This window comes from Candidatus Accumulibacter phosphatis (assembly GCF_000024165.1).
Lineage (GTDB): Bacteria > Pseudomonadota > Gammaproteobacteria > Burkholderiales > Rhodocyclaceae > Accumulibacter > Accumulibacter phosphatis.
In genome coordinates this window covers 4,642,720-5,058,518 of sequence record NC_013194.1, presented here as the reverse complement: position 1 = coordinate 5,058,518, position 415,799 = coordinate 4,642,720, and the positions used below count along the sequence as shown (strand labels likewise).

Here is a 415,799-nt window from a genome sequence, read left to right as displayed (position 1 = left end):
ATGGCCTTGACAAAGTGGTGGCAACGGTTGTCTAATCGCATGTTCTTTTTGCCGTGACTTCAAGGGTTTAACCATGAAACGTACCTATCAACCGTCGGTTGTCCGCCGCAAGCGCACCCACGGCTTCCTCGTTCGTATGTCTACCCGTGGGGGCCGCGCTGTCATCCGTGCTCGCCGCGCTAAAGGCCGTCACCGCCTGGCTGTTTGAGCGACAGAGCTGATACCGCCGGGGATCTTGCGCCAGCCGCCGCCGCCTTTCCGAAGCACTACCGCCTTCTGAAAACGGATGAATTTTCATCCGTTTTTGGTTTCCGCAGGGCGCTGAGAAGTCGTCATTTCCTGCTACATTACCGTCGAAGGGACAGCACGGAAGCGCCGGGGGCCCGCCTTGGTCTGGTGGTTGCCAAACGTTTTCTGCGTCGTTCGGTTGATCGAAACCTTGTTCGGCGACTGGTCAGGGAGCGCTTTCGGCTCCTTCGCGCTCGCCTTCGCTCGTGCGACCTGGTGATGCGTCTGGCGGTCAAGCCCTTGCCTCTGGACCGGCGCGATTTGGCGCACGAGATCGAGGGTCTGCTCAGCAAGATGATGTCAACCGACCGGTGATGCGATGAAACAGTTGTTGCTGGCGCTGCTGGGCTTCTACCGATACGCGATCAGTCCCATGCTCGGGCGCCGCTGCCGTTTCTTTCCCAGTTGTTCCGAGTACGCTGCCGAAGCGGTGGAGAAACACGGGGCCGTTAGAGGAAGCTGTCTGAGCGTGCGCCGATTGTTCCGTTGTCACCCGTGGAACCCGGGTGGCTTTGACCCCGTACCCTGAACACAAAACGAATCGTATAGGCTTTCATGGACAATCGACGCCTGCTCCTGTTGCTGGTTTTTTCCTTCTCCCTGGTCATGCTGTGGGATGCCTGGCAGAAGTACAACCAGCCGAAGCCAGCAGCTACTGCCGCCGTCAGTACGCCGCAAGCGCCTGCGCCCCAGCTGTCGACAAACCTGCACGCGCCGCTGCCGGTGCTACCCGACACGGCTGCGGTGAGGGCTCCCGACAAGGCCGAAACGTTCACCGTCAAGACCGACCTCTTCGTCGCGCATATTTCGCGGATCGGTGGTGACATCGTCCGCCTCGAGTTGAACGACTACAAGGACAGCACGAACAAGCAGAAGGACTTCGCGCTTTTCGAGGCCAAGCACCAATACGTCGCGCAGAGCGGCCTTATTGGTGAGGGACTGCCGAACCACAAGACGAGCTTTTCGGCCGTCGCTGGCAGCGCGGAACTGGGCGCCGATGCCAAGACCGTCGTGCTGCGCCTGGAGGCCCCGGCGGGCGGGGGCCTGAAGGTCGCCAAGACCTACACTTTTACGCGTGGCAGCTACCTGATCGACGTCGCGCATGAAATCGACAACGGCAGCGACAAGGAAGTCCTGGCGCATGCCTACTACCAGTTGCAGCGCGACACCAAGGCGCCGGATGGCGAAAGTTCCATGGTGTCTACCTATACTGGCCCAGCCGTTTACACGAACCAGGACAAGTATCAGAAAGTCGACTTCGCCGACATCGAGAAGGGCAAGGCCAAGTTCGCGACCAGGGCGGACGACGGCTGGATAGCGATGGTTCAGCATTATTTTGTCGCGGCGTGGATCCCTGCCACCGGCTTGCCGCGCGAGTTCTACATGCGCAAGCTCGAAGGTGGCGTGAATCCAGCCGTCGCCGTAGGCGTCATCGTTCCGGCACCCGTCGCCGCGCCCGGCGCCAAGGTGACTTTCTCGGTGCCCGTCTATGCGGGCCCGCAGATTCAGGCGACGCTCGAACAACTCGCCAAGCCGGAGGCCGACGGCGGAATCGGCGCGCAAGGCCTGCCACTGGTCGTCGACTACGGCTGGCTGACGATCGTTGCGGCACCGATCTTCTGGTGTCTCGAGGCGATTCACACGGTCGTCGGCAACTGGGGCTGGGCGATCGTCCTGCTGACCATAGGCATCAAGCTGTTGTTCTTCCCGCTGTCGGCGGCCAGCTACAAGTCAATGGCCAAGATGCGAACGGTTACGCCGCGTCTGATGGCGCTCAAGGAACGCTACGGTGACGACCGCCAGAAGCTGAACCAGGAGATGATGGCACTCTACAAACGGGAAAAGATCAACCCGCTCGGTGGCTGCCTGCCGATCGCCGTTCAGATCCCCGTTTTCATTGCACTCTACTGGGCGTTGCTGGGTGCCGTCGAGATTCGCGATGCTCCGTGGATCCTCTGGATAACCGACCTGTCGGCGCAGGATCCGTACTATGTCCTGCCGGTGATCATGGTCGTGACGATGCTGATCCAGACCAAGCTCAATCCGACTCCACCCGACCCGATCCAGGCCAAGGTGATGATGATGATGCCCTTCATCTTTGGCGCGATGTTCTTCTTCTTTCCGGCCGGTCTGGTGCTTTACTGGGTGGTCAATAACGTCCTGTCGATTGCTCAGCAATGGCAGATCACGCGGATGATCGAAGGTGGCGCAAAGGCCGCCAACGACAGTAAAGCCTGAGTCAGGCGAGAACGCAGCAACGATAGCCGCCATCGCGACCGCTCCCGGTCGCGGTGGCATAGGCGTCATTCGCGTCGCCGGCGCGAGCCTGCTTGAATTCGCTGAAGCCCTGAGCGGCAGGCGACCGCTCGCTCGCCGCGCGACCCTCTGCGAGTTCCGGGCGGCCGACCACGTAGTCATCGACACCGGCCTGCTCCTGTATTTTCCCGCCCCGCACTCCTTCACCGGCGACGACGTGCTCGAACTGCACGGGCATGGTGGTCCCGTGGTCATGCAGATGCTGCTCGTGCGCTGCCTGGAACTTGGCGCACGCTTGGCCGACCCCGGCGAGTTCACGCGCCGCGCCTACCTCAACGGCAAGCTCGATCTGGCGCAGGCGGAGGCAGTCATCGACCTGATCGATGCCGCGACGGCGGCGGCGGCGCGTAGCGCGGTACGTTCGCTGCAAGGCGAGTTTTCCGGGGAAGTGCGCGTGCTCCTCGACCAGTTGATCGAGCTGCGGGCGTTGGTCGAAGCCACCCTCGATTTCCCGGATGAGGACGTAGACTTTCTCGAAGCGGCCGACGCATTTGGCCGCCTTGACCGGTTGGAGCAACGCCTGACTCGGGTTTTCGAGCGCGCACGGCAAGGGCGACTGCTGCAAGGCGGACTGCATGTCGTGCTGGTCGGCAAGCCCAACGTGGGCAAGTCCAGCCTTCTCAATCGGCTGGCCGGCGACGAAGTGGCGATCGTCACGCCGCTTCCGGGCACGACCCGCGATCTGGTACGCAGCACGCTGCAGGTCGAAGGCATACCGCTGCACGTCATCGATACCGCGGGACTGCGCGACACCGAAGACCAGATCGAAAGGCTGGGAATCGAACGCACCTGGCGCGAAATCGAGCGCGCCGATGTCGTCGTCTTGCTGGTTGATGCGCGGACCGGCGTCGGCGACGCCGAGCGAGTGATCCTCGCCAAGTTTCCGGCCAAACTGGCGCGAGTGTTCGTCTATAACAAGATCGATCTGACCTCACGGGCGGCGGAACGCCGCGAAGAAGCCGACGGCGTGGCGATAATGCTATCGGCGAGGTCAGGTGAAGGCAGCGAGCTATTGCGGCAAGAGTTGCTGCGCATTGCCGGCTGGCATCCTGCCGAGGACGTCTTCATTGCTCGCGAGCGGCATCTGCACGCCCTGGCGGAAACCCGCCAGAACATCGACGCCGCTCGGCGGCAATTGCCGAGCCTGGAACTTTTCGCCGAAGAACTCAGGCTGGCCCAGTTGGCATTGAGCAGGATTACCGGCGAATACAGCGCCGATGATCTGCTCGGCGAGATTTTTGGGCGCTTCTGCATTGGCAAATAGCGACTGCTCGGCCATACTCGACGAAGTCCGCAGCCGCGACGATGAACAGGGGATCGACAATGAACTGGGACCCGGACCAATACCTGAAATTCCTCGACGCTCGGCAACGGCCGGCACTCGATCTACTCGCGAGGCTTGTCGGCCAGCCGGCGAACAACATCGTCGACCTGGGTTGCGGCGCCGGTAATGTTACCCGCCTGCTTGCCGGACAGTGGCCACAGGCACGGATTACCGGAATCGACAGCGATTCGGCAATGCTCGACAAGGCGGCCAGCAGCTTGTCGTCGATTACCTGGCAGCAGGCCGACATTGCCGCCTGGCAGGGAGAACAGCCGCTCGACCTCATCTTTTCGAACGCTGCCCTGCATTGGCTTGGCGATCACCAGCATCTCCTGCTTCGACTGGTTGAGCAACTGGCGGTCGGTGGTGTGCTGGCGGTGCAGATGCCAGCCAACTTCGCTGCACCGTCGCACAGGATCCTGCTCGAGTTGGCCGGCGACCCCGGTTGGCAAGCGGCCTTCGACGGCGTCCGCCAAGGCGCTGTTCTGACGGCAGCCGAGTATCACGCGCTGTTGACGCCGCATTGTCGTCACCTGGACGTATGGGAGACGACCTATTTCCAGGTACTTGACGGTGACGACGGGATAGTCGAGTGGATGAAGGGGACGACGCTGGTGCCCTACCTCGCCCGCCTCGACAGGCAGACCGCTGAGCACTTTCTTGCGGCCTATCGGGCCCGGCTGCTCGTCGCCTATCCGCGCCGTGCCGATGGGTGCACGCTTTTCCCCTTCAAGCGGATCTTCTTCGTGGCGCAGCGCTGAGTGCCGATAGCCGGCATCGATCACTCGTTGTTGCTGCTTCTAGCGGTGGCCGCGCTGTTTGCCGGCTTCATCGATTCGGTGGTCGGTGGTGGTGGTCTTGTCCAGATTCCCGCCCTGTTCAATGCGCTACCGCAAGAGAGCCCGGCGACCCTTTTCGGCACCAACAAGTTCTCCAGCATCTTCGGTACCAGCAACGCGGCCTGGAGCTACGCTCGCCGTATCCGGATGCCCTGGCGCACTACGCTGCCGGCCGCCATGGCTGCGTTTGCGTGTTCCTACCTTGGCGCCATGGCGGTTGCCTGGTTGCCGGTCGCCATGCTCAGACCGCTGATCCTGATTTTGCTGATTGGTGCCGCCGCGTATACTTTCGCGCGGCAGGACTTCGGCGCGGTGCACCGACCTCAGCACCGGGGGCGACGCGAGTTCGCGTTCGCCCTCATACTCGGCGGTGCCATCGGTTTCTACGATGGCTTCTTCGGACCGGGAACCGGCAGCTTCCTGATCTTCCTGTTCATCCGTTTTTTTGGTTTCGACTTCCTGCATGCTTCGGCAGCGTCGAAAGTGGTCAACGTCGCGACGAACCTCGCTGCCCTCGGTTTCTTCGTTCCCAACGGCCACATCTTGCCGGTACTCGCCGTTCTGATGGCCACGTGCAACGTCCTCGGTTCCCTGCTGGGCACCCATCTGGCGCTGCGCCACGGTAGCGGCTTCGTCCGCAAGGCCTTTCTTGGCGTCGTCGGCGTGTTTATCCTCAAGTTTGCGTACGACTCGTTCGCCTAAGCGAGGCGGGTGGACCGGCCTCAAACAACCGGCTGGAGTCTCGAACGCTGAACGCCGGATGACGACCGGAAATTTCGTCGCCCGTCCGATGGGTGCGTTCGCGACGCGTGAGACGACCTCAGACGAGGCGGTGCCCATCAGCTTCACGAACCGCCGCAGTGATTGCCTGGTTCACGAAACCGCTCTTGTCTCGTGGGCAATGCGGCCGCACAATGATGGCTTGCCGTTTACCGGCGTCGGTAGTGTCGGCAAGCCGATCAATCAAGCGGGGGAGACCATGAAAACAAGACTATCCATTGCCGGAGTTCTGGCTGTTCTGGCGGCCACCTGTGCTGCAACGGCGCAAGCCGACATCAACGTCGGGGTCACTCTTTCGGCTACCGGTCCGGCGGCGTCGCTGGGCATTCCCGAGAAGAACACGGTTGCGCTCTTGCCGACGACCATAGCCGGCCAGAAGGTCAACTACATCGTCCTCGACGATGCCTCGGACACCACTACCGCGGTCAAGAACGCGCGCAAGCTGATCGCCGAGAACAAGGTGGACGTGATCATCGGCTCGACGACCTCGCCCAATTCGCTGGCGATGATCGACGTTGTCGCGGAAGCCGAGACGCCAATGCTTGCCATGGCCGCGTCGGCCCGCATCATCGATCCGATGGACGCCAAGCGGGCATGGGTGTTCAAGACTCCGCAGAACGATGCCCAGATGGCGACGGCGATCGTCGAGCACATGACCAACAACAACGTCAAGACGGTCGCTTACATCGGCTTTGCCGACGCCTATGGCGAAGGCTGGTGGAACGAGTTTTCGAAGATTGCCGAGGTACGCAAGATCCAGATCGTCGGCAACGAACGCTTCAATCGCACCGATACCTCGGTCACCGGTCAGGTACTCAAGATACTCGCCGCCAAACCGGATGCTGTGCTTGTCGGCGGCGCCGGCACGCCGGCGGCTCTGCCGCAGAAATCACTGAAGGAAAAGGGCTACAAGGGCATCATGTACCAGACGCACGGGGTGGCCAATGCCGACTTCCTGCGGGTCTGCGGCAAGGACTGTGAAGGCACCTTTCTGCCTGCCGGCCCCGTGCTGGTTGCGGCACAGCTACCGAACAGCAACCCGATCAAGAAGGCGGCGCTGGAGTACGTTGACAAGTACGAGGCAGCCCATGGCAAGGGCACGGTTTCGACCTTCGGCGCGCACGCCTGGGACGCCGGCAAGCTGCTCGTCAACGCGGTCCCCGTGGCCCTGAAAAAGGCGCAGCCGGGGACGCCAGAGTTCCGCAAGGCCCTGCGCGACGCCCTCGAGAACACCAAGAACCTGACCGCCGCCCACGGCGTCTTCAACATGAGTCCGCAGGACCATCTCGGCTTCGACCAGCGCTCCCGGGTGATGGTCAAGATCGATGGCGGCAGCTGGAAGCTCGTCCAATAGGATTGCGGCCATCGCCCCTTGTCGCCGCGGTCGACAGTGGAACGTGCCAAGGCCGGCAAGTTCGTGCCGATCGCCGCTGATACCGACGTCTGGCTCTTCGGCTGGGTGCCTCCAGCCGTGAGCCGGCCGGGGTATCGACGGGAACGCTTCTGATGAATCTTCAGATTGCCTTGCTGCTCGGGCAGGACGGCCTGACCAACGGCGCCATCTATGCGTTGCTGGCGTTGGCACTGGTCCTCGTCTTTGCGGTCACGCGCGTGATCTTCATCCCGCAAGGCGAGTTTGTCGCTTTCGGTGCCCTGACCTTGGCCAGTCTGCAAGCGGGCAAGCTGCCGGGAACCATCTGGCTGCTGCTGGCGCTCGGTACGCTGATTGCCGCGATCGAGGGATCGCTGGCCATGCGTCGTCGTCAGTTCAGACGGATTCCCGTGATCCTGTTGGTCAACTGCGGCGTGCCCCTGCTGCTTGCCGGGGGCCTAGCGGCGATTTCCGCAGCTACCCTGCCCTTGCCGGTGCAGGTGCTGCTGGCGTTGCTGTTGGTGGTTCCCCTCGGGCCGATGATCTATCGTCTTGCTTACCAGCCGGTTGCCGAGGCGTCGGTGCTGGTTCTGCTGATCGTCTCGGTGGCGGTGCACGTCACCTTGATCGGCATCGGTCTCCTCTTCTTTGGGGCGGAGGGCTCACGCACGCCGTCTTTCACCGACGTCAGCTTCGAGATCGGCGATACGCTGCTCCAGGGCCAGACACTCCTGGTGGTTGTCGCGAGCGTGGTGCTGATAATCGTGCTCTATCTGTTCTTCGAACGCACCCTCTACGGCAAGGCGCTGCGGGCGACGGCGATGAACCGCACCGGCGCCCGCCTGATGGGCATCTCGGGAACGCTGGCGGGCATGCTCTCGTTCACCCTGGCGGCATCCATAGGCGCGTTCTCAGGAATCCTGATCTCCCCGATCACGACCATCTACTATGACTCGGGTTTCCTGATCGGCCTCAAGGGCTTTGTCGGCGCAATCATCGGCGGTCTCGCCAGCTATCCGGTGGCGGCCGCCGGTGCCATTCTGGTCGGTCTTCTGGAATCGTACTCGTCATTCTGGGCGAGTGCCTTCAAGGAGGTGATCGTCTTTACCTTGATCATCCCGGTGCTGCTCTGGCGGTCGCTGAAGGCGCGGCACGTGGAGGAGGAATGAAGCGCGCTGCGCAGGGCATGCACTTTCTGCTGGTGTTCATGGCGGCCCTGGTGCTTGCGCCGCTGGTCCTCCCCGAATTCTACGTGACGCTGCTCAACTACATCGGCCTCTATGCGATCGTCGCCCTCGGACTCGTCATGCTCACCGGAGTCGGCGGCTTGACCTCGTTTGGTCAGGCGGCTTTCGTCGGTCTTGGCGCCTACACATCGGCCTACCTGACTACGGTGCATGGGGTGTCGCCATGGCTGACGCTGCCGGCCGGGCTTCTGGTCACGGCCGCGGTTGCCGTTTCCCTCGGCCTGGTGACGCTGCGTCTATCCGGTCACTTCCTGCCGCTGGGGACGATCGCCTGGGGAATCAGTCTCTATTACCTCTTCGGCAACCTCGCTGCGCTCGGTGGTCACACCGGTATCACCGGCATCCCGTCGCTTCAGCTCTTCGATCTCGAGCTGAAGTCCGGCCGTGAATTCTTCTACTTGATCTGGGCGGTTCTGCTGCTGATTGTTCTCGCCACGCGCAACCTGTTGGACTCGCGCGAGGGGCGCGCCATCCGCGCTCTGCGCGGGGGCTCGCTGATGGCCGAGGCGATGGGCGTCAACACACCGCGCGCGAAGATCGTCATCTTCACCGTAGCCGCTCTCTACGCCAGTGTCTCCGGTTGGCTGTACGCACACCTGCAACGCTTCGTCAACCCGACGCCCTTCTCCCTCACGCAAGGGATAGAGTACCTGTTCATGGCCGTGGTTGGCGGCGTAGCGCACGTCTGGGGGGCGATCGTCGGCGCTGGCCTGATCACGATTCTCAAGCAGTGGCTGCAGGACTGGTTGCCGAGACTTGTTGGGGAGAGCGGCAACTTCGAGGTCATCGTTTTCGGGCTGCTCATGATCTTCGTGCTCCAGCGCGCCCGTGACGGCGTGTGGCCGATCGTCATGCGCTGGTTTCCAAAGCCGGTGGCGCGAGTGATCGCCCACGACAGTCAGCCGCTGGCACGTCGGTCGCTTCCGGAGTCTGGTTCCCTGCTCCTCGAGGTAAAGGACGCGAGCAAGCGTTTCGGCGGCCTGGTGGCCAACGACAGGGTGAGCTTCACTGTCCGGGCGGGCGAGGTGATGGCGCTGATCGGGCCGAATGGCGCCGGCAAGAGCACGATGTTCAACGGCATTTCCGGCGTCGATCCGCTGAGTTCGGGCGCCGTGACCTTTCGCGGCAAGCGCATCGAGTCCTTGCTGGCGCGAGATATCGCACGCCTCGGCATGAGCCGGACCTTTCAGCACGTCCGTCTGCTGGCCGGAATGAGCGTCATCGAGAACGTCGCCATTGGTGCTCATCTGCGCGGCCGCAAGAGTTTCGTGGCTGCAGCCTGTCGTGCCGATCGCCACGAAGAAGCTCGGCTGTTGCGCGAGGCGGCGGTGCAGATCGAACGCTGTGGTCTCGCCGAGCAGATGTACGAGGCCACCGGTAGTCTGCCGCTCGGCAGGCAGCGCCTTGTCGAGATCGCCCGGGCGCTGGCTGCCGATCCCTGTCTTCTGCTGCTCGATGAGCCGGCTGCCGGACTGCGCTACCTGGAAAAGCAGGCCCTCGCCGATCTGTTGCGCCGTCTGCGAGCGGAAGGAATCGGTATCCTGCTGGTCGAGCATGACATGGATTTCGTGATGGGTCTGGCCGACCGGGTGGTGGTGATGGAGTTTGGCAGGAAACTCGCCGTCGGTCTGCCCGAAGAGATTCAGCGGAATCCGGCGGTGGTTGAAGCCTACCTCGGGGGTGTCGAATGAATGCCCTGGACAACCCGGGTGAAAAGGTCGTCGTGCTCGAGGTAAGCAGCCTGTCGGTCAGCTATGGCAAGGTCGACGCACTGCATGGATTGGCCCTAAAAGTGCACCGTGGGGAGATCGTCACCGTCATTGGCCCGAACGGTGCCGGCAAGACCACCCTGCTTTGTGCCTTGATCGGTCTGCTGCCGGCGCGTGGCGAGATCGTCTATCTTGGCGAACGGCAGGGCTCCGGACGCAGTGTCGAGATGTTGGTGCGCCAGGGAATGACTCTGGTTCCCGAGAAACGAGAACTGTTCGCCGAAATGAGCGTCTGGGACAACCTGCTGCTGGGCGCTTTTGACCGCTATCGGGCGGGGCACCGCGACCAGCTGGAAACCATCGACGAGGTGTTTGACATCTTTCCCCGCCTGATGGAGCGTCGCGAGCAGATGGCCGGCACGCTTTCCGGCGGCGAACGCCAGATGCTCGCGATGGGCCGCGCCCTGATGGCCAAGCCCAGGCTGCTGCTGCTCGACGAACCCAGCCTGGGACTTGCTCCCCTGGTCATCAAGGAGATCTTCCGCACGATCACCCAGCTCAAGAAGCTGGGCGTGGCCATCTTGCTCGTCGAGCAGAATGCTCGCGCTGCACTGCAGGTCGCCGACTACGGCTACGTTCTGGAAACCGGCGAACTCTCACTGGAAGGGCCCAGTCGTCAGCTGCTGACGGATCCCCGGGTCATTGAAAGCTACCTGGGGCTGGGTGGGCGTCACTAACGCTCGAGTTCAGCAGCAGGGTCAGTCGCTCGACATGTAGTGCGCTCTCCGACCCCTCAACGGGCGGCCGCTCCTGCCGCTCGATGTGCAGCGACTGACGCAGATCCGTTCTTCCTCCGGCAGGCGTCCGGTGGTGCAACTCGAGTCCCCAGAGGCTCATCGCCTGGGACACGAGAACGGCTTCGCCGCCGCTGAGGGACCAATCGGCATTGACGATGTCGAGCATGGCGCGCAGCGCCTCCTTCTGCAGTTCAGGCGAGCGAATGTCGCCGAGAAGATGATCGATCACTTCGCGATCGATCTCGATCTGTCCAACATTGGGAGCGCGGGCCGACTGCAGGATGTCGTTGCAGAACTCATGCATGACCTGATCGAAGGTTTCCGGGTCAATGTTCAGATTGTCGAGAATCGAGTGCTTCTGGAGTGCCTGGATCTCGCTGTTGTCCAGCCCACCATCGGCGAGCAGGGCGAGAGATACAACGCGTGCCATGGCTTGGGTGCTGTCCGAGGTGTAGTGACGCATGTGTTTCTCCTGGGGTGGTTGGTACGGGTTCGGTCGGCATCTGTTGCTCGACGAGCGAACTATGCGCACGCAGACGAATTACGTCAAATCATATAAACTTGCTTAACCTATTTGCTGGAGCTTATGGATGCCTCGTCGCCGCATCACCTTCCGCCAACTCGATACTTTTGCGGCCGTGGCCCGGCATGGCAGTTTCACCAAGGCGGCCGAGGCGCTGCACCTGACGCAGCCGGCAGTCTCGCTACAGGTCCGGCAGATCGTCGACAGCGTGGGATTGCCGCTGTTCGCCCAGGAAGGCCGCGAGGTGGCGCTGACCCAGGCCGGGGAGGAGATGCTCAACACCGTACGGCTGCTGGACGACGTCTGGAGCCGCTTCGAATCGGTGATCGATGACCTGAAGGGCTTGCAGCGCGGCCGCCTGCGGGTGGCGCTGGTGAGTACTGCCCGATACTTTCTGCCACGCATGCTGGGGAATTTCTGTCGGCGCTTTCCGGAGATCGACATCGCCATGGAAATCACTGACCGGGATCGCCTTGTCGCGCGCATGCGCGGCAATCAGGACGATCTCTACATCATGCTGTACCCGCCCGAAGAACTCGAGGTCGTCAGCTACCCGTTTCTCGATAACGAACTGGTGGTGATTGCTGCTCTCGGTCACTGGGCCGCGGGACAGTCGTTGGAACTCGCGGCGCTTGCCGGCGAGCGTTTCATTCTCCGTGAAGTGGGCTCCGGTTCCCGCCGCACGATCGACACGCACCTGCAGGCGATCGGGTTGAAACTTGACGTCAAGCTGACGCTCAACAGCAACGAGGCGATCTGCGACCTGGTGGCGAGCGGTATGGGACCGGCAGTGCTCTCTCGGCACGCCTTGCCGGCCGATCCGGCAAGCGGCGGCCTGTGCATTCTCGACATCAACGGCTTTCCGCTGCGCAAACCCTGGCGCGCGGTGCATCTGAAGTCGAAGATCCTGTCCTTGCCGGCGCGCGCGTTTCTCGACCACCTGCTGCTTGACGCCAACTCGCCCCGCTACGGCCAGGGAGCGGGCACAGCCGCTTAGGTACCCGGCTTCTCGGCGGGGTTTCGGGCGGCGCCGAACGGCACGATGGGAACCCCGTACTTGCGTGCGACGCGCTGGTACGTCTCGCGCGCCGAAATTACTCGCGGATTGCGGATATCTTTGGTCTGCGCCATCTCCAGATAGCGCAGACCACGTTTGGCCAGGTTCGCATCCCAGCCCTTGATTTCGAGCAGGGTAAAAATCGCCTTTGTGGCATTGACCAGAAACTGGAGGTTGGGCACGCGTTCGGCAGCCTCCATCAGCAGTTGCACAGACCCCTGCACGTCGCCGCTGCGTGCTGCCAGCACGCCGCGATTGTTGAGCTCGACGATTTCCCGTCCGACCTGCGCGAGGAGTTCCTGACCATTCTGTTCCATCCCCGCCTTGGTGTAGATGTTTTGCACCTGGGCGATCATGGCTCGGTTCTCATGGTTTTCGGCGGCTACCTTGCGAACGATCTCCTGCGCGGCAGCCTCGTTACCGGTCGCCAGACACGCCTGCGCCAGGTCGAGAGTCAGATTCTGCGAAACCGGTGCCGCCCCGCCTTCGTTCTTGATTGCTTCGTGCAGGAGGATAGCTTGTTCCACGGCGCGCTTGGCCTTGGCTGGATCGCCCTCCTTCTCGGCGCACAGTCCTTCCATGACCAGTGCGGCCAACTCACCTTGCTTGTTGCCCCGCCAGTCACGCCGAAGTTCATCATTGATCTTCTTGGCGCCCTCCGTGTGACCACGTTCCACCATGATGCGCGACAGGTTGGTGTAGTCGTCGATGTTCTTCAGCGACGAGCCGCGGCGGCGCTCGAGCACTTTGCCGTACGCTTTTTCCGCCGCCGGCAAATCGTTGTTACGTGCCGCCACGTCGCCCACCAGCCGCTGTCGCGACGAGTTGTTCGGAGAAATCGTCGCTGCGCGTTGCAGGGTTTCCTGCGCTTCGGCAGACTGGCCCATGTCTTCCTGTACTTCCGCGAGGAAGTCGTAGGCCGCCGTAAACTCGGGGAAATCGTCGACCAGGGACTCTCCGACAGCAAGGGCTTCGGTCATCTGTTGCTGACCACGCAAAGCCATGGCCAGGCCCATCTTGGCCCACGGAACGACGCGTTGTTCGAGCACCTGCTCGTACACCGCCTTTGCTTCGACATGGCGGCCAAGAGCATTGAGGATTTCTCCCTTCAGGCGCAGGGCGTCGAACAGGAAGCCGCTCTCTTGCGCAACCAGGCCTTCACAGGTTGTCAGCGCTTCACTGAAGGCGCCGTTATCGAGTTGCTCGTAGAGCTGAGCAAAAAAATGCTTCTTGTAGAGTGCGCGTATCAGCCGGCCATGCAACTCGTCGGCCGTGAAGGGCTTGATCAGATAGTCGTCAGGTGCCAGTTCGGCGACCGAAACAACGTTGTGATAAGCACGCTCGCTGGTAATGATGATGAAGACGGTGGTCAGCGCCACCAGATGCTGCTGGCGTAGTTCCTCGAGCAGTTGCTGGCCATCGCGTCCGTCCTCGAGCTGGTAGTCGGACAGGATGATATCGAAGTGATGGGCCTTGACCTGTCGCAACACCTCGGCCGAGCTGCCGGCGTTGTGCACGGCGGTGACGCCCAGCGCCGACAGCATGATGCGGAGCGAATTGCGGGCATTGGGGTGGCGATCGATCAGCAGGGCTCGCTTGCGTTCCAGCTCCTTGCTGAGCTTGTGGCGCAGATCGTTGGTCGAGTCGGGTGTCTTCATGGCCGAACGTTACCCGACAGTTCGTTGCTGATCAAGCGGTTGATGTGCAAGATGTTCGCCGCCACCTTGCGTGGAGACACGAGGTTCCCGGCAAAACCGCGGATGCGCTCGCGCGCGAAGGGCGAGATCGGCGCACGGTGGATCGCCGCGAGCGGCTTGGCAACGCCGGCGATGAGAGCGTTGTTGAATCCCCACAAGGTGCGATCGACTGGTGCCAGGGCGTACGGGAATGTCGGTGGCGTCACGTTTCCGCGGTGAACAGCGGGCGCACCGGGTCCGTCGTTCACGTTGGATTTTCTAGCCGCCTTGCCTGCTGTCCCCCCGAGCATCCTCGGCAACAACCTCCTCAGCGTCGTCGGTGGCCGTCTCCTCGCGCCCGTGCCACTCGCGGATCGCTTGGCGCATCGTCGGATAGGCGCGCTGGCGCAGCGACTCGTCGGGGTGGCCGGTGATCTCCAGCCAGCGCTCGAACTCGATCTGCCGGCCGGCAAGGGTAAGGACGATACCCTGAGCGGCGAGTTCCTCGTCCAGCCGCTCGAGCATGTCGATGCCGGTGATGTCGAGGTTGGTCATCGGAATCAAGTCGAGCACCACACGTTCGACAGGCAGCGTCTGTCGGGCGATGGCGCGTTGCACCTCGCTACGGAAATGGCTGGCGTTGAAGAACACCAACGGCCCGCAGAAGCGCAGCAGAAGGAGGCCACCAATCGGCGTTGCGTCTGGAAACAGGAGGCGGTTGTAAAGCCCGGAGCGGCCGTCGACGACGACGAGTTCTTCGAGCGCAGGGCGCGCCACGCGGCGCACGAACATCAGCAAGGCCAGAGTGACCGCCAGCATGATCGCCTTGATGGCACCGAACGCGAGGACACCGAGCATGGTGACGGCGCCGAGCAGCAGTGCTGCCCGTTCGACCTGGTGGTAACGGCGGAATACCTGCAGGTCGAGCAGGGACCACGAAGCAAAGATGAGCACAACGCCAAGCGCCGGAATCGGCAACCACGCCAGCGAAGCAGTACCAGCCAGGAGCAGAAGCGCGATGGCGACGGCGGCGATGATGCTGACCATCTGAGTGCGCCCGCCATTGGCGTCATTGACCGCGGTGCGTGATGACGAACCGGTGACCGCGAAGCCCTGTGACAGGGCGGAAACGATGTTGGCCATACCGAAGGCGGCGAATTCGCGGTCGACGTCGATGTCGTAGCGGTTGCGCTCGGCAAAGCTGCGCGCCGTCAGCATGCCGCTGGTGAACAACACCAGCCCCAGGCCGGCCGCCGAGCCGGCCAGATCACCGACCTCGTGCAACTGCAGCTCAGGCCAGTCGAGCGTCGGCAGGCCGCTGGCCACCGGACCGATCAGCGCCACGCCCATTTCGTCGAGACGCAGCGAGTAGGCGGCCAGGGCGGCGAGGATCATGGTCACCAGCGACGCCGGTATGCGCTTCGACAGGCGCGGCATCACGGACATCACCAGCACACAGCCGAGCGACAGCAGGACCGTCGGGACGTGCGCCTGCAACACCAGTTCCGGGATCTCGAGTATCTGGCGGAAGAAGCGGCTGGCTTGGCCTTTGCTGCCGAGCACCTTGCCCACCTGGCCGACCATGATTGACAGGGAGATGCCGTTGAGGAGACCGACGAGGATCGGCCGGGCGAGGAAATCGGCGAGGCCGCCGAGGCGCAGGAAGCTGGCGGCGATACAGAAGATGCCCGTGAGAAGCGTCAGGGCAATGCTGAACGAGAGATAGACACCGCTGTTTCCCGCCGCCAGAGGCGCGACGACGGCGGCGATCATGGCACAGGTGGCGGCGTCGGGGCCGATGATCATCTGTCGCGAGGTACCGGCGAGCGCATAGACGATCATCGGCAGGATCGACGAATAGAGGCCCGCAGAGGGGCTCAGCCCCGCCACTTCGGCGTAGGCGATGGCCACCGGAATCGACACCGCAGCGACCGACAAGCCTGCACTGAAGTCGTGTGGCCAGTCTTCGGCACGGTACTTGAGCAGGGGCTGCAGCCCAGGTAGCAGGCGATTCAGGTAAGCAATGGCGGGCACTGTGCTCACATCCAGAGTAGGGATCGCAGATTCTACGGTAATGGCCGGAGCATGGTAGCCTCATTCCAGCCGCGTCAATCGAAAGTCCCTGGTCTGAGTCGTCTCGCATCGATGGCCGGCTGGTCGAGCGGACGGTGGGCCTCGTCGAAACCGTTGGACCTGGCCAACTCGTGGCGCGGCTCGATCCACAAAATGAGGAGAGCAATCTTCAGTCTGCGCGCGCACAACTGGCCGCGGCCGGGAGGACCTATCCGTGGTGCACCACGGACAGCTCATCGCCGTTCCACAGGCAAGCTCGAGAAGGTTGCCCTCCATTGCTTCCCGCACGCTGCAAACTGCCGGGAGCTACGCCACCACGCTTGCCGACCTGTTCCGTGAAACCGCGGCGAGATCCTCCCCGCCTCTCAGGTGACTGAACTGCGAATCAGGTAATCGAAGGCACTCAAGGAAGCCTTGGCCCCTTCTCCCATCGCGATGACGATCTGCTTGTAAGGCACTGTCGTGACATCACCGGCAGCGAAGACGCCCGGCAGCGAGGTCTCACCGCGAGCGTCGATCTCGATTTCGCCGCGTGGCGAGAGGGCGATCGTCCCCTTCAGCCACTCGGTATTCGGCAACAGGCCGATCTGCACGAAGACGCCTTCGAGCTCGACGCGATGCGCTTCGCCGCTGCTACGGTCGGTGTAGACCAGGCCGTTGACTTTCTTGCCGTCACCGGTCACTTCGGTGGTCAGGGCGCTGGTGATCACCTTGACGTTGGCAAGACTGAAAAGCTTCTTCTGCAGGATGGCGTCGGCACGCAGAATGCTGTCGAATTCGAGCACAGTGACGTGCGCGACGACGCCGGCAAGGTCGATCGCCGCCTCGACCCCGGAGTTGCCGCCGCCGATCACCGCCACGCGCTTGCCCTTGAACAGCGGGCCGTCACAGTGCGGGCAATAGGCCACGCCGTGACCGCGATACTCCTTCTCGCCGGGAACGTTCATCTCGCGCCAGCGTGCGCCCGTGGCGAGGATCACCGTCTGGCTGCGCAGCTTGGCGCCGCTGGCCAGGCGGATTTCGCTCGGCCCGCCATCGCTGCCCGGTAGCAGCGCCTCGGCGCGTTGCAGGTCCATGACATCGACGTCGTATTCGCGGACGTGCTGCTCCAGCCCGGCGGCGAGTTTCGGGCCGTCGGTCTGGCTGACGGAAATGAAGTTCTCGATCCCCAGCGTGTCGAGCACCTGGCCACCGAAGCGTTCGCTGACCACCCCCGTGCGAATCCCCTTGCGGGCCGCGTAGATCGCTGCGGCGGCGCCGGCCGGGCCACCGCCGACGATCAGCACGTCGAAGGGCTCGCGCGCCGAGATCTTCTCGGCTTCACGCTGCAGGGCGCCGGTATCGATCTTGCCGACGATCTCCTCGAGCAGCATGCGGCCCTGGCCGAAGTGTTCGCCATTCAACAGAACGGTGGGAACCCCCATGATCTGCCGGCTGGTCACCTCGTCCTGGAACAGCGCGCCATCGATCATCTCGTGGCTGATGCCGGGGTTCAGCACGGCCATCAGGTTCAGTGCCTGGACGACATCGGGGCAGTTATGGCAGGAGAGCGAGATGAAGGTCTCGAAGTGAAATGTCCCGGGAATGGCGCGGATTTCCTCGATGGTGCTGGCTTCGGCCTTCGGCGGATGACCGCCGACCTGCAGGAGAGCCAGGATCAGCGACGTGAATTCGTGCCCCATCGGGATGCCGGCAAAGCGGATTCGCGCCGGCTCGCCAGCCCGGGCGACGGCAAAGGAAGGCTTGCGCGGGGCAACGCCATCGTTCCTGATGCTGACCTTGTCCGAGAGCGCGGCAATGTCCTGAAGCAGCGCCCACATCTCGCCCGCCTTCTCGCTGCCGTCGAGTGAGGCGACGAGTTCGATCGGCTGGCGGATCTTTTCCAGATAGGCCGTGAGTTGTGTTTTGATGTTTGCGTCCAGCATGTGAGTTCTTCCTTGTCGAGTGTCATGGAAAAGGGGCCGCGAAGCAGCTTGCTCTGCGGCCCCTTTGCGCTGGGACCCGGCATCGCGCGCCGGGAAAAGCTCCCGGCGGCGCGACCAACAAGTGCCTCTGGTCCTAGATCTTGCCGACCAGATCGAGCGACGGAGCGAGCGTCGCGTCACCCGGCGTCCACTTGGCCGGGCAGACTTCGCCCGGGTGGCTGGCCACGTACTGAGCGGCCTGCACCTTGCGCAGCAATTCCTTGGCGTCGCGGCCGATGCCCAAGTCGTGGATCTCGCAGACCTTGATGACGCCTTCCGGGTTGATCACGAACGTGCCGCGCAGCGCCAGACCCTCTTCCTCGATCATCACATCGAAGTTGCGCGTGATGGTGCCGGTGGGGTCGCCGATCATCGGGTACTGGATCTTCTTGATGGTGTCGGAAGCATCGTGCCAGGCCTTGTGCGTGAAGTGGGTGTCGGTGGACACCGCGTAGACCTCGACGCCGATTTTCTGGAAGGACGCGTATTCATCCGCCAAGTCGCCCAGTTCGGTTGGGCAGACGAAGGTGAAGTCGGCCGGGTAGAAAACGACGACCGACCATTTGCCTTTCAGGTCGGCGTCGGATACGGGACCAAACTTGCCGTTGTGAAAAGCAGTGGCCTTGAACGGTTTGATTTCGGTGTTGATCAATGACATCTTGAGCTCTCCTTTGAGTTCGGTGAATAAAAGAAGCGACGGACGGATAGTAGTGGAGTCGCCAGAATTGTTCCAATTGATTCTCGTAATCCAAGTCATAGCCCTGAGCTATGCACCCCGAGCCGCCCGCGAAACCACTGTCGCCCGCCCCGTCAGGCTGCCGGGGAGGCGTGCCAGCTATCTTAGCGCGTGTCAGCCAAGCAGCGCCACCGCCTTGATCTGCACCCATACCTGCTGCCCTGGTGCCAGTTCGAGGCGATTGGCGGAGTGTCTGGTCAGGCGCGCCAGTAAGCGCGTACCGCCCACCTGGAGTTGCAGCAGCGCCAGTGCCGGATGGTCCTCGGCGGCATGTGTGATGATCGTTGCCGGCAGGAGGTTCATGATGCTGACGTCGTCGTGGCGGTGGCGCGCAATACTCACGTCGCGAGCCAGGATGCGCAGACGAACCGTCCGGCCAACGCCGGCGCCACCGTCGCGCACCCAGATCTCGCCGCCGGCGAAGCCGATGCGCGCGAGATGCCATTCGGCGTTGCGCTCGAGCACCTGGCCGGAGAAGACCACGCCGACGTCTTCTCCGAGACGCAGCGGCAGGTCGACACGCGCCAGCGTTTCGGTCAGCGGGCCCTGGGCGACGGCGCGGCCGTCCTCCATCAGGACGATGTGGTCGGCCAGCCGCGCCACCTCATCGGGCGAATGGCTGACGTAGAGGACGGGAATGGCCAGCTCGTCGTGCAGTCGCTCGAGATAAGGCAGGATCTCCTGCTTGCGCGCCTGATCGAGCGCTGCCAGCGGCTCGTCCATCAGCAGCAGGCGCGGGCTGGTGGCGAGCGCACGGGCAATCGCCACGCGCTGGCGCTCGCCACCCGAGAGGCGCTCGGGCCGCCGTTCGAGCAGATGGGCGATACCGAGCAGCTCGACCACCTGCGCCAGCGAAACGCGCCGCTCGCTCTCGGCGATGCGGCGCCGCCCGAAGTCGAGATTGGCGGCGACGCTCAAGTGCGGGAACAGGCGTGCCTCCTGGAAGACGTAGCCGAGTGCGCGTTGGTGGACCGGTCGTCGGTAGCTGCCGTCCTGCCAGGTTTCGCCACTGACGATCAGCGAGCCGTCGAGCGTCTGTTCCAGCCCGGCGATGCAGCGCAGCAGCGTCGTCTTGCCGGAGCCCGAGCGGCCGAACACGGCTGTCACGCCGCCGGCCGGCAGGTCGACATCGATGTCGAGCGTGAAGGCCGGGTAGGGCAGGCGGAAGCGGGCGTGGATGCTCACCGCCGGCGCCCCGGCCGGAACAGGTTGAGCAGCAGCAGGGCGATGAAGGCAAAGGCGAGCATGCCGCCGGCGAGCCGGTGGGCCGCGTCGTGGTCGAGCGCTTCGACGTGGTTGTAGATGATCATGGAGAGAACCTGCGTTTCGCCCGGGATGTTGCCGCCGATCATCAGGACGACGCCGAACTCGCCCACCGTATGGGCAAAGCCAAGGACGGCCGCGGTCATGAATCCCGGCCAGGCAAGCGGCACGACTACGGCGAAGAAGCTATCCCAGGGACCGGCGCGCAGCGTCGCGGCGGCTTCCAGGGGATGCTCGCCGATGGCCTCGAAAGCCTGCTGCAGCGGCTGGACGACGAAAGGCATCGAGTAGATCACCGAGGCGACGACGAGGCCAGCGAAGGTGAACGGCAGGGACGGCAACCCGCTTGCCTGGAGCAGCCGTCCCAGCGGGCCGTCCGGTCCGAGCAGCACCAGCAGATAGAAGCCGAGGACCGTCGGCGGCAGCACCAGCGGCAGCGTCACGAGCGTGGCGAGCGCCTCCTTTGCCCAATGCCGGGTGCGTGCCAGCCACCAGGCGATCGGTGTGCCGACCAGCAGCAGGACGGTCGTCGTCGTCGCCGCGAGCTTCAGCGTCAGCCAGACGGCGGCGAGGTCGGCCGGGCTCATCTCAGAGCCCGTAGCCGTAGGACCTGATGATTGCGCGTGCCTTGTCGCCGCGCAGATACTTCAGCAGAGCTTCGGCAGCCGGCTTGCCTCTGGCCCTGGCGAGCAGCACGGCATCCTGGCGGAGTGGTGAGTAGAACTCCTGCGGCACGATCCAGCCCGAACCCTCGGTGATGCGGCCGTCCTGATACACCTGCGAGAGCGCCAGGAAACCCAGTTCGGCGTTGCCGGAGGCGACGAACTGATAGGCCTGGGTATTGTTGGCGGCCGTCACGAACCGCGGCTGCAGTGTCTCGAGCAGACCCAGCGCTTTCAGCACCTGCAGGCTGGCTGCTCCGTAGGGCGCGAGCCTGGGATCGGCCAGCGCCAGGTGGCTGAACGCCTTCGTCCGCAGCACCTCGCCCCGGTCGTCGACGAAGCCCGGCGTGCGGCTCCACAGCACGAGTTTGCCGATGGCGTAGGTGAAGCGGCTGCCGGCAACACCCGCGCCCTCCTTTTCCAGGCGTGCCGGCGTCTCGTCGTCGGCGGCGAGGAGGGCGTCGAAGGGCGCCCCTGCCTTGATCTGAGCGTAGAACATGCCGGTCGAACCGACGGAGGCAACGATCCGGTGGCCGCTCTCCTTCTCGAAGTCGACGCCGATCTTCCGCAGTGGTGCGGCAAAGTTCGCCGACACGGCGACCTTGATCTCCGCGGCCTGGGCCGCCGCCGTGCTCAGCAGGACAAGGGCCAGGACGCCAGCATGCAGCCGATTGGCGATGCGCTGCCGCGGACGGCCGCCGGCCTGGCGAGCTCTGCGTGACTCGCCGGACTCGCCGGACTCGGCGGCAGGATCGCTCACCAAGGCCAGCACCTCAGAAGGCGTAAGGCTGGTACAGCCATTCCTTGACGACCTCCACGTCACGATCGGACAGGTAGTTGAAGCCGGCATTGACGTCGTCGATGACGGCGCCGGCCAGCGCGTAGGGCGCGCTGCGGATGGTCAGCATGTGAAAGAACCAGGCCATCGGGTAGCCGACGGCCTTGTCGTAGCGGGCCATGGCCTGGTGCAATGCCAGCCCCTGCATACCGAAGGTGGCGGCGAATTTCGGGGCCGCGCCATTCAATGCGGCCACCGGGTTGGCATGCAGTACGGGCTGTCGGTAGCGGTCGAGGTGCTCGCGCACGACGATCACCCAGTGGTTGGAAAACTGCGTCGCCGCGCCAGCGCTGCTGGCTTCCCAGGCCTGGACGAAACGATGGATCGGCTGCGCTTCGGGCCTCTGGGCGCGCATGCGCGCGAGGAAGCCCGCCATCGGCGTCAGCCGGCGCAAGCGCAGGAAGGGCGTACCGATAGGCTCTCCGGCGGTACAGCAGGGGAGGTCTGCAGCGCGCGGATCGACCAGTTCCTCGATTCCCGATGGCAGATCTTCGGCCACGAACAGCGAATGACAAACGACTTCCTGCAGCTCTTCGATCTCGATCTGAACGAAGTCAGTGGCGCCAGCGCCAGTGGCGGCGACGAAATAATGCGTGCGACCGGTGAGACGCGTTGCCCGCAGTCCCCGCCCGGCGTGGTCTTCGCAGAGCGCGGCCATGTCGTCGTCGTGCGCCGCCAATTGTTCCTCGGCCCACGTTTCGAGGTTGTCCGAAAGGTGGGTGTTGTTCGCATCGACGACGCCGCCCAGGCGATACCAGCCGCCGCGCGAGAGGACCTGGCGAAACGTCAGCTCGGGCGCCAGCGCCGCCAGTTCTCTGGCCAGCACCGCCGGCCCGGCGCTGGCGGGAATGCGCACGCACAGTTCGGCGACCTGGCAAGACAGATGGTGCCAATGCGAGTCGCTAGTCGTCGCAGGCAGCAATCATGCCTCCCCGGCGGCGAGATCCGCCGCAAAGTGGGCCAGTGAGCCGGCTTCGACGCCCATGATGCGGGCCAGCCACGGCGGAGGATGGCGCAAGGCCTGCTGCAACTGGGCGAGCGCCTGCGGCGCTTCGCCGCCCGAGTCCCCCCGGTTGGTGACCTTGACCGGATGCACGCCGGCGCGCACGACCTTGGCCGTCGCCGGGCCGCCGATCGACTGCACGTAGACGATCTGGCAATCGTTGATCAGCGCCGCGCGGGCGACGTTGCGATCCTCGGCGTGGTCGGCGGCAAGCGTCGGCCGCACGTCGATCAGCCGCACCTCGTCCGGCGACACCTGATAGACGAGGAAGCGCTCGCAGGAGCCGAAGTGACCGTCGAGCAATTGCTCGCGGTTCGAGGCGCAGGCGACGCGGATCGAGCCCGGCATGTCGCCGTCGGTGTAGCTTGCCACCGGCGGCAGGTCGCGCTTGGCGATACCTTCACCCCAGAGCAGGCGGACCGCCTGCTTGAGCTGCTCGCGCGGCACAGCGCTTTCGATCACCTCGTCCCCCTGCAGCACGAGCTGCAAGTCCGCCACCGTGACGGTGGCGAGTTTGGCCTCGGTCAGCGGCAGCTCCAGCCGCCCGACCAGCGCCGAAACGAGTTCCCTGGCCGACACACTGCCCAGTTCGCGGGCGGCGAGGGCAACGCGTAGCGCCGCTTCGCGGGTAATCGACTGCGCCATCATGGCCTCCCCGGAGTCTAGATGAAGACGATGCAGGATTCGCCTGCCGGACAGGCATCGAGGCACTGCGGCGAATCGAACTCGCCTTCGCATTCGGTGCAGGTGTCGACGTTGATCTTGTACATGCCGGCCTTGCTGGTGATCGAACTGGTCGGGCAGACCGGCTTGCAGTCGCCGCAGGAGGTGCATTCAGCCTGGATGATTTTCATTGCCATGGTGTAACTCTCCGTTGCATGTCCTACTCCGCCGCATCCAGTCGCCTGGCGCGCAGCGAGATTGGGAAGCGTGCAGGCAGGGCCTGCGGTTCAATGTAATAGGTGCCGCCATTGTTGAGCCGGATCTCGCCGCCCCACTTGTCGGCGCTGTCGTACTCCATCGAGACGATGGCGTCCTCCAGATCGCGTTTCGGCAGGTAGAACGAGTAGGCACCGACAGCCGTCTTGCCGACCATGATGTTGGCCATTTGACCTCCCCTTGCAGTTGGCGACGGGAACGGCGAACGTCCCCGTCGCGCGGATTCAGCACACTCGGCGCACTGAGCGCGCTCAGCGCACCAGGTCGAAGTTGTAGTCGGTGGTGGCCATGCCCATCGTTTCTTCGTCCAGATGCTCGAGCACCGCATTGACCAGCGTGGTGACCACCTGCATCGCGCCCTCGTAGCCGAGCGTCGTCTGGCGATGCAGATGGTGACGGTCGAACAGCGGGAAGCCGATGCGGATCAGCGGCACTTCGAAGGCTTTGCCCTTGTGCAGGGTGTCGCGCTGGATGAACTTGCCGTAGCTGTTGCCGATCAGGAAGTCCGGCTTGTCGGTGAAGCACAAGGATCGCAGGTGCCACAGGTCGAGGCCGGTGTACGCTTTGGCGTTGCTGCCAAAGGGGCTTTCGGCGATCATCTTTTCCATCGCCTTCAGCCAGCGCTTGCTGCCGTTGTGACTGAGCACGTGTGTCGGCTCGGCGCCGCACTCGAAGAGGATCTTGACCATTCCCATGACAAAGTCGGGATCGCCGTAGAGGGCAAATTTCTTGCCGTGCAGCCAGGCGTGCGAATCGGACATCATGTCGACCAGGCGACCGCGCTCCCTGGCCAGGGATTCCGGAATCGGTTTGCCGGTCAGTTCCGAGACCTTCATGAGCAACTCGTCCGTCCAGTCGACGCCCATCGGGATGTTGAGCTTGGGCACCTCATGGTTCCACGTGTTCTCGAGCAGCTTCTTCGTCTTGTCGAGCTGGTAGGGCTGCAGCAGCAGGGTGCTGATCGCGTTCGGCGCATCCTTGATTTCCGCCTGCGTCGTACCACCAGCGTACATCCTGAACTCGCCGTCGGCGGGCGTGTCGAGCACCTCGGTCGGGTCCGAGAGCAGCGTGGCGTCGACGCCCATTTCCGCCATCATCCGCTTGATGACGCGGAAATTGCCCAGGTAGGTCTCGAAGCCGGGAACGAAGTTGAGCTTGCCGTTCTTGCCTGGCGCCTTGTCGGCCATGTGGTTCAGCGTGAACGAGCGCATGATGCCCTCGAACATGTTGTCCCAGCCGGTGACGTGCGAACCGACGAAGGACGGCGTGTGCGCAAAGGGCACCGGGAACTCGTCCGGCACGTGCCCTTCCTTCTTGGCGTTGTTGATGAAGGCATTCAGGTCGTCGCCGATCACCTCGGCCATGCAGGTCGTCGATACCGCGATCATTTCCGGCTTGTAGATCGCGCGCGCATTCTCGAGGCCGTCGAACATGTTCTTCTGGCCGCCGAATACCGCGGCGTCCTCGGTCATCGAATCCGAGACGCAGCAGATCGGCTCCTTGAAGTGGCGATTGAAATAGGTGCGGAAATACGAGACGCAGCCTTGCGAGCCATGCACGTAGGGCAGCGTCTTCTCGAAGCCTAGCGCACACAGCACGGCACCAAGCGGCTGGCAGGCCTTGGCGGGATCGACGGTCAGCGCCTCGCGCTTGAAGTTGAGATCCTGATATTCCTGGGTTGTCGTCCAGAGGAAAACCTCCTGCACCTTCTCCGGCGAATGGCGCTCTTCGAACAGTTCCTGTTTGTTCTTCAGCGACGCCTGGTAGTCGTCGTCGCCGAAAAGCGGAAAGCAGGGCTTGATATCATCTACAGCTTGCATCTTCATCTCCTTTGCCCGCGCCACCCATTTGTGGACGCGGACACAAGTTGAGGTAAATTTCTCTCAGGCGACCTTCTTCAGATCGCCTTCTTCGGTCGGCTCGAGAGCTTCCGGCTGCTTTTTCCACGGCGGCGTCTGCTTGCTCCAGCAGGGGTTGGAAATCGCCATGTCCATGTCGCGGGCGAAGATGGCAAAGCCGTCGTAACCGTGATACGGACCGGAGTAGTCCCAGGAGTGCATCTGGCGCAGCGGGATGCCCATCTTCTGGAAGACGTACTTTTCCTTGATACCGGAACCGACCAGATCGGGCTTCATCCGCTTGATGAACTCCTCCAGTTCGAAGCCGGTCGCGTCGTCGTAGAGCAGCGTGGCGTTGCCCATTTCCTTGATCGTGCGGTCGTAGTCGTCGTTGTGCGCGAACTCGTAGCCGGTGCCGATCACCTGCATGCCGAGATCCTCGTAGGCGCCGATGACGTGCCGCGGGCGCAGGCCGCCGACGTAGAGCATCACCGTCTTGCCCTGCAGGCGCGGCTTGTACTTGGCGATCACCGCTTCCATCATCGGCTGGTACTTGGCGATCACGCGCTCGGCGCCTTCCTTGATGTGGTCGTCGAACTGCGCGGCAATCGCGCGCAACGACTCGGCAATCTTGGTCGGGCCGAAGAAGTTGTATTCCAGCCAGGGAATGCCGTACTTCTCCTCCATGTGGCGGCTGATGTAGTTCATCGAGCGGTAGCAGTGCAGGAGGTTGAGCTTGACCTTCGGCGTCTTTTCGATCTCCGCCAGGGTGCCGTCACCGGACCACTGCGAGACCACCCGCAGGCCCATCTCCTCGAGCAGGATGCGCGATGCCCAGGCATCGCCGCCGATGTTGTAGTCACCGATGATCGAAACGTCGTAGGGCGTGGCTTCGAAGGCCTGACCGTCGCGCTTGTCGAGGACCCAGTCGCGGATCGAATCGTTGGCGATGTGATGCCCGAGCGACTGCGAAACGCCCCGGAAGCCTTCGCAGCGCACCGGCACGATCGGCTTGTCCATCTCCTTGGCGCCCTTCTTGGCAACCGCCTCGATGTCGTCGCCGATCAGCCCGATCGGGCACTCCGACTGCACGGAAATCCCCTTGTGCAGCGGAAACAGCATCTCGATCTCGGCGATCAGCTTGGCCAGCTTCTTGTCGCCGCCGAAGACGATGTCCTTCTCCTGGAAGTCGGAGGTGAAGTTCATGGTCCCGAAGGTGTCCACGCCGGTGGTGCCGACGTAATAGTTGCGGCGACCGGCGCGCGAGTACTGGCCGCAGCCGATCGGGCCGTGCGAGACGTGGATCATGTCCTTGATCGGACCCCACACCACCCCCTTGGAACCGGCGTAGGCACAGCCGCGGACGGTCATCACGCCGGGCAGGGACTTGCGGTTGGAAGTGATGCACTTCTTCGATTGTTCGACCGACTGGTCGTTGGCCGCCAAGTGCTTGGCGCGGTCCTTCCGGGCCTTCTCGGGATACACCTCGAGCACTTCCTGAATCAGGGCCTCGGTTTCTTCACGTGTCAATTCAGACATCCTGCTTCTCCTTCTTGGATGCCGGCACTCATGTGTGCGCGGCAGCCGCGGGTTGAGACGGTATGGCGCAGTCGAGGCGCCTCAGGCAGCAGCGAGCGCTTCGGCGGTTTCGGCCGCGAGTTGGGCGGCGGTCTTGCCGATGATCGACTCGTCGTCGGCTTCCAGGATGCCGAACTCCATCAACAGCTCCTCGAGTTCGTCCATGGTCACCGGCGTCGGGATCACGAAGTTCTTGTTGTCGACGATCTTCTTCGCCAGGGTGCGGTACTCGTCGGCCTGCGCCGCCGTCGGGTCGTACTCGATCACCGTCATGCGGCGGATCTCGGCGTGCTGGACGATGTTGTGACGCGGGATGAAATGGATCATCTGGGTGCCCAGCTTGGCCGCCAGCGCCATGATCAGCTCGTCCTCGCGGTCGGTGTTGCGGCTGTTGCAGATCAGCCCGGCGAGGCGCACACCGCCGGAGTTGGCGTATTTCACGATGCCCTTGGCGATATTGTTGGCGGCGTACATGGCCATCATCTCGCCCGAGCAGACGATGTAGATTTCCTGCGCCTTGTTCTCGCGGATCGGCATCGCGAAGCCACCGCAGACGACGTCGCCGAGTACGTCATAGAAAACGAACTCGAGGTCCTCGTCATAGGCGCCCTCTTCTTCGAGGAAGTTGATGGCGGTAATGACGCCGCGACCGGCACAGCCGACACCGGGCTCCGGGCCACCCGACTCGACGCACTTGATGCCACCGTAACCGACCGACATCACATCCTCGAGTTCGAGGTCCTCGACCGAACCGGCTTCGGCGGCGAGACCCATCACCGAGTTCTGCGCCTTGCTGTGCAGGATCAGTCGCGTCGAATCGGCTTTCGGGTCGCAGCCGACGATCATCACCTTCTTGCCGATTTCCGCCAAAGCGGCGACGAGGTTCTGGGTGGTGGTAGACTTGCCGATACCGCCCTTGCCGTAGATGGCGGCCTGACGAAGTTTTGCCATGATGCAATCTCCTGGTTGAAGTCCTGCGTTGAAATCATCTGAAGCAAGGAAGAATCCCGCGCTCCTGACAGGGCTTGTGCACAGAGCGTGCCAGTTCCCGGCGAAGCCGCTGAAACCCTGACGTGGCAAGCCTTTCACCGATTCCGGCGAAGGCCGAAGAAACGCCGATGTCCGACATTCCGGCGAGCGTTTGTCGCGCTCCCGACAAGGAGGGCGAGATCTTTTCGACGCTGCCGCGTCTGGCCCGCTTGCCGATCAACCGCTGCAACCTGCCGGCCGACATCCTCGGTGGCCTGACCTATCAACGGCACCCGACGCCCTTGCAGATCGACGGCGTGGCCGATCTGCACAAACCCTTGTGGGCCCTGCTGGACGACATTCCCGGTGCCGGCGAGCGCGCCGAGCGTTTTGCGGGTTACATGGAGAACCACTTTCGCCTGCGGCAACCCGAGGATGCCGGCCTCGTCACGGGCCAGTCCGGCGCGCGCGCCAAGGCCAGTTACCTGCGCGTGGTGCGCGGCTGGGCGTTCGACAGCGAGAGCCGGGAGGCTGCGGTGTTGAAGGGCTGGGTCGAGTCGCGCTTCGGGCTCAGTCCGCGCCACCATGGGGAACCGCTGCGCGAACCCGGCAGCGCCGCCTGGCAGCGCTATGTGGAAATCCGCGCGCAAGGCCTGCGCGGCACCAATGCCCTGGAGTCCCAACTCGACCTGCTCTACGCCTACACCCAGTACGAACTGGCCCGGCAGTTTCCGCAACGCACGCATCTGCGTCTGTATCGGGGTGTGAATCGTCTCGCCGAGCACGAAACCGTGCAGGACAACAGGCAGGGGGAGAAGGTGCTGCTGCTCAACAACATCAATTCCTTCTCCCGCTCGCGCGAGCGCGCCGGAGAATTCGGTGACGATCTGCTGGCCGTCGATGTGCCGCTGCCGAAACTGGCTTTCTTCAGCCGCTTGCTGCCGGGCATGCTGCGTGGTGAGGACGAGTATGTGGTGATCGGCGGCCTGTATCGGGTGCGGCTGGCGCGCTTCTAGCGGAGCCGCTTGCTGTCAGTTCAGGCTGTACGTACCGACGACCGGCTTTGAGCGAACGCCATGTGCGGAGGCCGCAAAGGGCTGCCATCGCAGCAGCCGTGCTGTACTATCTTCCTCAAGCAACTCACGACGGGGTACCGTCGTTGGCGGCAAGATTGTCGTCGAAGGGGACTCCTTGACCGAAAGTCCGTCGGGCTGTCGATTGGACTTCGGCCAATTGTCTGGAGTGGCAAACCATGAACAAAATGGAAAAAATTGTCGAGGAAGTGCAGACGCGGCCTGAGACGGACGCGCGCGAAGTGCTGGATTTTGTCGGCTACCTCAAGGCCAGGCGCGCGCAGGCAGTGGCGGCAACTGCGGACAGGAGCGAATTCGACCAGTTCGGCGCGGTGTTTGATGGCAAGTTCAACCGTGATCAGTGCTATGACCGCGAAGTGCTTCGCTGATACGAACGTCGTCCTGTGTGTTATTGGGAAGAACAGCCGCAAGGCGGAGATCGCGCGCGGCATCCTGGCGGCGTGTCCGGTGGTCAGTGCGCAGGTCATCAATTAGGCCATCAATGTCTGCCTGCGGAAGCTCAGGTTTGATCGGACGAAGGCTTATGCCTTTGCGGATACTGTGATGAAGCTCACTGATGTGCTGCCCGTTGATGAAACCACGGTCCGCAGGAGCGCAGAGCTGGCCATCTGTTAGCAGCTTGCCAATTGGGACGATTAGAACCTACACAATAATTATGCGAATCGACGGAACTCTCAAATCATGGAACGACGACCGAGGTTTTGGTTTTATCGAACCATCACTTGGCGGGCAGGAGATTTTCGTGCACATCAAGGCTTTTGAGACCCGTTTGGGTCGGCCTCAGATTGGCCAGCGCCTGACGTTCGAAATCGAGATGAACGCAGAAGGGAAAAAGCGAGCCAAACGCGTGCAACCCGTCCAAGTAGCTCGCTCTACCTCTCGCAAGCGTAATGACTCGCCTGCTCAATGGGGAACCGCAAGTTATTTCGCCATTGCTGCTTTTCTTCTTGTTTTCCTTGTTGTCGCCATACTATGGCGTGTCCCAAATTGGGTAGTGGGTTTGTACTTCGCTGCCAGTGTCGTATGCTTCATCACGTATGCAATTGACAAATCGGCAGCAATAGCTGGTCGCCGGCGAGTGCCGGAAAAGACGTTGATTCTTCTTGGCTTTGCCTGTGGTTGGCCTGGGGCCATCATTGCGCAGCAGGTCTTGCGCCATAAGTCGAACAAAGCGTCGTTTCGTTCTGCCTTCTGGGGGAGCGTGGTTCTGAACGTTGTCGGCTTTATAGCGCTAAGTTCTCCGCTCTTCTTACTGCTTCGTTCATGAGGACGAGTTCTAACGAGTACGTAAGACAAACGCGAAGAAGCGAAGAAAAAGAAACGGGTTCAGGTCTTTCCGTTTTCCTCGTTCCCGCGCGGCCTGACTGGAGGTGAAAGGAAAGACCTAACCCTCTTGGCGACAGGCAGCAGTCCCAGGCCTCCTCAACCGGGACGATATGCGACTCAATCTTGTTGCGCGCAACAGCGCGCTTCGCCATCTTGGCCGTCGAGTCGCTACGAGGCGGCTGGGCGTTCCCATGAAGCCGCGATGACGCCTATCGGTCAAGCGAACCGCCTGCAAGCTGCACTTGCAGGTTCCCTGCGCGCTTCGCGCTCCGGCGATCGGTTACCTCAAAGGCTAACCCGCAGCCAACTGCAGTGCGCACTCCGGGAAGGCCTGGAGCAGTTTCTTGTCCATCGTCACGAACCTCGTGTTGAGCTTCATCGCGAGCGCGACGAACTCGCAGTCGTAGGCCGAGCAATTGCTGTCGCGTACCAGTTCAAGTACCGCTTGTGAGTCCACATCGAACTCACTGCCAAGCAACAGGCTTTCGGCCTCGCTCTGGAGCTCCCAGGCCTGGTCGAAGGTAAGCGTCTTCCGCCTCATGTAGCCCGCCAAAATGTTCCGGAATTCACTCCGCCAGAGAACGGGCGCAGCCCACTCGGGATCCTTCTCGAACAACGCCTCAGCTGCGGCCGTGTGGGCGCCTGGCAAGTAGAGGTAGGCGAGCACATTGGTGTCCACCACGATCATGAGCGGCCTTCGCGCTTCATGGCATCAATGTCGTGGGCGCGAAACTTGGCCTGGGGCAGGGCTGCACGCAACTCGCGCGCGCGAGCCAAACGCTCTGTTGGCGTAAGCTTGCTCGGCAGCAGCACCGCCTCCAGACAGACAATCGCTTCACTGTTCATGCTGCGCCGGTGTGTTTCGGCCGAGAGCTTCAGTCGGTCGTACACAACGTCCGGAATGTTCTTCAACGTCAGGGTCGTGGGCATGCTCATCTCCAACCGAAGTGCAACCATTGTGGTGCCCTTCTGGCCCCACGTCAATTCACGGGCGTCCCTTGGTCAGCGCGTGCGGGGTGACCCTCCGTTCCAGCAGATGCCTTACGGGTACCGCTGAACTCAAACCTGCGCGCCGGGCATGGCGGCTTGCAGGCGCCGAACTGGGCGGCTCAGCGACACGAAAACGGAAAACGGGGTCAGGTTCTTCCTTTTTCCCGCGACCAAGCGAGAAGATGCAAAAGGAAGCAAGCATTGTCGCGCAGCCTCCTTGGAGGCAAGAGGAAAGACGTGGCCGAGCTCTTGGAGGTGAGTCCAATTTGGGTTCCCGACATTCTGTCCCGGCGTCGCTACCTCTGGGTGGCTACCGAGCCGCCTCGATGAGCTCGATGTCTTTGCTTTGCTGTAGGTCAACGGCAAAGGCCTGTCCACTACTACGCCACAGGAGCGCAACGAAGCGGACGGGATCGTGCGCGGCCACGACCCGCACCGCTTGCCGGAAGAGTCGGAACACCGGCCATCAGTGGAACGTCGCCGACCGAAATGCTCATGCCATTCCGCCGAGCGGGTCGATGCCGGCGAGCCTGCCGGGGCACGCACTTGCGGTAGGCTGGTCAGTCGGCGCCCTCAGCAATGGCGCGGATCAGAACTGACGATGACCTTGTCGCGAAACTGACATCCCGATTGCCGCAGGGAGCCGGCCAGGCCTTGGCGACTGGCTGGCGAGGCCGGCGCGCTTCTTGCGTGGACAGGGTCCACCCACGCGGAGTACGCACAATGCCGACAATCCCCCCCACCGACCTTCTTGATGACTGGCAGTCCGGCCTCGCCGACGGCAGCATCGTTCCCTACCTCGGGCCAGGCGTGCTGGCCGATGTGACCTCGCTGTCCGACGGTCGGGCGATTCCCGCGACCAGCGAGCAACTGATCCTGGCGATGAACGGCGGGCAGCCGATGGCGCCGAAGCTGATGTACGAGTTTCCTCGGGCGGCGATGAACGTCGAACTCAAGCGCGGCAGGAGTGCCGTAACGCGCTTCCTCGACAGCACTTACGGGGCGACGCGCTGGACGCGTGCGGCGGTGCACGCGTGGCTGGCGATGCTCCGGCCGCCCTACGTGATCGACATCAACCGCGATACGCAGTTGCTCGACTCCTATGCCGGGACGCCACACCTGCTGGTCCTCGGCTGCGCACGCCTCGGCGGCACCGACTATCGCTTCAAGCTGTACGTCTCGGACGGCAGCAGCTACCGCGCAATTGCGCCAGCGGAGGCCGACACGGCCCTGCCGGTGCTCTTCAAGCCGATGGGTGCGCCGCTGCCGGAGCCGAGCTACATCGCCTCGGACGCCGACTATGTCGATTTCATCACCGAGTTGATGGGTGGCTTCGCCGTGCCGTCATTCGTCAAGGCGCGTCGCCGCGGCAAGCGCTATCTCCTGCTTGGCATGCGCCTGAATCGCGATACCGAGCGCATGGTCCTCGCCGACCTGATCCATGATGCCGCGCTCGAACCGGCCGGCTGGGCGTTGATCGCCGAGCCGAACGACAAGGAGCGGCGTTTCTGCAAGCGCCTCGGCATCGAGATCGTCGAGGCCGAGGTGCTGGCGCTGCTGGCCGAAGCCGTACCGGGCTGAGTTGCCCGCCGATCCGGCAAGCGCCCTGTCAAGCGGTGAGCGGCAGCAGGGCGCGCGCCTGCGGACCACAGCAGCTGGCGACGCCGGGGTCGAGGGCCTTCAGCCAGCGTTTCGGAATGGCCTGCGGTCCGTACAGCGCACCGGCGAGCATGTTGGCGATGGCGCCGGTGGTATCGGCGTCGCCACCGCGATTGACGACATCGACCAGTTGCCCGAGCTGGCGCCGGAGACCAAGCTCAGGGCGCATCAGGAGAAGGCTAGCCTTCGGTGCACGGACGCGGTCGAACCTGTCGAAAGCGGCCTCCTCGAAGGCGCGCGTGATATCGATCGCGCTGCCGCGGTCGGGCTTCGGCAGGTCGTAGCCGTCCATGACGATGATGACGACGGGGCCGGAGATGCCGGGGAAGTCGGGGAGTTGTTGCCGCATGGGAAAGTCCTGTCGGAGCCCGCCAGAGTCGCAAGTGTCGGGAAAAGGCTCGACTTCTACCCTTCGTCGCCACTGCGCCCATCGCCCAGGCCCAGGCGCGCGCACTCGCCGGTTCGCGCGCGGATCACCCGCGGAACCGGCAGCAGCCTGCGACGTGCTCTCCGCCAATCGGGCATTCCCCGGCGATTCGCCGGTACGCGACAACCCGTCGACGCCACGGTCATTGCCCAGGTGCCGATGTTGGTACTATTATCTGCATGGTCAAAGGGCGCCGCCGAGCCCCAAGGAAGAACCTCCATGAAGCACGTCCATTACGCCTCCCTTCCCCATGCGCTGACACCGCGCGCGCGGGCCGAACGGCGCGCTGCCGATGGGGTATCGAAATCCCTCCTCTCCGGCCAAAGCGACGAGATCGAGTTCGCCGATGAATCCGAGGAGGAGAAACAATCCCCGGAACTCACCGCCGAGCGCTGGTTCATCCTCATCGTCGACGACGACCCCAGCGTTCACGAGGTAACCTTGCTCGCACTCGGAGGCGAGCGCATCCACGGGCGTCCTCTCGCACTGATCCACGCCTACTCGGCACGCCAGGCACGCGAGGTGCTCGCGGCATGCCCGGATATCGACCTGATCCTGCTCGATGTCGTGATGGAAACGGCCGATGCGGGCTTGGTGCTGGCGCGCGCGATCCGGCACGAACTCGGGCTGCAGCAGGTAAAGATCGTCATCCGCACCGGCCATCCGGGGCTCTTCAGCGAACAGGCGGTGCGCAACATCCCCGAAGTCGATGGCTATCTGACGAAGTCCGGCGTGCTGCGGTCGTTGCTGATCGACACCCTCACCGAGTTGCTTTCCCCTCGACCGGCGCACTGACGACGTCAACGCGGCGGGAGTCGACAAAATGGCACCGGCCGGCCGCGCTTTCGGAAAGTTCCGGCGACCGGTGCATGAACCCGGATCTGCCGTATTGCGGTCGTAGGCCGTGTCGGCGAAGCATCGCGCGGGACGACTGGAGGCGCGTTGGGCGTCATGAAGAAGGCCATCGAATACACGACATCTGACGGGGACGCCGCCGCGGGAAGCGGCCCGAGCGCCGCACGACGGCTCGCCCGGTTACGGGAGACCGGTAGCCGCGCGCTGAATCGCATCCGCCTCCTCGGCCTGGCGGCACTTCTGGCGACTTTCATGGCCGGGACCGACGACGCCAGTGCGGCCTCCGATGGCAAGGCCGTTCTGGTGCTGAGTTCCTACCACTGGGGGTTCGCGTGGACCAACGCCCAGGTCGATGGAATCACGGCGGTGCTCAAGGAGAGTCGCCTGCATCCCGAGATCTTCCTGGAGCACCTGGACGTCCTGCGACTGCCCGCGCCCTACGACGACCGTGGCTTCGCCGACTACCTCGGGCGCCGCTACCGGTCACAGCGTTTTGACCTGGTGATCACCACGGACGACGCGGCCCTGTCCTTTGCCGTCAGCCATCACGCATCGCTGTTCGCCGGCACGCCGGTCGTCTTCAGCGACGCAGCCGCCTTCGACGCGAACACGATCGCTCCCGGGATCCCGATCACCGGCGTGATGGAGCGGGTCGACATTCCCTCGACCGTGCAGGCAGCGCAGCGCTTGCGCCCCAGGGCCGCTCAAGTGATGGTGTATGCAAACCGTGCCGATTCCGGCTCGGGTTTCGACCATGCCCGTGACGCCCTCAGCACCCTGAAGACGAACATTCCGGTCCGGATCAACCACGACCTCAAACTCGAAGAGATCATCGCCAGCGCCGCCGCACTGTCGCCGGAAGACATCGTCTTCGTGCTGGCCTCGGCTCATGACGCCGCGGGCAAGTGGTACAGCCCGGCGGAAGTCATCGAGCGGGTCGGCGCCGCATCGCCGGCACCGCTGTTCGACATCACGAGCCATCGCGTCCAGAGCGGCCTGACCCTCGGCGGCAAGGTCGAGGATGGCACCGAGGTCGGTCGGTCCGCCGCGCAGATGGCAGTGCGCATCCTCAACGGCGAGGACGCACGGCGCATTCCGGTTCAGGAGGCGCCGGTCACCCATATCTACAACTACGGCCGAATGCAGCGCCACGGCATCAACGAGTCTGATCTTCCCGCAGGAAGCCTCGTGGTCGGCAAGCCACCCACGCTCTACGACCAGCATCGAAGCACCGTCTGGGCGACGGTGGCCGTGGTGCTCACCCTGAGCCTCGCCGTGCTCGTGCTGGTCAACAACATCCGGCTTCGCAAGCGCGCCGAAATGTCGTTGCGCGGCTCCAACGCACTGCTCAACGCGATCAGCCGCACGCAGGCCCTGTACATCGCCGGTGCAGATACCCACGACGTCTTCGAGCACATGCTGACCGCGCTGCTGGAAATGACCGACAGCGAATACGGCTTCATTGGCGAAGTGCTCCGCGACCAGGACGGCATGCCCTACCTGCGTACGCAGGCAATCACCAACATCGCCTGGAACGATGAAACACGAGCGTTCTTTGCGGCTCACGCGCCGCAGGGGATGGAGTTCCGCAACCTGACCACCCTCTTCGGCGCCGTGATGACCACGGCACAGCCGGTGATTGCCAACGATCCGTCCAGGGATTCGCGTGGACACGGCGTTCCGCCGGGGCATCCTCCGCTGAACGCGTTCATGGGACTGCCCTTCTTTCGCGGCGACGATCTGGTCGGAATGGTCGGCGTCGCCAATCGCAAGGGCGGCTACGGCGAGGACATCGTTGCGCTGCTCGAACCCTTCCTGAACAACTGCGCGAGTCTCACCGAGGCCGTGCGCGAGAACCGCAAGCGCCGGGACGCCGAAACGTCCCTGCGGAGCAACGAGGAGCGGCTGCGCCTCGCCCTGGTTGCGGGGAACCTCGGCTTCTACGACGTGGATCTCGGCACCGGCGAGGCCGTGGTCAGCGCCGAGTATGCCGGCATGCTGGGCTACACCCCCGACGAGCTCAAGCTCACCGCGGTGACCTGGCTCGAGCACGTGCACCCAGACGACCGGGAGCACGCCGGGCAGACCTTGCGCGAGTGCGTCGACGGCACGCGTACCGAGTACCGGCTGGAATACAGGCTGCAGAACAAGTCGGGCGAATGGGTTTGGATCCAGTCGGTCGGCAAGGTGGTGGCCCGCGACGAGCAGGGGCGGCCGCAGAGGCTGCTGGGTACGCACGCCGACATCACCGCCCGCAAGCAGTCGGAGGAGATGCTGGAGCTGACGATGCTCTCGGTGGAACACGCGTCGGACGCGATCTTCTGGATGGACCGGGACGGCGGCTTCGTCCATGCCAACGAACAGGCGTGCCGCTCGCTCGGCTACACTCGCGAAGAGCTGTTGCGGCTGCACCTGTGGGACGTCGCGCCGGAGGTCACCGAAGCGAACTGGCAGGAGTCGGCAGCCGGAGCCCAAATCACCGGGACGCCATCAACCGGGGCGCTGCACAGTGAAACGCATCACCGGCGCAAGGACGGCAGCACTTTTCCGGTCGACGTATCGGCAAGGTCGATCACCTTCGCCGGGCGCGTCTACGGCTTCGCTTTCGTGCGCGACGTTTCCGAGCGCCGGCGCGCGGAAGAAGCGGTGCGCCAGAGCGAGGAACGGCTGCGCCAGGCGATCCGTGTTTCCGGAATTGGCATCTTCGATCGCGATCACCGCGCGGACACGACCTACTGGTCGCCGGAGCTGCGCGAAATGTTCGGCTGGGGTGCCGATGAGCCGAAGACCGTCGATGCGTTCATCGAGATCATCCATCCGGACGACCGCGCGCAGGTCCTGGCCGCGATCCACCGCACGCATGACCCGAGCGGTGATGGACAGTACGAGACGGAATATCGCATCGCGCCCCGCGCCGGGGTCGTCCGCTGGGTGTTCGCGATGGGGCAAACGACTTTCGATGGCGAGGGCGAATCGCGTCGACCGTTGCGCACGGTCGGGGCGACCCTCGATTTCACCGTCCGCAAGCTTGCCGAAGAGGCGCTTCGACAGGCGAACGAGGAACTCGACGAGCGCGTCAGGCTTCGTACCGAGGAACTCGCCGCCTCCAACGTGCAGTTGCGGGAGACCCTGCAAACCTTGCGTCGCGCCCAGGAAGAACTGATCCGCAGCGAGAAGCTCGCCTCGTTGGGTTCTTTGGTGGCCGGCGTGGCGCACGAGCTGGGCACGCCGCTCGGCAACAGCCTGATGGTGGCTACCACACTGACCGACAAAACGCGCGAATTCTCGGCGCTGGCGGAGGGGAAAAGCCTGTCGCGCGCGGCGCTGAGGGACTACGTTGCCGTGACGACGCAGGCCACCCAGCTACTGGCGCGCAGCCTGCTGCAGGCGAACGACCTGCTCACCCACTTCAAGCAGGTCGCCGTCGACCAGACCAGTGCACACCGCCGGCAGTTCGACCTGGCGGCGACGGTCGACGAAATCGTGGCTACGCTGCAGCCGCTGTACAAGAAGACTCCGCATCGCATCCGGCTCAATATTCCGGCGGGTATCGCCATGGACAGCTTCCCCGGCCCCTTGGGCCAGGTCATCACCAACCTGGCGAACAATGCACTCGTGCATGGCTTCGAACATGCCGAAGCCGGCGTGCTCGAGATCGTGGTGAGCGAGCCAGGAAACGGGCGCCTTACCCTGAGTTTCCGCGACAACGGCTGCGGGATCCCGGCCGAGCTCCTGCCACGCATCTTCGATCCGTTCTACACGACCCGCCTGGGCCAGGGCGGCAGCGGCCTCGGTCTGCACATCGTCTACAGCATCGTCACCCGGGTGCTTGGCGGGCGCATCGAGGCGCAGAGCGTTCCCGGCAAGGGAAGCACCTTCGCACTCGAGCTGCCGCTGCAAGCTCCCGATGCGCAGCCCACAGCAGCCGCCTGGGGCGCGGTGGCGCCAGCGAAGTAGCCTTCCCTCGGCGCCGCGTGCGGGCTCGAACCCTGCGCGGAGTTCCTGCGACTACGTCAAGTCGAACGCCAAGGAGCGGCGTTTCGGCAAGCGCCTCAGCATCGAGAAGTGAGAGAACGGGGTCAAGTGCTTCCCGACGGGTAACGGACGTCCGCTGATGGTGCCGATTCAGTGCCTGCGGGCTGACATCGCACAGGTCTTTCACCGGTCGCACAGGCACAGGCGCCACTCGCCAGACCACCGCAACTTCCACGCGGTGGCGGACGGCCGAAGAGCATACCGAGTGACAGCCCGAGTCCGGCCAGCACAATGACGGCCAGCGTCGCGGCCATGATCGGCCAGAAGGTATTCAGAAGCGTCATGTCGCTCCTTTGTGGCGCTGTTCAGCCACCGAAATCGTCGAGCAGGATGCTTTCGCGTGCGACGCCGAGATCGGTCAGCATCTTTATCACCGCACTGTTCATCATCGGTGGACCACAAAGGTAGTACTCGCAGTCCTCCGGCGCAGGATGGTCGTTCAGGTAGTCGTCGAGCAACACCTGATGGATGAAGCCAGTGCGGCCCCGCCAATGGTCAGTCGGCAGCGGATCGGATAGCGCCAGGTGCCAAGTGAAATTGCTATTGTCGCGGCTCAATTGCTCGAATTCCTCGACGTAGAATGCTTCGCGCAGCGACCGTGCGCCATACCAGAACCCGATTCGGCGCTTGCTCGCTCGGCGCTTCAACAGGTCGAAGATGTGCGACCGTAACGGCGCCATGCCGGCACCACCGCCGATGTAGATCATCTCGGCGTCGGTCTCGCGGGCGTGGAATTCGCCGAAGGGGCCGTAGAGCGTCACCATGTCGCCCGGTTTGCGGCCGAACACCCAGGAAGACATCTTGCCCGGCGGAATGTCGTCGCTGCCGGGCGGTGGCGTCGCGATACGGATGTTGAATTTGATGAGCCCCTTCTCATCCGGGTAGCTGGCCATCGAATAGGCGCGGATCGTCGATTCGCCTACGCGAGAAACGTAGCGCCAGAGATTCAGGCGATCCCAGTCCTCGCGGTATTCCGGGGCGACATCGATGTCGGCGTAACGTTGTTCGTGCGCAGGGCATTCCAGCTGCATGTAGCTGCCGGCGCGAAAGCTCACTGCCTCGCCGTCGGGCATGGCCAGGGTCAGTTCCTTGATGAAGGTGGCTACGTTGTCGTTGGCGACCACCCGACAGTCCCATCGCTGAACACCGAAGACCGACTCCGGAACGCGGATTCTCATATCCTGGCGAACGGGCAACTGGCACGAGAGACGCCAGCCCTCGCGTTCCTGCCGACGAGTGAAATGCCCGCGCTCGGTCGGTGTCATGTCGCCCCCACCGGCCTCGATCAGGCATTTGCACTGGGCACAGGTGCCACCACCACCACAGGCCGACGAGAGGAAAAGATTCTGGCTGGCCAGCGTCTGCAACAGCTTGCCGCCGACCGGGACCAGCAACGTACGCTGACCATTGATTTCCAGCCGCACGTCGCCGCTGGGGACCAGTCGCTGCCGTGCCAGCAGGATGACCGCCACCAGAAGGAGCACGGTACCGGTGAAGACGGTGATGGCCAGCATGATTTCGGCAAGCATGGAGGACAGTCCTCAGAGCTTGATGCCGGCAAAGGACATGAAGCCCAGCGACATCAAGCCAATGGTGATGAAGGTAATTCCAAGACCCGAGAGACCGGCAGGCGGATTGCTGTACTTGAGCTTTTCGCGAATACCGGCGAGCAGCGCGATGGCCAGCGCCCAGGAAAACCCCGATGCGAGTCCATAGACCGCGCTCTCGGCAAAATCGTAGTCACGCTCGACCATGAACAGCGTGCCGCCGAGGATCGCGCAATTGACGGTGATCAGCGGCAGGAAAACGCCGAGTGCGTTGTAGAGTGCCGGCACATAGCGGTCGAGCAGCATTTCCAGGATTTGTACCAATGCGGCAATGACGCCGATGTAGGTCAGCAGGCCGAGGAAGGCGAGATCGCTTTCGGGCAGGCCGGCCCAGGCCAGGGCACCTTCGCGGAGTACGTGCGTATAGATCAGGTTGTTGACCGGAACAGTGATCGTCTGGACGAGCATCACGGCGATCCCGAGTCCGATGGCCGTCTCGACCTTCTTCGAGATGGCTATGAAGGTGCACATGCCGAGAAAGAAGGCCAGCGCCATGTTTTCAACGAAAACCGCGCGGACAAAAAGCGCAAGTAGATGTTCCATCTCAGCAGACCCTGGAAGGGCTGTTCGGGAGGCTCATGGTTCTTGCTCGCGCACCTGCGGTGCCATCCGAAACGCTGGCGATTCGACCTGTTCTGGCTTCCAGCTGCGCAGAGCCCAGATGAACAGCCCGATCAGGAAAAAGGCTGAGGGTGGCAACAGGAGCAGGCCGTTCGGCAGATACCAGCCGCCGTCGGCGACGGTCGGCAGCACTCGGAAGCCGATGAGCGTGCCGCTGCCAAAGAGCTCGCGTGTAATACCCAGGGCAACGAGCAGCGCGCTGTAACCCAGTCCGTTGCCGATGCCATCCAGGAACGACGGCAATGGCGGGTTCTGCATGGCAAAGGCTTCGGCGCGGCCCATGACGATGCAGTTGGTGATGATCAGCCCGACGAAGACAGACAGCTGCTTGGCCAGATCGAAGGCGACCGCACGCAGTACCTGATCGACGACAATGACGAGCGAGGCAATGATGACTACCTGAACGATCATGCGGATCGACCCGGGGATGTGGTGACGTAGCAGCGAGATGAAGAGGTTCGAGAAGGCGGTCACCAGTGTCAGCGCCACGGACATGACGAGCGCCGTCTTGAGGTTCGCCGTCACCGCTAGCGCCGAGCAAATACCGAGGATCTGCAACGCGATAGGATTGTTGTCGAAGACCGGGGCGAAAAGTACGGCAAGCGCGCGCGGCTTTGCCGAAGTGCTGGTATTCACGATTCAAATCCCTCTTGTCGCAGACGTCTCAGATACGGCCCGTAGCCCTGCGGACCGAGCCAGAAGCGAATCATGTTGTTGACGCCATTGCTGGTCAGCGTTGCGCCGGCCAGCGCGTCGACGCGCCACCGCGAATCCTCGCTATCGCCACTGGCCTTGCCGACGCGCAGCCTCAGTTGCCCGTCGGTATCGAACAGGCGCTTGCCTGGCCAGAGAGCTTTCCAGCGCGGGTTGTCGACTTCTCCGCCCAAGCCCGGCGTTTCTGCGTGCTGATAGAAGCGCAATCCGAGGACCGTATCGAGGTCGGCGTCGACGGCGAGAAAGCCGTACAGGGTCGACCACAGGCCATAGCCGCGCACGGGCAGGATCAGCGCGTCGACGCGCTCGCCCGTCATCAGCTTATAGACCACCGCGTAGCGCTCGCGCCGCTGGATGCCGGCGATATCCTCACTGCGCGACAGCGCCCGTGAGAGAACTGGATCGGTGGCTGCGCGGGAACCCTCCCAGGTCAGAGGGTCGAACCTGTCGTGGCCTGGTGGGGAAGCGACGTAGGCGCCGGTGTCCAGATCGACGAGGTGCGGCGTTATACGTTCGCGAAAGCGCTCGGCGACCTCGGTAGCCGACAGCGCACGATCGTGCAGACCGACGATCGCCAGCAGGTGACGCTCGCGGTCGACGCGGCGATTTTCCAGCTGCATCGACTTCAAGCCCACTGCTGACCCGGCGACGACCATCGAACAGACCAGGCTGACCAGCAGCGCGATGCGCAGCACGGCGAGCGGCGTTTCCCTAAAGGCGGGCATCACGTTGCTCCCGGCGACGAATGTTGGCGCGCACGACGGCGTAGTCGATCAGCGGCGCACACACGTTGGCAAACAGGATGGCGAGCATGATTCCCTCGGGAAAGGCGGGATTGACAACCCGTATCAGGACCGCCATCACGCCGATCAGGGCACCGAAGGTCCACTTGCCGGCGTTGGTCATGGCTGCGGAAACCGGGTCCGTGGCCATGAAGAACATACCGAAAGCGAAGCCACCAATCACCAGATGCCAGTACCAGGGCATGGCGAACATCGGGTTGTTGGACGAGCCAATAAGGTTGAGCAGCGAACTCATCGCCACCATGCCCAGGAAGACGCCGAAAACGATGCGCCACGAGGCGACGCCGCTGGCGACGAGCAGGCCACCGCCAACGAGAATCAGCAGCGTGCTGGTTTCACCGATCGAACCGGGAATGACCCCGAGGAAGGCCGCCGACCAGCTGTAGCCAGCGGTAATGATGCCGTCGACACCCGACTGCGCGGCGATGGCCAATGGTGTGGCGCCGGTGTAACCATCGATCACCGTCCACACCGCGTCGCCGGACGACTGTGCCGGGTAGGCGAAGTAAAGAAAGGCGCGGCCGGTGAGCGCCGGATTGAGGAAGTTCTTGCCGGTACCGCCGAAGACCTCTTTGCCAATGACTACGCCAAAGCTGATGCCTAGCGCCACCTGCCAGAGAGGAATCGACGGCGGTAGCGTCAGCGCGAAGAGCACCGAGGTGACGAAGAAGCCCTCGTTGACCTCGTGCCGGCGGATGGTCGCGAAGAGCACCTCCCAGAAGCCGCCGACAATGAAAGTGACTGCGTAGATCGGGAGAAACCACGCCGCACCGTGGATCAGGTTGTCCCATGCCGACGACGGGTCGAAGCCGGCCATCACGCCGATCAGCGACAGCCGCCAACCGTCTTGCGCCGATAGCAGCGCTGGCTGTGCCGCCAGGGTCTGGTTGGCCTGGAAACCGATGTTCCACATACCGAAGAAGAGTGCCGGCAGTGTGCACGCCCAGGTCATGATCATGATGCGCTTGAGGTCGATGCCGTCGCGCACGTGGGCCGTGGTGCGCGTCACCGAAGCCGGCCGGTAGAAGAAGGTGTCGACGGCCTCGTAGAGCGCGTACCACTTTTCGTGGCGCGCGCCGGGCGCGACATGCGGTGCGATACGGTCGAGCAAATCGCGCAGTCGCATCCCTCAGCCCTCCTTGGCGATACGCGTCAGAACATCGCGCAGGATGGGGCCGTATTCATACTTGCCAGGGCAGACGTAGGTGCACAGGGCGAGGTCCTCTTCGTCGAGTTCCATGCAGCCGAGATGCTGTGCCATTTCGGTATCGCCGACGATCAGCGCGCGCAGCAGTTGCGTGGGCAGGATGTCCAGCGGCATGACCGCCTCGTAACTGCCGACCGGCACCATTGCTCGTGGACTGCCCTGGGTACTCGTGGTCAACGCCAGCGGGCGACGGCCGAACAAGCTGGAGGCGAAGACGCGCAGTGCCGAATGCTTGTTCACCCCGGCTCGCAGGTAGTGCATGAACTCGCGGTCGTCGCCCTCCGGCAGCACGCTGACCTGCAGATGCAGGCCGCCGAGGAAGGCAGTCTGCGCACTGACCGCGCGCCCACCGAGCAGTGAACCCGAGACGATGCGCTGGCGGCCGGGGTGGAGCGAGCCGGCCGTCAGCGCCAGCAGATCGGCGCCGGGCAGGGTGCGCAGCAGCCGTGGTGAAACGACTCCTGGTCCGGCCAGCGAGACGATTCGTTCGCACCACGGACGACCGCTGGCGAACAAGCGGCCAATGGCAATGCAGCTCTGATAATGCAGATGCCAGACCGTACGCGTAGCGCTTGCCGGATCGAGATAATGGATATGAGTTCCAGGCAGCCCTGCCGGATGTGGGCCAGCAAAGGCCGCGCAGTGCACGTTGGCGAGTCCGGCCGCGGCCTCGGCGGCTGGCGAAGGCGCGTCGCCCGTCACCGGGACGGCGACGAAAACCCGTGCCAGCCGCGACAAGGCGACGATGCCACGACGGAAATCGTCGGCATGCGCGGCAATAATCAATTGCGGATCGGCTGCCAGCGGGTGTGTGTCGATCGCCGTCACGAAGATGGAACGTGGCGTCGCGTCTGCCGCCGGCAGCAGGCTGTAGGGACGCGTCCGCAGAGCGGTCCATAGGCCCGAGGCCAACAACTGAGCGCGGACGACCGCCGGATCGAGCACGGCCAGTTCAGCGTCCTCGCGCGCCGGTCCCAACGCTGGACCGTCGCTTGCGCTGGCATTGGTCTCCAGCACCAAGGCCTGAAAAACCCGTTGTGCGCCGCGCCGGATCTCCGCTACGGTGGCCGCGCATGGAGCAGTGAACACCACTCCCGGGCGATCCTTGTCGGAGAACAACACCTGCCCGGCTTCTACCCGCTCACCCTCGCGAACTGCCAGGGCAGGTCGAAGGCCGTGACAATCGGCGCCAAGCAAAGCCACTGCAGGCGGAAAGCAAACAGCCTCAGGGATTTGCTGCGCTGGCTCGCCCGCGACTGGTATTTCCAGTCCCCGCCGAATTGTCGTGATCGGTTGGAGCATGGTTCTATCTGTTGCCCCTCGGCGAACCGGACGAAAAGACATTCTCACCACGCCGACCGCTGGCGCATGCCGGTGTTCCCGAGAGCACCTCCACGCAGTGCCCGATGGTCAGGCCATCGCGTCGAAAGCGGATCCCGATCAGCACTCCGGCCTCCTGCCAGGGAGCGCGTGATCGAAGCTGTGACTGGCGTCCATCTCGTCCAATTTGCTGTTCAGGCAATCAGGCTTCAGCCACCTGAGTCTGCGCTGTAACGACCGGCGACAAGAGCTTCGCATCGCGCACCTCGATGCGTGTCACCTGGTGCAGTTCAAGGCCCCAGCGGCTCATCGCCCGCGATAGCAGAATGGCCTCTCCAGCGTTGAGGCTGCCGTCCGCATTGACGATGTCGACGATCGCAGTCAAGGCCTTTTTTTGCAGTTCATGCGACTGAATGTCATCCAGCAGGTGATCGACCAATTGGGCATCCAGCTCGATCTGCCCGATGTTTGGAGCGCGCGCCGTTTGCAGCAGGTCATTACAGAATTCATGCAGTACTCGCTCAAGGGTCGCGGCGGGAAGGCCCAGATTGTCGCGAAGTTCGTGTTTTTCGAGTGCCTCGACTTCGCTGTGGTCGAGCGCGCCGTCGGCGAGCAGGGCGACGGCGACGATCCGTGCCATGGCTTCCGTACTATCGATGGGATACTTCCGCATTCTTCTCTCCTTGTTGGAACAGTCAGATATTTCTCTTCCGAGCACGCCAAGGACCACCTTGGCCAAGGTAAAGTTCCATCGTGCATGACGTCGGCACGCGCTGCGGCGAAACCGTTCACCGTGGCTGGTGCGCCTGGACGTCGGTGCCGAAGCAGTAGACAAACTCCCCTGCCGGCGCCGGCCAGAAGCCCGGACCCGCGGCAGCCGGGCTCAGCGCGTCGGGACCGTCGACAGGGCGCTGGGCGCGCCACCCTGCACTGGCGAGGACGTTGGCTTTTCTGGCGGAAGGGAGCCAGGAACTTGCGCCGGGACCTGCCCCGGGAACAACGCTGGCGTTTGCGCCGGTAGCGAGCCAGGCACCTGTGGTGAAAGCCCGGCCGGGCGTTGGTCACCGGGCCGAACGACAAGGAGCAGTGTTTCTGCAAGCGCCTCGGCATCGCGATCGTCGAGGCCGAGGCGCTGGCGCTGCTCGCCGAAGCCGTACCGGGCTGAGTTGCCCGGCGACCTGTCAAGCGGTGAGCGGCAGCAGGGCGCGCGCCTGTTCACGACAGCGGCTGGCGACGCCGGGGTCGAGGGCCTGCAGCCAGCGTTTCGGAATGGCCTGCGGTCCGTACAGTGCACCGGCCAGCATGCCGGCGATGGCGCCGGTGGTATCGGCGTCGCCACCGCGATTGACGACATCGACCAGGCAGTCCTCGAAACCGTCACTGTCAAGCAGCCCCTGCAGGACCGCCTGCAGCGTCTCGACGACCCAGCCGCTCGGGTTCTCGCGACGTGGGCGGTCGCGGAACGACAGCTCGGGATGTGCCGCCAGCAATGCCCCCAGGTGGTGGCCGAGCATCTCTTCGAGCGAACAAGCACGCAGCAGATCCTGCACGGCCAGAGTCAGGAACTGGCACACCGCGTCGGAAACGACATTGTTGTGGGTGACGTGCGCCTGCGCCTGCCCGGCCGCGCGGACGGCGGCTTCCGATTGACCGAAGGTGGCCAGGGCTACCGGCAGCACGCGCATCGCGGCACCGTTGCCGGCGTCATGGTCGGAGGCCGGCGCGACGGGGACGCCGGTGCGCCGGAAGGTGAGCAGGTTGCGGCGGACGGTATTGCCGATATCGACCGGCTTGCGCCGCATCCAGGCATCGAAGGCCTCGGCGCAGGCGAGCGGGTCGACCCTGCCGCCGCTGGCCAGGATCGCCTCGCCGAGGGCCAGCGACATGCTCGTGTCGTCGGTCACCTGTCCCGACTTCAGCTTGAGCCAGCCGCCACCGACGATCTCGCGATGCACGCCGAAGTGATGGACGATCTCGCGTGGGGTCATGAACTCGACCGTGGCGCCCAGCGCGTCACCGAGCGCCAGGCCGAGATAGGCGGCCTCGGCCCGCGCCGCGATGGTGCTGGAAACGCTGGCCGGCGGCCGCGTCACCGGCTCGGGTACTCGACCAGGATGTCCTCGTCGCGGACGATGTACTGGCAGGCGAGGCGCCATTCCGTCGGCGGCAGATCGTCGACGTACATCTGCTCGATCTGCGCCTGCTTGATCTTGCCCATTTCCTTGAGGACCGCGACCTCGCGGACGTTGAGCGGACCGCCCATGTGGCCGTACTTGTTGTGACTGCTCTTGTCGACGCTGCTGACCTTGACCAGACAGGTACCGCACTCGCCGTCACCACAGGAGAAGTCGATCGGTACATGGTTCTCCTTGGCGAGCTTGAGGATCGTCTGGGTGTGGCTGCCGGCGACGGCGTAGATGGTCTTGTCCTTGTGCATTGAACTGGAAAAGGTGATGTTGGGCATGGCAGGCTCCTGGTAAATGGAAGGGGTGGGTGAAGACTCAAGCGGGCTGGACGACGATGCTGCCGCCCAGCACCTGCGCCTGGCAGGCCAGCCGGTGTCGGCGTGGCGCGAGGTTGTCCTTCAGTACCTGGTGCTCAAGTACCGACGGCGCGGCCAGATGTTCATGGCCAGAGACGATCCTCGTCAGGCAGGTACAGCATTCGCCTTCGCGGCAGCCGTAGGTGATACCTGCGCCGACCTTCTCCGAAACCTCGATCAGGCGGGTACCCGCCGGCACGGTGACGGTGACGCCGATATCCTGAAAGGTGATGCTGGCCTTGGGCATGCGGGTTTCTCCGGTAAGTAAGGGGGGAATCAGGCGAGTTGGGCGAGGTCGATGGTGCGTGGCGTCGCGCGACCGAGGAGGTGCAGGGCGACCTCGCGACCGAGATCATGGCAGGCGGCAAAGTCGTCGCCGGTCGGCGTCAGGCGGGCCCGGACGCCGGGCAAGGGGACGCGCAGCTTCAGGCGGCGCAGGCGGTCTTCGATCATCGGCACCGCCTCGCCGCTCCAGCCGTAGGAACCGAAAGCGGCGGCGAATTTTCCCTTGACGTCCACCATGGTCAGCGAGGAGAGGAGATCCCATACCGGCTTGACCGCGTCACCGTTGATCGTCGGGCTGCCGAAGAGCAAGGCATCGGCTTCCTCGATCAGGTCGACGAAAGGCTGTGCGTCGCCGCCTTCGAGGTCGTAGAGCGAGACGCGCACCTCACCGGCAGCGCTCGACGCCGATTCGGCGCCGGCCGCCACGGCTTCGGCCATCCGGCGCGTGGCACCGTAGGCCGAGATGTAGAAGACCAGCAGGGTCTTCGTCGCGGCGCCGTGCAGAGCGGGAGCGGCAAAGGCACGATAGCGGGCAACATAGTCGCGTGGATCGCGCCGCAGGATCGGGCCGTGCCCGGGGGCGATGATCCGCAGCGGCAGCGGTTCGATCAGGTCGAGCGCCGTGCGCACGTAGGTGCGGAAGGGGCGCATGATGTGTGCGTAGTAGTAGTCGAAGGAAAAGCGGAAGTCGCCGACCGCATCGTTGAACAGGCGGCTGTCGCAGTAGTGGCAGCCGAGGAAATCGGCCGAGAACAGCACGCCTTCGGCCGCCAGCCAGGTGCATTGGGTGTCGGGCCAGTGCAGATACGGTGTGTTGAGGAATTCGAGTTGCCGATCACCGAGATCGGCATGATCGCCGGTGCCGACGAAAGCGATGCGCCCCGCCAGTTCGGCCGGATCGAGCAGTCCCTTCAACATCAGACGGGCCTGCGGCGAGACCAGCAGCGTCGCGCCAGGTGCCCGCCGCAGCAGTTCCGGCAAGGCGCCGGAATGATCGGGTTCGAGGTGATTGAGGACGATGGTGGTGATCTCGTCGTAGTCGGCAATCGACTCCAGACGGCGAAAGAAGGTCTCGGAGAAATTGAGCTTGACCGTGTCGATGATGGCGACACCGTCGCTGCCGCGCACCGCATAGGCGTTGTAGCTGGTGCCGTTGGCGGTGCGCAGGATGATGTCGAAGCTGCGCAGGTCGGGATCGAAGGCGCCGATCCAGTGCACCCCGGCAGCGACGGGCACTGCTCGCTCAAGGTCGGCAGCGGGACGCATCGGCCTGTTGGTCGTCGAAGCGGCAGGGATAGGCGGCGCCACCCGCCGTCTGCACATGGAAGGTACGTACCTCGCCGCGATCGCGCCGGCAGGCTTCGAGGTCGCCGACGGGCAGCTCGCACAGGCCGATCCAGGCGTCGATTGCCGCGACGTCGAAACCCACCCGCCGTTCCTCGCCGACCTGCAGCAGCGGTCGCCGGATCAGCAAGGGGTTATGCCGCAACAGCGCCAGTGCGCTCCGCTCATCGAGTTGCTGGGGCACGATGGTCCCCGCCTTGATCGCCGGCGCCGCCGGGTTGAACCACTCGGCGACCGGCAAGTCGGCGAGAAACTCGAGCAGGCGCACATTGCTCCAGAACTGCCCGCGCAGGTCGCGGACCACCAGTTGGTGCCCGGAAGCGACCAGCAGGGCCTTCTGGCGGGCATTGCCCGCGCAGCCGGCCTTCTCGTAGAAAATGATCTCGGCCATGCTCAGCGCCCCGCAATCTCGGCCTGCGCCGCCGCCCAGCGCGCCGGCGGGATGCCGGTCAGCGAACCTGGCGGGTTCAGTGCTTCGCCGAGTTCGTTGATGATCGCTCCTTCGATCGGGCAGATGCTGGCGCATTGCGCTTCGGAAAAATCGCCGCTGCATTCGGTGCATTTGTCGGCGTCGATCAGAAAGTGCGGGGTCGCCGCCTGGATGGCCTGCTGTGGGCAGAGCGGTTCGCAAGCCCAGCAATTGACGCAGCTTTCGATGATTTCGAGGGCCATGCTCGCCTCCTCACGCGCGCTTTGCCGCGATCTGCCCAACAGCCAACTTGCCGGCGGCCAGCATCTCGTTCCACACCGCCATGACGGCCTCCTCGATCGCTTGCATGGCGTACTCGCCGTTCGGCTGAATTCCTGCCGCCTCGAGCTGCCCCCAGGGTTCAAAGCCGATGCGCGAGCAGAGGACGACTTCGCAGTCGGCGAGAGCGCGAATCGTCGCTGCCAGCACCGCCTCGGCATCGCCACAGCTCTCGTCACCGGCGCAATAGGACTCCGCCTTGCGGTGACCGACCAGGCGGGCGCCGTCTGCCGAGGCTTCGTATACCAGGAACTCCCTGGCGTGCCCGAAGTGCACGGCGACCAGGCCGTTCTTCGCCGCCACCGCCATCAGCACCGGCCGGCCGACCGGCGGCGCCGACTTCGCGACGTGCGGCTGGATCCTGATCACCTGCGGTGTTGTCGCGGCAGCCGGCGCGTGTGCTCTGGCGCGCTTCTCGGCCAGTTCGGCGGCGATCTGCGCGCGCAACTCGGCACGCACGACCATCGCCGCCTCGTAGTCGATCTCCATGGCCTCGATCTTGTCGAGCGTGAACTCGGCGCCGCGATCCTCGCCGAGCAGGCCGACCGCATCGGCGCGGCACTGGCGACAGTGGCGCATCATGTTCATGTCGCCGGCACAGGCATCCTGCAGGGCCTTGAGTTCGGCCGGCTGCGGGCTGCGCTGGCCCATCACCCCGTAGAAGGTGCCGTGCTCGGCCTCCGCAATCAAGGGCATGACGTTGTGCAGGAAGGCACCCTTGGCCTTGACGATCCTCGACACCTCCGGCAAATGGGCATCATTGACGCCGGGAATCAGCACCGAGTTCACCTTCACCAGGATGCCGCGCGCGGTCAGCATCTCCAGGCCCTTCTGTTGCTGCGCGATGAGGATCGCCGCCGCCTCGTGGCCGAAGACGCGCCGGTTCTTCCAGAATATCCACGGATAGATCCTGGCGCCGATCGCCGGGTCCACGCAGTTGATGGTGATGGTGACGTGGTCGATGTTGTAGCGGGCGAGTTCCTCGACGTAGTCGGGCAAGACGAGGCCGTTGGTCGCCACGCAGAGCTTGATGTCCGGTGCCTTCAGCGCCAACTGCCGAAAGGTCTCGAAGGTGCGCTCAGGATTGGCGAGCGGATCGCCGGGACCGGCGATACCGAGCACGCTCATCTGCGGGATCGTCGCCGCCACCGCCAGGGTCTTCCTGACCGCCTGGTCCGGCGTCAGCACCTCGGAAACGACGCCCGGCCGCGACTCGTTGGCACAGTCGTACTTGCGATTGCAGTAGTGACACTGGATGTTGCAGGCCGGTGCCACGGCCACGTGCATGCGCGCGAAGTAGTGGTGGGCGTCTTCCGAGTAGCAGGGGTGATCCTGCACCCGGGCGCGGACGGCGTCCGACAGAGCGTCCATCTGCCGGGCCGTGGAGCCGCAACTACCGGCGCTGCAGCCGGCGGCCGCGGGCGGCGAGGGTTCGATGACAGGCAGATCCATGGCGAGCTTCCCTGGTGATTTCTCGGGTTTCGAGGCACCAGGGATACAGCAACTGGCGTGCCAGGCCGGTCGGCTCGCTTAAGTCATTGAAAATCCAGTTCCGTCCAGATTCGCCAGCGATGTTGCAAACACGACAATGGCGGAATGACGACCGGTGGCGGCGACCCGCGTCGCCTGCGCGCGGTCCTTACCGCTACCGCGGCGTTATCCGTGAACAGGGCATCCTCGCCTGCGCGAATGGTCGGGTGAGCTTCCGCTATCGCCGCGCTGAAACCGGCAAGTCGGAAAAGCGCTCGCTCACGGGTGCTGAGTTCCTCTGGCGGATTCCCCGGCACCTGCTGCCCAAGCGCTTTCGCCGCGCGCGCAATTTCGGCCCCCTGCACGCCAACGGCAAGCGCCTGATCGCCTTGCTGCACCGCTTGCTGAAGTTCGATCCCAGCCGCTTCAAGCCACCGCGCAAAGAGCGGCCACCGATGCGTTGCTCGTGCTGTGGCGCCGCGATGGCGATCGTCAGGACGCGGATCCGATCGAAGTCGTCCGGAGTCATCGCCGTCACGCCCGTCGTTGCGCTCGCCATCTGACCATGTAAGCCGAGACCTCAGCGCTGTCCGGCCGTGTCTGGGCCTTCGGTTTCCCCAAGCTGAGCGATTCGGACGCTCGGAATTCCGCGCCCGGGACGCAAGAATCGCCTCATTCGCGAAACCTTTGCCGCCTGGGCAGCCGCACTTCGGGACTTCCCGCTCCCGGCACCCCGGCATTGATCCCTTTGCGGAAAATCAAAAAAAGATATTTGCAGAGGGCGCGCCCAGCGCTGCGGCCCGGGCTTGTCCAACAAACGGATAGATCGTGGCTTCGCACGATCCATCCTTGGGCACTAAATAAAACCTCGGGCATCGAACGCATTACATCGAGTGAAAGCCAATAGTATTGCCTTCGGTGTCACTGGCGAGGGCGATGAAACCGTGCTCACCTATGGAGAATTTTTCTCTGACAATACTGCCGCCATTTTCGATAACGCGGGCAGCTTCAACTGCGCAGTCATTGCAACCGAAATAGACCAAAGTGCCACTGCCGCCAGAGGGGTAGCCTGCCATTTTGACCAACATGCCGCAAGCGCCATAAGTGGTGGGGCTGGTTTCCTTGTCTGAAGGAAAGGCCCACATCTCCATATCCCCAAATTCAGAAGTAGGGGCAGGCATCTTCTCCAGCCTGATTGCCAGTACGGCTTCGTAGAACTTCTTGGCACGCTCCATGTCCTGAACGTAGATTTCAAACCACACAACCGGGTTGTTTTGATTCATAGCCATGACATTTCTCCTATTGTCGGTGAGTGAATTGTGAAGCGCAACGTTCCGCTTCAGGCGCGCGCGGCTTCTCGCGCGCGTCCTGTAACCGGCGGTTAGACCGCTGCTCTATGGGCCAACGCACAGATTTGGCACCGTAAGACGCGTAAATAGATGGGGCGACGCTACCGCTGAAGACGGGTAGTGCTCAAGGGCTGCCTTGAACTCAGGATGATTGAACGCCTCTCGAAAGTGGGCTACTGACTCCCATACCGCATAGTTCATGAATGCGGTACTGCCAGCGATACCCTGATGCAATTGAGTCGAGATATAGCCGGGCTGCCGCTTCATCCAATTGGCGTCTGCCTCCCAAGCCTTGAGTAACGCGGGAATGTCTGCTTCCGCGACCCGGAAGAAATTGACCAAAATTACGGGCGAGACATCGGTGCCGAATTGCTGGAAGATTGGCGTACTCGGATCAAGTGGTTTGAGCTGAAGCATTGAGCTCTCCGTCGTTGTGTGAGTTAGGATGAAAGTATGACCGAATTGAGCAACCAAGCGGCCTAACGTCTGAATTAAACGGCTGGCGCAGCTTTATCGCGCCAGCCTGGGTTGAATGCAAATTTAGGCAATTAACTGACCCCAGCCTCTGTTCTATGAACGCAGCGTCAGTGTGGCCGGCCGGGTTGGGCAACATGCCAATGCCCAAGAGCGCTAATGTACCAGTGGGGTAACACCCAGCAGTTTCCAGATTTCAATAAAGAATGCCTCGTCACCAATCTCACCATTGATGTATTGCGCCATCAGCTTCTCAGTTTCTGGCGTTAGTTCAACGCCCCGTTTCCTAGAGTTTTCCTTCGCGAGTTCATACGCGGCCTTTCGTTTCGCTCGTTCTTCCTCTGTGATCATCTCAACACCTCTGTATCGGTTTCGTTAATGTGCCGTTCCGCGAGAAAATTAACCCAATGCGGAGCGTTAAAGTCGGTGCTGGTAAGACGGCGACTTAGTGCTAATATGCTCATGTGGGGCCCAACGCCAAAGCTCAGCGGCCGGACGACACCGGCGAAGCCGCTGTTGGACGGTCCGCCCCAGCGCCGGGTTGGGCGTGACGGAGTAGTAACTCTCACAAGATTTCATTGGTTCTGGCAAGTCGTGACTGCACTGTCGGTGGGAGCAGCCTAAGTAGATGCACCCGACTTGAGTGCCAATACGCTGACAGGAGCAGCAGCGCCGATCCAATAACGAAAGCTGTGATGGCAAAACTGAGGCCAATGACCCCGTACTGCTTAAGCAAAGTGCTCAATGCATACAGTACATAGATCAACGCCGAAACCATTAGCGCTCTACGATCAATGCAAAGCGAAATGAGCGCTATCGCAACGTACAGCGCGACAACCGCAGCTGCTTGTCCGTAAGTTGTTTGACCTTCAAATACGCCCAATAAAGTAAATACAGGATGCACGAGTAGCGGTGCAGCGAGAAGGTGAAGCCAAAAAGCCACATCTGACCTTCGTGTTTCCCGTGCCGTGTCTGTGCCGTCCCATGTTATGGCCAGAGTGAATACGACTACCCCTGTCGCGAGTGATATCGCGGTTGTCCAATTCTTGGCTTCTGGTATTGCCCAAATAAGTAATGCAACAACACAACTAGCGCCAGCGGCCACTCCCGCTGCGACAGTAATTGGAACGTGAAAGCGCAACCAATGCAACCACGCGGCCGCTGCAGCAACGGCGGTAGCAAAAAAGAGGTGCTGGGGACTGTTCCCCAATAACAGAACGAAAGAAGTTAGAACGCTTCCCACAAAGACCAATAACAGAACAATCGCCGGAAGTGCCATTCGGCGTTTTCGGGTAAAGAACTCCGCGAGAAACCATGCCGTGGCAGAGACTGCCAATGCACCAAGCCACGGCACCAACGCTGAGCCAATCCACGCCACGGACGTGAGCAACAGCAAACACGCTATTACTACGAATATGTCGTTGAAACCTGTGACGAGTCGAAAGTGCTCCTCATCAACTGCAGTTTCACTCTTGAGTCCCGCAACGTGCGCCCGAAATGCGGACGCCGCCTCCTTGGTAAGAACTCCCGCCTCTATTGCTGAAGAAATATCGTCTTCCGTGTACATCCTCAATAGCTCCTTTGGTCATGTGGCGTGACCATGACGCCCAACGAAGAATTAACCGGCGCCGGCGATGGCGCCGCAGGACAAGCCACCACGCTTCACCGGCGTCCGGTTGAATGACTGGTTGGACGAAGCCGCTACGCGGAGGATGGCGGTCCGTGGCAGTCGGGTCAAGATACTTCCTCAACACTTCTGATAACAGATGTAAGATGGAATCACGTTCTGAAGCAAGTTTCAATCGGGATCGCCACTTTCCATATGAGGCGCCCTAAGCGCCTGAAGTGCAACTGCCTTCAACGTTGACAATTGCGGCTTTCTCTTGTCCAGTAGGCATTGCCTGTCGTCTGCGACAACGGTGAATATGACAGGTCAAGCGCATGTTTTGCCAGCGCAATCTCTGCTTGGCATATTCCGTAAGATTATTCCAAAAGATTTGTTTTCTAGGGCCTCCCAGATCGAGCAGCCGGGACCGGGCTCGTCCAACAAACGGATCAGATCGTGGCTTCGCACGATCTATCCTTATTCGTTGGGCCATTTCAGCCAAACCAAGGATCTCACGTTCTTGATTGTCGTATGCGAATCGCCCGGTGAGAAACTACCACAAAGTTGCCTGCCATCTCCTTCATGTGCCCAGTTATAGCCCTTGCAAGTACTTCGGCCTTGACAGTCGGTAGCAACTCAGTCAAACGAAGCAAAATGACGCCGGGACTGAGAAGATGCTGGCGGAAAACCAGTTCACCAAAGTCCTTGTCAGCCGTTACTAGCACCGCTTGTTCATGGTTGGCCAGATTGAGCACATCTTGGTCACTGACCCCTGGGGCCATCTCTGCGACATACCAGACCACATGGCCGTCCCCACGCAAACGTTCTACGACTTGACGATCAAGGTTTTCGTCAGCCACAAACTTCACTGGACTGCCTCATCAATGGGATAGACGATGTCAGCGCGTAGGGCTTCAGATGCGAATGCTAGTGCGGCTTGAATACCTTCGCGGGTGAGTCGCGGATGTGCATCGAGAATCTGTTCCACAGTTTCACCAGCTGCCAGCTTGTCCAAGACAAGTTCTACGGTGATGCGGGTTCCTGCGATTACCGGCTTGCCCATCATGACTGTTGGATTGGACACTACCAATTTGGTTACGCTCTGCATATAATCACCTCACAGTATGCTTGTGGTGTGGCCCAACGTCTGAATTGAATGAGAAGTTTGGCCAGAAAACCGCGGTCTGTCCCCGGATTCCTCTGATTCCTTTTAATCGACCCTGGCCCCTTTGTCGCCTTTCTTTGTCGCCTTTGTCGTGAGCACCAGCGGCCACTCCCGCTGCGACAGTAATTGGAACGTGAAAGCGCAACCAATGCAACCACGCGGCCGCTGCAGCAATGGCGGTAGCAAAAAAGAGGTGCTGGGGACTGTTCCCCAATAACAGAACGAAAGAAGTTAGAACGCTTCCCACAAAGCCAATAACAGAACAATCGCCGGAAGTTCCATTCGGCGTTTTCGGGTAAAGAGCTCCGCGAGAAACCATGCCGTGGCAGAGACTGCCAATGCACCAAGCCACGGCACCAACGCTGAGCCAATCCACGCCACGGACGTGAGCAACAGCAAACACGCTATTACTACAAATATGTCGTTGAAACCTGTGACGAGTCGAAAGTGCTCCTCATCAACTGCAGTTTCACTCTTGAGTCCCGCAACGTGCGCCCGAAATGCGGACGCCGCCTCCTTGGTAAGAACTCCCGCCTCTATTGCTGAAGAAATATCGTCTTCCGTGTACATCCTCAATAGCTCCTTTGGTCATGTGGCGTGACCATGACGCCCAACGTTCAAGGTCAGGGACGCTGCGCGGCTCTATCGCGCAGCGTACCCTGCACCGCAAGGTTGGCCATTTGGTTGGTAGAAGAATATTCAACAGTGACCCCTTGATACGACTGCTCAGTCTTGAACAAGCGAGCTAGAGGATGGTGTTCTATTCTCGCCTTGTGATCAGCGAGCCACGTTATCTGAACGGCTGGACCGCCACCAATACCGGATGGAGCGCGCCCGCGGTCAGTATCTGCGAGAAATACATTTCCTCCTTCGTCAGGAACCTGCTCACGAGCCTGAAGGATTGAAACATGAGTTGTGAAACCAGTGGTGGCTCCACAACTGCGTTCAAAGACTGTAGCCTTCAATGTTCCAGACGGAGATGGAACGTCGTAGAGAAAGCTATTGCTGCACATTCCTTCCCCAAAGCTTTTAGCCAGAAAAAGGAACAGAAAAATTGGGACACCCACGATCAACACGATGCTTCCAATCGCGATTGCCGCGGTTCGCATGTAAAAGGACAGCAATGGGTGCATGTGAATGGCTAACGCGTAGCTAAGCCGACGGGCAAAAGCGCAGCTTTTGGCCGGTCGGCCGGAGCGTAGTGTTGGGCGTCATTCGCCCATTTAGTGAGGCCACGGTTGTTACCAGCAGGAGACACCCACGGTCGCGACCGCCGATACGAGGCGCAGGGGCGAAGGGGAAACCTTGGTCGAAGGCGAGCATAGCGGACCGGGTTTATGAGAAGGCGAGCGTGAGCCCGACAAAAAGGGTTGCGACTGGAAATAGAGCGACAAGCTCCCGACTATGCCTTTCAGTTCGTGGCGGGGGGTAGTGTCCGAGCGAAATTGCTTTGAGCATGAGCCAGCCAATGCCATAGAGAACTGTATAGAAGACGAACTCCACTACGAACCGGGCCAAAAAATCGAACAACACCTCAAGCATGACTACATGACGCCCAACGTCCAAGTTCAGAGGCGCTGTGCGGCTTTATCGCGCAGCGTCCTCTGGAACGACGGGTCGGCCACATACTTATGCGCTACGGGAATGGCGCAAGACGTACTGCCGCAGCACACCATCCATGCGCGATTGCCAGCCTTCGCCCGTTGACTTGAAGTAGGCAACGACCTCGGGGCTGTAGCGCACCGATACCAGCAGCTTCTTGTTCTCGGACTTCGGCCGCCCGCGCAACGACCGCAAGGGGACCATTGCCTTAAGCTGAGCAGGTGTGAGCGGCTGCGCATCGGGATCGCTCTTGGCCGCCGCGGTAATGGCCTTGTCTTCGGCCGCGGTCGGCATGCGAACGGTAGCTCGTTTGGAGACTTTCGACATAGTGGTGTACCTCACGACGATTGGCGCGGCGAAGGCTGATGATCCTTCGCACATTGCCACGATCTACAAAGGCCACGTAGTACAGGATTTCGGTATTTGGCGCGAGCGCGATCATTCGCATCTCGTGGTACTCAAACCGTTCATCAACCCACACCAGCGCGGCTTCCCAATCGAGGTCGACCGCCATGCGCAAGGAAACGCCGTGTTTCGCATGGTTTGCCTCATCCTTGGCTGGATCGAATTCGATACGCATGCATTACTGTAGCTACAAGAATTGCGCTTGTCAAACGAGCGATGGTGCGCGCTCTTCTATGGGGCCGAATCGGGATAGGGAGAAGCCTCACGGCTCCCCCCTCCCACACCACCGTGCGGACGGGTCACGTACACGGCGGTTCGGCAGATTGAGTCGGCAAGTCGAGTGGCCTCGTGCTGAAGCAGCCCCAGGGTTCGCGACCCGCCAACCGGAGCCTCATCTCTGTCCGCTCCAAGCCCATGTTCATCCGGTCGGATGCAGTCACAGTCTTCATTGGACAACGATCACTCCTCTCTTTCGAGTTCCTCTCGGAACACCGTTCGGGCCTTCGGTTGGCTCTCTGAGTCCTCGCCGTCGCCTACCCTGCTATGCCCTCTGCTGACTTCTCCACGGTATTCAGCGCCAGTTACCGAACGCCCAGCCTCGGTCTTCTGAGGCACCGGAGAGATCTCCCGGGGTAAGACTCGTTACCTTCGCTGCATAGACGCCGGATTTACAAAATGCACCCCAACCGCAGATGGAGGACTTCGCGGTCACGTGCCCGCTCGTCCCGTGTCAACACCGATTGAAAACTGACACAGTTTTTCCTTTGTCACCGATTGAAAACTGATACACCCCCAATGCTGCTTGATGGCGGTGGTGGGGCCTCCTGGAGGGCGGGCCGTAGGCCCAACCGGAAGGAGGCCCCACCACCGCGGCGGCGCCTACCCTCCGGCGATCGCCTTCCTGGCCTGAACCATTCCCGTCTGCCGCTGACGTTTGAGCCGGTAGCTTTCCCCGGCGATCGGTACGATCTGTGCGTGGTGCAGCAAACGATCCAGCAATGCCGCCGTCAGCGTGGCATCCTGCGCAAAGGTGGCATCCCATTGGCCAAACGACAGGTTGCTGGTGACGATCAGGCTGCCCTTCTCGTAGCGCGCGGCAATCACCTGGAAAAAGAGGTTGGCCTGCTCGCGGCTCATCGGCAGATAGCCGATTTCGTCGATGATCAGCAGACGGTAAGCGGCGATCGCCCGGTGCATGACCGCTTTCAACTGGTTCTGTGCGTGCGCGGCCGAGAGGGTCAGCAAGAGATCGGCGGCGGTCGTGAAACGGGTCTTGATGCCGGCTTGCGCGGCGCGATAGCCCAGGGCGATCGCGAGATGGGTCTTGCCCACCCCGGAGGGGCCGACCAGGACGACGTTTTCGTTGCGCTCGACAAAGGCCAGACCGGCCAGTTCGTCGATCTGGCTCCTTTTGACGCCGGCGGCGAAGGCGTAATCGAATTCCTCCAGCGTCTTGATCGCCGGGAATCCCGCCAGACGCGTCAACATGCTTTGCTTGCGCACCTGGCGTCCCGCGACTTCCGCTTTCAGCAGTGCTTCCAGAAAGTCGCTGTAGGCGCTTTCCTGCGCAGCGGCTTCCTGGGCGGCGCCGACGTAGTTCTGCGCCACGAACGGCAGGTTCAGACTGTCGCACAAGGCGAGCATTCGTTCGTACTGGAGGTTCATGGCTGCATCTCTGCAGCGGCCTGCAGTTGGGTCAGCAGTTGCGCGTAGACGGCGAGCGGATGCTGCTCCGGCGTGGGCAAGGCGATTCTCTCGGCAACCGTCGGGCGGACAGTGGCCCCCTCGACCGGCGGCGGGGCGTCCAGGGGACGAGCGGCGGCGATATCGCCGCGCCATGGCGGGGGAATGCCTTGCAGATGCGCCTGCTCTTCCTGCAGGCGTTGTGCGGGCTGTACTTGCGTGCTGGCGTGGATACGCACGTTGGCCACTTCCTTGAGCCAGCGCCTGACCTCGGCATTGGCGGTCACGGCGTCCAGTGGCAGGCCGGCCTGCTTGAGCCGACTGATCAGGGGAACGTAGAAGGAGCGGCGAAGGTAGCCGTTGAAGCGCTCGACCTTGCCTTTGGTCCGGGCGCGATAGGGACGGCACAGGTTGATGACGAAGCCACAGTGCTTGGCGTAGTCGAGAAAGCCCGCGTGATAGCGGTGTTCGCCTGGGCCGTCGACGTCGCGTTCGAGAACAACGGTCTTCATGTTGTCGTAGAGCAGGCGCCGGGTGTTACGTCCCGCGATATCTGGAACTCTTCAACCCGAGCCATTCGAGGTTGAGATGATGGCAAAGTCCCACGCTGACGCCGGAAGAAGAGGTTCCGGCGTCAGCGTGGGACGAGAGGGCTAGAAGGGCTCGCCTGGAGGTATTCTCCAAGGGGCTTCGGGATCGTAGAGGTTCATCTGACGGCTGCGGTGGCGGCGAAGCTGGACGAGGTAGCGGGCCTCACAAGCAGCGGCGAGTTGGTGAAGGAACTCGCTGATCGCCGCCGCACTTTCGTCGGAGAGGCCGTCGGGGAAGAGGGAGTGAGGGCGGCGTTTCATCGCAACTCCTCGATAGCCGCTTGCAGCAGATCGTCGGGCAAATGATTGAGTGCGCGCGGCACCGCCAGACGCATGGCGGTGCGCAGGATGCGCCCGGCGTGGCGCGGCAGGCCCTTGCTGGCTTGGCGCAGGAGTTCCAGGCCGGAATCGGTGAGCAGGGTATGCGCACACCCGGCGCTCTTGAGGGCATGGCCGACGAGTTGCGCAAAGCGCTCGCGTTCGAGCACCGGTCGCAGATGCACGCGTGCCTGGATGCGGCCGGCGAGTGCGGCGTAAGACGCCCGTTCGAGGGTTTGGGCGAGGATCGGGTGACCGACCAGCCAGACAGTGATGAGATCGCGCGAATCGAAGGCGAAGTTGAGAAAAGCGGGGAAATCGCGGAAGAATTCGGGTGGCAGATTCTGCGCCTCGTCGAGGATCCAGACCGGCAGAAGTTGCTTGGCGTCGGCCAGATGATGGATATGCGCCTTGATGTCGCGCCACAGTTGGGCGCGACGATAACTCGGCTGAAGGCCGAGGGATTGGGCCAGGCACCGGTAAAGGTCTGCCCGTCCGAAATCGGTCTCGGCATGGTAGATGACTTGGTAGCGATGCGGATTGAGCTTGGCGGTCACGAGGCGCAAGGCGGCCGTCTTGCCCACGCCGGCCTCGCCGGTCAGCAGGCCGAGGCCCGGCGATTGCAGAAGCCACTGGAAGCGCTCGGCGAGTTGCGCCAGCGCACCGTCATCCCACAGCTCGGCGGCGTCCTTGCCCAGAGGCGGATGGCGCAGACCAAAGTGTTGCAGATACATCTTCAGTCTCCTTTGCGGTCGTAATACTGACGATAGGTGAGTTCGATCAGATTCGGGCCAGACGGCGAGGCGGGAGCGGCGTCTGTCGGGTCGGATTTATTTCGTTGGCGATCGAGATTGCCCAGGGCATCGAGCGGGGTCGCGGCGCCGATCCCCTTGCCGTGCTCGTCCTCGACCTCGATGACCGCCCCGCTATGCGGATCGACGACCAGACACACCGTCTTGCCGGAGAGTTCGAAAGGCACTTCGAAGCGCGCCCCCTGATACGACACCGTGCCATCCTTCCTGACTCGACGGCTGACGCGATACCGGAACAAGGCATCGAGCTGCGCGGCCAGCGCTCCCAGCGAACGAATCTTCGACAAATCCTGCTGGTAGCGCGCGAGCGGCGTCATCCCGTCGAGGCCGGCATGCGGCGTATGGTGATAGACCCGCTCCAGCCAGGCCCAGAGACGCGCATTGAGGTCCTCGAAACTGTTGATGTGGCGCTCGTCGAGTTCCGACAGGAACTGGTCGCGGCAGGTCCGGTGCCAGCGCTCCAACTTGCCCTTGCCCTCGGGCGCATAGGGCCGGCAATAGATCAGGTGAATGCCCAGGCGGGCGCAGATCCCCTGCAGGGTCTCAGCGCGGTAGGCCGCGCCGTTATCGACGACGAGCTTGATCGGGATGCCTCGCTTCAGCAGCGCCTGCTTGAGCACCCCTTCGATGTCGAGCGCCGTTTCGCCGGGGCAGAAAGCGCTGTGAGCCACCAGACGTGAGGCATCGTCGAACAGCGAGACGAGATACCCCTTGACGAGCTTGCCCTCGTGAGGCACGCGGGGACCGTGCATCACATCGCCATACCAGATGGCGCCCGCGGAAGCGGCGACGAAGCTGCGCTTCTCCTCGGGCAGGCTGGCCGAGCCGCTGATCCGCGACAGGCCGTGCTGTTGCAGCAGCCGGTGGACCGTCGAGCGCGACAGGCTGCCGCGAGCCACCGTTCCGGTGGCTTCGAGCAACTGGCGAATCTGACGGATCGAGCGGCGCGGGTTGTCGCGCTTCGCGGCAAGGATCGCGGTCTGAATGGCTTGCGATAGCTTCGATTGCCCGCGGTCGATACGGGTCTTGGGTGTCAGGCCATCGATGCCCTGGGCAAGGTAAGTGTAATACCAGCCCTGAATCGTCTTCTCGGCAACATGGCGCCGACGCGTGCCGGGAATGGTGTATTCGCGCTCGGCCAGGGCGCGGATGGTCTGCTGCAATTCGCCGTGATCCAGCCGTTCCCGGCTGGTCAGCGAACCCAGGACGGACAGGCGAAACAAGGCGATCGGATTGATTCGATTCATGACGACTCCTCGGGGTGAATGGGAGTCGTCATCAAAACAAAAGGGCCGAAATAATGCCACGAGCAAACTGTGTGGGGACCCCGCCCGGGCGGGGTCCCCACCGTCCGCCACTCGCTCGGTGTCAGGAAATCATGGGACGCTCATCTCTTGATCGAGCCAGAACATGGCCCGCGGCAGACCCAGGCTGTTGAACACCTGGTGCCAAAAGCCGTGCGTGTCAACGGCCCGGCCGAGTTCGGCAAAGCGCACGCGCAGGTGAAACACAAAGTCCTTTCCCCGCTCCTGCAACCAGTTCCACCAGCGCGCGCCCGTGTGCCGGTCAGGTGGACCGCCGGGGTGCTCTGCCGCGCCGTTCAGCCGCTGCTGCAGGACTTGCTGTTGCACCGACCAGTCATACCAGCGTCGCGGTGCGATACATTCCGGCAGGCGCGAACACGTGCGTCGGCATCCGGCACAACGGTAGCGAAGGATGGGGATCGGGTTGAGCCGTGGCGGCACGGCTCGGCGGTCGGCCTTTCGCTCATAGTGACCATGCTGATGGACCACTCCCAGCCCGCAGTGCGGGCACGACTTCGGTCGATACACTTCAGCGGCCTTTTGAGTCGTCTCAACGTGCTGCTCAAGCGTGGTGATGCCGGCTACAATTCGTTGCATGGGCTGGGCTCTTTTCTATCTCGGTCGTCTCGATAACTTCCCACGATAGCAGAGGTGTTCCAGCCCTTCTCCGTCCTTCTTCATTCCGCCTTCGCTCAGGAGATCCTTCGATCTTCCTGCTCAAAGTACGCGCGATATTCAAAGCCCTTCAATCCCGTTTAGGGGCGGACGTAACACCGGGCCACGCCACCGAGCGCCTCAAAGGCATGCTGGTGGCAGTCGATCAGCGTACTGACTTTCATGTCGGTGACGAATTCGACGTAACTCGCCCGGCTGTACCCAAGGGTCGCGCAGAAGGCGTACAGCGGATCAGCACCTTTACGAAACTCGACCCAGTCGATTTGCAACTGTTCGCCCGGTGCCGTTTCGAAACGCACCACCGGATCAGCAGCCCCCTGCGGCCGGATCGTACGCATGAAGGCGCGCAATTGGCTGACGCCGCCGGCGTAGCCCAGGGCCCTAATCTCCCTGAACAGAACCGTGGCCGGGATCCACTGCGGCTGCGCTGCAGCCTGTCGCTCGCACAGGTACGTTTCATGGGTCGAGAGTTTGGTGGCCCGCTTCTTCTGACGCTGGTAGCGGGGCTGTTTGCCCTGCGCCAAGTGGCTGCGAACCGTATTCACCGCGCAGCCCACTTCGGCTGCAATCTTGCGCAGACTGAATCCATGCTTCCTCAATACTTCAATTTCCACATACACCTCCTTCGTAATCATCGGCGCCCAAAAAAATCGCCGATCTTCTCAGTTCGGTGTATCAACTTTCAATCGTTGCGCTGTATCAATTTACTTCCGTTGCTGACATCCCGAGTACATCACGCCTGATATCCGGCTTTCGTTCATCGCCCTGCAGCTTTGGATTGGGCTTCCTTCAGACCCCGCCTCGCAGCGACGCCCTTGCTCTTCTCCTTGCCTTCGGCTCTGCGTAGCGGGGTTGGACGCACCGCAGGTGCGGCAAGACCTGGCCATAGGACTTCCACCTTTGAAGTAACGCGCCATGCCCGGCGCACACGTAGAGCTAACCGGCGCTGCGCGACTTTTCGCGCAGCGCCGGTGGAATGATGGGTTCGGCGTCGCCTCACGATGCGGCCCGATAGCATTTGACCAAGAACCAGCACATGCCAAGCGCAAGCGATCGACCAAGGCGAGCCATCTCCTCTTCGGAGATACCGACTGGTCGATGTGACCCAGGGCTAACAAAACCGTAGACACCAGCGAGACCCTTTTCCTCCTCCTGGGTGATGAACTCAACCAACTTCAGAAACGTGAGCACCGAGCCCCATTTCGAACTTTCGTAGGGCGGAGAATCAGCCTTCACTTGCGTAGCGGCGATAGCGCGGGCCAGTGTTTCGAGAGCGACCCGAACGTCATTGAGGCAGGCGTTGTAGTTTGGCGGGGATGACCGAAATGACTCAGACGAGGCATTGATCTTCCCGGCAATTTCTTCTGCGGCTGGGAGGCCAGAAGTCTTTAGCTCTTTGAGAAGATCATCATCGAGCGGTGGCGCGTCATTAATGGATGGATCAGTCTGCGTGAGTGTCTTGGCTTCCAGAAGATACCCATCAAGTTGAAGGCAACGGCACAGGTCGGAAAATCGCTCGTCGTGCCGGTACTTAGGATTCACGCGAGAACGAAGGTCTCCACTCGTTCGGGCGATTTCCTCAACAAGAGCCAGCAAGTGCTCATCGCTTGCAGAGCGCAAGCAATTGTTGAGGTCAAAGAGCACGCTTCCATTTTCAACAGAAATACGCATGCCATGTTTGCTCACCAGCACCACGACAAAATCTGTTTCATGGAGTGCGAGAAACTGTGCAAGCGAATGGCGGGTTCTTGATCCAATCATCGTATGCGCCCCGGTTATGGTGACGCCGAACGTCGAAGCTCAGGCGACGGCCGCGGCTTTATGCGGCCGGTCGCCTGGAGCGCAGGGTGTGCGCCCAGCATGGGCGCGATGTGATGGGGTGGAAGTCCCCTGTGGGAGTACCGACGTGACTTCATGATGAAGCCATGATAACCACTAGCCGAAGGCAAGGGCAAGGTCGTGAGGACTTGTCTGGAGGGTGAAAGCGGGGTTTGCAGGCGCACGCGCCTGCCCGCTTGAACGACGCGAGCGCTGTGAGCGGCTGCCAGCCGGAGCGCAAAAGTGCGAGGCGACGGACAGAAACTGCATAGAAGGCCTGGTCTGCGGGCGAGTTGGCACCCCATGACGAAGCCCACCGGATACGGCGGACAAGGTAAATGCAGCGCTTGTGCACGGAAACATCGCGTTCTTACCTGGGGAGACCTGATCGGCAAGCGATTGCCGACGTTTCGCAAAAGCAGTGGGGATCGCTGCTTAACAGAATGATCCGGGCGTTGCGGGAGGCTGCCGGCCGCAGACGAGCGAACAGGCAGCGAGCGAAGCGAAGGCCATAGCGCGACGGCGAGCAATCGCCAGCGTGACTGATCAGGAGTCAGCAGAGGCCATAGTAGCGACACCGAAAGGTAACGCGAAGGGCCGAACATGAACAGACAAGGAGGAGCCGTGAGTCACTCGAACCCGACAATGAACCCGACCGGGGGAGCCGGGGATCGGCGTGATCTTGCCCAGCCAGCCTTGCACGACGCCCCGAAGGAAGGTTGTATGGGGAAGGACTTGATGGAAGCCGTACTCTCACCGGCCAACCTGAAACAGGCGTGGCGTCGAGTGAAATCCAATCGCGGCGCACCGGGAATCGACGGACTGCGCATTGAGGACTTCCCGGCGTATGCTTGTGAGCACTGGCCGGCCATCCGCCAGACCCTGAGCGAGGGTCGCTATCAGCCACAAGCGGTGCGACGGGTGATTATCCCGAAGCCCAATGGTGGCGAACGCGCGCTGGGCATCCCGACCGTTGTTGATCGGGTCGTCCAGCAAGCCATCGCTCAAATCATGACACCGATCTTCGATCCGGAATTCTCCGAATCGAGCTACGGGTTTCGGCCCCGGCGCTCCGCCCACGGCGCACTCAAGCAGGTCAGAGCCGACCTCAAGGCCGGCTATCGCATCGCCGTTGATCTCGACTTGGCGAAATTTTTCGACAACGTCGATCACGACATCCTGATGGCCCGAGTGGCCAGAAAGGTGAGCGACAAGCGGTTGCTGGCCCTCATCGGCCGCTACCTGCGGGCGGGTGTCATGATTGGTTCCACGCTTCAACCCAGCGAGTTGGGAACGCCGCAAGGCGGACCCCTCTCGCCGCTGCTGGCCAACATCCTGCTTGACGATCTGGATCGGACTCTGGAAGGGCGAGGCCACCGCTTTGCGCGGTACGCCGACGACCTCATGGTTCTGGTCAAGAGCGAACGGGCCGGCCAGCGCGTCAAGGCCAGTCTCACCGCCTACCTCGGCCGGCAACTCAAACTGCCGGTCAACGAGAAGAAGAGCCAGGTGGCAAAGATCGAGCAGTGCGTTTTTCTGGGCTTCACCTTCAGGAAGAACAAACTGCGCTGGTCGGATGCCGCCTTCGCCGACTTCAAGCACCGCCTCCGGGAACTGACGGGGCGAAGCTGGGGAGTCTCGATGCCACATCGGTTCGAGAAACTCGGGCAGTACCTGCGCGGCTGGATGGGCTACTTTGGCATCTCGGAGTATTACCGACCGATTCCCGAACTGGATGAATGGCTACGCCGACGTGTGCGCATGTGCTACTGGAAACAGTGGCGTTTGTGTCGCACGAAGATCAGCCACCTTCTGGCGCTGGGGGTCGACCGGCGGACGGCGATCTTGACGGGCGTCAGCAGCAAGAGCTACTGGCATTTGTCTCGGTCAAAGGCCACGCAAGTCGGGATGACGAACGATTGGTTGAGAGCACAAGGTCTGGTGAGTATCCGGAATCTTTGGATGAAGGCTCACGGTTACGCTTAACAACGTCGTGTGCGCCCTGTTGATGAACCGCCCGGTGCGGACCCGCATGCCGGGTGGTGTGGGGAGGGCCGGTTAGACGCCGGCCCTTACCCGATTAGCCACCACCAGCGGTAACCATTTGGTAGTAGCTGAGATAGATTTGGCCTGTTTGGGCAGCATGGCGCTTTTTCCGTAGTAATAGGCTTATGAAGTCGATTCGTTCTTCAAAGACAGCCATTAGATCGCCCCCATCCACAAGCAGTAGTGACGCTCCGCCAGCTTGGTGTGCAGTGACTCCATCTTGTGAAAAACCATTGATCGAGAGAAAGATACCTAGGGTGTTTTCAAGCTTTGTCCTGACTTTGTCGGAGAACACTGCCAGGTCCGCTTTATTGACCAACTCTTTTTGCCACTTGGCTTCAAACAGGTACTCAGTGCCTTCAAGAGAAAATGCCCCGTCGATCTGCTCGCCGAGGTTCTTGAATGATGCTTTTGGATCAAGGTCGAATAGCTCAAAGAGTTCGTACATTACGCGCTCCAGTTCAAAACCTCTGCTTTGTGCATTGTCGAAGCCTACCAGCGCCATATACCGAGCTTTGATTGCTTCTAACTTTTGACGAACTGCTGCGTTCTCTCGTAGCTTTTTGGCCGCAAGTTCTTGCCGACGTTTGATGTCGTCTTGTTCTTTCTTGACGTCTTGGTGTGGCTCGACGAGTTGCTTTAGTTGGTTAACCGCGTTCCTAGCCTTTTCGACCTTTTGCGGGCCATCATCAAGAGGCTTTAGATGCGAAAAATCAGTTAGTTTGCAAAGTTCGTAGCAGACCTTCGTTAGATCTCCCAGATGCGCAGCAGGATCGATAACGAGGTAGTCGACGATGTCGGATGCAATCTGACGCTTGTAGTTTTCCCAATTGAATTTGTTCAGTATTCCCGGGTTGGATAAGCACAGTTGCAGAAAGCCTCGAAGCTCGGATTTGTACCAATAGACAGAACAGAGCGCTTCCTTGAGCGCCATAATACCAGCCGGTGATAGTTGCTTTGCCATGTGGCAATCCCTGTTTTGTGGTGGCTAACGTTTGAATTCACCGGACTGCGCGGCTTTTCGCGCAGGTCCGGTGGAATGATGAGTTAGATTTCCGCGTCGCATAGCTTAGCTCTTTGTATGAATTTGCTTGAGCTTGCTGACAACGTAGTCAGCCGATAGAAGTGTGGATGCCCGGCATAGTAAGAGATACACATGCAGGCCATATGCCATTTGTTTGACGTTAGTGGCGCTAGAAAATACAACGCTGAGATTCTGACCCTCAGACTGCCAATAGAAGCTGATTTCGCGTTTCTCGCTGGAGAACTCTCCACCAAATACGTGGTTTAGTTCAGCTAAGTTGCCCCAGTGCATTTCGTTGTGCTGAGAAAGCAAGTAGAGGCTACCTTCGACGGAGTGAACAAAGCCGGTAGCAATATCGAAGTAGCTTTCAAGCTCCAGTGATTCCGGGACCGCATACTCATGCTCAAGCTTGTTTCTAGCTTTGTTGAGTTTTCCAATCGAGCGAGACGAGAAGAGTCCTGCATCAGAGGCGAACTGAAGTTTTTGTGGCAAATTCTTAGCTACCGATCCAAGACCAAAGACCTGTAGAAAAGTATCGAGTTCGCATTCAATGGCTCGCTTCAGGTGTGCGATGCAGTTAATGCGCGCGGCAGATGTGTTCTTCTCAAGCTCCGCTTCCGCGAAGTCAAGATAGTCGAAAGGCATCAGATCATAGGTGGGGAAAGCTAAGGTGAAAGCCGTTGAGTCGATGAGGTGATGCCCCTCAAGCGTTTCTTCGAGGAAGCTCAAGAACGAAGCGTATTGGGATGGCCACATGGAAATCTAACGTGATGTAGCACACCTAATTGACGCAGAGTTTTGCGTCAGCATGCTGGATGCATGCACATGCATGGATGAAGTTCTAACGAAAACAGGAAGGTAGGGCATGGGCACGATCACTAAAATTCCGACAATTGCGTCAATGCCAACGGCGTTGCGCGGCCGCCAAGAGGGCTCCTTGAAGAACTCTCCAAAAGCATACGGCCTACGCGGCGGGGTCAGATCATTCCTCTTGTCTCGGTGCGGGTGTTGCCAGTGATTGCACCTGCTTCGGGGCCCTGGGAAAAAACAACGGCCCTCAAATGTGTTCACCCGTAACCAATCGACGCTCCGCTTCGCCGACACGTCACGTGGCGACCTCCCTACACTCAACAACGCTGAGGGTTGCGCTAATGGAGCCCGGTCTTCGCGAAGCCCATTGAGGTGAAATGCTATGCCATCGCCAACTGCACCTCCAACTTCCTGGAAAGTGTCCCCGGTTGCCACGCCTCCGGGAACGTCTGGGAGGGAGGCGGAATGCTTGCCTACAGCTCTCTCGATGTCTATTGCGTAGCGCATCAAATCCTCACTTTCCCAATCCTGCCTGCCTCAGGATGCTGCCCAGCGTGCCAGGCGCAAGATCATCACTCGGCCTGCCGGCAACGGTCACGCGGCCAAGCTTTGCAGAGTGCCTGACCTGGCGGTGGCTACCCCGGGGAGCGACGAGAAACCCCCCAGCCTCCGCGAGCAACCTGAGGATCTCGCTGACCTATACTGGCCGAGAATAGCAGGCAAGGGGTAATTCACCAAGTCCAAGCCGTGTCCAATGAGGTATCCGCGAAAGCTTTGAGAAAGCCGTTGGCCCGATGTTCGAGCAGATCCACACGCGAAGAAACAAGTCGCCCAACTCCGCCAAGCCCGCGACCTGCTCCTCCCCCGCCTGATCCCGCCTGATCTCCGGTCAGCTCCGTTTGTGACTTGCACCCCCCAAGGCATAAACGACGAATACACCCCAAAGGGTATATTTGTGCAATATCCCCCATACGACGTTTTTACGGAGCCTGCCGTGCCCTTCGTCATTGCCAACCCGCAACAGCTTGGCCCTACCTTGAAAGGCTTCCGCAAGCAAACAGGCCTGACGCAGGTTCAAATGGTCAGGCAGAGCGGGCTTGGCCAAAAGACCATCTCCCTGCTGGAAACCGAGCCCTGGCGCTGTAGCGTGGACAGCCTCTTGCGCTATCTGTCGGCGGTCGACGTCGCCATCAGCCTCGATCTTGTTGCCACTCTGCGCGGCAGCGGTAACGAGGCGTGGTGATGCGGCACACCCGGAAATCCGGCGCGCTTGGCCTGTGGATGAACGGCCAACCGGTCGGATCCTGGGTGGTCACCGCGCAGGGCGAGCATCAACTGCATTACGATGAAACCTGGCTCGCCTCGCCGCTCGGGCGGCCGATTTCGCAGTCCATGCCGCTGCGGCCAGCCGGCGCGCCCTACAGGGGCGAACGGGTCCGCAATTACTTCGAGAATCTGCTGCCAGACAACGACAACATTCGACAGCGCCTGGCCAGGCGCTTTTCAACAGGTACCGAAGCTTTCCGCCTGCTCGCTGAAATCGGCCGGGACTGTGTCGGCGCCCTGCAGCTTCTGCCCGCTGGCGAAAGCCCGCCAGAAACGGAGAGCGTCCAGTTCGAGCCGTTTTCCGACGAACAGGTGGCTGAACATCTGGCCGGCACGCTGACCGCCCCCGCCTTTACCCAGACCGACGACAGCTTCCGGATTGCCATTGCCGGCGCGCAGGAAAAGACAGCCCTCCTTTGGCACCAGGGCAGTTGGTGTCGCCCGCTCGGTGCCACGCCGACGACCCATATTTTCAAATTCCCAATGGGCCAGATGCCGGGTGGTATCGATCTGTCGACCTCGCTGGAGAACGAGTAGCTTTGCCACCGCCTGTTGCAGGCTTTCGACATTCCCGTCGCCAGGGCCGGGATCGTTCAGTTTGGGACCATGAAGGCGCTCTGCGCCGAACGCTTCGACCGCCGCTGGATGGCCGATGGTCGCCTGCTCCGTTTGCCGCAGGAGGATTTTGCCCAGGTTTTCGGTGTACCGCCGGACATCAAATATGAAAGCCAGGGTGGCCCCGGCATTCGGCCTATCCTCGATCAACTGAGCGGATCCAGCCAGGCGCCAGTCGACCGCCGGGACTTTTTCCGCACTCAGGTTTTGTTCTGGATGCTCGCCGCCATCGATGGGCACGCCAAGAATTTCAGTGTTTTCATCGAACCCAGAGGCTTTTACCGACTGACGCCGCGCTACGACGTGCTTTCCGCGCATCCGGTGATGGGCCACGGGGCCGGTTGCCTTTCTGCGCCAAAGGTCAAAATGGCGATGGCCATCGATGGCAAGAACCGGCATTACCAATGGGCTGACATCCGACGTGAGCACTTTGAGCAAACCGCTCTCGACTGTCGGCTGCCGGATGCGCCGGCACTGATTGACGAGCTGGTCGCCAGAACCCCCCAAGCCATCGCGGAGGTGGCTGACGATCTACCCGCAAGCTTCCCTGAAGACTTGGCCAGCACCATATTCGAGGGACTGAAGCAGGCTGCAGACACCTTGGAGCGTTCATGAACGCCAACGCCTAATCGCCTGTTCGCCCATTCCGAAGACCAGATGATCCAGGCCGGCACGGCCGATTGTTTCGAGCAACGTCTGGACAAACGCAAGAACATAGACATAGCGCTGATCGATCAAAGGCGTGGCAAAGCCCGCATGAGAGGAAAGGGCGAGGGAAAAGAAGGCCCGCTTCTTGACGGCGACCGAGGCGTTCGCACCGTTCGTTATCGTGGCGCCGCTGGAGGCGCCGGAACGCCGAGACCTTGTCCCTGTTTTCCCCGGCATTTGGGCACGCAATGGATGTGATCCTGACTATCAGATCTGTTTCATCTCGATGTTGAGGATCTGCACCCGGTAGGCGATCTGCCGTGGCGTCATGCCCAGCAGGCGGGCGGCGCGTGCCTGCACCCAGCCGGCGCGTTCGAGGGCAGCGATCACGCGCTCGCGTTCGCTGGGTTCGGCGGCGGGCTCGCCGTCGTCGTCGGCCCCAGCGGTCGCCAGGGCGCCGGCGCCCGGTAGCGCGACGGTGCTGCCCGGGTGACTGGGCAGAGGCGCCGGCGCCGCGCCAGCCGGGCGTCTGCCGCTGCGCTCGCGCGCCTTGTCGATACGAATCAGTTCGGCGTCGATTTCGCCGTTTTCCGACATCACTGCCGCGCGTTCGAGGCAGTTTTCCAGTTCGCGCACGTTGCCCGGCCAGTGGTGCTGCACCAGGCGTCGCTGTGCGCCGGCGGTGAGGCGCAGCGGCCGACGCTGCATGCCGCCGAGGCGCTCGAGCAGGTGGCTGGCGATTTTCGGCAGGTCTTCGAGCCGTTCGCGCAGCGGCGGCAACACGATGGGCATGACGTTGAGGCGGTAGTAGAGATCCTCGCGGAAGTCACCGCCATCGACCGCTGCTTCGAGGTCGCGATGCGTGGCGGCGATCAGCCGCACGTCGAGCTTGAGCGTGCGGCCCCCGCCGACCCGCTCCAGTTCGCCCTCCTGCAGGACGCGCAGCAGCTTGGCCTGAAAGGCCGGCGAGATGTCGCCGATTTCGTCGAGAAAGAGCGTGCCGCCGTCGGCCATTTCGAAGCGCCCCTTGCGCGAGTTGACGGCGCCGGTGAAGGCGCCCTTCTCGTGCCCGAAAAGTTCCGACTCGAGCAGGTTCTCGGGCAGCGAGGCACAGTTGAGGCGCACGTAGGGTCCGCGCGCGCGCGGCGAGTTGTAGTGGATGGCGTTGGCGATCAATTCCTTGCCGGTACCGGTTTCGCCGCGGATCAGGACTGTTGTCGACCATTTGGCGACCATGCGGATCTGGTCGAAGACGCGCAGCATGGCCGGCGAATGGCCAACGAGGTTGCCGAAGCCGGGGCGGTGGCGAACGGTGCGGCGCTGCGGATCGCGCTCCTGGTCGAGCGACCGGCGCTCCTGCGCGGCTTCGAGCGACAGGCGGACGCTCTGGCCGACCAGGTTGGCGAGCAGCTCGACGAAGCGGACGCGCTCGTCGAGCAGACCGTCGTCCTGCGCATCGGGCTGCACCGCCAGCACGCCCTGCAGCGTCCCGCTGAAATGGATGGGCACGGCGATGAAGGGCAGATCCCGCTCGTACAGGCCGAGCCGGTTGAGGAAACGTGGATCCTCGCCCAGTCGCGCCACCGCGCAGGGCCGGCCGCTTTCGAGGATGCGGCCGAGCAGACCCTCGCCGGCCCGGTAGCAGACCGCCTGGAAATCGTCATGATCGAGGCCATGCACGGCGTAAACATTGAGGTCGCCGCTGTCGGGATCGACAACGGCGATCATGCCCCGGCTCAGATGACCGCTGATCTCCAGCGTGCGCAGCACTTCGCGCAGGCTCTGCGGCGCATCGAGCGAGCGCGCGAGTAGCTGTCCGATGCGCGCGAGGACTTCGAACTGGAAGGGCAGCAAGGACGCCGAGGGAGTCTCGTTCATGGTCGTCGGTGCAACGGCAGGAGCACGCGCACACGGCAGCCGCGCGTCTTCGTCGGTTCGATCTCGAGGAAGCCGCCATGCTCGGCGGCGATCTGCTGTGCGGCCGACAGGCCGGTGCCGAGATGGCCGCCGCCGCGTTTGGTGGTATGGAAGGGCTCGAACACTTTGAGTAGCTGGGCGCTGGCGATTCCTGGTCCGCTGTCGGCGATATCGACTTCGATGCCGCCGAGACGCGCCTTGCTGGCCACCGTCAGCTCGCGCTCGCGGCAGCCACGCGTGTTCATCGCCTCGATGGCATTGTCGATGAGCGCCTTGAACAGCGAGCGCAGCTTGTTCGGAGCACCCTGCAGCGCCGGCAGCATCGCCTGCGGTTGCCAGATCACGGTGATGCCGGCGGCGAGCAGGCGGCCGGTGGACAGGTCGAGCACATCGCGCAGCAACTCGTTGAGGTTGACGGCGCCGATCGCTTCGCGGGTTTCGCCCGGGATCATCGAGCGCAAGTCCGCGAGCGCCTGCTGGCCGGCACCGATGGCCTCGGCGAGGGCGACCGACATCGGGTCCGTCTCGCCCTGGCGCCGTGCCAGCATGCCGACCACCGAAGCCATCATGTTGAGCGGTCCCTCGAGCCGGAAAGTGGCTGCCGCGAGGCTCTCGCGCAAGCCGGAGACGCGGTCTTCGTCGGCCATCAGCACCTGTAGCGCGGCGACGCGAACCTTTTCCTGCTGCGTGCGCAGGCTGGTAATCTCCTTGGCGACCAGCAGCAGATAGTCGCGCCCCTGGCCGGCGAGGAAGGCGTCGGCCGAGGTATCGTCCTCGCGCACGCGGCTTCCCGAGCACGAAAACCAGCGTGGTGAGCGGCCGCCGGGAGGGTCGAGCCGCACTTCGCGATCGAGGAACAGGTAGCCCGACGTGCGCCGACCGCGTGCCGAGTCGAGTTCGAGGCCGGCGCGTACCGCCGACATCAGCATCGGCGCCGGCTCGGCCATTCCCAGATCGGCCTGCAGCTTTTTGTATTCATGGTTGTCGAGAACGACCCGGTCGTCGACGTCGAGCAGGGCGATGACCATCGGCGCGGCATCGACCACCGACTCGATCAGCGCCTTCTGATTCTGCACCTGCGATTCCAGGCGGTGGAGTTCGGTTATGTCGCGATGCATGCCGAGATAGTTGAGGATCTCGCCGCCGGCGTTGGCCACCGGCGAGATGCTCAGTTCGGCAAGGTACTTGCTGCCGTCCTTGCGGCGATTGATCAGGCGGCCAGTCCACGGCTCGCCTTGGGAAATCGTTTGCCACAGATCCTGGTAGAACTCGCGCGGCATGCTGTGGTTGGAGACGAGCGACTGGTTCTGGCCGACGGCTTCCTCGCCCGCGTAACCGGTGAGGCGCGTAAACGCGGGATTGATATAGAGGATGTTTCCCCGCCCATCGGTGATCGAGATCGCCACGTCGGCCTGATTGACCGTGTGCTGGAAGACCTGTGGGTGAATGCTCGGCGGCAGCGCATCCCCTGCTCGTTGCTCGCCTTCGGTCGCTGCTCTGAGTTGTTGGCTGGTCATTGCGCGTCTCCCTGTCGACGTGTTTCCCTGCAGTGGAGCAGTTTTCGTGCCGCCCTTGATTCGGCTGCCGTTTGCGGCGCTTCTTGTGGCGTTTTGTCGGATTTGCGACAGGAGCGGAGGCTGCCGACGGCAGCCCGTCCGGTCTCTCCGGCGAACAAAAAACGCCATGCTGGTGCGCACTTGGCAACACCGGCACGGCTTTGGTGTGCAGTGCAGCAGGCGATGGCACGCTTCGTGCAGAGCGATGGTCGAGGAGCCTGCCGACAATGACCGCCTATTTCCTGCTGCTGCTTTCGACCGCGCTGGTGAACAACGTGGTGCTGGTGAAATTTCTCGGGCTCTGTCCGTTCATGGGGGTCTCCCGCAACATGGACAGCGCCTTGGGGATGGGGCTCGCCACCACCTTCGTCATCACCCTGGCGTGTGCCGCCACCTGGATGCTCGAGCACTGGCTGCTGGCGCCCTTCGACCTCGGCTACCTGCGGATTCTCACCTTCATCCTGGTCATCGCGGCGACCGTGCAGTTCGTCGAAATGGTCGTCAAGAAGTCGGCGCCGGCGCTCTATCAGGCACTCGGCATCTATCTGCCGCTGATCACCACCAACTGCGCGGTCCTCGGCCTGGCGCTGCTCACCGCCCAGGAGAAGATGAGTTTTCTCAAGAGCCTCGTGTACGGCTTCGGTTCGGCGCTGGGCTTTACCCTGGTGCTGCTGATCTTTGCCGGCCTGCGCGAACGCCTGGCGTTGGCGCGCGTGCCGGCCGCCTTTGCCGGGGCGCCGGTGAGCTTCATCCTTGCCAGCCTGCTGTCGCTGGCATTCATGGGCTTTGCCGGCCTCAGCTTTTCCTAGGAGACTGCCATGTGGCTCGCCATTTTCTCGCTGACCGTGCTGGGCACCCTGCTTGGTCTGGTCCTCGGCGTCGCAGCGAAGCATTTTCATGTCGAGGGCAATTCGCTCGCCGCCGAGATCGAGGCCCTGATGCCGGGCTCGAACTGCGGTCAGTGCGGCTTTGCCGGTTGCCCGCGCGCGGCCGCGGCAATCGCCGAGGGCAGCGCACCGGTGACGCTCTGCCCACCGGGCGGCAAGGCGCTGGCGCAGGCGCTGGCGGCCAAGCTGGGGATCAGCATCGATCTGGACGCCATCACCGATCAGGGACCCCAGATTGCCAGCGTCGCCGAGGAGATCTGCATCGGCTGCTGCCGTTGCAGCAAGGTCTGCCCGACCGATGCGATCGTCGGCGCGGCCAAGCAGATACACAACGTGATTCGCGAAGCGTGCACCGGTTGCGGCAACTGCATCGACCGCTGCCCGACCGAGGCGCTGCTGCTGCAGCCCTTGCCGGTCACCGTGCAGCACTGGGTGTGGCCGAAACCGGCAATGACGCCGGTGGCGCTCGCGGCCTAGCCGGCGAGCGACAGGAACCGACCGGAAACGAGGCTTAGAGTGGGCATCTTCGAGAAAATCTTCCGCCGCCACCCGCACTGGGGCGTGCACCCGGACGACCACAAGCTGCCGGCGGCCGACGTGCCGCTGCGCGCCTTGCCGCTGCCGGAACGGCTCTACGTGCCGATGCAGCAGCATGTGGGTGGTCCGGCGCGGCCGATCGTCCTGGTTGGGCAGCACGTCCTGAAGGGCCAGTTGATCGCCGAGCCCCAGGGCAACGTCTCGGCGCCGGTGCATGCGCCCACGTCGGGGGAGGTGAGCGCCATCGGCGAGATCACCGCGCCGCATCCTTCCGGCCTCGCGCAACTGGCCATCACGATTGCCCCCGACGGCGCCGACGCCTGGTGCGAACGCCTGCCGGTGGCCGATCCGTTCGCGCTGGCGCCCGCGGAGATCGCCCGGCGAACGGCGGCGGCCGGTGTCGTCGGACTCGGCGGCGCGACCTTTCCGGCGGCGGTGAAGTTCAATCTCGGCCGCCGCCTGAAGGTGAGCACGCTGATCGTCAACGGGGGCGAATGCGAGCCTTACCTCTCTTCCGACGATCGAATCATGCGCGATCGTGCCGATGAGGTGGTCGACGGCCTGCGCATCGTCATGTACGCCATCGGCGCCGGCGAGGCCCTGGTCGGCATCGAGGACAACAAGCCGCAGGCGATCGCTGCCATGCGGGTGGCCGCCGCCGCTTTCGGCAACGTGCACGTGCGGCCGGTGCCGGCGCGCTATCCGATGGGCTCGGACAAGCAACTGATCCAGACCCTGACCGGCAAGGAAGTGCCGGCCGACGCGCGTGCCGCCGAGGTGGGCGTGCTGGTGCACAACGTCTCCACCTGTGCCGCCGTGCATCGCGCCCTGCGCCGCGGCGAACCGCTGGTCGAGCGCATCGTCACGCTGAACGGCGGCGCCCTGACGCGGCCCGGCAACGTGCTGGCACCGATCGGCACGCCGGTGGTCGATCTCCTGCGCTTCGCCGGTGTCAGCGGCCGGCCGGCGCGGCTGGTGCTCGGCGGACCGATGATGGGAATCGTCCTGCCGCACGCCCGGGTACCCATCGTCAAGGGGGCGTCGGGAATCCTCGCCTTCGACGCCGCCGAAGCACGGACGCCGGCGGCCGGCCCGTGCATCCGTTGCGGCAGTTGCACGCGCGCGTGCCCGATGGGCCTGTTGCCGCTGGAGATGGCCAGCCGCATCGGCGTCGACGATCTCGATGGCGCTACCGGCTTCGGCCTATCCGACTGCATCGGTTGTGGCTGCTGCGCCTACGTCTGCCCGTCGCACATTCCGCTGGTGCAGTATTTCAGTTACGCCAAGGGCGAGCTGTCGGCGCGCGAGCGCAGCAAGCTGCGCAACGACGCGACACGGCGCCTGGCCGACGAGCGTGTCGCGCGGCTGGAACGTGAGGCGCGCGACAAGGCGGCTGCCGCGGCCAAGCGCAAGGCCGAGCGCGACGCCGCCAAGGCCGCCGCCGGAGCCGGCCTGCGGCCACCGCCGGTGCGCGTCGTCAACCCCGCCAGCGAGGCGGCGACGTGATCCCGCCGCGCCACGCGGCTCCCGTCGCGGCGCCGCATGCCGCCGGCGCGAACAACGTCACGCGGGTCATGCTGTGGGTTTCTGCCGCCCTGCTGCCGGCGACGCTTTTCGGCTTCTGGCTGTACGGCTGGCCGGCCATTCATCTGTGGTGGATCACCACCGCTTCGGCGATTCTCGGCGAGGCGTTCTGCCTGCGCCTGCGCCAGGAACCGGTCGCGTCGACGCTTCGCGATGGCTCGGCGCTGCTCACCGGCTGGTTGCTGGCGCTCTCGCTGCCGCCCTGGGCACCGTGGTGGGTGGGCGTCGTCGGCGGGCTGTTCGCCACCGTCATCGGCAAGCAGGTTTTTGGCGGCCTCGGGCAGAATCTCTTCAATCCGGCGATGGTGGCGCGGGTGATGCTGCTGATTTCCTTCCCGGTGCCGATGACCCTGTGGACGGCGCCAGTGCCGCTGCTCTCGGCGAACGCGCCGGGATTTGTCGATGGCCTGCGCATCACCTTCGGCACGCTGCCGGCAACGCTCGACGCGATGAGCAGCGCGACCCTCTTCGGCTACGCGCGCAGCGAGCTGTCGCGCGGCATCGACCTGTTGCAGTCGCTGGCCGCGACGCAGGCGCCGACGCTCAGCCTGCTTGGCGAGCGCGCCGGCAGCCTGGGCGAGACCGCGTCGTTGCTGATTGCTGCGGGCGGCCTGCTGTTGCTCGGCTTGCGCCTCATTACCTGGCATATCCCGTTCGCCATGCTGGCGACGCTTGCCTTGTTCGCCTCGCTGATGCACGGCATCGACCCGGCACGCTACCTGTCGGTCGGCACCCACCTGCTGTCCGGTGCTGCCATGCTGGGGGCCTTCTTCATTGCCACCGACTACGTGACTTCGCCAAATACCGCTCCCGGCCAGCTCGTCTTCGGCGCCGGTGTCGGCTTCCTGACCTACGTCATCCGTACCTGGGGCGGCTATCCCGAAGGCGTCGCCTTCGCCGTGCTGTTGATGAACGCGCTGACGCCGGTGATCGACCGCTACCTCAAGCCGCGCATCTATGGTCGTGACCGGCGCGGCACGCCGTTGGAGATCGAGTCGTGAAACTCGCCATCGCTGGGCTGCGTGACCACCTGGCCTACCAGGGGGTTTCATTGGGGGTGATCGCGCTGGTCGCCAGCGCCGCGCTCGCCTTCGCCGTCAGCGGCACGCGCGAGCGGATCGTCGCCGCCGAGGCGCGCGATCTCCAGGCCTCGCTGGCACAGGTGCTGCCGGAGCGTTTCGCCGACAACGATCTGCTCGCCGATACGCTGGAGATCGGCAACGGCGACGGGAGCAGCCGGCGGGTCTACCTCGCCCGCCGCCAGGGCGAGGTCGCCGCGGCGATCTTCCAGACCTCGGCGCGCGGCTACTCCGGCGAGGTGCTGGTGCTGGTCGGTATCGACCGTGCCGGCGTGCTGCTCGGCGCTCGCGTCCTCAAGCACGCCGAAACCCCCGGTCTGGGCGACAAGATCGATCTGGCGAAGTCACCGTGGATTCTGTCGTTCAACGGCCTCTCGCTGGCGACGCTGCCGGCGGAGAAGTGGGCGGTGAAAAAGGATGGCGGCGTCTTCGATCAGATGGCCGGCGCCACCATCACGCCGCGCGCCGTCGTCAAGGCGGTCAAGGAGGGACTCGATTTTTTTGCCGCGCACCGCGCGGAAATCCTGCAGGGAGGCAAAACACCGTGAAACAACTCGTTCAGACGCTGAAGGACGGTTTGTGGCTGCAGAACGTCGTCTTCGCCCAGATGCTCGCCCTCTGTCCGACCATGGCCGTCACCACCAGCGGCACCAATGGCCTGGGCATGGGCCTGGCAACCACGGCAGTGCTGGTCACGTCGAATGTTCTGGTGGCGTCGATCCGCTCGCTGGTCAGTCCGCAGGTGCGCATCCCGATCTTCGTCGTTTTGATCGCGACGCTGGTGACGCTCGTCGATTTCGGGCTCAATGCCTGGTTGCACGACCTGTACAAGGTGCTCGGCCTGTTCATCGCCCTGATCGTGGTGAACTGCGCCATCCTGGGCCGCGCAGAAGCCTTTGCCTCGAAAAACACGGTCGCTGCGTCGGCCGTCGACGGCCTGGCCATGGGCCTGGGATTTACCGGCGCCCTGACGCTGATCGGCTTGATCCGCGAGCTGCTCGGCAGCGGCACCCTGTTCGCGCAGGCCAGCCTGCTCCTCGGGCCGGCGTTTCGCGCCATCGAGCTGACGGTGATCCCCGGCTACGGCGGCTTCCTGCTGATGATTCTGCCTCCCGGCGGCTTTCTCGTCCTGGGCCTGCTGCTGGCGGGCAAGCGGGCGTTCGAGCTGCGCGCGCGGGAAGCCAACAAGGCCGTCGTGCCGGCACCGGCGCTCGCCTGAATCCGGTGCCTGACGCGAAAGGGGTTTTGCCATGCAGGTAGGAGTCGCGTATTCCGAAGCCGGGCAGCAGATCTGGATGACCATCGAGGTGCCCGACGAGTCAACCGTGCACCAGGCGATCGACCGCTCCGGCATCCTCAAGTCCTTCCCGACCATCGACCTGCAAACGCAGAAGGTGGGCGTCTTTGGCCGCCTGGTAAAGCTCGACGCGGCCCTTCGCCCGGGCGACCGCGTCGAGATCTACCGCGCCATTACCTGCGACCCGCAAACCGTCCCGCGCCGCGATGGCGAGGGTGATGATGAGGAGTAGGCGGGCTCTCCTGGTTGCGTGAAGGCTTGCTGTGAGGACGGTCCAAGTCCGTGACCAGGAGAACCGTCGTTCGTGCCGGCACAAGTAGCGAGATGCCGCTGGAGTCAGTGCCGTTGGTTTGGGGAGGACAGCCACGGCGATCAGCGCAAGGGTTCGCTTGGCTGCCCATGGCGCCATTGGCAAATGTCGAAGCTCGGAACCGCCCGATGGCCGCTTCCGATCTTGCTGAGTAACGGGTGAAGACCCTTATGGAAAGCTTTCCATAAGGGTCGGTGGCAGCTGGTGGCCTAAAAAGTCTGAGCGACTGCTTCCCGTCTGATCCAGCCGTTGATGCTCGGCCTCGGCGGTTTCCCATCGAGCTGGCCGCTCCGGGACCACAAGCGGCCACTGAGTTTGCGTGGTTTGCTGTCGGCAACCGACCCTCAACGGTCAGATGACTTTTTCATGGGCAATGTCGGCCTACTTATCACCAAGGTGACGTACACGGTGATCTGGGCGCCGGCTGCAGCTCGGCCTTAGCAGACAACAGAGCTGCACGGCCAAACGTCAGCCTTGATGAACATACCAGACCACCAGACTGAGTCGCGCCCGCCCTATTGACCTGTGTTGTATGGCTCTTCTGAAAGAGGGCGAAGTTGGCTCCAGGGATAATTACCAAGCAACCTATTCTCTTCTGCGGATTTTCTTTTCCGACCAAGCGCCCTGTAAACGTCCATCAGCGCCCAAGTAACCGATGCCGTGGTAATCCGCCCAAGCAAAGTCCTCTTCATCTCGACCTCCCAAGCCAAGATTCATGAATGCTCTGCGTTCGCCGCACCACCGCCAGATCAGCGCATATCCCGATGCACCCAGCAAGCCAAGGAATCTGGGTAAATTCACAAACAATGCACTTTCACCAAACAACCATCCCGCCAATCCAAATACTGGTTCACCTTGATGCAAAATCAAACCACGCCTCAAATCCAGCTCCAGCCCCCACTCGCGAAATAAAGATGGCATGGGTAGCAGTACGGGCGCATGATCATCGCGCCGATCCGGATGTCCGCATTCTCCAACCATTGGTCGCCACCTAACTGGCAACCAGAAGTCATGCCTGTTGTTAGGTTTAGATTTTCGAAATCCACTGTCCCAATCAGCCTGCGTGGCGGGCCACTGAGCAAGCGGGGCATGCCAATCATTCGCGGGGTCAATTCGTCCTACAGCGGCCAACTCTTTCTGCACCTTTGGCTCACTCACTTTTTCCAGCAACCTTGGCAAGTCGTCAGCATAAATAAGCATCGGCCAACATTGCCACCATAAGTCAGCGAAATAGTCTTTTCCAAGACCCCAACCACCAGGGGCGAATTTACTCTGCCAAATATGCTCCGCAGCCAGTCTCAGCCAAGGCCCGTCACCCCACTCTCGCGGCAAAGCAGGCGCACAACCAATGACATCCGCAGGTGGTAGGTCATAACTCAAAGATGCCACCCAAGCTTTCATTTCCTCCAGGTTGTGTAGGGGCCAGGATGGCAGGCTGGGGATGCACCAGAACTCCTGTTTGTCATTTCTAGAAATGGCCGGTGCAACAACTTGCAGCCAGCGCGCGGGATCATGAGGGTTGACATGAACTTGGGCTGGCGTCTCATATACGCGAGGCCCCTTGTTCCAGGCCGGCGTCATGGCATAGTTGTCAGAAAGGAAGGCCAGCAAGGTATACCAACTGATCCACTGGTATTTTTTACCGATACGCTCCGTACCTTCATCATCGCCCATCCGACTATGGCCTCGTGTGTAAAGACCAGTATCGAAATCTTCAAATCGTTCTGCCGTCCATCCCAAGGCCAAGCAATTCCAGGCTACAAAACGGGCTGCCAGCGCCAAGTCGAATATGCTTTCGTCAGCGCCTCTGGATATGAGACTTTCTGCTCGCGTAAACGGCCTTGCCGGTTCGGCAGAATCCGGTAGTGGCTTTGACAGGAAGTCAAGTGAGGCTGAGTTGCCGCCCATGATGTAGCGGTAAAAATCATTGCTCGTGCTGGAAAAAATTATCCTTCCAAATCCTTTCGATGCATCGAGTGCTTTCAAGCCTTTATTGCTTGGCACTTCACCCAACGGCAATTTGCTCCGATAAGGCGGTCTGACGCTGTTGGGGTCAATATCCGGCAGCCATCCGTTGCGACACGCTTCTTCCACGATTCGACGCGCGTAATGGCGCAAGGTGATATGACACCAACGCGCGTTCCCTTCCGGAAATTGGCTTTCATATACCTGCCGTGCCGCCAATGTCCCGGCTTGAGCATCGCTCCCGTCCTGCACCACACCCCATACAGCCACCAGCACCGCTTCCAGAACATACGCATCGTTGACGCCAAGAAAGTCGGGGAGGAATGCCTCCATCACTCGCGGGCAGGCGGCAAGCAAGCGAGTAAGTCCTTTCATGGCGGCCAGCCTTAAACCCTTCTGCGAGGTTGCGCAGATCCAGGCCAGTAACCGGGCCGCAGGCAAGGCTATGTCTGCGTGTGCGTCATGAAGGTTGGCATCCCGCGCCCAAATGACCAACTGGCGCAAATTGGAATGCTCATCACGCCATAGGGGAACCAGATTCACCGACCACATCGCATCGCGTGCACCAGGAGTTTCCTGAGCCAGCAATCGTGGATGGATGGCCTGTTCCATCGCAAATGGGTGGCCGGGAATCAGGGCAAAGCGAATGATTTCGTCCAGTTCTGACGCCGGATTACTCCTATCAGAGTAACGCCGCCACAAATCGCGCAATGCCTTGCCATCCATTCCAAACTCTTCGGGGCGGCAACGCCAGCGTAAACTGTCGCAGAAAGCTTGAGATAACTCCCAATCACGAAAATCCGCGTCATTGTTCGGCAACAGTGTTGGAAGCTCCGCCCCTGTGCATTGAGGAACAGCCAAACACAGCGCCTCCAGCAAACCGGCGCGGCGAAAATAGAGCGGGTGATCCACATAATCGCTAGATGCCAGCGGATGAAGGTCGCCGCCGGGGGCAAGGGCGGTGCGCAACACAACCAGCTTTTCCTCCTTGCTGACTTTCCCCTCGAACAACTTTGCCAACAACCGGTCAGCAAGGAAGGTGTCGGATAATCGCTCGAAGCCGAATTCGACGACATCCTCGTCATTCTCTAACCGGTCTATGAGCGCCCCGGAAGAGCAGAGAAAAGCAATGACGCCATCTATCCCCGTCATCTCTCTCGAGATATCATCCGCTTGGTTGCGCAGCAAATTGAAATGCCCATCTTCCAGCATCGCTTGCGCCAGCTTGCTCATTGTTCGGCGCATGACTTCCGGGCGTGACGCGTTATCTAGGCTCAACCTATCCTTGGAGTCCTCCTCCAGTCGCACCATCCATGCACGCCAAACTTCCAGCCAAGATGGCAGCCAGTGCTGCAATGGATGACCTCGCATACTTCTCGCCAGAAGCTGTACGTACAGTGGATTGCCAAACTCACCCAGCGGCGGCGCGACGGGAGCCTTGACACCATGGTGCTCAAAATAGCGCAGCAAAGCATCCGGTTCGATTCCGGAAAAACCGGGATGCTCCCACTTCACCCAAGGTGCATCCATACCATCGGGCAACAACGGCAAGGTTTGTTTCAGATAATCTGTGCGGACCGAGATAGCCAAAGCCAGATGTGGCCGTAATAATACTTCCTGAATCATTCCGGCCAACTCATTGCGCCAGCGCCTGCGATCCGGGGTCTCGTTAAGCGCATCCATCACCAACAAGGCGCGTTGGTTTCGGTTAGCGGCTTCGTTCTCTAGCTTGTTGAGCAATTGATCGTGCGTACCCAGCCAACCGGCGCGCCGACAAATTGCATCCCACAGAGTATCCGCAGTACTCAGGGTTTGCCCCAGAACACCCAAGGCAATCCCTTCAGCGGCCAGTATCTGATTAACCTCGTGAACCAGAGTATGGGTCTTGCCTTGCCCTGCTGGGCCGGTAAGCAGCATTACTCGTTGCTGGGACAGGCTCCAATAGTTTCGCAGGAGATCACTTGCTTCCCCTGCCATGTAGGCGGCTTGCCGCAGGGAATGTTCACGGTACCGCCAAGTATCATTTCTTGCCTCTTGCTCCTTGGCGCGTTCATGCATCTCGTGCTCCGCCCATGCATGGGCTTCCGCGCGAGCCAAGGTACCAAGCATGAAGGGGAAATCGGGAGTGGTTTGCCAATACATGTCGGCGCGCAATGCATCGGCAATCTGCTCCATGTCTGCACGGATGACGGAGAACGCATCGTCCCGATCAAGATGCTTCCAGACCTCTGACAATGCTTTATCCAACTTGGCTATGGCAGGCTGCCTGACCAATAACCAGTCGAACGCTTGGCTAATATTGGTTTCTACGTGAGCATCGCTGGTGTAGCGCGGCCCGGCGTTGGCGGTTAAAAGGGATGCCTGATTATTGAGCCAGTCCCTGAATCTCGGCAGAGACGCGGGCTGTCGTTGACTCAATAACCTGCGTAAGTGCCCCTCAACTTTCCGGGCGAACTCATCCAGGGATTGGTACCTGTCTACGGCGCCAGTCCATTGATCATTCTCCATGAATGGCGGCTGCTGAAAAAACGCCTCCAGCTTTTTCAATTGCTCATTATCCTGGCAGGTAGGCAATTCTTGCTGCCGCCGATACATGAGAATCTCGGGGCGCGACGCACCGCGTCTGCGCGCCTCCCATGCACGATGAAATTCATACTCACTGCCTGACTGATAAGGCGTGCCGTCGAGCTTCCTGAACTCCCGGCCCGGCAACGGCGTTCCAAAACGGCAGTTGAAGATGCCGAGAAACAGGTCGCAATCGTCCGGAGTACGAAGATGCCTATTTACAGATACTTGCGGCGAAGAAAGCGCCTCGAACGGAACACTCACCCCCCAATCCCAGGCTACAACTTCCAGACAAACAAATGAGCTTACCAATGGGTCGGCATTCACTCGCGTCACCACAGCATGAACGGCGCTACGCTCTTCGACACAATCTCCGGGAGAAGACAGAAATATGCGATATGGCATCATAAGTATGGGCATGGATAGGCAAGTTCGAGTTTGCATTTGATTTACCGCAAAGGCAAATCTAATCGCCCGTGACTGAATTGACGGGTCTGTCAGCTATCTTGTGCGCGGCGGACATTAGTGACCAAACGATAGACTTCCGTATTGGCCGAACAACTGTCAGAGTCCGCAGATAACGGGAGGTCCGGTTCAAGATCAGTTACCCGCCGTTCGCACCGGATCACATTGCGCGGCCGCTACGTCTGCTTCTGGCCAGCTGCCGCCACACGCTATCCTACACTCACGGGCCACTTTCCGGAGGGTAGCGGTCGGTCCGCCGAGGACACTGGCATCCGGAGCCGAATGGCGAAATTGCGTGGACAGTATACGTAATACACCCCTTCTTGGACTGGGGCCGGTAGTGTCAATGTGGCGACGTTGCCACCGCGGAAATTACTTATGCTGTCCCCAAAAGCATCAAATGATGTTGATCGTCGCGCTCACTGGCCTGGGCGGCTTCCTCGCCTCGTTTGCCATGCTGCGCTTGGGCGTGCAGTTCATGGTGCTGCGCTACCCGCTCGCCGTGGGCGCTGCCTATCTCGTCTTCCTCTTGCTGCTCTGGCTGTGGCTGCGCACCAAGTGCGACGACTACGACATCGATGACCCCGGCATCGACCTCGGCCGAGGGCGCAGCGGCGGCAGCAGCGGTGAAGGCGGCCCATCGTCCGGCTCGTCCGGCAGCGGTGATTCATCGGGCCTCGGCGAAGTGGCCGAGGCCCTGGGCGGCGCCGACGAACTCGCGCTCCCGCTCATCGCGTTGGCGCTGGCGGCTGCGCTCCTCTTCGCCGGCGGGTGGATCGTCTATTCGGCCCCGCTGCCGTTTGTCGAACTGCTGGTGGACGGCGTGCTTGCCGCCTCGCTCTACCGCCGCCTCACGGGCGCCGAACCGCGCCACTGGCTGGAGACCGCTTTCCGCCGCACCGTTTGGCCCTTTGCGGCCACCGCGCTGCTGTTCTGCATCGCCGGCGTCACCCTGCACCACCTGGCGCCGGAGGCCCGGTCGATCGGTGATGTCAAGCAAAATTGGACAGCGAAATGAGATGGTCTTAACATGTCTCACATGTTCGCACTTCGCTTCGCCAAGTCCGCCGCCAAAGGGCTCGCCAGGATGCCGCAAGGCACTGCCCGTCGGATGCTCGGCGAGTTGAAGACCATAGCCGCCGACCCGGCAGCGTATCGTGGCGACTGGAAGCCGCTGCAGGGCTCGCCGTTCTGGCGGCTGCGCGTCGGCGATTGGCGGGCGATCTGCGAGGTACAGCGAGGCGAATTGGTCTTGCTGGTGGTGAAAGTTGCACCGAGAGGAGATGTCTACAAATGAGCGCACAAATCATCGAACTGAACGGAACTCCCGCGTTTGCCGTCGTGCCGATGGACGAGTGGACGGCATTGCTCGAACGCCTGGAAACCTTGCAAGACATCGCCGACGCCAAAGAGGCTCGCCAAGAAGAATCGCTGCCCGTCGAGTTCGTCGAGCGACTTCTGTCGGGAGAGTCGCCGCTCAAGGTCTGGCGTGGGCATCGCGGATTGACGCTGCAGGCCCTGGCTGAACAGGTGGGCTGCACACGACAAATGCTGTCGATGATCGAGAACGGCAAGGCAACGCCCTCTGCCGACCTCTTGGCCAGGCTGGCTGCCGCACTCGGGTGCGACATGGACGATCTCCACGCCGGCTGAGTGCCGCCGACCCAGCGGCGTATCGCAATTGCGGGCAATTGCGGGGACAGGCAATTGCGGGGACAGTATAGGTAATTCACCCTTCTTCGACTGGGGCCGATAGTGTCTATGTGGCGGCGTTGACACGGCGCGGCAAGCCGCCGCGGGAATTACTTATACTGTCCCCAAAAATCCGTCTTGAGACCGAGAACCCCAGAGCCGATCGACCGCTCCTTGGCCGAAGCAAGCTGAGCACCGCCAGACCAAAGGGATGGAAACAGACGGGCCGAGCCGACGGCGACCGCGCCACATCTCGACCTTACCGGACCTCACGAACCTCCTGATGGCCGCGGTCGTCCCCAGCAGACCTAGGCAAGATCAAATTCACACGGCCTGCTTTGCATCTACCAGCACTTCAATTGCATTTACTGAATCGACTAGATTCACGTCAAACTCGAAATCGGAAAAATCCAGGCCAAAGGCTTCCTCGAGATACATGACAAGAGTCATCATGGAGAAGGAATCCAGCCGGCCACTTACGAAGAGTGATTCGTCATCAGCGAACTCCTGGTGATCGCGGTGGTTTTCCAGGGCTTTCTTGAGAAAGTTCCGTAAATCCTGCTTGGCATTTGCTTCCATCAGGCTACTCCAAAAAGGCTCATCATGAACAACACACGTTCAAGCAGTGTATGGCGAAGACTCTCACCGCCAAAAACATGCAGGCAGACAACGAACGACCATACGCAGAGGCCGGAATACAATATCCCGAAATGGGTGGCCGAGGGGCGAATGCCGATACTCGCGCGGACCTGCGATATGCCGATCCCCGTCGCCAATATCACGCAGTAGAAGAGGTAGCTGGTGAAGCTGTCAATTGCCCCGGCCAGACCCATGGTGGCGACGTTATCGATCTGGCGGAGAAAATGCCACAGGGCATTGCCTACGCCGGCGGCCATGAAGGTGGCGAAGAACATCCTCAGGCGCGGGTAACCCCGGAAAACCGCGAAGAACGTTGGCAGGAAGAAGAAATCGACGAGAAGTTCCTTGAAATAATAGTGAAAGCGATTGAAGTACTCCATCAGCGTTCTCGATTCGAGCGGCCTCCAGCAACCACGTGGCAACCGATAGCCGGCCAAACGGGCGATGCCGATGAACAGAGCGGACCACAGCGCGATGGTCAATGCGTATTTCGCGGTCGACAGCAGCAGGCAAGTCCAGCCGACTGCAATCGGGTACGGCTGGCCGCGGAGGAAGGCATCCAGCGCGACTTCCACGCGCGGAATCTGCAGGTAGTCCTCGAACACCAGAGTCATGGCTGACTTCAGTGCGAGCAGCGCGTTTGACCAGATGAGCAATTTGATCGCCTTGAGCTGCGTGATCGCCACGTCCTCGGGTGTCTTCGACAAATGCTTGCGCAGGAATGCGGCTCCTTTACCGAACGGCAGGTAGGTCGGACTCCAGAACGGGCGCAGCACGGCCAACTGCATCAACCGGGGGCTGGCTTGCTGCGAGCGCTGGTCGACGATGGCAAAGGGCAGAAACCAGACGTACGGCGTCAGCACGATCAACATCGACCAGAGCATTACGCGCGGCAGTCCCTGCATGCCGTCCATGGTCGTCAGGCCGCACAAGACCACTTCCAGCGCCAAGAGGCAAAGCAAGGGCCGGCGGGCCAGGAGGCAATGCGGATGCCGGCGGACCCACTCCAGGCTGCCCCAGGCGCCGATCATGACGAACAGCAGGAACAAGCTCGCCAGAACCATCGGCGGGGGGCCAGCCATGTGCTCCTGCTGCATGACGACAGCGATATCTTCCAGGATGGAATTCTCGGCGAGTCCCATTTCAAGGAATGCCGCGGACCAGGTTGCCGTGAACAAGATCGGATTGCGGAACTTCGACATGTAGGCCGCTGCCATGGCTGCGCTGACGACCAGGAGGGTTTCCCACCAGGGGAAGTAGGTGGCGACGGTGGCAATCGCCGTGCAGTAAATGATTGCGCGGCCGCTCACCGCCTGCGACCACGCGATGCAATCCGCGCGTTCGTCGATGGCCAGGAAGCGGCGCAAACGGCTCCCTCGCGAGGCGTTGCCGCCTCCTCGCTGCGGCGGCAGTGCTGCACTGCTGGCTGCCGCCGGGCTCATCCCGCCTCCTTGTCGAGCAGTTGGTGCAACTCCCGCCGGTCGACCTTGCCACTCGAATTGAGCGGCATTCTTTCCAGGGCAATGACCCTGCGGGGCAGCATGTACGGCGGCAGCCGGTTTTTCAGTTCATCGATCACGCGATCGGCGTCGATGGCCGATGCGCCGACAAAACTGACGATGCCGCTGGCCATGCCGTTTGCCTGCGGCCAGGCGATGGAGCCGACGACATCGGCGCCGGAGACGATGCGAAGATGGGCGTCTATCTCTTCGAGTTCGACGCGATGACCGAGCACCTTGACCTGGTTGTCGATCCGCCCGAGGCAATGAAAGCAACCCGTGGCGTCGCGCTGGGCCAGATCGCCCGTCCTGTACCAGCGTTTGCCATCGAGCGTCGGAAACCGAGAGGCCGTCAGCTCGTCGGCTCCGAGATAGCCGTCAGCAATCTGGTCGCCGGCGATCACCAATTCGCCCGCGGTGCCGTCGGCGACAGGGTGACCGTGCGCATCGACCACCCTCGCCTCATTGCCGGGCAGCGGCGTGCCGATCGCCATGACGTTACGTCCCGGAGTCAGTGGCAGTGGCTTGCCAACCCTCTGAGCCAGACAGAAGACCGTTGCTTCGGTCGGACCATAGAGGTTGACAATGACGCTGTTGGGTGCCGCACTTTGCCAGGCGGTGACGGTGCTCGCGGGCAACTGTTCGCCGCCGAAAACGGTGACGCGCAAGCTGGCCAGGCTTTCTGGAGCGAGCGCCTTGATCTGGCGCAGCATCCCGGCCAGCGCGGGAACTGAGTTCCACACCGTCAACCCGGAACTTCGGACAAATTTGACGGCGTTCATCACCGTGGTGGCCGGCAGGATATGCAGTGCGGCGCCCACCTCCCAGGTGGAGAACATGTTGTGCACCGAGAAATCGAAGCTGAGTTCGCAGGTCTCCAAGGCTCGGTCGCTGGCGCGCAAATCCAGCCACTCGGTGATCGTCGTCAGGTAATGACGGGCAGAGCCGGCCGAAATCATGACGCCCTTGGGGACGCCGGTCGTTCCCGAAGTGAAAATGATGTAGGCCGTGTCTGACGCCGCCATCGGTGCCGGTTCTTCCGGGGTCACCGGCGGGAGCGTCGCCATGTCGACCATCTCGACCGCGCCAGCCCGCGGCACGAGCAATGACTGTCCGGCGTGAATCACCAGCCGCGGGCCGACGGTGAGCAAACGCTCGCTGAGCAGCTTCGCCCCCTCGTCATCGGCAATGATTGCCGACAAGCCACATTGGGCGAGCAAGGTCAAGACGCGCTCTTCCGGCTGTTTCAAGCTGATCGGCACATACGTGGCTCCTGCCCAGCAGGCGCCGAGCACCGCCACGCAGGCGTCAACTCCACGCGAAGCCAAAATCCCGACACGGAGCGCTTGCCCGTCAAGACGCTGCCAGTCAGGCCGGTGAGTCAGGCAAGCGGCGAGACGGGCGGCACGCTCAGCCAGTTCGGCGTAGGTCAGGGAGCGCGCCTGGCACACCACCGCCGGGGCGTCCGGATTGGCCATCGCGTGGTGATTGACGGCACACGCCAGGTTGTAATTCGTGAGCATTTTGTCTTCAAGAGGAGGGCTGTTGCTTGCCAGGGATCGATGCTGTTGCAGCCTGGGGCGCTGCTCTTGCCCAGGGTGCCTTCAACAAGAAATCTCAAGACCATCGATGCCGTGAAACGCTTGGGTCAGGAATGATCCTCGCGCCGTCGGTATCGTGTGATCCCGCAAGCGGCCCAGAATCGGACCAGAGAAGTCAAGCCTGTCGCGTCAGCGCCGGCCAATGGCCCTAGAACCGTTGTCGGCAAAGCACGGCTTCACAGCCAAAGTGCAGTCTTGACAAACCGGTTGCCCGGGGCACCTGCGCACAACTGCCGCATCGACCGGCAGGCCAGCCGAAAATTTCAGTAGTTGGGAAGGATCTTTCATGATCGGGTTGTGTCGAGAAGCTGCATCGCATTCTATCCGTTTCGACGGCGCATGGTGGCTTGACCGTCTTCTGCGGCCGCGCGATTGCTCCGGTCGATGAACGAACGGCGTGCCGCGGCTCACGCTCCCGGCGTGGCACCAGCGCGCGCGAAGGTTCGCGATGACTCGGCAAGCAAGCGGTTGACTGTGCGGCCGCCTAGCGGTGCAGGGCCTTGATCCAGGCTTTCTGGCAGAGAGCCTGCTGTTGCCCGTCGAGATGTTCGCGGATCGTCTGGCGGGCCTCCGCGAAGCTCAGCAGGCGTTCGTGCTGGATGGCTTCGCAGCGGATCAGGTGGTAGCCGAGTTCGCTCTCGATGACCTCGGAGAGCATCCCCTCGGCGAGGGTGAAGGCCGCCGCATCGACCTGCGGATAAAGTTGGCCGCGCGGCACGCGGCCGAGCAGGCCGCCATGGACCGCTGTTGGGCATTCGGAGTGCTTCAGCGCCTGCTCGGCGAAGCGTTGCGGTTCCCTGAGCAGGCGGGCGCGAATGGCTTCGATGCGGGCGCGGGCGGTTTGACGCTCGTTGCCCGCCAGGTTCTCGTTGATGGTCACCAGGAGGTGTCGCAGCACGCGCGTTTCGCCATGGCGAAAACGCTGCTGGTTCATGTACCAGAAGATCTCGACGTCGGTATCGCTGACCGGCGCCGCTGCTGCCGCGACCCTTTCCAGCACGGCCTCGACCACCAGGTCGCGCGCCACCGCCTGGCGCAACGCCGCCGCATCCAGGCCGACGCGTTCGAGCTCGGCGTGATACTCGTCATCGTCGGCGTAGCGACGGCGGATTTCCATCAGGCTGGCGTCGATCGAGGCTGCCGGGAGCATCACGCTGGCCGCTTCCGGTGTTTCCAGGATCAGCACCTCGATCTCCTGCTGCCGGGTCGCGACACAGGTCACCCGGTGCAGTTCTTCCGGGGCAAGTGCCTCCAGCGGCTTGCCGAACAACTGCGCGGCGAGCTTGATCGACCGGTAGATGCCACCCGCTTCAGGCATCGCCTGGCCGTCGCCATTCGCCCAGAGCGGCCTCGGGTACCCACAGGGGCATGCCGGCGAAACAGTCGAAGTGCGTCTGATAGACGACGCCCTGGGTCTCGGATTTTTCGAGATTCAGGACTTCGCCGCGACTGCCGGCGGGCACGCGAACCTCGCCGGCCACGGCCAGCGGGCGCAGCGCGCGCACCCGCTGGCGAACCTCGAAACGACTTTCGATCCACGCTTCGTCGACGCCGACCAGTTCGTCTTCACGACAACCGACCAGGCGTCCCTCGGTGAGGAAATGCACGGAATAGATTATCTGATCCTGGAGAAAGGTGCCGACATCGCGCACATGCCCGATGCGCCCGCGGCGCACCAGGAGGTCGCCGGTCGGCACGCCGGGGAAGGTGCCGTCGTTGCGCACGTTGCGCGTCACGCGTACCGCATCGCCGTAGTCCCAGCGCGGCAACACGGCCTCAGTCCGTCAGCGAGGAGAGGGGGACGAAGGACGACCCTTCGGCCTTCTGGAAAACGGCAAAGACCTTCTCGGCCTGCGCGGTGGAGCCGACGAAGTCGGCGTAGGCGCGCGCCAGCCAGTGGCGGTAGGCGAGGTAATCCGGCGCCTTGCCGGCTTCCTGCTTGGCCAGATAATCGTGAAAGCGTTGCAGGATGTGCAGGCGATTGACCTGCACCACGGGCACGGCAAAGTCGATGCCGAAGTAGTCGAGAAATTCTTCCGCCGAACTCAACTCGGCGAGGTCGTCCTCAAAAGTGTCGTTGGCGCAAGCCATGGCTCTTTCCTCCTTTAGTCCAAGGTTTCGGGGGTAGCGGCGTACTGGCGATCGATGACCTCGAGCAGCGGCAAAGCGCCGAGGGCATCGCGCCGGTCGACGTCGGCAATCGTGCGCAGGCGCGTGCAGGCCTCACCGACTCGCCCAAGGCGCAGCAGGATCACCGCCGACCCCTTGAGCGCCAGCAAGTGGAAGCGCAGCATGCCCATCGAGCGCATCGCCGCCTCGCCAAGCGTGCGCGGCCCCAGGCTGCGCCAACCGCCGGCCAGTTGCAGGCGGCGCGCACTGACCTCCAGCGCGCGTTCGGCGACGACCAGGGCATCCTCGAGGCGGTGCTGATAGAAGTAGTAGCGGTACAGCGCGACCAGGACCGAGAGCTGCTCGGGCGCCAGAAAGTAGGCGTAGAGCAGCCGTTGCTCGGCGACCGGCTGGCCGTAGTCATGCGCCGCGGCGTCGATCTGGGCGGCGACCCGCGGCGGGCAGGGCTCGTCGAAATAGAGCACGTCATCGCCAAGTTCAAGGAGTTCGAGTCGGTCGGCCATCGCCATCTTTCCGGTTCATCGGCTCAGGAGCCGAGCAGCTTCAACAGATCGGCCGCCGACGGCGAATGCTTCTTCTCCGCGACGAAGCTGCGCAGCCGCTGCAGGAAAGCGCGCGCAGAGGTGTCCGACAGTGCATGGCCGAGGCCCGCCATCACCTGTTGCACGGCGCGTGCTCCGGAATGCTTGCCGAGAACCACGCGGTGCCGGCGCCCCACCAGACGCGGATCGAAACCCTGGTAGTTGGCAGGATCCTTGAACAGACCGTCGACGTGAATCCCCGCCTCATGGGTGAAGGCGCCTTCGCCGACAACGCTCTTCTGCCAGGACAGGGGGCGCCCGGAAGCGACGGCCACGCGCTGCGAGATCGCGGGGAAGCCGGCGAGATCGATCCCCGTTTCGATCCCCTGGCACAGATGCAGGCCCAGCACGACTTCTTCCAGCGGCGCGTTGCCGCAGCGTTCGCCAAGCCCGTTGACCGTCGTGTTGAGGTGTGTCGCGCCGGCGCGGGCGGCTGCCAGCGTATTGGCGGTGGCCATCCCGAGGTCGTCGTGGGCGTGCATCTCGATCTCGAGATCGCAGCGCGAGCGCAGGTGGCGAATCCGCTCGAAGGTGGCGAAGGGGTCGAGCACGCCCAGGGTATCGGCAAAGCGGATGCGCTGCGCGCCGGCTGCCTGCGCGGCTTCGGCAATCGCCGCCAGCAGGTCCGGATCGCCGCGCGAGGCATCCTCGGCGCCGACGCCGACGGCGAAGCCAAGATCACGCGCCAGTTGGACGTGCACGCCGATTTCCGTCAGCAGCCATTGCCGATCGCGCCGCAGTTTCGCCTGCAGGTGTTGATCCGACGCGGGTACGGAGATGTCGATCAACTGCGCACCGAGATTTGCCGCCAGCGCAATGTCGGCGCGCTTCATCCGCGTCCACACCATCAAGCGCGCCTTCAGTCCCAGCGCCGCAACCGCCCGGATGCTTTCGCGTTCGGCCTCGCCCATCGCGGGAATGCCGATTTCCAGCTCGGGTATGCCTACCGCGTCCAGGCGACGCGCGATGTCGGTCTTTTCGTCGACAGTGAAGGCAACACCTGCCGACTGCTCGCCGTCGCGCAGGGTGGTGTCGTTGATGACGATGTCGGCTGGGGGCTTGTGGTTCATCATACTGGGGGACTAGCAATTCCAGTGCCAAGATTTAATGGTCTACAAATCAGTCTGTTGCAGCAGTGCGTGTACGAGTTGTCGGGTTTGCGACTGTGCGTTTGCCGCACGGGGGCAAGGACCGGGCGCGTACCAAAGCCCTGCCCGTCGCTGCCCGCTATTCGCGCTATCCCTCCTCGGGTCCGAAGCAGAGCGCGCGATCGCAGCACTCGGCGCAGTGCGGTGCCTTGCAGATCGGCACGCCGGCGCGTTCGCAGAGCTGCCGGTAAAAGAACTTCTTCCACTTCATGTCGCCGATGTTTCTCGCCGCCAGCCCGGGGAAGTTCGCGCGCACCAACTCCGAGAGGGCACCGCGGTCGGGCAGGCCCATGTCCTGCCAGAGGTGGTTCTCGCCCATTGCCGCGGTCGCGATCGCGTGACAAAGGCAGTTACCGGACTCGTCCGGCAGCGCCAGTTCTTCGCGCAGCAGTGCGAGCAGATCGGCAAATTCGTCGTCGCCGGGCGTCGCTGCCGGCGCGCTCGCCTCGGCCACGAAGGTTCCGTCGAAGCCGGCGGCGGCGAGCAGCGCCTGCACACGGTCGTCAGCAACTCCGCGAATCAGCGGCCGCCGGCCCGCGCTCAGGGACTGGCCGGCGACGCCGGCAATGGCCAGCGCACGCAGATCGGCGCCGAGCGGCAGCTTGCTGGCCGGCTGAGGCATGGACGGCTCCCGGGAATGGTAGATGGGCGGTACGACGCAAGACGCATGCCAGAGGCGTATCCCTTGCGCCACTCCCCGATGAGGTCGGTGGCGCCGGCCTGTCCTGGGCGCGCGTGCCCCACCCGGCGGCGCGGCGGTTGATGTCGCAATGTCGCAAACCCGACAAGCGCCCGGCCTGGTGCAAGGGCGAGGAATCAGGCGCTTAGCGTTGGCACGGCAATTGCGTCATGCCAGTGAACAAAGGACTGACGCCATGAAGACAGCCGAAATTGCCCAACTGCTGAACGAGCCCGCCTGTGCTCACAACAGGAACGAGAAATCCGGTTGCGCGCGCACCAAACCAGGCGCCACGGCGGGTGGCTGCTCGTTCGACGGCGCGCAGATAGCGCTGCTGCCGATTGCCGATGTCGCCCACATCGTCCACGGGCCGATCGCCTGCGCCGGCGCCTCCTGGGACAACCGCGGCGCGCGCTCGTCGGGCCCGACCCTGTACCGGATCGGCATGACCACGGACCTCACCGAGCAGGATGTGATCATGGGGCGTGGCGAGAAGCGGCTGTTTCTGGCCATCAAGCAGGCGATCGACGACTACGCACCGAAGGCCGTCTTCCTCTACTCGACCTGCGTTCCGGCGCTGATCGGCGATGACCTCGAGGCGGTAGCCCGGGCGGCCAGCGCGCGTTGGGGGGTGCCGGTGGTGCCGGTCGACTGCGCCGGCTTCTACGGCACCAAGAACCTCGGCAACCGCATCGCCGGCGAAGCCATGTTCAAGTACGTGATCGGCACCGGCGAGCCGGCACCGGTCGCCGCGTCGGCGCAACGGCCGGGTATCCGGGTACACGACGTGAACCTCATCGGCGAATACAACATCGCCGGCGAGTTCTGGTACCTCGCGCCACTGTTCGACGAGCTGGGCTTGCGCATTCTGTGCACGCTCTCGGGCGACGCACGCTTCCACGAGGTGCAGACCATGCATCGGGCGCAGGCGTCGATGGTGGTCTGCGCCAAGGCGCTGCTCAACGTCGCGCGCAAACTCGAAAGCGATTTCGGCGTCCCCTTCTTCGAGGGCAGCTTCTACGGCATCACCGATACCTCGCAGGCTTTTCGTGACTTTGCCCGCTTGCTCGGCGACAGCGATCTCGCGGCGCGCACCGAGCTGATGATCGCCCGCGAAGAGGCCGCCATTCGCGCCGCCCTCGAGCCGTGGCGGGCGCGGCTGGCCGGCAAGCGGGTGCTGCTCTACACCGGCGGCGTCAAGAGCTGGTCGGTGGTGTCGGCGCTGCAGGACCTGGGCATGACGGTGGTTGCCACCGGCACCAACAAGTCGACCGAGGAGGACAAGGCGCGCATTCGCGAGATCATGGGCGAGGCGACGAAGATGATCACCGACGGCAGCCCGAAGGCGCTGCTGCAGGCCTACAAGGACTACCAGGCGGACATTCTGATCGCCGGCGGGCGCAACCTCTACACCGCGCTGAAGGCGCGCATCCCCTTCCTCGACATCAACCAGGAAAGAGAGTTCGGCTACGCCGGCTACGGTGGCATGCTGGAACTGGTGCGCCAGCTCGCGCTGACGCTCGAATCGCCGGTGTGGCACAAGGTGCGGGCGCCGGCCCCGTGGCACGCCGCGCCGGCCGCGGGCGCAGCGCTGCCGGTTGCCGGAGAAGCCCATGCCTGAGATCCTCAAGCGCGCCAAGCCGCTGGCGGTGAATCCGCTGAAAGCCAGCCAGCCGATCGGCGCCGCCCTGGCCTTCCTCGGTCTGCGGCGGGCGATTCCGATGCTGCACGGCTCGCAGGGCTGTACGGCTTTCGGCAAGGTGTTCCTGGTGCGCCATTTTCGCGAGCCGATCCCGCTGCAGACGACGGCCATGGATCAGGTGTCGAGCATCATGAGCGCCGACGAGAACGTCATCGAGGGCCTGCGCGTGCTCTGCGAAAAGAGCGGGCCGGAAATCATCGGCCTGCCCACCACCGGGCTCTCCGAGACCCAGGGCTGCGACGTGCAGCGTCTGGTACGCGAGTTCCGTCGTCGTCATCCGGAATTCTCGAGCACGGCCGTGGTGCCGGTGAACACGCCGGACTACAGCGGCTGCCTGGAGACCGGCTTTGCTCTCGCCGTCGAGGCGATCATCGACACGCTGCTCCCCACCGGCCGCGGGCCGGCGCCAGCCGCGGACGGCAGCCGGCAGGTGAATGTCCTCGCGTCGTCGATGCTGACGCCGGGGGACATTGAAGCGATCAAGGAATCGATCGAGGCCTTCGGTCTGCTGCCGGTGGTTCTGCCCGACCTCGGCGATTCACTCGACGGCCATCTGATCGATCAGGACAGCACACCGCTGACCCTGGGGGGAACTCCGAAAGCGGCCATCGCCGGGCTCGGCGAGGCCGTCGCCACCCTCGTCATTGGTCGTTCGCTGCACAAGGCGGCCGATCTTCTGCGCGCGCGCAGCGGCGTCCCGGATTATCGTTTCGATCATCTGCTCGGCCTCGATGCCTGTGATGCCTTCGTCCTCGCACTGGCCGAAATCTCGGGGCAGTCGGTACCTCCCGCCATCGAGCGCCAGCGGGCACAACTGCAGGACGCGATGGTCGACACGCATTTCATGACCGGCTTCCTGCGCATCGGTATCGCTGCCGACCCCGATCTGCTGGTGGCGCTGGGTCAGTTCCTCACCGGCGTCGGCGGCGAAGTCGTCGCGGCGGTGGCGTCGACGCGCGCCGAGGTGCTCGCCGACCTGCCGGCGGTCAGCGTGCGCATTGGCGACCTCGAGGATCTTGAACGTGCGGCACTGGCGCAGCGCGCCCAGCTCATCGTCGCCAACTCGCACGCCGCGCCCAGCGCGCAGCGTCTGCAAGTGCCGCTGTTGCGTGCCGGCTTTCCCCAGTATGACTGGGTGGGTGGCTATGCGCGGACCTGGGTCGGCTATCGCGGCGCGCGCCAGGCCTTGTTCGATATCGCCAATCTCTTCCTCGGGAACCACCATGACATCCCTGTCCATCGATCGATCTACCGGGCCGGCAGCGAGAGCGACTCAGCGGCGCGGGCGCCGTCTGGCGCTGGCCTGGTCCGCCACTAGCGAGGCGCCGGGAATGCTCAAGGTAGCCTTCGCCAGCAACGACCGCAGCACGGTGAATCAGCACTTCGGCGCTGCCGAGGGCTTTGCCGTCTATACCCTGGATGGTGAGCGGGCACGGCTGGTCGAGATCGTCGAGTTCCCGCCGGCCGCCAGGGAGGACAACGAAGGCAGACTGCCGGCGCGGGTGGCGTCGCTGGCGGGTTGTGCCGCCGTCTATTGCCTGGCGGCCGGCGCCTCGGCAGTGAAGCAGTTGCTGGCCGTCGGCGTGCAGCCGATCCGCCTCGACGATGAGGCCGCGATCGACGTGCTGTTGCAGCAGCTCAGCCGGGCGATCTGCAGCGGCGGCACCGCCTGGGTCGACAAGGCGATCCGCCGGCAGGTGGGCGACAGCACCCGCTTCGATCGCATGCTTGACGAAGGCTGGGACGAATGATGCCGGGCACTCTCGAAGCCCGCGGCCGGGTGGTCGACGTGCGCGGCGACGTGGCTGAGGTGCGCATCGCCGTCGCCTCGAGCTGCCATGGTTGCCGGGCACGCGCCGTCTGCGGCAGTGGCGCCGAACGGTCGGTGCGCATCACCGCGCCGGCGAATGCGGTCGTCGGCGACCCCGTAGTGCTCAAGCTGGAGCAGACGAACTTCACGCTCGGGATGACGATCGGCTATCTGCTGCCGGCCGTGACTCTGCTGCTCGGCGCGGCATTGTTGTCTTTCGCCGGCGACGCCGCCGCCGCCCTTGGCGCCGCTAGCGGCCTGACCACCGGCCTGTTCCTGGTCCGCCTGCTGCACCGCCGGCTGTTCGCCGACCGCGTGCAGCCGGCCGCCTCCGTCACTTGTCCATCCCAGTCATTTCCTGGAGAAAGCCCATGACTGCAGGTCTTGCCCCCGTATCCGCGATCGAGCCCGCCGATGCGCCAATCTATGCCACCGACTTCATCAGGGAAATGCTGCGCCAGACGCGGGCGCTCGACAGCTACGGACAGTGGGACGGCAAGCCGGTGCCGACGATCCTCGCCGGCTACGTGCTGAGCAAGGAGCAGAAGCGCGCGCTGCCGACCATCGGCGATCCCGACGAGCTGACGCTGGCCCGCGTCAAGGCTTTCCACAACGCGATTGCGGTACTCATCGAAAAGGAATGCGGCCTGATGGCCGTGCCCTTCGTGCAGATCACCCACGAAGGCTTTGGGCGTGCGCTGATCACCGTCGGCAAGCTGGTGGTCATGGATCGGACGCTGCGCGACGTACATCGCTTCGGCTTCGAGTCCCTGTCGAAGATGAAGAGCGAGGCCGACAAGCACCTCGCCGTGGCGCTCGGCGTCATCGGCCGATTCCCTGAAGTGGCCGGCATGTGAGGCGACAAGCATGAGCGAAGACGACATCAGGGAACTCGATCGGCAAGTGAAGAAGCTCAAGCGCCTCGCCGGCGAGCAGGCCGCGCGACTTCACGATCTGGTCGAAGACAGGTTGCCTGCCGCCTGGCAGGAGCTTCCGGAAATTTCACAGGCAACGCTCGCGGCCTGCCAGGCGTGGGCGGAAGCCAACGCCCGCCTGCAGGCGGCACAGAAAGGATAAGCGTATGGGCATCATCACCGGACGCACCCGCGGTGGGGACGAATGGACCCCGCAGTTCGTCAGTTTTCTCGATCCGAAAAAGTGCATTGGCTGCGGCCGCTGCTACAAAGTGTGTCCGCGCAACGTCCTCGATCTGGTCGAGCGCAGTGAGCAGTTGCTGGCCGACGCCGACGAGGATGCCGATGACGATGACGAAATGATGGTGATGACCATCGCCAACGGCGCCGACTGCATCGGCTGCGGCGCCTGCGGTCGGGTCTGCCCGAAGGACTGCTACACCTACGAGGCTGCTGCCGCGTGAGCAGGGCGAGCTCTGCGCGCCTGCCGCTCGCCCGGGAGCGTGTCGCAATTCGGCGTGTCGCGTTTGCGACACCCATTAGAGACCCACTCCACTTCGGGTGAAATCGCGGAACGCGTGGAAATTCATGGTGTTGCGGGTTATCGGCAGGGCTGGTACGAAGCTTGCGAGGATGAACTCAGGGAACCCGCCCCATCTCAAGGAGAGCAGCTCATGATCCATCTGACCCCCGCCGCGGTGAAGGCAATCAGCCGCTTCGTCAAGGCCACCGAGACTCCGGTCGCCGGTCTGCGCATTTTTGTATCCGGTGGCGGTTGCGCCGGCCTGCAATACGGACTGCGTCTCGAACAGGACAAGGGCGACGACGACCTGGAGTTCGACGTCGGTGCCGCTGCCCGCCTGCTGGTCGATCCGTTGAGCAGTTCGATGCTCGACGGCCTGACCGTCGATTTTGTCGACAGCCTCACGCAGACCGGCTTCAAGTTCAACAATCCGAATGTCGCGGGTGCCTGTGCCTGCGGCCAGTCGTTCGCGGGCTGAGGAGATCGCCATGTGGGACTACTCCGAGAAGGTGCGCGAGCACTTCTTCAACCCGCGGAACTCCGGGCCGCTCGAGAACGCCAACGGCATCGGCGATTTCGGTTCGATCAAGTGTGGTGACGCGTTGCGCCTGATGCTCAAGGTCAACCCGGAAACCGAGGTCATCGACGATGCGCGCTTCCAGACCTTCGGCTGCGGCTCGGCGATCGCCTCGTCGTCGGCATTGACCGAGATCATCAAGGGCAAGACGCTGGATGAAGCGCTGCAAGTCAGCAACCAGGACATCGCCGACTATCTCGACGGACTGCCGCCGGAAAAGATGCACTGTTCGGTGATGGGGCGCGAGGCACTGCAGGCCGCCGTCGCCAACTATCGCGGCGAGAGCTGGAAGGATGATCACGAGGAGGGCGAACTGGTCTGCAAGTGCTTCGCCATCGACGCCGTGATGATCGAGGACACGGTGCGCGCCAACAGCCTGCGGACGATCGAGGAGGTGGCCAACTACACCAAGGCCGGCGGCGGCTGTTCGGCCTGCCACGAGAAGATCGAGGACATCCTGATCGCTGTCAATGGTCGGCTCTACGCCAATGAGGCGAAGCCGGTCAAGGCGCGCCCGGCGGCCGGCGAAGTGCCGGGCAAGCCGAAGCTGACCAACTACCAGCGAATCCGCAGGATCGAGGAGACGCTCGAAGCCATCCGCCCATCGCTGCAACGTGACCACGGTGATGTCACCCTGGTCGAGGTCGACGGCAAGAAGATTTACGTCGAACTCACCGGCGCCTGCCGCGGATGCTCGATGGAAGCCGCGACCCTCGGCGGCGTGCAGCAGAAGCTCATCGAAGCCCTGGGCGAACTCGTCCAGGTGCTGCCGGTCGCCGCGCTGGCCCGCGCCTAACCGTCATCCGAGAGGAAAAGCCATGCAACCGATCTACATGGACAACAACGCCACGACGGCCTGCGATCCCGCCGTCGTGGCGGCGATGCTGCCCTACTTTACCGAGCAGTTCGGCAACGCTTCCTCGATCCACAGTTTCGGCTCGCAGGTCGGCAAGGCGATCAAGCAGGCACGAATGCAGGTCCAGTCGCTGCTTGGCGCGGCCCACGACAGCGAAATCGTGTTCAATTCCTGCGGCACCGAGTCCGACGCGACGGCCATTCTCTCGGCGCTGAAAGCCAATCCCGAACGGCGGACGGTGATCACCACGATGGTCGAGCATCCGGCGATCCTGAGCCTGTGCGCCTACCTCGAGAAGGAGGACTACGTCGTGCATCGCCTGCGCGTCGACCGCAAGGGGCGGCTCGACCTCGACGAATACCGGTCGCTGCTCAACGAGCGCGTGGCGATCGTCTCGGCGATGTGGGCGAACAATGAAACGGGAACCCTCTTTCCGGTCGAGGAAATGGCCGAGATGGCGCACGCGAAAGGCATCCTTTTCCACACCGACGCCGTGCAGGCCGTCGGCAAGGTCGCCATCGATCTCAAGAGCACGAAGATCGATATGCTCTCGTTGTCCGGTCACAAGCTGCACGCGCCGAAAGGCATCGGCGTGCTGTATGTGCGCCGCAATACCCGCTTCCGCCCCCTCCTGCGCGGCGGCCACCAGGAGCGTGGGCGCCGCGCAGGCACCGAGAACTCGGCGTCGATCATCGGCCTCGGCGTCGCCTGCGAGCTTGCCCAGGAGCATCTGGTGGCCGAAAACACGACCGTCAAGCGCCTGCGTGACCGCCTCGAGCGAGGGATCCTCGGCAGCGTCAGGAACGCCTTCGTCAATGGCGACACGCTCTACCGTCTGCCCAATACGGCGAGCATCGCCTTCGAGTATGTCGAAGGCGAGGGCATTCTCCTGCTGCTGAACCAGCTCGGTATTGCCGCGTCTTCCGGCTCGGCCTGCACCTCGGGCTCGCTGGAGCCGTCGCATGTGATGCGCGCGATGGCCATCCCTTATACCGCGGCACACGGGACGATTCGCTTCTCGCTTTCGCGGTACAACAGCGAAGAGGAAGTGGACCGCGTCATCGCCGCCGTACCGCCGGTGATCGCGAAGTTGAGGAAACTCTCCCCGTACTGGAGCGGTGACGGACCGGCCGCGAATTCGGAGCAGGCCTTCCAGCCGGAATACGCCTGACCGGATCGAGGAAGTCGTCGTCGGTGCGGCGGTAGATCACGTCCACCGGTTGCGGGCCGAGCGTCGTGCGGAATTCGATGCCGAGGCGGAGGAGCGCTATACCCGCATCGTCGAGTCCGGCAAGACGATCCCGTGGAGCGAAATGCGCAGCTACTGAGCTCGGCTAAACCTGTTATCTTTCAGCGAACTGGCGTAGAATTCGCCGCTTTCCCGTTCGCACTGCCGTGCGCCAGATCCGGATTGCCAATGCTCTTCCCTGACCGTTTCGACGTGATTGTCGTCGGTGGCGGCCATGCCGGCACCGAGGCGGCGCTTGCCGCGGCACGCATGGGAATGAAGACCTTGCTGCTCACGCACAACCTGGAAACGCTCGGTGCGATGAGCTGCAATCCGTCGATCGGCGGTATCGGCAAGGGGCATCTGGTCAAGGAGGTCGATGCTCTCGGCGGGGCCATGGCCGAGGCCACCGACGAAGCCGGCATTCAGTTTCGCATCCTCAACTCGAGCAAGGGCCCGGCGGTACGCGCGACGCGTGCGCAGGCAGATCGTGTTCTGTACCGCCAGGCGATCCGCAGCCGCCTCGAGAAGTTGCCGAATCTGACGATTTTCGCGCAGGCCTGTGACGACCTGATCCTCGACGGCGATCGCGTCGCCGGCGTGGTGAGTCAGCTGGGGGTGCGCTTTGCCGCGCGCGCGGTCGTCCTGACCACGGGAACCTTCCTCAACGGCCTGATTCACGTCGGCCTCACGAACTACACCGGCGGTCGCATGGGTGATCCGCCGGCGGTTTCGCTGGCCGCGCGTTTGCGTGAGCTGCAGTTGCCCGTCGGGCGGCTGAAGACCGGCACGCCGCCACGGCTTGACGGCCGGACCATCGACTTCTCGGTGATGGTCGAGCAACATTCGGATGATCCGCTGCCGGTCTTTTCCTTCCTCGGCGACGCGGCACGGCACCCGCAGCAACTGCCGTGCTGGATCACCAGTACCAACCCGCAGACGCACGCCATCATCCGCGCCAATCTCGATCGCTCGCCGATGTACACCGGCGTCATCGAAGGCGTCGGGCCGCGTTACTGTCCCTCGATCGAGGACAAGATTCATCGCTTTGCGGCCAAGGACAGCCACAATATCTTCCTCGAGCCGGAAGGCCTGGCGACGCACGAGATTTACCCCAATGGCATTTCAACCAGCCTGCCGTTCGATGTTCAGCTGGCCATCGTCCGGTCGATCCGCGGGCTGGAGAATTGCCACATCCTGCGTCCCGGCTATGCGATCGAGTACGACTACTTCGATCCGCGCGGGCTCAAGGCGTCGCTGGAAACCCGGGCGATCGGCGGACTCTTCTTTGCCGGCCAGATCAACGGCACTACCGGCTACGAGGAAGCGGCGGCACAGGGCCTGCTGGCGGGCGCCAATGCGGCACTGCTGGTGCAAGAGCGGGAGGCCTGGACGCCGCGCCGTGACGAGGCCTACCTGGGCGTGCTGGTCGACGATCTGATCACGCGCGGCGTCTCCGAGCCTTACCGGATGTTCACCAGTCGTGCCGAGTACCGCCTGTCGCTGCGCGAAGACAATGCCGACATGCGGCTGACCGAAGAGGGCCGCCGCCTCGGTCTGGTGGACGATCGCCGCTGGCAGGCATTCTCCGAAAAACGGGCGGCGATTGGCCGCGAACAGGAGCGCCTGAAGTCGACCTGGGTCAGTCCGCGCCTGGTCGCCGATGACGAGGCGACGCGCGTTCTCGGCAAGCCGCTCGAGCACGAATACAGTCTGCATGATCTGCTGCGCCGACCGGATGTGAGCTACGCGGCGTTGATGACCTTGCGTGCCGGCGAGGTGCCGGTCGCTGCCGGCCTGGGTGATGCGCAGGTCATCGAGCAACTGGAGATTCAGGCCCGGTATCAGGGTTACATCGAGAGACAGCAGGACGAGGTGGCGAGGAGCCTGGCGAACGAGCAGACGCGCTTCCCGGAAGGCTTCGATTTCAGCAGTGTCGGTGGCCTGTCGAAGGAAGTCCAACAGAAGCTCGCCGTGCAGCGGCCGCAGACGCTCGGCCAGGCGTCGCGCATTCAGGGGATGACTCCGGCGGCGATCTCGATCCTGCTGGTTCACCTGAAGCGTGGCGAAGCGGACGGAAGACGTCAGAGCGTCGCTGCGCAATGACGCCGGCGGCGCAGCTCGCGCAGGGCTTGTCGACCCTCGGCATCGCTTTGTCGGCGCCGGCGCAGCAGAAGTTGCTCGCCTACGCGACGCTGCTTGCCAAGTGGAACAGGACCTACCGCCTGACCGCGATGAGCGACCCTGCGCTGGCCGTCAGTCATCACCTGCTCGATTCCCTGGCACTCCTGCCTTTCGTCGAGGCGCCGCCACTGCTCGACGTGGGCAGCGGCGGCGGCATGCCCGGAATTCCCCTGGCCATTGCCCGTCCGGATCTGCCGGTGGTCCTTCTGGACAGCAGTTCGAAGAAGGCTGCCTTCCTGCAACAGGTGGCAATTGAGCTGGGTTTGGGGAATATTGCCGTACACTGCGGTCGCGTCGAAGCGTATCGACCGACCACCGGTTTTGCGGCGATCACTGCCCGCGCCTTTTCCCATCTGGCCGAGTTCGTGCAGCTATCGCGCCACCTGCTCGCTGAGGACGGCCACTGGCTGGCCATGAAAGGCGTCTGGCCGCAGGACGAGATCGCCGACCTGCCGGCCGGCGTGCGGGTCGATGGGGTGCATCGACTGGCGGTGCCGGGCGTCGAGGGCGAGCGGCATCTGGTGGTGATGAGCATTGGCCATGCTGGGAATTCGGGGGATAGTTGATTTGGCACAAGTCGATTTGGCAAAGATTCTCGCGGTAACCAACCAGAAGGGCGGCGTCGGCAAGACGACGACCGCTGTCAATCTCTCGGCGTGTCTGGCCGAACTCGGTCAGCGCGTACTGCTGATCGATCTCGACCCACAAGGCAACGCGACTACCGGCTGCGGGGTCGTCAAGCGCGTGGCGCTGCCGACCGTCTACCAGATTCTCATTGGTCGCTCGACGATCGCCGACACGCGTCTGGTGACCGAGTTCGGCTTCGACGTGCTGCCGGCGAATCGTGAACTGGCCGGTGCCGAGATCGACCTGATCGATATCGCGCAGCGTGAGTATCGTCTGCGCGATGCGCTTGTCGGCCTGCGCGGCGAGTACGACTTCGTCCTGCTGGACTGTCCGCCGGCGCTCAACATGTTGACCGTCAACGGCCTGGTCGCCGCCGATGCCGTGATGATCCCGATGCAGTGTGAATACTACGCACTCGAAGGCCTGACTGACCTGGTTGCGACACTCAAGAAGGTGCGCGGCAACCTCAATCCGGTCCTCGAGATCGAGGGCTTGCTGCGCACCATGTTCGACCCGCGCTCGACGCTGACGCAGCAGGTGTCGCGCGAGCTCGAAGGCCATTTCGGCGCCAAGGTCTACCGCACGATCATCCCGCGCAACGTACGCCTCGCCGAGGCGCCGTCCTACGGCAAGCCGGTGATCGCTTTCGACCGCAGTTCCAAGGGGGCGCAGGCCTACCTCCTGCTGGCCGAGGAGATTCTCGAGCGCCGTGCGAGCGCACGGGGACATGGCGCGAGCAGCGGCGAACTGGGAGTCGCGCCATGAAGATGAAGGGCTTGGGGCGTGGCCTGGATGCCTTGCTGGCCGGTAATGACGCTCAGAACAGGGAGCAACAACGGGCGCTGCCGGTCGGCCACATCCAGCCGGGCAAGTACCAGCCGCGCACGCGCATGGACGCCGCGTCGCTCGATGAACTGGCCGCCTCGATCCGCGTGCAGGGCTTGATGCAGCCGATACTGGTGCGCCCGCTCGGCGAGGATCGCTACGAAATCATCGCCGGCGAGCGGCGCTGGCGAGCGGCCCAGATGGCCGGCCTGAGCGAGGTGTCGACGCTGATCCGGGAAATTCCCGATGAGGCGGCGTTGGCGATGGCCCTGATCGAGAACATTCAGCGCGAGAACCTCAACCCGCTCGAGGAAGCGCTCGGCCTGCAGCGCTTGATCGACGAGTTCTCGATGACCCACCAGCAGGCGGCGGATGCCGTCGGGCGGTCGCGCCCGGCGGCTTCCAATCTGCTGCGTCTGTTGCAGTTGGCAGCACCGGCGCAGGAACTGCTGATGTGCGGCGAGATCGACATGGGTCACGCGCGCGCGCTCCTGCCGCTGGCGGGCGCCTTGCAGGTGCAGCTTGCCCAGCGCGTCGTGCAGAAGGGCCTGTCGGTGCGAGAAACCGAGCGCCTGGTTCAATACGCGCTCCGCGCACCGAAAGACAGCCCGCCGCCAAAACCGGACCGCGACGTGTTGCGTCTGCAGGAGGAACTGGCAGACCTGCTCGGTGCGCAGGTGGCCATTCGCGCCAACAAGAGGGGCGCCGGCAAGGTCCTGATCGAGTTCGGTGACCTCGATCAACTGGAAGGCATCCTGCAGCGCCTGCGTCATTGATGCGCCGCATCATAGAGACCCTCGCCAAGAGCCTCGATGGCGGCCGCAAGGCAGGTGTTATCAAGCGAGGACAACTTTTTTGCATGTGCGGTTTGATTCCTCTATACGAGTCTGGTATTCTGCCGGTGTTTTGGAGGGGTTAGCCGTGCATCCTCAGGTTCGCTGGGTGTTGCGTAGCCAGTTGGGAGTCACACTGGCCGCGGCGCTGGTAGCGGCGCTGGCAATGGGGTTCGACGCGGCGATCTCCGCTTTGCTCGGTGGCGGTATCGCCATGGCAAGTGCTCTCGCTTATGTCTGGCGAGCCTTGCGGGAGTCGAGGATGGCGGGACCTGATGCGAAAAGGGCGTTCAACGCTCAGGTGGCCGGTGAAGGGTACAAGTTCGCCGTCACCCTGTTGTTGTTTGCTCTGGTGTTCAAGGGCTACGCACAGCTCGTCGCCTTGCCGCTCTTCCTGACCTATGTTGCAACGGTTGTCGTTTATTGGATGGCGCTGCTCAGGCAGCAATAGTCAAATAGGGGAAAAATATGGCTTCGGGCGAGGCACTAACGACGAGCGGCTACATTGTCCATCACCTCACCAATCTATCGGTCGGGCAAGGTTTCTGGACTTTTCACCTGGATACTCTGATCGTCTCGGGGCTACTCGGTCTCTTCGCGTTCATCGGCATGGCCAAGCTGGCCGGTAAAGCGAGCGTGACGAATCCCGGCAAGATGCAGACCCTCGTCGAACTGGTGTTGTCCTTCGTGGATCAGCAGGCGAAGGATACGTATCACGGTCGCAGCCCCTTGGTGACGCCGTTGGCGATTACCATCTTCATCTGGGTCTTCCTGATGAATGCCATGGATCTGATCCCTGTCGATTTCATCCCGCTGCTGCTCGGCCTTACGGGAGTTCACTATTTCAAGGTCGTTCCCACGACCGACCCGAACCTGACATTCGCCATGTCACTCACCGTGTTCACGATAATGTTGGTGATGGGGGTCAAGGTCAAGGGTGTCGGCGGTTTCCTGCACGAAGTCTTCACCGTGCCGTTCGGCGCGAAACTGGCTCCCCTGAATCTCCTGTTCCGGATCATCGAGGACATCGCCAAGCCGATCTCGCTCTCCCTGCGTCTGTTCGGCAACATGTATGCCGGCGAGATGGTGTTCATCCTGATCGCCCTGATGGGCATCTGGCAATTGCCCCTGGCCTTGCCGTGGGCGTTGTTCCATATCCTGATCATCACCCTGCAGGCCTTCGTGTTCATGATGCTGACCATCGTGTATCTGTCGATGGCCAGTGAATCCCACGGTTAGTGGGCGAGTGCCGGGTCTTGTCACCAGTTTGATTCACGTTGTCCCCGTTTAACCCATTTAGCATGTTTTACTAGGAGAAACTAATGGAAGCCGCTCTGTCAATGTTGCTTGGTAATACCGCCATCGCCGTCGCCATCCTGATCGGTGCGGGTGCTCTCGGTACCGCTATCGGTTTTGGTATCCTCGGTGGCAGATTCCTCGAAGGAGCCGCTCGCCAGCCAGAAATGATTCCGACTCTCCAGGTCAAGATGTTCATCGTTGCCGGTCTGCTTGACGCCGTCACCATGATCGGTGTCGGTATCGCGCTGTTCATGCTGTTTGCAAATCCCTTCATCGCCGTTGTCAAGGCCGCTGGCTAAGCGCTTCTCCTTTTGGATCAACTCTTGACAGGAGGTTAGCGTGAACATCAACGCAACGCTGTTTGGCGAAGCGATCTGGTTCGGCGTCTTCATCTGGATCACCATGAAGTACGTCTGGCCACCGCTGCAAAAGGCCATGGCTGATCGCCAAAAACTGATCGCTGACGGGCTGGCTGCCGGCGAGCGCGCCAAGCATGAACTGGAACTGGCCGGAAAACGCTCCGCCGACGCCCTCCGTGACGCCAAGGCCAAGTCTGCCGAGCTCATCACGGCGGCCGAAAAGCGCGCCGCGCAGATGGTCGAGGAAGCCAAGCTGACGGCAAAAGTCGAAGCTGACAAGGTGGTCGCCTCGGCCAAGGCCGAAATCGCTCAACAGGTCGAACAAGCGCGCGCCGAACTGCGTGGCCGCCTTGCCGACCTCGCCGTTGCCGGTGCCGAGCGTATTCTGAAGCGCGAGGTGGATGCCAAGGCGCACTCCGAAATGCTGGTCGCGCTCAAGCAGGAACTCTGAGACCATGGCCGAACTCGTTACCATCGCGCGCCCCTACGCTGAAGCGGTTTTCCGTACAGCCCTGGAAACCAAGGCGCTGGCGGCTTGGTCCGAGCGGTTGTCGCTACTTTCTGCCATCGCCGGGGATGACCTGATGCGTTCATGCATCGGTAACCCCGAACTGTCTGCCGCGCAGAAGAGTGCACTCTTCAAGTCGCTGGTCGGCCGGACGGTGGACGCTGGCGAAGCCAATCTGATCGACGTCCTCGCTGCCAATGAGCGCCTGTCCGCGCTGCCGGAAATCGCCGGTCTCTTCGAGGCGCTCAGGTCCGCCCAGGAAGGCGTCAAGGAAGCCACGATCTACAGTGCCTTCCCGCTTGACGAGGCACAGCGCAAGGCGCTGGTCGGAGACCTGGAAGTGCGCTTCAAGACCCGGCTAACTGCCGAAGTGGTCGTCGATCAATCGCTGATCGGCGGCGTCAAGATTGTGGTTGGCGACCAGGTTCTCGACACCTCCGTACGCGGAAAACTCGAGAGCCTGAGGTTGGCGCTCAACAACTAGGAGAATTTCCATGCAGTTGAATCCTTCCGAAATCAGCGAACTGATCAAGAGCAAGATCGAGAATCTTGCGATCAGCGCCGATCTGCGTACCCAGGGCACCGTCGTCTCGGTGACCGATGGTATCTGCCGCGTCTATGGCCTGACTGACGTCATGCAGGGGGAGATGCTCGAGTTCCCGGGCAACACCTTTGGCATGGCCTTGAACCTCGACCGCGACTCGGTTGGTGCGGTGGTTCTCGGTGAATACGACCAGATCAGTGAAGGCGATACCGTCAAGACCACCGGTCGCATTCTCGAAGTGCCGATCGGCCCCGAACTCCTCGGCCGGGTCGTCAATTCCCTCGGCCAGCCGATTGACGGCAAGGGTCCGCTGAACCACAAGCTGACCGACAAGATCGAGAAGGTGGCGCCTGGGGTTATCTGGCGCAAATCGGTTTCGCAGCCGGTACAGACCGGTTTGAAGTCGATCGATGCGATGGTGCCGATCGGCCGCGGCCAGCGCGAACTGATCATCGGCGACCGGCAGACCGGCAAGACCGCCGTCGCCGTGGATACGATCATCAACCAGAAGGGCCAGAACCTGATCTGCATCTACGTTGCGGTCGGCCAGAAGGCTTCAACTGTCGCCAACGTCGTACGCAAGCTGGAAGAGAATGGCGCGATGGAATACACCATCGTCGTCGCCGCAACCGCTTCCGAATCCGCCGCGCTGCAATACATTGCTCCCTACTCGGGGTGCACCATGGGCGAGTACTTCCGTGATCGCGGCCAGGATGCACTCATCATCTACGACGATCTGACCAAACAGGCGTGGGCCTATCGTCAGGTTTCCCTGCTGCTGCGCCGTCCGCCGGGGCGTGAAGCGTATCCGGGCGACGTCTTCTACCTGCACTCGCGCCTGCTCGAGCGGGCAGCCCGCGTCTCCGAAGAATGGGTCGAGAAGTTTACGAACGGCGAAGTCAAGGGCAAGACCGGTTCGCTGACTGCCCTTCCGGTCATCGAAACGCAGGCGGGTGACGTTTCCGCCTTCGTGCCGACCAACGTGATCTCGATTACCGACGGCCAGATCTTCCTCGATACCGACCTGTTCAATGCCGGTGTCCGGCCCGCCATCGACGCCGGTATTTCCGTCTCTCGCGTTGGTGGTGCCGCCCAGACCAAAGTCATCAAGAAGCTCGGCGGTGGGGTGCGTCTGGCGCTCGCCCAGTACCGCGAACTGGCCGCCTTCGCGCAGTTCGCGTCCGACCTTGACGAAGCGACTCGCAAGCAGCTTGATCGCGGACGTCTGGTGACCGAATTGATGAAGCAGCCGCAGTATTCGCCACTGTCCGTCTCCGAGATGGCAATCACTCTGCACGCGGTGAACAAGGGCCTCTTCGACGATGTCGAGGTGAAGAAGGCACTGTCGGTCGAGAAGCAGATGCACGGCTTCATCAAGCAGAAATACGCCGACCTCATCAGCAAGATCGAAACGACCAAGGATCTTGACGCTGACAGTGAGCAAAAGCTCACCAAGGCGATTGAGGAGTTCAAGGCCACGCTGGCCTGATCGATCGAGGAGATTGCCATGCCTAGCGGCAAGGAAATCCGCAACAAGATCAAGAGCGTCGAAAGCACGCGCAAGATCACCAAGGCCATGGAGATGGTGGCCGCATCGAAAATGCGCAAGGCGCAGGACAGGATGCGAGCTGCCCGCCCCTACGGCGAGAAGATTCGCCAGGTAGCCGGCAATCTTTCGCATGCCTTGACCGACTATCGCCATCCGTTTCTGACCGTACGCGCTCAGGTCAAGGCGGTCGGATTGATCACAGTGACCTCCGACAAGGGGCTCTGCGGTGGTCTGAATACCAACGTCCTTCGTCTTGCCTTGGGCAAGATGAAGGAGTGGGATGCCGAAGGCAAGAAGCTGCGGGTGACCGCGATCGGCAACAAGGGACTGGGTTTCATGCAGCGAGCGGGCGCCAATGTCGTCTCGCAACTGACCGGTCTCGGGGATACGCCACATCTCGAGAAGCTGATCGGCCCGGTCAAGGTGCAACTCGACGCCTACATGAAGGGCGAGACTGACGTTTTGTACATTGCTTTCACCCGTTTCATCAACACGATGAAACAGGAGCCGACGCTCTACCAACTGCTGCCACTATCAGGAGAGCTTGTCGGTGGCGAGGGCAACCGCTGGGACTACATCTACGAGCCCGATGCCAAGACGGTGATTGACGATTTGCTGGTGCGCTATGTGGAGGCGATGATCTACCAGTCGGTTGCCGAGAACATGGCTTCCGAGCAGAGTGCGCGGATGGTCGCCATGAAGTCGGCTTCGGACAACGCCAAGAATGTCATCGGTGAGCTCAAGCTGGTGTACAACAAGGCTCGCCAGGCAGCGATCACCAAAGAACTTTCGGAGATCGTCGCCGGCGCAGCGGCTGTCTGACCACGGGATAGTTAGTTTATTGATTAGGGATACGACGATGAGTCAAGGAAACGTTGTTCAGTGTATCGGTGCCGTGGTGGACATCCAGTTCCCGCGTGACGCAATGCCCAGGATCTACGACGCACTCCAGCTCGACAAGGCTGAAGAGTCCGACATGTGCGAGGCCGAATTGATGTTCGAAGTCCAGCAGCAGCTGGGTGACGGTATCGTGCGCACGATCGCCATGGGATCTTCCGACGGATTGCGTCGCGGGATGAAAGTAAACAATACTGGCGCCGGCATCTCGGTGCCTGTCGGTAACGCAACGATTGGCCGCATCATGAACGTTCTCGGTCGGCCCATCGACGAGGCGGGACCGATTGCCACAGAAGAACGCCGCGAGATCCACCAGTTGGCGCCCAAGTTCGACGAGTTGTCGCCTTCTGTCGATCTTCTGGAAACCGGGATCAAGGTCATCGACCTCGTCTGTCCGTTCGCCAAGGGCGGCAAGGTCGGCCTGTTCGGTGGCGCCGGGGTTGGCAAGACCGTCAACATGATGGAACTGATCAACAACATCGCCAAGCAGCACTCCGGACTCTCGGTTTTTGCCGGCGTCGGCGAGCGGACTCGCGAGGGTAACGACTTCTACCATGAAATGAAGGAGTCCAACGTTCTCGACAAGGTGGCGATGGTGTTCGGTCAGATGAACGAACCCCCGGGTAACCGTCTGCGCGTTGCGCTGACCGGCCTGACCATGGCTGAGCGCTTCCGCGACGATGGGCGCGATATTCTTTTCTTCGTGGACAATATCTACCGCTACACCCTGGCGGGTACCGAGGTGTCGGCGCTCCTGGGCCGGATGCCGTCCGCCGTGGGATATCAGCCGACGCTTGCCGAAGAAATGGGGCGCCTGCAGGAACGCATCACGTCGACCAAGGTGGGCTCGATCACCTCGATCCAGGCCGTCTATGTGCCCGCCGACGACCTGACCGACCCGTCACCGGCGACGACCTTCCTGCACCTCGATTCGACCGTCGTGTTGTCACGCGATATCGCTTCGCTTGGTATCTATCCGGCCGTCGACCCGCTCGACTCGACGTCGCGCCAGCTCGACCCGCAAGTCGTCGGCGAGGAGCACTATGGCGTTGCCCGCGCGGTTCAGATGACCCTTCAGAAATACAAGGAGTTGCGCGACATCATCGCCATTCTCGGGATGGACGAGTTGTCTCCGGAAGACAAGCTGGCAGTCTACCGCGCTCGGAAGATTCAGCGCTTCCTGTCGCAGCCGTTCAGCGTGGCCGAGGTCTTTACCGGATCGCCGGGCAAGTACGTTCCGCTCAAGGACACGATCAAGGGCTTCAAGATGATCGTTGAAGGCGAGTGCGACAGCATCCCGGAGCAGGCGTTTTACATGGTTGGCGGCATCGAGGAAGTGTTCGAGAAAGCCAAGACACTCTAAAGCGGCACAGTGACCGTCGTCTTCGCACCGTGCCGGCGCGGAGACGACCCTTAGCAAGGGAAGAACAGCCATGTCCATCAGAGTCCATGTTGACGTTGTCAGCGCCGAGGAGTTGATCTTTTCGGGGCAGACCGACTTCGCGGTCTTTCCCGGCGAAGCCGGAGAACTCGGCATTTACCCGCGGCACACGCCGCTCTTGACCCGTATCAAGCCAGGGACAATCCGCCTGAAAATTCCTGACCGCGAGGAGTATGAGTTGGTCTACGTCTCGGGTGGGATGCTCGAAGTGCAACCGGCGTTGATTACGGTACTCGCCGACACCGCAATCCGTGCCCACGATCTTGACGAGGCCAAGGCGATGGAAGCCAAGCGTCGTGCCGAAGAAGCTCTGAGAGATCGTTCGTCGGAAGTTGGCTTGGCGACGGCGGAGGCCGAACTGGCACAGGCGGTCGCCCAGCTGCAGGCGATCAAGAAGCTGCGCAGTCGTCACTGACCGGTTTGGCAGCGGTCGCCGACCGTGAAGCGAGACAAAGGCAGCCGACAGGCTGCCTTTTTGTATTCTGTCGATCCGACGCCAGCCTACATCAGCGGTTCACGCGCCTACCTCAGCAACTCGGCCCGTGCCAGTCTCTTCTCGAGGCGTGAAGTATCGTCCCGCAAGACATCCACTGCGGCACAGAAGTCCTCCACATCGGGGCGGCAAGCGACCGTTGCTTCCTCCTGTGTGAAGAACTCCGCGGCAGCCAGTGCCAGACCCCTGGCGCTGCCCATAGGCCAGCCGGCGATGCTGCGGGCGACCTGCAGGACGCGGCGGGCAACGATGTCGCCAAGCAGACGCGACAAGTCGTGTTCGACGTCCCAACGGATGTTGCGAAACACGAACCCCAGTGTCTCGGCGAGGTCTGCAGACCCGGCGATCGTTGCCGAAGTGAAAAGCGAAGCTCGGTCAGTGAGAGCACGCACCGGTGCGTCCTCAGGCAGGCGAACGCATACCGTCGCCGCCGAGCCCGCTTCGACAAGATCGAGGAGCCCGGTATCGGATATCCTGACGACCCAGGCCGCCCTGGCCAACTCCAACCGCGCCGTTTGTCCGGCGAAGCCCGCGAGCCGGTCCCGTGCCCAGTCCTCTTCGCTCAATACGTGATTGAGCAGACCGAGCGCGGGTTGCATCAGCATCAGAATCCAGACAACTGCTGGATCCCGGCGACCACCCAGCCTTTGCCGCCTTCAACGGGCTTGGAGAGGTTCCAGACCTCGTCGAATGGGGCCGCTGCTGCACCTGCCTCCTCCCGAATCATGCCGCTGAAGCGGACACTCGCAATGTGGCGGGTGACCTCCGTCACCACCTCGAGAAGCTGTGCGTTCAATGTCACGACATCCGTCTGTTGCGGTGCTTTTGCCCGCTCTTCGAACTGCATTCTGATCTCGGCGAATAGCTCGGGACTGACGAACTCGCGGATGTCGTCAAGATTCCCGGCATCGTTGGCGGCCTGCAAACGTATGAAATTGAGTTTCGCGATGCGCAGGAAGCCGTCGCTATCGAAGTCGGCCGGGACGTTTGCTATCGGTGCGCCAGAGGGCTGGAGTGCCGCCGGACTATCGTCGCCATGAGCAGCCAACCCCGCCGAGGCTGGCCGGGGGTCGAACGGCGGTGGCGCCATGCCCGGCCCTCCTACGCCAGCATACTGCATCGCTTCCGAAGATGCCGAGGCAGGTGCCGCCTTGCGCCGAAACAGCAGCTTGAATACCACCACCGCGGCGACAACCAGTAGCGCGATCATGACAAAGTTGGCCAGGCCCTCACCCATGCCCAAATGCGACAGGAGCGCAGCGATTCCCAGGCCGGCAGCGAGTCCTGCCAGCGGCCCCATCCAGTTCCGCTTCGGCGCTGCTGCCGCCGCCGCCGGCGAGCCAACGGCAGACGGCGCTGGCGCGGCGCTCTGGGGCGGCGTGGCCGGCCTTTGGGCTACTGCTTCGCGCTGCATCCCCGACGACTTGCCACCGCCCAATCGCTTGGCGTCAGCGTCGCCAACCGTCAGCCCAAGACCCAGCATGCACATTGCCAGCGTCAGAAAAAATTTCTTCATGGACTCCGTTCTCCTGTCAAAACTTGAAACCCTGGTGAAGGGCGACGACGCCCAGCGCGAGATTGTCGTATTCGACTCGCTCAAATCCGGCTTGTTCCATCAGCAACCTGAGGCCATCCTGATCCGGATGAACGCGGATCGATTCAGCCAGATAACGATAACTGGCCTCGTCGTGGGTGATGAGCTGCCCGATGCGCGGGATTATCTTGAAAGAATAGAAGTCGTAGGCCGGAGCCAGGGGCTTCCAGACTTGCGAGAACTCCAGCACCAGCAGGCGACCTCCCGGTCGCAGGACACGCCGCATTTCGACCAGCGCCAGTTCCTTGTGGGTCATATTGCGCAGCCCGAAGGCGACGGTCACGCAGTCGAAGTAGTCGTCGGGGAACGGGAGCTTCTCCGCATCGCATTGTGCCACGGGGACTATGAAGCCCTCATCGCCGAGTCGGTCTCGTCCGCGAGTGAGCATTGACCTGTTGATGTCGGTCAGCCACACCTGGCCGTCCTGGCCAAGCTTCCGAGCGAAAGCGAGCGCGAGGTCACCGGTGCCACCTGCGACATCGAGGACGCGCCAGCCGGGACGAACACCGCTCTTGGCGATCGTAAAGGCCTTCCATAGGCGGTGAAGGCCACCCGACATGACGTCGTTCATCAAGTCATAGCGTTGCGCGACGGAATCGAACACGTCCGCCACCCGCTGTGACTTCTCGTCCTCCGCGACTTCCTGAAAGCCGAAATGAGTGGTGTTTCTGTTGTTCATGGATCAATCAGCGTGGGGATCGAGCGGCGAGAATCAACGCGTTCCGCAGCCGCCGTGGGTCTTTGACGGCACGGCCTGACTGGCTGACGGGTCACGGCTTGCCCCCTCTTTCTCAAGCCTGTCGACGTAGGCCTGCCACAACTCCTCACAGTGGGCGCCCAGATTGTAGAGCAGATCCCAGGAGTATAGCCCGCTGTCGTGACCGTCCGAGAACACTGGCCGGATGGCGTAATTACCTACGGGCTCGATGCGATCGATGCCAACGTCACGCTTGCCGACCTGCAGCGTTTCCTGTCCGGGCCCATGGCCGCGCGCTTCAGCCGACGGTGTAAAGACGCGCAGAAACTCGTAGGTCAGTTCAAAACGCTCGCCGCCCTCGAAACACAGTTCGAGAATGCGAGACTTCTGATGGAGCTTGATCTCCGTCGGGGTCTTCGTGTTTTCGTCCAAGCCAGCCATCGGCATCTCAGGGGGATGTTCGGCCGAACATCATAGCGCAAAATCCCTCTCGCCAGTCGCCTTGGTCAAGGTGGAACGCTGAGCAGGGCTGGGCGCCTGCAGGCAATGGGTGCGGAAATCGGCGGTCGGTTCCGGCCGTGTCGGATCTTCGGGACGACGGCATCGGCCGTGGCCTGCCGACGGGCAACCCTGTCGGCTTCGTCGTCGCTCTCCGCTGGCTGCGCCAGCCTTCGCCTATGGCTTGCGGTTGTTCGCCTTCTGTTCTTCCGGCATCGTGTAACCATTGAGTTCCATGAAGCCGACGCCGGTATGCGAACCACTCAGCTTCACCGCGCCTTCCCAGTAGACGTTCAGGGTCGTTGTCCGCGCGTCGAACTGGCTCCAGCGGATCACCGGGTCGACCTTGAGCTTCAGCCCACGGGACGGTACCGAGATCGTCCAGAGGATCGGATAAACCACCCCCGAGGACGGGCTCTTCCAGGTGCCACGCGACGTCGCTTCAAAGTCGGCGGCACCGAGAGCGCTCACCGCGCCATCCTTGACGTAGGTTCCCATCCGTAATACGGAGGCCCCACTGCGGCGTTCGAAGATCTCGAAGATCATCAGCTCGGCACCGTCCGTCAGTTGCAGCGCAAACCAGTTCCAGCGCAGCTCCGCCGCTTCGAAGTCGCCCCATTGATGATCGAACCACACCTCGCCGCGCACTGCTTTGGCTGTGCCGGCGATCGTCAGGGTGCCCTGAGCGCTCATCCGCGGACGCGATGTGTAATAGCTCGTGCCCGACGCTCCGAGATCGAGCAAGCCGGCAACCGGAGTTCCCGGGGCCTGGTGCAGCACCGGCGGTCGGTTGTCGCTCATTTGCAGATCGAGCGAAAAATCCTTGCCCGCCATCCTGGCTTTGTGCTGGGCGCCAACTCCCTGCAGCCGCCAGTCGCCAAAGCTGAAGTCAAAGCCGTCCCGGCGTCCATCCGATGGGTTGCCGGCGGTGCGCGCCTGTTCTGTGTACAGCTTCTCGTTCTGATGGTCGAGCAGCGAGCCGTGAAATGCCGCATGGGTAAAGCTGCCCTTGCGCATGAAGGAGGCAAGGTGAAAGGAATAGTGCTCGCCGGATTCGGTCTGCAGATGGCCGCTGTAATACCACCACTCGGTAAGGTTTTCGTGCGTGGCATCGTCTGCCGGCAGCTTGACGGGTGGCATCTTGTCGGGCCTGGCGGCTGACGGCGCCGAGCGCTCGGCCGCCGGGCCGCCAGGTAGTGGTGCTACCGACGCTTTGTCGGAGCGGACGAACAGCACCCAGCCGACCACCAGAAGGACGAGCAGCCAACCCGCGAGGATGAGCCAGCGATAGCGTCGGAACCAGCGGGGCGAACCCGGGCGTGCCGGGCCAGAGCCGGCGCGTCGCACTCTGTTGGAACTGCCTCTTCCTCGATCCATTTGCAGCGCTCCCATTTCTACGCTAGTGGCGCCTCGGAATCCTCGGCGTCAGCATCGCGCGTCAAGCCACCATCACCGCGCCAAGCCACGCCAGGGTGGCATCTTCCGCCTGCGATCGCCAGAGGCGTGACGAGAACGTATGATCGGCGTCAGCGATGTCGACCCGCCGTGTCTTTGCCGCCTCGATCAGGCCCGCCCAGGCGGAATTGGCACTGACGAACTCGAGAAACTCTTTCGCCGTGTAGTCCTGCCCACTCAGGATGAGCAGTACAGACCCCGGAAATCGCCGCCAGCCATCGGCCATGCGATCCTGGAACGAACGCGACCCCGAGTTGGCCGGCGGACCTCGGCGTGCGGTCAGCGCTGTCTTTACCAAGGTGCGCGCGGAGTTCAGTATGGCCATCCTGCCCCGCAGCAGCTTCCACCAGAACTCACGTTCCATGAGGCGCTGACCATAGTAGTGCTTGATGTGTGTCTGCGCCAGGCTCGTCTCCGAGCGAACCCACGGGTTGAGAACGACCAGGCCGGCGACCCTTCCGTCTCCTCGCGCCTCGACGTACAACAAGGCCGCCGATGCCGCGTCGCACAACCCCCAGAGGACGACACGCTGCACCGCTGGACAGGCACGCTGAAAGGCGTCTATGGCTGCGCCAATGTCGGTCGCGACCTCCTCGAAGCCGCGCATCGCGCCACTCGCGTCACCCATGCCGCGATAGTCGAAACGCATCACCGGGTGACCTTCGGCCGCCAGGCGGCGCGAGAGCAGCAGGAATTGCCGGTGGCTGCCGACCCGGTACTGCGGGCCACCGACAACGATCAGCACACCGCAGGAAGCTCGGCGGTCATCGTCGCTGGCCTGGGCGAACGCGCCCGGGTCAATGGCCGATGCCGCCGGAGCAGCCTGCGCGCCAACCCGGGCCGGACGCAGCGCCGCATGCAATCGGCCCGGCCAGGCGACGATTGCCGGCAACAGCTCGTCGGCGCAGGGAAACAGCAGGGCTTCTTCAACGACATTCATGTTGAATCGGCTCCCGCGATGGCCAGCATACTCGCTTCGATCAGCGCCGGACACTCGCTGATCTCGGCGGTCTGCCAGAACGCCGGGCCATTTACCGAAGCCCCGCGAGCGCTCTGGCCGGCGGCCTGCCATTGGGTTAGACGGGCGGCCGCTGCCGGTGACAGGCTGCCGTCGGTCTTGCTGGAGATTTCGATCCATTCGACACGGCCGCTGCGGTGGGGGAGCAGCAGTTCAGCCTTCTCCAGCCCGCTGGCGAGCGCAGGCGACAACAGATAGCCGGCGATCTCCACCGAGTCACCCTGACGCAGTTCGTTCCGTAAGCGCTCCATCACGCCCTTGCTATCGCTGCCAAGCATCTCCGCGGCCAGTCGCAGACGCAGAAACTGTTGCAGAAACTGTTTGCCGGAAAGCACCGGCTGCCAGAACAACAGGTTGACGGGGCGCTTCATCCGGTTCGCCGCTTCGTTTGCCAGCAGACAGCCGGTACGCTGTCCCCACAGCCACAGGGGCGTGCCTGGCCTGCGGCGTACCAGCCAGTCGCATGCAAACTCGATGTCGGCGAGCCACGCCTCCCAGGTGGCATCGCCGAAGTCGCCTGAGCTGTCACCACAACCAAGCAGATCGATCTGCAGCACGGCGAAGTCGGCGGCGGCCATCGCTCTCGCCTGTAAAGCTGCCATGCGCCTCGACTTGTTCAGTTCTTCGGCAAAAGGATGGACGTACACCACCGCGCCACGCAGTCTTGAAGGCTCGTCCGGGCCGTGCAGCAGGACAAAGCGTTGGCCCGGAGACGCCGAAAGGAAGAAGGCTTCCAGCGCCATGACTAGACGTTCTTCACCCCACCAGTTTGCCTTCGACGAAGGCAACCAGCGTCGCCAGCGTGGCAAAGACGCTGCCATCGATCTCGTCGTCGTCGACGGCAAATCCGAAGCGCTCTTCGAGCGTGGTGATCAAGGCGACTACCGCCATCGAATCCAGTTCGGGAATGGCACCGAGCAATGGCGTGTCGAGAGCAAACCCCCTTGCCCGGCCCTTGAGGCTCAAGACCTCGTCAAGGACCGATACCACTTCGTCTCTGATATCCATGCAGTCTCCTGTAGCCGGAACGTTTCCGGATTGCACCTGCCCGGCAAGCCGGGTCGCTAGAGGCGCGATTATACCGAGTCGCAGCAGCCCGTTCCGTGCGATCGATCACGGCGTCAGGCCCGCGAGCCGACGCTCAAGCGGCACCCTCCCTTGACCACACCGCCTGCATCTTGCCCCGTGCGAGGGGGGATGAGAGACTGTGGCTATTGCCAGCCGAGCAGCGTCTGCGCCCGTCGGTCGCACGTCCGGACGGCGACGCCCATGGAGTGACCAATGACCCAAGCAGTCCCGTGCTCGCCGATCGACTCACCGGTCTTCGAAAGCAGAATCATAGCGCCCGAAAAACTCGCCGAATGCGTGCTCGCTTTACCTCGCCCGCTGGTGTTTACCAACGGCTGCTTCGACATCCTGCATCGCGGTCATGTCACCCTTCTCGCTCAGGCACGGGCGCTCGGCGCCGCTCTGGTGGTTGCCCTCAACTCGGACGAGTCGGTCAAACGGCTGGGAAAAGGCGACGATCGCCCGGTAAATCCGCTAACCGATCGATTGGCGCTCATCGCCGCCCTGCACTCGGTGTCGCTGGTGACCTGGTTCGACGAGGATACGCCGCTGCAACGGATTCTCGACTGCCGGCCCGACATCCTCGTCAAGGGTGGCGATTGGCCGGTGGAGCGCATTGTCGGGAACCGCGAAGTGTGCGGCTGGGGTGGCTGTGTGCGCTCGCTGCCGTTCATTCACCAGACGTCGACTACCGCTCTGCTCGACAAGATCCGGCGGCTGTGACAGCGTGCGACGGCACCAGGGCAGCCATCGGCAGTTGGCGATCCCGGATGCAGTTCCCTGCCGGAAAAGACTCCCGCAGACCTCAAGTGCCGAGAGCGCTCTTCAGTGAGGCAACGTCTTCGGCCGACTCGACGAGCAAGGCGCCGAGGGCGGCGGCATCATAAAGATGCGCCAGGGCATCGGCGTCGACCGGCGCGGAGAACTGCAAGTCCCGCCATCCGTGCTCGACGTTGGCCAGCCTGTTGGCGACGAAAAGGACGTCCGCCAGCGTACCGATGGTGGTCAGCGTTCGCTCCTGTTCGTGTTCCTGGACGACGATCAGCAAGTCCTCGGGCAGGCCCATCGCCGCCAGCAAGGCGTGCCCGATGTTGTCGTGCCATTGCACCAGCAGCTGATGCAACTCGGCCGGGTCGGCGATCAGCTCCGGAAAATTCGCCGCCCGCGACAGCAGATAGAATACGCCGATGTCGTGAATCAGGCCGGCGAACATGGCCTCGTCGGGATTGATCTGAGGCACGCGCCGAGCAAGTACCCGGCAGAGAGCCGCGACGTGCATGGTGTGTTCCCACAGGCGACGCGAGAGTGCCTGAAACGGCGCCATCTTCTTTGAGTTGAGCAACTGCTCCATCGCCACGGCGAACGCGACACTGCGCACCGCTTCCATGCCGACCCGGGCGATCGCGCTGTTGACGTCGGCGATGGTCCGACCGGAGCGATTCATGGCCGCCGAGTTGGCGAGACGGATGATCTTGGTACTCATCAAGGGCTCGGCACCAACCAGCTTGCCCAGTTGATCGATACTCAGACTTGGGTTCTTGAGCGCCGTCCGCACCTGGAAGGTGATATCGAGAAAGGTGGGAAAACAGACGACCTCGCCGGAAAGGTCGCGAGCGATGTCTTCGAGAAGCTGGAAGCTGAATTCGTTGGCCATTCTATCGTGTCCCACAGCGCTGCGCGCTGGCGGTCGGTCGGGCGCGTCGCCGCTTGGTCGCGGTCAGAGCCGCAGGGGAAATCGGCATCATCCGGCAGCGAGCCGAATTCTGCCTGAAAACGCTGGCCAGCGGGTGGCCAAGTTAGTCTTCGTTGCGCTTCAGCAGGTCTTTCAGGTTGGCAAAGGGGCTCGCCGTCGCGCGCGCGGCGGGCCTCTCCGCAGACGAGCCGACGCCAGCCTGGCGGGCCGCTTCGGCGTCGAGTTGTCGGGCGTGCTCGTTATCGTGGCAGTAGAGGCAAAGCAGTTCCCAATTGCTGCCGTCGCCCGGGTTGTTGTCGTGGTTGTGGTCGCGATGATGAACGGTCAGCTCGCGCAGGTTCTGATGCGTGAACTCGCGGGCGCAGCGACCGCAGATCCACGGGTAGATCTTCAAGGCCTGTTCGCGATAGCCTGCCTCACGGTTGCGGCGGTTGCGGATGGCATCGGCGATCAGGCGGTCGGTGTGTGCGGACTTGGTGTTGTCGCCAGGCATGGGTGGACTCCTTGTCGGATCGATGTCCTGCCCATCGGCAGGGCTATCCCCGACAATACTACACGTGCACCGCGACCAGTGGTACGCGCATCTCGTTGGTGCTGATGCCGCCGTGCACGCCGACCATCGTGTAGCGTTTTTCACCCGGCAGCCAGTCCTTGATCGTCCAGTTGTCTTTCATGACCAGCGTGTAGTCGCCGACTCGCGCGGCAAGGCGCGGATGATGCGGTGGCGGGCCGAACCAGCCAGCGGCGATCAGTCGCTCGCTGGCGTACAGATGGGTCGCGCGGGCGAGGTGGCGGCGCACATAAGCTTCAAAAGCGGGCCGATTGTCCGGTGCCACGTAGCAATAGGCGGCGCGGCGCTCGCCGCACAGAGGGCGGAGGAGCAGCGCGGCGAGCTGCGGATGGTCCGCGAGATCGATCACCCGTCGAGTGGGCGAATCGATGAAACCGTGGTCGGCAGTGGCCAAGAGCCAGGTGTTGCTGCCCCGCAGCCGACGCAGCAGTGCGCCGAAGAGACTGTCGAGGTCGGTCAGCGCTTGCTGCGCCTGCCGGCTGTCGGTCCCGTAATGGTGCGAAAAACTGTCGAGATCGGGAGTGTAGGCATAAACATAACGCGGCCTCGCGTCGGCTTGCAGGAGCTCGCCCAGGCCGGCAAACATTCCGGGCAAACCGTTGTAGCCCAGCGTTTGCGCGCCGCGCGCGTGCCAGGCGTTGAAGGCGCTGCCGACGATGCTTCTCGGCGCGATCACCCAGCACTCGCGATCCAGCGTCTGAGAGAGCGACTGATGGTCGAACAGACGTGCCGGCAGTTCGTCCGGCAACATTCTGGCCGGTCCCAGACGGGGGGTCAGCGGCAGGATGGACAAGGTCTGGTCGATCTCGTCCATGTGCATGTGCCAGCCGGTGAGTCCGTGCTGTGCCGGCGCCAGACCGGTCATCAGTGTGGTGATCGCGCTCGCCGTGGTCGAGGGAAAAACCGAGGTCATGCTGCCGAGCAAGTAACGCTGCAGATGCGGGCTGGCCGTGTGTCTGGCCAGCGTGCGCAGGCCAAGGCCGTCGATGACCAGCAGAACCACATGCCGCGCCCGGGCCAGCTGCGCTGCCGACAGCGCAGCCAGTTCCGGGTAGCGGGCGCGCGTGCTGCCGCAGGCCGTCGCCACGCTTTGCATCAGGTTGACGATGCCGCCGCCGGCATAGTCGGGAAGCAGCGTCGAACTCATGGTCCATTTCTGGCCGCCTGGCCGGGGCTTGGCGGCTTGGCCAGGGCAGCCGCGTAGCGGCCCGGAGCCTCCTCGATCACCTCGAGCGGACCATCGCCAGGCGTGCGCGCCGGTACCCGCGCGCTGTCGCCGGCTTGCGCGAGCAGCCATTGCTGCCAGTCGGTCCACCAGGAGCCGGGATGCCTGGTAGCACCGCTGAGGAAATCGTCGGCTGACCCCGGCAGCGCAGTGTTGATCCAGTAGCCGTGCCGGTTGGCCGCCGGCGGATTGACCAGGCCGGTGACGTGACCGGCTCCGCCGAGAACGAACCTGACCTGTCCACCCAGAACTCGCGCGGCCAGGTAGGAGCTTTGCCAGGGCGAAATATGGTCTTCGATCGCCGACAGGAAATAGCAGGGGACCTTGACTCGGCCGATATCGATGGCCGAGCCGGCCAGCGACAAGCCTCCTGGCTGCACCAGCCGGTTGGCCTCGACAAGGTTCTCGAGAACGAAGCGGTGCAACGCGTCCGGCACACGCGTCGCGTCGGCACTCCAATAAAGCAGGTCGGCGGGAAAGGAACCCCTGCCGAGCAGGTAGCTGTTGATCACGAAAGACCACAGCAGCTCGTTGGCATGCGGAATCCTGAAGGTGTCGGTAGCGAGCGGGCTTTCGAGGTCGGCGCGCAACTTCTCATCGACTCCCACGGGTAGGTTCCGCGCGGCAAGTGTGCGCACCTCGCCGGTGTCCGAAAAGTCAACGATGCTCGCGAGGAAAGTCGCCGAGGCCGCCCGCCCGTCGCCGCGGGCGGCCATCCAGGCCAGTGTCGCCATCAGCAGCGTGCCGCCCAGGCAGTAACCGAGGAGATGAATCTCCTGCTCACCCGTCGCCATTTCGACCGCGTCGATCGCCGCCAGGAAGCCGTCGCTCAGATAGTCGTCAAAACTCCTGTGCGTCAGTTTCTCGCCGGCGCTGGCCCAGCTGATGACGAAGGTGCTCAGGCCCTGGTCAGTGGCCCACCTGACGAAGGAGTTGCTCTCGCGCAGGTCGAAGACGTAATACTTGTTGATCCATGGCGGCACGATCAGCAATGGCCTGCGGTGCTGTTCGGCGGTCGTCGGCAGGTACTGGATCAACTGCAGCAGCTCGTTCTCGAAAACGACCTTGCCGGGCGTGGCGGCGATGTCCTTGCCAAGATGGAAGGTGCCGCCGCCGGCCATCGGCAGGCGACCCTCGCCAGCGCCATGTTCGAGATCCTTGAGCAGTTCCCGGAGACCGTTGATCAGGTTCCGGCCATTGCTGTAGAAGGTTGCGCGCAGGACCTCGGGGTTGGTCAGCGCAAAGTTCGTCGGCGACAGCGCGGCGACGTATTGTTCGGTACGCGACTGCACCTGACGTTGTGACGCCGCATCGAGTCCTGCCGCACGGGCGACGGTGCCCTGCAGATGACGAGCCGTGATCAGGTATGACTGCTTGATGAAGTCGAAGAGGAAGTTCTCTTCCCAGGCCTGGTCGGCAAAGCGCGAGTCGCCGGGGCCGGGTGTGGCGACGGCGTGGAACGGCATACCCATCGTCTTCAGCATCGACTGCTGCCACAGATGGACATGGTCGCGCATCATCGCCATCTGCGTCTGCGCCAACCGGTAGGGGTTGGCCAGCAGGCGTGCCGAGACGTCCATGAAGGCCTTGGCGACGCGCAATTCCTCGCTGGGGAAGGCCATGCCTCGTCGACTCCACCGCCTCATGGTCTCGGCTAACAACCGAGAGGCACGTTGCGCGACCTCCACATAGCTGTCGGCGATGTCTGCGGGCGGGGGTAGAGACGGGCCTTCCGGGCCGTCAACGGGTGGCAACGTCATCATCGGCTGGCTGCCGGCTTGCCGGCTCGCTGCGCTGCTCCCGGCTTTCTGACGAAGCGGACCAGCCCATCGTCGTCCTCGATGCGCACGAGGCGTCCAGCGTGTTCGAGACGATTGAGATGCGCGATCGCTTCGCCCATGGCGAACATCGTCTGGTGCGTGTCGAGATCCCGGGGGAACAGCGCCATCAGCAATTCGGCAGCGCTGCGCGGCGTCGCGCAGTGCTCTTCGAGAACCAGCAGGCGTTCTTCATGGTGGGCGTGCAGCGCAGCCACCCGGTTTTCGATGCCGTGGAACGGCAGGCCGTGCGAAGGCAGCACCAGGGTCTCCGGCGGCAGCTCGCGATAGGCGTCGATCGACAACAGGAAGTCGGCAAGCGAGTCGGCGGTCGGTGTCACGGCAAAGACGCTGATGTTGGTCGAGATCTTCGGCAGCAGCATATCGCCGGAAATCAGCACGCCGAGATCGGCGCTGTAGAGGGCGGCGTGCTCGGGCGAGTGGCCAAAGCCGACGCGGATCTGCCAGCGATGCCGGCCAATCGTCAGCACGTCGCCGGCACGCAGACGCTCGTAAGCAGTGGGAATCCGGGGTACGCCGCGGTTGTAGCCACCACTGCGACGTTCGAGCGCCGCGCAACGCTCGGGGTCCAGCCCGTGCGCCCGGAACTGCGTCAACATCGGCTGGTTGCCGTGACCGCCGACCTCGTGCCAGACGGCATGGGCCGTCAGGTACTCGCCGAGCGTCATCAACAAGGGCGCCCCGGTCAGTTCCTGCAGCCAGGCGGCGAGACCGAGGTGATCGGGGTGGAAATGGGTGACGACGATGCGCGAGATGCGCCCGCCACACGCCGTCGTCGCCAGCCGCGCCAGGACCTGCTGCCAGCACTCCTTGACCGCATCCAGCGCGAAGCCGGTGTCGACGATCACCCAGCCGTCGTCGTCCTCGAGCAGCCAGAGGTTGATATGGTTGAGCGCGAAGGGCAGTGGCATCCGCAGCCAGTGGATACCGGGAGAAACCTGGAAAGTCTCGCCGGCAGCGGGAGGGGTGGCAAAAGGATAATCGGGCAGCATCGGGTAGCGGATTGTAAAAACCTCTGAAACCTATAAACTTGCCGGACGGAGGCGGCCGCGAACGGGTGTGCGGTGGTCTCCTTAGCGAACCATTGTACACGTGATCCGACGCCGAACAGTGCCGTGGTGGAACAGCCCAAACCGACCTTCAGCATTTCCCGGCTGGCGAGAGAGTGCGCTATCACGCCGCGAACGATGCGAATTTGAATGGTGCCCATGCACAAAGCCCAGGATCCTCATTTTGTCGAACGCGTGCGCGCCAGCTTTGCGCGGCAGCCGGCCATGGTGTTGATCGGTGCCAGCATGCCGGTGGTCGAGGCCGGCTACACCGAGATTCACCTGCCGCACAAGCCTCACATCACGCAGCAGCACGGCTACATCCATGGCGGAGTGGTCGGCATGATTGCCGATTCGGCAGCCGGCTACGCCGCTAGCACGCTGACCGCGCACGAAACCGGTGTGTTGACCGTCGAGTACAAGCTCAACCTGCTGGCCCCTGCCGAAGGGCAGTTGCTGATTGCCGAGGGGTCGGTGGTTCGCTACGGGCGAACGCTGATCGTCACCAGAGCCGAAGTGCTTGCCGTCAAGCACGGCAAGAAGACGCTCTGCGCGCTGATGCAGCAGACGATCATGGCCGTTCATGGCAAGAAGGAAAAAGCCCCACAAGATCCCCTCGAGGAGCGACAGACATGGAATATCCGAGCCTGAATTTTGCCCATGGCGAAACCATCGACATGCTGCGGGCGACGGTACGTGCCTTTGCGGCCAACGAAATCGCGCCACGGGCCGAGGCCATCGATCGCGACAACCTGTTCCCCGGCGACCTGTGGGGCAAGCTCGGCAGCCTGGGTCTGCTCGGCATAACCGCCGAGGAGGAGTACGGCGGCATCGGTCTGGGCTATCTGGCACATATCGTCGCCATGGAAGAACTGTCGCGGGCTTCGGCGAGCGTCGCGCTTTCCTACGGTGCGCACTCCAACCTGTGCGTCAATCAGATCCGTCGCAACGGCACGACAGCGCAGAAAGCCAGGTACTTGCCGAAACTGATTTCCGGCGAGCATGTCGGGGCGCTCGCCATGTCGGAAGCCAATGCCGGTTCCGACGTGGTCGGCATGAAGCTCGCCGCCGAGCGCAAGGGCGATCGCTTCATCCTCAACGGCAGCAAGATGTGGATCACCAACGGCGGTGATGCCGACACGCTGGTGGTCTACGCAAAAACCGACATTCACGCCGCGGCAAAGGGGATTACCGCCTTCATCGTCGAAAAGGGAATGCCCGGGTTTTCCTGTGGCGCCAAGCTCGACAAGCTCGGCATGCGTGGCTCGAATACCTATCCGCTGTTCTTCGACGACTGCGAAGTGCCCGCAGAAAACGTTCTCGGCCAGGTCGATGGTGGCGCACGCGTGCTGATGAGTGGCCTCGACTACGAGCGCGCGGTGCTTGCCGGCGGTCCCCTGGGAATCATGGCGGCGGCGATGGACCTGGTACTGCCCTATATCCATGACCGCCGGCAGTTCGGACAGGCGATCGGCGAGTTCCAGTTGATGCAGGGCAAGATCGCCGACATGTACACCACCTTCAACGTCTGCCGATCCTACGTTTACGCCGTCGGCGAGGCCTGCGACCGTGGCGAGACGACACGCAAGGACGCCGCCGGAGCGATTCTCTACGCGGCCGAGAAAGCGACCTGGATGGCTGGCGAAGCGATTCAGGCGCTCGGTGGCAATGGCTATATCAACGAGTATCCGGCCGGGCGTTTGTGGCGCGATGCCAAGCTCTACGAAATTGGCGCCGGCACTTCGGAAATCCGCCGCATGCTCATCGGCCGCGAGCTGTTTGCCGAAACCTCTTGAGGTGCCAGTGATCGGCGGCGTGCCGCATCCCGGCCGGGTGAACAGCGCGCGCTGCCAACGGCCTGCTCTTCTCCCTCAACCCACTTTCCTCCTGCCACCTGCTGAACGATGACCACCATTACACTACGAACGCTCACCGTCGACGACACGGCCGCCGTCGACCACGTCCGCCAGTTCTTCCGCAACTATGCGGCCTGGCTCGGCGTCGACCTGTCCTTTCAGGGTTTCGACGACGAAATGGCTTCGCTGCCGGGCGCCTATTCGCTACCGAGCGGTCGCCTCTTCTATGCTGAACACAATGGCCAGCCGGCGGGTTGCGTCGCGATTCGCGCCTTTTCCACCGGCCTGTGCGAAATGAAGCGGCTTTACGTCGAGCCCAGCCAGCGCGGCTTCGGCATAGGTCGTGATCTGGTCCTGGCGGCGATCCGCGCGGCCAAGGAAATAGGCTACCGCAAACTGCTCCTCGACACGCTGCCGGCGATGCGTTTCGCGGTTCGCCTCTACCGCGAGATGGGTTTCGTCGAAACGCCCGCCTACTACCAGACGCCCCTCGAAGGCACGATGTTCCTCGCCCTCGACCTGGAAAACTGGTCGGAGGAAGAGGTCTCCAACGAGAACCTGTTCCACCTGTTCGACTTCAACCGTGCCTGGTCGAGTCGCATGCAGGAGATCAACCCCGAGTATTTCCTCAAGCTGTCGCGCCTGCAGACGCCGCAGTACCTCTGGATCGGTTGCTCGGATTCGCGCGTGCCGGCCAACGAGATCGTCGGCCTGCTGCCGGGAGAGCTGTTCGTCCATCGCAACGTCGCCAACGTGGTCGTACATACCGATCTCAACTGCCTGTCGGTGATCCAGTTCGCGATTGATGTTCTCAAGGTCAGGCATGTCATGGTCGTCGGTCACTACGGTTGTGGCGGCGTCAAGGCGGCACTCAATCGCGACCGTGCCGGACTTGTTGACATCTGGCTGCGGCACGTGCGCGACGTGCATGACAAACACCTGGCACTGGTCGACGCGCTGCCGGCCGAGAAGCGGCACGATCGCCTGTGCGAACTCAACGTCCTCGAACAGGTGGCGAACGTATGTCAGACCTTCGTCGTCCAGGATGCCTGGGAGCGCGGTCAGCCAGTTACCGTACACGGCTGGATCTACGGCCTCAAGGATGGCCTGATGCGCGATCTCGGCTTCACGGTGCACCGTCGTGAGGACTTGTTGCCGCGCTACGTCGCGGCGCTCGAGGCGTTGCAGGTTTGAGCGCGCCTTACGCGCAGACGCCCGACGGGCTTGCTCCCGGGCGCGCGTGCCTGCGCCGCGTGGGCGGCGGCGCGGTCACGGGACCCTGCCCTTGAAGGCGGCGTCGGCGCCAGCGGCTGCGACACCGGCCACCTACGTCAAACTGGTCGCTACCGCCGTCGTCTGGGGGGCGACATGGATCGCCGGTCGGGTTGCCGTCAGCGAAGCCTCGCCGCTGGCGGTTGCCAGTTGGCGCTTCCTGCTCGCGGCGCTGGTGCTCGGCACACTGGTGGTCATCCACGAAGGGTGGCCGCGCTGGTCGCTCGCCGAGTGGCTGACTCTCGCGGCAATGGGTGCCAGCGGCATCTTTCTCTACAACCTGTGCTTTCTGTATGGGTTGAAGCTGATCGAGGCCGGCCGTGGTGCACTGGTTGTCGCGCTGACCCCCGCTGTCGTGGCCGCCGGCGACTGGTTACTGTTTGGGGCGCCGATGTCGCCGATGAAAGCGGCCGGCATCGGGGTGGCAATGTTCGGTTGCCTGGTCGTGGTCACCAACGGCGACCCGCGGCTTCTGTTCACCGGGCAGGTCGGTCTCGGCGAATGGCTGATCATCGGCTGCAGCGTGCTGTGGGCGGTGTATACCTTCGTCGGCCGGCGCGGTACCCGTTCGCTGTCGCCGCTGGCGATGACCTTCGGCGCCAGCGTCACCGGCTGGCTGATGCTGACGGCTGCCGCATTGTTGCAGGGATCGCTCTTCTCGCTGGCGGGAACTACCTGGCACGCATGGAGCGCGATCGTCTTCCTCGGCCTGTTCGGGACGGCACTGGCCTTCACCTGGTACGCTGAAGCCGTGCAGCGAATCGGTCCCACGCGTTCGGCAGTGTTCATCAATCTGGTGCCGGTCAGCGCCGTCATCCTCGGGGCGTTGCTGCTCGACGAGCGGCTCGAAGTCGCCGTTCTGACCGGCGGAGCCCTGGTCATTACCGGTGTCATCATCACCAATCAAGCCGGTGCGCGACCAGCGGCCGGCGTCAAGAGCAAGGAGAAAACCGCATGATCCTGACACAGGAACAGGAAATGATCCGCGAGTCGCTACGTGATTTCGCGCAGGAGCGATTGGCGCCCTTCGCCGCCGAGTGGGATCGCCATCACACCTTTCCAGCCGACGCGCTACGCGAACTCGGCGAACTCGGTGCCCTCGGCATGGTCGTCCCCGAGCAATGGGGCGGCGCCGGCATGGACTACATGTCACTGGTACTGGTGATCGAGGAGATCGCCGCCGGGGACGGCGCGACGTCTACGATCGTCAGCGTGCAGAACTCGCTCGCCTGCGGCATCACCATGAAGTACGGCACCGACGAGCAGAAGGAAACCTGGCTGAAGCCACTGGCGCGCGGTGAGATGCTCGGCTGCTTCTGCCTGACCGAACCGCATACCGGCTCCGATGCGGCGGCGATCAGCACCCGTGCCGACCGTGATGGCGATCACTTCGTGCTCAACGGCGTCAAGCAGTTCATCACCACCGGCAAGTACGCGCAGGTGGCGATCGTCTTCGCCGTCACCGACAAGGCCGCCGGCAAGAAGGGCATCTCGTGCTTCCTGGTGCCGACCACGACGCCCGGTTACATCGTCGCCCGCATCGAGGAGAAGATGGGCCAGCACGCCTCGGATACCGCGCAGATCCTTTTCGAGGATTGCCGCATTCCGGCTTCCTGTCTGCTCGGCAGGGAAGGCGACGGCTACCGGATTGCGCTGTCCAACCTCGAGGCGGGCCGCATCGGCATCGCCGCGCAGTCGGTCGGCATGGCGCGTGCCGCATTCGATGCCGCCGTGCAATACGCGAAGGAGCGCGTGACCTTCGGCAAGCCGATCATCGAGCATCAGGCCGTCAGCTTCCGTTTCGCCGACATGGCCACGCAGATCGACGCCGCCCGCCTGATGGTCTGGCGCGCCGCCACCTTCAAGGACGCCGGCAAGCCCTGCCTGAAGGAGGCGTCGATGGCCAAGATGTTCGCCTCCGAAATGGCCGAGAAGGTGTGCTCCGACGCCATCCAGATTCTCGGCGGCTACGGCTACGTCAGCGACTTTCCGGTCGAGCGGATCTATCGCGACGTGCGTGTCTGCCAGATCTACGAGGGAGCGAACGACATCCAGCGTCTGGTGATCGGCCGCGCCGTCGCCGGCGACTGACATGAGTCGTCACCTTCTGCGTCCCGACGTCAGCGTCGCCTCGCTGAATGCGCGTGCTCCCGGCCACCTGCCCGGCTGGTTCGGTATCGAGATCATCGGCATCGAGCCGGGTCGGCTCGATGCCCGCCTGCCGATCCGGCCCGAGATGCTGGCGCCGAATGGCTTCCTGCACGCAGCGACGATCGTCGCGCTCGCCGATACGAGTGCCGGCTACGCGACGATCGCCCATCTGCCGGAGGGCGCTGGCGGCTTCACGACGATCGAGTTGAAAACCAATTTTCTCGGCACGCTGACCGAAGGCTTGTTGTTGTGTACCGCCACGGCTGTTCACAGCGGTCGCCTGACGCAGGTGTGGGATGCCGAGGTGCGCAGCGAAGACGGCCGACGACTGGCACTGTTCCGATGCACGCAGATGGTGCTGTGGCCGAAGGCCGGAGTAGCGGAGTAGCCCGGATGCAATGAAATGGAATCCGGGGCACACCCCATCGCGAACTGGCCGGCGACCCCGGATTTCGCATGCGCTGCATCCGGGCTACGGTGCTGGTGGGCAAAGTCGGGGCCGGCCCATCTTGTATTCTTGGTCCGACTTGGCGGCGCCCCTCGCCGTTCAACCATAGGAATTCCGAGAAGATGAGCATCCTGGAAGACTTCACGCAAGCTGCCGGCGAGTCTGGTCGATCGCTGGCGACGCTTGTGGTAGAGGCCTTGAAACTGCGCGCGTCGCCGACGCGCCTTGGCCTGTCCGAGTATATCGACTTCAAGTTGTATCTCGATGATCTCACTTTCTCCGAAAAGGCGAGCTTCGGCGGACTGCGTACTCAGGGACTGCTCGAGGAGATTCTGATCGATAATTACTCCAAGTTCCTCAGCCTCGACAAAGTCACCATGTATGCCCTGCTGCGGGGTCATGGCATCCCGATTCCGGAGGTGCGCGCGATTTACCGGTCAAGCCGCCCGGATTCGGTACGCTCACTTGGCTCCGCGGAAGAACTGGAAGAGTATCTGAAAAGCCCGGGCTGCCTGCCCGTTTACCTCAAGCGCGCGTTTGGCGCCTATGGCCGAGGGAACCTGCTCGTTCAGCGCATTGATGGCAACAACGTCATCTTGGGGAATGGCGCGGCGGAGCCGATCGCGGACTTCTGCCGCTCGCTGGATGCCGGCAGAACCCTGGGCTGGATGCTGCAACAGCCACTCACTTCACACCCCGAGATTCGCGCGCTCACACAGTCGGCAAAGATCTCCGGTCTGCGCATACATTCCTTCCTGTCGGGCGGGAGCACGACAATAACCAAGGCGATCTTCAATATCAACGTCGGCGTGAAGGATTCGGACAACTTCGAACACGGAGCGAGCGGCAACCTGCTGGGCGCCGTGGACGTGGCCACGGGCAAGGTCTCACGGGTGATTGCCGGGACCGGACTCAAGCAGACAATAAACGCCGCACATCCGAGGACTGGTCGAGACATCGTCGGGTTTCAGATCCCCTACTGGGGTGATCTGCTGGCTCTCGTCGAGAACGCGCAAAAGGCGTTTCCTGGATTCATTTGCCCGGGATGGGATATCGCGCTCTGCGAAGACGGCCCGAAAGTACTCGAGGTGAACTTCTTCGGCGACATCGACCTCTCGCAGCATGCCTATCGAGTCGGCTTCCTGGACGAAAGCTTCTTGTCGCTGATGCGCGAGCGTCATCTTGACGGCCTGCTGCATACCGGTCCCAGGGCATCGGCGAGATCGCCTGTCAATCATCGCCTGGGGATCAGGCAGCATCATTGGCCCTGGTAGTCGCGCCAGGGCAATCGCGCCAGGGCAATCGCGGACAGGCCAGGTGCCGAGCCCTCACCATCGAAGCTTACCCGTCAGGAGAACGAAACCATGTCGCAGCCGATAGAGTTCTATTTCGACTTCTCATCCCCCTATGGCTACCTGGCGTCGGAAAAGATCGACGACCTTGCCGCGCGCCACGGTCGCAAGGTTAAGTGGCGGCCGATCCTGCTCGGCGTCATCTTCAAGCAGACCGGCGGCGCGCCGCTGACGACGCTGCCGCTCAAGGGCGAGTACTCGCTGCATGACTTTTCGCGCTCGGCGCGCTTTCTCGATGTGCCCTACACGCACCCGGCGACCTTTCCGATCAACACGATGCACGCGGCGCGTGCCTATTACTGGTTGCACGATAATGACTGCGAAACGGCGCGCGCCTTCGCGCACAGCGTCTATCGCGCCTACTTCCGCGACGGGCGGGACATTGCCGACGTGGCCGTCGTGCTCGAACTCGCGACCCGCCACGGCGCCGACCGCGCTACACTCGCGGAAGCGCTCAACAGCGTCGCGCTCAAGGAACGTCTGAAGGCTGAATGCGAGGCGGCGCTTGCCAAGGGCGTCTTCGGTTCGCCCTACATCAGCGTCGACGGCGAACCGTTTTTTGGTGCTGACCGACTGCCTCAGATCGAGCGCTGGTTGGCCGCCGGAGGTTTTTGATGCCGATCCTGCAGACCCAGCTCAACGCGCGCAGCGCCGACTTCCAGGCCAACGTCGGGGCGATGGACAAGATCGTTGCCGACCTGCGCACGACGGTGGCGACGATCGCCCTCGGTGGTCCGGAAGGGGCGCGACAGAAACATCTGGCGCGCGGCAAGCTGCTGCCGCGCGAGCGCGTCAATGCGCTGATCGATCCGGGCTCCTCCTTCCTCGAACTGTCGCAGCTCGCCGCGTATGGCATGTACGGTGAGGCAACGCCATTCGAAGTGCCGGCGGCTTCGTTGATCACCGGCATCGGCCGCGTGAATGGCGTCGAGTGCATGATTCTCGCCAACGATGCGACGGTGAAGGGCGGCACCTATTACCCGCTGACGGTCAAGAAGCATCTGCGGGCGCAGGAGATTGCCGGCGAGAACCGGCTGCCCTGCATCTATCTGGTCGATTCAGGGGGCGCTTTCCTGCCGATGCAGGACGAGGTCTTTCCCGACAAGGAGCATTTCGGCCGCATTTTTTACAACCAGGCCAACCTTTCGGCCGCCGGCATCCCGCAGATCGCCGCCGTCATGGGTTCGTGCACCGCCGGCGGCGCCTACGTGCCGGCGATGTCCGACGAATCGATCATCGTCAAGGAGCAGGGAACGATCTTTCTCGGTGGGCCGCCGCTGGTCAAGGCGGCGACCGGTGAAGTGGTGAGCGCGGAAGACCTCGGTGGCGCCGACGTGCACACGCGCATTTCCGGCGTTGCCGATCACTACGCCGAGAACGATGCACACGCGCTGGCGATCGCCCGCCGCATCGTCGCCAACCTCAACTGGCGCAAGCAGCCGCCGTTGAGCCTCAGCGAGCCACGCGAGCCGCTCTACGCGACCGAAGAGCTGTATGGCGTGATTCCGACGGACACCAAGAAGCCCTTCGACGTGCGCGAGATCATCGCCCGCATCGTCGACGGGTCCGACTTCGATGAATTCAAGGCGCGCTACGGAACGACCATCGTCTGCGGCTTCGCACGCCTGTGGGGCTACCCGCTGGGCATCGTCGCCAACAACGGCATCCTGTTCTCGGAGTCCTCGCTGAAGGCCGCACATTTCATCGAGCTGTGCGCGCAGCGCGGCATTCCGCTGCTCTTCCTGCAGAACATCACCGGCTTCATGGTCGGTCGCAAGTACGAGAACGGCGGCATCGCGCGCGACGGCGCGAAGATGGTGACCGCGGTGGCCTGCGCGCGAGTACCCAAGTTCACGGTCGTCATCGGCGGCTCTTTCGGCGCCGGCAACTACGGCATGTGCGGCCGCGCCTACTCCCCGCGCTTCCTGTGGATGTGGCCCAACGCGCGCATCTCGGTGATGGGCGGTGAGCAGGCGGCGAACGTGCTGGCGACCGTCCGCCGCGACGGCCTCGAGGCTGCCGGCAAGACCTGGAGCGCCGACGATGAGGAGGCCTTCAAGGCGCCGATCCGCGACCAGTACGAGCTGCAGGGTCACCCCTACTACGCCAGCGCCCGCCTCTGGGACGACGGCGTGATCGACCCCGCTGACACCCGTCGGGTGGTCGGCCTCGGCCTTTCGGCTGCGCTGAACGCCGACGCCGAAGCGACGAAGTTCGGCATTTTCCGGATGTGAAGGGAAGCGATGAGCGAGTATCAATCGATCATGACCGAGGTCGACGGCAGCGTCGGCATTCTGACGCTGAACAAGCCAAAATGTCACAACGCCTTCGACGAGCAGCTGATTGCCGAGATCACCGTCGGCTTGCAAGAGCTTGAGTCTGACGAGCGCGTGCGCGCCGTGGTGCTTTCCTCGACCGGCAAGAGCTTCTGCGCCGGCGCCGATCTCGGCTGGATGAAGCGGGCTGCCGACTATACCCCGGAGGAGAATCTGCGCGACGCCAACCGGCTCGCCGAGCTGATGGCGACCCTGAACGAGCTTGCCAAACCGACGATCGCGCGCGTGCAGGGCGCCGCCTACGGCGGCGGCGTCGGACTGATCGCTGCCTGCGACATCGCTGTCGGCACCTACGACGCCCTGTTCACGCTAAGCGAGGTGAAGCTCGGCATCGTCCCGGCGGTGATCAGTCCCTACGTGCTGGCGGCCATCGGCGAGCGCTACAGCCGTCGCTACATGCTCACCGCAGAGCGTTTTTCGGCTGCCGAGGCCTACCGGATCGGACTGCTGCACGAGCTCGTTCCGGGCGAGGAGCAACTCGACGAGGCGATAGCCGAGATTCTCGAGAGCCTTCTCGCCAACGGCCCGCACGCGCAGGCCGAGTGCAAGGAGCTGATTCGCGTCGTTGCCGGCCAGCCGATCGACGCGCAGACGATCGACGAGACGGCGCAGCGCATCACGCGCGTACGCGCCAGCCCGGAGGGCCGGGAAGGCCTGGCCGCGTTTCTGGAGAAGCGGGCGCCGAACTGGCTCGCCGAGTGAAAGGTGGCTGAATGTTTTCCAAGATTCTGATTGCCAACCGCGGCGAGATCGCCTGCCGGGTGATCCGGACGGCGCGCCGTCTGGGAGTGCGCACAGTCGCCGTCTATTCCGAAGCCGACGACAATGCCCGCCACGTCCGGTTGGCTGACGAGGCGGTGTGCATCGGTCCGGCCGCCGCTCGCGAATCGTATCTGGTGGGCGAGCGGATTCTCGATGCTGCCCGCCGAACCGGCGCGCAGGCCATCCATCCGGGCTATGGCTTCCTCTCCGAGAACGACCGGTTCGCCGACGCCTGCGCGGCTGCCGGTATCGTCTTCATCGGTCCGCCGGCAGCCGCGATCCGCGCCATGGGTTCGAAGTCGGCGGCGAAGACGCTGATGGCCGCCGCCGGCGTGCCCCTGACGCCCGGTTACCACGGCGACGATCAGGAACCGGAGTTCCTGCAGGGACAAGCCGATGCGATCGGTTATCCCGTACTGATCAAGGCGTCTGCCGGTGGGGGCGGCAAGGGAATGCGGGTGGTCGAGCGCAGCGAGGATTTCGCCGCCGCGCTCGCTTCGTGCCGGCGCGAAGCGGCTTCGTCATTCGCCTCCGAGCAGGTGCTGATCGAGAAGTACCTGAGCCGCTCGCGCCACATCGAGATCCAGGTTTTTGCCGACTCGCTGGGGCATTGTGTGCATCTGTTCGAGCGCGATTGTTCGGTGCAGCGCCGGCACCAGAAGGTACTCGAAGAGGCGCCCGCGCCAGGCATGACGCCGGCACGGCGCGCGGCGATGGGCAAGGCGGCGGTGGACGCCGCCAGGGCCGTCGGCTACGTCGGCGCCGGCACCGTCGAATTCATCGCCAGCGACAGCTTCGCCGAGGACGGCAGCTTCTATTTCATGGAGATGAACACCCGCCTGCAGGTCGAGCACCCGGTGACCGAGATGATCACCGGCCAGGATCTCGTCGAATGGCAGTTGCGCGTCGCCAGCGGCGAGCCGCTGCCCTTGCGCCAGGATCAACTCGACATCCGTGGGCATGCGCTCGAGGCACGCATTTATGCCGAGAATCCCGACCAGGACTTCCTGCCGTCGACGGGCCGCCTGCTGCACCTGGCGCGGCCGGCCGAGAGCCTCAACGTTCGCGTCGATACGGGGATCGAACAGGGTGACGAGATCACGCCTTTCTACGACCCGATGATCGCCAAGCTGATCGTCTGGGACGTCGACCGGCATGCGGCGCTGGCGCGCATGCGGCAGGCGCTGGCCGATTACCGCATCGTCGGCGTGACGACCAACATCGACTTCCTGTCGCGTCTCGTTGCCTGCCCGGCGTTTGCCAATGCCGATCTCGACACCGGCCTGATCGAGCGCAGCCGCGACTTTCTGTTTCCGGCCCGCAGCGAACCGCCGCACAGTGTTTTCTTCGTCGCCGCGGTTGCCGGTCTGCTGCGCGAGCAGGCGGCCGCCATCGCCCGTGCCGCCCATTCCGGTGACCCGTGGTCGCCGTGGAGCCTGCACGACGGCTGGCGCCTCAATCTCCAGCCGCGCCGCACGCTGACCTATCGCTGCGGCGAGACGCTGCATGAAGTCGTGGTCGCCTATGAGGCCGATGGCTGGCGGCTGACGCTCGCTGGCGAATCGGTGCTGGCCCGCGGACGCATTCTCGACAGTGGCCCGTTCGCCGGACAGGTGGCCGTCGAACTCGACGATCGCCGCCTGGTGGCCAGCGTCGTCGCGGTCACCGAGAAGCATGAGCAGAAGCGCCACGTCTTCCTCAACGGCACGAACTACGTCATCCTGCGCGACGACCCGCTGCATCTCGTCGAAGCCGGTGGCAGCCATGGCGGCGGTCTCACCGCACCGATGCCGGGCAAGGTCGTCGCCCTGCTGGCGGCTGTCGGCCAGCAGGTGGACAAGGGCGCACCGCTGCTGATTCTCGAGGCGATGAAAATGGAGCACACGATTACCGCCCCGAAGAATGGCCGGGTCAAGGCCTTCTGTTACGCCGCCGGCGATCAGGTGGCCGATGGCGCGCAACTTGTCGACTTCGAGGTCGAGGGCGGACGATGAAGCTGCCGCAGCGGGTGAAGCTGGTCGAGGTCGGACCGCGCGATGGCCTGCAGAACGAGAAGCAGATCGTTGGCGCAGCGATCAAGGTCGAACTCATCGAACGGCTGGCCGCGTCGGGGCTCTCGGTGATCGAGGCGGCCTCTTTCGTCTCGCCGCGCTGGGTGCCACAGATGGCCGACGGCAGCGAAGTCCTGCGTGCGCTGCTGACGAGTCCGCAAAGGCGTCCGACTGTCGCCTACCCGGTCCTCACACCCAACCTCAAGGGCTTCGACGCCGCCGTCGAAGCCGGCGCAGAGGAAGTCGCGATCTTCGCTGCCGCCTCGGAAACGTTCTCGCAGAAGAACATCAACTGCAGCATCGGCGAGAGTCTGAAGCGTTTCGCTGCCGTCGTCGACGCGGCCAGCGCACTCGACATCCGCGTGCGCGGGTATGTGTCCTGTGTCGTCGCCTGCCCGTACGAAGGCGCCGTCGATCCCGCGAAGCCCGCGTGGGTGGCGAAGCAACTGCGCGACATGGGTTGTCACGAGGTCTCGCTCGGCGACACCATCGGCGCCGGCACGCCGGCAGCGATCCAGCGGATGATCGAGGCCTGCGCGACGGTGGTGCCGCTTGAACGGCTGGCGGGTCATTACCATGACACCTACGGTATGGCGATCGCCAACATCTACGCCTCGCTCGAACTCGGGATGGCGGTATTCGACAGTTCGATCGGCGGACTCGGTGGCTGTCCCTATGCTGTCGGCGCCACCGGGAACGTGGCGACCGAAGACGTTGTCTTCCTCATGCACGGCCTGGGCATCGAAACCGGCGTCGATATGGAGCAACTCCTCAACGCGGGGCAGTTCATCGCGCGCCACCTCGGGCGCGAGCCGGGGTCGAAAGTGGCGCGCGCTCTGCTGGCCAGGTGCGACCATCGGCAAGACGGGTAGCGATAGCCATGCGCGCGGTTCGGCCGAGCATGGCGCGACAAACGAAGCGTCATCCATCCCGTACATCCGGCGCCAGAGCCGTTGGCGCCAGCGCCTCACGCCCCCGGTTGACGGGATGCTGGGTGCACCATCATTTGAAGGAGTTCCTCATGATTCAGGCGGTCGCCTCGCCGTGCATCAATGTCTGCCGGATGGACGACGACACTGGCCTGTGTCTCGGTTGCTTCCGGACGATCGACGAGATCGCGCTCTGGAGCAACGCGTCGAACGATCAGCGGCTGACGATCCTGCTGGCCGTCGAGCATCGGCGCTGCGAGCACGATCCAGCCGGCTGCGGAACGGGGGGAGAATTCCGTGGCGAGTGCGAGCGTTGAGCATGCCCATGAACGAGGACGATTATCTTTGCGTCGGCATCTGCATGGCCGACCCCGATTCCGGTTACTGCCTCGGCTGCGGTCGTCCGCCGCTGCCGGTATCGGAGGCCAGCCAGGGGATCGTTGCCGAGGAAGTACGCCCGCTGCGCGTCTACGATGCCGGGCCTGACGGCGACTCGCCAGGCTCGGGCTGATGCTGCCCCGGAATCTACTGGTTCTTGAGCGTGGCTGGCTGTCGTCGAACAACGTCCTCTTCTTCGAAGGCGATGAGGCGGCGCTGATCGACAGTGGCTACGTGACGCACGCCGGGCAGACGGTCGCCCTGCTCGAGCATGCGCTGGCCGGCCGCCGACTGACAAGGCTGCTGAATACCCACTCGCATTCCGACCACATCGGCGGCAACGCTGCGGTGACCGCGGCCTTCGGCTGCCGGGTGATCGTCCCCGAAGGGATCGACGCGACCATCGCCGAGTGGGACGAAGAGGCGCTCCTGCTATCGCCGCTCGGCCAGTCGGCAACGCGCTTCCGGCATGATGCGACGATCGCCGCCGGTGACGAGGTCGAACTCGGTGGCCTCAACTGGCGGGCGATAGCGGTTCCCGGTCACGACATGGATGCGCTGGCCTTCCACAATGCCGAGCAACGCCTGCTGATCTCAGGCGATGCGCTATGGCGCAATGGTTTCGGGGTCATCTTTTCCGAGTTGCTGGGCCATCCTGAGGACGCGGGGGGCTTGCCAGCGGCGCGCGCGACGCTCGACCTGCTCGCTCGGCTGCCGGTCGACATCGTGATTCCGGGGCACGGCGCGCCCTTCGTCGAGGTCGGCGACGCCTTCGAGCGCGCCTACCGGAAGCTTGCCGCCTTCGAGCAGGATGTGGAACTGCTGGCCCGCCACGCGCTGAAGGTGATTCTGGTCTTTGCCCTGCTGGAAAGACGGCAACTCGCGCGTGCTGATCTGCCCGATTTCCTCGCCGGCCTCAGCTTCTGCCAGAGCGTCAATGCGCGCTACCTCAACCACAGCAACGAGGTCCTCGCGCACTGGCTGGTCAGGGATCTGATCCGCGTCGGCGCGCTGAAGGACGAGGACGGACTGCTCGTCCCGCTCTAGCCGACGTCTGGCGCCTGGCCGACGATCCGACCGCGGTCGTCGCAGCCCAGCCGCCGCAGGTCCATGTCGTCCTGCCAGCAGCGCCGTTCGACGCTCGATAGCGCATATTCCCGACTCTCCTCCCCGGTCTGTTGCGCAAAGGCTTCCAGAGTGCGTTTCAGGTGCGCCGGCGCTGGCGGCATGGTGCCGTAGAAGAGGACTTTCTCGCCGCGTTTGATGAGCAAGGTGGGGAAGTTCTCGACATCCAGATCGCCCAGGTAATCGGCATGCACCTCGATGTCCAGCCAGTGAAATCCGGCAGCCGTGAACTGTCCGGCAAGGCTTCTGAAGCCGCTTGCGTAGTCCCGGCAAACGCCGCACCACTCGGCACACAGGCAGATGACCATAAATTCCGCGCGCACCGGGTCGGTCTGCTTCGCGCCATCGTCGGCAGGATGTCCTGGCATGGCTTTCAGTGGATTCCCGCTCGATCGGCTGGGCATGCTGCCGGAAGGCGCGGCGACACGCCGACGCGCGTCGGCTGTCCGGGTCGCCGCAGCAGGGCCGGAGCCGACGTCTTGATGCGACTCATCCGCCGGCCCGGCCGCTCATCAATCGTTGAATGTGTGCAATCAGCTGCTCTTCCGGGTACGGTTTGCCGAGAATCACGTTGACGCCCGCGGCAACGGCCTGGTCACGCAACTGCTCGCTGTCCGAAGTCACCATGATGATCGGAACGTGCGCGCTACGCGGATCGCCACGCACCTGGTGGGTCAGCTCGAAGCCACCCATGCCGGGCATGTCGACGTCGGTGATCAGCACGTCGGGCAATGAACTACCGATCTGCCTCGCCGCATCCAGGCCATCTTCGGCCATGCGAACCTGATATTGATGCGCGCTGAGCAGCCGCCCGGTCTTGATGCGCACAACTTTCGAGTCGTCGGCCACCATGACCACGGTCTCTTCCGGAGTCTTCACCTTTTCTGCCGCCGCCCGGCTGGCCGCGGCGAGGGCCTGACGCTGCGCTTCCTCGGCCGCCTGACGCTCGGTTTCTCGGAGGATGGCCGCCTCAACGACGAGGCGCTCTTCTTCCTCCAGGCGAAGGGCTTCCTCGACGGCCTTGCGTTCAGCGTCGAGACGAGCGGCCTCGGCGGCCGCCTGGCGTTCGCTTGCACGGCGTGCTGCTTCTTCGGCCGCCAAGCGCTCGGTCTCACGGCGGGCGGCTTCCTCGGCGGCCAGGCGCTCGGCCTTACGGCGTGCTGCTTCTTCGGCGGCCAGGCGCTCGGCCTCCCGGCGTGCTGCTTCCTCGGCGGCCAGGCGCTCGGCCTCACGGCGTGCTGCTTCCTCGGCTACCAGGCGCTCGGCCTTCCGGCGTGCTGCTTCCTCGGCGGCCAGGCGCTCGGCCTCCCGGCGGGCGGCTTCCTCGGCGGCCAGGCGCTCGGCCTCCCGGCGTGCTGCTTCCTCGGCGGCCAAGCGCTCCGCCTCCCGGCGGGCGGCTTCCTCGGCGGCTAGGCGCTCGGCCTCGCGGCGTGCGGCTTCCTCGGCAGCCAGACGCTCGGCCTTGCGGCGTGCGGCTTCCTCGGCGGCCAGACGCTCGGCCTCCCGGCGGGCGGCTTCCTCGGCGGCCAGGCGCTCGGCCTCACGGCGGGCGGCTTCCTCGGCGGCCAGACGCTCGGCCTCACGGCGGGCGGCTTCTTCGGCGGCCAGACGCTCGGCCTCGCGGCGGGCGGCTTCCTCGGCTACCAGGCGCTCGGCCTCACGGCGTGCTGCTTCTTCGGCGGCCAGGCGCTCGGCCTCGCGGCGCGCTGCTTCCTCGGCAGCCAGACGCTCGGCCTCCCGGCGGGCGGCTTCCTCGGCGGCCAGGCGCTCGGTCTCCCGGCGTGCAGCTTCCTCGGCGGCCAGGCGCTCGGCCTCGCGGCGTGCTGCTTCCTCGGCAGCCAGGCGCTCGGCCTCCCGGCGTGCTGCTTCCTCGGCGGCCAGACGCTCGGCCTCCCGGCGTGCGGCTTCCTCGGCGGCCAGGCGCTCGGCCTCGCGGCGGGCTACATCTTCGGCCGCCACGTGTTCGACTTCGGGTTGTGCCGCTGCCTCGGTCACCGGTGGTTCGGCGCCGGGGGCGGCCAGTTGACCCCCTCCTCGACCTTCGCGATCGGCCCTGGATCGACGGTTGATGACGAAACGCAACAGGAGGAAAGCCACGAACACACCAGCGGCGATCAACAGCAGGCTCTCATTGGTTGGCATTGATGTGATCCTTTGTGCCAGGTATCGACAACGACAAGAACGTGCCGACGCACGCCCGCCCAGTGTACAGCTCCCGCAACCGATGGATCTGGCCCATCGCTGTTGAGCATGATAAAACGAATGTTTCAGCAGTAGGGAGATGGATGCTGCTCGAGGAGGAATGGCGCACCGCTGCCAGCCTGTCCATGTTTCCCGCAAGCCGCCCCGGAAAGACTGTCCGGCTACCCCTCCGCACATGGACAGAAAGAGCGCAAACGGGAGTGTGCCGACGTGTGCCGACGGCCTGCGGATAGCGGTTGGCGGCGGAAACTGCGAGAATCGCGGATTCGGGAGCGCTACCTCGCCAAGCAGCCACAAGCTGGCGGGCAGGAACGCGGCGAGCAGACATAACGGTTTGCGGCAACTCTCGATAGGGAAACGGTGTGCCGACCCCGGCACAAGAGCACACGGCCGGTCGTATGTCGGGCGTGAGCCAAGTCGTACGAGGTCCTGGCGCGGAGGATGGATAGAGAATGGCACCCCAGAGCACGTCTGCTGATGTTTCGCCGATCGAAGAGATCATTGTCGAGATGCGTGCCGGACGCATGGTCGTCCTGGTCGATGAAGAGGACCGCGAGAACGAGGGCGATCTGATCCTGGCGGCCGAGCACGTAACGGCTGAGGCGATCAACTTCATGGCCCGTTTTGGCCGCGGCCTGATCTGCCTGACACTGACCGCGGCACGCTGTCGGCAACTGGGCCTGACGCAGATGGCGCGTGACAACAAGAGCCCGTACAGCACCGCTTTCACGGTCTCGATCGAGGCCGCCGAAGGAGTCACGACCGGCATTTCGGCGCAGGATCGCGCGTTGACCATCAGAGCGGCGGTAGCGAGGAACGCGCGGCCCGAAGACATCGTCCAGCCAGGACACGTCTTCCCGATCATGGCGCGGCCCGGTGGCGTGCTCGTACGCGCCGGCCACACCGAGGCTGGCTGCGATCTCTCCCTGCTCGCCGGCCTCGAACCGGCCTCGGTGATCTGCGAGATCCTCAAGGAGGACGGCAGCATGGCGCGCCTCGCCGATCTCGTCGGCTTTGCCCGTGAACATGGCCTGAAGATCGGCACGATCACCGATCTGATCCATTACCGGAGTCGGCACGAGACACTGATCGAGCGCACTCTCTCCAAGAGCGTGCAGTCCGTGCATGGCCAGTTCACGCTGCACGCCTATACGGACTGCACTTCGAACGAAGTGCATCTGGTCCTGACCAAGGGCGACATTCGCCCCGACCGGGAGACGCTGGTGCGCGTGCATGAACCGCTCTCGGTAGTCGACTTTCTCGACCCTGGCGGGGGTCGGCATACGTTTTCGCTCGACCTGGCACAGGCCGCACTGGCCAGAGTGGAGGCCGGGGTCATCGTGCTGCTGCACCGTCCCGAGAGTGGCCAGGACATTCTGGCGACACTGCGCGAGCCCGTGGCCGCCAAGCGGCCGGCGGCTCGTTGGGACCCGCGCACCTACGGCATCGGTGCGCAGATCCTGCGTGATCTCGGCGTCGGCAAGATGAAGCTCTTGTCCAGCCCGCGCCGGATGCCGAGCATGACCGGTTTTGACCTCGAAGTGACTGGCCACATTGCCACACCCGACGACCTTGAAAGACTCTGATGGCTATTCCGAAACCCGCGCGCAGCATTTCTCCCCTGGCACGTTACGAAAACATCCACGAGCATGACGCTTCGCTCGTCGGCGACGGGCTGCATGTCGGCATCGTCATGAGCCGCTTCAACCAGGACATCGGCGAAGGTCTGCTGAGCGCCTGCACGACGGAACTGAAGCGGCTCGGCGTCGCCGAGAACAGCATCACGCTGGCCAGTGTGCCGGGCGCCCTGGAGATACCGTTGGCGCTGCAGACGATGGCGGGCAGCGGGCGCTTCGATGCGCTGATCGCGCTCGGCGCCGTCGTCCGCGGCGAGACCTACCACTTTGAAGTGGTCGCCAACGACTCCTGCCGGGCGCTGATGGAAGTGCAATTGCGCAGTGGCGTGCCGATCGCCAACGGCATCCTGACTTGCGAGGACGACGATCAGGCGCTGGTGCGCATGCATCAGAAGGGCTCTGACTGCGCCCAGGTCGCGGTCGAGATGGCCAACCTGCTGCATGCCATCAGGGAGAACTCGTGATGGCCGGGCAGCCTCGGACGACACCCGGCGCCAGGCCAGCCAGCGTCAGATCGCCGCGCCGGCGCGCCCGCGAGTTTGCGCTGCAGGCGCTCTACCAATGGCAGCTGAGCGGCAACGACGAGGCGGCGATCGAGGCGCATCTCGGCGACAGCGAAGGCTTCGACAAGGCTGACCGCGAGTTCTTCGCCGGGCTGCTGCGTGGCGTCCTTGCCCAGCGCCGGACCCTTCAGGAACAGTTGCAGGCCTTCCTCGACCGGCCTTTCGGCGAATTGTCGCCGGTCGAGGCCTGCGTTCTGCTGGCCGGGGCTTTCGAGCTGAACAATCACCCACAAACGCCCTATGGGGTAATCATCAATGAATCGGTCGAGCTGGCCAAGGGCTTTGGCGGCACGGATGGCCACAAGTACGTCAACGGCGTGCTCGACAAGCTTGCCGCCCGCCTGCGTCCGGCCGAGGTGGAGGCCAAGCGCGCCGCACGCAACCGGGCGCGCTGAGTGGCAAGTTCGATGTGTGATGACGGTCGTAGAGAGAGGATAGGGCAACGGCGATGCCCGGCGAGTTTGAACTGATCAGGCGTTATTTTTCGCGGCCGACCCCGCAAACCGTCCTCGGTCCGGGTGACGACTGCGCCCTGCTGGCGCCGACACCGGACATGCAACTGGCGATCACCACCGACATGCTGGTCGAAGGCACACACTTCCTGGCCGACACCGACACCGACCCCGCCCAGCTCGGCTGGAAAGCGCTGGCGGTCAACCTCTCCGATCTTGCCGCCATGGGTGCGCGACCGCGCTGGACCCTGCTTGCCGGCAGTCTGCCGGAGGCTCGCGAAGCCTGGCTGGCCGCTTTTGCCGAAGGACTGTTTGACTGCGCGCAGCGCTATCAGGTCGATCTCGTCGGCGGCGACACGACGCGCGGTCCGCTCAATCTTTGTCTCACGGCAATCGGCGAGATCCCTGCCGGAGCGGCGCTGCGTCGCGACCGGGGAGTCCCCGGTGACGATCTCTGGATCTCCGGCCAGCCCGGGCTGGCGGCACTCGGCCTGGCTCACCTGCAGCGCCGGACGCAGCTTCCCGGCGCCCTGGCAGACCGTTGCATCGCCTCTCTGCAGCGACCGCTGCCGCGTGTCGAACTGGGGCTCGAACTGCGCCTGCGCGGCCTGGCGAACGCCGCAATCGACGTCTCCGACGGGCTGCTCGCCGATCTGGGTCATATCGTCGAGAGTTCGGCGGTCGCCGCCGAGATATTTGTCGCACAGCTACCATCGCTGCCTGCGGGCGCGGACCCGGTGCTGGCTCGGCGGTGTCAGCTCGCCGGCGGTGACGACTACGAACTGCTGTTCTCCGCCCCTCCGGCAAGCCGACCGGCCATCGCCGACCTTGCCGCCCGCCTCGAACTGCCGCTCTGGCGCTGCGGTCGGCTACGCGGCGCCGCCGCCATCGGTCTGACGCTGCTTGACGAGAACGGACAGGCGCTGACCATCGACGAAAGAGGCTTCGATCACTTTGGCTAACCCTCCTTCCGTGCGCTTCCTCCTGGCGCACCCTGCGCACCTGGTGGCCTGTGGTTTCGGTAGCGGACTGTCACCATGGGCACCCGGGACGATCGGCACCCTGTTTGCGTGGGCGTCATTTCCCTTGCTCCGCCCCTGGATGAGTGACTTCGAGTTCCTCGGCTTTCTCGTCGTCTGCTTCGTCGGCGGGGTGGTGGCGGTGCACAGGACCGGCGTCGACCTGGGCGTCATCGATCACGGCAGCATCGTCTGGGACGAGATCGTTCCCTTCTGGCTGGTATTGCTGTTCTGCCCGACGCACTGGCTATGGCAGACGACGGCCTTCTGCCTCTTCCGCTTTTTCGACATCACCAAGCCGCAACCGGCGCGTTACTTCGACGAGAAGGTGAAGAGCGGTCTCGGCGTCATGTGCGACGATCTGGTCGCTGCCGGCTATGCACTGCTGGTGTTGGCCACACTGCGTTTTGTGCTCGCATGAGTGCCTGCGATCAGCCTGCGCTCGAAGCGCTCGCCGCCGAGGTCGGCGGCCTGCTGTCGGCGAACGGCCAGCACCTGGTGACGGCGGAATCCTGCAGCGGTGGCTGGGTGGCACAGTGCCTGACCGCGATCGCCGGCAGTTCGGGCTGGTTCGATCGTGGGTTCGTCACCTACTCGAACCAGGCGAAGATCGAGATGCTCGGCGTCCCTGCCGCAACGCTCGCCACGCATGGTGCGGTAAGCGAAGCAACGGCGGCGGCCATGGCCCTTGGCGCGCTGCGCCACAGCCACGCCGACTGGGCACTCGCGATCAGCGGCGTCGCCGGCCCGGGCGGCGGCTCACCAAGCCGACCCGTCGGCACCGTCTGCTTCGCCTGGGCAGGGCCGGACGGACGAGTGGAAACCGACACGCGCCACTTTCCGGGAAACCGGGAAGCCGTTCGGGCGCAATCGGTCGGCCATTCCCTCGCCTGCCTTCGGCAACTCGCCGCAAGCGGCCTGGCCTGACGCCCGCCGTGAACGGGCCAGGGTGTCGAGCGCATCTGGCGACGCCTGAATGTCGCCCGCCCGATGGGCCAAACCCTGCCGCTTGGAATAGAATGGCTGACCCAAACGCGCCCTGCCTGCCTGCCGATGTGCCCGAGAAGCCTTAATACGCCATTCTTCAGACTTGCTCTTCTGTGTCTGCCGGTGGCGTTGTTGCGTGCCGGGAATGCCGAGGCGCTCGGTCTCGGCCGGATGACTGTCCTTTCGACGCTTGGCAAACGCTTCGAAGCGGAGGTGCAACTTGTCGACGGGCAGGCGGACCGGACGCAGCTTGCCCAGTGTTTTCGTCTCGGTCAGGGCAACGATCCCGACGTCCCGACCTTGACGCGTGGCCGTATCAATGTCGAGGAGCGTGCCGGCCGCCTGCGTCTGCATATCGTCTCCGAGCAGACGATTGGGGAGCCGGTGCTGCAGGTCAATCTGCGCATGGGTTGCGGTGCCGAGACCGCCCGCAACTATGTGCTGCTGATCGACCCTGCCAGGACGCGGACGGCACCGCCAGTCGTACAGTTGCCGGTTGTTCGCCCGGCCGCGGCAGCGGGCTCACCAGCGCGCGAGGCCAGCGTGAAGGCTCCCACCTCCCGCAAGTGGCGCGTCGGCAAGAACCAGTCGGCGCGCGACATCGCGCGCGCTGCCTTTCCACAGAAGCCGCGCGCGCAGGCTCGCTTCCTCAGGGACTTGCAGGCCGCCAACCCCGGAGTCGACTTCGGGCCGCGAGGTAGTGCCCGTCTCGCCCCGGGAAGCGTACTCAGTCTCCCGGCGGGTCGTCAGGTCCAGCGCGCCGGGGGCCGGACGAGCGAACAGGAAACGGCGCTGCGCACGGCGCGAGAGGAGCAACCGGCGCGCAAGGCACCCGCGAGAAGCGACAGGACCGACCGTTTAGTCATTTCCGGCGGCGCGGACACTGAGCCAATCCGACCGGACGGCGAACTGTCCCTGCGCCTTGCCACCAGACTATCCCCTCCCTCGTTGAAGAACACGACCGAGGACCAGCGGGCCGCTCTCCGCCACGAATACCAGCTGCTGTCGACGCTCCGCGCTCAGGCGGAGCAGCAGTTGGCGGTTGCCGAAAAGGTACGCAGCCTGGAGGCCACAGTCAGCGACCTGCAGGCGAAGATCGCCAGTCAGTCGCGGCCGGCGGAACAGACAACTGCTTCGGGAGCCGCGCCAGCCGCCGCCTCGCCTCCGCCACCACAAGCGGCGGCCCCGGCGACCGCGAACGCCACCGATTGGTGGCTGGAGATCGCCTTGCTGCTCGGTTCGATTGGCGGCTTGACTTGGCTCCTTCGCCGCCGTGCCGGCAGGCAGCCGCCTCAGGCAACTCCGCTGGAAGCGCAGGCAGGTTCAGCAACGGTGGCGAAAGCGGGCGACTCAAAGGCGGATACCGGCTGGCAACTGCAGCAACTCAGCCGCGCCGATTCGCCAGTGCTGACCGGCGACAGCATCGCCGCCTTGCCCGGTCTGCCGGCCGCCGGCCAGCCTGCAGACAGGTCGACCGAACCGTCGGCCAGCGGCGACGACGACGAGGTGACGTCAGTACTCGAACTTGCCGAGATCATGATCTCCTTCGGCCGCACAGCTGGAGCGGCGCAGGCGCTCAAGGAGTTTGTCGACCACAAGCCGGCGGCGGCAGTGACTCCCTGGCTCAAACTGCTCGAGGTCTACCGGCGGAGCGAGCAGCGCGAAGCCTTCGACCTCGTCGGATTGAAGCTCAAGCACCATTTCAATGTCGCTCCCCCCGACTGGGACAGCGTTGGCGAAGCGGACGTACCGGTCTTGTCGCTGCGCGATCAGGACGCGATGTCGATCGACCAGCTTCTGGAACATTTGCCGACGGTCAAGCAAATGCCACATATTGCCCAGGAGATTTCCCGCACCTGGGGTTCGCCCGAGTGTCCTGCCTACCTCGATAGACTCCTGCGCGACAACCGGGATGGGGAGCGCAGGGGATTCACGCTGCACGCGGTGCGGGAACTGCTGTTTCTGATCGACCTCCAGGAAAGCCGGCTGGCGCGCCGACGCTGACGCGGGGGCGCCGAGGGGGAACTGACGGCCGCCCGAACGTCAGCACTGAGCGTTTCCTCGAATGCTGTATATAATTACAGCACCAGTCCGTGCGCGCACCGTCATGTCGAGTGCGGTCGAACATGGGATAATCCCTTCAATCAAGGAAAAGGACAGGCAATGGACGACAACAAGGCAAAGGCGCTGGCCGCGGCGCTGGCCCAGATCGAAAAGCAGTTCGGCAAGGGCTCGATCATGAAGATGGGGGAAGGCAGCGTCGCGACCGACATCCCGGTCGTCTCCACCGGCTCGCTGGGCCTCGACATCGCCTTGGGCATCGGCGGCCTGCCGCGCGGCCGTGTGGTCGAGATTTACGGTCCGGAGTCGTCGGGCAAGACAACCCTGACCCTGCAGGTCATTGCCGAAATGCAAAAGCTCGGTGGTACCGCAGCGTTCATCGACGCGGAACACGCCCTCGACCCCGGCTATGCGCAGAAACTCGGCGTCAACCTGGAGGAGCTCCTGATCTCGCAGCCGGATACCGGCGAGCAGGCGCTGGAGATCGCCGACATGCTGGTGCGCTCGGCCAGTGTCGATGTGGTGGTCATCGATTCGGTGGCGGCGCTGGTGCCGAAGGCGGAGATTGAGGGCGAAATGGGCGATTCCCTGCCTGGTCTGCAAGCGCGCCTGATGAGTCAGGCGCTGCGCAAGCTGACGGCCAACATCAACCGTACCAACACGCTGGTGATCTTCATCAACCAGATCCGGATGAAGATCGGCGTCATGTTCGGCAGTCCGGAAACGACGACCGGCGGCAATGCGCTGAAGTTCTACGCGTCGGTTCGGCTTGACATCCGCCGCATCGGCAGCATCAAGAAGGGCGACGAAGTCATCGGCAACGAAACGCGGGTCAAGGTCGTCAAGAACAAGGTCGCCCCGCCATTCCGCGAGGCCATCTTCGATATCCTCTACGGTGAAGGAACGTCGCGCGAGGGCGAGATCGTCGAACTCGGCGTGCAGCACAAACTGATCGACAAGTCCGGTTCCTGGTACGCCTACAACGGCGACAAGATCGGCCAGGGCAAGGACAATGCGCGCGAGTATCTGAAGAGCAAGCCGCAACTGGCGCAGGAGATCGAGGCCAGGATCCGTGCTGCGGTCAATGTCGCGTCGGCGTCGCCGGTAGTGGTGGCGTAGGCGGCGGTGTGCAACGACTTGCGCGAACGAGCACTGCGCCTGCTCGCGCGTCGCGACTACGCTCGGCAGGAACTGTCGCGCAAGCTGGCGCCACATGCCGAGTCCGCGCAGCAACTTGCTGCCCTGCTCGATGATCTGGCGGCCGGATCGCTCCTTTCCGATCAACGTTACGCGGCGACACGGATCAGTTCCCGGGGCGCGCGCGTGGGCGACGCGCGTCTGGCTTACGAACTTCGCGGCAAGGGGGTCGCCGAGGACGTGGTCAGCGAGGCCCTCGCCGGTGTCGAAGACGAACTGACGCGGGCACGGCGGGTGTGGCAAAGAAAGTTCGCCGGCGGGCCGCCTGCCGCCGGGGACGCTGCCGAACGCGCTCGGCAGGCGCGCTTTCTGGCCGGCCGGGGATTCTCTGCCGACACCATTCGCCGCGTGCTGCGCGGCCACCTGGACGATGATTGAAAATGTCAGACACGCAAAGCACCCTGTCAGCCCACCAGCTCAAGAAGCGCTACAAGAAGCGCACGGTGGTGCATGACGTTTCGTTCGAGGTGGTCAGCGGCGAAGTCGTCGGCCTGCTCGGGCCGAATGGCGCCGGCAAGACGACCTGCTTCTACATGGTCGTCGGCCTGGTGGCCTGTGACGGAGGCGACATCCATCTCGATGGCCAGCCGCTTACCCACCTTCCGATTCACCGGCGCGCCCGACTGGGCGTCTCGTATCTGCCGCAGGAGGCGTCCGTTTTTCGCAAGCTGACGGTCAGCGAGAACATCAAGGCGGTGCTTGAACTGCAGGTGCTGCCTGTCGAAGACCTCGACGCGCGCACCGAAGAACTGCTCGAAGAACTGCATATCGGCCACCTGCGCAACAACCCGGCGACTTCGCTTTCCGGGGGCGAACGCCGACGTGTCGAGATCGCACGGGCGCTGGCGACGGCACCGAAATTCCTTCTGCTCGATGAACCATTCGCCGGCGTGGATCCGATCGCCGTGCTGGATATCCAGAAGATCATTCGTTTTCTCAAGGAACGCGGCATCGGCGTTCTGATCACCGACCACAACGTTCGCGAAACGCTGGGCATCTGCGACCACGCGTACATCATCAACGAAGGTGGCGTTCTTGCGTCTGGCCGGCCGGAAGAAATCATTTATAATGAAAACGTCCGGAAGGTTTACCTGGGCGAGAACTTCCGTCTCTGAGGCCAACGGCCCTGCAGCCACAATTCGCGAACCATGCGGGCAGTTTCCCATCGCAGCGCGGTGACTTACCCGGTTCCGTAGATGAAACCATCCCTCCAGCTCAAGCTCACCCAGCATCTAGCGTTGACCCCACAACTGCAACAGTCGATCCGACTGTTGCAGCTTTCGACGCTTGAACTCGAACACGAGCTGGAGAGTTTTCTGTCGGCAAACCCGCTGCTCGAACGTGACGAGGAGTATTCGCTGCCTGAGGCGAATTTGCGGGAAAGTGGCGTCGAGCAAGCCGCTGAGCAGAGCCAGACCGACGAGCGCGCCGATTCATCGCTGGCCGGCGACGATAGCTGGCTCGGCGAAGACGGCGGCTACGCTGGGTCGTCCGGTTCGTCGGGATCCTTCGACGACGACGACGACAGCGACTATCAGGACGTTCAGGCGGCCACCGTCTCGTTGCGCGAGCACCTGCTGGCGCAACTCGGGCTGATGACCCTGTCCAGTCGTGACAGCGTTCTCGTTCGTTGCCTGATCGAGGCACTCGACGATGACGGCTATCTCACCCAGTCCCTGGATGAACTCGCCGACAGCATGCCGCCGGAGCTCGAGATCGAACCGGAAGAACTGCAGATCGCGCTCAACCACCTGCAGCACCTCGATCCCACCGGCGTCGGCGCGCGCAGCCCGGTGGAATGTCTGGCGCTCCAACTCGAAGCCTTGCCGGTCGACCCGACCCGCACGCTGGCACTGGAAATCGTTCGCCAGCATCTGGAGCTTCTCGCCCATCATGATTTCCCCCGGCTCAAGAAGCACACTGGGTGCGACGACGACGAACTGCGCGCTGCGCACCTGCTGATCTGCAGCCTGAACCCCCGGCCGGGCGCACAGTACGCGTCGTCCGATACCCGCTACGTGACACCCGATGTGGTAGTGCGCAAAGTCCGCGGCCAGTGGGCGGTCAACGTCAACTCGGACGCCTTCCCACGCATACGCATCAACAGCCTGTACGCCCAGATTCTCTCCCGCCAGCGGGGTTCCGGTCTGGCCAGCCAACTGCAGGAAGCGCGCTGGCTGATACGAAATGTGCAGCAACGGTTTGACACGATCCTGCGCGTGGCGCAGGCTATCGTCGAACGTCAGCGTCAGTTCCTCGACCACGGCGAGGTGGCGATGCGCCCGCTGGTATTGCGGGAGATCGCTGACACGCTGGGACTGCATGAGTCGACGATATCGCGGGTGACGACACAGAAGTACATGGCGACACCACGCGGGATTTATGAGCTGAAGTATTTTTTTGGCAGCCACGTCAGCACCGATGCGGGTGGGGCGTGCTCAGCAACGGCCATTCGCGCCCTGATCAAACAGATGATCAGCGCCGAAGAGCCGACGAAGCCGCTTTCGGATAGCCAGATATCCGAGGTTCTTGGCCAGCAGGGTATTGTCGTTGCACGGCGAACAATTGCCAAATACCGTGAAGCGCTGAATATCCCGCCGGTCAATTTACGCAAGTCCCTTTAGAAGAAGGAGCCACATCATGAACCTGCAAGTCTGTGGACATCACCTCGAGATCACGCCCGCACTACGCGACTACGTCACTGGCAAGCTCGAGCGGATCACCCGCCATTTCGACAACGTCATAGACGTCAATGTGATCCTGTCGGTAGACAAGCTCAACCAGAAAGCCGAGGTGACGGTGCATCTCGCCGGCAAGGATGTCTACGTCGAATCGGTTGATGAAGACCTGTATGCGGCCATCGATGGCTTGGTGGACAAGCTCGAGCGGCAGGTTCAGAAGTACAAGCAGAAGCTGCAGGATCATCATCGTGGCAACAAGATCACCGATCACATCGTTGCCGAGTCCGAATAGCCAAGCTGCAGGAGGCGCATGGTGGCGGGAGGACCGCGACCATGCGCTGTTTCGATCAATCCACGTCCGCCTTTTCGGGTTATTGTCGCATGAGCCAGATCACCCAGTTACTGCCTCTCGAAAACATCATCCTTGACCTGGAGGCGAGCAGCAAGAAGCGCGTCTTCGAACATGTGGGGCTGCTCTTTGAGAATTACCTCGGCATTGCCCGGAGCACCGTCTTCGACAGCCTTTTCGCACGCGAAAAGCTCGGTTCGACCGGGCTGGGCCAGGGGGTGGCCATCCCGCATGGCCGCATCAAGGGCCTGAAGGACGCTACCGGCGCCTTCCTGCGCCTGGCTTCGCCGGTACCGTTCGATTCTCCCGACGGCAAGCCGGTCACCTTGCTGTTCGTCCTGCTCGTCCCGGAAGTGGCGACGGAACAGCACCTGCAAATCCTTTCCGAACTCGCCCAGCACTTTTCCGACCGCACGTGTCGCGAGGCACTCACCAAAGCCGCCGACGCGGGCGCTGTCCGCCGGCTGTTTGCCGACTGAGCCATGAACGCCCGGCGTCAGTTCAGCGTCGTCCAACTCTATGAGGACCACAGAGAGAAACTCAAACTCTCCTGGCTGATCTCGGTTGGCGTGGACCGACAGATCGAACTCAGGGAGCAGGGCAACTACGGCGCCGACGTGGTCGGTCACCTCAACCTGATTCACCCGGAACGGCTTCAGGTAATCGGCAGAGCCGAGCACGCCTGGGCCGACCGCGTTTCTGCGGATCGCCTGCGCAACCAGGTCAAGGAACTGATGGCAGCCAGGCCGCCGGCACTGATCCTCGCTGACGGCCTCGAAGTGCTGCCGGCGATTCGTGACGGCTGCGAGTCGACGCAAACCCCGCTGTTTGTCAGTCCGAAGCCCTGCTCGGCGGTAATCGAACTGCTGCGCATCTATCTCTCGCGCCGGCTGGCGAGCTCGACGTCAGTCCACGGTGTGCTGATGGACGTTTTCGGCATGGGCGTCCTGATTACCGGCGATTCCGGCGTCGGCAAGAGCGAACTGGCACTGGAATTGATCTCGCGTGGGCACGGCTTGGTGGCCGACGACGTCGTCGAACTGGCGTGCATCGCCCCGACAACCATCGAGGGACAGTGTCCGAGCATGTTGCGCGACTATCTCGAAGTGCGCGGCCTCGGCCTCCTCAACATCCGCACCATCTTTGGCGAGACGGCTTCGCGGCGGAAGATGAAGCTCAAGCTGATCGTCCATCTGCAAAGGCCGATGCGTGGCGCGGATGGCCCCCGCCTCCCCCTGGACGCCCAGGCACAGGAGATCCTCGGCGTCCCCGTGCGCAAGGTGGTCATACCAGTAGCCGCGGGCAGGAACATTGCCGTCCTCCTCGAAGCTGCAGTGCGCAACAGCATCCTGCAGTTGCGTGGTATCGACAGCATGGGCGATTTCATCAACCGGCAGCAGCAGGCACTGCTTGACGAAGACCTGTAGCAGTGGCCTAATCCGCAGACTTCCTAAACCCCAAGGAGAGACTACCCATGAAACCCATGATCGTGCTGCTCGCTCTGGCCTTCACTACCGGTGGCGCCTTTGCCGCCACCGAAAAGAAGGAGCCCTCGGAAGCTCAGCAGGCGCAGCAGGAAAAGATGAAGGCCTGCAACGCCGAAGCCGGTGAAAAGGCCCTGAAAGGTGACGAGCGCAAGCAGTTCATGAGTACCTGCCTGGGCGCCAAACCCGCGAAGGCAACCCAGCAGGAGAAGATGAAAGCCTGCAACGGCGAGGCCGGCAGCAAGCAACTGAAGGGTGACGAGCGCAAGAAATTCATGAGCGAGTGCCTCAAGGCCAGCCCGGCCTAGTCAGCCGCTCGCCCAGAAAACGCCGGCCGCCGAACTCAGGCCGGCTTTTTCTTGCCGCCGGCAGATGCCCAGGGATGAACTGCCGGTGACGCCTCGCGGCGGCTGCCGACGTCGCTTGCCTGCGCGTCCCAACCCGCCCTCAGGCCATGGCGAAGCCGGGCACCTCTTCCGGCCGGGTCTCCGCGGCGGGCATCCAGGCCACATAACCCCGGCGCCGACGCTTGAGCAACTTGTTCAGGCGTCGCCCGGCTGCTTCGGGAGTTGACGAAAGATCGCTGAAAAACGCATTGCATGCTGCCCAACGCCCTTCCGGCGTGCGCAAGACGACCACCGGGCGACCGCCGTCGAGAATGGCGACCAGGCAAATCGCTTCGCCAGACTGCCAGGAAGCGGCAACGAGGTCCATCGCTTCGTCACGCGGGACGGACAAGGCGAGAAGCGCGTCGATCGGCGAATCGTGTTCGGCACAGACAATCGCCGGAAAGTAGGCGCGGGCCGGCGGCCTGGCTGGTGTTCTCATGGGGGTGGACTTCTACCATTCTCGGCCGCACTTGTAAAACCGCGATCACGCACCGCACCAAAGGCACTTTCCTGAGCACGCAAGCATGCAACCGACAGAATACGACCTCGTGATTGTTGGCGGTGGCCTGGCAGGCCTGTCGCTGGCTTGCGCGCTGCGCGACACCCGCCTGCGGATCGCGCTGCTGGAGCAGCAGGCGCCGTGCCGGCCGGCTGGCTGGGACGCCCGGGTTTACGCCGTGTCGCCGGCGAACACGCGCTTCCTGCAGGAAATTGGCGCCTGGAAGCACATGGCGGCAGAACGGATTGCACCGATTCAGGCCATGCAGATTTACGGCGACGGCGGTGCCCGACTCGATCTTTCGGCGTATCAATCGGGCATCCCCGAACTTGGCTGGATTCTCGAATCGTCCTTGATGGCTTGCGAACTCTGGGAAAACGCCAAGCGGCAAGGCAACCTGACACTGCTTTGTCCCGGCACGCCGGCGCGGCTCGAAATGCACTCGGAAGCGGCCGTGCTGACCCTGACCGACGGCAGCGCCTTGTCGGCACGCTTGCTGGTCGGTGCCGACGGGCGTGACTCCTGGGTGCGCGAATCGCAGGGTCTGCAGGCGATCGACACCCCTTATGGCGAACTCGGGCTGGTCGCCAATTTCGATTGCCAGCGTCCGCACCGTGGTATCGCTCGCCAGTGGTTTCGCGCCGACGGCGTCCTCGCCTGGCTACCCATGGCAGGCGACCGCATCTCGATCGTCTGGTCCACCGCCGACGACCATGCACGCCAACTGCTGGCGCTGGCGCCGGACGATCTGTGCGAACGCGTCGCGGCAGCGGGTAATCACGAACTTGGCGTCCTGCGGCCGCTCACCCCGGCGGCGGCGTTTCCGCTGCGCCTGATGCGCGTCCCGCGCACCGTTGCGCCGCGACTGGCCTTGGTCGGCGATGCGGCGCACGGTATTCACCCGCTTTCCGGCCACGGAATCAACCTCGGCTACCAGGACGCGAAAGCGCTGGCCGACCTGCTGGCAGCGACGCCCGACTGGCAGGACATCGGCAGCGAGCGCCTGTTGTCCCGCTATCAGCGGCAGCGACGCGAGGAAACGCTCGTGATGCAGACTGCCACGCACGCGCTGCACGAGCTTTTCCGGAACGAGCTTCCCGGGCTCAGACCCTTGCGCAATTTTGGAATGAACGTGACCAATGGTCTACCGGTCTTAAAGAACCTGCTCGTGCGCTACGCCATCGGCGCCTTCTGAAACGCCAACCGATCCAACCCCCGGAGAAACCTGATGTACAAGAAACTCATACCATTCGCGCTCGCTGCATTCCTCAGCCTGCCAACCCTGGCAGATGAAGCCTCGGTGAAGAAAGCGGTTGAAGCCAAGATCGGTGGTCCGGTCACCAGCGTCACCAAGACCACCTACCTCGGACTCTATGAAGTCTACGCCGATGGCCAGGTTCTCTACACCGACGAAAAGGTTTCCGCGCTGCTGATCGGTTCGCTGATCGACGGCAAGACGATGAGGAACGTCACCACCGAGCGGATGCAAAAGCTCACCGCGATCAAGTTCTCGGAGCTGCCGCTCGCTAACGCCATCAAGCAGGTGCGCGGCGACGGCAAGCGTGTCTTTGCGAGTTTCGAGGATCCGAACTGCGGCTACTGCAAGAAGATGGCCAAGGAAATCGCCAAGCTCGACAACGTTACCGTCTACACCTTCCTGTACCCGATCCTGTCGCCCGATTCTCTCGAAAAGTCCAACCAGATCTGGTGCGCCAGCGACCGCGTCAAGGCCTGGAACGACTGGATGGTCGATGGCAAGGCGCCGGCAGGCAAGGGCGATTGCGACACCACAGCGATCAAGACGACCCTCGAAACGGGTCGCAAGCTGGCGATCAACGGAACGCCGACGATCTTCTTTGCCGATGGCGAAAGAGTTCCGGGCGCCATTCCACTGGCCAGGATCGAGCAGAAACTCGCCCAGACGCCAAGCTCGGGCAAATGATTCGCTCCGACGGCTCGCCACAACGGGCCTGAATGGGGCCGCCGGACGCCCGGGCGCGAGTACCATCAGGAAGGGGGATTTGGAAGGAGGGTTTCCGGAGTCGATCAGCCGGAAGAGGTGGCACGCCCGAGACGATTCGAACGTCCGACCCCTGCCTTCGGAGGGCAGTACTCTATCCAACTGAGCTACGGGCGCGTGCAGGGGGGGAAGCTTAACCGGTTTGTTCCGGGGAGTCCACACTCACTGATCGGTGCTTTTTGGCAAGGCGAAACGGCGGTACAATTCGCCCTTATCCCCGCACACCACCAAGGACTTTTGGCATGGCTCAGCAACAATACTCTTCACGGGCGATCCTGATGATCACCATCGTCATCGCAATCATTCTGATCGTTGTGATCTGGCCGCTGTCGATGATCGGCAAGGGGAGTGTGAAGGCCGGTGGCGGTGACGACGCCGATGCCCGTATTCAGCCGGTGGCGAAACTGGAACTTGCCAAGGCAGCCCCGGCCAAGTCCGACGGCAAGCCGCGTGACGGCGCTACCGTCTATAACTCGGTGTGCATGGCCTGCCACGCCAGTGGCGCCGCCGGTGCGCCGAAAGCGGGCGACAAGGCGGCTTGGGCGCCGCGCATCGCCACGGGTATGCCCGCCCTGATCAAGAGCGCCACCAATGGCAAGAACGCGATGCCGGCGAAGGGCGGTGCCGCAGACCTGACCGACGCCGAGATCAAGGCCGCAGTCGAGCATCTGGTCGGTCTGTCCAAGTAGCCTCCGGTCGGCCGGACAGAAAGCCGTCAGGCCTCTCCTTTCCGGTCAATCAACAACGGCGCTTGGCGGCGAGGCATCGAGCGCCTCGATGGCGCTGCGCAGCCAGAGCAGGATAAGCAGTGCCGGCGCCGCCAGCCAGGTGGACAGCATGAAGAAGGCGGGCCAACCGATGCTCTCGGCGGTCACGCCAGCCATCGGCCCCACCCACACCCGGCCGACCGCGCCGAACGCCGACAGCAGCGCGTACTGCGTGGCGGAAAAGCGCTGCTGGCACAGGCTCATCTGGAAGGCGACGTGTCCTGCGGTGCCCATGCCGCCCGCGAGATTCTCGCAGGCCACCGCCGCCAGCAGCGCCCCATCGACCGGCGTCGGCGCCGTGATGGCCACGAAGCCCCAGTCGAGGGCGGGCAACAGCAATCCGCCGAACGCACCCTTGCCACCGGCGGCGAGCCACCAGAACCCGAGATTGCTCACCGCCTGCAAGACGCCGAACAGCAGCAGCGCGCGCCACAGGCCCAGCCGGAACATCAGCGCGCCACCGGCGAGCGCCCCGGCGATCGTCAGCCACAGACCGATGACCTTGTTCACCACACCTACCTCAGCGGCCGTGTAGTGCAGGCCGGTAAGCAGAAACGGCGTCATCAGGGAACCGGCGAACGCGTCGCCCAACTTGTACAGCACGATGAAAGCCAGGAAGGCGAGCGCGCCGCGCTGGCTGAAGTAGCTGTGCATGCCGTCCAGCAGCGTGTCGAAGCGCGCGCGCCGGGCGGCCCAGGTCGCCAACGGCAGCGTGCAGGCGATTCCCGCCAGTAGCGCCGCCAGATCGGCCCAGCGCTCGCGGAGTGCCGGCGACAGCGACGAGCCGTTCAGCAGGGGAGCAAGCGCGGCGACGGCCAGCGGCTTGCCGACCACCTGGGTGAGAGCAACCCCCACCGCCACCGCGGCCACCAGCGCGGCGAAGCCCAGCAGGTCCTGTCGCCCGCTGCGGCGTGCCACCCCCGCACCCGGCCCTGCGGGTGCTGCCAGCAGGGCGGGCACGCCGGGCAGGAAAAGCGCCGAAAAGACCGCGGCGGCGACCATCAGCAGCGCCATCACGCGGTACACCTCGCTCCACGACCAGCCACTGCCCTGCGCCGCATCGGTCCAGATGAGGGTGATGCCGCCCGAGACGATCATCGCCATGCGGTAGCCCATCACCGCCAGCGACGCGCCCAGGCCGCGCTCGGCGGCCAAGAGCACGTCGGTGCGGTAAGCGTCTACCACGATGTCCTGCGACGCCGACAGAAAGGCGACGGTCAACGCCAGCAGTGCGAAGGCGCGCAGTGACTCGCGCGGCGACGTGGCGGCCAGGGCCAACAGCGCCACCGCCAGCGCCAGTTGCGTCAGCACCATCCAGCCGCGCCGCCGCCAGCGGCCGGACAGGTCGAAGCGGTCCATCAGCGGCGCCCAGAGGAACTTGAAGGTGTAGGGCAGGCCGACCAGGGTGAGGAAGCCGATGTCGGCGATGGCCAGACCGTCCATCGTCAGCCAGGCCTGCATGGCCTGCCCGGTGAGCGCCAGCGGCAGTCCCGACGCGAAGCCCAGCGCGGCCACGGCCAGCAGCCGGTGCAGCCGGGCCAGGCGCCGGTGCAGCGCCTGGCCGGCGACGCGCCCAGGCGGCGCGACCGGCGTACTCAAACCAGCGCCTTCTGCAGAAAGCTGCGGCAGAAGCCGGGGGGGTAGTCGGGCAGCGAGCCGAACACCGTGTAGCCCAGGCGCTCGTAGAAAGCGAGTGCGCCGAACTGCGTGTCGACCCACGCGTGTGTGCAGCCGCGCCGGCGCGCTTCGGCCTCGGCCGCGAGCATCAGATCGCGTCCCAGCCCGCGGCCGCGCGCCGGCTCCGGCACCACGAGCATCTGCGTGTACAGCCAGCCATACGCGGTCGCACCCCACAGGCCGCCGCACACGCCGCCGTCGGCATCGTGCACGACCAGTGCGAGCGGCCGATGCCCGCTGGGCCCGGCCAGCGCTGCGTTGAACGCCAGCAAGGGTGCGGCGATGGCACGGCGCAGCGCCTCGTCGGGTTCGGCAACGAGCTCGATATTCACGGCGTCTGCTTGCCGTCGCGCGCCGGCAACACTCCGGCTGCCTGGGAGAGCCTGACGAAGGTCAGCCCGCGACCGAGCAGGTCGGGCAGGGCAGCGGCCAGGCCGCTGGCGGTTCCCGATGCGGGCCGGTTCATGTGCGCGATGACGATCTCGCCGGGCTTCGCCTGACGCAGACGTCTGGCCACCGCGGCCGCACCGAGCGTCGCTCCCTGGTCGGCGTTGAGGCTGAAGCCGGCGACGCGGTAGCCCAGTTGCGCGACGATCTGCAGACTGGCGCGGTCGTAGGCGGCGCCCGCCCCGCGATACCAGTCGGGCCGACGACCGGAAGCCTGCAGCACGGCCTGCGCACCGCCCGTGATCTCGCGCTCCACACCGGCGCCGTCGGGCGCGCCCTGCATTCCGTAGAGGCGGCGACCAATGACGGCCGGAACATGCTGGCTGCCGTGGTTCTCCAGTTCGAACAACTCGGGATGCGCGCGCAGTTCGCGCACGGCTGCCGGGTGACGATCGAGCCAGCGCTTGGTGACGAACAGCGTCGCCGGCACGCGCAAGCGTAGCAGCGTGGCGATCAGTGCCTGGTCGTAGGCGCCGCCGCAGGCATCCAGCGTCAGCGCCACGTCCTGCGCGTGCGCCGGGCTGGCAACGTCGAGCCGCTGATGCGGTTCGAACGGCGGCGCACCGTCGGACGCCGCGCGCACGCCGCCCGGCACGAGCAAGGCCAGCGTCAGGACGGCAATGCGCAGCCCAGGCAAGGCGCCGGCAGTCACGGATTTCATGGATTTCAAGGGTTGGTGATCGCGAAGACCATGTCGCTGACGAAGCGCTTGAACGACTCGTTCTCGACGAACTGCTTGTAGAACTGCGTGAAGTCCTTCATGGACCCCTGGGCGGCCTTGCCGAGAGCCTGCTCGTGGGCCAGGCGGGCGGTGTGCGGGGTATTTGCCTTCGCGTTCTGAAAGGCAGCGTCGGCCGCCACCTTGGGGGCGATGTCGTCGCGGATGTGTTTGAAGATGCGGTCCGAGTCCACGAAGGTCGTAGCGAACTGTTCATTGAAGGTCTTGAGGATGTTGCTCAGCCGATCCATCTCCGGTTCCGGCTGGTGGCCGCGCGCACTGGTCGGCACCGGTTCGATCTCGGCGTCCGTGTCCGCGAGCGCGATGTTCATGGCCGCCTTCTTCTCGACGCGGTAGCTGTCCATGTCGATCGCGTCGAGGATGCCCCTGGCGAGATCCTCGTCCAGTGGCGCCGGCAGCTTGGGCGTCAACAGGTCGAGGAAGATCGACAGCTTCTCCCATTCCGCGTTGCTGTAAGGAATCACTGACGAAAGGAAAGCGTAGGTGCGGCAGAACACCCGCGCCTTGCCCTTGAAGTCGACCTGGCCATCCTCGTCGAGCGCGTCCACATAGACGGCGACGCACGCATCGAGGATCGGGTCGAGCTTGTCGCGGTCGGCGCCATCGAGAAACATCGTCACCACCTGCCGCACCTGCTCCGGCGAGTAGACCTGCGCCGCGTCCAGCGCCGCCTTCAGGTCGTGCAGCTTGTTCGGATCGGTTTCGTCGGCCAGCAGCGTCGTCCGGTAATAGTCCTGGAAGGCGTAAGTGATCGCCTCGCTGTTGTTCTGGAAATCGAGCACGAAGCAGTCGTGCTTCTGCGGGTGCCCGCGGTTGAGCCGCGACAGCGTCTGCACCGCCTTGATGCCGGCGAGCAGCTTGTCCACGTACATTGTGTGCAGCAATGGCTCGTCATAGCCGGTCTGGAACTTGTCGGCGCAGATCAGGAAGCGGTAGGGGTCGGTCTGGATCTTGCGTGCGATGTCGCCGCTCGCGAAGCCGTTGAGCGACGCCTCGCTCACCTTCGCTCCGCCGTACTCGTGCTCGCCCGAGAAGGCGACGATCGCCTGGTACGGGCTCTTGCGCTCGCGCAGATACGCCTGGAAGGCGTGGAAGTACTGTATCGCCCGCTCGATGCCACTGGTGATCACCATCGCCCGCGCCTGCCCGCCGATCTTCCCGGCCGCCAGCACCTGCGCGTGGAAGTGGTCCACCATGATCTCGGCCTTCAGGCGGATCGCGTGCTCGTGGCTCTCGACGTAGCGGCGCAGCTTCCTGTTCGCCTTGCGGGTGTCGAACTCCGGGTCGTCCTCGCTCTTCCTGACCAGCTTGTAGTAGCTGTCCACCGGCGTGTAGGCCTTGAGCACATCGAGGATGAAACCTTCCTCGACCGCCTGCTTCATCGTGTAGCTGTGGAAGGGCCGATGCCTGACGCGCCCTTCCGCGTCAGGCGGCAGCGGCTCGCCGAACATCTCAAGCGTCTTGTTCTTCGGTGTCGCCGTGAAGGCGAAGTAGCTGGCATTGGCCAGCATCTTGCGCGCCGCCATGCGCTTTTCGAGCGCCGCGTTCACCGTGTCCTCGGGGTCGGGCCCCGCGTCCTCGTCTTCCCCCGGTGCGCCGAGCGCCTGGCTCATCGCCGCCGAGGTCTTGCCGCCCTGGCTCGAATGCGCCTCGTCGATGATGATGGCGAAGGTCCTGCCGCTCTCGGTGGCGATCTCGTCGAGGATGAAGGGGAACTTCTGCACCGTCGAAATGATGATCTTCCGGCCTTGCTCGATGAAGCGGCGCAGGTCGCCCGAGCGCTCGGCGTGCCCGACCGTCGCGCCGACCTGCATGAACTGCTTGATCGTGGTCTGGATCTGGTCGTCGAGCAGGCGCCGGTCGGTCACCACGATGACCGAGTCGAAAACCTCCCTGTTCGTCCCCTTCGCCTGATCGCCATCGCGCTGCAGGCCGATGAGCTGGTGCGCCAGCCAGGCGATCGAATTCGACTTGCCGCTGCCCGCCGAGTGCTGGATCAGGTAGCGCTTGCCCGCGCCATGGGCGCGCACATCGGCCAGCGCCTGGCGCACGACGCCGAGCTGGTGATAGCGCGGCCAGACCTGCCGCCGCTTCTTCCTGCCCGTGCGCGGGTCCTTCTCCTCGACGATCTGCGCGTAGTTCTCGAGGATATCCGTCAGACCCGCCGGGGTGAGCACCTCCTTCCAGAGGTAGTCGGCCTTCAGGCCGTGCGGGTTGGGCGGGTTGCCGGCGCCGTCGTGGTAGCCCTTGTTGAAGGGCAGGAACCACGAGCCCCTGCCACGCAGCTCGGTGCACATCTGCACTCCGCTCTCGTCGACCGCGAAGTGCACCACACAGCGGCCGAACTCGAAGAGCCGTTCGCGCGGACTGCGGTCGCGCCGGTACTGCTCGACGGCATCCTCGACCGTCTGTTTGGTGAGACTGTTCTTCAGCTCGAAAGTGGCGATCGGCAGGCCGTTGATGAACAGGCACAGGTCGAGCGCGCGGCGCGTCTCGTCGATGCGGTAGGCGAGCTGGCGCGTGATCGAGAAGCGATTCTGCGCGTGCCGCGCTTCGGCCCGGGCGTTGCCTTTCGATGGCGTGCCGTAGAACAGGTCGAAGTGCAGCGGCCCGTGCGCCACGCCCTTGCGCAGCACGTCGATGACGCCGCGTTTGCCGATCTCGGCAGAAAGGCGGGCGAGGAACTTGAGGCGGTTGATGTCCCTGGCGTCGTTCGCGTCGGCCAGCGCCAGCTTCTTGAAGACGTCGGGCTGGGTGGCGCGCAGGAAGGCGAAGAGCTGCGGCACGTCGAGCGCGTGCGCGCGGTCGTAGTCCCGCGCGCTGCCGGCGATATAGCCGGTGCCGCCATAAGGTGCCTGTGGCCGAGCGACACTGTTCGGCGTAACGGCTAAGCCATCCACGCCGGTCATGTGCCGCATGATCAGCGTTTCGAGGCCTTTTTCGCTGGTGTCGGTAGTCGTCATGCACAGACCTGTGCATCGACGGGAGGCGTCCACCCCGTCTTCGCCAGCACACCTGCGGCAATGCCGATCTGGCGACGCGTGAACCGCCGTTTGCGAGAGTTCCAGGCATAGACAGCTTCGACCAAGTCATCGAGGGTCGTAACGCTCTCGTGCTTCATCACCCAATGCACCGTGGACAACAGCTCCAGTCCGAAAGACGACTCGAAGCCATCCACCAGCGCCGCCACTCTGTTGAAACGCTCGCGTGTCTCGGGATGTTGCGCGAGAAAGCTCGATGCGTCCTCGACCGCGCCCGGAACCAGGGTCAGGGGCTTGTCCGGCGCGTCACCGCCGTCGGCGTAGCCAGCGATCAGGTGACCCTCGATCAAGTGCAGCACATGCCGCAGGTTCTCGGCGTAGGGTCCGTAAGGAGCCTTGACGTACTTCAATTTCAGCGGTTCGCCCGCTTCCTGCATGAAGTACATCAGCTTATGCACCTCCAGCAGGGTGACAAAGGGGTCGAGCAGACCACCAAGATAACGGTGCATCAACTCCACCAGCGCTGCACGTCCGGCGGTCATGCCGGGCACTTCGCGGCTGTGCACCATGGCCTCGGAAGTCGGCGCACCCCTGGGTTCGAGGATCATCACCCGCACATCGGCAAGCCCCGCGAGCGCTGCTTCGATGCGCGGCCTGACCTCGACCCAGTCCAGCCCACCCAGGCCGCTACCCAGCGGGGGAATGGCGATCGAGCGAATGCGCCGGGCACGGATCACCTCGACCAGCGCGACCAAGCCGGCCTCGATGTCCTCGATGCGGCTCTTGCCACGCCAGTGGCGCTTGGTTGGAAAGTTGATGATGTAGCACGGCGCGGTGAGTTGCCCCGTCTCGAACACGAACATCCGGCCTGGCTGCACCTCACCGCGCCGGCAAGCCGCGGCATAGGCCCTGAAGTTCTCCGGGTAGGCGTGCTTGAACTGCAACGCGATGCCACGGCCCATCACGCCGACACAGTTGACCGTATTGACGAGCGCATCCGTCGCGCACTTCAGGATGTCACCGCTGGCGTATTCGATCATGGCTGACACCTCCTCTGTCAATAATACCAATCGCTCACTATGTCGACCGCTGGCCGGTATCCACTTGCCGGCAGCGCGTTGGACACCTGCTGGAAGATCGGTCGCGACTGCACGCCGATACGCTCAACCAGATGCCACGGCAAACTGTGCTCCAGCAAGAACTCCGCCTGCTTGCCTTCCTTGCACTGCCGCCAGTCGCGCGCCTGCACGGCATTCCAGTCGATCTCGCCGAGTTGGGCAAGGTCGCAGCGATCCTCGAAGAAGCGTGATCCCGCGTTCGACAAGGTGAACGCCCAGCGGCGGCCCTGCCGATCGGCCCAGTCGACCACCGCGCCAAGATCGGCCTCGAAGTGGATGATCGGACTCTGGCCCCCACGATAGGCGAGTTCCGGATGATTGGCCTGGTGGATCAGGTACAGCATCACCGAACGCGCGCAGAAATAAAACGGCACACAATCGCCGACGTGCAATCCCGGATGGCTGCTCAGAGTGAGCTCGCTCAAGCGTCGCTGCTTGATGCTGCTGATGCCGATCATCGTTCCCGCCGGTCCGCGCCGCGACACCTCCGAATCACACCACAGGCAGGCGTCCGTCACGATGGACGGCAGGCGGTCCACATGGGCGATATGGTAAAGCTTGGGCCGTGCCGGCAGGGTCATTCGTCAGCCGCCTCGTCGGCGAGTTCCGGGTCGAGGTCTGGTTCGCTGTTGCCACTCTCAAACGCGGCGTCCTCGGGCAGCCGCGCCACCGCTTCGCGCACGTCAACCTTGCCGGTCACTACGTCGGCGATGAGGCGCGTGCGGTATTCGCGGAGGAGTTCGATCTCGCGTTTGAGGCGATCTATCGCGACCTCAATCGGATGGGTTTCGGCCCCAATACGCTCGACGACTGCTTCCTGCTCTCGCTTCAGGGGCAACGCCAGATAGTAGTTTCTTATCGTAGAGATGTTCACGTGGGGCGCGGTTGCGCCCATCACATCCTGAAGGGCCTGCCCGTATGTGGATCGACTATTCAACAGCCACATTACAAACTTGCTGCAGTGTTGGGTCGCAATCCTGAAGACCATCATGCGCTGTGATATGCACAATTGGGTGGCCGCCGGTACGCACGCCGCGATTCCGAAACGTTCGCCCTCTCTTGAATAGAGAATATCTCCTTCTTGAGGTTGCAGCCGCGTCGTCCAACGCGCGTAGTCGCGTGAGGAGACCTTCTTCGCTTGGTCGACAAGGACAACACCAGCGACAATATCGGCGGTTCGGATCGCCGGATGCGTGCCGGCGTCTGAATACCTCGGCGTCGCATGGAGGCAGTCTACGATATTCAGGGCTACAAACTTCAGCCGCCATACACGCCAATGCCGCGGAATGTCGCCGAGCCAGGGGATGCCGGAGGGTTTGAGGGGGACGGAGGGGTCGAGGCCGCGGGTGACGGCGCGGTGGACGATGGCCTGTTTCTGCTCGTTGAGCAGCGCGATCACCTTCCGCTTCGCCCGAATGGCCCGCTCCAGACGCCCGTTCGCCCAGTTCAGAAACCGCACTATCGCTGCCTGCTCTGGCACAGGCGGAAGCGGAAAGACAAGGTGCTTGAGTTCATCGGGATAGACGTGCTTGACCGTTGTCCCGCGCCCCATCGTCGCTTTCTGATTCGCCAATGGACGACAATCCATCACGTAGCCAAGAAACGGTGCGTGCACGGGAACAGACGGTCGCAGGATGATGACATCACCTCCGCAGACAGCCGTACCGTCAATCAGATTGACCGCCGATTTGCCAATATCCTCCAAGGTTTCGCCCGAGGCAGCGAAGAGGACATCACCATAGTGAAGAGGCGTGTAGTCGGCGGCGCGATCGGCGTGGATGAACGTCTTTGGCCTGCGAACGAAATAGGCATGCGTCGTATAGAGTTCGCCGTACCGAACGCAGGGCACTCCAGCCGGCAAGGCATCTTCCTTCGTACCGCCAACGCCCTTGAGTAGAGACCCGATGTGTCTCGGTTTCCGCACGTCCCAATGCCCCGGCACCTGCCCGAGCCACAGCAGCCCCGACTCCTTGTACTCCGCATACGGCTTGAGGTCGGCGATCATGGCTGGTCCTCATCCATCACTCGCCGGGCGGCGCTCTCTCGCGCGTGTTCGATCGCCTGGTGGAGCCGCTCGCGCAGCAATGGCAGCGGCGGCAGCTCCGTGAGGTACTCGCTGACGCGGATGGACTTGGCATCGAGCTGCAGCAGCTCCACCTGCTCGGCATCGGCGGACGCGCAGAGTATGAGTCCGATCGGGGCTTCTTCGCCGGGAGCGCGTTCGTGCTTGTCCAGCCAGCGCAGGTACAGCTCCATTTGCCCGACGTGCGCGGGGTGGAAAGACTCCAGCTTCAGTTCGACAGCGATCAGCCGGCGCAGGTGGCGGTGGAAGAAAAGCAGGTCGAGATGAAAATCGTCCTTGCCGACGCTGATGCGCTTTTGCCGGGCGACGAAGGCGAAGCCGCTGCCCAGTTCCAGCAGCACCCCCTCGATCTCGCGCAGGATGGCGCTCTCGAGGTCGCGTTCGCTGTAGGCGCCTTTGAGTCCCAGCAGGTCGAGCAGGTAGGGGTCGCGAAAGACGATGTCGGGGCTCATCTGCCCGTCGCGAAGTCTGCCGATCTCGGCCGCGATGACCGCTTGCGGCTTCTTCGACAGCGCGGTGCGCTCGAACAACAGGCCGCCGATCTTCTGGCGCAGCGTGCGCACGTCCCAACGCTCGATACGGCACATCTCGGCGTAGAAGTCGCGGGCCAGCGGATCCTTGAGCGGCAGCAGCTCGATGAAGTGGCTCCAGCTCAATTGTGTCGACAGCGTCGCAAGAATCTGCTCGTCGGTCATCCACTCGGCAAACCGGGCCATCCGGGTCAGGGCGGTGTAGTTGAATCCGGCGCCGAACTCGGCCGTCAATTGTTGTGACACCGTCGCAAGAATCTGCTTGCCGTAAGCCGCGCGCCCGGCGTGCAGATTCTCACGCAGGAGGCGGCGACCCACTTGCCAGCAGAGATGCGTGTAGGTGGCGTTGGCAACGCTGGCCAGCCGCTGGCGGGCCGACTGGACGAGACTTCGCAGGTCGCTCAGCAGCACTGCTTCGTCAGCGAGAACTAGCGCGGCCGCCGTGGGCGCCGGCGGGGTCGCTGCCGGCTTCGCAGCGACCCTGCCCGGCCGTTCGATGCCTTTGTTCATGCGCGTTTCCCGCCGATCAGGAGGCCGTCCAGCAAGCCCTCAGCTTCCTTCTCGATGGCCAGGATGTCGGCGCTGATCTCTTCGAGCGTGCGCAGCGGCTGCGGCTTGTAGAAGTGGCGCGTGAAGCTGATCTCGTAGCCGATCTTGGTGGCGTCTTCCTTGATCCATGCGTCTGGCGTGTACGGCAGCACCTCGCGGCGAATGAAGGCCGCGATGCCGCCGTCTTCGAGCAGCGGCACCTGCTCGGTATCGCGCAGGTCGGCGTCGGGTTCGTACTCGACGATGGAGGACCTGCCGTCCACGGTCGCCTCGTAGAAACCGCGCAGCGGCTCGGCCCTGAGCTTGCCGGGCTTGTGCACCCTGGCGATGACCGGCGGTGCGCTCTCGTCGCGCCAGCTCACGACCTTCAGGATCTGCTTCAGATCGGCGGCGGCGAGTTTGATCCCGGCCGCCTTCAGTGCCGTATCCACGCGGTCGCGGAAGGCGTTGTGATCGTCGAAGAGCGCCTCGCCGAGCAGCACGCGCAGCCGGGTAGCCACGTCCACCAGGCGGCCGTCGCGTTCCCAGGTTCTGGCGTCGAGCAGCTTCTTCTTCTGCCGTTCGGGCAGACCCTTCTTCGTGCCGCCGCCCTCGTCGTCTTCGCCTTCGGAGTCGTCGCTGCTGCCCCAGTCGGCGAGGCGTTTCTCAAGTGCAGCGGAAACCGCGGAGAAACGGGTGAACAGGTCGTCGCCGAACTCCTCGTAGAGCGTGGCGCGCAGGTCCTCGTCGCCGGAGTTGAAGCGCAGCGTTTCGATGGCCTTGAGCGAAAGCTGGCTGTACAGGCGCAACGGGCGCTCGACGGTGACCTTCCAGTAGCCGAAGGCGGCATTCGGGAAGATCTTCGACTCGGGCGTTTCCGCGAAGTCGAGGAAGCTGCGGCTGATGCGCTCGATGTCCTCGGGCGAGAGTTCGCAGTTCTTCTTGCCGAGGTTCTTGCGCAGCGGCTTGAACCACTGGCTGGCGTCGATGAGCTGCACCCGGCCCTGGCGGTGGGCGGGTTTCCGGTTGGAGAGCACCCAGATGTAGGTGGCGATGCCGGTGTTGTAGAAGAGGTTGAGCGGCAGCGCGACGATGGCTTCGAGCCAGTCGTTCTCGATCAGCCAGCGGCGGATGTTGCTCTCGCCCTGGCCGGCGTCGCCGGTGAACAGCGAACTGCCGTTGTGCACCTCAGCGATGCGGCTGCCGAGGGCCGACTGACCGTTCATCTTGGACGCCATGTTGGCGAGGAAGAGCATTTGCCCGTCGCTCGAACGCGTGACCAGCGAAAGCTCCTCGCCCTGGTGCATGACCTTGAAGCGCGGGTCGCGCATGCCGTCCTTGCCGCCCATGGCTTCCAGATCCTTCTTCCAGCTCTTGCCGTAGGGCGGGTTGGCGAGCATGAAGTCGAACTCGCGGGCGGGGAAGGCGTCGTGCGCCAGCGTGGACCACTCGGCGCCACCGACGATGTGGTCGGCGCTCTCGCCTTCGCCCTTGAGCAGCATGTCGGCCTTGCAGACGGCGTAGGTCTCGGGGTTGATCTCCTGGCCGTAGAGCAGGCACCTGACCTGCTGGCCGCGCCCGGCGGCGATCGCCGTCAGCGTCTCCTCGGCGACGGTGAGCATGCCGCCGGTGCCGCAGGCGCAGTCGTAAAGCAGGTAGGTGCCGGACCGGATCGCGGACTCGATCGGGCGGAACACCAAGTTCGCCATCAGGCGCACCGCGTCGCGCGGCGTCCAGTGCTCACCCGCTTCTTCGTTGTTCTCCTCGTTGAACTTGCGCACCAGTTCCTCGAAGACGGTGCCCATCGAATGGTTGTCGATGCCGGCCGGCGAGAGGTCGATGTCGGGGTCGAGGAACTTGTTGATCAGCGTGCCGATGGCGTCGGCCCTGGACAGCGTCTGCAACTGGTTGCGGAATTTGAAGTTGTCGAGGATGTCCTGGACGTTGGCCGAGAAACCGTTGAGATAGTCCTCGAAGTCGGCCAGCAGCCGCTGCTGGCTGCCGCGCGACTTGAGGTCGCGCAGGGTGAAACGCGAGGTGTTGTAGAAGGCTTGGCCGGCGGCATCGCAGAGCGCGGCGCGCTGCTCGGTGATGCCCGCCGCGTCGAGCATCCTGCGCGTGTCGAGCACGCTCTGCTTGGTCGGTTCGAGGACCGCATCCATGCGCCGGATGACGCACATCGGCAGGATCACGTCCGGGTACTTGCCGCGCTTGAAGAGATCGCGCAGGACGTCGTCAGCGATGCCCCAGATGAAGGAGACGATCTTGTTGTGGGTCGCCTGGTCCATGCTCAGGCGGCCCGCCGGTCACGCGTGACCGCTGCATCGGCGGTGCTACCGCCGGCACCCGGACGCGTGCTATGTGACAACCGGGCGGCGGTGGCGTTACTGGCCGGCGAAGCGCCGTGCCGCGGGCGCCGCGCCGCGTGGTCAATCGCGGCAGCCTTGCTCCTGATCAAGTTCCTCGGTTGCTTGGGCACGCGTCGCACTTTCTCTGGTGTTGTTGATGATGCCGCGGCCTCGTTCCGGCCCCGGAGCAGCATAGCGCCCGCTTGGCCGCAAGGTCAATCGCAGTAACCGGAATGGGTTCGAGTGAAAGTGCCTGTTGCCATCGCCGAAAGCCTGCTGAAGGAGCCAGGCCGCCGACCGGTATTACTTGCTGACGGGCGCTGCTGCCGCTGGCGTGGGGGTTGCAACGGCGGGAGCCGCTTCCGTCTTCTTGGCCGCGCTGCCCTTGCTCTTCTTCGGAGCCTTCTTCGCCGCCGGCTTGGCGGGAGCTGCCTTTTCCTCGGCCATCGGCGCGGGTTTCGCGTCGACCTTCTTCTCGTCTGCCTTCATTTCCGGCTTGGCTGCCGGGGTCGTCGGCGCCGGCATGGTCGCTGCCGGTGCGCTGACGGCCGGCTTGCTGGCGTCGACCGGCTTGGCCGGGGTGGCGGCAGGGGCCTGGGCGAAGGCGGCGGTACCGAAAGCGGCGGCGACGGCGAAAGCGATGAGGTTCTTGAACATGGTGGTCTCCTGAGTGCGTTGCTGAGTGGGTTGAGTGGGTTGAGTGCGTTTGCTGCGTTCGCTCGGTCGGTTCGCTGGGTTCGTCTGGTTTCGTTCCGGCCTTGCACTCAACAACGCGTGGAGTCGGCGACACGATGTCAATGTTCTGGTAACGCGCCGTGACGCGCTGTAACCCGCTTGCTGGTCGGGCTCACTTGGGCTTGGCGAGCATGGCCTTCAGTGCCGCCAGGCGGTCGGCGCCGGCCGCCTTGTCGGGCACGCTGTCGTTCTTGCCGCCGGAAAAACGCAGATCCTCGCGACCCATCTCGTCGATGAAACGTGACGCCCGGCAGGGGATCAGTTCTCGCCCCTGCTTGCGTTTCTCGGCGTAGCTCAGGTGCAAGGAACGCTGCGCGCGCGTGATGCCGACATACATCAGGCGGCGCTCTTCCTCGATCCGGTTGTCGGCTTCGGCTTCGCGGTGCGGCAGGACACCCTCCTCGATACCGATCAGGAAGACGTGCTTGAATTCGAGACCCTTGGCGGCGTGCAGGGTCGATAGCTGTACGGCATCGATGTCGGCGTCCTGCTTGTCGAGCATGTTGATCAGCGCGATCGTCTGCGTCAGGTCGATCAACGTCTTCTGCTCCTCGTCGCCCTTCTTGCCCAGCCAGTCGCAGAAGTCCTGGACGTTGGTCAGTTTGATGCGTGCCGCGCGCGCCTCGTCGTGCTCGAGCAGCCAGTCTTCGTAGGCGATCGCGCGCAGCAGGTCGGGCATCACCTGCGCCGCCGGCTCGCGGGCGGCGCGCGCCTGCAGGCGGTTGATGAATTCGCAGAATTCGAGCAGCGGCGCCAGTTGGCGCGCCTGCACACGCGGCGCGAAGCCCTGTTCGAAGGCCGCCGCGAACAGGGGCAACTGGCGCTCGCCGGCATAACTGCCGAGGGCCTGCAGCGTGCTGGCGCCGACGCCACGCCGGGGCGTGCTGACGGCGCGGATGAAGGCCGGGTCGTCGTCACTGTTGGCGAGCAGGCGCAGGTAGGCGGTGATGTCCTTGATCTCGGTCTTCTCGAAGAAGGATTGTCCGCCCGACAGCAGGTAGGGGATGCGCTGGTTGCGTAGAAGCTGTTCGAGCGCGCGCGCCTGGAAGTTGCCGCGGTAGAGGATCGCATAGTCGCGGAAAGCGCCGCGGTGTTCGAAGCGGTGAGCCTGCAGCTTCATGACCACCGCCTCGGCCTCCTTTTCCCCATCCTGGCAGACGCTGACGGTGATCGGGTCGCCGTGGCCGAGGTCGGACCACAGCTTCTTGTCGAACAGCTTCTCGTTGTGCGAAATCAGGGCGTTGGCCGCCTTGAGGATGCGTACCGTCGAGCGGTAGTTCTGTTCGAGCTTGATCACCTTCAGGTTCAGGTAGTCGCGCGGCAGCCCGCGCAGGTTCTCGATGTCGGCGCCGCGCCAGCCGTAGATCGCCTGGTCGTCGTCGCCGACGGCCGTGAAGGCGGCGCGCGGCCCGGCGAGCAGCCTGAGCATGCGGTACTGGCCGGCGTTGGTGTCCTGGTATTCGTCGATCAGCAGATAGCGCAGGCGGTTCTGCCACTTGTCGCGCACCTCCGGATGGTCTTCGAAGAGGGTGACGGGCAGCGCGATCAGGTCGTCGAAATCGACCGCCTGATACGCCCGCAGCGTTGCCGCGTAACTCGCGAAGGCGTTGGCGGCAAGCGCTTCCGTTTCGTTGCGGGCGTCCTTGCGCGCCTGGTCGGGTGAGACCAGCGCACTCTTCCAGCCCGACATCAGCGACTGCAGCTTGCGGATACTGCCCTTGTCGACGCTGCCGGCCAGCTCCGAGACGATGGCGAAGGTGTCGCTGGCGTCGAGGATCGAGAAGTTGGGCTTGTAGCCGAGCGCTTTCGCCTCCTCGCGCAGGATACGCACGCCGAGGGCGTGGAAGGTCGAGATCGTCAGGCCCTTCGCGGGCCTGCCGGCGAGCAGCCGGGTGACCCGTTCCTGCATTTCCCTGGCCGCCTTGTTGGTGAAGGTGATGGCGGCGATGTTGCTCGGGCTGAAGCCGCAAGACTCGATCAGGTAGGCGATTTTCTCGGTGATGACGCGCGTCTTGCCGGAACCGGCGCCGGCGAGAACCAGCAGCGGACCATCCAGATAGCGGATCGCTTCGCGTTGCGGGGGATTGGGGAGGGACATCGAGCGACGGGGCGAGAGCGGGGAGCGATTCTAGCACGTGGTGCCGGAGGGGGCCTGACAACGGAGCAGGCAGGAGGCGTAGGAACCGTAGGTTGGGGTGAGCCCGCGAACCCCAACACTTCGTCATCGCCCGCCACCACCTCGTCACCTTGCTCTGACCCGACCATGGTGCGTCGGGCAATCGTCGTCGACGGGCTTGGCGTTGGGGTTCGCGGGCTCACCCCAACCTACATGCTTTGCGCGCCGCTTGCCAGTCGGGTGGTTTCGTCGGACCATAGCGAGCCTCGATGCCGAGCATCCTCCACGATCCCGAGTCCCGCCATGCTGTCGCCCCTGCTCCGCCGCCTGCTCATCGCCCTGGTCGTCGTCCTTCTGCTTGCCGGTGGCCTGTGGTGGGCAACGCGGCCGAAGCCGATCGGCGTCGTCGTCAGGGAGATCGAACTCGGCACGGTCGAGTCGACGCTCGCCAACACGCGCGCCGGGACGGTCGAAGCGTGCCAGCGGACGAAGCTGTCCACGATCACCGGCGGCCGTATCGAGGTGCTGGCGGTGAAGGAGGGCGACCGCGTGCGCCAGGGCCAGTTGCTTATGAAATTGTGGAATGACGACCAGCAGGCGCAGAGCACTTTGGCCGTTTCGCAGGTGGCGACCGCCCGCCACCGCGTCAGCGAGGCCTGCGCCGTCGCCGCCAATGCCGAACGCGAGGCCGATCGCCAGGCCGCCTTGCGGGCCAGGGGCTTTGTCTCGGGCGCCCGCGAGGACAGCGCGCGCAGCGAGGCGCTGGCCAAGCGCGCGGGCTGCCAGGCGGCGATGGCCGACGTCGCGCAGACCGAGGCCAAGGTCAGCCTGACGCGCGTCGAGCAGGGGCGGACGGTGCTCTATGCGCCCTTCGCCGGCACCATCGCCAAGATCGTCGGCGAGGTCGGCGAGTACTCGACGCCGTCGCCACCGGGCGTGCCGACGCCGCCGGCAATCGACCTGATCGACGACTCGTGCCTGTACGTCAAGGCGCCGATGGACGAAGTCGATGCGCCGAAGATCGTCGCCGGGCAGCCGGTGCGCATCAGCCTCGACGCCTTGCCCAAGCAGTCGTTTCCCGGCCGCGTCAAGCGCGTGGCACCGTACGTGTCGGCGGTCGAGAAGCAGGCGCGCACGGTCGACATCGAAGCCACCTTCGACGACCCGGCGGCGCCCGGCAAGCTGCTGGTCGGCTACAGCGCCGACATCGAGGTCATCCTCGCCACGCGCGACAAGGTGGTGCGCGTTCCCACATCGGCGCTCCTCGAAGGCGGGCGGGTGCTGATCGCCGGTGCCGACGGCCGGCTCGTGGAACGCCGGGTGAAGACCGGCCTCGCCAACTGGGAATTCACCGAAGTGCTGGAAGGCCTGGCGGCCGGCGAGCGCGTCGTCACCTCGCTCGAGCGGGCCGGCGTGAAGGCCGGCGCGCCGTATGTGATCGACGACAAGCCGGCCGGCAAATAGGCGATGGGCGCCGCGCTGATCGAGCTTTCCGGCATCGAACGCGTTTTCCAGCTCGGCGACAGCGAGGTACACGCGCTGCGCCGGCTCGACGTCTCGATCAGCGCCGGCGAGTATGTCGCCGTGATGGGCCCGTCGGGGTCGGGCAAGTCGACGCTGCTCAACCTCCTCGGCCTGCTCGATCGCCCCAACGCCGGCGTCTATCGCCTCGAGGGACGCGACGTCACCACGCTCTCGGCCGAAGAGCAGGCGCGCGTGCGCAGCGAGCGCATTGGCTTCGTCTTCCAGAGCTTCCACCTGGTGCCGCGGCTGACTGCCGCCGAAAACATCGCGCTGCCGATGATCCTGGCCGGCATCGCACCGGCGCAGCGCAGCGCACGCGTCGCGCGGGCGCTTGCCGACTACGGGCTCGAAAACCGCGCCGACCATCGTCCGGACCAGCTCTCCGGCGGCCAGCGCCAGCGCGTCGCCATCGCCCGGGCGACGATCATGCAACCGGCATTGATCCTCGCTGACGAGCCGACTGGCAACCTCGACCGTGCCACCGGCGAGGAAGTGATGCGCCTGCTCGAAGAACTCAACGCGCGCGGTGTGACGCTGATCGTCGTCACGCACGACGGCGGCCTCGGCGCACGCGCACGCCGCCAGTTGCTGATGGAGGACGGCGCGCTGCACCACGACCATTGGCGCCCTGCTGATACGACGCCGGATCGATGCGCACTCCCGACCTGATTCGTTTCGCCCGCGACGCGGCGACCGGCAACCCTCTGCGCACTTTTCTGCTGGTGCTGGCGATGGCCATCGGCGTCGCCGCCGTCGTCGTCCTCACGGCGCTCGGCGATGGCGCGCGTCGCTACGTCCTCAACGAGTTCTCGTCGATCGGCAGCAATCTGGTGATCGTCCTGCCCGGCCGCTCGCAGACAGGTGGCTTCAGCCCGGGCAACGCGATCACCAGCACACCGCGCGACCTGACCGTGGACGACGCGCAGGCGCTGCTGCGCGCGAGCGCCGTACACCGCGTCGCGCCGCTCGCCGTCGGCACCTCGGAAATCAGCGTCGGCGGCAAGCTGCGCGAAGTGATGGTCGCCGGCACGACGGCCGAATTCATCGACGTGCGCCGTCTGGCGCTCGCCCAGGGACGTTTCCTGCCGCCGGGCGACTGGCGGCGCGGCGCTTCCGAAGCGGTGATCGGCGCGAAGATTCGCGACGAGATGTTCGGCCGCGAACCCGCGCTCGGCCAGTTGGTCCGCGTTGGCGACCGGCGCTTTCGCATCGTCGGCGTCCTCGCCTCGACCGGCCAGGGGCTGGGCATGAATACCGACGAACTGGTGATCGTGCCGGTGGCGCTGGCGCAGGCGATGTTCAACAGCAACACGCTGTTCCGCATCCTCGTCGAAGCCTCGAGCCGCGAGGCGATCGAGCCGGCCAAGGCGCAGGTCACCGAGATCATCCGGCTGCGCCACGAGGGCGAACTGGACGTGACGATCATCACCCAGGACGCCGTGCTCGCCACCTTCGATCGCCTGCTCGGGACGATGACGCTGGCCGTCGCGGGAATCGCCGCGATCAGCCTCGCGGTCGCCGGCATCCTGGTGATGAACGTGATGCTCGTCTCGGTCGCCCAGCGGACGGCGGAAATCGGCCTGCTCAAGGCGCTCGGCGCCACTGGCGCGACGATCCGCAACGCCTTTCTCACCGAGGCGGCAATGCTCTCGATTGCCGGCGCCGTTCTCGGCTTCGCGCTCGGCCACGCCGGCGCGGCGATCATCCGCCAGCTCTATCCGGCGTATCCGGCCTTTCCGCCCGACTGGGCGGTGCTCGCCGGGCTGGGAACGGCGTTGCTCACCGGCATCGTTTTCGGCGTCCTGCCGGCGCGCCAGGCGGCGCGCCTCGATCCCGTGCAGTCGCTGGCCAAGCGCTAGGTGCCGTGCTGACAGATGCCGACGCGACCATGAAGCACGCCCCGGGCCTCGAAGGAGACGGACTTCCGCGACTCGCCGCCGCTCCCGGCGAGCGGGCCCGAGTCCGCGTCCGCGTCCGAGTCTAGGGAGCCATGATGGAACTTTCCCAGATCAGCCAGGCCGTTCAGCAGGATGCCGTCACGGTCGTGTTCGTGAATGTCCTGCTGCAACAGGTGGGGTTGCCGGTCCCGGCCCTGCCGACTCTGCTGCTGGCCGGTAGCCTGGCGGCAACCCCGGGGCATCTGGGCCAGGTGCTGGCGGCCGCCATCGTCGCCTCCCTCATCGCCGACTTGCTCTGGTACCGGGCCGGGAAATTCTTCGGTTATCGCGCGCTGGCCGGGCTGTGCAAGCTCTCGATCAACCCCGCCTCCTGCGTCAGCCAGACCGAGGCTCGTTTCATCCGCTGGGGGGTCTCGTCGCTCGTCGTCGCGAAGTTCATCCCCGGCTTTTCGACGGTTGCGCCTCCCATCGCCGGCGCGCTGCGCATGCACCTGCCGGGCTTTCTGCTCGCCGCCGGCGCGGGCGCCTGCCTGTGGGCAGGGCTGGCGCTCGGCGCCGGCTGGCTGCTCAAGGACGCCGTCCAGGCCGCCATCGGTGCGCTCGACCGGCACACCGGCACGGCGCTTGCCGTCGTGTTGCCACTGATTGGCGCCTGGCTGGGGTGGAAACTGTGGCAGAAGTATCGTTTCAGAAAATCCTGCACTGTCCCGCACATCACCCCGGACGAACTGATCGAGGCCTTGCGCACAGAACAGCGGCCGCTGATCCTCGACCTGCGAGGGGCCACGATGATCGCCGAAACGGACGCTGTGCCTGGCGCCACGGTCGCCGAGCACGACCGTCTCGACGACGCGGTGGGCGACTGGCCCAGGAGCCAACCCATCGTCACCCTGTGCGCCTGTCCGGAAGACGCGGGAGCCATCGCGGCGGCACGCCGTCTGCTCAACGACGGCTACCTCTCGGTAAGGGTGCTGCACGGAGGCTACGACGCCTGGCTGGCAGCCACCGGCAACGACCCGCTGCCGCGTCAGTAACCCGGCCACGGCAGTGCCGGATGCGGCCATACGGAATCCGGGGCTTTGCCAAGACGGGTAGCAACTGCCCCACTGACGAAGTAAGATGAATCGTCTTGCCAATCAGGAGCGCCCATGGCAACGGTCAGACTCTCCAGCAAAGGCCAGATCGTCATTCCCAAGGCCGTTCGCGACCAACTGCATCTGCAGGCCGGCGCGGAGTTTTTCGTGTCCGCTTCCGCGCTGGGCGTGAGTCTGGTGCCCGTGCAAGCCTTTCCGGTCACCACGCCTGCCGCACTGCGCGGTGCACTCGCCAAGCCAGGCGGCAAGCTGCCTGACGAAGACGCGATCAAGGCCAGCATCAAGTCACGGCTCAAGGCACGCAACTCGCCATGATCGCGCTCGACACCAATATCCTCGCACGCCACCTGCGCAACGACTAACCCGCGCAGGCCCGGCTCGCCGAGGATTTGCTAAGCGGGCCGCAGAGCTGCACCGTACCCCTCCCGGTGTTCCTTGAACTCGTCTGGGTGCTGGAGTCCTGCGACTGTGCGCGCGAAGACATCGTGCAGGCACTGAGCCAGCTATGCGGCCTCGAACACTTCGCGCCGCCTCAAACCTGAAGCGCTGCTGGGCGCACTCCAGTGGTACGCCGCCGGCTTCGACTTCGCGGATGCGGTGCACCTTGCGCAGAGCGCCGATGCCGGTGTCTTTCAAACATTCGATAAGGCTTTCGCAAAGGCTGCGGCAAAAGCGGATACACAACCTGCCGTAGCATTGTCATGCTGAATGTTGGAACTAACTCTTGATTGATCCCGTCGCGGCTTCAGGCGGTCGCGGGAGCGACCTCCCAACTGCGCGACAGCTTGCCGTTGCTATCGACGCTTTCGAGATGCACCGGGAAGCCCCACAGGCGCGCGACATGCTTGAGCACCTCTTCGGCGCTGTCATGCAGCGGGCGGTCGTGGTGCTGCGTATGACGCAGGATGAGCGAGCGGTCGCCGCGCAGGTTCACGCTCCACACCTGGATATTGGGCTCGCGCGTCCCCAGGTCATACTGGCGTGACACGGCCTCGCGCAGGGCGCGATAGCCGGCTTCGTCGTGAATGGCAGAAACCTCCAGCGTTGGCGCCTTCTCGTCGTCGACGATGGCGAACAGGCGAAAGGCGCGCATCAGGCGCGGCGACAGGAACTGGCCGATGAAGCTTTCGTCCTTGAAGTTGCGCATCGCGTGATCCAGCGTGGCCAGCCAGTCGCTGCCGGCGAGATCCGGAAACCAGCTGCGGTCTTCGTCGGTCGGCGCTTCGCAGATGCGCTTGATGTCCGTGTACATGGCAAAGCCCAGCGCATAGGGGTTGATCCCCTTGTAGGCCGGGTGGCCAACCAGCGGCTGAAACACCACGTTGGTATGCGAGGTGAGCCATTCGATCATCAGGCCGTCGGCGAGATGGCCATCGTCATACATGGTGTTCAGCAGGTGATGGTGCCAGAAGGTCGCCCAGCCTTCGTTCATGACCTGGGTTTGCCGCTGCGGGTAGAAGTACTGCGCCACCTTGCGGACGATGCGTACGACTTCGCGCTGCCACGGTTCGAGGAGCGGCGCGTTCTTCTCGATGAAGTACAACAGGTTTTCCTGGGGTTCGGCGGGAAAGCGCATCGGCTCCCTCTCGGCGGCCTCCGTTTTCGGTCGCAGCGGCAGCGTGCGCCAGATTTCATTCACCTGCTGTTGAGCGTAGATCTCGCGGTCCTCGACGCGTGCCCGTTCCTCGGCCAGGCTCAACTTGCTCGGCCGGCGATAGCGATCAACGCCGTAGTTCATCAGCGCATGGCAACTGTCAAGCAACAACTCGACCGCGTCCAGGCCGTGGCGTTCTTCGCAGGTCGCCACGTAGTCCTTCGCGTAGACGAGATAGTCGATGATCGATGAGGCGTCGGTCCACATCCGGAACAGGTAGTTGCCCTTGAAGAAGCTGTTGTGGCCGTAGGCCGCATGCGCGATCACCAGCGCCTGCATGGCCATCGTGTTTTCTTCCATCAGGTAACTGATACACGGGTTGGCATTGATGACGATCTCGTAAGCCAGGCCCATCTGGCCGCGCCGGTAGTTCTTGTCGGTGGCAATGAACTCCTTGCCATAGCTCCAGTGGCGGTAGTTGACCGGCATGCCGACCGACGCGTAGGCATCCATCATCTGTTCGGCCGTGATGATCTCGAGCTGGTTCGGATAGGTGTCGAGACCGAAGCGCCTGGCGGTGGCGCGGATGACCTTGTGGTACTGGTCGAGCAGATCGAAGGTCCAGTCACTTGGCGCCGGCAGTGGCGCATGCGGGCGGCGGCCGGCATGCGCGTTCGGTGTGCTCGCCTGCCCAGCCTGCCGCTTGAACGTGTCGCTCATGTGCTTCGTCCTTCCTTGCTGAACAGGTCGCGAAAGACAGGATAGATCTGGTCGGCCGTGCTCGCCTTGCGCATCGCGAATGCATCGGCAGCCTCGGCCAGCGCCGCATACTCGTGCCACAGGTTCTGCTCCTGCTCGACCACCTGGATATAGGCAAAGTAGCGACACAGCGGCAGGATGTCCTTTTCCAGCAGTTCGCGGCAGCGTGCGCTGTCGTCATGCCAGTTGTCGCCGTCGCTGGCGTGCGCGCCGTAGATGTTCCATTCGCTGCTCGGGTAGCGGGCACGAATGATCTGTTCCATCAGGACCAGCGCGCTCGACACGACGGTGCCGCCGGTTTCCGTCGCGTGGAAGAAGTCGTGTTCGTCGACTTCCTGAGCCTGCGTGTGATGGCGGATGAAGACCAGGTCGATCTTCTGATAATGCCGGGTCAGGAACAGGTAGAGCAGGATGAAGAAGCGCTTGGCGAGATCCTTGCTGTTACGTCCGCCCCTAAACGGGATTGAAGGGCTTTGAATATCGCGCGTACTTTGAGCAGGAAGATCGAAGGATCTCCTGAGCGAAGGCGGAATGAAGAAGGACGGAGAAGGGCTGGAACACCTCTGCTATCGTGGGAAGTTATCGAGACGACCGAGATAGAAAAGAGCCCAGCCCATGCAACGAATTGTAGCCGGCATCACCACGCTTGAGCAGCACGTTGAGACGACTCAAAAGGCCGCTGAAGTGTATCGACCGAAGTCGTGCCCGCACTGCGGGCTGGGAGTGGTCCATCAGCATGGTCACTATGAGCGAAAGGCCGACCGCCGAGCCGTGCCGCCACGGCTCAACCCGATCCCCATCCTTCGCTACCGTTGTGCCGGATGCCGACGCACGTGTTCGCGCCTGCCGGAATGTATCGCACCGCGACGCTGGTATGACTGGTCGGTGCAACAGCAAGTCCTGCAGCAGCGGCTGAACGGCGCGGCAGAGCACCCCGGCGGTCCACCTGACCGGCACACGGGCGCGCGCTGGTGGAACTGGTTGCAGGAGCGGGGAAAGGACTTTGTGTTTCACCTGCGCGTGCGCTTTGCCGAACTCGGCCGGGCCGTTGACACGCACGGCTTTTGGCACCAGGTGTTCAACAGCCTGGGTCTGCCGCGGGCCATGTTCTGGCTCGATCAAGAGATGAGCGTCCCATGATTTCCTGACACCGAGCGAGTGGCGGACGGTGGGGACCCCGCCCGGGCGGGGTCCCCACACAGTTTGCTCGTGGCATTATTTCGGCCCTTTTGTTTTGATGACGACTCCCATTCACCCCGAGGAGTCGTCATGAATCGAATCAATCCGATCGCCTTGTTTCGCCTGTCCGTCCTGGGTTCGCTGACCAGCCGGGAACGGCTGGATCACGGCGAATTGCAGCAGACCATCCGCGCCCTGGCCGAGCGCGAATACACCATTCCCGGCACGCGTCGGCGCCATGTTGCCGAGAAGACGATTCAGGGCTGGTATTACACTTACCTTGCCCAGGGCATCGATGGCCTGACACCCAAGACCCGTATCGACCGCGGGCAATCGAAGCTATCGCAAGCCATTCAGACCGCGATCCTTGCCGCGAAGCGCGACAACCCGCGCCGCTCGATCCGTCAGATTCGCCAGTTGCTCGAAGCCACCGGAACGGTGGCTCGCGGCAGCCTGTCGCGCTCGACGGTCCACCGGCTGCTGCAACAGCACGGCCTGTCGCGGATCAGCGGCTCGGCCAGCCTGCCCGAGGAGAAGCGCAGCTTCGTCGCCGCTTCCGCGGGCGCCATCTGGTATGGCGATGTGATGCACGGTCCCCGCGTGCCTCACGAGGGCAAGCTCGTCAAGGGGTATCTCGTCTCGCTGTTCGACGATGCCTCACGTCTGGTGGCTCACAGCGCTTTCTGCCCCGGCGAAACGGCGCTCGACATCGAAGGGGTGCTCAAGCAGGCGCTGCTGAAGCGAGGCATCCCGATCAAGCTCGTCGTCGATAACGGCGCGGCCTACCGCGCTGAGACCCTGCAGGGGATCTGCGCCCGCCTGGGCATTCACCTGATCTATTGCCGGCCCTATGCGCCCGAGGGCAAGGAGTGTGCTGCATATTGCACCTCATGCGGTATGTGCGGGGAAACTTCCCTCGCGGGTGGTTGATTTGCCTGTGGTTTTGCCTTGATGTTGATGCTTGACCGGCGTGTCAGGACCAGGCGGTTCGAAGAGGTAGCCGCCCCTGTCGTCATACTTGTGGGCCTTGAGCAGGCCGGCGCGCCGCCAACGCTTGAGGCTGTCCGGACAGATGTTGAGACGCTGTGCCATTTCATGCAGGGTCAGCAAGCCACGCGCGCGCAGCCGATCGTGGCGACTGGGCAGCGCATAGTCGATCCGGATACGACGAACCATCGGGCGGTGGAAGGGCTTGCCGTCGCCGGAGATCAAGCCTTGGTCGTTGAGCCAGTCCGCGATTTCACTATCGGTGTGATCTTCGAGGAGTCGGTCAATCTCGGCGACCACGGTGCCTGGCGTCTGGCGCAGCATCCAGGCTGGCTTGGGCAGCGGGAGGTGCAGCGTGTGCGTCGCACCACCGCTGAAGCGTACTTGCGCCCTGATGTCGGCCTCTTTGAGCAAGGTGACATCCGCGATCAGCAACCGGGCCATCCGCTTGCGCTCCCGGTCAGCCGTATGGGGATCGTTCCACAGGCGTGGGAAGTCTTTCGCCAGCGCAAGGATGGCGGCGCGCTGCTGGTCATCGAGCCCGGTCTCGCTCTCGCGCTGTTTGTCGTAGTGCTCCTGGGCCGCCGTCTGGTTGCGCAGCGCCTGGTTCCATTCCACTTCCAGCGAATCGGCGACCAGACGGTTGTCGGGATCACAACGCATATAACGGCGGCGTGCCAGATCGGACTCGTAGCGCGCCCGCTCGACGGCTTGACGGCGCAAGCGGTCACTGTCTTCGCTTCGGCTCTCCAGTTCTTTCTGCACCGCCAGCGCCACCCCCAGGGTGATCGGAGTCACGACCTCCACCAGCAAGCGGCCAATGGCCGCGTCGAGTTCGCCACCGACAATCTGCTGGCAGATCGGCTGCGCATGCTCGACCCCCTCGCGCTGACAAACATAATCCGGCACGCGCCGTGTGCCGTTCACATGATAGCGAACGGTCATGCGATCACCACATTTGGCGCAGAGGGCCAATCCTTGCAGCAACGCCGGGCCTTCACGCGGCGTGCCCCGATCACGCCCGGTGGCAGGTGCCTGCGCATTGTCGCGCAGGATCCGGAGGTTCTCTTCGTACTCGTCCCAAGTAATGTATCCAGCATGGGCATCACGAATCAGCGCGATCCATTCCTCGGATGGCAGCCGTTGATGGCGATGAGAACCATCGGGCTGCTTGCGCACGCGCGTCCGCCCAAAGCAAAAGGCACCGGTATAGCGCGGATGATGCAGGAGCCAGAGCGCGCGCGAGTGTTCGAGATCAGTCCACAACAGCTCGCCAGTCTGCGGTCCGCGGTAAATCCGGTGCGGGAAGCTCAGCCCTTCGGCACGAAAGGCCTTGACCGTCGCCGTTGCCGAACCCGTACGCCGGAAGGTGCGGAAGAACTGCCGCAGGCTTTCCTGAACGCGGACATCGGGATCCAGCCGCACGCGCCCGGCCGGATCGTAATCAAATCCGATCGGCAGCCGAATCTCGAGTTCGCCGCGGCGAGCCTTGTTGAGGATGCCACCGCGCAGCCGGGCCTGCAAAACGTGCAGTTCGGCCTCGCTCATCGTACCCTTCAGGCCGAGCAGCAAGCGATCATTGAAGTGCGCCGGGTCGTACACACCGTCTTCGTCGAGGATCAGCGTGTCCGCCAAAGCGCAGATCTCCAGCAGGCGGTGCCAGTCCGTCGAGTTGCGCGCCAGACGCGACACTTCCAGGCCCATGACGATCCCCGCCCGCCCCAGACCGACCTCGCTGACCAGTCGCTGGAAGCCTTCGCGATCCACCGCACTCGCCCCGGACTGGCCGAGATCGGAGTCAATGACGACGACTTGATCGAGACGCCAGCCCAGTGCCAGGGCCCGCTCGCGCAAATCGTACTGGCGCTTGGTACTCTCGCTGTTCTCGAGCACCTGGCGCAACGTCGACTGCCGCACGTAGAGATAGGCATTTCTCTTCAGGTGTCGCGCCTGTATTTTTGCGTGCTGCTCACCCATCATGGCCTACTCTCCCGTGCCGTCGCCAGCGCCATGCTGGCGACCAGATTGATCAGGTGCTGTTCCATCCCCGCCGGTAACCTCGACTCATTGCGCAGAGCGGCGGCGGCCGGACTCGGGGCCGTTTCGCTGACGCCACGCATCCAGGCCGCCATCCCTTTGAACAGGAAGAGTGCACGCCCGGGCGAGCGGTGACGGCCGCCGGGCCTCTCGGCGGTCTCTTGCCGCAAGGACTCGTAACCCTCGGCCAAGGTCTGGCCATCGGTCATCAGCGTCGGCTTCATCGGCGTTTTTTTTTGCTCCGTGCCAGCGCGCGGTCGACCGTGCGCCGATGGACGGCCAGTCCGAAGTGCTCTGCGATCCGCTCCACCAACTCCTGTGCGTCCAGTCCTTCTTCCTGGGCACGTGCCGCCTCGATGAAGGCCATGACCTCGTCGGTGATCTTGTGCGGTCCGTGCGGCCCTCGCTTGACCGGCAACAGTCCGGCGAGACCCGCGCGTTCGAAATCTGCCTGGGCCTTGTAGAAGGTCGGCCGGGAGACGCCGAAGCTGCTGGCGGCATCGACAACGGTCTGACCTTCGGTGCGTACACGACGCAGCATCTCGTAACGCACCTGTACCAAGTCCCGCGGATCGAAGAACTCGCTGTCGAGAAAGGCGGCATCCTGAACGTCCTGCGCGTGCGGATTCACGGTTCCGCTCTCGGCGAGAGCGAGGAGTTTGGGGTCGGGCTTCGAGGGCGGGATCATTGTAAGCATAATTCTGCCACACAAAGGCCGATGCAAAGACCCATTTTTGAGTTGGAGCCGTAACGCACTGATTGGTAATGGTCTTGCCATATCGGAAACGGAGTCATGGCATCGAGTCCTCCGTCAGTTCTCCCAGCAGGGCAGAATTCACTTAACACTGCCGGCATTATTCTCTTGACACTTTGCGCTGCCGGGAGCTTGCCCCGGCCGACCCCTGTGCTGCGCTTTGGCGGACAATCAGCGCCACCAGGTGCAAGAGGTCGTCGACCCGGAAGTGCGAGCGGCCGGCCGACACGCTGGCGAACGGATCCGGCGCCACTGCACTGGTCCAGGCGGCTGTCAGGCGCCTCACCCGGCCGCTGTCATCGTGAAAGTAGACGCGCTCCTCGCCCCAGGCATTGCGCCGTTCGATCAGAACGAACTCGCGCCCAAAGAGGGGATGAAACGGGTGGGTGACCCGAAAAACTTGTTGCTGATCGACTGCATCATCTGCAGTTGGCTGCTCATGTGAAGGGCAAGTTGGAGCGCTGGCACCGGACCTGCCGCGACCAGTTCCTGTCGGAACTCGACGAGCGCCACATCAACAGTTTCGAGGACCTCAATGCGCGTCTCTGGGCCTGGCTGGAGCGGGTCTATCACCATACGCCGCATGCCGGCCTCGACGGGATGACGCCGCTCGCGCGCTACCAGCAGGATTTGTCGAAGATTCGTTCGCTGGGAGCGCTGGCCGCGCAGCTCGATGCCTTGTTCCGGTATCGCGTCAGCCGTCGAGTCAGGAAGGATGGCACGGTGTCGTATCAGGGGGCGCGCTTCGAAGTGCCTTTCGAACTCTCCGGCAAGACGGTGTGTCTGGTCGTCGATCCGCATAGCGGGGCGGTCATCGAGGTCGAGGACGAGCACGGCAAGGGGATCGGCGCCGCGACCCCGCTCGATGCCCTGGGCAATCTCGATCGCCAACGAAATAAATCCGACCCGACAGACGCCGCTCCCGCCTCGCCGTCTGGCCCGAATCTGATCGAACTCACCTATCGTCAGTATTACGACCGCAAAGGAGACTGAAGATGTATCTGCAACACTTTGGTCTGCGCCATCCGCCTCTGGGCAAGGACGCCGCCGAGCTGTGGGATGACGGTGCGCTGGCGCAACTCGCCGAGCGCTTCCAGTGGCTTCTGCAATCGCCGGGCCTCGGCCTGCTGACCGGCGAGGCCGGCGTGGGCAAGACGGCCGCCTTGCGCCTCGTGACCGCCAAGCTCAATCCGCATCGCTACCAAGTCATCTACCATGCCGAGACCGATTTCGGACGGGCAGACCTTTACCGGTGCCTGGCCCAATCCCTCGGCCTTCAGCCGAGTTATCGTCGCGCCCAACTGTGGCGCGACATCAAGGCGCATATCCATCATCTGGCCGACGCCAAGCAACTTCTGCCGGTCTGGATCCTCGACGAGGCGCAGAATCTGCCACCCGAATTCTTCCGCGATTTCCCCGCTTTTCTCAACTTCGCCTTCGATTCGCGCGATCTCATCACTGTCTGGCTGGTCGGTCACCCGATCCTCGCCCAAACCCTCGAACGGGCGTCTTACGCCGCACTCGCCGGCCGCATCCAGGCACGCGTGCATCTGCGACCGGTGCTCGAACGCGAGCGCTTTGCGCAACTCGTCGGCCATGCCCTCAAGAGCGCCGGGTGTGCGCATACCCTGCTCACCGATTCCGGCCTGGAACTCCTGCGCCAAGCCAGCAAGGGCCTGCCGCGCCACGCCGGGCGCATCCTGCGCACCGCCATGCGTCTGGCGGTGCCGCGCGCACTCAATCATTTGCCCGACGATCTGCTGCAAGCGGCTATCGAGGAGTTGCGATGAAACGCCGCCCTCACTCCCTCTTCCCCGACGGCCTCTCCGACGAAAGTGCGGCGGCGATCAGCGAGTTCCTTCACCAACTCGCCGCTGCTTGTGAGGCCCGCTACCTCGTCCAGCTTCGCCGCCACCGCAGCCGTCAGATGAACCTCTACGATCCCGAAGCCCCTTGGAGAATACCTCCAGGCGAGCCCTTCTAGCCCTCTCGTCCCACGCTGACGCCGGAACCTCTTCTTCCGGCGTCAGCGTGGGACTTTGCCATCATCTCAACCTCGAATGGCTCGGGTTGAAGAGTTCCAGATATCGCGGGACGTAACACTTGCGCGCCTCGTCCATCGAACCGGAGACATCCATCAGGCAGAACATGACCGCCCTGGCGATCGGTACTGGCGTACGGACGCGACTGCGATAGCGCAGGTCGATCGGGTCGAGGTAGGGAATGTGCAGGAGGCGTGCGCGCAGCGCGTCGATGTCGCGCGCGAGCACCGCCATGTCACGCCGCCGCGACGGGGTGTCGGCCTGCTCGCGCAAGGCCTCGAGAAGGTCTTCGAGATGGGCCAACTGGCGCCGCGACTCGCTGCCCAGAGCGATGCGCCGGCCGATGGCGCCGCGCATCGAACGGACGATGTGCAGGTTGTTCGGCGTCCCGTCGCTGGAAAAACCGGCGCGGTGCGTCGTGTACTCAGGAGTCTCGGCGAGCGTGGTGCGGGTCAGTCGGGGTAGCGCCAGGTCGTCGAAGAAGACCTGCATGAACTCTTCCTTCGTCAGGTGGAAGACGAAATCGTCTTCGCCCTCGCCGGAGTCGCCGGCCTGCCCCGGGCCGCCACCACCAGACGCGCCGCCCTGAGGACGTACGATGCGGTCTCCGCGCACGAAGTCCTTGTTACCCGGGTGCACCATTTCGCGCCGCCCGCCCTGGCCGTGGCCGAACACCGGCTCGCTGATGTCGCGGCGAGGTATCCGGATGTCCTCGCCCTGGGCGATCTCGCGGATCCCACGCCCGGCGACCGCGCGCTTCACGGCCTCGCGGATCTGCTCCTTGTGGCGGCGCAGGAAGCGCTCGCGGTTGCCGATCGACTTGTTCTTGCCGGCCAGCCTGCGATCGATGATCTGTTGCACTGGTGGATATCCTCTGGATCGTCAGCGACGCCGGGTCACGAATTCTTGCGAACCCGCAGATACCATTCGCACAGGAGGCGCACCTGCTTGGATGTGTAGCCCTTGTTGACCATGCGATTGACAAAATCTTCGTGCTTCTTGACGTCGTCGGCGCTGGCCTTGGCGTTGAAGCTGATCACCGGAAGCAGTTCTTCTGTGTTGGAGAACATCTTCTTCTCGATCACCGTGCGCAGTTTTTCATAACTGGTCCACAGCGGGTTCTTGCCCTGGTTGTTGGCGCGTGCGCGCAGCACGAAATTGACGATCTCGTTGCGGAAATCCTTCGGGTTGGCGATACCCGCCGGCTTTTCGATCTTTTCGAGTTCGGCGTTCAGCGAGGCGCGGTCAAAGACCTCGCCGGTGTCGGTGTCGCGATACTCCTGGTCCTGGATCCAGTAGTCGGCATAGGTGACGTAACGGTCGAAGATGTTCTGGCCGTACTCGCTGTAGCTCTCCAGATAGGCGGTCTGGATTTCCTTGCCGATGAACTCGGCGTAACGTACCGAGAGATGTTCCTTGATGAACGCCAGGTACTTCGCCTCGGTTTCGGCCGGGAACTGCTCGCGCTCGATCTGCTGTTCGAGCACGTACATCAGGTGCACCGGGTTGGCGGCGACCTCGGTCGAGTCGAAGTTGAACACCTTGCTGAGGATCTTGAAAGCGAAGCGCGTCGAGATGCCGCTCATGCCTTCATCGACGCCGGCGTAGTCGCGGTACTCCTGATAGCTCTTGGCGCGCGGGTCGGTGTCCTTGAGGTTTTCGCCGTCGTATACCAGCATCTTCGAATACAGGCTGGAGTTTTCCGGCTCCTTCAGGCGCGTGAGCGTTGCGAACTGCGCCATGATCCGCAGGGTGCCCGGAGCGCAGACCGCTTCGGCCAGCGAGGAGCCGCGCAGCAGCTTCTCGTAGATCTTCACCTCTTCGGAGACGCGCAGGCAATAGGGCACCTTGACGATGTAGATGCGGTCCAGGAAGGCCTCGTTGTTCTTGTTGTTGCGGAAGGCTTTCCACTCGCTTTCGTTGGAGTGTGCGAGCACGACGCCGTCGAACGGGATCGCGCCGAAACCTTCCGTCCCCTTGAAGTTGCCTTCCTGCGTCGCGGTCAGCAGTGGGTGCAGCACCTTGATCGGCGCCTTGAACATTTCGACGAATTCGAGCAGGCCCTGGTTAGCCAGGCACAGCCCACCGGAGAAGCTGTAGGCATCAGGATCGTCCTGGGCATAGGTTTCGAGCTTGCGGATGTCAACTTTGCCGACCAGACTCGAGATGTCCTGGTTGTTTTCGTCGCCCGGTTCGGTCTTGGCGATGCCGATCTGCTTGAGCACGCTGGGATAGCGCTTGACCACCCTGAACCGGCGGATGTCGCCGCCGAACTCTTCCAGCCGTTTTACCGCCCACGGCGACAGGACGCGGTTGAGGTAGCGGCCGGGGATGCCGTATTCCTTCTCGAGTATGGCGCCGTCTTCGCCTGGATCGAACAGGCCGAGCGGCGATTCGTTCACCGGCGAACCCTTGATCGAATAGAAGGGCACCTCCTGCATCAGCGACTTCAGCCGCTCGGCGATCGAGCTCTTGCCGCCGCCGACCGGGCCGAGCAGGTAGAGGATCTGCTTCTTCTCTTCCAGCCCCTGCGCCGCGTGGCGGAAATAGCTGACCACCTGCTCGATCGCGTCTTCGAGGCCGTAGAACTCGGCGAAGGCGGGATAGATCTTGATCACCTTGTTGGCGAACAGGCGTGACAGGCGCGGGTCGTTGCGGGTGTCTACCGTCTGCGGCTCACCGATTGCGCGCAGCATGCGTTCGGCGGCGGTGGCATAGCTCAGCGGATCCCGTTTGCACGCTGCCAGGTAGTCCTCCAGGGAGAGTTCCTCTTCGCGGGTGCGGTCAAAGCGGGCGGCAAAATGACTGACGATGTCCATACTGTTCTCCAAGAATCCTTGACTTCTCAATCCTGACAAGCGGCGGACGATCCTGCGCCGCCACTATTCCGAAACTGCCACGCCAGCACAGCGTGTCTCTCTCGGATCAAAGCAAATAGCGAGCCACAATTGCCCTTTTGGCTCCAGAACCCACTGCTCAACCGTGCGGTTTTTCCTGACAGCTGGCTCGGCCCATCGGTCATTGCGCTACCTGAGTCGCGTCACTTCGAATAGTGAAACGACTTTCACTCCAACGGGCGATCTGGCCGGCGCGCGTCGCTTGCCGATTCAGTGTTCTGTTTACATGCATTTTTTCGTTGTTTCACAGTAACCCGGCGGCTGGACGCCAAGATGCTGAAGCGGAACTGCCGGTTGCGTCAGGCAGGCTGGAAGTATCCCAGGTCAACCGGGTTTCCCCGGCTTCGCGCACCATAACGGGGCATATCAGGACGGTGCGTGCCGCATTCCGGAGCCTTGGGTCCATCGACGGAAAACGAGCACCGAACGGCGATCGAACTGCACGCACAACTGCTGCTCTGGCAATAGCACTCGATCGGCAAACCGGCAGACGTTCGACCGACACGCCCTAGCCTGGTGAAAAAAGCGGATTGCCGCTGGCGGGAGGAGCTGAGGGCCTTCGATCGACGGGGCAGCCCCATGTTCTGCGAAGCCCGACCAATTTGACTTGGTCAAATCGCGTTCGATGGGCGGATCCCATGGCTTGGCGCCGCCGTCGATGCCTGTCGATGACGCATGATCTCCACCAAGTCGCGACAGGAGAGAAGTTCGGCCGTCTCGCGATGGGCCATGCGCTCCTTGTCCAGGAACATGGTCGCGATCATGACCGGGGCCATGTGATGGTGCCACGCCCGCCAGCGGCCGACCTGATACTCGGCCATCAACTCGCCCTTCTCGGCAAATGCAGCTCACGAAATCACGAAAAGGTGAAAGGGAATCTGACAAAGTAGAATCAAGGACCCAGTCGCTCTCAATTCCACTCCGTACGCGGGATGTTCGCCCGTTTCGGCTTTCTCGGAGAGGCAGACGCAACAACCGGCAGCAACCTCAATCCGCGTGTTTGGCCCCTGGACCTCGAGAACGGGCTGTTGATCCTAGATCCGCAGGCAGGCTGCTGGAGCAGCACCAGGCCGAGCTGGGAACCATCCTGGCGCACACGCGCCGGCTTGAGCATTCCAGCGCACAGGATGCCACCGACACCTACCCGCGGTCCCGGTCCAGCGCCTACTCAAACGTCTCACCCGTACCCGCGCCGCCTGCTTGGTGAGTCAGGTACTGTGATGCGCGTCGTCGCCTTCCCTGGGTTCGCGAACTGGTCAGTCAGCCCAAGGCGCCGCCTTCGCCGTCGGCGCACTGAGCGCTAGCTGCGCCGACACATTTCGGGCAAAGCGCGCTGATTTCCACTTCAGGACTCTCCAGGCGATGCCCGGCCTCGGCAAGACTGGTCGACAGCGCACTCATCACCGACTGCTCCTGTAGTTCCGTGACCCCACTGCATTTTGGGCAGACCAGAAACAGACTGGGGATTTGATGCGACGCCTGTCTGCAAGCAACGAAGAGGTTCATGCGCTCGATCTTGTGCACCAGGCACTGTTCGATCAAGAAATCCAGAGCGCGATAGACCGTCGGCGGTGAAGCGCCGGGCCGAGCTTCCTTGATCCGGGCGAGTAGATCATAGGCCTTGACGCCGGTGGGGCTGCGGTAAAGGAGTTCCAGCACCTCACGGCGGATCGCAGTCAGGCTGGCGCCGCGTGCCCGGCATGCGGCTTCGGCCCGGTCAAGGGCTTCCGTAGTGCCAGTAGTGAATTGCGGACATTGATCGTCAGGAAGCGATGGGTTCATCAGGTTGGTCTTGGTAGTAAACATGCAATGTTATAACATTGCATTTCTGATATCCAGAAGACGCTATGTTAACCCGACTTGAAGGCGCACCCATCGGCGCAAGCTTACCTCTTTCCGAAGTGCTGGACGAATTGGCATTCGATCAGCAAGGGCTGGTCGCGGCCATCGCACAGCAATTTGACACTCGGGAGATGCTGATGCTGGCGTGGATGAATCGTGCCGCGATTGAAGAGACCCTGGCCACCGGCCTTGCCTGCTACTGGTCACGTTCACGCCGGTGCATGTGGCGCAAAGGGGAAACATCGGGCTGCCGGCAACGCGTGATTGAAACGCGCTTCGATTGCGATGGCGACGCCATTCTGCTGCTTGTCGACCAGCTCGGTGGCGCCTGCCATACCGGGCGGAGCAGCTGTTTCTACAACGCGGTCAGGAACGGGCGCGTTGAAGTGATATCCGCACCCGTTCGATTACTCGCCAATCAAGAGCAGGAATGACATTCCAACGCCCAACAAGAGACTCCCGCCTCCCGGTCACTGTCCTGTCCGGCTTTCTCGGTGCCGGCAAGACAACGCTGCTCAACCATGTGCTGAATAACCGCCAGGGTCAGCGCGTCGCCGTCATCGTCAATGACATGTCCGAGGTCAATATCGACGCCCGACTGGTCGCCGAAGGTGGCGCCAGGTTGTCTCGGGCCGAGGAGAAGATGGTCGAGATGAGCAACGGCTGCATTTGCTGCACGTTACGCGAGGATCTGCTGATCGAAATTGCCCGACTGGCCAAGGAGGAGCGTTTCGATTACCTGCTCATCGAATCGACCGGCATCTCCGAGCCGCTGCCGGTGGCCGAAACCTTCACCTTTCGCGACGAGGACGGCACCAGTCTTTCGGACATCTCGCGGCTGGATACCATGGTCACCGTGGTGGATGGCTTCAACTTCCTGAACGACTACAGCTCGCAGGACTACATCGCCGACCGGGGTGAGAGCCTGGGTGAAGGTGATGAGCGTACGGTGGTCAATCTGCTGGTCGAGCAGGTTGAATTCTGTGACGTGATCGTACTCAACAAGATCGACCTCCTGCCAGCGGAGGACCTTGCCCGCCTCGAAGCCATTCTGCGGACACTGAATCCGCGAGCCGACATAGTCCAAGCCTGTTTCGGCCAGATGCCGCTCGAACGCATTCTCAACACCGGCCGATTCGATTTCGAACGGGCGGCACAAGCCCCTGGCTGGCTGCAGGAACTACGCGGCGAGCACATCCCGGAAACCGCGGAGTACGGGATTTCCAGTTTCGTTTATCGCGCCCGCCGGCCGTTCCATCCGGCGCGCTTCCATGAGTGGATCAACCAGGAATGGCCGGGCGTCATTCGTTCGAAAGGTTATTTCTGGCTGGCTACGCGCCCCGGTCTGGTCGGCAGCTGGTCGCAAGCCGGCCCGGTGACCCGGCACGAGGTAGGTGGTCTGTGGTGGGTTGCCGTTCCCGAGACGGACTGGCCGCAGGATGAGGAAGGCCGCCGGATCATCCTGGATCGCTGGCTTGAGCCCTATGGCGATGCCCAGCAGGAATTGGTCATGATCGGTATCGAGATGGATGAATCGGCGCTACGCCACGCTTTCGACGCCTGTTTGCTGAGCGACACCGAGCTGGTGGCTGGCCCCGAAGCCTGGGTTCGGTATGAAGACCCGTTTCCGCAATGGTCGGTCGATGAAGTGGAGGAGGACTGAGTCGTGAGCAAGACGATCGAACTGCTCAGTGATGCCGAATTGCTGGCGGCACCGGAATCCGAGTACATGTCTGAAGCTCAGTTGGCGAGCTTCAGACAGCGCCTTCTGGCCGAGGAGAGTGCCTTGCGTAGCGCAGCCAATGCGACAACCCAGCACCTGCAGGAAACCGAAGCCGCCCCGGACCCGACCGACCGGGCCAGCGCCGAGGAAGAACACACGCTGGAACTGCGGGTGCGTGACCGCGAAAGAAGGCTGCTCAAGAAGATCGCCCAGGCACTGCACCGCATTGAGGACCGCAGCTATGGTTGGTGCGAGGAAAGCGGCGAGCCGATCGGCATAGCCCGCCTGCTCGCCCGGCCAACGGCCAGCCTGTGTCTGGAGGCGCAGGAGCGCCATGAGGCCAAAAAGCGCCAGTATGGCTGATCCTCGGCAGATCGAACGACGGCGCCTGCTGGCGGCTTACAGCCGAACACCCATGGGCTACAACTTCGCCGCCTTTTCCCAGGAAATGGACGGCAGTGTCGATTTCTCCACGATCCGCAGCCAGATTCGGGCACGCGGCAAATAGTCACAGTGAACGAGCAAGCCATGAGTGAAACAGACACCGACCGCCGTATCCCAGTCACCCTGCTCACCGGTTTTCTCGGCGCCGGCAAGACAACGCTGCTCAATCACCTGCTCGGTCAGCCGGAAATGACCAAAGCGGCGGTGCTGATCAACGAGTTCGGCAGTGTTGCCGTCGACCACCATCTGGTCACCAAGATCGATGAAGACCTGATCCTGCTCGACTCTGGCTGCATCTGCTGCACGGTACGCGGTGATCTGACGCGCAGCCTGACCGAGTTATTCATGAAGAGCCTGCAGCGCAGGATCGTGCCGGTCAACCGCGTGGTGATCGAGACCACCGGCCTGGCCGACCCGGCGCCGGTGATCTCCACGCTGATGGAGGATTTCTTCATTGCCGAGCGCTTCCGTATTGATGGTGTGGTGACCGTGGTTGATGCGACGCATGCGGCCGGGCAACTGGCGCAGCACCCCGAGGCAGTCAAGCAGGTGGCAATGGCCGACCGCTTGCTGCTCAGCAAGTGCGATCTGGCCGATGGCCCCGCCATCGAGGCGATCAGCCAGACCTTGCGCCGGATCAACCCGGCCGCGCCGCAGATTTTCGTGCGCCGCGGCGAAGTCGCGCTGGCTTCGCTTACCGGCTGCGGCCTCTATGATCCGGGCAGCAAGACGCCCGATGTCGCCGGCTGGCTGGCCGAGGAAAAAGTCCGCGAGGAACGACTCAAGGCGCATGGCCATCATCACCATCATCACGATGTGGACCGCCACGATGCCGAGGTTTACAGCTTCGCGCTGACTTTCGACCAGCCCCTGCTATGGGTCTGTTTCGTCGACGCGGTGAGCCTGCTGCTGCAGGGCATGGGCGATCGCATCCTGCGCATCAAGGGCCTGCTCAATGTGATCGGCGACGACAAGCCGCGCGTCGTCCAGTGCGTCCAGCACACCAACTACCCCTACGCCAGGCTCGACGACTGGCCGACCGAAGCGCCCTATAACGACCGGAAGAGCCGCCTCGTCTTCATCGTACGCGGTCTCGACCAGTTGTTGATCGAAAAGGCCTTCGCCATGTTCTGCGGCGTGCTCGACGGCGAGCGCCGCGAAGCGCTGGTTGCCGAAGGGCGGATGAAATGAGCATCCGTCTGCACAACACGCTCACTCGGCAGAAAGATGTATTCATGCCGGCCGACCCTCAGCGCGTCACGATGTACGTCTGCGGCCCCACCGTCTACAACTACGTGCACATTGGCAACGCGCGCCCGGTAGTCGTTTTCGACGTGCTCTACCGCCTACTGTCGCGGCATTACCCGCAGGTGATTTACGCCCGCAACATCACCGACGTGGACGACAAGATCAATGCCGCCGCAGCCGCCAACGGCGAGCCCATCCGCATCCTGGCCGAGCGTTACGCCACGGCCTATCGCGAAGACATGACGCAGTTGAATGCCTTGCCACCGACCATCGAACCCTGGGCGACCGGCCACATTCCGCAGATGATTGCGCTGATCGAGCGCCTGATCGAGCGTAGCCATGCCTATGTCGCGGAGGGCCACGTCCTGTTTCATGTGCCGTCGCTGCCCGACTACGGCAAGCTCTCGGGTCGTCAGCGCGACGACATGATTGCCGGGGCGCGGGTCGAAGTCGCACCCTACAAGCGCGACCCGGCCGATTTCGTGCTCTGGAAGCCATCGACCGCAGCACAACCCGGCTGGCACAGCCCCTGGGGTTTTGGACGCCCCGGCTGGCACATGGAATGCACGGCGATGATCCACACCCACCTCGGCCCGTCGATCGACATCCACGGCGGCGGCCAGGACCTCATCTTTCCCCACCATGAAAACGAAATTGCCCAGGGTGAAGGGGCCAATGGCGGGCAGTATTGCCGTTACTGGCTGCACAACGGCTATGTCACGGTCGACGGCGAAAAAATGTCGAAATCCCTTGGCAATTTCCGCACCGTACGCGACCTGCTGCAGTACTACCCCGGTGAGGTCATCCGTTACGCGCTGCTCGCCGGCCACTACCGCAAGCCACTTGACTTCTCGCTGAGTGCGCTCGATCAGGCGCGGGCGGCCCTCGACCGCTTGTACGGCAGCTTGCAGCCTTTTGCCGCGCCAGATCCAGCGCCCGAAGGCGTGCGCGCCGAAGCAGTCGAAGCCGCGCTGGCCGACGACCTGAACACGCCCCTGGCCCTCGGCTGCTTGCATGAAGCCGCCACGGCACTGCGCAAATGTACGGATCCGGCAGAACAATCTCGCCTCCTTGCCACGCTACGCGATGCTGCCGACTTGCTCGGCCTGTTGCAACAGAATCCGGCCACTTGGCGCCAGCAGGCGAGGGCGCAGGACAACTGCCCAGCGACCGAAACCATCGAACAACTGATCGCCGCTCGCCGCGTAGCCCGTGCTCGCCGTGATTTTGCCCGTGCCGATGAGCTGCGCCAGGAATTGCTGACCCTGGGCATCGGCATCGAGGACAGCGCGACGGGTACGAGCTGGCATCGCCTGCACGCACAGGCCGCGGCATGAAACGCCTGCTGACCCGTGCCATCCTGCTGATGATTCGCGGCTATCAGTGGTTCATCAGCCCGCTGCTCGGCCCGCGTTGCCGCTTTTACCCATCCTGTTCCCATTACGCCCAGGAAGCCCTGCAAATGCACGGCTTGCGTCGCGGCGGCTGGCTGGCCCTGCGGCGCATTGGTCGCTGCCATCCCTGGCACCCTGGCGGTGTCGACCCCGTGCCGCCAGCGCATGCCAGCGACACGCATCACCCCTGATCACGCTGCAAGAGAAACCCATCCATGCCCATCATCACGCTTCCCGACGGTAGCCAACGGAATTACCCGCATCCGCTCAGCGTCGCCCAGTTGGCCACCGATATCGGTCCTGGTCTGGCCAGGGCGGCGCTGGCCGGCCGTGTCGCTGGCCGGCTGGTCGACACCGCTTTCATTCTCGACCGGGATGCCTCGCTCAGCCTGATCACTGCACGCGATCCGGAAGGCCTGGAAATACTGCGCCATTCTTGCGCGCATTTGCTGGCCATGGCCGTCAAGCAGCTTTACCCGAGCGCCCAGGTCACCATCGGCCCGGTTATCGAAGACGGCTTTTTCTACGACTTCGCCTTCGAGCGCCCCTTTACGCCCGACGACCTGGTAGAGATCGAAGCCCGCATGCAGGAACTCGCCGCCGCTGACCTGCCGCTCGGCCGGCGCGAACTGCCGCGTGACCAGGCAGTCGCGTATTTCGAGCAATTGGGCGAGTCCTACAAGGCGGAACTGATCCGCGCCATTCCCGAGGGCGAAACCCTGTCGCTCTACGCCCAGGGCGACTTTGCAGACCTTTGTCGCGGCCCGCACGTACCGAGCACGGGCAGGCTTCAAGCCTTCAAGCTGACCAAGGTGGCAGGCGCCTATTGGCGGGGCGATGCCAGGAACGCCATGCTGCAGCGCATCTACGGCACCTGCTGGCCGGATGCCAAGGCCCTCAAGGCCTACCTGACCCGCCTCGAAGAAGCCGGTAAGCGCGACCACCGCAAGCTCGGCGCCCAGCTCGACCTGTTCCATTTCGACGACTGCGCACCCGGGTCCGTGTTCTGGCACCCCAAGGGCTGGGCGCTGTTCCAGCAACTGATCGGCTACATGCGCACACGCCAGGAGCGCGCCGATTACGTCGAGGTCAATACGCCCGACGTGATGGATCGCGGCCTGTGGGAAACCTCCGGCCACTGGTTCAACTACCGCGAGGCGATGTTCACGACGACAACCGAGGACGAGCGCGTCTTCGCCCTCAAACCGATGAACTGCCCCGGCGCCGTCTCCTTGTTTGCCCAAAGGCTGAAAAGCTACCGCGACCTCCCCTTGCGCATGGCCGAATTCGGCAAGGTCCATCGCTACGAGCCCTCGGGCTCCCTCCACGGCCTGCTGCGCGTACGCCATTTCACCCAGGACGACGCCCATATCTTCTGCACCGCTGCCCAGATGCAGGACGAATGTGCCAGCACCATCGCACTGGTCTTCGCCATCTATCGTGATTTCGGCTTCGACGATGTCGCCGTCAAGCTGTCGACCCGACCGGCCAACCGCATCGGCAGCGACGAAACCTGGGACCAGCTTGAAGGTGCGCTCTCCGGGGCGCTCGACCGGATGGGTATCGAATGCCGGATCAACCCCGGCGAAGGCGCCTTCTACGGGCCCAAGCTTGAATTCGTACTGCGCGACGCGATCGGCCGCGACTGGCAATGCGGCACGCTGCAGGTCGATCTCAACCTGCCGGAGCGCTTCGATATCAGTTACATCAACGAACGGGGCGAACGCGAACGGCCCGTGATGCTGCACCGGGCGCTGTTCGGTTCGCTTGAGCGCTTTACCGGCATCCTGATCGAGCACTACAGCGGCCTCTTTCCGCTCTGGCTGGCGCCGCAGCAGGCCGTGGTACTCAACATCAGCGAAGGTCAGAGCGATTACGCGAAAAGCGTTTTGCAGGCGCTGAAGCGGGTCGGCGTCCGCGCTACGGTCGATCTGCGCAACGAGAAAATCGGCTACAAGATTCGCGAGTACTCGCTGCAGAAAGTGCCGTACCTGTTGGTCGTCGGTGACATGGAAAAAGCGGAAGGCCGGGTCGCGCTGCGCGCACGCGCAGGCGAGGATCTCGGCAGCCTGCCGCTGGCCGACGTCATTGCCCGCCTGCGCGAAGAAGCGCGGCCCCCCGGCGGCAATGACGCATGCTGATCCGCAAACTGTTCAAGTTCGAGAACGCCCACATCGTGCGCGGTTGCAGCACGCGGCGCTGCTCGCACTCGATGCACGGCCATTCCTACAAGGTCGAGCTGCTGCTCGAAGCGCTTGCGCTCGATCATGGGCAGATGGTTTATGACTTCGGCCTGTTGAAGGACGGCCCGCGCGCGCTGATCGACGCCTTTGACCATGCCGTCGCTCTGTGGTCGGGCGACGATCCTGATTACATCGCCGCCTGCCAGCGGTTTTCCGAGCGCTGGATTCTGATTCCCGTTTCGCCCAGCGCCGAGCAGCTCTCGCGGCTGTTTTTCGTAATGATCGACCGTCTGCTGGATCTGACCGAAATGCGTAACGGCGAGGCCGACGTGCGCCTGCATTCGGTCATCGTCCACGAGACCGAAACCGGCTACGCCCAGTGCTTCCGCGAAGATGCCTGCAGCCCGCGCCTGGGCCTGATCGATCTGGAAGACGTTGAATTTTCTGAAGCCATCCGCAACGACTGGCCCAACCACGACCTGTTCGACAAGCTCAAACGCGGCGAACGAACGTTTCATCCCAACGGAGTGTAGACAATGATCCGCAAGAATCCCCGTGGCGACCTGCCGCAAATCGATGCATCCGCCTACGTCGACCAGACCGCCATCATCTGCGGCAAGGTCATCATCGAGGAAAACGTCTTCGTCGGCCCCTACGCGGTGATCCGTGCCGACGAGGTCAATGCCGACGGCGATCTCGAACCGATCCGCATCCGCGCCCATTCCAATATCCAGGACGGCGTCGTCATCCACTCCAAGTCCGGCGCCCTGGTCGATATCGGCGAACACACCTCGATTGCCCACCGTTCCATCGTGCATGGCCCAACCGTCATCGGCAATAACGTCTTCATCGGCTTCAATAGCGTCGTTTTCAATTGCCGTATCGGCGATGGCTGCGTCGTTCGACACAACGCCGTGGTCGATGGCAAGGACCTGCCGCCGGGCTTCTATGTTTCATCCACCCTGCGTATCGGCCCGGAGACCGACCTCGCCAGCGTTCCCCGCGTCAGCGCCGAGGCCACGGAGTTTTCCGAGGATGTGGTTCGAACCAATCACGAACTGGTCCAGGGCTACAAACGCCTGCAGAACGAGTTCTGAGCATGAGCAGGCTGCTCATCCGCAACGCCAGGCTGGTCAACGAAGGTGAAATCCGCGCGGCCGACCTCCTCGTTCGCGATGGGCGGATTGCCAGGATCGCCCCGGCAATCGACGCCTGCGCCGATGACGAAATCGATGCCGCCGGGCAGTGGCTATTGCCCGGCATGCTCGACGATCAGGTGCATTTCCGCGAGCCGGGGTTGACACACAAAGGCTGTATCGCCACAGAGTCGGCGGCGGCCGTCGCTGGCGGAATCACCAGCTTCATGGAGATGCCGAATACCATGCCGCCGACCCTGTCGATGGCGGCACTGGCGGAAAAGAAGGCGATCGCCGCCTGCGATTCGCGGGCCAATTACGCCTTTCACTTTGGTGTCGCGAACGACAACCTCGATGCCGTGGCCGCCCTTGACCCCCGTGAAGTCGCCGGTATCAAGGTCTTCATGGGCGCATCGACCGGCAACATGCTGGTCGATGATCCAGCGGTGCTGGAGCGCCTGTTCTCCTGTGCTCCGACGATTCTGCTCACGCATTGCGAGGACACCCCGTCGATTGCGGTCAACGAGGAAAAATGGCGAAAAGCGTATGCCGATGCCGTGCCGTTTTCGGCGCACCCGCTGATCCGCGATGCCGAGGCCTGCTACAGATCTTCGTCGCTCGCCGTGTCGCTGGGCAAGAAGCACGGCACTCGCCTGCATGTGCTGCACATCTCCACCGCCCGCGAACTCGAACTCTTCGAAGACAAGCCGCTGGCCGACAAGCACATCACCGCCGAGGTCTGCGTCCATCACCTCTTGTTCGACGACAGCGACTACACGCGACTCGGCAGTCACCTCAAATGCAACCCGGCCGTCAAGACCGTCGCCGACCGCAACGCCCTGCGCGCCGCGCTCAACAGCAACCGGCTGGACGTTATCGGCACCGATCACGCGCCGCATACGGCGGAAGAGAAAGCCGGCAACTATTTCCAGGCCCCGTCTGGCCTACCGCTTGTCCAGCACGCGTTGCCCGGCTTGATGGGGCTGGTGCACGACGGCCTCATCGACCTGCCGACGCTGGTCGCCAAGACAAGCCACCGCGTTGCCGACTTGTTCGGCATCGTCGACCGCGGCTACCTGCGCGAAGGCCATTGGGCCGATCTGGTGTTGATCGGCGACCGCGACATGGATCTCCCGGACGACCCCGTTCTCGCCCGCTGCGGCTGGTCGCCCTTTGTCGGCCGACGTTTCCGCAGCCGGGTGGCGACGACGGTCGTTTCCGGCCAGATTGCCTGGCATGACGGGAAATTGCGCCCCAACTGCCGCGGCCGGGCGCTTTCCTTTCTGCGCTGATTCTCCGGGTTGACCGTAACTGACAGGAGTTTTCTGATGAACGCCCCGCTACCGCGTACCGCCACGACTTGCGCCGCCATCTCGGAAGAGGCGCTGGATCTGACGCGCATCTTCGATCCGGGAATCCAGATCGCCCAGTGGTGGCGCCCGGTCAATGGCGCCATCGCCGACTGGCTGAACACCCATGCTGACCATCTCGGATCAGGTTTTCGCCAGATCCTGGCACCAGGAAAGACCCCGGATCTCGCCCGCCTGCCGGCGGGTGCCGGCCGCGACGCGCTGGCTGCCGATCTCACCTTGCTTGCCGAAATGCTTGGCGAGCTGCTCGATGCCAGGAGCATCGGCCTCCGCCTGGAAGTGGTCGGCCAAGCGATGTGTCCGCGTTTGCATGTCGATCGCGTCGGCATCCGCTTGCTGTGCACCTATCGCGGTCCGGGGACCGAATGGGTGGACGACGCGGCGGTCGATCGCGGCCGTCTCGGGGCCGGGGCCAGGGGACTGCCTGACGAAAGCTCCGGCCTGCTGGGCCCAGGCAGCCGCATCGAGGTGATTCCGCCTTTCGCCGTGGCCCTGCTCAAGGGCAGCCTGTGGCAGGGCAATGGCGGCCGGGGTGTCATTCATCGCTCGCCGGCCGTTACGCCGGGCGAGACGCCGCGCGTTTTGCTGGCGATGGATGCCGACTGGTGACCCAGCCATTGATCCAGTGCTGCAATGAAGTTGCATCGGCTGCCTTACGTGTCGCCTAACCTTTAGGGAGAACACTCATGAAAAGGCTCCCCGTCACCGTCCTCACCGGTTTCCTTGGCTCAGGGAAGACCACGCTCCTGAACCGAATCCTCTCCGAGAACCATGGCAAACGCATTGCCGTCATCGAGAACGAGTTTGGAGAGATCGGAATCGATCAGGCGCTGGTTATCAACGCCGACGAGGAGGTATTCGAGATGAACAACGGGTGCATCTGCTGCACCGTCCGAGGCGACCTCATCCGCATCCTCGGTAGCCTGATGAAGCGGCGGGACAAGTTTGACCACATTCTGGTCGAAACCACGGGCATGGCCGACCCAGGTCCCGTGGCGCAGACGTTCTTCGTCGACGACGACCTTCGCGAACTCTTCTCGCTGGACGGCATTGTGACCCTCGTCGACGCAAAGCACGTGCACCTGCACCTCGATGACTCGAGCGAGTGTAAGGAGCAGATTGCGTTCGCCGACGTCCTTGTCCTCAACAAGACGGACCTCGTGAGCGGGCACGAGCTCGAGGCGCTGGAGCGGCGCGTGACGAACATGAATTCGATGGCGAAGGTGCTCCGCGCCCAGAACGCGAGCGTGCCGATCGCCGCGATTCTCGACATCGGCGGGTTCGATCTCGATCGTGCAGTGGCAGCCAAGCCAACGTTCCTCGAGCCGGAGTATCCGTTCGAATGGGCGGGCACCTTCGAAGTCGAGGAAGGCGTGTACGAACTCGTACTCGAAGACGGCCCGGACCCCACAATGGACCTGGTTGCGAGCTTCCTTGGTGGCAGCGAGCACGCCGGTTCACGGGGTAACTCTGAACACGCCGCGCGCATCTGGTCTGAAGCGGCGCGTTCGGCCTTGCCGGGTGGACGCATCGAGATCGGGGCGCCCGAGCCCGTGCGGCTAAAACTTGATTCCGCAGGCGCCAAGCGGTTCGAGCTGCACGCACCGCGTGGGGGGCGTATCGGGTTGTACACGCAGCATTTGCCGTCCGAATTCCAGTTGCAGGTGCTCGGCAGCGGCGTCGCCGTTCGGCCAAGCAGCGAGCAGACCTTCGTGGCCGGACACTCGCACGATGATCAGGTGACCTCGGTCGGGATCCACCTCGAGGGAGAGATTGACGGCGATCGCCTCAGCCAGTGGGTATCGCAGTTGCTGCGAGATAAGGGAACCGACATCTTCCGCATGAAAGGCATCCTGAACATCAAGGGTTCGCCCAGCCGCTTTGTCTTTCAGGGCGTGCACATGCTCTTCGACGGGCGAGAGGATCGCCCATGGGGTATCGAGCCGCGCGCTAGTGATCTGGTCTTCATCGGCCGGAAGCTCGATCGCGACGAGCTCACGCGGGGGTTCGCGCGATGCCTGGCGTAATCGGGGATTTCACTCACGGCACGGCCGAACTCCGGCCGAGGTTTCGCCTCACGATGGGCGACTACGTATCGGCGCTCGAAATCGCGCGAGACGGGGGTGTCTGCATCGCGGGCCTCGGCGACGGGCGGCTGGTTGGCTTCGATCTGACGACGGGCGAAGAGAGATTCGCGATCGCAGCAGCGCATACAGGAAGTGTTCTCGATGTCAGCATCTCGCCTGACGGGCGCTGCTTCGCCACCTGCGGGCAGGACGAAGTGGCGAGAGTCTGGTCGGCGGAGGGCTCTCTGGTGCGCGAGCTACCGGGAGGTGGCAGCGCCTGGGTAGAGCACGTCGCATGGGCTCCGGCAGGCGGTCGAATCGCGACGGCCTCGGGAAAGAAGCTCTGTGTGTGGATGCCCGACGGAGAGCGGATCGTCGAGACCGAGCCGCTCGCCAGCACGGTGACCGCTCTTGCGTGGCGCTCCGACGGTAGCGGCCTCGCAGCGACCTGCTACGGCGGCGTACACATTCTGCCCTTCGTCGCAGGAGCGAAGATCCGCCACCTGGCGTGGAAGGGTTCGCTGATCTCGCTGGCCTGGAGCCCCGACGCCAACGTCATCGCCTGCGGCAGCCAGGACGGCTCGGTGCACTTCTGGCGATTGAAGTCAGGCCAAGACTCCCAGATGAGTGGCTACCCGTTCAAGCCGAAGGCGCTGGCATGGGACAGCGAGTCGAAGCTCCTCGCGACTTCGGGCGATGCCGCGGTCACGGTTTGGGAGTTCCGTGGCAAAGGGCCCGAGGGCACTCAGCCCCTGCAGCTCGAGGGCCACCAAGGCCTGTGCACGCGCCTGGCCTTTAGCCCACGCAGGGCAGTACTGGCGAGCGGCAGCCAGGACAGCTCGGTGCTGCTCTGGGAGCCGCGAAAGCACGGGAAGCCGATAGGCTTCGCCGTGCTCGAGGATGAAGTGACGGGTTTGTGTTGGCATCCGGAGCACCACACCCTCGTAGGCGCTGACGCCAGCGGAACCATCTGCGGCTGGGACGTCGCCTGAATGCAGGAGAGAAAATCGACATTCGCGGCCGGATGGACGCTTACGCCCTGACCGCTCCAGGTCGACGTCCACTTGGGAAAAGAGTCTCCACCGTTTGCTCCTGGTCGTTCTCCGGCAGTTGTGATGATTCTGGCATCAAGTCCTCCGAAAACCGAGTAGTCCCTGTCAACAATACGCGTCAGCATTCAGCGAGAACGACATGATTTGAAGACGCTTGTGGGTGAGGTGTGGTACGGATAGACCTTGTGCGCTGGGTGTCGCCGGCTCGTGTCCGGACCCGGCGCCATACCGGCCAGTCCCACCAGCCGCATCAACCGTTGAACCCGCTTGCGATTGACCGTGTGACCCGCTTTCTCGAGGAAGACCACCATCCTGCGGCTGCCGTAGAACGGGTGCCGGGTGTACTCCTCATCAATCAGGCGCCGGTGTAGCAACTCGCTTTCGTCGAGCATCGAAGGTTCTTGCTGAGCATAGATCGTCGCACGCGACACCCCGGCCAGGACGCATTGCCGGACTACTGCCAACGACTCCCCAGGCTCAATCCAGGCTCTTCGCATTACGACAGGCTTATCCCAGACTTTTCTTGAGCCAGTCCAGTTCCACCTTCAACTTGCCGATCTCGCTGTACAACAACTCCGGCTCCCGATACGCGGCGACGGGTTTGGGACCGCGCTTGCCCTCGAACAAGGTCTTGGCTTGCTCCTGGATCGCCTTCTTCCACTGCCCCACTTGGACTGGATGAACCCCGTGTTCCTGGCCAATCTCGTTGATCGTCTTCACCCCTCGCAAGGCCTCCAGACCCACCTTCACCTTGAACTCCGGGGTGTGCACCTTCCGCGTCTTCACATCGCTCATCGCTTGTCGTTCCTTATGACAGCGCCTAGCTTAAACCACAGCCTAGAATCCTGGGACCACTATACTGCGGGGTGTTCCTCCGCACCATCACCCGGATAAGGCAAGATCCTGACGCAAGGGAGTTGGCGACTGCATGGACAGACTTCAGCACATGAAGGTGCTCGTGGCCGTGGTTGATGCCAACGGCTTCGCCGGGGCGGCGCGCAAGCTCAACCTGTCGCCATCGGCGGTGACGCGAGCCATCAACGAACTCGAGCGGCAACTCGGTGTTCGTCTGCTGGCGCGCAGCACGCGCATCGTCCGGGTGACTGATGCCGGTGCACGCTATGCCGATGACTGTCGGCGCATTCTGGCCGACGTTGCCGAAGCGGACGAGTCGGTCGGCGGCACGCACAGGGCACCTCGCGGGCGTCTGACGCTGACTGCCCCGGTGCTGTTCGGTGCCCAGTTCGTCACCCCCATCGTCACTGAATACCTCTTGCGCTATCCCGAGGTCAGCGCCGTCTGTCTGTTTCTCGATCGCGTGATCAACATGCTCGACGAGGGTGTCGATGTGGCGGTGCGTATCGGCGAACTGGCCGACTCCTCGCTGCAGGCCGTGCCGGTTGGACGCGTGCGCCGGGTCATTTGTGCGGCCCCGGCCTATCTTCAACAGTGTGGCGAGCCGCGTACGCCCGATGACTTGTTCGCCCACCGGATCGTCTCGGCGGCGGGCGTCACGCCGACGCCGGAATGGCGACTGATCGAGAACGGTGCGCCACGCGTGGTCAAGCTGCAAGCGCGCATGACCACCACCAGCAACGACTCGGCGGTCGCGGCGGCATTGGGCGGTTTTGGCCTGACCCGTCTGCTCTCCTACCAGGTCGCTGAGCACTTGCGCAGCGGCCGGCTGCAGGCCGTGCTCAGCGACTTCGAGCTACCCGCGCTGCCCGTGCATGTACTGCACCGCGAGGGACAGCATGCCTCGCAGAGGGTACGCGCGTTTCTTGATCTGGCGGTCGAACGTCTGCGGGCGGACCCGGCGCTGAACTGAATCGGCGTTCGCCGTCGGTTCCCCGCTGCTTTGCTCCCGGGGCCTGATTCCCGGCCAGATCGGCACCATCTCCGGCCTGGTGTTCGGCTTCGCCATCGGCATGGGCGGCATCCATGCTGCGCCCCTGTAAAGTCATCTGAACGCGGGCGAACAGTACCCTGCGGCAGCGCTTGATCGATCGCCTCGCGTCGCTGCGAGCACAGCACTTGGCCCCTGACGATCGGCGACATCGGTGGACGCTGAACAGCGGGCCGTTTCCTCGACCTCAGGCGGCCATCGACGGCGTTTGCCGGCGCAGCGCCTTGAAATGCTGGTGCCGGCGCGCCGTCGCCTCGTCGCTGTAGAGTGCAACGATCATCTGGCGCAGGCCGGCTGCCAACTCTTGCGGGCTCATATGTGTCGGTCGGAAGTTAACGTCGAACAGGGTGCAGCGCTCCCAGGCCCGATCGGCCAGCAGGCGCCCTTCCCGCTGCAACTGCGCGAACATCGGGGTACCCGGAAAAGGTGTCGGCACCGTCACCTGCACATCGAACGGCAGGGCTTCGGCAACGAAGTCGAGTACCTGATCGAAGACGCGGGTCGTCTGACCGTCGAGTCCGAGCACGAAGCAGGCGTTGACACGGATGCCCTGGGCCTGAATGCGGCGGATGGCGTCGCGATATTGCGGCACCCGCGACAGCTTCCAGTTGCACTTCGTCTCCACCCCATCGAGTCCCTCGCTTGTTGGGCTCTCGAGACCGATCAGCACCTCCACGCAACCGGCTTCGCGCATCAGCCTCAGCAACTCGTCGTCTTCATGAATCGCGAGATCGCTTTCGGCGAACCACTTGATCTGGCGCTTGGCGATCTCGGGCAAGAGAGCCTTCCAGTAGGCGCGGTGACAAAAGCTGTTGTCGTCGGCGAACTCGATGAATGGCCGCGGCCAGAGCGAACGGATGTGGTCGATTTCGGCCAGTACCTGCGCCGCGGGTTTCTGCTTGTATTTGTGGGTAAGCAGGATCGAACTCGCGCAGAAGCTGCATCGCCACGGGCAGCCACGGCTGGTCTGCACGGTGATGCGGTTGTAGCGCGCAATGTCCAGCAGTTCGTAGGCCGGCATCGGCGCTGCTGCCAGGTTGAATTCAGCACCGCGCGCGTCGTACAAGGGGCGCAAGCGGCCGCGCTCGGCGTCGTGCAGAACGTCGCGCCACACGCTTTCGCCTTCGCCGACAACCGCGGCCGCACCGTGGGCAATCGCTTCCTGCGGCAGCGCGGTCACATGCAGGCCGCCCATCACCACCGGAATACGCAGGGTCCGATAATGTTCTGCCACCTGATAGGCTTCCTCGATCTGCGCGCTGAAGCTCGAGATGGCCACCAGATCGACGTCGCGCGGAAGCTGATCGATGCCGCTCAGGTCGGGCATTTCAAGGTAGCGGCGCTGGTGCTGGGCCGGCGTCATCCCGGCCAGGGTGAGCAGACCGAGGCTGGGTAGCGAGGCTATGCTGCGACTGCGTTCGACGAATCCGGGGAGTGTCAGGCCGAGCGCGGTCAGTTCTGGATCACAGGCGCGCAGTCCGCTCATGGCGATGAAGACGATTCGCAACTCCTTCGTCCTGGCGGCCACCGGCATGGGCTGACTATCCACGGCTGGCCATGCGAATGGCCCCTCAATCGACTGGCTCATGGCAGCACCTCGCCAGCGAGCAGGCTCACGGCGCCGCTGATCAGCGCCACCACTGGCAAGAAGAAAAGGTGACGGAAGCTCGGGCGCCATGCCGCAAGAAAACAAATGGCCGGCATCAGCACGGCGCCTGCCACCAACGACCAGGCAGCGAAGGCGGGTGCTGTCGCTCCAGCCAGGCTGACCGTGTTGGCGAACGCGAGGTTGAGAAACGCGATCCCGAAGAAGCTGATGTGACCAAGTCGCAGCAGGCGGCGACGCCAGCTGCCGTAGCCACCCAGCCACTCGTCGCGGTGGAAGAAAAGGCCGATCAGCGCACCGCTGAGCAGTCCCAGCAGGATGCCGATCCAGGCCATCCAGAGGTTGATGTGGTTGAGGGTAGGGTTCATCGCGTGCTCCTTCGTGGTTGTTAAGGCATCGGTCATCGAGCAGTTTGCGTGCCATCCGTAAGGTGTTGATCTACAATGCGGCTACCGCCGGATTCTTGCTGCTGATACGCGTTTCATGTATGCAGCAATTGCATTTTTTGTACATGCTTGTGAGGTGCTGTCATGGCTGCGTCGCAGATGCTGACGGCGCGTGATCGAGACTTCTTTCTGCGCGTCGGCAAGATCGTTTTCGCCAATCCCTTCTCGGACGCACGGGCGCGGCAGGTGCGCGAAGTCGCCGGGGACGTCATGCGGCCGGGGATGGCCGACGCCGAAGCCCTGATGACGGTCATCAGTCGCCGATTGCAGGCGCTGGATGCGCAGGGGACGTTCGCGTTGAGTGATTTGAGCGCCGAGGACGCCCGCTGCGCGAAGCCGGTATTCCTTTTCGACGTTTATCACCGCCATCTGGCAGGTATGGACGCCCTGATCGAGCGCCAGGCCAGTCGACGGGAAACGCGGGTCGACGCGACGCTGGCCGACCGACTCCTCGGCGAACTGGTCCGCCGAGGCTTTTCCGAAGAAGAAGCGGCTCGTTATTTCGCCCTCTTTCACCAATTGCGGCGGGCGTACTACTTCATCGAAGCCGGACTGGTGGGCGAGAGTCCATCGATGAAAAGCTTGCGGCGGGCTCTCTGGAACAACGTTTTCACCCATGACATGCAGTTGTTCGACACCCATCTGTGGAAACGGATGGAAGATTTCTCGACCCTGCTATTGGGGGAAACAGGAACCGGCAAGGGTCAGGCGGCGGCGGCGATCGGCCGTTCGGGGCACATCCCCTACCTGTGGCACCAGCGGCGTTTCGCCGCCAACTTCGCCGAGAGTTTCATCGCCATCAACCTGTCACAGTTCCCGGAGACCCTGATCGAATCCGAGCTGTTTGGCCATCGCAAGGGTGCCTTCACCGGCGCCATCGAGCACCACGACGGCGTTCTCGCGCGCTCGAGCGCGCACGGCACGCTGCTTCTCGACGAAATCGGCGAGGTCAGCATCCCGATTCAGATCAAGCTCCTGCAGGTATTGCAGGAGCGAAGTTTCACGCCGATCGGCAGTCACCAGCCACAGCGCTTTGCCGGACGAGTCATCGCCGCTACCAATCGACCCGTACATCAACTGATCGCGCGCGGCGAATTTCGTCACGACTTCTATTACCGCCTGTGCTCGGACGCCATCACGCTGCCGACGCTGCGCCAGCGACTCGCCGAGGCGCCGGACGAGCTGGCGAGACTGGTCGGGCTACTGGTGACGCGCATGCTCGGCGTTGCCGACGCAACGGTCGGCGGACGCGTCCTTGACGCGCTCGCCGGCTGCCTGCCACCCGATTATCCGTGGCCGGGCAATGTGCGCGAACTCGAACAGGCGGTGCGTCGCGTCCTGCTCACCGGACGTTACGATGCCGCCATCGAGGCGTCAGCCGGAGCGAGCAGCGAAGCCTTGCTGCAAGCGATCGACGACGGTCGGCTCGAAGCAAGCGCCTTGCTTGCCCGCTATTGTCAACTGCTCTACAAGCGCCTGGGCACCTATGAAGAAGTTGCACGGCGCACCGGGTTGGATAGACGCACTGCCAGGAAGTACATTCACCAGCAAGCGGGCACTACCGGTCCGGCGTAGCGGCCAGACGTGGGCGGACGGGTGGGGTGGCGGCTTCAACTACTTGCCAGGTGCTGCAAGCGGAACAGCCACCACGGTCCCGGCACGCTCGAGTGCAATGACGATGGTGCCCGCACTCGGTAGCGGGCGCCGAACTGAATCGGCGTTCGCTTGGCGCAGCGGACACTGCGCTGCTGGCCGCGCTTGACGCCAGTCGGCGCCTCGCCCGTGTGGACGCCGATCATGCGCCGGCTGCAGGCGCGAAGTTCACGCGCCCGGACCACAGTCCAGGCAATGCTCGATGGGCGGCGGCCCCATGCGCAGGGCACGCTGCAGCCCGCGCAGCGCCGTTCGCAGGCCCTCTTCGATGACTGGGTGGTAGAAGGGACTGTCGAGCATCTCCTGCACGCTGTCGCCTCGCTGCACCGACCAGGCGAGCAGATGCCCCAGATGCTCCGCCGCCGGACCGAGCATCTCGGCACCCAGCAGGCGACCGCTGCGCCGCTCGGCATAGAGATGCAGGGCACCGCGATTCTTCAGCATCACGCGGCTGCGCCCCTGATCTTCGAACGAGACCTCCCCCACGGCAAAGTCCGCCCCTGAGCGCAGCAACTGCGCGTGGCTCTGTCCGGCGAGCATGATCTGCGGATCGGAGAACACCACCGACAGCGGCGCGCGACGCGGACGCACGCGCACATCGGGGAAGCGGCCGGCATTGTCACCGGCGATGCGGCCCTCGTCCGCCGCCTCGTGGAGGATCTCCCGCTCATGGGTGGCGTCGCCGGCGATGAAGACGTGGCTGTCGGCGATCTGGCCCGTGCACGGATCGAACATGGGCACGCCACGCGTATCCAGCGGCAGCCCGCTCTGCGGCAAGCCGAGGGCCTGCAGATTCGGACGGCGGCCGCTCGCCGCCAGTATCCACGCGTAGCGTCGTTCAGCGGCAGGTTCTTCGTCACCGACGCGGACGGCGACCTCGTTGCCGACACGCCGAAGATGCAGGTCGGACACGCCCAGGCGCATCGGCAGTTCATCGGCGAAGATCTTGCGCGCTTCGGCCTGCAGGGCGGGGTCGGTGAGTGGGCCGACGCGCTCGCTGCGGCCGTAGACACCGACGCGCACGCCCAGTCGATGCAGGGCCTGCGCCAGCTCCAGGGCAATCACCCCGGTACCGAGCACGGCGACGGACTGCGGTAGCGATTGCCAGGCAAAGACGTCGTCGTTGACGATCAGCCGATCGCCGGCGGCCTCGCGCCATTCGGCCGGCACGTTGGGGTGCGAGCCGGTGGCGATGACGATGCGCCGCGCCTCGACACGCGTGTGCTCGCCAACCTGCAGCGTGTGACCGTCGAGGAAACGGGCGTGACCGCGCAGGCGGTGCTCGGCCGGCCAATGGTCCACCGCCTCGGTGACGAAGCCGACGAAGCGGTCGCGTTCATCGCGAACCCGCTGCATGACGGCGGCGCCATCGACGCGCAGCGAATCGACGACGACACCGAAGGCCTCGGCGTGCCTTGCCGCATGCGCAGCCTCGGCGGCGGCAATCAATAGCTTGCTGGGCATGCAACCGACGCGTGCGCAGGTGGTCCCGTATGCCCCTCCCTCGATCACCAGCACGCTACGAGTATGCGCCAGCGCGGCGCGGTAGGCGGACATTCCGGCAGTGCCGGCGCCGATAATGGCGACATCAACTTCCAGCGCGTTCATGGACAAACCCCTTTCCTCGAGTCATTTTTTGCCGATGCCCGCTGCCGGCGAGAAGCTGGCGTCGGTACGTTACAAGTCGAGCACCAGGCCAGCCGCGCCGCCGGCTTCCGCCGCCGGCACCGAACAGCAAATCAGAATCTCGTCGGTCCCCATGGCGACCGCCGGCGGCGACGTGTAGCTGACCTGGCCTGCCAGTATCCGGGTCTTGCAGGTGCCGCACGAGCCGCCCCGGCAACTGAATTCCGGCGTCAGCCCGCGCGCTTCCGCCAGCTCGAGCAGGCTGCCGCCACCCGGTTGCCAGCGGGCCTCCTTGGCGGTCCGCGCAAACACGACCGCGACGGAAGTTTCGGCAGCCGGCAGGGTGGGCGGGGCGGGTTCCGTGACCGCTTCCGTCACCCGCCGGCGTAGCGATGAGGGGCCAAACTGCTCGACGTGAATTCGCTCGTCGGCAATCTGCATCGCCCGCAAGCCGTCGTACAGGTCCTGGGCAAACGCCGCCGGGCCGCAGAGGTAGAAGTCAAAATCGTCGAAGGGCAGGATGGCCTTCAGCAAGCGCAGGTCGATGCGGCCCTGAACGTCATAGTCACTGCCAAGAACGGCCGTGGGTTCGGGCTGACTGAGAACGCGCACCGCCTCGACCGCACCATCGGCACGCTCGACCAGTTCCTGCATTTCGCTGGCGAAGGCCCGCTCGGCCAGGGTGCGCGACGCATGCACGAAGAAGGTCTGGCGTACGCGGCGGGTACGCACGCCTTCGTACACCACCTCGCGCAGCATGGCGAGCATTGGGGTGATTCCCACCCCGGCCGACAGGAGAACGAGCGGTCGGCGTTCATGCGGGTCCACGACGAAATTGCCCAGTGGCGCACGGGCCTCGATTTCATCGCCGACGGCTGTGTGGTCATGAAGGAACTGCGAAACCCGTCCTTCGCGTTTGACGCTGATGCGGTAGCAGCCATCCGACGGCGCCGCCGACAGGGTGTAGGTGCGAATGACCGGCGCGGCTTCCGCGGCGATGGCCAGCCGGATGGGCAGGTGCTGCCCGGCCTTGAAGAGCGGCAAGCCGGCGCCGTCGGCGGCTTCGAGATGGAACGACTTGATGGTCGAGCTTTCGTTGGTGATGCGTGCGATGCGAAAACGCCGCCACTGGTTGCGCAGTGCTTGTGCCTGCTGGCGGGCCAGGGCTTCTTCCCACGACCCGGTCATCAGCGAATTTGGCGAGACTTCGTCAAGACGCCAGCGCAGTTTCAGCACGCCGCGGCGGCGCACCGCCTTGTCGACGTGCAGACGCCAGAGCCGCTCGGCCCCCTGAAAACTGCTGACTTCGTCGCCCGCCAGGACCAGTTCGGTGCGGCCGGTGAGCTGCAGCAGGTCGCCATTGGCAAAGTCGATGAACAGCAGGCCGGCCCGCGGATTGACCTGCAGATTGCCCAGCGTGTTGAAATGCAGGTTACCGGCAAAGTCGGGGATGGTCAGCACATCGCCGTCGATACGCACGAAGCCGGCCTTGCCGCCGCGATGGGAGGCGTCGACCTGGCGTCTGCCGGCATCCCCCTCCGGATCCACATAGCTGGCGACGAAGAAGGTATCGGCAGCCCGGATCATGGCATTGGCCTCGGCGTCGAGCTTGACCAGGACTTCGGTGCGGCCGACGAAAGGCTCGGCGGGATCACCGGAAAACCTGAACTCTCGCGCCTGAATGTATTGCGGACAGTTGCCGAAGGCATGCTCGACCTGCAGCGTCAGCTGGCGGTCGTCGCGCGCAACGACTCTGCCATTGACGCGGTTGCGGCGGCGCGTTTGCAGCTCGATGCCGAGCACGCCGATGCCGTCGCCCGGCATCAGGGCATCGCCAGCGGGATCCCCTTGCCCTGGCAAGGCGTTGATCTGCAGGTGCCGCGCATCGGCTGACTGCGCCAGACCGGCACGCGCCTCGACGAGTGTCGCCCAGGGATCGCCGCTCGCGTCGACGGCGGCGATCACCAGGAACGGGAGCTGCCGGTAGAACGTGCGATGCTGCTCCGGCATGAAGTCGCGGATGACCTGGCGGCCGAAGACCTCCATGCGCTCGGCGACGCCGACGCTCTGTTGCAGCTCGCGTTCGCCGCGGTGCCAGGGGGACGCTGTTGCCGCGCTCATTCTTGCCGACTCCCGGTTCCGCTGATCACGTGGCCAGTCCAACGGCGGTCTTCTGCATGCCAACGAAGCCGGGCAGGCCTTCGATTCTGGCCAGCCAGTCGCGCACCTTCGGGTAAGCGTCCAGAGACACGTTGCCCTCGGGGGCATGCGCGAGGTAGGTATAGGCAGCCACATCGGCGATGGTCATCCCGTCACCAACGAGGAAGGTGTGCCGCGATAACTCATCTTCAATGACCTTCAAGACGGCGTGCGCAAGGGCAATCGCTTCGTCGGCATTCTTCTTCGCCCCGAATACCACCACCAGACGCGCTACCGCCGGCCCGAAAGCGATCTGGCCGGCGGCCACGGACAGCCACCGTTGCACCGCGGCTGCACCGACGGCGTCGCTCGGCAGCCAGCGCTCGCCGCCGTACCGGCGTGCCAGATAGACGAGAATCGCGTTCGAGTCGGCAACGATCGTTCCGTTGTCGTCGATCACGGGAACCTGGCCGAACGGGTTCAGGGCCAGGAACTCGGGCTGCTTGTGCGCGCCCTTCATCAGGTCGACGTCGACGAGTTGCGTCGGCAAATCGAGCAGTGACAGCATCAGTTGCGCGCGATGGGCGTGACCGGACAAGGGGTGGCGATAGAGCTTGATGGGGGTAGCGGGTGTGGCCGACATGATGATTCTCCAGAGAGTGAGGGACGAGGCGACGAGGCGACGAGGCGACGAGGCGACGAGGCGACGAGGCGGGGCAGTTGCCGGGAGACCAATACGAGCGCCAGTCACGGGTAGACATGGTCGGCGCAAAATCCTCTGAGGGGAATCACCGTGCGGCGCAAATCACCATTCCAGATCAGGCAATAATCCGCGCTGCGCCGCCACCCTTCGGTCGGCCGCCGGTCGCCATCAACGTCGACCCGCACGGGCGCCAAGTCTTCACGACATTGGCGTCAGCCGAGAACCGCTGGCGGCAGCAGCCACCACCAATCCATACCTGCGCTACCGTTGAATACATGCCCAGGGGCAACGCGGTCGCGATTACTAGGTGGCTCGCACCCGCGAGGCAAGGGTCCGTGCGAGGGGAGGATTGCCTTGCGTCGGGTTGTCGGAACGGCTTGAACGGTATCCATAACATGGCTACCATGCCTATCTCTTTGGCCAGTCGGGCGCGTCATGACCATGCATGTCAATCGATCTGACGACACTCCGGAAATCGTCGTGGGAGTGCGATATCGACGGCTCGACGGCGCGATGGACGCTGAATGATCCGCCCGCGCGATTCCCTGCAACTGGCGTTGCGCGCGATCACCGCGCACCGGCTGCGCAGCTTTCTGACACTGCTCGGCATCGCCGTCGGCATCGCGGCGGTGATCCTGCTGACCTCGATCGGCGAAGGCATCCATCGCTTCGTGCTCGCCGAATTCACGCAGTTCGGCACCAACGTGATCAGCGTCGCGCCGGGCAAGACCAAGACCTCAGGTCACTCGCCGACCGGCATCCCGACCTCGGTACGGCCGCTGACGCTCGACGACGCGCGCGCGCTCGAGCATCTGCCGCATATCACCGGCATGACCGCCACCGTCTGGGGCAACACCGAGATCAATGCCAATGGCCGCCTGCGCCGGACCACCGTGAACGGGGTCAGCGCCGAGATGCTCAAGGTGTTCAGCATCAGGGTGCGCAGCGGCCAGTTCCTGCCCGCCGAGGACGCCGACAATGCGCGTGCCTTCATCGTCCTCGGCGCCAAGCTCAAGGAGGAACTGTTCGGTGCCGACAATCCGCTGGGCGCACGCGTGCGCGTCGGCAGCCTGCAGTTTCGCGTCATCGGCGTTCTCGAAGCGAAGGGACAGTTTCTCGGCATCGACCTCGACGACGCTGCCTACATCCCGACGGCGCGCGCGCTCGAGCTCTACAACCGCGACGGAATCATGAAGATCGATCTGTCGTACGAGGAAGGCGTGCCCGCCGCCGCGGTCAGCGCGCGCGTCGTGGCGACGCTCAAGGCCCGCCACGGGCGCGAGGATTTCACGATCACGACGCAGGAGGACATGCTGCGCACGCTGTCCAATATCCTCGACGTGCTGACCATGGCGGTGGGCGCACTCGGCAGCATTTCCCTGCTCGTCGGCGGCGTCGGCATCGTCACCATCATGACCATCGCGGTCACCGAGCGCACTGGCGAAATCGGCCTGCTGGTCGCCCTCGGCGCACCGCGGCGAACGATCCTCGGCCTGTTCCTCGGCGAGGCCATCGCCCTGTCGGCGCTCGGCGGGCTGCTCGGACTGTTGCTGGGAATGGGTCTGGCGCAGTTGATTCACCTGCTCGTACCGGCGCTGCCGGTGCACACGCCGCTCAGCTTCGTCGCGCTGGCCGAGAGTATTGCCGTGCTCATCGGCCTGCTCGCCGGCGTGCTGCCGGCCAGGCGCGCGGCGCGGCTGGACGCGGTGGACGCCCTGCGCACCGAGTGAAATGAATTGACCGGAATCGCCATCACGGCGCCACTTTGCAGAACGAGGAGAACAGCGTGTTTTCGGTATATGGCTTGAGTGGTCCGATCTACCAAGGCACCTTCGAAGGCCTCAAGGAAGTCGCCGGCGTTTACCGCGGCACCCCTGTGCGGCCCATCGACCAGGATGAACCGCCACCGGTCTTCAGCGTTCCGGTGGCGCAAGCCGTCAGCGCCTACCGGGAGATGCTGCGCAGCGACCCCGAGCGGGGCCCGCTCTATCACGCCTACCAGATCATGCAACGACAGATCGTCTCGGTGACCAGCACCGATGCCGTCGAGCGGGCGTGGCGGATCCTGCTCGAACGGCGCATTCACCAGGCACCGGTGCTCGACCCGACCTACCGATTGGTCGGCATCGTCAGCGAGCGCGATCTGCTCACCGTGCTCAATGTCGAAGAAGGGCGCGTCCGCGATGCGTTGGCCAGGCAGGTGAGCGACGTCATGACGACGCCGGTGGTCAGCGCCGACCCGATCACCGACATCCGGCGGATCGCCTGGGTGATGCTCGAACACCAGGTCGACGGCGTGCCGATCGTCAACGACACGCAGGCGCTGGTCGGTTTCGTCTCGCGCAGCGACATCCTGCGTGCGATCATCACCGATCCGCCGTTGAGCCTGTGGCGCTAGGCCGCGCGCCGACCCTTCCTGCGATCACTCCCTGCCCGAGGATTACCGATGAGCCCGACCCTGCTGCGCATCTATCACAACAACCGCTGTTCGAAGAGCCGCGCTGCCTGCCAACTGATTGCCGAGAAAGGCGTCGCTGCCGAGATCGTCGATTACCTGAAGACCCCGCCAAGCCGCGACGAACTGCGCGAGCTGCTGGGAAAACTCGGCATGCCGGCCGCCGACCTCGTGCGCCGCGGCGAGGCGGCATTCAAGGAACACTACGCCGGACGTTCGCTGAGCGACGAGGAATGGCTGGACGCGCTCGTCGCGCACCCGATCCTGATCGAACGCCCAATCGTCGTGCGCGGCGACCGGGCGGTGCTCGGTCGCCCGCCGGAGAAGGTGCTGGAACTGCTGTAGCGGCGGCGCGCGCCGCTTACTTCTTCGCCCCGGGCTTGCTCGACCAGACGTCGCGGAGCGTCACCGTCCGATTGAACACCGGCGCGCCGGCGCGCGAATCGATGCGATCGGCGACGAAGTAACCGTGGCGTTCGAACTGGAAGCATTCTTCAGCCCGGGCGTTCTTCAGCGCCGGTTCGAGCCAGGCCGCGATCACTTGCATGCTGTGCGGATTGAGGTCGTCGCGAAAATCGCGTTCGAGGTCTTCCGGGTCGCCTTCGCGCCGGGCGCCCGGCGAGGGAACGGCGAACAGGCGGTCGTAGAGGCGCACTTCGGCGCGGCAGGCATGCGCCGCCGAGACCCAGTGCAGGTTCCCCTTGACCTTGTAGGTGTCGGCGCCCGGCGTACCGCTCTTCGAATCCGGCAGGTAGTCGCAGTGGACAGCGCTGACGACGCCGCTGTCGTCGACGTCGAAGCCGGTGCACTTGACGACAAAGCCATGGCGCAGGCGCGCCATGTTGCCGGGGTAGAGGCGATGGTAGCCCTTGCTTGGCTGGGCCATGAAGTCCTCCCGTTCGATCCACAGCTCGCCGCCGAAGGGCATCGCCCGCTTGCCCAGCTCGGGCTTCAGCGGATGGTTGGGCGCGAAGCAGTCCTCACTCTCGCCGGCCGGATAATTGTCGATGATCAGCCGCAGCGGATCGAGCACGGCGATGCGCCGTTCGGCCGATTCGTTGAGCACTTCGCGCATCGTGTCTTCGAGCAGCGAATACTCGATCAGCGAATCGGAACGCGAAACGCCGATACGTTCGGCAAACAGGCGGAAACCGGCCGCCGGGTAGCCGCGGCGGCGCGCGCCGACCAGCGTCGGCAAACGCGGGTCGTCCCAGCCGGCAACGTGCTTCTCGTCGACGAGCTGGATCAGCTTGCGCTTCGAGAGGACGATGTAGCTGAGGTTCAGGCGCGAGAACTCGATCTGTTGCGGCAACGGGCGCTGCAGCAGTCCGCCTTCGGCCAGGCGCTCGAGCAGCCAGTCGTAGAAGGGGCGCTGGTCGGCGAACTCGAGCGTGCAGATCGAGTGCGTGATGTTCTCGAGCGCATCCTCGATCGGATGCGCGTAGGTGTACATCGGATAGACGCACCAGCGGTCGCCAGTGTTGTGGTGACTGGCGTGGCGGATGCGGTAGATCGCCGGGTCGCGCAGGTTGATGTTCGCCGACCCCATGTCGATCTTGGCGCGCAGGACGTGCGCACCGTCGGGAAACTCGCCGCGCTGCATGCGCTTGAAGAGGTCCAGGTTTTCCTCGACGCTGCGCTCGCGAAACGGCGACTCGCTGCCGCCTTCGGTGAGTGTGCCGCGACTGGCACGCATCTGCTCGGCGCTCTGGCTCTCCACGTAGGCGTGGCCGCTGGCGATCAGGTATTCGGCAAACTCGACCATCCAGTCGAAGTAGTTGGACGCGAAATAGAGGTTGCACTCGCCCTCCGGCAGCGCCTCCGACGCCGGTTCCTCCCAGGAAAAACCGAGCCAGCGGACCGAATCGACGATCGAATCGACGTATTCCTGCTCCTCCTTCTCGGGATTGGTGTCGTCGAAACGCAGATGGCAGCGGCCGCCGTAATCCTGCGCCAGCCCGAAGTTCAGGCAGATCGACTTGGCGTGGCCAAAGTGCAGGTAGCCGTTGGGTTCGGGCGGAAAGCGCGTGCGGATCTTCGCCGGGTCGAGGGCCCCGGCCAGCTGCTGGGCGGCCGGACCGGGACGGCCGGACCAGCGGCGCGCCGCGTGCTTGCCGGCGGCGAGCTCGCTCTCGATGATGTTGCGGATGAAGTTGGTGCTGGCAAGTGCAGAGGAACTCGCAGCATTGCTTGATGACTCTTGGCTCACGGCGCTGTCCTTGATTCGCGAAGGCTCGCATTTTAACCGGCTGGCGCGACAAAACCGTTGGAATTCCGCGCTTGCCGCGGCCATCGCGCAAACGCGGTCAGCCGTGGGCACGCCGCAACAGCAGATGCGGTGCCCGCCGCGGGGGTTACTCCTCCCGGCCCGTCACCGGGAACGCCGCATCGCCAGCCAGCGCGTGCGCGCGCGCCTCGAAAGCGGCGACCATGCTGGTGGCCATCGGCAGGACCAGCAGTTGCACGATCGGCATCAGAAAGAACGAGCGCGTCTCGCAGTCGAGAGTGAAATCGACGTGGCAGTGGTCGTTGTCGAGTGGCGAAAACTGCCAGCGGATGTCGAAACGGCAGAACGATCGATCGTCGGAGGCGACGACGATACGGTGCGGGCGCTCCAGTTCGGTACGCGTACGGAAACGATGCATGAGCAGGCCCAGTGCCAGGCTCTGTTCGGTTTCGTAGGCCGTTTCATGGCGCCGGATGATCCTTGCGTCACGAATCAGTGGCAGGAACTCGGGGTAGCGCTCGACATCGGCGACGATGTCGAAGAGCAGTTCCGGTGAGCGCGCTATGGCGCGGCTCTCGCGATGACTTGCCATGGGCTGCGCCCTCCCGCTTGCTGTGTCGACGGTCTGCTGCCTCCTGGTCCGCCAACTCGGCGTGCCGGGCAGACCCTGTCGGTCTCCCGGCAAACCGCCGACCGGCGGCCGTGATGCCCGTGGACCAGCCCGCATGATAGCAATGCCGACCCTGCGCGGGAAATGGAAATCGCCGGCGCGCCGGTGACGCGCCGGCAGCGCTCAGAGGCCCTTGTCGTTGGGCGTCAGGATCAGCTGTTTGAGGGCCGCGCTCATCGGCATGTCAAGACTGGCGCCGCCAGGCGGGATCGGCGACGTGAACCACTTGCCGTAGAGGCGCGCGAACTCGCCGCTTTGCATCACGCCGACCAAGGTGTCGTCAACGAGCCTCTTGAACTCGGGATCCTGGCGGCGAAACGCCAGACCGTAGGGTTCGAATCCGTAGCTGTCGGCCAGGACGATCAGACGACCGCGTTCGGCTGGTGGAAGGTTCGACAGCAGGCCAGCCAGCAGCGCATCGTCGAGGACCAGCACGTCGGCATTCCCGCGCAACAGCAGGCGCAAGGATTCGGCATGATCGCGGCCGAAACGATAGTTGATGAGCAGCCCCTGGCGGACGGCTGCCGATTTGATGTAGGCCTCCGCCGTGGTGCCGGCCGTGGTCACGACGACCTTGTCCTTGAGATCCTTGAGCGCGCGAACGGACGAATCCTGCCTGACCAGGGCCTTGACGCCGGCGACGAAGATCGTGACGCTGTAGGCTACCGAGCGCTGCCGCTGTTCGGTGTTGGTCACCGGCCCGCAGTCGAGATCGATCGTCTCGGCTTCGAGCATGATCTGACGCGAACCCGGTGTCGTCGGCACCTGCACCACGCTCAGCGCGGGCAGGCCCAGGCGCGCCTGGATGGCATCGGTGACATGCCGGCAGAGATCGAGCGAGAAGCCAATGGCCTTCTGCTCGGGATCCAGATAGGCGAAAGGCGCCGACCCTTCGCGGTAACCGAGGTACACGGTCTCGGCGGCACGAATCTTGTCGAGCGTCGGCGAACCGGCCCGGCCCTGCGCATGCAGGCCGCCCGTCGTCAGCAGCAGACAGGCGCCGGCCAGCAGTGCCCGTAGTGGCAAGCTTGTGATCACCGTGCACCCTCCCTTTCCATCGCTGTCGCGGGGTTGACGAGCGACCGGGCGGCAGCATCGGGCGGCGCCACCGTCGTCGGCAGGTTGCGCGCGCCTATGAAGCTGTTCGACGAGCCTTCCATGAGTTCCCTGGCCTTGCGTCCCAGCGTCTCGCGATCCGGATAGATCTCGGCCGGCGCCGTCGGCGGGCATAGCTGGGCAAGATCGAGCGGGGCCATCTCCTTCTCGTCGGGTGCGCTCTCCGCCTCCGCTCGCTTCAGCCCCAGCTTTTCGAGCAGCCGTCCCATTCCCGCATAACTGCGCAGGTAGGCGAGCGACAGGTCGACATCGGCATTGACCTGTGAACGCCTGGCGTCGAAGAACTCGTTCTGGGTGTTGAGGAGGTCGAGCAGCGTGCGCTGACCGATGTTGAACTGATCCCGATAGGCGTTGCGCGTTCTTTCGACGAGGTCGACCTGGAGGGCGAGGAAGGATAACTGGTCGGCCAGGCGCACCGTGTCGTGGTAGGCGATCGACAAGGTCTGGCGAATGTCGCGGCACGCTTTCTCACGCTGGTCGAGCGCAATGTTCTTGCGCTCGCGGTACTGGCGGTCGCGCGCGATATCGGAGCCGCCGTTGAAGAGGTTGTAGAAGAGGCGCATTTCGACCACCGAGTTGTCGCGCGAGCCGTCCAGACCGAGGTAGTTGTTGATGTTCTCCTTGCGCGCGATCAGCTCGACACGCGGGCTGAAGGCGGCGCGCCGGGCCTCGAGGTCATATTGCGAGGCCTCGATGTTCTCGATCGTCGAGCGCAGGGCCGGGTTGTTGCGCAAGGCCAGCAGCAGGGCCGCATCGGCTTTTTCGGGAAAGGCGGTCGCGAGATCGGCAGGCGCAAACATCACCTTGGCCGGCTGCTCGCCGACAATGCGCAGGTAGCGTGCGGTGACGTCGTGCAGGTTGGCCAGCGCGGTGGTCAGATTGACGTCGGCCAAAGCCAGGCGGCTGGCTGCCTGGTCGACATCGACCCGCTTGCCGACGCCGGACTCGGCTCGCCGCCTGAGTTGCTCGTAGGCGGCCTGATGCTGAATATAGTTCTCTTCGGCGAGGTAGGCGAGGCGACGATAGCGCACCACGTCGAGATACGCCCGCCCCGCTTCGAGGGCGGTGTTCTCCGACGCGTCGAGCAACTCGAAGTAGCGGACCAGCTTGGCCTTGCCGAGCCGCTTGACTTCACTGGACGTGGCAAATCCATCAAAAATCATCTGCCGCAGGTTGATCAGCGTGTCATGGCGCGTGTAAGTCGTGTCGGCCCCGGCACTCCGCGGGGTGAGCCTTTCCCGGCCGATCCCGGCCGAGACATCCACCCGCGGCAGGAAGCCGCCCCGGGCGACGCCGACCTCCTCCGTCGTCTCGCGGAAGGCATGCCAGCGCGCCTGCACTTCCGGGTTTCTCAAGACGGCCGCCTGCGCCGCCTCCTTCAATGACAGGTGTTCAGCGACTTCGGCGGTGACCGGTGTCGTCCCGAGGGCCAGCAGCAGCAAAGCCGTATGGCGGGCCATTCCGCGGTTTCTGTTTTTGGTGGGCATCAAGACAAGGCTCATCCCAAGTAGATAGGTCGCGGCATTATACTCAGGACATCGCCTTGCGCCACCCCCCACTCCACACTCCAGCCCGCAGATCGTCCAGCCTTGCCGATTCTCGCTCAACTCTCGTTACTTACTGGCTCGGCCAGGTTGCCGCAGGCGTTTCCCGGATGCTGCCGGCCGCTGCTCTTGATGCTCTTCCTCCTGGCGCTGTGCTGCCCCGCTGCCGGGCCCGACCGGACGGCGCTCCAACAACAACTGGTGGCACGCTTCGGGCCGGGGCGAATCGGCCTGCTCGACGACTGGCTGCAACTCGTCGCAGCGGCGAAGCCACTCGACGAAGGCAGGAAACTGCAGGCGATCAACGACTTCTTCAACCGCCATATCGTCTTCGACGATGACTTGAACATCTGGCGACAAAGCGATTACTGGGCCACACCGCTGGAGACCATCGGACGCGGCCGGGGTGATTGCGAGGACTTCGCGATTGCCAAGTACTACTCCCTGCGCCTGGCCGGCGTGCCGGTCGCCAGGATGCGCCTGGTCTACGTGAAGGCGCGGCTGAGTACCGGCGCCGGCGAGGTCCAGCAGGCACACATGGTCCTTGCCTACTACGCGCAGCCCAGCGCCGAACCGCTGGTGCTCGACAACCTGCAGACCGCGATTCAGCCGGCATCGAGGCGCCCCGACCTGCAGCCGGTGTTCAGTTTCAATAGCGACGGCATTTTCGCCGGCGTCTCCGGCGCCTTGAAGGCCAGTTCCGGCGGCATCGGCCGGCTCTCGCGCTGGCAGGACCTGCTGCAACGGGCGCGCGCCGAAGGTTTCGAATAGCGTCGACCAGGAACGATTGACCGAGGATCACCACCATGTCCATGTATCGCCAGTTCTGGCTTGCCATCATCACCTGCATGCTGCTTGCTTTCGGCGGCAGCCTGATCGCCTCGATGCTGAGTGCGCGGGCCTATCTCGAATCGCAACTGTCGATCAAGAATTCGGACAACGCCGCGGCACTCGCGCTGTCGATGAGCCAGAGCAACCCCGACGCGGTGATGATCGAGTTGACCGTCGCGGCGCTCTTCGACAGCGGCCATTATGAATTGGTCCGCGTCGTCGATCCCGAAGGACGGACGATTGCCGAACGCGCCAGTGGGCCACTGGATCTCGATGCGCCGGAGTGGTTTGCGCGCTGGCTGCCGATTCGCGCCGTGCCGGGCCAGGCGCAGATCAGCAAGGGCTGGCAGCAGGTCGGTACGCTGACCCTGATCAGCGACAGCCGCCTGGCCTATGGTGCGCTGTGGGACAACGTCTGGCAAACGACTGGCGCCCTGGCGCTCGCCAGTCTGGTCGGCGGCTTCCTCGGATCGATCATCCTCGGCCGCCTGAAAGCGCCGCTGCAGGCGGTGATCGACCAGGCGACGGCGATCAGCGAACGCCGTTTCGTGACGATAGCCGAGCCCACGGTGCCCGAACTCAGGCGACTCGCGCTGGCGATGAACAGCACGGTCGGTCGCCTCCGAACAATCTTCGAGGAGGAGGCTGCCCGGCTCGAGATTCTGCGCCGGGAAGCGAACTGCGATCCGCTGACCGGCCTCGCCAATCGTGGCCACTTCATGGCCCGCCTGCGCCAGACACTCGACGCCGAGGACGCCGGCGAAGGCACGCTGCTGCTGATTCGGCTGGCCGACCTGGCCGGCATCAACCGCCGCCTCGGTCGCGCCGCCACCGACGCTTTCCTGCGGCAGGCGGCCGAGGTCATCGGCACATTCGCCAATCCGGACAGCCAGGGCATAGCCGCGCGCCTCAACGGCGCCGACTTTGCGATCGTGCTCGCCGCCGGACGCGACGCCCACGCCGCCGCGCACGTTCTCCTCGCGGCGCTCATCGAGGCCGGCAAACCCTATGTCGAAGGCGAGACGATCGTCTCGATCGGCCTCGGCGGCTATTGCCGGCCGACGGACCTCGAGACCCTGCTGGCCCGCGTCGATGCCGCACTGGCCGCGGCCGAAGCGGAAGGCGTGAACGCCATCCGGGAGGCCGTCATCGCTGCCGGCGACCACGGCCCTCGTACGGCCGAGCAGTGGGCACAGGCGATCACGCGCGCCGTCGACCGGGAATGGCTGCGTCTGGTCTCCTTTCCCGTGGTCGATGCCGCCGGCGGCCTTTCGCACCGCGAGTGTCCGCTGCGGCTGCTCGCGGAGGAAAACGGCGAGTGGCTGGCCGCTGGCCGCTTCCTGCCTCTGGCCGAAAGACTCCGGTTGACCCCGGCCCTCGATCTCGCTGCCGTGGCGCTGGGCTTGCAGGAGTTGACGGCGCGGCCCGACCTGCCGGGACTGGCCGTCAATCTTTCGGCCAGTTCCGTCGCCAACGCGAGCTTCCGGCAACGTCTGCTCGGCATGCTTGGCGCGCATGCGAGCGAGGCGCGTCGGCTGTGGCTGGAAGTCGCCGAGAATGGCGCACTCCGGCATCTGGCGGCGTTCCGCGAACTCAGCCGCGGCCTCAAGGCAGCCGGTTGCCGCATCGGTCTGGAACACTTTGGCCATCAGTTCAGCCAGATCGGGCTGCTGCATGATCTTGGGCTGGATTATCTGAAGGTCGACGCGAGCTTCATCCGCGGACTCGACAGCAACCGGGGCAACGCCGCTTTCCTCGAGGGGCTGAGCGGCATTGCCCACGGCATCGGCCTGCAGGTGCTCGCCGAGGGCGTGGAGACGCGAGCAGAGTGGCTGGCGCTCGTGGAACTCGGCTTCGACGGAGTAACCGGCCCGGCGGTTTCGCTATCCCGAACGAACGGGACACCGGAATGAGGCCGCCTAGTCGGTAATCAGCTTGCCTTTCGTGAGCAGGTCCTGAATGATCAACTGGTCGGTCGTCAAGCCGCCGGCAGACAGGTCGACGCCGGCCAATACCACCTGCTGATCAACGGCAGCAGCGCTGTAGCCGCTGGCGAAGCCACCACTGCTGCTGATCTGCACCGTGGTGCTGCCTGCCGAAACGTCGAAGTGCAGGTAGTTGTCGAGGCTGCTCAAGGAGGAGTTCTCCCCTTGCAGCAGGTCGCGAAGATCGAGGACGTCGCCACCCGACGCACGCGAGGAATTGCTGAAGTCGGTCACCGTATCGACCGCCGGCGCCCCGGCGGCGCCGCGATCGGCAAGACGCCACTGGAAGACGTCGGCACCGAGGCCGCCGCTCATCAGATCGTTGCCGGCACCGCCGATCATGGTGTCGGCGCCCAGACCGCCACTCATCGTGTCGTTACCGGCATCGCCGCGCATGCTGTCGGCGGCGATGCTGCCACTGAGCACGTCGTTGCCGCTGGTCCCGACGGTCCTGATCGGCGGCGCCACTTCGCCGGCGCCGTTGACCTGAATGGTCAGTGTCGCGGTATCCACGCCGCCATCGGCATCGGTGACCCTGTAGGTGAAGACGTCACTGCCGACCTCGCCGGCGCCAAGCCGCTGTACCGCCGCGCGGGAATTGTCCAGCGTGTAGCTGTAGCTGCCATCGGCAGCGATGACGACCTTGCCGTAGATCCCGTCGATAGCCGCCCCGACACCGGCCGCCGGGGGCACTGCAGGAATGCCCGCAGCGACGCCGGTAACCGTGAGGTTGGCACTGCTGTCGGGATCGTAGTCCTGACCAGGCGTTCCCGGCGTCACATCGCCGACAACCGTCACCAGTGGGCTGCCGACGGGCGCCGCCGCGAAGCCATAAATCTGCTGTCCAGCCGTCACCACCCCGGTCGCTGCGGCAGTCCCTGCGGCAAGGTCGATGCTGTACATCGCCCCACCTGCCGTACTCCCGACGAACGTCCCGACATCCGTCTGCGCCAGGTTGTAGAGGTCGGTGGGCAAGCCGCTGACTACCGTGGAGACGCTGCCGGTCGCCAGATCCAGCTTGCGGATCGTGCCGGCGGTCGTCGACAGATACAGCGCGTTGTCGAAGAACAGCAGATCGCCGGAGGACCCTTGGCCGAAACTGCCCACACGCGTCGCGGCGCCGGTGGTCGTTGACAACTGGTACACATCGCCGCCGCTGCTGGTGGCGGCGGCAAACAGGCGACCGTCACCACTGGCAACCAGCGAATTGACGAAGGGCGCACCTGTCACCGGCCCGATCCGGGTGGCCGCGGCGGTCGTCGGATTGATGCTGTACAGCGTATTGGGCGAGCCCGTCAGGGCGATGCCGAAAAGCGTGCCGGTGGGGCCCACGGCAATGTCTCCGAAGACGACGCCGGCATTGCCGACCAGCGTGCGCGCACCGGTCGCCGGGTCAAGGATGCCGATATTGCTTGCGGCATCGTTGTAATAGAGCGTGTTGGCGGTGAGTTCGGAAACCGAGTTGACGTCGGCGACGGCCACCGGTCCGAGCTTGTAGCTTTCGTTGTCGGTAGCGGTCGCGGTATTGCCGGCGGCGTCGGTGGTGGTGATGCTGGCGTCGATCGTCCGGTCGGGGTCGGCGGCGAGGTCGGCGCCGGGAACGACGATGGCAAAGGTCAGCACGCCGGCGGTGTCGACGACGGTGCCGGTGAAGGGCTTGCCGTTGATCGTCAGGGTGACGGTGTCGCCAGCCCTGGCGTCGCCACCCGCCGTCCCGGTAACGGTGACCGGGCTGCGGGCCTCTGCGGCGCTGATCAGGTCGTCAGCCGTGATGCTCGCGTCGAGGGTGATGGTCGGGACTGGCGGCGCGGTGTCGATGGTCACCGCGTCGCTGCCGCTCGTACCGGGGTTGCCAGCGGCATCGGTGTAGCTGCCCGTAGTAACGGCAACGCTGCCCGGACCGGTGAAACCATCGGTTGCCGTGAAGATGGCGGTGAAGACTTTCGGATCCGCGGTAGGCGTCAGGCCGCTCAGCGTGCCACCGACGGCCGTGGTGTCGGCCAGGGTAAAGCCTACCGGCGCGTCGCTGAAGGTAAAGGTGACGGTCGACACCTTGTCGGTGCTGTTCAGGCTGGGATCGACGATGTCGACGATGACGCTCGGAGCGACGGTATCGATGGGCACCGTGTCGCTGCCGCTCGTACCGGCGTTGCCGGCGGCATCGGTGTAGCTGGCGTTGGCGACGCTGACGCTGCCGGTGCCGGTGAAACCGTCGGTCGCTGTGAAGGTGGCGGTAAAGACTTTGGGGTCGGCCGTGGCGGTGAGGCCGCTGACCGTACCGCCGACAGCGGTGATGTCGGCCAGGGCGAAGCCCACCGGGGCATCGCTGAAGGTAAAGGCGACAGTCGACACCTTGTCGATGCTGTTCAGGCTGGGATCGACGATGTTGACGACGACGTTCGGAGCAACGGTATCGATGGGCACCGTATCGCTGCCGCTCGTACCGGGGTTGCCGGCGGCATCGGTGTAGCTGCCCGCAGTAACGGCGACGCTGCCCGGACCGGTGAAGCCGTCGGTTGCCGTGAAGGTGGCGGTGAAGACTTTCGGGTCGGCCGTCGGTGTCAGGCCGCTCAGCGTACCGCCGACGGTCGTGGTGTCGGCCAGGGTAAAGCCCACGGGGGCATCGCTGAAGGTGAAGGTGACGGTCGACACCTTGTCGGTACTGTTCAGGGTGGTGTCGACGATGTCGACGACGACGCTCGGGGCGACGGTATCGATGGGCACCGTGTCGCTGCCGCTCGTACCGGGGTTCCCGGCCGTATCGGTGTAGCTGGCATCGGCGACGCTGACGCTGCCGGTGCCGGTGAAGCCATCGGTTGCCGTGAAGGTGGCGGTGAAGACTTTCGGGTCGGCCGTCGGTGTCAGGCCGCTGACCGTACCGCCGACGGCAGTGGTGTCGGCCAGGGTAAAGCCCACCGGGGCATCGCTGAAGGTGAAGGTGACGGTCGACACCTTGTCGGTGCTGTTCAGGGTGGTGTCGACGATGTCGACGACGACGCTCGGGGCGACGGTGTCGATCGGGACGGTGTCGCTGCCGCCACCGCCGGGGTTGCCGGCGGCATCGGTGTAGCTGCCCGCAGTAACGGCAACGCTGCCCGGACCGGTGAAGCCGTCGGTTGCCGTGAAGGTGGCGGTGAAGACTTTCGGGTCAGCGGTCGGTGTCAGGCCGCTCAGCGTGCCGCCGACGGCCGTGGTGTCGGCCAGGGTGAAGCCCACCGGGGCGTCACTGAAGGTGAAGGTGACGGTCGACACCTTGTCGATGCTGTTCAGGCTGGGATCGACGATGTCGACGATGACGCTCGGGGCGACGGTATCGATGGGCACCGTGTCGCTGCCGCTCGTACCGGGGTTCCCGGCGGCATCGGTGTAGCTGCCCGCAGTAACGGCAACGCTGCCCGGACCGGTGAAGCCGTCGGTTGCCGTGAACGTAGCGGTGAAGACTTTCGGGTCAGCGGTCGGTGTCAGGCCGCTCAGCGTGCCGCCGACGGCCGTGGTGTCGGCCAGGGTGAAGCCCACCGGGGCGTCACTGAAAGTGAAGGTGACGGTCGACACCTTGTCGGTGCTGTTCAGGCTGGCGTCCACGATGTCGACCACGACGCTCGGGGCAACGGTGTCGATGGGCACCGTGTCGCTGTTGCCGCTTCCGGTGTTGCCGGCCGTATCGGTGTAGCTGGCGTCGGCGACGCTGACGCTGCCGGTGCCGGTGAAGCCGTCGGTTGCCGTGAAGGTGGCGGTGAAGACTTTCGGGTCGGCCGTGGCGGTGAGGCCGCTCAGCGTGCCGCCGACGGCCGTGGTGTCGGCCAAGGTAAAGCCCACCGGGGCGTCGCTGAACGTGAAGGTGACGGTCGACACCTTGTCGGTGCTGTTCAGGCTGGGATCGACGATGTCGACGATGACGCTCGGAGCGACGGTATCGATGGGCACCGTGTCGCTGCCGCTCGTACCGGGGTTCCCGGCCGTATCGGTGTAGCTGGCATCGGCGACGCTGACGCTGCCGGTGCCGGTGAAGCCATCGGTTGCCGTGAAGGTGGCGGTGAAAACTTTCGGGTCGGCCGTCGGTGTCAGGCCGCTGACCGTACCGCCGACGGCAGTGGTGTCGGCCAGGGTAAAGCCCACCGGGGCATCGCTGAAGGTGAAGGTGACGGTCGACACCTTGTCGGTGCTGTTCAGGGTGGTGTCGACGATGTCGACGACGACGCTCGGGGCGACGGTGTCGATCGGGACGGTGTCGCTGCCGCCACCGCCGGGGTTGCCGGCGGCATCGGTGTAGCTGCCCGCAGTAACGGCAACGCTGCCCGGACCGGTGAAGCCGTCGGTTGCCGTGAAGGTGGCGGTGAAGACTTTCGGGTCAGCGGTCGGTGTCAGGCCGCTCAGCGTGCCGCCGACGGCCGTGGTGTCGGCCAGGGTGAAGCCCACCGGGGCGTCACTGAAGGTGAAGGTGACGGTCGACACCTTGTCGGTGCTGTTCAGGCTGGCGTCCACGATGTCGACCACGACGCTCGGGGCAACGGTGTCGATGGGCACCGTGTCGCTGTTGCCGCTTCCGGTGTTGCCGGCCGTATCGGTGTAGCTGGCGTCGGCGACGCTGACGCTGCCGGTGCCGGTGAAGCCGTCGGTTGCCGTGAAGGTGGCGGTGAAGACTTTCGGGTCGGCCGTGGCGGTGAGGCCGCTCAGCGTGCCGCCGACGGCCGTGGTGTCGGCCAAGGTAAAGCCCACCGGGGCGTCGCTGAACGTGAAGGTGACGGTCGACACCTTGTCGGTGCTGTTCAGGCTGGGATCGACGATGTCGACGATGACGCTCGGAGCGACGGTATCGATGGGCACCGTGTCGCTGCCGCTCGTACCGGGGTTCCCGGCCGTATCGGTGTAGCTGGCATCGGCGACGCTGACGCTGCCGGTGCCGGTGAAGCCATCGGTTGCCGTGAAGGTGGCGGTGAAGACTTTCGGGTCAGCGGTCGGTGTCAGGCCGCTCAGCGTGCCGCCGACGGCCGTGGTGTCGGCCAGGGTGAAGCCCACCGGGGCGTCACTGAAGGTGAAGGTGACGGTCGACACCTTGTCGGTGCTGTTCAGGCTGGCGTCCACGATGTCGACCACGACGCTCGGGGCAACGGTGTCGATGGGCACCGTGTCGCTGTTGCCGCTTCCGGTGTTGCCGGCCGTATCGGTGTAGCTGGCGTCGGCGACGCTGACGCTGCCGGTGCCGGTGAAGCCGTCGGTTGCCGTGAAGGTGGCGGTGAAGACTTTCGGGTCGGCGGTCGGCGTCAGGCCGCTCAACGTGCCGCCGACGGCCGTGGTGTCGGCCAGGGTAAAGCCCACCGGGGCATCGCTGAACGTGAAGGTGACGGTCGACACCTTGTCGGCGCTGTTCAGGCTGGCGTCGACAACGTCGACGATGACGCTTGGAGCCACGGTGTCGATCGGGACGGTGTCGCTGTTGCCGCTCCCGGCGTTGCCGGCGGCATCGGTGTAGCTGGCGTCGGCGACGCTGACGCTGCCGGTGCCGGTGAAGCCGTCGGTTGCCGTGAAGGTGGCGGTGAAGACTTTCGGGTCGGCCGTGGCGGTGAGGCCGCTCAGCGTGCCGCCGACGGCCGTGGTGTCGGCCAAGGTAAAGCCCACCGGGGCGTCGCTGAACGTGAAGGTGACGGTCGACACCTTGTCGGTGCTGTTCAGGCTGGGATCGACGATGTCGACGATGACGCTCGGAGCGACGGTATCGATGGGCACCGTGTCGCTGCCGCTCGTACCGGGGTTCCCGGCCGTATCGGTGTAGCTGGCATCGGCGACGCTGACGCTGCCGGTGCCGGTGAAGCCATCGGTTGCCGTGAAGGTGGCGGTGAAAACTTTCGGGTCGGCCGTCGGTGTCAGGCCGCTGACCGTACCGCCGACGGCAGTGGTGTCGGCCAGGGTAAAGCCCACCGGGGCATCGCTGAAGGTGAAGGTGACGGTCGACACCTTGTCGGTGCTGTTCAGGGTGGTGTCGACGATGTCGACGACGACGCTCGGGGCGACGGTGTCGATCGGGACGGTGTCGCTGCCGCCACCGCCGGGGTTGCCGGCGGCATCGGTGTAGCTGCCCGCAGTAACGGCAACGCTGCCCGGACCGGTGAAGCCGTCGGTTGCCGTGAAGGTGGCGGTGAAGACTTTCGGGTCAGCGGTCGGTGTCAGGCCGCTCAGCGTGCCGCCGACGGCCGTGGTGTCGGCCAGGGTGAAGCCCACCGGGGCGTCACTGAAGGTGAGGGTGACGGTCGACACCTTGTCGATGCTGTTCAGGCTGGGATCGACGATGTCGACGATGACGCTCGGGGCGACGGTATCGATGGGCACCGTGTCGCTGCCGCTCGTACCGGGGTTCCCGGCGGCATCGGTGTAGCTGCCCGCAGTAACGGCAACGCTGCCCGGACCGGTGAAGCCGTCGGTTGCCGTGAACGTAGCGGTGAAGACTTTCGGGTCAGCGGTCGGTGTCAGGCCGCTCAGCGTGCCGCCGACGGCCGTGGTGTCGGCCAGGGTGAAGCCCACCGGGGCGTCACTGAAGGTGAAGGTGACGGTCGACACCTTGTCGGTGCTGTTCAGGCTGGCGTCCACGATGTCGACCACGACGCTCGGGGCAACGGTGTCGATGGGCACCGTGTCGCTGTTGCCGCTTCCGGTGTTGCCGGCCGTATCGGTGTAGCTGGCGTCGGCGACGCTGACACTGCCGGTGCCGGTGAAGCCGTCGGTTGCCGTGAACGTAGCGGTGAAGACTTTCGGGTCGGCGGTCGGCGTCAGGCCGCTCAACGTGCCGCCGACGGCCGTGGTGTCGGCCAGGGTAAAGCCCACCGGGGCATCGCTGAACGTGAAGGTGACGGTCGACACCTTGTCGGCGCTGTTCAGGCTGGCGTCGACAACGTCGACGATGACGCTTGGAGCCACGGTGTCGATCGGGACGGTGTCGCTGTTGCCGCTCCCGGCGTTGCCGGCGGCATCGGTGTAGCTGGCGTCGGCGACGCTGACGCTGCCGGTGCCGGTGAAGCCGTCGGTTGCCGTGAAGGTGGCGGTGAAGACTTTCGGGTCGGCCGTCGGTGTCAGGCCGCTCAGCGTACCGCCGACGGCCGTGGTGTCGGCCAGGGTAAAGCCCACGGGGGCATCGCTGAAGGTGAAGGTGACGGTCGACACCTTGTCGGTACTGTTCAGGGTGGTGTCGACGATGTCGACGACGACGCTCGGGGCGACGGTATCGATGGGCACCGTGTCGCTGCCGCTCGTACCGGGGTTCCCGGCCGTATCGGTGTAGCTGGCATCGGCGACGCTGACGCTGCCGGTGCCGGTGAAGCCATCGGTTGCCGTGAAGGTGGCGGTGAAGACTTTCGGGTCGGCCGTCGGTGTCAGGCCGCTGACCGTACCGCCGACGGCAGTGGTGTCGGCCAGGGTAAAGCCCACCGGGGCATCGCTGAAGGTGAAGGTGACGGTCGACACCTTGTCGGTGCTGTTCAGGGTGGTGTCGACGATGTCGACGACGACGCTCGGGGCGACGGTGTCGATCGGGACGGTGTCGCTGCCGCCACCGCCGGGGTTGCCGGCGGCATCGGTGTAGCTGCCCGCAGTAACGGCAACGCTGCCCGGACCGGTGAAGCCGTCGGTTGCCGTGAAGGTGGCGGTGAAGACTTTCGGGTCAGCGGTCGGTGTCAGGCCGCTCAGCGTGCCGCCGACGGCCGTGGTGTCGGCCAGGGTGAAGCCCACCGGGGCGTCACTGAAGGTGAAGGTGACGGTCGACACCTTGTCGGTGCTGTTCAGGCTGGCGTCCACGATGTCGACCACGACGCTCGGGGCAACGGTGTCGATGGGCACCGTGTCGCTGTTGCCGCTTCCGGTGTTGCCGGCCGTATCGGTGTAGCTGGCGTCGGCGACGCTGACGCTGCCGGTGCCGGTGAAGCCGTCGGTTGCCGTGAAGGTGGCGGTGAAGACTTTCGGGTCGGCGGTCGGCGTCAGGCCGCTCAACGTGCCGCCGACGGCCGTGGTGTCGGCCAGGGTAAAGCCCACCGGGGCATCGCTGAAGGTGAAGGTGACGGTCGACACCTTGTCGATGCTGTTCAGGCTGGGATCGACGATGTCGACGATGACGCTCGGGGCGACGGTATCGATGGGCACCGTGTCGCTGCCGCTCGTACCGGGGTTCCCGGCGGCATCGGTGTAGCTGCCCGCAGTAACGGCAACGCTGCCCGGACCGGTGAAGCCGTCGGTTGCCGTGAACGTAGCGGTGAAGACTTTCGGGTCAGCGGTCGGCGTCAGGCCGCTCAACGTGCCGCCGACGGCCGTGGTGTCGGCCAGGGTAAAGCCCACCGGGGCGTCGCTGAAGGTGAAGGTGACGGTCGACACCTTGTCGGTACTGTTCAGGGTGGTGTCGACGATGTCGACGACGACGCTCGGTGCGACGGTGTCGATGGGCACCGTGTCGCTGTTGCCGCTTCCGGTGTTGCCGGCCGTATCGGTGTAGCTGGCATCGGCGACGCTGACGCTGCCGGTGCCGGTGAAGCCGTCGGTTGCCGTGAAGGTGGCGGTGAAGACTTTCGGGTCGGCCGTCGGCGTCAGGCCGCTCAACGTGCCGCCGACGGCCGTGGTGTCGGCCAGGGTAAAGCCCACCGGGGCGTCGCTGAAGGTGAAGGTGACGGTCGACACCTTGTCGGTACTGTTCAGGGTGGTGTCGACGATGTCGACGACGACGCTCGGGGCGACGGTGTCGATGGGCACCGTGTCGCTGTTGCCGCTTCCGGTGTTGCCGGCCGTATCGGTGTAGCTGGCGTTGGCGACGCTGACGCTGCCGGTGCCGGTGAAGCCGTCGGTTGCCGTGAAGGTGGCGGTGAAGACCTTCGGGTCGGCCGTCGGTGTCAGGCCGCTTAGCGTACCGCCGACGGCCGTGGTGTCGGCCAGGGTAAAGCCCACCGGCGCGTCGCTGAAGGTAAAGGTGACGGTCGATACCTTGTCGGCGCTGTTCAGGCTGGCGTCGACGATGTCGACGACGACGCTTGGGGCCACGGTGTCGATGGGGACGGTGTCGCTCCCGCCACCGCCGGGACTACCGGCGGCATTGGTGTAGCTGGCGTTGGCGACGCTGACGCTGCCGGTGCCGGTGAAGCCGTCGGTTGCCGTGAAGGTGGCGGTGAAGACCTTCGGGTCGGCGGTCGGCGTCAGGCCGCTCAGCGTACCGCCGACGGCCGTGGTGTCGGCCAGGGTAAAGCCTACCGGCGCGTCGCTGAAGGTAAAGGTGACGGTCGATACCTTGTCGGCGCTGTTCAGGCTGGCGTCGACGATGTCGACGACGACGCTCGGGGCGACGGTGTCGATCGGGACGGTGTCGCTCCCGCCACCGCCGGGACTACCGGCGGCATTGGTGTAGCTGGCGTTGGCGACGCTGACGCTGCCGGTGCCGGTGAAGCCGTCGGTTGCCGTGAAGGTGGCGGTGAAGACCTTCGGGTCGGCGGTCGGCGTCAGGCCGCTCAGCGTACCGCCGACGGCCGTGGTGTCGGCCAGGGTGAAGCCTACCGGCGCGTCGCTGAAGGTAAAGGTGACGGTCGATACCTTGTCGGCGCTGTTCAGGCTGGCGTCGACGATGTCGACGACGACGCTCGGGGCAACGGTATCGATGGGCACCGTGTCGCTGTTGCCGCTTCCGGTGTTGCCGGCCGTATCGGTGTAGCTGGCGTCGGCGACGCTGACGCTGCCGGTGCCGGTGAAGCCATCGGTTGCCGTGAAGGTGGCGGTGAAGACTTTCGGGTCGGCCGTCGGCGTCAGGCCGCTCAACGTACCGCCGACGGCCGTGGTGTCGGCCAGGGTAAAGCCCACCGGGGCGTCGCTGAAGGTGAAGGTGACGGTCGATACCTTGTCGGCGCTGTTCAGGCTGGCGTCGATAATGTCGACAACGACGCTTGGAGCCACGGTGTCGATCGGGACGGTGTCGCTGTTGCCGCTCCCGGCGTTGCTGGCGGCATCGGTGTAGCTGGCGTCGGCGACGCTGACACTGCCGGTGCCGGTGAAGGCGTCGGTTGCTGTGAACGTGGCGGTGAAGACTTTCGGGTCGGCGGTCGGCGTCAGGCCGCTCAGCGTGCCGCCGACGGCCGTGGTGTCGGCCAGGGTAAAGCCCACCGGGGCGTCGCTGAAGGTGAAGGTGACGGTCGATACCTTGTCGGCGCTGTTCAGGCTGGCGTCGATAATGTCGACAACGACGCTTGGAGCCACGGTGTCGATCGGGACGGTGTCGCTGTTGCCGCTCCCGGCGTTGCTGGCGGCATCGGTGTAGCTGGCGTCGGCGACGCTGACACTGCCGGTGCCGGTGAAGGCGTCGGTTGCTGTGAACGTGGCGGTGAAGACTTTCGGGTCGGCGGTCGGCGTCAGGCCGCTCAGCGTACCGCCGACGGCCGTGGTGTCGGCCAGGGTAAAGCCCACGGGGGCATCGCTGAACGTGAAGGTGACGGTCGATACCTTGTCGGCGCTGTTCAGGCTGGCGTCGACGATGTCGACGACGACGCTTGGGGCCACGGTGTCGATGGGGACGGTGTCGCTCCCGCCACCGCCGGGACTACCGGCGGCATTGGTGTAGCTGGCGTTGGCGACGCTGACGCTGCCGGTGCCGGTGAAGCCGTCGGTTGCCGTGAACGTAGCGGTGAAGACTTTCGGGTCGGCCGTCGGTGTCAGGCCGCTTAGCGTACCGCCGACGGCCGTGGTGTCGGCCAGGGTAAAGCCCACCGGCGCGTCGCTGAAGGTAAAGGTGACGGTCGATACCTTGTCGGCGCTGTTCAGGCTGGCGTCGACGATGTCGACGACGACGCTTGGGGCCACGGTGTCGATGGGGACGGTGTCGCTCCCGCCACCGCCGGGACTACCGGCGGCATTGGTGTAGCTGGCGTCGGCGACGCTGACGCTGCCGGTGCCGGTGAAGCCGTCGGTTGCTGTGAACGTAGCGGTGAAGACTTTCGGGTCGGCGGTCGGCGTCAGGCCGCTCAGCGTACCGCCGACGGCCGTGGTGTCGGCCAGGGTAAAGCCCACGGGGGCATCGCTGAACGTGAAGGTGACGGTCGATACCTTGTCGGCGCTGTTCAGGCTGGCGTCGACGATGTCGACGACGACGCTTGGGGCCACGGTGTCGATGGGGACGGTGTCGCTCCCGCCACCGCCGGGACTACCGGCGGCATTGGTGTAGCTGGCGTTGGCGACGCTGACGCTGCCGGTGCCGGTGAAGCCGTCGGTTGCCGTGAACGTAGCGGTGAAGACTTTCGGGTCGGCCGTCGGTGTCAGGCCGCTTAGCGTACCGCCGACGGCCGTGGTGTCGGCCAGGGTAAAGCCCACCGGCGCGTCGCTGAAGGTAAAGGTGACGGTCGATACCTTGTCGGCGCTGTTCAGGCTGGCGTCGACGATGTCGACGACGACGCTTGGGGCCACGGTGTCGATGGGGACGGTGTCGCTCCCGCCACCGCCGGGACTACCGGCGGCATTGGTGTAGCTGGCGTTGGCGACGCTGACGCTGCCGGTGCCGGTGAAGCCGTCGGTTGCCGTGAAGGTGGCGGTGAAGACCTTCGGGTCGGCGGTCGGCGTCAGGCCGCTCAGCGTACCGCCGACGGCCGTGGTGTCGGCCAGGGTAAAGCCTACCGGCGCGTCGCTGAAGGTAAAGGTGACGGTCGATACCTTGTCGGCGCTGTTCAGGCTGGCGTCGACGATGTCGACGACGACGCTCGGGGCGACGGTGTCGATCGGGACGGTGTCGCTCCCGCCACCGCCGGGACTACCGGCGGCATTGGTGTAGCTGGCGTTGGCGACGCTGACGCTGCCGGTGCCGGTGAAGCCGTCGGTTGCCGTGAAGGTGGCGGTGAAGACCTTCGGGTCGGCCGTCGGTGTCAGGCCGCTTAGCGTACCGCCGACGGCCGTGGTGTCGGCCAGGGTAAAGCCCACCGGCGCGTCGCTGAAGGTAAAGGTGACGGTCGATACCTTGTCGGCGCTGTTCAGGCTGGCGTCGACGATGTCGACGACGACGCTCGGTGCAACGGTGTCGATGGGCACCGTGTCGCTGTTGCCGCTTCCGGTGTTGCCGGCCGTATCGGTGTAGCTGGCGTTGGCGACGCTGACGCTGCCGGTGCCGGTGAAGCCGTCGGTTGCCGTGAAGGTGGCGGTGAAGACCTTCGGGTCGGCCGTCGGTGTCAGGCCGCTCAGCGTGCCGCCGACGGCAGTGGTGTCGGCCAGGGTAAAGCCCACGGGGGCATCGCTGAACGTGAAGGTGACGGTCGACACCTTGTCGGTACTGTTCAGGGTGGTGTCGACGATGTCGACCACGACGCTCGGTGCGACGGTGTCGATGGGCACCGTGTCGCTGTTGCCGCTCCCGGCGTTGCTGGCGGCATCGGTGTAGCTGGCGTCGGCGACGCTGACACTGCCGGTGCCGGTGAAGGCGTCGGTTGCTGTGAACGTGGCGGTGAAGACTTTCGGGTCGGCGGTCGGCGTCAGGCCGCTCAGCGTGCCGCCGACGGCCGTGGTGTCAGCCAAGGTAAAGCCCACCGGGGCATCGCTGAAGGTGAAGGTGACGGTCGACACCTTGTCGGTACTGTTCAGGGTGGTGTCGACGATGTCGACGACGATGCTCGGTGCGACGGTGTCGATGGGCACCGTGTCGCTGTTGCCGCTTCCGGTGTTGCCGGCCGTATCGGTGTAGCTGGCGTCGGCGACGGTGACGCTGCCGGTGCCGGTGAAGCCGTCGGTTGCCGTGAAGGTGGCGGTGAAGACTTTCGGGTCGGCCGTCGGCGTCAGGCCGCTCAGCGTGCCGCCGACGGCCGTGGTGTCGGCCAAGGTAAAGCCCACCGGGGCATCGCTGAACGTGAAGGTGACGGTCGACACCTTGTCGGCGCTGTTCAGGCTGGCGTCGACGATGTCGACGACGACGCTTGGGGCCACGGTGTCGATGGGGACGGTGTCGCTGCCGCCACCGCCGGGACTACCGGCGGCATTGGTGTAGCTGGCGTTGGCGACGCTGACGCTGCCGGTGCCGGTGAAGCCGTCGGTTGCCGCGAAGGTGGCGGTAAAGACCTTCGGGTCGGCCGTCGGCGTCAGGCCGCTCAGCGTGCCGCCGACGGCCGTGGTGTCGGCCAGGGTAAAGCCCACCGGGGCGTCGCTGAAGGTGAAGGTGACGGTCGACACCTTGTCGGTGCTGTTCAGGCTGGGATCAACGATGTCGACGATGACGCTCGGAGCGACGGTGTCGATGGGCACCGTGTCGCTGCCGCTCGTACCGGGGTTCCCGGCGGCATCGGTGTAGCTGCCCGCAGTAACGGCAACGCTGCCCGGACCGGTGAAGCCATCGGTTGCCGTGAAGGTGGCGGTAAAGACCTTCGGGTCGGCCGTCGGTGTCAGGCCGCTCAGCGTGCCGCCGACGGCCGTGGTGTCGGCCAGGGTAAAGCCCACCGGGGCGTCGCTGAAGGTGAAGGTGACGGTCGACACCTTGTCGATGCTGTTCAGGCTGGCGTCGACGATGTCGACGACGACGCTTGGGGCCACGGTGTCGATGGGGACGGTGTCGCTCCCGCCACCGCCGGGACTACCGGCGGCATTGGTGTAGCTGCCCGCGGTTACGGCAACGCTGCCGGTGCCGGTGAAAGCATCAGTCGCCATGAAGGTGGCGGTGAAGACTTTCGGGTCGGCCGTCGGCGTCAGGCCACTCAGCGTGCCGCCGACGGCCGTGGTGGCGGCCAGGGTGAAGCCCACCGGGGCGTCGCTGAAGGTGAAGGTGACGGTCGATACCTTGTCACCGCTGTTGAGGCTGGGATCGGTAATGTCAACGACGACGCTCGGGGCGACAGTGTCGATCGCAACGGTGTCGCTAGCGCCACGGCCAGGATCACCGGCGGCATCGGTGTAACTGCCCGTGGTAACGCCAACGCTACCGGTACCCGTAAAGCCGACAGCCGCCGTGAAGGTGGCGGTAAACACCTTCGGGTCGGCGGTGGGCGTCAGGCCGCTCAACGTGCCGCCGACGGCCGTGGTGTCGGCCAGGGTAAAGCCCACCGGAGCGTCACTGAAGGTGAAGGTGACGACCGACACCGCGTCACTTCTGGTCAAGCTGGTATCGACGATGTCGACAACGACACTCGGGGCGACGGTGTCGATGGACACGGTATCGCTGGCGCCACGGCCAGGATCACCGGCGGCATCGGTATAGCTGCCCGCGGTAACGCCAACGCTGCCGGTACCGGTGAAGCCGTCAGCCGCTGTGAAGGTGGCGGTGAAGACTTTCGGGTCGGCGGTTGGCGTCAGGTCGCTCAGGGTGCCGCCGACCACAGCAATGTCGGCCAGGTCGAAGCCGCTCGGAGCGTCACTGAAGGTGAAGGTGACGGTCGATACCCTGTCGCCGCTGTTCAGGCGGGTATCGACGATGTCGACGACGACGCTCGGGGCGACGGTGTCGATGGCGACTGGGGTATCGGCGACACCGCCTGGGTTGCCGGCGGCGGCGATCGAGCCAACGGCGGCCGCCGCAGTGGCTGCACTCTGCGCCGCCAAGCCAGCATCGATCAGGTCGATCAGGCCGTCGGCGGCGCTGCCCGCCCCACCAAGCACCTCGTCAACGGGAGCGGTTCTGGCAGTGCCAAACTCAAAAGCCAGCGGATCCACATTCTCGACGATGCGCAGCAAGCGAACAAACGTGGGTCCTCCGTCAGCACCTCCGGGCGTGCCCGCGCCAGCCGCCGTCTCGTCGAGTAGCGCGTCGAGGCTGCCGCCTTCGTTGATCGCCTTGATGACCCGGTCAACGTCCCTTGCCCCGCCGAGCAGGGCGGCGTCCGTGGCGTCCGGCTTCACCGAGGCGAACACTTCGGCATCGACCGTCAGCGTCTCGTTGGCGCGCAACACAAGCGACTGGCTGTCGGGGGTGGCCAGGTCGACGCGGCTGCCGGCGCCAGTGACGACGACGTCGCCCTCGTAGATCACATCGCCGATGCGCAATTGACGCAGATTGCCGTCCTGGTCCTTTGCGAAAGCCTTGCCCTGGATCGCCGAAACGCGTGCGAGAGGTGTCCTGTCAGCCATGGTGAAGCCTCGAAGCGGAGTTTGGAAGACCGCAACGATAGCCCACGCCGCCGGGGCCGACTACTGTACTGACGTACGGGAAGAAAGCGTGTCGGCGGGCGTTGAATCAGGCCCTGCTGCCGACGCCGTTGATGATCAGCGAGAGCTGCAGGCGATCGCGGGCGCCGAGCTTTTCGAGCACGGCGCTGACGTGGAACTTGACGGTTCGTTCGGTGATGGCGAGTTGCCGGGCGATTTCCTTGTTGCTCGCCCCGGCGGCCACCGCCACGGCGACCTCCTGTTCGCGCGCGGTAAGCGCGCTGCGCCAGGCATCGCCATCGCTCGGACGCTTGCTCAGCAAGGCCGCGCTGGCGACCAGCAGACGCTTCATCAGACCCTCGCCGATCCACACGCCGCCGTTCTGGACCACCGCTGCCACCTGTTGCAGCACCGTCGGTGCCGCATGCCCGTTGCAGTAAGCGGCGGCACCCGCCGCCAGGGCCGCCAGGGCGCCATCTTCATCGGGCTCGTCGGCCAGCACGATCAGCGAGCGCCCGGCCAGCCCCCGGCGCAGGCGCGCGACCAGTTCCTCGGGCCGCTGCCCGTTCGGCAGCAGTGCCCAGACCAGCGCCGGCGCTGCCGGCATGCCCTCCAGACGACCGACGATCAGGTTCGGGAACGCGGCTCGCCAGGAGTTGCGCTGCCGCGCATCGACGGAGAGAAAAATCTGCTGCAGCAACTCAACGCTCGGAAAAGGCGCGCGCCTTGGCACGCAGGACCGGCTTCAGCAGGTAGGAAAGGACGCTCTTTTCCCCGGTCACGATATCGACCTCGGCGACCATGCCGGGGATGACCGGCAGATTGTTCCCCAGCGTCGACTGATTGGTGCGCACGCGAACGATGTAGAACGCGTTGCCTTTGTCGTCGACCACGGTGTCGGCGCCGATATGTTCGAGCTTGCCGTCGAGCCCCCCGTAGATTGCGAAATCGTAAGCGGTGAACTTGACCACCGCCTTCTGGCCTGGATGCAGGAAGGCGATGTCGCGCGGATGCACGCGCGCTTCGAGCAACAGGTTGTCTTCGAGCGGGACGATTTCGACGATATCCTTGCCCGGTTGCACCACGCCACCGACGGTATTGACCAGCAGGCGCTTGACGGTTCCCTTGACCGGCGAGCGCAACACCGAACGACTGACCTTGTCGGACAGGCCGACGCCACCCTCGGCGAGACTGTTCAGCTTGGCCATCGTCTCGCCGAGTTCCTTGCCGGATTCATTGCGAAAAGCCAGCCCGACCTCCTCGATCTTGCGATTCGCTTCGTTGATCGCCGACTGCAGGCGGCCGATCTGCGCCGCTGCCATTTCGCGTTCACCGCGAAAACGCGAGACGTCGCGCTCGAGGCGCAGCAGTTCCACCTCGGAGACCGCGCCCGAACCGATCAGCGGCTTGGTCACCGACAGTTCGCGTGCCGCCAGTTCGTGCGCCTTGCTCGCCTGTTCGTGCTTGGCGCGCACCTCGACGAGTTCCTGCTGACGCTGCGTCAACTGCTGGCGGGCAATCGAGGTCGTCGTTTCGAGCTCGCTGCGCCGCGACTCATACAGGCGCCGCTCCTCTTCGGCAGTGCGCGGGTCCTCCTTGAGCACCTCGTCCGGGATCTTGAAAGGGACGCCCTCGGTCAGCGCCCGCAGACGCGCGGCCTTGGCGACCAGCGCCGTGTATTGCACGCGGCTCTCGCGCACCGACGACACGAAACGCGTCTGGTCGATGCGCAGCAGGATCTGCTCGGGTTCGACGACATCACCCTCGTGCACCAGAATCTCGTCCACGACGCCGCCGTCGAGGCTCTGCAGAACCTGCAACTGCCGCGACGGAATGACCTTGCCCTCGCCGCGCGTGACTTCGTCGACCTGGCTGACCGCCGCCCACATGACGAACAGCGCGAAGGCCACGCCGATCGACTTGAGCAGGACGCGCGCGCGCAAGGGGTCCTGTTGCAGGATGGCGTAGTCGCTGTCGGCGGCAAAACCCTGCTGTTCGCGCTCCTTCTCGACGTCGATCGCCCGGTTCATCCACGAGTCGAACCCGGGCTGCAGACGCACACGCAGCCACTCGAGGGCGCCCTGGGCACGGCGCGCGCTGGCCATCAGGCGTCCACTCATGGCGCTGCCCGCCCGACGCGCCCCGACTGCAGCGCTTCGACGACCTGATCGCGCGGCCCGTCGGCGACGATGCGCCCGTCGTCGACGACGATGAGCCGTGTCGCCAGGTCGATCAGGCTCGTCCGATGGGTGACGACGATCACGGTCTTGTGGGCGGCAAAGCGCATCAGGCGTTCCTTGAAACCCTGCTCGGTCGAAAAGTCCATCGCACTGGTCGGTTCATCGAGCAAGAGGATCGGCGGGTCCAGCAACACCGCGCGGGCAATCGCCACCTCCTGTCGCTGACCGCCCGAGAGCGATTCACCACGTTCGCCAATCAGCATGTCGAATCCCTTCGGATGGCGATTGACGAACTGCGTCAGGCCGGCGACTTCGGCGGCGGTGACGATCGCCGCGTCGTCGGCGTAGGGCGCACCGATGGCGATGTTCTCGCGCAGGGTACCGTAGAACAGGGTCGCGTCCTGGCCGACGCAACCGATGTTGCGCCGCAGGTCTGCCGGGTCGAGCTGGCGCAGGTCGATTCCGTCGATACGCACCACGCCCTGGCTCGGCTGGTACAGCCCGAGCATCAGCTTCTGCAGCGTCGTCTTGCCAGAGCCGGTACGACCGATGATGATGACGCGCTCGCCCGGCGCGATGCGCAGCGAGACATTGGTCAGCGCCGCTTCGCCCTGCTCCGGGTAGCTGAACGAGACATGGCGGAACTCGATCTCGCCGCTCAGTTCGGGCCGATGAATGAATGCCGTCGCGTCCGGACGCTCGACCGGCTGCACCATCATCTTGTCGAGCGTGGACAGCGCCAGGCGGGCGTTCTGGTATTGCATCAACAGCCCGACCACCTGCGCCAGCGGCGCGATGGCGCGGCCACCGAGCATGGTGACCGCGATCAGGCCGCCCATGGTCAGCAGGCGCTCCTGGATCAGGTAGACGCCGGCGATCACCAACGCGACATTGACCACCTGCGTGACGGCGGCCGCGCCGTTGCTGGCCGACGACGACAGCAGGCGCAACTGGACGCCGCTGCGCGCGAGGAAGGCCGTCGTGCGCTCCCACTTGTTCTGGACGACACCTTCGGCGTTCTGCGTCTTGATCGTTTCGAGCGCCGTCAGGCTTTCGATCAGCGCCGCATTGCGCTGCGCCGTGGCGCGATAGGTGGTTTCGGCCAGTTCGTGCATGCGGTGCTGGACGAGGTAGGCATAGATCACGCCGACGACCAGGCCGAGCAGGGGAATCAGGACCAGCGGCCAGGCAATCCAGACGATGACCAGCAGAAAGATCAGCGCGAACGGCAGATCGATCAAGGCCGAAACGGTTGCCGAGGCGATGAAATCGCGCACCGACTCGAACGAGCGCAGATTGGCGGCGAAGGAACCGACCGACGCCGGCCGCGCTTCCAGGCGCATGCCGAGCACGCGCTCCATGATCAAGGCCGACAGTTTGACGTCGATGCGCGCACTGGCGAGATCGATGAAGCGGCCGCGCAGCAGACGCAGCATGTAGTCCATGCCGATCACCAGCAGCACGCCCAGCGCCAGCATCCACAGGGTATCGGTGGCGTTGTTGGGGACGACGCGATCGTAGACGTTCATCACGAAAAGCGGCATCACCAGCGCGAAGATGTTGACCAGCAGTGCGGCGCCGAGAACGTCGCGATACAGCCCCGCCTGCTCGAGCAAGGCGCCCCAGAACCAGTGCCGTTCGGCGACCTGGCCGACCTCCGGCGTGCGCGCGTCGAAGCTGAAGCGCGGCCGGGCAAAGACGGCGATTCCCAGGTAGCGTTCGCTCAGCGCCGCGCGGCCGAGCAGGACCTCGCCCTGACCGGTCTCCGGAAAGAGCAGGCGCGCGGTCTCGCCGCTCTCGTCCCAACCGAGCAGCACGCAGGCGCCGTCGCCTTTCAGCAGCAGGATCACCGGCAGGAGGACGCTGTCGATGTCGGCGAGTTGCCGGCGCACGATCCGGCTCGACAGACCGGCGCGTGCCGCCGCGCGCGCAAATAAGGAAGGCGTCAGGCCGCCGCCCGCCAGCGGCAGACCCGCCGACAATGCCGCGCGCGTGCTCGGCCGACCATGCAGCCGCGTCAGCTCGACGAGGCAGGCGAGCAGCGGATCGTGATGGAGAAGATCCTCGCGCAAGCCCTCGCCGAGGCCGGGCTGCGGCGTGCCTGTCGGGGGATTCGGGGAGGTGTCGGTGGAAGTCATCCGGGAGCCTGCGTTGCCAGAGGTTTGAATCCTACAGCGCCATGACAGCATTTGGGTGTTCTGCACGGGCATGAAGCCTCAAAGCGTCCTACCTGTCGCCACTTTGCGGCAGATCAACTGAAAGCCTCGGCAGCGACTCACGAGTGGCTCCTGGCCGCAGGTGGACGAGCTTCGGGACGAGACCGGGAATGCGTCGAGCATTCGCGCTGTCCGTTGCGGCTTTCCGGTATGCAAGCCCTCGCCTGAGGAAACGACCGGCGAGGTCAGCTTTGCGCTGGCGCTGTGGGTCGGCGAGACCTGGCTGCTGACGGGCCAGACGGCTGAAGGGGAATTTCAGGGACAGGAATTTCAGGGACAGCATACTAAACTCATCCCTCAACAGGCCAAGGGGGAAAGGCGTCAATGCGGGTGCGTCGAGAAGGTGCGACAAGCAGCAGATAGAGTTCGATATACTGTCCCCAAAACTCCCCAAAACTCCCAGCTGTCCCCAAAACTCCCTGTCCCCAAAACTCCCGGATCGCCACCGGAAGAGATGTCGATACTCACCTCGCCAGCCACAGCGTACCGCTGGTTGTCCGGGCCAAGCTGATAGGTGAAGGACGCCGCGCCGGTCAGGCCAGCGCCAGCCGCGATGTGCGCCAGTTCGTGCGCACGCACGTTCCGGTCGGTCGCCCGCAGCACATCCACCTGCCGTTGTTCCTCGACGGATAGGCCATTCTGGACCGGGCTGCTCTGCTCAGCGTCGGCCGGCTGATCGCCCCCGCGGTCGCGCGTTGCGACTCCCGCGGAAAGGGCTGCCTGCAAACGGGAGACACTGCTGATCACGAGAACCTCGAAAGTCAGACGCCGACCCGCTGACTATAGCCCCGGCGGCACGAATATTCCAGTCGGCCGTTGCCGCTAGCGGCGTGCCCAAGCGACCTCGTACTTGCCGTGCGAATCATCTGTGATGCCCAGCATTTGCATGCTGGGCACTCTCGCAGACGTGCCAACCCCCCGCCGCGACCGTCGATTCGGTAGATCCAGTGGGCTTGCAGCGCGATCCCCGGAACGAAGGAGTAAACTGGCCGCCACCAACAACAATTCAGAGAGGGATGTCCCGCTTATGGACGCCAAGTCGGTTAGCCAGACAGGTGGCAGCGCTGAATATCGAGTCCGTCGTGGCTTGCGCTACCGGCTGCCAAGACGCTTTTGGGCCTGGCACGCGCCGGAAGTGTTCAGACAAGCTCCGCGTAGGATTTGAGGCTCCGAGAAATCCAACGATGACCACCGCGAGAGGAAAACCCTGGACCCGCGACGAACTCATCGTCGTCATGAACTTGTATTGCCGCATCCCGTTCGGGCGTCAGGACAGCGGGTCGCCTGAGGTGATCGAGCTGGCAAGCGCACTCGGGCGTACCCCTGGCAGTGTCGCGATGAAGCTCAACAATCTCACTTCGCTCGACCCGCAAGAAGCCGCGCGTGGCGTCAAAGGACTGAGGGGCGCAAGCCGGCTCGATCGGTCCGTTTGGGATGAGTTTCATGCAGACTGGGAAGCGCTGGCGATCGAAAGCGAGCAACTCAGGGAGCAAGTCCACCCGAGTCGGCAGACGGCAATGGCCGGTGAGGATCAGGAGCCACCCGGCCAAGTGCACATGGAAGGGGAACGAGCGGTCAAGGTCCGGCTGGCCCAGCGCTTCTTCAGGAGCATGGTGCTGACAGCCTATCACTGCGAATGCTGCGTTTCCGGCAATCCGGTGGCGGAACTGCTGGTCGCCAGCCATATTCTTCCTTGGGCGAGCTACCCTGCGCATCGAGTGAATCCGCGCAACGGACTCTGTCTTTCGCGGCTTCACGACGGCGCCTTCGACCAAGGACTGATTGCATTTGACGACGATTACCGTCTACTGTTGAGCAAGCGGCTCAGGGATCACCTGACGAGCCAGGCGATCCGCGACAACTTTGCTCCTTACGAAGCAAAGGCGCTGGACCTCCCCGAGAAGTTTTGCCCCGACCGGCGCTTTCTCGCTGAGCATCGCGAAGCCATCTTCGCGGGCTGCTGACGCCCCCACCGACACTCAGCCGATGACAAACACCCTGGCGTACTACGACGAGAACGCTGCGAGCTTCTTTGCCGAGACCGCGAATGTCGATATGTCCGCGCTGCACGCGCGCTTCCTTGCGCATGTCGTTCCTGGTGGACTTATCCTCGACGCAGGCTGTGGTTCAGGGCGTGATGCCAAGGCGTTCTTGTCGCGCAACTACCGGGTTGTTGCCTTTGATGCTTCGCCACGTCTGGCGGAATTGGCTGCACGCCATCTGGAGCAACCCGTCGCCGTCAAGACTTTCGCGGACGTTTCCGAAGAGGCTCTCTACGACGGTATCTGGGCTTGCGCCAGCCTTCTTCATCTTCCCGCGGCCGACATCCCAGTGACGCTGCAGAGTTTGTGGTCGGCGCTCAAGCCGGGCGGAGCGTTCTACCTCAGCTTCAAGGTCGGCGAGGGAGAGCGGCAGCACGCTGGTCGCCACTACACGGATGTCAACGAAACCACCCTGCGGGCGTGGCTGACCGCTTTGCCGAGCTTGCACGCACTTGATTGCTGGATAAACGCAGATCGACGGCCCGGCCGGCAAGAGCAGTGGATCAACGCCATTGCGGTTAGCCGCGCTGCTGGCGCGAGCAGGTTGGTTACCGGTGGCGACAACCCGTTCTTGCCGCACCTCTGCCAATCGATCAGCCGAGCGACGGAAGTTGATTTCGCTGTTGCCTTCATCAAAGCTACGGGTCTGCGCCTGCTCTTGCCGGACCTGCATGACACCCTCTCTTCTCCATTCCAAACCTCGAATCGTCCAGCGCGACTCCGCGTGGTAACCAGCGACTATCTGGATATCACCGACCCGGATGCGCTGCGTCTACTCCTGCTCTTGCAGGAGAAAGGCGCGCAAGTCCGCGTGTACGAAGCGGCCAACAGTAGCTTTCACCTGAAGGCGTACTTGTTTGCTCGCTATGCCGAGAGCGGGCAACTGCATGGCACGGCGTTTATCGGTTCGAGCAACATCAGCCGCCAAGCTCTGCAAGATGGTTTGGAATGGAATTACCGGATCGACTATCCCGGCGACGATGGCTTTCTCGAAGCTCAGCGGCAGTTTGAGGGGCTTTTCACGCACCCGAGAACAGTTCTGCTGACCGATGAGTGGATCGAACGCTATGAAGCCCGCAGAGTTACGCCCCCACAGGCAGTCGGGCCGGGCAGCCAGGAACAGGAGGCGCCACCGCGAGCAACGTGCGTACAACTGGCCGCCCTGGCCGCGTTGCAGGCGACTCGCGGGCAGGGGTTTCGGCGCGGTCTGGTCGTACTCGCTACTGGCCTCGGCAAGACTTGGCTGGCCGTCTTCGATGCGGAACAGCTAGGTGCCCGCCGCGTCTTGTTTGTCGCGCACCGCGAAGAAATTCTTGAGCAGGCAGCAGAAACCTTTCTGCGTATCCGACCCAAATCGCGCGTCGGCTTCTACGTGGGGCAACGACGCGATGTCGAGGTCGACGTACTGTGTGCTTCGGTTCAGACCCTCAGCCGTTCCTCGCACCTTGAGCGTTTTCTGCCAGGGCATTTCGACTACCTCGTCATCGACGAATTCCACCACGCTGCTGCCGCCACCTATCGGCGTCTGCTCAGCTATTTCACCCCCCGCTTCCTGCTCGGGTTGACGGCGACGCCCGACCGCACCGATCAATCCGACATCTTGTCGCTGTGCGATGACAACCTTGTCTTCACGCACGACCTCTTCGCGGGTATTGACTGCGGCTTGCTTGCTCCCTTTCACTACTACGGCATTTACGACGATTCAGTCGACTATCGGGAAATCCCTTGGCGCAATGGCCGCTTCGATCCAGAGCAACTTGCCAACAAGCTCGCCACTTTGGCGCGTGCGCGCCATGCCCTACGTGAATGGCGGCAACGCGGTCAGCAACGTACGCTCGCCTTCTGCATGTCGATCCGCCATGCCGAGTTCATGGCGGCGCACTTCCTTCAGGCTGGCGTGGCGGCCGCTGCGGTCTATTCCGGCTCGTCAATGAGTCGCGGCGATGCCTTGGCACAATTGCGCGATCGCCGCCTTTGGGTGATCTTCTCCGTCGATCTCTTCAACGAAGGGGTTGACCTGCCGGCAATCGACACGGTAATGATGTTGCGCCCCACCGAATCTAAAGTACTCTTCCTCCAACAACTCGGGCGAGGGCTGCGCAAGACCACTGAGAAGGAGCGGCTGGTCGTTCTTGACTTCATCGGCAACCACCACAGTTTCCTGCATAAGCCCGCAGCGTTACTCAACGTGGGCGCCAGCTATCGGCAATTGGCGGAATTTGCTCGCCAGGTCGAGCAGCAACGTTTGGTTCTGCCCGCAGGCTGCTTCGTCAACTATGACCTCCAATTGATCGAGTTCCTGAAGTCGCTCGATGGTAAAGGTACCGAGAAGGACTATGCAGCGCTCAAGGAAGGCCTTGGCCGGCGCCCCTGCCTCAGCGAGTTCTACCGATCGGGTGCCAACGTCCAGACGATGCGCAGGCAGTTCGGCAGTTGGTTTGAATTGTTGCAGGCAATGGGTGACCTAACCCAGGCAGAATCGGCAGCCGCCACGTTCCAGTTGCCCTTCCTGCGAGAAGTCGAGGCAACCCGTATGACCCGCAGCTTCAAGATGGTCATGCTGGAAGCCTTGCAGGAACTCGGGGGCTGGCTGAAACCGCCAACACTTTCCGCGCTGGCCGAACGCTCGTGGCGGGTCTTACAGCGTAGGCGTCCGCTGCTTGCCGATCTGCCGGCGGAAATGGCGGTGCTAGCCGACGGCACAGACGCCGCCTGGCAACGCTATTGGCTGGGCAATCCGGTCAACGCATGGATCGGCGGGAATCTGGCGGAGGCGACCAGTGCTTTCTTCAGAGTTGAAGATCAACGTTTGGCCCCGAACTTCAGCCTCCCTGCAGATCAGTTGGAGCCTTTCTCTGCACTCGTTCAGGAACTGGTAGATTACCGTCTCGCGGCGTACGAGACGCGACGCCCGCAGGAACAAGCCCCCGACAACGTAATTCACCTTCGGCGGCCTGCGGGTGGTGCCGCGCTGTCCCGCATCGAGTTGCCCTTCTTCCCCAACCTCAGGATCGCGTGCGGGCATTTCCGGACAGGCAGCGCTGACGCGCCGGAGTTCCGATCTGTGGGCTCGGGCCATGGTCGCCTTGACCCGGCACGCCACTTCATCGCGCGCGCCTCGGGCAACTCGATGGATGGCGGCAAGGAGCCGATTCGCAACGGCGACTATTTGTTGCTGGAACACCTCGGTGCCGGCAGCGCCGGGTCGATCACCGGCTGCGTCCTGGCGATCGAGCGCCAAGATGCGGCCGGCGACGACCAGTATCTCTTGCGTGTCGTGCACAAGACGGCGGATGGCCGCTATCTCCTCAAAGCCAACAACCCGGACTACCGCGATCTGCCTGCCAGCGATGAAATGCGGACGTTGGCTAGGTTCAAGGCAGTTATCGACCCACTGGAGATGGCCATTGGCCAAGCCTGGCTGCGCGAGGAGATTCCGCCGCTGTTTGGCGAGACGTTCAATCCCGGCAACTGGAACAGCGGGCATGTCGTTCTGACGGCGCGGAAGGCTCACATCCTATTGGTGACCCTCAACAAGCAGGGCAAATCCGAGGACCATCGCTACCTCGACCATTGGCTAGATGAGCACAGCTTCCATTGGCAAAGCCAGAACTCAAGTTCGCCGACGAGCAAGCGGGGCCGGGAGATCATCGACCACCAGCGGCTCGGCATGAGCATCCACCTGTTTGTGCGTGACGCGCGGTTGGCGGGCCGTACGGCGGCGAGATTCGTCTATCACGGATCGGTGAGCTACCGAAGCCACAGTGGTAGCGAACCAATGAGTGTGATTTTCGAGGTGATGTAGCCGCAGGCATCGGCAGTCGCTCAACCGCACCGGCATCCTTCTTCAGCCTAGTAGCCAGTTGTACAATTCGGAATCAATACCAGATCGGTTTCTGCGATGGCCCGAAGAGGCAGGAAAAGTGAGTCCCTGGCTGACGCTCTCATAGATCTGCCTTGGCAGGTGAGTATCGTCCTCGCGCTTCTCTGTTTTGTCGGTTTAAGGTGGATTCTGCCTGTCATGTGGTCATCAAGTATGTACCTCAAGCCGATAGCAATGAGCTTGTCGGGGATCGCGTGGCTTTTCTCCAGCGTATTCCTGCTGATCGGCATCGTGGCTTTGGCCATTCAGAAAAGGGCGGTAGCCAGGGAGGCGTCAACGGTTCGCGAGCCTTTCCTGGGCGACGCACCCCGTCCGGGGTCGCAGAGCACAGCCGAGGCCGCCAGCGACCGACCGCAGGAACGACGCGAACCCGTCGATATGGAATGGCCCAACGCGCGACCGAGTGCGCCAGTCGGACGAGGACTCTTGGGTGAGCCTCTCTACAGTCTTTCCGCACCTGCAGAATCGATCGCAACATCCAGACCAATGGAGTGGTCTTTGGACTTGCTGCGCGACATCGAATGGAAGCGGTTCGAAGATCTGTGCCAGCGATTCTACGCAGCCAAGGGAATACGAAGCCGAGCGACGAGCTTGGGCGCAGATGGTGGTGTCGATGTTCGGCTGTACCAAGGCGACGGCGAGGATGTGACAGCCGTTGTCCAGTGCAAGGCGTGGGGCGCGCGTTTCGTCGGCGTCAAGCCTGTCCGAGAACTCCTGGGGGTGATGACCCACGAGAAGATCGATAAGGCTTTTCTCATGACGAGTAGCCAGTTTTCCGAGGACGCGAAGGCGTTTGCCAGGAGCAACCGGATCACTCTCATTGATGGGCAGATGCTGTTGGTGATGATCAAGCGACTACCTGTCGAGTCGCAAGATGCTCTGCTGGACTTTGCGACCGCAGGTGATTACAACGTTCCGTCCTGTCCGAGTTGCGGCGTCAAGATGAAGCGAGTGTCGGGCAAGGCCGGCCGACACGATTTCTGGGGCTGCGGGACCTTCCCCAGGTGCCATCAGAAACTCGGAATGCGGCGCTCTGACTGGTAAGCGCGGCTGGTGTGCAGTAAGGCTCGTCCAGGTGCCGGTGATACCGGAATAGCAAGTCGCTTGCTCACTCGGGCGATTGACTTCTTTGCCGTTGCCCAGGGCCCGCAAAGCTGCCGCGCGCCAGTTCCGGCCTATATGCGTATTTCACGCCATCGTGACCGGTGATTTCACGAGAGCGTGACCGCCATTTCATCAAAAGCGTGACCGATTGAGGTAACATTCAACACTATCCATGCGGCATCTCTCCACCGGTCACGATGAGGCGAAACCACCGGTCACGTTCCGCGAAATACGCACCTATACTGTTCGCATGCGGCAGAGTTCATCCCTTGCGCGGTCCTGCTTCCCCGTCATCCACCTGCTCGGTGCGATCCTCTGGCTGACGGCGCTATGCGCGGGTCAGGCGATTGCGGCGGCGGAAGCGGAAGGAAGCGTGCTGCCGGAGATCGAGGTCTTCGTCAGGGAAGGCTGTCCGCATTGCGAGGCGGCCAAGCGCTTTCTCGCCGACCTAGAGCGTGAGCGGCCAGGCCTGCGCGTTACCCTGGTCGATATCCGGCGCGACCCTGACGCGCTCGCGCGCCTCGATGAGCTCTCGCGCAACGCCGGCATCACGCAACCCGGCGTACCGACGATCCGTATTGGTGCCGCCCTCATCGTCGGTTTCGATACGCCGGCGACGACCGGAGCGCAGATACGCGCGGCGCTCGATCAGGCGCGATTCCCCGTCGCCGCCGGCGAAACTTGCGGCCTCGCTGAGGCAGGCGAATGCAAGCCGGCAGCCGGCGATTCGGTCGACATTCCCTTTGTTGGCCGGCAGATCGGCGTCAACGATCTCGGCTTGCCGTTGTTCACGATCATCATCGGTCTGCTCGACGGCTTCAATCCCTGCTCGATGTGGGTACTGATCCTGATGATCTCGATGCTCGCGTCGCTCGGCGATCGACGCCGGATGCTGGCCATCGCCGGCACCTTCGTCGCCATCGAGGGAGTCGCCTATTTCGCCTTCATGGCTGCCTGGCTGAACGTGTTCCTGCTGATCGGCCTGTCACGCATCTCGGAGATCGTGATCGCGTTGCTGGCCATCATTGCTGGTGCGATCAACCTGAAGGATTTCGTGGCCTTCGGACGCGCCATCACGCTGTCGATTCCGGCAGCGGCCAAGCCGGGAATCTATGCCCGCTTGCGCGCCATCCTTCGTGCCGATCGCCTCTGGCCGGCTCTGCTTGGCACCGCGGTGTTGGCGGTGCTGGTGCAGATCGTCGAATTGCTGTGTACCTCGGGCTTTCCGGCTCTTTACACGCGCATACTCACGCTGCGCCAGCTCGACAATGCCAGCTACTATGGCTATCTGCTGCTCTACAATTTGATGTACATGCTCGACGATATGGTCATTCTCGGCGTCGGCGTCGCGACGTTGAGCCAACGCCGGCTGCAGGAAAACGAGGGACGATTGCTCAAGCTGCTGGCAGGACTGGTGATGCTTGGACTGGGCGTCTATCTGCTCATCCCCGCCTCGGCGTAGGTAGCCAGCAAGCGCTGCAGCCGAGAAGCCGAGAGCAGGCAGGGCAGGTACGCAGCCGGGTGAAGAGAGGTGGCGGTCTGTCGCCCGGCGATGGCGATTTATCTCGCTGCCGGCTGGCAGCGTCCGCCGGTTCGCTCAGGTCGCGCGCGTGCCGGTGGCTGCCGCGGAGCGGTCAGCGGCTGTACCCCGAGGGCTTGTTTGTCGTGCAGGGAGACGACTACTCGGAAACCAGTGCCGAGAGTTCGCGTTGCAAGAGGTCCGCGTCGCCGAGATTGAGTTCGACCAGGCGGCGCAGATGGGTGACGCTGTCGATGTCGATGGTGTTGCAGACGAGGCCAGCCTGCCGCGTATCGCCATGCGCGACGGTGGCCTGCATGGAAATCGCATCGCCGGTCTCGTCGAGTTGAACATGCAGCAGGCACGCGGCACCGGTTCGCAGATCAGCACCCTCCGGCAGGCTGATGAGCGCTCCCTTCAGGGAAATGTCGAGCAGACGTACCGCCAAGTGCTGTTGATCGACCAGCAGTTGCGCTGGCGACGCGAAGGCGATACGGGAATAGTGACGGCGGTCGTCGGTCATGGCGTTTGGCTCGCAGGGCTCACTTGCCTCGCATGTTACCCCAAAGCACCTTGTGCAGCTGCAACTGAAAGCGCACGGGCAGGCGATCGGCAAGAATCCATTCCGCCAGTGTCGACGCCGCAAGTTCCCCCGCGACCGGGGAGAAGAGCAGCGGACAGACGTCGGCCAAACGGCGCTCGACGATCACTTGCCGCGCCCATTCGTAGTCGGCTCGATGCGCGAGGACGAACTTGATCTCGTCGCCACTGTTCAGCAGCGACAGGTTCGCCCAAAGGTTGCGGTCTGACTCGCCGGAGCCGGGGGCTTTCAGGTCGACGATTCGCGCAACCCGTTGATCGACGCCGCCGATGTCGAGCGCGCCCGAGGTTTCCAAAGACACGGCATAGCCGGTGTCGCACAATTCGCTCAGCAAGGCCAGGCACGCCGGCTGGGCGAGAGGCTCACCGCCGGTGACGCAAACGTGGCGTACGTCGTGTCGCGCTACCTCGGCGAGGATGTCGGGCAGCGTCATCGTCCGGCCGCCGGCAAAGGCATACGCCGTGTCGCACCAGACGCAACGCAAGGGGCAGCCGGTCAGGCGAACGAAAACCGTCGGCAGCCCGACGCGAGAAGTCTCACCTTGCAGGGACAGGAAGATCTCGCTGATCTTCAGCGACAGCGGCTTGCCTGAGGCCTTCAACCGCCTACTTCTTGAGGCGTTGTCGGGCGGTAGTCGCCGCCGTGCTGTCCGGATACTTGGCCACCAGGGCCTCCAGCGTGCCTTTCGCCCCCTTGGCATCGGCGAGTTCCTGCTGGCAGGTGGCCACGTTGAGCAGCGCATCCGGTGCCTTGGGGTTGGCCGGCCACTTGGCGACCACCACACGGTGTGCATCGATCGCCTTCTTGCAGTCACGCAGCGCGTAATGCGCGTTACCCAGCCAGTAGTACGCGCTTGGCGTCAGCGCGCTGTCCGGGTGGGCGCGGGCAAAGGCGTCGAAAGCCGCGGCCGCTTCCTTCAGCTTGTTGGCTCTGAAGAGATTTAGCGCTGCTTCGTACTCGCGCGCTTCGGCGGCCGGATCGCTGGCGGCTGCCTTCCTGGGCGCTTCGACGGGTGGCTTGCTTTCCTCCGCGGGTTTTGCCTCGGCGCTCGTCGCCATCTGGGGCTCGAGCTTGCGCAGACGCCCGTCGAGATCGACATAGAAGTCCTGCTGCCTCTTCCTGGCTGATTCCAGCTCGTAGGTCAGCGTCTCGACCTGTCCACGCAGGCGAGCATTCTCGTCGCGTAGTGTCTGAATCTGGTTGGCGAGCTCGATCTGCCCTTTCGATACCGTATCCAGACGATCATTGGTCTTGATCGACAAGTCCTTGAGCTGGCGCCGCGCTTCGTCGTCGTCAAAGAGGCCGGCCTGCACCGGCGCCGAGCCGAGTGCGAGGAGCAGCAGGACAATCGTCTGGACGCGCTCCCTGCCCAACCAGCCAGCAATGGCCGTCGCTGGCATCCTAGAACTCGCCGCTGTAGAGCATGTCGCCGCGCCGGTTCTGTGCCCAGGCACTCTCGTCGTGCCCTTCATTCTTTGGCTTCTCTTCGCCAAGGCTGACCGACTCCAGCTGATCCTCGCGGGCACCGAGCAGGGTCAGCATCTTGCGCACCGCGTCGGCGCGCTTCTGGCCCAGCGCTAGATTGTATTCGCGACTGCCGCGTTCGTCGGTATTGCCCTGAATCAGCATCTTGAACTGACGATTGTCAGTGAGGAACTTGGCATGGGCGGTTACCAGATCCTTGTATTCGCTCTTGACTTCGTAGCTGTCGAAGTCGAAGTAGACGCTGCGCTTCGAGAGAATGCTCGTCGGGTCGGTCAGCACTGCCGGCAGCCCGCGGCTTTCGACACCGCCGGTGGTGACCGTGGTCACGCCTCCCGACCCGCCGCGCGTCTCGACGGGAGCGCCGCCTGCCTTGTCGCTGCTGTCGGGTGTAGAACTGCAGGCAGCAAGCAGAAGCGCGAGAGCCGCTGGGATGAGGAGTCGTTTCATGGTGTTTCTCCTGCGGAATATTCCGAATCAAAGTGAATCGCTGTTACTTGTTGAAGGGGCTCCACGCCGGTTCGCGAACGTCACCTGCCGAAATGGACAGGCGTTGTTTGATACGGCCGTCGATCGATACCGCAGAGAGTACGCCGCGGCCGCCTTGCTCGGTGGCAATCAGGATCATGCGACCATTCGGCGAAAAGCTGGGTGACTCATCCTTGTGCGAGTCGGTCAGCACCTGCACCTGCTTGCTGGCAAGATCCATCACGCTCAGGCGAAAGCTGCCGTCACGCCGGCTGATGAAGGCCATCGACTTGCCGTCCGGCGACAGCCGCGGAGTCACATTGTAACTGCCTTCGAAGCTCACCCGCTGTGCGTCGCCACCGCCGACGCCGACGCGATAGATCTGCGGGCTGCCGCCACGATCGGATGTGAAATAGACGTACTGTCCATCCGGCGAGAAGTTCGGCTCGGTGTTGATCGCGCTGGCTGTCGTCAGTCGCTGCACACCCGAGCCGTCGGCATTGACGGTGAAGATCTGCGAGCCGCCGTCCTTGCTCAGCACCACAGCCAGTTTGCGGCCGTCCGGCGACCAGGCCGGCGCCGAGTTCGAACCCTTGAAGTTGGCGGCGACAATGCGCTTGCCCGAGGCAAGCGAGTGAACGTAGACAATTGGCTTCTTGTTCTCGAAGGAGACGTAGGCCAGACGGCCGCCGTCGGGCGACCACGAGGGCGAGATGATCGGTTCCTTCGAGATCAGTGCAACCTGCGCGTTCTGTCCATCGGCGTCGGCGATGTGCAGTTCGTAGCGCGAGGCGCTTGCCCTGACCACATAGGCCACACGTGTCGAGAAGATGCCGGGCTCGCCGGTCAGCTTCTCGTAGATGATGTCGGCGATACGATGGCCGGTGGCGCGCAACATCGGCTTCGAGGTCACGAACGCCGAACCGCCGAGAACGCCCGCCTTGTTGACGTCGTAGAGTCGGAAGCGCGCCTCCTTGCGACCGTCGGCACCCTCGCCGATGCTGCCGGCAGCCAGGGCATCGGCGCCCCGGCTCTTCCACTCGTCATAAGCTGGCGTCGATGCCTCGGTCATCGCGGCACCGCTCGTGTCGATCATCTTGAAAAGGCCGCTGCGTTCGAGGTCGGCACGCACGACCGAGGTGACGATACGCGCAGCGCTGGCCTCACCGCCAAACTCGGCAATGGCAACCGGAATGCGGTTGGCACCGGCGCCGGTTATCTCGATCGTCAGTTGGGCCTGCGCGGATCCCTGCAACAGAGCCAGCGCAGCGACCGCCAGCAGGACGATCCGACGAATTGTGGGAACGATGGGAAACATGGGGGAGTCCAGGACAGAATGCGCGATTATATCGCCTCTGAATGTCCGCAATTTGTAACGAAGCGTGATCTTGTTGCGTCGCTTGTGGCAGACGGCAGGCATTTCACCCGTTGCCGGCGGTTGCGTCAGCGATGGCGGACGCTGCGCGAGCGCATGTAGGCGGCAAAAAACCGGGCATCGGTGTTGCGCAGGCGGGCGCGCAGGTCGACCAGAACGCGGCTGTGACCGTGCTTCTCGAGGTCGAGAATGCGTGGCAGCAGCAGGCAGGCCTGCCGCGCCGGGATTTCAACACGAGCGGCGGCATTGTCTTGGGCGAGTTGCGCGGCGACATCGCTGGCCGACTCTGGGTGAGCGACGAGATACCAGGCTGGAAACCAGCTTGCGTCGAGTTCCTCGACGTCCGCCTCAAATGCTTGCCAATCCTGGTCGAGCAGCGAGTCACCGAGGGTCTTGAGCAAGTCCGGGAAGGCGTCGGCAGCGTGCCAGGCGAGCAGGAAAATCGGCAGTCGCGCGCCCTTCAGGCCGACCAGGCGATAGCGGCCGATGGCGCGCCAGCGCAGGACGGCGCGCTGCGTCGAGTGACCGACGATGCTGTTCGCGGCGGCGTCCAGCTCATCGTATGCCTGCGCGCGCAGGAACAGGGCGGCGGCGTGCAGTTCGGGTCGGTCGGGGTCGAACGGATGATCTGCCGCGCGTGCCAGCAGTAGCCAGAAGCGCCTGAGAAAGCCTCCTGCCGCGTGGCCCAGTACCGTGGCAAGAAGTGTGACCCGGGTTTCGAGGAGTTCTCGCAGGGTGGCGATGACCTCCGGCGGCAGCCCCGAAGAACCTGCTTCCCGCAAGCTCTGCAGGAAGAGCGTGAGGAAAGCGTGAAGACTTTCGAATGCCGCCAGATCCCTTTGCGCCGGCGCTTCGGCACGCAGGCGGGAGATGCTCTGCGCGGTGCTGTCGCAGTCGTGCGCACACAAGGTGGTGATCACGTCATTGGCGAGTGTGGTCTCTCGTGAATCGAGGAAGATGTCGAGTTGCTGTGGGCTCAAGTCGATGGTCCGTTTGCAGAGCGCCGGCGCGTTTCGCTAATCGTCTTGCGGCTTGTAGGATAGCCGCAGAACACGCTTGAACAGTTCAGGCTGGGCAGGCTTCGGCAAGGGCGAAGACTTGCGGATAGCCCGCTCGACGGCAGCGTCGAGCGCGGGGTTGCCACTGGATCGGAGAAGCCTTACATCAAGTACGTCACCCGTTGGCAGCTGAGTCACCTCGAACTCGGATTTCGGATTACCCTGAATTCCGGGTGGCAGCGAGACGTTGCCGCGAATCTTGAGGCGAATGCTCTGCTTGTACGCTTCGTCGTCGAGCGACTGCGCGCGTGCCCTTTCTGTCGCCGCTTGTTCGGCCTGGAGTTGCTTGCGCTGTCGCGCCTCGGCTTCGGCGCGGGCACGCTGGTCCTCGGCTGCCTTCTGGTCGGCCTTCAGCTTTTGCACTTCCTTTAGCTCGCGTGCCGCCTCATCGCGAGCATCTGGTCGGCGCTCGGGTTCCGGTTTCCTGGGCTCTTCCTTCCGCGGTGGCTCCTTCGGCTTCGGCTCCTCCTTGCGTGGTGGTTCCTTGGCCTTGGGCTCCTCTTTCTTGGGCAGCTCCTTCGCTTTGGGCTCTTCCTTCTTCGGTAGCTCTTTGGGCTTTGGCTCTTCCTTTTTCGGCGGCTCCTTTGGTTTTCTGTCTTCCTTCAGCGGAATGTCCGGCTTGATCGGTGGTTTGGGCTCCACGCGTGGCTCAGGTTTTGGCAGCGCCTTGGCGATGGGTTTGGGTTCCGGCTTCGGTTCGGGCTTTGGCTCCGGAACAGGTTCCGGCTTCGGAGTCGGCTTCGGTTCAGGTTTGGGTTCCGGCTTCGGCTCGGGTCTTGGCTCCGGCTTGGGCGCGGGTTTCGCTTCCGGTTGCGGCTCGGGTTGGCTGGTGACCATCGGCGCCGGAGCGGCACGCCAGACCTCGACCTCGACCGAGCTTGGCGGCTTGCTCTTCCACTGCACGCCGAGAAAGAGCGCACCGATCAACAGCACATGGACGGTCGCCGAGAGCGCCAGCGATCGCCATTTCGCCGGGTCGTCCTGCGGTGGCCGGATGATGGGCTCGACAGCTTCCACAGATCAGGGACTCACTTGCCCGTCGGCTGAACGAGGAGGCCGATGCGTTTGACCTGTTGCTGCTGCAAGTCGTCCATCACCTTGAGGACGGCTTCATACCTGACCTTCTTGTCGCCGGCAATGACCACTGCTTGTTCGGGGTTCTTCTGCTGCGCGGCACGAATCGCCTGCGACAGCTCCTCGCGCGTCAGCGCGCGCTCCGGCTTGCCGGGGGCAAGCAACGCCAACGTCTGGTCGGCACGCACCAGCACCTGCAGCGCTTCGGCGGGCGGCTGTGCCGCCTTGCCGACCGAAGGCACATCGATGGTGGCGGTGGTCATCATCGGTGCCGTCACCATGAAAATGACCAGCAGCACCAGCATGACGTCGATGTAAGGGACGACGTTGATTTCGTTCTTCAGACGACGCGGACGCATGGCCTTACCTCATCTGCCGTTGCAGGATGTTCGAGAACTCCTCCATGAAGGACTCGAAGCGCGACGAGAGCCGATCGATCTCGTGCGCGAAACGGTTGTAGGCGACCACCGCCGGAATCGCCGCAAACAGGCCGATGGCCGTCGCCACCAGGGCTTCGGCAATGCCGGGAGCGACGGCGGCGAGCGTCGCTTGGCCGACGTTGGAGAGGCCGCGGAAGGAGTGCATGATTCCCCAGACGGTCCCGAACAGGCCGACGTATGGGCTCACCGAGCCGACCGAAGCGAGAAAGGCGAGGTGTGAGTCGATGCTGTCCATCTCGCGCTGGTAGGTCGCACGCATGGCGCGCCGCGAGCCGTCGATCACGTCCTTCGGGTCGAGGTTCTTCTGGCTGCGCAGTTTCGTGAATTCGCGAAAGCCGGCTTCGAAGATGCGCTCCATGTTGCCGGTACTGTGGCGATCGTTGATCGCGCTCTGGTAGAGGCTATTCAGATCCCCACCACTCCAGAAGTCGCGTTCGAACTGCTCGGTCTGCGCGCGCGCTGCTTTCACGGTGAACCACTTGCGGAAGATGTAGTACCAGGACATGAAGGAGACGCCGGCGAGCAGCAGCATGACGGCCTGCACGACGGCACTGGCATTGAGGATGAGGTGCAGAATCGAGAGGTCTTGCGAAACATTCATTGCAGGGCTTCCAGTTTGGACCGCAGGAGAGTGGGGATCGAAGTCGCTTTCATCAGCGCCGAGTTTACACAAACGATGTGGATGGCGGCGCTGACCAGTTCTTCCCAGCCGCCTGCGTTGGCCTCATCGGCGCGCCGGATGTGCTGGCGAAAGAAAATCTGCGCGCGGCTGATTCTCTCCACTTCGAGGCCGACGACCAGTTGATCGTCCAGGCGTGCCGGTTTCAGGTACTCGACGCTGACCCGGCGGACGACGAACGCGATCCCCGGGTCGCGCAGCAAATCCGCCTGCTGATGGCCGATCTCGCGTAGCCATTCGGTACGGCAACGCTCGAAGAATTTCAGATAGTTGGCATAGTAGACGACCCCGCCGGCGTCGGTGTCCTCGTAGTAGATGCGAACCGGAATGGTGAAGGCGTTGGGCTTCTGCTCGTGTTTCATGGCCGAATAGGATTCTAGTGCCGCATGCTGCTGGCGAATGTGAGTGTTTGTGACGACAAGCTTTCGTCGCTCCCGCTCAGGGTGACCGCCAGAGCTCGCCCTGCGCTTCGCCAAGCAGGCTGTCGAGGCCGAGGTGGCGGTAAACCGCCGCCGTCGCGACCCGGCCACGCGGGGTGCGTTGCAGGAAGCCTTGCTGGATCAGGAACGGTTCGAGAACGTCCTCGATCGTATCGCGCGCCTCGCCGATGGCGGCAGCCAGATTGTCGACGCCGACCGGACCGCCACCGAACTTGTCGATGACCGCCGACAGCAGCTTGCGGTCCATCACGTCCAGCCCGCCGTGGTCGACATCGAGCATCAGCAGCGCCAGATCGGCGACTTCGCGCGAGATCTGGCCGTTCGCCCTGACCTCGGCAAAATCGCGCACGCGGCGCAGCAAGCGGTTGGCGATGCGCGGCGTGCCGCGCGAGCGTCGGGCGATTTCCAGCGCTCCCTCCTGATCGATCGGTACCTTGAGGAGCTGCGACGAGCGGGTGACGATCAAAGTCAGTTCTTCGGGCGTGTAGAACTCGAGCCGGGAAACGATCCCGAATCGGTCGCGCAGCGGATTGGTCAGCATGCCGGCGCGCGTCGTCGCACCGACCAGCGTGAAGGGGGGGAGATCGAGCTTGACGGAGCGTGCTGCCGGGCCTTCGCCGATCATGATGTCGATCTGGAAATCTTCCAGCGCCGGATAGAGAATCTCCTCGACGACCGGCGAGAGACGGTGGATTTCGTCGATGAACAGGACGTCGCGCGGTTCGAGGTTGGTCAGAATCGCCGCCAGGTCGCCAGCCCGTTCGAGTACCGGGCCCGATGTCGAGCGCAGGTTGACTCCCATTTCGGCGGCGACGATATGCGCCAGCGTCGTCTTGCCGAGACCCGGTGGACCGAACAGGAGGACATGGTCCAGCGTGTCGTTGCGTCGCCTGGCCGCTTCAATGAAGATCGACAACTGTTCGCGGATTTTTGCCTGTCCGACGTAGTCCGCCAGGCATCGGGGGCGCAGGGCCCGCTCGATGGCTTCTTCCTGAGTCGACTTCGACACCGGCGAAAGCAGGCGGTCAGCGGGTACGCTATCGATGTCGTCGGTTTCGATCATTGGGCAATGCCCTCCCGACTCGCCGGCCGCTCGACGTCGGGACCAGCATGCGCCAGCCATTCACGGATCAGCACCTGACCGAGGGCAAGCAGGGTCGGACCGAGGAACAGGCCGATGAATCCGAAAACGAGAACGCCGCCAAAGACACCGACGACGATCAGCAGCAGCGGCAGGCTGGCAGTGCGTGAAATCAGCACCGGCTTGAGGAAGTTGTCTACGCTGCTGATGCCGAACATTCCCCAGAGCACCATGAAAACGGCCCAGCCGGCTTGGCCTTCGTTGTAGAGCCAGACGGCTGCACCCAGCCAGATCAGCGTGGCACCGACAACCGGGACCATCGAGAAGAAGAAAGTCGCCACGGTCAGGATGACGATGCCCGGCACGCCGGCGATGATGAAGCCGACCATTCCCACTACGGCTTGCGCCGCCGCGGTGCCGACGATTCCTGCCATGACGCCGGTGACCGTTCCCTCGACCAGCGCCAGCATGCGCTCGCCGAGATCGCCGGCGAGCATGCGACTGCCCGTATGCAATGCTTCCACATAGATGTGCGCGTCACGGAAGATGAAGAAAACGAAGAAGATGACCAGCACGAGTTGCAGCAAGCCCTGGGCGAAGAGTGCCACGGCAGCCAGCGCCAGCTTGCGCGTCGGATCGAGGAACTGGCGCAGGAGGTTGTTCATCTCCTCGCGGCTTTCGATCAGTTCGTGCCAGTAACTCGCGATATCGGTGCCGACGATCGGCATGCTGATCAGCCACGCTGGCGGGGTGGCGGGCAGACCATGCTCCATCAGGGGCTTGAGGTAACGAATGGCAATCTCGACACCGTCGGCGAGCGACCCCGACAGCAAGGCCATCGGTGCGACGAGCAGCAGCAGCAGCAAGATCGACACCAGCAGCGCGGCGAGGTTGCTGCGTCCGCGGCAAAGCCTGAGCAGACGGTTGCGGATCGGCAGCGTCGTCACGCAAATGACAATTGCGAAAAGCAGGGTGCCGGTGAACGGCAGCAGCACGGCGATGCAGCCGATCAGCAGCAGCGCGACGAGGGCAATCTGGATGAGTTGTTTATGGCCCGGATTCATTGTCGATTCAGACTCTTGACAGCAGCTTCAGCGCCTGGCGAATGCCGTCGGAGGTGGTCGTCTCATCGGGCAGAAGTTTCATCGCCGCGGCCGCTTCCCGATCATTGTAACCCAGTGCCAGCAGGGCATTGAGAATGTCACTGCGGGCTCCGTCGGCAGGCGCGATGCTCGCTGGCAGCGCGTCGGCGAGCTTCCCCTTGAGCTCGAGCAGGAGACGTTCGGCGGTCTTGGTGCCGATGCCGGGTACTTTGGTCAGGCGTCCGACCTCCTGCCGGGCGACCACCTGTGCCAGGTCGCTCACCGAGAGACCGGAGAGCACCGACAGCGCCAGGCGCGCGCCGACTCCGGAGATCTTCAGCAACTGGCGAAAGGCGAAGCGTTCGGGCTCGCTGGCGAATCCATAGAGAAACTGTCCATCTTCGCGTACGACGAAGTGGGTCAGCAAGCTGACCTGCTCACCGTTGGCCGGCAGGTTGTAGAAAGTGCTCATCGGCACGTCGAGCTCGTAGCCGATGCCGTGCACGTCCAGAACTACCTGCGGTGGGTTCTTTTCCAGGAGGATGCCGCTGAGTCGGCCGATCATGGTGTGTTCTCCTTCATTTTCCGACAATCAGTCGGCCGTTGCGGACGTGCAGACCCGTGCCCGGCAGTCGTCCAAGCCCCTGCCCGCCATGCGCGTGGGCGATCGCACAGGCGAGAGCATCGGCCGCGTCCGGGCTTGGGTCGGCCGACAGCGAGAGCAGGCGGCGCACCATGTGTTGAACCTGCAGCTTGTCGGCGTGGCCATTGCCGACCACTGCCTGCTTGATCTGCAAGGCTGTGTACTCGGCGACCTCGAGGCCGCTGCTGACCAATCCGGTGATTGCCGCGCCGCGCGCCTGGCCGAGCAGCAGGGTCGATTGCGGGTTGACGTTGACGAAGACGATTTCGACGGCCGCCTGGTCGGGTTGGTGCTCGGCCACCAACTCGCGCAAAGCCGCGTGGATCGTTCCCAGGCGGGCAGGCAGCGAAGCCTTCGCGTCGGTTCTGATGCAGCCGCTGGCGAGATAGCCTAGCCGGTTGCCCATCTTGGCGATCAGGCCAAAACCGGTAATGCGCAAGCCCGGGTCCACGCCGAGGATGCGTAGCACGGGCTTTCCTTCGCCGTTCATCGGACCGCCGTGCGCGCCAGATAGACCCCGCTCACCGCCATCACCATACCGGCGAGCGCCAGTCCGGACAGGGTTTCGTCGAAGACCAGCCAGGCGATGATGGCCGTGCTGGGTGGCGTCAGGTAGAAGAGGCTGGCGACGTTCACGGCGCTGCCGCTGCGAATCAGGACATTGAGCAGGCTGATCGCCCCGAACGAAAGCACCAAGACCAGCCATAGCAAGGCAAACGCGAACTGCGGCGTCCACTCGATGTGCATGCTCTCGCTTGCCCACGCTGCCAACGCCGTCAACAGGGCGGTCGGCAGGAACTGGATCAATGAGCCGGTACGCAGGTCGAAGTGCGCGCAGAAACGCTTCTGGTAGAGCGTGCCCAGGGTGATTCCAAGCAGCGCAACGAGCGCCGGCAGCAGCATCGCGGCCAGCGGCACGTGGCCGAGCTTGTTGGCGACGACCAGTGCCACGCCGACAAAGCCGAGGACCAGTCCCAGCCATTGCCGTGGCGACACGCGTTCGCCGAGCAGGAAGCCCGCACCGCAGGCCGTCAACAGCGGCTGCGTGCCGACCACCAGGGCGGTCACGCCCGCCGGCAGGCCATGCTTGATGGCCATGAACACCCCGCCCAGATAGAGCGCGTGCACCAGCAGGCCCGAGACGCCGATGTGCATGATCTGGCGCGGGTCGGCCGGCCAGGGAGCGCGCGTGGCCAGCACCAGAATCGTCATCAGTGCGAGAACCAGGAGGTAGCGGGCGAGCAGGAATGTCAGCGGTTCCGCATACGGCAGGCCGAGCTTGGCGCCGATGAAACCTGTGCTCCACAGGAAGACGAACAGGAGGGGCAGCAGTCGGGAGGGGTGGAGCATGGGGTCGGCTTCTTGACGCAGGGCGGAAGTGTAGCAAGCATCGTGGTCGTGGGGGGCGCCCGCTGCTCGTCGAACAGGCGATCATGGGCCGGTTTCAGCGACAAACCCCGCCGGGGCGGGGTTTGTCGGTGGTCCAGGTGAGTGCGGGAGAGCCGGGCTTACTTCTTCGCCGCGCCGGCATCGGCCTTCTGGGACGTTGCCTCGGCATCCTTCTTCGCTTTCGCCGTCGCGTTCTTGTCGTCGGCCTTGCCTTTCGGGGCTTCGACCTTCGCGGGCTCCGGCTTGACGGCGGGCTTGGTCGCGGCCGGGGCAGCCGGTGCGCTCGCCGCCGCCGGGGTCGCCGGCGTCACGGGTTTGGCCGCGGCTGGCGCAGCCGGCGCGTTCGCCGCCGCCGGGGTGGCTGGTGTCACGGGCTTGGCCGCGGCCGGGGCAGCCGGCGCGCTTGCCGCCGCCGGAGTGGCCGGCGCCATGGGTTTGGCCGCGGGCGGGGCAGCTGGCGCGCTCGCCGCCGTTGGGGTGGCCGGTGCCGCGGGCTTGGCCGGCTCGGTTTTGGCAGCGGGAGCAGGCACCGGTGTTGCTACGGTGCTTCCACCGGCAGCGGTGGGCTTGGCGGCCGCAGCAGCTGGTGCTGCCGCGCTGGTGGCTGCCGGTCTGGCCGCATCACCGGCCGCGGGCTTGGCTGCCGTCGGACCCGTCAGTGTCACGTCGCTCTTCATCTTGCCGAGAACAGCCGGACCAATTCCGGGGACCTTGATCAGATCATCGACAGTCTTGAACTCGCCGTTCTTGGTCCGGTAGTCGATGATCGCCTTGGCCTTCGCCGGGCCAATCCCGGTCAGCATCTGCAACTCCTTCTCGTTGGCGGTGTTGACATTGACCGCGGCAAAGGCGTTTACCGCGATCATCAGCAGACCGACCAACAGGGCAATGAGCTTGTGCATGGATTTCCTCCAGAGTAGATAGGAACGGCAAACCGGCAGGAAACCCTGCGCATGGTGTCCGGCAACTCCAGTCAACGCGCGCGCACCGCTTTTCGTTGACCCGGGCGGGCGAGTCCGTGCGCCAGCGTTGTCGACAGGTCACGGTCGCCTGCGCCAAAGCGACCAGCGTGGCCTATTTGCGCAGTGGTCGGCGATAGCCAAGGGCCTGTGAGATCTGGTTGGCGGTTGCCTTGATCGGCGTCACCCAGTCGGGGTTATGACGGTCGGTGGGCGCTGATATGGACAGTCCGGCGACCAGTTGACCTTCGTCGTTGCGAATCGGCGCGGCGACGCAGCGCAGGCCGACCTCGGCCTCCTCGTTGTCGTAGGCGACTTCGTGGCGACGGATCTTGTCGAGTTCCTTTTCGAGCGCATCGATACGGGTCAGCGAGTGCGGTGTCTCGCCCGGCAGACCGGTCCGCCGCGCGTAGGCGCGCACGTCGGCCACCCCGTCGGCCGCCAGAAAAAGCTTGCCAACCGACGTGAGGTGCAGCGGCGCGCGGCCGCCGACCAAGTAGACCACGCGCACCAGCGAGCGGCCGCTGGACGTGCGCTCGACGTAAATGATCTCGTCCTCGTGACGAATGCCGAGGTTGACGGCCTCGCCAACGACCTCGTGCAACTGCTGCATGTACGGCAGGGCGAGCTGGCGAATGCCGATCCGCGACTTGACGATGTTGCCCAGTTCGAGCAAACGGATGCCGAGGGAGTAGGTTCCCGCTTCGTGGCGCTCAACCAGTGCGGTGCTGGTCATCGCTGCCAGAATGCGATGGGCGGTCGATGGGTGGAGTCCGCTGGTCTTCGCGAGGACCTTGAGACTTGCCGGTTCCGGCAGGTCGGCCAGCACGTCGAGCAGCGACATCATCCGTTCGATGACCTGAATCGACGCCTTTTCTGCCTGTTGTTCGGCCATGGCCTTTCCGTCCAACCTTCCGTTTTGCTCGCTGGCGGAATACTATTGGGCGCTCCGCCGATCGCCCGCTGCACCTTGTGCGCCGCAATATCTTACCATCATGCGCGTATCGCTGTTCGTCACCTGCCTGGCACGCGGCCGATCAACGAGAGCCCTTGCCGAGGAGTGCCATGACCGAGAGTGACGAAATGCTGGCCATTCCGCTGTGGATCAACGGCCACGCCTATTTGACGATGGCGCCGGCCTTTTTCGATGTGCGCGATCCCCGTAGTGGCCGGGTGAGGCGGCGAACGCCGTTGTGCGGTGCCGCCGAAGCGCAGGCGGCGGTCGCCTCGGCAGGCAGCGCCTTGCCATCCTGGGCGGCACGAACGACGGTCGAGCGCGCGCAGTTGCTGACGCTGGTCGGCGATGCCCTGGCCGGATACGCGTCGCACTTTGCCCATTTGATCGCCGAGGAAACCGGCAAGCCTGGCGAGGCCGCGGCGGCCGAGGTGAGCGATGCCGTGGCCCTGCTGCGCACGACAAGTGCTGACGGTGGGGCAGCCGGTGGCATCGTCGCAGTCGTCAGCGACGATGCCGCGCCCTTGCTCGGTCTGCTGCAAGCTGCCTGCCCGGCGCTGCTGGCCGGCGCAGCGGTGGTCCTCAAGCCCAGCCCGAAGGCGCCGTCGGCTGCCTTCGCGCTCGCCGAACTGACCGCACGCAGCGGCTTCCCGGCCGGCGTCGTCAACGTCCTGCACGGCGATCTGGCGGCCATCGAGGGTCTCTGTGCGGCGACCGCGGTGAGCGTCCTGCTGTTTACCGGCGACCCGGCGCTCGGCGCCGCCGTCCGTGCTATCGCAGCCGGCCACGGCAAGCCTTTCAGGGGTTGAGTCATGCACCGCATCGTCTACCTCGAGCGTGAGTCGATTATCGCCGATGTCCGCCGGCCGGATTTTCCCCATCACTGGGTCGAACACGCGCAGAGCTTGCAGGTCCAGGTCGCGGAGCGGCTTGCTGGGGCGACGATCGCGATCGTCAACAAGCTCACGCTCGGCGGCGAATTGATCGCCGCGCTGCCGGCGTTGCAGATGGTCGCCGTGGCGGCGACCGGTACCAACAACGTCGACCTCGAAGCCTGCCGAGCCCGGCGCATCGTCGTCTCGAACATCCGCGGCTACGCCGAACATACGGTTCCCGAGCATGTCTTCGCGCTGCTGCTGGCGCTTTCGCGCAATGTGCTCGCCTACCGACAGGCGGTGGCCGCCGGCAAGTGGCAAGCGTCCGAGCAGTTCTGCTTCTTCGATTTCCCGATCCGCGATCTGCACGGCGCAACGCTGGCGCTGGTCGGTAGCGGCAGCCTCGGTAGGGGCGTTGCTCGCCTGGCCGAGGCCTTCGGCATGCGCGTCCTGCGCTGCGAGCGCAAGGGCGCGTCCGCGGTACGTGCCGGCTATACGCCGTTCGCCGAGGCCTTGCGCGTGGCCGACGCGATCTCGCTGCATTGCCCGCTGAACGCGGAAACGACGCATCTGATCGGCGAGCCTGAACTGCGCGCGATGAAACGTTCGGCCTTGCTGATCAACAGCGCGCGTGGCGGTCTCGTCGACGAGACCGCTCTGGCGAGGGCGCTGCAGGAGGGCTGGATCGCCGGTGCCGGCTTCGACGTGCTGAGCGTCGAACCGCCAGGCGCCGGCAACGTCCTGTTGGCACCGGACCTGCTGGCGCTGCCCAACTTTCTGCTGACCCCGCATGTTGCCTGGGCGAGTCGGCCGGCGATGCAGTCTCTCGCCGATCAACTGACCGCCAACCTCGAAGCCTTCGCGCGCGGCGAACCGCAGAACCGGGTCGCCTGAGGCGATGCGCCGCTGGTGGCTGTCGCTCTTGCTGCTCGCCTGCGTCGCGAGTGCGCGCGGCGCCGACACGACGACGGTCGCCGCCGCGGCCGACCTGACCTTCGCCCTCGGCGAAATCGCCGCCACCTACGAAAGAGACACCGGCAACAGGATTCGCATCTCGTTCGGTTCTTCCGGCAACCTCGCGCGTCAGATTCCCCAGGGAGCGCCTGTCGACCTGTTCCTGGCGGCCGACGAGGAGGACATCTTCCGGCTGGCGGCGCAGGGTTTTCTGCGCGACCGGGGTCGGCTGTACGCTATCGGTCGTATCGCGCTGCTGGCACCGCACGGCTCGCCGTTGCCTGTCGATGGCGAACTGCAAGGCCTGGCCGCCGCGCTTGCCGACGGCCGTCTGCAACGCCTGGCGATCGCCAACCCCGAGCACGCTCCCTACGGACGTGCCGCGCGCGCTGCGCTCGAGCGCGCCGGCCTGTGGCAGCCGCTGCAGGGGCGGCTGGTCCTCGGCGACAACGTGGCGCAGGCGGCCCGTTTCGCGCTCAGCGGCTCGGCGCAAGGTGGCATCGTCGCCTGGTCGCTGGTCCGCTCGCCGGAACTGGCCAAGCGCGGCCTGGCGGCGCTGATTCCCGAGAGTTGGCACCCGCCGCTGCGCCAGCGGATGGCCTTGACGCGCCACGCCAGCGAAGGCGCCGAGCGCTTCTACGACTACCTGCAACAACCGGCGGCGCGCGCCGTCTTCGAACGCTACGGCTTCTCGCTGCCGGCCAGGTGATCGGTCGCTGATGGACTGGCAAGCCCTTTCGCTGTCGCTGCAACTCGCTGCCGCCACCGTGCTGTTGCTGCTGCCGCTGGGCATCTGTCTGGCACGTCTGCTGGCGTGGTCGCGATTTCGCGGCCAGGGGGCGCTGGAGGCGGCGATCCTGCTGCCACTGGTCCTGCCGCCGACGGTTCTCGGCTATTACCTGCTGCTCGGTTTCGGCAATGCTTCGTCGCTGGGCCAGATCTATCATGCGCTGACCGGACGGGCGCTGGTGTTTACCTTCGACGGTCTGCTCGCTGCGTCTCTGATCTTCAATCTGCCCTTCGCCGTGCAACCGATGCAGCGGGCCTTCGCTGCGATTCCGCGCGAAGTGCGCGAAGCGGCGTGGGTTTCCGGGCTATCGCGCTGGCAGACCTTTCTGCGCGTCGAACTGCCGCTCGCCTGGCCGGGGATCGCGGCCGCATTGGCGCTTACCTTCGCCCACACGCTCGGCGAGTTCGGCGTCGTGCTGATGGTCGGCGGCAGTCTGCCGGGCGAGACGAGGACCATCGCCATCGCCATCTACGACCAGGCGCAGGCATTCAACGATTCGGCCGCCGCCGCCATGTCGGCGCTGCTCCTGGCACTCTCGTTCATCGCCGTTGCTCTGGTCAGCCGGCTGGGACGTTCGCTGGGCCGCCGATGAGCCTGCTCGCCCGCCTCGAGCAGTCGGCTCCGATCCCGCTGGCCGCCGACATCGCCTGCGAGCGGGGCGAACTGCTGGCGCTGGTGGGGCCGTCGGGCAGTGGCAAGTCGACCATCCTGCGTTGCCTCGCCGGGCTGCACCGACCCGCGGGTGGCTACGTGCGCTGCGGCGACGCCACCTGGTTCGACGCCGCGCGCGGCATCGATGTGACGCCGCAAGGGCGCCGCGTCGGCTTCGTCTTTCAACACTACGCGCTGTTTCCGCATCTGACGGCACTCGCCAACGTGACGCTGGCGCTGCAGCATCTGGCGCCGGGCGAGCGATCGGCAAAGGCACGCGAGTGGCTGGCGCGCGCCAATCTCGAAGGTCTCGAGGCACGCCGCCCGGCCGAATTGTCGGGCGGCCAGCAGCAGCGCGTGGCGATCGCCCGCGCCTTGGCGCGCGATCCGCAGGTGCTGCTGCTGGACGAGCCGTTTTCGGCCGTCGATCAGGTCACCCGCCGCAAGTTGCTGCGCCAGCTCATCCACTTGCGGCGCTCGTTGCCGATCCCGATCGTTCTCGTGACCCACGACCTCGAAGAGGCGAGTCTGCTGGCCGACCGGATGACTGTCCTGCACCACGGCCGCACGCTCCAGACGGCGGCACCGGACGAGATGCTGGCGCGACCGGCAAGCGCACTGGTGGCACGCCTGACCGACCAGCCGAACCTGTTTGCCGGCAAGGTGCTCGAGCAATCGCCGGAGACCGCGACGACCGTCATCGACTGGCTGGGCCAGCCGCTGCTGGCGCCGTATCACGCGGGTTTTGCGGTCGGTGACACGGTCTCCTGGATGGTCCCCGAGGCGGCTGTCGTCCTCGTCCGCGAGCACCAGAGCGATCGTGAGAATACGGTCGCTGCATGCGTCAGCGAAAGACTCGCCTGGCGCGGCCACGCGACGGTGAGCGCGCGCGTCGCCGGTCGCCGCGACGCGACGCTGTCCTTCGCCATTGGCGCTTCGGTGGCGCAGCGGCGAGGGATCATCCCCGGCGCCAGTATCCTGCTGCAGTTGCAGAAATCCGCCGTGCGCCTGCTTCCTGCGGAGGAGGCGAGCCGCGCGCCAGCCAGCGGTCGAGGCGATGTTTCGCCATGACGCCTTCCGGTCACCCCGACCCTGCTGCGCCGTGACCGCAGCGCGCTCCCGCGTCGGACGCCGAACGCATCCCGCTGAATCGCGGCACACCTGACGCAAGCCGATGGAACAGCGAACGCCTCCCGGTCTCTCCGCCTTTGCCTTGATGATCCTGCTCTGCGCGACCTGGGGCTACCAGCAGGTCAGCATCAAGATCGCCAGCGAAGGCATCAGCCCGGTGCTCCAGTCGGGGTTGCGCTCGGCTATCGCCCTGCTGCTCCTGACGCTCTGGGCGCGCTGGCGTGGCCTGGCATTCTGGCAGCGCGACGGCACCTTGCGCATGGGTCTCCTCGCGGGGCTGCTGTTCGCGATCGAGTTCCTCTTCATCTACCTTGGGCTCGCCTACACGACGGCTTCGCGCATGATCGTCTTTCTCTATACCGCTCCGTGCCTGACCGTGCTCGGGCTGCACTGGTGCGTGCCGGGCGAACAACTGCGCTGGCGACATCTCGGCGGCATCTCGCTCGCCTTCGCCGGCATCGTCCTGGCATTTGCCGGCAAGGGCGGTGCTCGTCCGAACGCCTGGATCGGCGATGTGCTGGGAGTGCTGGCCGCAGTCGGTTGGGCGGCGACGACGGTTCTGATCCGGGCGAGCAAGCTGGCGAGCATCAGCGCCACCCGTGTCCTCTTCTATCAGCTCGCCACGTCGACCGCTCTCCTGCTGCCGATCGCCCCCTTGGTCGGCGAGGCAACGATCGGCGCACTCACCTTGCCGGTGGTGCTGGCGCTGGCCTATCAGGGCGTCATCGTCGCCTTTGCCAGTTACCTCACCTGGTTCTGGCTGCTCACCCGTCACCTCACCGGCCGACTGATGGTGTTCTCGTTCCTGACGCCGCTTTTCGGCGTCGCCTTCGGCGTGTTGTTCCTCGGCGAGCGGCTGACGACAAGCTTCATCGTCGCCGCCATCTGCGTGGCGACCGGCATCGTGCTGGTCAACCTGCCGGCAGCAGGCAGTTGCGACCATCGCCAGTGAGTGCGGGAGCAGTAGCGCCTGGCGGACGTTCCGACCTGCGCTGATGGCCCCAGGGGGCGGCCACCACTACCTTCGGCTGTCGTGAACCGGCGCCAATCGGCAAGACGGCGCCCGTATTTCCTGTAGACTCGTGAACGCAGCATCCACGGAGCGAGTTCATGGTCGAGGCTCACCATCAGGTGTCTTCGGTAGCACAGGTGATACAACTTGCGGTCGCGCCGGTCTTCCTGCTGGCCGGCGTCGGTGCGCTCCTGGCCGTTCTGACCAATCGCCTGGGACGCGTGATCGACCGATTCCACGTTCTCGACAAGGCCTTGCCTGCGGGATCGACCGAGGTGGAAAGTGCCGGCGATCTGGCAACCAAGATCTCCCTGTCGCGGCGGGCGAAACTCATTCACTGGGCGATCATCCTGTGCACGGTCTGCGACCTGCTCGTCTGCCTGGTCGTCGTCGCCCTGTTCGTTGGCGCCGAACTGCGGATAGATCTCTCGAGTACCATTGCCGTCCTCTTCGTGGCGGCAATGGCCAGCCTGATTGCCGGACTGGCCTGTTTCCTGAGGGAAATCGCTCTGGCCACCAGCTTCATCGAAAACCTACACGCTTCGCGCACTACCAACCGGGAGAAGAGCTAGTGTGTCAGATGCCTTGCCGACGGTGCGCCGCCAGACATTCGCAATGACCTGATTGGCGTTGGGCGCCGCTGTCATCCGACGACGGCCTGCGGCGTTACTTGGCTCATGAAAACGCCAATCACCTCTCTCTGCCTCGCGCTCTGCCTCGCGCTGGGCGCTTCCGCCCCCGCTTTCGCCGACCACCGGTATGACGGTGGTTACCGCGACGGGTATTACGAACCACCGCGGCATAGGCATCATCATGAGGGGCGCTACCGGAACGACTACCGCGCTGAGCGCTGGGTTGCTCCGGCGGCCATCGTGGCGCTTACCGGCATAGCCGCCGGCGTCGCGGCTTCGGCATACTACGCGCCGCGCCCGGTCTATGTGGCGCCACCACAGCCGGTCTACGTGGAGCCACCGCGGCCCGTTTACGTGGTGCCCGCGCGTCCGGTCTATACCGTGCCGGCGCAACCGGTGTACGCCGCGCCGGCAGTCGGCTATTGGGGCTACTGAGAAGATTGCGGGCCAGCCTGCGCCGTACGCTCGCCGACCGTCGAGGCGATGCTGGGGGATCAGGTACGGGCTGATGCCGCGTTGCCCCTGTTCCTGAGCGCGCCGGTGCAGCTTCCCGGCAGGGCCTCATGACGTCGGCGGCCTGCCGCCTGCTGTGCGGCCTCAGTGTCCAGGGCTCGCTGTCCGCGTGCGTCGCGGCCGCATCGGCCTACCCTTTCCTGGTGACGTTCGAGCACAGCGGCGGCGCCTACACTCTGTCGTCCAGAAACGGCTGGGCAGCGGCGAAGGCTTCACCAGGGTTTCGCTGCCGGTTCGCTTCTACACCGGCAATCCCGCTCGATCCTTCGTACCCCGCTACCGGTAAACGGTGACCGCCGACTACCAGTAACGCACCTTGCCGGTGTCGAGATGGACGAACTTGCTGCGCGGGTAGAAACCGACTCCTCCGGCCTGTAGCGACATTGCCGCATCGCGGACATCGGCCAGCGGCACGCCATCGATGCGGATGTCGATCGCCCGTCCTTCCATGTGCAGGCTCTGCCGGGCAACCCCGCCGCCGCCGGAGTTGCGCAGGCGGGTGTTGGTGGCGGCGCAGCGATAGCCGGAGATGACCTCGAAAGGCTGCGTGCAACCAAGTTCGCGCCGGGTCTCGAAAAGGAGATCGAAAAGTTGTGGGTCGATCGAGCCGACTTCCCCGGAATAATGGTCGCGCAGGAAATGGTTGAGCTTTCTCAACCCGTCGTCCACGTACCGGTCGCCGACGGCGAACACGACGGAAAGGCGTTCGCCGGTATGTGTGTGATCGAATTCGAGGCGGCGTGCCTGCGGCAGGGCGGCCAGCGCTGGTCTGGTCAAGGGTGTGATCGCCCCGGCAATGACCAGCCGGGTCGCGTGACCGAGGAAGATCCGCCGAGGGTGCTTGTTGGACTTCAACATGACTGTCTGGTACGGCTTCTAATGAACTGATTTTAGATCATTTGAAAGTGTATTGAAAGGTTTCCCGCGGAGCGTCGCCGAGCGCTGCTGGAGGGCGTCGCGGAGAGCCCGGTCAAGCCCATAGATGTCCGGGAAGAAATGGACACGACCGTCCCTGACGGTGGCGGTGCGGTAAGCGATGACCACCGGAATCTCCTCTTTCAGGCGGAGGGTTGCCGACTTGCCGCGTTTCATTGCCTGGATGATGCGTTGCCGCGTCCACTCCGGTTCTCCCGCGAGAACGAATTCCGCCAGATCTGCCGGTGCCTCGACACGGATACAGCCATGACTGAAGTCGCGCCGGTCGCGCTTGAACAACTGCGCGGTCGGGGTGTGATGGAGGTAGATGTTGTCGGTATTGGGAAAGACGAACTTGATGTCGCCAAGGGCGTTTCTGGCACCCGGTTTCTGGCGGATCCGCATCCGGCCCTGTGCGAGAGCATCGAGACCACCCTCGGGCAAGCTGCCGAGAACCCGGCCGTCACTGGTGACCAGTTCAAAGCCCTGCCGCTCGAAATAGCCGGGATCGCTGCGTAGCCTGGGCAGGGTTTCGCCGCGGCTGATCGAAGGGGGAACGTTCCAGTACGGACTGAATTCGACGAAGCGCATTTCGGCATCGAAGAGCGGGGTGCGGGTCTTGCGCGCGTTGCCGACGATCACCCGCATCACTGGTCCCGGGTCGCTTCCCTTGTCGTTCATCTGATAGGTGTGCAGCATGAACTCGGGAACGTTGACCACGATGATGCGGCCCTGACGCTGCAGCGGCGTCCAGCGCAGCCGTTCGAGCGCCAGTTCCAGTTGGCCGACGCGCGCTCCCGGGGACACTTTGAGTTGCTCGAAGGTTTCCTTGCCGATCACCCCATCCGGCGTCAGGCCGTGGCGCTCCTGAAACGACTTGATGCCGTCGACGAGGCTTCCCTCGTAGCGTGGCGGAGGCAGCGTTCCGACTGGGAGGTCGGCAAGCACGATCAGTCGCGCGGTCAGTCGCGAAACCCCGCTGTAGGCCTGGCCCGGAGCCAGCTTGCCGGACGGCAGCGGCGGCAGTTCCTGCTGCCAGGCCGGGTGGCCAGCCACTGCACGGTAAGCGGCAAGCGCCTGACGCAAACGCTCATAATCGGCTGAGCGCGGTGCGGCACGGCGCGCCAGGTCCGGCATCTGGTCGTCGGCCATGGCCGAGTGCAGCAGGGCATCCGGCGCAGGCGCGCTGCCAATGGGGCTGTATCTGGCGCCCAACTGCTGCGGGTCGACGCGTCCGTAGCGCAGGTCAGAGACATAGCGTCGCAATGCCGTATGCAGCATGGCATGCAAGCTGGCTGCGCCCTCTGCCGTCATTTCCGGACCGTCGCCGGGACCGGCAAGGCTGGCCCGCAGGGCCTCCACGCCGTAGTCGCTGGGCTCCAGTCCGTCGGCCGCCGCCGACGCCAGCAACTCGAAAGCCTGATGCGCGGCAGGCGTCGGCCCCTGCCGGTCGAACCACGACGAAGCGTCGGCGGCCGACGTGAACCCGGCACCAGTAATCAGCACCACGGCGAGGTAGAGGCTGGGGGCATTCCAGCGCCGGCAGCGCATGGCGGAAACAAAGACGACGAGCGGCGATCGGGCAGGCATGTGGACTCACGGGACGTTTTCTCGCATTATCGGGGAAACCCGGCCTCCCCGCACTTCGATCCGCCCGTCTATCGATGAACAGCCTTGCCGATGCACAGACCCTTGTGCGTGAAACCGAAGCCCTGCTCAGTCAACGCAGGCTCTGCCATCGCCCGCCGCCGCCTGTACCGACCGTTTGTTGCGGCCGCGGCTGCAATGGCTGTGTCTGGGAAGGGTATTACGCCGCGCTGGCTCGCTGGCGTGACGATGCCCGGGAACTCCTGCGATGATCGCGTGCGCGCGGGCACTTGAAGACTGGGGGCTAGCCTCTGCCGGCATTGCCGCACGCGCCCAGGCCGCCACTTTCCGAAGCCGCCGGTCGAGCCGCCACGAATGAGTCAGGAAGGTGGCGTCGCGCCGGGACGCCGGCGTCTGCATCTCCTGGCCGCGTTCTGCGCGCTCGGGACAGGGGTTGGCGTGACGAAGTATCTGGCGGATCGGTCGCGGCCGCCAGCCGGCAATGCGACGCCAGTCGATCTTGGCGATCTGCCGGCGGGCCGGCTGCGCACGGTCGACTGGAATGGTCGCACCGTCTGGATCCTGCGGCGAAGTGCCGCGGAACTTGCCGCGCTGGCAGACCGCGAAGGCGATTTGATCGACCCCGATTCGGCACAGTCGATCCAGCCGGTGGGTTGCCGCAACCGACATCGCTCACTGCGTCCGGAGGTCTTTGTCGCCATCGGACAATGCACGCATCAGGGCTGTCTGCCGCAACTCAGCCAGGGCCGTGGCGCCCACGGCGAGTTTCTCTGCCCGTGCCACACGTCGAGGTTCGACCTGGCGGGGCGGGTCTTCCGCGCGGGTCCGGCGCTCGCCAATCTGGTCATCCCCGAATACCGCCTGGAGAGCGATGCCCCTCTCCGTCTGGTGATCGGTGAGGCGTAGGCGCCGCTACCAAGAGCCAGCGCTCCGGCTGCGGCGCGCCTCAGGACGGCCGACTTGGCAGACCCGACCAGATCTCGTTGAGATCGGGAAAGTTCCACTTGGCCGGGTCCTCGCGGCTGACGATCTTGAATTGACCGCGCGCAAGGTCGACGATTTCCGGCCGCACGCGCGCGTTGCCTCGCGTCGAGAAGAAGATCTTGACCCGTGGCTGCAGAAGCGACTTCTCGCCCTGCTCGATGACCACCCCCAGTCGACCACAGCTGAGCAGCACCAGCGAGCCGATCGGATAGATGCCGACGCTCTTGACGAAGGCCTGGAACACTGCCGGGTCGAAATGCCCCGTGCTCCACTCGGCCATCTTGCGCAGGGACTCGGCCGGATCCCAGCCCGCCTTGTACGGGCGGTTCGAGGTGATCGCGTCGTAAACGTCACAGACGGCGCCCATCTTGGCGAAGATGCTGATCTCCTGATCCTTGAGCCGCTTCGGGTAGCCGGAACCATCGGTCTTCTCGTGGTGGTGCAGGACCACATCTAGGGCGACGGCGTCCGCGCCGCTCCCGGCAAGCAGCATCCGATGTCCTTCTTCCGGATGCGACTTGATGATCGTGAACTCGGCGTCGGTCAGCTTGCCGGGCTTGTTGAGCACTTCGATCGGCATGGCTGCCTTGCCGAGGTCGTGCAACAGGCCGGCAATTCCGGCGGAACGTGTCTCAGCTTCGTCGAGGCCAAGCTGCCTGGCAAGCGCGACCATCAGCGCGCATACGGCGACCGAATGCATGTAGGTGTAGTCGTCGGCAGTCTTCAGGCGGGCGAGGCTGATCAGGGCGCCGGGGTTGCGGCTGACCGAGTCGGAGATCTCTTCCACCAGGCGTTGCGCCCCGGCAGTATCGACCGCGTTGCCCATGCGCGCTTCCTCGAACATCGAGGTGACCGCCTGCCGGGATTTGGCGACGATCTTTGCTGCACGGGCGAGTTCGACTGAACTGGGGACACGCTCGATTTGCCGAACCCGACTGGCGGCGACGGCGAGCTCGGCCTCGACCTGGGCGTCCGATTCGGCGACCGATACCACCGTCTCGCCCGCTGGCACGTCGAGTCCCTTGCTGCAGTCGATCCAGACGTCCCGGATGCTGCTTGCGCGAACGGCTTCGATGTCCTTGGGGTCGGTGATGACGAAGGATGAGCGCCAGAACGGGTGCTCCATCCAGGAACCACAGAACTCCTTGAGGTACATGCCGACGGTGAGTTGTTGAACGCTGATTCGCTTGAGCATGGCAGTATCGTGGCTGACGCACCAGGGTGGCGATAGATGCAGTCTACACCCGCGACACCGGCGGGCAAACGAAAAGGGGGCCTGGCGGCCCCCGTCTGAATGTTGGGGGCAGCTACAGCCCCGCGTCTGCGCGCAATGCCGCTGCCTTGTCGATCGCCTCCCAGGTGAATTCCGGTTCGTCGCGGCCGAAGTGACCGTAGGCGGCCGTCTTGCGGTAGATCGGGCGCAACAGATTGAGCGACTGGATGATGCCTTTGGGACGCAGGTCAAAGTGCTTGTCGATCAGCTGGACGATGACCTCGTCGCTGACCTTGCCGGTGCCAAAGGTGTTGACCATCAACGATACCGGCCGGGCGACGCCGATGGCGTAGGCGACCTGGACCTCGCAGCGGTCGGCGAGGCCGGCGGCGACGATATTCTTGGCGACGTGGCGCGCCGCGTAGGCGGCCGAGCGGTCGACCTTCGACGGGTCCTTGCCCGAGAAGGCGCCACCACCGTGCCGGGCGGCGCCGCCGTAGGTGTCGACGATGATCTTGCGGCCGGTCAGACCACAGTCGCCGTGTGGGCCACCGACGACGAAGCGTCCGGTGGGATTCACCAGATAGCGCGTACTGGTGGTCATCAGTTCCTTCGGCAGAACCGGCTTGATGATCTCCTCGATCACCGCTTCGGCGATCTGTGCGTGTGATACGTCCGGATCGTGCTGCGTGGAAACGACGATGGTGTCGATCGAAACCGGCTTGTTGTCCACGTATCTGACGGTCAGCTGGCTCTTGGCGTCCGGGCGCAGCCACGGCAGTCGGCCGTCACGGCGGACCTCGGCCTGTCGCTGCATGACGCGGTGCGCGTAATGGATCGGCAGGGGCATCAACGATGCCGTCTCGTTGCAGGCGTAGCCGAACATCAGCCCCTGGTCGCCGGCACCCTGGTCGAGGTCGAGGCCCTGGCCCTCGTTGACGCCCTGCGCAATATCCGGTGACTGGCGGTTGATTGCTGTCAGAATGGCGCAGCTTTTGTAGTCAAAGCCGATTTCGGAGTTGTTGTAGCCGATGCGGCGAACGGCGTCCTGGGCGATTTCGCGATAGTTGATGTGCGCTTTGGTCGTTATCTCGCCCGAGATGACGACCAGACCGGTGGACACGAGAGTCTCGCAGGCCACCCGGGCCGGGGGGTCGTCGGCGAGGATCGCGTCGAGAATGGCGTCGGAAATCTGGTCGGCGACTTTGTCCGGATGGCCTTCGGAAACGGATTCCGAAGTGAAAAGGTACTCTTTGCTCACGCTGGGTCTGCTCCAAAAAAAACCCCGATAAGGCGGCGTTGCCGGCTCCGGGGTTCGAGCAGACGACGCTTTAGCAGTATTTTTCCGCCGCATTTGCGGCTACCCCGCCCTGCAAGTTGTCCTGATTAACTCGGCGGAGGGATAATTATAGTTTTTCTCGTGGCGGCTGGTCAAACCTTCCTGCCGTCACCCTAACGCGTACCAGCCTTGTGATCACTCTGTCTCGTCTTCTCAGCTTCCTGCCGTTGTCCTGGCTGCACGCGCTCGGCGTGCTGCTCGGCTGGCTGACATGGCTCTTCTCGCCCACCTATCGGCGGCATATGCGCGAGAACATGGTGCTCGCCCTCGGCGAGGCCGAGGCTGCGCGGATTCGCACGGCAGCCATCGGCGAAACCGGCAAGGGCATGCTCGAACTGCCGCGCATCTGGCTGCGGCCGCTTGCCGAGACCGCGTCTCGCGTCGTCAAGGTGTCCGGCTGGGAACTCGTCGAAGCGGCCTCGCGTCGGGGTAAGGGGATCCTCTATCTGACACCCCACCTCGGCTGTTTCGAGGTCACCGCACAGTACCTTTCTACGCAGGCGCCGATTACGGTGCTTTATCGGCCGCCGAAGCGTGCCTGGCTGCAGGCGATGATCGAGGCCGGGCGGGCACGCGAGCAGCTGCATCTGGCGGCCGCCGACCTGTCGGGTGTGCGCACCCTGCTCAAGGCGCTCAGGCGTGGCGAGGCCGTGGGGATGTTGCCCGACCAGGCGCCGAGGGCCGGCGAGGGTCGGTGGCTGGACTTCTTCGGCCGGCCGGCCTACACCATGACTCTCGCCGCTCGACTGGTCGAGAGTGGTGCGAGCGTGATCATGGTCTGGGCGGAACGTTTGCCCGCCGGTGCCGGTTACCATTTTCGCCTGCAGCCGCCGACGCAACCGATCAGCGGCACGATCGAGCAGCGGGCGCAACAAATCAACCACGAGATCGAGCATCTCATTCGCCAGTGCCCGACTCAGTACTTGTGGGGCTACAACCGCTACAAGCGACGCCGCGGCAGCGAACCGCCGCCGCCGGTCGAGGTCGGGCGGGCATGAGGGTGCCAGGAAAGCGCTGCGCGTCAACGGCCCTTGCCGCGGGACCGGCCTGATGCAGGTAGCCTTCTGTCTGTACAAGTATTTTCCGTTTGGTGGCCTGCAGCGCGATTTTCTGCGCATCGCGCTGGCCTGCCAGGCACGTGGTCACGCCATTCGCGTCTACACGCTGGAATGGCGCGGCGAGGTCCCGGCAGGCTTCGATGTTCAGTTGGTGCCGGTCAGGGCGCTGACCAATCAACGCCGCTATGCGCGGTTCAGCGGCTGGATCCGGGATGACCTGGCCAGGCGCCCTGTCGACCGAGTCGTCGGTTTCAACAAGATGCCCGAGCTTGACGTTTACTTTGCCGCCGATCCCTGCTTCGAAGACAAGGCGCGCACCCTGCGCCATCCGCTCTACCGATTGTCCGCGCGCTACCGTCATTTCGCGGCCTACGAGCGCGCGGTCTTCACGCGCGACAGCGGCACCGAGATCCTGATGCTCTCGCCACTGCAAAAACCGTTGTTTCAGAAGTACTATGGCACTCCCGACGAGCGCCTGCACTTGCTGCCGCCGGGAATTGCGCGCGACCGGCGGGCACCTGCCGATGCCGCCGAGATCCGGGCGACCTTTCGTAGCGAGTTTGCGCTGACGCGTGACGACCTGCTCCTGCTGCAGATCGGTTCGGGCTTCAAGACCAAGGGGCTCGACCGCAGCCTGAAGGCGCTGTCGGCGTTGCCCAAGTCTCTCGGCAGTCGTTGCCGGCTGATTACCATCGGTGACGACGATCCCAAGGCGTTCCTTGCTCAGGCAAGATCTCTCGGGCTTGCTGACCGCGTCCAGATTCTCCGCGGGCGCAGCGACATCCTGCGTTTTCTGCTCGGCGCGGATCTGTTGGTGCATCCGGCCTACAACGAGAACACCGGGACGGTGCTGCTCGAAGCCGTGGTCGCTGGCTTGCCGGTGCTTGCCACGGCCGTCTGCGGGTATGCGCACTACGTCGCCGAGGCAGATGCCGGTATCGTCCTTCCCGAACCTTTTGAGCAGTCACGTCTCGACCAGTCGCTCGTGCAGATGCTCAGTGACGAGCCGGCACGCGACCGCTGGCGGACCAACGGTCTCGCTTACGCTGAGCACGCGGACATCTACGACAACGCCGAACATGCGGCTGACGTGATTCTGAGGCATCGGCGGTGAGCGGGGACACTGTATTTCTCGACGAGCCGTTTCGCTCGTTGTGGTCGGGGAAGGATCCCTTCGCCGCTGTCGAAGCGCTCGCTGGCGAGGTGTTCCGTGAGCTGGAGGGGCGCCGGACGCTGCGTACCGAAGTGGCGGGGCGCGCTTACTTCGTGAAGATCCATCGCGGCATTGGCTGGGCCGAGATCGTCAAGAATCTCGTCTCGCTGCGCCTGCCGGTACTCGGTGCGCAGGACGAGTGGCGGGCGATCCGGCGCTTGACCGACGTCGGCGTCGACACCATGCGCACGGTTGCCTTCGGCCAGCAAGGCGCCAACCCAGCGCGCCAGCGTTCATTCATCGTGACCGAAGAGCTGGCGCCGACCGTCAGTCTGGAGGATTACTGCAGCGACTGGGCGACCCATCCTCCTCCGATCCTGCTGAAACGTGCGCTGATCGCCCGCGTCGCTTGGACGGCAAGAACCATGCACACGGCGGGGGTCAACCATCGGGACTTCTACATCTGTCATTTTCTTGTCCATCTTGATCCGCCACCAACGACGGATCGGCTCAAACTGTCGCTGATCGACCTCCATCGTGCCCAGGTCAGGCCGACGACACCCCGGCGCTGGCGCGACAAGGATCTGGCCGCCCTCCATTTTTCGGCGCTTGACATCGGCCTGACCCGGCGTGACCTGCTGCGCTTCCTGGTTGCCTATTTTGGCTATCCGCTGCGGCGGGTCGTAAGTGAGGAGGCAGCCTTGCTGGCTCATCTGGCGAACGAGGCGCGGCAGTTGCAGGCGCGCTTCGTTCGCAAGGTTGCGCAAGGCGAGATGACGTGAGGTGTCGGTGGTGCACTGCGCACGCCTTGGATGACGGCCCCCTGGGCGGCGGACGATGACGTCCCCCAAGCCGACCTCTGCCGCGGAATTGCGTACGGCCGGCCGCCATCCAGCGCTGCCGTTTCGCGTCTTCCTGGTCGATGGTCGCGAGCTCAGCATGCTGAGTCTGTTGCGCGTCTTGCCAGGAAAGCGAATTGTCGGCGAGGCGCAGCTGGACGGTTGCCGGGTGTTGGCCAAGCTCTTCATCGGGACGCGCGGCGAAAGGCACTGGCGGCAGGAATGTGCCGGTCTCGCGGCTCTCGCCGAGGCTGGCGTCGCGACTCCGCCGCTGGTTGCTGCCGTGGCCATGGCCGGCGGTGGCTACGCGCTGATGACCGCCTTTCTCGATCGTGCAGAAGATCTCGCTGAATGCTGGGCACGCGTGACTCGGCGAGCGCCTGGTGATGGCGAGGCACTTGCGGTCCTGGCTCCCGCCCTGAGCTTGCTCGGTAGACTGCACGCCGCCGGGCTGGTCCAGGAGGATCTGCACCTGGGCAATTTCCTCCGTCATGACGGCAGCGTGTTCCTTGTCGACGGCGACGGGGTGCGCGTCCTCACGCATGGGCAAGCTGTGCCGCGTGCGCGCGCCTGCGCCAACCTGGCAGTTCTGCTTGCGCAGTTGCCGCCGGTCTGGGATCGGCAGATGGCGGCGCTGCTGCCTGCGTACATCGCTGGCTCGGGGACGTCCCCACCCGACTTGCCGGCATTGGCCGAGCAGGTCGCGCGTGTCAGGGCATGGCGTCTGGGTGACTTTCTGGCGAAGAGCATTCGTGACTGCACGCTCTTCGCCGTCGAGCGAAGTGCTACCCGTTTCAGCGCCGTGGTGCGCGCGCAGGCAGAGCCGCTGGCCTCCCTGCTGGCAGCGCCGGATTGCGCCATCGATGCGGGCTCGCGCCTGAAGGACGGTGGTACCACGACGGTCGCCCGCGTGGTCGCCGCGGGTCGCGTTCTGCTCATCAAGCGCTACAATCTCAAGGACTTGCGTCACGCCTTCGGTCGCCTGTGGCGCCCCAGTCGTGCCTGGCATTCGTGGCGTGAAGCGCACCGGCTGCGCTTTCTCGGCATCGCCACTCCCGAGCCGCTGGCCCTGATCGAGGAGCGCGTCGGCCCGCTGCGCCGACGCGCCTGGTTGATCAGCGAGTTCTGCGCCGGGCCGAGTCTGCTGAGCCATCTGGCCGCCGATCGCGAACCGTCCGAGGACGAGGCGACGGCGATTCTGGCCCTGTTCGAGTCGATGTGTCGGCAGCGCATCAGCCACGGTGATCTCAAGGCGACGAATCTGCTCTGGGATGCCGGCCAGGTAATGGTGATCGATCTGGATGCCGTCGTGCAGCATCGATCGGCCGCGGCGCACGCGCGCGCCTGGCGGCGCGATCGCGCCCGACTGCTGCGCAACTGGCCAGCCGGTTCGCTGCTGCATCGCTGGCTGGACCAGCACTTGCCAGCCGCTTGAGGAGCACCGTCGCTGCCGCCACTTCTGGCGGCGCGCGCTTCGCTCAGTCCGTGGTGCTGGCTGTCTGCTCGCTGAACTGCATCGCGTGCAGTCGGGCGTAATGGCCGTTGCCGGCCAGAAGTTCGGCGTGGCTGCCGCGTTCGACGATGCATCCCTGATCCATGACGAGGATCTGGTCGGCCCTTTCGATCGTCGACAGACGGTGGGCGATGACCAGCGTCGTCCGCCCGGCCACGACATGATCGAGCGCGCCCTGGATGTGGCGTTCGGATTCGCTGTCGAGCGCCGACGTCGCCTCGTCGAGAATCAGGATCGGCGCGTCCTTGAGCAGCGCCCGGGCAATGGCCAGTCGCTGACGCTGCCCCCCCGAGAGCATCACGCCGTTTTCGCCGACCAGCGTCTCGAAACCGTTCGCCAGCTGGTCGATGAACTCGCGCGCGCATGCTGCCTCGGCCGCCTGTTCGATTGCCGCCCGCGGTGCCGTGGCCAGGTCGCCGTAGGCAATGTTGCTCGCCACCGTGTCGTTGAACAGAACGACCTGTTGGGTGACCAGGGCGATGTGGCGGCGTAGGTTGCGCAAGGTGTAGTCCCTGACGTCAACCCCGTCGATCAGGATTTGGCCTGAGTCGTGCTGATAGAAACGGGCGATCAGGCTGGTCAGCGTCGACTTGCCGCTCCCCGAGCGCCCGACAAGCGCGACCATTTGCCCGGGCTCTACCGAGAAGCTGACGTGGTCGAGGACGCGCTGGGTGTGCTCCGGATAGGTGAAGGAAAGGTCTCTCACCTCCAGGTGGCCGGTGACACGATCTCTTTCGACGCTGCCGTGATCCGGCTCCGGAGCTTCATCGAGCTGGGCAAAGATGCTCTCGGCCCCCGCCAGCCCTTTCTGTATGGTCGCGCTGACTTCGGAGAGCTGACGAATCGGCTTGGGCAGCATGCCGGCGGCGGTGATGTAGGCTACCAGATCGCCGGCCGACGCGTCACCACGCAGCATGAGTACCAGCAGGAGCACAGCCGCCATGGCGGTGAAGGTGACGAACTGCAGCGCCGGTGTGTACGTGGCGGCGGTCTTGACCATGCGTAACTGCTTGGCCTTGTTCTCCTCGCTCGCCGCTCGGAAGCGGGCCGATTCATAGTCCTCGCCGCCGAAACTGCGTACCACCCGGTAGCCCTGGATGGTCTCCGACGCGACATGTGTCAGGTCGCCCATCGTTGCCTGTATCTTCCGACTTTGTCGGCGAAACTTGCGGCTGGCGTGGCTCACCATCAGACCGATGACCGGCAGGATGGCGACCATGACCAGGGTGAGTCGCCAGTTCATCCAGAGCAGATAGCCGAACAGGAAGACGACCGACAATCCTTCCCGGATGACCACCTTGATCGCGTCGGTTGCCGCACCCGTCACCATGGTCACGTCGTACGTGATGCGTGAGATGAGGTGCCCCGAATTGTGCTTGTCGAAATAGACATTCGGTAGCCGCAGCAGGCTGTCGAAGAGCGCGCGCCTGAGATCGTCGATGAGACCGAGAGAGACCTTTGCCAGATAGAAGTTGCCGAGGAACGACCCGATCCCCTGCCAGGTGACAACCAGGACGAGCAGCAGCGGCACGACGTAGATCAGTTCCAGCGCGCCGACCAGAGGAAGTGCGTGCGGCGTCGTGTCGCTGGTCGCGTTGAGTCCGTCGACGAAATACTTGAGAATGCCCGCCATCATCGGCTGCGACGAGGCGAAGATGACGTAGCCCGCGAGGCTGATCGCGAAGAGGCCGGCCAGCGGCCGCAGATAGCCGAGCAGCCGCAAGTAGATGCGCCACGAGGAAACGCGAGATTGGCTGGCGGGTGGCATTCTTGGGCGGGCTCTCGCCGAGTTTTCTGACCCCCGAGTTTAACACGCGGTGCTCAACCGCCCGGCCTGCGCCGCTGGATGCCTGGATGCTCGACATCATCGACGAGGGGCCGGGCAGCTATCGGCCGTAGATCGAGTCATGGTCTCGCCATTACATCCACCACCAGAAGGTTGCCGCGCGTCCCCTGGCGGTGGGGGGACGCTGCCGACACTCGCCCGCGCGGCGGCACATCCTCCTCATTCGCGATGGCCCGGCAAGGCGAGCCGGTGTCCATCGCGAGTCTTCAATCAAGCTCCGCCGGCGTTCCCTCGTAGCACTCGATCAGGTCCTTCACGCCGCCGCTCTCCGCCGGCACTGGCCCGAGTCTTGTCTCGAAAACTCCCTTTACCCCGAAGCGAGCCAGCAGAGCCCTGCCTTCTTCATTCTCGGGTTCGATGCGCAGCGCGCAATCGTCGCCCTCGACCACCATCAGCACTTTCATTTCAGCCTCCATGTACGCCCAACTATCGTGTCAGGCAGACGGACCAGATGCCCCAGCGCCTTGTCAGCCGGCCCGGCGCCCGCTGTTGGCGCCCAGGTCGAGGGTCGCCAGCCGTAGACGGACTGGTGACCTCTGAAACGAAGTGTCGATCGAATACCCGGCCGACGGAAGGAACAAATGCACACCGCATGCGTCACCGTCGGCATGCTTTTGTCGTCGGCGTGCGGAAGTCGGCTGGGCAGGTGTGAAACGCGGGGAGCCTGCCTCGGCGTGGACCGGAGTTCAGTCCTCGGGTTTGACGGTTTCGTCCAGCGGTGGCGACGGCGCCAGTTCGGCAGGAGCGTTTTCCCGGTAGAACACCTCCTCGCTCGGACCCTTCCCGGGGCCTGGCGAGGCAACCGTTACAAGGCCCTCGGGAGCCGGGAGAAACGACTCCGGAACATCCTTGAGGACCTTGGCCATATAGGCAATCCATGTGGGCAGGGCCGCCGTGCCTCCGGTCTCGCCAGCGCCCAGGTTCTTCGGCTGATCGAAGCCGATCCACGAGCAGCCGACGACCGTTTGCTGGTAACCGCAAAACCAGGCGTCTACGTGCTCGTTCGTGGTTCCCGTCTTGCCCGCAAGATCCTTACGCTTGAGTGTTGCCGAAGCACGCGCCGCCGTGCCGTAGATGGTGACGTCGCGCAGCATGCTGTCCATCAGGTAGGCGTTGCGCGGGTCGATGGCGCGCAGGGTTTCGTCGCCGGCAGTGATGGGCTCTGCGCGAGCCAGTACCTGTCTCTTGTCGTCCTGGATCTCGCTGACGATGTAAGGTCGAACACGGTAGCCGCCGTTGGCAAAAACCGCATAGGCGGTAACCATCTGCCAGGGGGTGACCGAGCCGGCGCCAAGGGCCATGGTGAGATACGGCGGGTGTTTGCTGGCATCAAAGCCGAAACGGGTGACATAGTCCTGCACAAAGCGCACGCCGCTCGCCTGCAGGAGGCGAATCGAAACCATGTTCTTGGACTTGGCCAGCGCGGTGCGCATGCGCATCGGGCCCTCGTACTTCCCATCGTAGTTCTTCGGCTCCCACGCCTGACTACCGGTTACCGCCGCCGGAAAGCTGATCGGCTCGTCGTTGATGACCGAGGCTGGAGTGAAACCCTTCTCGAGCGCGCCGGAGTAGATGAAGGGCTTGAAGCTCGAACCGGGTTGCCGCCAGGCCTGAGTCGCGTGGTTGAACTGGCTGTGGTTGAAATCGAAACCGCCAACCAGGGCGCGGATCGCCCCGTCATGGGGATCCGCGGCAATGAAAGCCGCTTCCGCCTCCGGCATCTGCACTATCCGCCAGGTGCTCTTGTCGTCGCTCTGGATGCGAATGACCGCGCCGCGGCGGAGCCGCTTGTTCGCTGGTGCCTTCTCGTCGATCATGCGTGCGGCAAACTTCAGACCGTCGCCGCTGATGGTGACGACTTCGCCACCGCGTCGGTAGGCACGAATCTTCTTGCTGTCGGCTTGCAGGACTATCGCCGGATGCAGGTCCTCGGCATCGTGGAAATCCTGCAGCAGTTCGTCGAGGGCGTCGTCCTGCTCGGACTTGATGTCGCCTACATCGACGTAGGCCTCGGCACCGCGGTATCCGTGCCGCCGGTCATAGTCCATGACGCCCCGGCGCAGGGCGGCGTAGGCCGTTTCCTGATCGTCCTTGACGATCGTCGTGTATACCCGCAGGCCGCGGGTATACACGTCATCAGGGAAACGCTCGGCGGCAATCTGGCGCGCCATCTCGGTAACGAACTCGGCGTGAACGGGCGCTTCATTGACGTCGCGTTTGATCACCAGTGCTTGCTGAAGTGCTGCTTCATACTGCGCGTCGCTGATGAAACCGAGTTCGCTCATTCTGCGCAGCACGTACTGCTGGCGCACCCGTGCACGTTTCGGGTTGACCACCGGGTTGTACGCAGACGGTGCCTTCGGCAGTCCGGCGAGCATTGCCGCTTCGGCGAGCGTCAGCTCGGCCAACGGTTTGCTGAAGTAGGTCTGGGCTGCGGCCGCGAAGCCGTAGGCACGCTGCCCAAGGAATATCTGGTTGATGTAAAGCTCCAAGATTTGGTCCTTGCTGAGATTGCTCTCGATCTTGAAGGACAGGAGCGCTTCGTAGAGTTTGCGCGTATAGGTTTTCTCCGAAGAGAGGAAGAAGTTCTTGGCCACTTGTTGGGTAATGGTCGACGCGCCCTGACGCTTGCCGCCGCCCAGCAGGTTGGCGTGCAGTGCCCGCAGAACGCCCAGCGTGTCGACGCCGCCGTGCTGATAGAAGCGCTCGTCCTCGGCGGCCAGGATGGCCTGCTTCATGATGGGCGGCACGTCCTGGATGTTGACGATGGCCCGGCGCTCTTCGCCGAACTCGCCAATCAGATAACCGTCGGCGGTGTAGACCCGCAGCGGAACCTTTGGTCGATAGTCGGTAAGAATCTCCAGCGACGGCAGGTTCGGGTAGGTCAGGCTGAGGACCACAGCCGCCAGGGCAATGGCCATAGCGGTGAGGCCGACAAGAAAGACAATCGGATAGAGGAACCAACGAAGGGCAGTAGGCAACAGCTTGTCCGGGAAGAGTAGCAAATACCTACTATTATATTGGTGCGGCCACGAAAAGACGCGAACAGCAAGCGACCGACGGCCGTGTTGTTCCTCGGTGGCCGTGGCCAAGGCCACCACGGATTTTCCGACGGATCGGCAGCGGCTTGGCGCCACCATGTCAGCGGGGTGCGCGAGCCTTGGCCGAGTTGAATCCACGACGTCTGTCACCCTGTCTGATTCTGATGACGCTACGCCGGGAGTTCGCAGTGAACCCGGAGAAATTGCTTTACACGCCGGAAGCTTGTTGCTAGCATCTAAAGTAGAATATCTATAAGTACGCTAACTACAAATTATTGAAGGGTTTTTTGGCGAGGGGTGGCGATTTGACGTTGGATCTTTCGATCTTTAATCCCAAGGCGCGCTCGCTGATTGGTCTCGACATCAGTTCATCGTCGGTCAAGATGGTCGAGCTGGGGAGCGACGGTAGAGGGGCGTACCGCGTCGAACGCTACGCGATCGAGACGTTGCCGAGGGATGTGGTTTCAGACGGAAACATCGTCAACCTCGAGGCGGCTGCGGAGTCCGTGAGGCGTGCGTGGAAGAAGCTGGCGACGTCGACAAGGCAGGTCGCCATCGCGCTGCCGGCATCGCATGTCATTACCAAGAAGATCATCGTTGCTGCGGGGCAGCGCGAGGAGGACCTGGAGGTGCTGGTTGAGTCCGAAGCCAACCAGTACATTCCGTTTCCTCTCGAGGAGGTCAACCTGGATTTTCAGGTGGTCGGTCCGGCGCCCTCTTCTCCCGACGAAATCGAGGTGCTGATCGCTGCGTCTCGAAAGGAGAAGGTCGAAGACCGTGTGGCGGTGGCTGAGTCGGCTGGACTCAAGCCAGTCGTGCTCGATGTGGAGTCGTACGCGGTCCTGTCGGCTTTCGACCTGGTGCAGAAGCACCTTCCCGATGGCGGAAAGGGGCAAATCGTGGCCCTCGTCGACGTCGGCGCCAACGTGATGAACCTGACGGTGCTGCGTAACGGCCAACAGGTTTACGCTGGTGAGCAGGCCTTCGGCGGCAACCAGTTGACGCAGGATATCGCGCGCCTGTTCTCGATGAGTTTCGAGGAAGCTGAAGGAGAGAAGCGCCGCAACACGCTGCCGGAGAGATACGAAAGCGAACTCCAGCGGCCCTTCATCGAGGCGCTCGCTCTGGAACTGTCCCGCGCGCTGCAGTTCTTCTTTACCTCGACCCAGTTCAACCAGATCAACCACATCGTTCTGGCGGGTGGCTGCGCAGTCATTCCCGGCGTCGACGAAGCCGTCGCCGGCCGCACCCAGATCAACACGATCATTGCCAATCCCTTTATCGGCATGCTGCTTTCCGAACGCGTGCGCGAGAAAAGCCTCCAGGCAGATGCTTCGTCGCTCATGGTTGCCTGCGGTCTGGCGCTGCGGAGGTTCGACGAATGATACGTATCAATCTTCTGCCGCATCGGGAAGAGAAACGCAGGGCGCGACGGCAACAGTTCTACGCCTTGTTCGGGCTGGTTTCGGTGCTCGCCGGACTGCTTGTTTTTCTGGTTTATTCGATAATCGGCGGCTATATCTCGGCGCAGGATGCCAAGAACGAGTTTCTTCAAAAGGAAATTGCCGTACTTGACAAACAGATCGACCAGATCAAGAGGTTGAAGGAGCAGAGCCAGGCACTGATGGAGCGCAAACGCGTGATCGAGTCCTTGCAGCGTGATCGCGCGGAGGCGGTGCGCCTGCTGAGCGAGCTGGCCAAGCAGATGCCCGAAGGCGTCTTCATCCGCTCGCTCAAACAGGAGGGCCAGCGACTCAGCCTCGGCGGTTACGCGCAGTCGGGTGCCCGGGTATCGACGCTAATGCGCAACATTGAGGCATCGCCATGGCTGGAAAAGCCGCAGTTGGTCGAGATCAAGGCGGTAATGCTTGACAAACGTCGCCTGAATGAATTCAGCATGAATGCGTCGCTCAAGCGGGCCGCTCCTGTCGCACAGGGAGGGAAGAAATGAAAGCACCCGCGTTCCCGGTGATCGATTTCAGAGCCATCCTTCTCGATTTCCAGAATCTCAATCCTAAGGATGTAGGGGCATGGCCCGCTGCACCGCGGGTGACCATCCTGCTTGCCCTGTTCGTGGCGATAATGCTGGCGGGCTGGTGGTTTGTCTGGGTTGACCAACTGGATATGCTCGAAAAAAAGCAGCAGACGGAGCTGAAGTTGAGAGATGAGTTCGTTGCCAAGAAGAAGGAGGCAGTGAATCTCGACCTTTACGTCCAGCAGTTGAACGAGATTGACCGCTCGTTCGGGGCGCTGCTCAAGCAGTTGCCAAACAAGGCCGAAGTCGAATCACTGCTGGTCGAGATCAATCAGGCGGGCATGGGCAGGGGGCTCCAGTTCGACCTCTTCAAGCCCGGTGTCGAGCAGGTCAAGGATTTCTATGCGGAACTGCCGATCAACGTGCGCTTGACCGGGAGCTACCATGACTTTGGTGCGTTTGCCGGCGACATCGGCAAACTGTCGAGGATTGTCACCTTGAACAATGTTTCCATCGTCGCCAATCCGCAGGCCAAGGATGGGAGTCTGGTGATGGATGCCGTCACCAAGACCTTCCGGTATCTCGACGAAGAAGAGTTGGCAGCGAAGAAGAAGGCCGCCCAAGCCGCCAAGGGTGCGAAGAAATGAGCAAACTCGCTGTTCTCCTGTGCAGTTTCGTTCTGGTCGGCTGTGCCACGGGCGACCAGGAGGAATTGCGCCAATGGATGGCTACTGTCGCACAGGACGCCAAAGGCAAGATTCCGCCGTTGCCCGTAGTGGAACCCTACGAGCCCGTTCCCTATGATGTCGGCAACCTGCTGGATCCCTTCAAGCCGGGCAAGATGGCTCCGGAGGAAAAGAAGGGTGGCACTGGCTTCCGGCCTGACCTGGATCGGCCCAAGGAGCCGCTCGAAGCCTATCCTCTCGAGTCGTTGAAATACGTGGGCGTAATGACCAGGAAGCAGGCATCGTACGCCATCATTCAGGTTGACGGTACCTTGTACCAAGCCAAGATTGGGAACTACATGGGGCAGAACTTCGGTGTGGTGGTGAGCGTTTCCGAGCCGGAGGTAACTCTGCGGGAACTCATTCAGGATTCCGCAGGTGACTGGGTGGAAAGAACGAGCACCTTGCTGCTGCAGGAGAAGGGAGCGAAGTAAATGAGGCAGATCAGAAACTACCTGCTCGGTCTTGTCGGCGGCGCGTTACTGGCGCTCGGGACAGCCAGCGCACAGGACGCCGGAGCAAACTCGATCGAGGCGATGAACGTCGTGCAGCAAGGCCAGGTGCTCAACGTCAAGCTCACCTTCAAGGAGCCCTTGAAAGCCCTTCCCGCGGCGTTCAGCGTTGCCAAGCCGGCGCGGATCGCGCTCGATTTCGCGAACACGACGAACGGTCTCGGCAGATCCAGCCAGGCATTCAACGAGGGCGATCTGAAGAGCGCGAATATCGTTCAGGCCGACGATCGCACGCGCGTCGTCCTGAACCTGCACAAGGTCATGACCTACGAAGCGACAATCGACGGCAACAGTCTGGTGCTTGCGCTGTCGCCGAGCCGGGTCGCCGAAGGCGCGGTACCCGTGGACCACTTCGCGAAGGCAGTAGCTTCGTCTCACTTGAACAGCGTGCGTGACATTGCCTTCCGGCGCGGCAAGGACGGCGAGGCGCGCATCACTGTGGACCTAAGTGACTCGAATGCCGGCATCGACATCCGTCAGCAGGGATCGAGTCTGGTCGTGGACTTCGCCAAGGTGTCTGTCCCGGAAAGCTTGCGCAAGCGGCTCGACGTGGCCGATTTCGCAACCCCGGTGCAGACCGTGACCACCGTCCAGAAAGGCGAGAACGCCCGCATGACGATCGTCCCGCGTGGCCTGTGGGAGCACAACGCTTATCAGAGCGATACCCAATTCGTCATCGAAGTGAAACCGGTTATCGAGAACCCGAATAAGCTGGTTCAAGGGACGCGCGGCGGCTATCAGGGAGAGAAGTTGTCGCTGAATTTCCAGAACGTCGATGTCCGTCGTTTGCTGCAGGTCATCGGCGAGTTCACCGGCATGAACATGGTCATCAGCGATTCCGTGAGCGGCGCCATCACACTGATTCTCAAGGATGTCCCCTGGGATCAGGCGCTCGACATCATCATGCAGCAAAAGGGCCTGGACATGCGCAAGAATGGAAACGTCATTCTGATAGCGCCGCGCGATGAGATCGCGACCAAGGAAAAGCTCGAGTTCGAGTCGAAGGCGCAGATCAGCGACCTCGAACCACTGCAGACCGAGAGTTTCCAGTTGAACTATATCCGGGCCGAGGACATGCACAAGCTGTTCGACAACCCGGCCCAGCGAATGCTTTCCAAGCGTGGCAGCGCTGTCCTGGAGCCACGTTCGAACATGGTCATTGTCAAGGATACGCCGAGCCGTCTGGACGAACTCCGCGCCATCATCACCAAGGTTGATGTGGCGGCGCGGCAAGTCATGATCGAGGCCAGGATCGTTGAAGCTGGGGACAGTTTCGCCAAGAACCTCGGCGTTCGCCTCGGTTGGAATCAGAGACAGGGCTACCAGTTTGGCGGGCAGGGAGCCTCCGGCACCGCCATGGCTGGCGCGAGAGCGAACACTCCTGGCTTTTACACGACGCAGGTCAGGGACATTCCGAACTTCAACACCGACGCCTTCAACGTCAATCTTCCCGCCACACCGCGCACGGGTAATGCCGGTCTGTTCTCACTGGTTCTCTACAACAGCGCACTGACGCAGTTTCTGAACACCGAGATTTCCGCGCTGGAAGCCGATGGCCGTGGGAAGGTGATTTCCAGTCCGCGCGTGATGACTGCCAACAACATCGAGGCACTCATCGAGCAGGGCGTCGAGATTCCCTACCAGCAGGCGACGAGTTCCGGCGCGACCAGTGTGTCCTTCAAGAAGGCCGTCTTGTCGTTGAAAGTGACGCCACAGATCACGCCGGACGGTAACGTGACGATGAAGGTCGAGGTCAATAAGGACACGCCGAATACGCGTCTGAACACCGGTGCTGGTGTGGCCATCGATAACAAGCACGTGAAGACCGAGGTGCTGGTTGAGAACGGTGGAACGGTGGTGATCGGCGGGATTTACACGCAGGAAGTGCGCAACAACACCCAGCGCATTCCCTTTTTCGGCGACCTTCCCTATATCGGCTGGCTCTTCAAGAGCCGCGAGTGGATTGATGACAAGCAGGAACTGCTGATCTTCATCACGCCGAGGATCGTCGCCCAAGGCCTCGCCATACGCTGACTGTACCCCCTTGGGATCAGAATAGCGAAGCGCGACGCTCGCCCCGGTCTTCTGGTACGGGCCGGCAGCGCGGCCGCTGCGCTAGAATAGGGCCGTGAAGATCGAGTACGACGAACGCAACGTCTATCTGGTTGGCCTGATGGGGGCCGGGAAAACGACAATTGGCAAAGCCTTGGCCAGACGACTAGCCTACGGCTTTGTCGACTCCGATCACGAGATCGAGGCTCGCACAGGCGTCAGCCTGCCGACGATCTTCGAAATCGAAGGCGAAGAAGGTTTTCGCAGGCGCGAGGCCCTAGTGATAGCGGACCTGGCGAGACTTGGTGGTCAGGTCGTCGCCACCGGCGGCGGCGTCGTGCTGCGGCCCGACAACCGCGAAAACCTCAAAGACAGTGGCTTCGTCATCTACCTGGACGTACCGCTGCAAACCCTCTGCGAACGCACGCGGCACGACAAGGGCCGCCCGCTCCTGCAGGTCGGCAACCCTCTGCAAAAATTCCGGGAACTGCACGCGCAGCGAGACCCGCTCTATCGCAGCATTGCGAACTTGGTGATCAGTGGCAGCCGAATCACCGCGCAGTCTGTGGTAAACCAAATGATCAAGGAAAAGAAAGTGCCATGGAAACGCTGACCGTTGCCCTGGGAGATCGCGCCTATCCTATCTACATTGGGCGTGCACTTCTCGAGCGCGTCGACCTCTTGCTGCCTTTCTTGCGACAGCCGCGAGTTGCAATCGTCACCAACGGCACGGTTGCTCCCCTGTACCTGCCGCGACTGGCGGGCGCGTTGCGCCACGCGGGCACGGCAGTCATCGAGATCATCCTCCCCGATGGCGAGAAGTTCAAGGACTGGCGAACACTGAACTCGGTTTTCGACACCCTGCTCGAGCGCCGTTGCGAGCGAACCACCACACTCATTGCTCTCGGCGGTGGCGTGGTCGGTGACATGAGCGGCTTTGCCGCCGCTTGCTTTCAGCGTGGCATGCCGTTCATCCAGATCCCAACGACGCTGCTCGCGCAGGTGGATTCTTCAGTTGGTGGCAAGACGGCGATCAATCACCCGCTTGGCAAGAACATGATCGGCGCCTTCTACCAACCGCAGCTCGTGCTGGCTGACACCGATACCTTGACGACGCTGCCCGATCGCGAGTTGCGAGCGGGGTTGGCGGAAGTCATCAAGTACGGGCTGATCAGGGACTTGCCTTTCTTCGAATGGCTCGAGGTCGAGCTCGATCGCCTGCTGTCGCGCGAGCCGGCGGTGCTGGCCGAGGCCATTTACCGTTCCTGTCGGAACAAGGCAGAAGTGGTTGTCGCGGATGAGCGTGAGAGCGGCGAACGAGCCTTGCTCAACTTGGGCCACACCTTCGGTCATGCGATTGAAACCGGGATGGGTTATGGCCAGTGGCTGCACGGAGAAGCCATCGCAGCGGGGACGCTGATGGCTGCACAACTCTCGGCGCAGCTCGGCTGGATAGGCCAGCAAGACGTCGCTCGTGTCGAACGACTGTTGCAGCGCGCTGGACTGCCGGTGCGCGGGCCTGTGCTGGAGGTCGAACGCTACCTCGATCTCATGCAGCAGGACAAGAAGGTGCAGGATGGGAGGCTTCGCCTCGTTCTCCTGAAGCGGATCGGCGAGGCTGTGCTGACTGACGAAGCGCCTGCATCTGAGGTCCGACGCGCCATCGCCGCACGTTTCGCGCGTGCCTGAGCGGGCGCCCTATGCCGCCTCCGGCGCCAGTTCCCGGGGCCGCCGGTACCCGGACAGCGAGCCGGCGCATCGCAGCGAATTCCAGCGCGACCGAGACCGCATCGTGCACTCGACGGCCTTCCGGCGTTTGGAGTACAAGACGCAGGTCTTTGTCAATCATGAAGGTGACCTGTTCCGCACTCGCCTGACGCACAGCCTCGAGGTGGCCCAGATAGCGCGCGCAATTGCGCGTGCCTTGCAACTCGACGAGGACCTCGCCGAGGCCATCTCGCTCGCGCATGACCTTGGGCACACGCCTTTTGGGCACGCTGGCCAGGATGCGCTCAACGAATGCATGCGTGAGCACGGCGGCTTCGAGCACAATCTGCAGAGCCTGCGCACAGTCGACCTGCTCGAGGAGCGTTACGCCGCGTTCGATGGTCTCAATCTGTGTTTCGAGACGCGCGAGGGAATCGTCAAGCACTGTTCGCTCGCCAACGCTCGCCAGCTTGGCGACGTCGGCGAGCGTTTCCTCAAGCGGATGCAACCGTCACTCGAGGCGCAGATCTGCAATTTGGCCGATGAAATTGCCTACAACAACCACGACGTCGACGATGGGTTGCGAGCTGGTCTGATCAGTCTGGAAGATCTGGAAGATGTCAGCCTGTTTGCCAGGCATATCGCCGAAGTCCGTGGTCTATACCCGAATCTCCGCGGGCGTCGCTTGATTCACGAGACGGTGCGCCGCATGATCAATACGCTGGTTTGCGACCTGATCGAAGCAACTGCCGGCCACCTCGCCTGCCACAGACCACGCAGTCTCGACGATGTACGCAGTGCACCGCCGCTGGTCGCGTTTTCGGATGAGGTCTTTGCCGCCCAACGCGACATGAAGCGCTTCCTGCGAGGCCACCTTTACCAGCACTACCAGGTCTTGCGAATGGCCAGCAAGGCGCAGCGAATCGTCAGTGACCTGTTTGCCGCCTTTACCGCTGATCCGCGCTTGCTACCTCCGCAGTACCAGGTGGCTGCCGGTGGCGAGCAGGTACGCAGGGTTGCCGATTACATTGCCGGAATGACGGACCGATATGCGATCAGGGAGCACCGGCGCCTGTTCTCGGTTGGCGGCAGTTGACGCGCTCCAACGGCCGAGGATCATCGCTGCGGCCGGCGGCAAGTCTAGCGCCCTGCGTCAGGGCGCAGGCCAGTCCTTGATATAGGCCTTGAGCAGCTTGTTTTCCATGTTGCGCTCTTCGAGCACCGCTTTGGCAACGTCATGGAACGAAACGATGCCGACGATGGTATCGCCTTCCATTACCGGCACGTAGCGCGTATGCGTATCGACCATGATTCGGCGCAACTCATCGACGTCCATGTCCGGGTCCGTGGTCGGTGGATCGCGGTCCATGGCTTCGAGGACGAGGATCTCGGCAATGGGCGGGGTCGGCCCGACGCGGCGTTCGGTCTGGCGTTTCGCGAGTATGCTCAGAACCTCGCGGAAGGTCAGCATCCCTGCCAGCTTGCCACCCTCCATGACGATGACGGAGCCGATATCGTTTTCGGACATCATGATCACCGCTTCGGAGAGAGGCGAGTCGGGATGTACGGCGAACAGCGCGGAATCTTTGACCTGCAGAACTTCTTTGACCTCCATGTGACCCCCTAGAGATAGGATAGCTGGCTGATGCGCCAATTGACTTATCTGACCGATTCTATCAGATGTCGATCAACTTCCGAGGACTCGCCGCTTTCTTTTGATCGTCCAGGCTGCGCCCGGGAGTGATGGGGACTCTGGCTGGAGAGCGGTTTTCGGTCCGTCAGAAGGCACAACGCCCGCGAGAGCGGGCGTTGTGCGAGGTGGTTCAGAAGCAGCCGCTCAAGTCTTCAAGGCAACCAGTACCTCATCAAGCATCTTCTTCGCATCGCCGAAGAGCATGCGGTTGTTGTCCTTGTAAAACAGCGGGTTGTCCACCCCGGCGTAGCCGGAGGCCATGCTGCGCTTCATGACGATCGACGTTTTCGCCTTCCAGACTTCGAGTACCGGCATGCCGGCGATAGGGCTGGTCGGGTCATCCTGTGCCGCCGGATTGACGATGTCGTTGGCGCCGATGATCATGGCGACGTCGGTTTGCGGAAAGTCGTCGTTGAGTTCGTCCATTTCAAACACGATATCGTAGGGCACCTTGGCCTCGGCGAGCAGGACGTTCATGTGCCCGGGCATGCGGCCCGCCACGGGATGGATGCCGAAGCGAACGTTGACACCCTTTTCGCGCAGCAGGCGCGTGATCTCGTAGACCGTGTGTTGCGCCTGCGCCACCGCCATGCCATAACCCGGGACGATGATCACATTCTTGGCCTCGCGCAGCAACTCGCAAGTCTCAGGGGCGCTGATCGGAACGACCTCACCGGCCGGTTGCGCTCCACCGGCCGCCGGCGCGGGAGTTCCTCCGGTAGTCCCGAAGCCGCCGGCGATGACGCTGATGAAGTGGCGATTCATCGCCGCACACATGATGTACGAAAGGATCGCGCCGCTCGATCCGACCAGCGCGCCAGTGACGATCAGCAGGTCGTTGGAGAGCATGAAGCCGGTCGCCGCCGCTGCCCAGCCCGAGTAGCTGTTCAGCATCGAGACCACCACCGGCATGTCGGCGCCGCCGATCGCCATGACCATGTGGATGCCGAAGAGCAGGGCGACGACGGTCATCACGACCAGCGGGGTCATGCCGTCGCTGATTGAGCCGGCGTGCAGGAATTCGCGTCCGAAGTAGATGACGATCAGCAATCCGGCAAGGTTGATCCAGTGGCGTGCGGGGAGCAGCATCGGGTTGCCCGAGATCTTGCCGGACAGCTTGCCGAAGGCGATGACCGAGCCGGAAAAAGTGACTGCACCGATCAGGATGCCCACATAAACCTCGACCTCGTGGATTGCCTTTTCGGCGCCGGTCATGCCGGCGGACGTGACCGGGTCGATGTAGTTCGCAAAACCGACCAGCATCGCCGCAAGGCCGACCATGCTGTGCATCAGCGCGACCAGTTCGGGCATTTGAGTCATCTGAACGGTGCGGGCGGCGTAGATGCCGATCGTCGCACCAACAGCCATCGCGCCGATCAGCCACGCATAACCGGCGCTGCCGACACGCGGACCGAAGACCGTCGCCAGAACGGCGATGGTCATGCCGATGATCCCGTAGAGGTTGCCGCGGCGCGAGGTCTCCTGATTGCTGAGTCCGCCGAGGCAGAGAATGAAAAGAATCGTTGCTCCGAGATAGGAGACGGTTGCCAAGCTTTCAGACATGTTCATCAACTCCTATTTGCGGAACATTGCCAGCATGCGCTGGGTTACGGCGAAACCACCGAACATGTTGATCGTCGCCAGCACGATGGCACCGATTGCCAGCCAGCGAATCCAGTCTTCCGGACGATTCAGCCCAGCCTCGATCGGCGGTGCGATCTGTACCAACGCGCCGATGGCAATGATGCTGCTGATGGCATTGGTGACGCTCATCAGCGGCGTATGCAGCGCCGGCTTGACGTTCCAGACGACCATGTAGCCGACAAAGCAGGCCAGGACGAAGACGGTGAAGTGGCCCAGGAACGCGGGCGGCGCACTCGCACCGATAAACCAGAAGAGAACTGCCGCCGCCGCAAACATGACGGCCACACCGGCTCCCGAAGCGGGTTCGCTGGCCTTGCCGTGACCGTGCGATTTCTTCGCGGCAACCACCGGCTGGGCCGCCGCCGGTGGCGCAACTGGCGCTGCCGACTGCTTTGGCGCCGGGGGCGGCCAAGTGATACTGCCCTCCTGGATCACTGTCAGGCCGCGGATGGCTTCGTCTTCCATGTTGACATCGATGATGCCGTCCTTGGTCTTGCAGAGTTCCTCGGCGAGGCGGAACAGGTTGGTGCTGTACAGCGTCGACGACTGCCGCGCCAAGCGGCTGACCAAGTCGGTGTAGCCGATGATGGTGACGTCGTGCTTCACCACCGCTTGGCCAGGCTCGGTCAGTTCGCAGTTGCCGCCTTGTTCGGCGGCCATGTCGACGATCACGCTGCCCGCTTTCATCGAGCGCACCATCTCGGCGGTGATCAGCTTGGGCGCCGGCTTGCCAGGAATCAGCGCGGTGGTGATGATGACGTCCACCTCCCGGGCCTGCTTGGCGTACATGTCGCGCTGAGCTTTCTGGAAGCCCTCGCTCATCACCTTCGCGTAACCGCCGCCGCCGGAACCTTCTTCGTCGTAATCGACCTTGACGAACTCCCCGCCCAGCGACGCGACCTGATCGGCCACTTCGGCACGCGTGTCGTTGGCGCGAACGATGGCGCCGAGGTTGGCGGCAGTGCCAATCGCCGCCAGGCCGGCGACGCCAGCACCGGCAACGAAGACCTTGGCCGGCGGAACCTTGCCGGCCGCCGTGATCTGGCCGTTGAAAAAGCGACCAAAGGCGTTGGCGGCCTCAATGACGGCGCGGTAGCCCGCGACGCCGGCCTGGGAGGTCAGCGCGTCCATCTTCTGGGCGCGCGAGAGCGTGCGGGGCAGCGAGTCGATGGCCAGCACGGTCACCTTGCGCGCCGCGAGCTGCTGCAGGAGTTCCGGGTTCTGGGCCGGCCAGATGAAGCTGACCAGCGTGCTCCCCTCGCGCATCAGGCCGACTTCTGCCACTGACGGCGCACGTACCTTGAAGATGATGTCCGACGACGACCAGAGGCTGGTCGCTCCTTCGGCGATTGCGGCGCCCGCGGCCTGGTACGCGTCGTCCGAGATATTCGCGGCATCGCCGGCGCCGGATTCCACCAGCACGGCGAAGCCCAGCTTGATCAGTTTCTCCACGACCTCGGGTACGGTCGCCACCCGTTTTTCCTCTGCGGCGGTCTCTCTTGGAACTCCGATTGTTAGCGGCATTCAGTCCTCCATCATTCGTTTTCTAAGTCCTGGTGTTCAAAAAAGACCGGTTCCCGAAGCGCGGAACCGGCCTCCCCAAAAAGTGTCAAATTCCGGTCGTCAGCCCTGAAGATTTTCCCGGGATGCGCCTCTGGGTCCAACGAAAGAAGCGGCCTCCCTTCGTTTCGGCCCGCCCCTACGCTCAGCGACCTCTCCATCAGCTTACCACAAGCCTAAAGCAGACTTTACCATGGCGTTCAGGACAAGAAAAACGCGCTCGCCGTAACTCCAGGCGGTGGCGGTCACTCGGTGACCAGGCCCTCTCACACTCCCAGGCAAGTCCTGTTTGTAAGAACCAGCTCGAGGCCGGGACCCGCGGCGGATCCACAGCGACTCTTGTGACGCTATAGGCACGGAGCTTGCTTGTGATGTCAAGATTCTTGGGGGATCGGCTGTGTCGAGGCGTGGCGAAGCTTTCGCTGCCTCCTTTCGGTGCTGGAGAGCGTGTCCGGCGCACCCGCTTGGTGCGGCGCAGCATCTTGAACGGCCGGGGCATTCGGCGTATAGTCGCGAGTCCCGCGGAGTGACCTGCCGGCTGCTGTTGTGCCGGGTTTTTGTGGCGTTGCCGACCAGCGGTCGCCGGGCAAACGTCGTGGTTTTATGAGGATTCGAGCGTGATCGATTCGGCTATACCTGAACGGCAGGGGCTTTACGACCCGGCCAACGAGCACGACGCATGCGGCGTCGGTTTTGTAGCGCACATCCGGGGTACGAAGAGTTTCTCGATCATCGAGCAGGGCCTGCTGATCCTGAAGAACCTGGATCACCGGGGTGCCGTCGGTGCGGACCCTCTGATGGGCGACGGTGCCGGCATCCTGATCCAGATTCCCGACGCTTTCTTCCGTGAGGAAATGGCCAAACAGGGCATTCTGCTGCCGCAACCGGGTGACTACGGTGTCGGAATGGTCTTCCTGCCGAAAGAATCCGCTTCGCGTCTTGCCTGTCAGGAAGAGATCGAGCGTGCTGTGCGCTCCGAAGGGCAGGTCGTGCTGGGCTGGCGCGACGTGCCGGTCGACCATGCCCTGCCGATGTCGCCGACGGTACGGGCGCGTGAACCGGTGATCCGGCAGGTCTTCATTGGGCGTGGTGCGGACATCATGGTTACCGACGCCCTGGAGCGCAAGCTGTACGTCATCCGCCGTCGCGCTGCCAATGCCATTCAGGCGCTGGGACTGAAGCACAGCAAGGAGTTCTACCAGCCGTCGATGTCGGCACGCACGATCGTCTACAAGGGACTGCTGCTGGCCAATCAGGTGGGCGAGTACTACCGGGACCTCAAAGATCCCCGCTGCATTTCGGCGATGGCTCTCGTACACCAGCGTTTCTCGACCAACACGTTCCCGACCTGGCAGCTTGCCCACCCGTTCCGGATGATCGCGCACAACGGCGAGATCAACACGCTGCGCGGCAACTACAACTGGATGCGCGCGCGCGAGAAAGGCACCTCGTCACCGCTGCTCGGCGCCGACCTGGAAAGGATCTGGCCGCTGATCTATCCCGGTCAGTCCGATTCCGCGTCATTCGACAACGCCCTCGAACTGCTCGTGATGGGCGGCTATTCGCTTGCGCACGCGATGATGATGCTGATTCCCGAAGCCTGGGAGTCGCACACGCTGATGGACGAGAAGCGGGTTGCCTTCTACAAGTACCATGCGGCGATGATCGAACCCTGGGACGGTCCGGCGGCCGTGGCATTCACCGATGGACGGCAGATTGGCGCCACGCTCGATCGCAATGGCTTGCGTCCGGCCCGCTACCTCGTCACCGACAACGATCTCGTGGTGATGGCTTCCGAGGCTGGTGTCCTGCCGATTCCCGAGGAGCGAATCGTCAAGAAGTGGCGCCTGCAGCCGGGCAAGATGTTTCTCATCGACCTTGACCAGGGACGGATCATCGACGACACGGAACTCAAGGAGACGCTGTCGCGAACCAAGCCCTACCAGGACTGGCTCAGCCGGATCAACATCAAGCTCGACGAACTGCCGGTGCCGAAGAACATCTCGGCGCTTGCCTACTCGGCATCGCTGCTCGACCGGCAACAGGCCTTCGGCTACAGCCAGGAAGATGTCAAGTTCATTCTCGAACCGATGGCCACCTCCGGTGAGGAGGCGACCGGTTCGATGGGCAACGATTCCCCCCTGGCCGTTCTCTCGAACAGGAGCAAGCCGCTGTTCAACTATTTCCGGCAGCTCTTCGCGCAGGTGACGAATCCGCCCATCGACCCCATCCGCGAGCAGTTGGTGATGTCGCTGGTATCCTTCATCGGCCCCAAGCCGAATCTGCTCGGCATCAACGAAATCAACCCGCCTTACCGGCTGGAAGTCGCCCAGCCGGTGCTCGATTGCGACAACATGGCAAAGCTGCGGCGTATCGCGGCCTACACGGGCAACAAGTTCCATTCCGCGGAACTCGATATCTGCTACCCACTGGCCTGGGGCAATGAAGGCGTCGAGGCACGTCTGGCATCGCTGTGTGCCGAGGCCGAGGACCACGTACACAAAGGCTCGAGCATCCTGATCGTCTCCGACCGCAAGATCGATGCCGAGCATGTGGCGATCCCCGCCTTGCTGGCGACCTCTGCCGTGCATCACCACCTGGTCACCAAAGGGCTGCGCACGCGCGTCGGTCTGGTTGTCGAAACCGGTGCGGCGCGTGAGACCCATCATTTCGCCGCCCTGGCAGGTTACGGAGCGGAAGCGGTGCACCCTTATCTGGCACTCGAAACGCTGCGACAGTTGGTCGGTGGCGACGCAGAGAAGGCCGACAAGGCGATCAAGCATTTCATCAAGGGTGTCGGCAAGGGCCTGCTCAAGGTGATGTCCAAGATGGGCATTTCAACCTATATGTCCTACACCGGGGCGCAGATTTTCGAAGCGGTCGGTCTGCAGAAGAAGATGGTCGACAAGTACTTTACCGGCACGTCGACACAGGTCGAAGGCATCGGCGTCTTCGAGGTCATGGAAGAGGCGATCCGCTTGCACAAGCAGGCCTTCGGCAATGACCCGGTGCTCGCCACCATGCTCGACGCAGGCGGTGAATACGCCTATCGGGTGCGCGGCGAAGAGCACATGTGGACGCCGGACGTCATCGCCAAACTGCAGCACTCGACACGCTCCGGCAAGTACGAGACGTACAAGGAGTACGCGAAGCTGATCAACGACCAGTCGACGCGGCACATGACCTTGCGCGGACTCTTCGAGATCAAGGCGTCGGGGCCGGCGGTGCCCCTCGCCGAAGTCGAGCCGGCCAAGGAGATCGTCAAGCGCTTTGCCACCGGTGCCATGTCGCTCGGGTCGATTTCCACCGAGGCGCACAGCACCCTGGCGATCGCGATGAATCGTCTGGGCGGCAAGTCGAATACCGGCGAGGGTGGCGAGGATCCGGCACGCTTCAAGGTGCTGCAGGGTGGCGAGATGGTTTCCGACGTCGTCGGCAAGTCGCGCATCGAGCGCGACTACCAGTTGCAGGCAGGCGACAGCCTGCGCTCGGCGATCAAGCAGGTTGCTTCCGGACGTTTCGGTGTAACCGCCGAGTACCTGGTCAACGCCGACCAGTTGCAGATCAAGATGGCACAGGGCGCCAAGCCCGGCGAAGGCGGCCAACTGCCGGGCCACAAGGTTTCCGAATACATCGGCTTCCTGCGCCACTCGGTGCCGGGCGTTGGCCTGATCTCTCCCCCGCCACACCACGACATCTACTCGATCGAGGACCTGGCGCAGTTGATCCACGACCTGAAGAATGCCAACCCGCAAGCGTCGATCAGCGTCAAGCTGGTGTCGGAGGTCGGTGTCGGTACCGTCGCGGCCGGGGTGACCAAGGCCAAGGCTGACCATCTGGTGATCGCCGGCCACGATGGCGGCACCGGTGCCAGTCCGCAGTCGTCGATCAAGCACGCGGGATCGCCCTGGGAACTGGGTCTTGCCGAGACGCAGCAGACGCTGGTCCTCAACGGTCTGCGCGGACGCGTACGGGTGCAGGTCGATGGGCAGAACAAGACCGGGCGCGACGTCCTGATCGGTGCCTTGCTCGGCGCCGACGAGTTCGGCTTCGCGACGGCGCCGCTGGTCGTCGAGGGCTGCATCATGATGCGCAAGTGCCATCTCAACACCTGCCCGGTGGGTGTGGCCACTCAGGATCCCGTGTTGCGCCGCCGGTTTTCCGGCCAGCCCGAGCACGTCGTCAACTACTTCTTCTTCGTCGCCGAAGAGGTTCGCGAATTGATGGCGCAAATGGGGATTCGCAGCTTCAACGACCTGATCGGCCGCTGCGATCTGCTCGACATGCAGAAGGGCATCACCCATTGGAAAGCCCAGGGACTCGACTACAGCCGTATCTTCCAGCGCCCGGAGAACAGGGCGGGGACACCGGAATATCAATGCGAACACCAGGACCATGGTCTTGGCAAGGCGCTCGACATCAAGCTGATCGAACTGGCCGAACCGGCCCTCGCGAGGGGTGAACAGGTCAGTCTCGAACTGCCGGTGCGCAACATCAACCGCACGGTCGGGGCCATGCTGTCGGGCAAGGTCGCCGAGCGCTACGGGCACGCCGGCTTGCCGGACGGCACCATCGACATTCGTCTCAAAGGTACCGCCGGGCAGAGCTTCGGCGCCTTTCTCGCGCGTGGCGTGACCCTGGACCTGACTGGCGAGGCCAACGACTACGTCGGCAAGGGGCTGTCAGGTGGGCGGATCATTGTCCGCCCGAGTCCGGGCTTTCGTGGCGACACGCCGAGCAACATCATCGTCGGCAATACCGTGCTCTATGGTGCGACCGAAGGAGAAAGCTTCTTCGCCGGTGTCGCGGGCGAACGCTTTGCCGTTCGCAACTCCGGCGCCACGGCGGTCGTCGAAGGCGTCGGCGATCATGGTTGCGAGTACATGACGGGCGGGACGGTCGTCGTCCTCGGCATGACTGGCCGTAACTTTGCGGCCGGAATGTCCGGTGGCGTCGCCTATGTGCTCGATGAAGAGCGCAGCTTCGCCTCGCGCTGCAACATGGCGCAGGTCTCGCTGGAGCCGGTTGAGGAAGAGTTCGCCGCGCGCCAGGGCAGCGATGCCGGTGATGACCTGGAGGGCCATGGCAAGGTGGATGTGCGTCATCTCGGAGTAATCGACGAGGTTCTGCTCAAGGGGCTGATCGACAAGCACTACCGCTTTACTGGCAGCCGACAGGCCCAGCGCTTGCTGAACGACTGGGAGAGGTATCGCGGGCGCTTCGTGAAGATAATGCCGCATGAGTACCGGCGGGTGCTTACGGAACTGGCGGCGCAAAAGCAACTGGAGGCAGCGTAAGCATGGGCAAGCCAACCGGATTCATCGAGTATCGACGTCTGGCGGAGGCCTCCGAGCCCGCCGGATCGCGTCTGAAGCACTACCGCGAGTTCGTCAAGGTTCTCACTGACGAGCAGGCCAGCGTCCAGGGCGCACGCTGCATGGACTGTGGTATCCCGTTCTGTAATACGGGCTGCCCGGTCAACAACATCATTCCCGACTGGAACGACCTGGTCTACCGGGGAAATTGGGAGCAGGCTCTGGCGGTTCTGCACTCGACCAACAATTTCCCGGATTTTACCGGCCGGATCTGTCCGGCGCCGTGCGAAGCCGCCTGCACGCTCAACATCAACACCGAGCCGGTCGGCATCAAGTCGATCGAGCATGCGATCGTCGATAAAGGCTGGGAGCAAGGCTGGATCGTGCCGCAGCCGCCGCAGGTCAAGACCGGCAAGCGCGTCGCCGTCGTCGGCTCCGGCCCGGCCGGTCTGGCCGCGGCGCAGCAACTCGCGCGCGTCGGACATGATGTCGTGGTCTTCGAAAAGAGCGATCGTGTGGGTGGCCTGTTGCGCTATGGCATTCCGGATTTCAAGCTGGAGAAGTCGCACATCGATCGCCGCATCCAGCAGATGGAAGCCGAAGGCGTCGAGTTCCGGGTCAATCAGGAAGTTGGAGGCAACGGCAGCCACGGCGTTTCCGCCGAGCGCCTGCTGGGCGAATTCGATGCGCTCATTCTGGCTGGTGGCGCCGAGGCGCCGCGCGACTTGACCATCCCGGGCCGGGACCTGGACGGCGTCCTCTTCGCGATGGACTTTCTACCGCAGCAAAACAAGGTCAATGCCGGTGATAGCCTGCCCGGGCAGACTGTGGCGACGGGCAAGCGGGTGGTGGTCATTGGCGGTGGCGATACCGGTTCCGACTGTGTCGGCACCAGCAACCGGCATGGCGCCATCTCCGTAACCCAGTTCGAGTTGATGCCGCAGCCGCCGGAGCAGGAGAACAAGAGTCTCACCTGGCCTTACTGGCCACTTAAGTTGCGCACCTCGTCGTCGCACGAAGAGGGTTGCGCTCGCGATTTTGCCGTCTCGACCAAGGAGTTCATTGGCGAGAACGGCAAGCTGAAAGCGCTGAAGGTCGCTCGTCTCGACTGGGCGAACGGTCAGATGAACGAAGTTCCGGGTGGCGACTTCGAGATCGCGGCCGACCTCGTGCTGCTCGCCATGGGCTTCGTTTCACCGGTCAAGCAAGGGCTCCTGGAACAGTTGGCGGTTGCCCTCGACGCGCGCGGCAACGTCAGCGCGACGACTGACGGCGCCGGTTGCTACGCCACCAGTGTGCCCAAAGTTTTTACCGCCGGCGACATGCGGCGTGGCCAGTCGCTCGTCGTCTGGGCGATTCGCGAAGGCCGTCAATGCGCCCGCGAGGTGGACGTGTTCCTGATGGGGAGTTCCGATCTGCCGCGCTGAACGTTCATGAAACGCGCCTCGGCGCGTTTCATGACGCTACCCTGGCCGACCGGGGCTGGGGTCCGGCCTGCCCCGATGGGCTTTTGCCACGATGTTGGTGCGGGTGCTTGCGGGTCGCCCCGGCCCTGGGCTTGCTTGCGGCGTAGAGGCGACAGCCTCGCCAAGTGTCACGTCGGCCGGCATTTCCCAGGAGGGCAGCCAGTGTCGGCAGGACGCTCTGTCAAGCGTGACATTCTTGTGAGTTTCCGCGGCCGAACCTGCAATAATACGGCTTAGTGAAGGTGGCCGGTGGCGCGGCAAGGCGGAGTCAAACCAGCCTCGGATAGCGCCGGTGCCGGCGTATGTCGCGGGCGCCTCCTTCCGCCAGCAGGGACCAAGCTTACCGTCTGACTGAGTCTTAGCCATGAATATCGTGATTCTCGCTGCCGGGCAAGGCAAGCGAATGCATTCGAACCTGCCGAAGGTGCTGCATCCGCTGGCCGGCAAGGCGCTCGTCGCGCACGTCATTGATACCGCACGTAGCCTCGCTCCGCAGACGATCTGTCTCGTCTATGGACACGGTGGGGACGTCATGCGCGCCACCATCGATGCGCCGGACCTGGTCTGGGCGCTGCAGGAACCGCAACTGGGGACCGGCCATGCCGCCCGGCAGGCGCTGCCACATCTCGCGACCGAGGGGCTGACCTTGGTGCTCTACGGCGACGTACCGCTGATTCAGGCGGATACACTCAAGCGCCTGCTGCATGCGGCGCGAGATGCCCTGGCCATTCTCACCGTCGACCTCGCCCAACCAGGTGGCTACGGCCGTATCGTGCGCAGCGCGGCCGGCGAGGTGCTGCGCATTGTCGAAGAGAAGGATGCGACCCCCGCCGAGAAGGCGATCCACGAGGTCAATACGGGCATCATCGCGTTGCCGACCGTTCGTCTGGCGGAGTGGCTGGCTAGCCTGTCGAACGACAACGCCCAGCAGGAGTACTACCTCACCGACATCGTCGGCATGGCGGTCGCGGCCGGCGTGCCGATCCGGACCGCGCAGGCACACTCTGAATGGGAAGTCCTTGGCGTCAATAGCAAGGTGCATCTGGCGCAACTCGAACGCGTTGCGCAGCGGCGGATCGCCGATCATCTGCTGGAACAGGGGGTACGCCTGGCCGACCCGGCGCGCATCGACGTGCGGGGCGAACTCGTCTGCGGTCGCGACGTGTTCATCGACGTGAACTGTGTCTTCGAGGGCAAGGTCGTTCTCGAAGAGGCCGTCGAAATCGGTCCGGCCTGCGTTCTCAAGAACGCCCGCATCGGTGCCGGATCGCGTCTTGCTGCCTTCTCCCACATTGAAGATGCGGTCGTCGGGCCGGACGGCGTGATCGGACCCTTCGCCCGGCTGCGGCCCGGGACGGAACTGGCCGCCGGCGTGCACGTCGGCAATTTCGTCGAACTCAAGAACAGCAAGTTTGCCGCGCAGTCGAAAGCCAATCACCTTGCCTATATCGGCGATGCGATCGTCGGCAGCCGTGTGAACATCGGTGCCGGAACCATCACCTGCAACTACGACGGGGCCAACAAGTCTAAGACCGTCATCGAAGACGACGCCTTCATCGGTTCCGACACGCAACTGGTTGCGCCCGTCACCGTAGGGCGCGGTGCCACTCTCGGCGCCGGTACGACGCTGACCAGGGACGCGCCACCCGACACGCTGACCCTCTCGCGGGCCAGGCAAGTGTCGATCGCCGGCTGGAAGCGGCCGCAAAAAGTCAAGAAATAACATAAACCCCATCCCCGGCCGGAAACGGCCACAGAAGAAGTGATCTGACCATGTGTGGCATCGTTGCCGCGGTCGCCGACCGCAATATCGTTCCCGTTCTCCTCGAAGGCCTGCGCAAGCTCGAATACCGCGGCTATGATTCCGCCGGTCTCGCGCTCATCAATGGCGCGGGCCTGCAGCGCCTACGTTCCGTTGGCCGCGTTGCCGAGCTGACGGCGCAGGTCGACGAATCACCGCAGGCGGCGGGCAACAGCGGCATCGCGCATACACGCTGGGCGACGCATGGCGTGCCCTGCGAGCGCAATGCCCACCCGCACATCTCCCAGGGACTGGCGGTGGTGCACAACGGCATCATCGAGAATCACGAGTCGCTGCGCGGGCGCCTCCAGGCGCTGGGTTACCACTTCACTTCGGATACCGACACCGAGGTCGTCGCCCACCTGATCGCCCATGAACTCAAGTCCACGCCCGACTTCCTGACCGCCGTGCGTCAGGCGGTCGCCCAACTGCAGGGCGCCTATGCCATTGCCGTGCTTCGCGAAGCCGATCCGACGCGCGTGGTCGTGGCGCGTGAAGGCGCGCCCCTGCTGCTCGGGGTGACCGAAGACGGGTGCTACGCCGCCTCCGACGCGTCCGCCTTGCTGCAGGTGACGCGGCGAATGGTCTATCTCGAGAACGGCGATTGTGCCGAGCTGAAGCGCGACGGCTATCGCATTACCCGGGTTGACGGAATGCCGGTCGAGCGTGCCGAGACCGAGTCGCAGTTGACGGCCGACGCTGTCGAATTGGGCCACTACCGCCACTACATGCAGAAAGAGATCTTCGAGCAGCCGGTGGCCCTGGCCAACACGCTCGAGATGCTTGGCGCTGCCCGCAGCATCCAGCCCGGCGTGTTCGGCGCAGAAAGCGAGGCGACGCTCAGGGAGGTTCGGCAAGTCCTGATCATCGCCTGCGGAACCAGTTACCACGCGGGCCTGGTCGCCCGCTACTGGCTCGAATCGCTTGCCGGAATCCCGTGCTCGGTCGAGGTGGCCAGCGAATATCGCTATCGTGATTCGGTGCCCGACCCGCAGACACTGGTAGTGACGATTTCCCAGTCTGGCGAAACAGCCGACACGCTCGCCGCACTGCAGCATGCCAAGTCTCTCGGCATGACGCGGACGCTGTGTATCTGCAACGTTCCCGAGTCGTCGCTGGTGCGCGAGAACGCCCTGCGCTTCATTACCCGCGCCGGGCCGGAAATCGGCGTCGCGTCGACCAAGGCCTTCACCACGCAACTCGCCGCGCTGTATCTGCTGACCCTGGTTCTCGCCAAGGTGCGTGGTCGTCTCGACGAGGAGGCCGAGGCGGCCGAACTGCATGCCGTGCGTCACCTGCCGCTGGCCGTGGCCAAGATCCTCGAACTCGAACCCGAGATCCGCGAATGGGCCGGACAGTTCTCGATGAAGCAGCACGCGCTCTTCCTCGGGCGTGGCCGTCATTACCCGATCGCCATGGAAGGCGCGCTGAAGCTCAAGGAGATCTCCTACATCCACGCCGAGGCCTATCCGGCCGGCGAGCTGAAGCACGGACCCCTGGCCCTCGTCGACCGGGAGATGCCGGTGATCGCCGTGGCTCCCAACGACGCACTGATCGAGAAGCTCAAGTCCAATCTGCAGGAAGTGCGCGCGCGCGGCGGCGAACTGTACGTCTTTGCCGACGCCGACAGCGAGATGAAGGAATCGGACGGCATTCACGTGCTGCATCTGCCGGAGCACTACGGCGCGCTGTCCGCCTTGCTGCATGTCGTGCCCCTGCAACTGCTGGCCTATCATGTCGCCCTGGTGCGCGGGACCGACGTTGACAAGCCTCGCAACCTCGCCAAGTCGGTAACCGTCGAGTAGGGCCACGTCGTCAGGTAGCCCGACGGCCTGACGGCGGCGTCGGCCACGACCCGCTAGGATTCACAACCATCGCCCCGCGCGGACCCCGTCGCCGGGACGCCGTAGAGCGCCGGCCTTTCCTGACCGGGTCGTGACGGGGGATCCGGAGCGCGCATGGACTTTTCCATTTCGGCCGTAACGGCCACCGATATCGAGCCTGTCATCGCGCTCGCACGCCAGGTCTGGCAGCAGACCTACCCGGGAATCATCAGCCAGGCGCAGATCGATTTCATGCTCGAGCAGCGTTACAACCCGCCGCGCCTGCTGCAGGAACTGACGCTAACGCAACTCTGGTGGGACCAGATCAGGGTCGACGGGAAGCTGGCTGGCTTCGCCTCCTGTCTGCTTACCGAAGCTGGCGAAATGAAGCTCGACAAGCTCTATGTCGACCCGCAGAGGCAGCGAATGGGGCTGGGTTCCCGCTTGCTCGAGCATGTCAGCGGCCGCGCGCGCGCTGCCGGCTGCACGACGCTTATTCTGGCCGTGAACAAGCGTAACGAAGGCGCCATCGCCACCTATCGCCGGAACGGCTTCGCCGTCCGCGAGGCCGTCTGCGTCGACATCGGCGGGGGATTCGTCATGGACGACTTTATAATGGCAAAGTCACTGCTTGCACCGTCGCCAGGCGGCAACAAAAAATGAAGATGCCATTCGTCAAGATGCATGGATTGGGCAACGACTTCGTCGTCCTCGATGGCGTTCGCCAGTCCGTCGTGCTGACGGCGCCGCAGTTGCGCCACCTGGCCGACCGCCATTTCGGCATTGGCTGCGACCAGATCCTGCTCGTCGAACCCGCCAGCCAGCCCGGCATCGATTTCCGCTATCGGATTTTCAATGCCGATGGCGGCGAGGTCGAACAGTGTGGCAACGGCGCGCGCTGCTTCGTTCGCTTTGTTCACGAGCAGGGCCTGACCGCCAAACGCGAGATCCGCGTCGAGACAATGGGCGGCGTCATCGGGCCGCGTCTCGAGGATGACGGTACGGTGACTGTCGACATGGGCGTGCCGGTGTTCGCCAGCGCGCAGATCCCCTTCGTGGCGGCGACCGAAGACCTGGTGCAAACCCTGCGCGTCGCCGACGAGGACATAGCGATCACCGCCGTCGGTATGGGCAACCCGCACGCCGTTCAGGTGGTGGCCGACGTCGATCTCGCACCGGTCGAGCGCCAGGGCCCGTTGATTGAGGCGCACCCGCGTTTCCCGCAGCGCGTCAACGCGGGTTTCATGCAGGTCCTCGACCGGCACACCATTCGCCTGCGCGTTTTCGAACGTGGCGCCGGCGAAACGCTGGCCTGCGGCACCGGCGCCTGCGCTGCCGCCGTCGCCGGCATCGCCCGCGGCCTGCTCGATTCACCAGTGCGGGTTGCCACGCGCGGCGGGGAGCTGACCATTGCCTGGAATGGCCATGCCACCCCCGTCCTGATGACCGGCCCCGCCGTCACCGTCTTCAAGGGAGAAATCGAATTATGAAAGCGGAAGAAGTAGCGCATTACCTGCAGAACAACCCGCAGTTTTTCGAACTGCACGCGGACCTGGTCGCCAACATGGTCGTTCCGCATCCGCACAGCGGCCGCACCATCTCGATCACCGAACGGCAGATGCTGGCCTTGCGCGACAAGAACCGGCAGCTTGAAGGCAAGATGGGCGAGTTGCTGCAGTTCGGCGAGGAAAACGACGAAATCAGCCAGAAGATGCACCGACTGGCCGTCGGCATGATTGCCGCGCGGAGCTTCCAGGCCGTGCTGCACACCCTGAACCTGCATCTACGCGACGATTTCGACGTTCCCCACGTCGCCGTTCGCCTGTGGCGTCACCCCGAAGGCAACGACGACCTGCCCGAGTTTGCCGAAGTCAGCCAGGAACTGCAGGCCTTCGCGGAAACCTTGACACTGCCTTACTGCGGGTCGACCAGTGGCTTCGAGACCTCGTCGTGGTTCGGTGAGGCATCGCTGCATGTCCGCTCGCAGGCGCTGATCGCCATGCGCGACGGCGGTGGCACGATCGGCATGATCGCTCTCGGCAGCGAGGATCTCGAGCGCTTCTACACCCAGATGGGAACGATCTACCTCGAACGTCTCGGCGAAATGGCCTCCGCCGCGTTGGCGCGCGTCCTGCGCTGAAAGCGGAGCAATGAGCGCCAGCGCGCGCGCCGCCAGCGTCAATGCCTACCTCGACGAACTGGCTGGGCAACGCCGGCTGTCGCCGCACACCGTCAGCAACTATCGGCACGATCTCGAGACACTCTGCGCGCTGATCGGCGAATTGCCATCCGATTCCGGCTTCGCTGCCATCGAGACGCACCACATCCGCCGCTTCGTCGCCATCCTGCACACGCGTGGGCTCGGCGGCCGCTCGCTTGGCCGCACGCTGTCCGCGTGGCGCGGCTTCTATCGCTGGCTCGTCCAGCGCGGCATGACGACGCTGAATCCGGTCGACAGCGTGCGGCCGCCGAAGAGCCCGAAGGGGCTGCCGAAAGCCCTGTCGCCCGACGAAGCGAACCGCCTGTTGGCAGCGCAGAGCGAAAACCTGCTGGAAATCCGCGATCAGGCCATCTTCGAGCTCTTCTACTCGTCCGGCCTGCGCCTCGCCGAACTCGCCGCCCTCGACATCGGCTGCCTCGAAGACCTGCTCGCCGGCGAAGTGCGCGTCCTCGGCAAGCGCAACAAGCTGCGCATCGTCCCAGTCGGCAGCCAGGCCAGGGAGGCGGTGGCGCTCTGGGCCGGGCAGCGCGCCTGTCTCGCGGCAGCCGACGAAACCGCCCTCTTCGTCGGTCAGCGCGGCCGACGCCTGGGTGTGCGCATGATCCAGTTGCGCCTGCTGCGCCGGGGCCGCGCGCAGGGCTTGCCGGCGCGCGTGCATCCGCACATGCTGCGCCATTCGTTTGCCTCGCACGTCCTGCAATCCTCGGGCGACCTGCGCGCCGTCCAGGAGATGCTCGGCCACGCCAGCATCGCTTCGACGCAGGTCTACACCCATCTCGACTTCCAGCACCTGGCGGCGGTCTACGATCAGGCCCACCCGCGCGCCAAGCGCAAGCCGGAGTAGGTCCGTAGCCCGTAACCCGTAGGTTGGGTTAGCCCGCCAGGGCGTAACCCAACATCCGGCTGCTCGACAACCACGGCCTTCAAGTGGACCTCGATCCACCGGCAATGTTCATGCCCCAGCACCTGCTGCGCGCCAACAAGCAGTGGCTCGAACGCCGGCTGCGCGACCTCGGGCTGCTGGCCGGGGTAAACGACGCGGAATCGATGAGGCAATTGCGCGCACAAGTTGATGTAGCATGATTGGCTTCAATCGTATCGAAAACGGCTACCGGGGTGGAAACACCAGTCCTCGTTCCGGCGCATGCCAAGTTGGACAAGGCTGCTTCTTTACAAACACGCGCAGGCAATGCATCATCGGACTGACCAACCGGCGCTAGCCCGGACCTGATGGTTCATCCTGCGTTGCAGGGTCCTTTCGCGAAAAAATGGCTGCCAATCCGCAACAATCGCCGCTCAGCGGCCTCGCTCGTGCGCTGGTACAGGCTGGTCGGCTCAAAGAAGCCGAGGCGGAGTCCTTGCTTGTCCAGTCGATCGCCAGCAAGACGTCGCTGATCGAGCAAATGGTCGCCGCCAACAAGACGACCTTCCTCGACGTGGCGCGCTTCGCGGCAGACAAGTTCGGTTACCCGTTGCTCGATCTCGCCGCCATCGACGACGGGAATATCCAGAAGAATGCGGTGGACCGCAAGCTGATCGCGACTCATCGCGTCGTGCCTCTGCACAAACGTGGCAACCGCCTGGCCATCGCGATTGCCGATCCAACCAATCTGCGGGCGCTCGACGAAATCCGCTTTCAGACCGGCCTGGCGGTCGACCCGGTGATCGTCGAGGAAAACAAGCTTGGGCCGCTGGTTGCCAAACTGTCCGAGACGGTCGAAGAGAGCCTGAAAACTCTCGCCAGCGACGACATCAACCTCGAGTTTACCGATGAGCAGGCGCAGGACAAGGCCGATGAGGCCTCGAGTCTCGAGGTCGACGACGCGCCGGTGGTCAGGTTCATTCAGAAGATGTTGCTCGATGCCATCAATGAAGGGGCTTCCGACATCCATTTCGAGCCCTACGAAAAGAGCTATCGCATTCGCTTTCGAACCGATGGAATCCTGCGGGAAATCGCCTCGCCGCCGCTGGTCATCAAAGACAAGATCGCTTCGCGCATCAAGGTCATTTCTCGCCTCAACATCGCCGAGAAGCGTGTGCCACAGGATGGCAGGATGCGCCTGGTGCTGTCGAAAAGCCGGTCGATAGATTTCCGCGTCAGCACCTTGCCGACGATGTACGGTGAAAAGATCGTCTTGCGCATTCTCGATCCGAGCAGCGCCACCCTGGGTATCGACGCATTGGGTTATGAGCCCGAGCAGAAGAAGATTTTGCTCGACGCCATCCACCGGCCTTACGGAATGATTCTGGTGACCGGACCCACCGGTTCGGGGAAGACCGTTTCACTGTATACCTGTCTCAACATACTCAACCGGCCCGGGGTCAACATCGCCACGGCCGAAGACCCAGCCGAAATTCCCTTGCCGGGTATCAATCAGGTCAATGTCGACGACAAGGCGGGACTGACCTTTCCGATTGCCCTCAAGGCCTTTCTTCGCCAGGATCCGGACATCATCATGGTGGGTGAGATTCGCGACATCGAAACCGCGGAGATTGCGATCAAGGCGGCACAGACTGGCCACATGGTCCTGTCGACGCTGCACACCAACGATGCGCCGGCGACCCTGACCCGCCTGATGAATATGGGCATACCGACTTTCAATCTCGCTTCGAGCATCCTGTTGATCACGGCGCAACGGCTGGTTCGTCGGCTCTGCACCTGCAAGAGACCGCTCGAAACGCCGGTCGAGACACTCCTCAACGCCGGCTTCGAGGAGAGCGACCTCGATGGTACCTGGACCCTGTTCGGTCCGGGCGAATGCGAACGCTGCAAGGGGAGCGGCTACAAGGGACGGGTCGGCCTCTACGAGGTGATGCCGGTCACTGAAGCCATTCAGCGCATCATCATGGCCAACGGAACGGAACTCGACATTGCCATCCAGGCCAGGACGGAAGGCGTCAATGATCTGCGCCGCTCGGGCCTGCTGAAGGTCAAGCAGGGGCTCACCTCTCTCGACGAGGTTCTCGGCAGCACCAACGCGTGAAGATGAGGGAAGTGAGGGAAGAATGGCGACTGCACTGAAGCTGACGAAAAAGGCCGCACCGGAAGTCAAGGAGTATGTTTTCCTCTGGGAAGGCAAGAACAAGGCGGGCAAGGTCATCCGCGGCGAGCAGCGGGCCTCCAGCGTGACCGTCGTCCAGGCCACCCTGCGCCGCCAGGGGGTTGTGGTCAGCAAGATCACCAAACAGCGCTTCCGCGGTGGCAGGAAGATCAGCGAGAAGGACATCGCACTGTTTACGCGGCAGTTGGCGACGATGATGAAGGCCGGGGTGCCACTGCTGCAGACTTTCGAGATCGTCGGTCGCGGGCACGACAATCCAGCGGTTGGCAAACTGTTGCTCGACATCAAGGCCGACGTGGAAACCGGCAGTTCGCTGTCGCAGGCCTTTCGCAAGTACCCGCTGCACTTTGATCTTCTTTACTGCAATCTGGTTGCTGCCGGCGAACAGGCCGGCATTCTCGAAAGCCTCCTTGATCGCCTGGCGACCTACAAGGAGAAGATGATCGCCATCAAGTCCAAGATCAAGTCGGCTCTGTTCTATCCCGTGGCGATCATTGTCGTCGCCTTCATCATTACGGCCGTGATCATGATCTTCGTGATTCCGGCCTTCAAGGAGGTCTTCAAGAGTTTCGGTGCCGATCTGCCGGCGCCCACACAGATCGTCATTGCCATGTCCGACTTTGTCGTCGACTACTGGTGGGCGTTGTTCGGAGGCATTGCCGGTTCGGTCTTCGCTTTCTTCTACACGTGGAAACGCTCGGAAGCCATGCAGATCGCTTTCGATCGCATGTTCCTGCGAGTGCCTGTCTTTGGCGACATCATCCGCAAGTCGGTAATTGCCCGCTGGACACGCACGCTGGCGACCATGTTTGCTGCCGGCGTCCCTCTGGTCGAGTCCCTCGAATCCGTTGGCGGCGCCGCCGGCAACTATGTCTACAAGGTGGCGACCAGGCAGATCCAGAGCGAGGTCAGCACCGGTACGAGCCTTACCTCGGCGATGCAGAACGTCGAACTCTTCCCGAACATGGTGACGCAGATGGTGGCCATTGGCGAGGAATCCGGCGCCCTCGATTCGATGCTTGGCAAGGTTGCGGACTTCTTCGAGGCGGAGGTCGACGATGCGGTCGAGGCGCTCTCGAGCCTGATGGAGCCGATCATCATGGTCGTCCTCGGGGTGCTGATCGGCGGCATGGTGATCGCCATGTATCTGCCGATCTTCAAACTCGGCGCCGTTGTCGGCTGATGCCGGGCGCGCCGGCCGTCTTTGCGGACCCGCTGCTGTTCGCTCTCCTCAGCGGCGTCGTCGGACTGCTGGTCGGCAGTTTCCTCAATGTCGTCATCTATCGCCTGCCAAAGATGATGGATCGCGATTGGCGTGTCCATTGCGCCGAGCTGCGGGGCGAGGTGTTGCCGGAGCAGGAGCGGTTTTCGCTGGCCTGGCCCGGCTCGCGTTGCCCTGCTTGCGGGCACGCCATCACGGCCATGGAGAATGTTCCTGTCCTGAGCTGGCTCTTCTTGCGCGGCCGCTGTTCGGCGTGTCGGCAGCCGATATCGTCGCGCTATCCGCTGGTCGAGGCGATCAGCGGCCTGCTGTGCGCTTTCGCCGCGTTTCATTTCGGCTATGGCTGGGCGGCGGCGGGCGCCATGTTGTTGATCTGGTGCCTGATCGCCCTGACCTGCATCGATCTCGACACGTTGTTGCTGCCTGACTCGATTACCTTGCCCCTGCTGTGGGCCGGCCTCCTGTTCAACCTCTTCGGGACTTTCGCCGACCTGCACTCGGCGGTGATCGGCGCCGCCAGCGGCTATCTCTCGCTCTGGCTGGTCTACTGGGGCTTCAAGTTGACCACCGGCAAGGAAGGCATGGGCTATGGCGACTTCAAGCTGCTCGCTGCCCTCGGTGCCTGGTTCGGTTGGCAGATGCTGCCTCTGACGATCCTGCTGTCGTCCCTGTTGGGCGCCGTTGTCGGCATCGCAATGATCGTCGTCGCCAAACGCGGCCGCAGCGTGCCGATCCCGTTTGGTCCCTATCTGGCGGCAGCAGGCGGGCTTGCCTTGTTCTGGGGCAAACCGCTCACCCGCGCCTACGTCGGCCTGCTGTAGTCGTCCACGGGGTCGCCACCGGCTCCCTTCGCCCGCCTCCGGCGCGCGCGAAACGTCGTCGGGTCGCGTATAATCGGCGTCTTTTCAGCGTTTTCCGAAGGTTGTCCATGCCGATTTATGCGTATCGTTGCGCCGCTTGTGGTTTCGAGAACGATCACCTGCAGAAACTGAGCGACCCGGTGTTGCTCGTCTGTCCGCAGTGTGGGGAGGCGACCTACAGCAAGCAAGTGACGGCCGCCGGCTTCCAGCTTAAGGGCAGCGGCTGGTACGCCACCGATTTCAGGGATAGCGGCAAGAAGCCACCAAGCACGACGGAGCCGGCTTCGCCCGACAAACCGGCGAGTACTGAAAAGACGGCGAGCACCGAAAAGGCGGCGAGCACCGACAAGGCGGCGGTGCCGGCCTCCACGACGGGAGCTGGCGCGTGCGCCGACAATTGATCAAGCGCTATTTCATCACCGGCCTGCTGATCTGGGTGCCCTTGGCAATCACCGCCTGGGTACTGGCGCTGATCGTCGGCACGATGGACCAGTCGCTGCATCTCTTGCCGGCGGCCATTCACCCGCGCAATGTCTTCGGTTTCGACATTCCGGGCGTTGGTGCCGTCCTGACGCTTCTGGTCATCGTCGTCACCGGCTTGCTGGCGGCCAACTTCATCGGTCAGCGGCTGGTCGTCTGGTGGGAGCGCTTGCTGGCGCGCATTCCTGTCGTCAATTCAATCTACAACAGCGTCAAGCAGGTTTCCGACACTCTTTTCTCATCGTCGGGAAACGCGTTCCGCCAGGCGCTGCTGATCGAGTATCCACGTCGGGGCACGTGGACGATTGCCTTCCTGACCGGCACGCCGGGTGGCGAAGTGCTTCGCCATCTCGACGGTGAGCACGTCAGCGTCTATGTGCCGACGACGCCGAACCCGACCTCAGGTTTCTTTCTGATGCTGCCGAAGGCAGACGTCATTCCACTTGATATGAGCGTCGATACGGCGCTCAAATACGTAATCTCGATGGGCGTCGTGGCACCACCGGTTCGGCGGCAGTCCGCGACTGTCGCCACCACTGCCCCCACTATCTGATGCAAGGAAGCCTGGGAAACAGCATGCGTACTCATTACTGCGGACAAGTCAGCGCACGGATCATCGGCCAGGAGGTGACGCTCTGCGGTTGGGCACATCGTCGCCGCGACCACGGGGGAGTGATCTTCGTCGACCTGCGCGACCGCGAGGGTTTGGCGCAGGTGGTCTGCGATCCGGACCGACCGCTGATGTTCAAGACCGCCGAATCGGTACGCAGCGAGTTCTGTCTGCGCATCCGTGGCAAGGTGCGTGCTCGCCCGGAAGGTACCGTCAATGCCAACATCGCCAGTGGCGAGGTCGAGATACTCTGTCACGAGATGGAGATCCTGAATCCATCGCTGACGCCACCGTTTCAGCTCGACGACGAAAACCTTTCGGAGAATATCCGCCTGTTGCACCGGGTTCTCGACCTGCGCCGTCCGCAGATGCAGCAGAACATGCAACTCCGCTACAAGACCGCGCGTGCCTTCCGCCGCTTTCTCGACGATGCCGGTTTCATCGACATCGAAACGCCCATGCTCACCAAGAGTACTCCGGAGGGTGCTCGCGACTATCTGGTGCCGTCGCGAGTACATCCGGGACAGTTCTTCGCGCTTCCCCAATCGCCGCAGCTTTTCAAGCAGCTTCTCATGGTTGCCGGCTTTGACCGCTACTATCAGATCACCAAGTGCTTTCGCGACGAGGACTTGCGCGCCGATCGACAGCCCGAGTTTACCCAGGTGGACATCGAGACGTCGTTCATGGGCGAGGACGAGATCATCGAACTGATGGAGGAATTGATACGCGTCGTGTTCAGGGAAGCGATCGGCAGCACCCTGCCGAAGCCCTTCCCGCGCCTGCCCTATGGCGAGGCGATGGATCGCTACGGCTCCGACAAGCCGGATCTGCGCGTGACGCTCGAACTGGTAGACGTGACCGATGCGCTGAAGGACGTCTCTTTCAAGGTCTTTGCCAGCGTCGCCAACAGCCAGGGGGGCCGGATTGCCGCCTTGCGCATCCCGGGCGGGGCCAGCCTGACGCGCGGCGAGATCGACGCCTACACCCAGTTTGTCGGTATTTACGGCGCCAAGGGCCTCGCCTACATCAAGGTCAACGACGCGACGCAACTGAACGAGAACGGCCTGCAGTCGCCGATCGTCAAGAATCTCCATCCGGCGTCGCTGCAAACCATCGTCGGGCGGACCGGTGCGCAATCGGGCGATCTCATCTTCTTCGGCGCCGACAAGCGCAAGGTGGTCAATGATGCGCTGGGTGCCCTGCGCGTCAAGATCGGTCACGAGAAGGGTTTTCTCAATGGACACGCCTGGGAGCCAGTCTGGGTCGTCGATTTCCCGATGTTCGACTATGACGAGGAGGCGAGGCGCTGGACGGCCTGCCATCACCCCTTCACCAGTCCCAAGGACGAACATCTGCCTCGCCTCGAAACCGACCCCGGCAGTTGCCTCGCGAAGGCCTATGACCTGGCGTTGAACGGCTCCGAGTTGGGTGGTGGATCGGTGCGCATCCACCAGGCCGCCGTGCAGGAGAAGGTCTTCAAGGCGCTCGGCATCGGCGAAGAGGAGGCGCAGCAGAAGTTCGGGTTCCTGCTCGATGCGCTCAAGTACGGTGCGCCGCCACACGGCGGTCTGGCCTTTGGCCTGGATCGCATCGTCACGATGCTGGCCGGCGCCGAGTCGATCCGCGACGTGATCGCCTTCCCGAAGACCCAGCGTGCCCAGTGCCTGCTCACCGACGCGCCGAGCGGAGTCGATGACAAACAGTTGCGCGAACTGCACATCCGCCTGCGCCAGAAGGTCGAAACGCAGGTCGAGGTTGACAAGGGGTAGGCGGTGATGTCGAGAAGCAGCGCATTTCTCCGGCTCGTCGTGCTGGCGTGGCTACTCGGTCTGTTCGGCCTTGCCGACGTGGTGCATGCTCGCGAGGGCCAGTACCTGCGGACCATCGCGGTTGCCGATTTGCCACCGGAGGCGCAGCAAACCTTGCGCCTGATCCAGGCGGGCGGGCCGTTTCCGTATCCGCGCAAGGATGGCAGCACCTTCGGGAACTTCGAGCGGCGCCTACCCCTGCAGGCGCGCGGCTACTATCGCGAGTACACGGTGCGCACACCGGGCAGTCGTGACCGTGGACCGCGGCGGATTGTCGCTGGTCAGGGTCGCGATGGCAACGTTGCTACCTCAGGTGAGTATTACTACACAGACGATCACTACCGCAGCTTCTGGCGGATACGCGGAAACCCATGAGCTTGAGACCTCTGCAGACACTGCTTGAAGATTCCGGCCAGGCCGGTATCTACCACCTGCCGGGGAGCGGCCGGGCGACGGTCAGACGCGCCGCCGAAGCAGGCGGCCTGGCCTGCTTCGAGGTCAATGTCGCCGACACTGACCGAATGGATCTTGTCCTCGCTACGCTGGGACGGGGCCTCGACTTTCCCGAATGGTATGGCAACAACCTGGACGCCCTGAAGGACTGCCTCACCGACTTCTCCTGGTGCGAAGCTGCCGGCTACGTCCTCATCATCTCGCACGCCGAGGCCCTGCAGGCTGCCGATCCGGCGGCGTTCAAGGCGCTCAACGAGGTTTTTGGCGCGGCTATTGCGGAGTGGCGGTCGCAGGATTTTCCGTTGTGGGTTTTCTACGATCTGCGTTCGGATGGACTGGCGACACTGCCGACGCTGGCATGACCCGGTTCAAGCGGCCGGTGTCGGTTCTCGTCGTGATACATTCGGCGGATCTGCAGGTTCTGCTGCTTGAGCGCGCGACGCATGTGGGCTACTGGCAGTCGGTAACCGGTAGTCAGGAGGGGTCGGAAACGCTGCTGGCAACCGCTGTTCGGGAAGTTGCCGAGGAGACGGGTATCCGGGCAGTACCGGCGGATTTGCGCGACTGGCAGCTCACCAACCGCTACGAGATCTTCGCCGAGTGGCGCCACCGCTATCCACCCGGCGTGCTGTACAACACCGAACACGTCTTTTCGCTGCAGCTTCCGGCCGTCCGTCCGGTGACGATTGCTTACGGCGAGCACGTGAACGCGTGCTGGTTGCCCTGGGACGAGGCGGCAGCAAAGTGCTTTTCGTGGAGCAACCGCGATGCGATTCTCATGTTGCCGGAGCGGACTGGCGAGCAGTGGCAATAAGGCGTTTCTCCAGGCAGACCGGGCAGTAGCAACGGCCTGCGCTTTCCGGGGCGACGCCTAGTGCTGGCTTGTCCATGCACCAGCACGACACCAGACCCGCCGCAGCGCCACAGAGGAACGGCGCTCCGCAGCCTACGCAGCAGGGCTTGTCCGTTTGCTCCCCAGGTGCCGTCATCTGCGTGCTCAACCTTTCGCCAGGAGTTCTTCGGCGACCCAGCGTCGGAGCAGGCCGGCCGCTGTCATGGCCGGTTCCGGATCGCCTGATTCGGCGATGAGCAGGCACCATTCGGCAAAGCTCATCGCCTGTGTAAGCGCCGTCAGCGCCGCCGCCTCGCCCGCGTCTGCGGAGCGCCAGCGGCAATCGAGCGCCGGGCGCCAGATCAGCAGGGCGTGCGGGAGCGCTTGCGGTTCTTCGGTCGTGGCGTCGGCATCGTCGTTGAGCGCCTTCCAGATCGGTTCGACGCTCCACGACAGGTTGACCACCCGCAGGGAAGGCGTCGGCTGCAAGCGCAGGGCCGGCCAGTCTTCAGGCCGTAGCGAGGCGAGATCACTCAGAGTAAGTGGCACAGCCTCGGTGGCGTCGAAAGCCGCACGTATCGTCCAGTCCATCCTCGCCAGATCGACCAGCGCCGGGTGTGGCAGTCGCTCGACTGTGCCGGCGAGAAAGTCTGCCAATGCGTGGCCGAACCAGCGGATCGAGCGAAAGGGTGACGGATGGCAGTCAATGTAGTCTTGCGCCAGGGTCGCGAACGCGTCGTCGCCGAGTGCCCGGTGGAGCACCGGGAAGTTGTCGCGCAGCGCAGCCGCCAGGCGCGCACGGTAAGCCTGGACGTACAGGTCGTAACCGCCGCCCAACTGGTGGGGCTCCCCGGCAGCGAACAACTCACCGGGGGTCGTCGCACACAAAACGGCTTGCTGGAAACGCTGCTGCAGTTCGGCGAGCGCGCTCACGCGGCATGCCTCCGGTCGCTGAGGGTGCTCCCTGCCAGCGCGCGTGCGACGTCGAGTTCATCGATCAACTCGCTCAAGGGCGGGATATTGTCGTCACGTTCGATCATTGTCGGCACCGGCCCGAGCCGCTGCAAGGTATGCGCGTAGAGATCCCAGACTGCTGCGCAGACCGGGTGATCGTGCGTGTCGATGATGTACGTTCCATGATCCTCGTGCCCGGCGAGATGGATCTGGCGAACGGCAGCGGCCGGCATTGCGTCGATGAAGCGGTGCGGATCGAAGCCATGGTTGACGCTGCTCACATAGACGTTGTTGACGTCGAGCAGGATCTCACAGCCCGTTCGGGCGACGAGTTCGCAGATGAACTCCCACTCGCTCATCTCGTCGGCACGGTAACGCACATAGCTCGAAACGTTCTCGAGCACCAGGGGGCGGCCAAGGACCTCCTGCACCTGGGCCACGCGCGGCGCCAAGTGCTGCAAGGCGGCTTCGTTGTAGGGCAGCGGCAGCAAGTCATGCAGGTTAACCGAATCGGTTCCCGTCCAGCAAAGATGGTCCGACACCCAGGCTGGCTCGATCCTTTCGGCCAGCGCCTTGATCTGACGGAGGTAGGACTGGTCAAGAACATCGTTGCTGCCGATCGACAGCGAGACACCGTGCATCACCATGGGATAGTCGCGGCGGATGCGATCGAGAAAATGGAGGGGTTTGCCGCCATCAACCAGATAGTTCTCCGAAATGATCTCCAGCCAGTCCACCCCCTGTGGCGCGGCGACGAAATCGCCGTAGTGGTCGGTACGCAAACCCAGGCCGAAACCTTCGATCACCTTGCTCACGGCGCTTGTCTCCTTTCGGTCGGCGGGTTCGGCGGCACGACCGCTCGCTGGCGGTCATGCCTGAACCTCGTTTCTACTTGACTACCTTGCCACCCGCATCCGTACATTCCTTGGCGCTGGCCTTGACGACCCAGCCCTGACCCTTGCAGGCGTTCATTCCCTTGCATTCGCTCTTGGCCGTCTTGCACTCGGAACTCCCCTTGCAGGAGTTGACTCCGGCGCAGTGAACGGGGCTTCCTTCTGCCGCGCTGACGGTTGGTGCCACGAAAGTGCCAGCGGCGAACAGGGCGGCCGCAGCGGCGGCGATGGCTACTCCAGACAGTTGATGTGACATCTCGCTTCTCCTTGTAGTGGGTTTGATCACGTCAGCGCCGGCGACGCCGGATTCGACAATCGCTTCCCTGACGCTGCTTAGACGCATCGAAGCGACAATTACTTACAGGCAACGAAAAAAAATCGGCTGCTGCTCGTTCGGGCGACGCGAAATCACCACGTAGGCCATCGGTCGATCTGGCGACCGAAATCGTCGTCGGCCTCCCGGCGAACTTTTTGCGGGATTGGCACTCTCAGGTGGCGAGTGCTAAAATTGCTATACCAACTCGCAAGGAGGAATCGATCCAAATGACGCACGCCCTGGCTTTACCGACCGTTTCGGCGGTCGGCAGCATTGATGCCTATATCCAGGCGGCCAGACAGTTTCCCATGCTGACGCAGGAGGAGGAGTTTCGTCTAGCCACCCGTTTTCGTGACGACAGCGATCTCGATGCGGCACGACAGTTGGTGCTTTCCCATCTTCGGCTGGTAATCTCGATCGCGCGAGGCTACCTGGGGTACGGTCTGCCGCACGCCGACCTGATCCAGGAGGGCAATATCGGCTTGATGAAAGCGGTCAAGCGCTTCGATCCGGCGCACGGTGTCCGGCTGGTGTCGTTCGCCATCCACTGGATCAAGGCGGAGATTCACGAGTACGTCCTGAAGAACTGGCGGATGGTCAAGCTGGCCACGACCAAGGCGCAGCGCAAGCTGTTTTTCAACCTGCGTAGCATGAAGGCGAACAGCGAGGCACTCAGCCCGGGGCAGGTCACTGACATTGCTCACCGCCTGAGCGTCAAGCCTGAAGAAGTGAGCGAAATGGAGGCGCGCCTGACGGGGCACGACCTGGCGCTGGACGGCGATAGCGATGATGACGAAGTGTTTGCCCCAATCTCCTATCTCGCCGACCATTCGAGCGAACCCGTGCATGTCCTTGAGGCGCGTGCGCGCGAGCGCTTGCACAATGAGGGCCTACAGGGTGCCTTGGCGAGCCTGGATCCGCGCAGCCGTCGGATTGTCGAGGCGCGCTGGCTGACCGACGAAAGCCCGGCAACCCTGCACGAGTTGGCGGCTGAGTTTGGTGTGTCCGCCGAACGAATCCGTCAGGTCGAAGTCAAGGCGATGCAGAAAATGCGCGCCAGTTTGGCGCCGTTGGTGGCCGACGCCTAGGACCGGGCGGCGCCAAGGACAAGAAAGGCCGGCTCGTCCGGCCTTTTTCGTGTGGGTTGTTCGCTGCAACAAGGTCCCCGCAAGCGCCTTCTTCATTGCGGCTGAAGGCCGCGTCAAATGGTCGCACCTGCGATTGCTGCGCTGCGTCATAGCGCCTTCGCAAGGCGAATGCAATCATAATGTTAGCCCTGTTTCTTGCCAACAAAGTCCGCATCCGTGTTAATCTTTCGGCCTCGATGCCTTGATGTGCGTCAAGTTCAGCCGGACTGCTCGCGAAGTCCGGCCATTCGGGAGGGGTGATGAGCTTGGTTGCAGTACAGACGCTTGCGGGCCGAACGTGGGTGGCCCGCCCGAACCACTCGCTCTCAGTGGTTGGACGCCGGCGGCTGTTTCTCGTCACGGCGGGGGTGTCCGGGGGTATCGCTTTCGCTTTTTCCTGTTTTGGCGCGTGGCCGGTGCTTCCTTTCGCTGGTGTCGAGCTCCTGTTCCTTTGGTGGGCGCTGCGCCGGAGTGAGTCGATGGCGGACGACTTCGAGAGAATCACCCTCGAATCGGGGCAGCTGACAATCGAGACGCGCCGCGGCGCGCAGGTGGAGCGCCATGAGTTCCAGCCCTACTGGGCGCGCCTGCAGTTTGTAAAGCCACCCGGACAGCATTGTCATCGCCTGCTGATCCGCTCGCATGGCAAGGAGGTCGAGGTGGGCAGCCTGTTGACGGAAGAGCAGAAGCTGGCGCTTGCCGAAGAGCTGCAACAAAACCTGGGTGCCGCCTAGGCCCGACCAAGTACTCCAAGGAGACAAATTGAAGATTCTTTATCGTTTCTGCCTGCGGGCGGGTATTTCCTTGTCAGGCCTGCTCTTGGCAGTCCTTCCATCGCTGGCGCATGCTGACTACAGCTGGAACTTTCCAACGCCGGTGACACCGATCGCCCGCGACACGCTGGAGATTCACAATCATTTCATGATTGTCATTACCATCCTGTTCGTTGTCGTCTTCGGGATAATGATCTATTCGATGGTCAAGCACCGGAAGAGCGTCGGTCATCAACCCGCCCGGTTTACCGGGCCGACCGGCACCGTACAGTGGATTTGGGCGCTGGTGCCGTTTGCGATATTGCTGTTTATCGACTACGTTCTGATGGGTATCCCCGCCTACCATGCCGTTCTCGACATGGAGGACACCCGCACCAAGGCGGACATGGTGCTCAAGGTCACCGGCATGCAGTGGAAATGGCAGTACGAGTATCCGGACAGCGGCATCAAGTATCTGAGCACCACGAGCACGCCGCGCGAGCAGATCGCCAACAAGGAAGCCAAGGGTGAGCACTACCTGCTCGAGGTGGACAATCCGGTGGTGCTGCCGGTGGGCAAGAAGGTGCGCATTCTGTTGACCTCGACCGATGTCATTCACACGTGGTGGGTGCCACAGTTCGGCGTCAAGCGCGACGCCATCCCGGGCTTCCTGCGCGAAACCTGGGTCAAGATCGAGCAGCCGGGCACTTACCGCGGTCAATGCGCCGAGCTTTGCGGCAAGGACCATGGCTTCATGCCGGTGGTCGTGCATGCCGTACCGGAGCCGGAGTATCTCGCTTGGGTTGACGAGAAGAAGAGCAAACTTGCCGCCGCGGCTGCCGGATCCGACAAGACCTGGAGCAAGGAAGACCTCCTGGCCGCCGGCAAGGATGTGTATGAAAAGCAGTGTGCGGTCTGCCACCAGTCGGAAGGCCAGGGTCTGGCTCCCGCCTTCCCGGCACTCGCTGGCAGCAAGATCGTGACTGGCCCGCTGCTCTCACCCGAGGGCAAACTGCTCAAGGACAGCCATGTTGACCGCGTCCTGAACGGCAAGGAAGGCACGGCCATGCAGGCATTCAAGAACACACTGTCCGACACCGACCTGGCAGCCGTCATTACCTACGAGCGCAACAGTTTTGGCAACAAGAAGGGTGACCTGATCCAGCCGGCTCAGATCAAGTCCCTACGCTAACGCCCAGGAATCAGGAGATTACCATGAGCACTGCACCCTCTATCGAGCACGAAACCGGTCACGGTCATCACGCCGAACCCTACCAGGGCGGGGTGATGCGCTGGTTGACGACGACCAACCACAAGGACATCGGCACGATGTACCTGACCTTCGCGCTGATCATGTTCTTCATTGGCGGTGCGATGATCCTCGCCGTGCGTGCCGAGTTGTTCCAGCCCGGCCTGCAGTTGATGCAACCGGAGTTCTTCAACCAATTGATCGGCGTGCATGCGCTGGTGATGATCTTTGCCGCGTTGATGCCGGCCGCCACCGGGTTTGCCAACTGGCAGATCCCGTTGATGATCGGGGCGCCGGACATGGCTCTGCCGCGCATCAACAACTGGGGCTTCTGGCTGTTGCCGCCGGCTGCCGCGCTGCTCACCCTGCCCTTCATCCTGGCGTTGTTCGGTATCGGTGACGGCGCGGTCAACACCGGCTGGACGCTCTATGCGCCCCTCTCGGTGCAGGGTGGCATGGGTGTCGACTTCGCCATCTTCTCGATTCACATCCTGGGTGTTTCGTCGATCCTGGGATCGATCAACATCATCGTCACGATCTTCAACCTGCGTGCCCCTGGCATGACGATGATGAAGCTGCCGCTCTTTGCCTGGGGCTGGCTGATCACCGCCTTCCTGCTGATCGCCACGATTCCCGTGTTGGCCGGTGCGGTGACGATGCTGCTCACCGATCGCCACTTCGGCACCAGTTTTTTCAATGCCGCCGGGGGTGGCGATCCGATCCTTTTTCAGCACTTGTTCTGGTTCTTCGGCCACCCCGAGGTCTACATTCTGTTGCTGCCGATCTGGGGTCTCATCCCGCACGTTCTCGGCACCTTCTCGCGCAAGCCGATCTACGGCTACAAGGCGCAGGTTTATTCCTTCATCGCCATCGGCGTGCTTTCGGTAGTCGTTTGGGCGCACCACTTTTTCACTGCCGGCATGCCTGTACCGGCACTCCTCTACTTCATGTACAGCACGATGTTCATCTCCCTGCCGCTGGCGGTGCTTTTCTTCTGCTGGGTGGCGACGATGTGGCGGGGTGCCATGACTTTTGAGACTCCGATGCTTTTTGCGCAAGGCTTCATCGTTCTCTTCGGCCTGGCAGGCCTGACCGGTCTGGTGCTGGCCGACGTCGCGGCGGATGCGCAGTATCATCACAGCTATTTCGTCGTCGCGCATTTTCACTACGCTCTTTTTGCCGGCGGTATCATGGGCGTTATGACCGGTGTCTACTACTGGCTGCCGAAATGGACTGGTCACATGTTCAGCGAAACGCTCGGCAAGTGGCACTTCTGGCTGACGGTCATCTCGTTCAACCTGACGTTCATGCCGCAGTTCTTCCTGGGTCTGGCCGGCATGCCGCGTCGGATTCCGGACTACGCCCTGCAGTTCGCGGAGTTCAATGCCATTTCGACGGTGGGTGCCTTCATCCTCGGTTTCTCGCAGCTGATTTTCGCTTACAACATCTGGAAGTGCGTCAAGGGAGGCACGAAGGCCACCGACAAGGTGTGGGAGGGCGCCGATGGACTTGAATGGGACCTTTCATCGCCGCCGCCACATCACTCCTGGGAAATCCAGCCGGTGATCAAGTGATCGCGACGAGACAGCAAGGGGACGTGGAGATGGATTTGCCGCAGGGGTTCACCCCCGAGGAACTCGGTCGTCGCCGGGCAGCGAGTCGGCGACTGGCCTGGATACTCGGCCTGGCGGCCCTGGCGATCTATCTTCTCGGCTTCATTTACTACAGGCCGTGAGATGATGGAAAACGGTATCGCTCGCAACGATGCTCCGCTGCCCATGCGCAACAACCGCGCCCTGGTGGTGAAGCTCCTGTTGGTCGTTGCCGCTGCCTTTGCCTTCGGCTTCGCACTGGTGCCGCTCTACGACGTGCTGTGTGCAGCGACCGGGTTCAACGGCAAGACCAGCCAGGGAAAACTGGGCGTCGGCGGGATCTCTGGTCCGGCGGCAGCGCCCTCGCGCATCGACGCGACGCGCATCGTCACTGTCGAGTTTACCGGAACGGTGATGCCGGGCTTGCCGTGGGAGATGCGTCCGCTGACCACCAGCCTCGATCTGCACCCAGGGGAGTTGCATCAGGCGAAGTTCCTGGTGCATAACAGTTCCGATCGGGCAATTGTCGGTCAGGCAGTTCCCAGCGTCTCTCCAGGCCAGGCCGCGCAGCATTTCGAGAAACTCGACTGCTTCTGTTTTTCGCAGCAAACACTCGCGCCGGGCGAAACCAAGGAGTTGCCGCTGACCTTCATCGTCAAGCCGGAGATCGACGAAAGTATCCGCACCGTGACCCTGTCCTACGCATTCTTCAATGTTGATGGCCAGAAATAAGCTCCTCAAGAAAGAGAGAGACGAATGACCACCTATAGCTCATCGCATCCACAGCATTATTTCGTACCTCAACCGAGCCCCTATCCCTTCATTCTCTCGGGCGGCATGTTCCTGCTGGCTCTTGGCTTCATTCTGAAGATGAACGCCTTCGCCGCGGGGAACTGGATCATGCTCGCCGCCACCGCCGTGATCGCCTTTGTGGTCTACAACTGGTTCGGCAAGGTGATCGGTGAGAACCAGAGCGGGTCGTACAGTGAGTGGGAGGACAAGTCGTTCCGCTTTGGGATGGTTTGGTTCATTGCCTCCGAGGTCGCTTTTTTTGCGGCGTTCTTTGGCGCCTTGTTCTACGTACGCAACATCTCGGTCCCGGCGCTGGCTGGCATGGACCCCGCATTTACACTATGGAAGGACTTTACCGCGGCCTGGCCGTCTGCTGGTCCAAAAGGTCCCGCTTTTACGCCGATGGGAGCCTGGGGAATTCCTGCGCTGAACACGACAATCCTGCTGACGTCCGGCGCCACACTGACCTGGGCGCACTGGGGGCTTCTCAAGAACAATCGCAGTCAGCTCAACCTGGGCCTGCTGCTGACCATCGTTCTCGGTGTCACCTTCCTCGGCTTTCAGGCGTACGAGTACTACCATGCCTACACGGAACTGGGTCTGACTCTCGGCGCGGGCGTCTATGGTGCGACCTTTTTCATGCTTACCGGTTTTCACGGGTTTCACGTGACGCTCGGTGCGATCATGCTGATGGTGGTTTATGGTCGTTGCCTGCAAGGACACTTTACGGCGGAGCGGCATTTTGCCTTTGAAGGTGTCGCGTGGTACTGGCACTTCGTCGATGTCGTCTGGCTAGGCTTGTTCATTCTCGTCTATTGGCTGTAGCCGGGTATCCAGCCAAAGCGGAAGCCAACCAGGAGCAAAGCGAAGATCAGGATCGACAGGCCGATGCGCAGCGTCAGCGCCTGCGCGGTGCGGACCCCGGTGCCGCGGTCGCGGTAGAGAAAGAAGAGCCCGGAAAAGAGGCTCCCCACCACACCGAACAGCAAGAGAATGACGATGAGCTTGAACATGGCTGACTCCGGTGAAAGGAGTGCCGATTATGCTCGCAGGGCTGGCAGCAAGGCAAATGCGGCCAATACGACGAGGTCGGTTCTGCGCTTTCGGCCGCGCTGGTGGTCGACGCTGCTCGTGCTGCTGCTTGTCCCGTTGTTCATCTCCTTTGGTCAATGGCAATGGAACAAGGCCAGTGTCAAAGAGGACAGACAGACCCTGCGCGATACGCGCAACGGCGAGTCGGCGGTCCACATGCCGAGCACGCCAGCCGATCTGGAATTGTTGCGCTACCGTCGGGTGGTTGCTCGCGGTAGCTACGAGCCTGAGTTCCAGATCCTGGTAGACAACCGCATCTACCGCGAACAGGCCGGCTATCACGTCATAACTCCCTTGCGACTCGAGGGCAGTGAGATGCGTGTATTGGTCAATCGCGGCTGGGTGCCGGCGCTCGCCGACCACAGCCGCTGGCCGCGCGTGGCGACTCCTGCTGGCGTTGTCGAGGTGTCGGGGGTGGCGACGGTGCCGGGAACACGCTATCTGATGTTGGGCCCCGATTCCCCGAATGCCGACGGTTCGGGTTGGCAGGTCGTCTGGCAGAATCTGGATCTGCCGCGCTACCAGAAGGTGAGCAAGCTGTCCCTGCAACCGGTGGTGATCGAGCTTGCCGCAGATAGCCCGTCCGGCGGTTTTGCGCGCGAGTGGCCACGCCCGGACGAGCGGATCGATCGCCATATTGGTTACGCCTTCCAGTGGTGGGGTTTCGCCGGCGCCACGTTGATCATCTGGGTGGTTGTCAACCTCCGCCGGCAGCCGTGAAATGCCAGCCATGAGGGTTGCCACACTGACTCCCGGGCGTCGGACCATGCTGCTCGTGACAGCTCTTCTCGCGCTGCCGTTTGCTGTTGCTTTCGGGCTCTACTTCTTTGAGTGGCGTCCCGCCAAACTGGCCAACCACGGCGAGTTCATCGTGCCGCCATTGCCGCTGCCGGAAACGGGCCTGTCGCTGGTCGACGGTAGCCCGCTGCCGACCGCCGATCTGCGGCGCAAATGGACTCTGGTGATGATCCAGACCGCACCCTGCACGATGGCCTGTCAGAAAGATCTGCACCAGATTCGCCAGGTGCAGGTGGCGTTGAACAAGGAAATGGTGCGTTTGCGACGTGTGCTGATGGGCAGCAGCGTTACCGGATTGCGCGCCGATCCGGCACTGGTGGACGTGCAGCGGAGTTATCCGGACCTGCTGATCGCCGCTCCCGACGTCGGCCAGCCGGGAGAGGCATGGCGGACGATTCTCGCCGCATCCGGCTATCGCTTCTATATCATCGACCCACTGGGCAACGTCATGATGCGCTACCCGCAAGAACCCGAGATGCAGGGAATGCTCAGGGATCTCGAACGTCTGCTCAAGTACTCATGGGTCGGATAGGACGGCGAGGCAAATGAGCGTGATCAGTACCAGCCCCCGGCGGTCGGCCGGGCAACGCCTGGCGGCCTTCTTTGAACTGTGCAAGCCCCGGGTCAACAGCCTGATCGTGTTCACCGCAATGATCGGGATGTTTCTTGCTGCTCCATCGTTTCCGCCCTTCGCTCTCTTCGTCGTGGCGTCGCTCGGCATTGCCCTGGTCGCGGGTGCGGCGGCGGCGATCAACTGTCTGATCGAGCAACAGATCGATGCGAGGATGGCGCGTACGCGCGCACGTCCGACGGCTCGCGGCGAAGTGTCCACGGCGGAAACGCTGACCTTGGCGACGCTGGTTGGGGGCTTTGGGCTGTGGGTGCTGCACGCCTTCGTCAATCCGCTGACGATGTGGCTGACGCTGGCGACCTTCCTCGGCTACGCGGTGATCTACACCGTGCTGCTGAAGCCGGCCACGCCGATGAACATCGTCATTGGCGGCGCTTCCGGCGCGATGCCGCCGCTTCTCGGCTGGTCGGCGATCACCGGCCAGGTCGGCCCGGAAGCGCTGGTCCTGTTTCTGATCATTTTCATCTGGACGCCACCGCATTTCTGGGCTCTTGCCTGCTACCGCTGTGCCGACTACGCGCAGTCCGGCTTGCCGATGCTGCCGGTAACCCACGGCATCCCGTTCACCTGCCTGCACAGCCTGCTCTACGTGGTGATGCTTTCCGGTGCGACCATCCTGCCTTATACCCTGGGCATGAGCGGTCCGTGGTATCTGGTTGCCGCGCTGATCCTCGACGCCATCTTCCTCGTCTACAGTGTTGCGCTCTGGCGCGACTACAGCGACAAGCTGGCCCGACTCACCTTTCGCTACTCGATCATCTATCTGACGCTGCTCTTCGCTGCCCTGCTGGCGGATCACTTCCTGCGCTGATCGTCGATCATCGCGCAAGCGCGGCCAGCAGTTTGTCATGGATGCCGCCAAACCCGCCATTGCTCATGACCAACACCTGATCACCGGGGCGTGCCGTGTCGGCAAGGCGTCGCACGAGCCGATCGAGGTCGTTCTCGACGACCGCCTTGTCGCCGAGCGGGGCAAGTGCCTCTACGACGTTCCAGCCAAGATCCGCGGCGTAACAGAAGACCAGATCGGCGTCAGCCAGACTCGCTGGCAGCATGCTCTTCATGATCCCGAGTTTCATGGTATTTGAACGCGGCTCGAGGACGGCCAGGATGCGTGCGCCGCCAACCTTGCGTCGCAGTCCGGCAAGGGTCGCGGCAATCGCTGTCGGATGGTGAGCAAAATCATCGTACACCTGGACGCCGCCGGCTACTCCGCGGAGTTCGAGGCGCCTCCGGACATTCTCGAAGCGTGAAAGCGCCGCCAGACCCCGAGCCAGCGGCACCCCGGCGTGTCTGGCGGCAAGGAGTGCGGCAACGGCATTGCTGCGATTATGGTCACCCGCCAGGCCCCAGCGGGTCGTGCCGACCACGGAGTCACCCCGTAGAAGCTCTAGTGAGCCATCGCTGTCGCTTCCCTCGGCCCGCCAGCCATCGGCGTCATTGAATCGCTCGATGGGTGTCCAGCAGCCTCGGGCCAGAACGTTCTCGAGCGAGGCTTCTGCGGCATTTGCGACGATCAGAGCGTTGCCGGGCAGGATGCGCACAAAATGATGGAATTGCGTTTCGATCGCTGCCAGATCGGGGAATATGTCAGCGTGATCGAATTCGAGATTGTTGAGGACGGCAGTTCGTGCGCGGTAATGCACGAACTTCGATCGCTTGTCACAGAAAGCCGTGTCGTACTCGTCGGCCTCGATCACGAAGAAAGGCGACTCGGCGTCTTTGCCCGCGAGGCGCGCGGAAACCCCGAAATTCATCGGCACGCCGCCAATCAGGAAACCAGGACTGAGCCCCGCATGTTCGAGAATCCACGCCAGCATGGCGGCCGTGGTGGTCTTGCCATGCGTTCCTGCTACAGCCAGCACCCAGCGTCCCTGCAGTACGCGCTCGGCCAGCCATTGCGGTCCCGACAGGTAGGGCAGGCCGTGCTCGAGAATCGCCTCAAGCAGCGGATTGCCGCGTGCAATGGCGTTGCCGACGAGGTAGCAATCCGGTTCGAAGGCGGTCTGTGCCGCATCGTAGCCTTCGACGACCTCAATCTCCGCGGCTTCGAGTTGCCGGTTCATCGGTGGGTAGACGGCGCTATCGCAACCGGTGACATGATGACCCGCGGCGCGCGCCAGCTGCGCTACCCCGCCCATGAAGGTCCCGCAAATGCCGAGGATGTGAATGTGCATGTGCCTATCCAAGTTAGAATTCGCGAAAGCGAGGCGCGATTGTAACGCTGCACCAGTGCCGCCGCGCATCATCCGTCATCTTGTCATGACCACGCCACGTCGGGACGCCTTTATGAGCAGCCGCCAGGATCGCCAGCGCAGTTCCCAGCAGCGCAGCCGAATTGCCGGACTCGCCGCACGCTTGATGGCCGAAGACGGCATCACTGACCTTGCTCTCGCCAAGCGCAAGGCGGCGCGCAAGCTCGGTCTGCCGGACTGCGCCGCCATGCCGGATGACAGCGAGGTCGAAGGCGAACTGCGAACCTACCACCGCCTGTTTCAGCACGCCGAACAGCAGGCGAGGAGCATTCAGCTGCTACGCGCGGCCGCGCGGGTAATGGAAACGATGCAGAGCTTCAATCCGTATCTGAGTGGCCCGGTCCTCGAGAGGACGGCGGGTCGCTATACCGAGATCGACATCCAGCTGTTCGTCGACAGCGCCAAGGACGTTGAAATCTTCCTGCTCAACCAGCACATCTCCTTCAGCCACAGCCCGCCGCGCAGCGATCGTGCCGAAGCGGTGCTGACGCTCGTCTGTGACGACGTAGTCGCCAACTTGGTGATTTACCCGCATGACGAGGAGCGCGTAACTTGCAAGACACGTGATGGCCGGGTTCGCGAACGCGCCCGCCTGGAAGCCGTGAACAAGTTGTTGGCGGAAGGTTGATGCTTCGGCGATGAGACGCAGCAGTGTCTTCCTGGTTGGCGTGTGCGCTGCCATCATCGGCGTGCTGGCCGGAAGCCGGGTCGGTTTCCTGCGCAGCAGTGCCCTGCCGCAGTCTGCAACGGCGGTATCGGCAGCGGGCGTGGCTCGGCTCTTTGCCAGCCACCTCAACGATCCCGCCGGGCATTCGAACTCCCTGCTGCAATGGCAAGGCAAGACTCTGGTCGTAAACTTCTGGGCGACCTGGTGCCCCCCTTGTCGGGAGGAAATGCCCGCCTTCTCGCGGCTGCAGGAGCGTTACGCGGCACAGGGCGTTCAGTTCGTCGGGATTGCGCTCGATTCCGTCGAAAACGTGCGAACCTATCACGCACTCTCGCCGGTCAGTTACCCTCTGCTGATCGGCGGCCCGGAGGGTGGCGCTCTGGCCCGGGATCTGGGGAACAAGAGCCTGAGCCTTCCCTATACCGTGGTCATCAACCCGCAAGGCGAGGTGCGCCTGATGCAGATGGGGGCACTGGCGGAGAGCGATCTGGAGCGGATTCTGGCCAGGACGGCTGACCGCTAGGGAAAGCCGTAGAGTAGACAAAATGAGGCGATTTGCGGCAAACTTGCGGCCATGAAGAAGGAAGACGACAGTTCGCCGGCGGGCGAAGATCTGCTGGCGGTGTCGAGGCGGCGCGTCCTGTTCAAACCCAATCGCCATCTCCTCGGGGTTCGCCAACATCGGCATCATGGCTCGCTGACGTGTCGGGTGCCGCTGGAGCTTGCCTGCTTGCCGGGCCAGATCGCCGCAGAGTGAGGCCTTCGACCATCGGCAAGGCCTGCCGATCGTCTGGGTACGGCTGCCAACAGGAACAATCGTCCGGAGGGAATCCATGGATCTGCGAAAACTGAAGAAACTCATCGACCTCGTCGAAGAGTCCAGCATCACCGAACTCGAAATCAACGACGCCGAGGAGAGGGTTCGTATCGTCAAGCATGGCGCCCCACCCGGCCAGCAAGTCTGGCCAATGCCACCGGCTGCGCACGCGCAGGCAGCGACCCTGGCGACAACGCCGGTTGCTGCCACTGTGGCGGCCGAACCGGAGCTTCCCGAGGGTGACGTACTCAAGGCGCCCATGGTCGGTACTTTCTACCGGGCATCCAGCCCGGGTGCCGAACCGTTCGTGCAGGTTGGCAGTTTGGTAAAGGCTGGCGATACGCTGTGTATCATTGAGGCGATGAAGTTGCTCAACGAGATCGACGCCGAGACTGCGGGGACGGTAAAGGCGATCCTTGTCGAGAATGGTCAGCCGGTTGAGTACGGTGAGCCGCTGTTCATCATCGGCTAGGGAGAATCATCGGCCATGTTCGGGAAAGTCCTCATCGCCAACCGTGGAGAAATCGCCCTGCGTATTCAGCGAGCGTGCCGCGAGTTGGGTATCAAGACCGTCGTCGTGCACTCGGAGGCGGACCGCGAGGCCAAGTACGTCAGACTTGCCGACGAATCGGTGTGCATTGGTCCGGCGCCCTCCGCGCAGAGCTACCTGAACGTTCCGGCAATCATCTCGGCGGCCGAGGTCACCGATGCGCAGGCCATTCATCCGGGCTATGGCTTTCTTTCCGAGAACGCGGATTTCGCCGAGCGTGTCGAGTCTTCCGGCTTTGTGTTCATCGGTCCGCGTCCCGAAACCATCCGTTTGATGGGCGACAAGGTATCCGCCAAGGAGGCCATGCGCATTACCGGCGTCCCCTGTGTTCCCGGTTCCGACGGTGCGTTGCCCGAAGATCCGATGGAGATCCTGCGTATTGCCAAGGCAGTCGGCTACCCGGTGATCATCAAGGCGGCCGGCGGCGGCGGCGGACGCGGGATGCGCGTCATCCATACCGAAGCGGCGCTGATCAATGGCGTGACGATGACGCGTGCGGAGGCACAGAGCTTTTTCGGCAATCCAAACGTCTACCTGGAGAAGTACCTCGAGAACCCGCGGCACGTCGAGATTCAGGTGCTTGCCGACAGCTTCCGGAATGCCGTCTACCTTGGCGAGCGCGATTGCTCGATGCAACGTCGCCACCAGAAAATCATCGAGGAGGCGCCGGCACCGGGTATTGCTAGCCGGCACGTCGTGCGCATCGGCGAGCGTTGTGCCGAAGCGTGCAGGAAAATCAACTACCGCGGCGCGGGCACGTTCGAGTTCCTTTACGAAAACGGTGAATTCTTTTTCATCGAGATGAACACGCGCATTCAGGTCGAGCATCCAGTTACGGAACTGATCAGCGGCGTCGATCTCGTTGCCGAACAGATCCGCATTGCTGCCGGAGAGAAGCTTCGTTTCCGACAGCGCGATCTCAGTTTCCGTGGCCACGCCATCGAATGCCGAATCAACGCCGAGGATCCTTTCACCTTCGTTCCCTCGCCGGGCAAGATCAGCTTCTATCATCCCCCCGGCGGGCCCGGCATTCGCGTCGACTCGCACATCTATCAGGGGTACACGGTTCCGCCACACTATGACTCGATGGTTGCCAAGGTGATTTCCTATGGGGACAGCCGCGACCAGGCTATCCGGCGTATGCGTATTGCCCTGTCGGAAATGAGCATCGAGGGTATCAAGACCAATATCGCCCTGCATCAGGAATTGCTGCACGACGCTCGCTTCATGGAAGGCGGTACGAGCATCCACTATCTCGAGCAACGCCTGGCGGCCAAGGACGAGGTCAAGAAGGGCGGCTGACAGGCAGATCATCGATGGCCTGGCTATCCCTCGGCATGGAAACCGACTGCCTGCACGCCGAGGCGCTTGCCGACGCGTTGCTCGAACACGGCGCGCTGGCGGTCAGTATCGAGGATGCGGACGCCGGGACGCCTAACGAGAGTCCTCAGTTCGGCGAGCCCGGATCGCTTACCCGCCCGGGCTGGGATCGCTCGCGGGTCGTCGCTCTGACCGCCGCGAACACCGACGCCGCTCGCCTGATCGCCGCCTGTGCAAAACAGGCCGGTCTGGCCACTTCACCACCCTACACACAGGAGGCGGTTGCCGAGCAGGATTGGGTGCGCGTGACCCAGGCCCAGTTTGAACCGATTCGTGTCTCGGCTCGTTTGTGGATCGTTCCTTCATGGCACGACGCGCCTGACCCCGAGGCGATGGTTCTCGTTCTTGACCCCGGGATGGCCTTCGGCACGGGGTCTCACCCAACCACTCGCCTGTGCCTGGAATGGCTCGAACGCAGCGTCACACCGGGGCTGTCGGTCCTTGATTACGGCTGTGGTTCCGGTATTCTCGCCATCGCGTCGGCGCGGCTGGGTGCCGCCGAGGTTGTCGGTGTCGACATCGACGAGCAGGCGGTGATCGCGTCGAGAAGCAATGCCGAGCGCAATGGCGTCAGCGCCCGCTTCCAGGGCTCGGGGCGCGAGTTGAACGGGCAGTTCGACCTCGTCGTCGCCAACATTCTCGCCAACCCGCTCAAGGTTCTGGCGCCGGCGATCTGCGGCCACGTACGTCGCGGTGGCCGGCTGGCGCTTTCGGGCATTCTGTCTGAGCAGACCGGCGACCTGATCGCAGCGTATGCGCCGTACTTGCCGCTGCATCTGGCGGATACCCGTGATGGCTGGGTGTGTCTTGCCGGCGTCAAGCCCTGATCCCCATGAAGACCGCCTGCCCAAATTGCCAGACGGTGTTTCGCGTTACTTCCGAGCAGCTCAGGGCGCGTGCCGGGAAAGTTCGTTGTGGACGATGCCAAAACGTTTTCAATGCGCTTGACAGTTTGCTCGACGACAGCGAACCGGTGACCAGCCCGGCCTCAGAGGCCAATCGCGAAGCGGTCACACCGCTTGCGGTTGGCGCCGCGCTGCCGCGCGATGAAGAAGCGCTCGCTGCCGAGACCGCGTCGATCGCCAACTTCCCTGGTGGCGCGCCGGCAGGCTCGTCGCCATCTGTGGGCTCGCCGGCCACAAGTCCCGAATGGACCGCTGCTGCTGCCGATGCAGAATCAGCAGCGGTCGGTGGTCTTGCGCCCCCCGAGTCGCCCGCCGAAGTTCCAGCTTACGGCAGCTGGCTGGCGCGGGTAAGCGGCAGCCCGGGCGTGCCGGTGCGTCGCGTCTTGACGAAGTCCCTGGCCCTCGCCGCCCTGTTGCTGGCGCTGGTGCTCGCCGGTCAGCTCGTTTTCCATTTTCGCACCGCCATCGCCATCGCGACGCCCGGCCTGCGGCCTGCGCTGGCGGCGCTCAGTGAGGCCCTGGGCAGCGAAATCCCGCTGCCTCGGCATGCCGAGATGATCAGCATCGAAGCCTCGGACCTGCAGAACGAGCCGGGGCGTGGCCGGCTGTTGGCCTTGCAGGCGACGCTGCGCAACGCGGCGACCTATGCCCAGGCCTACCCGGCGCTTGAACTTGCCTTGACCGACACCAGCGACAAGGTCATCGTGCGTCGCGTCCTCCTGCCCGTCGAGTATCTGCCAGCGGCCGTTGTCGACAACGGGGCCTTTGCACCGAATGCCGACGTCGAGGTCCGCCTGTGGCTCGAGGCCAAAGATATTCAGGCGGCAGGTTACCGGCTGTACGTCTTTTACCCCTGAGCGTTCTGCCGATCCGGCGGGACGGCACCTGCCGGTGGGGATGCTATACTTTTTCTCCACCCCCTTCGACTCCGGAAATACCATGTCCACGCTCATCTGCGGCTCGATCGCCTTCGATAACATCATGGTTTTCCATGATCGTTTCAAGAACCACATTCTTCCCGAGCAGATTCACATCCTGAACGTCGCCTTTCTGGTACCGGAAATGCGCCGGGAATTTGGGGGTTGCGCGGGCAACATCGCCTATAACCTTAAACTGCTGGGCGGCGAGCCAATGATCATGGCCACCGTCGGCGACGATGCGGATGCCTACCTCGTGCGGCTCGACGACCTCGGCCTGTCGCGCGCGCATGTGCGCCGGATTGCCGGGAGCTTTACAGCGCAAGCCTTCATCACCACCGATCTTGACGACAATCAGATCACCGCTTTTCATCCCGGGGCAATGACTTACTCACACCTCAACCGGGTTGCCGACGTGCCGAAGGTCACTCTTGGAATCGTCGCTCCCGACGGGCGTGATGGCATGCTCCAGCACGCGCATGACCTTGCGCAGGCGGGCATTCCCTTCGTTTTCGACCCTGGCCAGGGGCTGCCCATGTTCTCGGGTGATGAACTGATGAGTTTCATTCGGCTGGCCGACTACGCCTGTTTTAACGACTACGAAGCCAAGATGCTTTGTGATCGGACTGGCCGGTCGCTCGAACACCTGGCCGGCGAGCTTGAAGCGCTGATCGTGACGCTCGGCGGCGAGGGCTCACTCATCCACGCCAATGGTCGCCGCCATGAGATTCCCTGTGTTCAGGCGGATGCCGTCGTCGACCCCACCGGATGCGGTGATGCCTATCGTTCGGGTCTATTGCACGGGATTGCTGCCGGCTGGGACTGGGAGAAGGTTGGGCGTCTGGCGGCGGTGATGGGCGCGATCAAGATTGCGCATCGCGGCGGTCAGAATCATCGTCCGAGCCGGAGTGACATCGCCGAGTGCTTCAATAGGGCTTTTGGTACCACCCCGTGGTGAGAGGTCGAACGACGAAAGGCGTTTGGCCGGTCGTCGGCGTCGGTTTTCGGCTGCCTGCTCGCGGGCTGCGCTGACGGCAGACGGGGATCGTCAGGCTGAATGACGGCGAAGAGTCTGCCGTCATTCAGGAGCCCGATCAGCGGCTATTTTCCGCCAAGTTCAAGGACAGGTCTTTTTCCCGGGCGCTGCGCTACGCGCCTCACCCACTCGTCATCGACTGTCGGCCGGCCGCTGCCTTGCCCTGCGCGGCCTTGCACTCGTTGGCGAGCGGTCGTCCACTGTTGACGTCCATCAGGACGCTCTTCCAGGGCAGGTCAATCCAGAGCAGGCCATTCTTCCGGTCCTCGTAGCGGGGGAGGCCTGAGGTGGAGTCGTAACGCTGCAGCGTGTGACGACTTCCCTGCCAGTTCAGCTCGATCAGATTGGCGTTGCGCGCATCGCGCTGGATTTCCACGCGTTGGCCCAGCTCGCAACGGTACACGCCACTGGCGAGCTGGAATTTGAGTTGCTGCTGCTCCCTGGCTCGTGCTGCCGTCGGGCGTGACCCGGAAGCGTCAAGCTGTGGTTCGGTCGTGGCGCAGGCGGCCAGCATTCCGCACACGGCGGTCGCCGCGACCGTCTGGATCAGGCGATTAAGAGTCACGTTGTTTCGTCTCAGGTAGTTGACGGGGAGAGAAAAAATAGCACGACTGGTGAGCGCACGGAAAAAAACGACTTGCGTCGAGATGCCCAAGGCGGGGCCGAGGGCCAACTTCGCCGGCAGGCAGACTTCAGGTCCCCGGAGGAGATGGAATCGTGGAGGACAGGGGTCATGCGAAATGCTGGGCCCTTGCCGGCTCGGCGACCAACCTCTCGCCGTCTGGTCAGCAGATGACCGCTTCAGGTCGCCGTTTCTCCTGCCGAGCAATCCACCTGAAATATCGCTCGATCATCGAGGCGCACGGCCGTCAGATGGCGGCCCCAAAGGCAACCGGAATCCAATGCCAGCAAATTGTTTTCGATCTTCAGTCCAAGCGCCGACCAGTGGCCGGTGACGAGCACGTCACCGGCGCTACGCCTGCCCGGCACGTCGAACCATGGTACGTGGTCGGCAGGTGCGGCGCTTGCTTCACCCTTGGTCTTGAATTCCATGACGCCGTCGAGTGAACAGAAACGCATTCGCGTCATCGCGTTAACGATCACTCGCAGGCGAGGCCAGCCCGCAAGTTCGTCGCACCACGAGGCCGGCTCGCTCCCCCACATGTTGGCCATGAATTCCAGGTAGCCCGGGCCGGCGAGCGTTGCCTCGACCTCTGCTGCCAGCGCCCGCGCCCGCGTTACCGTCCACTGCGGCAGCAGGCCGGCATGCACCATGCAGAACTGCCCCTCGTGATGGCAGAGCGGTCGGTGCCGCAGCCAGTGAAGCAGTTCATCGCGGTCCGGCGCATTCAGGATCTCATCGAGTGTATCGCCCTTGTTGCGCCTGCCGAATCCTTCCGCGGCCATCAGCAGGTAGAGGTCATGATTGCCGAGGACCGTGATGGCCGTGTCGCCGAGATTACGCACGAAGCGTAAGGTGTCGAGCGAGCGCGGCCCACGATTGACCAGATCGCCCACCAGCCACAGGCGGTCGGCAGACGAGTCGAAACTGCATTCCGCGAGGAGCCGCTGCAGGGAGTCGAAGCACCCCTGGATGTCGCCAATTGCATAGGTTGCCATCGCCGGCGAGACTCAGGCAGCGCGTCGCTGCTGCCAGCGCCAGGCGTCCCGGCACATTTCATCGATGCCACGCCGCGCTGCCCAGCCCAGCAGGTCCTTGGCCAGCTGCGGATCGGCATAGCATGCCGCAATATCTCCGGGTCGGCGCGGCATCAGCGCATAGGGTACCGGCCGTCCGCTGGCTGCTTCGAAGGCACGCACCATGTCGAGCACCGAATAACCGCAACCGGTACCCAGATTGACAGTCAGCAAGCCGCCCTTGTCGAGCAGATAATTCAGTGCCGCCAGATGGCCTTCGACCAGATCCATTACGTGTATATAGTCGCGTACGCCGGTGCCGTCGGGTGTTGGATAATCGCTGCCGAAAACACTGAGCTGCGGCCGTTTGCCGGCGGCCACCTGCGCCACGTAGGGCAGCAGGTTGTTGGGTACTCCGCTCGGCTCCTCGCCGATCAGGCCAGTCTCGTGTGCACCTACCGGATTGAAATAGCGCAGGCGGGCAATTCGCCATTCCGGGTCGGCCCGCGTCAGGTCGGCAAGGATGTCTTCGATCATCAGCTTGCTTTGCCCGTAGGGATTGGTCGCCGAGCGGGGAAAGTCCTCGCGAATCGGAACCGAAGCCGGGTCGCCATAGACGGTTGCCGACGAACTGAAAATCAGCGTCCTGACCGCCGCTTCGGCCATTATCTCGCACAGGGCGACCGCTCCACCGACGTTGCAGTCGTAATAGCGCAGGGGTTGAGCGACCGACTCGCCAACCGACTTGAGGCCGGCGAAGTGAAGCACCGCATCGATGGGTGACGCCGCGAAGATCCGACGCAGCAGGGCACGGTCACGGACATCTCCTGCGAAGAAAGTGGGCAGTTGCCCGGAAATACGGGCGACCCGCGCGACTACCTCGGCCTGGCTATTGGAAAGGTCGTCAAGCACCGTTACCGAATGTCCCGCAGCCAACAGCGCAACGCAGGCGTGCGAGCCGATATAACCGGTGCCTCCGGTCACCAGGACGTTCATGTGCAGCTACGCAGGTAGCGGGATCAGGGCTTGTGGACCAGGAAGTCGTTCTTGTCGCGTCCATGAGCGACAAGACTGGTCAGCCAGTTCGGCGCCTTGCCGCGGCCGGACCACGTTTCGCCGTTGGGGCCGCGATACTTGACGGCGACAGGCGTCCTGGTCTTTCCAGCCATCTGCGCGGCGCTGGGTGTGAGTTTGAAGCCACAATCCGCTGCCGTCAGGCCGTATTCGGCGATAAGTTGTTTGGCCTGAACTACGGCAGCCGCCACCTCCTGGCTGCGCGTTTCCTCGATTTGTTTTTCCAGTTCCGCGCGTTGTACGAGTAGTTCCTTGTAAGTCGCCATGAGTTCCTCCTAGGGGTAAATTGTTCGGGGACACGAAAAGCCGCCAATTCCAACACGCGCGAACAAATCCGTCAAGCAGAATAGCGTCGCAATCGCGTTCGTCCGGCACATCCTTGGACAACGGTTGCGTGACGACGGCACGGGTTTTCCTGCGCCGAATGCGCACTTGCGGCTCGCCGGCTATCTCGTTAAGTCAGGCTGCCAACGAGGGTTTTCTCTACTCGCTGAAGATTAATCAATTAAAGTCGGCATGTGCACTGTTCGGAAGAGCGGGATAATCAAGTGCGGCCGCATCAATCGCGCACCCAGTGCCCGGACTTGCCGCCGGATTTCTCGACTAGTCTAATCCCCTCGATGCGCATGCCACGATCGATCGACTTGCACATGTCGTAGATCGTCAGCAACCCGATACTCGCGGCACAGAGCGCTTCCATTTCGACGCCGGTGCGACCGAAGCACTCCGCACGACTCAGGCAATGCACCGCGCCGGCTGGCGCATCAATCTCGAAGTCGATGGAAACCCTCGTCAAGGCCAGCGGGTGGCAGAGGGGAATCAGTTCCGAAGTGCGCTTGGCGCCCTGAATCGCGGCGATCCTCGCGACACCGAGCACATCTCCCTTGCTGGTTGAACCGGCGACGATCAGAGCCAGCGTTTCTGCTTGCATGTGGATGCTGCCCGCCGCGCTCGCCTGACGACGGGTCTCGGATTTTTCGCCGACGTCGACCATTTGCGCCTGGCCTCTGGAATTGAAATGCGTGAGTGGGTTGGCGGGCATCGGTATCGTGAATGCAGGGCAAGGGTTGGGAACCGGACCATCCCGCCGAACGTGCGGTTGATCACTGGTAACTCTTTGTAACAATTCGACAGCTAGCGATTGGGTATGATACGTCATCCTTCCCAGCATGGGCTGGAGTTGCCCGGGAGTTCCCTTGATCAGAATCACTCTTGCTGCCCTGTCGTTCGTCGTGCTGGCCCTGCTCGGTCGTCCCCAAGCGGTTCTCGCCGATGATCTTCCGGATCTGGGCGAGGCGGCGCGCTCCGAGTTTTCGCCACAGTTGGAGCGCAAGATCGGCGAACGGATCTTTAACGAAATCCGCCTGCGCGAGCCGAGCTATGTGGACGATGCCGAGATCAACGACTACCTGAATCGTCTTGGTAGTCGCCTGGTGGCAGCCAGTCCGAACCCGACGGTCGACTGCCAGTTCTTTGCCATCCGCGATAACACGGTCAACGCTTTTGCGATGTTTGGTGGATTCATCGGCGTGAACACAGGGACCCTGCTGACCGCGCAATCGGAGTCTGAACTGGCCGGCGTCCTGGCGCATGAAATCTCGCATGTCACGCAGAATCATCTTGCCCGGCAGATTGCCCGGGAGAAGCAGAATTCGATCGCCACGATGATCGCAATGGCGGTTGGCGTCCTCGCCGCCCGATCCAATTCGCAGGTGGCGAGTGCGGCGATCGCCTCGGCGCAGGCCGGTTCGATACAGTCGCAATTGGCCTACAGCCGAGATTTCGAACGCGAGGCCGATCGTATGGGATACCAGACACTGGCCAGTGCCTGCTACAACGTGCGCGGCATGGGCGACTTCTTTGGTCGCCTGCAACAGGCGGGGCGGGTTTACGAGAACAACGCGCCGGTGTATCTACGCTCGCATCCATTGACTGTCGAGCGCATCTCGGACATGCAGAATCGGGCAGATGGCTCTCCCTATCGGCAGGTCGCCGACAGCGTGGACTTCCACCTCGTGCGGGCGAGGATCCGGGTGCAGGCGAGTGGTGCTCGCGAGGCCGTCGGCGACTTCGGCACCCAGCTGCGGGAGAAGAAATACGCCTCCGAGGCGGCGACTCGCTACGGCCTGGCGTACTCGCTGCTGCGGGCGAAGGAGGTCGCCGCAGCGCAGCGCGAAGTCGAGGCCCTGCTTGCGCTGAAGTTGTCCTCGCCCATGATCGCCGGTCTGGCTGCCGAGACAAGACTGGCGTCAGGCGATCAGGCCGGCGCCTTGCTGATCTATCGTGATGCCTTGCAACGGTATCCCCAGTCGAGGGCGCTGGTCTATGGGTATGCCGAGGCGCTCCTTGCCGCTGGACAGTATGAGCAGGGCCAGCGCTTTCTTGACGCGCAGTTGCCACTGTATGCTTCCGATTACAGGCTGTACGGCTTGCAGGCCAGGACCTTTGCGCTCACCGGCAAGCGCCTGCAACAGCACCGGGCCCAGGCGGAGTTCTATCTTTTGCAGGGCCAGTTGGGGCCGGCGGTCGAGCAACTGCAATTTGCGCAGCAGGCCACCGACGGCAGCTTCTTCGAACAGTCCGCTGTGGACGCCCGGCTGCGCGAGTTGCGCAAGCTGCAGGCCGAAGAAGCCAAGCAAAAGAGGAATGGCGGTTAAAATATGCCCCCGCTTTCGTTCTGGAACCGACCATGCACTTCGACCGAGAACTCGATGTCAAGGGGCTGAACTGCCCGCTACCGATTCTGCGCACCAAGAAAGCATTGTCCGACATGTCACCGGGTCAAGTCCTCCACGTTCTGGCGACGGATCCCGGTTCGCTGAAGGATTTTCAGGCCTTCGCCAGGCAGACCGGCAACGAGCTGTTGTCCAGCGCCGAGGTCGACCGGGTGTTCGAGTACTTCCTCAAGCGCAAGTAAGGGCCGACTTCGCCGGGTGGAGGCTCCGTTGCCAAGGCTACGTCGGCCGTTCCCGGTGGAGGCACCCGAATGATGGCCGCGAGTGGCCAGCGCAGCCATTTCGCGCTGTTTGACGGCGACGCTGGCGGTGCCCTTCTGCTCACCGGCTGGCTCCGCTACTGGCAGGTAGAGGCGTCCGACGATCCGGTGCCGGTGTTCACCGCGATCGAAGCCGCGCTCGCTGCCGGACAGTGGGTGGCGCTGGCCGCCGACTATGGGCTCGGCGCCAGCTTCGAGGCGGCCGTGCCGCCAGCTCCCCGAGGCCGTCCGGTGTTGCGGGCCTGGCTTTTCGCCGAAGGCCAGCGGCTCGCCGCGGGGGCGGTGAATGCCTTTCTTGCGGAGAGGCTGGCGACGATTCCCGAGCATCTCCGAACGGCCGGGATTGCCGAACTGACGCCCGCCGTCGATGCCGCGACGCACACCTCGCAGGTGAGGCAGATTCTTCGCTGGATCGCGGATGGCGATTGTTACCAGCTCAACCTCACTTTCCCCTTGACTTTCCAGCTCTACGGTCATCCGCTGGCGCTCTACGCGGGCCTGCGCGAGCGACAGCCGGTTCGCTATGGTGGCTACGTCGATACGGCCGAGGCGACGATACTCTCGTTCTCGCCCGAGCTGTTCTTCGAGCGCTGCGGCGCTCGGGTGGTAACGCGCCCGATGAAAGGTACGGCAGCACGTGGCGATTCCCCTCTGGAAGATGAGGCGAGACGTACAGCCCTGCTGTCGTCGACCAAGGAGCGCGCCGAGAACATCATGATCGTCGATCTGCTGCGCAACGATCTGGGGCGTCTGGCGAAGCCGGGCGGAGTGAGTGTTACTACCCTCTGCGAAGCGGAGGCTTATCCGACGCTGTGGCAGATGGTGTCCACGGTGACGGCGGATGTGCCCGGAACCTGTCTGGCCGAATTGTTCCGCGCACTCTTTCCGTGCGGGTCGATTATCGGCGCGCCCAAGATACGCGCTATGCAGCGAATTGCCGAACTGGAAGCGTCGCCACGCGGGCTGTACACGGGTGCGCTGGGCTGGCTGGCGCCGGGGGGCGACTGCCGCTTCAACGTTGCCATCCGTACCATCGAACTGGGGTCGGAGCGCCAGGCCCGGCTCGGTGTCGGAAGCGGCATCGTGGCCGACGCCGATCCGCGCCGCGAATACGCGGAATGCCTGCTGAAGGCGAGCTTTCTGAGCGGCTTCGATCCGGGCTTTGAACTGGTCGAAACTCTACGCCTGCAAGCCGGCGCTTACCCTCTGCTGGCGCAGCATATCGAGCGCCTGCAGGCCTCGGCCAAGACACTTGGTTTTGCCTGTCCGCTGCCAGCGGTGTCGGCGAAACTGGCCAACGAGGCGGCGTGTCGGCAACGTGGTGTCTATCGCGTTCGTCTGACGTTGGCGCATGACGGGCGTTGCCAGGCCGTGTCCTCGCCAATGCCGAACGACGAGGGGATGTCATGGCGCGTCGTCCTGGCGGACGAAGTGCTGGAGGCAGACGACTACCTGCTGCGCCACAAGACGACGGCCCGTGCTCGCTATGATCGCGTTCTGGCAGCGCTGGCCGGGCGGGCAACGGTGTTCGACGCCATTTTCCTGAATGCTCGGGGCGAGGTGTGCGAAGGCGCCCGCAGCAACGTCTTTGTCGAGCGCGACGGCATCTTGCTGACGCCGCCAGTCGCCTGCGGCTTGCTCCCCGGGGTCTTGCGCCGAACCTTGCTGGACTCGGGTCGGGCCGTCGAAACGGTCTTGCGCCTGGAGGATCTGGTACAAGGGCCTGCGCTCTATGTCGGCAACGCCTTGCGTGGTCTGTTGCCCGTCTTCCTGGAATGTTGAATGCTGACGGCGACCGGCAGTGGCCGGCAAAGCCTAACGACGGCTGAGACGTTCGCGTTGCGGTTCGAGCTTGTCGAGGGTGGCGATGAAATCGTTCAGTCGCTTCCTTTCCTGCTCGACCACCTGCGCCGGAGCGCGCGCGACAAAACTCTCGTTGGCGAGTTTGGCTCGCGCCTTGCCGATCTCACCGACGAGGCGAGCGATTTCCTTGTCGAGTCGATCCATTTCAACGGCTGGATCGATCTGGATCTGCAGCATCAGCCTGGTCTCGCCGACGATGGCGATTGGTGCACTTGCCTCCGCGGGTAGTTCGTCGACGATCTGCACCTCGGCCAGCTTGCACAGGGCCTTCAGGTAGGGAGCGAATTCCTTGAGCGACTGGCTGTTGCCGCTGGCGAGCAGCGGCACGCGCAGCGCCGGTGAGAGGTTCATTTCGCCGCGCAGGTTGCGACCGGCGTAGGCGAGGGCCTTCAGTTGCTGAACACTGGCTTCGCTGTGCGCGTCGATCTTTTCCACTTGGGCCACAGGAAAGGCGGCGAGCATCACCGAGTCGTGGGTCTTGCGGCCGGCAATCGGTGCCACCGCCTGCCAGAGTTCTTCGGTGATGAACGGCAACAGTGGATGCGCCAGGCGAAGAACGGTCTCCAGCACCCGCGCCAGCGTTCGGCGTGTCGCGCGGATCTGTGGCTCGTCGCCATTCTGCAGCTGCACTTTGGCCAACTCGACGTACCAGTCACAGAACTCATCCCAGATGAACTCATAAGTTGCGCGTGCCAGCAGATCGAAACGGTAGTCGGCGTAGTGCTGGGCGACCTCGGCTTCGGTTCGCTGCAGCTTGCTGACGATCCAGCGGTCGGCGAACGAGAAGCTCAATGCGGTCGAGCAGCCGTCGCCCGTACAGGCAGCCAGACCGAGGTCCTGGCCGGCGGTGTGCATCAGGACGAAGCGAGCGGCGTTCCACAACTTGTTGCAGAAGTTGCGGTAGCCTTCGCAGCGGCTGAGGTCGAACTTGATGTCGCGCCCCGGGCTGGCCAGCGACAGGAAGGTAAAGCGCAGGGCGTCGGTGCCGAACGCCGGGATACCCGCGGGGAACTCCTTGCGGGTGCGCTTCTCGATCTGTTCGGCCTGTCGGGGATTCATCAGGCCGCTGGTTCGCTTATCAATCAGCGCCGCGAGGCCGATGCCGTCGATGAGGTCGATCGGGTCGAGGACATTGCCTTTCGACTTGCTCATCTTCTGGCCCTCTGCGTCGCGGATCAGGCCGTGAACGTAGACGTGGCGGAAGGGGATCTTGCCGGTGAGGTGCGTAGTCATCATCACCATCCGCGCCACCCAGAAGAAGATGATGTCGAATCCGGTGACCAGGACCGTGGACGGCAGGTAGAGGTCGAGGGCCGGATTCGTTTCGGCCGGCCACCGGGGTGTCCAGTCGAGCGTCGAGAAGGGCCACAGCGCCGACGAGTACCAGGTGTCGAGGACGTCCGCATCGCGCGTCAGTGGGCCGTCGTAGCCCTGTTCGGTGGCCTCGGCGCGGGCTTCCGCCTCATCATGGGCAACGAAGATCCGCCCGTCCTGGCCGTACCAGGCCGGGATCTGGTGGCCCCACCAGAGTTGTCGCGAGATACACCAGTCCTGAATGTTGTTCAGCCACTGGTTGTAGGTATTCACCCAGTTCTCGGGGAAGAACCGGATATCGCCCGTCGCCACGCAGGCCAGCGCCTTGCCGGCGATGCTCGTGCCGTCAGCGCCGGGCTTGCTCATGGCGACAAACCATTGGTCGGTGAGCATGGGTTCGATGACGACGCCGGTGCGGTCACCGCGCGGCACCTTCAGCGTGTGTGCCTCGACCTTGTCAAGCAGGCCTTCGCTCTCGAGGTCGGCGACCACCTGCCGGCGCGCGTCGAAGCGATCCATTCCCTGGTAGCGAGCCGGTGCGTTGTCGTTGATCCGGGCGTCGAGAGTCAGGATGGGGATCAGCGGCAGCTTGTGCCGCTGGCCGACGGCGTAGTCGTTGAAGTCGTGCGCCGGCGTTACCTTGACACAGCCAGTGCCGAACTCGAGATCGACGTAGGCATCGGCGATGATCGGGATTTCCCGCCCGCAAAGCGGCAGTCTCACCATTTTTCCCAGCAGGTGCCGGTAACGCTCGTCTTCTGGGTGGACCATCACCGCCGTGTCGCCGAGCATCGTTTCCGGTCGCGTGGTGGCGACGGTCAGCATCGCGCTGCCGTCAGCCAGCGGATAGCGGATGTGCCACAGGTGGCCTTGTTCTTCCTCCTGCACGACTTCGAGATCGGAGACCGCGGTCTGCAATACCGGGTCCCAGTTCACCAGGCGCTTGCCCCGGTAGATCAAGCCTTCCCGGTAAAGGCGGACGAAGGTCTGCGTGACGGTTTTCGACAGACCGGCGTCCATCGTGAAGCGCTCGCGGCGCCAGTCGGGCGAGGTGCCGAGGCGGCGCATCTGCCGGGTGATGGTGCTGCCCGAGAACTCTTTCCATTCCCAGACCTTCTCGAGGAACTTCTCACGGCCCAGGTCGTGGCGCGAGACTCCCTGCGCATCCAGCTGGCGCTCGACGACGATTTGCGTGGCGATACCGGCGTGATCCGTTCCGGGTTGCCAAAGCGTGTTGTCACCGCGCATCCGATGGTAGCGGGTAAGTGCGTCCATGATCGCCTGGTTGAAGCCATGGCCCATGTGCAGTGTGCCGGTTACATTTGGCGGCGGCAGCAGGATGCAGAAGGCTGCGGACTTCTCAGTATCGAGGCCGGCGTTGAAATAGCCTCTCGCTTCCCATTCAGGGTACCAGCGACGTTCGATTTCCGCCGGTTCAAAGCTTTTGGCGAGTTCCATAGCGAGCATTGGTGGATATCAGGATCGCGCATTATACCGGAACGTGCTCCGGCTCCGGGTCACACCGCCGGCTGGCTGTCGTGCGTCGCGGGTTCGTCGCCTCCGGGCTCGCCCAGGGGCAGGCGCAGTTGTCCTCGCTGGCCAAGGAAGTCACTCAATGCACTCCTGATCGTCGCCTCGAGGCCCAAGCGCAGTTCCCCGGTGGCCTTGACGAGCGTGGCTTCGAGCAGCGCCGGCACCTGGTCGGCCAGTTGCCGATCAATGACGTCGGCCAGGTCCCCGGCAAGCGTCGAGCGCAGCCCGGCGGCGATGCCGTGCGCGTCTTCTTCGGGGTCGCGCGGCGCGGGCAGGACCACGTCGGTGAGCACTGGCAGGTCGTCGTCGCTCGCCGTCGGGCGGCGCGCGGTGGCGTCCGGTCTGTCGGTGGCCGTCGCCGACGCGACGAAACTGCGCCGCCGGGGCATTCGTTGCGGTTGCTCGTGGCGCTCACCATCCGACAACTCAGCGTCCGCCTTGATCAGCGAGTCCGCACGACGCAAGAGATCCGTCGCGTCTGCCATCAGCCTTTCCCTGACAGATCGACATAGGTGATGTCGTAGCCACGATCCTTGTAGAACCTGGCGCGCTGGCGGCCGGCGGCGCGCTCCTCGTCCTGATGGCCGACGACTTCAATCAGGCTGGCAAAGCGGGAGAACCCCGGCGGCACCTCGGCTGCGAGATTGAAGAGGCGCTCGTCCTGGGGCACGACGTCCAGCTGGCTGGCGATCAGCACCGGCGTCTCGCCGGCCAGCGGCGAATCGCTGCGTACGTGCGGGAGGAAACCTGTTGGCGGGTGCATCCAAAGGTGGCGGTCCAGCGCGGCCGCCACCTCGGCATCCGGTGCGTAGACCAGCGCGGCTTTCTTCTGGGCGAACGCCTTGCCGAGCAAGGTGGCCGTCGCCACGATGCGGTCGCTGGCGCCATGGTAGAAGAAAACCTGGGTCAAGTCAGTTTCCCGGCCCGCTTCAGCAAGTAGTGCATGAGCAGCGGTACCGGCCGTCCCGTAGCACCCTTGTCGGTACCGGACTTCCAGGCGGTGCCGGCGATGTCCAGGTGCGCCCAGGCATACTTCCGGGTGAAGCGGGAAAGAAAGCAGGCGGCGGTGATGCTGCCGCCCCAACGACCGCCCACGTTGGCCATATCCGCAAACGGACTCTTGAGCAACTCCTGGTAGTCGTTCCAGAGGGGCATCTGCCATGCCCGGTCGTGTGCTTCATCGCCAGCATGGAGGAGTTCCCGGGCGAGAGTGTCGTTGTTCGCGAAGAGGCCGCTGGCGACGTGGCCAAGAGCGATCACGCAGGCGCCAGTCAGCGTCGCGACATCGATTACCGTGTCTGGGTCGAAGCGTGCCGCGTAGCTCAGAGCGTCGCAGAGAATCAGTCGGCCTTCGGCGTCGGTATTGAGGATCTCTATGGTCTGGCCAGACATCGAGGTGACGATGTCGCCCGGCCGGCTGGCGCCACCTCCGGGCATGTTCTCGGCGGTCGGCACGATTACCGTCAGGTTGATCGGCAGTTTCATCTGGGCCACCGCCTTGAGCGTTCCGAGCACGCTTGCGGCGCCGCACATGTCGTACTTCATCTCGTCCATGTCCGGGGCCGGCTTCAGCGATATCCCGCCGGTGTCGAAGGTGATGCCCTTGCCGACGAGCACCACGGGGCTGGCGTCGGCCTTGTCGCCCTTGTACTGGAGGACGATCAGCTTCGGCGGTTGCCGCGAGCCCTGGGCGACGGAGAGCAGCGAATGCATCCCGAGAGCCGCCATGTCGTCACGTTCCAGGACCTGGCACTCGATCTTGTGTTCGGCAGCCATGCGTTGCGCCGCTTCCGCGAGGTAGGTCGGGGTACATACGTTGGCGGGCAGATTGGCGAGATTCTTGCTGAGAGAGATGCCAGCGGCAATGGCCTGTCCCTGGTTCAGGGCCGCTTCGGCGGCGGCCAACTCGTTGCGGCGATCAACGACGAAGGTAAGCTTGCGCAGCGGTCGGCGAACCTTGTCCTTCTTGCTCTTGAACTGATCGAAACGATAGACGGCTTCGTGGGCGGCAATGCTTGCCTGCCGCACGCGCCACGCCGCGGAGCGCTTCTTGACGTTCGTTTCTGTGAGGAAGATGGTGCCGTCAAACGCACCGGTTTCATTGAGGGTGCGCACGGCACTGCGAATGGCGCTGCCGTACTCCTTGTCGCCGAACTCCTTCTCCTTTCCCAGTCCGACCAGAAGGACGCGGTCGCACAGGGTTCCGGGTACATTGTGCAGAAGTAGTGTGGAGCCCGACTTGCCCTCCATGTCGCCGCGGCGAATGATATCCGACAGGTGGTTGTGCGCCGCGTTGTCAAGCAGCTCGGCGGCCAGCGTCAGTTTGCGTGGTTCGAAAACGCCGACCACGACACAGGCGCTGCGTTGCTTTTCCGGGCTACCGCTTTTTATGCTAAATTCCACTCCCCCTCCTCGTGTGACGCGTATTTGCTGCAAAAGTCTGATTATCACTGCAGTTTTTCATCAAAGTCAAAAAATGATCTTTCAGCGCGCTGTCCGGCGCGAGTTCGCGCATGCGGCCTCCGGCATTTTCACGGCGCTTTTCGCCATCATGGTGACGACGCAGCTGATTCGCCTGCTCAACGAAGCCGCGCAAGGTGGCGTTGCGCCGGATGCCGTGGCCGCGCTCCTCGGTTTTGCCTCGCTCAACTATCTCCCGCCACTGTTGTCGCTATCCATGTTTGTCGCCATCCTGCTGACGCTTTCGCGCTGCTACCGCGATTCCGAGATGGTGGTGTGGTTCTCCTCCGGCTTGCCGCTGACCGCCTGGATCCGGCCGGTCCTGGTCTTCGCCATACCGTTGGTGGCGACGATCGCCGCGCTTTCCTTTTTTCTGTCGCCGTGGGCGGTGTCCCAGAGCGCCGAGTACCGTGGCAAGCTGAGTATTCGCAAGGATGCCGGCGAAGTTTCTCCGGGGACCTTCCACGAATCGTCGGCCGGTGACCGCGTGGTTTTCGTCGAAGGAATCGCCGAGGACACCAGCCAAGTCCGTAACGTCTTTGTCAGTGAAACGAAGGAAGGTCGTGTCGGGGTCACCATGGCCGTGACGGGTCACCAGGAGATAGCGGCGAACGGTGATCGTTTTATCGTCCTGCAGGATGGGCGCCGCTACGAGCTTGCGCCCGCTTCCCCGGAGGTTCGTATTCTCGAGTATGTGCGTTATGCGGTTCGCTTGGAAACCAAGGAGGCTCGAGGCATCACGCCTACTCCCAAGAGCATGCCGCTACGTGAACTGCTGCCGGTCGACCTGCCCGCCTATCGGGCCGAACTGCTCTGGCGTCTGAGCATTCCATGCTCGGCAGTAGTCATGGCCTTGTTGGCAATTCCGCTTTCGTTCGTCAATCCGCGCGCCGGTCGTTCGGCGAACATGCTGCTGGCCATACTGGTCTACCTCATCTACAACAATCTGCTGACGATCAGTCAAGGCTGGGTCGCCAGCGGGAAAGTGTCGTTTCCTGTCGGGCTGATGACGGTCCATCTTCTCATGCTGAGCCTCCTGCCACTCCTGTTCTATCATCGAATTGCCGTGCACTCCTTCGTGCGCCTGCCGCGATGAAGCTCTATCGTCGCTATGTGGGGCGCGAGGTAATGGGCGCCGTGCTGCTTGTCCTGCTGGGGTTTCTGGCGCTCTTCGCCTTCTTCGACATGCTTGGCGAGATCAGGAACGTCGGTCAGGGAGGCTATCAGCTGCATCATGCCTTTGCCTTCGTCCTGCTGCGGATTCCCGGGCGGGTCTATGAGTTGATGCCGATCGCTGTGTTGATCGGTACGCTGTATGCGCTGTCGACTCTGGCTCGCCATTCCGAGATCACGGTATTGCGGGTTTCCGGCTTGTCATCCGGCGGTTTGCTCACAGTGCTGTTCCAGGTGGCTGGTGTTCTTGCCGTGCTGACTTTCCTGATCGGTGAGTACGTTGCGCCGCCCTCCGAGCGGGCGGCGTTTCAGTTGCGCTCAAAGGAAAGAACCGGCATGGTCGGACAGGACTTGCGCTCCGGCTTGTGGGTCAAGGATGAGCGAAGCTTCATCAACGTTCGCATCGTCTTGCCGGATACGCGCCTGCGAGGAATCCGTATCTTCGAATTCGACGAGGATGCGAAGTTGCGCTCGATGACCGAAGCGGCGGAAGGCGAGTATGTCGTGCCGGACAGTTGGCGCTTGACCAACGTGGTGCAGACTGTCCTTGAAGGCGGGCGCGCCGAGGTGCGGAGCGTTCCGGACATGCAGTGGCGCTCGGCTCTCAACCCCGACATTCTTGCCGTTCTTCTGGTGTCACCCGATCGCATGTCCCTGCGGCATCTTTCGGCCTACACCAAGCATCTCGCGGACAATCATCAGACCACCAACCGTTACGACATCGCTTTCTGGAAGAAGGTGATCTACCCCCTGGCAGGCCTGGTCATGGTTGCGCTGGCGCTTCCCTTTGGCGGTGCGCACTCGCGGGTCGAGGGGGTCGGCCTCAAGATCTTTGTCGGAGTCATGATCGGCACCCTGTTCCACATGCTCAACGGCCTGTTCTCGAATCTCGGTGCGATCAACCACTGGTCGCCATTGCTCAGTGCGGCTACGCCGTCGATATTGTTCCTGCTGGCGGCAACGGCAATGATCTGGTGGGTCGAAAAGCGCTGATCGCTGCTCAGGTCATCACAAGCTGTGTGCCCGCCAAGCGGTCATGCAGGAATAGCCGGTCGCGATCGACAAGCGCCCACAGGATACCGGCACCGAGGAACACGAGACTTGGCCAACACATCAGGAAGCGCACGAAGGCCTGGGCCGGACGGACGGCCAGTCCGTCACGGGTTACCAGCCGGATACGCCAGGTTTTCATGGCCAGTGTTTGCCCGCCGTTGCTCCAGAACCAGAGAAAATAGATCAGCAGCACAATGAAGCAATGGGCCCAGCCGATGACAGGATGCAGGACGCCATGGCCGAAGGCACCGAGGAGGGCGTGCGGGAGGACCAGCAGTACCGCCAGGACGCCCAGCAGCAGGAGGGCTTCGTAGAACATGCTGGCCAGGCGGCGCAGAATGCTTGGCCGCCCAACGGGATCCGGCACCGCCATCAGCGCCTGGGTTCGGCTTCGCTGGACGGCGGCGCGGCGCTGCCGCTGGCGAGCGCAGGCGTATCACCCGCCATCGGGGGCGGGCTGCTGACCACGGGCGGCGGCGTCGATGGGGCCGGTCGAGCGGTCAGGGACGGCGGTGTGACACTGGTCGTCGTGCGCCCCGGTTTGGGTACCGGCTTGCTCTCGGCTTGCTGCTTGAGCCTCGCCTTTTCTTCCTCGGGCAGGTTGGAGTATTCCTCCCATTTCTGCTTGAGTTCCTGCTTCTGCTCAAGCGGAAGCTTGTTGGCAGTCTTGAAGTTCTCGCGCGCCAGACGCCGCTGTTCTGGGGTCAGCTTGCCCCACTCCTGCATCTGCACCTGGATTCGACGTTGTTCCTCCGGGGTCATGCTGGAGAAGCGGCGAGTGATCCCCAACCATTTCTTCTGGCGGTGATACTCCATGGCGTCCCAATCGTCGCTAAGCGGGGCGAGGATGGTCTTTTGCTCGACCGTCAACTCGCTCCACTGCGGCTGCGGCGGTGTGACAATAGCCGACGGGGTCGGGACCTCGGCCCAGCCGGTAGCTGCGATAAAGCCGATAAGGACTACTGCGAAGCGGAGCTTTTCAGCCATGCAGCAAAGCCCCTGTCGGTGTAGGCAGCAATCGGCAGGTCGTCGGCGAGCAGCGCGCTGTCGATCGCCTCGATTTCGGCGATGCTCTCGTCGGCGGACCAATAGGTGTAGGTGGCAACGCCAAGTGCAAGGAGCAGTGCCAGCAGAACCTGCCGCAGATGCAGGCCTTCGACTTGATGCTGCACGAAGTCGCCCGCCGTGGCCAGCGCCGAACGGCGCACCACGACCTTCTGCCGTGCGATTGCCTGCCTTCTGGCACTGGCGAGGCGATCGAGGGTCGTCGGCGGCAGTTCATGTAGCCCACGATTCAGGTATTGCCTGAGTTTGTACGCGAAATGTAGTTCATTCATAAGGAAATTCCTCTTGCCTTCAGTGCTGCCGCCAGCGTGTGGTTGGCACGCGAGCAGTGCGTCTTGACGCTGCCTTCCGAGCAGCCCATGGCCGACGCTGTTTCGGCAACATCCATATCTTCCCAGTAACGCAAGAGGAACGCTTCGCGTTGACGCGCTGGCAGCATTTCTATTTCTTTCTCAATTATGCCAAGGATTTGCGCCTGCTGAAGCTGGCCGTCCGGGGTCTGCGGGCTGTATGACCCCGACTCCCCGGCGATGGTTTCCAGCGGATCGTGATCCTCGTCATCGCTCGGCGAGAGCGAGGAAAGCAGGGTCGTCCACAGCGAACGTACCTTGCTGCGCCGGTAGTAGTCGCGAATCGTGTTCTGCAGGATGCGATGGAACAGCATCGGGAGTTCCGCCGGTGGGCGGTCGCCATACTTCTCGGCGAGCTTCATCATGGCGTCCTGGACGATGTCGAGCGCGGACTCCTCGTTGTGCACGGCGAACATCGCCTGCTTGAAGGCGCGACGTTCGATCTCGGTGAGGAAGTCTGACAGTTCGCGTTGGCTGGCCAGAGCGAAAATCCTTGCTGTTGTCGGTTTGGCACCTGTCTACGCAGGCGTCGTTTCTTGGGAATGCCTTGACCAATCGAGGCCGAAGCGTTAACGTTGCAGACTTTTTTCGAATGATTTGCGAGCTGGGGCGACGGCAATGACGATGATGACCGGTGCGGAGATTGTAATCAGGTGCCTGCAGGAAGAAAAGGTCGAATATGTGTTCGGCTACCCCGGCGGAGCAGTTCTGCATATCTATGATGCGTTGTTCAAGCAGGATCAGGTCAAGCATGTGCTGGTTCGCCACGAACAGGCCGCCGTGCACGCAGCCGACGGCCTGGCACGGTCGACCCACAAGGTCGGCGTTGCTCTGGTCACCTCGGGCCCTGGCGCGACCAATGCCGTGACCGGCATCGCCACCGCCTACATGGATTCGATTCCCCTGGTGATCATCTCCGGGCAAGTGCCGAACGAGTACATCGGGCAGGATGCTTTCCAGGAATGCGACACCGTCGGTATCACCCGGCCCTGCGTCAAGCACAACTTCCTGGTCAATGACGTGCGCAACTTGGCGGTGACGATCAAGAAAGCGTTCTATCTCGCCAACAGTGGTCGTCCCGGCCCGGTGGTGATCGACATTCCCAAGGACGTCACGGCCGCCAAGTGCAAGTTCGACTATCCGGAGACGATCCAGATGCGCTCCTACAACCCGGTCGTCAAGGGGCATCTGGGGCAAATCAAGAAGGCCGTGCACCTGCTCCTCGAGGCCAGGCGCCCGATGATCTACAGCGGCGGTGGCGTCATTCTCTCCAACGGAGCCGAGCAGTTGACCCGGCTCACCCGCCGTCTGGGTTTTCCGATTACCAACACCCTGATGGGCCTGGGTGCTTATCCCGCGACCGACCGGCAGTTCCTTGGTATGCCAGGAATGCACGGCACGGTCGAAGCCAACTTGGCCATGCAGCACTGTGATGTCCTTTTGGCCATCGGTGCCCGCTTCGATGACCGGGTGATCGGCAATCCGCAGAACTTTTCCTCGATACCCCGCAAGATCATCCATGTCGACGTTGATCCCTCGTCGATCTCGAAGCGGGTCCAGGTCGACGTGCCAATTGTCGGCAATGTCCCGGACGTTCTCGACGAAATGCTCAAGCTGCTCGAAGCCGGCAATGCCAGTCCGGATGCGGCGGGGCTCGCCGAATGGTGGCAGCAGATCGAGGAGTGGCGTGCCAAGCTGTGCATGAAATACCGCCGCAGGAAGAGCGTCATCATGCCGCAGTACGTGATGGAGAAACTCTACGAGGTGACTGGCGGCAACGCGATCGTGACCTCCGATGTCGGTCAGCACCAGATGTGGGCCGCGCAGTACTACAAGTTCGACCAGCCACGGCGCTGGCTCAACTCGGGCGGTCTTGGCACCATGGGTGTCGGCCTGCCCTATGCGATTGGCGCGGCGCTTGCCCATCCGGAGACACAGGTCGTCTGCGTTACCGGCGAAGGTTCGATCCAGATGTGTATCCAGGAGCTTTCCACGGCCAAGCAGTTCCGCTTGCCGATCAAGATCATCAATCTCAACAACCGCTACCTTGGCATGGTCAGGCAGTGGCAGGAAATGTTCTACGGCAGTCGTTACTCGGAGTCGTACATGGATTCGCTTCCCGACTTCGTGAAACTGGCCGAGGCTTACGGCCACGTCGGCATCCGCGTAGAGAAGCCGGAGGACGTCGAGGCCGCGCTGCACAAGGCGTTCGTCGATCACAAGGACGATCTCGTCTTCATGGATTTCATCACCGATCAGAAAGCGAATGTCTTTCCGATGGTGGCTGCCGGCAAAGGCCTTGCCGACATGATCCTGACTGAAGATCTGTAGGGGAAAGACAGCATGCGACACATTATCTCAATCCTGCTGGAGAACGAAGCTGGTGCGCTGTCGCGGGTGGCGGGCCTGTTCTCGGCGCGCGCCTACAACATCGAGACCCTGACCGTGGCACCGACCGAGGACGTTTCCCTGTCGCGCTTGACCATCGTCACCTCGGGCACGGACGCCGTTATCGAGCAGATCACCAAGCAACTGAACAAGTTGATCGATGTCATCAAGGTCGTCGATCTCTCCGAGGCGGCGCATATCGAGCGCGAACTGATGCTGATCAAGGTGCGCGCCATCGGTAAGGATCGCGAGGAGGTCAAGCGTCTGGCCGACATCTTCCGTGGCCATATCGTTGATGTGACCGAATCGACTTATGTCATCGAGCTTACCGCCAGCGGCGCGAAACTCGACTCCTTCATCCAGGCTATCGACGCCGGACTGATTCTCGAGACGGTTCGTACCGGGGTCTGTGGCATCGGCCGTGGCGAGCGCATTCTAAAGGTCTGATCAGACCGAACAGCAAGAGAGGATATTCCATGAAAGTTTATTACGACAAGGACGCCGACCTGTCCCTGATCAAGGGCAAGAAAGTCACCATCGTTGGCTACGGTTCGCAGGGCCATGCGCACGCACAGAACCTGAGCGATTCCGGTGTCAGGGTGACGGTCGGTCTGCGCAAGGACGGTGCTTCGTGGAGCAAGGCCGAGAATGCCGGTCTGACCGTGGATGAGGTTGCCAGTGCCGTCAAGGACGCCGACGTGGTCATGATGCTGTTGCCGGATGAAAGCATCCCACAGGTGTACAGCGCCGATGTCGCCCCGAACATGAAGAGGGGCGCTGCCCTGGCGTTTGCGCATGGTTTCAACATTCATTACAACCAGGTGGTGCCCCGCGACGACGTTGATGTGATCATGGTGGCGCCCAAGGGTCCCGGGCACACGGTGCGTTCCGAGTACCTCAAGGGTGGTGGCGTCCCGTCGTTGATCGCGGTGCACCAGGATCGATCCGGCAAGGCCCGCGACATCGCCCTCTCCTACGCCGCTGCCAATGGCGGCACCAAAGGCGGCGTGATCGAGACCAACTTCCGTGAAGAGACCGAAACCGACCTCTTCGGCGAACAGGCAGTGCTCTGTGGGGGCGCCGTCGAACTCGTCAAGATGGGCTTCGAGACCCTGGTCGAAGCCGGCTACGCGCCCGAGATGGCGTATTTCGAGTGCCTGCATGAGTTGAAGCTGATCGTCGACCTAATGTACGAGGGCGGCATCGCCAACATGAACTACTCGATTTCCAACAACGCCGAATATGGCGAGTACGTGACCGGCCCCGAGGTGATCAATGAACAGTCGCGTGCCGCGATGCGGGCGGCGCTCAGACGAATTCAGAACGGCGACTACGCGAAGATGTTCATCCTCGAAGGGCGAACCAACTATCCCGCGATGACCGCGCGTCGCCGCCTGATTGCCCAGCACGAGGTCGAGACCGTCGGTGCCAAGCTGCGCGACATGATGCCCTGGATCAAGAAGAACAGACTGGTTGACCAGAGCAAGAACTGATCGATCCTGTGATTTGCGGCAGGCGGGGGGCAGCCGCTTCCTCCCCGCCTGATCCCGATTTCAGTCAAGAGCGCAATGCCCGAAATCAAGCCTCGCAAGACCCTGTTCAACCCCGAGCTGCGGCGCCGAGGCATTTATGTCCTGCCGAACCTGTTTACCACGGCGGCGCTGTTCTGCGGTTTCTTTGCCATCGTCAAGGCGATGAGCGGCAGCTTCGAACAGGCGGCGGTGGCGATCTTCGTGGCCATGGTGCTGGATGGTCTCGATGGGCGAGTGGCACGCATGACGCGAACACAGAGCGCGTTCGGTGCGGAGTACGATTCGCTGTCCGACATGGTTTCGTTTGGCGTCGCTCCGGCGCTGGTCACCTACGCATGGGCGCTCAAGGACATGGGGCGACTGGGCTGGATAGCGGCTTTCATCTATTGCGCAGGCGCGGCCTTGCGTCTGGCGCGCTTCAATACGACGCTGGAAGTGATGGACAGACGTTACTTCCAGGGCCTGCCGAGTCCGGCGGCAGCCGCTGTGGTTGCCGGTTTTCTCTGGGTGATGATCGACAAGAACGTCGAAGTTGAGGATGTGCGTTGGCTTGCCTGCGGCCTGGTGATTTTTGCCGGCATCTCGATGGTCACCAACATCCGTTTCTACAGCTTCAAGGATTTCAACCTGCGGCGCAGCGTTCCCTTCATGTTCGTCGTTGCCATCGCCTTGGGGTTTGCCGTGGTCTCGTACGAACCTCCGGTTGCCCTGTTTGGTCTTTTTGTCGCCTACGCTCTGTCCGGGTATATCCTGGCCTTGACGCGTACGATCCGGTCGAGGACCTCACCACCGCCAGCTGCGTAGCGGAAGAGTGGCGATGAGAGGGGTGGTCGGCAGGGAATGCGCCGCGGGGTTGCGGCGTCTCGCTTGCTTGCCAAGTCAAAGCCGGCGCTACCGTTTGCTTACATGCTTTTTCCGGAGTCAGGACATGAAGGATCATCTGATAATCTTCGACACCACCTTGCGTGACGGCGAGCAAAGCCCGGGCGCGTCGATGACCAAGGAGGAAAAGTTGCGCGTTGCACGCCAGCTCGAGCGCATGCAGGTCGATGTCATCGAGGCGGGCTTTGCGGCAGCGTCGCCAGGCGATTTCGACGCTATCCGGTCGATTGCCAAGGCGATCAAGGGCTCGACCGTTTGCTCGCTGGCCCGCTCCAACGAGAACGACATTCGGCGAGCCGGCGAGGCGATTACCCCGGCGCCGCGTGGCCGGATTCATACGTTTATCGCCACCAGTCCGATCCACATGGAGAAGAAGCTGCGCATGGCGCCCGATCAGGTCGTCGAGGCGGCAGTCCGGGCCGTGCGCTGGGCGCGTGAGTACACCGATGACGTCGAGTTTTCGGCCGAGGACGCGGTGCGTTCGGACGTCGATTTCCTGTGCCGTGTTTTCGGGGCGGTCATCGAGGCAGGGGCGACAACCATCAACGTTCCCGATACCGTTGGCTACAGCGTTCCATCGGTATGGGGCGAACTGATCCGCACACTGATTGCGCGCGTCCCGGGCGCTGGCCAGGTGGTATGGTCCACCCACTGCCACAACGATCTGGGCATGGCAGTCGCCAATTCTCTTTCCGCAGTACTCGCTGGCGCGCGACAGGTCGAATGCACCATCAACGGCCTGGGTGAGCGCGCAGGCAACGCATCGCTCGAAGAAGTGGTCATGGCGGTGAGGACCCGCAGCGACATCTTTCCGGTCCAGACGCGCATCGATGCGACGCAGATCGTACCGGCTTCCAAGCTGGTTTCGCAAATCACCGGTTACCCGGTTCAGCCTAACAAGGCCGTGGTTGGCGCAAACGCTTTTGCGCATGAATCCGGGATTCATCAGGACGGCGTCCTCAAGCACCGTGAAACCTACGAGATCATGCGCGCCGAAGACGTTGGCTGGGCGCAGAACAAACTGGTACTCGGCAAGCATTCGGGGCGCAATGCCTTCAAGTCGCGGCTGTCGGCGTTGGGCATCGTGCTCGAGAGCGAAGAGTCGCTGAATGCCGCGTTTGCCCGCTTCAAGGAACTGGCTGACAAGAAGCACGAAATTTTCGACGAAGACCTGCAGGCGCTGGTTTCGGACGAAGAGATTGCTCCGGCCAATGAGTACTACAAGCTGGTCTATTCGCACGTTTGTTCGGAGACCGGCGAGACGCCGGCTGCCAATGTCACGCTGACGGCTGGCGGCGTCGAGAAGTCTGCATCGGGGATTGGTAGTGGCCCGGTGGACGCAACTTTCAAGGCCATCGAATGCATCGCCGAAAGCGGCGCGCAGTTGCTTCTCTACTCGGTCAATGCCATCACCACGGGCACCGACGCGCAAGGAGAGGTAACGGTGCGTCTGGCGAGAGGCGGTCGCATCGTCAATGGCAACGGTGCCGATACCGATATCGTGATTGCCTCGGCGAAGGCCTATCTCAATGCCTTGAACAAGTTGCAGTTTCCCGACCGTGTCGACCCACAGGGTGACGTTTGACGCGAATCCGCTGCGAATGCCGGGGCGACGGTTGGTCGTTCTCCTGGATTAGCTCGCCGCTGGACGGTTCAGCCTGGCGTAGCCAACCGCTGCGCAGAAGAAGACCAGCGAGAGGACGGTTTCGGCAACTGCCAGCCATTGGCTGAGCCCCTTCTCGGTGGTGGCGCGGACCACGCCTTCAGTGAAGTACAGAAGGATGAGCATCGACGCCCACTGGTACGAGTAGCGCCGACCGTTGAGGATTCCAAACAGTGGCGCGAGCAGCGGCAGGCACTTCAAAGCCAGCCACGAACCGCCGGTCTGTACCGGCGCGAGGCGCAGTTCCCAGGCGAGACAAAGGAAAATCAGGCCGATCAGGCTGCTGCATGCGGCCAGATAGAGGCTGCGGATTATCACGACGCGAGTTTCAGCGCAATGGCGGCAAGTCGGCGCCCCTGGGCGAACGCCAATCGGCGCTCTTCTTCCGTGAGCGTCGCGTTTCCCTCGCTGCCGGCGAGATGGCTGGCGCCATAGGGCGTGCCGCCGCTGCGCGTGCTGGCGAGATCCGTCTCGCCATATGGTAGGCCCAGGAGCAGCATGCCGTGGTGTAGCAGTGGCAGCATCATCGAGAGCAGCGTACTCTCCTGCCCGCCGTGCGCGCTGGCGGTGGAGGTGAAAACGCAGGCCGGCTTTCCGGCCAGCGTCCCGGCAGACCACTGGGCGGCCGTGCTGTCCCAGAAGTACTTCATCGCCGCCGCCATGTTGCCAAAGCGTGTCGGGCTGCCGAGCGCCAGCCCGATGCATTCCTCCAGATCGGCGGCTTCGACGTAAGGCGCCCCGCTTCCTGGGGCTTCCGGCTCGCTGGCCGTGCATACCGGAGAGACCTTCGGTACCGTCCGAAGACGAGCCGTGACCTGTCGGCTTGACTCAATCCCACGCGCGATCTGGCGAGCGAGCGCCTGTACCGAACCGCGGTGGCTATAGTAAAGAACGAGAATCTCGGGCATCGGGTTATTATAACGGCCTCATGGCCGCTGAACGTTTTCCCTGGCGTCGTTTCGTCCTGCGCGTTGCGCGTCGTTTCGTCGAGGAGAATTTTGACCAGATCAGTGCCAGTCTCGCCTTCACTACGCTTCTCTCGCTGGTGCCACTGGTTGCCGTAATTCTCAGCATAGTCGCTCTCGTCCCATTCTTTCCGAGCATGCTCGATCAATTGGCGCAGTTTCTGGCCCGCAGCCTCCTGCCCGAGCGCAGTGCCGGAATGATCATCGACTACGTGCTGCAGTTTTCCCATCAGGCAGTGAATGTCACTGCGGTCGGGTCGATCGCGCTGGTGGCGACGGCTCTGCTGTTGTTGCTGACCATCGAGCGGGTCTTCAACCACGTTTGGTCGGTCACCGAAACGCGTCCATGGTGGCACCGACTGCGGCTCTTTGCGGGCTTGATTGCCTTATGGCCGCTGGTGATCGGCGGTGTGTTGCTGGCCACGTCCTATGCGGTCACCACCTCGCTTGGCTGGCTGGACGAACCGCCGTGGCTGCGGCGCCTGCTGTTCAAGGCGCTCGGACTGATGGTTGCCAGTCTGTTTCTTGGTGGGCTCTACCATGCGCTGCCCAACACTCGGGTGGCGCCGCGCGACGCGGCGTGCGCGGGCCTCGTGGCGGCGCTCGGCTTCCTCCTGATGCAGAAGGCCTTCGAGCTGTACCTCTCCAATTTTCCCTCGTACGCCGCCGTGTACGGCGCTTTTGCCACCCTGCCGCTGTTCCTTCTCTGGCTCTATCTGTCCTGGGCCGTAGTCCTCATGGGGGCTCTCGTTGCGGCGACACTCCCTGAGTTCAGGGCGGAACGAGAAAGCATTTCGCCGGCCTAGAAGGGATTTTCGTCAGGTTCGATCGACAGGATGTCGACGCTGCCGGTCTGCTCGTCAACGTTGGTGCGCTTGACTTCGCGGACGACGAGATTGCCTTTCTCGATCACCAGAATCAGCTTCTGACGCTGCTTCGGCAAGGCGCCCGACGCGACGACCAGTAACTGGCTGGATCGCAGCAACGGTATTTCGGGCAGGATGAGGACTCGCAGGTGCTGGGTTCCCAGGGCATCAGACGGCTGCGCGAGGATAGCGGGAACAGCTCTTGGCGCGAGGATCTGGAGCCCCAACTCAAGATGTTCGGGGTTCTCCGATACCGCCCAGCGGACCAGACAGATCTGCCAATTCTGCTCTCCGCCCGTACGAACTGCGGCAATGTCACCGACCGACAATGCCCCGGTCTTGCCGGAGACGTGCATTACGGCGTAACCGTCGGGGCTTTCGTTGGTAATCATCCAGGTAGACAATTCCAGATCGGCCGCCTCTCCTGTCTGGCAGAGTTGCCAGAGGCCGTCGATGCCGGAACTCAGGATCGTGCGGTGATTCTGCCGGCGGCGCTGGAAGCGTCTCTTGCCAGAATCGCTCCAGCGGCCCGCCAGGCGGCGAAGGACGCCGAGTCCGGCCGGCGTGCCCGCGAAATCAGGCAAACCGATAGCTTGTGCCGGTGTTCCGTCATCAAGTTTTGCAATCTGTGTCTTTAGCAGCGCAGTGAGGCGGGCGCAGGACAGGCCGTCCAGAGCGACGGTCGGCGGGGCGAGCCGACGCGAACAGGAGATGGCGGGTAGATCGCGCTGCGGGTCGATCCAGAAAGTGCCAGGCTGGACCGCGGCGGCGGCGGCAATCGGTTCAATCTCGTCGGCAAAGCGGTCGAAGTAGGCAGCAAGGAACAGGACTTCCCGCGCCGTCAGTGAGGCGGGCTGGGCGCAGCCGAGCAGGACAGCCGCATGGTAGAGGTGCTGAGGGCTGCTGGCGGCACCTTCCGGAACGAGGGTGTGCAGCTTCTGTGCGCGCGCCACCGCAAAGGTCTGATGCAACTGTTGCCAGGTGCCGCTGCGCGCGGGGGCGGCGATCATATGGCCGATCAGCAACTGCCGAGCGAGCGCGTTCAGGCTTCGCCAGACTGCCAGATCGAGCGTCGTCATGCGCTCAATCGGATCAACCCGATCGACGCCGACCCCATTCGGCAGCACAAGGGTCTCGTCCGCGAGCATCTGCAGCAGATCCAGAACGCTGCGGACGACTCGTCGCGCCTTTGCCGGCACGGGCAAGGTCAGGTCGGTCAGCGAGGGCAGCAGGTCGTCAATGACTGAGCAACTACGCCTGTACAAGCCATCGAGAGCGCGGGCTCTCTGTTGCGGTGTTCCGCCGACGTCACGCCAGGCCTTGAGATTGGCTCGCAGCGACGGGAGTTCATCGGCGGGGTGCGGCGCAGGTGGTTCCGCCAGCCATTGCAGTATGGTTCGGATGCCCGAGTGCTTGGCAAGGTTGTCAGCGGTGCCGGTGGCGTTGAAAGTGGTGTTGGTCATCAGGCTACCTGCCAAAGAGGTCTTGCGTCGTCAGACGGTCGGCATCTCCGCGCCCTGACCCGGCGGCGCACTGAGCGTGCGGCGTCAGATCGGGGCGGGCATCATAAAATCAATATTTTGGCCTTTGGCTACCGTTTCCAGAATTATACCTTCGCGTTTGTTGGGGTGGCCAACTTCCTGTGGTAGCAGTCCGCCCGCTGGTGGAGTTCCTCCACGAACTCCGGCGGCGCAGAGCGATGCGAACATAGTATTTTCCAATTCAGGTATGAGCCTGAAGGAGCGACGGAGTGGGTGACGCGGTGATGTGGGCTGAGGGGTTGAAAAGGGCAGTCTAACGGATTCCGCCGGGGGCGTTGAGATGATCCTGGCGGGTTGGTTTTGATCTTGGGTGTTAAGGGAATATTTATTCCGGTTGTACGCTTTGCTGCCCGCAGGGCTTCCGGCGGGCAGATGGCGCAGCCATTCGTCCGTCTGTCAAGCGCAGCGCGGCAGGCTTTCGGCTGGCGTCGTCGCCGGTACGTGTCAGGCTCGGCGCTTGGGTTTGACGAAGCCGGCAAAGAGTTCGCGCTTGGCGGATTGCATGGCCTGGGCGGCCGCCAGATCGGTTTGTGACCTGGCCTGAATCTGCAAGGCCTCCAAGGTGATGCCCGGCTTGAAGGTGACCCGACCCAGTGGCGCCAGCTGGGTCAAACACTCGAGTGGCGTCTTCACCTCCTGAGGCTTGTAGCGCTTGACGGTCTTGCCCTTGTCATTGGTGATCAAGGTCGCGAACAGGCACGGGCGGTGCAGATTGAGCCAGGGATTGAAGGTATCCTGGTAGAACGCGTTGATCGGCTTGGCGTACGCCTGCGGGATATGGTCGTAGCCCATGTGCTTGCGGACCACGCTGGCATTCTTGCTCTCGGCCAGGGCGTTGTCGTTACTGTGCCGGGAGCGTGACTTGGTTTGCTCGATGCGCAGCTTCTCGAGTAGGCTCGCAACGTGATGATTGATGTACTCGGAGCCGTTGTCGGAGTGAAAACCGACAATGACGAACGGGAACTGATCGATGATCAAAGCCAGCACCGGCAACAGAAAGGCCTCGCTGATGCCTTCTACGCATGCCTCGACCTGCCACTGGCTGACGGCATCGACGCAGGTGATGTGATAGACGCCCTTGACGCCGTCCTGATCGCCCTGATGAACGGTATCGATGCGTACAAAGCCGGCGCGTCCCTCCGGGCCGGGGGCTTTGCGAACGCCGATCGCGTTGCACACCGGGCGGGTCTTGGTGAAGCTCCTGCGCCGGGCCTGATAGCCGGCGCTCTTGCGCAGGTTGTACAGGTGCGAGACGGACAGCTTGGCCAGGCGCTCGTAACGGGGATCGTCATAGTCCCGGTAGGCCCGTTGCAGAAGGTGCGCGATGGCCGGCCCGCAGACGTCTTCATGGGCCTGGTCCATCTCCACGAGCAACGCCACGTCGACGGCGGTGTACTTGCGTGCAAAGGGCGCGGCAGGCGCACGGTAGCGCTTGACCAAGGGGACCGCCGCCAGGCGGTTACACTGCCAACGGGTCACCAGGCGGGTCACCTGAGCCCGACTGTAGCCGCTGGTGTGCTGCAGGTACCTCAGCAGCACGCCGCGCTCGCGCTTGTTGCGACCGGGGTAGTCAAAACGTGCGAGGACGCGACTGATGTGCCCATACCGCTCGCCGTTGTCGTCTGCCGCCGAGAACTCTATCGAGCCGCTGGCGGTGAGAAACTGCTCGATCTGCTCGATCGTGGTCAGCCGTGCTTCGTTCATGTTGATCACCATCCTTGCGATGATCAACCCACACCTCACTTCACCCGCAATTTCTTTCGCTCAGGCTCATTCCTGGGTGGAAACACGATCCTCGTTCAGGCTCATACCACGTTGGACAAGGCTAACATCGGCCCCGACACTCACTTTATTGTTATAATCTCACCTTTTTTCTCGATTCGGGAGAGACTGTTCATGGTAGTAATTCGCTTGGCCCGTGGTGGCGCGAAGAAGCGCCCCTTCTACAACATGGTGGTGGCTGACGCGCGCGCTCGTCGCGATGGCCGCTTTATCGAACGTATCGGTTTTTACAACCCGCTCGCTTCCGACAAGGAGCAGGGTCTGTATGTTGCCACCGATAGGCTCAGCTATTGGCGGGAGCAAGGCGCTCAGCCGTCGCAGACCGTTGCCCGCTTGCTGAAGCAGTCGGCTGCGAAGGCGGCAGCCTGAGCCTTGTCGCCCAGTTCCCTGGTTGACGCGGCCGCGTCGGCGGTCGCCGCAGACGACGCGCCTGCTGACATCATTGTTCTCGGCAAGATCGTTGCTCCCTATGGAGTACAAGGTGCGCTCCGGGTCTGTCCCTTTGCCGACGATCCGTCAGGTTGGTCGAGGCTTACCCACTGGTGGCTTGCGAGCGAAGGCGATGCTCCCGAGGCTTGGCAACAGACGCGACTGCTCAAGTGCCGGCTGCACAATGACATGTTGATTGCCGAGCTGGCGGGTGTGGTCGATCGGACGGCTGCCGAGGCCAGTTGCGGTAAGCTGGTCGGCGTTCCTCGCGCGGCTTTGCCGCCGACGGCGGCCGGCGAATACTATTGGGCGGATCTGGTCGGACTCGCCGTCATCAATTCGCGCGGCGAGTCGCTGGGTCGGATCATCGGGCTGCTGGACACGCCGGCGAACGCCGTGATGCGGGTCGGCGATGGGCAGCAGGGCGAAAGGCTGTTGCCATTTGTTGCCGCCGTCGTCCTCGCTGTCGACCTGCCCGGACGATTTGTTCGCGTTGACTGGGAATTGGACTGGTGAGTTCGGCAGGAAGGGTGCCGCCCGAGGCGGCGCCGTTGGTGCTTGATGTCGTGACATTGTTCCCTGAAATGTTTACCGCGCTGACGCTTTCGGGAGTTACCCGACGAGCTCTGGAAGCCGGGCGCTGGACCCTCGATCTATGGAATCCGCGCGATTTCACCTGTGATCGGCATCGCACGGTTGATGATCGCCCGTATGGGGGAGGGCCGGGGATGGTGATGATGTTGGCTCCGCTGGAGGCAGCGATCAAGGCGGCGCGTGAGCGTCAGCAAGCCGCCGGAGTGTTTCGCAGTCGCGTCGTGTGTTTGTCTCCACAGGGTGCCTTGCTGACCCATCAGCGAGTGATGCAGTTGGCAAGTGTGGATCAGGCGTTGGTTCTGGTCTGCGGCCGCTATGAAGGAATTGACGAGCGATTGATCGAGGCGTGCGTCGACGAGGAGATTTCGATCGGTGACTTCGTCCTTTCGGGAGGCGAAATCCCGGCGATGGCGCTGATTGATGCCGTCGTCAGGCAATTGCCGGGAGTACTGAACGACGCCGAGTCGGCGCAACAGGATTCCTTTGTGGAGGGATTGCTGGACTGTCCGCACTATACGCGGCCCGAGGAGCATAACGGGCGACGGGTGCCGGACGTTCTGCTTTCCGGCCACCACGAGGAAGTACGACGCTGGCGTCTGGCACAGGCGCTGGGTCGGACATGGCAGCGACGCCCCGAGTTGTTGGCGAGGCGTTTGCTTTCGAAATCGGAAACGCAACTCCTGGTGCAGTTTCAGGAGCAATGCGGTCAGGACAATAAAACGTGATTCGCATGCATGGAGTTTACAAAATGAATCTGATCGAGCAACTTGAACAAGAGGAAATTGCCCGCCTGGGCAAGGTGATTCCGGTATTCGGGCCGGGCGATACTGTCGTCGTCCAGGTGAAGGTGAAGGAAGGCGCACGCGAGCGCCTGCAGGCTTACGAGGGCGTGGTGATTGCCAAGCGCAATCGGGGTCTGAACTCGAGTTTCATCGTCCGCAAGGTTTCCTCGGGAGAGGGGGTCGAGCGCACTTTCCAGACCTACTCGCCGCTGGTGGCCGCGATTGAAGTCAAGCGTCGTGGTGACGTACGCCGTGCCAAGCTCTACTACCTGCGCGAGCGTTCGGGCAAGTCGGCGCGGATCAAGGAAAAGCTGACGCGCAAACAGCGCTGACGGTTTCTGGCGGTGGCAATGCTGGACCAGCCGCTGCCGACGCAACACGGAATGTGGCGGAGTCGCGAGACTTCGCCACTTTGCTTTTGCGGGGTCAGCCGCTCAGGCAGCGAGCCGCTTGTCGTTCTCGATCAGCGCGTACGCCGAGTGGTTGTGGATCGACTCGAAATTCTCCGATTCGACGACGTAGGCGTCGATTCGCCGCTCGGCGTTGAGCCGAGCCGCCACGTCGCGCACCATGTCCTCGACGAACTTCGGGTTGTCATAGGCCCTTTCGGTGACGTATTTCTCGTCGGGACGCTTGAGCAGTCCGTAGAGCTCGCACGAAGCCTCGCCCTCGACGAACTGGACCAGTTCCTCGATCCACAGATGGTCGTTGATGAGCACGGTGACCGTGACCTGCGAGCGCTGATTATGCGCCCCGCGCTCGGAAATCTCCTTTGAGCATGGGCAGAGACTGGTGACCGGAATGGCGACCTTGATCGTCGATTCGATTCGTCCGTGCGCGATCTCGCCGATCAGCGTCACGTCGTAGTCCATCAGGCTTTGCACGCCGGAGACCGGCGCCGCCTTGTTGATGAAGTACGGGAAGCTCATTTCGATGTGGCCGGTCTCGGCTTCCAGTCGATCCACCATTTCACGCAACATGGCGGGGAAGTTTTCGACCGAGATTTCGCGTTCGTGGCTATTGAGAATCTCCACGAAGCGCGACATGTGCGTTCCCTTGAAGTTGTGCGGCAGGCTTACGTACATGTTGAACATGGCAATCGTGTGCTGTACCCCGCCGGATTTGTCGAGCACCTTCACCGGGTGGCGAATTGCCTTGATCCCGACCTTGTTGATGGCCAGTCGTCGGGTATCGGCCGAGCCCTGGACGTCGGCCATGACGGCTGGGCTGCGTGGGGTTTCGGGTGCGTTCATTGCTGCTCCTGGTGGTTATTCTGTGGGCGGATCGCTCTGCTGCTCCGCCGCTATGCTGTTCTGACGGGCGCGCACCGCAGCGACAATGCCGTCCCGGTCGAGGCCAACTTCCGCCAGCAGCAGCGCCTGATCGCCATGCTCGATGAAGTGGTCGGGGATGCCCAGCCGCAACAAGCGCGTTGGGCTGGCGATCTCCTCGAGAACCCGTTCGACCTCGGAGCCAGCGCCACCGATCACGGCATTCTCTTCGACGCTGACCAGCAGCGAATGTTCCGCCGCCAGGGCAAGGATCAGCTCACGGTCGATTGGCTTGACGAAACGCATGTTGGCCACGCTGGCGTCGATATCTTCGCCAGCCGCGAGGGCCGGCGTCAGCATGCTGCCAAAAGCAAGGAGCGCAACGTCGCGTCCGCGGCGACGGATTTCGCCCTTGCCGACCGGCAGCCCGACGAGTGCCTTTTCGATGGCGACCCCGGGACCGGTGCCGCGCGGGTAGCGAACGGCGCTCGGACCGTCGAGACGATAGGCCGTAGTCAGCATCTTGCGGCACTCGTCCTCGTCGGTCGGCGTCATGACCACCAGGTTCGGGATGCAGGTGAGAAAGGAAATGTCGAATGCGCCGTGGTGCGTTGGCCCATCGGCACCAACCAGTCCGCCGCGGTCGAGCGCGAAAACCACCGGCAGATTCTGCAGGGCGACGTCGTGCACCAGTTGGTCGTAACCACGCTGCAGGAAAGTCGAATAGATGGCCAGCACCGGCCGCAGCCCTTCGCACGCCAGGCCGGCGGCGAAGGTGACGGCGTGCTGCTCGGCGATCCCGACATCGTAATAACGCTGCGGGTAGCGTTCGCTGAAGCGCAGCAGGCCGGAGCCTTCACGCATTGCCGGCGTAATGCCGACGAGTCGCGGGTCGGCGGCGGCCATGTCGCACAGCCAGTCCCCGAAAACCTGCGTGTAGGTCGGCTTGGCACCAGTCGGCCCGCCGGCGATGCCGACCTCGGGCTTGAACTTCGAAACCCCGTGGTAGAGAATCGGGTCGACCTCAGCCAGCTTGTATCCCTGGCCTTTCTTGGTGATCACGTGCAGGAACTGCGGCCCCTTGAGATGCTTCAGGTTCTGCAGTGTCGGCACCAGCGACTCCAGGTCGTGGCCGTCAATCGGGCCGATGTAGTTCAGCCCCAGTTCCTCGAACAGCGTTCCCGGCGTCAGCATCCCCTTGACGTGCTCTTCGGCACGCTTGGCGAACTCGCGCAGGGAAGGCGAGAAGTCGAGGATCTTTTCGCCGGCCTTGCGGGCAGCGTTGAAGGTGCTCCCGGAAAAAAGGCGCGCCAGATAGCGGTTCAACGCGCCCACGGGCGGCGAGATCGACATGTCATTGTCGTTGAGGATGACCAGCATGTCGGCGTCGGCGACGCCGGCGTTGTTCAGCGCCTCAAAGGCCTGGCCGGCCGACATCGCGCCATCGCCGATGATTGCCACGACTTTGCGCGTCTCGCCCTTGATCTTGGCGGCCAGCGCCATCCCCAGAGCGGCAGAAATCGAGGTCGAGGAATGGCCGACGCCGAAGGTGTCATAGCGGCTCTCGCTGCGCTTCGGAAACCCGGAAACACCACCGTGCATGCGCAGTTTGGCCATGCCGGCACGACGGCCGGTGAGCACCTTGTGGGCGTAGGTCTGGTGGCCGACGTCCCAGACCAGGCGGTCGTGTGGCGTGTCGAAGACATGATGCAGGGCGACGGTGAGTTCGACCGTACCGAGGTTCGACGAGAGGTGCCCACCGGTGCGGGAGACCGAGTCGACGAGGAAGGCACGCAATTCGTCGGCCAGTTGCGGCAATTGTCGGCGGTCGAGCGCGCGCACTTGTGCCGGATCGCTGATGGTATCGAGCAGAGGATAACGGGTCATGGGTTCTCGTGGGTCCAGCAGAATTGCTCGGTGGTGGTCTGGCGCGGGGAGCAGAGATCTGAATTCAGAACTTGCGCCGGGTGATGAAATCGGTCAGTTCGACAAGGCGTTGGCTGCGTTCGCCAAAAAGGTTCAGCGCCTGCAGTGCCTGCGCTCTGAGATCCGCCGCAAGCTCGCGGGCACGTTCGAGCCCCAGCAGACTGACGTAGGTGGGTTTTTCGGTGGCGGCATCCTTGCCGGCGGTCTTGCCCAGCGTTGCCGTACTGGCCGTGCAGTCGAGAATGTCGTCCACGACCTGAAACAGCAGGCCGGCTCGCTTGGCAAAACGGTCGAGCGCTTCCCGCTCGGTCGTGGACAGCGGCGTTCCACAGAGGGCGCCAAGGATCACCGCTGCCCGGATCAAGGCCCCGGTCTTGAGGGCGTGCATCAGTTCGAGTTCGGGCTGGTTCAATGTCTTGCCGACCGACTCCAGGTCGATCGACTGACCGCCGGCCATGCCGCAGGAGCCACTGGCTCGCGCCAGCAGGCGTACCATCTCCAACTGTCGGGCGCCGTCACCGAAGTCTTCGCGTGCCAAAAGCTCGAAAGCCAGAGATTGCAGGCTGTCGCCAACCAACAAAGCTGTGGCTTCGTCGTACTCGACATGGCAGGTTGGTCGCCCGCGGCGCAGTACGTCGTCATCCATGCAGGGCAGGTCGTCATGCACGAGCGAGTAGCTGTGGATCAGTTCGACGGCGCTGGCGGCTAGCTCCAGCCGCTCGCGGGCAGCATCGGTCAGATCGCCCGCGGCGAAGACCAGCAGTGGACGGACGCGTTTGCCGCCATCGAGGCTGGCGTAGCGCATTGCCTGATGCAGGCGGCCCGGAATCGCCTCGCCGGGCGGCAGATTGCGGGCCAGCGCCGCTTCGAGTTGAGCCTGGACGCCGCGCATCCAGTCCGCGAAGGAAGGCTCCCGGGAATTCGCGTGGACGACGGTGGGCTCGCTCATCGTGCCTGCCCACCATTGGCATCGAAATCGCGTAGCGCACCCCCGTCGAGGATCTGGATGCGCTGTTCGGCGTCGCTGAGTTGCTGCTGGCAATGTCTGAGCAAGTCGCTACCGCGTTGATACGCTGCCAGCGACTCCTCGAGGGGCAGACGACCCTCTTCCATACTCTGGACGATCTGTTCGAGCTCGGCAAGTGCTGCCTCAAACTTCAGGTCGCCGATGGAAGATCCCAGCGTACCGGACGTTTCAGAATCTGCTGTGTTCCTGGAGTTCGCTCGTGGCATTGGAAAGGCTCGACTCAAACCAACAAAAATAGCCGATTAGGGGGCTTGTGGTCAAATGAAAAACATACCGGGATGTATGGTTCGGCGGGTCGCTGCTCTTGCCATGAGCGGCGGGTCTTCGCCAGGGCGGCAGGAGCAGGCGTCGGCAACGCGTCCCGGGGGTACTGGTGCTAAACTTGCCCAACGAGAAAGGGAGCATGCCATGATTGTCATTGAAGAACGCCCAAGACGGGTGGATGTTACGGTTTACGCGGAGTTCACCTTGGCCGACTATCAGGAGTTCGAGAACGCGGTCAATTACGCGATCCAGTTCGAAGGGCCGGTCGACCTCTTCTTCGATTTGCGCGAGATGGCTGATTTCACCCTCGATGTCGCGTGGGAGGATATAGTCTTCGCGCGCGCGCACGCCAGCGATTTCAGCCGGATTGCCGTCCTCACGCATAGCCAGTGGGTGGCCTGGAGCGCCTGGCTGTCACAGATATTCGTGCGCGCCGAGATGCGGATCTTCGACGACGAAGTCGAGGCACGTTCCTGGCTTGCGGCGGAGGCGGGCGAGGCGTCGGCGTGAGCTATACGACCCTGGTCAACGGCGCCGTGGTCGCCGAACGTCTGCACGACCCCGAGTGGCGAGTTTTCGACTGCCGACACCAACTGACCGACCCTGACGCCGGTGCTCAGGCCTATGCCGCTGGGCATTTGCCGGGAGCGTTCTTCCTGCACCTCGATCGTGACCTGTCGGGGCCGACGAACGGCCGTAACGGTCGTCATCCCCTGCCCGATCCGCTGCGGCTGGCCGACAAGCTCGGCGCTGCCGGCGTCGGTGCGGCAACGCAGGTAGTCGCCTATGATGACGCCGGAGGCATGTTGGCCAGTCGTCTGTGGTGGTTGTTGCGTTGGCTGGGGCATGACCGGGTCGCCGTGCTCGACGGTGGCATCGACCGCTGGCTGGCCGAGGACAGGCCAGTGACGACCGAATGGCCGCGCTCCGAGGCGAATGTGCTTGCGGTGGCTCCTCGCGATTGGGTGGTGGACAGCGAGGCGGTGCTCGGCAATTTGCATGACAACCGCCTTTGCCTGGTCGATGCTCGCAGCCCGGATCGCTTTCGCGGTGAGAATGAAACGCTCGATCTGGTGGGCGGGCACATTCCGGGCGCCCGCAACCATTTCTTCCGCGACAATCTGGGTGCGGACGGGTGCTTCTTGCCGGCAGCGGACTTGCGCCGCCGGTTCCTGGCATTGCTCGCCGGGCGAGCGTCGGACGAGGTGGTGATGTCCTGCGGATCAGGCGTCAGCGCCTGCCACAATCTGTTGGCGATGGAGATCGCCGGTCTGCATGGCGGCCGCCTTTATGCCGGGTCGTGGAGCGAATGGTGCAGTGATCCGGCGCGACCGATGATCCGTCGGGAGGCCTGAGTCCTCAGGCGAGCAAGAGTTCCGCTGCCGCGTCGGCGATCTCGTCGAGCGACAGCCCGCCGTCGGGGCGGTACCACTGGCTGCTCCAGTTCAGCATGCCGAAGATGAACAGCCGCAAGGGTGGCGCGGAACTGCGCAGCCGCCCCGCGGCAGCCAGTTCGTCGAGCGTCGCCTGCCAGACCTGCTGGTAGCGGTCGGTGACTGCTGCGATCTCGGCGCGCGCGCGCGCGTCGAGCGATCGCGACTCATAGAGCAGCATCGGCGCGTGGCAATCGCTTTCGAGCAGGTTGCCAAGATGCGTGCGGATCATCGTCCGCAGACGCTGTTCCGGGTCGGAGACTTCGGCGATGGTGGCGAGGAGCCGGCGGTAGCCGGCCTCCAGGCCTTCGATCATCGCCGTCTTGAGCAGATCCTGCTTGCTGCGGAAATGGTAGAAAGGGCTCCCGGAACGCATGCCCACAGCCTCGGCGATATCGCGCGTTGTCGTCGCGTCAAAACCTTTCTCGACGAACAGGCGTGCCGCCGCGCGCAGAATCTCGTCGCGGCGGTTGGCTTCGATCGGCGCACGCTGCCGCTTGCCACCAATGCGCCCGGCGTTCAGAGGGTCGCCGCCACGCGCGTGCCCTGGTCGATGGCGCGCTTGGCATCGAGCTCGTTGGCGACGTCGGCACCACCTATCAGCGACAGCGGCACGCCGGCCGCGCGCAGACCGTCCTCAAGCTCGCGGCGCGGCTCCTGCCCGGCGCAGATGATCACGTGATCCACCGGCAGGCACTGTTGTTGCCCATCGACAAGGACATGCAGGCCGCGCTCGTCGATGCGCTCATAGGTCACACCGGAGAGCATTTGTACGCCGCGTTTCTTGAGTAGCGTCCGGCGAATCCAGCCAGTCGTCTTGGCCAGCCCGTCGCCGACCTTCGCCGCCTTGCGCTGCAACAGCCAGACCTGGCGTTGTGCGACTTCGGCAACTGGCGTCTTGAGGCCACCGCGATTGGCGAACTCGGGATCGATGCCCCACTCGCCCTGGAAGCGTTCGAGTTCGTCGCGGTCGTCGTCGACGTGAGTCAGGAACTCGGCAACGTCGAAACCGATGCCGCCGGCGCCGATGATCGCCACGCGCGCGCCGGCCACCCGATAGCCTTCGATCAGATCCGCGTAGGAGATCACCTTCTCACTCTCGATGCCGGGCAACTCGGGTCGGCGCGGCACGATGCCAGTGGCGAGAACGACATGGTCAAAACGGCCGTCGGCCAGTTCCGATGCCTCACAGTTTCTACCGAGTTCGAGCGAGACGCCTGCGTTCTGCAGGCCGTGGGCGAAATAGCGTAGCGTTTCGCTGAACTCTTCCTTGCCGGGGATGCGGCGCGCCAGGTTGAACTGGCCACCGATTTCCGGCGCCGCGTCAAACAGTGTCACCTGGTGTCCACGTTCGGCAGCGGTCAGCGCGCACGCCATCCCCGCCGGTCCGGCGCCGACGACGGCGATCTTCCGCGGCTTCTCAGCTTTCTCGATCACCAGTTCGGTTTCTCGGCAGGCACGCGGATTGACCAGGCAGTAAGTCAGCCTCCCTTCGAAAATCTCGTCGAGGCACGCCTGATTGCAGGCAATGCAGGTATTGATCTCGTCGGCTCGTCCGGCTGCCGCCTTGTTGACAAAAGCCGCGTCGGCGAGGAAGGGTCGCGCCATTGACACCATGTCGGCACAGCCAGTGGCGATCACTTCCTCGGCCACGTCGGGCGCATTGATGCGATTGGTGGTGATCAGCGGAATCCGAACGTGACCCATCAGGCGCTTCGTCACCCAGGTGAAGGCGGCGCGCGGGACCATCGTCGCGATCGTGGGAATGCGCGCCTCATGCCAACCGATGCCGGTGTTGATCAGCGTCGCTCCCGCTGCCTCGACAGCCTTGGCGAGCGCTACGATCTCGTCCCAGGTGCTGCCGCCTTCGACGAGATCGAGCATCGACAGGCGAAAGATGATGATGAAATCCGGCCCGGTTACCGCTCGCACGCGACGGACCGTCTCGAGGGCGAAGCGGCTTCGGTTCTCGAAGCTGCCACCCCAGCCGTCCTCACGAAAATTGGTCTGCTGGGCGACGAACTGGTTGATCAGATATCCCTCCGATCCCATCACCTCGACGCCGTCGTAGCCAGCGGACTGGGCAAGGCTCGCGCACCGCGCGTAGTCGCCGATGGTCCGCTCGATGTCCTCCTCGCTGAGCTCGCGCGGTCGGATCGGCGAAATTGGTGCCTGCACCGGCGACGGTGCTACCGCGCCGCGATGGTAGGCGTAACGACCGGTATGGAGGATCTGCATGGCGATCTTGCCGCCAGCCTGGTGGACGGCATCGGTGACCTGCCGGTGCTTCTCGGCCTGGGCTTCGTTCTCCAGCACGGCGGCGCCGGGCATCACGACGCCGTCCTGATTGGGAGCGATGCCGCCGGTAACGATCAAACCGACCCCGCCTCGAGCGCGTTCCGCATAGAACGCAGCAAGACGGGAAAAGCCCTGGGGGGCTTCTTCGAGGCCGGTATGCATCGACCCCATAAGGACACGATTCTTCAACCTCGTGAAGCCGATGTCGAGCGGGGCGAGCAAGTGTGGATAAGGGTTGGCGGGCATTCTGACTGTCTCCTGGGAAGGCTTTTGCCGGGGGTGAGGGACGGAAGAAACGGCGATTAATAATTAAGCAAGCAAGCGCTTGTTGGATTATCCGTTATCACGGCAAGTCACGCAAGCCACTGCCACCTCTTCGTCAAACCGGTGGCCGGGATCTGAGCATCTGCATCGGAGTCGGATCGAGGGGGTGGAAACCAGGGACCACAGGATCAATGTGTGTCGCTGCTCGCCGCTATCTCGACTTCGCGCCCCGTCGTACTCAAGGTGGGGACGCGCGCCAGCGGCGGCGTCGAGTCACTTCTGTCGCGAATCTCTCCTCCACGGCAAACTGCCGGGAGCGTGCTTTTGGCATTATCCGCACGCATCTCGCATATGCATTGACGCGGCTTGTCATACGATGTATTGGTAAGAAGTGGCGTGTTGATGACGCGTCACTCCGCACATGCTCATTACACGAGGAGACCCACTTTGTCGAAGAAGAAAGGCAAGAAGACGTCCGCCAAGTCGGACGAAAAGAAGGCGCTGGACCCGGTTGTTGATCCGATCCAGGCACTGCAGGATCGCCTGGCTGCGGTGGAGGAGCAACTCGCCCAGTTCGCGCTCAGGGAGGGGCCGGTCGGGCCGCAAGGTCCAGCCGGTCCTGCCGGGCCCCAGGGCGATCCTGGGCCGGCCGGGCCCAAGGGTGATCCGGGTGCGCCCGGAAGAAAGGGCGATATTGGCTCGACCGGGCCGGCAGGTCCGGCAGGCGCCACAGGGGCCAAGGGTTCGGCCGGTCCTCAGGGCCCCAAGGGTCCGGCTGGTCCTCAGGGGCCCAAAGGTTCGGCCGGAGCTCCGGGTAGCAGCGGTGAAAGTGGCGTAACCACCTGACGGACAGTGTTTGGGCTACCTCACAGGGACGGGGACCCGGGAGATATACAGCCGTCAAGCTCCCGGGGTCCCGGTCTTCAGGCTCGGCGTCGATTGACAGCGAGCTTCGGAAATTCGGCGAGGAGGGTGAGTGGCACTCTTTCCAGGATAGATTACCCGACGTCGGGGCTCGTCCACCGATCCGCGCGTTGACGGTTGGAGCGCTGGCTGACATCCGCGCGAAGACAAAAAAGCCCATTTAAAAAATGGGCTTAAATGTTTGTCCTGGCGGAGACGAAGGGATTCGAACCCTTGATGCAGGTTTATGCCCGCATGCTCCCTTAGCAGGGGAGTGCCTTCGACCTCTCGGCCACGTCTCCTAGGACGGTGTAATGATATCGGTTTCACCCCGACCGGTCAAACCCAACGTTGCCTTCTGAGGTTTCTCCAGGCCGAAGGCCTTGTGCAGGACACGCACGGCGAGTTCGAGGTACTTCTCCTCGATGACCACCGAAATCTTGATCTCGGATGTCGAAATCATCTGCAGGTTGATGCCTTCCTTGGCCAAGGCGCCGAACATCTTGCTCGCCACACCGGGGTGCGAACGCATCCCGACGCCGACGGCGGAAACCTTGCAGGTGGTGGTGTCACCCGTGATGTCGCGGGCGCCAATCTTTTCCTTGACGGTCTGCAGGATGGCAAACGCCTTGTTGTAGTCGCTGCGATTGACGGTAAAGGAAAAGTCGGTGGTGTCGTATTGACCAATGTTCTGGATGATCATGTCGACGTCTATGTTCGCATCGGCGATGGGCCCGAGGATCTGATACGCGATGCCGGGGCGGTCGGGAACGCCGAGCACGGTGAGCTTGGCCTCGTCGCGATTGAATGCGATCCCGGAGATTACAGGTTGTTCCATGTTGCCTCTTTCCTCAACAGTGATCAGTGTGCCCTCGCCTTCATCTTGGAAACTTGATAGCACCCGGAGTTTGACCTTGTATTTGCCGGCGAACTCGACCGAGCGGATCTGCAATACCTTCGAGCCGAGGCTGGCCATTTCCAGCATCTCTTCGAAGGTGATGGTGTCAAGTTTGCGCGCTTCGGGAACTACCCGCGGGTCGGTGGTGTACACGCCGTCGACGTCGGTATAGATCTGGCATTCGTCCGCCTTCATCGCCGCGGCGAGAGCGACTGCTGAGGTGTCCGAGCCGCCACGGCCCAGTGTCGTGATGTTGCCTTCTTCATCGGCGCCCTGAAAGCCGGCGACGACGACGACGTTGCCTTCGGCAAGGGCCTGGCGAATCCGGTCCTGATCGATCTTGAGAATGCGCGCCTTGGTGAAGGTGCTGTCGGTCAGGACGCCAACCTGCGGCCCGGTGAAACTCTTGGCCTTGAGCCCTTCGGCATGCATGGCCATAGCCAGCAGGCCGATCGTAACCTGTTCTCCGGTTGCCGCGATCACGTCGAGTTCGCGCGGATCCGGGGAGGGAGAAATTTCCTTGGCGAGTGCGATCAATCGGTTGGTTTCCCCGGCCATGGCCGAGGGAACGAGAATGATGCTGTGTCCTTGTGCCCGCCAACGGGCGACGCGCTTCGCGACGTTCTTGATGCGCTCCGTCGAACCTACCGACGTGCCGCCGAACTTCTGAACGATCAGGGCCATTGCCAATCCGAGTAAGAAAACCAAAAAACCGAGATTCTAAAGCATTGCTCCTGGCGCAGCAAAACCTAGCCTTGTCCAATTGCGCAAGAGGCTCCCTGGGATGCGCAAGACGATTCCGAAAAATCGGCCGTTGGCGGTGGCAGCGATGATTCAGGCGAGCATGCCGAACGCTTTGGCCTGGTCGGCGCCGCTGCCGCTTGGCACGCAACGCAAAGCGCGAACACACGCGAGCAGTGGCTACGTGGTCTGCTGACGAACCGGCTGGTCGGTGGTGTTGGTGCGCTTGACTTCTTCGCTCGCCGGGCGCTTGAGCAAGCGGTGGCGGTTGGGCAGGCGATTCTGCTGTCGATGGACAGCGCCAGCTTGGCTGATCACTGCGCGGCACTACTGATCAGCGTGCGCCGCGCTGACCGACCTCTGTCGCTGCTCTGTGGGCCGACGGCGCCGAGGCCAATTCGGCTCTCGCCGGGCAGCGGATGCTGCTGGCGCAGGTGCAGGCCGGTTGCCCGCAGGATTGGGGTGATGCTATTGGCGGATCGATTCACCCTTCCGCCGCCCTGTTCGAGTAGATCATCGCGGCGGGCTGGCTTCATGAGCCGCGGTTTCGCCTGGAGGACACGAACCGCGAGGCGCCCAGGGGCCTCGATTGCATCATTCCGCTGATGGCGCTGGCCATGTACTGGTGTGGTCAGACCTGGCAAGGCGATGCCAACTGCAAACCCATCGCAGCGGAAAAGATTCTCGTGAGCAGGCTGGCCCCAAGCACTGGGGTATCCACAAGAGCTGTCGGAATCGCCGGTCATGATTCAAACTGGTCTCCCCCTTCTCTGGCGAGGTGCTGCCCGCGCACTGCTTCTGCCCGGGTGCTTCGAGAGGGCCGAAACTTCATGGGTGGTAGATTGGACAACGCTACCGCTTTACAGCAGGGATCACGGTCCCTATAATCGCGCCTTCTTTCGTGCGGGGGTATAGCTCAGCTGGGAGAGCGCTTGCATGGCATGCAAGAGGTCCGCAGTTCGATCCTGCGTACCTCCACCAACAAGCCGAAAGAAAAAACCGTTCCGGGTCCCCATCGTCTAGAGGCCTAGGACACTACCCTTTCACGGTAGGTACCGGGGTTCGAATCCCCGTGGGGACGCCAGCGATCAGGCAGTACCGCCTCAGATGCGCTAGTTGCGCGCGCGGCCAGCCTCTCTTCCTTTGCTGATCGTTGGGCGCTGCCTGTTCCGTCGCCGGGCTACTCCGGACAACGCGAATCGATGCTTATCGTCACGGGTCCGTCATTGATCAGGTGCACCTGCATGTCGGCACCGAACTCCCCGGTCTGCACACGACAGCCGAGCGCACGTTCGAGGGATCCGACAAAGCGGTCGAATAGCGGCTGCGCCACTTCAGGCCGCGCCGCGCGGCTCCAGGATGGACGATTGCCTTTCCGGGTCGAAGCAAAAAGCGTGAACTGGCTAACGGCAAGCGCCTCACCCTGAACGTCGATAAGGCTGCGGTTCATCGTTCCTGCCGCATCCGGAAAAATCCGCAGTCTGGCGAGCTTGGCCGACATCCAGGCAATGTCGGGATCCGCATCGGCCTCCTCGAAAGCCGCCAGGATCAGCAGGCCGCAGCCGATGGAAGCCAGCACCTGTCCGGCCGCTTCCACCCTCGCCGAGGCGACCCGCTGAACGACGACTCTCACGGCGGGGCCTCGCCGTCGAGTCGCTTGCGCATGCACAGCGCTGACGCCGGGCACAGGCTCCGGAACTCGGTCGTGGTGGCGATCGCCGCTGGAACAAGCTGACGCTCCACCGGCCGAAAGCCGCGGGCAGCGAAGAACCCCGGCACCGTCTTGGTCAGCAGGAACATTACGCGCTGCCGCTTCGCGCGTGCCCGACGTTCAAGCGCGTCGACCAGCCGCGTCGCCAGTCCGCGTCCACGATGGGTTGCCGCGACGGCCAGCGAACGCAGCAAGACTGCATCGTCGCAGAGTTCGAGTCCGGCAGTGGCGACCAGTCGGCCGCCGTCCCGGCAGACCAGAAACTCGCGCAGATGGGTCTCGGTCAGATCACCGAAAGGCAGGGCGCATTCCGCCAACAGTGCCACCAGCTCGGGCAGGTCATGCGCCTCGGCTTGCCTCGGCAGCCCTGCCGTCACGACGCTTCACCCAGCCTGTTGGCGGCGTTCATCGGGATAGGGCAGCCAACGGACGGCGCTGGTCAAGGGTTCGGGCTGCAGGGTCACATGCTCGATCCCCTGCTCGGCCAGCGCATGCCGGCTGGCGGCGAGTACCGTTGGCCAGCGTTCCAGCGATTGGACGACGAGGTGCGCCGACAGGGCGATACGGCTCGACGACAGAGTCCAGATATGCAGGTCGTGTACCGACGCCACCCCCGGGATAGCGGCCAGTAGCCGTCCGACCTGCTCGCTCGACAGACTGATCGGCACGCCCTCCATCAGGGCCTGCAGAACCTCGCGCAGCAGACGCAGGCTGGAGGCGAGCATCAGTACGCAGATCAGCAGTGAGAGTAGCGGGTCTACGGTCATCCAGCCGGTCCACATGATCACGGCACCGGAGACAAGCGCGGCCACCGAACCGAGCAGGTCGCCGAGGACGTGCAGCAGCGCGCCACGCGTGTTCATCGTCTGTTCGCCGTGCATCAGGAGCCAGGCGACACCGATGTTCAAGCCCAGGCCGAGCGCTGCGACCAGCGTGACTGCTTCGCCATTGACCGCCGCGGGGTCGAGGATCCGGCGCACGGCGACGACCGAGATGCCGACGACCACGAGCACCATGAACAATACGTTCGCCAGTGCCGCCAGAGTCTCGACGCGGCCATAGCCGTAGGTGTGACGCTGCGTCGGCGGGCGCTGTGCAAGCCAGGCGGCAAACGCGGCAAGGGCGAGCGAGGCGCTGTCGGTCACCATGTGCCCGGCATCGCCGAGGAGCGCCAGCGAGCCCGACCAGAAACCGGTGACCGCCTCGACCGCGGCAAACCCGAGCGTCAGCAGGAGGGCCCAGATCAGGCGCGGCCCGGCATCGGCATGGTGATGATGCACGTGACCCGCGTGCGCGCCGTGCGTATGCTGCGCATCCTCGTGGTGTTCGTGGTGCTCGTCGTGATCGTGGTGATGGTGGTCGCTCATGGTGCAGCCATTTTAGCCGACATCGCGGCGTCGATCGGCTCAGGCAGGCGGGCGGAAGATCGTGCCGCTGACGACAGCGCGCAGCGTTTGCGCCAGAGTCAGCAGCCAGAGCACCAGCAGCAGCCCCCAGCAGGCGATGCCGATCCACTCGACGCCGGCCAGGCCGGACATGCGGCCAAGCCGGAAGCTGCACGCCACGAAGGAGCCGAGCGGAAAGGTGAAGCCCCACCAGGACAGCGCAAAGGGCAGCATTCGCCGGCGCTGGGCAGCGGCAGTGAGCAGGCTGGCCATGACCACCCACCAGACACCGAATCCCCAGAAGAGGAGGCCGACGAGCAGCAGTCCGTTGTTCGCCACCGGCACGGGCAGCTGCTCGGCAAGGTTCAGCAGGCTGACGGGAATGACGCTGATCGGAGCCACCTGAATCCAGACGGTCGGCGCCAGAATGCCGAAAGCCGGCTTGCTTAGATACTTGCGCTGCAGCGTCAGAGCCAGCAGGCCGAAATACATCAGCGAGCCCGCGCCGAAACCCACGACATTGGTCAGCAATGCCAGATCGCGCGCGCTACCCTGCAGCTGGCCGACCAGCGGGCCACCAGCGATCGGGATCACCACCAGACCGACCGCCGGGATGAAGTTGGCCGGCGTCACGTGCTCGAGCCCGACATGCTCGCCGCTGAACATCGCGTACAGCACGGCGAAACTGAACGCGAAGGTGAGCGCCGCCCCAGGCCACCAGAACAGCAACGCCAGACCCGTTTGTGGTCCGAAAGCAACGAACTGTGCAGCGATGACCAGCAGGGCGATCGAAAAGGTCGGATAGAAGCTTGCCTGCACAGGATGCTGCAGCGTCGCCCGGGCGGCCTGAGGAAAAACGAGCCAACGGGCCAGCCAGGGAATCGTCAGCACCAGGAACAGGAGCAGATTGAAGTAGTGCAGCCCCCAGGCGAACGCTTCGATGCGCGGCCAGCGCGTGGCCAGCGCCAGCGTCGTGATGCTCAGCACGCCGCTGCCCATTACGGCAGCGAACCAGCCGGGAGCGAAGTTGCGGACGATCTGGGAGACACTCAACGGACTGGCGGAAGGCGTTACGGACATAGGTCCACCTTGTCGTATATCAGCAGACGCTGATTATCGCTCAGCGTGCCGACTGGCGGGTAGGCTCAGCCGCCGATTGTGACGATGAATTCGCGGCGCGCCCGACCAAGCGCGGGCAAGCGCAGCCGCTTAAGCCTGCCCTAACACTTGTCGTGCTAAAATAGCCTTTTGTTTTCCGGGACTTCCCCGCCGATGCACGAGCTGCCCTCGCGTGACAGAATCGACCGCTTCTTCCTCATCACCGGATTGTGGGTGGTGCTTCACGTCAGCGCCTTTACGACGGGCAAGGCTTACAGCGCGCCGGCCGTCGCGCTGTGGACGCTGGCCACCACCATCAGCTATGCGTTCCTGTACCTGCTGCCGGCACTGATTCCGGGCTACCTGCTTTACGGGTGGCTGAAGCGGCGACAGGCGACACGTGCCGGCGCAGCGGCGCTGGCCTGCCTGCTGGTCGGCCTGACCGGAGCGGTTCAGGTGCTCCTGTTCGCCGACCGGACGATCTATGGCATGTACGGTTTTCACATCAACGGATTCGTCGTCGACCTGGTCTTCTCGCCGGGGGGCATCGCCTCGCTTGGGGCAAGTCGCAGCACCGAGCTGACGGCAGCACTCATCGTCGTCGCCCTGCTGGCCTTGCAGGCGGCCAGCTATTACTGGGCAACGCGCCGCGTCGCCGAGCATCGTCCGCCGCGTGTGCTGCCACGCGCGCGCTGGGTACTGCTCGCTGTCCTTGTCTTGACGGTGGGCGAGAGACTTGCCTATGGCTTTAGCGCCGCCGTCAATTACCAGCCGATCCTTTTCGCCAGCGAGCGCTACCCCTTCTATCTGCCGATGACCTTCCGCCGGTTGGCGGCCCGCCTGGGCATCAACACCGCATCGGAAACTGTCGAGGGCATCCACATCAAGCCCAGCGGACTGAGCTACCCACTCGTGCCTTTGCAGGTCGAAGCGCCCGCACGGCCACTCAACATCGTCTGGCTGGTCGCCGAGTCGCTGCGCTTCGATCTGCTCGAGCCCCACCTCATGCCCAATCTGTGGGAGTTTTCAGGGCAGGCCTTGCGCCTCGAACACCACTACAGCGGCGGCAATGCGACGCAGATGGGCATCTTCTCGATGTTCTACGGTCTCTACGGCAACTACTGGTTTCCGTTGATCAAAGCCGGCCGGTCACCTCTCCTGATGGATGTGCTGCAGCAGCAGAACTACCAGTTCAGCCTGCACACCAGCCAGTCATTCACCTACCCGCCTTTCGACAAGACGGTCTTTCTGAAAATGAAGCCGGGCGACATGCACGCGCTGTCCGGCGGACCGCAACCGTGGGAGCGGGACCGCCAGAACATCGATGACATCCTCAGGTTCATCGACGCTCGCGACCCGGGCAGACCGTTCATGACCTACATGTTCTTCGAGGGAACGCACGCCAACTACACGTTCCCCGACGACAGCGTCATCGCCAGGCCCTATCTCGAAGACTTCAACTACCTGTCCGCCGATTTCGCTGGCCAGATGGAACCGATCAAGAACCGCTACCTCAACGCTGCCCACCACGTCGACCGCCAGATCGGGCGCGTCATTGCGCATCTGCGCGAAAAGGGTCTGCTCGAGACGACGATCGTCATCGTTCTCGGCGACCACGGAGAGGAGTTCATGGAGCGCAGCAACCGCTGGGGGCACGCGGCGGAGTTCAATCGCTACCAGACCAGCACGCCGGGCGTGCTATGGGTGCCCGGCGAGAAACCACGCGTCATCAGCGGCATCACCAGCCATCTCGACATCCCGGCGACGGTAATGCCGCTGCTCGGCGTACGCAATCCGCCGGGCGACTATTCACAGGGGTACGACCTGCTCAAGCCCGACTTTCACCGCGACTATGCCGTTGCGGCCGACTGGCATCGCATCGCCTACATTGGCGAAAAGTTCAAGATCGCCTTCCCGATCAACGCCACCGGCGTCATCCGGCAGGAAGTGCTGGACGACGACGACCGGCCGGTCAGCGATCCCGACCGCGCCAAGGACGAGATTCGCCCGGCGATGGTCGAAATCATGAACAACCTGACGCGCTTCAGTCGCCCCAAAGGGTGACCGCCAGCTAGCCTGGCGCACCCGGGCGAGCGGCCGGCGCCGACGGGGCCGGTCACTACCAAGAAATCCCGGGCGCCGGGTTGTTCATGCCCAGCAGCAGCAGGCGGTCCCTCCCGGGACGCTCACTTGCGCGCTGGAAAGACATACGGCGCAGTTGCCTTGGCTTGCATGCGGTAGGCCGAGCGTCCCCATGAGCTCTCTCCGGCGGAAACCTTCAGGACACCGCTGACCCACATCGCATCCATCGTCTGCACGTTCTTGAGTGGCTTGTCGGAGACCACATGGATGATCTGGTTGGCCGGTGGCGGTGGAACGTGAATGCAGGCGCCGAAGTAGGGCACCAGCAGGAACTCACTCACTTCGTCCTTCACGCGTTCGAGGGGAATCACAAAGCCGGCGATGCGGACGGCGGCACCGTTGAGCGAGCTTGCGACGGGTGCGTTGGCCCAGACGTCGCGCATCCGGGCGAGCGCGTCCATGGCGCGCGGGTCGCCATCCTCCATCTTCGCCAGGTCGACACCCTTGAAGGCGTCAGCGGGGTTCCAGTTCGGAGGAATGAGCTCCTCCCATTTGACTTCACGGAAATCGGAGGCTGGCTTGCCGGGCGCACTGCCGAGACGTTCGCCTACCTTGTAGGGGCTGCCTGGTGGGTCGGCAGTGTTACGTCCCGCGATATCTGGAACTCTTCAACCCGAGCCATTCGAGGTTGAGATGATGGCAAAGTCCCACGCTGACGCCGGAAGAAGAGGTTCCGGCGTCAGCGTGGGACGAGAGGGCTAGAAGGGCTCGCCTGGAGGTATTCTCCAAGGGGCTTCGGGATCGTAGAGGTTCATCTGACGGCTGCGGTGGCGGCGAAGCTGGACGAGGTAGCGGGCCTCACAAGCAGCGGCGAGTTGGTGAAGGAACTCGCTGATCGCCGCCGCACTTTCGTCGGAGAGGCCGTCGGGGAAGAGGGAGTGAGGGCGGCGTTTCATCGCAACTCCTCGATAGCCGCTTGCAGCAGATCGTCGGGCAAATGATTGAGTGCGCGCGGCACCGCCAGACGCATGGCGGTGCGCAGGATGCGCCCGGCGTGGCGCGGCAGGCCCTTGCTGGCTTGGCGCAGGAGTTCCAGGCCGGAATCGGTGAGCAGGGTATGCGCACACCCGGCGCTCTTGAGGGCATGGCCGACGAGTTGCGCAAAGCGCTCGCGTTCGAGCACCGGTCGCAGATGCACGCGTGCCTGGATGCGGCCGGCGAGTGCGGCGTAAGACGCCCGTTCGAGGGTTTGGGCGAGGATCGGGTGACCGACCAGCCAGACAGTGATGAGATCGCGCGAATCGAAGGCGAAGTTGAGAAAAGCGGGGAAATCGCGGAAGAATTCGGGTGGCAGATTCTGCGCCTCGTCGAGGATCCAGACCGGCAGAAGTTGCTTGGCGTCGGCCAGATGATGGATATGCGCCTTGATGTCGCGCCACAGTTGGGCGCGACGATAACTCGGCTGAAGGCCGAGGGATTGGGCCAGGCACCGGTAAAGGTCTGCCCGTCCGAAATCGGTCTCGGCATGGTAGATGACTTGGTAGCGATGCGGATTGAGCTTGGCGGTCACGAGGCGCAAGGCGGCCGTCTTGCCCACGCCGGCCTCGCCGGTCAGCAGGCCGAGGCCCGGCGATTGCAGAAGCCACTGGAAGCGCTCGGCGAGTTGCGCCAGCGCACCGTCATCCCACAGCTCGGCGGCGTCCTTGCCCAGAGGCGGATGGCGCAGACCAAAGTGTTGCAGATACATCTTCAGTCTCCTTTGCGGTCGTAATACTGACGATAGGTGAGTTCGATCAGATTCGGGCCAGACGGCGAGGCGGGAGCGGCGTCTGTCGGGTCGGATTTATTTCGTTGGCGATCGAGATTGCCCAGGGCATCGAGCGGGGTCGCGGCGCCGATCCCCTTGCCGTGCTCGTCCTCGACCTCGATGACCGCCCCGCTATGCGGATCGACGACCAGACACACCGTCTTGCCGGAGAGTTCGAAAGGCACTTCGAAGCGCGCCCCCTGATACGACACCGTGCCATCCTTCCTGACTCGACGGCTGACGCGATACCGGAACAAGGCATCGAGCTGCGCGGCCAGCGCTCCCAGCGAACGAATCTTCGACAAATCCTGCTGGTAGCGCGCGAGCGGCGTCATCCCGTCGAGGCCGGCATGCGGCGTATGGTGATAGACCCGCTCCAGCCAGGCCCAGAGACGCGCATTGAGGTCCTCGAAACTGTTGATGTGGCGCTCGTCGAGTTCCGACAGGAACTGGTCGCGGCAGGTCCGGTGCCAGCGCTCCAACTTGCCCTTGCCCTCGGGCGCATAGGGCCGGCAATAGATCAGGTGAATGCCCAGGCGGGCGCAGATCCCCTGCAGGGTCTCAGCGCGGTAGGCCGCGCCGTTATCGACGACGAGCTTGATCGGGATGCCTCGCTTCAGCAGCGCCTGCTTGAGCACCCCTTCGATGTCGAGCGCCGTTTCGCCGGGGCAGAAAGCGCTGTGAGCCACCAGACGTGAGGCATCGTCGAACAGCGAGACGAGATACCCCTTGACGAGCTTGCCCTCGTGAGGCACGCGGGGACCGTGCATCACATCGCCATACCAGATGGCGCCCGCGGAAGCGGCGACGAAGCTGCGCTTCTCCTCGGGCAGGCTGGCCGAGCCGCTGATCCGCGACAGGCCGTGCTGTTGCAGCAGCCGGTGGACCGTCGAGCGCGACAGGCTGCCGCGAGCCACCGTTCCGGTGGCTTCGAGCAACTGGCGAATCTGACGGATCGAGCGGCGCGGGTTGTCGCGCTTCGCGGCAAGGATCGCGGTCTGAATGGCTTGCGATAGCTTCGATTGCCCGCGGTCGATACGGGTCTTGGGTGTCAGGCCATCGATGCCCTGGGCAAGGTAAGTGTAATACCAGCCCTGAATCGTCTTCTCGGCAACATGGCGCCGACGCGTGCCGGGAATGGTGTATTCGCGCTCGGCCAGGGCGCGGATGGTCTGCTGCAATTCGCCGTGATCCAGCCGTTCCCGGCTGGTCAGCGAACCCAGGACGGACAGGCGAAACAAGGCGATCGGATTGATTCGATTCATGACGACTCCTCGGGGTGAATGGGAGTCGTCATCAAAACAAAAGGGCCGAAATAATGCCACGAGCAAACTGTGTGGGGACCCCGCCCGGGCGGGGTCCCCACCGTCCGCCACTCGCTCGGTGTCAGGAAATCATGGGACGCTCATCTCTTGATCGAGCCAGAACATGGCCCGCGGCAGACCCAGGCTGTTGAACACCTGGTGCCAAAAGCCGTGCGTGTCAACGGCCCGGCCGAGTTCGGCAAAGCGCACGCGCAGGTGAAACACAAAGTCCTTTCCCCGCTCCTGCAACCAGTTCCACCAGCGCGCGCCCGTGTGCCGGTCAGGTGGACCGCCGGGGTGCTCTGCCGCGCCGTTCAGCCGCTGCTGCAGGACTTGCTGTTGCACCGACCAGTCATACCAGCGTCGCGGTGCGATACATTCCGGCAGGCGCGAACACGTGCGTCGGCATCCGGCACAACGGTAGCGAAGGATGGGGATCGGGTTGAGCCGTGGCGGCACGGCTCGGCGGTCGGCCTTTCGCTCATAGTGACCATGCTGATGGACCACTCCCAGCCCGCAGTGCGGGCACGACTTCGGTCGATACACTTCAGCGGCCTTTTGAGTCGTCTCAACGTGCTGCTCAAGCGTGGTGATGCCGGCTACAATTCGTTGCATGGGCTGGGCTCTTTTCTATCTCGGTCGTCTCGATAACTTCCCACGATAGCAGAGGTGTTCCAGCCCTTCTCCGTCCTTCTTCATTCCGCCTTCGCTCAGGAGATCCTTCGATCTTCCTGCTCAAAGTACGCGCGATATTCAAAGCCCTTCAATCCCGTTTAGGGGCGGACGTAACAGCAGCCAGCGCCGACGCGCCGACAACGAGCAGCAAGCACGAGAACAGGAACGAGCGGGAGCGCGGGGTGTGCATGGTCAGGTCCTTGGGGTCAGGCCGTCGATCAGGGAAAGTCTATAGGCGCGCAAACCCGGCAAGAGGCTGGCGACACTGCCGGCGAGCAGGATCCAGCCAAGCAGCTCTGCCAGAGAAGTGGCGTCGTCGCCAGAGAGGTTCAGGCCATTGAGGGCAATGCCATAGTGGGCTTCGATCCAGGGCGTGGCAAAGAAGAGGACTGCGGACAGCAGGGCGACGCCCACCACGATTCCCCCGACAGTGACCGAAAAGCCTTCGAGAGCCAGCAGGAGCAGAAGTTCGCGCGGTCGCGCGCCCACCGAACGCAGGATCGCCAGTTCGCGCCGGCGGGCATCCAGGCTGGCGAGGATCACCGCGACCAGCCCCCCCAGACCGACCAGGGCGACCATCCACGAAACCAGCAGCAGCGCCTGCTCGCCCTGGCCAACGACTTCCCAAAGCTGATCGAGCGTCACCCCCGGCATGACACCCATCAGTGCTTCATCGCCGGCATCGGCGATGGCACGCTGCATGGCGAAGACATCACCACGCTGCTTCAGACCGATCAGTTGTGCGGTGATGGTCTTCGGTGTGAGATCGAACTTTCTGACGAGATCGGGCGGAATCGAGAACCCCGGCACCGGGGCGCCGCCCTGCCAATCGAGATGGATGGCCTCCATGCCGGCCAGGGTAATGTGCACAGTGCGATCCACCGGCGTCCCGGTGGGCGCCAGGATACCCACGACGAAGAACGGCTTGTCGCCATGCGCAGCGCCTTCCAGTCCGCTGCTACCATGCGTCAGCACGATCTTCTCGCCGAGTTGATAGCCCAGTTTGCGGGCGACCTCGGCGCCCAGCACGGCGTCGAAAACGCCGGCGAACGGCACGCCGGCCCGCATCCGCAGGGGCTGGCGATCGCCGTAGCGAAAGTGCGTGAAGTAGTCAACGGAAGTGCCGAGCACCGGAAAGCCGCGATGCGAGTCGCCCAGCGAGAGCGGGATACTCCAGGCTACGGCTGGATGACTGGCCAGTTTCTGCGCCGAGGTCCAGCGCATGTTCTGGGCTGCCTCACCGATCCTGAACACGGCATAGAGCATCAACTGGATGGGACTCGCGCGCGCACCGACGACCAGATCGGTACCCGACACCGACTGTGAGAAGCTCTCGCGCACATCCTGGCGCAGCCGTTCGACGCCAAGCAGCAGGCTGGTCGCCAGGGCGATCGAGAGCAGGGTGAACGTCAGGGGATAACGCCGGTTCCAGGCGCTGCGCACCGCCAGTACGATCAGATAGTGCATGCCGTCTCTCCATGACTTGCCCGGTTGAGCGCCGGCAAGGCGAGGTCGCGTACAAAATGCGACGCCAGGCGACGGTCGTGACTGACGAACAGCACGGTGGACCCGGCAGCGTTTGCCTCACGCAGGAGCAGATCGAGAAAGGCTTCCTGGCGCTCGGCATCGAGCGCCGAAGTGGGTTCATCGGCGATCAGCAGTTCGGGATGCCCGATCAGGGCGCGTGCTGCCGCCACGCGCTGTTGCTGTCCCACCGACAGATCGGTTGCCGGGCGCAGCCACAGGTCGCGCGCCAGATCGAGATGGCTCAGCAAACGTTCCGCTTCGCCGCGCAGCGAGGCGCCGCCTGCCTGCGCCTGCTCGCGTCGCCGTGCCGAGAAACGGCAGGGCAGCAGAACGTTGTCGATCACCGGCAGATACGGCACCAGATTGAACTGCTGGAAGACGAAGCCGATGTGGTCGGCGCGCAGTCGATCGCGCTGCGTCGACCGCAGGCGCCCCAGATCCTCGCCCAGAAGATCGATGCTGCCGCTGCCAGGCACCAGTACGCCACCGATCAGGCTGAGCAGGGTGCTCTTGCCGCAGCCGCTCGGTCCATGCAGGAAGGCGTGCTCGCCGCGTCGCAGGCGTAGCTCGGGCAGATCCAGGCAAACGGCGCTCTGGCGAGGCCAGCGGAAGACCAGATCCGTGATGGCGACGACCGTTTCGCTTTTCATGATGGGGCTACCAGTTCAAGGTGTTGGCCTTGGGCGAGAGTCTGGCCGCAGATTGTCGCTTGGCGGTAACCACTTGCGCGCGGATTTGCCGGTAACCAGGGAAAGCGTCGAACAGTTTCACCTCCAGGCCCTGCAGTGCCGCAGGCTGGGCGCATTGGAAGACGAATTCGCCATCCAGGTCGGCGTGCGCGGGCTTGGCGCCGGGTTGCGGGGTGCGAGCGGCGGCCTGCCCAGGGCTCGCCGCGGCAACCGGAGCCTCGCCGAGGAGTGCGGGGTCGAGGACCGCCGATTCCAGCTTTACGTTTACGAGCTTGCAGCCGGCGCCGGGCGTGGGCAGGAACAGCTTGTCAGCCTGGCGTAACTGGCTCGCCATGCGGCGTACCTTGTCCAGTTCCTTGTCGCTCTTGGGCACCCGCTCGAAACCGAGAAGATTTTCCAGAGGTGATTCGAGCGCGATGCGCAAGGTGTCTTTGTCGACGCCGACGTTGAGTTCGGCAACCCCGTGAACGTGAGCTTTTTCAGCGTGCGCGATGGGACTGACGATGGTCAAGGCGGCGGCAAGTGCAGAAAGAGTGCGAGAGAGCATGGGAAATCCTTGTAGTGGAATGATGTGAAACATAGCGCATGGTCGACAATGAATGGTCAGATGCATCATGGTTGCAAAAAAAGCCAAAGCGTCCGGTTGGCGACTATCGGCGCCGTTGACGCCAGCGTAACAGCGATCGCCTAGCCCTGCCCATCGACCATCGCGGCCCTCCTGGCGGTAGCCGCGTGCCAGACTAACGCCAGGGCGACCAGGACCCAGACGATGACCGGCCCCGTCGGCAGGTCGAGCGCGGTCGATAGCATCAGGCCTGTCGCGTAGCCGGCGACGCTGAGTAGCCACGCTGCCGGTAGGCGTCTGCGCGTCATCCGGCGTGTCGCCAGCGGTGGCACGATCAAGGTCGCGAACACCAGATAGAGTCCGACGAGTTGAACCGACAGGGTGACGGCGACCGCGAACAACGCGTAGAAGCCGATCTGCCCAAGCCGGTCGCGAGCACTGAACCAGAGTATCAGAATCAGTCCGTAAGCTGCCGCCACCCAGAGCAGGCGGGCCGGCTCTACCCACAGGATCTGCCCGACGAGCAGATCGCGCAAGTGTTCGCTGCCGTGGACGTTGCTTGCCAGCAACAGCACGCTGCCGGTTGCGCCGAGGACGAAGGTCACGCCGATCACCGCTTCCTGCACCTCGGGCCAGGCCTTTTCCGTCCAGGTGAGCAGCAGGGCGCCGGCCAGCGCCGCCGACAGCGCCGCCACCTGCACCGCAGCGCCCGCCGGCTCGAAGCCGAGCTGATCGGCAAGAAGCACACCACAACCGGCAATCTGCGCAATCGCCAGATCGATGAAGACGATGCCGCGGGCGAGCACCTGCATGCCGAGCGGCACGTGCGTGGCCGTCACCAGCAGGCCCGCCGCGAGCGCCGGCAACAGGATCGAGGCTTCGGCGCCAGCGAGGTCGAAGCTCATTGCGCTCCCTTCAGCAGGCGCTGGATGGTGTCGTCGAAGAGGCTGAACAGGTCCTTGGCCGCCTCGTCGCCGCCGACCGTGAACGGCAGGGCCACAGCGTTGATCCTGGCGCGCTCGGCAATCCACAGCGATGCACGGTCGTTCTGATAAGCCGCACGCAGGACCATCTTCACGGGCTGCTGTTGCAGCTTGGCGAGCACTTCCGACAGGTGAGCGATGGTCGGTTCGACCCCCGGCTTCGGCTCGAGAGCGGCGACCTGTTTCAGCCCAAGCCAGTCCTCGAGGTAGGCGAACGCCTTGTGCTGCACGAGGATCGGCACGCCTCGCAGCGCTGCGGCCTGCCTTTCCCAATTGGCAATCGCCGTTGTCCAGCGGCCGAGAAAGGCCTTGTGGCGCGCCTGGTAGACAGCGGCATTGGCGGGATCGAGTTCGCCGAGCCGTGCCGCCAGAGCTGCTGCCACGCGTGTGATGTTGCGCGGATCGGTCTGGATGTGTGGATTGCCGCCAGGATGCACGTCGCCGTCGGCACGATCGAGGCGAGCCGGCTTCTCGAGCATCCGCACGTATTGCGCAGCTTCGAAATAGCCCGCTTTTCCCGGCTGCACCCTGGCATTTCCAGACTGCTGCAGCACCAGCGGCAACCAGCCGACTTCGAGTTCAGCGCCGGTCGCGACAACAAGGTCGGCACGGCGTGCACGGGCGATCAGACTCGGCCGTGCTTCAATGTGATGCGGATCCTGCAAGGCGTTGGTGGCCGTGTAAACCTTGACCTGTTCACCGCCCAGTTCTTCGGCCAATGCGCCCCATTCGGGTACGCTGGCGAAAACGTTCAACACGGCGAGCGCCGGTGCCGCAAAGGCGGCAAAGGCCAGAGCCGCCAGGAGTTGTAGGAGACGATTCATGTGATGCCTTTCAACTTTCTCAGTATTTGTGAGCAGTGCGCACCCAGGGTCAGGACGTACTGCAGAAAGACCTGATTGTCGGTGAGGTCGGGCAGGAGCTTGCTCTGCTGCACCTGCAGGCGGAAACGGCCGAACTCGGAGGTCGTGTAGTCGACCATCGCCGCGTAGCGCTTCGGATTGAAGCCGGACGAGTCGAGGTAGGTGGCATTGCTGCCATAGTCTGGACTGCCGGGTTCGAGCTGGTCGTAGCGAACGCCGACACGCCACTCCGGCAGGAACTGGTAAACCCCTTGCAGATACCAGCCGCTCTGTCGCGACGAGTAGCTGGAGTCGTTGGTGAGACCCAGTGCGCCGTCGCGATCGTAGGTGAGGTCGCCACTCTCCTTGCGCCAGAAGTACTCGCCCTGCAGCTTGAAATTGGTGCTTTGCGCATTGCCATTGGGTGCGTACTTCCACACGAAGTCGGCGATGGCCAGCTGACTCCTGCCGCTGAAAGCCAATTGCGAATCGACGCCGGACGTATCGACTTGCACGTACTCGCGATCCTGTGGCTTCAGACCGAGATAGGACAGGCCGGCACGCCAACTATGGTTGGCACCGATATCGCCGCCGGCGTGTGCGTAGAGGGCATAGTTGCCGACGCCGTTGCGGTTGCGCTCGGTGCCCGGAAAGCTCGCGCCATCGCCGACCTCGGCACCGAGTTCGAGATACGTGTCGGTCGGCGCCACCCATTTCATTTGCAGGCCATCACTGCGGAACTGGCCACCAAAAAACGCCTGGTACGGCAGCGGCGCGTCGTAGAAATCCCAGCCATGCTGGTGCTGGTCGTTGAGGTAGCCGATGCTCGACAGAAAGCGCCCGAACTTGGGCCTCAGGCCACCGGGCAGGGCGGTCAGTACACCATAGGCTTCTTCGACCTCGACGCTGTTGTCAGGAGAGAGCGCCAGAATCAGGTTGGCGTAGATCTTGTCGTCGACATTGGCGCTGAATCCCAACTCGGACTCGGCGATGCTGAATCCGCGCTTGGCTGGCGCAATGTCGCCGCTCGGCACGAAGCCGTTGATCACGTACTTGTTGGGATCCTGCGAGAGGTTGGCATAGACACCTTGCAGCACCGCGTAGATAGCGGGATTGAAAGCGCTGGCCGAGGTCGTCGCGGCAGGCATCGGCGCCGCCGCCGCAGCGCTCTGTATGGCGCCGGCCTCGACCTTCGCCGCTGTCGTTTCGGCCTTGACAGCGGTCTTCTCGGCCTCGGCGAGGCGGCTTTCGAGAGCTGTTATGCGTTGCTCGTAAGCCTCCTTCATCTGTTTGACCTGGGCGCGGATCTCCGCCAGATCGGCATCTTTGGCGGCGTGCGCCGGCAGGGTAAAGCTCAGTGCCGCAGCCAGCGCGGCGGTAACGGCGGTAACGGGGGTATGCATGATGACTCCTCAAGAAAGCAGAACGCCTCCCTTTGCAGGGATTGCTGGCGGATCGACGATTCCGGTGGGGCGATCAGGCGGTGGGGGGAGCGCGGGCGCACGCCGGGCTCAGTCGCCGCGCACAGGAAAACCAGGCTTCCTGAGTCGGCGGTGTGACATGGAGCAATGGTCCGGCCAGGGTCGTGGCTGGTGTCGGCACCGGGGACTCAAGGTTGTGCGCGGCCAGGCAGAACACGCAGGCATGGCCGTCAGCCTCGTCGGCATCGGGCTTGAGATGATCGACATAGTGAAACAGGGCAGCCGACTGGGCGAGCAGCAGAAGCAACGCGAGAATGGCGAATCGCAGCCGCTTCATGGGCTGTCGGTCAGCCCGGCCGCCGCCGCCGAACAGGGCGCCGGCTTTTCTGCCGATCCCGCTATCGCCGATCGATTCGACAGTGCTCATCGCCATATTCCGCGCTACGCTCGAAGCAACGCCGCCGCCCCGGCGCGCGCACGTGTCCGGGGAAGCAGAAGTGCGCAGCTTGCCGTTTCCACAGACGTCTCGACCGGGGGTGGGACAGCAGTCAGCATGGTCACGAATTTAAGCACATGCCCGCCGCAGATGCAACTTTGTTGCAAATGCAGCGGCCCGGCATCCGTGACCGAGCCGATCTCGCTGCTCGATGCGCTGGCGCACCCCATCCCCCACCGAGCAGGTGAAGGTGAGATAAGATTCAGCTTTGCGCTTGCCTGCTCAGCCAGGTGTGCCAGAGGATCAGGGTCTTTTTGGGGAGGAGCTCCGATGCGCTGGAATGGGGTGGTGAACGCGTTGACGCTGGTCGCTCTGGCGGGCGGTGGCTGGCCGGTCCTTGGCGAGCCCTTACCCCTGTTGCTGGCCGAGACCGAGCAGGGCCAGGCCGACGTTCGGCTCTACCTGGTCAGCGAGAAGCTCGACGGCGTGCGCGCGTTCTGGGATGGGCAGCGTTTGTTGACGCGCAGCGGTCATGCGATTGCAGCTCCCGAGTGGTTTGTCGCGGGTTTCCCGAGGCAGGCGCTGGACGGCGAGTTGTGGATCGGGCGAGGCGAGTTCGAGCGGCTGTCCGGAATCGTTCGCCGACAAACGGCAGACGAGGCGGCGTGGCGCGACGTCCGCTACCTGGTTTTCGAACTGCCGCAGGCGCCGGGGACTTTCCGCCAGCGAGCGCGGGCCCTGCATGAACTGGTAAGCAGCGCCGGCGTGCCCTGGTTGCGCGCGGTCGAGCAAATCGAGATCGGCAGCCGTCAGGCGCTCGAACGAAAGCTGGACGAAGTCGTCCTGGCTGGCGGCGAGGGGCTGATGTTGCACCGCGCCGACGCCGCCTACGTCACCGGGCGCAGCGATGCCTTGCTGAAATTGAAGCGATGGCTCGACGCCGAGGCGACGGTGATCGGCCATCAGCCGGGGCGGGGCAAGTACGCCGGGATGCTCGGCGCGTTGCGGGTGCGTACCGCCGGTGGCGTCGAGTTCATGCTGGGCACCGGCCTGAGCGACGCGTTACGCCGCGATCCGCCACCAATCGGGACGCAGATCACGTTCCGCTATCGCGAACTGACCGATCAGGGGCGGCCGCGCTTCGCCTCCTTCCAGCGCCTGCGGGATCTGTAGAAAGGCAGTCGCTCCCAGTTGGACGAGATGCTGCCACCGCGTCGAGCGTATTTCGCTGCGGGGCCTCGCCTCGACGGCAACCAGGAGACCTTGCTGGCCGTACGGAACGGGAGACTGCTTGCGGTTCAGGTGCCGCGCGAGGCGGTAGCGAAGCCGCGGGCCAGTTCCAGGGTCAGTTCGGCAGCCGGAATCGCCTTGCAACCGCGTGTATTCTGACCTGCCCACAAGGGTGAAAAATCGTCGCGACCCAGGCTTTCGGCTGGAGCACGCAATGCTGCGATGGCCGAGGTGGCCAACGGAAATGGCGGTGCGGCGGCGCTCATTGGCCCGATTTCACGCATCAGGCGGTTGACGATGCCGCGCGCAGGTCGCCCCGTAAAGAGATTGGTGATTGCCGTGTTCTGCGCGGCTTCACTCTGCAGCGCCGCCCGATGCACTGCGCTCGTCGTCGCTTCCGGGCAGAGCAGGTAGGCCGTGCCGACCTGCACGCCTGCCGCGCCGAGCGCCATGGCGGCGGCGACGCCGCTGGCATCGGCAATGCCGCCGGCGGCGATCACCGGGACGCGCACTGCCGCGACGACCTGCGGTAGCAGCGCCAGGGTGCCGACCTGGGTGTCCAGGCTGGTGGCGAGAAACATGCCGCGATGGCCGCCGGCCTCAAGCCCCTGGGCGATGATCGCGTCGGCTCCGTGCGCGGCCAGCCAGCGCGCTTCTGCCACCGTCGTGGCCGAGGCCAGAATCTTTGCGCCCCAGCCACGCACCCGAGCGAGCAGGTCCGCTGCCGGTAGCCCGAAGTGAAAACTCACCACGGCGGGCCTGAACTCGGCCAGCAAGTCGGCGGCCTCGCTGCTGAAAGGCAATCTGCCAGGTCCGGTCGGAATCGCATCGGCATCGATCCCGTACTCCGCGAAATAAGGCGACAGCGCCGTTCGCCAGATCGTCTCCCGATCGGCGCACGGCGCCGGTGGCTGATGGCAGAAGAAATTGACGTTGAAGGGCCTTGTCGTCAACCGGTGGATCGTCGCCAGTTCTGCGCGCATGGTTTTCAGATCGAGGGCTGCACAGGGCAGCGAACCGAGCCCGCCGGCCGTCGATACCGCGACGGTGAGCGCACTTCCCTGTACCCCCGCCATCGGCGCCTGGATGATCGGCAGTGGCATGCCAAGAAGGTCGCAAAGAATCATCGTAGGAACCTCGTATCGCCGGTTGCCACGCGCCGCAGCGAATGGCGTGGGGTATGTGGAGCATCCTTCTGACACGCTGCTCCCTGGCGCGTTCGTAATGGTTCGTGATGCCCTTCCACTCAGTGGTCAGCGCGCCTCGGCTTGTCGGCGGGCGGCTGTGTGCGAAGGCAAGTGGCAGGCACCTGCCCGCCTGCCCAGCGCCGCTTGCACTTCAAGCGATCGTCGCCACATGGTAACCTCTAGGTCCCCGTCGTGGAGTGGAAGAAGATGATTGCAGATTCCGGTTTCCGCAACTTGCGGCGTGCCGCCAAGGCCGCTTGTTTCGCATTGCTGCTGAGCTGTGGAGGCGCCGGTGCGGACGAAGTGCCACTGGTTGATGGCACGCACTGGACAAAGTCCAGCGACGACGTGAAGAAGGCCTATCTCATCGGTCTCGCCAACGTGGTTCAGGTCGAGGCGGCATATTACGCCGACAATCCATCGGTGACCGAAACGGGTTTTTCGCCACGCGTTGCCAGGGGGATGAAGGGCCAAACGCTGGTCGGCGTGCTCGGCGCGCTGGACAAGTGGTATGCGGCGCATCCCGAGCAGTTGCAGCGACCGGTGGTGGAAACCATCTGGTTCGAGTTGGTCCTTCCAGCACTGCCCCCGACCAAGTAACGGAGATGAGAGATGAAGAAGACGGGATTGGCTTTGGTACTCGCTGTCACATTGGTCGGCATGGGGTGTACGAACATGACGCCGCAGCAGCAGGGAACCGTCAGTGGGGCGGCAATTGGCGCGGCCGCTGGGGCCGGCATTGCGGCGATCTCGGGCGGCAGTGGCTGGACCGGCGCAGCGATCGGCGGCGTCGTTGGCGGAACGGTTGGCAACATCAAGGGCAAACAGCAGCAGCAACGAGGATATTGAGGGCGTCGATTTCCCGGGTCGGACGGGGGACCGCCTGCGCGCTCCTTCTGCTCGGCTTGCGAGACCTGCGGACAGCCGCCTCGTTTCAAGGATCATCTCGGAACCACCAGGAGCAGCGATAGCATGCCCATCTACGAATACGCCTGCACGTCCTGCGGCAAGGAGTTCGAGAAGCTGGTACGCCAGTCCTCGCCCGCACCGGAGTGCCCGGACTGCCACAGCAAGGACCTGCACAAGAAGCTTTCGGCTTTCGCCGCCGTCACCGGCGCTGCTGCCGGCGCCAAGGATCTGCCCGGCCCCTGCGGAAGTTGCGGGCACCCTGACGGCCCCGGCGCCTGCCGCTTTCAGTAAGCGGGCCGGCCCGTTCTGCGCGCGGGCGGACCGGGCGGGGCGTTGCGCATCGACGCTCTCGCCACCCTACGGGCCGTGGCCGGGCGTGCGTGAAACCGGCGAGCGGACGACCTCCAGATTTCCTGAGCGAACCCAGTCGGCGACGGGCCGGCGCAACCAGCTGAGGAGGGCTTCGGGGGTTTCGTCACGCGTGCCGAGCGCTCCCATCCAGCCGTTGCGGCCGGCCAGCTTGACGGCGTAGAGCAGCGCATCGGCGATATTGACCGCCGCTGCCCAGGCTGGAGCGGCCGGATACTGCGTTGACAGTGGAAAACAGCAGAAGCCGATCGAGCAGGTCTTGCTCAGCAAGCGGCCATCGTCAAGCGCGAAAGGCTGGTCAGCGACAGCCGCCCGCGCCCGCTCGGCCAACTCGGCGGCATGCGTGCGCGGCGTCGCGCGCGCGACCACCAGGAACTCTTCGCCACCCCAGCGAACCAGATAATCGGTGTCGCGGAAAACGCTGCGCAGGCGAGCGGCCATCTGCACGATCACGGCATCGCCCCCCGCATGCCCGTAATCGTCGTTCACCTGTTTGAAATGGTCGATGTCGATGAGAAAGAAGATCAGCCCGGCATCGTCGCGCAAGCTTGCCCCGTAGCTTGCGTGGCTTGCGTACTCGCGCACCGCCAGGGCAGCATCGGCCTCGATGTGCAGGGCCACGAAGCGCCGGTTGCGCAAGCCGGTCAGGGGGTCGGTCAGGCTGGACTCCTCGAGTGCCGCCGACTCCCGCTGCAGCGCCTGCGTCAGCTTCTCCAGGTCGGCGGTGCGCTCGTGCACGGTACGTTCGAGTTCGATCTGGCGCGCCCGCAGATGGCGTGTGCGTAACTGCACCAGGGCATAGACCATTGCCGCCAGCAGGGCGAGCAAGCTCATGCGGAACCACCCGGTTTCCCACCAGGCGGGCTGTATGCGCACCCGGATGGCCAGTTCGTGCGGACTCCAGAAGCCGCTGCGGTTGGTGGCACGCACTTGCAGGACATAGTCGCCGGGGTCGAGGTTGCTGTAGCTGGCCACACGGGAATCGGCGCCGGTGGCGATCCAGTCCGTGTCGAAACCGTGCAAGCGGTAGGCGTAACGCAGGCGGCCGGGATCGCTGTAGTCGAGTGCCGCGAACGTCAGGGTGAAGCCGCGTTGCGGTGGCGCCAGATCCAGTCCGTCCTGAAGGCGGCCGGCCGGCTGGCGCTGGCCGTCAATGGTCAGCTCGGAAACCACCAGTGGTGGCGAGTAGTCGGAGGCGTCGAAGCTCTCAGGTTTGACCACCAGGATTCCCCTGCTGCCGCCGAACAGCAGTCGGCCGTCAGCCGTCTTGGCATGAGCCTGAAACCAGCCGGTGCCGAGATCCGCGCCGTCGGCGGCGGTCAACTCGTCGAGCCGGTCCGTCGCCGGGTCATAGACGTACATTTGCGTCCAGATGCGCCCTCGCTCATCCTCCAGCAGATTGCCGCCAAAGGGTCGTGTGACGATGCCATGGCGTTCGCTGATCCGCTCGAAGGTCGCGCGCTCGCCATCCCAGCGAGTCATGCGATGCAGACCGGTGACCGCGGTGTCCAACCACAAGGTCTGTCGCCGATCAAAGAGCAGCCCGATGACGATGATGTTGGCGAGGCCGGATCCCGTTGCCGCGTCGACGGGCTGCAGTTCGCTGGCCCCGGCGGCGACGCGATAGAGCCCTTTGGCACTGCCCACCCAGATGCTTGCGTCAGGCGCCTCGACGATGGCGTTGATTTCGGCGCGCAGTGGCTTCCCTTCCTGCTGGTTGATGCGGACAACTTCGCCTGTGCCGGGGCGCAAACAGTAGAGGCCATCCTGCGTGGCCACCCATAAGGAGCCATCGGTGCTTTCCAGGAAGCGTCGAGTTACCCCTCCTCGATGCGGCAGGCTTCGCAACTGCCGGCGCTCCCGACTGAACTGATAGATTCTTGAATCGACTCCCAGCCAGATCGTGCCATCGCGTGCTTGCAGCATCTCCTCGACGCGGACGAGCGGCTGGGACTGCCCGCTGGCGTGCCCGGCTAGCCGGGCTGGCTCAGGAGCCTGCGGCGATACGGCGCCGGTGACGCGTAGCTGTCGGTCGAGTACGGCGACACCACCCTTGTGCGAGGCGGCCCAGATCTCGCCGTTGTCGAGTTGCAGCAAGCTGCGCACGTCCGGCGAAGAAAGCGGGCTGCCCGGCTGAGTATCGGCACCGCGCAGCCAGATGCTGCGATTGGTGGGATCGTGCCGTTGCAGGCCCAGGCCCAAGCCGCCGACCCAGATCAGGCCGGCGTGATCGCGCATCAGCAGCGTCACCTCATTGCCCGCCAGACCCGCTGGCTTGCGCAGGTCGTGCTGCAGTCGCTGCACCAGACAGCCTCGGCGCGGGTCATACAGCTCGATTCCCGAGGAACGGCCCACCCACATCTGTCCACCTGCCTCGACCAGACTCGACACCGCGCCACGGTTGGCAACGCCCGGGGCGTGCTCGAGCAACTGACCCGTTGCCGTGGCTGGATCGACGATAGCCAGGTCACCTTGCTGCGTGCCGACCCAGATACGCCCGTCCGACGCCTCGAACAAGGCCTGCACGATGCGACCCGCCAGGCTGGCGCCGCCTCTGGCCGTCTTGCCCGAGAAAACGGGCTCAAAATGATCGCTGCCGGGTTGGCGGCGGCTCAAACCCGCCCAGGTGCCCACCCACAGTGTTCCCTGACGGTCGATCAGCAGTGCCTGCACCCGGTCATCGGGCAGGCCGCCCGGCTGGGTCGACTGCCGGTGGTGGGAAAAGCTGCCGCTGCGCGGATCGAAGCGATCGAGTCCGCCTCCTTCACTACCGACCCAGATGCCGCCGGCACTGTCTTCGACCAGAGCGCGAATGGTCGGCATCACGCCGCCGTTGTCGTTGCTGCCGCCAGTGAAGGAGGTGACGGTCTCGCTCGCCGGGTCATAGACCGTCAGTCCATCGGACTCGGTGCCGATCCACAGGCGGCCATCGCGTCCGGCCAGCAAGGCGCGGATCCAGCCCAGGTTGCGCGCGGCCGGGTCCGCCGTCTTGCGCTCCTGCGGGCGAAAGCGGTAGCCGTCAAAGCGAACCAGACCGTCGCCCGTCGCTATCCACAGGAATCCGGCGCGGTCCTGCGCCACCGTCGGCACCACGTAGCGCGGAATGATGCCGACACCGACCGACTCGAAGCGAGGCTCGAAAAGCGGGTTGTCGACATTCGGACAAGCCAGCGTATCGGCCAGGGCCGAAGTGGCGGCAATGAGGGCGACGAAGAGCAGCGGCAGAAGTCCCATTGCGCTACCTTCGTTGGCTGCGCTTACTGGCCAGGTGGCCTCGCCGGGATTGGGTGCAGCGATCTGGTCAACCAGTAGCCGACCGACAGTGCCAGCGCCAGTGCCGCCGTCGCATAGACGTAGTCCGGGCTGATTTCCTTGTAATCGAGGATGACGATCTTGCGCAGAACCGCCATGTAGGCGGTGGCGAGAACGATGTCGAGGTGCAGTCCGTCTTCCTGCAGGTAGCTGACAATGTTGACGAACACTTCGATGGCGATCAGCACGGCCATGAAGGCGCCGAAGGTGGCGAGAATGTCGCTGATTTCGAGCAGATAGTAGGGGTGCACGCTGACCCGGCTGTAGAGCACATAGACCACGTCGGCGACGCCCCACCAGATCACCAGGACCATCAGTACCGCCAGCACGCGCGCCGCATGGCGGATGCTGCCGCGCAGGTGGCGGATCAGCGGCTCGTCGGGAATGGCTTTCCCTGACGCTTCAGTGTCTGCTTCCTGGCCATTCATTGTTGCCTCCCATGATTCGAAAAACCTCCGTCCCGGTGAGCGTCGATGTCGTCGATCTGTTGTCCTTCGGCTCGCCGTGGGCATCCAGGCCCGCCATTATCGTCCACTGTCGCGGGCGTGGAAACGTTTTCCCAGGCACTTGCGTGCTTCGTCGAGAAACAGGAGCGTTGCCGCCACGGCCACCGCCAGTCCCCAGTCGCGCAAGCTTAGATCGACGGTATCGAAGACGCTCTGCGCGGGGCCCCAATGGACCACCAGCACCTGCAACGCGAGCACGCCGGCGAGCGCCTGCCAGAGCCTGCCGTTGGCGAAGAACGCGGCGTTGAAGGTGCTCCCCCGCTCGGCGCGGGCGTTGAAGACATTGAAGAACTGAAACAGCACGAAGGTGGTGAAGGCCAGCGTCAGTGCGTACGTCTGGTCGTGCGCGGTGAGCCCATGGCGGAACATGAACAGGGTGCCGACCATCATCGTCACGCCATAGAGCGCCAGGCGCAGCAAGCGGCCGCTGTCGAGGATCTGCGCGGTTTGCGATCGTGGCGGGTCGCGCATCAGGCCGGGGCGTGCCGGTTCGACGCCGAGCGTCATCGCCGGTGGGCCATCCATGATGATGTTGATCCACAGCAGGTGGATCGCCGTGAAAGGCGCGGGCCAGCCGAGCAGCGTCGCGGTAAGCACTGTGAGAAGGGCGCCGATGTTGGTCGACAGCTGGAAGCGCACGAACTTGACGATGTTGTCGTAGATCACGCGCCCTTCCTCGACGGCGCGGACGATGGTCGCAAAGTTGTCGTCGGTGAGGATCAGCGTCGCCGCCTCACGGGTCACCGCCGTACCGGTGATGCCCATGGCCACGCCGATATCGGCCGCCTTCAGTGCCGGCGCGTCATTGACGCCGTCGCCGGTCATCGCCACCACATGCCCGACGGCTTTCAGAGCGCGCACGATGCGCACCTTGTGGGTCGGCGAGACGCGCGCGAAGACGGCGATGGCGTTGATGCGCGCGGCCAGCGCCGCGTCGTCGAGCGCATCGAGTTCGGCGCCGCTGAGCACATCGCCGGTGAGGCCCAGTTCGCGGGCAATCGCCGCGGCGGTCGCCTTGTGGTCGCCGGTGATCATCCGGACCTGGACGCCGGCCTGGTGGCAGAGCGCGATCGCCGCCTTTGCCTCAGGTCGCGGCGGGTCCATCAGGCCGGCGAGGCCGAGGAAAGTCCACCCGCCGGCCCAGGCCATCAGATCGCCCGCCGGGTCGAATTCCTGGGCCGGAATGCGGCGCCGTGCCACCGCCAGAACGCGCAGCGCCTGGGCGGCCAGATCGTCGTTCCTGCTCTCGATGAGCTGGCGGGAGGCGGCGTCGAGCGCCTGCTCGCCGTTCGCGCTCAGCCAGCGGGAGGAGCGCGCGAGGAGAACGTCCGGCGCACCCTTGACGAGTACCTCAACCATTTCCCCGGCGTCGTGGAAGGTGGCCATGAACTTGTGCGCCGAGTCGAACGGGATTTCCGCAAGGCGCGGCCGCGCCTCCTGCTCGGCGGCGGGCGCCAGACCGCCCTTCTCGGCGAGGACCCATAGCGCGCCTTCGGTCGGGTCGCCGATCAACTGGCCGTCGCGGACGCGCGAATCGGTGCACAAGGCCATCGGCAGCAGCAAGGGGCGCAGATCGAGTCCGGGCGGCGCCTGCAGGCTGCCCTCGGCAAGATAGCCTTCGCCGCTGACTGAAAAGCCGTTGCCGGCAAACCAGCCGGCGCGGGCGGTCATCTGATTCAGGGTCAGGGTGCCGGTCTTGTCCGAACAGATCACCGTCGTCGAGCCCAGCGTTTCGACGGCGGCAAGCTTCTTGAGAATCGCCCGGTTCCTTGCCATGCGCCACATGCCGACGGCGAGAGTAACCGTCACCACCGCCGGCAGACCCTCGGGGATGGCGGCGACCGCCAGCGCGACGGCGGTCATTGCCGCCTCGGCCCACGCCTGGCCACGCAGGAAATCGACGACAAAGATGATCGTCACGACGCCGCCGGCGATGGCGGCCAGCTTCTTGCCCAGGGTGTCGAGCTGCCGCTGCAGCGGCGTTTCGCCCTCGGGCGCCTCGGCGATCATGCCGGCCAGTTTGCCCATCTCGCTGCGCATGCCGGTCTCGGTGATCAGCAGTTCGGCGCGACCGCGGGTGAGTACCGTATTCATGAAGAGCAGGTTCACACGATCGCCCAGCGGCAGATCTTCTCCGGCAAGTGCCGCGACGTGCTTGCCGACGGCGTGCGACTCGCCGGTCAGCGCTGCTTCCTCGGCCTCCAGGTTGTGCGCGACCAGCAGCCGGCCATCGGCCGGCACGCGGTCGCCCGCCTCGAGCAGGACGATGTCGCCGGGCACCAGTTGACTCGCGTCGATATCGGACACCAGCCCGTCGCGGCGCACCCGGGCGCGCGCCGCGAGCATCTGCTTGAGGGCCGTCAGCGTCCGCTCGGCACGATGCTCCTGCCAGAACCCGAGGCCGGCATTGAGCAGCACGACGACGAGGATCACCACCGCATCCTTGACGTCGCCGATGGCCCAGGCGAGCAGCGCCGCGAACACCAGCACGACGACCAGGAAGTTCCTGAACTGATCGAGGAACTTCAGCCAGAGGGGACGTGGGCGCGTCTCGCTGAGCCTGTTCTCGCCATGCCGGGCGAGCCGCTCGGTGACATCGGTCAGGCTCAGGCCGGCGACCGCATCGACAGCCAGCGCGTCGGCGGCGTCAGCGGCCGACAGGGTGTGCCACGGGCGAATTATCGGGTTCATGATTGCCTCGCCAGGGGATGCGGGCGCCGGTGACGCGCAGCAATGCGAGCGGCGAGCGGCGTCGCGGCGAGCGTTGGCCCGGTCATGCCGGCAGAGTTACAGGCTGCTCGAAAGCAAGAAAATTCCCACAGGCATGCGCTACCGATGGTCTCCATCAATGCTTGCTCCCAGTCAGAACTTGTCTCCGTTCAGCCTGCAGCGCCTGCGGAAGACAGAACTGCCTTTTCCGGCGAAGACGAAGGGCCGTGATTCCGACCGCTTCCCCTCGTCAGGACAGCGCCAGCTCTTCTGCGCCGGTTTCGGCGATCGGTGTCACCGTGACGGCGACATCGAGTTCGTGGTCGTCTCCGCCGAGAATGATGCCGCGCAGCGGCGAAACGTCGGCGAAATCGCGGCCCCAGGCCAGCGTGATGTGCTGGGTATCCGGCAGCAGGTTGTTGGTCGGATCGAAGTCCACCCAGCGACCGCCTTCGATTTCCGGGCAATACACCGACACCCAGGCATGCGAAGCGTCGGCACCGACCATTCTCGGTTGCCCGGGTGGCGGCTGGGTGAGCAGGTAGCCGCTGACGTAGCGCGCGGCCAGGCCCTGCGAGCGCAGGCAGGACAGCATCAGGTGCGCGAAGTCCTGGCAGACGCCACGTTTCTGCGCCAGCACCTCGAGTACCGGGGTGGCGACGGTGGTCGCTTCCGGGTCGAACTCGAACTCGTCGTAGATGCGGCTCATCAGTGCCTGGACGGCCTCCAGGACCGGGCGGCCGGGGGTGAAGCACTCGCGCGCATAGGTGGCGAACTCATGCTTGACCCGCACGAAAGGCGACTCGAACTGGAAGCGGCTGGCGTCGAGAAGGACCGGACGAGCGCCGTAGGCCAGCGCATCGCGCACCTTCTCCCAGGCTGGCGATGCGCACATGCAGGTCACCGACCTGACGGCGGAGCCGCTGCGACCAGCGGCCATCCGTGCCGCGGGCGCCGACGTTGCCAGCGTACCGGCGGGCAAGTGCGGCAGGACTTCGATGGTGCTTTCCGCGCGCACGGCGAGACTGCTGTGCGGGAACTCGATGGCCAGCTCGCGCACCGGATTGCCGAAGCTGTCGAAGCGCTCGCGCGTGGCGCTCACCTCGGGCTCGACCTTGATCCGGTGGGCCAGGCAACGCTGCCAGGAGCAGTCGCGCGGGGTCAGATGCAGCAACTGGCGCGACAGCGACACCGGGTTCTCGTAGGTGTAGATCGTTTCGTGCAGTACGTGGTAACGGGCGACGGGCAGGTTCACGGCGATCAGGAGGCGAGAGTGTAGTGGCTGACGTCGCTGACATGGCTGAAATGGCGCATCGCCAGGCGATCCGAGAGCGCTGCCCCGGCAAGCGCGATGTCGCCGAGGAGGTCCGCCAGATCGAGGCAGGGGTCGCAACTGCGGCAGTCGGTGAAGCTTTGTCCTTCGAAGCGTCCGAGGTCGAACATCTGCAGGCGCGCTAGCGCCGCCCGCAGCGCTTCCTCGCGCGGGCTACCGAGCAGGCGCGCCTGATTGTCCAGGTAGCGGATCAGGATCAGCAACTGGAAGGCCACCGAATGCGGGTTGCCCGCGTCGAAAACGATCAGGTCGAGTGCCGGCAGTACCTGCGGCTGGGTCATGTAGCGCGAACGATAGGTGATGATGCTGTCGGTCAGTTCGAGCAGCCATTCCAGGCTGCCCGGCGCGCGCGTCGAGTCGAGGCGCAGGAACTGGCCGATGGCATTGGCGAGGAAGATCAGCCGTTCGAGTCGCCTGCCGATGATCAGGAAGCGCCAGCCGTCGTCGCGGGTCATGTTGTCCATCGCAAAACCGGCCAGCGACGAGGAGGCGAGCAGCACCTGATCGAGAAAGGCCAGCGCTTCGCCGGGGTCCGGTCCGCCGCCTTCGTCCGCCGCCTTGCCGTAGCGCTGCAACTGTAGTTGCAGGCGATTGATGGTGTGCCAGTTGTCGACCGAGAAGCGCTCGCGCACCTGCCCGCCCACCCAGAGCAGACGGTGGATGTCGCCGGCCAGGCCGTCGCCCCACTCCTTGCCGCAGATGGCGCAGAGGAGTTGCGTCTCGCGCGATGCCGGGGCCTTCGCCACCACTTTCCTGGCGGCGCGGCTGTCGGCGGGCTCGTCTGTGGGCAGCAAGCGCAGCACGCGGCACAGATCGAGCGCGGAGATCAGGGCCGGCAGTGCGTCCGACCCCGCGTCGACGAGGCGCGCGAGGGCGACGCGCAGCAGGCGCGAGGTCTTGTCGCAGCGCTCGGCGTAGCGGCCGAACCAGAACAGGTTCTCGACCACCCGCGACGAGAGGTTGCGGCCGCCGCGCACGAGGTCGGCCTTGCCGACCGAGTGTTTGAGGAGACTGAAGGTATTGACCGCCTGCTCGGTGAGCACCCAGGTGTCCTTGCTCGAACCGCCGCGCTGCATCGAGATGATGCGCGCATTCGAAACGGCGGCGACGCGGGTCAGGCCGCCCGGCATGACCACGTGACCGGTTGGCGTTGCGGCGACGAAGACGCGCAGACCAACGCCGCGCGGCAGCAGACGCCGCTCGCCGTCCGTACCCCACGCCGGTGCCTGCGAGAAATTCACCAGTTCCTGGGCGACGTACGCCTGCGGCCTGGCGCGCAGGCGGGCGATCATTTCGTCGCGCTGGCTGCCGGCGAGTTCGTTGCCGAAGATCGGATCGAAGCGCTGCGAGGGGTAGGAGCCCTTGATCACCAGTTCGTCGAGGTGCTCGATGGTGAATTCGAGCGCGGCCCGTTCGCCACACCACCAGGTCGCCACCGACGGCATCGCCAGCGGCTCGCCGAGGAGCTTCTCGCAGGCACCGGGCAGGAATCCCGGCAGCGCCGCCGATTCCAGCAGGCCGCTGCCGAGCGCGTTGGCGACCAGAACGTTGCCGGCACGCACCGCCTGCAGCAGGCCGGGAATGCCGAGCGCCGAATCGCCGCGCAGTTCGAGCGGGTCGCAGTAGTCGTCGTCGAGCCGGCGCAGGATCGCATGCACCCGCCGCAGGCCGTTGAGCGTGCGCAGATAGACGCATTCCCGGCGCACCGTCAGGTCCTGCCCTTCGACCAGCGGGAAACCGAGATAGCGCGCCAGGTACGCGTGCTCGAAGTAGGTCTCGTTGTAGGGCCCCGGCGTCAGCAGCACGGTCAGCGGCGCCTCGCCGGTGCGCGGCGCCCAGGTGGCCAGGCTGTCCTGCAATTCGCGGAAGAACCAGGCGAGATGCTGCACGTGCAGGTCGCGGAACTGCTCGGGGAAAACGCGGCCGACGATGGTTCGGTTCTCGAGCGCATACCCGGCGCCCGAGGGCGCCTGCGTGCGGTCGGCGATCACCCACCAGCGACCGTCGGGCGAGCGCGCGAGGTCGGCAGCGTAAAGGTGGAGATAGGTGTCGCCAGCCGGCCGGATCCCCTGGCACGGCCAGAGGAAGTTGTTGTGACCGTAGACCAGCGCCGGCGGCAGCGTCCCGTCCTTGAGCAGTTCCTGCGGGCCATAGAGGTCGCCGAGCACGGCGTTGAGCAGGCGCGCGCGCTGGGTGACTGCACCGGCGAGCTCCTGCCACTCGGCCGCCGATAGGATCAAGGGCAGCGGATCGACCTCCCACGGCCGGTCGGCGCCCTTTGGATCGGCATAGACGTTGTAGGTGACGCCGTTCTCGAGGATGCGCCGGCGCACGTAATCGATGCGGTGCCGCATCTGCTCGGGCGTCGCCGTGTCCAGATGGGCCAGGAAAGGCTGCCACGACGGGCGAACGCTGCCGTCCTCGGCGAGCATCTCGTCGAAGCGATCGGTCTTCTTCAGGTAGTTGGACAGCAGGGGAGGTGGCATCAGGGACACGGGCGCTGGAGTTCAATCCTGCGCCGGGCTGTTGCAGGAGATCGCTGCAAGTCTAACGTAAACCGGAAGCCGAAACTCGCCGGCGCGGGCCGGCGAGGTGTCCCGCCAGACTTTGACGAGCGCGGCGGGACCCCTCCGTCGACGCCGCCGTCAGCGGCGGCAATGCTCAGGGCGTTCCGAACACCGCCTGCCACAGCGCGCTCACGGCTTCGCTGCGGCGGCTGACCGAGGCGCGTTCGACGCGCGCCCGGCGGCCGGCGTTGAGTCGCTGGACGTGCTGCATGCGGCGAAACTCGCGGTAGGCGCTGCGCACCGGTTCGGCGAGCCGGCTGGGGATCAGGCCGAGCTCGGCGGCGATGCCGAGCAGGGCGATGTTGCCGAGGTTGCCGCACAGCCTGGGGTGGCGGTG

At 63.7% G+C, this 415,799-nt stretch carries 397 protein-coding genes, 4 tRNA genes and 10 pseudogenes (1 of these 411 running past the window's edge); 208 read left to right on the top strand and 203 right to left on the bottom strand.

The features are described 5' to 3' along the window. The first annotated feature begins 73 nt into the window (after nucleotides 1-73). From rpmH to CAP2UW1_RS22165, 11 genes are all read left to right on the top strand, one after another. Nucleotides 74-208 carry a 50S ribosomal protein L34 gene (gene rpmH / locus CAP2UW1_RS24900; RefSeq protein WP_081444259.1) on the top strand — a complete coding sequence of 45 codons (135 nt, stop codon included), beginning with the start codon at nucleotides 74-76 and terminating at the stop codon, nucleotides 206-208. Then, on the top strand, nucleotides 205-603 hold the full coding sequence (rnpA, locus tag CAP2UW1_RS22205; RefSeq protein WP_015768850.1) for a ribonuclease P protein component: 399 nt from the start codon (nucleotides 205-207) through the stop codon (nucleotides 601-603). Before rpmH ends, rnpA begins: the two co-directional genes overlap by 4 nt. 4 nt (nucleotides 604-607) lie before the next feature. Then, nucleotides 608-817, top strand: a complete 210-nt coding sequence (yidD, locus tag CAP2UW1_RS24895; protein ID WP_015768849.1) for a membrane protein insertion efficiency factor YidD — start codon at nucleotides 608-610, stop codon at nucleotides 815-817. A 26-nt stretch (nucleotides 818-843) separates the two neighbouring features. Then, nucleotides 844-2,526, top strand: coding sequence for a membrane protein insertase YidC (gene yidC / locus CAP2UW1_RS22200; protein WP_015768848.1), 1,683 nt, complete (start codon nucleotides 844-846; stop codon nucleotides 2,524-2,526). After that, the gene (mnmE, locus tag CAP2UW1_RS22195; RefSeq protein WP_015768847.1) at nucleotides 2,492-3,868 is read left to right on the top strand and encodes a tRNA uridine-5-carboxymethylaminomethyl(34) synthesis GTPase MnmE; all 1,377 of its coding nucleotides are present in this window, start codon (nucleotides 2,492-2,494) and stop codon (nucleotides 3,866-3,868) included. Before yidC ends, mnmE begins: the two co-directional genes overlap by 35 nt. Before the next feature lie 59 nt (nucleotides 3,869-3,927). Beyond that, nucleotides 3,928-4,689: a methyltransferase domain-containing protein gene (locus CAP2UW1_RS22190; RefSeq protein WP_015768846.1), complete on the top strand. Its 762-nt coding sequence runs from the start codon at nucleotides 3,928-3,930 to the stop codon at nucleotides 4,687-4,689. A 30-nt stretch (nucleotides 4,690-4,719) separates the two neighbouring features. Beyond that, nucleotides 4,720-5,469, top strand: a complete 750-nt coding sequence (locus CAP2UW1_RS22185) for a sulfite exporter TauE/SafE family protein (RefSeq protein WP_412566880.1) — start codon at nucleotides 4,720-4,722, stop codon at nucleotides 5,467-5,469. Between the two features lie 277 nt (nucleotides 5,470-5,746). Next, complete coding sequence (locus CAP2UW1_RS22180) at nucleotides 5,747-6,901, top strand: ABC transporter substrate-binding protein (protein WP_015768844.1); 1,155 nt, start codon at nucleotides 5,747-5,749, stop codon at nucleotides 6,899-6,901. A gap of 152 nt (nucleotides 6,902-7,053) precedes the next feature. After that, nucleotides 7,054-8,088, top strand: coding sequence for a branched-chain amino acid ABC transporter permease (locus CAP2UW1_RS22175; protein WP_015768843.1), 1,035 nt, complete (start codon nucleotides 7,054-7,056; stop codon nucleotides 8,086-8,088). Beyond that, nucleotides 8,085-9,857: a branched-chain amino acid ABC transporter ATP-binding protein/permease gene (locus CAP2UW1_RS22170; protein ID WP_015768842.1), complete on the top strand. Its 1,773-nt coding sequence runs from the start codon at nucleotides 8,085-8,087 to the stop codon at nucleotides 9,855-9,857. Before CAP2UW1_RS22175 ends, CAP2UW1_RS22170 begins: the two co-directional genes overlap by 4 nt. Beyond that, nucleotides 9,854-10,612, top strand: coding sequence for an ABC transporter ATP-binding protein (locus CAP2UW1_RS22165; RefSeq protein WP_015768841.1), 759 nt, complete (start codon nucleotides 9,854-9,856; stop codon nucleotides 10,610-10,612). The genes CAP2UW1_RS22170 and CAP2UW1_RS22165 overlap by 4 nt, the downstream gene beginning before the upstream one ends. Here the strand turns inward: CAP2UW1_RS22165 and CAP2UW1_RS22160 are convergent. Continuing rightward, nucleotides 10,575-11,135, bottom strand: coding sequence for a TerB family tellurite resistance protein (locus CAP2UW1_RS22160; protein WP_015768840.1), 561 nt, complete (start codon nucleotides 11,133-11,135; stop codon nucleotides 10,575-10,577). The genes CAP2UW1_RS22165 and CAP2UW1_RS22160 overlap by 38 nt on opposite strands. A 127-nt stretch (nucleotides 11,136-11,262) precedes the next feature. Here CAP2UW1_RS22160 and CAP2UW1_RS22155 point away from each other — a divergent pair, with 127 nt between their 5' ends. Beyond that, nucleotides 11,263-12,192, top strand: coding sequence for a LysR family transcriptional regulator (locus CAP2UW1_RS22155; RefSeq protein ID WP_015768839.1), 930 nt, complete (start codon nucleotides 11,263-11,265; stop codon nucleotides 12,190-12,192). Here CAP2UW1_RS22155 and CAP2UW1_RS22150 read toward each other — a convergent pair. The 15 genes from CAP2UW1_RS22150 to nifH all read right to left on the bottom strand — a co-directional run bounded on the left by CAP2UW1_RS22150 (nucleotide 12,189) and on the right by nifH (nucleotide 27,773). Next, nucleotides 12,189-13,910, bottom strand: coding sequence for a response regulator (locus tag CAP2UW1_RS22150; RefSeq protein WP_015768838.1), 1,722 nt, complete (start codon nucleotides 13,908-13,910; stop codon nucleotides 12,189-12,191). The two genes, CAP2UW1_RS22155 and CAP2UW1_RS22150, sit on opposite strands and share 4 nt — an antisense overlap. Continuing rightward, nucleotides 13,907-14,197, bottom strand: a complete 291-nt coding sequence (locus tag CAP2UW1_RS22145; RefSeq protein ID WP_015768837.1) for an MlaA family lipoprotein — start codon at nucleotides 14,195-14,197, stop codon at nucleotides 13,907-13,909. The genes CAP2UW1_RS22150 and CAP2UW1_RS22145 overlap by 4 nt, the downstream gene beginning before the upstream one ends. Before the next feature lie 10 nt (nucleotides 14,198-14,207). Then, complete coding sequence (locus CAP2UW1_RS22140) at nucleotides 14,208-15,962, bottom strand: SulP family inorganic anion transporter (protein WP_015768836.1); 1,755 nt, start codon at nucleotides 15,960-15,962, stop codon at nucleotides 14,208-14,210. Nucleotides 15,963-16,366: 404 nt separating this feature from the next. Continuing rightward, on the bottom strand, nucleotides 16,367-17,926 hold the full coding sequence (ahpF, locus tag CAP2UW1_RS22135; RefSeq protein WP_015768835.1) for an alkyl hydroperoxide reductase subunit F: 1,560 nt from the start codon (nucleotides 17,924-17,926) through the stop codon (nucleotides 16,367-16,369). A gap of 133 nt (nucleotides 17,927-18,059) precedes the next feature. Then, entirely contained in the window at nucleotides 18,060-18,623 is a 564-nt protein-coding gene (ahpC, locus tag CAP2UW1_RS22130; RefSeq protein WP_015768834.1) for an alkyl hydroperoxide reductase subunit C, read from the bottom strand. Between the two features lie 192 nt (nucleotides 18,624-18,815). Further along, nucleotides 18,816-19,886: a molybdenum ABC transporter ATP-binding protein gene (modC, locus tag CAP2UW1_RS22125; RefSeq protein ID WP_015768833.1), complete on the bottom strand. Its 1,071-nt coding sequence runs from the start codon at nucleotides 19,884-19,886 to the stop codon at nucleotides 18,816-18,818. After that, nucleotides 19,883-20,551, bottom strand: a complete 669-nt coding sequence (gene modB, locus CAP2UW1_RS22120) for a molybdate ABC transporter permease subunit (protein ID WP_015768832.1) — start codon at nucleotides 20,549-20,551, stop codon at nucleotides 19,883-19,885. Before modB (CAP2UW1_RS22120) ends, modC begins: the two co-directional genes overlap by 4 nt. A 1-nt stretch (nucleotide 20,552) precedes the next feature. Then, nucleotides 20,553-21,305: a molybdate ABC transporter substrate-binding protein gene (gene modA, locus CAP2UW1_RS22115; RefSeq protein ID WP_041568857.1), complete on the bottom strand. Its 753-nt coding sequence runs from the start codon at nucleotides 21,303-21,305 to the stop codon at nucleotides 20,553-20,555. Between the two features lie 94 nt (nucleotides 21,306-21,399). Continuing rightward, complete coding sequence (locus CAP2UW1_RS25835) at nucleotides 21,400-22,386, bottom strand: hypothetical protein (protein ID WP_015768830.1); 987 nt, start codon at nucleotides 22,384-22,386, stop codon at nucleotides 21,400-21,402. Beyond that, entirely contained in the window at nucleotides 22,387-23,115 is a 729-nt protein-coding gene (locus CAP2UW1_RS22105; RefSeq protein ID WP_363319299.1) for a dinitrogenase iron-molybdenum cofactor biosynthesis protein, read from the bottom strand. Between the two features lie 14 nt (nucleotides 23,116-23,129). Next, nucleotides 23,130-23,327, bottom strand: coding sequence for a 4Fe-4S dicluster domain-containing protein (locus tag CAP2UW1_RS22100; protein ID WP_015768828.1), 198 nt, complete (start codon nucleotides 23,325-23,327; stop codon nucleotides 23,130-23,132). A 23-nt stretch (nucleotides 23,328-23,350) separates the two neighbouring features. Continuing rightward, on the bottom strand, nucleotides 23,351-23,575 hold the full coding sequence (nifT, locus tag CAP2UW1_RS22095) for a putative nitrogen fixation protein NifT (RefSeq protein WP_015768827.1): 225 nt from the start codon (nucleotides 23,573-23,575) through the stop codon (nucleotides 23,351-23,353). Nucleotides 23,576-23,657: 82 nt separating this feature from the next. Continuing rightward, nucleotides 23,658-25,226: a nitrogenase molybdenum-iron protein subunit beta gene (nifK, locus tag CAP2UW1_RS22090; RefSeq protein ID WP_015768826.1), complete on the bottom strand. Its 1,569-nt coding sequence runs from the start codon at nucleotides 25,224-25,226 to the stop codon at nucleotides 23,658-23,660. Nucleotides 25,227-25,289: 63 nt separating this feature from the next. Continuing rightward, complete coding sequence (gene nifD, locus CAP2UW1_RS22085) at nucleotides 25,290-26,783, bottom strand: nitrogenase molybdenum-iron protein alpha chain (protein ID WP_015768825.1); 1,494 nt, start codon at nucleotides 26,781-26,783, stop codon at nucleotides 25,290-25,292. Between the two features lie 81 nt (nucleotides 26,784-26,864). Further along, a complete protein-coding gene (gene nifH, locus CAP2UW1_RS22080) occupies nucleotides 26,865-27,773 on the bottom strand; it encodes a nitrogenase iron protein (protein ID WP_015768824.1) in 909 nt (302 codons plus the stop codon). Nucleotides 27,774-27,940: 167 nt separating this feature from the next. On the opposite strand from nifH, the gene CAP2UW1_RS22075 reads away from it, so the two are divergent. The 3 genes from CAP2UW1_RS22075 to CAP2UW1_RS24885 all read left to right on the top strand — a co-directional run bounded on the left by CAP2UW1_RS22075 (nucleotide 27,941) and on the right by CAP2UW1_RS24885 (nucleotide 30,152). Beyond that, a complete protein-coding gene (locus tag CAP2UW1_RS22075) occupies nucleotides 27,941-28,807 on the top strand; it encodes an NAD(+)--dinitrogen-reductase ADP-D-ribosyltransferase (RefSeq protein WP_015768823.1) in 867 nt (288 codons plus the stop codon). Nucleotides 28,808-29,043: 236 nt separating this feature from the next. Beyond that, on the top strand, nucleotides 29,044-29,253 hold the full coding sequence (locus CAP2UW1_RS22070; protein ID WP_015768822.1) for a hypothetical protein: 210 nt from the start codon (nucleotides 29,044-29,046) through the stop codon (nucleotides 29,251-29,253). 287 nt (nucleotides 29,254-29,540) lie between these two features. After that, nucleotides 29,541-30,152 carry a DUF1294 domain-containing protein gene (locus CAP2UW1_RS24885; protein WP_015768821.1) on the top strand — a complete coding sequence of 204 codons (612 nt, stop codon included), beginning with the start codon at nucleotides 29,541-29,543 and terminating at the stop codon, nucleotides 30,150-30,152. Between the two features lie 351 nt (nucleotides 30,153-30,503). Here the strand turns inward: CAP2UW1_RS24885 and CAP2UW1_RS22065 are convergent, their stop codons facing one another. Next, a complete protein-coding gene (locus CAP2UW1_RS22065) occupies nucleotides 30,504-30,899 on the bottom strand; it encodes a type II toxin-antitoxin system VapC family toxin (protein ID WP_015768820.1) in 396 nt (131 codons plus the stop codon). After that, nucleotides 30,896-31,141, bottom strand: coding sequence for a FitA-like ribbon-helix-helix domain-containing protein (locus CAP2UW1_RS22060; RefSeq protein ID WP_015768819.1), 246 nt, complete (start codon nucleotides 31,139-31,141; stop codon nucleotides 30,896-30,898). Before CAP2UW1_RS22060 ends, CAP2UW1_RS22065 begins: the two co-directional genes overlap by 4 nt. 783 nt (nucleotides 31,142-31,924) lie before the next feature. On the opposite strand from CAP2UW1_RS22060, the gene CAP2UW1_RS22055 reads away from it, so the two are divergent. Continuing rightward, complete coding sequence (locus tag CAP2UW1_RS22055; protein ID WP_015768818.1) at nucleotides 31,925-32,782, top strand: SIR2 family protein; 858 nt, start codon at nucleotides 31,925-31,927, stop codon at nucleotides 32,780-32,782. Between the two features lie 28 nt (nucleotides 32,783-32,810). Here CAP2UW1_RS22055 and CAP2UW1_RS26290 read toward each other — a convergent pair whose 3' ends face one another. Further along, nucleotides 32,811-33,209 carry an ADP-ribosylglycohydrolase family protein gene (locus CAP2UW1_RS26290; RefSeq protein WP_041567963.1) on the bottom strand — a complete coding sequence of 133 codons (399 nt, stop codon included), beginning with the start codon at nucleotides 33,207-33,209 and terminating at the stop codon, nucleotides 32,811-32,813. Nucleotides 33,210-33,506: 297 nt separating this feature from the next. Here CAP2UW1_RS26290 and CAP2UW1_RS22045 point away from each other — a divergent pair, with 297 nt between their 5' ends. Together CAP2UW1_RS22045 and CAP2UW1_RS24220 are read left to right on the top strand one after the other, a co-directional pair. After that, nucleotides 33,507-34,082, top strand: a complete 576-nt coding sequence (locus CAP2UW1_RS22045; RefSeq protein ID WP_015768817.1) for a response regulator — start codon at nucleotides 33,507-33,509, stop codon at nucleotides 34,080-34,082. A gap of 156 nt (nucleotides 34,083-34,238) precedes the next feature. Next, nucleotides 34,239-38,099, top strand: a complete 3,861-nt coding sequence (locus CAP2UW1_RS24220) for a PAS domain S-box protein (RefSeq protein WP_049778627.1) — start codon at nucleotides 34,239-34,241, stop codon at nucleotides 38,097-38,099. Nucleotides 38,100-38,482: 383 nt separating this feature from the next. On the opposite strand, the gene nqrF is transcribed toward CAP2UW1_RS24220, so the two are convergent. The 14 genes from nqrF to nifB all read right to left on the bottom strand — a co-directional run bounded on the left by nqrF (nucleotide 38,483) and on the right by nifB (nucleotide 50,820). Then, nucleotides 38,483-39,706, bottom strand: a complete 1,224-nt coding sequence (gene nqrF, locus CAP2UW1_RS22035; RefSeq protein WP_015768814.1) for an NADH:ubiquinone reductase (Na(+)-transporting) subunit F — start codon at nucleotides 39,704-39,706, stop codon at nucleotides 38,483-38,485. A 12-nt stretch (nucleotides 39,707-39,718) separates the two neighbouring features. Continuing rightward, entirely contained in the window at nucleotides 39,719-40,327 is a 609-nt protein-coding gene (gene nqrE / locus CAP2UW1_RS22030; protein WP_015768813.1) for an NADH:ubiquinone reductase (Na(+)-transporting) subunit E, read from the bottom strand. A 33-nt stretch (nucleotides 40,328-40,360) separates the two neighbouring features. Continuing rightward, complete coding sequence (locus tag CAP2UW1_RS22025) at nucleotides 40,361-41,041, bottom strand: NADH:ubiquinone reductase (Na(+)-transporting) subunit D (protein ID WP_015768812.1); 681 nt, start codon at nucleotides 41,039-41,041, stop codon at nucleotides 40,361-40,363. After that, on the bottom strand, nucleotides 41,038-41,844 hold the full coding sequence (locus tag CAP2UW1_RS22020; protein ID WP_015768811.1) for a Na(+)-translocating NADH-quinone reductase subunit C: 807 nt from the start codon (nucleotides 41,842-41,844) through the stop codon (nucleotides 41,038-41,040). Before CAP2UW1_RS22020 ends, CAP2UW1_RS22025 begins: the two co-directional genes overlap by 4 nt. Further along, complete coding sequence (locus CAP2UW1_RS22015) at nucleotides 41,831-43,048, bottom strand: NADH:ubiquinone reductase (Na(+)-transporting) subunit B (protein WP_015768810.1); 1,218 nt, start codon at nucleotides 43,046-43,048, stop codon at nucleotides 41,831-41,833. The genes CAP2UW1_RS22020 and CAP2UW1_RS22015 overlap by 14 nt, the downstream gene beginning before the upstream one ends. Before the next feature lie 3 nt (nucleotides 43,049-43,051). Next, complete coding sequence (locus CAP2UW1_RS22010) at nucleotides 43,052-44,419, bottom strand: Na(+)-translocating NADH-quinone reductase subunit A (RefSeq protein ID WP_199931750.1); 1,368 nt, start codon at nucleotides 44,417-44,419, stop codon at nucleotides 43,052-43,054. Between the two features lie 232 nt (nucleotides 44,420-44,651). Then, nucleotides 44,652-45,122: a TerB family tellurite resistance protein gene (locus tag CAP2UW1_RS22005; protein ID WP_015768808.1), complete on the bottom strand. Its 471-nt coding sequence runs from the start codon at nucleotides 45,120-45,122 to the stop codon at nucleotides 44,652-44,654. Nucleotides 45,123-45,630: 508 nt separating this feature from the next. Next, nucleotides 45,631-46,542, bottom strand: a complete 912-nt coding sequence (gene draG, locus CAP2UW1_RS22000) for an ADP-ribosyl-[dinitrogen reductase] hydrolase (protein WP_015768807.1) — start codon at nucleotides 46,540-46,542, stop codon at nucleotides 45,631-45,633. Further along, nucleotides 46,539-46,913, bottom strand: coding sequence for a 2Fe-2S iron-sulfur cluster-binding protein (locus tag CAP2UW1_RS21995; protein WP_015768806.1), 375 nt, complete (start codon nucleotides 46,911-46,913; stop codon nucleotides 46,539-46,541). The genes draG and CAP2UW1_RS21995 overlap by 4 nt, the downstream gene beginning before the upstream one ends. Nucleotides 46,914-46,950: 37 nt before the next feature. Beyond that, entirely contained in the window at nucleotides 46,951-47,238 is a 288-nt protein-coding gene (locus tag CAP2UW1_RS21990) for a 2Fe-2S iron-sulfur cluster-binding protein (protein WP_015768805.1), read from the bottom strand. 29 nt (nucleotides 47,239-47,267) lie between these two features. Further along, the gene (locus CAP2UW1_RS21985; protein WP_015768804.1) at nucleotides 47,268-48,542 is read right to left on the bottom strand and encodes an FprA family A-type flavoprotein; all 1,275 of its coding nucleotides are present in this window, start codon (nucleotides 48,540-48,542) and stop codon (nucleotides 47,268-47,270) included. After that, on the bottom strand, nucleotides 48,520-49,011 hold the full coding sequence (locus tag CAP2UW1_RS21980) for an ArsC/Spx/MgsR family protein (RefSeq protein ID WP_015768803.1): 492 nt from the start codon (nucleotides 49,009-49,011) through the stop codon (nucleotides 48,520-48,522). The genes CAP2UW1_RS21985 and CAP2UW1_RS21980 overlap by 23 nt, the downstream gene beginning before the upstream one ends. Before the next feature lie 2 nt (nucleotides 49,012-49,013). Continuing rightward, nucleotides 49,014-49,292, bottom strand: coding sequence for a 4Fe-4S dicluster domain-containing protein (locus CAP2UW1_RS21975; protein WP_015768802.1), 279 nt, complete (start codon nucleotides 49,290-49,292; stop codon nucleotides 49,014-49,016). Nucleotides 49,293-49,302: 10 nt separating this feature from the next. Further along, complete coding sequence (gene nifB / locus CAP2UW1_RS21970; RefSeq protein WP_015768801.1) at nucleotides 49,303-50,820, bottom strand: nitrogenase cofactor biosynthesis protein NifB; 1,518 nt, start codon at nucleotides 50,818-50,820, stop codon at nucleotides 49,303-49,305. Between the two features lie 182 nt (nucleotides 50,821-51,002). Here nifB and CAP2UW1_RS21965 point away from each other — a divergent pair. Then, nucleotides 51,003-51,401 (top strand): annotated as a pseudogene (locus CAP2UW1_RS21965) (transposase); the annotation flags it as partial. 321 nt (nucleotides 51,402-51,722) lie between these two features. Here the strand turns inward: CAP2UW1_RS21965 and CAP2UW1_RS21960 are convergent. The 18 genes and pseudogenes from CAP2UW1_RS21960 to CAP2UW1_RS21885 all read right to left on the bottom strand — a co-directional run bounded on the left by CAP2UW1_RS21960 (nucleotide 51,723) and on the right by CAP2UW1_RS21885 (nucleotide 64,582). Further along, on the bottom strand, nucleotides 51,723-52,127 hold the full coding sequence (locus CAP2UW1_RS21960) for a VOC family protein (RefSeq protein WP_015768800.1): 405 nt from the start codon (nucleotides 52,125-52,127) through the stop codon (nucleotides 51,723-51,725). A 105-nt stretch (nucleotides 52,128-52,232) separates the two neighbouring features. Then, complete coding sequence (locus CAP2UW1_RS21955; protein ID WP_015768799.1) at nucleotides 52,233-52,604, bottom strand: antibiotic biosynthesis monooxygenase family protein; 372 nt, start codon at nucleotides 52,602-52,604, stop codon at nucleotides 52,233-52,235. A 213-nt stretch (nucleotides 52,605-52,817) separates the two neighbouring features. Continuing rightward, nucleotides 52,818-53,012, bottom strand: coding sequence for an antitoxin VbhA family protein (locus CAP2UW1_RS21950; RefSeq protein WP_015768798.1), 195 nt, complete (start codon nucleotides 53,010-53,012; stop codon nucleotides 52,818-52,820). A 214-nt stretch (nucleotides 53,013-53,226) separates the two neighbouring features. Beyond that, the gene (locus tag CAP2UW1_RS24880; RefSeq protein ID WP_015768797.1) at nucleotides 53,227-54,228 is read right to left on the bottom strand and encodes a hypothetical protein; all 1,002 of its coding nucleotides are present in this window, start codon (nucleotides 54,226-54,228) and stop codon (nucleotides 53,227-53,229) included. A 551-nt stretch (nucleotides 54,229-54,779) separates the two neighbouring features. After that, entirely contained in the window at nucleotides 54,780-55,136 is a 357-nt protein-coding gene (locus tag CAP2UW1_RS21945) for a DUF5615 family PIN-like protein (RefSeq protein WP_015768796.1), read from the bottom strand. Then, nucleotides 55,133-55,375, bottom strand: coding sequence for a DUF433 domain-containing protein (locus CAP2UW1_RS24875; RefSeq protein WP_015768795.1), 243 nt, complete (start codon nucleotides 55,373-55,375; stop codon nucleotides 55,133-55,135). The genes CAP2UW1_RS21945 and CAP2UW1_RS24875 overlap by 4 nt, the downstream gene beginning before the upstream one ends. Nucleotides 55,376-55,663: 288 nt before the next feature. Further along, nucleotides 55,664-56,002 (bottom strand): hypothetical protein, encoded by a 339-nt coding sequence (locus tag CAP2UW1_RS21940; RefSeq protein WP_015768794.1) that lies wholly within the window; start codon nucleotides 56,000-56,002, stop codon nucleotides 55,664-55,666. Nucleotides 56,003-56,055: 53 nt separating this feature from the next. Next, a complete protein-coding gene (locus tag CAP2UW1_RS25830; protein ID WP_199931529.1) occupies nucleotides 56,056-56,508 on the bottom strand; it encodes a hypothetical protein in 453 nt (150 codons plus the stop codon). Between the two features lie 553 nt (nucleotides 56,509-57,061). Further along, on the bottom strand, nucleotides 57,062-57,361 hold the full coding sequence (locus CAP2UW1_RS21930; protein ID WP_015768793.1) for a BrnA antitoxin family protein: 300 nt from the start codon (nucleotides 57,359-57,361) through the stop codon (nucleotides 57,062-57,064). Next, the gene (locus tag CAP2UW1_RS24870; protein WP_412566879.1) at nucleotides 57,243-57,548 is read right to left on the bottom strand and encodes a BrnT family toxin; all 306 of its coding nucleotides are present in this window, start codon (nucleotides 57,546-57,548) and stop codon (nucleotides 57,243-57,245) included. Before CAP2UW1_RS24870 ends, CAP2UW1_RS21930 begins: the two co-directional genes overlap by 119 nt. 770 nt (nucleotides 57,549-58,318) lie before the next feature. Further along, a complete protein-coding gene (gene istB, locus CAP2UW1_RS21920; protein ID WP_012806911.1) occupies nucleotides 58,319-59,104 on the bottom strand; it encodes an IS21-like element helper ATPase IstB in 786 nt (261 codons plus the stop codon). Then, a pseudogene (locus tag CAP2UW1_RS21915) lies at nucleotides 59,101-59,655 on the bottom strand (DDE-type integrase/transposase/recombinase); the annotation flags it as partial. The gene istB and the pseudogene CAP2UW1_RS21915, both read right to left, overlap by 4 nt. A gap of 120 nt (nucleotides 59,656-59,775) precedes the next feature. After that, nucleotides 59,776-59,973, bottom strand: a complete 198-nt coding sequence (locus CAP2UW1_RS21910; RefSeq protein ID WP_012806121.1) for a hypothetical protein — start codon at nucleotides 59,971-59,973, stop codon at nucleotides 59,776-59,778. Then, complete coding sequence (locus CAP2UW1_RS21905; RefSeq protein ID WP_012806122.1) at nucleotides 59,970-60,764, bottom strand: ExeA family protein; 795 nt, start codon at nucleotides 60,762-60,764, stop codon at nucleotides 59,970-59,972. Before CAP2UW1_RS21905 ends, CAP2UW1_RS21910 begins: the two co-directional genes overlap by 4 nt. 2 nt (nucleotides 60,765-60,766) lie before the next feature. Beyond that, complete coding sequence (locus CAP2UW1_RS21900; protein ID WP_012806985.1) at nucleotides 60,767-62,089, bottom strand: DDE-type integrase/transposase/recombinase; 1,323 nt, start codon at nucleotides 62,087-62,089, stop codon at nucleotides 60,767-60,769. 129 nt (nucleotides 62,090-62,218) lie between these two features. Further along, entirely contained in the window at nucleotides 62,219-62,743 is a 525-nt protein-coding gene (locus tag CAP2UW1_RS21895) for a DUF6431 domain-containing protein (RefSeq protein ID WP_012806124.1), read from the bottom strand. A 176-nt stretch (nucleotides 62,744-62,919) separates the two neighbouring features. After that, nucleotides 62,920-63,456 (bottom strand): annotated as a pseudogene (gene istA / locus CAP2UW1_RS21890) (IS21 family transposase); the annotation flags it as partial. Nucleotides 63,457-63,817: 361 nt separating this feature from the next. Further along, a complete protein-coding gene (locus tag CAP2UW1_RS21885; RefSeq protein WP_041567960.1) occupies nucleotides 63,818-64,582 on the bottom strand; it encodes a hypothetical protein in 765 nt (254 codons plus the stop codon). Nucleotides 64,583-65,284: 702 nt separating this feature from the next. Between CAP2UW1_RS21885 and ltrA the strand changes: the two genes are divergently transcribed. Continuing rightward, nucleotides 65,285-66,625 carry a group II intron reverse transcriptase/maturase gene (gene ltrA, locus CAP2UW1_RS21880; RefSeq protein ID WP_412566870.1) on the top strand — a complete coding sequence of 447 codons (1,341 nt, stop codon included), beginning with the start codon at nucleotides 65,285-65,287 and terminating at the stop codon, nucleotides 66,623-66,625. Between the two features lie 94 nt (nucleotides 66,626-66,719). On the opposite strand, the gene CAP2UW1_RS21875 is transcribed toward ltrA, so the two are convergent. The 3 genes from CAP2UW1_RS21875 to CAP2UW1_RS24860 all read right to left on the bottom strand — a co-directional run bounded on the left by CAP2UW1_RS21875 (nucleotide 66,720) and on the right by CAP2UW1_RS24860 (nucleotide 69,207). Continuing rightward, the gene (locus CAP2UW1_RS21875; protein WP_015765243.1) at nucleotides 66,720-67,649 is read right to left on the bottom strand and encodes a hypothetical protein; all 930 of its coding nucleotides are present in this window, start codon (nucleotides 67,647-67,649) and stop codon (nucleotides 66,720-66,722) included. Between the two features lie 105 nt (nucleotides 67,650-67,754). Further along, on the bottom strand, nucleotides 67,755-68,438 hold the full coding sequence (locus CAP2UW1_RS21870) for a hypothetical protein (protein ID WP_199931527.1): 684 nt from the start codon (nucleotides 68,436-68,438) through the stop codon (nucleotides 67,755-67,757). 595 nt (nucleotides 68,439-69,033) lie between these two features. Beyond that, complete coding sequence (locus CAP2UW1_RS24860; RefSeq protein ID WP_081444253.1) at nucleotides 69,034-69,207, bottom strand: type II toxin-antitoxin system HicA family toxin; 174 nt, start codon at nucleotides 69,205-69,207, stop codon at nucleotides 69,034-69,036. A 306-nt stretch (nucleotides 69,208-69,513) separates the two neighbouring features. On the opposite strand from CAP2UW1_RS24860, the gene CAP2UW1_RS25825 reads away from it, so the two are divergent. From CAP2UW1_RS25825 to CAP2UW1_RS26280, 3 genes are read left to right on the top strand one after another with little or no spacing between them, the layout of a single operon-like run. Beyond that, nucleotides 69,514-69,762, top strand: a complete 249-nt coding sequence (locus tag CAP2UW1_RS25825; protein WP_015768788.1) for a helix-turn-helix domain-containing protein — start codon at nucleotides 69,514-69,516, stop codon at nucleotides 69,760-69,762. Next, complete coding sequence (locus CAP2UW1_RS26285; RefSeq protein WP_412566839.1) at nucleotides 69,762-70,382, top strand: HipA N-terminal domain-containing protein; 621 nt, start codon at nucleotides 69,762-69,764, stop codon at nucleotides 70,380-70,382. Before CAP2UW1_RS25825 ends, CAP2UW1_RS26285 begins: the two co-directional genes overlap by 1 nt. A 12-nt stretch (nucleotides 70,383-70,394) precedes the next feature. Further along, nucleotides 70,395-71,075 carry a HipA domain-containing protein gene (locus CAP2UW1_RS26280; protein WP_412566878.1) on the top strand — a complete coding sequence of 227 codons (681 nt, stop codon included), beginning with the start codon at nucleotides 70,395-70,397 and terminating at the stop codon, nucleotides 71,073-71,075. Here the strand turns inward: CAP2UW1_RS26280 and CAP2UW1_RS21855 are convergent. Genes CAP2UW1_RS21855 through nifL form a run of 3 tightly spaced genes read right to left on the bottom strand, consistent with a single transcriptional unit; the run spans nucleotide 71,070 to nucleotide 74,542 of the window. Next, nucleotides 71,070-71,357, bottom strand: a complete 288-nt coding sequence (locus CAP2UW1_RS21855) for a hypothetical protein (protein ID WP_199931526.1) — start codon at nucleotides 71,355-71,357, stop codon at nucleotides 71,070-71,072. The two genes, CAP2UW1_RS26280 and CAP2UW1_RS21855, sit on opposite strands and share 6 nt — an antisense overlap. An 18-nt stretch (nucleotides 71,358-71,375) precedes the next feature. Beyond that, nucleotides 71,376-72,986 (bottom strand): nif-specific transcriptional activator NifA, encoded by a 1,611-nt coding sequence (nifA, locus tag CAP2UW1_RS21850; protein WP_015768786.1) that lies wholly within the window; start codon nucleotides 72,984-72,986, stop codon nucleotides 71,376-71,378. After that, a complete protein-coding gene (nifL, locus tag CAP2UW1_RS21845; protein WP_015768785.1) occupies nucleotides 72,983-74,542 on the bottom strand; it encodes a nitrogen fixation negative regulator NifL in 1,560 nt (519 codons plus the stop codon). Before nifL ends, nifA begins: the two co-directional genes overlap by 4 nt. 266 nt (nucleotides 74,543-74,808) lie before the next feature. On the opposite strand from nifL, the gene rsxA reads away from it, so the two are divergent. The 7 genes from rsxA to CAP2UW1_RS21810 are packed head-to-tail and all read left to right on the top strand — an operon-like array spanning nucleotide 74,809 to nucleotide 80,197. Continuing rightward, complete coding sequence (rsxA, locus tag CAP2UW1_RS21840; RefSeq protein WP_015768784.1) at nucleotides 74,809-75,390, top strand: electron transport complex subunit RsxA; 582 nt, start codon at nucleotides 74,809-74,811, stop codon at nucleotides 75,388-75,390. Between the two features lie 9 nt (nucleotides 75,391-75,399). Next, nucleotides 75,400-75,945: an RnfABCDGE type electron transport complex subunit B gene (locus CAP2UW1_RS21835; RefSeq protein ID WP_015768783.1), complete on the top strand. Its 546-nt coding sequence runs from the start codon at nucleotides 75,400-75,402 to the stop codon at nucleotides 75,943-75,945. 39 nt (nucleotides 75,946-75,984) lie between these two features. Continuing rightward, entirely contained in the window at nucleotides 75,985-77,511 is a 1,527-nt protein-coding gene (rsxC, locus tag CAP2UW1_RS21830; protein WP_015768782.1) for an electron transport complex subunit RsxC, read from the top strand. Further along, on the top strand, nucleotides 77,508-78,590 hold the full coding sequence (locus CAP2UW1_RS21825) for an RnfABCDGE type electron transport complex subunit D (RefSeq protein ID WP_015768781.1): 1,083 nt from the start codon (nucleotides 77,508-77,510) through the stop codon (nucleotides 78,588-78,590). The genes rsxC and CAP2UW1_RS21825 overlap by 4 nt, the downstream gene beginning before the upstream one ends. After that, a complete protein-coding gene (gene rsxG, locus CAP2UW1_RS21820) occupies nucleotides 78,587-79,216 on the top strand; it encodes an electron transport complex subunit RsxG (RefSeq protein WP_015768780.1) in 630 nt (209 codons plus the stop codon). The genes CAP2UW1_RS21825 and rsxG overlap by 4 nt, the downstream gene beginning before the upstream one ends. Continuing rightward, a complete protein-coding gene (locus CAP2UW1_RS21815; RefSeq protein WP_015768779.1) occupies nucleotides 79,213-79,887 on the top strand; it encodes an electron transport complex subunit E in 675 nt (224 codons plus the stop codon). Before rsxG ends, CAP2UW1_RS21815 begins: the two co-directional genes overlap by 4 nt. Before the next feature lie 31 nt (nucleotides 79,888-79,918). Continuing rightward, nucleotides 79,919-80,197 carry an RnfH family protein gene (locus tag CAP2UW1_RS21810; protein ID WP_015768778.1) on the top strand — a complete coding sequence of 93 codons (279 nt, stop codon included), beginning with the start codon at nucleotides 79,919-79,921 and terminating at the stop codon, nucleotides 80,195-80,197. Nucleotides 80,198-80,860: 663 nt separating this feature from the next. Here CAP2UW1_RS21810 and CAP2UW1_RS21805 read toward each other — a convergent pair. After that, nucleotides 80,861-85,132 (bottom strand): NACHT domain-containing protein, encoded by a 4,272-nt coding sequence (locus tag CAP2UW1_RS21805; RefSeq protein ID WP_412566838.1) that lies wholly within the window; start codon nucleotides 85,130-85,132, stop codon nucleotides 80,861-80,863. Nucleotides 85,133-85,670: 538 nt separating this feature from the next. Between CAP2UW1_RS21805 and CAP2UW1_RS21800 the strand changes: the two genes are divergently transcribed. Genes CAP2UW1_RS21800 through CAP2UW1_RS21790 form a run of 3 tightly spaced genes read left to right on the top strand, consistent with a single transcriptional unit; the run spans nucleotide 85,671 to nucleotide 86,923 of the window. Beyond that, on the top strand, nucleotides 85,671-86,288 hold the full coding sequence (locus tag CAP2UW1_RS21800) for a hypothetical protein (RefSeq protein WP_015768776.1): 618 nt from the start codon (nucleotides 85,671-85,673) through the stop codon (nucleotides 86,286-86,288). Nucleotides 86,289-86,300: 12 nt separating this feature from the next. Next, nucleotides 86,301-86,567 (top strand): type II toxin-antitoxin system RelE family toxin, encoded by a 267-nt coding sequence (locus CAP2UW1_RS21795; protein WP_015768775.1) that lies wholly within the window; start codon nucleotides 86,301-86,303, stop codon nucleotides 86,565-86,567. Beyond that, nucleotides 86,564-86,923, top strand: a complete 360-nt coding sequence (locus tag CAP2UW1_RS21790; RefSeq protein WP_015768774.1) for a helix-turn-helix transcriptional regulator — start codon at nucleotides 86,564-86,566, stop codon at nucleotides 86,921-86,923. Before CAP2UW1_RS21795 ends, CAP2UW1_RS21790 begins: the two co-directional genes overlap by 4 nt. A gap of 363 nt (nucleotides 86,924-87,286) precedes the next feature. Here the strand turns inward: CAP2UW1_RS21790 and CAP2UW1_RS21785 are convergent, their stop codons facing one another. From CAP2UW1_RS21785 to CAP2UW1_RS24215, 9 genes are all read right to left on the bottom strand, one after another. Continuing rightward, nucleotides 87,287-87,541 (bottom strand): acyl carrier protein, encoded by a 255-nt coding sequence (locus tag CAP2UW1_RS21785; protein ID WP_015768773.1) that lies wholly within the window; start codon nucleotides 87,539-87,541, stop codon nucleotides 87,287-87,289. Further along, nucleotides 87,541-89,043, bottom strand: a complete 1,503-nt coding sequence (locus tag CAP2UW1_RS21780; protein WP_015768772.1) for a hypothetical protein — start codon at nucleotides 89,041-89,043, stop codon at nucleotides 87,541-87,543. Before CAP2UW1_RS21780 ends, CAP2UW1_RS21785 begins: the two co-directional genes overlap by 1 nt. Then, nucleotides 89,040-90,623, bottom strand: coding sequence for an amino acid adenylation domain-containing protein (locus CAP2UW1_RS21775; protein WP_015768771.1), 1,584 nt, complete (start codon nucleotides 90,621-90,623; stop codon nucleotides 89,040-89,042). The genes CAP2UW1_RS21780 and CAP2UW1_RS21775 overlap by 4 nt, the downstream gene beginning before the upstream one ends. 562 nt (nucleotides 90,624-91,185) lie before the next feature. Beyond that, nucleotides 91,186-92,019 carry a nitrogen fixation protein NifM gene (gene nifM / locus CAP2UW1_RS21770; protein WP_015768770.1) on the bottom strand — a complete coding sequence of 278 codons (834 nt, stop codon included), beginning with the start codon at nucleotides 92,017-92,019 and terminating at the stop codon, nucleotides 91,186-91,188. Next, entirely contained in the window at nucleotides 92,012-92,473 is a 462-nt protein-coding gene (locus CAP2UW1_RS21765) for a nitrogen fixation protein NifZ (RefSeq protein WP_041567957.1), read from the bottom strand. The genes nifM and CAP2UW1_RS21765 overlap by 8 nt, the downstream gene beginning before the upstream one ends. Nucleotides 92,474-92,477: 4 nt before the next feature. Beyond that, a complete protein-coding gene (gene nifW, locus CAP2UW1_RS21760) occupies nucleotides 92,478-92,792 on the bottom strand; it encodes a nitrogenase-stabilizing/protective protein NifW (RefSeq protein ID WP_015768768.1) in 315 nt (104 codons plus the stop codon). A gap of 14 nt (nucleotides 92,793-92,806) precedes the next feature. Further along, nucleotides 92,807-93,334: a hypothetical protein gene (locus CAP2UW1_RS21755; RefSeq protein ID WP_015768767.1), complete on the bottom strand. Its 528-nt coding sequence runs from the start codon at nucleotides 93,332-93,334 to the stop codon at nucleotides 92,807-92,809. Nucleotides 93,335-93,357: 23 nt separating this feature from the next. Then, nucleotides 93,358-94,485 carry a homocitrate synthase gene (gene nifV / locus CAP2UW1_RS21750; protein WP_015768766.1) on the bottom strand — a complete coding sequence of 376 codons (1,128 nt, stop codon included), beginning with the start codon at nucleotides 94,483-94,485 and terminating at the stop codon, nucleotides 93,358-93,360. A 163-nt stretch (nucleotides 94,486-94,648) separates the two neighbouring features. Then, entirely contained in the window at nucleotides 94,649-95,182 is a 534-nt protein-coding gene (locus CAP2UW1_RS24215; protein ID WP_015768765.1) for a nitrogen fixation protein NifQ, read from the bottom strand. Between the two features lie 253 nt (nucleotides 95,183-95,435). On the opposite strand from CAP2UW1_RS24215, the gene nifE reads away from it, so the two are divergent. The 10 genes from nifE to nifS all read left to right on the top strand — a co-directional run bounded on the left by nifE (nucleotide 95,436) and on the right by nifS (nucleotide 102,792). Beyond that, nucleotides 95,436-96,860: a nitrogenase iron-molybdenum cofactor biosynthesis protein NifE gene (gene nifE / locus CAP2UW1_RS21740; protein ID WP_015768764.1), complete on the top strand. Its 1,425-nt coding sequence runs from the start codon at nucleotides 95,436-95,438 to the stop codon at nucleotides 96,858-96,860. Then, a complete protein-coding gene (nifN, locus tag CAP2UW1_RS21735) occupies nucleotides 96,853-98,259 on the top strand; it encodes a nitrogenase iron-molybdenum cofactor biosynthesis protein NifN (protein ID WP_015768763.1) in 1,407 nt (468 codons plus the stop codon). Before nifE ends, nifN begins: the two co-directional genes overlap by 8 nt. A 13-nt stretch (nucleotides 98,260-98,272) precedes the next feature. Continuing rightward, nucleotides 98,273-98,692: a NifB/NifX family molybdenum-iron cluster-binding protein gene (locus CAP2UW1_RS21730; protein ID WP_015768762.1), complete on the top strand. Its 420-nt coding sequence runs from the start codon at nucleotides 98,273-98,275 to the stop codon at nucleotides 98,690-98,692. Further along, nucleotides 98,689-99,126: a SoxR reducing system RseC family protein gene (locus CAP2UW1_RS21725; RefSeq protein WP_015768761.1), complete on the top strand. Its 438-nt coding sequence runs from the start codon at nucleotides 98,689-98,691 to the stop codon at nucleotides 99,124-99,126. The genes CAP2UW1_RS21730 and CAP2UW1_RS21725 overlap by 4 nt, the downstream gene beginning before the upstream one ends. Continuing rightward, nucleotides 99,123-99,608, top strand: a complete 486-nt coding sequence (locus CAP2UW1_RS21720) for a NifX-associated nitrogen fixation protein (RefSeq protein WP_015768760.1) — start codon at nucleotides 99,123-99,125, stop codon at nucleotides 99,606-99,608. Before CAP2UW1_RS21725 ends, CAP2UW1_RS21720 begins: the two co-directional genes overlap by 4 nt. Nucleotides 99,609-99,618: 10 nt before the next feature. Then, nucleotides 99,619-99,828, top strand: coding sequence for a CCE_0567 family metalloprotein (locus CAP2UW1_RS21715; RefSeq protein WP_015768759.1), 210 nt, complete (start codon nucleotides 99,619-99,621; stop codon nucleotides 99,826-99,828). Nucleotides 99,829-99,832: 4 nt separating this feature from the next. Next, nucleotides 99,833-100,129 carry a ferredoxin III, nif-specific gene (fdxB, locus tag CAP2UW1_RS21710; protein WP_015768758.1) on the top strand — a complete coding sequence of 99 codons (297 nt, stop codon included), beginning with the start codon at nucleotides 99,833-99,835 and terminating at the stop codon, nucleotides 100,127-100,129. A 210-nt stretch (nucleotides 100,130-100,339) separates the two neighbouring features. Further along, nucleotides 100,340-100,666 (top strand): HesB/IscA family protein, encoded by a 327-nt coding sequence (locus CAP2UW1_RS21705; RefSeq protein WP_015768757.1) that lies wholly within the window; start codon nucleotides 100,340-100,342, stop codon nucleotides 100,664-100,666. Nucleotides 100,667-100,676: 10 nt separating this feature from the next. Next, nucleotides 100,677-101,561 carry a Fe-S cluster assembly protein NifU gene (gene nifU / locus CAP2UW1_RS21700; RefSeq protein ID WP_015768756.1) on the top strand — a complete coding sequence of 295 codons (885 nt, stop codon included), beginning with the start codon at nucleotides 100,677-100,679 and terminating at the stop codon, nucleotides 101,559-101,561. A gap of 22 nt (nucleotides 101,562-101,583) precedes the next feature. Continuing rightward, nucleotides 101,584-102,792, top strand: coding sequence for a cysteine desulfurase NifS (gene nifS, locus CAP2UW1_RS21695; protein ID WP_015768755.1), 1,209 nt, complete (start codon nucleotides 101,584-101,586; stop codon nucleotides 102,790-102,792). Here nifS and CAP2UW1_RS25820 read toward each other — a convergent pair. Then, a pseudogene (locus CAP2UW1_RS25820) lies at nucleotides 102,791-102,871 on the bottom strand (hypothetical protein); the annotation flags it as partial. The gene nifS and the pseudogene CAP2UW1_RS25820 overlap by 2 nt on opposite strands. Nucleotides 102,872-103,038: 167 nt before the next feature. Here CAP2UW1_RS25820 and mnmG point away from each other — a divergent pair. From mnmG to CAP2UW1_RS21625, 13 genes are all read left to right on the top strand, one after another. Continuing rightward, complete coding sequence (mnmG, locus tag CAP2UW1_RS21685) at nucleotides 103,039-104,955, top strand: tRNA uridine-5-carboxymethylaminomethyl(34) synthesis enzyme MnmG (RefSeq protein WP_015768754.1); 1,917 nt, start codon at nucleotides 103,039-103,041, stop codon at nucleotides 104,953-104,955. After that, complete coding sequence (rsmG, locus tag CAP2UW1_RS21680) at nucleotides 104,952-105,599, top strand: 16S rRNA (guanine(527)-N(7))-methyltransferase RsmG (RefSeq protein ID WP_015768753.1); 648 nt, start codon at nucleotides 104,952-104,954, stop codon at nucleotides 105,597-105,599. Before mnmG ends, rsmG begins: the two co-directional genes overlap by 4 nt. A gap of 16 nt (nucleotides 105,600-105,615) precedes the next feature. After that, entirely contained in the window at nucleotides 105,616-106,425 is an 810-nt protein-coding gene (locus tag CAP2UW1_RS21675; protein WP_049778699.1) for a ParA family protein, read from the top strand. Continuing rightward, nucleotides 106,422-107,261, top strand: coding sequence for a ParB/RepB/Spo0J family partition protein (locus CAP2UW1_RS21670; RefSeq protein WP_015768751.1), 840 nt, complete (start codon nucleotides 106,422-106,424; stop codon nucleotides 107,259-107,261). Before CAP2UW1_RS21675 ends, CAP2UW1_RS21670 begins: the two co-directional genes overlap by 4 nt. A gap of 145 nt (nucleotides 107,262-107,406) precedes the next feature. After that, on the top strand, nucleotides 107,407-107,769 hold the full coding sequence (locus tag CAP2UW1_RS21665) for an ATP synthase subunit I (RefSeq protein ID WP_015768750.1): 363 nt from the start codon (nucleotides 107,407-107,409) through the stop codon (nucleotides 107,767-107,769). Nucleotides 107,770-107,786: 17 nt separating this feature from the next. Then, nucleotides 107,787-108,557 (top strand): F0F1 ATP synthase subunit A, encoded by a 771-nt coding sequence (atpB, locus tag CAP2UW1_RS21660; RefSeq protein ID WP_015768749.1) that lies wholly within the window; start codon nucleotides 107,787-107,789, stop codon nucleotides 108,555-108,557. A gap of 83 nt (nucleotides 108,558-108,640) precedes the next feature. Next, a complete protein-coding gene (gene atpE, locus CAP2UW1_RS21655) occupies nucleotides 108,641-108,916 on the top strand; it encodes a F0F1 ATP synthase subunit C (protein ID WP_015768748.1) in 276 nt (91 codons plus the stop codon). Between the two features lie 40 nt (nucleotides 108,917-108,956). Beyond that, complete coding sequence (locus CAP2UW1_RS21650) at nucleotides 108,957-109,427, top strand: F0F1 ATP synthase subunit B (protein ID WP_015768747.1); 471 nt, start codon at nucleotides 108,957-108,959, stop codon at nucleotides 109,425-109,427. 4 nt (nucleotides 109,428-109,431) lie between these two features. Then, nucleotides 109,432-109,968: a F0F1 ATP synthase subunit delta gene (locus CAP2UW1_RS21645; protein ID WP_015768746.1), complete on the top strand. Its 537-nt coding sequence runs from the start codon at nucleotides 109,432-109,434 to the stop codon at nucleotides 109,966-109,968. A 10-nt stretch (nucleotides 109,969-109,978) separates the two neighbouring features. Then, nucleotides 109,979-111,517 carry a F0F1 ATP synthase subunit alpha gene (gene atpA, locus CAP2UW1_RS21640; protein WP_015768745.1) on the top strand — a complete coding sequence of 513 codons (1,539 nt, stop codon included), beginning with the start codon at nucleotides 109,979-109,981 and terminating at the stop codon, nucleotides 111,515-111,517. A gap of 18 nt (nucleotides 111,518-111,535) precedes the next feature. Then, the gene (gene atpG / locus CAP2UW1_RS21635) at nucleotides 111,536-112,399 is read left to right on the top strand and encodes a F0F1 ATP synthase subunit gamma (protein ID WP_015768744.1); all 864 of its coding nucleotides are present in this window, start codon (nucleotides 111,536-111,538) and stop codon (nucleotides 112,397-112,399) included. Between the two features lie 37 nt (nucleotides 112,400-112,436). Beyond that, entirely contained in the window at nucleotides 112,437-113,837 is a 1,401-nt protein-coding gene (atpD, locus tag CAP2UW1_RS21630) for a F0F1 ATP synthase subunit beta (protein WP_015768743.1), read from the top strand. A gap of 70 nt (nucleotides 113,838-113,907) precedes the next feature. After that, nucleotides 113,908-114,330, top strand: a complete 423-nt coding sequence (locus tag CAP2UW1_RS21625; RefSeq protein WP_015768742.1) for a F0F1 ATP synthase subunit epsilon — start codon at nucleotides 113,908-113,910, stop codon at nucleotides 114,328-114,330. Nucleotides 114,331-114,437: 107 nt separating this feature from the next. On the opposite strand, the gene CAP2UW1_RS21620 is transcribed toward CAP2UW1_RS21625, so the two are convergent. From CAP2UW1_RS21620 to CAP2UW1_RS21585, 8 genes are all read right to left on the bottom strand, one after another. Next, nucleotides 114,438-115,013 carry a ubiquinone biosynthesis accessory factor UbiJ gene (locus tag CAP2UW1_RS21620; protein ID WP_015768741.1) on the bottom strand — a complete coding sequence of 192 codons (576 nt, stop codon included), beginning with the start codon at nucleotides 115,011-115,013 and terminating at the stop codon, nucleotides 114,438-114,440. Beyond that, entirely contained in the window at nucleotides 115,013-115,924 is a 912-nt protein-coding gene (locus CAP2UW1_RS21615; protein ID WP_015768740.1) for a Tim44 domain-containing protein, read from the bottom strand. Before CAP2UW1_RS21615 ends, CAP2UW1_RS21620 begins: the two co-directional genes overlap by 1 nt. Before the next feature lie 16 nt (nucleotides 115,925-115,940). Continuing rightward, entirely contained in the window at nucleotides 115,941-116,681 is a 741-nt protein-coding gene (gene ubiE, locus CAP2UW1_RS21610; protein WP_015768739.1) for a bifunctional demethylmenaquinone methyltransferase/2-methoxy-6-polyprenyl-1,4-benzoquinol methylase UbiE, read from the bottom strand. Between the two features lie 33 nt (nucleotides 116,682-116,714). Continuing rightward, nucleotides 116,715-117,140, bottom strand: coding sequence for a gamma-butyrobetaine hydroxylase-like domain-containing protein (locus CAP2UW1_RS21605; protein ID WP_015768738.1), 426 nt, complete (start codon nucleotides 117,138-117,140; stop codon nucleotides 116,715-116,717). Nucleotides 117,141-117,374: 234 nt separating this feature from the next. Beyond that, nucleotides 117,375-118,574, bottom strand: coding sequence for a lipocalin family protein (locus CAP2UW1_RS21600; RefSeq protein WP_015768737.1), 1,200 nt, complete (start codon nucleotides 118,572-118,574; stop codon nucleotides 117,375-117,377). A 61-nt stretch (nucleotides 118,575-118,635) separates the two neighbouring features. Further along, nucleotides 118,636-119,592, bottom strand: a complete 957-nt coding sequence (locus CAP2UW1_RS21595) for a hydrolase 1, exosortase A system-associated (protein ID WP_015768736.1) — start codon at nucleotides 119,590-119,592, stop codon at nucleotides 118,636-118,638. After that, entirely contained in the window at nucleotides 119,589-120,413 is an 825-nt protein-coding gene (locus CAP2UW1_RS21590; protein ID WP_015768735.1) for a hydrolase 2, exosortase A system-associated, read from the bottom strand. The genes CAP2UW1_RS21595 and CAP2UW1_RS21590 overlap by 4 nt, the downstream gene beginning before the upstream one ends. A gap of 13 nt (nucleotides 120,414-120,426) precedes the next feature. Then, nucleotides 120,427-120,678 carry an acyl carrier protein gene (locus CAP2UW1_RS21585; RefSeq protein ID WP_015768734.1) on the bottom strand — a complete coding sequence of 84 codons (252 nt, stop codon included), beginning with the start codon at nucleotides 120,676-120,678 and terminating at the stop codon, nucleotides 120,427-120,429. Nucleotides 120,679-120,951: 273 nt separating this feature from the next. Between CAP2UW1_RS21585 and CAP2UW1_RS21580 the strand changes: the two genes are divergently transcribed. Next, nucleotides 120,952-121,461, top strand: coding sequence for an adenylyltransferase/cytidyltransferase family protein (locus tag CAP2UW1_RS21580; protein WP_015768733.1), 510 nt, complete (start codon nucleotides 120,952-120,954; stop codon nucleotides 121,459-121,461). Between the two features lie 82 nt (nucleotides 121,462-121,543). Here the strand turns inward: CAP2UW1_RS21580 and CAP2UW1_RS21575 are convergent, their stop codons facing one another. The 5 genes from CAP2UW1_RS21575 to CAP2UW1_RS21555 form a co-directional block, all read right to left on the bottom strand. Next, complete coding sequence (locus CAP2UW1_RS21575) at nucleotides 121,544-122,392, bottom strand: HDOD domain-containing protein (RefSeq protein ID WP_015768732.1); 849 nt, start codon at nucleotides 122,390-122,392, stop codon at nucleotides 121,544-121,546. A 142-nt stretch (nucleotides 122,393-122,534) separates the two neighbouring features. Next, nucleotides 122,535-122,924 (bottom strand): YajD family HNH nuclease, encoded by a 390-nt coding sequence (locus CAP2UW1_RS21570; protein ID WP_015768731.1) that lies wholly within the window; start codon nucleotides 122,922-122,924, stop codon nucleotides 122,535-122,537. A 58-nt stretch (nucleotides 122,925-122,982) separates the two neighbouring features. Continuing rightward, the gene (locus tag CAP2UW1_RS21565) at nucleotides 122,983-124,149 is read right to left on the bottom strand and encodes an alkaline phosphatase family protein (RefSeq protein WP_015768730.1); all 1,167 of its coding nucleotides are present in this window, start codon (nucleotides 124,147-124,149) and stop codon (nucleotides 122,983-122,985) included. Beyond that, the gene (locus tag CAP2UW1_RS21560; RefSeq protein WP_049778698.1) at nucleotides 124,146-125,987 is read right to left on the bottom strand and encodes a PHA/PHB synthase family protein; all 1,842 of its coding nucleotides are present in this window, start codon (nucleotides 125,985-125,987) and stop codon (nucleotides 124,146-124,148) included. Before CAP2UW1_RS21560 ends, CAP2UW1_RS21565 begins: the two co-directional genes overlap by 4 nt. After that, nucleotides 125,987-127,057 carry an MBL fold metallo-hydrolase gene (locus CAP2UW1_RS21555; protein WP_015768728.1) on the bottom strand — a complete coding sequence of 357 codons (1,071 nt, stop codon included), beginning with the start codon at nucleotides 127,055-127,057 and terminating at the stop codon, nucleotides 125,987-125,989. Before CAP2UW1_RS21555 ends, CAP2UW1_RS21560 begins: the two co-directional genes overlap by 1 nt. A gap of 216 nt (nucleotides 127,058-127,273) precedes the next feature. On the opposite strand from CAP2UW1_RS21555, the gene CAP2UW1_RS21550 reads away from it, so the two are divergent. From CAP2UW1_RS21550 to CAP2UW1_RS21480, 15 genes are all read left to right on the top strand, one after another. After that, nucleotides 127,274-127,765: a PaaI family thioesterase gene (locus CAP2UW1_RS21550; RefSeq protein WP_049778697.1), complete on the top strand. Its 492-nt coding sequence runs from the start codon at nucleotides 127,274-127,276 to the stop codon at nucleotides 127,763-127,765. Then, nucleotides 127,747-128,910, top strand: coding sequence for an isovaleryl-CoA dehydrogenase (locus CAP2UW1_RS21545; RefSeq protein ID WP_015768726.1), 1,164 nt, complete (start codon nucleotides 127,747-127,749; stop codon nucleotides 128,908-128,910). The genes CAP2UW1_RS21550 and CAP2UW1_RS21545 overlap by 19 nt, the downstream gene beginning before the upstream one ends. Before the next feature lie 108 nt (nucleotides 128,911-129,018). Next, the gene (gene can / locus CAP2UW1_RS21540) at nucleotides 129,019-130,164 is read left to right on the top strand and encodes a carbonate dehydratase (RefSeq protein WP_015768725.1); all 1,146 of its coding nucleotides are present in this window, start codon (nucleotides 129,019-129,021) and stop codon (nucleotides 130,162-130,164) included. A gap of 91 nt (nucleotides 130,165-130,255) precedes the next feature. Continuing rightward, on the top strand, nucleotides 130,256-131,200 hold the full coding sequence (locus CAP2UW1_RS21535) for a DMT family transporter (RefSeq protein ID WP_015768724.1): 945 nt from the start codon (nucleotides 130,256-130,258) through the stop codon (nucleotides 131,198-131,200). Then, nucleotides 131,197-132,333, top strand: coding sequence for an acyl-CoA dehydrogenase (locus CAP2UW1_RS21530; RefSeq protein ID WP_015768723.1), 1,137 nt, complete (start codon nucleotides 131,197-131,199; stop codon nucleotides 132,331-132,333). The genes CAP2UW1_RS21535 and CAP2UW1_RS21530 overlap by 4 nt, the downstream gene beginning before the upstream one ends. A gap of 1 nt (nucleotide 132,334) precedes the next feature. Then, nucleotides 132,335-132,781, top strand: a complete 447-nt coding sequence (locus CAP2UW1_RS21525) for a PaaI family thioesterase (RefSeq protein ID WP_015768722.1) — start codon at nucleotides 132,335-132,337, stop codon at nucleotides 132,779-132,781. Between the two features lie 182 nt (nucleotides 132,782-132,963). After that, complete coding sequence (locus CAP2UW1_RS21520; protein ID WP_015768721.1) at nucleotides 132,964-134,115, top strand: sugar-transfer associated ATP-grasp domain-containing protein; 1,152 nt, start codon at nucleotides 132,964-132,966, stop codon at nucleotides 134,113-134,115. A gap of 90 nt (nucleotides 134,116-134,205) precedes the next feature. After that, on the top strand, nucleotides 134,206-134,808 hold the full coding sequence (locus CAP2UW1_RS21515) for a 2-hydroxychromene-2-carboxylate isomerase (protein WP_015768720.1): 603 nt from the start codon (nucleotides 134,206-134,208) through the stop codon (nucleotides 134,806-134,808). Continuing rightward, entirely contained in the window at nucleotides 134,808-136,427 is a 1,620-nt protein-coding gene (locus tag CAP2UW1_RS21510) for a carboxyl transferase domain-containing protein (protein WP_015768719.1), read from the top strand. Before CAP2UW1_RS21515 ends, CAP2UW1_RS21510 begins: the two co-directional genes overlap by 1 nt. A gap of 9 nt (nucleotides 136,428-136,436) precedes the next feature. Continuing rightward, nucleotides 136,437-137,231 (top strand): enoyl-CoA hydratase/isomerase family protein, encoded by a 795-nt coding sequence (locus CAP2UW1_RS21505; protein WP_015768718.1) that lies wholly within the window; start codon nucleotides 136,437-136,439, stop codon nucleotides 137,229-137,231. 11 nt (nucleotides 137,232-137,242) lie between these two features. Further along, a complete protein-coding gene (locus CAP2UW1_RS21500; RefSeq protein ID WP_015768717.1) occupies nucleotides 137,243-139,285 on the top strand; it encodes an acetyl/propionyl/methylcrotonyl-CoA carboxylase subunit alpha in 2,043 nt (680 codons plus the stop codon). Continuing rightward, entirely contained in the window at nucleotides 139,282-140,214 is a 933-nt protein-coding gene (locus tag CAP2UW1_RS21495) for a hydroxymethylglutaryl-CoA lyase (RefSeq protein ID WP_015768716.1), read from the top strand. Before CAP2UW1_RS21500 ends, CAP2UW1_RS21495 begins: the two co-directional genes overlap by 4 nt. A gap of 149 nt (nucleotides 140,215-140,363) precedes the next feature. Then, the gene (locus CAP2UW1_RS21490; RefSeq protein ID WP_015768715.1) at nucleotides 140,364-140,588 is read left to right on the top strand and encodes a DUF1289 domain-containing protein; all 225 of its coding nucleotides are present in this window, start codon (nucleotides 140,364-140,366) and stop codon (nucleotides 140,586-140,588) included. Nucleotides 140,589-140,596: 8 nt separating this feature from the next. Next, nucleotides 140,597-140,782 carry a DUF1289 domain-containing protein gene (locus tag CAP2UW1_RS21485; protein ID WP_041567955.1) on the top strand — a complete coding sequence of 62 codons (186 nt, stop codon included), beginning with the start codon at nucleotides 140,597-140,599 and terminating at the stop codon, nucleotides 140,780-140,782. Continuing rightward, entirely contained in the window at nucleotides 140,782-141,696 is a 915-nt protein-coding gene (locus CAP2UW1_RS21480; RefSeq protein ID WP_015768713.1) for an MBL fold metallo-hydrolase, read from the top strand. Before CAP2UW1_RS21485 ends, CAP2UW1_RS21480 begins: the two co-directional genes overlap by 1 nt. On the opposite strand, the gene CAP2UW1_RS21475 is transcribed toward CAP2UW1_RS21480, so the two are convergent. Further along, a complete protein-coding gene (locus tag CAP2UW1_RS21475) occupies nucleotides 141,693-142,142 on the bottom strand; it encodes a thioredoxin family protein (RefSeq protein ID WP_015768712.1) in 450 nt (149 codons plus the stop codon). The genes CAP2UW1_RS21480 and CAP2UW1_RS21475 overlap by 4 nt on opposite strands. A gap of 121 nt (nucleotides 142,143-142,263) precedes the next feature. Further along, complete coding sequence (locus CAP2UW1_RS21470; RefSeq protein ID WP_015768711.1) at nucleotides 142,264-143,916, bottom strand: response regulator; 1,653 nt, start codon at nucleotides 143,914-143,916, stop codon at nucleotides 142,264-142,266. Nucleotides 143,917-144,428: 512 nt separating this feature from the next. On the opposite strand from CAP2UW1_RS21470, the gene ribBA reads away from it, so the two are divergent. The 15 genes from ribBA (at nucleotide 144,429) to CAP2UW1_RS21395 (ending at nucleotide 156,714) form a co-directional block, all read left to right on the top strand. Continuing rightward, nucleotides 144,429-145,562 carry a bifunctional 3,4-dihydroxy-2-butanone-4-phosphate synthase/GTP cyclohydrolase II gene (gene ribBA, locus CAP2UW1_RS21465; RefSeq protein WP_015768710.1) on the top strand — a complete coding sequence of 378 codons (1,134 nt, stop codon included), beginning with the start codon at nucleotides 144,429-144,431 and terminating at the stop codon, nucleotides 145,560-145,562. Further along, nucleotides 145,562-146,077, top strand: a complete 516-nt coding sequence (gene ribH, locus CAP2UW1_RS21460; protein WP_015768709.1) for a 6,7-dimethyl-8-ribityllumazine synthase — start codon at nucleotides 145,562-145,564, stop codon at nucleotides 146,075-146,077. Before ribBA ends, ribH begins: the two co-directional genes overlap by 1 nt. Then, the gene (gene nusB, locus CAP2UW1_RS21455; protein WP_015768708.1) at nucleotides 146,077-146,571 is read left to right on the top strand and encodes a transcription antitermination factor NusB; all 495 of its coding nucleotides are present in this window, start codon (nucleotides 146,077-146,079) and stop codon (nucleotides 146,569-146,571) included. Before ribH ends, nusB begins: the two co-directional genes overlap by 1 nt. Nucleotides 146,572-146,624: 53 nt before the next feature. Continuing rightward, nucleotides 146,625-147,590, top strand: a complete 966-nt coding sequence (thiL, locus tag CAP2UW1_RS21450) for a thiamine-phosphate kinase (protein WP_015768707.1) — start codon at nucleotides 146,625-146,627, stop codon at nucleotides 147,588-147,590. Beyond that, nucleotides 147,577-148,068 (top strand): phosphatidylglycerophosphatase A family protein, encoded by a 492-nt coding sequence (locus CAP2UW1_RS21445; RefSeq protein WP_199931748.1) that lies wholly within the window; start codon nucleotides 147,577-147,579, stop codon nucleotides 148,066-148,068. The genes thiL and CAP2UW1_RS21445 overlap by 14 nt, the downstream gene beginning before the upstream one ends. Next, on the top strand, nucleotides 148,065-148,574 hold the full coding sequence (locus tag CAP2UW1_RS21440) for a CinA family protein (protein WP_015768705.1): 510 nt from the start codon (nucleotides 148,065-148,067) through the stop codon (nucleotides 148,572-148,574). Before CAP2UW1_RS21445 ends, CAP2UW1_RS21440 begins: the two co-directional genes overlap by 4 nt. A gap of 192 nt (nucleotides 148,575-148,766) precedes the next feature. Continuing rightward, nucleotides 148,767-150,638, top strand: a complete 1,872-nt coding sequence (locus tag CAP2UW1_RS21435; RefSeq protein WP_041567953.1) for a type IV pilus assembly protein FimV — start codon at nucleotides 148,767-148,769, stop codon at nucleotides 150,636-150,638. A gap of 159 nt (nucleotides 150,639-150,797) precedes the next feature. Continuing rightward, nucleotides 150,798-151,814, top strand: a complete 1,017-nt coding sequence (gene recA / locus CAP2UW1_RS21430; protein WP_015768703.1) for a recombinase RecA — start codon at nucleotides 150,798-150,800, stop codon at nucleotides 151,812-151,814. Nucleotides 151,815-151,832: 18 nt separating this feature from the next. After that, nucleotides 151,833-152,270 (top strand): recombination regulator RecX, encoded by a 438-nt coding sequence (gene recX / locus CAP2UW1_RS21425; protein WP_291911967.1) that lies wholly within the window; start codon nucleotides 151,833-151,835, stop codon nucleotides 152,268-152,270. Nucleotides 152,271-152,272: 2 nt separating this feature from the next. Continuing rightward, nucleotides 152,273-153,007, top strand: a complete 735-nt coding sequence (lptB, locus tag CAP2UW1_RS21420) for an LPS export ABC transporter ATP-binding protein (RefSeq protein ID WP_015768701.1) — start codon at nucleotides 152,273-152,275, stop codon at nucleotides 153,005-153,007. A gap of 81 nt (nucleotides 153,008-153,088) precedes the next feature. Next, nucleotides 153,089-154,516: an RNA polymerase factor sigma-54 gene (locus tag CAP2UW1_RS21415; RefSeq protein ID WP_015768700.1), complete on the top strand. Its 1,428-nt coding sequence runs from the start codon at nucleotides 153,089-153,091 to the stop codon at nucleotides 154,514-154,516. Between the two features lie 16 nt (nucleotides 154,517-154,532). Next, nucleotides 154,533-154,865, top strand: a complete 333-nt coding sequence (gene hpf, locus CAP2UW1_RS21410; RefSeq protein ID WP_015768699.1) for a ribosome hibernation-promoting factor, HPF/YfiA family — start codon at nucleotides 154,533-154,535, stop codon at nucleotides 154,863-154,865. A gap of 89 nt (nucleotides 154,866-154,954) precedes the next feature. Further along, on the top strand, nucleotides 154,955-155,401 hold the full coding sequence (ptsN, locus tag CAP2UW1_RS21405) for a PTS IIA-like nitrogen regulatory protein PtsN (RefSeq protein ID WP_015768698.1): 447 nt from the start codon (nucleotides 154,955-154,957) through the stop codon (nucleotides 155,399-155,401). A gap of 3 nt (nucleotides 155,402-155,404) precedes the next feature. Next, nucleotides 155,405-156,349, top strand: coding sequence for an HPr(Ser) kinase/phosphatase (gene hprK / locus CAP2UW1_RS21400; RefSeq protein ID WP_015768697.1), 945 nt, complete (start codon nucleotides 155,405-155,407; stop codon nucleotides 156,347-156,349). Between the two features lie 47 nt (nucleotides 156,350-156,396). Then, nucleotides 156,397-156,714 carry a PsiF family protein gene (locus CAP2UW1_RS21395; protein WP_015768696.1) on the top strand — a complete coding sequence of 106 codons (318 nt, stop codon included), beginning with the start codon at nucleotides 156,397-156,399 and terminating at the stop codon, nucleotides 156,712-156,714. Nucleotides 156,715-156,853: 139 nt separating this feature from the next. Here CAP2UW1_RS21395 and CAP2UW1_RS21390 read toward each other — a convergent pair whose 3' ends face one another. After that, the gene (locus CAP2UW1_RS21390) at nucleotides 156,854-157,234 is read right to left on the bottom strand and encodes a hypothetical protein (protein WP_015768695.1); all 381 of its coding nucleotides are present in this window, start codon (nucleotides 157,232-157,234) and stop codon (nucleotides 156,854-156,856) included. An 85-nt stretch (nucleotides 157,235-157,319) separates the two neighbouring features. On the opposite strand from CAP2UW1_RS21390, the gene CAP2UW1_RS21385 reads away from it, so the two are divergent. Next, entirely contained in the window at nucleotides 157,320-158,489 is a 1,170-nt protein-coding gene (locus CAP2UW1_RS21385; protein WP_015768694.1) for a UbiH/UbiF family hydroxylase, read from the top strand. 33 nt (nucleotides 158,490-158,522) lie between these two features. Further along, nucleotides 158,523-159,236 (top strand): DsbC family protein, encoded by a 714-nt coding sequence (locus CAP2UW1_RS21380; protein ID WP_015768693.1) that lies wholly within the window; start codon nucleotides 158,523-158,525, stop codon nucleotides 159,234-159,236. 118 nt (nucleotides 159,237-159,354) lie between these two features. Here CAP2UW1_RS21380 and CAP2UW1_RS21375 read toward each other — a convergent pair. Then, nucleotides 159,355-159,431: transfer RNA gene (locus CAP2UW1_RS21375), tRNA-Arg, on the bottom strand. A 125-nt stretch (nucleotides 159,432-159,556) separates the two neighbouring features. Between CAP2UW1_RS21375 and CAP2UW1_RS21370 the strand changes: the two genes are divergently transcribed. Then, nucleotides 159,557-160,003 carry a c-type cytochrome gene (locus tag CAP2UW1_RS21370; RefSeq protein ID WP_015768692.1) on the top strand — a complete coding sequence of 149 codons (447 nt, stop codon included), beginning with the start codon at nucleotides 159,557-159,559 and terminating at the stop codon, nucleotides 160,001-160,003. 45 nt (nucleotides 160,004-160,048) lie between these two features. Here the strand turns inward: CAP2UW1_RS21370 and CAP2UW1_RS21365 are convergent, their stop codons facing one another. The 11 genes from CAP2UW1_RS21365 to CAP2UW1_RS21315 all read right to left on the bottom strand — a co-directional run bounded on the left by CAP2UW1_RS21365 (nucleotide 160,049) and on the right by CAP2UW1_RS21315 (nucleotide 175,365). Next, the gene (locus CAP2UW1_RS21365; protein WP_015768691.1) at nucleotides 160,049-161,680 is read right to left on the bottom strand and encodes an AmpG family muropeptide MFS transporter; all 1,632 of its coding nucleotides are present in this window, start codon (nucleotides 161,678-161,680) and stop codon (nucleotides 160,049-160,051) included. Then, the gene (locus CAP2UW1_RS21360; protein WP_015768690.1) at nucleotides 161,677-162,090 is read right to left on the bottom strand and encodes a GNAT family N-acetyltransferase; all 414 of its coding nucleotides are present in this window, start codon (nucleotides 162,088-162,090) and stop codon (nucleotides 161,677-161,679) included. The genes CAP2UW1_RS21365 and CAP2UW1_RS21360 overlap by 4 nt, the downstream gene beginning before the upstream one ends. Then, complete coding sequence (locus CAP2UW1_RS21355; RefSeq protein ID WP_015768689.1) at nucleotides 162,087-162,866, bottom strand: polysaccharide deacetylase family protein; 780 nt, start codon at nucleotides 162,864-162,866, stop codon at nucleotides 162,087-162,089. The genes CAP2UW1_RS21360 and CAP2UW1_RS21355 overlap by 4 nt, the downstream gene beginning before the upstream one ends. A 5-nt stretch (nucleotides 162,867-162,871) precedes the next feature. Then, nucleotides 162,872-165,907: a type I restriction endonuclease subunit R gene (locus CAP2UW1_RS21350; protein ID WP_015768688.1), complete on the bottom strand. Its 3,036-nt coding sequence runs from the start codon at nucleotides 165,905-165,907 to the stop codon at nucleotides 162,872-162,874. Then, on the bottom strand, nucleotides 165,904-166,965 hold the full coding sequence (darG, locus tag CAP2UW1_RS21345; protein WP_015768687.1) for a type II toxin-antitoxin system antitoxin DNA ADP-ribosyl glycohydrolase DarG: 1,062 nt from the start codon (nucleotides 166,963-166,965) through the stop codon (nucleotides 165,904-165,906). The genes CAP2UW1_RS21350 and darG overlap by 4 nt, the downstream gene beginning before the upstream one ends. A gap of 17 nt (nucleotides 166,966-166,982) precedes the next feature. Continuing rightward, a complete protein-coding gene (darT, locus tag CAP2UW1_RS21340; RefSeq protein WP_015768686.1) occupies nucleotides 166,983-167,624 on the bottom strand; it encodes a type II toxin-antitoxin system toxin DNA ADP-ribosyl transferase DarT in 642 nt (213 codons plus the stop codon). Continuing rightward, nucleotides 167,621-169,048, bottom strand: a complete 1,428-nt coding sequence (locus CAP2UW1_RS21335) for a restriction endonuclease subunit S (RefSeq protein ID WP_015768685.1) — start codon at nucleotides 169,046-169,048, stop codon at nucleotides 167,621-167,623. The genes darT and CAP2UW1_RS21335 overlap by 4 nt, the downstream gene beginning before the upstream one ends. After that, nucleotides 169,045-170,166: a PDDEXK nuclease domain-containing protein gene (locus CAP2UW1_RS21330; protein WP_015768684.1), complete on the bottom strand. Its 1,122-nt coding sequence runs from the start codon at nucleotides 170,164-170,166 to the stop codon at nucleotides 169,045-169,047. Before CAP2UW1_RS21330 ends, CAP2UW1_RS21335 begins: the two co-directional genes overlap by 4 nt. After that, on the bottom strand, nucleotides 170,163-172,472 hold the full coding sequence (locus CAP2UW1_RS21325) for a type I restriction-modification system subunit M (RefSeq protein ID WP_015768683.1): 2,310 nt from the start codon (nucleotides 172,470-172,472) through the stop codon (nucleotides 170,163-170,165). The genes CAP2UW1_RS21330 and CAP2UW1_RS21325 overlap by 4 nt, the downstream gene beginning before the upstream one ends. Before the next feature lie 363 nt (nucleotides 172,473-172,835). Beyond that, nucleotides 172,836-173,189: a hypothetical protein gene (locus CAP2UW1_RS21320; RefSeq protein WP_015768682.1), complete on the bottom strand. Its 354-nt coding sequence runs from the start codon at nucleotides 173,187-173,189 to the stop codon at nucleotides 172,836-172,838. Nucleotides 173,190-173,379: 190 nt separating this feature from the next. After that, on the bottom strand, nucleotides 173,380-175,365 hold the full coding sequence (locus CAP2UW1_RS21315) for a UvrD-helicase domain-containing protein (RefSeq protein ID WP_015768681.1): 1,986 nt from the start codon (nucleotides 175,363-175,365) through the stop codon (nucleotides 173,380-173,382). Between the two features lie 321 nt (nucleotides 175,366-175,686). Between CAP2UW1_RS21315 and CAP2UW1_RS21310 the strand changes: the two genes are divergently transcribed. The 5 genes from CAP2UW1_RS21310 (at nucleotide 175,687) to CAP2UW1_RS25815 (ending at nucleotide 180,214) form a co-directional block, all read left to right on the top strand. Further along, a complete protein-coding gene (locus tag CAP2UW1_RS21310) occupies nucleotides 175,687-176,847 on the top strand; it encodes an efflux RND transporter periplasmic adaptor subunit (protein ID WP_015768680.1) in 1,161 nt (386 codons plus the stop codon). 3 nt (nucleotides 176,848-176,850) lie between these two features. After that, entirely contained in the window at nucleotides 176,851-177,576 is a 726-nt protein-coding gene (locus tag CAP2UW1_RS21305; RefSeq protein ID WP_015768679.1) for an ABC transporter ATP-binding protein, read from the top strand. Further along, on the top strand, nucleotides 177,558-178,766 hold the full coding sequence (locus CAP2UW1_RS21300; protein WP_015768678.1) for an ABC transporter permease: 1,209 nt from the start codon (nucleotides 177,558-177,560) through the stop codon (nucleotides 178,764-178,766). The genes CAP2UW1_RS21305 and CAP2UW1_RS21300 overlap by 19 nt, the downstream gene beginning before the upstream one ends. Before the next feature lie 134 nt (nucleotides 178,767-178,900). After that, on the top strand, nucleotides 178,901-179,839 hold the full coding sequence (locus tag CAP2UW1_RS21295; protein WP_015768677.1) for a VTT domain-containing protein: 939 nt from the start codon (nucleotides 178,901-178,903) through the stop codon (nucleotides 179,837-179,839). Nucleotides 179,840-179,953: 114 nt separating this feature from the next. Then, nucleotides 179,954-180,214 carry an AbrB/MazE/SpoVT family DNA-binding domain-containing protein gene (locus CAP2UW1_RS25815; RefSeq protein ID WP_015768676.1) on the top strand — a complete coding sequence of 87 codons (261 nt, stop codon included), beginning with the start codon at nucleotides 179,954-179,956 and terminating at the stop codon, nucleotides 180,212-180,214. A 430-nt stretch (nucleotides 180,215-180,644) separates the two neighbouring features. On the opposite strand, the gene CAP2UW1_RS21285 is transcribed toward CAP2UW1_RS25815, so the two are convergent. Next, nucleotides 180,645-182,213 carry a SpoVR family protein gene (locus CAP2UW1_RS21285; RefSeq protein WP_015768675.1) on the bottom strand — a complete coding sequence of 523 codons (1,569 nt, stop codon included), beginning with the start codon at nucleotides 182,211-182,213 and terminating at the stop codon, nucleotides 180,645-180,647. Further along, nucleotides 182,210-182,689, bottom strand: a pseudogene (locus CAP2UW1_RS21280) (DUF444 family protein); the annotation flags it as partial. The gene CAP2UW1_RS21285 and the pseudogene CAP2UW1_RS21280, both read right to left, overlap by 4 nt. Before the next feature lie 178 nt (nucleotides 182,690-182,867). Here CAP2UW1_RS21280 and CAP2UW1_RS21275 point away from each other — a divergent pair. Both CAP2UW1_RS21275 and CAP2UW1_RS21270 read left to right on the top strand, forming a co-directional pair. Next, nucleotides 182,868-183,392, top strand: coding sequence for a DUF6431 domain-containing protein (locus tag CAP2UW1_RS21275; protein ID WP_012806124.1), 525 nt, complete (start codon nucleotides 182,868-182,870; stop codon nucleotides 183,390-183,392). A 129-nt stretch (nucleotides 183,393-183,521) separates the two neighbouring features. Further along, nucleotides 183,522-184,298 (top strand): annotated as a pseudogene (locus CAP2UW1_RS21270) (DDE-type integrase/transposase/recombinase); the annotation flags it as partial. Between the two features lie 21 nt (nucleotides 184,299-184,319). Here CAP2UW1_RS21270 and CAP2UW1_RS21265 read toward each other — a convergent pair. From CAP2UW1_RS21265 to CAP2UW1_RS24845, 4 genes are all read right to left on the bottom strand, one after another. Beyond that, the gene (locus tag CAP2UW1_RS21265) at nucleotides 184,320-186,398 is read right to left on the bottom strand and encodes a recombinase family protein (RefSeq protein WP_012806738.1); all 2,079 of its coding nucleotides are present in this window, start codon (nucleotides 186,396-186,398) and stop codon (nucleotides 184,320-184,322) included. Further along, a complete protein-coding gene (locus CAP2UW1_RS21260) occupies nucleotides 186,395-186,679 on the bottom strand; it encodes a hypothetical protein (protein ID WP_012806739.1) in 285 nt (94 codons plus the stop codon). The genes CAP2UW1_RS21265 and CAP2UW1_RS21260 overlap by 4 nt, the downstream gene beginning before the upstream one ends. Continuing rightward, nucleotides 186,676-187,143 carry a helix-turn-helix domain-containing protein gene (locus CAP2UW1_RS21255; RefSeq protein ID WP_012806740.1) on the bottom strand — a complete coding sequence of 156 codons (468 nt, stop codon included), beginning with the start codon at nucleotides 187,141-187,143 and terminating at the stop codon, nucleotides 186,676-186,678. Before CAP2UW1_RS21255 ends, CAP2UW1_RS21260 begins: the two co-directional genes overlap by 4 nt. A 166-nt stretch (nucleotides 187,144-187,309) precedes the next feature. Continuing rightward, nucleotides 187,310-187,555 (bottom strand): DUF5372 family protein, encoded by a 246-nt coding sequence (locus CAP2UW1_RS24845; protein ID WP_412566877.1) that lies wholly within the window; start codon nucleotides 187,553-187,555, stop codon nucleotides 187,310-187,312. Between the two features lie 98 nt (nucleotides 187,556-187,653). On the opposite strand from CAP2UW1_RS24845, the pseudogene CAP2UW1_RS21245 reads away from it, so the two are divergent. The 3 genes and pseudogenes from CAP2UW1_RS21245 to CAP2UW1_RS21235 all read left to right on the top strand — a co-directional run. Then, nucleotides 187,654-188,202, top strand: a pseudogene (locus CAP2UW1_RS21245) (Mu transposase C-terminal domain-containing protein); the annotation flags it as partial. A gap of 2 nt (nucleotides 188,203-188,204) precedes the next feature. Further along, entirely contained in the window at nucleotides 188,205-188,999 is a 795-nt protein-coding gene (locus CAP2UW1_RS21240; protein ID WP_012806122.1) for an ExeA family protein, read from the top strand. Then, nucleotides 188,996-189,193, top strand: a complete 198-nt coding sequence (locus tag CAP2UW1_RS21235) for a hypothetical protein (RefSeq protein ID WP_012806121.1) — start codon at nucleotides 188,996-188,998, stop codon at nucleotides 189,191-189,193. The genes CAP2UW1_RS21240 and CAP2UW1_RS21235 overlap by 4 nt, the downstream gene beginning before the upstream one ends. A 91-nt stretch (nucleotides 189,194-189,284) precedes the next feature. Here CAP2UW1_RS21235 and CAP2UW1_RS21230 read toward each other — a convergent pair. From CAP2UW1_RS21230 to CAP2UW1_RS21215, 4 genes and pseudogenes are all read right to left on the bottom strand, one after another. Continuing rightward, nucleotides 189,285-190,112: pseudogene (locus tag CAP2UW1_RS21230) on the bottom strand (DUF444 family protein); the annotation flags it as partial. Nucleotides 190,113-190,147: 35 nt separating this feature from the next. Next, complete coding sequence (locus tag CAP2UW1_RS21225) at nucleotides 190,148-192,070, bottom strand: PrkA family serine protein kinase (RefSeq protein ID WP_015768674.1); 1,923 nt, start codon at nucleotides 192,068-192,070, stop codon at nucleotides 190,148-190,150. Nucleotides 192,071-192,759: 689 nt separating this feature from the next. Next, entirely contained in the window at nucleotides 192,760-192,969 is a 210-nt protein-coding gene (locus CAP2UW1_RS21220; protein ID WP_015768673.1) for a hypothetical protein, read from the bottom strand. Between the two features lie 439 nt (nucleotides 192,970-193,408). After that, a complete protein-coding gene (locus CAP2UW1_RS21215) occupies nucleotides 193,409-193,954 on the bottom strand; it encodes a transcriptional repressor (protein ID WP_015768672.1) in 546 nt (181 codons plus the stop codon). Nucleotides 193,955-193,995: 41 nt separating this feature from the next. On the opposite strand from CAP2UW1_RS21215, the gene hisI reads away from it, so the two are divergent. The 14 genes from hisI to CAP2UW1_RS21150 all read left to right on the top strand — a co-directional run bounded on the left by hisI (nucleotide 193,996) and on the right by CAP2UW1_RS21150 (nucleotide 206,546). Further along, complete coding sequence (gene hisI, locus CAP2UW1_RS21210) at nucleotides 193,996-194,424, top strand: phosphoribosyl-AMP cyclohydrolase (RefSeq protein WP_015768671.1); 429 nt, start codon at nucleotides 193,996-193,998, stop codon at nucleotides 194,422-194,424. Further along, nucleotides 194,421-195,653: a zinc metallochaperone GTPase ZigA gene (gene zigA, locus CAP2UW1_RS21205; protein ID WP_015768670.1), complete on the top strand. Its 1,233-nt coding sequence runs from the start codon at nucleotides 194,421-194,423 to the stop codon at nucleotides 195,651-195,653. Before hisI ends, zigA begins: the two co-directional genes overlap by 4 nt. 66 nt (nucleotides 195,654-195,719) lie before the next feature. After that, nucleotides 195,720-196,076, top strand: a complete 357-nt coding sequence (gene dksA, locus CAP2UW1_RS21200; protein ID WP_081444311.1) for an RNA polymerase-binding protein DksA — start codon at nucleotides 195,720-195,722, stop codon at nucleotides 196,074-196,076. Continuing rightward, complete coding sequence (locus CAP2UW1_RS25810; protein WP_199931524.1) at nucleotides 196,069-196,221, top strand: hypothetical protein; 153 nt, start codon at nucleotides 196,069-196,071, stop codon at nucleotides 196,219-196,221. The genes dksA and CAP2UW1_RS25810 overlap by 8 nt, the downstream gene beginning before the upstream one ends. Nucleotides 196,222-196,241: 20 nt before the next feature. After that, nucleotides 196,242-197,348: a CobW family GTP-binding protein gene (locus tag CAP2UW1_RS21195; protein WP_015768667.1), complete on the top strand. Its 1,107-nt coding sequence runs from the start codon at nucleotides 196,242-196,244 to the stop codon at nucleotides 197,346-197,348. Beyond that, entirely contained in the window at nucleotides 197,345-198,742 is a 1,398-nt protein-coding gene (gene cysS / locus CAP2UW1_RS21190) for a cysteine--tRNA ligase (RefSeq protein ID WP_015768666.1), read from the top strand. Before CAP2UW1_RS21195 ends, cysS begins: the two co-directional genes overlap by 4 nt. Next, nucleotides 198,739-198,990: a membrane protein insertion efficiency factor YidD gene (gene yidD / locus CAP2UW1_RS21185; RefSeq protein WP_015768665.1), complete on the top strand. Its 252-nt coding sequence runs from the start codon at nucleotides 198,739-198,741 to the stop codon at nucleotides 198,988-198,990. The genes cysS and yidD (CAP2UW1_RS21185) overlap by 4 nt, the downstream gene beginning before the upstream one ends. A 24-nt stretch (nucleotides 198,991-199,014) precedes the next feature. Next, nucleotides 199,015-200,940 (top strand): threonine--tRNA ligase, encoded by a 1,926-nt coding sequence (thrS, locus tag CAP2UW1_RS21180; protein WP_015768664.1) that lies wholly within the window; start codon nucleotides 199,015-199,017, stop codon nucleotides 200,938-200,940. After that, nucleotides 200,934-201,515, top strand: coding sequence for a 6-pyruvoyl trahydropterin synthase family protein (locus CAP2UW1_RS21175; protein ID WP_015768663.1), 582 nt, complete (start codon nucleotides 200,934-200,936; stop codon nucleotides 201,513-201,515). The genes thrS and CAP2UW1_RS21175 overlap by 7 nt, the downstream gene beginning before the upstream one ends. 3 nt (nucleotides 201,516-201,518) lie before the next feature. After that, a complete protein-coding gene (locus CAP2UW1_RS21170; RefSeq protein ID WP_015768662.1) occupies nucleotides 201,519-202,079 on the top strand; it encodes a gamma carbonic anhydrase family protein in 561 nt (186 codons plus the stop codon). A gap of 2 nt (nucleotides 202,080-202,081) precedes the next feature. After that, a complete protein-coding gene (locus CAP2UW1_RS21165) occupies nucleotides 202,082-203,410 on the top strand; it encodes a dihydroorotase (RefSeq protein ID WP_015768661.1) in 1,329 nt (442 codons plus the stop codon). A gap of 36 nt (nucleotides 203,411-203,446) precedes the next feature. Further along, nucleotides 203,447-204,097 carry a DUF1826 domain-containing protein gene (locus CAP2UW1_RS21160; RefSeq protein ID WP_015768660.1) on the top strand — a complete coding sequence of 217 codons (651 nt, stop codon included), beginning with the start codon at nucleotides 203,447-203,449 and terminating at the stop codon, nucleotides 204,095-204,097. 77 nt (nucleotides 204,098-204,174) lie between these two features. After that, nucleotides 204,175-205,515 carry a CobW family GTP-binding protein gene (locus CAP2UW1_RS21155; RefSeq protein ID WP_015768659.1) on the top strand — a complete coding sequence of 447 codons (1,341 nt, stop codon included), beginning with the start codon at nucleotides 204,175-204,177 and terminating at the stop codon, nucleotides 205,513-205,515. 53 nt (nucleotides 205,516-205,568) lie between these two features. Continuing rightward, entirely contained in the window at nucleotides 205,569-206,546 is a 978-nt protein-coding gene (locus tag CAP2UW1_RS21150) for a WD40 repeat domain-containing protein (RefSeq protein WP_015768658.1), read from the top strand. A 230-nt stretch (nucleotides 206,547-206,776) separates the two neighbouring features. Here CAP2UW1_RS21150 and CAP2UW1_RS26275 read toward each other — a convergent pair. After that, a pseudogene (locus CAP2UW1_RS26275) lies at nucleotides 206,777-207,401 on the bottom strand (IS3 family transposase); the annotation flags it as partial. 133 nt (nucleotides 207,402-207,534) lie between these two features. On the opposite strand from CAP2UW1_RS26275, the gene CAP2UW1_RS21135 reads away from it, so the two are divergent. Continuing rightward, nucleotides 207,535-208,434 carry a LysR family transcriptional regulator gene (locus tag CAP2UW1_RS21135; RefSeq protein ID WP_015768655.1) on the top strand — a complete coding sequence of 300 codons (900 nt, stop codon included), beginning with the start codon at nucleotides 207,535-207,537 and terminating at the stop codon, nucleotides 208,432-208,434. Between the two features lie 265 nt (nucleotides 208,435-208,699). Here CAP2UW1_RS21135 and CAP2UW1_RS21130 read toward each other — a convergent pair whose 3' ends face one another. Both CAP2UW1_RS21130 and CAP2UW1_RS21125 read right to left on the bottom strand, forming a co-directional pair. Beyond that, complete coding sequence (locus CAP2UW1_RS21130) at nucleotides 208,700-210,046, bottom strand: B12-binding domain-containing radical SAM protein (protein WP_291912457.1); 1,347 nt, start codon at nucleotides 210,044-210,046, stop codon at nucleotides 208,700-208,702. A gap of 50 nt (nucleotides 210,047-210,096) precedes the next feature. After that, nucleotides 210,097-210,486: a hypothetical protein gene (locus tag CAP2UW1_RS21125; protein ID WP_015768653.1), complete on the bottom strand. Its 390-nt coding sequence runs from the start codon at nucleotides 210,484-210,486 to the stop codon at nucleotides 210,097-210,099. Nucleotides 210,487-210,648: 162 nt separating this feature from the next. Here CAP2UW1_RS21125 and CAP2UW1_RS21120 point away from each other — a divergent pair, with 162 nt between their 5' ends. Continuing rightward, nucleotides 210,649-212,139: a sigma 54-interacting transcriptional regulator gene (locus tag CAP2UW1_RS21120; protein ID WP_015768652.1), complete on the top strand. Its 1,491-nt coding sequence runs from the start codon at nucleotides 210,649-210,651 to the stop codon at nucleotides 212,137-212,139. A gap of 246 nt (nucleotides 212,140-212,385) precedes the next feature. Here CAP2UW1_RS21120 and CAP2UW1_RS21115 read toward each other — a convergent pair whose 3' ends face one another. The 3 genes from CAP2UW1_RS21115 to CAP2UW1_RS21105 form a co-directional block, all read right to left on the bottom strand. Further along, nucleotides 212,386-213,825 carry a dihydrolipoyl dehydrogenase gene (locus CAP2UW1_RS21115; protein ID WP_015768651.1) on the bottom strand — a complete coding sequence of 480 codons (1,440 nt, stop codon included), beginning with the start codon at nucleotides 213,823-213,825 and terminating at the stop codon, nucleotides 212,386-212,388. 69 nt (nucleotides 213,826-213,894) lie between these two features. Beyond that, nucleotides 213,895-215,964 (bottom strand): pyridoxamine 5'-phosphate oxidase family protein, encoded by a 2,070-nt coding sequence (locus CAP2UW1_RS21110; RefSeq protein WP_015768650.1) that lies wholly within the window; start codon nucleotides 215,962-215,964, stop codon nucleotides 213,895-213,897. Nucleotides 215,965-215,989: 25 nt separating this feature from the next. Next, nucleotides 215,990-216,625: a glutathione S-transferase family protein gene (locus CAP2UW1_RS21105; RefSeq protein ID WP_015768649.1), complete on the bottom strand. Its 636-nt coding sequence runs from the start codon at nucleotides 216,623-216,625 to the stop codon at nucleotides 215,990-215,992. A 584-nt stretch (nucleotides 216,626-217,209) separates the two neighbouring features. On the opposite strand from CAP2UW1_RS21105, the gene CAP2UW1_RS21100 reads away from it, so the two are divergent. From CAP2UW1_RS21100 to arsC, 3 genes are read left to right on the top strand one after another with little or no spacing between them, the layout of a single operon-like run. Next, nucleotides 217,210-218,415, top strand: a complete 1,206-nt coding sequence (locus CAP2UW1_RS21100) for an ABC transporter permease (protein ID WP_015768648.1) — start codon at nucleotides 217,210-217,212, stop codon at nucleotides 218,413-218,415. A 56-nt stretch (nucleotides 218,416-218,471) separates the two neighbouring features. Then, nucleotides 218,472-219,083, top strand: coding sequence for a CBS domain-containing protein (locus CAP2UW1_RS21095; RefSeq protein ID WP_015768647.1), 612 nt, complete (start codon nucleotides 218,472-218,474; stop codon nucleotides 219,081-219,083). 48 nt (nucleotides 219,084-219,131) lie between these two features. Further along, entirely contained in the window at nucleotides 219,132-219,485 is a 354-nt protein-coding gene (arsC, locus tag CAP2UW1_RS21090) for an arsenate reductase (glutaredoxin) (protein ID WP_015768646.1), read from the top strand. Nucleotides 219,486-219,501: 16 nt separating this feature from the next. Here the strand turns inward: arsC and CAP2UW1_RS21085 are convergent, their stop codons facing one another. The 4 genes from CAP2UW1_RS21085 to CAP2UW1_RS21070 form a co-directional block, all read right to left on the bottom strand. Further along, nucleotides 219,502-221,349 carry a glutamine--tRNA ligase/YqeY domain fusion protein gene (locus CAP2UW1_RS21085; RefSeq protein WP_015768645.1) on the bottom strand — a complete coding sequence of 616 codons (1,848 nt, stop codon included), beginning with the start codon at nucleotides 221,347-221,349 and terminating at the stop codon, nucleotides 219,502-219,504. A 145-nt stretch (nucleotides 221,350-221,494) separates the two neighbouring features. Beyond that, complete coding sequence (locus CAP2UW1_RS24200) at nucleotides 221,495-221,959, bottom strand: type II toxin-antitoxin system RatA family toxin (protein ID WP_015768644.1); 465 nt, start codon at nucleotides 221,957-221,959, stop codon at nucleotides 221,495-221,497. Nucleotides 221,960-222,160: 201 nt separating this feature from the next. After that, the gene (locus tag CAP2UW1_RS21075; RefSeq protein ID WP_015768643.1) at nucleotides 222,161-223,075 is read right to left on the bottom strand and encodes an amino acid ABC transporter substrate-binding protein; all 915 of its coding nucleotides are present in this window, start codon (nucleotides 223,073-223,075) and stop codon (nucleotides 222,161-222,163) included. Further along, on the bottom strand, nucleotides 223,072-224,613 hold the full coding sequence (locus CAP2UW1_RS21070; protein WP_049778623.1) for a TolC family outer membrane protein: 1,542 nt from the start codon (nucleotides 224,611-224,613) through the stop codon (nucleotides 223,072-223,074). Before CAP2UW1_RS21070 ends, CAP2UW1_RS21075 begins: the two co-directional genes overlap by 4 nt. Before the next feature lie 216 nt (nucleotides 224,614-224,829). On the opposite strand from CAP2UW1_RS21070, the gene CAP2UW1_RS21065 reads away from it, so the two are divergent. After that, nucleotides 224,830-225,468: a transglutaminase-like cysteine peptidase gene (locus CAP2UW1_RS21065; RefSeq protein WP_015768641.1), complete on the top strand. Its 639-nt coding sequence runs from the start codon at nucleotides 224,830-224,832 to the stop codon at nucleotides 225,466-225,468. A 35-nt stretch (nucleotides 225,469-225,503) separates the two neighbouring features. Continuing rightward, a complete protein-coding gene (locus CAP2UW1_RS21060) occupies nucleotides 225,504-227,441 on the top strand; it encodes a bifunctional diguanylate cyclase/phosphodiesterase (protein ID WP_015768640.1) in 1,938 nt (645 codons plus the stop codon). 6 nt (nucleotides 227,442-227,447) lie between these two features. Here CAP2UW1_RS21060 and CAP2UW1_RS24195 read toward each other — a convergent pair whose 3' ends face one another. The 5 genes from CAP2UW1_RS24195 to CAP2UW1_RS24190 form a co-directional block, all read right to left on the bottom strand. Beyond that, the gene (locus tag CAP2UW1_RS24195; protein ID WP_015768639.1) at nucleotides 227,448-242,549 is read right to left on the bottom strand and encodes a retention module-containing protein; all 15,102 of its coding nucleotides are present in this window, start codon (nucleotides 242,547-242,549) and stop codon (nucleotides 227,448-227,450) included. 106 nt (nucleotides 242,550-242,655) lie between these two features. Continuing rightward, a complete protein-coding gene (locus CAP2UW1_RS21045) occupies nucleotides 242,656-243,267 on the bottom strand; it encodes a LuxR C-terminal-related transcriptional regulator (RefSeq protein ID WP_015768638.1) in 612 nt (203 codons plus the stop codon). Between the two features lies 1 nt (nucleotide 243,268). Next, on the bottom strand, nucleotides 243,269-244,687 hold the full coding sequence (locus CAP2UW1_RS21040; protein WP_291912447.1) for an HlyD family type I secretion periplasmic adaptor subunit: 1,419 nt from the start codon (nucleotides 244,685-244,687) through the stop codon (nucleotides 243,269-243,271). Further along, entirely contained in the window at nucleotides 244,684-246,885 is a 2,202-nt protein-coding gene (locus CAP2UW1_RS21035; RefSeq protein WP_015768636.1) for a type I secretion system permease/ATPase, read from the bottom strand. The genes CAP2UW1_RS21040 and CAP2UW1_RS21035 overlap by 4 nt, the downstream gene beginning before the upstream one ends. 399 nt (nucleotides 246,886-247,284) lie before the next feature. Then, a complete protein-coding gene (locus CAP2UW1_RS24190; protein ID WP_015768634.1) occupies nucleotides 247,285-247,710 on the bottom strand; it encodes a putative metalloprotease CJM1_0395 family protein in 426 nt (141 codons plus the stop codon). A 308-nt stretch (nucleotides 247,711-248,018) separates the two neighbouring features. Here CAP2UW1_RS24190 and CAP2UW1_RS21025 point away from each other — a divergent pair, with 308 nt between their 5' ends. The 4 genes from CAP2UW1_RS21025 to CAP2UW1_RS21010 all read left to right on the top strand — a co-directional run bounded on the left by CAP2UW1_RS21025 (nucleotide 248,019) and on the right by CAP2UW1_RS21010 (nucleotide 255,454). Next, a complete protein-coding gene (locus CAP2UW1_RS21025; protein WP_291934782.1) occupies nucleotides 248,019-248,927 on the top strand; it encodes an HNH endonuclease in 909 nt (302 codons plus the stop codon). A 22-nt stretch (nucleotides 248,928-248,949) separates the two neighbouring features. Beyond that, nucleotides 248,950-252,810: a DUF3427 domain-containing protein gene (locus tag CAP2UW1_RS21020; protein WP_015768632.1), complete on the top strand. Its 3,861-nt coding sequence runs from the start codon at nucleotides 248,950-248,952 to the stop codon at nucleotides 252,808-252,810. Nucleotides 252,811-253,041: 231 nt separating this feature from the next. Beyond that, nucleotides 253,042-253,932 (top strand): restriction endonuclease, encoded by an 891-nt coding sequence (locus tag CAP2UW1_RS21015; RefSeq protein ID WP_291912444.1) that lies wholly within the window; start codon nucleotides 253,042-253,044, stop codon nucleotides 253,930-253,932. Nucleotides 253,933-254,242: 310 nt separating this feature from the next. Continuing rightward, nucleotides 254,243-255,454 carry a glutaredoxin family protein gene (locus CAP2UW1_RS21010; protein ID WP_015768630.1) on the top strand — a complete coding sequence of 404 codons (1,212 nt, stop codon included), beginning with the start codon at nucleotides 254,243-254,245 and terminating at the stop codon, nucleotides 255,452-255,454. Between the two features lie 217 nt (nucleotides 255,455-255,671). Here the strand turns inward: CAP2UW1_RS21010 and CAP2UW1_RS21005 are convergent, their stop codons facing one another. The 17 genes from CAP2UW1_RS21005 to CAP2UW1_RS20925 form a co-directional block, all read right to left on the bottom strand. Then, complete coding sequence (locus tag CAP2UW1_RS21005) at nucleotides 255,672-256,034, bottom strand: PilZ domain-containing protein (protein WP_015768629.1); 363 nt, start codon at nucleotides 256,032-256,034, stop codon at nucleotides 255,672-255,674. Nucleotides 256,035-256,053: 19 nt separating this feature from the next. Continuing rightward, complete coding sequence (gene queE, locus CAP2UW1_RS21000; protein WP_015768628.1) at nucleotides 256,054-256,713, bottom strand: 7-carboxy-7-deazaguanine synthase QueE; 660 nt, start codon at nucleotides 256,711-256,713, stop codon at nucleotides 256,054-256,056. A 4-nt stretch (nucleotides 256,714-256,717) separates the two neighbouring features. Further along, nucleotides 256,718-257,512 carry a tol-pal system protein YbgF gene (ybgF, locus tag CAP2UW1_RS20995; RefSeq protein WP_015768627.1) on the bottom strand — a complete coding sequence of 265 codons (795 nt, stop codon included), beginning with the start codon at nucleotides 257,510-257,512 and terminating at the stop codon, nucleotides 256,718-256,720. 1 nt (nucleotide 257,513) lies between these two features. Beyond that, nucleotides 257,514-258,044, bottom strand: a complete 531-nt coding sequence (gene pal / locus CAP2UW1_RS20990; protein ID WP_015768626.1) for a peptidoglycan-associated lipoprotein Pal — start codon at nucleotides 258,042-258,044, stop codon at nucleotides 257,514-257,516. 43 nt (nucleotides 258,045-258,087) lie between these two features. After that, on the bottom strand, nucleotides 258,088-259,380 hold the full coding sequence (tolB, locus tag CAP2UW1_RS20985) for a Tol-Pal system beta propeller repeat protein TolB (RefSeq protein WP_015768625.1): 1,293 nt from the start codon (nucleotides 259,378-259,380) through the stop codon (nucleotides 258,088-258,090). A gap of 125 nt (nucleotides 259,381-259,505) precedes the next feature. Continuing rightward, entirely contained in the window at nucleotides 259,506-260,417 is a 912-nt protein-coding gene (locus tag CAP2UW1_RS20980; RefSeq protein ID WP_015768624.1) for a hypothetical protein, read from the bottom strand. Between the two features lie 36 nt (nucleotides 260,418-260,453). Beyond that, on the bottom strand, nucleotides 260,454-261,512 hold the full coding sequence (gene tolA, locus CAP2UW1_RS20975) for a cell envelope integrity protein TolA (RefSeq protein ID WP_015768623.1): 1,059 nt from the start codon (nucleotides 261,510-261,512) through the stop codon (nucleotides 260,454-260,456). A gap of 11 nt (nucleotides 261,513-261,523) precedes the next feature. Then, entirely contained in the window at nucleotides 261,524-261,928 is a 405-nt protein-coding gene (tolR, locus tag CAP2UW1_RS20970) for a protein TolR (RefSeq protein WP_015768622.1), read from the bottom strand. Nucleotides 261,929-261,932: 4 nt separating this feature from the next. Beyond that, nucleotides 261,933-262,610: a protein TolQ gene (gene tolQ / locus CAP2UW1_RS20965; RefSeq protein ID WP_015768621.1), complete on the bottom strand. Its 678-nt coding sequence runs from the start codon at nucleotides 262,608-262,610 to the stop codon at nucleotides 261,933-261,935. Continuing rightward, nucleotides 262,607-263,050: a tol-pal system-associated acyl-CoA thioesterase gene (gene ybgC / locus CAP2UW1_RS20960; protein WP_015768620.1), complete on the bottom strand. Its 444-nt coding sequence runs from the start codon at nucleotides 263,048-263,050 to the stop codon at nucleotides 262,607-262,609. The genes tolQ and ybgC overlap by 4 nt, the downstream gene beginning before the upstream one ends. 76 nt (nucleotides 263,051-263,126) lie before the next feature. Further along, on the bottom strand, nucleotides 263,127-264,191 hold the full coding sequence (ruvB, locus tag CAP2UW1_RS20955; protein WP_015768619.1) for a Holliday junction branch migration DNA helicase RuvB: 1,065 nt from the start codon (nucleotides 264,189-264,191) through the stop codon (nucleotides 263,127-263,129). Continuing rightward, nucleotides 264,188-265,273: an AI-2E family transporter gene (locus CAP2UW1_RS20950; RefSeq protein WP_015768618.1), complete on the bottom strand. Its 1,086-nt coding sequence runs from the start codon at nucleotides 265,271-265,273 to the stop codon at nucleotides 264,188-264,190. The genes ruvB and CAP2UW1_RS20950 overlap by 4 nt, the downstream gene beginning before the upstream one ends. 7 nt (nucleotides 265,274-265,280) lie before the next feature. After that, nucleotides 265,281-265,856, bottom strand: a complete 576-nt coding sequence (ruvA, locus tag CAP2UW1_RS20945; RefSeq protein WP_015768617.1) for a Holliday junction branch migration protein RuvA — start codon at nucleotides 265,854-265,856, stop codon at nucleotides 265,281-265,283. A 13-nt stretch (nucleotides 265,857-265,869) separates the two neighbouring features. Next, a complete protein-coding gene (ruvC, locus tag CAP2UW1_RS20940; RefSeq protein ID WP_015768616.1) occupies nucleotides 265,870-266,424 on the bottom strand; it encodes a crossover junction endodeoxyribonuclease RuvC in 555 nt (184 codons plus the stop codon). Further along, the gene (locus tag CAP2UW1_RS20935; protein WP_015768615.1) at nucleotides 266,421-267,284 is read right to left on the bottom strand and encodes a DMT family transporter; all 864 of its coding nucleotides are present in this window, start codon (nucleotides 267,282-267,284) and stop codon (nucleotides 266,421-266,423) included. The genes ruvC and CAP2UW1_RS20935 overlap by 4 nt, the downstream gene beginning before the upstream one ends. A 158-nt stretch (nucleotides 267,285-267,442) precedes the next feature. Next, nucleotides 267,443-268,225 carry a ComEA family DNA-binding protein gene (locus CAP2UW1_RS26270; protein WP_015768614.1) on the bottom strand — a complete coding sequence of 261 codons (783 nt, stop codon included), beginning with the start codon at nucleotides 268,223-268,225 and terminating at the stop codon, nucleotides 267,443-267,445. Between the two features lie 172 nt (nucleotides 268,226-268,397). Then, nucleotides 268,398-269,177 (bottom strand): IclR family transcriptional regulator, encoded by a 780-nt coding sequence (locus tag CAP2UW1_RS20925; RefSeq protein WP_015768613.1) that lies wholly within the window; start codon nucleotides 269,175-269,177, stop codon nucleotides 268,398-268,400. A 170-nt stretch (nucleotides 269,178-269,347) separates the two neighbouring features. Between CAP2UW1_RS20925 and CAP2UW1_RS20920 the strand changes: the two genes are divergently transcribed. From CAP2UW1_RS20920 to CAP2UW1_RS25805, 8 genes are all read left to right on the top strand, one after another. After that, nucleotides 269,348-270,046, top strand: a complete 699-nt coding sequence (locus CAP2UW1_RS20920; RefSeq protein WP_015768612.1) for an aldehyde dehydrogenase family protein — start codon at nucleotides 269,348-269,350, stop codon at nucleotides 270,044-270,046. A gap of 3 nt (nucleotides 270,047-270,049) precedes the next feature. Further along, on the top strand, nucleotides 270,050-271,006 hold the full coding sequence (locus CAP2UW1_RS20915; protein ID WP_015768611.1) for a D-2-hydroxyacid dehydrogenase: 957 nt from the start codon (nucleotides 270,050-270,052) through the stop codon (nucleotides 271,004-271,006). Nucleotides 271,007-271,010: 4 nt separating this feature from the next. Next, nucleotides 271,011-271,775 carry a molybdate ABC transporter substrate-binding protein gene (gene modA, locus CAP2UW1_RS20910; protein WP_015768610.1) on the top strand — a complete coding sequence of 255 codons (765 nt, stop codon included), beginning with the start codon at nucleotides 271,011-271,013 and terminating at the stop codon, nucleotides 271,773-271,775. Between the two features lie 10 nt (nucleotides 271,776-271,785). Next, nucleotides 271,786-272,448, top strand: a complete 663-nt coding sequence (modB, locus tag CAP2UW1_RS20905) for a molybdate ABC transporter permease subunit (protein ID WP_015768609.1) — start codon at nucleotides 271,786-271,788, stop codon at nucleotides 272,446-272,448. Next, entirely contained in the window at nucleotides 272,445-273,578 is a 1,134-nt protein-coding gene (locus tag CAP2UW1_RS20900) for an ABC transporter ATP-binding protein (RefSeq protein ID WP_015768608.1), read from the top strand. The genes modB (CAP2UW1_RS20905) and CAP2UW1_RS20900 overlap by 4 nt, the downstream gene beginning before the upstream one ends. Nucleotides 273,579-273,681: 103 nt before the next feature. Then, entirely contained in the window at nucleotides 273,682-274,590 is a 909-nt protein-coding gene (locus tag CAP2UW1_RS20895; protein ID WP_015768607.1) for a DMT family transporter, read from the top strand. 158 nt (nucleotides 274,591-274,748) lie between these two features. Then, nucleotides 274,749-275,222, top strand: a complete 474-nt coding sequence (locus CAP2UW1_RS20890) for a DUF2721 domain-containing protein (RefSeq protein ID WP_015768606.1) — start codon at nucleotides 274,749-274,751, stop codon at nucleotides 275,220-275,222. A 105-nt stretch (nucleotides 275,223-275,327) separates the two neighbouring features. Continuing rightward, entirely contained in the window at nucleotides 275,328-275,717 is a 390-nt protein-coding gene (locus CAP2UW1_RS25805) for a hypothetical protein (RefSeq protein ID WP_015768605.1), read from the top strand. Nucleotides 275,718-276,095: 378 nt separating this feature from the next. Here CAP2UW1_RS25805 and CAP2UW1_RS20880 read toward each other — a convergent pair whose 3' ends face one another. Together CAP2UW1_RS20880 and CAP2UW1_RS20875 are read right to left on the bottom strand one after the other, a co-directional pair. Continuing rightward, a complete protein-coding gene (locus CAP2UW1_RS20880) occupies nucleotides 276,096-276,653 on the bottom strand; it encodes a YcbK family protein (protein WP_015768604.1) in 558 nt (185 codons plus the stop codon). 18 nt (nucleotides 276,654-276,671) lie between these two features. Continuing rightward, nucleotides 276,672-278,300, bottom strand: coding sequence for a L,D-transpeptidase family protein (locus CAP2UW1_RS20875; RefSeq protein WP_015768603.1), 1,629 nt, complete (start codon nucleotides 278,298-278,300; stop codon nucleotides 276,672-276,674). 74 nt (nucleotides 278,301-278,374) lie between these two features. Between CAP2UW1_RS20875 and CAP2UW1_RS24840 the strand changes: the two genes are divergently transcribed. Then, the gene (locus CAP2UW1_RS24840) at nucleotides 278,375-278,569 is read left to right on the top strand and encodes an oxidoreductase-like domain-containing protein (RefSeq protein WP_081444241.1); all 195 of its coding nucleotides are present in this window, start codon (nucleotides 278,375-278,377) and stop codon (nucleotides 278,567-278,569) included. A gap of 103 nt (nucleotides 278,570-278,672) precedes the next feature. Then, nucleotides 278,673-279,224 carry a ubiquinol-cytochrome c reductase iron-sulfur subunit gene (petA, locus tag CAP2UW1_RS20870; protein ID WP_015768602.1) on the top strand — a complete coding sequence of 184 codons (552 nt, stop codon included), beginning with the start codon at nucleotides 278,673-278,675 and terminating at the stop codon, nucleotides 279,222-279,224. Nucleotides 279,225-279,264: 40 nt separating this feature from the next. On the opposite strand, the gene CAP2UW1_RS20865 is transcribed toward petA, so the two are convergent. Together CAP2UW1_RS20865 and metK are read right to left on the bottom strand one after the other, a co-directional pair. Continuing rightward, nucleotides 279,265-280,497 (bottom strand): HD-GYP domain-containing protein, encoded by a 1,233-nt coding sequence (locus CAP2UW1_RS20865; protein WP_015768601.1) that lies wholly within the window; start codon nucleotides 280,495-280,497, stop codon nucleotides 279,265-279,267. Nucleotides 280,498-280,609: 112 nt separating this feature from the next. Beyond that, nucleotides 280,610-281,776, bottom strand: a complete 1,167-nt coding sequence (gene metK / locus CAP2UW1_RS20860; protein ID WP_015768600.1) for a methionine adenosyltransferase — start codon at nucleotides 281,774-281,776, stop codon at nucleotides 280,610-280,612. Between the two features lie 209 nt (nucleotides 281,777-281,985). On the opposite strand from metK, the gene CAP2UW1_RS20855 reads away from it, so the two are divergent. The 4 genes from CAP2UW1_RS20855 to CAP2UW1_RS20840 are packed head-to-tail and all read left to right on the top strand — an operon-like array spanning nucleotide 281,986 to nucleotide 286,339. Then, nucleotides 281,986-282,852 carry a lysophospholipid acyltransferase family protein gene (locus CAP2UW1_RS20855; protein ID WP_015768599.1) on the top strand — a complete coding sequence of 289 codons (867 nt, stop codon included), beginning with the start codon at nucleotides 281,986-281,988 and terminating at the stop codon, nucleotides 282,850-282,852. Between the two features lie 52 nt (nucleotides 282,853-282,904). Beyond that, the gene (locus CAP2UW1_RS20850; RefSeq protein ID WP_015768598.1) at nucleotides 282,905-284,026 is read left to right on the top strand and encodes a glycosyltransferase family 4 protein; all 1,122 of its coding nucleotides are present in this window, start codon (nucleotides 282,905-282,907) and stop codon (nucleotides 284,024-284,026) included. Further along, complete coding sequence (gene rfaP, locus CAP2UW1_RS20845) at nucleotides 284,023-284,847, top strand: lipopolysaccharide core heptose(I) kinase RfaP (RefSeq protein ID WP_015768597.1); 825 nt, start codon at nucleotides 284,023-284,025, stop codon at nucleotides 284,845-284,847. Before CAP2UW1_RS20850 ends, rfaP begins: the two co-directional genes overlap by 4 nt. A 55-nt stretch (nucleotides 284,848-284,902) precedes the next feature. Continuing rightward, on the top strand, nucleotides 284,903-286,339 hold the full coding sequence (locus CAP2UW1_RS20840) for a lipopolysaccharide kinase InaA family protein (RefSeq protein ID WP_015768596.1): 1,437 nt from the start codon (nucleotides 284,903-284,905) through the stop codon (nucleotides 286,337-286,339). Nucleotides 286,340-286,382: 43 nt separating this feature from the next. Here the strand turns inward: CAP2UW1_RS20840 and msbA are convergent, their stop codons facing one another. The 3 genes from msbA to CAP2UW1_RS20825 all read right to left on the bottom strand — a co-directional run bounded on the left by msbA (nucleotide 286,383) and on the right by CAP2UW1_RS20825 (nucleotide 291,184). Continuing rightward, a complete protein-coding gene (msbA, locus tag CAP2UW1_RS20835; protein ID WP_015768595.1) occupies nucleotides 286,383-288,185 on the bottom strand; it encodes a lipid A export permease/ATP-binding protein MsbA in 1,803 nt (600 codons plus the stop codon). Nucleotides 288,186-288,469: 284 nt separating this feature from the next. Further along, complete coding sequence (locus tag CAP2UW1_RS20830; RefSeq protein ID WP_015768594.1) at nucleotides 288,470-288,667, bottom strand: hypothetical protein; 198 nt, start codon at nucleotides 288,665-288,667, stop codon at nucleotides 288,470-288,472. A 282-nt stretch (nucleotides 288,668-288,949) separates the two neighbouring features. Next, nucleotides 288,950-291,184, bottom strand: a complete 2,235-nt coding sequence (locus tag CAP2UW1_RS20825; RefSeq protein ID WP_199931743.1) for a penicillin-binding protein 1A — start codon at nucleotides 291,182-291,184, stop codon at nucleotides 288,950-288,952. 425 nt (nucleotides 291,185-291,609) lie between these two features. Between CAP2UW1_RS20825 and CAP2UW1_RS20820 the strand changes: the two genes are divergently transcribed. From CAP2UW1_RS20820 to CAP2UW1_RS20785, 8 genes are all read left to right on the top strand, one after another. Next, on the top strand, nucleotides 291,610-292,689 hold the full coding sequence (locus CAP2UW1_RS20820; protein WP_015768592.1) for a pilus assembly protein PilM: 1,080 nt from the start codon (nucleotides 291,610-291,612) through the stop codon (nucleotides 292,687-292,689). Beyond that, a complete protein-coding gene (locus tag CAP2UW1_RS20815; RefSeq protein ID WP_015768591.1) occupies nucleotides 292,686-293,255 on the top strand; it encodes a PilN domain-containing protein in 570 nt (189 codons plus the stop codon). The genes CAP2UW1_RS20820 and CAP2UW1_RS20815 overlap by 4 nt, the downstream gene beginning before the upstream one ends. Further along, entirely contained in the window at nucleotides 293,252-293,926 is a 675-nt protein-coding gene (locus tag CAP2UW1_RS20810; RefSeq protein WP_015768590.1) for a type IV pilus inner membrane component PilO, read from the top strand. Before CAP2UW1_RS20815 ends, CAP2UW1_RS20810 begins: the two co-directional genes overlap by 4 nt. Further along, a complete protein-coding gene (locus CAP2UW1_RS20805; protein WP_015768589.1) occupies nucleotides 293,923-294,438 on the top strand; it encodes a pilus assembly protein PilP in 516 nt (171 codons plus the stop codon). Before CAP2UW1_RS20810 ends, CAP2UW1_RS20805 begins: the two co-directional genes overlap by 4 nt. Continuing rightward, nucleotides 294,439-296,550 carry a type IV pilus secretin PilQ gene (gene pilQ / locus CAP2UW1_RS20800; protein ID WP_015768588.1) on the top strand — a complete coding sequence of 704 codons (2,112 nt, stop codon included), beginning with the start codon at nucleotides 294,439-294,441 and terminating at the stop codon, nucleotides 296,548-296,550. It begins immediately after the preceding gene. A 100-nt stretch (nucleotides 296,551-296,650) separates the two neighbouring features. Beyond that, entirely contained in the window at nucleotides 296,651-297,181 is a 531-nt protein-coding gene (locus CAP2UW1_RS20795) for a shikimate kinase (protein ID WP_041568800.1), read from the top strand. Then, entirely contained in the window at nucleotides 297,169-298,257 is a 1,089-nt protein-coding gene (aroB, locus tag CAP2UW1_RS20790; protein WP_015768586.1) for a 3-dehydroquinate synthase, read from the top strand. Before CAP2UW1_RS20795 ends, aroB begins: the two co-directional genes overlap by 13 nt. Then, nucleotides 298,208-299,371 carry a deoxyguanosinetriphosphate triphosphohydrolase gene (locus CAP2UW1_RS20785; protein WP_412566876.1) on the top strand — a complete coding sequence of 388 codons (1,164 nt, stop codon included), beginning with the start codon at nucleotides 298,208-298,210 and terminating at the stop codon, nucleotides 299,369-299,371. Before aroB ends, CAP2UW1_RS20785 begins: the two co-directional genes overlap by 50 nt. A gap of 57 nt (nucleotides 299,372-299,428) precedes the next feature. Here the strand turns inward: CAP2UW1_RS20785 and CAP2UW1_RS20780 are convergent, their stop codons facing one another. From CAP2UW1_RS20780 to CAP2UW1_RS20770, 3 genes are all read right to left on the bottom strand, one after another. After that, nucleotides 299,429-299,890, bottom strand: coding sequence for a CBS domain-containing protein (locus CAP2UW1_RS20780; protein ID WP_015768584.1), 462 nt, complete (start codon nucleotides 299,888-299,890; stop codon nucleotides 299,429-299,431). Between the two features lie 222 nt (nucleotides 299,891-300,112). Continuing rightward, a complete protein-coding gene (pntB, locus tag CAP2UW1_RS20775; protein WP_015768583.1) occupies nucleotides 300,113-301,531 on the bottom strand; it encodes a Re/Si-specific NAD(P)(+) transhydrogenase subunit beta in 1,419 nt (472 codons plus the stop codon). 12 nt (nucleotides 301,532-301,543) lie between these two features. Next, on the bottom strand, nucleotides 301,544-303,136 hold the full coding sequence (locus CAP2UW1_RS20770) for a Re/Si-specific NAD(P)(+) transhydrogenase subunit alpha (RefSeq protein WP_015768582.1): 1,593 nt from the start codon (nucleotides 303,134-303,136) through the stop codon (nucleotides 301,544-301,546). Nucleotides 303,137-303,789: 653 nt separating this feature from the next. Here CAP2UW1_RS20770 and gltB point away from each other — a divergent pair. From gltB to nudB, 18 genes are all read left to right on the top strand, one after another. Further along, entirely contained in the window at nucleotides 303,790-308,469 is a 4,680-nt protein-coding gene (gene gltB / locus CAP2UW1_RS20765; protein ID WP_015768581.1) for a glutamate synthase large subunit, read from the top strand. Between the two features lie 2 nt (nucleotides 308,470-308,471). Beyond that, nucleotides 308,472-309,914, top strand: coding sequence for a glutamate synthase subunit beta (locus tag CAP2UW1_RS20760; RefSeq protein ID WP_015768580.1), 1,443 nt, complete (start codon nucleotides 308,472-308,474; stop codon nucleotides 309,912-309,914). Between the two features lie 403 nt (nucleotides 309,915-310,317). Further along, nucleotides 310,318-311,676, top strand: a complete 1,359-nt coding sequence (glmU, locus tag CAP2UW1_RS20755) for a bifunctional UDP-N-acetylglucosamine diphosphorylase/glucosamine-1-phosphate N-acetyltransferase GlmU (RefSeq protein ID WP_015768579.1) — start codon at nucleotides 310,318-310,320, stop codon at nucleotides 311,674-311,676. A gap of 50 nt (nucleotides 311,677-311,726) precedes the next feature. Beyond that, on the top strand, nucleotides 311,727-313,559 hold the full coding sequence (gene glmS, locus CAP2UW1_RS20750) for a glutamine--fructose-6-phosphate transaminase (isomerizing) (protein ID WP_015768578.1): 1,833 nt from the start codon (nucleotides 311,727-311,729) through the stop codon (nucleotides 313,557-313,559). Between the two features lie 153 nt (nucleotides 313,560-313,712). Further along, the gene (locus CAP2UW1_RS20745) at nucleotides 313,713-314,240 is read left to right on the top strand and encodes a GNAT family N-acetyltransferase (RefSeq protein ID WP_015768577.1); all 528 of its coding nucleotides are present in this window, start codon (nucleotides 313,713-313,715) and stop codon (nucleotides 314,238-314,240) included. Then, nucleotides 314,237-315,067 (top strand): diaminopimelate epimerase, encoded by an 831-nt coding sequence (gene dapF / locus CAP2UW1_RS20740; RefSeq protein ID WP_015768576.1) that lies wholly within the window; start codon nucleotides 314,237-314,239, stop codon nucleotides 315,065-315,067. Before CAP2UW1_RS20745 ends, dapF begins: the two co-directional genes overlap by 4 nt. After that, a complete protein-coding gene (locus CAP2UW1_RS20735; RefSeq protein WP_015768575.1) occupies nucleotides 315,064-315,717 on the top strand; it encodes a DUF484 family protein in 654 nt (217 codons plus the stop codon). The genes dapF and CAP2UW1_RS20735 overlap by 4 nt, the downstream gene beginning before the upstream one ends. A 10-nt stretch (nucleotides 315,718-315,727) precedes the next feature. After that, nucleotides 315,728-316,642: a tyrosine recombinase XerC gene (xerC, locus tag CAP2UW1_RS20730; protein ID WP_015768574.1), complete on the top strand. Its 915-nt coding sequence runs from the start codon at nucleotides 315,728-315,730 to the stop codon at nucleotides 316,640-316,642. Between the two features lie 110 nt (nucleotides 316,643-316,752). Continuing rightward, entirely contained in the window at nucleotides 316,753-316,881 is a 129-nt protein-coding gene (locus tag CAP2UW1_RS26265) for a hypothetical protein (RefSeq protein WP_291911647.1), read from the top strand. Between the two features lie 185 nt (nucleotides 316,882-317,066). Further along, nucleotides 317,067-318,782 (top strand): type IV-A pilus assembly ATPase PilB, encoded by a 1,716-nt coding sequence (gene pilB / locus CAP2UW1_RS20725; protein WP_015768572.1) that lies wholly within the window; start codon nucleotides 317,067-317,069, stop codon nucleotides 318,780-318,782. A gap of 22 nt (nucleotides 318,783-318,804) precedes the next feature. Continuing rightward, complete coding sequence (locus tag CAP2UW1_RS20720) at nucleotides 318,805-320,043, top strand: type II secretion system F family protein (protein WP_015768571.1); 1,239 nt, start codon at nucleotides 318,805-318,807, stop codon at nucleotides 320,041-320,043. Continuing rightward, a complete protein-coding gene (locus CAP2UW1_RS20715; RefSeq protein WP_015768570.1) occupies nucleotides 320,043-320,903 on the top strand; it encodes a prepilin peptidase in 861 nt (286 codons plus the stop codon). Before CAP2UW1_RS20720 ends, CAP2UW1_RS20715 begins: the two co-directional genes overlap by 1 nt. A 107-nt stretch (nucleotides 320,904-321,010) precedes the next feature. Next, nucleotides 321,011-321,343, top strand: a complete 333-nt coding sequence (locus CAP2UW1_RS20710; RefSeq protein WP_015768569.1) for an FmdB family zinc ribbon protein — start codon at nucleotides 321,011-321,013, stop codon at nucleotides 321,341-321,343. Then, nucleotides 321,328-321,975, top strand: coding sequence for a DUF502 domain-containing protein (locus tag CAP2UW1_RS20705; RefSeq protein WP_015768568.1), 648 nt, complete (start codon nucleotides 321,328-321,330; stop codon nucleotides 321,973-321,975). The genes CAP2UW1_RS20710 and CAP2UW1_RS20705 overlap by 16 nt, the downstream gene beginning before the upstream one ends. 23 nt (nucleotides 321,976-321,998) lie before the next feature. Next, nucleotides 321,999-323,801 (top strand): aspartate--tRNA ligase, encoded by a 1,803-nt coding sequence (gene aspS, locus CAP2UW1_RS20700; RefSeq protein ID WP_015768567.1) that lies wholly within the window; start codon nucleotides 321,999-322,001, stop codon nucleotides 323,799-323,801. A 6-nt stretch (nucleotides 323,802-323,807) separates the two neighbouring features. Beyond that, the gene (locus CAP2UW1_RS20695; RefSeq protein WP_015768566.1) at nucleotides 323,808-324,215 is read left to right on the top strand and encodes a ribonuclease domain-containing protein; all 408 of its coding nucleotides are present in this window, start codon (nucleotides 323,808-323,810) and stop codon (nucleotides 324,213-324,215) included. Then, nucleotides 324,212-324,655 carry a barstar family protein gene (locus CAP2UW1_RS24180; protein WP_015768565.1) on the top strand — a complete coding sequence of 148 codons (444 nt, stop codon included), beginning with the start codon at nucleotides 324,212-324,214 and terminating at the stop codon, nucleotides 324,653-324,655. Before CAP2UW1_RS20695 ends, CAP2UW1_RS24180 begins: the two co-directional genes overlap by 4 nt. Next, complete coding sequence (nudB, locus tag CAP2UW1_RS20685; RefSeq protein WP_015768564.1) at nucleotides 324,652-325,107, top strand: dihydroneopterin triphosphate diphosphatase; 456 nt, start codon at nucleotides 324,652-324,654, stop codon at nucleotides 325,105-325,107. Before CAP2UW1_RS24180 ends, nudB begins: the two co-directional genes overlap by 4 nt. Here the strand turns inward: nudB and CAP2UW1_RS26260 are convergent. The 4 genes from CAP2UW1_RS26260 to bufA2 form a co-directional block, all read right to left on the bottom strand. Then, nucleotides 325,070-325,282: a cysteine-rich CWC family protein gene (locus CAP2UW1_RS26260; RefSeq protein ID WP_081444240.1), complete on the bottom strand. Its 213-nt coding sequence runs from the start codon at nucleotides 325,280-325,282 to the stop codon at nucleotides 325,070-325,072. The genes nudB and CAP2UW1_RS26260 overlap by 38 nt on opposite strands. Nucleotides 325,283-325,290: 8 nt before the next feature. Continuing rightward, the gene (locus CAP2UW1_RS20680; protein WP_015768563.1) at nucleotides 325,291-326,058 is read right to left on the bottom strand and encodes an HvfC/BufC N-terminal domain-containing protein; all 768 of its coding nucleotides are present in this window, start codon (nucleotides 326,056-326,058) and stop codon (nucleotides 325,291-325,293) included. Next, nucleotides 326,055-326,894: an MNIO family bufferin maturase gene (gene bufB, locus CAP2UW1_RS20675; protein WP_015768562.1), complete on the bottom strand. Its 840-nt coding sequence runs from the start codon at nucleotides 326,892-326,894 to the stop codon at nucleotides 326,055-326,057. Before bufB ends, CAP2UW1_RS20680 begins: the two co-directional genes overlap by 4 nt. 73 nt (nucleotides 326,895-326,967) lie before the next feature. After that, complete coding sequence (gene bufA2 / locus CAP2UW1_RS20670; protein WP_015768561.1) at nucleotides 326,968-327,228, bottom strand: BufA2 family periplasmic bufferin-type metallophore; 261 nt, start codon at nucleotides 327,226-327,228, stop codon at nucleotides 326,968-326,970. Nucleotides 327,229-327,515: 287 nt separating this feature from the next. Between bufA2 and rpoH the strand changes: the two genes are divergently transcribed. From rpoH to CAP2UW1_RS20640, 7 genes are all read left to right on the top strand, one after another. Further along, nucleotides 327,516-328,376: an RNA polymerase sigma factor RpoH gene (gene rpoH / locus CAP2UW1_RS20665; RefSeq protein ID WP_015768560.1), complete on the top strand. Its 861-nt coding sequence runs from the start codon at nucleotides 327,516-327,518 to the stop codon at nucleotides 328,374-328,376. 299 nt (nucleotides 328,377-328,675) lie between these two features. Continuing rightward, entirely contained in the window at nucleotides 328,676-329,149 is a 474-nt protein-coding gene (locus CAP2UW1_RS24830; protein WP_015768559.1) for a DUF2244 domain-containing protein, read from the top strand. Between the two features lie 28 nt (nucleotides 329,150-329,177). After that, entirely contained in the window at nucleotides 329,178-330,359 is a 1,182-nt protein-coding gene (gene coxB, locus CAP2UW1_RS20655) for a cytochrome c oxidase subunit II (protein WP_015768558.1), read from the top strand. Between the two features lie 23 nt (nucleotides 330,360-330,382). After that, nucleotides 330,383-331,990 (top strand): cytochrome c oxidase subunit I, encoded by a 1,608-nt coding sequence (gene ctaD, locus CAP2UW1_RS20650; protein WP_015768557.1) that lies wholly within the window; start codon nucleotides 330,383-330,385, stop codon nucleotides 331,988-331,990. Nucleotides 331,991-332,019: 29 nt separating this feature from the next. After that, nucleotides 332,020-332,151, top strand: a complete 132-nt coding sequence (locus CAP2UW1_RS26255) for a hypothetical protein (protein ID WP_291911655.1) — start codon at nucleotides 332,020-332,022, stop codon at nucleotides 332,149-332,151. Between the two features lies 1 nt (nucleotide 332,152). Beyond that, complete coding sequence (locus CAP2UW1_RS20645; RefSeq protein WP_015768556.1) at nucleotides 332,153-332,740, top strand: cytochrome c oxidase assembly protein; 588 nt, start codon at nucleotides 332,153-332,155, stop codon at nucleotides 332,738-332,740. Nucleotides 332,741-332,764: 24 nt separating this feature from the next. Then, the gene (locus CAP2UW1_RS20640; protein WP_015768555.1) at nucleotides 332,765-333,625 is read left to right on the top strand and encodes a cytochrome c oxidase subunit 3; all 861 of its coding nucleotides are present in this window, start codon (nucleotides 332,765-332,767) and stop codon (nucleotides 333,623-333,625) included. On the opposite strand, the gene CAP2UW1_RS20635 is transcribed toward CAP2UW1_RS20640, so the two are convergent. After that, on the bottom strand, nucleotides 333,613-333,813 hold the full coding sequence (locus tag CAP2UW1_RS20635; RefSeq protein ID WP_015768554.1) for a twin transmembrane helix small protein: 201 nt from the start codon (nucleotides 333,811-333,813) through the stop codon (nucleotides 333,613-333,615). The two genes, CAP2UW1_RS20640 and CAP2UW1_RS20635, sit on opposite strands and share 13 nt — an antisense overlap. Between CAP2UW1_RS20635 and CAP2UW1_RS20630 the strand changes: the two genes are divergently transcribed. Genes CAP2UW1_RS20630 through cyoE form a run of 3 tightly spaced genes read left to right on the top strand, consistent with a single transcriptional unit; the run spans nucleotide 333,812 to nucleotide 336,132 of the window. Further along, the gene (locus CAP2UW1_RS20630; RefSeq protein ID WP_081444239.1) at nucleotides 333,812-334,612 is read left to right on the top strand and encodes an SURF1 family protein; all 801 of its coding nucleotides are present in this window, start codon (nucleotides 333,812-333,814) and stop codon (nucleotides 334,610-334,612) included. The genes CAP2UW1_RS20635 and CAP2UW1_RS20630 overlap by 2 nt on opposite strands. Before the next feature lie 46 nt (nucleotides 334,613-334,658). Continuing rightward, nucleotides 334,659-335,222, top strand: a complete 564-nt coding sequence (locus CAP2UW1_RS20625; protein WP_041567950.1) for an SCO family protein — start codon at nucleotides 334,659-334,661, stop codon at nucleotides 335,220-335,222. A 13-nt stretch (nucleotides 335,223-335,235) separates the two neighbouring features. Further along, nucleotides 335,236-336,132 (top strand): heme o synthase, encoded by an 897-nt coding sequence (cyoE, locus tag CAP2UW1_RS20620; protein WP_015768551.1) that lies wholly within the window; start codon nucleotides 335,236-335,238, stop codon nucleotides 336,130-336,132. 7 nt (nucleotides 336,133-336,139) lie between these two features. Here the strand turns inward: cyoE and mpl are convergent, their stop codons facing one another. Next, a complete protein-coding gene (gene mpl, locus CAP2UW1_RS20615; RefSeq protein WP_412566875.1) occupies nucleotides 336,140-337,567 on the bottom strand; it encodes a UDP-N-acetylmuramate:L-alanyl-gamma-D-glutamyl-meso-diaminopimelate ligase in 1,428 nt (475 codons plus the stop codon). A gap of 43 nt (nucleotides 337,568-337,610) precedes the next feature. Between mpl and CAP2UW1_RS20610 the strand changes: the two genes are divergently transcribed. From CAP2UW1_RS20610 to CAP2UW1_RS20575, 9 genes and pseudogenes are all read left to right on the top strand, one after another. After that, nucleotides 337,611-338,204, top strand: coding sequence for a hypothetical protein (locus CAP2UW1_RS20610; protein WP_015768549.1), 594 nt, complete (start codon nucleotides 337,611-337,613; stop codon nucleotides 338,202-338,204). Between the two features lie 10 nt (nucleotides 338,205-338,214). Beyond that, nucleotides 338,215-338,766, top strand: coding sequence for a TlpA family protein disulfide reductase (locus tag CAP2UW1_RS20605; protein WP_015768548.1), 552 nt, complete (start codon nucleotides 338,215-338,217; stop codon nucleotides 338,764-338,766). Nucleotides 338,767-338,817: 51 nt separating this feature from the next. Next, entirely contained in the window at nucleotides 338,818-339,000 is a 183-nt protein-coding gene (locus tag CAP2UW1_RS20600) for a hypothetical protein (RefSeq protein ID WP_015768547.1), read from the top strand. Between the two features lie 76 nt (nucleotides 339,001-339,076). Further along, nucleotides 339,077-339,532 carry an acetyl-CoA carboxylase biotin carboxyl carrier protein gene (accB, locus tag CAP2UW1_RS20595; protein ID WP_015768546.1) on the top strand — a complete coding sequence of 152 codons (456 nt, stop codon included), beginning with the start codon at nucleotides 339,077-339,079 and terminating at the stop codon, nucleotides 339,530-339,532. A gap of 15 nt (nucleotides 339,533-339,547) precedes the next feature. Continuing rightward, nucleotides 339,548-340,912 (top strand): acetyl-CoA carboxylase biotin carboxylase subunit, encoded by a 1,365-nt coding sequence (gene accC, locus CAP2UW1_RS20590; protein WP_015768545.1) that lies wholly within the window; start codon nucleotides 339,548-339,550, stop codon nucleotides 340,910-340,912. Between the two features lie 14 nt (nucleotides 340,913-340,926). After that, nucleotides 340,927-341,817, top strand: coding sequence for a 50S ribosomal protein L11 methyltransferase (gene prmA / locus CAP2UW1_RS20585; protein ID WP_015768544.1), 891 nt, complete (start codon nucleotides 340,927-340,929; stop codon nucleotides 341,815-341,817). Between the two features lie 5 nt (nucleotides 341,818-341,822). Continuing rightward, nucleotides 341,823-341,882: pseudogene (locus CAP2UW1_RS26250) on the top strand (MJ0042-type zinc finger domain-containing protein); the annotation flags it as partial. Nucleotides 341,883-341,963: 81 nt separating this feature from the next. Further along, entirely contained in the window at nucleotides 341,964-342,752 is a 789-nt protein-coding gene (locus CAP2UW1_RS20580) for a DUF3426 domain-containing protein (protein WP_291911664.1), read from the top strand. 82 nt (nucleotides 342,753-342,834) lie between these two features. Further along, the gene (locus CAP2UW1_RS20575) at nucleotides 342,835-343,770 is read left to right on the top strand and encodes a carbohydrate kinase family protein (protein WP_015768542.1); all 936 of its coding nucleotides are present in this window, start codon (nucleotides 342,835-342,837) and stop codon (nucleotides 343,768-343,770) included. A 199-nt stretch (nucleotides 343,771-343,969) separates the two neighbouring features. Here CAP2UW1_RS20575 and CAP2UW1_RS20570 read toward each other — a convergent pair whose 3' ends face one another. The 5 genes from CAP2UW1_RS20570 to moaC form a co-directional block, all read right to left on the bottom strand. Beyond that, nucleotides 343,970-344,413: a hypothetical protein gene (locus tag CAP2UW1_RS20570; protein ID WP_041568792.1), complete on the bottom strand. Its 444-nt coding sequence runs from the start codon at nucleotides 344,411-344,413 to the stop codon at nucleotides 343,970-343,972. A 236-nt stretch (nucleotides 344,414-344,649) separates the two neighbouring features. Then, a complete protein-coding gene (locus tag CAP2UW1_RS20565; protein ID WP_015768540.1) occupies nucleotides 344,650-345,468 on the bottom strand; it encodes a symmetrical bis(5'-nucleosyl)-tetraphosphatase in 819 nt (272 codons plus the stop codon). A 12-nt stretch (nucleotides 345,469-345,480) separates the two neighbouring features. Further along, nucleotides 345,481-346,482 (bottom strand): UDP-glucose 4-epimerase GalE, encoded by a 1,002-nt coding sequence (galE, locus tag CAP2UW1_RS20560; protein WP_015768539.1) that lies wholly within the window; start codon nucleotides 346,480-346,482, stop codon nucleotides 345,481-345,483. Nucleotides 346,483-346,505: 23 nt separating this feature from the next. Next, nucleotides 346,506-346,826: an H-NS histone family protein gene (locus CAP2UW1_RS20555; RefSeq protein ID WP_015768538.1), complete on the bottom strand. Its 321-nt coding sequence runs from the start codon at nucleotides 346,824-346,826 to the stop codon at nucleotides 346,506-346,508. A gap of 293 nt (nucleotides 346,827-347,119) precedes the next feature. Next, nucleotides 347,120-347,602, bottom strand: coding sequence for a cyclic pyranopterin monophosphate synthase MoaC (gene moaC / locus CAP2UW1_RS20550; protein WP_041567948.1), 483 nt, complete (start codon nucleotides 347,600-347,602; stop codon nucleotides 347,120-347,122). Nucleotides 347,603-347,729: 127 nt separating this feature from the next. Between moaC and CAP2UW1_RS20545 the strand changes: the two genes are divergently transcribed. The 3 genes from CAP2UW1_RS20545 to pabB all read left to right on the top strand — a co-directional run bounded on the left by CAP2UW1_RS20545 (nucleotide 347,730) and on the right by pabB (nucleotide 351,337). Continuing rightward, on the top strand, nucleotides 347,730-349,217 hold the full coding sequence (locus tag CAP2UW1_RS20545; RefSeq protein ID WP_015768536.1) for a beta-barrel assembly-enhancing protease: 1,488 nt from the start codon (nucleotides 347,730-347,732) through the stop codon (nucleotides 349,215-349,217). 32 nt (nucleotides 349,218-349,249) lie between these two features. Further along, the gene (locus CAP2UW1_RS20540) at nucleotides 349,250-349,477 is read left to right on the top strand and encodes a sulfurtransferase TusA family protein (RefSeq protein WP_015768535.1); all 228 of its coding nucleotides are present in this window, start codon (nucleotides 349,250-349,252) and stop codon (nucleotides 349,475-349,477) included. A 69-nt stretch (nucleotides 349,478-349,546) separates the two neighbouring features. Continuing rightward, a complete protein-coding gene (gene pabB, locus CAP2UW1_RS20535; protein WP_015768534.1) occupies nucleotides 349,547-351,337 on the top strand; it encodes an aminodeoxychorismate synthase component I in 1,791 nt (596 codons plus the stop codon). Between the two features lie 33 nt (nucleotides 351,338-351,370). On the opposite strand, the gene CAP2UW1_RS20530 is transcribed toward pabB, so the two are convergent. The 4 genes from CAP2UW1_RS20530 to CAP2UW1_RS20515 are packed head-to-tail and all read right to left on the bottom strand — an operon-like array spanning nucleotide 351,371 to nucleotide 356,668. Then, nucleotides 351,371-354,190 (bottom strand): valine--tRNA ligase, encoded by a 2,820-nt coding sequence (locus tag CAP2UW1_RS20530; protein ID WP_041567946.1) that lies wholly within the window; start codon nucleotides 354,188-354,190, stop codon nucleotides 351,371-351,373. 59 nt (nucleotides 354,191-354,249) lie between these two features. Further along, nucleotides 354,250-354,750: a hypothetical protein gene (locus CAP2UW1_RS20525; protein WP_015768532.1), complete on the bottom strand. Its 501-nt coding sequence runs from the start codon at nucleotides 354,748-354,750 to the stop codon at nucleotides 354,250-354,252. Then, on the bottom strand, nucleotides 354,750-355,175 hold the full coding sequence (locus CAP2UW1_RS20520) for a DNA polymerase III subunit chi (RefSeq protein ID WP_015768531.1): 426 nt from the start codon (nucleotides 355,173-355,175) through the stop codon (nucleotides 354,750-354,752). Before CAP2UW1_RS20520 ends, CAP2UW1_RS20525 begins: the two co-directional genes overlap by 1 nt. Next, on the bottom strand, nucleotides 355,172-356,668 hold the full coding sequence (locus tag CAP2UW1_RS20515) for a leucyl aminopeptidase (protein ID WP_015768530.1): 1,497 nt from the start codon (nucleotides 356,666-356,668) through the stop codon (nucleotides 355,172-355,174). The genes CAP2UW1_RS20520 and CAP2UW1_RS20515 overlap by 4 nt, the downstream gene beginning before the upstream one ends. A 73-nt stretch (nucleotides 356,669-356,741) precedes the next feature. Here CAP2UW1_RS20515 and lptF point away from each other — a divergent pair, with 73 nt between their 5' ends. Both lptF and lptG read left to right on the top strand, forming a co-directional pair. Continuing rightward, a complete protein-coding gene (lptF, locus tag CAP2UW1_RS20510; protein WP_015768529.1) occupies nucleotides 356,742-357,821 on the top strand; it encodes an LPS export ABC transporter permease LptF in 1,080 nt (359 codons plus the stop codon). After that, entirely contained in the window at nucleotides 357,818-358,891 is a 1,074-nt protein-coding gene (gene lptG / locus CAP2UW1_RS20505) for an LPS export ABC transporter permease LptG (protein ID WP_015768528.1), read from the top strand. Before lptF ends, lptG begins: the two co-directional genes overlap by 4 nt. Nucleotides 358,892-358,898: 7 nt before the next feature. On the opposite strand, the gene CAP2UW1_RS20500 is transcribed toward lptG, so the two are convergent. The 4 genes from CAP2UW1_RS20500 to CAP2UW1_RS20485 are packed head-to-tail and all read right to left on the bottom strand — an operon-like array spanning nucleotide 358,899 to nucleotide 360,848. After that, a complete protein-coding gene (locus tag CAP2UW1_RS20500; RefSeq protein WP_015768527.1) occupies nucleotides 358,899-359,324 on the bottom strand; it encodes an RDD family protein in 426 nt (141 codons plus the stop codon). Then, a complete protein-coding gene (locus CAP2UW1_RS24825) occupies nucleotides 359,324-359,938 on the bottom strand; it encodes a DUF3106 domain-containing protein (RefSeq protein WP_015768526.1) in 615 nt (204 codons plus the stop codon). Before CAP2UW1_RS24825 ends, CAP2UW1_RS20500 begins: the two co-directional genes overlap by 1 nt. Further along, nucleotides 359,911-360,288, bottom strand: a complete 378-nt coding sequence (locus CAP2UW1_RS24820) for a DUF3619 family protein (RefSeq protein WP_015768525.1) — start codon at nucleotides 360,286-360,288, stop codon at nucleotides 359,911-359,913. Before CAP2UW1_RS24820 ends, CAP2UW1_RS24825 begins: the two co-directional genes overlap by 28 nt. Next, nucleotides 360,285-360,848 (bottom strand): RNA polymerase sigma factor, encoded by a 564-nt coding sequence (locus tag CAP2UW1_RS20485; protein ID WP_041567945.1) that lies wholly within the window; start codon nucleotides 360,846-360,848, stop codon nucleotides 360,285-360,287. Before CAP2UW1_RS20485 ends, CAP2UW1_RS24820 begins: the two co-directional genes overlap by 4 nt. A gap of 136 nt (nucleotides 360,849-360,984) precedes the next feature. On the opposite strand from CAP2UW1_RS20485, the gene ilvB reads away from it, so the two are divergent. From ilvB to CAP2UW1_RS20460, 5 genes are all read left to right on the top strand, one after another. Beyond that, nucleotides 360,985-362,697 carry a biosynthetic-type acetolactate synthase large subunit gene (ilvB, locus tag CAP2UW1_RS20480; protein WP_015768523.1) on the top strand — a complete coding sequence of 571 codons (1,713 nt, stop codon included), beginning with the start codon at nucleotides 360,985-360,987 and terminating at the stop codon, nucleotides 362,695-362,697. Nucleotides 362,698-362,709: 12 nt separating this feature from the next. Beyond that, a complete protein-coding gene (gene ilvN / locus CAP2UW1_RS25110; protein WP_015768522.1) occupies nucleotides 362,710-363,201 on the top strand; it encodes an acetolactate synthase small subunit in 492 nt (163 codons plus the stop codon). A gap of 29 nt (nucleotides 363,202-363,230) precedes the next feature. After that, entirely contained in the window at nucleotides 363,231-364,247 is a 1,017-nt protein-coding gene (gene ilvC / locus CAP2UW1_RS20470) for a ketol-acid reductoisomerase (protein WP_015768521.1), read from the top strand. Between the two features lie 75 nt (nucleotides 364,248-364,322). Next, a complete protein-coding gene (gene pssA / locus CAP2UW1_RS20465) occupies nucleotides 364,323-365,090 on the top strand; it encodes a CDP-diacylglycerol--serine O-phosphatidyltransferase (RefSeq protein WP_015768520.1) in 768 nt (255 codons plus the stop codon). Nucleotides 365,091-365,214: 124 nt separating this feature from the next. After that, entirely contained in the window at nucleotides 365,215-366,753 is a 1,539-nt protein-coding gene (locus CAP2UW1_RS20460; protein ID WP_015768519.1) for a 2-isopropylmalate synthase, read from the top strand. 48 nt (nucleotides 366,754-366,801) lie between these two features. Here CAP2UW1_RS20460 and CAP2UW1_RS20455 read toward each other — a convergent pair whose 3' ends face one another. Both CAP2UW1_RS20455 and wrbA read right to left on the bottom strand, forming a co-directional pair. Beyond that, the gene (locus CAP2UW1_RS20455) at nucleotides 366,802-367,149 is read right to left on the bottom strand and encodes a DUF2069 domain-containing protein (protein WP_015768518.1); all 348 of its coding nucleotides are present in this window, start codon (nucleotides 367,147-367,149) and stop codon (nucleotides 366,802-366,804) included. Then, nucleotides 367,146-367,739: an NAD(P)H:quinone oxidoreductase gene (gene wrbA, locus CAP2UW1_RS20450; RefSeq protein ID WP_015768517.1), complete on the bottom strand. Its 594-nt coding sequence runs from the start codon at nucleotides 367,737-367,739 to the stop codon at nucleotides 367,146-367,148. Before wrbA ends, CAP2UW1_RS20455 begins: the two co-directional genes overlap by 4 nt. Nucleotides 367,740-367,759: 20 nt before the next feature. On the opposite strand from wrbA, the gene CAP2UW1_RS20445 reads away from it, so the two are divergent. Then, on the top strand, nucleotides 367,760-368,602 hold the full coding sequence (locus CAP2UW1_RS20445; RefSeq protein WP_015768516.1) for a YihY family inner membrane protein: 843 nt from the start codon (nucleotides 367,760-367,762) through the stop codon (nucleotides 368,600-368,602). On the opposite strand, the gene CAP2UW1_RS20440 is transcribed toward CAP2UW1_RS20445, so the two are convergent. Next, nucleotides 368,599-370,125 carry a hypothetical protein gene (locus tag CAP2UW1_RS20440; RefSeq protein WP_015768515.1) on the bottom strand — a complete coding sequence of 509 codons (1,527 nt, stop codon included), beginning with the start codon at nucleotides 370,123-370,125 and terminating at the stop codon, nucleotides 368,599-368,601. The genes CAP2UW1_RS20445 and CAP2UW1_RS20440 overlap by 4 nt on opposite strands. 522 nt (nucleotides 370,126-370,647) lie before the next feature. Continuing rightward, complete coding sequence (locus CAP2UW1_RS20435; RefSeq protein ID WP_015765610.1) at nucleotides 370,648-371,907, bottom strand: DDE-type integrase/transposase/recombinase; 1,260 nt, start codon at nucleotides 371,905-371,907, stop codon at nucleotides 370,648-370,650. Between the two features lie 192 nt (nucleotides 371,908-372,099). Between CAP2UW1_RS20435 and rpsP the strand changes: the two genes are divergently transcribed. The 4 genes from rpsP to rplS all read left to right on the top strand — a co-directional run bounded on the left by rpsP (nucleotide 372,100) and on the right by rplS (nucleotide 374,122). Continuing rightward, the gene (rpsP, locus tag CAP2UW1_RS20430; protein ID WP_015768514.1) at nucleotides 372,100-372,354 is read left to right on the top strand and encodes a 30S ribosomal protein S16; all 255 of its coding nucleotides are present in this window, start codon (nucleotides 372,100-372,102) and stop codon (nucleotides 372,352-372,354) included. Between the two features lie 69 nt (nucleotides 372,355-372,423). After that, on the top strand, nucleotides 372,424-372,930 hold the full coding sequence (gene rimM / locus CAP2UW1_RS20425) for a ribosome maturation factor RimM (protein ID WP_041568788.1): 507 nt from the start codon (nucleotides 372,424-372,426) through the stop codon (nucleotides 372,928-372,930). 35 nt (nucleotides 372,931-372,965) lie between these two features. Then, on the top strand, nucleotides 372,966-373,733 hold the full coding sequence (trmD, locus tag CAP2UW1_RS20420) for a tRNA (guanosine(37)-N1)-methyltransferase TrmD (RefSeq protein WP_041568787.1): 768 nt from the start codon (nucleotides 372,966-372,968) through the stop codon (nucleotides 373,731-373,733). A gap of 23 nt (nucleotides 373,734-373,756) precedes the next feature. Then, nucleotides 373,757-374,122 carry a 50S ribosomal protein L19 gene (gene rplS / locus CAP2UW1_RS20415; RefSeq protein WP_015768511.1) on the top strand — a complete coding sequence of 122 codons (366 nt, stop codon included), beginning with the start codon at nucleotides 373,757-373,759 and terminating at the stop codon, nucleotides 374,120-374,122. A gap of 102 nt (nucleotides 374,123-374,224) precedes the next feature. Here rplS and folE2 read toward each other — a convergent pair whose 3' ends face one another. The 4 genes from folE2 to CAP2UW1_RS20395 all read right to left on the bottom strand — a co-directional run bounded on the left by folE2 (nucleotide 374,225) and on the right by CAP2UW1_RS20395 (nucleotide 378,220). Beyond that, entirely contained in the window at nucleotides 374,225-375,043 is an 819-nt protein-coding gene (gene folE2 / locus CAP2UW1_RS20410; RefSeq protein WP_015768510.1) for a GTP cyclohydrolase FolE2, read from the bottom strand. Between the two features lie 15 nt (nucleotides 375,044-375,058). Beyond that, nucleotides 375,059-376,948, bottom strand: coding sequence for a 1-deoxy-D-xylulose-5-phosphate synthase (gene dxs / locus CAP2UW1_RS20405; RefSeq protein ID WP_015768509.1), 1,890 nt, complete (start codon nucleotides 376,946-376,948; stop codon nucleotides 375,059-375,061). A gap of 64 nt (nucleotides 376,949-377,012) precedes the next feature. Continuing rightward, complete coding sequence (locus CAP2UW1_RS20400) at nucleotides 377,013-377,936, bottom strand: polyprenyl synthetase family protein (RefSeq protein WP_015768508.1); 924 nt, start codon at nucleotides 377,934-377,936, stop codon at nucleotides 377,013-377,015. Further along, entirely contained in the window at nucleotides 377,933-378,220 is a 288-nt protein-coding gene (locus CAP2UW1_RS20395; protein WP_015768507.1) for an exodeoxyribonuclease VII small subunit, read from the bottom strand. Before CAP2UW1_RS20395 ends, CAP2UW1_RS20400 begins: the two co-directional genes overlap by 4 nt. Nucleotides 378,221-378,422: 202 nt before the next feature. Here CAP2UW1_RS20395 and CAP2UW1_RS20390 point away from each other — a divergent pair, with 202 nt between their 5' ends. Both CAP2UW1_RS20390 and CAP2UW1_RS20385 read left to right on the top strand, forming a co-directional pair. Next, nucleotides 378,423-378,788, top strand: coding sequence for a SpoIIAA family protein (locus CAP2UW1_RS20390; protein ID WP_015768506.1), 366 nt, complete (start codon nucleotides 378,423-378,425; stop codon nucleotides 378,786-378,788). Further along, complete coding sequence (locus tag CAP2UW1_RS20385) at nucleotides 378,785-379,633, top strand: sulfurtransferase (protein WP_015768505.1); 849 nt, start codon at nucleotides 378,785-378,787, stop codon at nucleotides 379,631-379,633. The genes CAP2UW1_RS20390 and CAP2UW1_RS20385 overlap by 4 nt, the downstream gene beginning before the upstream one ends. A 4-nt stretch (nucleotides 379,634-379,637) precedes the next feature. On the opposite strand, the gene CAP2UW1_RS20380 is transcribed toward CAP2UW1_RS20385, so the two are convergent. The 5 genes from CAP2UW1_RS20380 to CAP2UW1_RS25795 form a co-directional block, all read right to left on the bottom strand. Beyond that, on the bottom strand, nucleotides 379,638-380,165 hold the full coding sequence (locus CAP2UW1_RS20380) for a TetR/AcrR family transcriptional regulator (protein WP_291913877.1): 528 nt from the start codon (nucleotides 380,163-380,165) through the stop codon (nucleotides 379,638-379,640). 65 nt (nucleotides 380,166-380,230) lie between these two features. Further along, nucleotides 380,231-382,255, bottom strand: a complete 2,025-nt coding sequence (locus tag CAP2UW1_RS20375) for an NADPH-dependent 2,4-dienoyl-CoA reductase (RefSeq protein WP_015768503.1) — start codon at nucleotides 382,253-382,255, stop codon at nucleotides 380,231-380,233. Between the two features lie 1,129 nt (nucleotides 382,256-383,384). Continuing rightward, nucleotides 383,385-383,478 (bottom strand) — tRNA-Ser (locus CAP2UW1_RS20365). Continuing rightward, nucleotides 383,478-384,758: an aspartate kinase gene (locus tag CAP2UW1_RS20360; protein ID WP_015768501.1), complete on the bottom strand. Its 1,281-nt coding sequence runs from the start codon at nucleotides 384,756-384,758 to the stop codon at nucleotides 383,478-383,480. Before CAP2UW1_RS20360 ends, CAP2UW1_RS20365 begins: the two co-directional genes overlap by 1 nt. Before the next feature lie 237 nt (nucleotides 384,759-384,995). Further along, nucleotides 384,996-385,133 carry a hypothetical protein gene (locus CAP2UW1_RS25795; protein WP_199931522.1) on the bottom strand — a complete coding sequence of 46 codons (138 nt, stop codon included), beginning with the start codon at nucleotides 385,131-385,133 and terminating at the stop codon, nucleotides 384,996-384,998. A gap of 587 nt (nucleotides 385,134-385,720) precedes the next feature. Between CAP2UW1_RS25795 and CAP2UW1_RS20350 the strand changes: the two genes are divergently transcribed. Further along, nucleotides 385,721-385,796, top strand: a tRNA-Ala gene (locus CAP2UW1_RS20350). A 27-nt stretch (nucleotides 385,797-385,823) separates the two neighbouring features. Beyond that, nucleotides 385,824-385,899 (top strand) — tRNA-Glu (locus CAP2UW1_RS20345). Between the two features lie 96 nt (nucleotides 385,900-385,995). Here the strand turns inward: CAP2UW1_RS20345 and dtd are convergent. The 4 genes from dtd to CAP2UW1_RS20325 are packed head-to-tail and all read right to left on the bottom strand — an operon-like array spanning nucleotide 385,996 to nucleotide 388,991. Next, nucleotides 385,996-386,448: a D-aminoacyl-tRNA deacylase gene (gene dtd, locus CAP2UW1_RS20340; RefSeq protein ID WP_015768499.1), complete on the bottom strand. Its 453-nt coding sequence runs from the start codon at nucleotides 386,446-386,448 to the stop codon at nucleotides 385,996-385,998. Further along, nucleotides 386,445-386,903 (bottom strand): arsenic resistance N-acetyltransferase ArsN2, encoded by a 459-nt coding sequence (arsN2, locus tag CAP2UW1_RS20335; RefSeq protein WP_015768498.1) that lies wholly within the window; start codon nucleotides 386,901-386,903, stop codon nucleotides 386,445-386,447. The genes dtd and arsN2 overlap by 4 nt, the downstream gene beginning before the upstream one ends. A gap of 6 nt (nucleotides 386,904-386,909) precedes the next feature. Continuing rightward, the gene (locus CAP2UW1_RS20330) at nucleotides 386,910-387,893 is read right to left on the bottom strand and encodes a cation diffusion facilitator family transporter (protein ID WP_015768497.1); all 984 of its coding nucleotides are present in this window, start codon (nucleotides 387,891-387,893) and stop codon (nucleotides 386,910-386,912) included. A gap of 39 nt (nucleotides 387,894-387,932) precedes the next feature. Further along, complete coding sequence (locus tag CAP2UW1_RS20325; protein WP_015768496.1) at nucleotides 387,933-388,991, bottom strand: TDT family transporter; 1,059 nt, start codon at nucleotides 388,989-388,991, stop codon at nucleotides 387,933-387,935. 192 nt (nucleotides 388,992-389,183) lie between these two features. On the opposite strand from CAP2UW1_RS20325, the gene CAP2UW1_RS20320 reads away from it, so the two are divergent. Next, nucleotides 389,184-391,073 (top strand): DUF3413 domain-containing protein, encoded by a 1,890-nt coding sequence (locus CAP2UW1_RS20320; protein ID WP_015768495.1) that lies wholly within the window; start codon nucleotides 389,184-389,186, stop codon nucleotides 391,071-391,073. Between the two features lie 122 nt (nucleotides 391,074-391,195). Here the strand turns inward: CAP2UW1_RS20320 and CAP2UW1_RS20315 are convergent, their stop codons facing one another. The 12 genes from CAP2UW1_RS20315 to CAP2UW1_RS20260 all read right to left on the bottom strand — a co-directional run bounded on the left by CAP2UW1_RS20315 (nucleotide 391,196) and on the right by CAP2UW1_RS20260 (nucleotide 401,331). Further along, nucleotides 391,196-391,630 carry a DUF3299 domain-containing protein gene (locus CAP2UW1_RS20315; RefSeq protein ID WP_291913873.1) on the bottom strand — a complete coding sequence of 145 codons (435 nt, stop codon included), beginning with the start codon at nucleotides 391,628-391,630 and terminating at the stop codon, nucleotides 391,196-391,198. A gap of 219 nt (nucleotides 391,631-391,849) precedes the next feature. After that, complete coding sequence (locus CAP2UW1_RS20310; protein ID WP_012806121.1) at nucleotides 391,850-392,047, bottom strand: hypothetical protein; 198 nt, start codon at nucleotides 392,045-392,047, stop codon at nucleotides 391,850-391,852. Next, nucleotides 392,044-392,838 (bottom strand): ExeA family protein, encoded by a 795-nt coding sequence (locus CAP2UW1_RS20305; protein ID WP_012806122.1) that lies wholly within the window; start codon nucleotides 392,836-392,838, stop codon nucleotides 392,044-392,046. The genes CAP2UW1_RS20310 and CAP2UW1_RS20305 overlap by 4 nt, the downstream gene beginning before the upstream one ends. A 2-nt stretch (nucleotides 392,839-392,840) precedes the next feature. After that, complete coding sequence (locus CAP2UW1_RS20300; RefSeq protein ID WP_012806985.1) at nucleotides 392,841-394,163, bottom strand: DDE-type integrase/transposase/recombinase; 1,323 nt, start codon at nucleotides 394,161-394,163, stop codon at nucleotides 392,841-392,843. Nucleotides 394,164-394,292: 129 nt separating this feature from the next. Further along, a complete protein-coding gene (locus CAP2UW1_RS20295) occupies nucleotides 394,293-394,817 on the bottom strand; it encodes a DUF6431 domain-containing protein (RefSeq protein ID WP_012806124.1) in 525 nt (174 codons plus the stop codon). A gap of 252 nt (nucleotides 394,818-395,069) precedes the next feature. After that, entirely contained in the window at nucleotides 395,070-396,344 is a 1,275-nt protein-coding gene (locus CAP2UW1_RS20290) for an ABC transporter permease (protein ID WP_015768493.1), read from the bottom strand. Next, nucleotides 396,332-397,054: an ABC transporter ATP-binding protein gene (locus CAP2UW1_RS20285; RefSeq protein WP_015768492.1), complete on the bottom strand. Its 723-nt coding sequence runs from the start codon at nucleotides 397,052-397,054 to the stop codon at nucleotides 396,332-396,334. The genes CAP2UW1_RS20290 and CAP2UW1_RS20285 overlap by 13 nt, the downstream gene beginning before the upstream one ends. Nucleotides 397,055-397,061: 7 nt before the next feature. Then, nucleotides 397,062-397,709, bottom strand: coding sequence for a DUF2796 domain-containing protein (locus CAP2UW1_RS20280; protein WP_291912151.1), 648 nt, complete (start codon nucleotides 397,707-397,709; stop codon nucleotides 397,062-397,064). A gap of 71 nt (nucleotides 397,710-397,780) precedes the next feature. Next, nucleotides 397,781-398,563: a metal ABC transporter permease gene (locus CAP2UW1_RS20275; RefSeq protein WP_015768490.1), complete on the bottom strand. Its 783-nt coding sequence runs from the start codon at nucleotides 398,561-398,563 to the stop codon at nucleotides 397,781-397,783. Then, nucleotides 398,560-399,465, bottom strand: coding sequence for a metal ABC transporter substrate-binding protein (locus CAP2UW1_RS20270; RefSeq protein WP_015768489.1), 906 nt, complete (start codon nucleotides 399,463-399,465; stop codon nucleotides 398,560-398,562). Before CAP2UW1_RS20270 ends, CAP2UW1_RS20275 begins: the two co-directional genes overlap by 4 nt. Beyond that, nucleotides 399,462-400,886 carry a carbohydrate porin gene (locus CAP2UW1_RS20265; RefSeq protein ID WP_015768488.1) on the bottom strand — a complete coding sequence of 475 codons (1,425 nt, stop codon included), beginning with the start codon at nucleotides 400,884-400,886 and terminating at the stop codon, nucleotides 399,462-399,464. The genes CAP2UW1_RS20270 and CAP2UW1_RS20265 overlap by 4 nt, the downstream gene beginning before the upstream one ends. A gap of 73 nt (nucleotides 400,887-400,959) precedes the next feature. Next, complete coding sequence (locus CAP2UW1_RS20260; RefSeq protein WP_015768487.1) at nucleotides 400,960-401,331, bottom strand: hypothetical protein; 372 nt, start codon at nucleotides 401,329-401,331, stop codon at nucleotides 400,960-400,962. 339 nt (nucleotides 401,332-401,670) lie between these two features. On the opposite strand from CAP2UW1_RS20260, the gene CAP2UW1_RS20255 reads away from it, so the two are divergent. Further along, on the top strand, nucleotides 401,671-402,513 hold the full coding sequence (locus CAP2UW1_RS20255) for a DNA ligase (protein ID WP_015768486.1): 843 nt from the start codon (nucleotides 401,671-401,673) through the stop codon (nucleotides 402,511-402,513). Between the two features lie 125 nt (nucleotides 402,514-402,638). Here the strand turns inward: CAP2UW1_RS20255 and CAP2UW1_RS20250 are convergent, their stop codons facing one another. After that, nucleotides 402,639-403,697 (bottom strand): NAD(P)H-dependent flavin oxidoreductase, encoded by a 1,059-nt coding sequence (locus CAP2UW1_RS20250; protein WP_015768485.1) that lies wholly within the window; start codon nucleotides 403,695-403,697, stop codon nucleotides 402,639-402,641. Between the two features lie 267 nt (nucleotides 403,698-403,964). On the opposite strand from CAP2UW1_RS20250, the gene CAP2UW1_RS20245 reads away from it, so the two are divergent. The 3 genes from CAP2UW1_RS20245 to CAP2UW1_RS20235 all read left to right on the top strand — a co-directional run bounded on the left by CAP2UW1_RS20245 (nucleotide 403,965) and on the right by CAP2UW1_RS20235 (nucleotide 404,957). Then, nucleotides 403,965-404,357, top strand: a complete 393-nt coding sequence (locus tag CAP2UW1_RS20245; RefSeq protein WP_015768484.1) for a hypothetical protein — start codon at nucleotides 403,965-403,967, stop codon at nucleotides 404,355-404,357. Nucleotides 404,358-404,369: 12 nt separating this feature from the next. After that, entirely contained in the window at nucleotides 404,370-404,606 is a 237-nt protein-coding gene (locus CAP2UW1_RS20240; RefSeq protein ID WP_015768483.1) for a YMGG-like glycine zipper-containing protein, read from the top strand. A gap of 123 nt (nucleotides 404,607-404,729) precedes the next feature. Beyond that, a complete protein-coding gene (locus CAP2UW1_RS20235; RefSeq protein ID WP_015768482.1) occupies nucleotides 404,730-404,957 on the top strand; it encodes an FmdB family zinc ribbon protein in 228 nt (75 codons plus the stop codon). A gap of 66 nt (nucleotides 404,958-405,023) precedes the next feature. Here the strand turns inward: CAP2UW1_RS20235 and CAP2UW1_RS20230 are convergent, their stop codons facing one another. From CAP2UW1_RS20230 to glnE, 6 genes are all read right to left on the bottom strand, one after another. Further along, on the bottom strand, nucleotides 405,024-408,269 hold the full coding sequence (locus tag CAP2UW1_RS20230; protein WP_015768481.1) for a two-component regulator propeller domain-containing protein: 3,246 nt from the start codon (nucleotides 408,267-408,269) through the stop codon (nucleotides 405,024-405,026). 23 nt (nucleotides 408,270-408,292) lie between these two features. Beyond that, nucleotides 408,293-408,775 (bottom strand): phosphate-starvation-inducible PsiE family protein, encoded by a 483-nt coding sequence (locus CAP2UW1_RS20225; protein WP_015768480.1) that lies wholly within the window; start codon nucleotides 408,773-408,775, stop codon nucleotides 408,293-408,295. Between the two features lie 96 nt (nucleotides 408,776-408,871). After that, a complete protein-coding gene (locus CAP2UW1_RS20220) occupies nucleotides 408,872-411,544 on the bottom strand; it encodes a cation-translocating P-type ATPase (protein ID WP_015768479.1) in 2,673 nt (890 codons plus the stop codon). A gap of 268 nt (nucleotides 411,545-411,812) precedes the next feature. Then, nucleotides 411,813-412,811 carry a transglutaminase family protein gene (locus tag CAP2UW1_RS20215; protein WP_085953064.1) on the bottom strand — a complete coding sequence of 333 codons (999 nt, stop codon included), beginning with the start codon at nucleotides 412,809-412,811 and terminating at the stop codon, nucleotides 411,813-411,815. An 11-nt stretch (nucleotides 412,812-412,822) separates the two neighbouring features. Further along, the gene (locus CAP2UW1_RS20210; protein WP_015768477.1) at nucleotides 412,823-415,381 is read right to left on the bottom strand and encodes a circularly permuted type 2 ATP-grasp protein; all 2,559 of its coding nucleotides are present in this window, start codon (nucleotides 415,379-415,381) and stop codon (nucleotides 412,823-412,825) included. A gap of 175 nt (nucleotides 415,382-415,556) precedes the next feature. After that, a protein-coding gene (gene glnE / locus CAP2UW1_RS20205; RefSeq protein WP_041568777.1) for a bifunctional [glutamate--ammonia ligase]-adenylyl-L-tyrosine phosphorylase/[glutamate--ammonia-ligase] adenylyltransferase crosses the window boundary here: on the bottom strand, nucleotides 415,557-415,799 show its end. Its footprint extends 2,502 nt past the window's final position; the window shows 243 of its 2,745 coding nt (coding positions 2,503-2,745); the start codon falls outside the window, past its right edge — the gene reads right to left on this strand; its stop codon occupies nucleotides 415,557-415,559.

Bases quoted from the DNA above. Each gene is read 5' to 3' on its own strand.
- rpmH (WP_081444259.1), top strand. From the start codon at position 74: ATGAAACGTACCTATCAACCGTCGGTTGTCCGCCGCAAGCGCACCCAC.
- yidD (WP_015768849.1), top strand. From the start codon at position 608: ATGAAACAGTTGTTGCTGGCGCTGCTGGGCTTCTACCGATACGCGATC.
- yidC (WP_015768848.1), top strand. From the start codon at position 844: ATGGACAATCGACGCCTGCTCCTGTTGCTGGTTTTTTCCTTCTCCCTG.
- CAP2UW1_RS22190 (WP_015768846.1), top strand. From the start codon at position 3,928: ATGAACTGGGACCCGGACCAATACCTGAAATTCCTCGACGCTCGGCAA.
- CAP2UW1_RS22180 (WP_015768844.1), top strand. From the start codon at position 5,747: ATGAAAACAAGACTATCCATTGCCGGAGTTCTGGCTGTTCTGGCGGCC.
- CAP2UW1_RS22175 (WP_015768843.1), top strand. From the start codon at position 7,054: ATGAATCTTCAGATTGCCTTGCTGCTCGGGCAGGACGGCCTGACCAAC.
- CAP2UW1_RS22170 (WP_015768842.1), top strand. From the start codon at position 8,085: ATGAAGCGCGCTGCGCAGGGCATGCACTTTCTGCTGGTGTTCATGGCG.
- CAP2UW1_RS22165 (WP_015768841.1), top strand. From the start codon at position 9,854: ATGAATGCCCTGGACAACCCGGGTGAAAAGGTCGTCGTGCTCGAGGTA.
- CAP2UW1_RS22160 (WP_015768840.1), bottom strand. From the start codon at position 11,135: ATGCGTCACTACACCTCGGACAGCACCCAAGCCATGGCACGCGTTGTA.
- CAP2UW1_RS22155 (WP_015768839.1), top strand. From the start codon at position 11,263: ATGCCTCGTCGCCGCATCACCTTCCGCCAACTCGATACTTTTGCGGCC.
- CAP2UW1_RS22150 (WP_015768838.1), bottom strand. From the start codon at position 13,910: ATGAAGACACCCGACTCGACCAACGATCTGCGCCACAAGCTCAGCAAG.
- ahpF (WP_015768835.1), bottom strand. From the start codon at position 17,926: ATGCTGGACGCAAACATCAAAACACAACTCACGGCCTATCTGGAAAAG.
- ahpC (WP_015768834.1), bottom strand. From the start codon at position 18,623: ATGTCATTGATCAACACCGAAATCAAACCGTTCAAGGCCACTGCTTTT.
- modB (WP_015768832.1), bottom strand. From the start codon at position 20,551: ATGAGCCCGGCCGACCTCGCCGCCGTCTGGCTGACGCTGAAGCTCGCG.
- CAP2UW1_RS22105 (WP_363319299.1), bottom strand. From the start codon at position 23,115: ATGATGGCGCAGTCGATTACCCGCGAAGCGGCGCTACGCGTTGCCCTC.
- CAP2UW1_RS22100 (WP_015768828.1), bottom strand. From the start codon at position 23,327: ATGGCAATGAAAATCATCCAGGCTGAATGCACCTCCTGCGGCGACTGC.
- nifT (WP_015768827.1), bottom strand. From the start codon at position 23,575: ATGGCCAACATCATGGTCGGCAAGACGGCTGTCGGTGCCTACTCGTTC.
- nifK (WP_015768826.1), bottom strand. From the start codon at position 25,226: ATGCAAGCTGTAGATGATATCAAGCCCTGCTTTCCGCTTTTCGGCGAC.
- nifD (WP_015768825.1), bottom strand. From the start codon at position 26,783: ATGTCTGAATTGACACGTGAAGAAACCGAGGCCCTGATTCAGGAAGTG.
- nifH (WP_015768824.1), bottom strand. From the start codon at position 27,773: ATGGCAAAACTTCGTCAGGCCGCCATCTACGGCAAGGGCGGTATCGGC.
- CAP2UW1_RS22075 (WP_015768823.1), top strand. From the start codon at position 27,941: ATGTCCGACATTCCGGCGAGCGTTTGTCGCGCTCCCGACAAGGAGGGC.
- CAP2UW1_RS22070 (WP_015768822.1), top strand. From the start codon at position 29,044: ATGAACAAAATGGAAAAAATTGTCGAGGAAGTGCAGACGCGGCCTGAG.
- CAP2UW1_RS24885 (WP_015768821.1), top strand. From the start codon at position 29,541: ATGCGAATCGACGGAACTCTCAAATCATGGAACGACGACCGAGGTTTT.
- CAP2UW1_RS22065 (WP_015768820.1), bottom strand. From the start codon at position 30,899: ATGATCGTGGTGGACACCAATGTGCTCGCCTACCTCTACTTGCCAGGC.
- CAP2UW1_RS22060 (WP_015768819.1), bottom strand. From the start codon at position 31,141: ATGCCCACGACCCTGACGTTGAAGAACATTCCGGACGTTGTGTACGAC.
- CAP2UW1_RS22055 (WP_015768818.1), top strand. From the start codon at position 31,925: ATGCCGACAATCCCCCCCACCGACCTTCTTGATGACTGGCAGTCCGGC.
- CAP2UW1_RS26290 (WP_041567963.1), bottom strand. From the start codon at position 33,209: ATGCGGCAACAACTCCCCGACTTCCCCGGCATCTCCGGCCCCGTCGTC.
- CAP2UW1_RS22045 (WP_015768817.1), top strand. From the start codon at position 33,507: ATGAAGCACGTCCATTACGCCTCCCTTCCCCATGCGCTGACACCGCGC.
- CAP2UW1_RS24220 (WP_049778627.1), top strand. From the start codon at position 34,239: ATGAAGAAGGCCATCGAATACACGACATCTGACGGGGACGCCGCCGCG.
- nqrF (WP_015768814.1), bottom strand. From the start codon at position 39,706: ATGCTTGCCGAAATCATGCTGGCCATCACCGTCTTCACCGGTACCGTG.
- nqrE (WP_015768813.1), bottom strand. From the start codon at position 40,327: ATGGAACATCTACTTGCGCTTTTTGTCCGCGCGGTTTTCGTTGAAAAC.
- CAP2UW1_RS22020 (WP_015768811.1), bottom strand. From the start codon at position 41,844: ATGCCCGCCTTTAGGGAAACGCCGCTCGCCGTGCTGCGCATCGCGCTG.
- CAP2UW1_RS22015 (WP_015768810.1), bottom strand. From the start codon at position 43,048: ATGCGACTGCGCGATTTGCTCGACCGTATCGCACCGCATGTCGCGCCC.
- CAP2UW1_RS22005 (WP_015768808.1), bottom strand. From the start codon at position 45,122: ATGCGGAAGTATCCCATCGATAGTACGGAAGCCATGGCACGGATCGTC.
- CAP2UW1_RS21995 (WP_015768806.1), bottom strand. From the start codon at position 46,913: ATGCCCAACATCACCTTTTCCAGTTCAATGCACAAGGACAAGACCATC.
- CAP2UW1_RS21990 (WP_015768805.1), bottom strand. From the start codon at position 47,238: ATGCCCAAGGCCAGCATCACCTTTCAGGATATCGGCGTCACCGTCACC.
- CAP2UW1_RS21985 (WP_015768804.1), bottom strand. From the start codon at position 48,542: ATGCGTCCCGCTGCCGACCTTGAGCGAGCAGTGCCCGTCGCTGCCGGG.
- CAP2UW1_RS21980 (WP_015768803.1), bottom strand. From the start codon at position 49,011: ATGGCCGAGATCATTTTCTACGAGAAGGCCGGCTGCGCGGGCAATGCC.
- CAP2UW1_RS21975 (WP_015768802.1), bottom strand. From the start codon at position 49,292: ATGGCCCTCGAAATCATCGAAAGCTGCGTCAATTGCTGGGCTTGCGAA.
- nifB (WP_015768801.1), bottom strand. From the start codon at position 50,820: ATGGATCTGCCTGTCATCGAACCCTCGCCGCCCGCGGCCGCCGGCTGC.
- CAP2UW1_RS21960 (WP_015768800.1), bottom strand. From the start codon at position 52,127: ATGGCTATGAATCAAAACAACCCGGTTGTGTGGTTTGAAATCTACGTT.
- CAP2UW1_RS21955 (WP_015768799.1), bottom strand. From the start codon at position 52,604: ATGCTTCAGCTCAAACCACTTGATCCGAGTACGCCAATCTTCCAGCAA.
- CAP2UW1_RS21950 (WP_015768798.1), bottom strand. From the start codon at position 53,012: ATGATCACAGAGGAAGAACGAGCGAAACGAAAGGCCGCGTATGAACTC.
- CAP2UW1_RS24880 (WP_015768797.1), bottom strand. From the start codon at position 54,228: ATGTACACGGAAGACGATATTTCTTCAGCAATAGAGGCGGGAGTTCTT.
- CAP2UW1_RS24875 (WP_015768795.1), bottom strand. From the start codon at position 55,375: ATGCAGAGCGTAACCAAATTGGTAGTGTCCAATCCAACAGTCATGATG.
- CAP2UW1_RS21940 (WP_015768794.1), bottom strand. From the start codon at position 56,002: ATGTACACGGAAGACGATATTTCTTCAGCAATAGAGGCGGGAGTTCTT.
- CAP2UW1_RS21930 (WP_015768793.1), bottom strand. From the start codon at position 57,361: ATGTCGAAAGTCTCCAAACGAGCTACCGTTCGCATGCCGACCGCGGCC.
- CAP2UW1_RS24870 (WP_412566879.1), bottom strand. From the start codon at position 57,548: ATGGCGGTCGACCTCGATTGGGAAGCCGCGCTGGTGTGGGTTGATGAA.
- istB (WP_012806911.1), bottom strand. From the start codon at position 59,104: ATGAACCTCCAGTACGAACGAATGCTCGCCTTGTGCGACAGTCTGAAC.
- CAP2UW1_RS21910 (WP_012806121.1), bottom strand. From the start codon at position 59,973: ATGAAACGCCGCCCTCACTCCCTCTTCCCCGACGGCCTCTCCGACGAA.
- CAP2UW1_RS21905 (WP_012806122.1), bottom strand. From the start codon at position 60,764: ATGTATCTGCAACACTTTGGTCTGCGCCATCCGCCTCTGGGCAAGGAC.
- CAP2UW1_RS21900 (WP_012806985.1), bottom strand. From the start codon at position 62,089: ATGAATCGAATCAATCCGATCGCCTTGTTTCGCCTGTCCGTCCTGGGT.
- CAP2UW1_RS21895 (WP_012806124.1), bottom strand. From the start codon at position 62,743: ATGCAACGAATTGTAGCCGGCATCACCACGCTTGAGCAGCACGTTGAG.
- CAP2UW1_RS21885 (WP_041567960.1), bottom strand. From the start codon at position 64,582: ATGATTGGATCAAGAACCCGCCATTCGCTTGCACAGTTTCTCGCACTC.
- ltrA (WP_412566870.1), top strand. From the start codon at position 65,285: ATGAACCCGACCGGGGGAGCCGGGGATCGGCGTGATCTTGCCCAGCCA.
- CAP2UW1_RS21875 (WP_015765243.1), bottom strand. From the start codon at position 67,649: ATGGCAAAGCAACTATCACCGGCTGGTATTATGGCGCTCAAGGAAGCG.
- CAP2UW1_RS26285 (WP_412566839.1), top strand. From the start codon at position 69,762: ATGCGGCACACCCGGAAATCCGGCGCGCTTGGCCTGTGGATGAACGGC.
- nifA (WP_015768786.1), bottom strand. From the start codon at position 72,986: ATGAACGAGACTCCCTCGGCGTCCTTGCTGCCCTTCCAGTTCGAAGTC.
- nifL (WP_015768785.1), bottom strand. From the start codon at position 74,542: ATGACCAGCCAACAACTCAGAGCAGCGACCGAAGGCGAGCAACGAGCA.
- rsxA (WP_015768784.1), top strand. From the start codon at position 74,809: ATGACCGCCTATTTCCTGCTGCTGCTTTCGACCGCGCTGGTGAACAAC.
- CAP2UW1_RS21835 (WP_015768783.1), top strand. From the start codon at position 75,400: ATGTGGCTCGCCATTTTCTCGCTGACCGTGCTGGGCACCCTGCTTGGT.
- CAP2UW1_RS21810 (WP_015768778.1), top strand. From the start codon at position 79,919: ATGCAGGTAGGAGTCGCGTATTCCGAAGCCGGGCAGCAGATCTGGATG.
- CAP2UW1_RS21800 (WP_015768776.1), top strand. From the start codon at position 85,671: ATGATGTTGATCGTCGCGCTCACTGGCCTGGGCGGCTTCCTCGCCTCG.
- CAP2UW1_RS21795 (WP_015768775.1), top strand. From the start codon at position 86,301: ATGTCTCACATGTTCGCACTTCGCTTCGCCAAGTCCGCCGCCAAAGGG.
- CAP2UW1_RS21790 (WP_015768774.1), top strand. From the start codon at position 86,564: ATGAGCGCACAAATCATCGAACTGAACGGAACTCCCGCGTTTGCCGTC.
- CAP2UW1_RS21785 (WP_015768773.1), bottom strand. From the start codon at position 87,541: ATGGAAGCAAATGCCAAGCAGGATTTACGGAACTTTCTCAAGAAAGCC.
- CAP2UW1_RS21780 (WP_015768772.1), bottom strand. From the start codon at position 89,043: ATGAGCCCGGCGGCAGCCAGCAGTGCAGCACTGCCGCCGCAGCGAGGA.
- CAP2UW1_RS21775 (WP_015768771.1), bottom strand. From the start codon at position 90,623: ATGCTCACGAATTACAACCTGGCGTGTGCCGTCAATCACCACGCGATG.
- nifM (WP_015768770.1), bottom strand. From the start codon at position 92,019: ATGCCTGAAGCGGGTGGCATCTACCGGTCGATCAAGCTCGCCGCGCAG.
- nifW (WP_015768768.1), bottom strand. From the start codon at position 92,792: ATGGCTTGCGCCAACGACACTTTTGAGGACGACCTCGCCGAGTTGAGT.
- CAP2UW1_RS21755 (WP_015768767.1), bottom strand. From the start codon at position 93,334: ATGGCCGACCGACTCGAACTCCTTGAACTTGGCGATGACGTGCTCTAT.
- nifV (WP_015768766.1), bottom strand. From the start codon at position 94,485: ATGATGAACCACAAGCCCCCAGCCGACATCGTCATCAACGACACCACC.
- CAP2UW1_RS24215 (WP_015768765.1), bottom strand. From the start codon at position 95,182: ATGCCTCAGCCGGCCAGCAAGCTGCCGCTCGGCGCCGATCTGCGTGCG.
- nifE (WP_015768764.1), top strand. From the start codon at position 95,436: ATGAAGACAGCCGAAATTGCCCAACTGCTGAACGAGCCCGCCTGTGCT.
- nifN (WP_015768763.1), top strand. From the start codon at position 96,853: ATGCCTGAGATCCTCAAGCGCGCCAAGCCGCTGGCGGTGAATCCGCTG.
- CAP2UW1_RS21730 (WP_015768762.1), top strand. From the start codon at position 98,273: ATGCTCAAGGTAGCCTTCGCCAGCAACGACCGCAGCACGGTGAATCAG.
- CAP2UW1_RS21725 (WP_015768761.1), top strand. From the start codon at position 98,689: ATGATGCCGGGCACTCTCGAAGCCCGCGGCCGGGTGGTCGACGTGCGC.
- CAP2UW1_RS21720 (WP_015768760.1), top strand. From the start codon at position 99,123: ATGACTGCAGGTCTTGCCCCCGTATCCGCGATCGAGCCCGCCGATGCG.
- CAP2UW1_RS21715 (WP_015768759.1), top strand. From the start codon at position 99,619: ATGAGCGAAGACGACATCAGGGAACTCGATCGGCAAGTGAAGAAGCTC.
- fdxB (WP_015768758.1), top strand. From the start codon at position 99,833: ATGGGCATCATCACCGGACGCACCCGCGGTGGGGACGAATGGACCCCG.
- CAP2UW1_RS21705 (WP_015768757.1), top strand. From the start codon at position 100,340: ATGATCCATCTGACCCCCGCCGCGGTGAAGGCAATCAGCCGCTTCGTC.
- nifU (WP_015768756.1), top strand. From the start codon at position 100,677: ATGTGGGACTACTCCGAGAAGGTGCGCGAGCACTTCTTCAACCCGCGG.
- nifS (WP_015768755.1), top strand. From the start codon at position 101,584: ATGCAACCGATCTACATGGACAACAACGCCACGACGGCCTGCGATCCC.
- mnmG (WP_015768754.1), top strand. From the start codon at position 103,039: ATGCTCTTCCCTGACCGTTTCGACGTGATTGTCGTCGGTGGCGGCCAT.
- rsmG (WP_015768753.1), top strand. From the start codon at position 104,952: ATGACGCCGGCGGCGCAGCTCGCGCAGGGCTTGTCGACCCTCGGCATC.
- CAP2UW1_RS21670 (WP_015768751.1), top strand. From the start codon at position 106,422: ATGAAGATGAAGGGCTTGGGGCGTGGCCTGGATGCCTTGCTGGCCGGT.
- atpB (WP_015768749.1), top strand. From the start codon at position 107,787: ATGGCTTCGGGCGAGGCACTAACGACGAGCGGCTACATTGTCCATCAC.
- atpE (WP_015768748.1), top strand. From the start codon at position 108,641: ATGGAAGCCGCTCTGTCAATGTTGCTTGGTAATACCGCCATCGCCGTC.
- CAP2UW1_RS21645 (WP_015768746.1), top strand. From the start codon at position 109,432: ATGGCCGAACTCGTTACCATCGCGCGCCCCTACGCTGAAGCGGTTTTC.
- atpA (WP_015768745.1), top strand. From the start codon at position 109,979: ATGCAGTTGAATCCTTCCGAAATCAGCGAACTGATCAAGAGCAAGATC.
- atpG (WP_015768744.1), top strand. From the start codon at position 111,536: ATGCCTAGCGGCAAGGAAATCCGCAACAAGATCAAGAGCGTCGAAAGC.
- atpD (WP_015768743.1), top strand. From the start codon at position 112,437: ATGAGTCAAGGAAACGTTGTTCAGTGTATCGGTGCCGTGGTGGACATC.
- CAP2UW1_RS21625 (WP_015768742.1), top strand. From the start codon at position 113,908: ATGTCCATCAGAGTCCATGTTGACGTTGTCAGCGCCGAGGAGTTGATC.
- CAP2UW1_RS21620 (WP_015768741.1), bottom strand. From the start codon at position 115,013: ATGCTGATGCAACCCGCGCTCGGTCTGCTCAATCACGTATTGAGCGAA.
- CAP2UW1_RS21615 (WP_015768740.1), bottom strand. From the start codon at position 115,924: ATGAAGAAATTTTTTCTGACGCTGGCAATGTGCATGCTGGGTCTTGGG.
- ubiE (WP_015768739.1), bottom strand. From the start codon at position 116,681: ATGAACAACAGAAACACCACTCATTTCGGCTTTCAGGAAGTCGCGGAG.
- CAP2UW1_RS21605 (WP_015768738.1), bottom strand. From the start codon at position 117,140: ATGGCTGGCTTGGACGAAAACACGAAGACCCCGACGGAGATCAAGCTC.
- CAP2UW1_RS21600 (WP_015768737.1), bottom strand. From the start codon at position 118,574: ATGGATCGAGGAAGAGGCAGTTCCAACAGAGTGCGACGCGCCGGCTCT.
- CAP2UW1_RS21595 (WP_015768736.1), bottom strand. From the start codon at position 119,592: ATGAATGTCGTTGAAGAAGCCCTGCTGTTTCCCTGCGCCGACGAGCTG.
- CAP2UW1_RS21590 (WP_015768735.1), bottom strand. From the start codon at position 120,413: ATGGCGCTGGAAGCCTTCTTCCTTTCGGCGTCTCCGGGCCAACGCTTT.
- CAP2UW1_RS21585 (WP_015768734.1), bottom strand. From the start codon at position 120,678: ATGGATATCAGAGACGAAGTGGTATCGGTCCTTGACGAGGTCTTGAGC.
- CAP2UW1_RS21580 (WP_015768733.1), top strand. From the start codon at position 120,952: ATGACCCAAGCAGTCCCGTGCTCGCCGATCGACTCACCGGTCTTCGAA.
- CAP2UW1_RS21575 (WP_015768732.1), bottom strand. From the start codon at position 122,392: ATGGCCAACGAATTCAGCTTCCAGCTTCTCGAAGACATCGCTCGCGAC.
- CAP2UW1_RS21570 (WP_015768731.1), bottom strand. From the start codon at position 122,924: ATGCCTGGCGACAACACCAAGTCCGCACACACCGACCGCCTGATCGCC.
- CAP2UW1_RS21565 (WP_015768730.1), bottom strand. From the start codon at position 124,149: ATGAGTTCGACGCTGCTTCCCGACTATGCCGGCGGCGGCATCGTCAAC.
- CAP2UW1_RS21560 (WP_049778698.1), bottom strand. From the start codon at position 125,987: ATGACGTTGCCACCCGTTGACGGCCCGGAAGGCCCGTCTCTACCCCCG.
- CAP2UW1_RS21555 (WP_015768728.1), bottom strand. From the start codon at position 127,057: ATGCTGCCCGATTATCCTTTTGCCACCCCTCCCGCTGCCGGCGAGACT.
- CAP2UW1_RS21550 (WP_049778697.1), top strand. From the start codon at position 127,274: ATGCACAAAGCCCAGGATCCTCATTTTGTCGAACGCGTGCGCGCCAGC.
- CAP2UW1_RS21545 (WP_015768726.1), top strand. From the start codon at position 127,747: ATGGAATATCCGAGCCTGAATTTTGCCCATGGCGAAACCATCGACATG.
- can (WP_015768725.1), top strand. From the start codon at position 129,019: ATGACCACCATTACACTACGAACGCTCACCGTCGACGACACGGCCGCC.
- CAP2UW1_RS21530 (WP_015768723.1), top strand. From the start codon at position 131,197: ATGATCCTGACACAGGAACAGGAAATGATCCGCGAGTCGCTACGTGAT.
- CAP2UW1_RS21525 (WP_015768722.1), top strand. From the start codon at position 132,335: ATGAGTCGTCACCTTCTGCGTCCCGACGTCAGCGTCGCCTCGCTGAAT.
- CAP2UW1_RS21520 (WP_015768721.1), top strand. From the start codon at position 132,964: ATGAGCATCCTGGAAGACTTCACGCAAGCTGCCGGCGAGTCTGGTCGA.
- CAP2UW1_RS21515 (WP_015768720.1), top strand. From the start codon at position 134,206: ATGTCGCAGCCGATAGAGTTCTATTTCGACTTCTCATCCCCCTATGGC.
- CAP2UW1_RS21510 (WP_015768719.1), top strand. From the start codon at position 134,808: ATGCCGATCCTGCAGACCCAGCTCAACGCGCGCAGCGCCGACTTCCAG.
- CAP2UW1_RS21505 (WP_015768718.1), top strand. From the start codon at position 136,437: ATGAGCGAGTATCAATCGATCATGACCGAGGTCGACGGCAGCGTCGGC.
- CAP2UW1_RS21500 (WP_015768717.1), top strand. From the start codon at position 137,243: ATGTTTTCCAAGATTCTGATTGCCAACCGCGGCGAGATCGCCTGCCGG.
- CAP2UW1_RS21495 (WP_015768716.1), top strand. From the start codon at position 139,282: ATGAAGCTGCCGCAGCGGGTGAAGCTGGTCGAGGTCGGACCGCGCGAT.
- CAP2UW1_RS21490 (WP_015768715.1), top strand. From the start codon at position 140,364: ATGATTCAGGCGGTCGCCTCGCCGTGCATCAATGTCTGCCGGATGGAC.
- CAP2UW1_RS21485 (WP_041567955.1), top strand. From the start codon at position 140,597: ATGAACGAGGACGATTATCTTTGCGTCGGCATCTGCATGGCCGACCCC.
- CAP2UW1_RS21480 (WP_015768713.1), top strand. From the start codon at position 140,782: ATGCTGCCCCGGAATCTACTGGTTCTTGAGCGTGGCTGGCTGTCGTCG.
- CAP2UW1_RS21475 (WP_015768712.1), bottom strand. From the start codon at position 142,142: ATGCCAGGACATCCTGCCGACGATGGCGCGAAGCAGACCGACCCGGTG.
- CAP2UW1_RS21470 (WP_015768711.1), bottom strand. From the start codon at position 143,916: ATGCCAACCAATGAGAGCCTGCTGTTGATCGCCGCTGGTGTGTTCGTG.
- ribBA (WP_015768710.1), top strand. From the start codon at position 144,429: ATGGCACCCCAGAGCACGTCTGCTGATGTTTCGCCGATCGAAGAGATC.
- ribH (WP_015768709.1), top strand. From the start codon at position 145,562: ATGGCTATTCCGAAACCCGCGCGCAGCATTTCTCCCCTGGCACGTTAC.
- nusB (WP_015768708.1), top strand. From the start codon at position 146,077: ATGGCCGGGCAGCCTCGGACGACACCCGGCGCCAGGCCAGCCAGCGTC.
- thiL (WP_015768707.1), top strand. From the start codon at position 146,625: ATGCCCGGCGAGTTTGAACTGATCAGGCGTTATTTTTCGCGGCCGACC.
- CAP2UW1_RS21440 (WP_015768705.1), top strand. From the start codon at position 148,065: ATGAGTGCCTGCGATCAGCCTGCGCTCGAAGCGCTCGCCGCCGAGGTC.
- recA (WP_015768703.1), top strand. From the start codon at position 150,798: ATGGACGACAACAAGGCAAAGGCGCTGGCCGCGGCGCTGGCCCAGATC.
- lptB (WP_015768701.1), top strand. From the start codon at position 152,273: ATGTCAGACACGCAAAGCACCCTGTCAGCCCACCAGCTCAAGAAGCGC.
- CAP2UW1_RS21415 (WP_015768700.1), top strand. From the start codon at position 153,089: ATGAAACCATCCCTCCAGCTCAAGCTCACCCAGCATCTAGCGTTGACC.
- hpf (WP_015768699.1), top strand. From the start codon at position 154,533: ATGAACCTGCAAGTCTGTGGACATCACCTCGAGATCACGCCCGCACTA.
- ptsN (WP_015768698.1), top strand. From the start codon at position 154,955: ATGAGCCAGATCACCCAGTTACTGCCTCTCGAAAACATCATCCTTGAC.
- hprK (WP_015768697.1), top strand. From the start codon at position 155,405: ATGAACGCCCGGCGTCAGTTCAGCGTCGTCCAACTCTATGAGGACCAC.
- CAP2UW1_RS21395 (WP_015768696.1), top strand. From the start codon at position 156,397: ATGAAACCCATGATCGTGCTGCTCGCTCTGGCCTTCACTACCGGTGGC.
- CAP2UW1_RS21390 (WP_015768695.1), bottom strand. From the start codon at position 157,234: ATGAGAACACCAGCCAGGCCGCCGGCCCGCGCCTACTTTCCGGCGATT.
- CAP2UW1_RS21385 (WP_015768694.1), top strand. From the start codon at position 157,320: ATGCAACCGACAGAATACGACCTCGTGATTGTTGGCGGTGGCCTGGCA.
- CAP2UW1_RS21380 (WP_015768693.1), top strand. From the start codon at position 158,523: ATGTACAAGAAACTCATACCATTCGCGCTCGCTGCATTCCTCAGCCTG.
- CAP2UW1_RS21370 (WP_015768692.1), top strand. From the start codon at position 159,557: ATGGCTCAGCAACAATACTCTTCACGGGCGATCCTGATGATCACCATC.
- CAP2UW1_RS21355 (WP_015768689.1), bottom strand. From the start codon at position 162,866: ATGAAATCCGTGACTGCCGGCGCCTTGCCTGGGCTGCGCATTGCCGTC.
- CAP2UW1_RS21350 (WP_015768688.1), bottom strand. From the start codon at position 165,907: ATGACGACTACCGACACCAGCGAAAAAGGCCTCGAAACGCTGATCATG.
- darG (WP_015768687.1), bottom strand. From the start codon at position 166,965: ATGATCGAATACGCCAGCGGTGACATCCTGAAGTGCGCGACGGATGCG.
- darT (WP_015768686.1), bottom strand. From the start codon at position 167,624: ATGACCCTGCCGGCACGGCCCAAGCTTTACCATATCGCCCATGTGGAC.
- CAP2UW1_RS21335 (WP_015768685.1), bottom strand. From the start codon at position 169,048: ATGATCGCCGACCTCAAGCCGTATGCGGAGTACAAGGAGTCGGGGCTG.
- CAP2UW1_RS21330 (WP_015768684.1), bottom strand. From the start codon at position 170,166: ATGAACAAAGGCATCGAACGGCCGGGCAGGGTCGCTGCGAAGCCGGCA.
- CAP2UW1_RS21325 (WP_015768683.1), bottom strand. From the start codon at position 172,472: ATGGACCAGGCGACCCACAACAAGATCGTCTCCTTCATCTGGGGCATC.
- CAP2UW1_RS21320 (WP_015768682.1), bottom strand. From the start codon at position 173,189: ATGTTCAAGAACCTCATCGCTTTCGCCGTCGCCGCCGCTTTCGGTACC.
- CAP2UW1_RS21315 (WP_015768681.1), bottom strand. From the start codon at position 175,365: ATGTCCCTCCCCAATCCCCCGCAACGCGAAGCGATCCGCTATCTGGAT.
- CAP2UW1_RS21310 (WP_015768680.1), top strand. From the start codon at position 175,687: ATGCTGTCGCCCCTGCTCCGCCGCCTGCTCATCGCCCTGGTCGTCGTC.
- CAP2UW1_RS21305 (WP_015768679.1), top strand. From the start codon at position 176,851: ATGGGCGCCGCGCTGATCGAGCTTTCCGGCATCGAACGCGTTTTCCAG.
- CAP2UW1_RS21300 (WP_015768678.1), top strand. From the start codon at position 177,558: ATGCGCACTCCCGACCTGATTCGTTTCGCCCGCGACGCGGCGACCGGC.
- CAP2UW1_RS21295 (WP_015768677.1), top strand. From the start codon at position 178,901: ATGGAACTTTCCCAGATCAGCCAGGCCGTTCAGCAGGATGCCGTCACG.
- CAP2UW1_RS25815 (WP_015768676.1), top strand. From the start codon at position 179,954: ATGGCAACGGTCAGACTCTCCAGCAAAGGCCAGATCGTCATTCCCAAG.
- CAP2UW1_RS21285 (WP_015768675.1), bottom strand. From the start codon at position 182,213: ATGAGCGACACGTTCAAGCGGCAGGCTGGGCAGGCGAGCACACCGAAC.
- CAP2UW1_RS21275 (WP_012806124.1), top strand. From the start codon at position 182,868: ATGCAACGAATTGTAGCCGGCATCACCACGCTTGAGCAGCACGTTGAG.
- CAP2UW1_RS21265 (WP_012806738.1), bottom strand. From the start codon at position 186,398: ATGATGGGTGAGCAGCACGCAAAAATACAGGCGCGACACCTGAAGAGA.
- CAP2UW1_RS21260 (WP_012806739.1), bottom strand. From the start codon at position 186,679: ATGAAGCCGACGCTGATGACCGATGGCCAGACCTTGGCCGAGGGTTAC.
- CAP2UW1_RS21255 (WP_012806740.1), bottom strand. From the start codon at position 187,143: ATGATCCCGCCCTCGAAGCCCGACCCCAAACTCCTCGCTCTCGCCGAG.
- CAP2UW1_RS21240 (WP_012806122.1), top strand. From the start codon at position 188,205: ATGTATCTGCAACACTTTGGTCTGCGCCATCCGCCTCTGGGCAAGGAC.
- CAP2UW1_RS21235 (WP_012806121.1), top strand. From the start codon at position 188,996: ATGAAACGCCGCCCTCACTCCCTCTTCCCCGACGGCCTCTCCGACGAA.
- CAP2UW1_RS21225 (WP_015768674.1), bottom strand. From the start codon at position 192,070: ATGGACATCGTCAGTCATTTTGCCGCCCGCTTTGACCGCACCCGCGAA.
- CAP2UW1_RS21220 (WP_015768673.1), bottom strand. From the start codon at position 192,969: ATGGCCGAGTATCAGGTCGGCCGCTGGCGGGCGTGGCACCATCACATG.
- CAP2UW1_RS21215 (WP_015768672.1), bottom strand. From the start codon at position 193,954: ATGTTTACTACCAAGACCAACCTGATGAACCCATCGCTTCCTGACGAT.
- hisI (WP_015768671.1), top strand. From the start codon at position 193,996: ATGTTAACCCGACTTGAAGGCGCACCCATCGGCGCAAGCTTACCTCTT.
- zigA (WP_015768670.1), top strand. From the start codon at position 194,421: ATGACATTCCAACGCCCAACAAGAGACTCCCGCCTCCCGGTCACTGTC.
- dksA (WP_081444311.1), top strand. From the start codon at position 195,720: ATGTCTGAAGCTCAGTTGGCGAGCTTCAGACAGCGCCTTCTGGCCGAG.
- CAP2UW1_RS25810 (WP_199931524.1), top strand. From the start codon at position 196,069: ATGGCTGATCCTCGGCAGATCGAACGACGGCGCCTGCTGGCGGCTTAC.
- CAP2UW1_RS21195 (WP_015768667.1), top strand. From the start codon at position 196,242: ATGAGTGAAACAGACACCGACCGCCGTATCCCAGTCACCCTGCTCACC.
- cysS (WP_015768666.1), top strand. From the start codon at position 197,345: ATGAGCATCCGTCTGCACAACACGCTCACTCGGCAGAAAGATGTATTC.
- yidD (WP_015768665.1), top strand. From the start codon at position 198,739: ATGAAACGCCTGCTGACCCGTGCCATCCTGCTGATGATTCGCGGCTAT.
- thrS (WP_015768664.1), top strand. From the start codon at position 199,015: ATGCCCATCATCACGCTTCCCGACGGTAGCCAACGGAATTACCCGCAT.
- CAP2UW1_RS21175 (WP_015768663.1), top strand. From the start codon at position 200,934: ATGCTGATCCGCAAACTGTTCAAGTTCGAGAACGCCCACATCGTGCGC.
- CAP2UW1_RS21170 (WP_015768662.1), top strand. From the start codon at position 201,519: ATGATCCGCAAGAATCCCCGTGGCGACCTGCCGCAAATCGATGCATCC.
- CAP2UW1_RS21165 (WP_015768661.1), top strand. From the start codon at position 202,082: ATGAGCAGGCTGCTCATCCGCAACGCCAGGCTGGTCAACGAAGGTGAA.
- CAP2UW1_RS21160 (WP_015768660.1), top strand. From the start codon at position 203,447: ATGAACGCCCCGCTACCGCGTACCGCCACGACTTGCGCCGCCATCTCG.
- CAP2UW1_RS21155 (WP_015768659.1), top strand. From the start codon at position 204,175: ATGAAAAGGCTCCCCGTCACCGTCCTCACCGGTTTCCTTGGCTCAGGG.
- CAP2UW1_RS21150 (WP_015768658.1), top strand. From the start codon at position 205,569: ATGGGCGACTACGTATCGGCGCTCGAAATCGCGCGAGACGGGGGTGTC.
- CAP2UW1_RS21135 (WP_015768655.1), top strand. From the start codon at position 207,535: ATGGACAGACTTCAGCACATGAAGGTGCTCGTGGCCGTGGTTGATGCC.
- CAP2UW1_RS21130 (WP_291912457.1), bottom strand. From the start codon at position 210,046: ATGCCGGTGGCCGCCAGGACGAAGGAGTTGCGAATCGTCTTCATCGCC.
- CAP2UW1_RS21125 (WP_015768653.1), bottom strand. From the start codon at position 210,486: ATGAACCCTACCCTCAACCACATCAACCTCTGGATGGCCTGGATCGGC.
- CAP2UW1_RS21120 (WP_015768652.1), top strand. From the start codon at position 210,649: ATGGCTGCGTCGCAGATGCTGACGGCGCGTGATCGAGACTTCTTTCTG.
- CAP2UW1_RS21115 (WP_015768651.1), bottom strand. From the start codon at position 213,825: ATGAACGCGCTGGAAGTTGATGTCGCCATTATCGGCGCCGGCACTGCC.
- CAP2UW1_RS21110 (WP_015768650.1), bottom strand. From the start codon at position 215,964: ATGAGCGCGGCAACAGCGTCCCCCTGGCACCGCGGCGAACGCGAGCTG.
- CAP2UW1_RS21105 (WP_015768649.1), bottom strand. From the start codon at position 216,625: ATGTCGGCCACACCCGCTACCCCCATCAAGCTCTATCGCCACCCCTTG.
- CAP2UW1_RS21100 (WP_015768648.1), top strand. From the start codon at position 217,210: ATGATCCGCCCGCGCGATTCCCTGCAACTGGCGTTGCGCGCGATCACC.
- arsC (WP_015768646.1), top strand. From the start codon at position 219,132: ATGAGCCCGACCCTGCTGCGCATCTATCACAACAACCGCTGTTCGAAG.
- CAP2UW1_RS24200 (WP_015768644.1), bottom strand. From the start codon at position 221,959: ATGGCAAGTCATCGCGAGAGCCGCGCCATAGCGCGCTCACCGGAACTG.
- CAP2UW1_RS21070 (WP_049778623.1), bottom strand. From the start codon at position 224,613: ATGGCCCGCCATACGGCTTTGCTGCTGCTGGCCCTCGGGACGACACCG.
- CAP2UW1_RS21065 (WP_015768641.1), top strand. From the start codon at position 224,830: ATGCTCTTCCTCCTGGCGCTGTGCTGCCCCGCTGCCGGGCCCGACCGG.
- CAP2UW1_RS21060 (WP_015768640.1), top strand. From the start codon at position 225,504: ATGTCCATGTATCGCCAGTTCTGGCTTGCCATCATCACCTGCATGCTG.
- CAP2UW1_RS24195 (WP_015768639.1), bottom strand. From the start codon at position 242,549: ATGGCTGACAGGACACCTCTCGCACGCGTTTCGGCGATCCAGGGCAAG.
- CAP2UW1_RS21040 (WP_291912447.1), bottom strand. From the start codon at position 244,687: ATGAGTGGACGCCTGATGGCCAGCGCGCGCCGTGCCCAGGGCGCCCTC.
- CAP2UW1_RS21035 (WP_015768636.1), bottom strand. From the start codon at position 246,885: ATGACTTCCACCGACACCTCCCCGAATCCCCCGACAGGCACGCCGCAG.
- CAP2UW1_RS21020 (WP_015768632.1), top strand. From the start codon at position 248,950: ATGACAAACACCCTGGCGTACTACGACGAGAACGCTGCGAGCTTCTTT.
- CAP2UW1_RS21015 (WP_291912444.1), top strand. From the start codon at position 253,042: ATGTACCTCAAGCCGATAGCAATGAGCTTGTCGGGGATCGCGTGGCTT.
- CAP2UW1_RS21010 (WP_015768630.1), top strand. From the start codon at position 254,243: ATGCGGCAGAGTTCATCCCTTGCGCGGTCCTGCTTCCCCGTCATCCAC.
- CAP2UW1_RS21005 (WP_015768629.1), bottom strand. From the start codon at position 256,034: ATGACCGACGACCGCCGTCACTATTCCCGTATCGCCTTCGCGTCGCCA.
- ybgF (WP_015768627.1), bottom strand. From the start codon at position 257,512: ATGCCAGCGACGGCCATTGCTGGCTGGTTGGGCAGGGAGCGCGTCCAG.
- pal (WP_015768626.1), bottom strand. From the start codon at position 258,044: ATGAAACGACTCCTCATCCCAGCGGCTCTCGCGCTTCTGCTTGCTGCC.
- tolB (WP_015768625.1), bottom strand. From the start codon at position 259,380: ATGTTTCCCATCGTTCCCACAATTCGTCGGATCGTCCTGCTGGCGGTC.
- tolR (WP_015768622.1), bottom strand. From the start codon at position 261,928: ATGCGTCCGCGTCGTCTGAAGAACGAAATCAACGTCGTCCCTTACATC.
- tolQ (WP_015768621.1), bottom strand. From the start codon at position 262,610: ATGAATGTTTCGCAAGACCTCTCGATTCTGCACCTCATCCTCAATGCC.
- ybgC (WP_015768620.1), bottom strand. From the start codon at position 263,050: ATGAAACACGAGCAGAAGCCCAACGCCTTCACCATTCCGGTTCGCATC.
- ruvB (WP_015768619.1), bottom strand. From the start codon at position 264,191: ATGATCGAAACCGACGACATCGATAGCGTACCCGCTGACCGCCTGCTT.
- CAP2UW1_RS20950 (WP_015768618.1), bottom strand. From the start codon at position 265,273: ATGAATCCGGGCCATAAACAACTCATCCAGATTGCCCTCGTCGCGCTG.
- ruvA (WP_015768617.1), bottom strand. From the start codon at position 265,856: ATGATCGGCCGACTCAGCGGCATCCTCCTGGAAAAGAACCCACCGCAG.
- ruvC (WP_015768616.1), bottom strand. From the start codon at position 266,424: ATGAACGGCGAAGGAAAGCCCGTGCTACGCATCCTCGGCGTGGACCCG.
- CAP2UW1_RS20935 (WP_015768615.1), bottom strand. From the start codon at position 267,284: ATGCTCCACCCCTCCCGACTGCTGCCCCTCCTGTTCGTCTTCCTGTGG.
- CAP2UW1_RS26270 (WP_015768614.1), bottom strand. From the start codon at position 268,225: ATGCACAAGCTCATTGCCCTGTTGGTCGGTCTGCTGATGATCGCGGTA.
- CAP2UW1_RS20925 (WP_015768613.1), bottom strand. From the start codon at position 269,177: ATGGCCGAACAACAGGCAGAAAAGGCGTCGATTCAGGTCATCGAACGG.
- CAP2UW1_RS20920 (WP_015768612.1), top strand. From the start codon at position 269,348: ATGACCGAGAGTGACGAAATGCTGGCCATTCCGCTGTGGATCAACGGC.
- CAP2UW1_RS20915 (WP_015768611.1), top strand. From the start codon at position 270,050: ATGCACCGCATCGTCTACCTCGAGCGTGAGTCGATTATCGCCGATGTC.
- modA (WP_015768610.1), top strand. From the start codon at position 271,011: ATGCGCCGCTGGTGGCTGTCGCTCTTGCTGCTCGCCTGCGTCGCGAGT.
- modB (WP_015768609.1), top strand. From the start codon at position 271,786: ATGGACTGGCAAGCCCTTTCGCTGTCGCTGCAACTCGCTGCCGCCACC.
- CAP2UW1_RS20900 (WP_015768608.1), top strand. From the start codon at position 272,445: ATGAGCCTGCTCGCCCGCCTCGAGCAGTCGGCTCCGATCCCGCTGGCC.
- CAP2UW1_RS20895 (WP_015768607.1), top strand. From the start codon at position 273,682: ATGGAACAGCGAACGCCTCCCGGTCTCTCCGCCTTTGCCTTGATGATC.
- CAP2UW1_RS20890 (WP_015768606.1), top strand. From the start codon at position 274,749: ATGGTCGAGGCTCACCATCAGGTGTCTTCGGTAGCACAGGTGATACAA.
- CAP2UW1_RS25805 (WP_015768605.1), top strand. From the start codon at position 275,328: ATGAAAACGCCAATCACCTCTCTCTGCCTCGCGCTCTGCCTCGCGCTG.
- CAP2UW1_RS20880 (WP_015768604.1), bottom strand. From the start codon at position 276,653: ATGTTGAAGTCCAACAAGCACCCTCGGCGGATCTTCCTCGGTCACGCG.
- CAP2UW1_RS20875 (WP_015768603.1), bottom strand. From the start codon at position 278,300: ATGCCTGCCCGATCGCCGCTCGTCGTCTTTGTTTCCGCCATGCGCTGC.
- CAP2UW1_RS24840 (WP_081444241.1), top strand. From the start codon at position 278,375: ATGAACAGCCTTGCCGATGCACAGACCCTTGTGCGTGAAACCGAAGCC.
- petA (WP_015768602.1), top strand. From the start codon at position 278,673: ATGAGTCAGGAAGGTGGCGTCGCGCCGGGACGCCGGCGTCTGCATCTC.
- CAP2UW1_RS20865 (WP_015768601.1), bottom strand. From the start codon at position 280,497: ATGCTCAAGCGAATCAGCGTTCAACAACTCACCGTCGGCATGTACCTC.
- CAP2UW1_RS20850 (WP_015768598.1), top strand. From the start codon at position 282,905: ATGCAGGTAGCCTTCTGTCTGTACAAGTATTTTCCGTTTGGTGGCCTG.
- CAP2UW1_RS20840 (WP_015768596.1), top strand. From the start codon at position 284,903: ATGACGTCCCCCAAGCCGACCTCTGCCGCGGAATTGCGTACGGCCGGC.
- msbA (WP_015768595.1), bottom strand. From the start codon at position 288,185: ATGCCACCCGCCAGCCAATCTCGCGTTTCCTCGTGGCGCATCTACTTG.
- CAP2UW1_RS20830 (WP_015768594.1), bottom strand. From the start codon at position 288,667: ATGAAAGTGCTGATGGTGGTCGAGGGCGACGATTGCGCGCTGCGCATC.
- CAP2UW1_RS20825 (WP_199931743.1), bottom strand. From the start codon at position 291,184: ATGGCCATTGCCCTGGCGGCTGTGGTCCTCAGCCTGACCTACCCGAAC.
- CAP2UW1_RS20815 (WP_015768591.1), top strand. From the start codon at position 292,686: ATGATACGTATCAATCTTCTGCCGCATCGGGAAGAGAAACGCAGGGCG.
- CAP2UW1_RS20810 (WP_015768590.1), top strand. From the start codon at position 293,252: ATGAAAGCACCCGCGTTCCCGGTGATCGATTTCAGAGCCATCCTTCTC.
- CAP2UW1_RS20805 (WP_015768589.1), top strand. From the start codon at position 293,923: ATGAGCAAACTCGCTGTTCTCCTGTGCAGTTTCGTTCTGGTCGGCTGT.
- pilQ (WP_015768588.1), top strand. From the start codon at position 294,439: ATGAGGCAGATCAGAAACTACCTGCTCGGTCTTGTCGGCGGCGCGTTA.
- aroB (WP_015768586.1), top strand. From the start codon at position 297,169: ATGGAAACGCTGACCGTTGCCCTGGGAGATCGCGCCTATCCTATCTAC.
- CAP2UW1_RS20780 (WP_015768584.1), bottom strand. From the start codon at position 299,890: ATGGAGGTCAAAGAAGTTCTGCAGGTCAAAGATTCCGCGCTGTTCGCC.
- pntB (WP_015768583.1), bottom strand. From the start codon at position 301,531: ATGTCTGAAAGCTTGGCAACCGTCTCCTATCTCGGAGCAACGATTCTT.
- CAP2UW1_RS20770 (WP_015768582.1), bottom strand. From the start codon at position 303,136: ATGCCGCTAACAATCGGAGTTCCAAGAGAGACCGCCGCAGAGGAAAAA.
- CAP2UW1_RS20760 (WP_015768580.1), top strand. From the start codon at position 308,472: ATGGGCAAGCCAACCGGATTCATCGAGTATCGACGTCTGGCGGAGGCC.
- glmU (WP_015768579.1), top strand. From the start codon at position 310,318: ATGAATATCGTGATTCTCGCTGCCGGGCAAGGCAAGCGAATGCATTCG.
- glmS (WP_015768578.1), top strand. From the start codon at position 311,727: ATGTGTGGCATCGTTGCCGCGGTCGCCGACCGCAATATCGTTCCCGTT.
- CAP2UW1_RS20745 (WP_015768577.1), top strand. From the start codon at position 313,713: ATGGACTTTTCCATTTCGGCCGTAACGGCCACCGATATCGAGCCTGTC.
- dapF (WP_015768576.1), top strand. From the start codon at position 314,237: ATGAAGATGCCATTCGTCAAGATGCATGGATTGGGCAACGACTTCGTC.
- CAP2UW1_RS20735 (WP_015768575.1), top strand. From the start codon at position 315,064: ATGAAAGCGGAAGAAGTAGCGCATTACCTGCAGAACAACCCGCAGTTT.
- xerC (WP_015768574.1), top strand. From the start codon at position 315,728: ATGAGCGCCAGCGCGCGCGCCGCCAGCGTCAATGCCTACCTCGACGAA.
- CAP2UW1_RS26265 (WP_291911647.1), top strand. From the start codon at position 316,753: ATGCCCCAGCACCTGCTGCGCGCCAACAAGCAGTGGCTCGAACGCCGG.
- pilB (WP_015768572.1), top strand. From the start codon at position 317,067: ATGGCTGCCAATCCGCAACAATCGCCGCTCAGCGGCCTCGCTCGTGCG.
- CAP2UW1_RS20720 (WP_015768571.1), top strand. From the start codon at position 318,805: ATGGCGACTGCACTGAAGCTGACGAAAAAGGCCGCACCGGAAGTCAAG.
- CAP2UW1_RS20715 (WP_015768570.1), top strand. From the start codon at position 320,043: ATGCCGGGCGCGCCGGCCGTCTTTGCGGACCCGCTGCTGTTCGCTCTC.
- CAP2UW1_RS20710 (WP_015768569.1), top strand. From the start codon at position 321,011: ATGCCGATTTATGCGTATCGTTGCGCCGCTTGTGGTTTCGAGAACGAT.
- aspS (WP_015768567.1), top strand. From the start codon at position 321,999: ATGCGTACTCATTACTGCGGACAAGTCAGCGCACGGATCATCGGCCAG.
- CAP2UW1_RS20695 (WP_015768566.1), top strand. From the start codon at position 323,808: ATGTCGAGAAGCAGCGCATTTCTCCGGCTCGTCGTGCTGGCGTGGCTA.
- CAP2UW1_RS24180 (WP_015768565.1), top strand. From the start codon at position 324,212: ATGAGCTTGAGACCTCTGCAGACACTGCTTGAAGATTCCGGCCAGGCC.
- nudB (WP_015768564.1), top strand. From the start codon at position 324,652: ATGACCCGGTTCAAGCGGCCGGTGTCGGTTCTCGTCGTGATACATTCG.
- CAP2UW1_RS26260 (WP_081444240.1), bottom strand. From the start codon at position 325,282: ATGACGGCACCTGGGGAGCAAACGGACAAGCCCTGCTGCGTAGGCTGC.
- bufA2 (WP_015768561.1), bottom strand. From the start codon at position 327,228: ATGTCACATCAACTGTCTGGAGTAGCCATCGCCGCCGCTGCGGCCGCC.
- rpoH (WP_015768560.1), top strand. From the start codon at position 327,516: ATGACGCACGCCCTGGCTTTACCGACCGTTTCGGCGGTCGGCAGCATT.
- CAP2UW1_RS24830 (WP_015768559.1), top strand. From the start codon at position 328,676: ATGAGCTTGGTTGCAGTACAGACGCTTGCGGGCCGAACGTGGGTGGCC.
- ctaD (WP_015768557.1), top strand. From the start codon at position 330,383: ATGAGCACTGCACCCTCTATCGAGCACGAAACCGGTCACGGTCATCAC.
- CAP2UW1_RS26255 (WP_291911655.1), top strand. From the start codon at position 332,020: ATGGATTTGCCGCAGGGGTTCACCCCCGAGGAACTCGGTCGTCGCCGG.
- CAP2UW1_RS20645 (WP_015768556.1), top strand. From the start codon at position 332,153: ATGATGGAAAACGGTATCGCTCGCAACGATGCTCCGCTGCCCATGCGC.
- CAP2UW1_RS20640 (WP_015768555.1), top strand. From the start codon at position 332,765: ATGACCACCTATAGCTCATCGCATCCACAGCATTATTTCGTACCTCAA.
- CAP2UW1_RS20630 (WP_081444239.1), top strand. From the start codon at position 333,812: ATGGCTGACTCCGGTGAAAGGAGTGCCGATTATGCTCGCAGGGCTGGC.
- CAP2UW1_RS20635 (WP_015768554.1), bottom strand. From the start codon at position 333,813: ATGTTCAAGCTCATCGTCATTCTCTTGCTGTTCGGTGTGGTGGGGAGC.
- CAP2UW1_RS20625 (WP_041567950.1), top strand. From the start codon at position 334,659: ATGCTGCTCGTGACAGCTCTTCTCGCGCTGCCGTTTGCTGTTGCTTTC.
- cyoE (WP_015768551.1), top strand. From the start codon at position 335,236: ATGAGCGTGATCAGTACCAGCCCCCGGCGGTCGGCCGGGCAACGCCTG.
- mpl (WP_412566875.1), bottom strand. From the start codon at position 337,567: ATGCGCGGCGGCACTGGTGCAGCGTTACAATCGCGCCTCGCTTTCGCG.
- CAP2UW1_RS20610 (WP_015768549.1), top strand. From the start codon at position 337,611: ATGAGCAGCCGCCAGGATCGCCAGCGCAGTTCCCAGCAGCGCAGCCGA.
- CAP2UW1_RS20605 (WP_015768548.1), top strand. From the start codon at position 338,215: ATGAGACGCAGCAGTGTCTTCCTGGTTGGCGTGTGCGCTGCCATCATC.
- CAP2UW1_RS20600 (WP_015768547.1), top strand. From the start codon at position 338,818: ATGAAGAAGGAAGACGACAGTTCGCCGGCGGGCGAAGATCTGCTGGCG.
- accB (WP_015768546.1), top strand. From the start codon at position 339,077: ATGGATCTGCGAAAACTGAAGAAACTCATCGACCTCGTCGAAGAGTCC.
- accC (WP_015768545.1), top strand. From the start codon at position 339,548: ATGTTCGGGAAAGTCCTCATCGCCAACCGTGGAGAAATCGCCCTGCGT.
- prmA (WP_015768544.1), top strand. From the start codon at position 340,927: ATGGCCTGGCTATCCCTCGGCATGGAAACCGACTGCCTGCACGCCGAG.
- CAP2UW1_RS20575 (WP_015768542.1), top strand. From the start codon at position 342,835: ATGTCCACGCTCATCTGCGGCTCGATCGCCTTCGATAACATCATGGTT.
- CAP2UW1_RS20565 (WP_015768540.1), bottom strand. From the start codon at position 345,468: ATGGCAACCTATGCAATTGGCGACATCCAGGGGTGCTTCGACTCCCTG.
- galE (WP_015768539.1), bottom strand. From the start codon at position 346,482: ATGAACGTCCTGGTGACCGGAGGCACCGGTTATATCGGCTCGCACGCC.
- CAP2UW1_RS20555 (WP_015768538.1), bottom strand. From the start codon at position 346,826: ATGGCGACTTACAAGGAACTACTCGTACAACGCGCGGAACTGGAAAAA.
- moaC (WP_041567948.1), bottom strand. From the start codon at position 347,602: ATGCCCGCCAACCCACTCACGCATTTCAATTCCAGAGGCCAGGCGCAA.
- CAP2UW1_RS20545 (WP_015768536.1), top strand. From the start codon at position 347,730: ATGGGCTGGAGTTGCCCGGGAGTTCCCTTGATCAGAATCACTCTTGCT.
- CAP2UW1_RS20540 (WP_015768535.1), top strand. From the start codon at position 349,250: ATGCACTTCGACCGAGAACTCGATGTCAAGGGGCTGAACTGCCCGCTA.
- pabB (WP_015768534.1), top strand. From the start codon at position 349,547: ATGATGGCCGCGAGTGGCCAGCGCAGCCATTTCGCGCTGTTTGACGGC.
- CAP2UW1_RS20530 (WP_041567946.1), bottom strand. From the start codon at position 354,190: ATGGAACTCGCCAAAAGCTTTGAACCGGCGGAAATCGAACGTCGCTGG.
- CAP2UW1_RS20525 (WP_015768532.1), bottom strand. From the start codon at position 354,750: ATGGCAGACGCGACGGATCTCTTGCGTCGTGCGGACTCGCTGATCAAG.
- lptF (WP_015768529.1), top strand. From the start codon at position 356,742: ATGATCTTTCAGCGCGCTGTCCGGCGCGAGTTCGCGCATGCGGCCTCC.
- lptG (WP_015768528.1), top strand. From the start codon at position 357,818: ATGAAGCTCTATCGTCGCTATGTGGGGCGCGAGGTAATGGGCGCCGTG.
- CAP2UW1_RS20500 (WP_015768527.1), bottom strand. From the start codon at position 359,324: ATGGCGGTGCCGGATCCCGTTGGGCGGCCAAGCATTCTGCGCCGCCTG.
- CAP2UW1_RS24825 (WP_015768526.1), bottom strand. From the start codon at position 359,938: ATGGCTGAAAAGCTCCGCTTCGCAGTAGTCCTTATCGGCTTTATCGCA.
- CAP2UW1_RS24820 (WP_015768525.1), bottom strand. From the start codon at position 360,288: ATGAATGAACTACATTTCGCGTACAAACTCAGGCAATACCTGAATCGT.
- ilvB (WP_015768523.1), top strand. From the start codon at position 360,985: ATGACGATGATGACCGGTGCGGAGATTGTAATCAGGTGCCTGCAGGAA.
- ilvN (WP_015768522.1), top strand. From the start codon at position 362,710: ATGCGACACATTATCTCAATCCTGCTGGAGAACGAAGCTGGTGCGCTG.
- ilvC (WP_015768521.1), top strand. From the start codon at position 363,231: ATGAAAGTTTATTACGACAAGGACGCCGACCTGTCCCTGATCAAGGGC.
- pssA (WP_015768520.1), top strand. From the start codon at position 364,323: ATGCCCGAAATCAAGCCTCGCAAGACCCTGTTCAACCCCGAGCTGCGG.
- CAP2UW1_RS20460 (WP_015768519.1), top strand. From the start codon at position 365,215: ATGAAGGATCATCTGATAATCTTCGACACCACCTTGCGTGACGGCGAG.
- wrbA (WP_015768517.1), bottom strand. From the start codon at position 367,739: ATGCCCGAGATTCTCGTTCTTTACTATAGCCACCGCGGTTCGGTACAG.
- CAP2UW1_RS20445 (WP_015768516.1), top strand. From the start codon at position 367,760: ATGGCCGCTGAACGTTTTCCCTGGCGTCGTTTCGTCCTGCGCGTTGCG.
- CAP2UW1_RS20440 (WP_015768515.1), bottom strand. From the start codon at position 370,125: ATGACCAACACCACTTTCAACGCCACCGGCACCGCTGACAACCTTGCC.
- CAP2UW1_RS20435 (WP_015765610.1), bottom strand. From the start codon at position 371,907: ATGAACGAAGCACGGCTGACCACGATCGAGCAGATCGAGCAGTTTCTC.
- rpsP (WP_015768514.1), top strand. From the start codon at position 372,100: ATGGTAGTAATTCGCTTGGCCCGTGGTGGCGCGAAGAAGCGCCCCTTC.
- rplS (WP_015768511.1), top strand. From the start codon at position 373,757: ATGAATCTGATCGAGCAACTTGAACAAGAGGAAATTGCCCGCCTGGGC.
- folE2 (WP_015768510.1), bottom strand. From the start codon at position 375,043: ATGAACGCACCCGAAACCCCACGCAGCCCAGCCGTCATGGCCGACGTC.
- dxs (WP_015768509.1), bottom strand. From the start codon at position 376,948: ATGACCCGTTATCCTCTGCTCGATACCATCAGCGATCCGGCACAAGTG.
- CAP2UW1_RS20400 (WP_015768508.1), bottom strand. From the start codon at position 377,936: ATGAGCGAGCCCACCGTCGTCCACGCGAATTCCCGGGAGCCTTCCTTC.
- CAP2UW1_RS20395 (WP_015768507.1), bottom strand. From the start codon at position 378,220: ATGCCACGAGCGAACTCCAGGAACACAGCAGATTCTGAAACGTCCGGT.
- CAP2UW1_RS20390 (WP_015768506.1), top strand. From the start codon at position 378,423: ATGATTGTCATTGAAGAACGCCCAAGACGGGTGGATGTTACGGTTTAC.
- CAP2UW1_RS20375 (WP_015768503.1), bottom strand. From the start codon at position 382,255: ATGCCCGCCAACCCTTATCCACACTTGCTCGCCCCGCTCGACATCGGC.
- CAP2UW1_RS20360 (WP_015768501.1), bottom strand. From the start codon at position 384,758: ATGGCCCTGATCGTTCAGAAGTTCGGCGGCACGTCGGTAGGTTCGACG.
- CAP2UW1_RS20330 (WP_015768497.1), bottom strand. From the start codon at position 387,893: ATGAGCGACCACCATCACCACGATCACGACGAGCACCACGAACACCAC.
- CAP2UW1_RS20325 (WP_015768496.1), bottom strand. From the start codon at position 388,991: ATGTCCGTAACGCCTTCCGCCAGTCCGTTGAGTGTCTCCCAGATCGTC.
- CAP2UW1_RS20320 (WP_015768495.1), top strand. From the start codon at position 389,184: ATGCACGAGCTGCCCTCGCGTGACAGAATCGACCGCTTCTTCCTCATC.
- CAP2UW1_RS20310 (WP_012806121.1), bottom strand. From the start codon at position 392,047: ATGAAACGCCGCCCTCACTCCCTCTTCCCCGACGGCCTCTCCGACGAA.
- CAP2UW1_RS20305 (WP_012806122.1), bottom strand. From the start codon at position 392,838: ATGTATCTGCAACACTTTGGTCTGCGCCATCCGCCTCTGGGCAAGGAC.
- CAP2UW1_RS20300 (WP_012806985.1), bottom strand. From the start codon at position 394,163: ATGAATCGAATCAATCCGATCGCCTTGTTTCGCCTGTCCGTCCTGGGT.
- CAP2UW1_RS20295 (WP_012806124.1), bottom strand. From the start codon at position 394,817: ATGCAACGAATTGTAGCCGGCATCACCACGCTTGAGCAGCACGTTGAG.
- CAP2UW1_RS20290 (WP_015768493.1), bottom strand. From the start codon at position 396,344: ATGCACTATCTGATCGTACTGGCGGTGCGCAGCGCCTGGAACCGGCGT.
- CAP2UW1_RS20285 (WP_015768492.1), bottom strand. From the start codon at position 397,054: ATGAAAAGCGAAACGGTCGTCGCCATCACGGATCTGGTCTTCCGCTGG.
- CAP2UW1_RS20280 (WP_291912151.1), bottom strand. From the start codon at position 397,709: ATGATGCATCTGACCATTCATTGTCGACCATGCGCTATGTTTCACATC.
- CAP2UW1_RS20275 (WP_015768490.1), bottom strand. From the start codon at position 398,563: ATGAGCTTCGACCTCGCTGGCGCCGAAGCCTCGATCCTGTTGCCGGCG.
- CAP2UW1_RS20270 (WP_015768489.1), bottom strand. From the start codon at position 399,465: ATGAATCGTCTCCTACAACTCCTGGCGGCTCTGGCCTTTGCCGCCTTT.
- CAP2UW1_RS20265 (WP_015768488.1), bottom strand. From the start codon at position 400,886: ATGCATACCCCCGTTACCGCCGTTACCGCCGCGCTGGCTGCGGCACTG.
- CAP2UW1_RS20260 (WP_015768487.1), bottom strand. From the start codon at position 401,331: ATGAGCACTGTCGAATCGATCGGCGATAGCGGGATCGGCAGAAAAGCC.
- CAP2UW1_RS20255 (WP_015768486.1), top strand. From the start codon at position 401,671: ATGCGCTGGAATGGGGTGGTGAACGCGTTGACGCTGGTCGCTCTGGCG.
- CAP2UW1_RS20250 (WP_015768485.1), bottom strand. From the start codon at position 403,697: ATGATTCTTTGCGACCTTCTTGGCATGCCACTGCCGATCATCCAGGCG.
- CAP2UW1_RS20245 (WP_015768484.1), top strand. From the start codon at position 403,965: ATGATTGCAGATTCCGGTTTCCGCAACTTGCGGCGTGCCGCCAAGGCC.
- CAP2UW1_RS20240 (WP_015768483.1), top strand. From the start codon at position 404,370: ATGAAGAAGACGGGATTGGCTTTGGTACTCGCTGTCACATTGGTCGGC.
- CAP2UW1_RS20235 (WP_015768482.1), top strand. From the start codon at position 404,730: ATGCCCATCTACGAATACGCCTGCACGTCCTGCGGCAAGGAGTTCGAG.
- CAP2UW1_RS20230 (WP_015768481.1), bottom strand. From the start codon at position 408,269: ATGGGACTTCTGCCGCTGCTCTTCGTCGCCCTCATTGCCGCCACTTCG.
- CAP2UW1_RS20225 (WP_015768480.1), bottom strand. From the start codon at position 408,775: ATGAATGGCCAGGAAGCAGACACTGAAGCGTCAGGGAAAGCCATTCCC.
- CAP2UW1_RS20220 (WP_015768479.1), bottom strand. From the start codon at position 411,544: ATGAACCCGATAATTCGCCCGTGGCACACCCTGTCGGCCGCTGACGCC.
- CAP2UW1_RS20210 (WP_015768477.1), bottom strand. From the start codon at position 415,381: ATGCCACCTCCCCTGCTGTCCAACTACCTGAAGAAGACCGATCGCTTC.